The organism is Anaerostipes sp. 494a (assembly GCF_001940315.1).
GTDB lineage: Bacteria > Bacillota > Clostridia > Lachnospirales > Lachnospiraceae > Anaerostipes > Anaerostipes faecalis.
Map to the genome: position 1 here is coordinate 1,053,089 of NZ_MJIF01000001.1, position 461,373 is coordinate 1,514,461.

General features: G+C 37.1%; 431 protein-coding genes, 4 tRNA genes, 22 pseudogenes, 1 riboswitch and 1 other annotated feature (2 of these 459 only partly in view). Of the genes and pseudogenes, 55 read left to right on the forward strand and 402 right to left on the reverse strand.

The window, feature by feature from the left end; translation table 11 throughout:
* Positions 1-147, reverse strand: the 5' portion of a protein-coding gene (locus BHF70_RS05320) for a hypothetical protein (RefSeq protein WP_075759293.1). The gene continues 36 nt to the left of window position 1, outside the view; only the first 147 of its 183 coding nucleotides appear in the window; it begins with the start codon at positions 145-147; its stop codon lies beyond the left edge, outside the window.
* 220 nt (positions 148-367) lie between these two features.
* Entirely contained in the window at positions 368-1,273 is a 906-nt protein-coding gene (locus tag BHF70_RS05325; protein ID WP_075759294.1) for a DMT family transporter, read from the reverse strand.
* Between the two features lie 235 nt (positions 1,274-1,508).
* Between BHF70_RS05325 and BHF70_RS05330 the strand changes: the two genes are divergently transcribed.
* Positions 1,509-1,847: a P-II family nitrogen regulator gene (locus BHF70_RS05330; protein ID WP_075760532.1), complete on the forward strand. Its 339-nt coding sequence runs from the start codon at positions 1,509-1,511 to the stop codon at positions 1,845-1,847.
* Positions 1,848-1,991: 144 nt separating this feature from the next.
* Entirely contained in the window at positions 1,992-3,233 is a 1,242-nt protein-coding gene (locus tag BHF70_RS05335) for an ammonium transporter (protein ID WP_075759295.1), read from the forward strand.
* Between the two features lie 292 nt (positions 3,234-3,525).
* On the opposite strand, the gene BHF70_RS05340 is transcribed toward BHF70_RS05335, so the two are convergent.
* Together BHF70_RS05340 and BHF70_RS05345 are read right to left on the reverse strand one after the other, a co-directional pair.
* A complete protein-coding gene (locus tag BHF70_RS05340) occupies positions 3,526-4,320 on the reverse strand; it encodes a DUF1189 family protein (RefSeq protein WP_075759296.1) in 795 nt (264 codons plus the stop codon).
* Between the two features lie 3 nt (positions 4,321-4,323).
* Entirely contained in the window at positions 4,324-4,875 is a 552-nt protein-coding gene (locus tag BHF70_RS05345) for a DJ-1 family glyoxalase III (RefSeq protein WP_075759297.1), read from the reverse strand.
* A 170-nt stretch (positions 4,876-5,045) separates the two neighbouring features.
* Here BHF70_RS05345 and BHF70_RS05350 point away from each other — a divergent pair.
* Together BHF70_RS05350 and BHF70_RS05355 are read left to right on the forward strand one after the other, a co-directional pair.
* Positions 5,046-5,119: transfer RNA gene (locus BHF70_RS05350), tRNA-Arg, on the forward strand.
* 103 nt (positions 5,120-5,222) lie between these two features.
* Entirely contained in the window at positions 5,223-6,140 is a 918-nt protein-coding gene (locus BHF70_RS05355) for a diacylglycerol/lipid kinase family protein (RefSeq protein WP_075759298.1), read from the forward strand.
* On the opposite strand, the gene BHF70_RS05360 is transcribed toward BHF70_RS05355, so the two are convergent.
* From BHF70_RS05360 to ung, 3 genes are read right to left on the reverse strand one after another with little or no spacing between them, the layout of a single operon-like run.
* On the reverse strand, positions 6,130-7,236 hold the full coding sequence (locus BHF70_RS05360; protein ID WP_075759299.1) for a D-alanyl-D-alanine carboxypeptidase family protein: 1,107 nt from the start codon (positions 7,234-7,236) through the stop codon (positions 6,130-6,132). The two genes, BHF70_RS05355 and BHF70_RS05360, sit on opposite strands and share 11 nt — an antisense overlap.
* Positions 7,237-7,253: 17 nt before the next feature.
* Complete coding sequence (locus BHF70_RS05365) at positions 7,254-8,039, reverse strand: Cof-type HAD-IIB family hydrolase (protein ID WP_075759300.1); 786 nt, start codon at positions 8,037-8,039, stop codon at positions 7,254-7,256.
* 16 nt (positions 8,040-8,055) lie between these two features.
* Positions 8,056-8,730: a uracil-DNA glycosylase gene (gene ung, locus BHF70_RS05370; protein ID WP_075759301.1), complete on the reverse strand. Its 675-nt coding sequence runs from the start codon at positions 8,728-8,730 to the stop codon at positions 8,056-8,058.
* Between the two features lie 95 nt (positions 8,731-8,825).
* Between ung and BHF70_RS05375 the strand changes: the two genes are divergently transcribed.
* Entirely contained in the window at positions 8,826-10,391 is a 1,566-nt protein-coding gene (locus BHF70_RS05375; protein ID WP_075759302.1) for a ClC family H(+)/Cl(-) exchange transporter, read from the forward strand.
* A 126-nt stretch (positions 10,392-10,517) separates the two neighbouring features.
* On the opposite strand, the gene clpB is transcribed toward BHF70_RS05375, so the two are convergent.
* Complete coding sequence (gene clpB, locus BHF70_RS05380) at positions 10,518-13,100, reverse strand: ATP-dependent chaperone ClpB (protein WP_075759303.1); 2,583 nt, start codon at positions 13,098-13,100, stop codon at positions 10,518-10,520.
* A 212-nt stretch (positions 13,101-13,312) separates the two neighbouring features.
* On the opposite strand from clpB, the gene BHF70_RS05385 reads away from it, so the two are divergent.
* Positions 13,313-14,092, forward strand: a complete 780-nt coding sequence (locus BHF70_RS05385; RefSeq protein ID WP_075759304.1) for an alpha/beta hydrolase — start codon at positions 13,313-13,315, stop codon at positions 14,090-14,092.
* 34 nt (positions 14,093-14,126) lie between these two features.
* Here BHF70_RS05385 and BHF70_RS05390 read toward each other — a convergent pair whose 3' ends face one another.
* Positions 14,127-15,056: an alpha/beta fold hydrolase gene (locus tag BHF70_RS05390; RefSeq protein WP_075759305.1), complete on the reverse strand. Its 930-nt coding sequence runs from the start codon at positions 15,054-15,056 to the stop codon at positions 14,127-14,129.
* 136 nt (positions 15,057-15,192) lie between these two features.
* Between BHF70_RS05390 and BHF70_RS05395 the strand changes: the two genes are divergently transcribed.
* A complete protein-coding gene (locus tag BHF70_RS05395) occupies positions 15,193-15,999 on the forward strand; it encodes a DUF6612 family protein (RefSeq protein ID WP_075759306.1) in 807 nt (268 codons plus the stop codon).
* A 121-nt stretch (positions 16,000-16,120) separates the two neighbouring features.
* On the opposite strand, the gene BHF70_RS05400 is transcribed toward BHF70_RS05395, so the two are convergent.
* From BHF70_RS05400 to BHF70_RS05415, 4 genes are all read right to left on the reverse strand, one after another.
* Positions 16,121-17,488 (reverse strand): citrate/2-methylcitrate synthase, encoded by a 1,368-nt coding sequence (locus BHF70_RS05400; protein ID WP_075759307.1) that lies wholly within the window; start codon positions 17,486-17,488, stop codon positions 16,121-16,123.
* A gap of 39 nt (positions 17,489-17,527) precedes the next feature.
* On the reverse strand, positions 17,528-18,289 hold the full coding sequence (locus BHF70_RS05405; RefSeq protein WP_075759308.1) for an amino acid ABC transporter ATP-binding protein: 762 nt from the start codon (positions 18,287-18,289) through the stop codon (positions 17,528-17,530).
* 14 nt (positions 18,290-18,303) lie between these two features.
* Positions 18,304-18,960: an amino acid ABC transporter permease gene (locus BHF70_RS05410; protein ID WP_075759309.1), complete on the reverse strand. Its 657-nt coding sequence runs from the start codon at positions 18,958-18,960 to the stop codon at positions 18,304-18,306.
* 99 nt (positions 18,961-19,059) lie between these two features.
* Positions 19,060-19,863, reverse strand: a complete 804-nt coding sequence (locus tag BHF70_RS05415; RefSeq protein WP_075759310.1) for an amino acid ABC transporter substrate-binding protein — start codon at positions 19,861-19,863, stop codon at positions 19,060-19,062.
* Positions 19,864-20,088: 225 nt separating this feature from the next.
* Here BHF70_RS05415 and BHF70_RS05420 point away from each other — a divergent pair, with 225 nt between their 5' ends.
* Positions 20,089-21,408 (forward strand): N-acetylglucosaminidase, encoded by a 1,320-nt coding sequence (locus BHF70_RS05420; protein WP_075759311.1) that lies wholly within the window; start codon positions 20,089-20,091, stop codon positions 21,406-21,408.
* 93 nt (positions 21,409-21,501) lie between these two features.
* On the opposite strand, the gene BHF70_RS05425 is transcribed toward BHF70_RS05420, so the two are convergent.
* The 11 genes from BHF70_RS05425 to BHF70_RS05475 all read right to left on the reverse strand — a co-directional run bounded on the left by BHF70_RS05425 (position 21,502) and on the right by BHF70_RS05475 (position 33,542).
* Complete coding sequence (locus BHF70_RS05425; RefSeq protein WP_075759312.1) at positions 21,502-22,845, reverse strand: sensor histidine kinase; 1,344 nt, start codon at positions 22,843-22,845, stop codon at positions 21,502-21,504.
* Positions 22,842-23,516, reverse strand: coding sequence for a winged helix-turn-helix domain-containing protein (locus BHF70_RS05430; protein WP_075759313.1), 675 nt, complete (start codon positions 23,514-23,516; stop codon positions 22,842-22,844). Before BHF70_RS05430 ends, BHF70_RS05425 begins: the two co-directional genes overlap by 4 nt.
* On the reverse strand, positions 23,513-24,166 hold the full coding sequence (gene phoU / locus BHF70_RS05435) for a phosphate signaling complex protein PhoU (RefSeq protein ID WP_075759314.1): 654 nt from the start codon (positions 24,164-24,166) through the stop codon (positions 23,513-23,515). The genes BHF70_RS05430 and phoU overlap by 4 nt, the downstream gene beginning before the upstream one ends.
* A gap of 6 nt (positions 24,167-24,172) precedes the next feature.
* Positions 24,173-24,928, reverse strand: a complete 756-nt coding sequence (gene pstB / locus BHF70_RS05440; RefSeq protein WP_075759315.1) for a phosphate ABC transporter ATP-binding protein PstB — start codon at positions 24,926-24,928, stop codon at positions 24,173-24,175.
* A gap of 4 nt (positions 24,929-24,932) precedes the next feature.
* On the reverse strand, positions 24,933-25,835 hold the full coding sequence (pstA, locus tag BHF70_RS05445; protein WP_075759316.1) for a phosphate ABC transporter permease PstA: 903 nt from the start codon (positions 25,833-25,835) through the stop codon (positions 24,933-24,935).
* 1 nt (position 25,836) lies between these two features.
* On the reverse strand, positions 25,837-26,688 hold the full coding sequence (gene pstC, locus BHF70_RS05450) for a phosphate ABC transporter permease subunit PstC (RefSeq protein ID WP_075759317.1): 852 nt from the start codon (positions 26,686-26,688) through the stop codon (positions 25,837-25,839).
* A gap of 30 nt (positions 26,689-26,718) precedes the next feature.
* On the reverse strand, positions 26,719-27,597 hold the full coding sequence (locus BHF70_RS05455; protein WP_075759318.1) for a substrate-binding domain-containing protein: 879 nt from the start codon (positions 27,595-27,597) through the stop codon (positions 26,719-26,721).
* A gap of 276 nt (positions 27,598-27,873) precedes the next feature.
* On the reverse strand, positions 27,874-29,133 hold the full coding sequence (locus BHF70_RS05460) for a dihydroorotase (RefSeq protein WP_075759319.1): 1,260 nt from the start codon (positions 29,131-29,133) through the stop codon (positions 27,874-27,876).
* A 164-nt stretch (positions 29,134-29,297) separates the two neighbouring features.
* Positions 29,298-29,744: a hypothetical protein gene (locus tag BHF70_RS05465; protein ID WP_075759320.1), complete on the reverse strand. Its 447-nt coding sequence runs from the start codon at positions 29,742-29,744 to the stop codon at positions 29,298-29,300.
* Between the two features lie 99 nt (positions 29,745-29,843).
* The gene (gene ppk1 / locus BHF70_RS05470; RefSeq protein ID WP_242946315.1) at positions 29,844-32,021 is read right to left on the reverse strand and encodes a polyphosphate kinase 1; all 2,178 of its coding nucleotides are present in this window, start codon (positions 32,019-32,021) and stop codon (positions 29,844-29,846) included.
* Between the two features lie 132 nt (positions 32,022-32,153).
* Positions 32,154-33,542 carry a glycine--tRNA ligase gene (locus BHF70_RS05475; RefSeq protein WP_075759321.1) on the reverse strand — a complete coding sequence of 463 codons (1,389 nt, stop codon included), beginning with the start codon at positions 33,540-33,542 and terminating at the stop codon, positions 32,154-32,156.
* Positions 33,543-33,741: 199 nt separating this feature from the next.
* Between BHF70_RS05475 and BHF70_RS05480 the strand changes: the two genes are divergently transcribed.
* Positions 33,742-34,074 (forward strand): helix-turn-helix domain-containing protein, encoded by a 333-nt coding sequence (locus BHF70_RS05480; RefSeq protein WP_075759322.1) that lies wholly within the window; start codon positions 33,742-33,744, stop codon positions 34,072-34,074.
* A 73-nt stretch (positions 34,075-34,147) separates the two neighbouring features.
* Here the strand turns inward: BHF70_RS05480 and recO are convergent, their stop codons facing one another.
* The 5 genes from recO to BHF70_RS05505 form a co-directional block, all read right to left on the reverse strand.
* Positions 34,148-34,873 (reverse strand): DNA repair protein RecO, encoded by a 726-nt coding sequence (recO, locus tag BHF70_RS05485; RefSeq protein ID WP_075759323.1) that lies wholly within the window; start codon positions 34,871-34,873, stop codon positions 34,148-34,150.
* Positions 34,874-34,875: 2 nt separating this feature from the next.
* Positions 34,876-35,781, reverse strand: coding sequence for a GTPase Era (gene era, locus BHF70_RS05490; RefSeq protein WP_075759324.1), 906 nt, complete (start codon positions 35,779-35,781; stop codon positions 34,876-34,878).
* Positions 35,782-35,796: 15 nt separating this feature from the next.
* The gene (locus BHF70_RS05495; RefSeq protein ID WP_075759325.1) at positions 35,797-38,697 is read right to left on the reverse strand and encodes an insulinase family protein; all 2,901 of its coding nucleotides are present in this window, start codon (positions 38,695-38,697) and stop codon (positions 35,797-35,799) included.
* 134 nt (positions 38,698-38,831) lie between these two features.
* The gene (locus BHF70_RS05500) at positions 38,832-39,749 is read right to left on the reverse strand and encodes a SufB/SufD family protein (RefSeq protein WP_075760534.1); all 918 of its coding nucleotides are present in this window, start codon (positions 39,747-39,749) and stop codon (positions 38,832-38,834) included.
* Between the two features lie 13 nt (positions 39,750-39,762).
* The gene (locus BHF70_RS05505) at positions 39,763-40,500 is read right to left on the reverse strand and encodes an ABC transporter ATP-binding protein (RefSeq protein WP_075759326.1); all 738 of its coding nucleotides are present in this window, start codon (positions 40,498-40,500) and stop codon (positions 39,763-39,765) included.
* 440 nt (positions 40,501-40,940) lie between these two features.
* Here BHF70_RS05505 and BHF70_RS05510 point away from each other — a divergent pair, with 440 nt between their 5' ends.
* Positions 40,941-41,837 (forward strand): Rpn family recombination-promoting nuclease/putative transposase, encoded by an 897-nt coding sequence (locus BHF70_RS05510; RefSeq protein ID WP_075759327.1) that lies wholly within the window; start codon positions 40,941-40,943, stop codon positions 41,835-41,837.
* A 152-nt stretch (positions 41,838-41,989) separates the two neighbouring features.
* On the opposite strand, the gene BHF70_RS05515 is transcribed toward BHF70_RS05510, so the two are convergent.
* From BHF70_RS05515 to BHF70_RS05525, 3 genes are all read right to left on the reverse strand, one after another.
* A complete protein-coding gene (locus BHF70_RS05515; RefSeq protein ID WP_242946316.1) occupies positions 41,990-43,261 on the reverse strand; it encodes a GH25 family lysozyme in 1,272 nt (423 codons plus the stop codon).
* Between the two features lie 396 nt (positions 43,262-43,657).
* The gene (sigE, locus tag BHF70_RS05520; RefSeq protein ID WP_083638306.1) at positions 43,658-44,371 is read right to left on the reverse strand and encodes an RNA polymerase sporulation sigma factor SigE; all 714 of its coding nucleotides are present in this window, start codon (positions 44,369-44,371) and stop codon (positions 43,658-43,660) included.
* Between the two features lies 1 nt (position 44,372).
* Complete coding sequence (locus BHF70_RS05525; RefSeq protein ID WP_083638308.1) at positions 44,373-45,176, reverse strand: sigma-E processing peptidase SpoIIGA; 804 nt, start codon at positions 45,174-45,176, stop codon at positions 44,373-44,375.
* A gap of 137 nt (positions 45,177-45,313) precedes the next feature.
* Here BHF70_RS05525 and BHF70_RS05530 point away from each other — a divergent pair, with 137 nt between their 5' ends.
* A complete protein-coding gene (locus tag BHF70_RS05530; protein WP_075759331.1) occupies positions 45,314-45,796 on the forward strand; it encodes a DNA-deoxyinosine glycosylase in 483 nt (160 codons plus the stop codon).
* On the opposite strand, the gene BHF70_RS05535 is transcribed toward BHF70_RS05530, so the two are convergent.
* Positions 45,793-46,470 (reverse strand): MBL fold metallo-hydrolase, encoded by a 678-nt coding sequence (locus tag BHF70_RS05535; RefSeq protein WP_075759332.1) that lies wholly within the window; start codon positions 46,468-46,470, stop codon positions 45,793-45,795. The genes BHF70_RS05530 and BHF70_RS05535 overlap by 4 nt on opposite strands.
* Positions 46,467-47,369, reverse strand: coding sequence for a deoxyribonuclease IV (locus BHF70_RS05540; RefSeq protein ID WP_075759333.1), 903 nt, complete (start codon positions 47,367-47,369; stop codon positions 46,467-46,469). Before BHF70_RS05540 ends, BHF70_RS05535 begins: the two co-directional genes overlap by 4 nt.
* A gap of 176 nt (positions 47,370-47,545) precedes the next feature.
* Here BHF70_RS05540 and BHF70_RS05545 point away from each other — a divergent pair.
* Positions 47,546-47,630, forward strand: a tRNA-Leu gene (locus tag BHF70_RS05545).
* 4 nt (positions 47,631-47,634) lie between these two features.
* A tRNA-Leu gene (locus BHF70_RS05550) sits at positions 47,635-47,718 on the forward strand.
* Positions 47,719-47,881: 163 nt separating this feature from the next.
* On the opposite strand, the gene BHF70_RS05555 is transcribed toward BHF70_RS05550, so the two are convergent.
* From BHF70_RS05555 to BHF70_RS05640, 19 genes are all read right to left on the reverse strand, one after another.
* Positions 47,882-48,238, reverse strand: a complete 357-nt coding sequence (locus BHF70_RS05555; protein WP_075759334.1) for a helix-turn-helix domain-containing protein — start codon at positions 48,236-48,238, stop codon at positions 47,882-47,884.
* A 301-nt stretch (positions 48,239-48,539) separates the two neighbouring features.
* On the reverse strand, positions 48,540-49,601 hold the full coding sequence (locus BHF70_RS05560) for a M20/M25/M40 family metallo-hydrolase (RefSeq protein WP_158024877.1): 1,062 nt from the start codon (positions 49,599-49,601) through the stop codon (positions 48,540-48,542).
* A gap of 147 nt (positions 49,602-49,748) precedes the next feature.
* Complete coding sequence (locus BHF70_RS05565) at positions 49,749-50,825, reverse strand: C40 family peptidase (protein ID WP_075759336.1); 1,077 nt, start codon at positions 50,823-50,825, stop codon at positions 49,749-49,751.
* 204 nt (positions 50,826-51,029) lie between these two features.
* On the reverse strand, positions 51,030-52,307 hold the full coding sequence (locus BHF70_RS05570) for an amidohydrolase family protein (RefSeq protein WP_075759337.1): 1,278 nt from the start codon (positions 52,305-52,307) through the stop codon (positions 51,030-51,032).
* Positions 52,308-52,328: 21 nt separating this feature from the next.
* A complete protein-coding gene (locus tag BHF70_RS05575) occupies positions 52,329-53,165 on the reverse strand; it encodes a purine-nucleoside phosphorylase (protein ID WP_083638313.1) in 837 nt (278 codons plus the stop codon).
* A gap of 140 nt (positions 53,166-53,305) precedes the next feature.
* Positions 53,306-53,662 carry a 50S ribosomal protein L20 gene (gene rplT, locus BHF70_RS05580; RefSeq protein WP_075759339.1) on the reverse strand — a complete coding sequence of 119 codons (357 nt, stop codon included), beginning with the start codon at positions 53,660-53,662 and terminating at the stop codon, positions 53,306-53,308.
* A gap of 28 nt (positions 53,663-53,690) precedes the next feature.
* A complete protein-coding gene (rpmI, locus tag BHF70_RS05585; protein WP_008393260.1) occupies positions 53,691-53,888 on the reverse strand; it encodes a 50S ribosomal protein L35 in 198 nt (65 codons plus the stop codon).
* 54 nt (positions 53,889-53,942) lie between these two features.
* Positions 53,943-54,437 carry a translation initiation factor IF-3 gene (gene infC, locus BHF70_RS05590; protein ID WP_075759340.1) on the reverse strand — a complete coding sequence of 165 codons (495 nt, stop codon included), beginning with the start codon at positions 54,435-54,437 and terminating at the stop codon, positions 53,943-53,945.
* Between the two features lie 545 nt (positions 54,438-54,982).
* Positions 54,983-55,141 (reverse strand): hypothetical protein, encoded by a 159-nt coding sequence (locus BHF70_RS12630; protein ID WP_230973727.1) that lies wholly within the window; start codon positions 55,139-55,141, stop codon positions 54,983-54,985.
* Positions 55,128-55,622: a YveK family protein gene (locus BHF70_RS12635; protein ID WP_242946319.1), complete on the reverse strand. Its 495-nt coding sequence runs from the start codon at positions 55,620-55,622 to the stop codon at positions 55,128-55,130. Before BHF70_RS12635 ends, BHF70_RS12630 begins: the two co-directional genes overlap by 14 nt.
* A gap of 71 nt (positions 55,623-55,693) precedes the next feature.
* Positions 55,694-55,966 carry a Wzz/FepE/Etk N-terminal domain-containing protein gene (locus BHF70_RS12640; protein WP_242946320.1) on the reverse strand — a complete coding sequence of 91 codons (273 nt, stop codon included), beginning with the start codon at positions 55,964-55,966 and terminating at the stop codon, positions 55,694-55,696.
* Positions 55,947-56,657 carry a CpsB/CapC family capsule biosynthesis tyrosine phosphatase gene (locus BHF70_RS05605; protein WP_075759341.1) on the reverse strand — a complete coding sequence of 237 codons (711 nt, stop codon included), beginning with the start codon at positions 56,655-56,657 and terminating at the stop codon, positions 55,947-55,949. The genes BHF70_RS12640 and BHF70_RS05605 overlap by 20 nt, the downstream gene beginning before the upstream one ends.
* A 193-nt stretch (positions 56,658-56,850) precedes the next feature.
* On the reverse strand, positions 56,851-58,446 hold the full coding sequence (locus tag BHF70_RS05610; RefSeq protein ID WP_075759342.1) for a peptide chain release factor 3: 1,596 nt from the start codon (positions 58,444-58,446) through the stop codon (positions 56,851-56,853).
* Positions 58,447-58,543: 97 nt separating this feature from the next.
* Positions 58,544-59,470 carry a sugar phosphate nucleotidyltransferase gene (locus BHF70_RS05615; protein ID WP_192846099.1) on the reverse strand — a complete coding sequence of 309 codons (927 nt, stop codon included), beginning with the start codon at positions 59,468-59,470 and terminating at the stop codon, positions 58,544-58,546.
* 422 nt (positions 59,471-59,892) lie between these two features.
* Complete coding sequence (locus tag BHF70_RS05620) at positions 59,893-61,317, reverse strand: sugar transferase (RefSeq protein WP_075759343.1); 1,425 nt, start codon at positions 61,315-61,317, stop codon at positions 59,893-59,895.
* Between the two features lie 143 nt (positions 61,318-61,460).
* Positions 61,461-62,495, reverse strand: coding sequence for an LCP family protein (locus BHF70_RS05625; protein ID WP_075759344.1), 1,035 nt, complete (start codon positions 62,493-62,495; stop codon positions 61,461-61,463).
* A gap of 370 nt (positions 62,496-62,865) precedes the next feature.
* Positions 62,866-63,705, reverse strand: a complete 840-nt coding sequence (locus tag BHF70_RS05630) for an HAD family hydrolase (RefSeq protein ID WP_083638314.1) — start codon at positions 63,703-63,705, stop codon at positions 62,866-62,868.
* 13 nt (positions 63,706-63,718) lie between these two features.
* A complete protein-coding gene (locus BHF70_RS05635) occupies positions 63,719-64,600 on the reverse strand; it encodes an aldose 1-epimerase family protein (RefSeq protein ID WP_075759345.1) in 882 nt (293 codons plus the stop codon).
* Positions 64,601-65,522: 922 nt separating this feature from the next.
* Entirely contained in the window at positions 65,523-66,455 is a 933-nt protein-coding gene (locus BHF70_RS05640) for an Rpn family recombination-promoting nuclease/putative transposase (RefSeq protein ID WP_075759346.1), read from the reverse strand.
* A 366-nt stretch (positions 66,456-66,821) separates the two neighbouring features.
* Here BHF70_RS05640 and BHF70_RS05645 point away from each other — a divergent pair, with 366 nt between their 5' ends.
* Positions 66,822-67,739, forward strand: coding sequence for a TIGR01212 family radical SAM protein (locus BHF70_RS05645; protein ID WP_075759347.1), 918 nt, complete (start codon positions 66,822-66,824; stop codon positions 67,737-67,739).
* An 11-nt stretch (positions 67,740-67,750) separates the two neighbouring features.
* Here the strand turns inward: BHF70_RS05645 and BHF70_RS05650 are convergent, their stop codons facing one another.
* The 26 genes from BHF70_RS05650 to fsa form a co-directional block, all read right to left on the reverse strand.
* A complete protein-coding gene (locus tag BHF70_RS05650; RefSeq protein WP_083638319.1) occupies positions 67,751-68,269 on the reverse strand; it encodes a phosphatase PAP2 family protein in 519 nt (172 codons plus the stop codon).
* Between the two features lie 130 nt (positions 68,270-68,399).
* Entirely contained in the window at positions 68,400-69,104 is a 705-nt protein-coding gene (locus BHF70_RS05655) for an HAD family hydrolase (RefSeq protein ID WP_075759348.1), read from the reverse strand.
* Positions 69,105-69,902 (reverse strand): Cof-type HAD-IIB family hydrolase, encoded by a 798-nt coding sequence (locus BHF70_RS05660; RefSeq protein ID WP_075759349.1) that lies wholly within the window; start codon positions 69,900-69,902, stop codon positions 69,105-69,107. It lies immediately after the preceding gene.
* Between the two features lie 16 nt (positions 69,903-69,918).
* Positions 69,919-71,358 (reverse strand): Asp-tRNA(Asn)/Glu-tRNA(Gln) amidotransferase subunit GatB, encoded by a 1,440-nt coding sequence (gene gatB / locus BHF70_RS05665; protein ID WP_075759350.1) that lies wholly within the window; start codon positions 71,356-71,358, stop codon positions 69,919-69,921.
* The gene (gatA, locus tag BHF70_RS05670; RefSeq protein WP_075759351.1) at positions 71,358-72,830 is read right to left on the reverse strand and encodes an Asp-tRNA(Asn)/Glu-tRNA(Gln) amidotransferase subunit GatA; all 1,473 of its coding nucleotides are present in this window, start codon (positions 72,828-72,830) and stop codon (positions 71,358-71,360) included. The genes gatB and gatA overlap by 1 nt, the downstream gene beginning before the upstream one ends.
* Before the next feature lie 9 nt (positions 72,831-72,839).
* A complete protein-coding gene (gene gatC, locus BHF70_RS05675; RefSeq protein ID WP_075759352.1) occupies positions 72,840-73,133 on the reverse strand; it encodes an Asp-tRNA(Asn)/Glu-tRNA(Gln) amidotransferase subunit GatC in 294 nt (97 codons plus the stop codon).
* Positions 73,134-73,314: 181 nt separating this feature from the next.
* Entirely contained in the window at positions 73,315-74,691 is a 1,377-nt protein-coding gene (locus BHF70_RS05680; RefSeq protein ID WP_075759353.1) for a glycoside hydrolase family 32 protein, read from the reverse strand.
* Between the two features lies 1 nt (position 74,692).
* Complete coding sequence (locus BHF70_RS05685) at positions 74,693-76,597, reverse strand: PTS beta-glucoside transporter subunit IIBCA (RefSeq protein WP_075759354.1); 1,905 nt, start codon at positions 76,595-76,597, stop codon at positions 74,693-74,695.
* Between the two features lie 14 nt (positions 76,598-76,611).
* Complete coding sequence (locus BHF70_RS05690) at positions 76,612-78,006, reverse strand: family 43 glycosylhydrolase (protein ID WP_075759355.1); 1,395 nt, start codon at positions 78,004-78,006, stop codon at positions 76,612-76,614.
* Between the two features lie 160 nt (positions 78,007-78,166).
* Entirely contained in the window at positions 78,167-79,144 is a 978-nt protein-coding gene (locus BHF70_RS05695; RefSeq protein ID WP_075759356.1) for a LacI family DNA-binding transcriptional regulator, read from the reverse strand.
* A 24-nt stretch (positions 79,145-79,168) separates the two neighbouring features.
* Complete coding sequence (locus BHF70_RS05700; RefSeq protein WP_075759357.1) at positions 79,169-79,675, reverse strand: gamma carbonic anhydrase family protein; 507 nt, start codon at positions 79,673-79,675, stop codon at positions 79,169-79,171.
* On the reverse strand, positions 79,675-80,175 hold the full coding sequence (locus BHF70_RS05705; RefSeq protein WP_075759358.1) for a hypothetical protein: 501 nt from the start codon (positions 80,173-80,175) through the stop codon (positions 79,675-79,677). Before BHF70_RS05705 ends, BHF70_RS05700 begins: the two co-directional genes overlap by 1 nt.
* A gap of 9 nt (positions 80,176-80,184) precedes the next feature.
* Positions 80,185-80,820: a thiamine diphosphokinase gene (locus BHF70_RS05710; protein ID WP_230973731.1), complete on the reverse strand. Its 636-nt coding sequence runs from the start codon at positions 80,818-80,820 to the stop codon at positions 80,185-80,187.
* Complete coding sequence (rsgA, locus tag BHF70_RS05715) at positions 80,820-81,695, reverse strand: ribosome small subunit-dependent GTPase A (protein WP_075759360.1); 876 nt, start codon at positions 81,693-81,695, stop codon at positions 80,820-80,822. Before rsgA (BHF70_RS05715) ends, BHF70_RS05710 begins: the two co-directional genes overlap by 1 nt.
* A gap of 18 nt (positions 81,696-81,713) precedes the next feature.
* Positions 81,714-83,510 (reverse strand): Stk1 family PASTA domain-containing Ser/Thr kinase, encoded by a 1,797-nt coding sequence (gene pknB / locus BHF70_RS05720; protein WP_075759361.1) that lies wholly within the window; start codon positions 83,508-83,510, stop codon positions 81,714-81,716.
* A gap of 11 nt (positions 83,511-83,521) precedes the next feature.
* The gene (locus tag BHF70_RS05725) at positions 83,522-84,241 is read right to left on the reverse strand and encodes a Stp1/IreP family PP2C-type Ser/Thr phosphatase (RefSeq protein ID WP_075759362.1); all 720 of its coding nucleotides are present in this window, start codon (positions 84,239-84,241) and stop codon (positions 83,522-83,524) included.
* Positions 84,242-84,253: 12 nt separating this feature from the next.
* Positions 84,254-85,285: a 23S rRNA (adenine(2503)-C(2))-methyltransferase RlmN gene (gene rlmN / locus BHF70_RS05730; RefSeq protein ID WP_075759363.1), complete on the reverse strand. Its 1,032-nt coding sequence runs from the start codon at positions 85,283-85,285 to the stop codon at positions 84,254-84,256.
* A gap of 1 nt (position 85,286) precedes the next feature.
* The gene (gene rsmB / locus BHF70_RS05735) at positions 85,287-86,630 is read right to left on the reverse strand and encodes a 16S rRNA (cytosine(967)-C(5))-methyltransferase RsmB (protein ID WP_075759364.1); all 1,344 of its coding nucleotides are present in this window, start codon (positions 86,628-86,630) and stop codon (positions 85,287-85,289) included.
* A 1-nt stretch (position 86,631) separates the two neighbouring features.
* On the reverse strand, positions 86,632-87,561 hold the full coding sequence (gene fmt / locus BHF70_RS05740; RefSeq protein ID WP_075759365.1) for a methionyl-tRNA formyltransferase: 930 nt from the start codon (positions 87,559-87,561) through the stop codon (positions 86,632-86,634).
* A 1-nt stretch (position 87,562) separates the two neighbouring features.
* Entirely contained in the window at positions 87,563-88,042 is a 480-nt protein-coding gene (gene def, locus BHF70_RS05745; protein WP_075759366.1) for a peptide deformylase, read from the reverse strand.
* A 21-nt stretch (positions 88,043-88,063) separates the two neighbouring features.
* Positions 88,064-90,289, reverse strand: a complete 2,226-nt coding sequence (gene priA / locus BHF70_RS05750) for a replication restart helicase PriA (protein ID WP_075759367.1) — start codon at positions 90,287-90,289, stop codon at positions 88,064-88,066.
* A 3-nt stretch (positions 90,290-90,292) separates the two neighbouring features.
* A complete protein-coding gene (gene glmM, locus BHF70_RS05755) occupies positions 90,293-91,642 on the reverse strand; it encodes a phosphoglucosamine mutase (RefSeq protein ID WP_075759368.1) in 1,350 nt (449 codons plus the stop codon).
* 172 nt (positions 91,643-91,814) lie between these two features.
* Positions 91,815-92,612, reverse strand: coding sequence for a DUF975 family protein (locus tag BHF70_RS05760; RefSeq protein ID WP_075759369.1), 798 nt, complete (start codon positions 92,610-92,612; stop codon positions 91,815-91,817).
* A gap of 132 nt (positions 92,613-92,744) precedes the next feature.
* The gene (locus tag BHF70_RS05765; protein ID WP_075759370.1) at positions 92,745-93,686 is read right to left on the reverse strand and encodes a transketolase family protein; all 942 of its coding nucleotides are present in this window, start codon (positions 93,684-93,686) and stop codon (positions 92,745-92,747) included.
* A gap of 1 nt (position 93,687) precedes the next feature.
* The gene (locus tag BHF70_RS05770) at positions 93,688-94,509 is read right to left on the reverse strand and encodes a transketolase (RefSeq protein WP_075760538.1); all 822 of its coding nucleotides are present in this window, start codon (positions 94,507-94,509) and stop codon (positions 93,688-93,690) included.
* An 18-nt stretch (positions 94,510-94,527) separates the two neighbouring features.
* Positions 94,528-95,184 carry a fructose-6-phosphate aldolase gene (fsa, locus tag BHF70_RS05775; RefSeq protein WP_075759371.1) on the reverse strand — a complete coding sequence of 219 codons (657 nt, stop codon included), beginning with the start codon at positions 95,182-95,184 and terminating at the stop codon, positions 94,528-94,530.
* Positions 95,185-95,524: 340 nt separating this feature from the next.
* Between fsa and BHF70_RS05780 the strand changes: the two genes are divergently transcribed.
* On the forward strand, positions 95,525-96,601 hold the full coding sequence (locus tag BHF70_RS05780; RefSeq protein WP_075759372.1) for a LacI family DNA-binding transcriptional regulator: 1,077 nt from the start codon (positions 95,525-95,527) through the stop codon (positions 96,599-96,601).
* A gap of 274 nt (positions 96,602-96,875) precedes the next feature.
* On the opposite strand, the gene BHF70_RS05785 is transcribed toward BHF70_RS05780, so the two are convergent.
* The 10 genes from BHF70_RS05785 to BHF70_RS12555 form a co-directional block, all read right to left on the reverse strand.
* The gene (locus BHF70_RS05785) at positions 96,876-97,193 is read right to left on the reverse strand and encodes a hypothetical protein (protein ID WP_075759373.1); all 318 of its coding nucleotides are present in this window, start codon (positions 97,191-97,193) and stop codon (positions 96,876-96,878) included.
* Between the two features lie 98 nt (positions 97,194-97,291).
* Positions 97,292-98,707 (reverse strand): polysaccharide biosynthesis tyrosine autokinase, encoded by a 1,416-nt coding sequence (locus BHF70_RS05790; RefSeq protein WP_075759374.1) that lies wholly within the window; start codon positions 98,705-98,707, stop codon positions 97,292-97,294.
* Positions 98,708-98,719: 12 nt separating this feature from the next.
* Positions 98,720-100,255 (reverse strand): polysaccharide biosynthesis tyrosine autokinase, encoded by a 1,536-nt coding sequence (locus tag BHF70_RS05795; RefSeq protein WP_075759375.1) that lies wholly within the window; start codon positions 100,253-100,255, stop codon positions 98,720-98,722.
* Positions 100,256-100,269: 14 nt separating this feature from the next.
* Positions 100,270-101,130, reverse strand: a complete 861-nt coding sequence (locus BHF70_RS05800; protein WP_075759376.1) for a DUF5011 domain-containing protein — start codon at positions 101,128-101,130, stop codon at positions 100,270-100,272.
* Positions 101,131-101,169: 39 nt separating this feature from the next.
* Positions 101,170-101,919, reverse strand: coding sequence for a tyrosine-protein phosphatase (locus BHF70_RS05805; protein WP_242946322.1), 750 nt, complete (start codon positions 101,917-101,919; stop codon positions 101,170-101,172).
* Positions 101,920-102,038: 119 nt separating this feature from the next.
* Positions 102,039-102,287, reverse strand: coding sequence for a hypothetical protein (locus tag BHF70_RS05810; RefSeq protein WP_075759377.1), 249 nt, complete (start codon positions 102,285-102,287; stop codon positions 102,039-102,041).
* A 28-nt stretch (positions 102,288-102,315) separates the two neighbouring features.
* Complete coding sequence (locus BHF70_RS05815; RefSeq protein WP_075759378.1) at positions 102,316-103,500, reverse strand: LCP family protein; 1,185 nt, start codon at positions 103,498-103,500, stop codon at positions 102,316-102,318.
* Positions 103,481-104,254 (reverse strand): class B sortase, encoded by a 774-nt coding sequence (srtB, locus tag BHF70_RS05820; RefSeq protein WP_075759379.1) that lies wholly within the window; start codon positions 104,252-104,254, stop codon positions 103,481-103,483. The genes BHF70_RS05815 and srtB overlap by 20 nt, the downstream gene beginning before the upstream one ends.
* A 72-nt stretch (positions 104,255-104,326) precedes the next feature.
* Positions 104,327-106,123, reverse strand: a complete 1,797-nt coding sequence (locus BHF70_RS05825; RefSeq protein ID WP_075759380.1) for an ABC transporter ATP-binding protein — start codon at positions 106,121-106,123, stop codon at positions 104,327-104,329.
* A 247-nt stretch (positions 106,124-106,370) separates the two neighbouring features.
* Positions 106,371-106,583 (reverse strand): hypothetical protein, encoded by a 213-nt coding sequence (locus BHF70_RS12555; RefSeq protein ID WP_207650059.1) that lies wholly within the window; start codon positions 106,581-106,583, stop codon positions 106,371-106,373.
* 301 nt (positions 106,584-106,884) lie between these two features.
* Here BHF70_RS12555 and BHF70_RS05835 point away from each other — a divergent pair, with 301 nt between their 5' ends.
* A complete protein-coding gene (locus BHF70_RS05835; protein WP_075759382.1) occupies positions 106,885-107,304 on the forward strand; it encodes a hypothetical protein in 420 nt (139 codons plus the stop codon).
* A gap of 198 nt (positions 107,305-107,502) precedes the next feature.
* On the opposite strand, the pseudogene BHF70_RS05840 reads toward BHF70_RS05835, so the two are convergent.
* Positions 107,503-109,108, reverse strand: a pseudogene (locus BHF70_RS05840) (IS1182 family transposase).
* A gap of 258 nt (positions 109,109-109,366) precedes the next feature.
* On the opposite strand from BHF70_RS05840, the gene BHF70_RS05845 reads away from it, so the two are divergent.
* Both BHF70_RS05845 and BHF70_RS05850 read left to right on the forward strand, forming a co-directional pair.
* Positions 109,367-110,485, forward strand: a complete 1,119-nt coding sequence (locus tag BHF70_RS05845; RefSeq protein WP_075759383.1) for a radical SAM/SPASM domain-containing protein — start codon at positions 109,367-109,369, stop codon at positions 110,483-110,485.
* A complete protein-coding gene (locus BHF70_RS05850) occupies positions 110,478-111,320 on the forward strand; it encodes a hypothetical protein (RefSeq protein ID WP_075759384.1) in 843 nt (280 codons plus the stop codon). The genes BHF70_RS05845 and BHF70_RS05850 overlap by 8 nt, the downstream gene beginning before the upstream one ends.
* 129 nt (positions 111,321-111,449) lie before the next feature.
* Here the strand turns inward: BHF70_RS05850 and BHF70_RS05855 are convergent, their stop codons facing one another.
* Both BHF70_RS05855 and BHF70_RS05860 read right to left on the reverse strand, forming a co-directional pair.
* The gene (locus BHF70_RS05855) at positions 111,450-112,172 is read right to left on the reverse strand and encodes a hypothetical protein (RefSeq protein ID WP_075759385.1); all 723 of its coding nucleotides are present in this window, start codon (positions 112,170-112,172) and stop codon (positions 111,450-111,452) included.
* 116 nt (positions 112,173-112,288) lie between these two features.
* Complete coding sequence (locus BHF70_RS05860) at positions 112,289-112,480, reverse strand: hypothetical protein (RefSeq protein WP_075759386.1); 192 nt, start codon at positions 112,478-112,480, stop codon at positions 112,289-112,291.
* A gap of 341 nt (positions 112,481-112,821) precedes the next feature.
* Between BHF70_RS05860 and BHF70_RS05870 the strand changes: the two are divergent.
* Positions 112,822-113,085 (forward strand): annotated as a pseudogene (locus BHF70_RS05870) (transposase); the annotation flags it as partial.
* A 191-nt stretch (positions 113,086-113,276) separates the two neighbouring features.
* On the opposite strand, the gene BHF70_RS05875 reads toward BHF70_RS05870, so the two are convergent.
* From BHF70_RS05875 to BHF70_RS05885, 5 genes are all read right to left on the reverse strand, one after another.
* Positions 113,277-114,509, reverse strand: a complete 1,233-nt coding sequence (locus BHF70_RS05875; RefSeq protein ID WP_075759388.1) for a nucleotidyltransferase domain-containing protein — start codon at positions 114,507-114,509, stop codon at positions 113,277-113,279.
* 23 nt (positions 114,510-114,532) lie between these two features.
* A complete protein-coding gene (locus BHF70_RS12335; protein WP_143249376.1) occupies positions 114,533-114,781 on the reverse strand; it encodes a hypothetical protein in 249 nt (82 codons plus the stop codon).
* Between the two features lie 199 nt (positions 114,782-114,980).
* Positions 114,981-115,148, reverse strand: a complete 168-nt coding sequence (locus BHF70_RS12455; RefSeq protein ID WP_158024878.1) for a hypothetical protein — start codon at positions 115,146-115,148, stop codon at positions 114,981-114,983.
* A 55-nt stretch (positions 115,149-115,203) separates the two neighbouring features.
* Positions 115,204-115,995 (reverse strand): hypothetical protein, encoded by a 792-nt coding sequence (locus tag BHF70_RS05880; RefSeq protein WP_075759389.1) that lies wholly within the window; start codon positions 115,993-115,995, stop codon positions 115,204-115,206.
* A gap of 134 nt (positions 115,996-116,129) precedes the next feature.
* Entirely contained in the window at positions 116,130-117,011 is an 882-nt protein-coding gene (locus BHF70_RS05885) for a metallophosphoesterase (RefSeq protein WP_083638322.1), read from the reverse strand.
* 374 nt (positions 117,012-117,385) lie between these two features.
* Here BHF70_RS05885 and BHF70_RS05890 point away from each other — a divergent pair, with 374 nt between their 5' ends.
* From BHF70_RS05890 to BHF70_RS05905, 4 genes are all read left to right on the forward strand, one after another.
* A complete protein-coding gene (locus BHF70_RS05890) occupies positions 117,386-117,694 on the forward strand; it encodes a DUF6050 family protein (RefSeq protein ID WP_075759390.1) in 309 nt (102 codons plus the stop codon).
* 39 nt (positions 117,695-117,733) lie between these two features.
* Entirely contained in the window at positions 117,734-117,907 is a 174-nt protein-coding gene (locus BHF70_RS05895) for a ParA family protein (RefSeq protein ID WP_083638324.1), read from the forward strand.
* Between the two features lie 204 nt (positions 117,908-118,111).
* Positions 118,112-118,396: a transposase gene (locus tag BHF70_RS05900; protein WP_009245215.1), complete on the forward strand. Its 285-nt coding sequence runs from the start codon at positions 118,112-118,114 to the stop codon at positions 118,394-118,396.
* Entirely contained in the window at positions 118,393-119,307 is a 915-nt protein-coding gene (locus BHF70_RS05905) for an IS3 family transposase (protein ID WP_075759392.1), read from the forward strand. Before BHF70_RS05900 ends, BHF70_RS05905 begins: the two co-directional genes overlap by 4 nt.
* Before the next feature lie 78 nt (positions 119,308-119,385).
* Here the strand turns inward: BHF70_RS05905 and BHF70_RS05910 are convergent, their stop codons facing one another.
* The 34 genes from BHF70_RS05910 to BHF70_RS06080 all read right to left on the reverse strand — a co-directional run bounded on the left by BHF70_RS05910 (position 119,386) and on the right by BHF70_RS06080 (position 159,411).
* Positions 119,386-120,423 (reverse strand): acyltransferase family protein, encoded by a 1,038-nt coding sequence (locus BHF70_RS05910; protein WP_075759393.1) that lies wholly within the window; start codon positions 120,421-120,423, stop codon positions 119,386-119,388.
* 462 nt (positions 120,424-120,885) lie between these two features.
* Positions 120,886-121,989, reverse strand: coding sequence for a glycosyltransferase 61 family protein (locus BHF70_RS05915; RefSeq protein WP_158024879.1), 1,104 nt, complete (start codon positions 121,987-121,989; stop codon positions 120,886-120,888).
* Positions 121,990-122,035: 46 nt separating this feature from the next.
* Complete coding sequence (locus BHF70_RS05920; RefSeq protein WP_075759395.1) at positions 122,036-122,809, reverse strand: hypothetical protein; 774 nt, start codon at positions 122,807-122,809, stop codon at positions 122,036-122,038.
* Between the two features lie 2 nt (positions 122,810-122,811).
* Complete coding sequence (locus tag BHF70_RS13005; protein WP_075759396.1) at positions 122,812-123,006, reverse strand: glycosyltransferase family 2 protein; 195 nt, start codon at positions 123,004-123,006, stop codon at positions 122,812-122,814.
* Between the two features lie 59 nt (positions 123,007-123,065).
* A complete protein-coding gene (locus tag BHF70_RS05930) occupies positions 123,066-124,076 on the reverse strand; it encodes a capsular polysaccharide synthesis protein (protein ID WP_075759397.1) in 1,011 nt (336 codons plus the stop codon).
* The gene (locus tag BHF70_RS05935) at positions 124,073-125,047 is read right to left on the reverse strand and encodes a glycosyltransferase family 2 protein (RefSeq protein WP_075759398.1); all 975 of its coding nucleotides are present in this window, start codon (positions 125,045-125,047) and stop codon (positions 124,073-124,075) included. Before BHF70_RS05935 ends, BHF70_RS05930 begins: the two co-directional genes overlap by 4 nt.
* 26 nt (positions 125,048-125,073) lie before the next feature.
* Entirely contained in the window at positions 125,074-126,045 is a 972-nt protein-coding gene (locus BHF70_RS05940) for a glycosyltransferase family 2 protein (protein WP_075759399.1), read from the reverse strand.
* A 19-nt stretch (positions 126,046-126,064) separates the two neighbouring features.
* Positions 126,065-127,144 carry a glycosyltransferase gene (locus tag BHF70_RS05945; protein WP_075759400.1) on the reverse strand — a complete coding sequence of 360 codons (1,080 nt, stop codon included), beginning with the start codon at positions 127,142-127,144 and terminating at the stop codon, positions 126,065-126,067.
* Positions 127,145-127,182: 38 nt separating this feature from the next.
* On the reverse strand, positions 127,183-128,724 hold the full coding sequence (locus BHF70_RS05950; protein WP_075759401.1) for an oligosaccharide flippase family protein: 1,542 nt from the start codon (positions 128,722-128,724) through the stop codon (positions 127,183-127,185).
* A 16-nt stretch (positions 128,725-128,740) separates the two neighbouring features.
* On the reverse strand, positions 128,741-129,832 hold the full coding sequence (locus tag BHF70_RS05955) for a polysaccharide pyruvyl transferase family protein (RefSeq protein WP_075759402.1): 1,092 nt from the start codon (positions 129,830-129,832) through the stop codon (positions 128,741-128,743).
* Between the two features lie 2 nt (positions 129,833-129,834).
* On the reverse strand, positions 129,835-130,797 hold the full coding sequence (locus BHF70_RS05960) for a glycosyltransferase family 2 protein (RefSeq protein ID WP_075759403.1): 963 nt from the start codon (positions 130,795-130,797) through the stop codon (positions 129,835-129,837).
* A gap of 11 nt (positions 130,798-130,808) precedes the next feature.
* The gene (locus BHF70_RS05965; RefSeq protein WP_083638326.1) at positions 130,809-131,798 is read right to left on the reverse strand and encodes a glycosyltransferase family 2 protein; all 990 of its coding nucleotides are present in this window, start codon (positions 131,796-131,798) and stop codon (positions 130,809-130,811) included.
* A 16-nt stretch (positions 131,799-131,814) separates the two neighbouring features.
* The gene (locus BHF70_RS05970; RefSeq protein ID WP_075759405.1) at positions 131,815-132,357 is read right to left on the reverse strand and encodes an acyltransferase; all 543 of its coding nucleotides are present in this window, start codon (positions 132,355-132,357) and stop codon (positions 131,815-131,817) included.
* Positions 132,358-132,914: 557 nt separating this feature from the next.
* Positions 132,915-134,048 (reverse strand): glycosyltransferase, encoded by a 1,134-nt coding sequence (locus BHF70_RS05980; protein WP_075759406.1) that lies wholly within the window; start codon positions 134,046-134,048, stop codon positions 132,915-132,917.
* Positions 134,035-135,084, reverse strand: a complete 1,050-nt coding sequence (locus BHF70_RS05985; RefSeq protein ID WP_075759407.1) for a glycosyltransferase family 2 protein — start codon at positions 135,082-135,084, stop codon at positions 134,035-134,037. The genes BHF70_RS05980 and BHF70_RS05985 overlap by 14 nt, the downstream gene beginning before the upstream one ends.
* A complete protein-coding gene (locus BHF70_RS05990; protein WP_075759408.1) occupies positions 135,081-135,974 on the reverse strand; it encodes a glycosyltransferase family 2 protein in 894 nt (297 codons plus the stop codon). The genes BHF70_RS05985 and BHF70_RS05990 overlap by 4 nt, the downstream gene beginning before the upstream one ends.
* 12 nt (positions 135,975-135,986) lie before the next feature.
* Positions 135,987-136,964 carry a glycosyltransferase family 2 protein gene (locus tag BHF70_RS05995; protein ID WP_075759409.1) on the reverse strand — a complete coding sequence of 326 codons (978 nt, stop codon included), beginning with the start codon at positions 136,962-136,964 and terminating at the stop codon, positions 135,987-135,989.
* 14 nt (positions 136,965-136,978) lie between these two features.
* Complete coding sequence (locus tag BHF70_RS06000; protein WP_075759410.1) at positions 136,979-138,088, reverse strand: EpsG family protein; 1,110 nt, start codon at positions 138,086-138,088, stop codon at positions 136,979-136,981.
* 13 nt (positions 138,089-138,101) lie between these two features.
* Positions 138,102-139,199 carry a glycosyltransferase family 4 protein gene (locus tag BHF70_RS06005; RefSeq protein ID WP_075759411.1) on the reverse strand — a complete coding sequence of 366 codons (1,098 nt, stop codon included), beginning with the start codon at positions 139,197-139,199 and terminating at the stop codon, positions 138,102-138,104.
* The gene (locus BHF70_RS06010; RefSeq protein WP_075759412.1) at positions 139,189-139,848 is read right to left on the reverse strand and encodes a NeuD/PglB/VioB family sugar acetyltransferase; all 660 of its coding nucleotides are present in this window, start codon (positions 139,846-139,848) and stop codon (positions 139,189-139,191) included. The genes BHF70_RS06005 and BHF70_RS06010 overlap by 11 nt, the downstream gene beginning before the upstream one ends.
* A 19-nt stretch (positions 139,849-139,867) precedes the next feature.
* Positions 139,868-140,494 (reverse strand): sugar transferase, encoded by a 627-nt coding sequence (locus BHF70_RS06015; RefSeq protein WP_075759413.1) that lies wholly within the window; start codon positions 140,492-140,494, stop codon positions 139,868-139,870.
* An 11-nt stretch (positions 140,495-140,505) separates the two neighbouring features.
* Positions 140,506-141,639, reverse strand: a complete 1,134-nt coding sequence (locus BHF70_RS06020) for a DegT/DnrJ/EryC1/StrS family aminotransferase (RefSeq protein WP_075759414.1) — start codon at positions 141,637-141,639, stop codon at positions 140,506-140,508.
* Positions 141,640-141,655: 16 nt separating this feature from the next.
* A complete protein-coding gene (locus BHF70_RS06025) occupies positions 141,656-143,515 on the reverse strand; it encodes a polysaccharide biosynthesis protein (protein ID WP_075759415.1) in 1,860 nt (619 codons plus the stop codon).
* A 218-nt stretch (positions 143,516-143,733) separates the two neighbouring features.
* A complete protein-coding gene (purB, locus tag BHF70_RS06030) occupies positions 143,734-145,167 on the reverse strand; it encodes an adenylosuccinate lyase (RefSeq protein ID WP_075759416.1) in 1,434 nt (477 codons plus the stop codon).
* 9 nt (positions 145,168-145,176) lie between these two features.
* Positions 145,177-146,604, reverse strand: coding sequence for an amidophosphoribosyltransferase (gene purF / locus BHF70_RS06035; RefSeq protein ID WP_075759417.1), 1,428 nt, complete (start codon positions 146,602-146,604; stop codon positions 145,177-145,179).
* 20 nt (positions 146,605-146,624) lie between these two features.
* Positions 146,625-147,329 carry a phosphoribosylaminoimidazolesuccinocarboxamide synthase gene (gene purC / locus BHF70_RS06040; RefSeq protein WP_075759418.1) on the reverse strand — a complete coding sequence of 235 codons (705 nt, stop codon included), beginning with the start codon at positions 147,327-147,329 and terminating at the stop codon, positions 146,625-146,627.
* A 124-nt stretch (positions 147,330-147,453) separates the two neighbouring features.
* Complete coding sequence (locus BHF70_RS06045) at positions 147,454-148,656, reverse strand: glycoside hydrolase family 3 protein (protein ID WP_075759419.1); 1,203 nt, start codon at positions 148,654-148,656, stop codon at positions 147,454-147,456.
* 358 nt (positions 148,657-149,014) lie between these two features.
* A complete protein-coding gene (locus BHF70_RS06050; RefSeq protein ID WP_242946324.1) occupies positions 149,015-151,126 on the reverse strand; it encodes a sensor histidine kinase in 2,112 nt (703 codons plus the stop codon).
* On the reverse strand, positions 151,098-151,805 hold the full coding sequence (locus BHF70_RS06055) for a response regulator transcription factor (RefSeq protein ID WP_075759420.1): 708 nt from the start codon (positions 151,803-151,805) through the stop codon (positions 151,098-151,100). The genes BHF70_RS06050 and BHF70_RS06055 overlap by 29 nt, the downstream gene beginning before the upstream one ends.
* Positions 151,806-152,023: 218 nt before the next feature.
* Positions 152,024-153,136, reverse strand: a complete 1,113-nt coding sequence (locus BHF70_RS06060; RefSeq protein WP_075759421.1) for a YibE/F family protein — start codon at positions 153,134-153,136, stop codon at positions 152,024-152,026.
* A gap of 1 nt (position 153,137) precedes the next feature.
* Positions 153,138-155,534, reverse strand: a complete 2,397-nt coding sequence (locus BHF70_RS06065; RefSeq protein WP_075759422.1) for a purple acid phosphatase family protein — start codon at positions 155,532-155,534, stop codon at positions 153,138-153,140.
* Positions 155,535-155,905: 371 nt separating this feature from the next.
* Entirely contained in the window at positions 155,906-156,217 is a 312-nt protein-coding gene (locus BHF70_RS06070; protein ID WP_083638328.1) for a hypothetical protein, read from the reverse strand.
* Positions 156,218-156,544: 327 nt separating this feature from the next.
* Positions 156,545-157,582, reverse strand: coding sequence for an Rpn family recombination-promoting nuclease/putative transposase (locus BHF70_RS06075; protein ID WP_075759423.1), 1,038 nt, complete (start codon positions 157,580-157,582; stop codon positions 156,545-156,547).
* A 632-nt stretch (positions 157,583-158,214) separates the two neighbouring features.
* Entirely contained in the window at positions 158,215-159,411 is a 1,197-nt protein-coding gene (locus BHF70_RS06080; protein ID WP_075759424.1) for an NADP-dependent isocitrate dehydrogenase, read from the reverse strand.
* Between the two features lie 216 nt (positions 159,412-159,627).
* On the opposite strand from BHF70_RS06080, the gene deoC reads away from it, so the two are divergent.
* Positions 159,628-160,338, forward strand: coding sequence for a deoxyribose-phosphate aldolase (deoC, locus tag BHF70_RS06085; RefSeq protein WP_075759425.1), 711 nt, complete (start codon positions 159,628-159,630; stop codon positions 160,336-160,338).
* A gap of 119 nt (positions 160,339-160,457) precedes the next feature.
* On the opposite strand, the pseudogene BHF70_RS06090 reads toward deoC, so the two are convergent.
* The 10 genes and pseudogenes from BHF70_RS06090 to BHF70_RS06135 all read right to left on the reverse strand — a co-directional run.
* Positions 160,458-161,600 (reverse strand): annotated as a pseudogene (locus BHF70_RS06090) ([FeFe] hydrogenase, group A); the annotation flags it as partial.
* Positions 161,601-161,657: 57 nt separating this feature from the next.
* Positions 161,658-162,932, reverse strand: coding sequence for an RNA-guided endonuclease InsQ/TnpB family protein (locus tag BHF70_RS06095; RefSeq protein ID WP_075759426.1), 1,275 nt, complete (start codon positions 162,930-162,932; stop codon positions 161,658-161,660).
* Positions 162,933-162,934: 2 nt separating this feature from the next.
* The gene (gene tnpA / locus BHF70_RS06100) at positions 162,935-163,336 is read right to left on the reverse strand and encodes an IS200/IS605 family transposase (RefSeq protein WP_075759427.1); all 402 of its coding nucleotides are present in this window, start codon (positions 163,334-163,336) and stop codon (positions 162,935-162,937) included.
* 528 nt (positions 163,337-163,864) lie between these two features.
* A pseudogene (locus tag BHF70_RS13010) lies at positions 163,865-164,476 on the reverse strand (2Fe-2S iron-sulfur cluster-binding protein); the annotation flags it as partial.
* Positions 164,470-164,718 (reverse strand): annotated as a pseudogene (locus tag BHF70_RS06110) (NAD(P)-binding protein); the annotation flags it as partial. The pseudogenes BHF70_RS13010 and BHF70_RS06110, both read right to left, overlap by 7 nt.
* 173 nt (positions 164,719-164,891) lie before the next feature.
* A pseudogene (locus BHF70_RS06115) lies at positions 164,892-166,476 on the reverse strand (NAD(P)-binding protein); the annotation flags it as partial.
* A 448-nt stretch (positions 166,477-166,924) separates the two neighbouring features.
* A complete protein-coding gene (locus BHF70_RS06120; RefSeq protein ID WP_075759429.1) occupies positions 166,925-167,761 on the reverse strand; it encodes a DegV family protein in 837 nt (278 codons plus the stop codon).
* Between the two features lie 86 nt (positions 167,762-167,847).
* Positions 167,848-168,558, reverse strand: coding sequence for an undecaprenyl phosphate translocase family protein (locus BHF70_RS06125; protein WP_075759430.1), 711 nt, complete (start codon positions 168,556-168,558; stop codon positions 167,848-167,850).
* 3 nt (positions 168,559-168,561) lie between these two features.
* The gene (locus BHF70_RS06130) at positions 168,562-169,041 is read right to left on the reverse strand and encodes a DUF5721 family protein (RefSeq protein ID WP_075759431.1); all 480 of its coding nucleotides are present in this window, start codon (positions 169,039-169,041) and stop codon (positions 168,562-168,564) included.
* 87 nt (positions 169,042-169,128) lie between these two features.
* Positions 169,129-170,418, reverse strand: a complete 1,290-nt coding sequence (locus tag BHF70_RS06135; RefSeq protein WP_075759432.1) for a S1C family serine protease — start codon at positions 170,416-170,418, stop codon at positions 169,129-169,131.
* Between the two features lie 179 nt (positions 170,419-170,597).
* Here BHF70_RS06135 and BHF70_RS06140 point away from each other — a divergent pair, with 179 nt between their 5' ends.
* Positions 170,598-172,028, forward strand: coding sequence for an undecaprenyl-phosphate glucose phosphotransferase (locus tag BHF70_RS06140; protein ID WP_075759433.1), 1,431 nt, complete (start codon positions 170,598-170,600; stop codon positions 172,026-172,028).
* A 49-nt stretch (positions 172,029-172,077) separates the two neighbouring features.
* The gene (locus BHF70_RS06145) at positions 172,078-173,103 is read left to right on the forward strand and encodes an LCP family protein (RefSeq protein WP_230973609.1); all 1,026 of its coding nucleotides are present in this window, start codon (positions 172,078-172,080) and stop codon (positions 173,101-173,103) included.
* A gap of 102 nt (positions 173,104-173,205) precedes the next feature.
* Here the strand turns inward: BHF70_RS06145 and BHF70_RS06150 are convergent, their stop codons facing one another.
* From BHF70_RS06150 to BHF70_RS06225, 15 genes and pseudogenes are all read right to left on the reverse strand, one after another.
* Positions 173,206-174,375, reverse strand: coding sequence for a CDP-glycerol glycerophosphotransferase family protein (locus BHF70_RS06150; RefSeq protein ID WP_075759435.1), 1,170 nt, complete (start codon positions 174,373-174,375; stop codon positions 173,206-173,208).
* 9 nt (positions 174,376-174,384) lie between these two features.
* Complete coding sequence (locus BHF70_RS06155; protein WP_075760543.1) at positions 174,385-175,320, reverse strand: glycosyltransferase family 2 protein; 936 nt, start codon at positions 175,318-175,320, stop codon at positions 174,385-174,387.
* 52 nt (positions 175,321-175,372) lie between these two features.
* Positions 175,373-177,754 (reverse strand): alkaline phosphatase family protein, encoded by a 2,382-nt coding sequence (locus BHF70_RS06160; RefSeq protein ID WP_075759436.1) that lies wholly within the window; start codon positions 177,752-177,754, stop codon positions 175,373-175,375.
* A gap of 9 nt (positions 177,755-177,763) precedes the next feature.
* Positions 177,764-179,923: a bifunctional glycosyltransferase/CDP-glycerol:glycerophosphate glycerophosphotransferase gene (locus BHF70_RS06165; protein ID WP_075759437.1), complete on the reverse strand. Its 2,160-nt coding sequence runs from the start codon at positions 179,921-179,923 to the stop codon at positions 177,764-177,766.
* Positions 179,924-179,932: 9 nt separating this feature from the next.
* Positions 179,933-181,105, reverse strand: a complete 1,173-nt coding sequence (locus BHF70_RS06170) for a CDP-glycerol glycerophosphotransferase family protein (protein WP_075759438.1) — start codon at positions 181,103-181,105, stop codon at positions 179,933-179,935.
* 11 nt (positions 181,106-181,116) lie between these two features.
* Positions 181,117-182,016 carry a UTP--glucose-1-phosphate uridylyltransferase GalU gene (galU, locus tag BHF70_RS06175; RefSeq protein ID WP_075759439.1) on the reverse strand — a complete coding sequence of 300 codons (900 nt, stop codon included), beginning with the start codon at positions 182,014-182,016 and terminating at the stop codon, positions 181,117-181,119.
* A 21-nt stretch (positions 182,017-182,037) separates the two neighbouring features.
* Positions 182,038-182,457: a glycerol-3-phosphate cytidylyltransferase gene (gene tagD / locus BHF70_RS06180; protein ID WP_075759440.1), complete on the reverse strand. Its 420-nt coding sequence runs from the start codon at positions 182,455-182,457 to the stop codon at positions 182,038-182,040.
* Entirely contained in the window at positions 182,454-183,203 is a 750-nt protein-coding gene (locus BHF70_RS06185) for an ABC transporter ATP-binding protein (RefSeq protein WP_075759441.1), read from the reverse strand. The genes tagD and BHF70_RS06185 overlap by 4 nt, the downstream gene beginning before the upstream one ends.
* Positions 183,204-183,212: 9 nt before the next feature.
* Positions 183,213-183,995 (reverse strand): ABC transporter permease, encoded by a 783-nt coding sequence (locus BHF70_RS06190; protein WP_075759442.1) that lies wholly within the window; start codon positions 183,993-183,995, stop codon positions 183,213-183,215.
* Between the two features lie 108 nt (positions 183,996-184,103).
* On the reverse strand, positions 184,104-186,914 hold the full coding sequence (locus BHF70_RS06195; RefSeq protein WP_075759443.1) for a bifunctional glycosyltransferase/CDP-glycerol:glycerophosphate glycerophosphotransferase: 2,811 nt from the start codon (positions 186,912-186,914) through the stop codon (positions 184,104-184,106).
* Between the two features lie 176 nt (positions 186,915-187,090).
* Positions 187,091-188,056, reverse strand: a pseudogene (locus tag BHF70_RS06200) (acyltransferase family protein).
* 80 nt (positions 188,057-188,136) lie between these two features.
* Entirely contained in the window at positions 188,137-189,153 is a 1,017-nt protein-coding gene (gene galE, locus BHF70_RS06210) for a UDP-glucose 4-epimerase GalE (protein ID WP_075759446.1), read from the reverse strand.
* Positions 189,154-189,180: 27 nt separating this feature from the next.
* Positions 189,181-190,422 (reverse strand): DUF1015 domain-containing protein, encoded by a 1,242-nt coding sequence (locus tag BHF70_RS06215; RefSeq protein ID WP_075759447.1) that lies wholly within the window; start codon positions 190,420-190,422, stop codon positions 189,181-189,183.
* A gap of 174 nt (positions 190,423-190,596) precedes the next feature.
* Positions 190,597-191,001, reverse strand: a complete 405-nt coding sequence (locus tag BHF70_RS06220) for a hypothetical protein (protein WP_075759448.1) — start codon at positions 190,999-191,001, stop codon at positions 190,597-190,599.
* A gap of 43 nt (positions 191,002-191,044) precedes the next feature.
* On the reverse strand, positions 191,045-193,771 hold the full coding sequence (locus tag BHF70_RS06225; protein ID WP_242946328.1) for a YfhO family protein: 2,727 nt from the start codon (positions 193,769-193,771) through the stop codon (positions 191,045-191,047).
* Between the two features lie 112 nt (positions 193,772-193,883).
* Here BHF70_RS06225 and BHF70_RS06230 point away from each other — a divergent pair, with 112 nt between their 5' ends.
* Positions 193,884-194,306, forward strand: a complete 423-nt coding sequence (locus BHF70_RS06230) for a GtrA family protein (RefSeq protein ID WP_075759450.1) — start codon at positions 193,884-193,886, stop codon at positions 194,304-194,306.
* 33 nt (positions 194,307-194,339) lie between these two features.
* Here BHF70_RS06230 and BHF70_RS06235 read toward each other — a convergent pair whose 3' ends face one another.
* Genes BHF70_RS06235 through BHF70_RS06255 form a run of 5 tightly spaced genes read right to left on the reverse strand, consistent with a single transcriptional unit; the run spans position 194,340 to position 198,769 of the window.
* Entirely contained in the window at positions 194,340-195,269 is a 930-nt protein-coding gene (locus BHF70_RS06235) for a glycosyltransferase family 2 protein (protein WP_075759451.1), read from the reverse strand.
* Positions 195,270-195,285: 16 nt separating this feature from the next.
* Complete coding sequence (locus BHF70_RS06240; RefSeq protein WP_075759452.1) at positions 195,286-196,509, reverse strand: CdaR family protein; 1,224 nt, start codon at positions 196,507-196,509, stop codon at positions 195,286-195,288.
* Entirely contained in the window at positions 196,487-197,356 is an 870-nt protein-coding gene (cdaA, locus tag BHF70_RS06245; protein ID WP_075760544.1) for a diadenylate cyclase CdaA, read from the reverse strand. The genes BHF70_RS06240 and cdaA overlap by 23 nt, the downstream gene beginning before the upstream one ends.
* Before the next feature lie 5 nt (positions 197,357-197,361).
* Positions 197,362-198,336, reverse strand: coding sequence for a hypothetical protein (locus tag BHF70_RS06250; RefSeq protein ID WP_075759453.1), 975 nt, complete (start codon positions 198,334-198,336; stop codon positions 197,362-197,364).
* Positions 198,314-198,769 (reverse strand): hypothetical protein, encoded by a 456-nt coding sequence (locus BHF70_RS06255; protein WP_075759454.1) that lies wholly within the window; start codon positions 198,767-198,769, stop codon positions 198,314-198,316. The genes BHF70_RS06250 and BHF70_RS06255 overlap by 23 nt, the downstream gene beginning before the upstream one ends.
* Before the next feature lie 141 nt (positions 198,770-198,910).
* On the opposite strand from BHF70_RS06255, the gene BHF70_RS06260 reads away from it, so the two are divergent.
* Entirely contained in the window at positions 198,911-199,528 is a 618-nt protein-coding gene (locus BHF70_RS06260) for a GNAT family N-acetyltransferase (RefSeq protein WP_075759455.1), read from the forward strand.
* A gap of 53 nt (positions 199,529-199,581) precedes the next feature.
* Here the strand turns inward: BHF70_RS06260 and BHF70_RS06265 are convergent, their stop codons facing one another.
* The gene (locus BHF70_RS06265; RefSeq protein ID WP_075760545.1) at positions 199,582-200,232 is read right to left on the reverse strand and encodes a C40 family peptidase; all 651 of its coding nucleotides are present in this window, start codon (positions 200,230-200,232) and stop codon (positions 199,582-199,584) included.
* 209 nt (positions 200,233-200,441) lie between these two features.
* Between BHF70_RS06265 and BHF70_RS06270 the strand changes: the two genes are divergently transcribed.
* Positions 200,442-201,185, forward strand: coding sequence for a peptidylprolyl isomerase (locus BHF70_RS06270; protein ID WP_075759456.1), 744 nt, complete (start codon positions 200,442-200,444; stop codon positions 201,183-201,185).
* A gap of 72 nt (positions 201,186-201,257) precedes the next feature.
* On the opposite strand, the gene BHF70_RS06275 is transcribed toward BHF70_RS06270, so the two are convergent.
* The 32 genes and pseudogenes from BHF70_RS06275 to BHF70_RS06440 all read right to left on the reverse strand — a co-directional run.
* A complete protein-coding gene (locus BHF70_RS06275; RefSeq protein WP_242946330.1) occupies positions 201,258-202,658 on the reverse strand; it encodes a YfcC family protein in 1,401 nt (466 codons plus the stop codon).
* A gap of 99 nt (positions 202,659-202,757) precedes the next feature.
* The gene (gene pepD / locus BHF70_RS06280; RefSeq protein WP_075759458.1) at positions 202,758-204,227 is read right to left on the reverse strand and encodes a beta-Ala-His dipeptidase; all 1,470 of its coding nucleotides are present in this window, start codon (positions 204,225-204,227) and stop codon (positions 202,758-202,760) included.
* Between the two features lie 93 nt (positions 204,228-204,320).
* Positions 204,321-205,094: a WYL domain-containing protein gene (locus BHF70_RS06285; protein ID WP_242946331.1), complete on the reverse strand. Its 774-nt coding sequence runs from the start codon at positions 205,092-205,094 to the stop codon at positions 204,321-204,323.
* A gap of 54 nt (positions 205,095-205,148) precedes the next feature.
* Positions 205,149-205,787: a 3'-5' exonuclease gene (locus BHF70_RS06290; RefSeq protein WP_075759459.1), complete on the reverse strand. Its 639-nt coding sequence runs from the start codon at positions 205,785-205,787 to the stop codon at positions 205,149-205,151.
* A complete protein-coding gene (locus tag BHF70_RS06295; RefSeq protein WP_075759460.1) occupies positions 205,745-206,401 on the reverse strand; it encodes a sensor histidine kinase in 657 nt (218 codons plus the stop codon). Before BHF70_RS06295 ends, BHF70_RS06290 begins: the two co-directional genes overlap by 43 nt.
* On the reverse strand, positions 206,401-207,231 hold the full coding sequence (locus tag BHF70_RS06300) for an ABC transporter permease subunit (protein WP_083638339.1): 831 nt from the start codon (positions 207,229-207,231) through the stop codon (positions 206,401-206,403). The genes BHF70_RS06295 and BHF70_RS06300 overlap by 1 nt, the downstream gene beginning before the upstream one ends.
* Positions 207,224-208,137: pseudogene (locus BHF70_RS13015) on the reverse strand (ABC transporter ATP-binding protein). The gene BHF70_RS06300 and the pseudogene BHF70_RS13015 overlap by 8 nt, the downstream one beginning before the upstream one ends.
* A 120-nt stretch (positions 208,138-208,257) precedes the next feature.
* Positions 208,258-208,911, reverse strand: a complete 654-nt coding sequence (locus BHF70_RS06310) for a response regulator transcription factor (RefSeq protein WP_075759462.1) — start codon at positions 208,909-208,911, stop codon at positions 208,258-208,260.
* A gap of 5 nt (positions 208,912-208,916) precedes the next feature.
* Complete coding sequence (locus BHF70_RS06315) at positions 208,917-209,423, reverse strand: CatA-like O-acetyltransferase, family 2 (protein ID WP_242946333.1); 507 nt, start codon at positions 209,421-209,423, stop codon at positions 208,917-208,919.
* Positions 209,424-209,488: 65 nt separating this feature from the next.
* Complete coding sequence (locus BHF70_RS06320; protein ID WP_075759463.1) at positions 209,489-209,905, reverse strand: hypothetical protein; 417 nt, start codon at positions 209,903-209,905, stop codon at positions 209,489-209,491.
* 14 nt (positions 209,906-209,919) lie between these two features.
* Positions 209,920-210,426 carry a flavodoxin domain-containing protein gene (locus BHF70_RS06325; protein ID WP_075759464.1) on the reverse strand — a complete coding sequence of 169 codons (507 nt, stop codon included), beginning with the start codon at positions 210,424-210,426 and terminating at the stop codon, positions 209,920-209,922.
* A gap of 54 nt (positions 210,427-210,480) precedes the next feature.
* A pseudogene (locus BHF70_RS06330) lies at positions 210,481-210,661 on the reverse strand (cysteine-rich KTR domain-containing protein); the annotation flags it as partial.
* Positions 210,662-210,683: 22 nt separating this feature from the next.
* Positions 210,684-211,298 (reverse strand): TetR/AcrR family transcriptional regulator, encoded by a 615-nt coding sequence (locus tag BHF70_RS06335; RefSeq protein ID WP_075759466.1) that lies wholly within the window; start codon positions 211,296-211,298, stop codon positions 210,684-210,686.
* A gap of 121 nt (positions 211,299-211,419) precedes the next feature.
* The gene (locus BHF70_RS06340) at positions 211,420-211,698 is read right to left on the reverse strand and encodes a methyltransferase family protein (RefSeq protein WP_075759467.1); all 279 of its coding nucleotides are present in this window, start codon (positions 211,696-211,698) and stop codon (positions 211,420-211,422) included.
* A gap of 653 nt (positions 211,699-212,351) precedes the next feature.
* Positions 212,352-212,891: a flavodoxin family protein gene (locus tag BHF70_RS06350; protein ID WP_075759469.1), complete on the reverse strand. Its 540-nt coding sequence runs from the start codon at positions 212,889-212,891 to the stop codon at positions 212,352-212,354.
* A 93-nt stretch (positions 212,892-212,984) separates the two neighbouring features.
* Positions 212,985-213,200 carry a PF20097 family protein gene (locus tag BHF70_RS06355; protein ID WP_075759470.1) on the reverse strand — a complete coding sequence of 72 codons (216 nt, stop codon included), beginning with the start codon at positions 213,198-213,200 and terminating at the stop codon, positions 212,985-212,987.
* Between the two features lie 88 nt (positions 213,201-213,288).
* A complete protein-coding gene (locus BHF70_RS06360) occupies positions 213,289-213,732 on the reverse strand; it encodes a hypothetical protein (protein WP_075759471.1) in 444 nt (147 codons plus the stop codon).
* A gap of 98 nt (positions 213,733-213,830) precedes the next feature.
* On the reverse strand, positions 213,831-214,877 hold the full coding sequence (rsgA, locus tag BHF70_RS06365; RefSeq protein ID WP_075759472.1) for a ribosome small subunit-dependent GTPase A: 1,047 nt from the start codon (positions 214,875-214,877) through the stop codon (positions 213,831-213,833).
* 26 nt (positions 214,878-214,903) lie between these two features.
* The gene (locus BHF70_RS06370) at positions 214,904-215,497 is read right to left on the reverse strand and encodes a TetR/AcrR family transcriptional regulator (RefSeq protein WP_075759473.1); all 594 of its coding nucleotides are present in this window, start codon (positions 215,495-215,497) and stop codon (positions 214,904-214,906) included.
* Positions 215,498-215,589: 92 nt separating this feature from the next.
* Complete coding sequence (locus BHF70_RS06375) at positions 215,590-216,357, reverse strand: zinc ribbon domain-containing protein (protein ID WP_075759474.1); 768 nt, start codon at positions 216,355-216,357, stop codon at positions 215,590-215,592.
* Between the two features lie 91 nt (positions 216,358-216,448).
* Entirely contained in the window at positions 216,449-216,838 is a 390-nt protein-coding gene (locus BHF70_RS12650) for a macro domain-containing protein (RefSeq protein WP_075759475.1), read from the reverse strand.
* A gap of 3 nt (positions 216,839-216,841) precedes the next feature.
* A complete protein-coding gene (locus BHF70_RS06385; protein WP_075759476.1) occupies positions 216,842-217,060 on the reverse strand; it encodes an aspartate dehydrogenase in 219 nt (72 codons plus the stop codon).
* A pseudogene (locus BHF70_RS13020) lies at positions 217,047-217,423 on the reverse strand (DUF188 domain-containing protein). The gene BHF70_RS06385 and the pseudogene BHF70_RS13020 overlap by 14 nt, the downstream one beginning before the upstream one ends.
* A 14-nt stretch (positions 217,424-217,437) precedes the next feature.
* A complete protein-coding gene (locus BHF70_RS06395; protein WP_075759477.1) occupies positions 217,438-217,818 on the reverse strand; it encodes a DUF4186 domain-containing protein in 381 nt (126 codons plus the stop codon).
* A 4-nt stretch (positions 217,819-217,822) separates the two neighbouring features.
* Complete coding sequence (locus BHF70_RS06400) at positions 217,823-218,509, reverse strand: PAS domain-containing protein (RefSeq protein WP_075759478.1); 687 nt, start codon at positions 218,507-218,509, stop codon at positions 217,823-217,825.
* Positions 218,510-218,521: 12 nt separating this feature from the next.
* Positions 218,522-218,914, reverse strand: a complete 393-nt coding sequence (locus BHF70_RS06405; protein ID WP_075759479.1) for a pyridoxamine 5'-phosphate oxidase family protein — start codon at positions 218,912-218,914, stop codon at positions 218,522-218,524.
* A 362-nt stretch (positions 218,915-219,276) separates the two neighbouring features.
* Positions 219,277-219,558 (reverse strand): annotated as a pseudogene (locus BHF70_RS06415) (macro domain-containing protein); the annotation flags it as partial.
* Positions 219,558-221,414 (reverse strand): recombinase family protein, encoded by a 1,857-nt coding sequence (locus tag BHF70_RS06420; RefSeq protein ID WP_001820670.1) that lies wholly within the window; start codon positions 221,412-221,414, stop codon positions 219,558-219,560. The pseudogene BHF70_RS06415 and the gene BHF70_RS06420, both read right to left, overlap by 1 nt.
* 54 nt (positions 221,415-221,468) lie before the next feature.
* Positions 221,469-221,660 (reverse strand): hypothetical protein, encoded by a 192-nt coding sequence (locus BHF70_RS06425; RefSeq protein ID WP_001820669.1) that lies wholly within the window; start codon positions 221,658-221,660, stop codon positions 221,469-221,471.
* Positions 221,661-221,731: 71 nt separating this feature from the next.
* On the reverse strand, positions 221,732-221,962 hold the full coding sequence (locus BHF70_RS06430) for a YdbC family protein (protein WP_001206986.1): 231 nt from the start codon (positions 221,960-221,962) through the stop codon (positions 221,732-221,734).
* 45 nt (positions 221,963-222,007) lie between these two features.
* Complete coding sequence (locus tag BHF70_RS06435) at positions 222,008-222,862, reverse strand: ParB/RepB/Spo0J family partition protein (protein ID WP_000743700.1); 855 nt, start codon at positions 222,860-222,862, stop codon at positions 222,008-222,010.
* Between the two features lie 8 nt (positions 222,863-222,870).
* A pseudogene (locus tag BHF70_RS06440) lies at positions 222,871-223,395 on the reverse strand (MobV family relaxase); the annotation flags it as partial.
* Between the two features lie 88 nt (positions 223,396-223,483).
* Here BHF70_RS06440 and istA point away from each other — a divergent pair.
* Together istA and istB are read left to right on the forward strand one after the other, a co-directional pair.
* Positions 223,484-224,766, forward strand: a pseudogene (istA, locus tag BHF70_RS06445) (IS21 family transposase).
* A gap of 2 nt (positions 224,767-224,768) precedes the next feature.
* Positions 224,769-225,521 carry an IS21-like element helper ATPase IstB gene (gene istB / locus BHF70_RS06450; RefSeq protein ID WP_075760473.1) on the forward strand — a complete coding sequence of 251 codons (753 nt, stop codon included), beginning with the start codon at positions 224,769-224,771 and terminating at the stop codon, positions 225,519-225,521.
* A 47-nt stretch (positions 225,522-225,568) separates the two neighbouring features.
* Here istB and mobV read toward each other — a convergent pair.
* From mobV to BHF70_RS06605, 30 genes and pseudogenes are all read right to left on the reverse strand, one after another.
* Positions 225,569-226,018: pseudogene (gene mobV, locus BHF70_RS06455) on the reverse strand (MobV family relaxase); the annotation flags it as partial.
* Between the two features lie 516 nt (positions 226,019-226,534).
* A pseudogene (locus BHF70_RS06460) lies at positions 226,535-227,567 on the reverse strand (AAA family ATPase).
* A gap of 154 nt (positions 227,568-227,721) precedes the next feature.
* Positions 227,722-228,196: pseudogene (locus BHF70_RS12350) on the reverse strand (RNA polymerase sigma factor).
* Positions 228,197-228,279: 83 nt separating this feature from the next.
* Complete coding sequence (locus tag BHF70_RS06470; RefSeq protein WP_000323895.1) at positions 228,280-228,705, reverse strand: sigma-70 family RNA polymerase sigma factor; 426 nt, start codon at positions 228,703-228,705, stop codon at positions 228,280-228,282.
* A gap of 94 nt (positions 228,706-228,799) precedes the next feature.
* On the reverse strand, positions 228,800-229,309 hold the full coding sequence (locus BHF70_RS06475) for a sigma-70 family RNA polymerase sigma factor (protein ID WP_105116765.1): 510 nt from the start codon (positions 229,307-229,309) through the stop codon (positions 228,800-228,802).
* A 490-nt stretch (positions 229,310-229,799) separates the two neighbouring features.
* Positions 229,800-229,973: a cysteine-rich KTR domain-containing protein gene (locus tag BHF70_RS06490; protein WP_002779755.1), complete on the reverse strand. Its 174-nt coding sequence runs from the start codon at positions 229,971-229,973 to the stop codon at positions 229,800-229,802.
* Positions 229,974-230,024: 51 nt separating this feature from the next.
* Positions 230,025-231,944 (reverse strand): tetracycline resistance ribosomal protection protein Tet(O), encoded by a 1,920-nt coding sequence (gene tet(O) / locus BHF70_RS06495; protein WP_075759481.1) that lies wholly within the window; start codon positions 231,942-231,944, stop codon positions 230,025-230,027.
* 366 nt (positions 231,945-232,310) lie between these two features.
* Positions 232,311-232,685 (reverse strand): TnpV protein, encoded by a 375-nt coding sequence (locus tag BHF70_RS06500; protein WP_075759482.1) that lies wholly within the window; start codon positions 232,683-232,685, stop codon positions 232,311-232,313.
* Positions 232,686-232,739: 54 nt separating this feature from the next.
* A pseudogene (locus BHF70_RS06505) lies at positions 232,740-232,880 on the reverse strand (macro domain-containing protein); the annotation flags it as partial.
* Positions 232,881-232,943: 63 nt separating this feature from the next.
* Positions 232,944-233,138 (reverse strand): hypothetical protein, encoded by a 195-nt coding sequence (locus tag BHF70_RS06510; protein ID WP_075759483.1) that lies wholly within the window; start codon positions 233,136-233,138, stop codon positions 232,944-232,946.
* Between the two features lie 8 nt (positions 233,139-233,146).
* On the reverse strand, positions 233,147-233,371 hold the full coding sequence (locus tag BHF70_RS06515) for a hypothetical protein (RefSeq protein ID WP_075759484.1): 225 nt from the start codon (positions 233,369-233,371) through the stop codon (positions 233,147-233,149).
* 27 nt (positions 233,372-233,398) lie between these two features.
* Complete coding sequence (locus tag BHF70_RS12460) at positions 233,399-233,563, reverse strand: hypothetical protein (RefSeq protein WP_158024880.1); 165 nt, start codon at positions 233,561-233,563, stop codon at positions 233,399-233,401.
* A 308-nt stretch (positions 233,564-233,871) separates the two neighbouring features.
* Positions 233,872-235,341, reverse strand: a pseudogene (lysS, locus tag BHF70_RS06520) (lysine--tRNA ligase); the annotation flags it as partial.
* Between the two features lie 15 nt (positions 235,342-235,356).
* Positions 235,357-235,836: a transcription elongation factor GreA gene (gene greA, locus BHF70_RS06525; RefSeq protein WP_075759486.1), complete on the reverse strand. Its 480-nt coding sequence runs from the start codon at positions 235,834-235,836 to the stop codon at positions 235,357-235,359.
* An 84-nt stretch (positions 235,837-235,920) separates the two neighbouring features.
* Positions 235,921-236,919, reverse strand: coding sequence for a tRNA dihydrouridine synthase DusB (dusB, locus tag BHF70_RS06530; protein ID WP_075759487.1), 999 nt, complete (start codon positions 236,917-236,919; stop codon positions 235,921-235,923).
* Positions 236,906-237,670 (reverse strand): type III pantothenate kinase, encoded by a 765-nt coding sequence (locus BHF70_RS06535; protein WP_075759488.1) that lies wholly within the window; start codon positions 237,668-237,670, stop codon positions 236,906-236,908. The genes dusB and BHF70_RS06535 overlap by 14 nt, the downstream gene beginning before the upstream one ends.
* Before the next feature lie 3 nt (positions 237,671-237,673).
* Positions 237,674-238,003: a DUF6145 family protein gene (locus tag BHF70_RS06540; protein WP_075759489.1), complete on the reverse strand. Its 330-nt coding sequence runs from the start codon at positions 238,001-238,003 to the stop codon at positions 237,674-237,676.
* A 26-nt stretch (positions 238,004-238,029) separates the two neighbouring features.
* Positions 238,030-239,010, reverse strand: coding sequence for a biotin--[acetyl-CoA-carboxylase] ligase (locus BHF70_RS06545; protein WP_075759490.1), 981 nt, complete (start codon positions 239,008-239,010; stop codon positions 238,030-238,032).
* An 11-nt stretch (positions 239,011-239,021) separates the two neighbouring features.
* A complete protein-coding gene (gene argF, locus BHF70_RS06550; RefSeq protein ID WP_075759491.1) occupies positions 239,022-239,960 on the reverse strand; it encodes an ornithine carbamoyltransferase in 939 nt (312 codons plus the stop codon).
* A gap of 118 nt (positions 239,961-240,078) precedes the next feature.
* Entirely contained in the window at positions 240,079-240,729 is a 651-nt protein-coding gene (locus tag BHF70_RS06555; protein ID WP_075759492.1) for an SGNH/GDSL hydrolase family protein, read from the reverse strand.
* A 99-nt stretch (positions 240,730-240,828) separates the two neighbouring features.
* Positions 240,829-241,560: an amino acid ABC transporter ATP-binding protein gene (locus BHF70_RS06560; RefSeq protein ID WP_075759493.1), complete on the reverse strand. Its 732-nt coding sequence runs from the start codon at positions 241,558-241,560 to the stop codon at positions 240,829-240,831.
* On the reverse strand, positions 241,550-242,236 hold the full coding sequence (locus BHF70_RS06565) for an amino acid ABC transporter permease (RefSeq protein WP_075759494.1): 687 nt from the start codon (positions 242,234-242,236) through the stop codon (positions 241,550-241,552). Before BHF70_RS06565 ends, BHF70_RS06560 begins: the two co-directional genes overlap by 11 nt.
* A 15-nt stretch (positions 242,237-242,251) precedes the next feature.
* Positions 242,252-243,016 (reverse strand): transporter substrate-binding domain-containing protein, encoded by a 765-nt coding sequence (locus BHF70_RS06570; RefSeq protein ID WP_334292854.1) that lies wholly within the window; start codon positions 243,014-243,016, stop codon positions 242,252-242,254.
* 65 nt (positions 243,017-243,081) lie between these two features.
* Positions 243,082-244,014: an SPFH domain-containing protein gene (locus BHF70_RS06575; protein ID WP_075759496.1), complete on the reverse strand. Its 933-nt coding sequence runs from the start codon at positions 244,012-244,014 to the stop codon at positions 243,082-243,084.
* On the reverse strand, positions 244,014-244,553 hold the full coding sequence (locus BHF70_RS06580; protein WP_075759497.1) for an NfeD family protein: 540 nt from the start codon (positions 244,551-244,553) through the stop codon (positions 244,014-244,016). The genes BHF70_RS06575 and BHF70_RS06580 overlap by 1 nt, the downstream gene beginning before the upstream one ends.
* Before the next feature lies 1 nt (position 244,554).
* A complete protein-coding gene (locus BHF70_RS06585; protein ID WP_075759498.1) occupies positions 244,555-245,328 on the reverse strand; it encodes a TrmH family RNA methyltransferase in 774 nt (257 codons plus the stop codon).
* Between the two features lie 7 nt (positions 245,329-245,335).
* Positions 245,336-245,980 (reverse strand): potassium channel family protein, encoded by a 645-nt coding sequence (locus BHF70_RS06590; RefSeq protein ID WP_075759499.1) that lies wholly within the window; start codon positions 245,978-245,980, stop codon positions 245,336-245,338.
* 20 nt (positions 245,981-246,000) lie between these two features.
* On the reverse strand, positions 246,001-247,362 hold the full coding sequence (locus tag BHF70_RS06595; RefSeq protein ID WP_075759500.1) for a TrkH family potassium uptake protein: 1,362 nt from the start codon (positions 247,360-247,362) through the stop codon (positions 246,001-246,003).
* A 131-nt stretch (positions 247,363-247,493) separates the two neighbouring features.
* Positions 247,494-248,483: a 6-phosphofructokinase gene (gene pfkA, locus BHF70_RS06600; RefSeq protein WP_075759501.1), complete on the reverse strand. Its 990-nt coding sequence runs from the start codon at positions 248,481-248,483 to the stop codon at positions 247,494-247,496.
* Between the two features lie 83 nt (positions 248,484-248,566).
* The gene (locus BHF70_RS06605; RefSeq protein ID WP_075759502.1) at positions 248,567-252,022 is read right to left on the reverse strand and encodes a DNA polymerase III subunit alpha; all 3,456 of its coding nucleotides are present in this window, start codon (positions 252,020-252,022) and stop codon (positions 248,567-248,569) included.
* Between the two features lie 194 nt (positions 252,023-252,216).
* Between BHF70_RS06605 and BHF70_RS06610 the strand changes: the two genes are divergently transcribed.
* Positions 252,217-253,572, forward strand: a complete 1,356-nt coding sequence (locus BHF70_RS06610; protein ID WP_075759503.1) for a UDP-N-acetylmuramoyl-tripeptide--D-alanyl-D-alanine ligase — start codon at positions 252,217-252,219, stop codon at positions 253,570-253,572.
* A 107-nt stretch (positions 253,573-253,679) separates the two neighbouring features.
* Positions 253,680-253,924, forward strand: a binding site (T-box leader).
* A 113-nt stretch (positions 253,925-254,037) separates the two neighbouring features.
* Entirely contained in the window at positions 254,038-255,750 is a 1,713-nt protein-coding gene (locus tag BHF70_RS06615) for a carbon starvation CstA family protein (RefSeq protein WP_075759504.1), read from the forward strand.
* Between the two features lie 58 nt (positions 255,751-255,808).
* Here the strand turns inward: BHF70_RS06615 and BHF70_RS06620 are convergent, their stop codons facing one another.
* The 3 genes from BHF70_RS06620 to BHF70_RS06630 all read right to left on the reverse strand — a co-directional run bounded on the left by BHF70_RS06620 (position 255,809) and on the right by BHF70_RS06630 (position 259,298).
* Complete coding sequence (locus BHF70_RS06620) at positions 255,809-257,179, reverse strand: sodium-dependent transporter (protein WP_075759505.1); 1,371 nt, start codon at positions 257,177-257,179, stop codon at positions 255,809-255,811.
* Positions 257,180-257,274: 95 nt separating this feature from the next.
* Positions 257,275-258,627 carry a sensor histidine kinase gene (locus tag BHF70_RS06625; RefSeq protein ID WP_075759506.1) on the reverse strand — a complete coding sequence of 451 codons (1,353 nt, stop codon included), beginning with the start codon at positions 258,625-258,627 and terminating at the stop codon, positions 257,275-257,277.
* Positions 258,624-259,298, reverse strand: a complete 675-nt coding sequence (locus BHF70_RS06630) for a response regulator transcription factor (protein WP_075759507.1) — start codon at positions 259,296-259,298, stop codon at positions 258,624-258,626. The genes BHF70_RS06625 and BHF70_RS06630 overlap by 4 nt, the downstream gene beginning before the upstream one ends.
* Positions 259,299-259,421: 123 nt before the next feature.
* Here BHF70_RS06630 and BHF70_RS06635 point away from each other — a divergent pair, with 123 nt between their 5' ends.
* Positions 259,422-259,919, forward strand: coding sequence for an entericidin EcnA/B family protein (locus BHF70_RS06635; RefSeq protein ID WP_075759508.1), 498 nt, complete (start codon positions 259,422-259,424; stop codon positions 259,917-259,919).
* A gap of 47 nt (positions 259,920-259,966) precedes the next feature.
* Here the strand turns inward: BHF70_RS06635 and BHF70_RS06640 are convergent.
* The 23 genes from BHF70_RS06640 to BHF70_RS06750 all read right to left on the reverse strand — a co-directional run bounded on the left by BHF70_RS06640 (position 259,967) and on the right by BHF70_RS06750 (position 285,267).
* Positions 259,967-260,039 (reverse strand) — tRNA-Thr (locus tag BHF70_RS06640).
* Positions 260,040-260,110: 71 nt separating this feature from the next.
* A complete protein-coding gene (locus BHF70_RS06645) occupies positions 260,111-260,368 on the reverse strand; it encodes an HPr family phosphocarrier protein (RefSeq protein ID WP_075759509.1) in 258 nt (85 codons plus the stop codon).
* Positions 260,365-261,291, reverse strand: a complete 927-nt coding sequence (gene whiA / locus BHF70_RS06650) for a DNA-binding protein WhiA (RefSeq protein ID WP_075759510.1) — start codon at positions 261,289-261,291, stop codon at positions 260,365-260,367. Before whiA ends, BHF70_RS06645 begins: the two co-directional genes overlap by 4 nt.
* A 3-nt stretch (positions 261,292-261,294) precedes the next feature.
* A complete protein-coding gene (gene rapZ / locus BHF70_RS06655) occupies positions 261,295-262,149 on the reverse strand; it encodes an RNase adapter RapZ (RefSeq protein WP_075759511.1) in 855 nt (284 codons plus the stop codon).
* Between the two features lie 13 nt (positions 262,150-262,162).
* Positions 262,163-263,071, reverse strand: a complete 909-nt coding sequence (gene murB / locus BHF70_RS06660; protein WP_075759512.1) for a UDP-N-acetylmuramate dehydrogenase — start codon at positions 263,069-263,071, stop codon at positions 262,163-262,165.
* A 48-nt stretch (positions 263,072-263,119) separates the two neighbouring features.
* Entirely contained in the window at positions 263,120-264,055 is a 936-nt protein-coding gene (locus tag BHF70_RS06665) for an ROK family glucokinase (protein WP_075759513.1), read from the reverse strand.
* A gap of 2 nt (positions 264,056-264,057) precedes the next feature.
* Complete coding sequence (hprK, locus tag BHF70_RS06670) at positions 264,058-264,993, reverse strand: HPr(Ser) kinase/phosphatase (protein ID WP_075759514.1); 936 nt, start codon at positions 264,991-264,993, stop codon at positions 264,058-264,060.
* A gap of 88 nt (positions 264,994-265,081) precedes the next feature.
* Positions 265,082-266,950, reverse strand: a complete 1,869-nt coding sequence (uvrC, locus tag BHF70_RS06675; protein ID WP_075759515.1) for an excinuclease ABC subunit UvrC — start codon at positions 266,948-266,950, stop codon at positions 265,082-265,084.
* A 433-nt stretch (positions 266,951-267,383) separates the two neighbouring features.
* Complete coding sequence (gene nrdG, locus BHF70_RS06680; RefSeq protein ID WP_075759516.1) at positions 267,384-267,875, reverse strand: anaerobic ribonucleoside-triphosphate reductase activating protein; 492 nt, start codon at positions 267,873-267,875, stop codon at positions 267,384-267,386.
* Complete coding sequence (nrdD, locus tag BHF70_RS06685) at positions 267,875-269,995, reverse strand: anaerobic ribonucleoside-triphosphate reductase (protein ID WP_075759517.1); 2,121 nt, start codon at positions 269,993-269,995, stop codon at positions 267,875-267,877. Before nrdD ends, nrdG begins: the two co-directional genes overlap by 1 nt.
* A 304-nt stretch (positions 269,996-270,299) precedes the next feature.
* Positions 270,300-270,833, reverse strand: a complete 534-nt coding sequence (locus BHF70_RS06690) for a Ger(x)C family spore germination protein (RefSeq protein ID WP_075759518.1) — start codon at positions 270,831-270,833, stop codon at positions 270,300-270,302.
* Positions 270,817-271,872, reverse strand: coding sequence for a GerAB/ArcD/ProY family transporter (locus tag BHF70_RS06695; protein ID WP_075759519.1), 1,056 nt, complete (start codon positions 271,870-271,872; stop codon positions 270,817-270,819). Before BHF70_RS06695 ends, BHF70_RS06690 begins: the two co-directional genes overlap by 17 nt.
* Entirely contained in the window at positions 271,862-273,373 is a 1,512-nt protein-coding gene (locus BHF70_RS06700; protein ID WP_075760546.1) for a spore germination protein, read from the reverse strand. The genes BHF70_RS06695 and BHF70_RS06700 overlap by 11 nt, the downstream gene beginning before the upstream one ends.
* A gap of 333 nt (positions 273,374-273,706) precedes the next feature.
* The gene (locus tag BHF70_RS06705; RefSeq protein ID WP_075759520.1) at positions 273,707-274,381 is read right to left on the reverse strand and encodes a GntR family transcriptional regulator; all 675 of its coding nucleotides are present in this window, start codon (positions 274,379-274,381) and stop codon (positions 273,707-273,709) included.
* A gap of 20 nt (positions 274,382-274,401) precedes the next feature.
* Positions 274,402-275,265, reverse strand: coding sequence for a 4-(cytidine 5'-diphospho)-2-C-methyl-D-erythritol kinase (gene ispE / locus BHF70_RS06710; RefSeq protein ID WP_075759521.1), 864 nt, complete (start codon positions 275,263-275,265; stop codon positions 274,402-274,404).
* Positions 275,266-275,356: 91 nt separating this feature from the next.
* Complete coding sequence (locus BHF70_RS06715) at positions 275,357-276,916, reverse strand: DUF3794 and LysM peptidoglycan-binding domain-containing protein (protein WP_075759522.1); 1,560 nt, start codon at positions 276,914-276,916, stop codon at positions 275,357-275,359.
* A 71-nt stretch (positions 276,917-276,987) separates the two neighbouring features.
* Entirely contained in the window at positions 276,988-277,236 is a 249-nt protein-coding gene (locus BHF70_RS06720; RefSeq protein WP_075759523.1) for a Veg family protein, read from the reverse strand.
* Between the two features lie 134 nt (positions 277,237-277,370).
* The gene (locus tag BHF70_RS06725; RefSeq protein ID WP_075759524.1) at positions 277,371-279,734 is read right to left on the reverse strand and encodes a homocysteine S-methyltransferase family protein; all 2,364 of its coding nucleotides are present in this window, start codon (positions 279,732-279,734) and stop codon (positions 277,371-277,373) included.
* Positions 279,701-280,354 (reverse strand): Vitamin B12 dependent methionine synthase, activation domain protein, encoded by a 654-nt coding sequence (locus BHF70_RS06730; protein ID WP_075759525.1) that lies wholly within the window; start codon positions 280,352-280,354, stop codon positions 279,701-279,703. Before BHF70_RS06730 ends, BHF70_RS06725 begins: the two co-directional genes overlap by 34 nt.
* Entirely contained in the window at positions 280,347-281,240 is an 894-nt protein-coding gene (metF, locus tag BHF70_RS06735) for a methylenetetrahydrofolate reductase [NAD(P)H] (RefSeq protein WP_075759526.1), read from the reverse strand. Before metF ends, BHF70_RS06730 begins: the two co-directional genes overlap by 8 nt.
* A 220-nt stretch (positions 281,241-281,460) precedes the next feature.
* A complete protein-coding gene (gene ftsH / locus BHF70_RS06740; RefSeq protein ID WP_083638344.1) occupies positions 281,461-283,443 on the reverse strand; it encodes an ATP-dependent zinc metalloprotease FtsH in 1,983 nt (660 codons plus the stop codon).
* A gap of 85 nt (positions 283,444-283,528) precedes the next feature.
* Positions 283,529-283,924: a protease complex subunit PrcB family protein gene (locus BHF70_RS06745; RefSeq protein WP_075759528.1), complete on the reverse strand. Its 396-nt coding sequence runs from the start codon at positions 283,922-283,924 to the stop codon at positions 283,529-283,531.
* Positions 283,925-283,959: 35 nt separating this feature from the next.
* On the reverse strand, positions 283,960-285,267 hold the full coding sequence (locus BHF70_RS06750; RefSeq protein ID WP_075759529.1) for a pyrimidine-nucleoside phosphorylase: 1,308 nt from the start codon (positions 285,265-285,267) through the stop codon (positions 283,960-283,962).
* A 166-nt stretch (positions 285,268-285,433) separates the two neighbouring features.
* Between BHF70_RS06750 and rbr the strand changes: the two genes are divergently transcribed.
* Positions 285,434-285,976: a rubrerythrin gene (rbr, locus tag BHF70_RS06755; RefSeq protein ID WP_075759530.1), complete on the forward strand. Its 543-nt coding sequence runs from the start codon at positions 285,434-285,436 to the stop codon at positions 285,974-285,976.
* Between the two features lie 164 nt (positions 285,977-286,140).
* Here rbr and BHF70_RS06760 read toward each other — a convergent pair whose 3' ends face one another.
* Together BHF70_RS06760 and BHF70_RS06765 are read right to left on the reverse strand one after the other, a co-directional pair.
* Positions 286,141-286,905 (reverse strand): hypothetical protein, encoded by a 765-nt coding sequence (locus tag BHF70_RS06760; protein ID WP_083638346.1) that lies wholly within the window; start codon positions 286,903-286,905, stop codon positions 286,141-286,143.
* Positions 286,906-287,094: 189 nt separating this feature from the next.
* Positions 287,095-287,547, reverse strand: coding sequence for a nucleolar protein 3 (locus BHF70_RS06765; RefSeq protein WP_075759531.1), 453 nt, complete (start codon positions 287,545-287,547; stop codon positions 287,095-287,097).
* 120 nt (positions 287,548-287,667) lie between these two features.
* Here BHF70_RS06765 and BHF70_RS06770 point away from each other — a divergent pair, with 120 nt between their 5' ends.
* On the forward strand, positions 287,668-288,645 hold the full coding sequence (locus tag BHF70_RS06770; RefSeq protein ID WP_242946335.1) for a phosphotransferase: 978 nt from the start codon (positions 287,668-287,670) through the stop codon (positions 288,643-288,645).
* Between the two features lie 61 nt (positions 288,646-288,706).
* Positions 288,707-290,431, forward strand: coding sequence for a phospho-sugar mutase (locus tag BHF70_RS06775; protein ID WP_075759532.1), 1,725 nt, complete (start codon positions 288,707-288,709; stop codon positions 290,429-290,431).
* 93 nt (positions 290,432-290,524) lie between these two features.
* Here the strand turns inward: BHF70_RS06775 and BHF70_RS06780 are convergent, their stop codons facing one another.
* From BHF70_RS06780 to BHF70_RS12660, 12 genes are all read right to left on the reverse strand, one after another.
* Positions 290,525-291,610, reverse strand: coding sequence for a peptidylprolyl isomerase (locus BHF70_RS06780; RefSeq protein WP_075759533.1), 1,086 nt, complete (start codon positions 291,608-291,610; stop codon positions 290,525-290,527).
* Between the two features lie 57 nt (positions 291,611-291,667).
* Positions 291,668-295,183, reverse strand: a complete 3,516-nt coding sequence (mfd, locus tag BHF70_RS06785; RefSeq protein WP_075759534.1) for a transcription-repair coupling factor — start codon at positions 295,181-295,183, stop codon at positions 291,668-291,670.
* A gap of 9 nt (positions 295,184-295,192) precedes the next feature.
* On the reverse strand, positions 295,193-295,759 hold the full coding sequence (gene pth, locus BHF70_RS06790) for an aminoacyl-tRNA hydrolase (RefSeq protein WP_075759535.1): 567 nt from the start codon (positions 295,757-295,759) through the stop codon (positions 295,193-295,195).
* Between the two features lie 106 nt (positions 295,760-295,865).
* The gene (aroF, locus tag BHF70_RS06795) at positions 295,866-296,870 is read right to left on the reverse strand and encodes a 3-deoxy-7-phosphoheptulonate synthase (RefSeq protein ID WP_075759536.1); all 1,005 of its coding nucleotides are present in this window, start codon (positions 296,868-296,870) and stop codon (positions 295,866-295,868) included.
* A 358-nt stretch (positions 296,871-297,228) separates the two neighbouring features.
* Complete coding sequence (locus BHF70_RS06800) at positions 297,229-298,350, reverse strand: YibE/F family protein (protein WP_075759537.1); 1,122 nt, start codon at positions 298,348-298,350, stop codon at positions 297,229-297,231.
* A gap of 141 nt (positions 298,351-298,491) precedes the next feature.
* The gene (locus BHF70_RS06805; protein WP_330390881.1) at positions 298,492-300,597 is read right to left on the reverse strand and encodes a metallophosphoesterase; all 2,106 of its coding nucleotides are present in this window, start codon (positions 300,595-300,597) and stop codon (positions 298,492-298,494) included.
* A gap of 126 nt (positions 300,598-300,723) precedes the next feature.
* The gene (locus tag BHF70_RS06810; protein ID WP_075759538.1) at positions 300,724-302,079 is read right to left on the reverse strand and encodes an MATE family efflux transporter; all 1,356 of its coding nucleotides are present in this window, start codon (positions 302,077-302,079) and stop codon (positions 300,724-300,726) included.
* 250 nt (positions 302,080-302,329) lie between these two features.
* Positions 302,330-303,550 (reverse strand): pyridoxal phosphate-dependent aminotransferase, encoded by a 1,221-nt coding sequence (locus BHF70_RS06815; protein ID WP_075759539.1) that lies wholly within the window; start codon positions 303,548-303,550, stop codon positions 302,330-302,332.
* A gap of 9 nt (positions 303,551-303,559) precedes the next feature.
* Entirely contained in the window at positions 303,560-303,751 is a 192-nt protein-coding gene (locus tag BHF70_RS06820) for a DUF6472 family protein (RefSeq protein ID WP_075759540.1), read from the reverse strand.
* Positions 303,752-303,754: 3 nt separating this feature from the next.
* Positions 303,755-304,438 (reverse strand): HAD family hydrolase, encoded by a 684-nt coding sequence (locus BHF70_RS06825; RefSeq protein WP_075759541.1) that lies wholly within the window; start codon positions 304,436-304,438, stop codon positions 303,755-303,757.
* Positions 304,439-304,582: 144 nt separating this feature from the next.
* Entirely contained in the window at positions 304,583-305,878 is a 1,296-nt protein-coding gene (locus BHF70_RS12655) for a PTS sugar transporter subunit IIA (protein WP_242946337.1), read from the reverse strand.
* Positions 305,875-306,624: an HTH domain-containing protein gene (locus tag BHF70_RS12660; protein WP_242946338.1), complete on the reverse strand. Its 750-nt coding sequence runs from the start codon at positions 306,622-306,624 to the stop codon at positions 305,875-305,877. Before BHF70_RS12660 ends, BHF70_RS12655 begins: the two co-directional genes overlap by 4 nt.
* A 149-nt stretch (positions 306,625-306,773) precedes the next feature.
* Between BHF70_RS12660 and BHF70_RS06835 the strand changes: the two genes are divergently transcribed.
* Positions 306,774-308,522: an ABC transporter ATP-binding protein gene (locus BHF70_RS06835; protein ID WP_075759542.1), complete on the forward strand. Its 1,749-nt coding sequence runs from the start codon at positions 306,774-306,776 to the stop codon at positions 308,520-308,522.
* 79 nt (positions 308,523-308,601) lie between these two features.
* Here BHF70_RS06835 and BHF70_RS06840 read toward each other — a convergent pair whose 3' ends face one another.
* Together BHF70_RS06840 and BHF70_RS06845 are read right to left on the reverse strand one after the other, a co-directional pair.
* On the reverse strand, positions 308,602-309,933 hold the full coding sequence (locus BHF70_RS06840) for an MATE family efflux transporter (RefSeq protein ID WP_075759543.1): 1,332 nt from the start codon (positions 309,931-309,933) through the stop codon (positions 308,602-308,604).
* A gap of 92 nt (positions 309,934-310,025) precedes the next feature.
* The gene (locus BHF70_RS06845) at positions 310,026-310,418 is read right to left on the reverse strand and encodes a NifB/NifX family molybdenum-iron cluster-binding protein (RefSeq protein ID WP_075759544.1); all 393 of its coding nucleotides are present in this window, start codon (positions 310,416-310,418) and stop codon (positions 310,026-310,028) included.
* A gap of 168 nt (positions 310,419-310,586) precedes the next feature.
* Here BHF70_RS06845 and BHF70_RS06850 point away from each other — a divergent pair, with 168 nt between their 5' ends.
* The gene (locus tag BHF70_RS06850) at positions 310,587-312,284 is read left to right on the forward strand and encodes an ABC-ATPase domain-containing protein (protein ID WP_075759545.1); all 1,698 of its coding nucleotides are present in this window, start codon (positions 310,587-310,589) and stop codon (positions 312,282-312,284) included.
* Positions 312,285-312,327: 43 nt separating this feature from the next.
* Here BHF70_RS06850 and BHF70_RS06855 read toward each other — a convergent pair whose 3' ends face one another.
* From BHF70_RS06855 to BHF70_RS07005, 31 genes are all read right to left on the reverse strand, one after another.
* Positions 312,328-313,983, reverse strand: a complete 1,656-nt coding sequence (locus BHF70_RS06855) for a SulP family inorganic anion transporter (RefSeq protein WP_075759546.1) — start codon at positions 313,981-313,983, stop codon at positions 312,328-312,330.
* A 105-nt stretch (positions 313,984-314,088) separates the two neighbouring features.
* Positions 314,089-314,646: an SGNH/GDSL hydrolase family protein gene (locus BHF70_RS06860; protein WP_242946341.1), complete on the reverse strand. Its 558-nt coding sequence runs from the start codon at positions 314,644-314,646 to the stop codon at positions 314,089-314,091.
* Positions 314,647-314,824: 178 nt separating this feature from the next.
* The gene (locus tag BHF70_RS06865) at positions 314,825-315,700 is read right to left on the reverse strand and encodes a cysteine ABC transporter substrate-binding protein (protein ID WP_334292852.1); all 876 of its coding nucleotides are present in this window, start codon (positions 315,698-315,700) and stop codon (positions 314,825-314,827) included.
* Positions 315,701-315,715: 15 nt separating this feature from the next.
* Complete coding sequence (locus BHF70_RS06870) at positions 315,716-316,453, reverse strand: amino acid ABC transporter ATP-binding protein (protein ID WP_075759548.1); 738 nt, start codon at positions 316,451-316,453, stop codon at positions 315,716-315,718.
* 10 nt (positions 316,454-316,463) lie between these two features.
* Positions 316,464-317,141 carry an amino acid ABC transporter permease gene (locus BHF70_RS06875; RefSeq protein ID WP_075759549.1) on the reverse strand — a complete coding sequence of 226 codons (678 nt, stop codon included), beginning with the start codon at positions 317,139-317,141 and terminating at the stop codon, positions 316,464-316,466.
* Entirely contained in the window at positions 317,122-317,781 is a 660-nt protein-coding gene (locus tag BHF70_RS06880; RefSeq protein ID WP_075759550.1) for an amino acid ABC transporter permease, read from the reverse strand. Before BHF70_RS06880 ends, BHF70_RS06875 begins: the two co-directional genes overlap by 20 nt.
* Positions 317,782-317,974: 193 nt before the next feature.
* A complete protein-coding gene (locus tag BHF70_RS06885) occupies positions 317,975-320,626 on the reverse strand; it encodes a translation factor GTPase family protein (RefSeq protein WP_075759551.1) in 2,652 nt (883 codons plus the stop codon).
* A gap of 78 nt (positions 320,627-320,704) precedes the next feature.
* On the reverse strand, positions 320,705-321,148 hold the full coding sequence (locus BHF70_RS06890) for an RpiB/LacA/LacB family sugar-phosphate isomerase (protein ID WP_075759552.1): 444 nt from the start codon (positions 321,146-321,148) through the stop codon (positions 320,705-320,707).
* Between the two features lie 12 nt (positions 321,149-321,160).
* On the reverse strand, positions 321,161-322,192 hold the full coding sequence (locus BHF70_RS06895) for a 2-dehydropantoate 2-reductase N-terminal domain-containing protein (protein WP_075759553.1): 1,032 nt from the start codon (positions 322,190-322,192) through the stop codon (positions 321,161-321,163).
* Positions 322,193-322,264: 72 nt separating this feature from the next.
* The gene (locus BHF70_RS06900; RefSeq protein ID WP_330390972.1) at positions 322,265-323,359 is read right to left on the reverse strand and encodes a PRD domain-containing protein; all 1,095 of its coding nucleotides are present in this window, start codon (positions 323,357-323,359) and stop codon (positions 322,265-322,267) included.
* Positions 323,360-323,608: 249 nt separating this feature from the next.
* On the reverse strand, positions 323,609-324,955 hold the full coding sequence (locus BHF70_RS06905; protein ID WP_075759555.1) for a dicarboxylate/amino acid:cation symporter: 1,347 nt from the start codon (positions 324,953-324,955) through the stop codon (positions 323,609-323,611).
* An 89-nt stretch (positions 324,956-325,044) separates the two neighbouring features.
* Positions 325,045-325,800 carry a DeoR/GlpR family DNA-binding transcription regulator gene (locus BHF70_RS06910; protein WP_075759556.1) on the reverse strand — a complete coding sequence of 252 codons (756 nt, stop codon included), beginning with the start codon at positions 325,798-325,800 and terminating at the stop codon, positions 325,045-325,047.
* A 115-nt stretch (positions 325,801-325,915) separates the two neighbouring features.
* A complete protein-coding gene (ydjG, locus tag BHF70_RS06915; RefSeq protein ID WP_075759557.1) occupies positions 325,916-326,908 on the reverse strand; it encodes an NADH-dependent methylglyoxal reductase in 993 nt (330 codons plus the stop codon).
* A 32-nt stretch (positions 326,909-326,940) separates the two neighbouring features.
* Complete coding sequence (locus BHF70_RS06920; RefSeq protein WP_075759558.1) at positions 326,941-327,900, reverse strand: carbohydrate kinase family protein; 960 nt, start codon at positions 327,898-327,900, stop codon at positions 326,941-326,943.
* Entirely contained in the window at positions 327,900-328,739 is an 840-nt protein-coding gene (locus BHF70_RS06925; RefSeq protein WP_055258933.1) for a class II fructose-bisphosphate aldolase, read from the reverse strand. The genes BHF70_RS06920 and BHF70_RS06925 overlap by 1 nt, the downstream gene beginning before the upstream one ends.
* Positions 328,740-328,768: 29 nt before the next feature.
* Positions 328,769-329,824 carry an NAD(P)-dependent alcohol dehydrogenase gene (locus BHF70_RS06930; RefSeq protein ID WP_075759559.1) on the reverse strand — a complete coding sequence of 352 codons (1,056 nt, stop codon included), beginning with the start codon at positions 329,822-329,824 and terminating at the stop codon, positions 328,769-328,771.
* Positions 329,825-329,888: 64 nt separating this feature from the next.
* Positions 329,889-331,274 (reverse strand): MFS transporter, encoded by a 1,386-nt coding sequence (locus BHF70_RS06935; RefSeq protein WP_075759560.1) that lies wholly within the window; start codon positions 331,272-331,274, stop codon positions 329,889-329,891.
* A gap of 73 nt (positions 331,275-331,347) precedes the next feature.
* Entirely contained in the window at positions 331,348-332,028 is a 681-nt protein-coding gene (locus tag BHF70_RS06940; RefSeq protein ID WP_075759561.1) for a ribulose phosphate epimerase, read from the reverse strand.
* 18 nt (positions 332,029-332,046) lie between these two features.
* On the reverse strand, positions 332,047-333,123 hold the full coding sequence (locus tag BHF70_RS06945) for a zinc-binding dehydrogenase (RefSeq protein ID WP_075759562.1): 1,077 nt from the start codon (positions 333,121-333,123) through the stop codon (positions 332,047-332,049).
* 396 nt (positions 333,124-333,519) lie between these two features.
* Complete coding sequence (locus tag BHF70_RS06950) at positions 333,520-334,101, reverse strand: xanthine phosphoribosyltransferase (protein ID WP_075759563.1); 582 nt, start codon at positions 334,099-334,101, stop codon at positions 333,520-333,522.
* A 59-nt stretch (positions 334,102-334,160) separates the two neighbouring features.
* Positions 334,161-334,763, reverse strand: a complete 603-nt coding sequence (locus BHF70_RS06955) for a nucleotidyltransferase family protein (RefSeq protein WP_075759564.1) — start codon at positions 334,761-334,763, stop codon at positions 334,161-334,163.
* Positions 334,760-337,039, reverse strand: coding sequence for a xanthine dehydrogenase family protein molybdopterin-binding subunit (locus BHF70_RS06960; RefSeq protein ID WP_075759565.1), 2,280 nt, complete (start codon positions 337,037-337,039; stop codon positions 334,760-334,762). Before BHF70_RS06960 ends, BHF70_RS06955 begins: the two co-directional genes overlap by 4 nt.
* Entirely contained in the window at positions 337,036-337,503 is a 468-nt protein-coding gene (locus BHF70_RS06965) for a (2Fe-2S)-binding protein (protein ID WP_075759566.1), read from the reverse strand. The genes BHF70_RS06960 and BHF70_RS06965 overlap by 4 nt, the downstream gene beginning before the upstream one ends.
* A 2-nt stretch (positions 337,504-337,505) precedes the next feature.
* Complete coding sequence (locus tag BHF70_RS06970; protein WP_075760549.1) at positions 337,506-338,303, reverse strand: FAD binding domain-containing protein; 798 nt, start codon at positions 338,301-338,303, stop codon at positions 337,506-337,508.
* Positions 338,304-338,412: 109 nt separating this feature from the next.
* Positions 338,413-339,000 (reverse strand): pyridoxal 5'-phosphate synthase glutaminase subunit PdxT, encoded by a 588-nt coding sequence (gene pdxT / locus BHF70_RS06975; protein WP_075759567.1) that lies wholly within the window; start codon positions 338,998-339,000, stop codon positions 338,413-338,415.
* Between the two features lie 2 nt (positions 339,001-339,002).
* The gene (gene pdxS / locus BHF70_RS06980; RefSeq protein WP_075759568.1) at positions 339,003-339,878 is read right to left on the reverse strand and encodes a pyridoxal 5'-phosphate synthase lyase subunit PdxS; all 876 of its coding nucleotides are present in this window, start codon (positions 339,876-339,878) and stop codon (positions 339,003-339,005) included.
* A 12-nt stretch (positions 339,879-339,890) separates the two neighbouring features.
* On the reverse strand, positions 339,891-341,027 hold the full coding sequence (locus BHF70_RS06985) for a pyridoxal-phosphate-dependent aminotransferase family protein (protein ID WP_075759569.1): 1,137 nt from the start codon (positions 341,025-341,027) through the stop codon (positions 339,891-339,893).
* Entirely contained in the window at positions 341,020-341,541 is a 522-nt protein-coding gene (locus BHF70_RS06990; RefSeq protein WP_230973616.1) for an ECF transporter S component, read from the reverse strand. Before BHF70_RS06990 ends, BHF70_RS06985 begins: the two co-directional genes overlap by 8 nt.
* 162 nt (positions 341,542-341,703) lie before the next feature.
* Positions 341,704-342,756: a DUF3878 family protein gene (locus BHF70_RS06995; protein WP_075759571.1), complete on the reverse strand. Its 1,053-nt coding sequence runs from the start codon at positions 342,754-342,756 to the stop codon at positions 341,704-341,706.
* A gap of 10 nt (positions 342,757-342,766) precedes the next feature.
* A complete protein-coding gene (locus tag BHF70_RS07000) occupies positions 342,767-343,408 on the reverse strand; it encodes an endonuclease III domain-containing protein (RefSeq protein WP_075759572.1) in 642 nt (213 codons plus the stop codon).
* A 284-nt stretch (positions 343,409-343,692) separates the two neighbouring features.
* Entirely contained in the window at positions 343,693-345,117 is a 1,425-nt protein-coding gene (locus BHF70_RS07005; RefSeq protein ID WP_075759573.1) for a uracil-xanthine permease family protein, read from the reverse strand.
* Between the two features lie 468 nt (positions 345,118-345,585).
* Between BHF70_RS07005 and BHF70_RS07010 the strand changes: the two genes are divergently transcribed.
* Positions 345,586-346,992 (forward strand): amidophosphoribosyltransferase, encoded by a 1,407-nt coding sequence (locus BHF70_RS07010; protein ID WP_075759574.1) that lies wholly within the window; start codon positions 345,586-345,588, stop codon positions 346,990-346,992.
* Positions 346,993-347,054: 62 nt separating this feature from the next.
* Here the strand turns inward: BHF70_RS07010 and cytX are convergent, their stop codons facing one another.
* The 12 genes and pseudogenes from cytX to BHF70_RS07065 form a co-directional block, all read right to left on the reverse strand.
* Positions 347,055-348,224 (reverse strand): putative hydroxymethylpyrimidine transporter CytX, encoded by a 1,170-nt coding sequence (cytX, locus tag BHF70_RS07015; RefSeq protein WP_075759575.1) that lies wholly within the window; start codon positions 348,222-348,224, stop codon positions 347,055-347,057.
* The gene (gene thiD, locus BHF70_RS07020) at positions 348,224-349,042 is read right to left on the reverse strand and encodes a bifunctional hydroxymethylpyrimidine kinase/phosphomethylpyrimidine kinase (RefSeq protein ID WP_075759576.1); all 819 of its coding nucleotides are present in this window, start codon (positions 349,040-349,042) and stop codon (positions 348,224-348,226) included. Before thiD ends, cytX begins: the two co-directional genes overlap by 1 nt.
* A 173-nt stretch (positions 349,043-349,215) precedes the next feature.
* Positions 349,216-349,324: riboswitch (TPP riboswitch) on the reverse strand.
* A 101-nt stretch (positions 349,325-349,425) separates the two neighbouring features.
* The gene (locus BHF70_RS07025; RefSeq protein ID WP_075759577.1) at positions 349,426-350,313 is read right to left on the reverse strand and encodes a LysR family transcriptional regulator; all 888 of its coding nucleotides are present in this window, start codon (positions 350,311-350,313) and stop codon (positions 349,426-349,428) included.
* 15 nt (positions 350,314-350,328) lie between these two features.
* Positions 350,329-351,246, reverse strand: coding sequence for a thiamine pyrophosphate-dependent enzyme (locus BHF70_RS07030; protein WP_075760550.1), 918 nt, complete (start codon positions 351,244-351,246; stop codon positions 350,329-350,331).
* A 34-nt stretch (positions 351,247-351,280) separates the two neighbouring features.
* On the reverse strand, positions 351,281-351,667 hold the full coding sequence (locus BHF70_RS13110; protein WP_330390973.1) for a hypothetical protein: 387 nt from the start codon (positions 351,665-351,667) through the stop codon (positions 351,281-351,283).
* 90 nt (positions 351,668-351,757) lie between these two features.
* Positions 351,758-352,462 (reverse strand): annotated as a pseudogene (porA, locus tag BHF70_RS13115) (pyruvate ferredoxin oxidoreductase); the annotation flags it as partial.
* 1 nt (position 352,463) lies between these two features.
* On the reverse strand, positions 352,464-352,766 hold the full coding sequence (locus BHF70_RS07040; RefSeq protein WP_075759578.1) for a 4Fe-4S binding protein: 303 nt from the start codon (positions 352,764-352,766) through the stop codon (positions 352,464-352,466).
* Positions 352,767-352,834: 68 nt separating this feature from the next.
* On the reverse strand, positions 352,835-353,416 hold the full coding sequence (locus BHF70_RS07045) for a 2-oxoacid:acceptor oxidoreductase family protein (RefSeq protein WP_075759579.1): 582 nt from the start codon (positions 353,414-353,416) through the stop codon (positions 352,835-352,837).
* Between the two features lie 224 nt (positions 353,417-353,640).
* Positions 353,641-353,934 carry a hypothetical protein gene (locus tag BHF70_RS07050; RefSeq protein ID WP_192846101.1) on the reverse strand — a complete coding sequence of 98 codons (294 nt, stop codon included), beginning with the start codon at positions 353,932-353,934 and terminating at the stop codon, positions 353,641-353,643.
* A gap of 11 nt (positions 353,935-353,945) precedes the next feature.
* Entirely contained in the window at positions 353,946-355,322 is a 1,377-nt protein-coding gene (locus tag BHF70_RS07055; protein ID WP_075759580.1) for a YeiH family protein, read from the reverse strand.
* A 420-nt stretch (positions 355,323-355,742) separates the two neighbouring features.
* Positions 355,743-357,071: a uracil-xanthine permease family protein gene (locus BHF70_RS07060; RefSeq protein ID WP_075759581.1), complete on the reverse strand. Its 1,329-nt coding sequence runs from the start codon at positions 357,069-357,071 to the stop codon at positions 355,743-355,745.
* Between the two features lie 77 nt (positions 357,072-357,148).
* Entirely contained in the window at positions 357,149-357,844 is a 696-nt protein-coding gene (locus BHF70_RS07065) for an ATP-binding protein (RefSeq protein WP_075759582.1), read from the reverse strand.
* A 182-nt stretch (positions 357,845-358,026) separates the two neighbouring features.
* Here BHF70_RS07065 and BHF70_RS07070 point away from each other — a divergent pair, with 182 nt between their 5' ends.
* On the forward strand, positions 358,027-358,686 hold the full coding sequence (locus tag BHF70_RS07070; RefSeq protein ID WP_075759583.1) for a Crp/Fnr family transcriptional regulator: 660 nt from the start codon (positions 358,027-358,029) through the stop codon (positions 358,684-358,686).
* Positions 358,687-358,926: 240 nt separating this feature from the next.
* On the opposite strand, the gene BHF70_RS07080 is transcribed toward BHF70_RS07070, so the two are convergent.
* Complete coding sequence (locus BHF70_RS07080; RefSeq protein ID WP_075759585.1) at positions 358,927-359,751, reverse strand: hypothetical protein; 825 nt, start codon at positions 359,749-359,751, stop codon at positions 358,927-358,929.
* 127 nt (positions 359,752-359,878) lie between these two features.
* On the opposite strand from BHF70_RS07080, the gene BHF70_RS07085 reads away from it, so the two are divergent.
* The gene (locus tag BHF70_RS07085) at positions 359,879-360,445 is read left to right on the forward strand and encodes a flavin reductase family protein (protein WP_075759586.1); all 567 of its coding nucleotides are present in this window, start codon (positions 359,879-359,881) and stop codon (positions 360,443-360,445) included.
* Between the two features lie 89 nt (positions 360,446-360,534).
* On the opposite strand, the gene BHF70_RS07090 is transcribed toward BHF70_RS07085, so the two are convergent.
* Entirely contained in the window at positions 360,535-360,765 is a 231-nt protein-coding gene (locus BHF70_RS07090; RefSeq protein ID WP_075759587.1) for a purine biosynthesis protein PurH, read from the reverse strand.
* 239 nt (positions 360,766-361,004) lie between these two features.
* Between BHF70_RS07090 and BHF70_RS07095 the strand changes: the two genes are divergently transcribed.
* Together BHF70_RS07095 and BHF70_RS07100 are read left to right on the forward strand one after the other, a co-directional pair.
* Complete coding sequence (locus tag BHF70_RS07095; protein WP_083638353.1) at positions 361,005-361,535, forward strand: biotin transporter BioY; 531 nt, start codon at positions 361,005-361,007, stop codon at positions 361,533-361,535.
* Between the two features lie 67 nt (positions 361,536-361,602).
* On the forward strand, positions 361,603-362,025 hold the full coding sequence (locus BHF70_RS07100) for a DUF1284 domain-containing protein (protein WP_075759589.1): 423 nt from the start codon (positions 361,603-361,605) through the stop codon (positions 362,023-362,025).
* A gap of 114 nt (positions 362,026-362,139) precedes the next feature.
* Here the strand turns inward: BHF70_RS07100 and BHF70_RS07105 are convergent, their stop codons facing one another.
* The 12 genes from BHF70_RS07105 to BHF70_RS12360 all read right to left on the reverse strand — a co-directional run bounded on the left by BHF70_RS07105 (position 362,140) and on the right by BHF70_RS12360 (position 371,424).
* Complete coding sequence (locus BHF70_RS07105) at positions 362,140-362,466, reverse strand: hypothetical protein (RefSeq protein ID WP_075759590.1); 327 nt, start codon at positions 362,464-362,466, stop codon at positions 362,140-362,142.
* A gap of 152 nt (positions 362,467-362,618) precedes the next feature.
* Positions 362,619-362,825: a hypothetical protein gene (locus tag BHF70_RS07110; protein WP_075759591.1), complete on the reverse strand. Its 207-nt coding sequence runs from the start codon at positions 362,823-362,825 to the stop codon at positions 362,619-362,621.
* Positions 362,815-363,585 carry a peroxide stress protein YaaA gene (gene yaaA / locus BHF70_RS07115; RefSeq protein ID WP_075759592.1) on the reverse strand — a complete coding sequence of 257 codons (771 nt, stop codon included), beginning with the start codon at positions 363,583-363,585 and terminating at the stop codon, positions 362,815-362,817. Before yaaA ends, BHF70_RS07110 begins: the two co-directional genes overlap by 11 nt.
* 203 nt (positions 363,586-363,788) lie before the next feature.
* Positions 363,789-364,553, reverse strand: coding sequence for an SDR family NAD(P)-dependent oxidoreductase (locus BHF70_RS07120; RefSeq protein ID WP_075759593.1), 765 nt, complete (start codon positions 364,551-364,553; stop codon positions 363,789-363,791).
* A gap of 145 nt (positions 364,554-364,698) precedes the next feature.
* Positions 364,699-365,259 carry a class IV adenylate cyclase gene (gene cyaB, locus BHF70_RS07125; protein WP_075759594.1) on the reverse strand — a complete coding sequence of 187 codons (561 nt, stop codon included), beginning with the start codon at positions 365,257-365,259 and terminating at the stop codon, positions 364,699-364,701.
* Between the two features lie 351 nt (positions 365,260-365,610).
* The gene (locus BHF70_RS07130; RefSeq protein WP_075760552.1) at positions 365,611-366,012 is read right to left on the reverse strand and encodes a (deoxy)nucleoside triphosphate pyrophosphohydrolase; all 402 of its coding nucleotides are present in this window, start codon (positions 366,010-366,012) and stop codon (positions 365,611-365,613) included.
* A gap of 222 nt (positions 366,013-366,234) precedes the next feature.
* The gene (locus BHF70_RS07135; protein WP_075759595.1) at positions 366,235-369,165 is read right to left on the reverse strand and encodes a DUF3427 domain-containing protein; all 2,931 of its coding nucleotides are present in this window, start codon (positions 369,163-369,165) and stop codon (positions 366,235-366,237) included.
* A gap of 90 nt (positions 369,166-369,255) precedes the next feature.
* The gene (locus BHF70_RS12765) at positions 369,256-369,576 is read right to left on the reverse strand and encodes a hypothetical protein (protein ID WP_075759596.1); all 321 of its coding nucleotides are present in this window, start codon (positions 369,574-369,576) and stop codon (positions 369,256-369,258) included.
* An 88-nt stretch (positions 369,577-369,664) separates the two neighbouring features.
* The gene (locus BHF70_RS07145; RefSeq protein ID WP_075759597.1) at positions 369,665-369,880 is read right to left on the reverse strand and encodes a hypothetical protein; all 216 of its coding nucleotides are present in this window, start codon (positions 369,878-369,880) and stop codon (positions 369,665-369,667) included.
* 320 nt (positions 369,881-370,200) lie between these two features.
* Entirely contained in the window at positions 370,201-370,647 is a 447-nt protein-coding gene (locus BHF70_RS07150; protein WP_075759598.1) for a hypothetical protein, read from the reverse strand.
* 3 nt (positions 370,648-370,650) lie between these two features.
* Positions 370,651-371,217: a hypothetical protein gene (locus tag BHF70_RS07155; protein WP_075759599.1), complete on the reverse strand. Its 567-nt coding sequence runs from the start codon at positions 371,215-371,217 to the stop codon at positions 370,651-370,653.
* Between the two features lie 6 nt (positions 371,218-371,223).
* Positions 371,224-371,424: a hypothetical protein gene (locus BHF70_RS12360; RefSeq protein ID WP_143249377.1), complete on the reverse strand. Its 201-nt coding sequence runs from the start codon at positions 371,422-371,424 to the stop codon at positions 371,224-371,226.
* 177 nt (positions 371,425-371,601) lie between these two features.
* Between BHF70_RS12360 and BHF70_RS07165 the strand changes: the two genes are divergently transcribed.
* Together BHF70_RS07165 and BHF70_RS07170 are read left to right on the forward strand one after the other, a co-directional pair.
* Positions 371,602-371,886, forward strand: a complete 285-nt coding sequence (locus tag BHF70_RS07165; RefSeq protein WP_009245215.1) for a transposase — start codon at positions 371,602-371,604, stop codon at positions 371,884-371,886.
* The gene (locus BHF70_RS07170; protein WP_075759601.1) at positions 371,883-372,797 is read left to right on the forward strand and encodes an IS3 family transposase; all 915 of its coding nucleotides are present in this window, start codon (positions 371,883-371,885) and stop codon (positions 372,795-372,797) included. The genes BHF70_RS07165 and BHF70_RS07170 overlap by 4 nt, the downstream gene beginning before the upstream one ends.
* Before the next feature lie 28 nt (positions 372,798-372,825).
* Here the strand turns inward: BHF70_RS07170 and BHF70_RS07175 are convergent, their stop codons facing one another.
* Positions 372,826-373,134 (reverse strand): SWIM zinc finger family protein, encoded by a 309-nt coding sequence (locus BHF70_RS07175; protein ID WP_075759602.1) that lies wholly within the window; start codon positions 373,132-373,134, stop codon positions 372,826-372,828.
* A gap of 150 nt (positions 373,135-373,284) precedes the next feature.
* Entirely contained in the window at positions 373,285-375,414 is a 2,130-nt protein-coding gene (locus BHF70_RS07180) for a glycogen synthase (protein ID WP_242946343.1), read from the reverse strand.
* 435 nt (positions 375,415-375,849) lie between these two features.
* On the opposite strand from BHF70_RS07180, the gene BHF70_RS07190 reads away from it, so the two are divergent.
* A complete protein-coding gene (locus tag BHF70_RS07190) occupies positions 375,850-376,479 on the forward strand; it encodes an Abi family protein (protein WP_075759604.1) in 630 nt (209 codons plus the stop codon).
* 16 nt (positions 376,480-376,495) lie between these two features.
* On the opposite strand, the gene BHF70_RS07195 is transcribed toward BHF70_RS07190, so the two are convergent.
* From BHF70_RS07195 to BHF70_RS07205, 3 genes are all read right to left on the reverse strand, one after another.
* Positions 376,496-377,107 carry an MBL fold metallo-hydrolase gene (locus BHF70_RS07195; protein ID WP_075759605.1) on the reverse strand — a complete coding sequence of 204 codons (612 nt, stop codon included), beginning with the start codon at positions 377,105-377,107 and terminating at the stop codon, positions 376,496-376,498.
* 414 nt (positions 377,108-377,521) lie between these two features.
* Positions 377,522-378,832: an MATE family efflux transporter gene (locus BHF70_RS07200; protein WP_075759606.1), complete on the reverse strand. Its 1,311-nt coding sequence runs from the start codon at positions 378,830-378,832 to the stop codon at positions 377,522-377,524.
* A gap of 122 nt (positions 378,833-378,954) precedes the next feature.
* A complete protein-coding gene (locus BHF70_RS07205) occupies positions 378,955-379,719 on the reverse strand; it encodes a 4Fe-4S binding protein (RefSeq protein ID WP_075759607.1) in 765 nt (254 codons plus the stop codon).
* Positions 379,720-379,849: 130 nt separating this feature from the next.
* On the opposite strand from BHF70_RS07205, the gene BHF70_RS07210 reads away from it, so the two are divergent.
* Positions 379,850-380,290, forward strand: coding sequence for an Rrf2 family transcriptional regulator (locus BHF70_RS07210; protein ID WP_075759608.1), 441 nt, complete (start codon positions 379,850-379,852; stop codon positions 380,288-380,290).
* A 90-nt stretch (positions 380,291-380,380) separates the two neighbouring features.
* Here BHF70_RS07210 and BHF70_RS07215 read toward each other — a convergent pair whose 3' ends face one another.
* From BHF70_RS07215 to BHF70_RS12670, 12 genes are all read right to left on the reverse strand, one after another.
* The gene (locus tag BHF70_RS07215; RefSeq protein ID WP_075759609.1) at positions 380,381-381,229 is read right to left on the reverse strand and encodes a Cof-type HAD-IIB family hydrolase; all 849 of its coding nucleotides are present in this window, start codon (positions 381,227-381,229) and stop codon (positions 380,381-380,383) included.
* Positions 381,230-381,442: 213 nt separating this feature from the next.
* Positions 381,443-381,724 (reverse strand): helix-turn-helix transcriptional regulator, encoded by a 282-nt coding sequence (locus tag BHF70_RS07220; RefSeq protein ID WP_075759610.1) that lies wholly within the window; start codon positions 381,722-381,724, stop codon positions 381,443-381,445.
* Positions 381,725-381,939: 215 nt separating this feature from the next.
* The gene (locus BHF70_RS07225) at positions 381,940-382,356 is read right to left on the reverse strand and encodes a DUF445 family protein (RefSeq protein ID WP_075759611.1); all 417 of its coding nucleotides are present in this window, start codon (positions 382,354-382,356) and stop codon (positions 381,940-381,942) included.
* Positions 382,357-382,397: 41 nt separating this feature from the next.
* Complete coding sequence (locus BHF70_RS07230) at positions 382,398-383,729, reverse strand: citrate/2-methylcitrate synthase (protein WP_143249378.1); 1,332 nt, start codon at positions 383,727-383,729, stop codon at positions 382,398-382,400.
* The gene (locus BHF70_RS07235) at positions 383,707-384,207 is read right to left on the reverse strand and encodes a MarR family winged helix-turn-helix transcriptional regulator (RefSeq protein WP_075759612.1); all 501 of its coding nucleotides are present in this window, start codon (positions 384,205-384,207) and stop codon (positions 383,707-383,709) included. The genes BHF70_RS07230 and BHF70_RS07235 overlap by 23 nt, the downstream gene beginning before the upstream one ends.
* A 14-nt stretch (positions 384,208-384,221) precedes the next feature.
* Entirely contained in the window at positions 384,222-384,746 is a 525-nt protein-coding gene (locus BHF70_RS07240; protein ID WP_075759613.1) for a flavodoxin family protein, read from the reverse strand.
* A gap of 80 nt (positions 384,747-384,826) precedes the next feature.
* Positions 384,827-386,446: a chaperonin GroEL gene (gene groL / locus BHF70_RS07245; protein ID WP_075759614.1), complete on the reverse strand. Its 1,620-nt coding sequence runs from the start codon at positions 386,444-386,446 to the stop codon at positions 384,827-384,829.
* Positions 386,447-386,499: 53 nt separating this feature from the next.
* On the reverse strand, positions 386,500-386,784 hold the full coding sequence (gene groES, locus BHF70_RS07250; protein ID WP_075759615.1) for a co-chaperone GroES: 285 nt from the start codon (positions 386,782-386,784) through the stop codon (positions 386,500-386,502).
* Between the two features lie 199 nt (positions 386,785-386,983).
* Positions 386,984-387,415 carry a MarR family winged helix-turn-helix transcriptional regulator gene (locus BHF70_RS07255; protein WP_075759616.1) on the reverse strand — a complete coding sequence of 144 codons (432 nt, stop codon included), beginning with the start codon at positions 387,413-387,415 and terminating at the stop codon, positions 386,984-386,986.
* Between the two features lie 206 nt (positions 387,416-387,621).
* Positions 387,622-388,197 carry a hypothetical protein gene (locus BHF70_RS07260; protein ID WP_075759617.1) on the reverse strand — a complete coding sequence of 192 codons (576 nt, stop codon included), beginning with the start codon at positions 388,195-388,197 and terminating at the stop codon, positions 387,622-387,624.
* 57 nt (positions 388,198-388,254) lie between these two features.
* Positions 388,255-388,839, reverse strand: coding sequence for a hypothetical protein (locus BHF70_RS07265; RefSeq protein ID WP_143249379.1), 585 nt, complete (start codon positions 388,837-388,839; stop codon positions 388,255-388,257).
* Between the two features lie 332 nt (positions 388,840-389,171).
* The gene (locus tag BHF70_RS12670) at positions 389,172-389,720 is read right to left on the reverse strand and encodes an AAA family ATPase (protein WP_083638355.1); all 549 of its coding nucleotides are present in this window, start codon (positions 389,718-389,720) and stop codon (positions 389,172-389,174) included.
* 37 nt (positions 389,721-389,757) lie between these two features.
* On the opposite strand from BHF70_RS12670, the pseudogene BHF70_RS07275 reads away from it, so the two are divergent.
* A pseudogene (locus BHF70_RS07275) lies at positions 389,758-389,901 on the forward strand (transposase domain-containing protein); the annotation flags it as partial.
* Between the two features lie 278 nt (positions 389,902-390,179).
* On the forward strand, positions 390,180-390,416 hold the full coding sequence (locus tag BHF70_RS13030; RefSeq protein ID WP_075759619.1) for a TnpV protein: 237 nt from the start codon (positions 390,180-390,182) through the stop codon (positions 390,414-390,416).
* A 35-nt stretch (positions 390,417-390,451) separates the two neighbouring features.
* Here the strand turns inward: BHF70_RS13030 and BHF70_RS07285 are convergent, their stop codons facing one another.
* The 4 genes from BHF70_RS07285 to BHF70_RS07310 form a co-directional block, all read right to left on the reverse strand.
* Complete coding sequence (locus tag BHF70_RS07285) at positions 390,452-390,781, reverse strand: TipAS antibiotic-recognition domain-containing protein (protein ID WP_158024881.1); 330 nt, start codon at positions 390,779-390,781, stop codon at positions 390,452-390,454.
* 344 nt (positions 390,782-391,125) lie between these two features.
* On the reverse strand, positions 391,126-391,386 hold the full coding sequence (locus BHF70_RS07295) for a helix-turn-helix domain-containing protein (RefSeq protein ID WP_075759622.1): 261 nt from the start codon (positions 391,384-391,386) through the stop codon (positions 391,126-391,128).
* A 1,260-nt stretch (positions 391,387-392,646) separates the two neighbouring features.
* Positions 392,647-392,871: a DeoR family transcriptional regulator gene (locus BHF70_RS07305; protein WP_075759624.1), complete on the reverse strand. Its 225-nt coding sequence runs from the start codon at positions 392,869-392,871 to the stop codon at positions 392,647-392,649.
* 12 nt (positions 392,872-392,883) lie between these two features.
* On the reverse strand, positions 392,884-393,654 hold the full coding sequence (locus BHF70_RS07310; protein ID WP_242946345.1) for an ATP-binding protein: 771 nt from the start codon (positions 393,652-393,654) through the stop codon (positions 392,884-392,886).
* A gap of 94 nt (positions 393,655-393,748) precedes the next feature.
* Between BHF70_RS07310 and BHF70_RS07315 the strand changes: the two genes are divergently transcribed.
* Both BHF70_RS07315 and BHF70_RS07320 read left to right on the forward strand, forming a co-directional pair.
* Positions 393,749-394,096: a transposase gene (locus BHF70_RS07315; protein ID WP_242946281.1), complete on the forward strand. Its 348-nt coding sequence runs from the start codon at positions 393,749-393,751 to the stop codon at positions 394,094-394,096.
* Complete coding sequence (locus BHF70_RS07320; RefSeq protein WP_075758466.1) at positions 394,096-395,001, forward strand: IS3 family transposase; 906 nt, start codon at positions 394,096-394,098, stop codon at positions 394,999-395,001. The genes BHF70_RS07315 and BHF70_RS07320 overlap by 1 nt, the downstream gene beginning before the upstream one ends.
* Here BHF70_RS07320 and BHF70_RS07325 read toward each other — a convergent pair.
* The 17 genes and pseudogenes from BHF70_RS07325 to BHF70_RS07400 all read right to left on the reverse strand — a co-directional run bounded on the left by BHF70_RS07325 (position 394,981) and on the right by BHF70_RS07400 (position 418,744).
* Positions 394,981-395,391 (reverse strand): AlbA family DNA-binding domain-containing protein, encoded by a 411-nt coding sequence (locus BHF70_RS07325; RefSeq protein ID WP_075759625.1) that lies wholly within the window; start codon positions 395,389-395,391, stop codon positions 394,981-394,983. The two genes, BHF70_RS07320 and BHF70_RS07325, sit on opposite strands and share 21 nt — an antisense overlap.
* A gap of 38 nt (positions 395,392-395,429) precedes the next feature.
* The gene (locus BHF70_RS07330; protein WP_075759626.1) at positions 395,430-395,966 is read right to left on the reverse strand and encodes an O-acetyl-ADP-ribose deacetylase; all 537 of its coding nucleotides are present in this window, start codon (positions 395,964-395,966) and stop codon (positions 395,430-395,432) included.
* Positions 395,966-396,307, reverse strand: a complete 342-nt coding sequence (locus BHF70_RS07335) for an arsenate reductase family protein (protein WP_075759627.1) — start codon at positions 396,305-396,307, stop codon at positions 395,966-395,968. The genes BHF70_RS07330 and BHF70_RS07335 overlap by 1 nt, the downstream gene beginning before the upstream one ends.
* Before the next feature lies 1 nt (position 396,308).
* The gene (locus BHF70_RS07340; protein WP_075759628.1) at positions 396,309-396,527 is read right to left on the reverse strand and encodes an aspartate dehydrogenase; all 219 of its coding nucleotides are present in this window, start codon (positions 396,525-396,527) and stop codon (positions 396,309-396,311) included.
* Positions 396,514-396,987, reverse strand: a complete 474-nt coding sequence (locus BHF70_RS07345; protein ID WP_075759629.1) for a YaiI/YqxD family protein — start codon at positions 396,985-396,987, stop codon at positions 396,514-396,516. The genes BHF70_RS07340 and BHF70_RS07345 overlap by 14 nt, the downstream gene beginning before the upstream one ends.
* A gap of 199 nt (positions 396,988-397,186) precedes the next feature.
* On the reverse strand, positions 397,187-398,224 hold the full coding sequence (locus tag BHF70_RS07350) for an AAA family ATPase (protein WP_075759630.1): 1,038 nt from the start codon (positions 398,222-398,224) through the stop codon (positions 397,187-397,189).
* Complete coding sequence (locus tag BHF70_RS07355; protein WP_075759631.1) at positions 398,209-399,771, reverse strand: ATP-dependent nuclease; 1,563 nt, start codon at positions 399,769-399,771, stop codon at positions 398,209-398,211. The genes BHF70_RS07350 and BHF70_RS07355 overlap by 16 nt, the downstream gene beginning before the upstream one ends.
* Positions 399,772-399,786: 15 nt before the next feature.
* Positions 399,787-401,886 (reverse strand): UvrD-helicase domain-containing protein, encoded by a 2,100-nt coding sequence (locus BHF70_RS07360; RefSeq protein WP_075759632.1) that lies wholly within the window; start codon positions 401,884-401,886, stop codon positions 399,787-399,789.
* Complete coding sequence (locus BHF70_RS07365) at positions 401,879-408,226, reverse strand: DEAD/DEAH box helicase (RefSeq protein ID WP_075759633.1); 6,348 nt, start codon at positions 408,224-408,226, stop codon at positions 401,879-401,881. Before BHF70_RS07365 ends, BHF70_RS07360 begins: the two co-directional genes overlap by 8 nt.
* 18 nt (positions 408,227-408,244) lie before the next feature.
* Complete coding sequence (locus BHF70_RS07370; protein WP_075759634.1) at positions 408,245-412,978, reverse strand: Eco57I restriction-modification methylase domain-containing protein; 4,734 nt, start codon at positions 412,976-412,978, stop codon at positions 408,245-408,247.
* A 1-nt stretch (position 412,979) separates the two neighbouring features.
* Positions 412,980-415,829, reverse strand: coding sequence for a DEAD/DEAH box helicase (locus BHF70_RS07375; protein ID WP_075759635.1), 2,850 nt, complete (start codon positions 415,827-415,829; stop codon positions 412,980-412,982).
* A 20-nt stretch (positions 415,830-415,849) separates the two neighbouring features.
* Positions 415,850-416,068: a helix-turn-helix domain-containing protein gene (locus BHF70_RS07380; RefSeq protein WP_075759636.1), complete on the reverse strand. Its 219-nt coding sequence runs from the start codon at positions 416,066-416,068 to the stop codon at positions 415,850-415,852.
* Positions 416,069-416,305: 237 nt separating this feature from the next.
* Positions 416,306-416,491, reverse strand: a pseudogene (locus BHF70_RS07385) (IS3 family transposase); the annotation flags it as partial.
* 518 nt (positions 416,492-417,009) lie between these two features.
* Complete coding sequence (locus BHF70_RS12770) at positions 417,010-417,132, reverse strand: hypothetical protein (protein ID WP_269145788.1); 123 nt, start codon at positions 417,130-417,132, stop codon at positions 417,010-417,012.
* Positions 417,122-417,442 (reverse strand): annotated as a pseudogene (locus BHF70_RS07390) (plasmid mobilization protein); the annotation flags it as partial. The gene BHF70_RS12770 and the pseudogene BHF70_RS07390, both read right to left, overlap by 11 nt.
* Positions 417,443-417,454: 12 nt before the next feature.
* Positions 417,455-418,543, reverse strand: a complete 1,089-nt coding sequence (locus tag BHF70_RS07395) for a site-specific integrase (RefSeq protein ID WP_075759637.1) — start codon at positions 418,541-418,543, stop codon at positions 417,455-417,457.
* 18 nt (positions 418,544-418,561) lie between these two features.
* Entirely contained in the window at positions 418,562-418,744 is a 183-nt protein-coding gene (locus BHF70_RS07400; protein WP_075759638.1) for a helix-turn-helix domain-containing protein, read from the reverse strand.
* A gap of 232 nt (positions 418,745-418,976) precedes the next feature.
* Here BHF70_RS07400 and BHF70_RS07405 point away from each other — a divergent pair, with 232 nt between their 5' ends.
* Positions 418,977-419,516 (forward strand): helix-turn-helix domain-containing protein, encoded by a 540-nt coding sequence (locus BHF70_RS07405; RefSeq protein WP_075759639.1) that lies wholly within the window; start codon positions 418,977-418,979, stop codon positions 419,514-419,516.
* 232 nt (positions 419,517-419,748) lie between these two features.
* Here BHF70_RS07405 and guaA read toward each other — a convergent pair whose 3' ends face one another.
* From guaA to dnaX, 10 genes are all read right to left on the reverse strand, one after another.
* Positions 419,749-421,296, reverse strand: coding sequence for a glutamine-hydrolyzing GMP synthase (gene guaA, locus BHF70_RS07410; protein WP_075759640.1), 1,548 nt, complete (start codon positions 421,294-421,296; stop codon positions 419,749-419,751).
* A gap of 19 nt (positions 421,297-421,315) precedes the next feature.
* Complete coding sequence (metK, locus tag BHF70_RS07415; RefSeq protein WP_075759641.1) at positions 421,316-422,500, reverse strand: methionine adenosyltransferase; 1,185 nt, start codon at positions 422,498-422,500, stop codon at positions 421,316-421,318.
* Positions 422,501-422,595: 95 nt separating this feature from the next.
* A complete protein-coding gene (locus tag BHF70_RS07420) occupies positions 422,596-423,240 on the reverse strand; it encodes a phosphate-starvation-inducible PsiE family protein (RefSeq protein WP_075759642.1) in 645 nt (214 codons plus the stop codon).
* A 16-nt stretch (positions 423,241-423,256) separates the two neighbouring features.
* Positions 423,257-424,552: a UDP-N-acetylglucosamine 1-carboxyvinyltransferase gene (locus tag BHF70_RS07425; protein WP_075759643.1), complete on the reverse strand. Its 1,296-nt coding sequence runs from the start codon at positions 424,550-424,552 to the stop codon at positions 423,257-423,259.
* A gap of 87 nt (positions 424,553-424,639) precedes the next feature.
* Positions 424,640-425,143, reverse strand: a complete 504-nt coding sequence (locus tag BHF70_RS07430; RefSeq protein ID WP_075759644.1) for a shikimate kinase — start codon at positions 425,141-425,143, stop codon at positions 424,640-424,642.
* Complete coding sequence (locus BHF70_RS07435) at positions 425,124-425,720, reverse strand: flavin reductase family protein (protein WP_075759645.1); 597 nt, start codon at positions 425,718-425,720, stop codon at positions 425,124-425,126. Before BHF70_RS07435 ends, BHF70_RS07430 begins: the two co-directional genes overlap by 20 nt.
* Before the next feature lie 11 nt (positions 425,721-425,731).
* Positions 425,732-426,145 carry an HIT family protein gene (locus BHF70_RS07440; protein WP_075759646.1) on the reverse strand — a complete coding sequence of 138 codons (414 nt, stop codon included), beginning with the start codon at positions 426,143-426,145 and terminating at the stop codon, positions 425,732-425,734.
* A gap of 302 nt (positions 426,146-426,447) precedes the next feature.
* A complete protein-coding gene (recR, locus tag BHF70_RS07445) occupies positions 426,448-427,044 on the reverse strand; it encodes a recombination mediator RecR (RefSeq protein WP_075759647.1) in 597 nt (198 codons plus the stop codon).
* Positions 427,045-427,053: 9 nt separating this feature from the next.
* Complete coding sequence (locus BHF70_RS07450) at positions 427,054-427,416, reverse strand: YbaB/EbfC family nucleoid-associated protein (protein ID WP_075759648.1); 363 nt, start codon at positions 427,414-427,416, stop codon at positions 427,054-427,056.
* 39 nt (positions 427,417-427,455) lie between these two features.
* On the reverse strand, positions 427,456-429,045 hold the full coding sequence (gene dnaX / locus BHF70_RS07455) for a DNA polymerase III subunit gamma/tau (RefSeq protein WP_192846102.1): 1,590 nt from the start codon (positions 429,043-429,045) through the stop codon (positions 427,456-427,458).
* 171 nt (positions 429,046-429,216) lie between these two features.
* Between dnaX and BHF70_RS07460 the strand changes: the two genes are divergently transcribed.
* A complete protein-coding gene (locus tag BHF70_RS07460) occupies positions 429,217-429,906 on the forward strand; it encodes a sensor histidine kinase (RefSeq protein WP_075759649.1) in 690 nt (229 codons plus the stop codon).
* On the opposite strand, the gene BHF70_RS07465 is transcribed toward BHF70_RS07460, so the two are convergent.
* From BHF70_RS07465 to BHF70_RS07535, 15 genes are all read right to left on the reverse strand, one after another.
* Positions 429,857-430,783, reverse strand: coding sequence for a rhomboid family intramembrane serine protease (locus BHF70_RS07465; RefSeq protein WP_075759650.1), 927 nt, complete (start codon positions 430,781-430,783; stop codon positions 429,857-429,859). The genes BHF70_RS07460 and BHF70_RS07465 overlap by 50 nt on opposite strands.
* Positions 430,784-430,813: 30 nt before the next feature.
* Positions 430,814-431,959, reverse strand: coding sequence for a DUF6382 domain-containing protein (locus BHF70_RS07470; protein WP_075759651.1), 1,146 nt, complete (start codon positions 431,957-431,959; stop codon positions 430,814-430,816).
* Positions 431,943-432,470: a hypothetical protein gene (locus tag BHF70_RS07475; RefSeq protein WP_083638363.1), complete on the reverse strand. Its 528-nt coding sequence runs from the start codon at positions 432,468-432,470 to the stop codon at positions 431,943-431,945. The genes BHF70_RS07470 and BHF70_RS07475 overlap by 17 nt, the downstream gene beginning before the upstream one ends.
* Entirely contained in the window at positions 432,434-433,291 is an 858-nt protein-coding gene (locus BHF70_RS07480) for a TadE family protein (RefSeq protein WP_075759652.1), read from the reverse strand. The genes BHF70_RS07475 and BHF70_RS07480 overlap by 37 nt, the downstream gene beginning before the upstream one ends.
* Before the next feature lie 14 nt (positions 433,292-433,305).
* Complete coding sequence (locus BHF70_RS07485) at positions 433,306-434,724, reverse strand: DUF5702 domain-containing protein (RefSeq protein ID WP_242946347.1); 1,419 nt, start codon at positions 434,722-434,724, stop codon at positions 433,306-433,308.
* 20 nt (positions 434,725-434,744) lie between these two features.
* Positions 434,745-434,909 carry a Flp1 family type IVb pilin gene (locus tag BHF70_RS07490; RefSeq protein WP_075759654.1) on the reverse strand — a complete coding sequence of 55 codons (165 nt, stop codon included), beginning with the start codon at positions 434,907-434,909 and terminating at the stop codon, positions 434,745-434,747.
* A gap of 12 nt (positions 434,910-434,921) precedes the next feature.
* Positions 434,922-436,250: a hypothetical protein gene (locus BHF70_RS07495; RefSeq protein WP_083638366.1), complete on the reverse strand. Its 1,329-nt coding sequence runs from the start codon at positions 436,248-436,250 to the stop codon at positions 434,922-434,924.
* Positions 436,240-437,004, reverse strand: a complete 765-nt coding sequence (locus BHF70_RS07500; RefSeq protein WP_075759655.1) for a type II secretion system F family protein — start codon at positions 437,002-437,004, stop codon at positions 436,240-436,242. The genes BHF70_RS07495 and BHF70_RS07500 overlap by 11 nt, the downstream gene beginning before the upstream one ends.
* Positions 436,943-438,175, reverse strand: a complete 1,233-nt coding sequence (locus BHF70_RS07505; RefSeq protein WP_075759656.1) for a CpaF family protein — start codon at positions 438,173-438,175, stop codon at positions 436,943-436,945. The genes BHF70_RS07500 and BHF70_RS07505 overlap by 62 nt, the downstream gene beginning before the upstream one ends.
* Complete coding sequence (locus BHF70_RS07510) at positions 438,172-439,002, reverse strand: hypothetical protein (RefSeq protein ID WP_075759657.1); 831 nt, start codon at positions 439,000-439,002, stop codon at positions 438,172-438,174. Before BHF70_RS07510 ends, BHF70_RS07505 begins: the two co-directional genes overlap by 4 nt.
* Before the next feature lie 66 nt (positions 439,003-439,068).
* Positions 439,069-439,560: an A24 family peptidase gene (locus tag BHF70_RS07515; protein WP_075759658.1), complete on the reverse strand. Its 492-nt coding sequence runs from the start codon at positions 439,558-439,560 to the stop codon at positions 439,069-439,071.
* 111 nt (positions 439,561-439,671) lie between these two features.
* A complete protein-coding gene (locus BHF70_RS07520; RefSeq protein WP_075759659.1) occupies positions 439,672-439,941 on the reverse strand; it encodes a pro-sigmaK processing inhibitor BofA family protein in 270 nt (89 codons plus the stop codon).
* 62 nt (positions 439,942-440,003) lie between these two features.
* On the reverse strand, positions 440,004-440,861 hold the full coding sequence (locus BHF70_RS07525; protein ID WP_075759660.1) for a DUF1002 domain-containing protein: 858 nt from the start codon (positions 440,859-440,861) through the stop codon (positions 440,004-440,006).
* Between the two features lie 77 nt (positions 440,862-440,938).
* Positions 440,939-443,506: a YfhO family protein gene (locus tag BHF70_RS07530; RefSeq protein WP_075759661.1), complete on the reverse strand. Its 2,568-nt coding sequence runs from the start codon at positions 443,504-443,506 to the stop codon at positions 440,939-440,941.
* A complete protein-coding gene (locus tag BHF70_RS07535; protein ID WP_075759662.1) occupies positions 443,469-444,215 on the reverse strand; it encodes a glycosyltransferase family 2 protein in 747 nt (248 codons plus the stop codon). Before BHF70_RS07535 ends, BHF70_RS07530 begins: the two co-directional genes overlap by 38 nt.
* Positions 444,216-444,419: 204 nt before the next feature.
* On the opposite strand from BHF70_RS07535, the gene gdhA reads away from it, so the two are divergent.
* A complete protein-coding gene (gdhA, locus tag BHF70_RS07540; protein WP_075759663.1) occupies positions 444,420-445,754 on the forward strand; it encodes an NADP-specific glutamate dehydrogenase in 1,335 nt (444 codons plus the stop codon).
* Between the two features lie 117 nt (positions 445,755-445,871).
* Here the strand turns inward: gdhA and BHF70_RS07545 are convergent, their stop codons facing one another.
* From BHF70_RS07545 to BHF70_RS07620, 16 genes are all read right to left on the reverse strand, one after another.
* Positions 445,872-446,489: a V-type ATP synthase subunit D gene (locus tag BHF70_RS07545; protein WP_075759664.1), complete on the reverse strand. Its 618-nt coding sequence runs from the start codon at positions 446,487-446,489 to the stop codon at positions 445,872-445,874.
* Between the two features lie 12 nt (positions 446,490-446,501).
* Entirely contained in the window at positions 446,502-447,881 is a 1,380-nt protein-coding gene (locus BHF70_RS07550; RefSeq protein ID WP_075759665.1) for a V-type ATP synthase subunit B, read from the reverse strand.
* Between the two features lie 11 nt (positions 447,882-447,892).
* On the reverse strand, positions 447,893-449,659 hold the full coding sequence (locus BHF70_RS07555) for a V-type ATP synthase subunit A (protein ID WP_075759666.1): 1,767 nt from the start codon (positions 449,657-449,659) through the stop codon (positions 447,893-447,895).
* Positions 449,656-450,240 carry a V-type ATP synthase subunit E gene (locus tag BHF70_RS07560; RefSeq protein WP_075759667.1) on the reverse strand — a complete coding sequence of 195 codons (585 nt, stop codon included), beginning with the start codon at positions 450,238-450,240 and terminating at the stop codon, positions 449,656-449,658. The genes BHF70_RS07555 and BHF70_RS07560 overlap by 4 nt, the downstream gene beginning before the upstream one ends.
* A gap of 28 nt (positions 450,241-450,268) precedes the next feature.
* Positions 450,269-450,577 carry a V-type ATP synthase subunit F gene (locus tag BHF70_RS07565; protein ID WP_075759668.1) on the reverse strand — a complete coding sequence of 103 codons (309 nt, stop codon included), beginning with the start codon at positions 450,575-450,577 and terminating at the stop codon, positions 450,269-450,271.
* Between the two features lie 17 nt (positions 450,578-450,594).
* Positions 450,595-451,029, reverse strand: a complete 435-nt coding sequence (locus tag BHF70_RS07570) for an ATP synthase subunit C (RefSeq protein ID WP_075759669.1) — start codon at positions 451,027-451,029, stop codon at positions 450,595-450,597.
* Between the two features lie 12 nt (positions 451,030-451,041).
* Positions 451,042-452,991: a V-type ATP synthase subunit I gene (locus tag BHF70_RS07575; RefSeq protein ID WP_075759670.1), complete on the reverse strand. Its 1,950-nt coding sequence runs from the start codon at positions 452,989-452,991 to the stop codon at positions 451,042-451,044.
* Positions 452,988-454,067, reverse strand: coding sequence for a V-type ATPase subunit (locus BHF70_RS07580; protein ID WP_075760559.1), 1,080 nt, complete (start codon positions 454,065-454,067; stop codon positions 452,988-452,990). The genes BHF70_RS07575 and BHF70_RS07580 overlap by 4 nt, the downstream gene beginning before the upstream one ends.
* Positions 454,067-454,384 carry a hypothetical protein gene (locus BHF70_RS07585; RefSeq protein WP_075759671.1) on the reverse strand — a complete coding sequence of 106 codons (318 nt, stop codon included), beginning with the start codon at positions 454,382-454,384 and terminating at the stop codon, positions 454,067-454,069. Before BHF70_RS07585 ends, BHF70_RS07580 begins: the two co-directional genes overlap by 1 nt.
* Positions 454,385-454,559: 175 nt before the next feature.
* Positions 454,560-456,857, reverse strand: coding sequence for a fibronectin type III domain-containing protein (locus BHF70_RS07590; RefSeq protein ID WP_075759672.1), 2,298 nt, complete (start codon positions 456,855-456,857; stop codon positions 454,560-454,562).
* Complete coding sequence (locus BHF70_RS07595; RefSeq protein ID WP_075759673.1) at positions 456,835-457,908, reverse strand: hypothetical protein; 1,074 nt, start codon at positions 457,906-457,908, stop codon at positions 456,835-456,837. The genes BHF70_RS07590 and BHF70_RS07595 overlap by 23 nt, the downstream gene beginning before the upstream one ends.
* Positions 457,905-458,393 carry an RNA polymerase sigma factor gene (locus BHF70_RS07600; RefSeq protein ID WP_230973678.1) on the reverse strand — a complete coding sequence of 163 codons (489 nt, stop codon included), beginning with the start codon at positions 458,391-458,393 and terminating at the stop codon, positions 457,905-457,907. The genes BHF70_RS07595 and BHF70_RS07600 overlap by 4 nt, the downstream gene beginning before the upstream one ends.
* A gap of 470 nt (positions 458,394-458,863) precedes the next feature.
* The gene (locus BHF70_RS07605) at positions 458,864-459,586 is read right to left on the reverse strand and encodes an amino acid ABC transporter ATP-binding protein (protein WP_075759674.1); all 723 of its coding nucleotides are present in this window, start codon (positions 459,584-459,586) and stop codon (positions 458,864-458,866) included.
* Positions 459,573-460,259 (reverse strand): amino acid ABC transporter permease, encoded by a 687-nt coding sequence (locus BHF70_RS07610; protein ID WP_075759675.1) that lies wholly within the window; start codon positions 460,257-460,259, stop codon positions 459,573-459,575. The genes BHF70_RS07605 and BHF70_RS07610 overlap by 14 nt, the downstream gene beginning before the upstream one ends.
* Positions 460,260-460,294: 35 nt before the next feature.
* Positions 460,295-461,062 (reverse strand): basic amino acid ABC transporter substrate-binding protein, encoded by a 768-nt coding sequence (locus tag BHF70_RS07615; RefSeq protein ID WP_075759676.1) that lies wholly within the window; start codon positions 461,060-461,062, stop codon positions 460,295-460,297.
* 48 nt (positions 461,063-461,110) lie between these two features.
* Positions 461,111-461,373, reverse strand: partial view of a MetQ/NlpA family ABC transporter substrate-binding protein gene (locus BHF70_RS07620; protein ID WP_075759677.1) — the final stretch only. 565 nt of this gene lie beyond the right edge of the window; 263 of the gene's 828 nt are visible here — the last part of the coding sequence; its start codon lies off the right edge, out of view; it ends in the stop codon at positions 461,111-461,113.

The following is a 461,373-nucleotide window of genomic DNA, read 5'->3' on the forward strand; positions in this document are numbered from 1 at the left end:
CTGACTGCTGTTCTGGCTCTTGTTTTTGTTTTTACTATTGGATGAATTCTGGGTTCTGTTCTGTCCTCCATTGTTTGCATTATTTGCATTGTTTGCATTGCTGGATGACATATTTTTGTTGTTTGAATTTGAATAACTTTTTGCCATGATTTTTCTCCTTTCTTTAAGTTACACTCTTATTCTTAGCAAAACGAAGAAAAATATGTATTACTTTTTTTACTTTTAAAAAAAAAGGTTGCCTTTTTTTCCTGAATAGTTTATAGTTGAAATATCGAAGGTATGTTATATTTTCGATTTATAACCCCTTATTAATTTATTTATACTCCCCTCAAAGAGAGCAGATTTCCCTATCTGCTCTCTTTACCTTTTATTGGGACAAATCTTTACCTTTTCCGTTTACTATTGCTATTCCACTACAAACAAGAATCACTGACAGTGTATGAGTTAATGTCATAATATTTTCTTTTAGGAATATACCTGAAAGAATTGTTCCAAAAATCGGGATTAATAAATTATAAATTGAAATGGTACTGACCGGATTTTTGGAAAGTAGATAGGTCCATACAGTAAATGCCACTGCGGATAAACCTGCCATATATAACAGCAATGCCGCACCCTGCCAGCAAAATTTCAGATTTCCATTTCCTATCCAGCCAGCCAGGATCAGAAGAATACCTCCCATTGTCAGCTGGTATCCGGTTATAGTCATAACACTCATATACCTGGCTAACTTTTTACTATAGATAGAAGCCAGACTTTGTGCCATAGCTGCAAACAATGCAAATCCTTCTCCTGTTAAACGAAATCCACCAAGTTCTCCACCTTTTAGATTGATTATGATAATTCCTGCTAACCCTAATATACATCCAAATATCTTTTTTCCTGTTATTTTATCATCACGAAAAAATATCGGTGCCAGCATAATCGGAAAAAATGCTGTAAAAGAATTAATGATTGCACTTTTAGCTCCTGTAGTATTGGCAAGACCAATATAAAAGAATATATATTGAATGGTTGTCTGCATAATTCCAAGAATGAGAAGTCTTCCCCACATATTCCCTGGTGGTACACATGCTTTTCGCTCTGTAAACGCGGTATATCCAAGAACCATCATTCCTGCCATGGTAAACCGGATTCCGGCAAATAACAATTTGCTTCCTAGATCACTTCCTGCAATAGAGAATATCTCATATCCTATTTTAATTGATGGATAAGCACTTCCCCACAAAAAAGTTGCAAGAACTGCCAGCAATATAACCTTTTGCTTTTTCATGTCCTATTTTTCTCCTTTTTTTATATCTGCACATGATACAATACCATACATTTTTACTGTTTCTCAACCCTGTTCAACATATTGTACTAAAATTTGAAACCAGAAAAATTAAAAATTATTATTGACAAAAAAAAATCTATGTGTATAATAAAAACCAGTTAAGAACAAAGGCGTTCCGATCTAGTGATTGGAATGCCTTTTTCTATTTAAAAATAAAAGGAGGAACAAATCTATGATGAAAAAAGTGGTTGTAGTTATCAAACCTGAAAAACTTACAGATGTGAAACATATTCTTGAAGCACATAAAGTATCTGGTCTTATGATTTCTAACATTATGGGATATGGTAACCAGAAAGGTTTTACTCAGAAATACAGAGGTAATGAATTAAATTCAAATTTACTTCCAAAAATCAAAGTAGAATCTGTTATGCCTACAGAAGTTGTTGACGCTGTAACAAAAGACATCGTTAATATCGTTCGTACCGGTGAATTTGGTGACGGTAAAATTTTCGTATCACCTGTTGAAGAAGCCATTCGTATCCGTACCGGTGAAACAGGAAAAGATGCATTATAAATTCAAATGCCACAAGGCATTTACACAACAACATTATAAAGTAAATTATCAATGGGGATAATCAGACAGGATTTTTATTCTATTTATATATAGAAGAAACACAAACCTGGTGATTATCTCTTTTTATTTTAGGAGGATATTAAAATGGGAGTTGAACAATTATTAAATATTGTCTGGACCTGTATCGCCGCATTTTTGGTATTTTTCATGCAGGCCGGATTCGCAATGGTAGAAACTGGATTTACACGTGCAAAGAACTCAAGTAACATTATCATGAAAAACCTGATGGACTTCGTTCTTGGTTCTCTTTGCTTCTTCTTAGTTGGATTTGCCATCATGTTTGGTGGAAGCAATCCATTTTTTGGAACAACAGGATTCTTCAATCCTACAAGCTTAGATTTACAGCAGTTTAAAGATCTGACACCTGGTGTATTTATGATTTTCCACACAGTATTCTGTGCAACAGCTGCAACAATCGTATCTGGTGCTATGGCAGAAAGAACAAAATTTTCTTCTTACCTGGTATACAGTGCATTAATCAGTTTAATTATCTACCCTGTAACAGGACACTGGATCTGGAATGGTGACGGATGGTTAGCTCAGATGGGATTCCACGATTTCGCAGGATCTACTGCAGTACATTCTGTTGGTGGATGGTTAGCTCTTGTTGGTGCTGCTACTGTTGGACCTCGTATCGGAAAATTCAAAAAAGACGGTACACCAAACGCTATTCCTGGACATAACATTGCACTTGGTGCTTTAGGAGTATTTATCTTATGGTTCTGCTGGTTTGGATTTAACTGTGGATCTACTACAGCTGCAACTGACACACTTGGTGATATTGCCATGACAACAAATCTGGCTGCTGTTACAGCTACTTTCGTAACATTATGTATCACATGGATCCGTTACGGAAAACCTGATGTTTCCATGACATTAAACGGTTCTCTTGCAGGACTTGTAGGTATTACTGCCGGATGTGATGCTGTAAGCTATTATGGAGCTATCTTAATCGGTGCTATCTGTGGTGTCGTTGTAGTCGCTGTTATCGAATTCCTTGATAACGTTGCTAAAATTGATGACCCTGTTGGTGCTTGTGGAGTTCATCTTGGATGCGGTGTTGTAGGTACTTTATTAGTTGGACCACTTGCAACAAAAGACTTCCTGGCTGCTGCTGAATTAACAAGAGGTGCTTTAATTAAAGCTCAGTTTGTTGGAGTTATCGCTGTTGGTGCCTACTGTGTAATCGGTGGATTAATCATCTTTAACGTAATCAAACATACAATCGGATTAAGAGCTTCAGAAGAAGAAGAAATTGTCGGAATGGATATTTCAGAACATGGTATTTCCGGATATTCTGATTTCGCTATCAAAGGTGATCACTAATTCGTTAACTAGTTTAAATTAAAAAATATAGCTACCTACTAGTTTTTGACTAATGAACGACTTGAAACCTGACTAGTTTTTGACTAATGAACGACTTGAAATCTGACTAGTTTTTGACTAATAAACAACTTGAAATCTGACTAGTTTTTGACTAATAAATGATATAAGACTTAATTGATAAAACCCTAACTACATATGACATTAGGAAAAGCTGCGGAGAATATCCGCAGTTTTTTCTTTCCTAATAAAATGATTGAAAGCAGCCTTGTCCATAAACAAAACTGCTTTCTTTCTATTGTTGTTCTCTGGTTTCTGTTTTAATAAATCCCATTAACAGCAGTTGATAACTTCCCAGATAAGATATTAACATCCACATAATACCTGAAAATAATGCAACTCCTGCAGTTGATCCAACGGTTTCAATCAGTTCAAATACAACTCTTGCATAAATTGATAATTGAAAAATCTTTCCAAATGATATTTTCTCTTCCCTTATTTTCTGATTCAGATATGCCATCCATGAGATAAATGCACAAAAGAACAGATAACTGACAGCATTAGCCGCCCATGCCGCGAAAAAAGAAATAAACGCCATCATATGAATAAACGGAACCAGTTTCACCATGGTCTGATTCGTCGCTATAACATTCTTAAAATCATCAAATGAAATGGTATTTACCATTCTTTGTATGGAATCATTTTTTACAATCATTTCTTTCCTTGCAAAAAGTATATCCATGGTTGTATCATTGCTTAAATCGCTCTGATCAGCTTTATCTTTTGTTGTATCTACTGCAACATGAATTCCTGCAATAGTAAAATCCATCGTTTCTTCAACAGATAATGTTCCATCGCGCAGTTCAAATGCCGGCAGACGATTTAAGATAAAATTCTTTGTACCGCCAACACTTGCGCTAAAGGCAAACATATCCATTCCAAATCCAAGGAATGTTATCAAAAAACTAATGAGTATAAAAAACCAGACAACTCTGCCTTTTCCAAGTGCCAAAAGACGACTATATTCTTTGGGCTTCAGGCAGGCAATTTTCAGCTGCTCTAACCAGCTGATTTTCTCTGTTTTTTCCATATTCTATTCTCCATAAACAATACTTCTCAGTAATTCATTTTTTTCCTTCTCACCAATCAGGATTTCAACCATCTTTGCTGCAAAATCAATAGCAGTTCCCATACCACGACTGGTAATGATCTTTCCGTCTACAACAACTGCATCTGTCTGGTAATCTGCTGATGTAAGTTCTTCTTCCATTGCTGGATAAGAAGTTGCTTTTCTTCCTTTTAACATGCCGTATTTTTCTAATACTGTTGGTGCAGCACAGATAGCCGCAATATATTTATCATGTTCATAAGCCTTCTTCAGAAGCTTTCCTAAGCCCTCATGATCCTTCAGTGTCAATGTTCCTGGCATTCCTCCTGGAAGAACGAACATTGCACCTTCAGGCTCAAGTACTTCATGAAACATGATATCTGCTTCTACTTCAATATGATGTGCCCCAGTAATAGCCTTTGAATTCTCAACGGATACAGTAACCGTATCAATCCCTGCACGGCGCAGCATATCTACAACTGTCAATCCTTCGATTTCTTCAAACCCATCTGCCAAAAATACAAATACTTTATTCATGACTCGCCTTTCCTTCTGTAAGTATAATTAGTTCTCTCTATTCTAACTACTTTAAAGAAAAAGATGAAAAAAGTCAACCACATATACCGCTGTTTTTCTTATTTTCCCATGACTTATGATTGACTTTTTACTTTAGAATCGTTACAATAAGTAACGTGCTTAAAAAATGTGTTTCCGTAGCTCAGCTGGATAGAGCGACCGCCTCCTAAGCGGTAGGTCGGGTGTTCGAATCACCTCGGGAACATTTTATGTGTCAGATTTCTCTGACACTTTTCTTTTTTTGTCCGTTGTTCGTGTTTCCAACATATGGTACAATTAAAACTAATCTAAAATTAGGAGGCATATCAATGAAAGGTTTATTTATCATTAATCCATCTTCTGGAAAACAAAATATTGAAACTATGCTGAAAGAAATTACATCAACCTTGATTCTGGAAGAGATTTCTCCACAGATTGATGTATTTTATACTAAGAAAAAAAATGACGCAAAAAACAGAGCTGCCCGGTTGCAGCCAGGTGAATATGATTACGTTGTATCTGTAGGAGGAGACGGCACTTTAAATGAAGTAACCAATGGACTGATTCTCAGCAACAGTGATATCCCATTGGCAATTATCTCTGCTGGTACTGTAAATGATTTTGCTACATATATGAAGCTTCCACAGACCGCCAGTGATTTCTGTAAGATGATCAAAGAGTTTCAGACAAAACGGGTTGATGTTGGAAAAGTTAATAACGAATATTTTATTAATGTTCTTGCGGCAGGTATGCTGACAGACATAGCCTATAAGGTTCCAAAAGATAAAAAAGCAGTTCTCGGAAAAATGGCATATTATTTAGAAGGGGTAAAAGAATTTCCAGCACAGCTGACACAGAATATGACTTTGGAATTTCAAAGTAAAGAATATAATGATACTCAGGATATTATGCTGTTCCTTGTAGCAAATTCCAAAAGTGTTGGAGGATTTGGAGATGCTGCACCATTAGCTTCTGTTTCTGATGGCTATCTTGATGTACTGATCGTGAAAAAGATGAATCTGTTTTTAGATGCTCCTGACCTTGTTGTTAAATTTCTGCAGGGAGAACACCCAAAACATCCGGCAATCGAATATTTCCAGACAAAGGAATTATCTGTTCAGCCTACAGAAAAAACAGCTGAGATTGCTATCGACTATGACGGTGAAATATTAGAAGAAGGACTTCCGATCGATATTTCTATCATACCAGAAGCCCTTAATTTGATTATTTTAAGATCTAAAAACTAAGTTTTACTGTTCCAATCTTTTTGTGATCATAACTGATTATCACTTTATTACTAACATATTTATATGTCAGTTTAGATGGATCTTCATTTTTGGCAAGTAATACGGATATATTATTTAAATTTTTTAAAGGCAGGGTATAAGGTGATAACTTATTCCCTGTTTTTAATATACCCAGATTATCATCCTGCAGGGTTTTACTGACACCTTTAAACGGTGTAACTACCTTATAATTCTTAAATGCATAATTCATCATTTTAATGGTATCACGATACAGCTCATAACCATTTCCTCGAAGCACTACACTGATCAGTTCCTGTTCTCCCCGTTTTACAAATGTAACTAAAGTTCCACCTGCTCTTGTAGTATAACCGGTCTTTCCACCTTCTGCTCCCCTATAAAGAAACATTGTCCTCTTTACCATTTTATGATGATTCCACAGCTCTCTTCCCTTTTTTTCTTTATTAGTAGGTGCCATGAAATAATTGGAATTATTGGCAATACTACGAAATGTTTGATTTTCCCATGCTGCTTTTGAAATCTTAGCCATATCTCTGGCTGTCACATAATGATCATCATTATGTAAACCGTTTGTAGTAACAAAATGAGAATTGGTACATCCAAGCTCTTCTGCCTTTTTATTCATCAGCTTCACAAAATCTTTTGTGCTTCCCGATGTTGCTTCTGCAGCACCATTACAGGCTTCATTGGCAGATTCCAGCATGATTCCATATAAAACATCTTTTAAAGGAATTATTTCTCCCGCTTTAATTCCGATATGAGTACTTCCAGGTTCAATACTGTTTACTGCATATCGTGAAAAAATTACCTCTTTATACAGATCATCATTGTTCTCAATGGCAACCAAAGTAGTCAGAATCTTTGTAATACTTGCCGGATAACTTTTCATATCTATATTCTTTGCAAACAAAATCTTTCCTGACTTTGCATCAATAACAATTCCTGATTTCCCGTCAATAGATGGCTGAACAGCATTTACTTTGGTTTCTGTAGCAACTCCATTGGATGCCACAACGGGAACTGATGTAGAAAACATCAGACAAGCTGCAATTGCCATGATTTTTAATCCTTTTATCATTTATTCCTCTCTTCCATCTAATCAATTAACCCGAACCGTTTCAGACCTAAAGCAATTCCATCCTTATCTGCACATTCTGTCTTATACTCTGCTGCTTCTATTAACTCTGGCACTGCATTTCCCATGGCTACTCCATAATGAACATACTGGACCATGGCAATATCATTGGCACTGTCACCAAAAGCATATGAATCTTCCCAACGGATTCCGGAATCCTTTAATATCTCTTCAATTCCTTTTGCTTTATTTACACCTGCTGGCAGAAATTCAACAGAATTAGCTGGCTGATGATAAGTTCCCACATACTTTCCATCCAGAATATCTTCAATAATTTCCTTTCGGCTGGGATCCATATGGTGATATGTCCATTTTGGAATATCTGCCGCTTCCTCCAGCGGGTGCATCTTAACTTCACAATCCCTTTCCGTTTTCTCCACCATTTTGAGATAATATTCTTTTTGGTTATCTGTCTCATAATATCCAAAATGTTCTCCTTCGAGAATAATTCCGATATCTTCTTCTTTCCCCCAGTTAACAACTTTCCGGACTTCTTCCTCAGTCATCAACTGATGGTGAAGAACTTTCCCTTCATATTCCACATAAGCTCCGCCCCCTAAGATCATTCCATGAAAGCCCATGTGAAAATACTCTTCCGGCATCATTCCTCTGCTTCGTCCGGTACACATAACAATCTTATGTCCATTTTCAATCAGCTTCTTCAGTGCATCCAATGTTGATTGTGGTATTCCAAGTCCCGAACAATGCAATGTTCCATCAATATCAAAAAAAATTATTTTACTCATTTCACTATCTGTCTCCTTAAATATTCTCTATCTGCCAGTCAATTGGCTCTAGTCCATTCTTTTTCAGAAATTCATTGGTCTTACTGAAGTGTCTGCATCCAAAGAAACCACGATATGCTGAAAGCGGACTTGGATGTGGTGCTTCAAGTATCAGATGTTTCGGATTATTAAGCAATGCCTTTTTCTTCTGTGCAGGACGCCCCCACAATAAAAAAACCATTGGACGATCCTGCTGATTCAATACCCTGATAGCTGCATCCGTAAATTCCTCCCATCCTATTCCGCGATGAGAATTAGCCCGATGTGCCTGTACGGTCAGCACAGTATTTAACATCATAACACCTTGCCTGGCCCATTTTGTAAGATAACCGTTATTTGGAATATAACATCCCAGATCTTCATTCAGTTCAGTATAAATATTTACCAGTGAAGGGGGTGCCTCAACTCCTGGTCTGACTGAAAAAGAAAGCCCATGTGCCTGTCCATCTCCATGGTATGGATCCTGTCCTAAAATCACTACCTTTACATCCTTTACCGGAGTAAAATGAAATGCATTGAAAATATCATCTGCCGGTGGAAAAATCTGTTTTGTCTGATATTCATGCATAACTGTTTCATATAACTTTCTATAATACGTTTTTTTATATTCTTCTTTCAGGTACTGTGCCCAGTCATTAGTAATTGGCGGCATAATTCGACCTCCTTCGCAAAATCTTTTCATATTATATCATAGTTTTATGTTAAAATAAAATAGATGTGTATGAAAAGAGCAGGAGGCTGAATATTATGAAACAAAAAAATAATTTACTTGAAAATCCTCATGGTTTTTCTGTCTCTCTTGTTGCAGATGGAGTGCTTGTAGGAATTATGGCTGGATGTGTTTCCGTCATTTACCGGCTTTTATTAAACAACGCTGAAAAAATCATGTTCCGTGTAATAGAATTTACAAAAGGAAATCATTTCTACATGTTTGGATGGTTTCTTATTCTTGCAGCCATGGGATTTCTTGTGGGAAAACTTGTTGCATGGGAAGGAATGTGTTCCGGAAGTGGTATTCCCCAGGTTCAGGGTGAAATGAAAGGCTATCTGAATCAGAAATGGTGGCGTGTACTGATATCCAAAATCATTGGTGGTACTTTATGTATCCTGGGCGGATTGTCTCTTGGAAGAGAAGGTCCATCTGTCCAGCTTGGTGCTATGGCCGGAAAAGGTCTTGCAAAAGTTACAAAAACCACTGCCACCAAGGAACGATATATGATTGCCTGTGGTTCGGGAGCAGGACTGGCTGCTGCATTTAATGCACCTTTAGCTGGTGTAATGTTTTCCCTGGAAGAAATCCAGAAAAACTTCAACAGTTCTATGCTTGTTTGTGTTATTTCCGGATGTGTAACTTCAGACTTCATTTCCAAAAATATCTTTGGATTATCTCCGGTTTTTGATTTTCATCTTGAGAAGATTCTCCCTCTGGGGAATTACTGGATGCTGATCTTACTAGGTGTCATATTAGGATTATGCGGTGCCTTTTATAATTTTGTTATGCTGAAAGGACAGGACTTTTATGGAAAATTGAAGATAATTCCTTCGGAATATCGTATTATTCTACCTTTCCTTGCTGCTGGTGTACTTGGTTATATCCTTCCGTCTGTACTTGCCGGTGGACATGCTATGATTGAACTGATTACCGGACATCGTCTTCTGGTATCTGTTATGCTGGTACTTTTACTGGTTAAATTCCTCTTTTCTGCTTTTTGCTTTGGTTCTGGAGCACCAGGGGGAATATTCTTCCCTCTGCTAATCTTAGGGGCATATATAGGAGCAATTTACGGAAGCCTGATCATCAGCGGAACCGGCATAGATCCATGTTACATAACAAACTTTATTACCATTTCCATGGCTGGATTTTTTACGGCCATTGTCCGTGCACCTATCACAGGAATATTACTAATTGCTGAAATGACAGGAACATTTGAACATTTTCTGTCTCTGGCTGTTGTATGTATCATTAGTTATATTGTTGCACATCTTCTTGGAAGCGAACCTATCTATGAAAGTCTTCTTGGACGTATTCTTGCTAAAAATGGGATGGTGGAAAACCCGGGTCCAGACAACAAGGTTTTAAGAAGTTTTGCTGTTGGTACTACTTCCATAGCCTGTGGACAAAAGATTAAAGATGTTCCATGGCCTGATCATTGCCTTATCGTTACCATTAATCGTGGCCAGGAAGAAATTATTGCAAAAGGAAGCACAGAAGTTCACTCTGGGGATGCTTTGGTTGCATTGATTGACGAAAGTTATCTTGGTATGGTAACCGAAAGTATCCAGTTAATCTGCGGAGAAATTACTCCAGAATAGGGATCAAAAGGGACTTGCTCCGCTTTGCATGCCGATGTACAGCAGTTTCAACTGCTTTTCTAATGAAATATAAAAAATCCGGCGACAGATACCAAACGGTTTCTTCGCCGGATTTTTTCCATTTTCTTATTTTACTCTTGCTGTCAATTGTCCATTTTCCACATCAATCAAAATGGTATCTTCTGCATCTACACCATCACTTAAGATCAGACGTGCAGCCAGTGTTTCTACACTCTTTTGCAGATATCTCTTCAGAGGTCTTGCTCCATACATTGGATCATATCCATTATCTGCAATAAATCCCTTTGCAGATAAAGTGAGTTCTACTTTTAGCTCTTTGTCTTCCAATCTACGATTTAAATCTTTTACAAGCAAATCAATGATATTTGTAATATTATCTTTTGTCAGCGGTTTGAATAGAATTGTTTCATCCAGACGGTTTAAAAATTCCGGACGGAAATGATTCTTCAAATCTGCCATTACCATATTCTGTGCTTCCTCTGTAATATTTCCCTGACTATCAATACCTTCCAGTAAATAAGAGGAACCAATATTAGATGTCATAATTAAAATGGTATTTTTAAAGTCTACAGTTTTTCCTTTGGAATCGGTAATTCGTCCATCGTCTAATACCTGCAATAATACATTAAACACATCTGGATGCGCTTTCTCAATTTCATCGAATAATACAACTGAATATGGTTTTCTTCGAACAGCTTCTGTTAACTGTCCTCCTTCCTCATATCCAACATATCCTGGAGGTGCTCCGATCAGTCTGGCAACAGAATGCTTTTCCATATATTCGCTCATATCAATTCGCACGATATTCTGCTCATTATCAAATAAGCTTTCTGCCAATGCCTTTGCCAGTTCTGTCTTACCTACACCAGTTGGTCCAAGGAACAGGAAAGAACCGATTGGTTTACTAGGATCTTTGATTCCTGCTTTAGAACGAATGATAGATTCTGTTACCAGTTCTACAGCTTCATCCTGTCCTACAACTCTTTCGTGAAGTACCTGATCCAGATGTAATGTTTTCTGTCTTTCACTTTCTGTTAATTTTGCAACTGGAATTCCTGTCCATCTGGAAATAATCTTCGCAATTTCATCTTCTGTTACGCTTTCACGTACCATAGAACGATCTTCTTTTGACACACGTTCTTCCTCTTCTTCCAGCTGTTTTTTCAATTCCGGTAATTTTCCATACTGAAGTTCTGCTGCCTTATTCAGGTCATAATTTCTCTGGGCAATCTGAATTTCACTATTGACTGCTTCAATTTCTTCTCTTAACTTGGAGACTTTTTCTACTGAAGCTTTTTCATTTTCCCATTTTGCTTTTCTTGCTTTGAAATCTTCACGCATTTCAGCAAGTTCTTTTTGAAGCTCTTCCAGACGTTCTTTGCTCAAACGGTCATCTTCTTTTTTAAGAGCCGCTTCTTCAATCTCCATCTGCATAATCTTTCTCTGAACTTCATCAAGTTCAGCAGGCAAAGAATTTATCTCTGTCTTGATCATAGCACATGCTTCATCCACCAGGTCAATGGCTTTATCCGGCAAAAATCTGTCAGTAATATATCGATTGGATAATGTTGCAGCAGCAACAAGAGAACCATCTGTAATTTTTACACCATGATACACTTCATAACGGTCTTTGATACCTCTTAAAATAGAAATCGTATCTTCTACTGTCGGCTGATCCACTGTAACCGGCTGAAAACGCCGTTCCAATGCCTGATCTTTTTCAATATACTGACGATATTCATCTAATGTAGTAGCACCAATGCAATGAAGTTCTCCTCTGGCAAGCATTGGTTTCAGCATATTTCCTGCATCCATAGCCCCATCTGTTTTACCTGCACCAACAATGGTATGCAGCTCATCAATAAACAGGATAATCTGACCATCGCTCTTCTTTACTTCCTCCAGAACTGCCTTTAGACGCTCTTCAAATTCTCCTCTGTATTTAGCGCCTGCCACAAGAGATCCCATATCCAGTGAAAAAATGGTTTTATCTTTCAGCTGTTCCGGAACATCCCCGCGAACAATCCTCTGTGCAAGACCTTCCACAACTGCAGTTTTACCTACACCAGGTTCTCCAATTAATACCGGATTATTTTTAGATTTTCTGGACAGTATTCGAATCACATTACGAATTTCACTATCACGTCCGATTACCGGATCCAGTTTCTGCTCTCTGGCGCGTTTTACCAGATCGTAACCATATTTCTCCAGACTGTCATAAGTAGCTTCCGGATTATCACTGGTTACTTTCTGACCTCCACGTACTGTAGATAATGCCTGAAGAAATCTCTCTCTGGTAATTCCATACCCTCTGAAAAGCTCTTTTACTATTTTATTCGGGTGCTTGATCATTGCCAGGAAAAGATGTTCTACGGAAACATATTCATCTCCCATAGCCTTCATCTCATCTTCTCCATGCAAGAGAACCTGATTCAGATCATTGCTCATATAAACCTGACCACCAGATACTTTAGGCTTTTTAGCCAGCAGTTCCTGAACCTGCCCGATAAATGCTTCCTTATTAATATTAATCTTCTCCAGAAGACTGGATATTAAACTTTCATCTACTGTTAGCAGACTATATAGAAAATGTTCCTGATCTATTTCCTGATGTCCATAATCATATGCAATCTTCTCACACTGATTAACTGCTTCTATGGACTTCTGAGTAAACTTGTTAATATTCATGATTATCCCTCCTTTAATCTATCTTATCCCAAAAGTCTGGGTTTTATCCTTTTATGTTCTATTTGTAATATAACACCGATTATTAGCACTGTCAAGAGTCGAGTGCTAAAAATGTGATTTGCATTTCTTACTTTTTTATGTGATAATAATCTTCATAATATGCTTTTGTATTTCGTATACAATACGCAGATCAACAGAAAGGAGATTACACCATGATTTTACAACACGACCTTTTATTTACTCCAACCGGACAGATGCGTACATTACATATTTATTTACCTGACAATTATGACCAGACGAATGAACGCTATCCTGTAATGTACTTTTTTGATGGTCATAATCTATTCTTCGATAGTTATGCGACATATGGAAAGTGCTGGGGGCTGAAAGAATTTATGGACCAGTGGGAAAAGCCTATGATTATCGCAGGAATCGAATGCGGACATGTAGGCGATGAACGTTTAAGTGAATACTGTCCATATGATGTTAAGAAAAACAAACACTTTGAAGATATTAATGGAATTGGTGCACAGACAGCTCAGTGGATCGTAGATGAGGTGAAACCTTTTATTGATAAAGAATATCGTACATATTCTAACCGTCAGTGTACTGCTATCGGCGGTTCCAGCATGGGTGGATTAATGTCTCTTTACACAGTAATACATCACAATGATGTATTTTCAAAGGCAGCATGTCTGTCCAGCTGCGTTTCTATCTGTCAGAAAGGATTAAAAGCTGAGATTGATAAAACTGATTTAAGTCCTGATACAAGAATCTATTTATCCTGGGGTACAGATGAGCTGAAACCTTCCAAAGACAAACCAAAATATAATCCAAACAGTTATATGGCACGTTGTAACAAAATGTATGCAAATAAACTTGACAAAAAAGGTGTTACAACACGTCTCTACTGTCAGGAGGGTGGACATCACTGCGAGGCAGACTGGGAAAAGCAAAATAAAAAATATATGGATTTCCTCTGGATGGAATAACAAATCGGACAAGTCCTCTTCAGCTCTCTGCATTTTACTGCAGAGAGCTGTTTTCGGCTGTGGAGAGAAAACTTAATATAACATTATATACCTTTTCCACATCATCTTCATTTAATATTTCATGTCTCCTGTTTAAAAATAAAGTTCCCTGTACATGATTATAACCCTGGTGTTTCAGGAAATTAATTGCCTGTGTAAATTGTTTTTTAGAACCAATACAAGGATCTTCTGCTCCTGCAATAAACAGAATCGGAAGAGATGGATGGCGAAGATCCCATCCCTTTTTGCTATATGTATTTTTCATCAGTAAAAACAAATTCAAAAAACCATTATTAGTAAACATAAATCCATCCAATGGATTTTCATCATATTTTTTTACATTTTCTTTGTTATAGCTAATCCATCCGTTAGGTGATTCATCCTTTTCAAGAATTTTACCATATGTAAAAAATGCTATTTTATGAAATAAATTTCCCGGTTTTTTATCCCCGAATCTGCACATGATTTTTGCAAGTCCCACTGCAAATCCCGCCATGGGATTTTCACTTGGACTTCCACATACAACCAGTGAATCCAGTTCTTTATCATATTTTTTCAAATAGCATCTCACCACTAAAGATCCCATGCTATGTCCAAATAAATGATACGGAATTCCCGGATATTTCTTCTTCATCCACATAGTCAGCTGATGAGCATCATCAACAATGGCTTCCCCTGTATCATCATAAAAATACCCCAGATCTCCATCACTGCGGATACTCTTTCCATGTCCCCGATGATCATGTATAACCGTTACATACCCTTGTTCACAAAGAGTTTCCATAAAAGCAATGTATCTTTCTTTATGCTCTGCCATTCCATGACATATCTGAATAATTCCTTTGGGCGCTCCCTCTGGCTCCATTAAAAGAACATGCAATTCCAGCTGATCTACATCTGACATTAGATAAAAAGACTTCTCCATAAGCATCACCTCCAGTTTTAGTTTAGTTCCTATAATTTCCAATGTCAAATATTTCTCTGTTTACCCACATGACAAAATGGCATATAATATAAGTAAACAAAATAGCCATCTGGCTGACATTTAAAAGGAGGTATCTATGCAAAAGAAAATCAAACAAATATCTGCACTTTTACTTGCATGTATTCTTATTTTTTCCGTGACTGCATGTGCAAAAAAACGTACCCCAAAAGAAGTTCTACAAGCTAGCATAACAAAATCTAAAGACATGACTTCTGCTGATATGGCAGGCAAAGCAAAATACAAGATCGAATCGTCAACATCATCCAGTATGAATTTCACTATGGCTTTCACCGCAAAAGTAGTAGATTCAAACAAAGATACCATGAAAATGAGTATGGATACTTCCATGTCTGTTCTGGGACAATCTATTAATTTTAAAATGTACTATTCTGATGGATACTATTATATGAATGGTAATGGTACCAAGCAAAAAATAAAGATGAATATCTCAGATATGAAAAAACAGGTAGAAAATATTACCGGAAGTTCCTCAATACCTGCAAAATATTATACAGATTTAAAACTTTCAGAAGATGACGGCAATCAGGTACTCAGCTACAAGCTAAGTAAAGATGGGCTGAATAAATATGTAAACAGCCTTTTAGCTCAGGCAGGTTCTTTAACAGGCAGTTCCGATGCCACATCTGAAACAATGGATGAATCCATTAAAATCAGCAGTTTTTCTGGAAAACGTACTTTAGATAAGGATGATAATATTTTAAAAGAATCTGTTAAAATGGTAATGGAAAGCAGCACTGGCGAAGATGGAAAAATCACCATATCCATGGATATATCCTACAAAGATCCTGGAAAGAAAGTAACCGTTACCCTCCCGGATGATCTTGACTCATATCAGGAAGATTCATCTTCCACGGCACAATAAATGTAAAACACAAATACAGCAACAAAATCAATCTGATTTTGTTGCTGTATTATATTTTCCAAGACTCACTGTCTGATACAATATTCCTTAGCTGACTATCCTGATTACTTTGTACATATTATTATCTTTCATCCAATGGCACATATTCTGTAGCAGGCGCAACAGCCTTGTATGCCGGACGGATAATTCTATTTCCATTAACCAGTTCTTCCATTCGATGAGCAGACCATCCCGCAATACGCGCAATGGCAAACAATGGTGTATACAACTCGTGTGGAAGTCCCAGCATACTGTAGATAAATCCACTGTAGAAGTCAATGTTTGCACTGACTCCTTTATATATTTTTCTCTCTTGGGCTATGACTTCTTTTGCCAGACGTTCGACGGAAGTATACAAATGATATTCTTTCATTCTTCCTTTCTCTTCAGATAACTGTTTTACAAATCTGGACAAAATCTTTGATCTAGGGTCAGAAATTGAATATACTGCATGCCCCATACCATAAATAAGCCCTGCTTTATCAAATGTCTCCTTATGAAGTAGTTTTAAAAGATATTCACGAATCTCATCTTCATTTTCCCAGTCTTTAACATTTTCTTTTAAATCATCAAACATCTGAACAACTTTAATATTTGCACCACCATGCTTTGGTCCCTTCAAAGAGCAAAGAGCTGCCGCAATAGCAGAATATGTATCTGTTCCTGAAGAAGAAACCACATGAGTCGTAAAGGTTGAGTTGTTTCCTCCACCATGTTCTGCATGAAGTACAAGTGCCATATCCAGAAGCTTTGCTTCCAGCTTTGTATAACTGCTATCTGGTCTTAACAGATACAGTATATTTTCTGCAGTAGATAAATTTTCCTGTGGCAAATGAATAAACAGGCTCTCTCCTCGCTCATAGTGAGAATATGCCTGATAACCATATACTGCAAGTACCGGGAATAATGCAATCAGCTGAATGCTCTGTCTCAATACATTAGGCAATGAAATATCACTGGCATGATCATCATAAGAGAACAGTGTAAGAACACTTCTTGCTAATGTATTCATCATATCACGGCTTGGTGCCTTCATAATAATGTCACGCACGAAATTTGTTGGCAACTGACGATATTCTGAAAGCATATTCTTAAATGAATCTAATTCATCTGCGTTTGGAAGCTCTCCGAATAAAAGAAGATACGCAACCTCTTCAAATCCGAAACGATCCTCTGAGATAAATCCCTCTACGATATCTTCAATATCAATTCCCTGATAATAAAGCTTTCCTTCACATGGCACTATTTCACGATCAACCATTGTGTATGACTGTATCATGGAAATATTGGTAAGTCCAGCTAATACACCTTCTCCATTTTGTTTCCTGAGTCCTCGTTTTACGTCATATTTCTCAAAAAGCTCCCCATCTATCTTTTTGTTACATTTTTCTGCAAGCTGTCTAATTTCAGGTGTTACCTCTGAAAACTTGTTAGGCATATCCTTTACCATAGTATCTCCCTTCTAAAATACGATTTCTGTGTTACAACATTACTGTATGTCATGGTATTTGCCAAGGAACTCTCGTGTTCTCGCATTTGATGACTGGAACACTTCATCCGGAGATCCATCTTCCACAATGATACCTTTATCCATAAAAATGACTCTGTCTGAAATTTCTTTCGCAAAAGCCATTTCATGAGTTACGATTACCATAGTCATATGCAGATCTGCCAGAGATTTTATTACTTTTAAAACCTCTCCGGTCAGTTCCGGATCAAGTGCAGATGTGGGCTCATCAAAAAAGAGAATCTTGGGCTCCAGTGCAAGAGCACGGGCGATTGATACTCTCTGAGACTGTCCCCCTGATAATTCACAGGGATATGCATCTGCCTTTGCTTCTAATCCAAGCTTTCTCAACAGTTCCATAGCTTTCTTTTTAGCTTCTTCTTTTGGAACACCAGCCACACAAACCGGCGCTTCCATAATATTTCTTAAAACACTGTAATGTGGAAACAGATTAAAATTCTGAAATACAAATCCTGTTTCCATTAAAATACTCTTCTGCACGTCTTTCCCTGCATAAACAGGAACTCCATTCTGAGTATCCACCAATGTTTTTCCATTGATTTCAATAGTACCGCTGGTTACTGTTTCCAGCTGATTCATACATCTTAATAATGTAGATTTCCCTGAACCTGAAGATCCAATAATGGAAATAATTTCACCATCATTTATCTGAAAGGAAATATCTTTCAGTACTGTAAGATCTCCAAACTTCTTCTGTAAGTTTGTTACTGATAAAATACTCATTTCCTCTCTCCTCCTTAACGGTAATAATCCATTTTCTTCTCAATGATTGAGAATACTTTGGATACAACTGTATTCATGATCAAATAGAAAATACCTGCCACAACCAGATAAATCATTCCACGGCTTCTTGCCATCTGATTAGTTGCAACAACATAAATTTCCATAACTCCTACAACATGGGCAAGAGATGTATCTTTTACAAGAGTCATACATTCACTTCCCATAGATGGAATGATAATCTTAATTACCTGAGGAAGAACAATCTTGAAAAATGTCTGTGATTTACTGAACCCAAGAACTTTTGCAGCTTCATACTGTCCCTTTGGAACCGCCTGAATACCACTTCGGTAAATCTCTGCAAAATATGCTGAATAGTTTAATGTAAAACTTATAACTGCAGCTGTCATACGATCAAGACTCAATCCAGCCACATAATAAAGTCCAAAATAGAAAGCATATAACTGCAGAATCAAAGGTGTTCCTCTCATGATCAGCAGGAAAAACCTTACCGGCATCTGCACAATCAGTAATTTTGACATTCTTCCTTTTGCAACAACAAGTCCCAGGATTAGTCCAAATACCAATGTCAGAGTAAAAAGAGTCAATGTTTCTTTTAATCCATTTTCAATTAACAGCTTTACAATCTCCGGAAAACTTTGTATTTGATCCATAATTTTTCATAACTCCTATACTTCTTTTTTAAGTAAATATCTTAAAAAGACAAAAAGGGACTTTTGCCAACAAAAGCCCCTTCCTTCATTGTTCTTTTCTTATTTAATCGTTGTAATATCTTCGTTAAACCATTTCTTGCTGATTTTTGCTAAAGTTCCATCTTTTGCCATGTCTTTCAGCTGGTTTTCAATTTCTTTACAAAGTGCTTTGTCATCTTTTCTAAATCCAATGACATAATCTTCTGTTGCCAGATTTGCTGCCAAAACTTTGTATTTACCTTTGTCTTTTGCTGTGTAATATTTTGCAACAACCTCATCCATAACAGCTGCCTGACATCCATGTCCAAGATCATTTAAAATCTGAACATTATCTGCCATAGTAATGATCTTAGAATCTTTCAGATCATCTGTCTTATCAACTGCATCAGCTGCAGTTGAACCCTTCTGAACTTCTACTGTCTTTCCTTTCAGATCTGTCAGCTTTTTAACTTTGCTGTCGGCTGGAAGTACCAGTACCTGATGATTTTCCATATATGGAGTGGAGCATAACATTTTTTCAGCTCTTTCATCACTGTATGTAAGTCCATTCCAGATACAGTCGATATTTCCTGTATCCAGTTCCTGTTCTTTTGAATCCCAGTTAATTGGCTGTAATTTCAGCTTAATATCCATTCTCTTGGCAACTTCTTTTGCCAGATCAATATCAAATCCGATAATGTCATTATCCTGATTTGTAAATCCCATTGGCGGGAATGATGCATCTAATCCAAGGACCAATTCTTTCTTTTCCTGAATCTTTGTCAGAGAATCATCCTTCTTTGTTTCCTCTTTTTTGCTTCCGCATCCGGTAAACATGGAAACGGCAAGTACAGTAGTTAATAATGCTACTAAAACCTTTTTCATCCTTCGCTCCTCCAAATCTATTCTGTTAGCACATTAGTGTACTAAAATCTTTGTATTTCATAATAGCAAATTTTCTTTCCTTTGTCAATTCTGTTCCATTTCTATTTTGTGTAAATCATTATAAAATTTGCATTATGTCTTACGTCTTCATTTCAAAGTCATTGCGAAATAATTGAAAAATCATTACTTCTATGTTAAAATTTTACAAAACAGGAGGAGCATTCAATGAAAATAAAAAAACTGGTTGCCTGCTTACTGACAGCTTCATTTTTGGCTTGTATAACACCACCTGAAAACGCACAGGCAGCAACCTTAAAAATTCGTTATGGTGGTAAAACAAGATATTATACAGGCAAACAGCTTTCATTTACTTACGCAAAGAATAATCTTTCTTCTAAATATCCTGGAATCCAGATCAGCGGAATCAATATGATTCCTTATTATGATTATCTGGTATCCAGCGGTCCACAAGTAAAACGAAGCTACAACAAAAAATCTGGAAAACTGGTTTTAAAATATGGTACCAGGACACTGACTGCATATGTAGGCAATCGTACTTACTATTTAAACGGCAAGAAGAAAACTTTTTCCAAAGCTCCTACTAAGGTCAAGTACTACACAACCGGCAAAACAATAATTTTGCTTCCTGCTAATGCTCTGATTTCCAATCTGGGACTGGAATATTCATATATTCCATATGAAAAAAGAATACATATCAACAAAACTGGCTATTACTATTTATATAGCGCTAACACCTCAACCAGGTACCCGCAAAACTTAACCAATTATATTAAAGCACAATTACAACAGACTGGTTTCTATAATGGTGAAAAACTAACTGCTGCTACTTATAAAGCCCAAATCGACCCGGCATCTGATACTACCCATGGTTATCAGTTTCTTCGGTTAAATGTTTACCGTCCGGTTCGAAGCACCACATATAACTCAATGTTAGACAGTAAACTAAAATCTGGAAGTGTTTTAAAAAACAAAGGATCATCTCTATGTTCCGCAGCAAAAACATATAACATAGACCCGGTATATTTCCTTTGTCAGACAATTTTCGAAACAGGTTATGGTACAAGCACCTTATCTCAGGGAAAATATATTACAAAAGTTGTTTCCGGTTCTTCTGTTGTTCGTGATAAAAACGGAATTGTAACAGGTTTTAAAAAGGTAAATGGAAAATACATTACAAAAACTATTTCCAGACAGAAAGTATACAATCTTTATGGCATTAAATCCTATAACGACGATCCACAGCTATGCGGCTTCAGCTATGCTTATTATATGGGATGGACCAGCATTGACAAAGCCATCAATGGAGCTGCAAAATATATCAGTCAGGAATACATAAATAATACAACTTATAAACAAAATACTCTTTACAAATACAGATACAATCCTAATACTTCATATTTCTGGCATCAATATTCAACAGATCCTGCTTATGCACAGAGAATTTCCTTAATCATGTATAACCAGTTCCGCAGTGCTTATGCCACTGGAAATATCTTAACTTATGATAAACCAGTGTTTCCTTAAAATCTGGAAGAGATCACCAGAAACAGCGTAACAAGTTTTTTCCTAATGTAATAAAAAAGAAATACCACAGCCGTTAATGTGGTATTTCTTTTTTTAATCTCTATCTTCTGGAAAAACAATTGTAATCTTTGTTCCCTCTCCAATTTTACTTTCAATACTCATATCTGCATGATGGAATTTTGCACCATGTTTTACAATAGAAAGACCAAGACCTGAACCTTTTTTCTGATTGGAATGACTTTTATCCACTCGATAAAACCGTTCAAAAACCCGATCGATATCTTCGTCTGGAATACCAATTCCAGTATCTTCAAAAATAACAGTAGGGCAATCCTCTATAATAGAAACTGTAATTGCAACTTTTCCGTCAGGTTTATTATATTTTATTGCATTCTCACACATGTTAAAAAACATTTCATATAAAATCTGGTATACGCCTCTCACTGTTGCATGGATTCCTAAAATATGAACTGATACATTTTCTTCCAATGCTCTTAGACTTAAATCTGATTTTACCTTAAATGCCAGTTCATATAAATCTACATTTTCTCTTTCCAGTTCAACCTGATTTTCATCTAGTTTTGACAATTTAATGATATCCTCGATCATGGCAATCAATCGTCTTGCTTCCTCATAAATCGTTGCCGAAAAACGTCCCATATCTTCCTGTTTCACAAATCCATCTTTCATCAGCTCTGCATATCCGGAAATGGTTGTCAGCGGAGTTTTTAATTCATGAGAAACATTGGCAGAAAATTCTTTCCTCATATTCTCTACCTCTTTGATTTCTTCAATCTGATGTTCAATATCAATATTCTGTTTTTCAATTCTATCTAACAATGGCGTCAACTCACTATATGTCTGATTTTGTTTTGGATGAATCAAATCAATTTTGTTAATTGGTTCCACAATACGATCTGTAAGAATTTTAGAAAGTGCAATGGCTAAAACAAGAACAACTCCAGTCATCAAAAGAAATACCGGAATATAATCTACCATCTGCTTCACTATGGTCTGAGTCTCCCTGCTTAGTCTTAAAACTGTCCCATCACTTAATCTAATAGCATAATAATACGTTTGTTCATTTAAGGTTTTAGATAATCTGGTATCTTCTCCTTTACCTTTTTCCACAGCAGTTTTCACTTCTTCACGGTTCTTGTGATTGGCCATTTTGTTTTTCTGTCCTTCGCTGTCATAAATAACGATTCCATCAGAATCAATCCATGTAATTCGACTTGCAGTCAAATCCTTATAAGCATCTAAATTCTGTCCTTCATGAAAATTCAAAGAGGTTGCCATATAAGCAGCCTCTGTTCTGATTTCCTCTTTAATCTGCTCCATGTAGCGATAATACGAAAGCATAGACAGCAAAATGGACGTCATCATTACTCCAACTAACGCTATATAGACCATGCTGTTATATACTTTACGTTTCATTCACTACCTCCGATACGATATCCTATTCCACGTACCGTCTCAATCAGACTTCCACAGGAGCCTAACTTCTGCCGAAGAGAACGTATATGTACATCAACAGTTCTTGTCTCCCCGTCAAAATCATATCCCCAGATATTAGTAAGAAGCTGGTCCCTGTTTAAAACATTTCCTTTACTTTCCACAAGGAGACTTAACAATTTAAATTCCTTGTTAGTCAAAGAAACTTCCTTCCCTGCTGCCTTTACTTTATGCTTATTAGGATAAATATGCAGGTCACCCACTATCATTTCATCTTTTTCGTCTTTTTTGGAACGACGCAATACCGCTTTCACCCTTGAAACCAGTTCCATCATGCCAAAAGGTTTTGTAATATAATCATCTGCACCACTATCAAGCCCCAGAACTTTATCATATTCCGTTCCTTTGGCTGTCATCATAATAACCGGCAGATCTTTTGTTGCTGATTTGCCACGAAGTTTTCCAAGAATAGAAATACCGTCCTCTCCTGGCAGCATAATATCCAGCAATACCAGTTCCGGCATTACACCATCTTTAATTGTCTGTACAAATTCTGTCCCATTTTCAAAACCACGGGCTTCAAATCCAGTACTTTGTAACGTGTAAGTTACAAGTTCTCTAATGTTTGGATCATCTTCAACAACAAATATCACAAGCTTCCTCCTTTATATTCTCCTGTAATGGAAAATTCAACCCATTCAGCAATATTGCCAGCATGATCTCCAATACGTTCAAAGTATTTTGCGATTAATACGATGGCAACATATTCTTCTCCTTTCTCAGGTTCCTCATGAATTAACTGAATGGCTTCTTTCTTAACCTGACGAAACAGGTCATCCACCACATCATCCTGTTTAATAACTTCATGAGCAATATCAAGATCCTGTTTTACAAAGGATTTTACACTTTTACTAACCATATCTATGGTTTCCTTTGCCATCTTGTCAAGATGGGTATTCTCACGTAAAACTAAAATCTCTGATTCCTTACGAATAATCCCTGCAATATCTGCAGCCTGATCTCCAATACGCTCCATATCAGATACCATTTTTAAAGCTGCTGAAATTACTCTTAAATCTGTTGCTACCGGCTGCTGCTGAAGCAAAAGCTTCATACAGATTCGCTCAATATCTCTTTCTTTATGGTTGATTTCCTCTTCCATATTTTTTATATCTTCTATAAGTTCCTTATCTTTTGTGGAAACAACCTTAGCTGCTGCTGTAATTATTTCTTCACAAAAGGCTCCCATATCGATCATTTCCTGATTCAGCTTCATCAGCTGCCTGTCAAATCTGTTTCTCATAATATATCAACCAAACCTTCCTGTAATATAGTCTTCTGTTCTCTTATCCTGTGGCATAGAGAATAAAGCATCAGAGTCTCCAAATTCTACCATCTCTCCCAGCAGGAAGAATGCTGTTTTATCTGAAATACGAACAGCCTGCTGCATATTATGAGTTACCATAATAATCGTATACTTTGATTTTAATTCTACCGCAAGATCTTCAATTTTGGAAGTAGAAATTGGATCCAAAGCAGAAGTTGGCTCATCCATCAGAAGTACTTCAGGTTCTACTGCAAGTGCTCTTGCAATACATAAACGCTGCTGCTGTCCTCCAGATAGACCTAATGCACTCTTTTTCAGGCGGTCTTTCAATTCATCCCAGATTGCTGCATTTCTCAGTGATTTTTCTACAATTTCATCCAACTCTGCTTTTTTATGGATTCCATGGGTTCTTGGTCCATAAGCAATATTATCATAAACACTCATAGGAAAAGGATTTGGTTTCTGGAATACCATTCCAACTCTTTTACGAAGGACATTTACATCCATATCTCCATAAATATCTTCTCCATCTAATGTCACACTTCCTGTAATCTTACATCCTTCTACAAGATCATTCATACGATTCAGGGATTTCAGTAATGTAGATTTCCCGCATCCAGAAGGTCCAATAAATGCTGTAATCTTATTTGATGGTAAATCCAGATTAATATTTTTTAATGCTTTAAATTTACCATAATATAAGTCTAAATTATCTATTTTAAATTTTGTTGTTTCCATCCTTTTATCCTTTCGAAATTCGTTTTGCTATAAACGCTGAAATCGCATTGATCAGTAATACTGTAACCAACAGAATAACAGCTGTTGCATATGCCTGATTTACATGCAGACCCTCACAAGAAAGTGCATACATATGAACAGATAAGGTACGACCGGATCCCATGATATTTTTCGGAATCTCAGCTACTGTACCAGCTGTATACATTAACGCAGCTGTTTCTCCTACAATTCTTCCTACTCCAAGAATAACTCCTGATAAGATTCCAGGTACCGCAGAAGGAAGTACAATACGAAATACTGTTCTAAGTTTTCCTGCTCCTAAACCAAAACTTCCTTCACGGAAAGAATCCGGAACTGATTTTAATGCCTCTTCTGTTGTACGCATAATCAAAGGAAGAATCATAATAGCCAGAGTCGCTGCTCCTGACAGAATAGATAATCCCCATTTTAATGCAGTTACGAAAAATAACATTCCAAAAAGTCCATAAACAATAGAAGGAATTCCCTGTAATGTTTCTGCTGTGATTCGAACAATGTCAACCAGCTTATTTCCTCTCTTTGCATATTCCACAAGATAAATCGCTGCAAAAATTCCAAGAGGTACAGCAAACAGCAGTGCCAGTCCTGTCATCATCAGGGTATTAATAATTGCAGGGAATAATGATACATTATCACTTGTATATTTTAGTGCAAAAAGGTCTTTGTTTAAGAAAGGAACTCCTTTTATCAATATATATCCAATCAGGAAAAACAGTACAAGCACAGTCAATAGCATTGCCAGATTAACTGCAAGCCATAGAAAAAATGATAACGGTGTTCTTTTATATGATTTCATTTTCTGTTTCCAGGTAACATGATTGATTCCCTGAATTTTATCTTCTGGTTCCATCATTTTCACTGCCTCCATTTTAGAAATCCTCCTTTCTCTTCAATGCTGCAAAGGAGAGATTGATTAACAGGATAAACACAAACAATACTACTGCTGTTGCAATCAGTGCTTCTCTATGAAGATCAGTTGCATACCCCATTTCCAATACGATATTAGATGTTAATGTTCTAACCCCTTTAAAAATACCATCCGGTACTACTGCCTGATTTCCTGCTACCATTACAACTGCCATGGTTTCTCCAATAGCACGACCTATTCCTAAAACCACCCCTGCAAGGATTCCTGATTTTGCTGCAGGAAGAACTGCAAAAAACACACTTCTTTCATGACTTGCTCCAAGTCCAAGAGATCCTTCATAGTAACTGTTAGGTACTGCACGGATAGCACTTTCAGAAACACCAATAATAGTTGGTAAAATCATGATTCCAAGCAGAATAGATGCTGTAAAGATACTGTTTCCTGTTCCTCCAAATGCCTCACGAAATGTTGGAACCAAAACTACCATACCAAAGAATCCATATACAACCGATGGAATTCCTGCAAGCAGCTCTACTGCCGGTTTTAAAATCTTATATACTTTATCATTACAAAATCTTGCCATATAAATTGCTGCCAGAATCCCAATAGGCACACCTACGATAATAGCTCCTGCTGTTATGTAAAGGCTTCCCAGAATCATAGGGAAAATGCCAAAGAATCCATTCTTTGGCATCCAAATCTTACCCGCAATAAAATTGCCGAATCCAATTTTCCCAATGGTAGGAATTCCATTTACAAACAAGAAAGCACAAATCAAAGCAACCGCAAGGATAGAAGCACATGCTGCAATTAAGAATACAACATTCATAATTTGTTCTTTATATTTCTTCATAAACTACATTCCTCATTTAAATCCAGCTGATTATTTAACATCAGCCCATGTTGTTGTTTCACCTGTAAAGATTGCTTTTACCTGATCACTTGTCAGTTCATCAGTTTCACTATCTTTGTTTACGATTACTGCAATACCATCTTTTGCAATAACTGTAGCTTTAACTCCTTTTTTAGCTTCGCTGTCAGCTAAGTCACGAGATGCCATTCCGATATCACATACACCATCAATTGCATTTGTTACACCAGTTGTAGAATCGCTCTGCTGAACTTCAACAGTTACATCTTTGTTAACTTTAGCATAAGCTTCTTTGATTTTTTCCATAACAGGTGTTACAGAAGATGATCCAGCTACAACAACTTTTCCTTTTGCTCCATTAGCTTTGTATGCTGCTGCATTTTCATCAGCTTTGATATATCCGTTATCTTCAACGATTTTCTGTCCTTCAGCACTCATGATGAAGTTCTGGAAATCCTGAGCCTGTTTGCTTAATTTTTCTTTTGTTACAATGTTAAATGGACGAACGATTTTGTAAGATCCATCTTTTACTGTATCAACGCTAGGTTCAGCTCCATCAATTTTTACTGCTTTAACTGTATCGTTCAAAGAACCTAAAGATATGTAACCAATAGCTGCTTTGTTTTCTGCAATTGTAGTCATCATTACAGATGTAGAGTTTGTAATCTGTGCGGAAGTTGTTGTCTTATCAACTTTATTTCCGTCTTTATCTTTTTCTTCAATTCCAAACAGTTCAATAAAAGCCCCTCTGGTTCCAGAACCATCTTCTCTGGATACAACAGCAATTTCTTCGCTTTTTGTATCCTTACTAGATGATCCTCCGCCACATCCAGTCAAAAGTGTTGTTGCTGCAACAGTTGCTAATAATAATGATAATAATTTCTTTCTCATCTGACTCTCTCCTTTTGAGTAATTTCATTTACAAGATTTATCTTACCGTTGCTTTGTAAAATCAAAAAGTCTGGTTATGTAAACTTTCTGTTAAATGTAAAATCCAAAATAAACCTTTTGTAAAATCTTTAAAATGAAAAAACTCCAACTTTTCTCATATTTCCCCTCCTTTAAATTGTTTCATTATAAACAACTTAACAGATACAAATATGACAAAAACATTGGAGTTTTTCTTATTTTTTATGACTCAAAAATCGATTGCGAGTCATTTCACATCTAATTTGCTACCTTTCCATTACAAATGGTATACTTCACTTTTCCAGTCAGTTCCCATCCGGTAAATGGAGAATTGGATGCTTTTGATTTGTACTCTTTTACAATCCATTTTTCTTTTGGATCAAAGATTACTATGTCTGCCGGTTTTCCTTCCTGAAGTCTTCCCTGTTCCAAACGATAAAGTTTTGCCGGATTTAATGTCATCTTTTCTAAAAGTTCCATCATGGATAAATATCCTTTATCCACCAGTTCTGTAATTCCCAGCCCCAGAGAAGTTTCAAGCCCTGTGATTCCACTTGGTGCAGATGCCAGATCCTTTTCCTTCTCTTCTTTTGAATGCGGTGCATGATCTGTTGCAATAATCTCTATGGTTCCTTCCTGAAGACCTTTTATAATACGCTGCCGGTCTTCTTCCGTACGAAGAGGAGGATTCATTCTTGCTAAAGTGCCATATTTTAAAACCGCCTCCTCAGTTAAAGTAAAATGATGTGGAGAAGCTTCCGCTACCACATGAGCTCCTGCCTCTTTCGCTTCTTTTACATATTCCACCGCCTGGGCAGAACTGATGTGCTGAATATCCACTGTTGCACCTGTTTCCAAAGCCAGTTTACAATCCCGCTCTACCATCACTGCCTCTGCAAGATAGGAAGCACCACCATAATTTAACTTTTCTGATACATTTCCCTGATTTACACCAGGCTGTTTAATATAAGAAGGATCCTCTTCGTGAAGACTGATTGGAACATCCAGCCGGGCTGTTTTCTCCATAGCTTTTCTTACCACATCCGGATTCATTAATGGAAGTCCGTCATCTGTAAAACCTTTTACTCCGGCTTTATACAAAGCATCCATATCAACCAGCTCTTCCCCTTTAAATCCTTTTGAAACAGCTGCGGCCTGCAATACTTTGATTGGAAGTTGTTCACAGCGTTTCTGAATTTCCTCATAAATATCCACAGAATCCACCACTGGTTTTGTATTTGCCATACAAACCACCGTTGTAAATCCACCAGCTGCTGCCGCTGCTGAACCGGTTTCCAGATCTTCTTTATAAGTAAATCCAGGATCCCTGAAATGTACATGTACATCAATAAGTCCAGGAGCTACGATACATCCCTTGGCATCAATTACCTGTTCATATATTTCTGTTTCTTCTATCTCACCAATCCTGACAATTCTATCTCCATCCAGTACCACATCTGTTACTTTATCAAAATCTGTCTCAGGATCCATAACCCTTCCATGCTTTATTAAAATCATCTTTCCACCTCCTGCTTCATTTCTCATTGGTAAAATTATATCTTATTCCAATTAAACCCACAAGTATTTCCTAGTGAAATGTAAAAAGGCACAGCAAAACAGATTTTTCTGTATTACTGTGCCCTGTCAGCAATTAATTAAAATATTTAAAAAGAAATCCTATCTTACTTCACCTGATTCTTTACTGTTTCTGCAACTGTTTCCAGATCATCCTGTGTCAATTCTTTCTCAGATTTTACCACAATGACATAATTCTTTCCACTTTTAGATGTAATTCCACCAAAAGCATTGTATGCTGTCTCATTGTCGATTTCTTTTACCATAGGAACAAAATCTCCATGTTCCGTTTCGATCACATCCCCGATCTCATAATCGTGTCCCTGTTCTTCCAGTGTGATAACCTCATTGGAGATTGTCTCATCAATATCTTCTTCCATAATCTCCTGTGACTTTCCCTCACATTTCTGAATACTGACATTCATACCATTAATCTCAAAACTGCTATCAGAAGCCTTAGTACTGATATGATTCTTCAATGCCATTCCTCCCGCTACAGATAAACATACTCCAACGGCTACCAGAAATTTTTTATTCATTATAATTTTTCTCATAATACTCCCTCCATCCAAAAGCATTACTTTATCAATATGCTTTATTATAACCGATTTTTATTAGAATTTGCCATCTATTTTATTACATTTTTCTTAATTTTATATTTTCCGGAAATATCTTCCTACTGCTCCAAAGAAACCTTTCCTTCGTTTTGGCACCTTTCTTTGATGTTCTTTAGATTCTTCCAGAAAATACTGCTGAGAATTAATAATTTCTTCCTTTTTATCCTTTTTCACATATTCTCCACTACTCTCAAGTCTAGTGGCTAAAACATTATCTTTTCGTAAAATCATCATCATCTCTTTGATTCGTTTCTGAATCTTCGGATCATATACCGGACATGCAATTTCTACTCTGCGCTTGGTATTTCGGGTCATCATATCTGCAGATGACAGATATATCTTCATATCATCCCCAACTCCAAAACTATAGATTCGGGAATGTTCCAGAAATCTTCCTACAATACTCTCCACATGAATATTCTCCGTTTTTCCGGGAATTCCAGGGCGAATACAGCATATACCCCGAATAAGCAAAAATACAGGAACACCTGATGAAGATGCCTCAGATAATGCATCAATAATCTGACGATCCGTTAGAGAATTCATTTTCATAAAAATTCCAGACGGCTGAAAACTGTCAGCTTTCATCTTTTCTCTGTAAATATATTTTATGATATTTTCTTTTAATCCAGCAGGTGCTACCAGCAAATGCTTATATTGACCATTGAGATTATAAGTGGACATATTCTGAAAGAACCTGGCAGCATCCTGCCCGATTTCCATAGACGAAGTTAAAAGACTTAAATCTGTATATATCTTTGAAGTACTTTCATTATAATTTCCTGTTCCAATCTGAGTAATATAATAAACACCTTTACCGTTCTTTTTGGTAATAAGACAAACTTTTGAATGTACTTTATATTCTTCCATTCCATACATAACCTTACAGCCTGCCTCTTCAAGAATTTCTGAATAATTTATATTATTCTCTTCGTCAAACCTGGCTCTAAGTTCCATCAAAACAAGAACCTCTTTTCCATTTTCCGCCGCTTCACACAGATATTTTACAATTTTCGCCTGTTTAGCCAGACGATAGATTGTAATTTTAATAGAAATCGTTTCTTTATCTCTTGCACTCTCCTTCAACAGCTCAACAAAAGTATCCATTGTTTCAAATGGAAATGATAAAAGTTTATCTCCCTCCAGAACCTGTTTTGTAACAGATTCTCCCGGTGTGATATCTCTGTTAACAGCCGGTGAAAAAGGTACATAGTTGCCTGCTTTCTTTTTAGCTTCCGGAATCCGGTCTGTCAGATCATAAACATACTTCATAATCAGGGGAGTTTCACTTTGAAATATATCCTGTGGACAAAGCTTAAGTCGAGCCATAAGATATTTTTCGATCAGACGATGTTCTTTCCCGTAAACTTCCAGTCTCACCGGTTCCAGACGACTTCTCATTTTTATAATTTTCTTCATATGCTCCCGATAATCATCAGTAGTTTCATATATCTCATCATCTGGATTGATATCTGCGCTTCTTGTCACCGATAAAACACATTTTTCCAGTATAGTATAATTTTCAAAAAGGCTGTCACAAAATTCAAGTATAACCTCTTCCAAAAGAATAAATCTTTGTTTCTCTTTTGAAAGAAAAATAATGGAATCCAGATCTTTTGGAACACTGATAATGGCAAAATAATTCTTGTCTTTCTTTTTCAGCATGAGACCAATCTGTAAGACCTTGTTTGGAATATGCGGGAAAGGATGTTGTTTTCCCATTACGATTGGCGAAAGAATTGGCTGAATCATTACTTCAAAATAATCTTTTAAATATTTCTTTTCCTCCTTCGTCAGCTGTTCATATGTACACCGTTCAATTCCTTCTTTTTCCAGGGTCTGTGATACATCTTTAAAAATACTATCACGTAACTTATACAAAGGTCTCACCTTTTGAGCAATCTTTTCCAGTTGTTCTTCCGGTGTAAAATTAGATCTGATGTCCCGATGATCATCATGAATCATACTCATTTCATGAATACTTCCTACTCTGACCATATAAAATTCATCCAGGTTGTTTGTAAAAATCTCCAAAAATTTCAGCCGTTCCAAAAAAGGATTTTCCTTTTTACCTGCTTCCTTTAGTACACGCTCATTAAATTTAAGCCAGGACAATTCTCTGTCCTGAGTGTAAGAATAATCATATTTCTTACCCATGGTATCCCCTCCGTAATTTTTGTCTTTGGAAATCCCTTCCCAAACTATATTTATCATTACCTGAATTTCTCCGCAGTAATATCAGTTAATTATACCATATAAGTAGTTACTTTTAAGTTATATTTATGTTAAATAATTTTAATAAAAAAATCCAGGAATTTCAATTCCTGGATTTATGCTAAACAAATTTTAATAAGCAAATTTTTCTTCAAAGTATGCTTTCAGATCTTTGATTTTTACACGTTCCTGTTCCATAGTATCACGATCACGAACAGTAACTGCTCCATCTTCAAGAGAATCAAAGTCATATGTTACACAATATGGTGTTCCGATTTCGTCCTGACGACGATAACGTTTTCCGATATTTCCACGCTCATCAAATTCACAATTATACTGTTTTGCCAGTTCTTCGTAAACTTTCATAGCTCCTTCACTTAATTTCTTGGATAATGGAAGAACACCGATCTTTACAGGTGCAATTGCCGGATGGAAATGCATAACTGTTCTTGTATCTCCGCCTTCTAATTCTTCCTCATCATAAGCTGCACATAAGAAAGCCAGTGTCACACGATCTGCCCCTAATGACGGTTCAATTACATATGGAATATAACGTTCTTTTTTCACGTCATCAAAATATGTCAGATCTTCACCTGAAGTATTCTGATGCTGTGTCAGATCATAATCTGTACGGTCTGCAATTCCCCAAAGTTCTCCCCAGCCAAACGGGAACATAAATTCAATATCAGATGTGGCTTTTGAATAATGAGATAATTCTTCTTTTTCATGATCACGAACTCTCATCTGATCTTCTTTAATACCTAAATCCTGAAGCCATTTAATACAGAATTCTTTCCAGTATTCAAACCATTCTAAATCTGTATCTGGTTCACAGAAAAATTCCAGTTCCATCTGTTCAAATTCACGAGTACGGAATGTAAAGTTACCTGGAGTAATTTCATTACGGAAAGATTTACCAATCTGCCCGATTCCAAATGGAATTTTCTTTCTTGATGTTCTCTGAACATTTTTAAAGTTCACAAAGATACCCTGTGCAGTTTCCGGACGTAAATATACAGTACTTTTCGCATCTTCTGTAACACCCTGGAAAGTTTTAAACATCAGATTGAACTCACGAATTTCTGTAAAATTTTTCTTTCCGCAGGAAGGACATGCAATATTATGTTCTTTAATGAATTCTTCCATCTGATCCTTTGTCCATCCATCCACAGAACCTTCAATTTCCATTCCATTTTCCTGCATATAGTCTTCAATAAGTTTATCTGCACGGAAACGTTCATGACATTCTTTACAATCCATCAACGGATCAGAAAAACTTCCCAAATGCCCTGATGCAACCCATGTCTGAGGATTCATAAGAATTGCACAGTCAACACCTACATTATATGGACTTTCCTGAATGAATTTTTTCCACCATGCTTTCTTCACATTGTTTTTCAATTCAACACCAAGATTTCCATAATCCCATGTATTCGCAAGTCCTCCGTAAATTTCAGAACCACTATAAACGAATCCACGAACTTTCGCTAAGTTAACGATTTTCTCCATTGTTAATTCCATTTTTAATTCTACCTCTTTTATTTCTTTGTCTATGATGTTTAATTGTATCTTGTAATGCATATTTTTTCAAGATATATTTGAAATATGCATAGTTTTAAATATAACAAATATATTAATTGAATATTACTTTTTTGTTTTTTTTATATTATAATGCTTGTATACTACTATATAGGAGATATAAAGAAAGGGAATTTAAACCATGTATCAGATTGATTATACCAATGTTGGTAAAAGAATGAAAACATTGCGTAAACAAGCTGGATATACTCAGGAACAAATCGCAGATGCCCTTGATGTTACTGTTGCTTTCATTAGTAATATTGAAAATGACCGCGTCAAAATGAACCTGAGAGTTTTATCCTATTACGCAAAACTCTTGAACGTATCTATTGACTATTTACTTCGTCCGGAATCCGATGAGAATGGTGAAAAGGACAATGTTTTAAACAAAGAAATTCTTCGTCTTCTTGAGAAATTCTCAACTGATGATAAAGAAAAAATGGTCAAAGTTTTACGTATTTTATGTAAATAATATTCATTCAAAAAAAGAAACTTTAAAGTGTTTGTCTGCTCCTATATTTACAAACACTTTAAAGTTTTTCTTTTTAATTTAAAAATGCCAGTGATTTAAATTCATGATCCAGATGTACTCTCATAAATTCTTTTACAATTCTTTTCAGCTCCAGCAAAACCTCCTGGCTTACCCGAAAAGTATATAATTTCTCAACAGGACTTGTTATAATAAACTGTAATGTATAAAGAGTAGAAGGACTTACCGGAAGCATTTTTCTTCCACAGGATGAACAAACAACTCCTCCCTCTGCCGGATGAAATCCTGTCAGATTATCTTTTCTCTGACATCTGACACATTGAAAAACCTCCATACCAATTCCATAAAATGCAAGTATTTTTATCTCATAAATATAACGGATCAAAGCCGGAGAAATTGTCTTTTTTTCCAATGCCCTAAGACTTTGATAAATCAGTTTTAAAATCTGCAATTCATCATTATTTTCCCGGGTCAGATAAGATGCAAGTTCACAAAAATAGCTTCCATAATAAATAAGATCCAGATCTTTTTTCAGATTATCAAAATAATTATCCACCTCTGCCCACATCAGGTTAAACGAATTCTTCCCTTCATACAAAGAAAATTTACCAAAGGTAAAAGGCTGGCATGCAGCTGCATAAGGACTGGTTGCTTTTTTTGCCCCACGGGCAAAAGCGGAGATTCTTCCCCGCTCTTTCGTAAGCAATACGATCCTCCGATCATATTCTCCAATATTTCCTGTCTGCAATACCAGACCTGTTACCTTAATTTCCTGCCCCATATTTAGACTTCTTTCTTATCGTATCCATAATTTTTCAATAACAGGTCACTATCTCTCCAGTCTTTTTTTACCTTTACCCAAAGCTGCAGGTTGACTTTTATATCCAGAAGATTTTCCATTTCAATTCTCGCCTGGCTTCCAATCTTTTTAAGCATAGATCCCTGTTTTCCAATGATAATTCCTTTATGGGAATCTCTTTCACATATGATTGTTGCATCAATGTCAATAATATGTCCATGACGTCTTGTCTTCATGGAATCAATGACAACTGCAATTCCATGCGGAATCTCCTGACTCAGCAAACGCAATGCCTTTTCTCGGATTAATTCTGCACAGATCTGACGCTCCGGCTGGTCAGTAATCGTATCTTCATCAAAATACATAGGTCCTTCATCCAGATATTTAAAGATTGTATCAATTACATCATCTGTATTTTTACCTTTCAGAGCAGAAACCGGAATAATTTCTGCAAAATCGCACACATCCTTATAAGTATCGATTGCTTCAAAAATGTCTTTTTCCTCTACCGTATCAATCTTATTGATTACAAGAATAATCGGAGTCTTAACTTTGGAAAGCTGTTCAATGATATAACGCTCTCCCCCTCCGATAAATGTACTTGGTTCAACCAGCCAGAGTACAACATCAACTTCATTTAATGTTCGTTCAGCTACCTGAAGCATATAATCTCCCAGTTTATTTTTGGCTTTATTAATACCTGGTGTATCCAGAAAAATAATCTGACCCCTGTCATCCGTATAAACTGTCTGAATACGATTTCTTGTTGTCTGAGGCTTGCTTGATGTTATCGCAATCTTCTGGCCAATCAAGCGATTCATCAATGTGGATTTTCCAACATTTGGACGACCTATGAAGGTTACAAAACCTGATTTAAACTTTTCTGTCATTTCATTTCCTTTCTCTTAAAGTACATGCTTAATCTCATCAAAACAGTTATCTGCCTGATTCAATTTTTCTTCATTACCTACACAGCAGCGATTTCCCGCATCAACTACAGTGCGGATCAACGGAGCCAATGCACGAATATCTTCTTTTGTACAGGATAATACCTGATTTCTATCCTTCTGTAAATCCTCTTCTGTCTTACCCATTAAATAAGCATGAAAACTTCTCACACCCATATCATCCGGTTCCATAGGCATATCCATATTGCTGATAGTTCCGATAATATATTTCTTCATATCCCTTTCATCTACATCGAAAGTTTCAACATAATCAGCCGCATGCTGGTACACCTGATAGGTCTCTGTCAGATTTGGATCTCTGTAACTGACAAACATGGAATCACCCTGTGTTCCAAAGCTGCACATACATCCATATGCACCGCCTTTCACCCTCAGCTGAATCCAGAGATATTCATAGGAAAAGATTACCTGCAGTACCTTTAAGGCTCCTGTATATTCGTATCCCTTTTCCATAAAGTTACCTGCACATGCAGCATACTGTACCCCTCCAGCTGTGGCAAAACCTTCATTTTTATGAGTACAGATTACTTCTGCTCTTTCTCTGTTTTTCTGATCTTCATAAAGTCGGTCTGCAAAATGTTTCAACTGATCTGCCATAAAAGAAGGTTCTTTTTCATTTCCAGTGTAGCTTACAATCATGTTCTGTTTCTGGAAAATAGCACGGCTGACGTTTCTCATTCCCTCAACGATATGTTCATATTCATCCTCAAAATTTTCATACCATTTTTTCACTGATTCATACATGGTCACACCCTGGATTACTTCACGATATGCCGCATATTTTGAAAAATATGACATGGCACGATTGGCAGCTGTCTTATGACCAGTCTCTGTAAGCTGAATTTTCAGGTTAGTATAAATCTGTCCTATAATTTCCTTGATACGCTTTTTATCTTCCAATTTACTTTCAAAAGCAATCTCTTCCATCAGTTCAAATGCTTTCCCTGCATTTGGATAGAAACATTTGGTTTTCAGCACAAACATTGGCAGAAATTCATTATCTTTTTTAGGCAGCACATTCATCGTAGCTGCAATTCCTCCGGTTTCGATGCTGATTTCATTTCCAAGCTCCTGATAAGTGTGTGTCTTAGTATCTACACCTGTGAGAATTTCTGTCAGTAGCGAAGCATACGGAACAAGATCCATAGGAACAAAAGTCATATCAAATGCCAGTTTCAGATAACAGATCTGATTAGTGAAATATTCATGCCATAAAACTTTTATGCCATCCAAATCTACTTCTGTATTAGAAAAAGGTTTTACTTCTTTTCTAATATCCTCAATATCAAGAACCGGAATCTTTTCCATTTCTTCTTTTGTGGAAGGCTTCTCCTGAATTTCCTTCAGATGTCGGGTCTCATCCACAAGTTTTTCTATTTCTTCTTCAGAAAGAGAATCTTTGTATTTTTGTAATATTTCCACTTCTTTTTGATCTTTAATCTTTTGAAGTCCTTTTTTCGGCTTCATGACCACAATGGATTTATGCTGATTTTTCAAAAGCCACTGTTCTATCAACTGTTCAAAATAACCTGTATCCATTCGTTTTCTAAGAATTTCAAATACTTCGTTAGTCTTAATATGGATAAATGGTTTTTCATCATCATACAGCCAGCTGTCAAACATCTGAAGGCCATACATAAGCCCCTTTGGAAAACGTCCGAAGTTTGCTTCTTTATATTTAAATTCATAATAGTTAAATGCAGCTTCCAGGCTTCTCTTGGGAATTCCATCTTCTACAATCTTCTGCAAAGTCTCTTTAATAATCTTTACAAAATCCTGTTCCTGCTCATCCCTGGCTTCCTGTGCAACAATGGAAAATACCGGCTGCTCAATTCCGTTATCATAAGAACTGGAAATATCCTTTCCTATTTCAGCATCCATAAGAGCTTTCTTCACCGGTGCTCCTGGAGCTCCAAATAATGCTCTGTCGAGAATCTGAAAAGCCAGATAAAGTTCTCTATCAAGACTTGTTCCAATTACCGCATTATAAGAAAAATATGTCTTTTCCTCTTCCGGATCATTTTCACCAACCGGATAATACTCTTCAATTCGCTTGATCTGTTCAAATGCCTTCTGTTCTTCCCAAGATGAATCAATATTTTTATAATCAAAATCTTTTAAATAATGTTCATGAATAAAATCCAGATATTTATCCACATCCATATCTCCGTAAAGATAAATATAGCTGTTAGACGGATGATAATATGTCTTATGGAATTCCAGGAACATGTCATAGGTCAGATCCGGAATAGCTACCGGATCTCCTCCTGATTCAAAACCATATGGCGTATCTGGAAGAAGTGATTTCTGAATAATTCTTGCCAGCTGCTGATCAGGTGATGAAAATACACCTTTCATCTCGTTAAATACAACTCCATTGTAAATAACTGGAGCATCTTTATCCTCCAGATCATAATGCCATCCTTCCTGTTTTAAAATTTCCGGCTTTTTATAAATATTAGGATAAAAAACTGCATCAAGATACACATGTACCAGATTAAAGAAATCTTTATCATTCTGACTGGCTACCGGATAAACGGTTTTGTCAGGATATGTCATTGCATTTAAAAATGTATTTAGAGACCCTTTTACCAGTTCCACAAATGGATCCTTTAAAGGGAATTCTCTGGAACCACATAAAACAGAATGCTCAAGAATATGAGGAACTCCTGTATCATCTTTTGGCGGAGTCTTAAATCCTATCTGAAATACTTTATTATCATCATGATTGGAAACCACAACAACTCTGGCACCCGTCTGATTATGACGTAAAAGATATCCGGTACCATCCAGCTCTTCAATTTTTTCCTCTTTTATCATTGTATAATTTTTATTCATACAATACTTACTCCTTTTTCTTTCTATTATACCTAACTTTATTTTTCTTATAAATGGATTCTTGTAAAAACCTAAAACAAAGAGGCGCCGTATAAATACAACGCCTGTCATAAACGGACCTGTCCGCTTTCATTTTATTTTAGGAAGCCATTTATAATCTGCTCTTCTGCCTCTGTCTCTGTAAGTCCCAGAGTCATCAGCTTAATCAGCTGTTCCCCTGCAATCTTTCCAATGGCAGCTTCATGAATCAATGATGCATCAGGATTATCTGCACTGATTTCAGGAATTGCACTGATTTTTGCATCTCCAATAATAATGGCATCACACTCTGTATGTCCATTACATTTTGCATTTCCATGAACCTTGGAAATAAATGTCTGAGAAGATGAATCTTTTGCAACAGAACGGGATACAATGTGCGCTCCTGATTCCTGTCCATCAAGATTAACTTCAAACTCGCTGACTGCATTCTGCTGTCCATGTGTCATTAAACGTTCCATAACAGTCAGAGTAGCACCTTCATCAAGTTTTGCAGTCGTCAGTCGTTTTGTTGAATCTACACCTTTAATCTGAGCTGTATCCATTTCCATATAACCATTCTTTCCAATTTCAACAATGGTTTGCGGATTCATGATACGCTTTCCGTCTCCATCTCCACTTCCATAATGTTTTTCAATATAACGAACCCTGGCATTTTCTTCAATAAAGAATCTGTGGATTCCATCATGTTTACTGTCTTTATTTCCGCCATTGTGAATTCCACAACCAGCAATAATCGTTACATCTGCATCTTTTCCAATATAAAAGTCATTATAAACAAGATCTGTAAGACCTGCCTGACTTAAAACAACCGGAATATGGACACTCTCGTTTTTTGTTCCAGGCTTGATTTTAATATCAATTCCATCCCCATTATCTTTTGGAATAATTTCAATATTTTCTGAACTCTGTCTTACAAGTCCTTTTCCATTTGCACGAATATTAAAAGCTCCTACTGGGATTTCATGAAGACCGGACACTTCCTCAAGCAAATGTTTCTGAATCGGATCCATTTTTATATCCATTTTAGCATCCCTCCTTCTTCCAGCAGCGACATCCAGGTTCATCTGCACTATCAAGTAACTTAGGCAAAAAGTTTTCAGCAGTTTCATGCTCAAGAATTTCTCCATCTGCAATGACAATAATTTCATCTGCAATTCTTAAAATTCTCTCCTGATGGGAAATAATCAGAATAGATCCCTGAATATCTTCTCTCATTTTTTCAAAAACTTTGATCAGATTCTGGAAACTCCACAAATCAATTCCAGCTTCCGGTTCATCGAAAACAGATAACTTAGTACCTCTGGCAAGAATCGTAGCAATCTCGATACGTTTCAACTCTCCTCCGGAAAGACTTCCATCAACTTCACGATTCACATAATCCTTGGCACACAAGCCAACCTCTGACAGATAATTACAAGCTTCCCCTCTGGAAATATCATGTCCTGTAGCAAGCTTAATCAAATCATAAACTGTAATACCTTTAAAACGAACCGGCTGCTGAAAAGCAAAGCTAATACCCAGATTAGCACGTTCAGTAATATTTAAATCAGTAATATCAGTTCCGTTCCAGATAATCTGTCCAGATGTCGGTTTCTCAATCCCAACAATAATCTTCGCCAAAGTTGACTTTCCACCACCATTAGGACCTGTAATAGCAATAAATTTCTGATCATCCAGGCTCAGGCTGATGTCCTTAATAATTTCTTTTTCACAATCCTTCTCATCTCTTACAGAAAATGAGATATTCTTCAGTTCTAACATGTTTCCTCCATCCTAGAATCATCTAGATAATTCCATGATGATTCGATATAATACATCGTCTACTATGCTACTATAAACACTCAAAAAAAGAAAGAGTCTCAGATGGTTTTTTTACGTATTTTTACCATATCAAAAACATTTTGGGGCAAAAATCTTTTTTTCCATATATATCTTTTAATATTTTTTAAAAATATTCTTTAAAGTATTGAATATATTTCCATAAATTGATAATATATAAAATGTATAGAAATTAATATATTTTTATTGAATACAAATGTAAAATATTGTAAAATGTATATATCTTATAACTCTTCTGAAATCATATCTATTTTTCATATGGCAGTTCTGCCGGATTTTCAGAAATAACAACAGGATATATACATAGCATCCTCTTTTTCTGATGTTGTGCATATATCACGACAACAGAAAAGGAGGTTCCAATGGGTGAAAAAGACAAGATAGAAAAGCTTTTTATGGATTATGAAGATGTTTTTGCTGATATCATCAACGTCCTGCTCTATAACGGCAGACAGGTCATAAAATCAAAAGAACTGGCACAGGCCAACGTGATATCCCATTACAAATCAGATGATTCCATGATTCATGAACAGGAAAGAGATATCGCCAAGTTCTGGGTGAAGAATCATACCCGCCAGGCCCTTCTCGGGATAGAGAATCAGACTGCCGCTGATGACGATATCGCATTACGGATTATGGGATACGATGGAGCATCCTACCGCGGACAGCTCTTATCTGAACATAAAGAACGTCCCTATCCGGTCTGTACACTGGTACTATATTTTGGAAACAGTCACTGGAAAAGCAGCAGGTCACTGAAAGATCGGATTCCCTCTTACAACGAATTAGAAAATCACTGGAACGATTATCCGATCAGAATATTTGAGATATCTTTTCTAAAGGAAGAACAGATTAATCTGTTCCAGAGCGACTTTGGAATCATCGCAGATTATTTTGTAAAACGTCAGAAAGGCATTGAGTATGAAGGAAACCATAAAGAAATCAAACATATAGATGCCATGATGAAATTCATGGCAGTATTTGCAGGAGATCAGGAGTTTTTAAAATTACATTTTACAGAAGGAGAGAAAATTACCATGTGTGAAGTTGTACAGAAGATAAAAGAAAACGGCAGAATTGAAGGAAGAATTGAAGGCAGACATGATGCTATCCTGGATTTATTGTCTGAAACAGGGCAGGTTCCGGAATACCTTAATCATAAGATTACAGATCAGACGGATCAGAAAAAATTAAAACAATGGCTTTTTATTGCCTCCCATTCTTCTTCCATACAAGAATTCGAAGAAAAAATCCAGTAATTTAAACACGTACTTTTTTCTCTTCCCTCCTCTCTTTCCATCTACATAAAAAATCACCTTACACTGACGAAACATCTACACCGAACTTCGCGAGGGAAACGTTTCGGAACGGGTACGGTGATTTTTTCTATGGGTACGGTGATTTTTTTATTTTATCGTTTTATTGTTTTTACTGTTGAATAACTGCTTATATAGTATTTTCCTCCTACTTTTTTATAGGAACGAACTTTAAAATAATATCTTTTTCCTTTCTTCAGTTTCCCTTTAGTGTAAGATGAATATTTTCCTGAAACTGTTTTTATTCTCTTATATCCAGAATTTTTCTTTGTGGACATATAGACTTGATATCCTGTTGTTCCACTGACTTTTGTCCAATAAATTTTAATAGATTTTTTACCTGTACGTTTTAATTTTGTAATTCGGTTTGTCTTAGGTTTTATAGTAACGGTACAATAAGCACGTTTTCCATTTGATGTCATTGCAGTAATAGTAACGCGTCCTGCCGATTTTGCAGTTACCACACCCTGACTATTCACTACTGCAATACTGCTATTGGAAGTCTTCCACTGCACATTCTGCTTAGGATTTGTTGATGAATATACTGTAGCTGATAGTTTATAAGAAGTACCGTTTGTCAAATTTAATGTTGTTTTATTTAAACGAATTCCTGTAGTTAATGGTGCCGATCCCCAAGATCCTAACTTGAAATTCAAGTCAACATTTCCGGATATTCCATCAATACAACCAGCCCTTGTATACTGCCACATATGATAGCTGCCTTTATATGAACAACTGCTATTATACTGAGCCACCCATTTTGGATACTGACTAAAAACGGAAGATGTCAACTTATTGTTGAACCATGTTGTATTCGCATAAACACCTACATTAGTATATCCTGCCTCTTTTAAGGTATCAAAAAACGTCTTAGCAATCTGTCCTAATTCATCCGCCCCAAGATTAGCTTGTGTATTGTCTTCCATATCATAATAAATCGGATAGGTTAGATGCTTACCTTCCAGCAGTCGAATTACATGCTGTGCTTCACTTTTTGCAGCTTCTGCGGATGTAGCTTTCCCATATAAATAAGCCCCATAAGGAATTCCCAATCTCTCACATTCTCTGGAATTATAATCCCATTTTGGATCATCTGCATAAGTAAAATCTCTTCCATATCCACATCGAATAATCGCATAATCAACTTTACCTGTTGACTTCACTTTCTGCCAATCAATATCTCCATTATGGTAGCTAACATCAATTCCCTGTGCAGTCGCATTTTGAGGAATCGTCACCTGAATAATACTGCTATTCGTTATTGTTCTAGCCTTGTTTTGAATCTTTTCTTCCAGATTCTGCTTCAAATTTCCATCCTCATAACGCCAGCTATTTGCCTGATCATTTTTCTCTTCAACAGAAGCCACTGTCTCCTGCTTTTCAGCAGCCCAAATCCTATGTATATTACAAAAAAACATAAGACTGCTAAACAATAATAAACATAGTCCTATAATAAAACTAATTATTACGTATAACCTTTCATTTTTCCTCATAAATACACCCTTAAACCTTTCATAAAGTCAGTATAACATGAAAAAAGAAAAGAAAAAGGAAAAATTTCTTAAGATTCGTTCCGCATCATAAACGCTGAAACGCTTCCCTCGCTACGCTCAGTCCAGATGTATTCAACTTTTTATGATGCTACACCAGATATTTATTTTTACAATATACTTCCACACTCTATTAGAATCACCTTACCCTGACGAAACATCTGGACTGAGCTTTGCGAAGGAAGCGTTTCGGAACGGGTACGGTGATTCTATCTACACTCCCATTTTTGCCATTTCTTTTTTTAGTCTTTTTATGATTTTCTTTTCCAGTCTTGATATATATGACTGTGATATTCCCATCATATCTGCCACTTCTTTTTGTGTTTTTTCTTCTCCGTTTTTCTGATTGATTCCGAATCTTAGTTCTATGATTTTCTTCTCCCTTTCCGTCAGAATCTTCATGGCTTTTAACAATAGTTTTCGATCTACTTCATGTTCCAGATCCCGATAGATGATATCTTCATCTGTTCCGAGAATATCTGATAACAATAATTCATTTCCATCCCAGTCTACATTTAATGGCTCATCGATGGATACTTCCATCTTTGTCTTATTATTTCTCCTGAGATACATTAAAATTTCATTTTCAATACATCTGGATGCATAAGTTGCCAGTTTTATTTTTTTTGCCGGATTAAATGTATTAATGGCTTTTATCAGGCCTATGGTTCCTATTGATATTAAATCTTCCACGCCAATGCCCGTATTATCAAATTTCTTTGCTATGTACACAACCAATCGAAGATTTCTCTCGATCAGCATAGCCCTTGCCTCTGGCTCATCTACTGTTCCAAGCATATGAATCATTTTCTGCTCCTCATTTGCTTCCAGCGGTGCGGGAAGAATTTCGGCACCCCCTATGTAATGAATTTCATTCCCTTTTGCAAAAAATGCTTTTCTACCGCTTACCAAATTTAATCTCAACACACTATAACCTCCCACAAATCAGATTTGGATGAATCAGCATCTGATAATTGCCAGATGCACAAAGAGAGTCTTTTGTAACCCCTATGACTCCTTTTCCCACTTCAATCCTTCGATTTCCATTTGTAATCTTCATATCAGTGACAAGAATTCCAGTCATAACTCCATTTTTTCTCCCTACAGAATGAAATGGAATTATCCTTATATCCTCTACACTATGTTCGTTTATCATTTTCGTTAATGGCTTACTGAAGTATTCCAGAAAAACAGATTCTTCCATTACAGAAACCGGCATTTTGCTGAAAGGATCAAATAAGCAGTTTCCCGTGTCAAGGTAACCACAGACCTGAAAGGTTTTATGATTCCACTGAAAAGTAACATGATATAAAAAATCCTTCTCATCAAAAAAATTTTCTATGATTCCTTTATAAAAAAGATATCCTATACCAATACTTAGAACAAAGCCTGGCAGCCATGATACTTCTCCTGACATTTCCCATAATGTCGTCCAGATTCCACCAAAGAATACAGAAATTATCAGCAAATATCCTGCAGTTAATATGAGCTTTTTCCCTTTCACTGAAAAAGAAATTCTGACAGTTACAAATATGGCAGATAACAGCATTAAAATCTTCCATAAAAGGCAACAGGTAGGAATTATCACCATCCCGCATCCCAAAAGGCTTCCTGTTATGGCAGCACTGGTCACTCTCTTAATGGAACTTTCCATCTTTATGATTCTACTCAAAAGCAGCAGTAGTACTTCCAGCACGATCCATTGTTCCAGAAACATTATTACCAAAAACATAATGCCATTATAAAAAATATTCGGAAAATTCTTTGTCAAAAAATGATACAGAAATATGTGCTGTTTCTACAAAATCTGCAATTATCTGAAAAATCTGCTACAATAGATTCATTACAACATTTTAAAGGAGTTTTCTTATGGAACATGTAGTACATCAAATTCATCCGGTCTTTAACAGTCAGTCAGAAATTCTGATCTTGGGTTCTTTTCCCTCTGTAAAATCCAGAGAAGCCTGTTTTTTCTATCATCATCCGCAAAACAGATTTTGGAAGGTTCTATCCGCAGTCTTTCAAGACTCTGTGCCTGAGACAATTGAAGAAAAAAAAATCTTTTTATTAAAACACCATATTGCTGTATGGGATGTGATCGCTTCCTGTGATATCAAAGGATCCAGTGACAGCAGTATACAAAATGCTGTCCCAAATGATTTTTCTAATATATTAAAAGCGGCACCCATCCGTCAGATTTTCACCAACGGTGGCACCGCTTATAAACTTTATACAAAATATTCTGAAAAAATCACAGGAATTCCAGCAGTTAAACTTCCATCCACCAGTCCTGCCAACGCCTCTTTTTCACTGGAACGTCTCATTGACAGCTGGTCTGTAATTAAAAATTAAAGATCTTCAAAAACCTGTCCTGGTCCTGTAATTTCATGAACGATCTGATTCCATTTTCGACCGTCTTCACAATGAAGATAATGTTTTGTAATATTATAGGATCCAAAACAATGCATCGGGAATACATCTTTTACATGAACATGCTCAAGAAAATAATTCATGCCCCAGCAGTATTTATCCTCCTGTCTCGGATCCAGGAGCATAAATGCAACATCTATTTCCTTTCCTTCCAGTAATTTTATTTCTTCCTGGAAGGTGTTTTTATAATATAAATTATCCTCTTCCGGCTCACCATTCCAGTGCCACCAGTTGAGATCTCCTCCATGATAAATACATTTTCCTTCTGCATATACAAGAAATGCAACTCCAAGATCATTTGATTTTAAAGTTTCCACCTCCATATCATCTAACTGTATTTTTTCATGAGGATGCATAAACACAGCTTCTTCTTTTGTCTCAATATCATCAGATAAAATATAAGTAATATTCTCATATTGTTTTTTCAGACTCCATATTGCCGGATTATAATGATCTCCATGGCTATGGGATGCAAAAATATAGATTTTCTTGCTTTGTGGTAACGGCGGAATCTCACCTTTATAATAATCAAAAATCAGGACAATATTTTCCATTTCCAGAACAAAGCCACTATGCTCTATAAAAGTTATCTTCATTTTCCCGCATCCTCCAGTATCTTGTCTTTCAATCCAGGATCAAATACTCCCTTTTTCAGCATTTCTATCTCATATTTATATGGCGGATAGGATTTTTTCCCATCCGGCTCTTTTATATATGGTGTTTCCAGAATTTTAGGTATGTTCTCAAAATCCTTATGTTTAACTATATACTCCAGCGCCTCAAATCCAATTTCACCAAATCCCAGATTTTCATGTCTGTCCTTTGCCGCTCCCATAGGATTTTTACTGTCATTTATATGAAATACGGCTATCTGATCTTTTCCAATAACCTGATCAAAGGTATTAATAATATCATCAAAATGATTTTTCACATCTAATCCGCTATCGTTCACATGACAGGTATCAAAACATACTCTAAGTTTTTCCGGATATTTGACCCCATCATAAATCCGTTTCAGTTCTTCAAATTCACGTCCGATTTCGCTTCCTTTGCCTGCCATGGTTTCCAATGCAATATGAACCGGTGTTTCTTTGGTAAGAACCTGATTGAGTCCTTCAATCACACGCTCAATCCCCGCATCCGCACCAGCCCCTACATGGGAACCTGGATGAAGTACCAGAGTAGAGCTTCCCATAGCTGCAGTCCGCTCAATTTCAATCTTCAGAAAATCCACGGCCAGCTGAAATGTCTCAGGCTTCACAGTATTTGCCAGGTTTATAATATATGGAGCATGGACAACAAATGTCTCGATTCCTGATTCTTTCATCAGTTCCTGTCCTGCCTCTATATTCAGTTCTTCTATTTTCTTACGTCTTGTATTCTGAGGTGCCCCTGTGTATACCATAAAAGTATTGGCACCATAAGAAAGTGCTTCTTTCACAGAGCCAAGGAACATATCCTTCCCTTTCATTCCAACATGAGATCCTATAAGCATAATTTTTTCTCCTCAAATAATATTTTATATCAGATGTTTTCAGCACCTTTACTGCTGTAAACTGGCTTCATTATAAATGATAACTGGAATAAATCCAATATTTTTTAAAATTCTATAATTTTTTTTGATTTTTTTATTGACTTATATGTAATGCTGTGCTATTATAACCTTGTTGCGCAGTTGTGGCGGAATTGGCATACGCGCTAGACTAAGGATCTAGTCCGGGTTAACTGGGTAGGGGTTCAAGTCCCCTCAACTGCACTTTGCCGATGTGGCGGAATTGGCAGACGCGCTGTCTTCAGGTGGCAGTGAGTGTACGCTCGTGCCGGTTCGAATCCGGCCATCGGCACGAACCGAAGTAGATACTTCGGTTTTTTTTATTACATAGGAAATTCCTTTGAATTTCCTATGTAATAAAAAACGCTCTGCGCGGATGTGCACGTTACATATTACATAATTACATATATTTCATAAAAAAATAAAGCGGACAAGAATCCGCCCTTAACCAGGAATTAATCCTGGTTTTTTCTTTTTTCTAATAAGCTATCCACCAGACTGGTCACTGTATTTATGACAACTCTTCGTTCTCCCGCATTACATTGTTCCAGCATAACTTCCATTTCTTTAAAGAAAACATCCTGACGTTTTTCTCTTGGATAACTGTCAACTAATAACTGATCTACTGTAACTTCCAGAACTCCAGCAATTATAACAAGAAGTTTCAATGATAATGTTTTAGATGCATTTTCAATATTGGACATATGTGTTACAGATATTTCTGCTTTTTCAGCCACATACTCCTGTGTCAAACCCTTTTTCTGTCGTATTTCTCTTATTCTGGCACCCAAAGCTTTGTAATCAATTTCCATACATTTTCTCCGTTTCTTTCCACTTATCAACATTCTAGTATGAAAATGATCAACAAATAATAGCCTCTAAGAATACCTTATATTCTTGTAGTTGATTGTGTCTTTTGATAAAATAACATATGAAGCAATATATTAAACAACGCACGAAAGGTTATATATGAAGATTTTACACTCCAACTACAAGTATTTATTTTTAATCCCTATTTTCACTGTAATCACTCTGATTGTAATGCTTATCAGAAGATACCTATGGAAACAAAAACAAGAGTATGCAAAAGCTCTGGTCAAACACTGGAAAGATCTATATAAACCTTTCCAATGACAAACTTTTCCACAAAAGAATTCCCTGTTCCATAATTTCATCAGGGAATTCATATTTTGATGTATGAAGCTGCGGATGATTTTCTCCGGATCCAAGACCAAGGAAAATTCCATCTGTCTCTTTTTGATACCATCCAAAGTCCTCTGACCACCGAAACGGATCATAGATTCTCTGACTTTTCCATTGATAATATTGACAGCATTGTTCAACTATTTCCAGAGATTTAATATCATTTGCAGTTTCAGGAAAAACATCCACTTCCTTTATCTGATAATTCAATCCATATTTTTCACTATTTTTCTCTGCCAGAGACTTTAGTTCTTCTTTTAGTCTGTTTAAATCTTCTTCTCTTTCACTACGAATAGTCATCCACACCTCTCCTTTGGATGCTGCCACCCCAAAGGCTTTCTCTCCTATTCTGCTTCCTATGACAGTACATAAAATCATCGGCTTATCTGACTGAGGTTTTTCATAAATTTCCATGGCTTTTATAAGATCCGCAATGGCGTAAGACGGATTCTTCCCGGCCTCCGGATAGGCTGCATGAGACGGTGCTCCCATGAATGTAATCTCAAGGCCCATAGATGCACATGCAAAAGTCCCTTCTTTTAGCAAAATACATCCTTTCGGATATCCTGGTATATTGTGAAGTCCATAAATCTTTTCAACATTTTCCCTTGTTATCACAGATGCACAGGAAACAGCTCCCTCTCCCGTCTCTTCTCCATGCTGAAAGATCAGAACAATATTTTTACCGCATATTTCCCCTTCCAGTTCCAATGCAAGACCACATAATATTGCACTATGCCCATCATGACCGCATAAATGCTTTGCTTCCCCGCTGTCTGATGAAACCCCGTCAAAATCCCCTCGAAATGCCAGAGTCCTTTTAGCATATTTTTCTCTATGAACTGCATAGAACCATTTTCCGCAGTCATGAATCTCCATTGAAGTATTTGTTCTGATAAATTCCATCAGTATCTTTTTTGTTTTTATTTCCTGTCCTGAAAATTCCGGGGTATTATGTAACTGTTTTCTCAATAATATACATTTCTCCAATGTACTTTCCTTTAAAGTCATTTTCTTCACCAATCTTTCATGTCTGTCTTACTTGTAAATTACTGATATATATTTTAATCCCCTTTCCATAGAAATGCAAAAAGGAATCTCTTTCGAGATTCCCCTTTTTTATTGAATAATTCTTCTTGCACAAACCGGAGTTCTGTAAAATGCGTTAGAAATTTTAATTCCACCTTTTGGATATGGTGCAGAATTGCTGGCATGAACAACCTGGCCGCCTCCAATATACATAGCTACATGATTGATTCCGCCTTTATCTCCATAGAATAATAAATCTCCAGCTCTTAAATTGCTGGTTGAAACTGCAACTCCTTCTGATGCCTGTGAGCTTGATGTACGACTGATGCTATAACCAAATTTAGCAAGTATCTGCTGTGTAAAACCAGAACAGTCAATTCCTCCTGTCAGACTGTTTCCTCCATAACGATATGGATTTCCAACAAACTGCTGCGCATAATTGGCAACCTTCTGTCCAATGGAAGATCCTGATACTGAAGATGCTGATACCGAAGATCCAGATGCTGAAGATTTGGAATCAGCTGCAGATGTACCTGTTGTACCGGATGTAGATGTTTGTGCTGCTGCCGCAGCCTTTGCTGCTTTCTCAGCCGCTATTTCCTTCATGGATTTTGCTTTTCCAAAAGAATATGTTACCTGTGCATAATCCTTGGAAATATATCCTGTTTTTCCATCTACTTTAATTTTAGCCCAATCCTCAGACTGCTTCTTTACACTATAAGTTTCATTTTCTGAAACCAGTCCGATTATTTTTGAATCAGTTGATGCTTTCTTTCGTACACGTAAAGTCTGTGTTGTTACTTTAGCAACTTTTTTCACATTTTCCTTTGCGTACTCTTTAATATCATCTCCATATACCAGATATTTATTATTTACATATCCGGTAACATTTCCTGATTTTACCTTTGTCCACTGGCTGCCTTTTTTAATTACATCGGCAATATTCCCTTTTTTCAGTTTGCCAATAATTTCTGCATCCAGACTTCCTTTTTTTCTTATATTCAATGTGGTATCAGAATTAATATCTGCCACAGCCTTCCCAGCATATTTGCTTTCGGATTGTTTCTGGCTTGTTTCTTTTTCTGCCGCAGTCGCCGGAGTGGTTGTAAGAACACTTCCTGCCAGTGCCACAACAGCCATGGACAATCTCATTTTCTTAATAATCATATGTTTCCTCCTAAGATGTTACAAAATTGTTAACTCGAACATGTATTGTATTATAACACTTTAAAAATGAATGTCAACAGTTTTCCAAGATTTTTATGTAATATTTTTGTAACAATTTTGTGGTATTTTGTAACATCTTGTCAGATAATGGTATTTTATGGAATATTCATCTGACAAAGAAGGAAAAGCAATAAATTTTCATCACTATCCCATGATTCTCCTAGAAATCTCATCAGCCTTTTTATAGATTTCATCGGGAGCAGTTCCAATATAATACTCCCCATTTTCATATAAAATTTTCCCTGCAACCATGGTCATTTCTACATTCTGTTTACTTCCGCTATATACAAGGTTCTTCTGGATATTATGCACCGGCTGCATATTTGGCTGGTTAAGATCAATCATAATCAGATCTGCCTGTTTTCCTTTAGCAAGAATATCACAATCTGTAAGATTCATTGCTTTGGCTCCTCCAACTGTAGCCATTTTTAGGACCTGTTTTGCATCCACAACAGAAGCATCCTCTTCTCTGTACTTTGCCAACGCTGTTACTAAAAACATTTCTCTGAACATATCCAGACAATTATTACTTGCCGGTCCGTCTGTTCCAATGGCAAGATTAATTCCTTTATCCAGCATTCTGGCAACAGGTGCAATTCCACTTGCCAGCTTCAGATTAGACGCCGGATTTGTCACAACCGTCATATTTCTTTTTTTAACAATTTCCAGATCTTCCTCTGTCATGTGAACACAATGATATAACCCTCCGCCATATTCAAACAGTCCCAGACTATCCATATAAGCTGTAGGTGTCATTCCGGTCTTTTTCAGGCATTGCTCAACCTCCGGCTGTCCTTCTGAATTATGTGTATAAACCGGTGCATGATATGCCTGTGCCAGTTTCGCTATTCCCTGAAGATTTTCTTTACAGTTGGTATATTCTGCATGAAATCCCAGTTCAAAATGCACCAGACTTTCCTTTTCCTGATACTTCCGGTACCACTGCTCCATTTCCTCCAGGGACTGGGTAAAATCATTTAACGCCCCTGTCATTACCGTTCTAAATCCACAGTCAATGGATGCCTGTGCTATGGTATCCGGTGTCAGATACATATCAAAATTTGCCGTAATGCCACTGGTCAGATACTCCATAATGGCAAGTTTTGATAAATGATAAATATCTTCCGGAGTCAATTTTGCCTCATAAGGAAAAACCTGCTCATTAAGCCATTGAAGCAAAGGCAGATCGTCCGCATGAGATCTTAAAAAAGTCATTGCAGAATGAGTATGAGCATTTTTAAATCCAGGCATGATAAGATTTCCTTTGGCATTAATCTGTCGATCCCATTGGTTTTGGGCTGCTTTTTCAGGAATCATATCCCCAATGTAAGATATTTTCCCGTCTCTAATCCACAATTCTCCATCAAAAACCGGCATTTCATCTTCCATAGTTAAAATTCTGGCATTATAGATTCGTATCATATTTTTCCCTTCTTTCCAATACTACAAAAGACCTGCACCAATTTTCTCTATTGATTTTGTTATCAGCCGTTTAAATTCTGGCGCTGCTTTATCTGCCATTTCCTGCACTTCCTTATGACTTAACGGCTGTCCACTGATTCCTGCCGCCTGATTGGAGATACAGGAGATTCCACAGATTTTCATTCCCATATGATTGGCTGCTATAGCCTCACACACTGTACTCATACCTACAGCATCCGCACCCATGGCACTGCACATACGAATTTCAGCTGGAGTCTCAAAATTAGGGCCTGTAAGCTGTATATAAACACCTTCTCGAAGAGGGATTCCCAGCTCCTTTGATACTTCTCTTAGAATATCCTGAAGCTGCTTATCATATACCTCACTCATATCCGGAAATCTTTCACCTAACCGGTCATCATTTGGTCCAATAAGAGGAGACGGCACAAAGCAGGATATGTGATCGGTAATCATCATAAAATCCCCGGCACGAAAATCCGGATGAATTCCTCCTGCCGCATTGGTCAAAAATAAAACCTGTGCTCCCATTTTTTTCATCAATCTAACAGGAAGTACCACATCATCCATGGAATATCCTTCGTAGTAATGAACTCTTCCCTGCATAACCACAACAGGCACATCTTCCACATAGCCAAAAACAAATCTTCCTTTATGCCCTGGTACCGTAGACACAGGAAACCCTTCAATTTCATGATAATCCACAGTATCCTCAATCTGAATAGTCTCCGCAAAATCACCCAGACCGGATCCTAAGATCAATGCAACTTTCGGCATAAAATCTGTCTTTTTACGAATACTGTCATAACATTGATTTAATTTCTCATATACCTGACTCATTATTATCTCCTTCCTGAAACCTTTTTGTTTCTTTTTATTATATCACAGCAGATCGTTTTTTATATCATAAGCAGGTTTCTATAAAACAAAAAACTGCCCACACAATCGTGGACAGTTTTTATCGTAAGCTTATAAAAATATTAAGCTAATTTTTCTTTTGCAACTTCTACTAATGCTGTAAATGCTGCTGGTTCGCTGATAGCCATTTCAGATAACATTTTTCTGTTGATATCTACACCAGCTAATTTTAATCCATGCATAAATTTGCTGTAAGAAAGTCCGTTCATTCTTGCTGCTGCGTTGATACGAGCAATCCATAACTGTCTGAACTGACGCTTTCTCTGTTTTCTACCTGCATAAGAACTTGTTAAAGCTCTCATTACAGACTGTTTAGCTACTCTATACTGTTTAGATCTGGCTCCTCTGTATCCTTTAGCCAGTTTTAATACTCTGTTATGTTTTTTCTTTGCGTTCATTCCGCCTTTAATTCTTGCCATTTCTTACGTTCCTCCTTAAACAATCGATCTACAGATATGGTAAAATCTTCTTCATATTCTTTTCGTTTGTTGCATCTGTCATTGCAGCTTTTCTTAAATTTCTCTTTCTCTTAGGAGATTTCTTTGTTAAGATATGGCTCTTATATGCCTTATTTCTTTTTAATTTTCCTGTTCCTGTCTTTTTAAATCTTTTTGCAGCTGCTCTACATGTCTTCATTTTTGGCATGGTGATTTCCTCCTTAAATCCTATTGTATCTACTCATATTCGAATATTGCTCCATTAGTTCTTTGGAGCTAAAAACATAGTCATGCTTCTTCCTTCAAATTTCGGCTTCTTATCGATTGTCGCGATATCTTCCAACTCTTTTGCAAAATCATCCAGAATTACTTTGCTGGAATTCACATGTGCAAGCTCTCTTCCTCTGAATCGAAGGGTAACTTTTACTCGTGCTCCTTTTGCAAGGAATTTTCTTGCATGATTAATCTTGGTATTCAAGTCGTTGGTGTCAATATTTGGTGACATACGAACTTCTTTGATATCGATGACTTTCTGTTTCTTCTTAGCCAGCTTTTCTTTACGAGTCTGTTCATATTTGTACTTACCATAATCAATAATCTTACAAACCGGTGGTTTTGCCTTTGGTGAAATCTTTACCAAATCAAGCCCTGCCTCGTCAGCTAACTTCTGTGCTTCCCTTGCGGACATAATCCCAAGCTGTTCGCCATCATTAGAGATCAGTCTTACTTCTTTATCTCTGATCTGTCCGTTAATCATTAAATCGCTAATAATCTACACCTCCATTAATAATTCGCTCTTAATAACTGAACAAAATCCTTTGTTTCACGAGAAATCCAATGAAACAAAAAAGTGGATAGTTACAAGACTATCCACATAAATTCAAGCATGATCAAAACATATCATATTCTTAAATATTAACCCAAGTCACTGTAATCCTTCGTGCTAAGGTGAGAGTGGATACTCTTCTTTCTTGTTATAATTGCTCCACGCAACTTCTGATATCATATCATACTGATACCATAAATGTCAATGGTTTTATTTTGATTTACTCTTATGTTTCTTTTTCTTTGTATCATCCCCATAGTAACCATATTCATAGTTACCATAAGAACTAACGCGATCATCAACTTTATTTAGCACTGCGCCAAGAATATTCACATTGCCTTTCTTCAACTGTTTGATGACATCCTGAACAAGTTTACGCTTAATGACTCCCTGCTCAATAACAACAATTGCACCATCCGTGCATTGACCAATGATAACCGCATCAATTACCAGCCCCAGTGGTGGTGCATCTACGATTACATAATCAAACTCTTCCCTTCATTAGGTACACTACTGGTTACCGTAATTGACTTGATTCCATCTCCACAGAATGCAATATTTGTTTTTAACTGATTTAATCCTTCTGCCATTCGATAATCACTGATATCAGGCAGCTGCATCTTAATTTTTTTCATGACCCTTACCTTGCCTTCCTAACTTTTTTGTTCTTTTTTTCTCCCCTTTTGCCAATGGCAATTTAGCAAGAGTATTAATTCCCAGATATTTTTCAATATCTTCTTCTTTTCGGATGGTATCATTCATCATATGACGAACAATAATAACTGCTGATGCCAGAATAAATCCAAGCAATGCACCAATGATGACATTCTTCAACAGATTCGGACTATCCGGCTCATCTGCCAGATATGCATTCTCAATAATCGTAGGCGCTTTCACATCCATTTTTCTGGATACTGTCTTTGCAGTAACTTCTGCCAGTTCCTGTGTCATCTCTTTTGCCTTTTCAGAATCTTCATCACTTACAGAAATCTGCATAATACGTGTGTCTGCAGGATTTTCAATGGAAATCTTCTCTTTCAGTTCTTTATAATCCAGATCCAGTTTAAGATTAGAGATTACCTTTTCCAGTACAGGTCTTGATTCAACAATGACCATGTAGTCCTTCCACCTGCTTTCTTAATAAAAATACCGCAGGTGAGTCTTGATTCAACAATGACCATGTAGTCCTAAGTCAGCTGATTTCCCATGGTGAGATCGGATAACTGTGACAATCCTGATTTAGACACTACATATAATTGTGCTGTAGAAGAATACTTTGGTGTAATGAGGAATTTTGTAATTTCACCAATAATTCCCGCAAACACTACTGTTGTCAGCAGAATCACCAGAATTTTTTGTTTTAATACAAAAAACAATTCCTTTAAATCAATCTCGATTTCATCATTCTCATTTTCCAGTTCATATATAAATTTTTTCTCCTTAAATATATTTATCCCCAACTACTTTGTCAGCATGATTCTCAAATTCGCATTCTCCAAACTTCTTACGGATAATACCAAGTCCTTTTTCCATATCAGGACAACGTTTCCCCATATCATGACAATCACTGCCTACAAAGCAGACAAGTTGTTCTTTTAAAAGCTTCTTACAAAAAGAAGCTCTTTTATCCAGAAGCCCGCCTAAAAAGCTTCCTGTATTTACCTGAAGATAAGCTCCCGTCTTCACCAATTCCTCAGCCCTGTCCATATGTCCAAAAATAGCTTCATATCTTTCCACATGAGCTATGATCGGTAAAAAGCCTGCATATACCATATCCTGTACAGCCTTGAAAATCCTTGAATAAGAATCTCCAACTCCAAATTCCGTCAGGACATATCTGGTACCAGCCATAGTCAAAGCTTTTCCATCTTTCAGATCCTGTATAGTATCTTTCTGATAATATAATTCACTACCCAGATACAGCTTCATATCCGGATAATATTTCTTTGTTTCTTCTTCTATCTCACGAAACCGTTCCTCAAGGACCTTACGATCCGGACGGCCAAACTTAGGTCCGTAATGAGGGGTTAAAATAATCCTTCGAACACCCTGATCCCATTCTTCACCTATTAATTTCATAGAATCACCTAAACACTCTGCCCCATCATCTACGCCATATAAAATATGTGTATGTATATCTGTGATTCCCATACTCTTCACCTAATACCTTTCTTTATGCAAAATGATCAATGTGAAGATCTATTTCTCTTCATTATATCCTTTAATTAAGTATTTTTTGTTTCTGCTTTAAGATACCATATTTCTCAGTATACTACAAGCATTGTACAATAAAATAAACATTCCTTTTACAAACAAAAGGCACCCTAAACAGGATGCCTCTACATTACTCTTTACTGAATTCCACAAGTTCCAATCCTTCGTTACGATCAAGAACAAACTGAATTCCCCATTCATTCTTAAACAGCAGCAATGGATTGCCTCTCATATCTTTCACTTTCTTAACTTCCGCTACTCCACGAAGCTTACTCATGTCTGTATTACGATCTTTAATCCAGCGAATTGCCTGATATGGAAGTGGCTCTAAACGAATTTCACAATTATATTCATTTTCCAGACGGTATTTCAGTACATCAAACTGCAGTGTACCAACAACACCTACAATAATTTCAGCAAATCCTGCTTCATGTTCCTGGAAAATCTGAATAGCACCTTCCTGTGCAATCTGTTCCACACCTTTTACAAACTGTTTACGTTTCATGGAATCCAGCTGAATTACACGGGCAAAATGCTCTGGTGCAAAGGTTGGAATTCCTTCATACTCAAAATCATCTTTTGGCAGACATACAGTATCTCCAATAGAAAAGATTCCCGGGTCAAACACCCCAATGATATCACCTGCATAAGCTTCCTCAACGATCTTACGCTCCTGAGCCATAATCTGCTGAGGCTGGGAAAGACGCATTTTCTTTCCTGTCTGAACATGTTTCACTTCCATGTTGGCTTCAAACTTTCCAGAACAGATTCTCATAAAAGCAATTCTGTCTCGATGATTCTTATTCATATTTGCCTGAATCTTAAATACAAAGGCTGAAAAACCATTCTGAGCCGGGTCTACCAATTCTCCTTTTGACAAACGAGGTAATGGTGTATTAGTCATCTTTAAGAAATGCTCCAAAAACGGCTCTACACCAAAGTTGGTTAAAGCAGAACCGAAAAATACCGGTGACAATTCTCCTCTGTGAACTTTTTCCATATCAAGTTCAGCTGCTGCCCCATCCAGCAATTCGATTTCATCCATTAAAGTATCATAGAAATCTTCTCCAATGAGCTCTTTTGCCTGATCATCATTGGCAGAAATAATAGTTTCTTTTGCCTCTTTGGCTCCACCTGTGGAAACCGCTTCAAAACGAAGAATATTTTCAGATGCTCTTTCATATACACCCTTAAACTCTTTTCCACAGCCGATCGGCCAGTTAATCGGACATGTTTCAATTCCAAGGACTTTTTCGATATCATCCAGCAAATCAAAAGAATCCTTGGCTTCACGGTCCATCTTATTGATAAATGTAAAAATCGGGATATGACGCATGACACAGACTTTAAATAATTTAATAGTCTGAGGTTCTACACCTTTGGAAGCATCAATAACCATGACCGCACAGTCAGCAGCCATCAGTGTACGATAGGTATCCTCTGAAAAGTCCTCATGTCCCGGTGTATCCAGAATATTGATACATTTTCCTTCATATTCAAACTGTAACACAGATGAAGTAACGGAAATACCTCTTTCCTTTTCAATTTCCATCCAGTCAGAAACTGCATGCTTAGAGTTTGCCTTTCCTTTTACAGAACCAGCCGTATTAATAGCTCCTCCATACAGGAGAAATTTCTCAGTTAATGTTGTTTTACCAGCATCGGGATGGGAGATAATCGCAAATGTACGTCTCCGTCCGATTTCCTGCTCTATATTATTCGCCATGATAGTATCCTCTTCCTATTTTAATTCAAAAATGCACACATCATTGTATTATAGCACAGATTATCATCGTTGAATATTGGAATTTCACGTTTTTATTTTAAATCACTGAAAGTTCTTCCTTGTAAACGCCCTGTTCAATCAGCTTCTTAAAGCTCTGTACAACGGCTTCCTTATCTTCTTTATATGTAACCCCAAACCATTTATCTGCTGTCTCCAGCACCTTTACAGAAACTTTATTTTCACGGAGCAGTTGCCCAATAATAATCGGCAGGAGATATTCTGCTTTTAATGGGTTTTCCGGCTGATCTTTTTTAAAAAATTCTACAAAACCTTTTTCCAGTACAGGAAGGAATTCCGGTGTCAGTCCCCACATATTCATGGAAACATAAGAATCCGCATCAATCTCTACTCCATTGACTGCTGCACCATTAGCAGTTTTTTCAATATCACTGGTTTCAATGACATCGGTAAGAGATCCATCTTCACCTACTGTGCAAATACCTCTTGTCACACCACCGTTATCACTTAATGTATTTTTCAAAATGAAACCGGCCATACAAAACTCTGTTGATTTTTCCGGATCATACTGTGTAAGAAATTCATGGATCTTTGTAAATGCTTCTTTTCCATAATAATCATCTGCATTGATAACCATAAATGGTTCATGAATCAATTCCTTTGCTGCTAAAACAGCCTGTCCTGTTCCCCATGGTTTCTTACGATCTGCAGGAACTGTAACTTCTTCTGGAACATCATTGAGATCCTGAAATGCATATCCTACTTCAACACCAAGCTTCTCACAAAGTGCTTCCATGCGGTTTCCAATCATCTCCTGGAAATCAGCCTCAATATCCTTACGGATAATAAAAACTATCTTATTGAAACCAGCTTCAATAGCATCATGAATAGAATAATCCATAATAATCTCATTATGTAAGCCAACCGGCTCCAACTGTTTGATTCCACCACCGAAACGAGAACCGATTCCGGCAGCCATGATTAATAATGTTGTTCTCTTTATCATAATATTAACCTCTTCTCTCAATTTTCCCTTAATAAATTCTATCAAACCACCTGTCAGACTTTTCTCATCATTAATAAATTAATTTGTATTGTAATATTCTTTGGATATCAATGTTTATAACATAAACATCTAGTCACTATAAAATATAACCTTTTTATCTTTAGCCATTTTGAATGAATTTTTACTATATTGTCTGTATTCTGGAACTTCTTTTTCCAAACTCCTCATTTTTAATTCCCATTGACACCTTTTAAAAAGTATTCAAAATATATATGATGTAATTGTCTCCTTCTCCAAATTTCTTATCAGATATTTTCAAGGATTATTCCATTATTTTTGATTCATCATCAATCCTTGAAAACATTTATATATCTTCTCATAATCAAATAGTATAATAGATTCTAATTTATGTAATTTTCTTTTTACCTTGCTCCACTCTCATTACTTAACACCACTTGTACCGTCTTAAACAATATCTCAATATCTCTCTTTAAACTCCAGTTATCTATGTAATCTACATCCATATTTACGATTTCTTCAAAATCTGTAATATCACTGCGTCCGCTAACCTGCCATACTCCGGTCAGTCCCGGTGTCATACTGAGACGTTTTTTATGATATCCGTCATATTGCTCAAACTCGTCCACTGTTGGCGGTCTGGTTCCCACCAGACTCATATCTCCTTTTAACACATTCCAGAACTGAGGCAGCTCATCAATACTGGTCTTTCGAATAAATTTACCGATTTTCGTAATTCTCGGATCATCTTTCATCTTAAACATAAGACCATTCATCTCATTCTGCTTCATCAGTTCCTTTTTCCGCTCTTCTGCATCCACATACATAGACCGGAATTTATAGATCTTGAAAATTCTTCCATTCCTTCCCACACGTTTCTGTGAAAAGAAGATTGGTCCAGGAGACTCCAGTTTAATCAATGGTCCTACAATCAACGTCGCAATACCTGTAATAAACAGACCTACCAGGCCTCCCAAGATATCCAGTACTCTTTTGGCAATCAGCATTCTCAAAGACATTTCTTTTCCTGTGAAAGTCACTGCATAATATCCTCCGACTTTATCCAAAGCCTTGGAAATATTAATATTCATATCAAACAGGTCAATGTTCATATTGACCTTGATTCCCATATCCTCAACATTTTGAATTATCATATCCATTGGAGATATTTCTGATGTTGGAACGTGGATAAATACTTCATCCAACACAGATCTCGTTACATACAGATACATGGTACGATAATCTGCCACAACAGGGATTCCCAGCACATACTCTCCTATCATATTTTTGTCTGTAATAATAACACCTGTAACCCAGATATCCCATGCCTTCTCTTCAATTACCCTCTGAACCACTTTTTCTGCCCTGTCTGCTGTCGTGATAATCAGCATTTTTCTTGCCATACTGGTGTTCTTTCTATTCTTCAAAACATATTTGCGATAACCACGATGTACAATCAGCATCCAAAAGAAACTAAACGCCAGAGTTGTCAGATAAATAAATCTGGAATAATCATCTGCATCTTTCATTAAGTAAGCAATGGTTGCCACAAATGTTCCTGCCAGTAAGTTGGTTTTCACATTGCAGATCAGCTCTTCTTTCAATGTCCGTTTAAAAAAATCCAGATTCGGATAAAACAATATATAAATCAAAGCCAATCCAAATACCATAATAAGCCAGCGATGATAGATATTTACATCAAACACCCAATACTGATGTACTTTAAAAGAAAGTCTTATATAAGTCATCAGAAAATATCCTATGGTTATTCCCATCATATCTCCGGCAAATATGATTAAATTCTGAAGTTGTGAACGCTTTAAACCCATTTTAATCCCCTTTTTCCATACTGCCTCTTACAATCATTTGTATAATTACTATCATATTGTTTTTATACTGCAGATTCTAACATTGTTTTCCATTTTTTTCACGTTCTTTTTCTCACACAATATATTAAATATATATCTTCAATTTATTCTAATTCTTCATTTGGTGTAGAGGCTACCTGACTGATTCGATCACTGATTTCCTGTACCTGAGAAGAAGGTTTATAATCTTTATCGTTAAATAAGTATTTGTGCAGTTCTTTTACATTGCTTTCCAAAGTAACCGGAACTCCATACCATACTCCGCCGATTTTTCCTCCCCACAATTTTGTTGGGAATCCCTTGCTCTCTTTCATATTATATTTTGCCAGGTAAGCCAGAATATCCGTAACTTCACCTGATGAGTAATTTGTACTGATCTTATCCATCATGGTATTGACAATATCAATCAATTTCATAGGATCCTTCTGCTTCGCTGTTTCAAACACCTTCATCAGTACTGTACGCTGACGTTCTGCACGTTTATAATCTCCTCCGGCAGTATATCGGATTCTGGAATAGGCAACCGCCTGGGTTCCATCTACCTTCTGGGTTCCTGCTTCTGTGATATGTGGAGAATCCGTCTTATCAACTTTATTGATCTCATCTATATAACCGTTAATATATTTCACCTCGGAATCAGTAATATCCAGCTGGATCCCTCCAAGGTCATCAATCACTTCCGCTACATTTCCAAAATTTACTGTAATATATTTATCGATATTTAAATCAAAATTGCGGTTTAATGTATCCATTGCCAGTTCCGGTCCGCCAAAAGAATGAGCATGGGTAATCTTATCCAGTCCATGTCCTTTAATATCCACATAGCAGTCACGAAATACAGATGCCACTTTAATTTCCTTAGTCTCATGATTTACATTTGCAATCATCAGAGAATCAGATCGTGTCCCCTTTCCCAGCTGTTTTGATCTGGAATCCACTCCAAAAATTGCAAAAGTCTCTGTCCCTTCTGTTAATTCCTCATGTGCTTCTGTTGTCATCTCACTTTTTAACTGCTCTTCTTTCATCTCTGCAGCTTTGTCATCTTTTGTAAAGAAAAGAACCTTAACGATAACGATACAGAGAACAGCAATAAGAGCAATCAAAATTCCATTTATAACTTTCTTTCTCTTCGAATTCATATTCTAATCCCCCTTGTATATTTTGTTGCTATTATCCGCTATTTTACTATTTTTACGAAAAAAAATTCTACTATGTACTAAATAAAAATCAATTTACATAGTTTTTACATAAATAAGAATATATTCTTAAATTCAACAATATTCTTTATAAATTAACAAAAAAATAAAGCGGACAAGTCCGCTATCAACTTCCTATGCAACAAAAAAAGAACCGCTTCGCAGCTGTTGGATACGAAACGATTCTTCCATGAAAAGAGAGGATTAAAAAAATTATATGAAAAATTATATTTTTAGTATATCAGAATCCTCCCCTGATACAATATATTGCCTATAAACAATTCTAAAGTAATTATAAACTGTTCTTAAAAAACTAAAAATTCTTGTGAAAGTCTTCAAAAATGAACTTAGGCACACCATCATTCTCACAGCTTTCCAAAATACCGTCTGCATATTCCATGATCTCTGGAAGAGCATTGGCTGGAACATAGCTTCGATCTGCTGCCTGGAGCATTTCCAGATCGTTATAATTGTCCCCAAAAGCAACTATTTCGTCCACATCTAACTGATCTGCCAGCATTTTAATCGTAGACGCTTTGGAAACACTGGAATTAAATACGTCAAGAAAATAATCATCTGCATATACATTTTTATTTAAAACACCATATATGTTTTCAGCAGTAGAGTTAATACGTGCCTGCACCCTCTTGACTTTTTCTTCCAATCCAAAAACTACACAATAAAAAGGTGTATATTGAGAATCAGGTGCAGAAAACTGTGGCATGTCTATGATACGTCCCTCATATCTGGAACGGCGTTTATTAAAATATGCCTGATCTTCCGGAGTATAAAGAGGATTATGGAACATGCAGATTTCCTCATTGTTTAACGCATACATATACCCGGTACATTTTTCTTCCCTTAGAATCTGCCCCATAATATCAATATCAGAGGCAGCAAGCTCTGCCACATAAGTATAATGCCTTGTCTGCCAGTTATACATGGCAACACCATTATTTAAAATAATAGGAATCTGGAAATTCAGATCTTTAATTCGCGGTGTGGCTGATGTAAGATTTCTTGCTGTCGCAATACTGATGATTGCTCCTTCATGGATTAACTGATTGATAGTATCCACAGCAAAAGGTGATAAGAATTCATTACTGCCAAGCAACGTTCCATCCAGATCCGATATATATAATGTTTTTTTCATCAGTAACTTCCTTTTATAAAATATCAATTGTAAAACTTAAAGCTTCATCTGCTTCAGGCTCTAATGTACGAATTCCACGTTTATGTTCAAAAATATCATCTTCATCTGTACATGTGGATGTTCCGCTCCATGGTTCAATGGCTACAAATGGACCATCATTGGCACTGGACCATACCCCGAGATAATCAAAATCTGGGAAGGTAACACAGATTCCTTTGTTCTGATCTTTGTGCTTTAAAGAAGCTTTTCTGGATTTTAACTGATCAAAAATCAATGCATCCTCATAGAATAATGAATGCTTTACAGGAAGTAGTGCAGAATCCTCCAGTACTGTTACACGATTACCATTATCAATCAATGCATCCTCATTTAATTTGGCACAGTGAGCTGTCTCCGGATATTCAAATTCCACAACATAGTCTTCAAAAGATTCTCCCTCTGAGATTGGACAATTAAAAGCAGGATGACCGCCAACACAGTATGGCATCACAACAGAATCGTGATTGATTACTTTATGAGTAATTTTCACACCGGAACCTTCCAGCTCATAAATCATCTGTAATTCAAAGTCAAAAGGATACTGCTCCTTAGTTTCCTCATCTGCCCTTAAAGAAAAGACAGCCTTTGTATCTGTACTGGAAAGTAAAGCGAATTCTTTTTTTCTTGCTATTCCATGTCGTCCAAAAGAACAGGTCTTATCTCCGGAAACAGTTGCCTTCCCGTTTCTTAAACACCCAATAATCGGAAATAAAACCGGTGCCTGTCCGCTCCAGTAATCAGGGTTACCCTGCCATAAATATTCAGTACCGGCAGAATCCTTTATGGAAATTATTTCTGCACCTAAAGACTTTAGGGTTACAGTTATAGACTGATTTGTCAGCTGAATTGTACTCATATATTTCCTCCATTCTTGAACCTCTCATCATTCAAATGACGAGAATTTTTTAAACAGGCTTCTGATAAAGCCTTATTTACCAGGCTACTTCCGTTATACCAACGGTTAGTGTTCATTAGTTCTAAGCCGCTGAAAGCCATTATCACTGGCTGACCTTTGATATAAGATAATAGATGTATTTATTATAACATGTCACAAAAGAAAAATCATCGTACCCATACAGTAAAAATCATCGTACCCGTTCCGAATCACAGTAAAAATCATCGTACCCGTTCCGAAACGCTTCCCTCGCTTTGCTCAGTCCAGATGTTTCGTCAGGGTAAGATGATTTTTGTAGAACAAGAAACCTGTAGTGTATTGGATTTCTTCTTCGGATTATTTTAAGATGACTTTTTGTAGAGTGAGAAATCGGTTGTGTATCGGGTTTCTCCTTCGGATTATTTTAAAATGACTTTTTTGTAGAACAAGAAATCGGTTGTGTATTGGATTTCTCCTTCAATTTTTTTAGATGATTTTGTAGAGGAGAAACCGATTGTGTGTCGGATTACTCTATGTTTCTTTCGAATTCTTCTATGGAACTTGAACGGGCAGCGGTAAATAGCCATTGTTTTAGTTTGTTTTGGTCTGTTTCTTTCATGATGTAAAATCATCGTACCCATTCCGAAACGCTTCCCTCGCTTTGCTCAGTCCAGATGTTTCATCAGGGTAAGCTGATTTTTGTAGAGTGAGAAACCTGTAGTGTACTGGGTTTCTCCTTATTTTAAGATGATTTTTGTTGAATAAGAAACCTGTAGTGTATTGGATTTCTCCTTCAGATTATTTTAAAATGACTTTTTGTAGAATAAGAAACCGGTTGTATATTGGATTTCTCCTTCAATTTTTTTAGATGATTTTGTAGAGAAGAAATTGGTTGTGTATCGGATTACTGTATGTTTCTTTCAAATTCTTCTATGGAACTTGAACGGGCAGCGGTAAATAGCCATTGTTTTAGTTTCTTTTGGTCTGTTTCCTTCATGATGATACGATTTAGATATTCAGGTACCTGTCCGGTATCAGCCAGTAGTCCTAGTATATCATCACGTCTTCCTTCCAATTTGCCCTTTATGATTCCTATGGATTCTCCTTCAACCCTTCCTTCTATCCTTCCTTTTTCTTTGATCTTTTGTACAACTTCGCACATAGTTACTTTTCCTCCTTTTGGAAAATTGAGTTTTAAAAACTCCTGGTCTCCTGCAAATACTGCCATGAATTTCATCATGGCATCTACATGTTTGATCTCCTGTTGGTTTCCTTCATAGTCGATGCCTTTTTTGCGTTTTACAAAATAGTCTGCTACGATTCCAAAATCACTTTGGAACATCTTCACCTGTTCTTCTTCCAGAAATGATATCTCAAATATCCTGACCGGATAATCATTCCACTGGTTTTTTAATTGGTCGTTGGCACATATCCGTTCTTTTAGTGACCGGCTGTTTTTCCAGTGATGTCCTCCGAAATATAGTACCAGGGTACAGACCGGATATGGTGGCTCCTTATGTTCTGATAGGAGCTGTCCGCGGTAGGATGCTCCATCGTATCCCATGACCCTTAATGCGATATCGTTATCTGTGGTCGTCTGGTTTTCTATCCCCAGAAGTGCATGGCGGATTTGATCCCGGACCCAGAATTTTGCGATATCTCTTTCTTGTTCATGGATAATGGAATCGTCTGCTTTGTAATGGGATATCACATTGGCTTGTACCAGTTCTTCCGGTTTTATTACTTGCCTGCCGTTATAGAGCAGGACATTGATGATATCGGCAAAAACATCTTCATAATCCAGAAAAAGCTTTTCTATCTTGTCTTTTTCTCCCATTTGTTCCTCCTTTTGTTGTCTGGATATATCCAGGACATGAGAAAAAGAGGATGCCATGTATATATCCTGTTGGTATTTCTGAAAATCCGGCGGATCTGCCGTATGAAAAAAATAGATGTGATTTCAGAAAGTGTTATCAGATATATACAGTTTACAATATTTTACATTTTCGTTCAAGATATTTATATTAGTTTCTATATATTTTATATGATATCAATTTATTGGAATATATTCAATACTTTTGAGGATATTTTTGTGACAAATCCCACAAGTCCCATTGCGGTCATCGGATGCTTTGTGTTAACCTTATATTACTTTAGGAAAATCTTATCATTTACTTTTATGTTATATATTGAGGTTTGATTTATGAATTGGCATGGAAAACGGTACTATTCTTTTGATAGTTTTTTAAAAAATACCTTTGGTGAGAAAATTTATAAAGTTTCGCTGGATGGAGGTTTTACCTGTCCTAATCGGGATGGTACTCTTGGTACCAATGGCTGTATTTTCTGCAGCCAAGGCGGCTCCGGAGATTTTGCATCTGATGCCTCCCTGTCTGTCCATGAGCAGATTACACAGGGCATCTCTCTTTTGTCTAAAAAAGCTGAAATCTCTGGCTATATTGCTTATTTTCAGGCTTTTACCAACACCTATGGTCCTATTGATAAGCTTAGGAAGCTTTTTACAGAGGCCATTGATGATGAACGGATTGTTGCTCTTGCCATAGGCACACGTCCGGATTGTCTGCCTCCGAAGGTTCTTGATCTATTGGAGGAATTGAATCGGAAAAAACCGGTTTTTGTGGAACTTGGGCTTCAGACGATTCACGAAAAGACTGCCGATTTTATTCGAAGAGGATATCCTTTGTCCTGCTTTGAACAGGCTGTTTTTGATCTTGCAAAGCGAAAGATCCTTACTGTTGTGCATTTGATTCTTGGACTTCCTGGTGAAACAGATGATATGATGCTTGATTCCGTACGATACTTAAATAAATTACCGGTTCACGGTATTAAACTTTCCATGCTTCATGTACTGAAATATACGGATTTGGCAGATTTTTATAATAAAGAACCATTTCATATTTTTGAAATGGATGAATATGTACAACTTGTTTTAAAATGTATTGTAAATCTAAGAAAAGATATGGTCATTCACCGTCTCACCGGTGATGGTCCTAAAGACCTGCTGATTGCTCCCAAATGGAGCCTTCATAAAAGAAAAGTATTAAACGAAATCGCCCATCAGCTGAAAGTAAATAATCTGCATCAGGGCGACTTATTATAATATATTGTATTTTATAGCATAGATAACAGCCAGATGCTGAGAGTTGATAAGATAATTCCTGAGATTGCTCCACATAACACATCCGTCAGAAAATGTACGAAAAAATAAACTCTGGTAAATCCAATCAGTGCTGCCCATATCAATGCCAGGATTCCCACAGGCAGACAGATTACACACAAAGTAACTGCACATGCAAAAGCAACTGCGGTATGACCGGAAGGAAAAGATGATCCACATGGTCGCTTAATCAGCAATGGCACATGTTTGAATATATCACATGGACGTTTTCTCATAACCAGTGATTTTATAACCAGATTATTTACAATAGCTGTGATAATTAATACTTCCAGAAAAAGAATTCCGGAACTTCGTAAATGTGAAATCCCCAGCATACATAGTCCGATGAAAATCCAGATAGCTCCTGCATCTGCGGATTTTGTAATAAATAATAAAACTCTGTTTCGTAACGGTGTTTTGTGTTTTTGGATTCCCATAGATGTACGTATATCAAATTGAACCATTGTATTCATTGCAATCACTCTCCTTTTGTCATTATCATACCGTGTGATCTTTAAATCTATACAATGGTTCTGTTAAATTTCAAAAAAATCTTTTCAGTTTGTCTTTAGAACTGATTAATAGCAGCAAAAATAACCAGTTTTATTCTATTATTCCTTTGATTGTCTCAAGCAAATCTTCCTCTGTATTTACTTCAATATCAGGAACAATTTCCCCATCCGGCATAGGACGCCTTCTGTGATTAAACCATATCACATGCCATCCAGCTTTTTTTGCTCCAACCACATCTACCTCAAAAGTATCCCCGATAAACCATGTATCTTGTTCATCAAGCTTCATAGCTTTCTGGACAGCCTTAAATGCTCTTTCATCCGGCTTGGTATATCCAATACCATCTGATATAAACATAGTCTCTTCCTGAAACCATTGATTCAATCCAAGCTTTTTTATTTTTTTACCCTGGTTTGCAACAGTTCCATTGGTAAGAACTCCTGTAGTCACCTGATTTTTCACACAATAATCAAGTATCTTTGTGATCTTTTCCGGCACATGTATATGATCCTGATAATAACGATATCTCTCTTCAAACTGTTTTGCTTTCTGCTTTTCTACCTGAAGTCCTGCATCTGCATAGGTTTTGATAATTCTATAGGCAAATTCATCTTCCTTAGGCAGCTTTCCTTTTCTGACCATATAAAAAGCTTCATCACTATATATTCGGGAAGCTTTAAACAGTTCCTCACAATCTGCATCTGTATCCTTTTGAAAAATTTCTTTATGAGCATGTTCAAAGGGTTCCATCAGATCATACAATGTATCATCCACATCAAAAATAATATTACTCATTTAAATTAATCCTAATTTTTCCAAGGCCTGTGTTATTCCTTCTTCTTTTACAGTTCCTGTTACCATAGATGCCACTTCACCAACAGCATCACTATGACGACCCATTGCAATTCCTGTTCCAACTGCCTGCATCATTTCCACATCATTATCTGCATCTCCAAATGCATAGCTGTCTTTCTTATCAATACCCAGCTTATTGATCAGTTCTGTAACTGCATCTCCCTTTGTGACACCTTTTAATGTGATGTCAAAGAAATTCTCTCTTACATGTTTTGCACATTCAAAGTCATTAACAAATTCCTTTTTAAAGTCTTCAAACACATCCTGAGTCTTATAGTTCATTACCAGTTTTGTAATATGATGTTCTTTTTTTCTATATTTCCATGGAGCATACCATCTGTCCGGAAGATTGAATAGTCGACAGAAATAAGAAAAGAATTCTGCATCATTATGAAGATAATAAGTTACATCCTGTGTATCCATCTGAATAATCGTATCTCTTGGGAAATATTCATCAATTACTTTAAACAGCAATTCATCTGGAATAAATATATCACGGATGATTTCGCCTGCTACTTCTGTATAACTTCCATTACAGGTAATTGCACCCTGAAATTTATCAATATCAGCTTCCAGAAACCGTTTTGTACGTCCTGAACATAACATTGTTAAATATCCGTTTTCGTCAAGTTTCTTCAGGGATTCAACTGTTTTTGGAGTTGCTGTCTTAATTCTGTCTACTTCATCAACAGTTGTTCCATCATAATCAAAAAACACAACACCTTTATATTGTTTCATAATTCCTCTTTTCTTTTTAAATTGATGCTAATATCTCATTTAAAATTTTATTTACGATTCCAGGATCTGCTTTTCCTTGTGTTGCTTTCATTGTCTGTCCTACCAGGAATCCGATAGCTTTTTTCTTTCCTGCCTTATAATCTTCTACAGATTTTGGATTGTTTGCGACAATTTCTTCAATTGTCTTGCGAAGTGCACCTTCGTCATTCATGGATTTTAATCCATGTTCTTCTACATAGGCAGCCGGATCTATATTTTCTTTGAAAATCTTTTCAAAAACATCTTTTCCAACTTTTCGATTGATTTCACTCTTCTTGATCATTTCAATGAGTTTTGCAAGATTTTCCGGTGCAAATGCCACATCATCAATATCCATTTCTGATTCATTGACAAGACGCATTGTCTCACCCATTAACCAGTTGGAAACCTCTTTTGGATCTGATCCCAATGCAATGGTTGCTTCAAACAGATCCGCAAGATGTTTTGAACCTGTAATAATATCAATATCATAATCAGGAAGATCATACTCTTCTTTGTATCGAACTTTCTTTTCATCACGGAATTCAGGCTGCGCCGCTTTGATCTGTGCAATCCATTCATCACTGATTTCCACAGGAACCAGATCTGGATCTGGGAAATAACGATAATCCTGTGCATCTTCTTTGGAACGCATAGCATATGATGACCCTTTCGTATCATCCCATCGTCTGGTTTCCTGAACAACCTGCTCCCCGGATTCAATCAGATCAATCTGTCGGTTCATTTCCCCTTCAATGGCTCTGCTGATTGCCTTAAAGGAGTTTAAGTTCTTCATTTCCGTACGTGTTCCAAATTCCTCGGTACCGGCTTCACGAACAGAAAGGTTAACATCCGCTCTCATGGATCCTTCCTGGAGCTTACAGTCAGACGCACCAAGATACTGAATGATCAGACGTAATTTTTCAAGATAAGCGATAACCTCATCTGCACTGCGCATATCCGGTTCAGACACGATTTCGATCAATGGCACACCAGAACGGTTAAAGTCTACTAAAGAATCTCCTGTCCATGGATCATGAATCAGTTTTCCTGCATCTTCTTCCATATGGATTTCATGAATACGGACATCCTTTTTCACTCCATCCACTTCAATCTCAACTTTACCATTTCTGCAGATTGGAAGATATAACTGAGAAATCTGATAGTTCTGCGGATTATCAGGATAAAAATAGTTTTTACGGTCAAATTTACAATTCTGGGTAATATCACAGTTGGTAGCCAGTCCTACTGCTGTAGCATATTCTACAACCTGCTTGTTTAAAACCGGAAGTGAACCTGGCATTCCGGTACATACCGGACATGTATGGGTATTTGGTGCACCACCGAACTCTGTACTGCATCCACAGAAAATCTTTGTTTTTGTTGCTAATTCCACATGGACTTCCAGTCCAATGACTGTCTCATATTGTTTACTCATTATCTGGCACCTCCTTTTGCAATTGCCGGAGCCTCGTATTCTCTGGTCTGTTCAAATGCATAGGCTGCACGAATTACATTTTTCTCCTTAAAACAGTCTCCGATAATCTGAAGTCCGATTGGCATTCCATTACTGTCTTTTCCACATGGAAGAGACATTCCAGGAAGACCTGCCAGATTGACAGAAATTGTATAAATATCTCCTAAATACATCTTGATCGGATCACTTAAGCTGTCTCCAAGCTGTGGAGCAGTTGTTGGTGCTACCGGTCCTAAAATAACATCATATTTTGCAAAGGCCTTATCAAATTCTTTTTTGATCAAAGCTTTTGTTCTTAAGGCTTTCAGGTAATATGCATCGTAATATCCTGAGCTTAATACAAAGGATCCCAGCATAATACGGCGTTTTACTTCTGGTCCAAATCCTTCGGAACGGGTCTTTTTATACATATTATGAAGTCCTTCATAATCTTTGGCGCGATATCCGTATTTTACTCCGTCGAAACGTGAAAGGTTGGAACTTGCCTCTGCTGATGCAATAACATAGTAGGCCGGAATTGCATATTCTACCAGTCCAAGGTCAAATTCTTCAACAATGGCACCTTTTTCTTCTAATTTTTTAGCTGCTGCCAATACAGCATCTTTCACTTCAGGATCCAGTCCTTCTCCAAAATAGTCCTTTGGAATACCAATCTTCATTCCTTTTACATCGTCTACCAGTGCAGATGTAAAATCATATTCATCCAGTTTTACAGAAGTTGAGTCTTTTGGATCATGAGATGCAATAGCTTCCAGTAATGTAGCACAGTCTGTTACATCTTTCGCAATCGGTCCAATCTGATCCAGAGAAGAACCATATGCAATCAATCCATAACGGGAAACTGTTCCGTATGTTGGTTTCATTCCTGTAACACCACAATAGGAAGATGGCTGACGAATAGATCCACCTGTATCAGATCCAAGTGCCATAAAACATTCATTAGCTGCAACTGCGGCAGCAGATCCTCCTGAAGATCCACCAGGTACCTTATTTAGATCCCATGGATTCTTTGTTACACCATAAGCTGATGTCTCAGTAGTACTTCCCATGGCAAATTCATCCATATTTGTCTTTCCAAGGAATACCACACCTTCTTTGATCAGATTCTCTATAGCCTGTGCAGAGTAAGTCGGTACAAAATTTTCCAGGATTTTTGAACTACAGGTAGTCTTATAACCTTTTGTACAGATATTGTCTTTGATTGCCATAGGAACACCGGCTAACGGACCTGTATAGGTTCCATCGTCGATTCCTTTCTGAACTTCTTCGGCTCTTTTCAAAGCACTTTCTTCGTCGTATGAAACATAACCATGCACATCCGCATCCACGGTTTTGATCTGTTCCAGTACAGCCTTGGTTGCTTCTACAACCGTAATCTCTTTATCTTTAATCTTTTTGCCTAATTCCACGGCAGTTAAATCTAAAATACTCATTTCTGCCTCCTATACGATTGTCTTCGGTACAACAAAAGAATGATCCTGTTCTTCTGGTGCATTTGCTAAAGTATCTTCGCTTCCGTCTCCATTTGCCACCACATCTTCACGGAACACATTGTGTACCGGGAATACATGAGACATAGGTTCAACCCCGCTGGTATCTAATTCATTTAACTTATCTACATAATCAAGCATGCTTTCCATGTCTTTTTTTGCCTGTTCCTTTTCTTCACCGGATAACTCCAGCTTCGCAAGGATTCCAACATATTCGATTGTTGCATCATCAATATGGTTTGCCATGTTTTCTCCTCCTGATATTTTCTTATGGAATTAATGTTAACATAATTTTTGTATTTTTCAAACAATAACCCTATGGTTTAGAACTTTTTTCCCCATTATTATGAAAATGGTAGCATACTTTTTCTGTAAATGCAAACAAGGAAGCCACTTAGGCTTCCCTGCTTCTGAATAAAATTTAGGATTATTTCTTTAATACAATTTTGTTTTTTTCTGGAAAAGCCCGAAGGGTCATAACTTCTTCTCCTCCATTGATATATATTTCCAAAAACGTATTATCATAATATAGACTAAGACTTGAAATGGTGCCTTCTTTTGTCTGTAATCTGCGGACATATCCGTATTCTTCTGAAATCTTATGCAAAAGATTGGTTCTATCTGCTGTGATGTATCCATTCACAGGATCAATTTCGATAGTCAGGCAGTCTCCATCTTCTCCGATCTGTATGCCGGTACAGGATTCTTTTGTCAGATCCAGATGTAATTTCCATGTTTTTTCAGAAATCTCCCTGCTTTCGAACTGACTGGAAATTTCCTCCGGAATGGTCTGATATAGTTTCCCATTTTTTACAGATAAAATTCGAGGCATTGTCAATGCATGAATCCACATGTCTTCCTTTGCATATGGAAGATCCTGGACCCCACATCCAAACCATGCAAACATCATTGGCTGCTTATTCTCACCATAAAATGCCTGAGGTGCATAGAAATCAAATCCTTTATCGATTTCATCATAGCTTTCAACATGAAATTTCATATTTTCCAGATCAAGTTCCCCAATAAAATACAAACTGGAAAATTCATTATGATAACGGTCTCCTTCTGGCTCACGACCCATCAAGGACAAAAACAGAACATCTTTATCACCCACCTGAATATAAGAAGGGCATTCAAACATATATCCCATTTCCAGACCATCTACCGTTACATCTACTGTTCCCTGATACTCCCAGTGGAATAAATCTCCGCTTTTATAAAGAAGAAGTTTTGCTTCTCCGGAAATACTTCCTCCCCCAAGAAACATATAATAAGCACCATCTTTTTTAAATACAAACGGATCTCTGATTTCCCCGATTAAACCTTCTGGTTTTTCATCAATAATAGGATTTTTCTCATATTTATGTATGGATCCATCTTCTTCCATCCATGCCATTGCCTGTTTAGGTACTTTTCCCTGTTCAGTTTTATAATTGGCTGTATAAAAAAGATACAATCTGTTATCTGCCTCTATAGAGTTTCCGGAATAACATCCATTTTTCTCATATTCCTGATCGGGAATAAGTATTTCATCAGACCATTTCCACTCAGTAAGATTTTCTGAGGATACATGTGCCCAATGCTTCATTCCATGTTCAGGACCAAAAGGGAACCACTGATAAAAAACATGATATTTTCCTTTAAAATATGCAAGGCCATTAGGATCGTTCATGAGTCCGCATGGAGGGTGAATATGAAATTTCGGATGTCGGGGAGTTTTGCTGCAATACTCCATCAGCTGACCAATATATTCTTTATGCTCTTTTTTTAATGCTGTATATTTTTCAACTTTTAAAAATTCCATTTTATTCTCCAACAATGTCTTTTCCTGCTGTTACTTTGATTCCTGATTTAAAGTTCACCGGATTCCGGTTACCTTCATCTGTTTTTACAAATACAACGACCGGATTTAATCCTTTTGCTTCAATTTTTGCTTTATCAAAGGATAATAACTTATCTCCTGCCTTGACTTTGTCTCCAACCTTTACAAAACACTGAAATCCTTCTCCCTTCATGGATACTGTGTCAATTCCAACATGGATTAAATATGTCATGTTGTTTTTTAAACGAATTCCTACAGCATGATTGGATCCTTCCATTACAGTACAGATTTCACCATCTGCAGGTGCAACAACCATTTCACTTTCCGGAATAATTCCAACACCATCACCTAATACTTTTTCAGAAAATACCCCATCTTTTACATCTTCTACAGGAATCACTGTTCCATCAACCACTGCATTTACAGGAACTTTTACTGTTTCATCAATTTCAAAAGATTCTGCTTCGTCTTCCTCTTCTTCTTTTGGAACACCTTTTGTTTTATCATAAATAAGAATAAATACAATTGGAAGTACAAAAGCAATCAGGTTACCAATCACATAAAAGATTAATTTATCAGGAACAACCAGTAATAATCCAAGAACACCTGTTAATCCCTGCCCAATGGCACGAACACCTGCAAGTTTCATAAAGGCTCCACCGAATCCAGCTCCAAGACATGCACATACAAATGGAATCACTGAATATTTAAGGTTCACTGCGAAGATTGCCGGTTCAGAAATACCTACTAATGTAGGAACAAAACTTGATACTGCAATATCTCTGTCTTTTGAATGCTTTTTCGCAAGGAAATACATTCCCATGGCTCCTCCACCCTGTGCAATGATAGACACAGACCAGATTGCCTGAATATAGTTAAATCCTGTTGTAGCAATTAAGTTAGCTTCGATACCCTGAATTGCCTGATGAGTACCGGTTACTACTAACGGCTGAAGCATAGCTGCAAAGAAAAATGCTCCAAATGCACCTAAACGATTATAAAGAATATCAATTAAACCTGCCAGACCATTTCCGATGAGATTACCAACTGGTCCAAATACAGTGAACAATGCCACGTTGGCACAAAGAATAGTAATTGTTGGTACCAGAACAAATGAAACAACCTGTGGTACATGTTTCTGAGCGATTTTCTCTACTTTAGACATAAACCATGCAGTTAAGATTGCAGGGAAAACTCCACCCTGATATGCAACTTTTGCAATTGCCAGAGGCCCAAAATTCCAGTACTCTGCCTGAGATGGGTCCAATACAAAGGCATTACGATTCATAAGATTTGGATGAACCATAACGATACCAACTAAAATACCGAGAATTGGATTTCCGCCAAATCGTTTTACAGCACTGTACATTACCAGAATTGGGAGGTAATCAAAAGTTGTTGCAATAATAGCCAGGAAATCAGCAATATCAGCAATCAGTTTGCTCTGATCAACTAGGGCACCTTCTAAACCAAACATTCCTTCTGCTGTTAATAAAGCTTTTACACCAATAATAATCGCTGCTGCAACGAATGCAGGAATAATCGGAATAAAGATATCTGAGAAAACTTTGAATACCTGCTGTACTTTTCCCATTTTGCTGACACCTTCTGCTTTAGCATCAGACTGTGATAATTCTTTTGCACAGGTTAATTCAATAAATGCATCATACACATTGTTTACAGTTCCTGTACCAAAAATAATCATCAGCTGTCCACTGTTAAAGAGAACTCCTTTAACACCATCAATTTTTTCCAGTTTCTTTCTGTTGTATTTTGTTTCATCATTTAAGATCAAACGTAATCTTGTGACACAGTGGGTCGCACCTTTGATGTTTTCCACCCCACCGATCTGATCTACAACCTCTTGTGCAATCTTTTTGTAATCCACTTTCTTTTCCTTTCTTAATCTTTCTTGACTACTTTTGAAAGTTTAGTATTTTCAGTTATTATTTCACCATCTGTTACGGTCAGTGCCAATGCCATTCCAGGTTTCTCATAAAATCTCACATTTAATGCAGTTCCATTCACATACAAAGTTGCAATATCATCTTCGATGATTAATTGTACATGATAATCCTGACCGGCTTCAAGTTTTACCGGTCTCTCCAGTCCTGTATTAAAGCACTGATACCAAGGATAATTTGGACATTTATCAAAAACAACTTTGTTCTTTCCAACATAAAAACGGAATTCATAAGATACCCCGGTTTCCATATCTTCATAGAATTTCAAAGAAAATTCTCTTGTTCCTTCTGCAAATTTTAAAGTTGTTTTAAATACAGCTGTTGTCCCTGTATCTTCACAAAGAATCTTTTCATCTTTTGTGTCAATCGTTTTCATACAAGGGTTAAATAAATCCTTCCACTCCACAAAAGCTTCCATCATGCTATCTAAAGGTTTTACCCCTAAAGTCCCATCTTCTCTTTGGAATACTTCATGTGGTACAAAGGTTCCTCCCCATAAATATGAATTTTTATCCTGCTGACCATCTTTTGTTGGAACCCATCCAAATAATACTCTGCGTTTTCCATCAAAAGCTGTTCTTCCTGCATAATAAGCTCTTCCATCAAAAGCATCATCTGTCGCTGCAGTCCATGGCCCGTATAAATCCCTGCTCATGCGATAATGAATTTTATTCTCATCACTATACTCAGAAAATACCAAATACCACCAGTCTCCCATTTTAAACAGTTCCGGCATTTCAAACATAGTGTAGATTCCAGGTGACCAAAAGTCTCCTTTGAATTCCCATGTTTTCAGATCTTTTGATGTGAAATGAACCAGACGTCCTGTCTGCTTTCTCTTGTCTTCACCTTTCCTTGCTCCAAGAATCAAAAGATATTCTTCTCTTTCGTCATCCCATATGACAAATGGATCTCTCCAGTTTCGCTTATCATATCCTTCCTGTGGTGGAATTTCTAAAGCTTCTTTTGATTTCTCCCATGAGATTCCATCAGAGCTGGTTGCGTGAAGCAATGTTTGTGATGTCTTTCCTGCTTTTAAGAATTCTCTGTTATATCCTGTATAAAATGCATGAAAACATCCCTCTGCTTCAAAAACACTTCCTGCATAAATAAACTGGTCTGCCTCCTGGTCTGTTCCTCGTTTTAGGCTTTCTCCGTAATCTTTATAATTTACGAAATCTTCTGTTGTTGCCAGTGACCACCCAAACGGCTCTCCGAATGGACCCGGATTTCTTGTATCACGTTGATGATATATATAAAATCTACCATCTTTGCCATACGGCATGATATCACCCACCCAAATTCCATTTGGCTGATAATACAATTTATACATAGTCTTCTCCTTTCCTTCTTTCCTTGATGTCCTTATTATATGTCAATCGTTTTCATATGTCAATCGTTTTCACAACGTCATTTTGACCAAACTATCATAGGTTTTTTTGTAAAAAAAGCACAAAAAAGGAGAAATCTTAACTATTTCTCCTTTCTATTTCTTATGTTGTTTCTCCATCCAGTAATCTTACCGGTAAATCAAGACAACTTTGGCTTTCTTTTCCTTCGATTAAATCAATCAGTTTTTCCACTGCAACCCGTGCAATTTCTTTTGTGGGCTGCTGTATGGTCGTTAGTTCCGGAACAAATCCTACAACTTCTTTCGTTCCATCTACCCCGATTACCTTTAAATCTTCTGGTATTCGTATTCCTTTCTGCCTTGCAATATGCAGGACTATAATAGCTAGAGAATCATCTCCGGCAAACACTCCATCAATTTCCGGATGGCCATTGAGCATATCATAGATTATTTTCTGCTTCTCCACATATTCTTTTACAAATGGTACTTCCAGTATCAATGGTTCATAACCTGACTTTTTCATCTCATCGATATATGCCTGACTTCTTTGATTACCTGGCATTTTCAGTTTACTGTTACCACGAATGCATAAAATATTACGGCACCCTTTTTCCAGCAAATGCCTTGTTGCCATCCGTCCCACTTCATAGTTATCACAGGATACGATTGGAACATTCTCACCTAAAAACCTGTCTATACCTACAACCGGCATTTTCAATTTAGAATAATCTTCCACTACCATGTTATGAGTTCCCACGATCATCCCATCTACCTGATTTCTGCGCAGCATATCAATATATTTCTTTTCTGTTTTCAACTGATTCTTACTGTTGCATAAAAGCATTTTGTAATTCTGCTGTGAAAGAAAGTACTCTACCTGTTCCACAACCTCAGCATGGAAAGGGGCTGTTACTGTGGGTACAATGACTCCTACAAAATATGTTCGATTATTCAATAATGCTCTGGCTATTTCATTGGGATAATAATTTATCTCCTCCATGGCTGCATATACTTTTTGTCTGGTCTCTTCACTGATATATCCTCGGTTGTTGAGAACCCGGGATACTGTCGTAGGTGAAACCCCAGCCACTTTTGCCACATCTTTAATTCCAGGTTTCATTTTACACTTCCAATTCTATACTATTTAAAGAATTCCATCTTCTCTTAACATTTTTCCTGCTTCTATATATTCCGGAACACTATCTGCAATATATTGCTTTTCTTCTTCCGTTAAAGGTCTTTTCACCTTTGCCGGACTTCCCATAACGAGCATTCCATCGGGAATTACAGTGTTCTGGGTAATAAGACTTCCTGCACCGATCAGACATCCTTTTCCGACTTTTGCACCGTTCATTATAATGGATCCCATTCCAATCAAAGTGCCGTCACCGATTTCACATCCGTGAATCACACAATTATGTCCAACAGTAACACCATCTCCGATTTTAACTCCAAATCCTTCATCCACATGAATCGTACAATTTTCCTGAATATTACTTTGTCGTCCGATTTCTATGGTCTGAGGATCTTCTGCACGCATGACAGTATAAAACAAAACTGTTGTTTCATCTCCAATGGTGATATCCCCAAGCAGTATTGTTTCCTTTGCTACGCTTGCAGTTTCTGAAATCTTTGCCTTTTTATAATTCATTACTTCCCATCTTTCTTATTTTTTTTATTATTCTGAGAGTAATTCATTCTTCCTTCTTTCCAGCCATACTTATCTGTATTATCCCAATCCAGATTGTCACCGAAAATATAACGTGTCTCCCATAACAGGCTGGCTGTTGGAACAATAACCCAGAAAGTTCTGGAATTGCTGGTCATAAGGAAATCCAGGAAATTCACTCCCATAAAATGCAACACAAGTACAATGGCCCATAAGATAATCAGCCAATATGTAATATTATATACCTGTGGCATATCTCTTCCCATTTCTTTACCAAAATAGAATCTTTCTAAACTTAAAATCACAGATGAAAAAACTGTCATCTGGATACAGATTTTATAAAAAACTGCACCATCCATATGCTTTCCAATAAACATTCCAAAGAATGCAATGATGAACATAACGATCAGACATGCCCATAAAATCTTCTCCAGCTTACCTTTTACATTGATCTCCTGTTTGTTTTTTGCGTTACCTTTCATAAATACACCTCAATCTTTGCTTTCAATTAGCAGTAATATTCCTTCCTTGTAGTAAATACTACCCTCATCCTTTTCCAGCTCATTACTGATTCCCCAGGACTCATGAAATACAAGTGTATCATTATTTAGAGGATATTTAAACCCCTTTAATGTTACTCCTTTAGCTTCATATACGGGAATCAGTGAAATATATTTTCCAAACTGGCCCTCTCGCCGGATTTTCCGACCATTTTTTACCACGGAAATTCGGTTGCATGGATCGACAATCTGAGCAAAAACTCCATGTCTGGCAGCAAAAACCAGTTGCCCCATGTTTCCCATAACATGATCAAGTCTTGTTCCAGTGGCTCCAAGAATCAGAATCTCATCTGCCCCCATCTCAATTGCTTTCTGCATTGCCAAACCTGTATCGGTATCATCTTTTTCGCATGGTACCAGTATTTTTTGTTCTGTAGAGAATTCGTCCATAACTGTTTTATCACAGCTGTCAAAATCTCCAAGAATCACATCAGGCTCAATGCCACATTGACGGGCGTAAACCAGTCCTTTATCTGCCGTAATGATCTGATCCGGCTTCCATTGTTTTATATAAGAGCAGGCGAAAGCCAAATCTAGGCTTCCACCTGTCAAAATCAATATTTTCATTACCATTTTCTCTTTTCTTTTAATTCTGTATAAATATTTACATAGTTGTCATAGCGAATCTGGCTTATTTTTCCTTCTTCCAATGCCTTCTTCACACCGCAGTCAGGTTCGTGTGTGTGACTGCATCCCTGAAAACGGCATTGTCCCTCATAAGGAGTAAATTCCTGAAAATACTCTCTAATCTCATCTTCTTCAAAAGTATGGATAAACAGGGAACTAAATCCCGGTGTATCAAGTACAAATGTGTTTTCTTCAATACAAATCAGTTCAGAATGTCTTGTAGTATGCTTCCCGCGTTTAATCTTTTCACTGACTGCTCCGGTCTCCATATTTGCCTCCGGCTGCAGAAGATTCATCAGTGATGACTTGCCTACTCCGGAAGGACCGGCCAGTACTGTCGTCTTTCCTCGGATCAGATTTCGAATTTCTTCGATTCCTTCTTCTTTTCTGACACTGATAAACATAACCTTATGTCCGCAGTTTTCATATGTCTGATCCAGCAACGCCAGTTCTTTTTCTTTTGCAAGATCCATTTTATTGAAACAGACAATAACCGGAATCTGCTGCTTTTCCATCATCATAAGAAAACGGTCCAGCAGATTATAATTAGGCTTTGGATTTCTGGCAGCAAATACTACCAGTGCCTGATCTACATTTGCAACAGCAGGACGGATCAGCTCATTGGTACGTGGCAGAATCTCTGTAATATTTCCTTCCAGATCAGTTTCATCTAAAATATCAATATCCACATTATCTCCTACCAGCGGCTTGATCTTCTTGTTACGGAAAATGCCTTTTGCCTTACATTGATAAATTTTATCTCCTGTTTGTACGTAGTAAAAACCTGCTATTCCTTTAATGATCTTTCCCTGCATGAATATCTTACACTCCTGCTATTCTTCTGTATCCTGCATTTCTTCTGTCTCAGTGGTTTGTGGACGTTCTCCAAGGCTGATTACGATTCCAACAGCTGTTCCTTTGGAAACCTTTCTTCCTTTTGTAATTGACTGACGGATAACCTGTCCTTTTTCAACCTCACTGTTATATTCTTTTGAAACACTTCCAAGCTTCAATCCCATTCTTTGAAGCTGCTGTTTTGCTTCTGACTGGGTATAATATTTTAGATCAGGCACCTGAACCTGATTGCTTCCTTTGCTTACAACAATAGTAACTGTAGAAGATTTGGAAAGTTTCACCCCTCCTGAAGGAGACTGTGATATTACATAACCTTCTGATACAGTAGAACTATATTCAGATTCCACAAGAACATTAAACCCGAGATTTTTCAATGTCTTTGTTGCCGTTGACTGAGTTTCTCCCGTCACATCAGGAACTGAAGCTTTATTCTCTCCTGAACTTACAGTGAGAATAATGACTCTCCCTTTTTCAACCTCCGTATCTCCTTCAATACTCTGGCTGATAACCTGTCCTGCCTCATACCGGCTGGACTGTTCCTCTTTTGTTGTAATCTTGAGATTATCTCCGATTTCTTCTTCTGCCCGGGATAAAGACATTCCTACTACATTCGGCACTGTATATTTTTCACTTTCTGTTTTCTCTGCAGTAGTTGTCACTTCCAAAGTAGCAGAGCTGGGTTCGTCTCCGGATTTAAACACACCGGAACTTTTGATAACAAATACAATAATAGAAACCAGGATAATTGCACCTACAACAGCTGCCAGTACAATGACCAGTTTCTCCAGCTTGGAATTCATTCCCTCATCTTCGTCATCATCCGGATCTAAATATGCATTTTCATCATCTGCTGCTGTATGATTCTCTATCTGGTTTTTCAATTCATCCTGATCCATCATAATCGTTGGAGAATCATCAATCATCGGAACAACACCAACGTAGTCTCCAGAAGTATCTTCAAAGACCAGTTTCAGATCCTGAATCAGTTCCTCTGCAGTCTGATAACGTTCTTCCGGCTTCTTCATGGTACATTTTAAAATGATCTTCTCCAGGCTGTTTGGAATATTTTCTATCAGCTCACTTGGAGGAGTAATCTCATTCTGAAGGTGCATTAGTGCAATGGTTACTCCATTTTCATGATCAAACGGCACCTGCCCGGTTACCATTTCATACATGGTAATCCCCAGAGAGTAAATATCACTTTTCTCATCGCAAAAACGTCCTTTTGCCTGCTCTGGCGAAATATAATGAACAGATCCAATGGCGGTTGCTGTGGACGTAACAGTATTACTGTTTGCAGCTTTTGCAATTCCAAAATCCGTTACTTTAATATTTCCAGTCTCAGAAATCAAAATATTCTGTGGTTTAATATCACGATGAATTATATGATTTTTATGAGCATGGGCAATAGCCGATGCAATCTGAATAGAAATATCAACCGTTTCTTTGGCTGATAAATATCCCTTTCTGCGAATGTATTCTTTTAATGTAATACCTTCTGCCAGTTCCATTACTATATAATTAATTCCATCTTCTGCTCCTACATCATAGATATTGACTATATTAGGATGTATCAGACTTGCAATAGCCTGAGCTTCAGTCTGGAATTTCTTTATAAATTTCTCGTCGTCAACATATTCTTTTTTCAGTACTTTTACTGCTACTTTTCTATTTAATTTATGGTCTTTTGCCATATAGACATCTGCCATTCCACCGACACCAATCCTTTTGAGGATTTCATAACGGCCGCCTAGCATTGCACCTATATCCAACATCTGTTTTCACCTCATTTCTTCAAATCAACGATCACCAGTGAAATGTTGTCCTTGCCGCCATATTCATTGGCTCGTCCCACCATCTGGCTGACTTTGTTTTCCAACTGGCTGTGATCTAACAGAAGTTCTCTAATTTCATCATCATCTAACATATTGGTCAATCCATCACTGCATAACAGCAAATAGCCATCCTTGGCTTCAAACTGAAAAAAGTCAGGTTCAGCTGATGCTGCTCCGACAGCTCTGGTAATTAAATTCTTTTTCGGATGAAGCCTGCTCTGATCTCTCCTGATGGCACCGGCTTGAACCAGTTCCTCCACATAAGAATGATCTACGGTAATCTGACACAGATCTCTGGCTCCATAATATAATCTGCTGTCACCGATATTCATAACTGTTACAGCGGAACCGGAAACTGTTGCTGCTACAATGGTCGTACCCATTCCTGCATAAGCTTCATCTTCCCTGCATTTTTTTAAAATTTCTTCATTAACTTTTGAAACTGACATCTTCATGACTTCTATTGGATCTTCTTCTTCGGATTGTTCAATTTCCTCAACAAAACGGCGCACCGTATATGAAGACGCATATCCTCCAGCCTGGTGTCCCCCCATACCATCAGCGACAATATAAAGATTATTCAGTTTTCCCACTGGCTGGTCACTAAAGAAAATCTTATCCTGATTTTCTGATCTGACTTTTCCAATATGTGAAGCTCCTACGGATCGCATATTCGTTCTCCTTTACATTTCTGATTGCAGTTTCTTTCTTCTAAGTTGTCCACAGGCGGCATTGATATCTGCGCCCATTTCTCTTCTTATGGTAACATTTACACGATTTTTTTCAAGTATCTTTTTAAAGTGCTTAACAGATTCTGGTAAAGATTGTTTAAAATCTCTTTCTTTAATAGGATTTACCGGTATCAGATTCACATGACACGGAAAACCTTTTAAACGCCTGCATAACTCCTGCGCATGCTCCGGCTGGTCATTGACTCCTGCTACCAGGCTATATTCAAAGGTCATTCGACGATTTGTCTCTTGAAAATAGTATTTACAAGCATCAAAAAGCTCATCCATTGAATATTTTCTGGCAATAGGCATCAGTTCCTGACGCATCAGATCATTTGGTGAATGGAGAGAAATCGCCAGCGTGATCTGTAAATGCTTCTGGGCAAGTTCTCTTATTTTAGGGACAATTCCACAGGTTGAGATTGTAAGATTTCTCTGACTGATATTCAATCCATTTTCAGAAGTAATTAACTCCAGAAAACGAAGTACATTTTCAAAATTATCCATAGGCTCCCCTGTGCCCATCATAACAACATTGGATACACGCTCCCCTGTATCCTTCTGAATAAAATAAATCTGACTTAACATTTCAGATGGTTCCAGATTACGGTCCAGTCCTCCAAGGGTAGATGCACAAAACCGGCATCCCATTCTACAACCCGCCTGTGATGAAATACAGACAGAATTACCGTGCTTATATTTCATCAATACACTTTCTATAATATTTCCATCATGAAGTTCAAACAGATATTTTCTTGTTCCATCCAGCTTTGAAACATAACAATCTACCATTTTTACACCGTAGATCTCAGCGTTTTCTTCTATTTTTTCCTTAAGTTTTTTGGGAATATTATTCATCTCATCTAAAGAAAATGCCAATCGTTTATGCATCCAGTCATACAACTGTTTCCCGCGAAATTTCTTTTCTCCGATTGATTCCACAAAAGCTTCCAGCTGAGGAAGCGTCATTGATTTTAAATCCATCCTATTGTCTCCTTAGTTTTCCAATAAAAAATCCATCACAAGGATGAACTCCCGGAAGCAGCTGAATATATCCCTTTCGGGCAGTTTCCATTTTTATCACATCTGGCAGATTTTCCATAAAATCTACTGGAGTAAACCCTGAAATTTCCCTGATCCAATGGAAATTTTCTTCATTCTCTGCCGGATTTATGGTACATGTACTATAAATCAATGTGCCGCCCGGTTTTACATATTTAACAGCATTGGTCAAAATCTCTCTTTGAAGATTGACCAGTGAATCTAAACTATCCTTTGAAATATTATACTTAATATCATTCTTTTTTGCCATGATACCAAGACCTGAACATGGAAGATCTGCTATCACCACATCTGCTTTCCCAATCATTTCTTCATCCAGATTTCTTGCATCAAAAACCTCTGCACAAATATTGGAAAGTTCTGTTCTCTCAATATTTTCCTCGATCAGATCTGTCTTATACTCTGTCAGATCTCTGGCAATTACTTTTCCTGTTCCTTCCATCTGGTCAGCAGTATATAAAGCTTTCCCCCCTGGTGCACTGCATACATCCAGTACCAGCTGTCCTTTTTCTACTTCTGCCAGAGAGGCCGCCAGCATAGAGCTTTCATCCTGAACGATACATTTTCCGTCTCGAAAGGCATCCAGACAATATAAAAAATCATAATCAGAAATTCTAATAGCATTTTTTACTATAATACCATCTTCTACAGTGACACCTTCTTCTGCCAGTTCCTTTTTTAAGGCATCCTTTGTTCCTCTGGAAATCAGGCAGCAAAGGGATGTGCTCCTTTCTTCTAAATAAGAAGCTGCTATTTTCTCTACTGTTTCAAAATCATATGTCTCAAGAAAGAATTCAATAATCCACTGCGGCATAGAATATATAACAGACAAAAACAGCACCGGATCCTTTTCACGGGATGGCCATTTGATTTCTTTCTGTTTTCTGCTGATATTTCTCAATACACCATTTACAAAACCGGATAATCTTGCAAAACCTCTTTTTTTTGCCAGTTTTACTGATTCATTACATGCAGCTGAATCTGGAATCTGGTCCATATAAAGGATCTGGTAGGTTCCCATTCGAAGCAATGCACGAATCAGCGGTTTACACTTGCGAACCGGAGTTTTTGAAAACTGATTGATCACATAATCAATGGTCAGCTGGCGCTCCAGCGTTCCTTCTGTTAATCTGGTAAAAAATGCCCTGTCTCTTTTTGGTGAAAACTGATATTTCTCCAGCACATTTCCAATGGCAATATGGGATAGTTCTTCCTTCTTGTCAACTTTTATTAATACATCAAGGGCACATTCTCTTGGATTATCCATCTTACTCTCCTAGCTTTGTTCCTGTTTCCACATGATATCCAAGGAGAAATGCTGAGACTTTCATACGTTTCTTTCCTGCCAGCTGTATTTCTTTTAATGCCAGCGCACCTTCTCCCGTTGCTGCAACAATGGCTTCCTTTGTCACATCTACAATAGTTCCCGGCTCTGCATCTCCATCATATGGGGTTATATCTGCATCCCACAACTTCATTGTCTTTCCATCCATGGATGTATAAGCACTTGGCCATGGATTCAGTCCACGAATCAATCGTTCAATTTCTACTGCAGATTTGGAAAAATCCACCTGTCCCATATCTTTTGTAAGCATTTTTGCATAACAGCTAAGACTGTCATCCTGTTTTGTGCGGACAGCCGTTCCATTTTCCAGTTTTTCTAATGTTTCCAGCAAAAGATCTGCTCCCATGACCATTAATTTGTCATGAAGAGATCCTGCTGTTTCCTTTGGATCCAGAGTAAGTTCCACTTTATCGATCATATCTCCTGTATCCAGACCCTTTTCCATATACATTGTAGTAATCCCTGTTTTTTCTTCTCCATCCAGTACGGACCACTGAATCGGTGCCGCTCCGCGATATTTCGGAAGAAGGGAACCATGAACATTAATACATCCATACTTTGGAATATTCAGGATACTTTCCGGCAGTATCTGTCCGTAAGCAACAACCACGATAACATCCGGATTCAGATCTCTTAAAACAGAAACAAATTCCTCTTCTCTGGCCTTTACAGGCTGATATACCGGAAGATCATATTCCACAGCTTTTTCTTTTACCGGTGGAAACTGGACTTTTTTCCCTCTTCCACGCTGCTTGTCCGGCTGTGTTACAACACCGATCACCTGATGATGATCAATCAATGCCTGCAGTGTTGGTACTGCAAACTCCGGAGTTCCCATAAATACGACTTTCATATTATTCTCCTTCTTCGTAAACTACATCTTTTACAGGCTCTTCTGCCACATCAGGATATAACACCCCATCCAGATGATCCAGCTCATGACAAATTGCTCTTGCCAGAAGTCCTTCTCCTTCGATAGTAATTTGTTCCATATTTTCATCATAGGCACGGCAGATAACATGATTTGGACGTTTTACCACTGCTGTTTTTCCAGGGAGACTTAAACATCCTTCTTCACCAATCTGTTCTCCGTCTCTATGAATAATCTCCGGATTCACAAGAACGAATTTTTCTCCTTCTTCATAAGTATCGATCACTACGATTCTTTTTAAAATACCTACCTGAGGTGCTGCAAGGCCTACACCCATTGCCTCATACATAGTATCAAACATATCTTCCACCAGTGTTTTTAATCTTGGTGTCATTTCTTTTACTTCCTTTGATGTTTTTCTAAGTACATCGTCTCCCATAATACGAATCTGTCTTATCGCCATTTTTTATCTCCTTTGTCTTCTTTAATAACTATTCATCGGGTTAAAATCAAAATTTATCAAAATATCTTTAGAGATATTCTTTTCACTAATCCACTGCTCCATTCTGTTTTTCACAGAAATCAGAGTCTGATAATCTTTATCTTTGATATAAATAACATGCCGGTAATAATCATTGATTTTTGCAAATACTGCCTCACTTGGTCCTATTACCGTAACATCCATCTGACGGATCATATCAGCCATAGTTTCTGTCAGCTGTTTTACCTGGTCATCTTGAGGACCAGCCACAAAAATAACAAGCATCTGCCATACAGGAGGATATTTTAAAATATTTCTGTATCCTATTTCCTGCTGGTAAAACTCTTTATAATCCTGTTTTGCCGCTGTCACAATACTGTAATGTTCCGGAGAATAAGTCTGTATTACTACTTCCCCCGCTTTTTGTCCTCTTCCTGCCCTTCCGGCTGCCTGGGTCAGCAGCTGGAAAGTTCTCTCTCCAGCCCGGTAATCATTGGCATGCAATGATAAATCTGCTGCCAGAATTCCTACTAATGTTACATTAGCAAAATCATGGCCTTTTACGATCATTTGGGTTCCAATCAGAATATCTGCTTCTCCATTGGAAAAAGCTGCCAGAATTTCCTCATGACCATGCTTTTTTCGTGTAGTATCCATATCCATGCGAAGAACTTTTGCTTCCGGAAATTCTTTGTGAATCGCTGCCTCAACTTTCTGAGTTCCCAGACCAAAAGCTGCAATATAAGGGCTTCCACATTCGGGACATTGCTTTGGCATAGGCTGCTGATACCCGCAGTAATGACATTTCAATGTTCCATCTTTGTGGTATGTCATAGATACATCACAATGTGGACATTCCATCACATGTCCGCAGCTTCGGCAGGATACAAATCCCGCATATCCACGCCGGTTGAGAAACAGCATAATCTGCTCCCCTTTCCTAAGCCTGTCTTTTATCAATTCTCCAAGTCTGCGGCTAAACATACTCCTGTTTCCGCATTTAAGCTCTTCTCTTAAATCTTCAATATATACCTTCGGCAGAACAGCCGCCTGGGCTCTTCTGGAAAGTTCCCATAAACGATATTTACCATCCAGTGCATTTTTGTAGCTTTCCACCGATGGTGTAGCAGAACCCAGAATAACCGAAGCCTCTTCCATCCTTGCCTTCTCAATAGCCACTTCTCTGGCATGATATTTGGGGGTCTGCTCACTTTTGTAGCTTCCTTCATGTTCCTCATCAATAACAATTAATCCAAGGTTGGGAAATGGTACAAACAAAGCAGATCTTGGGCCAATGATCACATCCAGATCTCCTTCTTTGGCCCGAAGCCACTGATCATATTTTTCCCCTTTGGATAACCGGGAATTAAGAATGGAAACCCTGTCTCCAAATCTTCTGGTAAATCTCTTCACTGTCTGATATGTCAGTGCAATCTCTGGAATCAGCACAATAGCCTGCTGCCCCCTTTTTACCACTTCTTCAATTGCAGCAAGATAAACCTCTGTTTTTCCGCTTCCTGTAACTCCATGAAGAAGATATGTTTTATGGTCATCCCGCAGCAAATCTGCCTTAAATTCATCTATCAGGCTCTGCTGCTCTTCATTTAACGGGAACGGAGGACAGATACCCTCACCTGCAGGATTAGGATTTCTGAAATAATACTCTGTTACCACTCGTATTACATCATCTCTCACCATACTGTCAATGGTGCTTCTGGAAATCTTTAATTTCTTTATGGCAAGATCCCATGAAATTGTATGCTGATCCAGAAGTTCCGCCAAAAGCCTTGCCTTTGCCACATAATGCCTGCCAAAATACTCTTCCAGAAGAGCTGGTCCGTGAACCGGATCAATCTTCAATTCTATAAATTTTTTCGCTTTTCTTTCTGTTTTCTCCTGAACCGGAAGAACAGTCTTTAAAGCCTGAATCATAGTAGAACCATAATTCTCACGAATCCAGTATGCCAGTGAAAGCATTTTGGATTCCACACTTACACTGTCTTCCTCAATCCGAAGAATCTCTTTTACTTTACTTTCATCATAATCAATGGAATCAGATAGCCCTACCACATATCCGGTCTGTTCACGATTTCCCCTTCCAAAGGGAACTACAACTTTTTGTCCCACACGGATATCATGAATTAAGGAAAAAGGCACTTTGTACCCAAATACCCGATCCAGTGCCTCATGTGAAATATTAATGATAATATCCGCATATAAATTTTCCATAGATTAATCGATTACATGCCCTTTCTGTCTTAACACTTTTACAACCCTGTCCACATATGTTCTGCAGATTTCATGGGTTCTGGCTTCCACCATAACACGAATCAGCGGTTCCGTTCCACTTTCTCGAACCAGGATTCTTCCATCATCCCCCAGTTCCTTTTCTACAGAATCTACAGCTGCCTGCACATCTTCATCTTCCCTTGCTGTCTTCTTATCAGAAACACGAACATTTTCCAGAATCTGAGGGAAAATCTCTACGGCCTCAGCCAGCTGTCCAAGAGTCTTCTTCTCTTCAATCATCGCTTCCATAACTTTAAGAGATGTTAAAATTCCATCTCCTGTTGTTGCAAATTTACTAAAGATAATATGACCAGACTGTTCACCGCCAAGTGCATGACCATTCTTTACCATATTTTCATTTACATATTTATCACCAACAGCTGTCTTCTCATAGGAAATACCTGCCGCATCAAACGCCTTATATAATCCCAGATTAGACATAACTGTAGTTACAACTGTATTATTATTCAATTCTCCATGTTTTTTCATATACTGACCACAGACATACAGAATCAGATCCCCATCAATAACTTTTCCATTTTCATCTACCGCAATACAACGGTCTGCATCACCATCATATGCGAATCCTACATCCAGATGATTTTCTTTCACATATCCCTGAAGGATTTCAATATGTGTAGAACCGCAATTGGTATTAATATTGGTTCCATCCGGTTCTTTATTAATCACATAAGTCTCTGCCCCCAGTGCATTAAATACATTCTCTGCAATTGAAAAAGCACTTCCATTGGAGCAGTCCAGACCAACTTTGATCCCTTTAAATGAACGGGTAGCAGATGAAATCAGATATCCGATATAATGATTTCTTCCTGCAGAATAATCGTTAGCACGACCAATCTTTTTCTTTGTAGCAAATGGCAGTTCTTCAATCTCCCCGTCAATATATGCTTCTATCTTTTCTTCAATTTCAGCTTCCATCTTATGACCTTTTGCATTGATCAGCTTGATTCCATTATCATAGTATGGATTATGGCTGGCAGAAATCATAATTCCACAGTCAAACTGCTCTGTTCTAACTACATAAGCCACACTTGGTGTTGTGGTAACATATAACATATAAACATCAGCTCCTGAAGCAGTTAAACCTGCTACCAGAGAATTTTCAAACATATAGCTGCTGCGTCTTGTATCTTTTCCAATGACAATCTTTGCCCTGGATGTTTTCTGATTGAAATACCATCCGATATAACGTCCGATTTTATATGCATGCTCTACTGTCAAAGTAACATTTGCTTCTCCACGAAATCCATCTGTTCCAAAATATTTACCCATAACTAACTCCTTTTATCGACCTCTTGCCTTAAACAAGTATTTTACACTTTGTCTCAAAGTACAGTATAGCATGATTTTAGGTTCCTATCAAATACAGAACTTTTAAGAATCCTTTAAGAAAAAAAGAAAGAGATTTCATTTATTAAAACGAAATCTCTCAATTGTATTCCTGTTATATTTCATGATCATTTCCGGAAAGCTCCTCATAAGATACTGTTCCTTCATCCAGTACTCTCTGCCGGTTGGCCTTGTAAAGCTCCACCCATGTGGTCTGACGATATGGATTTGTATAAAGAACATTCACTATACCCAGAGTAATCGTTCCAAGAATCATCCATCCAATATAAGATAAATCCAGAACAAAAGCATCCCATTTTTGTCCTCTCATCATTTCTTTGCTGATCTTAAAAGCTCTTTCTCTGGAAATACCCGGATTTTCTGCTAAGATATATGAAACCATAGAATATTCATATGATTTCACAATGCCGGGAACAATAAAAAGCAAAGCCCAAAGGAATGTATATAAATCTCTTAAAAATAATGTTAAGACCTTATTGGTATAATGTCCATTTCGAAATCCATCTAATATAAGCCCTAATGATGCTTTGTTCCTGCTATTTTCTATAAAAAATCCTCTGGCTCCGATTTCAAACAAATTTCCAATGAAAATCTTCAGCAAAAAGAAAATGATTGCCCAAATGAAAATAAGAAGAATTCCTAAAACTATCCAGCTATCTTTGAAAAATTCAAGAAAATTAATAGAAAAAAGTGAATTTATTACATTTGATGCCTTATCTGCCAAACTTCCGCTTTCTGCGGAAATTTCTGTTACAGTTTGACGAAATGTTGAAGTTACACTATCTCCCCCTCCAATAAAAAACTGGAAAATCAACGCAACCAGAACTGTAATCCAGTAATTTCTATGTAGTGCTTCTTTCCCTTTTCGTTTTAATTCCTCTCTTGTCCACATATTATCTCCTCCCTTACCTTATATCGCTTCTTTTTTCATTATACAATATGTTTCGCTATTTATAAAGCAGCAAAGGACCCTGCATAATGCAGAGTCCTCTTTAGAACTATTATTTGAGATATTTCGTTAATTTTATTTAACGAATGCTTTTACTTTTTCAGCAATGCTGTCACCGTCCAGACCAAATTCCTTGATCAGTTCAACAGCTGGACCAGAATGTCCGAATTCATCATTTACACCGATTTTTAATACTGGTGTAGGAAGATTTTCAGATAATACATCACATACAGCACTTCCAAGTCCACCGATTACAGAATGTTCTTCTACAGTTACAACTTTTCCTGTTTCTTTTGCTGCTGCAAGAACCAGTTCGTTATCTAATGGTTTTACAGTTGCCATATTGATTACTTTTGCACTGATTCCATCAGCTTCCAGTTTTTTAGCTGCTTCCAGTGCTTCTGCCACGCAAAGTCCGTTAGCAATAATCGCAACATCTGTACCTTCTTTTACAACGTTACCTTTACCGATTTCAAATTTGTAATCTGGTGTATCATTGATAACAGGTACAGCCAGACGTCCAAATCTCATATATACAGGACCGTCCATTTCTGCTGCTGCTCTTACAGCTGCTCTTGCTTCTACATCATCAGATGGAACGATAACTGTCATTCCCGGGATTGTACGCATTAATGCAATATCTTCACAGCACTGATGAGTTGCTCCGTCTTCACCAACAGAGATTCCACCATGAGTTGCTCCGATTTTTACATTTAAATGAGGGTATCCAACAGAGTTTCTTACCTGTTCGAAAGCACGTCCTGCAGCAAACATTGCAAAACTGCTTACAAAAGGAACCATTCCAGCTGCTGCAAGACCAGCACCGATTCCTACCATGTTACATTCAGCGATTCCACAGTCAATATGTCTTTCCGGGAATTCTTTCTTAAATACACCTGTTTTTGTTGCAGCGGCTAAGTCAGCATCTAAAACTACAACATTAGGGTTTTCTTTTCCTAATTCAACTAAAGCATTACCATAGCTTTCTCTTGTCGCAATCTTCTTTACTTCTGCCATCTTATTCGCCCACCTTTTCTAAATCTTTAAGTGCCTGTTCACATTGTTCATCGTTTGGTGCAGAACCATGCCATGAAGCCTGATTTTCCATGAAGGATACACCTTTACCTTTTACAGTCTTCATAATAATTGCAGTTGGTTTTCCTTTGCATTCTTTTGCCTGTTTGAATGCATCTGCAATTTCATCGAAGTTATGTCCGTCGATTTCTACTACATTAAAGTTAAATGCAGCGAATTTTTCTCCAATTGGATATGGAGAACATACATCTTCGATATTACCATCGATCTGAAGTCCATTATTATCAACGATAACTACCAGGTTATCAAGTTTTCTTGCTCCAGCGAACATAGCAGCTTCCCATACCTGTCCTTCCTGAATTTCACCGTCTCCAAGAAGTGTATATGTACGGTAATCTTTGTTCTGAAGTCTTGCTGCCATAGCCATTCCAACTGCTGTAGAAATTCCCTGTCCTAAAGAACCACTGGACATATCTACACCAGGGATTTTTTTCATATCCGGATGTCCCTGTAAGTAGGAACCAACATGTCTTAATGTCAGTAAGTCTTCTTTAGGGAAAAATCCTCTTTCAGCTAATGTTGCGTAATATCCAGGTGCAACATGACCTTTTGAAAGAACAAAACGGTCTCTGTTTTCATCTTTTGGATTTTCCGGATCAATATTCATTTCAACAAAGTATAAATATGTGAATACATCAGCTGCAGATAAAGATCCTCCCGGATGTCCTGATTTTGCAGCATGTGTAGCTTTGATAATTCCTTTACGGATCTCATTTGCTGTTGTCTTTAATTCTGCGGTTGTCATTGTCTGTACCACCCTTTCTTATTCTCCAAATACTGCTGTATAGTCTGCCTGGAATTTAGCAATTCCCTGATCTGTTAATGGGTGCTTCATCATCTGTTCAAATACATTATATGGTACTGTTGCAATATCTGCACCCATTTTAGCACATTCCATAACGTGGATTGGGTTACGTACACTTGCACAAATGATCTGTGTATCAATATCTCCTGCCATTTCAAAGATTTCTTTGATATCAGCAATCAGGTTTAAACCATTTTCAGAAATATCATCTAATCTTCCAAGGAATGGAGATACATATGTTGCACCAGCTCTTGCAGCCAATAATGCCTGGTTAGGATTGAAAATCAGTGTTAAGTTGGTTTTGATTCCTTCAGAAGATAATACCTTTGTAGCTTTTAATCCTTCGATTGTTGTAGGAATTTTAACTACCATATTTGGATGAATTTTAGCAATTTCTCTACCTTCTGCAATCATTCCTTCTGCATCTGTTGTTGTAGCCTTAACTTCTCCGCTAATAGCACCGTCTACAATAGAAGTAATTTCTTTAATAACATCTTCAAACTGTCTACCGGATTTTGCAATAAGAGATGGGTTAGTTGTTACTCCACAAATAACTCCCATATCATTTGCTTTTCTGATCTGATCTACGTCTGCTGTGTCAACGAAAAATCTCATAGTTCTATTCCTCCTAAAAAAGTGGTTCTTGTTGTTTCTGATAACATTTAAACATGGAACATTTCTCTTGTCAAATGTAAAAAAATATGCAGTTCTTTATAAATCACTGATTTTATTAATATTTTCACTTTTTATTAATTCACTATTTTTTCTTCTGATAAAGCGCATAGCTGTGCATACATTATTCCTCAAAAGAAATGCCGATTTTCCTATATTTTCAAAAGAATGTATGATATTATTAATTTATGTTAACTAATATTTTGTATTTTATTAGTAATATTCTCTTTTATTTATTAGTTATTAGTTATTAATTAAAATAAATTTTGATTAGGAGGAAAATATGGCCGAAAAAAAGAAAGTCACCACAAAGGATATTGCAAAACATGCAAATGTATCCCAATCTGCTGTCTCCATGATCTTAAACAATAAAACAGATGTATCATTTTCAGAGGAAACTCGCCAAAGGGTTCTGAAGACAGCGAAAGAGCTGGGATATCAGAAAAAGACGTCAAAACAGAAACCTGCCCACTCTCTGTCAAAAGTCATTGTCATTATGTGCCCGTTTCTTTCCAATCATTATTACACAACTCTTGTTCATTCAATTACAGAGAGGGCTCACGATTACGGCTACGTAACCTTTGTGGCTCCGACTCTGAGAAATCCAAGCACAGAACAGTATTATCTGGATATGCTGAATCATGATGTGGAAGTTGCCGGTATCGTATATCTGTACCCTACATCATTTCTTCCTGATGTAAATAAAATGTCCAAACAATTTCCTATTATTAACATTGGCGATAAAAATGATGAAATCACTTTCGACTCCATTCATGTCAGCAGCACAAAACCTGCCTACCTTGTGGCAGAACATTTAATATCCCTTGGTCATAGAAAAATCACCTATATTTCCACACCAATCAGCAATATCGAACGATCCCGCTCCAAACGATACGAAGGACTGGTCAGTGCTTTCCGTGATTATGGTCTTGGTGAAGATTGTGTAACTTTGCGTTCCTTATCTCCCGGAGAATATAACCTGCTGTCTCCAAATCTTCTGGAATACTCCTCCGGATTTAATCTGACCAAACAGATTCTGGAAGAAGGCACCGATTCCACTGCCTTTGTAGGTTATAACGATATGGTGGCTTTCGGAATTCTGGATGCCCTGTATGAACTTAAGTATAAAGTACCAAATGATTTCTCCGTATGCGGATTCGATAATATTCCAATGGCAAATATGAACCGAATTTCTCTGACAACTGTAGAACACTCTATTGAAGCAAAAGGACGAGAAGCCGTGGATATAATAGCAAGACTCCGTGACTCAAAAACAAAAAACCAGCCACGAAGCTTCGTAACAAAGCTGGAATTCGAACCATTTATCGTAAAAAGAAAAAGCACAGGAAAAGCCAGATAAGAAGTTCCGCGCTTATCCCTCCCAGAGGTTCCGCGCCTATCCTTCCCAAAGGTTCCGCGCCTATCCTTCCCAGCCGCTTCCCTCGCAGATGCTCGGTCAGATGGCATGGTACAGGATAGGGGCTCCACTGGATATTATCTTCTCTGTGTAAACAGCTTGGACTGAATTTAGAATTCTACATAATATTATGTTTATATTGCCATTCTTTGTTGCATTTGATAATACAAATATTCAACTTTTATTGGTAATTCACTATATTTTTTCCATACACCTTTTATATACTCCAGTTGTCTGTAAAAAAATGATTTTCTGCTATTAGATGTATTTCGTGACTGATTTTATTTTCCATAGTGAATTCTAAGTCTGATACTCTATTTTGCAGCATGTCTATTTTCCCTGACATTTTTACGGTTTTTTTATTTAATTCCTCTACATTTTCTTTCAAAATGTCCACATCTTCTTTTAATACTCCTACGTCTTGTTTTAGTCCTTTTACATCTTCTTTTAATACCTTCACATCTTCTTTGATTGGTTCTAATTTTTCGTCCATCATGTCTGATATATATTCTATTTTATAAAACAAAGTGGCCAAATCTGCTCTTAGCTCCTATGGAAATGAAAAGACCTCCACTTTCCAGTGGAGGTCTTACTTTCTATCGTTTCCTCTGATATACCTGTTTTGTTTGCTTTCTATATAGCATCCGCTTTTGCATGATATCCGTGTCCGTAATGACTGCTTTGTGCTGTTCCTGTATTGACATCATTTAAGATGCATCCATTTATTGTGACACCGGAACCGGAGAGGATTTCCATACCATCCAGAATCTGATCTACATCTGTGTAATCCTGGCGGACTACAAATACTGCTCCGTCTACATACTGGGCAACAATGGCTGCGTCTGACAGCAATGCACTTGGTGGTGTATCGATAATAACAAAATCTGCTTGTTTTTCCAGCTCTTTGATGAAATGTCTCATATTTTCACCACTTAAAACAGATGATGTGTCCTGAATTGGATTAGAGCCTGCAAGAATCATAACTCCTGTGTCTTTATATGGCTGTACTGCCTCCTCAATGGAAGCTTCTCCTTTGATTACCTCCAGAGTACCTATACTTTGTTCTTTCATTCCCAGTACCTTTGCAGTGGATGGATTTCGAAGGTCGGCATCTACCAGAATTACTTTATGTCCTTTCATGGCAAGGGCTAAGGCAATATTGGCTGAAACAGTAGATTTTCCTTCTCCTGGCATGGCACTGGTTACAAGGAATGAACGCATGCCGCTTTCTTTACTGGCTCTCTCGATTCTTCTTCGCACTGTTCTTGTCGCTTCTAGAAAGTTTCTTGGCAGCCTTGGATTGTCAAGAACAACCAGTTCCTGAACATTGGATCTTCTTTTATTAAATCTGGCATGTGGTAAAATTCCAAGACTTTTGACACTGAACATTTTTTTAAAGTCTTCCTCTTTCCGAACTGTGTTCTTTCCAAGAGCAAATAATAAATCCAAAATAAAGCACAATGCTATTCCAACTAAAATTCCTATTTTGATTTCATGAGAGAAGCTAAATGGATTGGCGGGTGCTGTTGGCACACCGGTTTCATCCATTAATGTCAACTGGGAACTTCCTATGACAAATTCTGCAACGGTTGGGTAATTCTTCACAACAGATTTAAGGATCTTATCTGCCATTTTAGGATCATCTGCTGTTACACTTAATGTAAAGAGATTGGTGTCTTTCATAACATCTGCTTTGATTTTCCCCGGAATAGACTGAACGCCCAGATCTTGTGCCACAATATCCTTCAAAACTCCACTTTTCAGGATATATGGAAATGTTTTTGCCATCTGATTGGCTGTGGCATTATCCATATATGTAGCCGAAGATTCCGTAGAAATACTTGAGCTGATAGTAAAAGTTGAAGAAGCTACATAATATGGAGAATAATTCAGTCTTTTGTATCCACAAAATAACCCTGCACACAAAAGAATCAGAACCAGAAATCTCCATTTCATATGAAGTGCACCTTTTATCAAATCATCCAGAATTCCTGTAATATCAATTAAACCCTCTCTATTTTCTTTTTTTTCATTATATTTTCTGTCCATGGCTCACCCCTCCTAAAAATCTGACTTGGATTTATCTGTCTTTAATTTGCTTCTTTCAGATTTTTTCTGATCACGTTTGCCATAGCCATAGCCATATTTTCCGCCATAACCATAGGACCCATAGCCGTAACCATAGCCATAGCCATAACCATAGCCATATTTGTAACCGTAAGCTTTTGCAGTTTCAGCAAAACCTGGGAATACATCATTATATACACAGCCAAGCATAGTCCCTTCGCCTGATTTCAAAATAGCAATGGCTTCATTGATATCTTTTACCAAGGCTGTATGCTGTTTTACTACCAGAATAGATGCATCTACCAGATCCACCATTTCCTCCGCATCTGCTGCCTGAGACATTGGTGGCGTATCAATGATGATATAATCCAGTCTTTCCTTAAAGAAATCCAGTACTTTTTGAAACAATGGTCTGGCGATCATCTCTGTAGAATTTGGATATATCATAGAATCTGCAACCAGCAGAAGATCTGAATTGGCAATTGGAAGAACCAGATTTTCTGCATTCTCATTACCATTTAAAACCTCTCCAAACTGCTTGATCTCCTCTTTATCGATCCCAAAGATCTTATATTGCGAAGGTTTCCTCAAATCAGCGTCAATCAACAGTACTTTTGCTGATTCTTCTGCCATTGCCAATGCAAGATTAGCTGCAACCGTTGATTTTCCTTCATTTTCCACGGCACTTGTTACCATCAGAGTCTTTGCGTTATGATCCTGCATCTGGCTGCTGACCCTTCGTGCCAGTTTTTTCATATTTTCTACATATCGGAAACTGGTTCCCGGATTTGTAAGAAGTACAGGATTTTTCTTGCGATGAAGACGGGCTTTCCATGTTTTATATCTCTTTTCATGGTACAAAGTTTCCAGAAGCTTTCCATCCAGTTTTCTGGATACTTCCTTCGGTTTACGGACAGTATCTTTCAAAAATGAAATGATTCCAATCAGGCCACATAAGAAAATCAACGTATAAACAAAAGTCTTCTTCATCAATGCCGTAGGCTGAAACTTATTTACAGGGCCACTTGGAACCGTTGGATTCTGAAGCACATCCAAAACCACATTTCCCATCAATTCATCCGATACAACCGAATAATTATTCATGATCGCCTTATTGAGGCGAAAAGCCAGTTCCGGTGAATCCGCCTGTACCTTTAATACCAGAAGATTGGTCTCATTGATCACTTCTGATGACGCAGTTCCCGGAAAATAATCCATATTCATTTCTTTGGCAACTTTTTTCTGAAGAATGCTGCTGTTTAAAATTTCAGAAAATTTCGTTGCCATCTGTGCAGTGGTATTCAGATTACTGTAAACGTTATTGTTACTTCCCTTACCACTGACAATAAAGGTGCTGGTAGACTCATACATTTTATGATAGCTTCTTCCAACTTTCACATAAGCTAAAAGACTCATGGACGCTGCAAGCAAAAGAATTACCAGTGCATATTTCCAGATATCTTTGCAAATGCTGTACAAGTCAATATTCATTTCATAATCATTTATGGACGTATTTTTATTTTCACTCATCTGCTTAACCCCTCTTATTCTGTAACGATTACGATCAGTTTAACGGAACCTTTCGGACCCTTTCCCGCTTTTACGGAATATGTGATCTCATAGGAACCTGCTTTTTTATAGTCCACATCGTCATCATCAATCTTTACCTTTGATCTATCAATATCACCCGGTAAATCCGAATCATATCCTCCCCCTGAACAAACCTTTGTAATATAACTTTCAGGATTGATCTTACGACCTTTCTTCACATAGACCAGATACTTTTTCAAATGGATAAACGGCATATCGGAAGCTTCCTCACGATCATATATCTGGATCGTGGCATTAAATGAGACTGTATCACCGGCACTGTTGGTTACCTGTAGTTTTACCGGATATTCCCCGGGAGAATATAAATCTACGATAGAGTTGGTCAGAATCTTCACTTGCTTTGACAGATCACCATCAATCTTATCCTTTACTTTCAGATTTTCCAGAATATCTGAATCATTGGATGATCCTGTGCTTGCAAAAGAAAATGGTTCACTGAGAGAAAACTTTGGTGAAGAATACCCTTTATATTTTACTATCCTATTGGCACGGCTGACATTATTATGTTTGTCTACCGCTGCATAAACGACCAAACGGCGTCCACCACTTAAAAAATTAGAAACATTTTCCACTACAAGAGAGGAAGTAACGTCTCCATCCTTCTCATCTACAGCTTTTACTCCCTTCAGGAAATCCTTATCTGTAGCATCCAGATCCACTGTCAGCTCTTTCTTATCCATAGTGATCACCGGTCCAATCCTATCCCCTTTTCGAATCTGGGTAAACCAGAAGATCAAACTGGCTGCCAGTGATATACCAAATAATATAAAACTAAACATTTTTAATTTCTTCATTTTTATAAACTCCTTACTCCCTGTGATTTGACCAGATTTCTATGATTCATTGATCCTTCTGCCTTCCAGGATCTTTAACGGATTCTCATAAAGCAGTTCTCTGGAATAATGAAAAGAATAATGTTCTTCCATGTATTCCTTTATATCTGCCATGTATGTAGTTCTCTCGTATGGTTTGTGAGCATCACTGGCAATACATGTAACCAGCTTCTGGCTTAGCAGCTTATCCACACACTCCTTTGCCCTTGTTCCAAACCTGCCAAAGATACTTCCCCGGTTGACCTGTATGAGATATCCCTGCTCTCTCCATGATATAACCGCTCTTATATCTTCCTGAACGCACCGATATCTCTCCGGATGCGCGATCACAGGCACAGCACCAAGGTCTGCCACCTGCCATAACAGCTCATCCATATCTTCCCAATAGATCCCAAACGGAAATTCCATTAAATAATATGGAGAACCATTCAGGGAAATTAACTTTCCTTCCCCAATTTTATCCGGAGCCTCATCATTTGTAAATATCTCCATTCCCGGAAGTACTGTCAAAGGCATCTTCTCCCTTTTCAGTGCACGACGGAACTCTTCCAGCCGTTCCAGATACACCGATATTCCATATTCTTTAAAAAATCCCTCTGTATTGGCATGAGATGTAGCTACAATGGTATGAACACCACTTTCCAGGGCAAGCTCTGCCATAGCAAGAGAATCATCCATATCCCTCGCTCCATCATCAAGTCCCGGAAGGATATGTGCATGTATATCGATCATAACCCCTTTTCCTTTCAAATTCAGGACTCCTTTGTGGATCCTGGTGTGGGAATGATTTCCCATTTTATACAATGTTCTTATTATACAACAAAAAAATCCTCTGGTCTATATAAACCAGAGGATTAAGATATCTTTAATTAGTGCTGTTCTTTGATACGTTTTGCAGCATATACAGACATTGCTGCTGCACCTAATGCAGCATAGATCAAAGCGGCAGGTGCACTGCTGTCACCTGTCTTAGGTGATGTTTTGCTGTAATTATCATCTTCTTTACGAGTTTCAGCTGTTGTCTTATCCTTGATATCAGGACTAGAATTCGCCATAACTCCTACCGTAAAAGATAAACTCATCACCAATGTTGCAATCATCACTAAAAACTTCTTCATAACACCAAATCCCCCTTACTTAGAATTCTTAATCAATTTGTTTATAAAATACTTTCAGTATTAACTCAAATAATTTCGTCTCATCCGGATAATACTCTGCAAATCCATCTTTACCTTCCTTAATCTTACAGTCAATACTATAAATATTATCAGATGAAAAACTGCTACCTGAAACTGTCGTTGCCAGATATGTAAGCTTTGTCATAGACAGGTTGGTCACTGCATTCTCAGATACAAGATGGAACAGTTCCACCGGTAACATCACATCACTGCTAAATTCCCGCAGTGCCGTCTGCATAAAAGATGTTACGTACTGCTTCTGTCTGCGCATACGTTCCACATTGGCATCCAGTGGTTCAAAATCTCGGGTCCTTACATAAGCCTCTGCCTGATCCCCTAACAGTGTCACACTGGCTCCTTCTTTCAACGCAGGATCTACAGAAGATAAATCTCCAAGTACCTGGACATTCACTCCTCCAACTGCATCATTCAACACACTGATAGATGATAAATTAATAGACATATAAGAATCAATCGGGATACCGTACATTACCTTTGAGACAGAATCTACCAGATTGGTACAACTTTTTTCCTTACCATCACCATATGCGTATGAAAGGCAAATCTGTTCATTGGTCGTTCCTGTATATTTACCCTCTGAATCATATGTTTTCACATCAGCCATAATATCACGAGGTATATTGATCAGTGAGATTTTCTTAGATGACGTATCCAGTGCAGCCAGGAAAATGGAATCTGCCTGTCCTGAGCCATTCTCCTTAAGATATTTTTTATCACTGTTTATACTCTCTCGGTCTATACCCATACATAGAACACTCGTTATGTTCTCATTATAGCGATATTTGTGGCCTTTGTAAATAACCAAATCTCCTTTATTTTTGACATCTGCACCATCTATGCCATTGGTCATATCCACATTTCCCTTGAACAGGGAATTTTTTCCAAAAGCTCTCAATGCAAAAAAGGTTGCGACAGCCAGTACGATCAGTACAACCAGTACTATGAGGATCCTTTTGACTACTTTTTTAGCCGACAATTTCTTGCCCTTCTTATTCTTTTTTGGTTTTTCTTTCTCTTCTTTCGGCTGAAATCCCTGAAATTCTTCTTTGGATTCCACATTTATATTTTGTATCTCCTGTCCCAGCTGATCATTCAGCATGCTGACATCATTTCTATTTTGCTTCTCTTTCATCTGTTAACACCGCCTGTACTAAATATCGATTATCTGGTTGTCCACCTACACATGTACTTAATGTTATGATCCGGTCATTTTCTGTTACCTTAACATCTGTACGGATATTACTGATCATCTCCCTTGTAGCCATTACATTGGCAAGATAATTCTTGAATACCTTTTTATCATCAAAGTTAAATGACTTTAACAAATGACGGCTATCATATTTATATGCTGCAAATATCTTATATGTGTAAGTTTTCTTTGGTGTATAAATATAAATTTCCGTATGTTTCCTGAAAAATGACTTTTCTTCAAACTTATGAAGATTCTGGAACATGGATCCATTTCTCATATTATGTCCATACAAAACAGTATTTGGATCTGTAAAATCCTTTTTGTTTAGCCGTTCTGTATAAATACATCCTGCAAACTCCGGTTCATTCTTATAATTGTATTTCAGATAATGGCTGTCATCTTTGGCATTTTGTGCCACCGGATAATCAATCCTGGTCCCCGGAACATACACCCATGCATAAACCTCTTTATTGATCTTCTGCAATTTGTCAAAATCAATACTTTCACCATGCCTCACCCCTTCAGGAAGCTCTGGTTCTTGGCCATCTCTCTGTGTGTACTGGCTGTTTTCAATGACCTCCAGCTCTTTCTGAAGCCTATATGCCTGGTATTTGTTCCAACCCAGTAATCCAAGACAGATCACACAGACAATGACACCAATACAGAAGATGATTTTCCATATTTTTTTATTCATACTGCTCCTCCACAACTGTTTATTCGCTACCTATTGCTATTATAACCTTTTTATCAAAGCCGGTCAATTTTTCTAAAAATCCATTGCCATCTTGCTGGATTCTTCTTCCGACAGCTCTGTAACCTTTGTTTCCATCACCCGATAAACTCTTTGGCACATATTCAAAACGCTTGGTCTGTGAGTGGTAACAATACAGGTTTTATTTGGTCTCTGCTTAATAATATTGCGGAGAACTTTTCGTTCTGTCGTTACATCTAAAGCCGAAGTTGCCTCATCCAATAGTAAAATTGGGGCATCCCGCAGCACTGCACGGGCAATGGCAATCCTCTGTGCCTGACCTTCAGAGAATCCACGTCCTTTCTCTCCAATATTGACATTGATGGTATCATCCATATTTTTCACAAAATCCCAGGCACAGGCGATTTTTAACGCCTCTATGATTTCTTCATCCGTTGCATCTTCTTTCACCATACGCATGTTATCCGCAATGGTACCGGAAAGGATCGTATTTCCCTGTGGCACATATGCAAACAAATGTCTTGTATCCGCATTCATCTCAACGGTTCTTCCGTCAGATGCTTTTAAAAATGCAGAACCATCTTCCGGTCGGATCAACCCAAGGATCAAACGGATCATGGTAGTCTTTCCTTCGCCGGAAGGGCCAACCAATGCCACGATTTCACCAGGAGAAGCTTTAAAAGATGACTCTGTAATCACACGGTTTCCTTTGACATAAGAAAAATCAACATCTTTCATGGCAACTTCAAATCCATCTTCCACATATGTATCCAGCTCAGAACTGTCCGGAATGTGTACCTCTTTCGGCAGCTGAGCCAGCTCTCGTATACGATGGGCAGATATAGAACTGTTTAAAAAATTTGGAATAATCGAAATCACATTATTAAACGCAGAATTCAGGTTGCCCCTCTGCTGCAAGAACAATGTCATCGTTCCATACGTAATATCATGGGTCCACAGACGGAACAGACAGTAGCCAAATGCCGCATACTGCACGATCATTCCCATGATTGACATGAATACCCCTGTCTTAATAGAGAACATATTGTACTCCAGACTTACATCCTTATATTTGCGCTGCCATTCCCTCATCTTCTTCCCATATAAAGAAGAGATGCCAAACGACTTGATCGTATCAAAATTATAAAAAGTCTCCACTTCGAACGTCATCATATCACTGTTCATCTCTTTGACTTTTCTGGCATACTCCCTCTGCTTCGAGATCAAAAACTTCGACATCATAAGCATAACCGGCGCACTGGCAAATGCAAGCAGAGACATAATCTTATCATAATGCCAGATGACAACAAACGTAGCGATAAAATTATAGACTGCGATCACAATCGTCGGAAGCCAGCTGATCGCATTACTACTGATCGTACTCACATCACTGTTAAAACGGTTCAGCACATCGCCATTGCTGTACTTATTAATCTCCAGCCAGTCTGCATCTATAATCTTATCAAATATATCCGCCTGAATATCATTATTAATATAGATGCTCAGCTTCGCTGACACACGGTTGATCACATTGGAAAATACCAGACTGAACACCGCACTTCCCACTGTAATCGCAATCATGATCCACAGCTTGCTCGTCTGATATCCAGTGATAATATCAATCATATATTTGCTGGCAACACTACTCACCAGTCCCATGGAAGTACTGAATATTCCCAGAAATGTGTAAAAAGCAATGGCACCTTTATATTTTTTGCTATAAGAAAAGATCCATTTCCAGTCATCAATAATCTCCGAAAATGTCCCATCCTTCCACTTTCCGATTAAAATATCCAATGACTCAAAGGAAACTTTGTTCTTATTCTGATTTTCGTTATCATTTCCGTTCATATATAACTCCCTTAAATTTAATTTATCAACAAACTGTGTTGATTATAGCATAATTTATCACCATACACGAGATTTAGATAATAAAACACGGAGATCATCTACTTCTCCACCATTTTATATCAGATGAGGGATGACTCCCGCCTCTGTAGGCGGTGAGCAACAATTATGTATCAGTGGCGGATTTCAATCCCCCATCTGATATACGCTCCGCGAGGATGCGCAGGAATTCGGATTGGAAGTATGTCTGCTATGCAGACCCGAATTCCGCGCCAAGACTCGCGAGCGAGTCTTGAATTTCCAATTCATTCCTCAAAAATCCTTCTTTTAAGCCAAGCGTCCTTTTTTCCAAAACATCTGAAATTTTAAATCTGACTTCTAAAAATATTTGCTCTGAAAAATCTGCTGATAAATCATTGGTTCCGTAGAATGTTTTTCCGAAATAGTATATAACTCTTCCCATTGTTCCTGCGTCAACTCCGGAAGATTTTCACAAGTAGTATTATGGAGTGATGTTTTTAAAATTAATAAAAATAATTTTGTAATATTCATAAGTTTCTGATAGTCCTTTGTAATGAAATGTAAATTTAAAATCATTATATCATCTACTTGCAAAAATACACAACTCCAAGAAATTAATTATTTTTTTGCTATATCTTGACTTTTTACCTTTTTCCTATTATTATTAAACAAAGAGATTTTACGGAAGAATTGTCTATCGGATTATAAATGAATTTAATGGTTTAAGAAAGGGGATTTAGAATATGAAAAAAGTATATCAACATCCACAGGTAGTTGTGGAAGAGTTTGCACCAAACGAATATGTAGCAGCATGTGGAGAAAGTGGCACAACTTATTTATTTAATTGTAATGCTGGAGGCGGAGCAAAGGGCGATGTTTATACAAATGATGGACAAAATTTAACACAAGGAACACGGAGTTATTACCATGCCTGTAGTAAAAAACATGAAGCCAGTTCTACAGAGGAATTTATAAACGGATACTATATTCAAAATGGCGGTAATGATAAGAAAACACATACTGTTGTAGATTCTTATTTTCCTTTTCAGTCTCATGAAGAAAGTTATCCTACAATTCCTGTAATTATTTGGACAGATGGTGGAACGAATGTCCATGCTACTACGGATTTAGATCAAAACAGTTGGGAAACAGCAAAATCTTGAAAAATTATTCTTAATTATTCAATTAGATGTTGATATAAAAAGGGGTTGTTGCAAAACGTGGTGAAATCTGAATGATTTCACCACTGGAGCACAGCTCCTTTCCTTTTTATTAAAAAATCTGGCAAAGGAACCGTATAACGGTTCTTTTTCCGGATTTTTAGCATACTTTAATAAGTCCTGGCTGATCAAGGTATAAATTTATGCTGTTTTCAATTCGAATAGATGACTTTCCAATCGTTCGTGTTGAATCTTGGCGTGAAGTTTATTAATATTATATCCCATGCAAAGCAAAAGGAACTCTGTTTTAACATTCGTTTTTCCACACATCAGAAATCTACGGAAACCATAGTCGTATTTCAGCACTCCGAACGCACCTTCCACCTGAATAGAGCGATTCATACGATACTTCTTCCCTTGTGGGCTGAGGATATTCTTTAAAGATACTTCTCTTTTCTCAACAAACACTTTTGAAACATACAGCTGCTTATATCTCTTGGGACGAGTGCATTTTTTACCAAAATGCGGACATCCTGTGCAGTCCTCACAGCGATAAATATCCTGTCTACTAATATAGCCGGTTGTACTTGTCCGTCTTCTTTGTCCCACGTTCCACAGAATTCGGCCGTTTGCACAGATATAACAGTCTCCTTCCTCTATGTAGGTCATGTTCTCACGCCTTCCGATCTCTTTTTTGAAGCTTCGTTTTTCCATTTCTCGTAAGTCAGCAGTTTGATATATGGAATCTTCCGTTCTTTTTCCAGCCATATGTAATTCTCTTCATTTTCATATCCGGCATCCGCTGTGATGCTTTCGTATTTGTACCCAAGATTTTCTTCCAGCTTCTCCATAAATGGAATCAGGGTATTGGTTTCACTCCGGTCTGCAAACACGCCGACACCCATGATGTATTCACTGTCCACTCCGATTTGTATGTTATACCCCGGTTTTAGCTGCGCATTTCTCATATGGTCGTCTTTCATGTGTATAAAAGTCGCATCTGGATCTGTCTTGGAATAGCTGTTGCGCCCTTTGAAGTTCTTTTTATGGATATCATATTTTTCCTGCCTTTTCAGACATGATTCCAGATATTCTTTGTCACGCTGGATCTGACTTTTTCGTTTTCCACATCCATGGACTTCCTGGATCCCATGTTGTTCCATGGTCATTTTTAGATCTTCTATGGCTGCATACAGATCATCTTTTGCGGTTTCTGGCTGAAAACCAGAACCTTTCAGGTATTCCCTGTTGATCTCATCTACTTTTTCAAGCAACTGGCCATGCATCCTTGCTTCATGTTTCCCAACTGATTTTTTCCATACAAAAGTATATTTGTTGGCTCTGGATTCAACCTTTGTTCCGTCAATAAATATGTTCTTTCCTGTTACTTCCCCAGTCTTTAACAGGAAGATGGCAAGCTGGCTGAAAAGGCCTTCACAGATACCAGAATGGAGCATCTTGCGAAAACGAGAGATCGTGCTGTGATCAGGTACTTTTGCACCTGCCAGCAGCCAAAGAAAGTTAATATCACGCCGACAGGCTTCTTCTATTTTTCTACTGGAATAAATGCCTGGGAATAAGCATATACCACAATCTTGAACATCAACTTGGGCTCGACTGCAGGATTTCTCCCTTTATGAGAGTACGCCTTATAAAGATCATGATAATCTAATTCCTCCAATACATGGCTTAGCAGTCTGACCGATTCATCATTTGGAACCAATCCTTCCAGATTTAATGGAAGAACCAGTTGATAACTGTCATGAAATTCGGTATAATTTTTATGGTATTTTAATTTACTTGACATATCTTATTATACCATGGATGACGGGTTCTTTGGAGCCTGCTTTTCTATTTTTAGACATAAAAATGGAGCCATTGCTCCACAGATGATTATTCATCTATTTTGCAACGGCCCCTTTTTATGTCTAAAATTAATTATTTGCCAAACATATTTCACAAGAAATAGACGACTCTACACTTCTTATGTTATATTATCCATATATCTATTAGATTGAGATTTATGACTTATAAAATTTTCAAATCACTGGGGAGGAGAATTTATATGGAACCATTGGAAGATGCTACTACCGTGGAGCGTGCCCTTTTAAATCAGGCATCGAAAAATAAAACACCGATTAACGGAAGTATTGAATTACTTCCACTTTGTAATATGAATTGTGATATGTGCTATGTGCGTTTGAGCCGTGAAGAAATGGAACATCAAGGACGGTTGCGTACTGTGGATGAATGGCTGGATATTGCTAAACAGATGCAGAAAGCAGGAGTTCTATTTCTATTATTAACCGGGGGCGAACCTTTTTTATATCCTGAATTCCGCAGGTTATACGTAGAACTACAAAAATTAGGGATGATTCTAACCATTAATACCAATGGAACACTTATTGATGAAGATTTGGCAAAATTTTTAGGTGATCATAAGCCACGCCGCGTGAATATTACACTTTATGGTTCCGATGAAAAGGCTTATCGAGACTTATGTCATTATCCTGAAGGGTTTGAAAAAGTCATTCGTGGGATCAAATTATTAAGGGAAAATAACGTTGACGTAAAAGTTGGAGGCAGCTTAACAAAAGCGAATAAAGATGTGACAGATGAAATCATTGAAATTGGGGATCAACTGGATGTACCAGTCAGGATTGATACCTATATGCTTCCTGCAACACGGGAACGAAGTATGCCTTATAATCTTCAATCTCGTGTAAATCCTATAGAAGCTGCTCAGGTAAGAATACAGGCTCTAAAAAAAGAAATGGGCGAAGAACTATTTGAACAATATGCCAGACAGAGTGTGTTTACTGTGGAAAACATGATCCCAGATCCGGAGGCAGGCAGTCGTATGTCTTGCCTTGCAGGGAAATGTTCTTTTACAATTAATTGGCAAGGAGAAATGCGTCCATGTGTCATTCTCTCCAATCCATCTATTTCTGTATTTGAAGTAGGTTTTGAACAAGCTTGGGGATATATAATAGAAGAAGTTCAAAAAATACGGTTAAGTTCCAAGTGTAGTACATGTACTCTGCGTCCTTTATGTAGAACCTGTGCAGCCAGTGCTCTGCTAGAGACAGGCAGTTATAATGAAGTTCCTGACTATATGTGCCAATATGCAAAGGAATCCCTGCGGTTATTAAAATTAGAACTGGAGAAAAATGAAAATGAATAAATTATTTCAAATTGGAGATTTTGTTTTTCGGTTAGATTATCCAGATGAAATCACTCCTCCGCCGAATTTTATGCTATTTGAAACAGAAAAAAAACAACCACAATATTGTTATCATATTAAAATTTCAGAAACCTTTCCAAAATTAAAAGGAGACATCGTTGCAAGACGCCCAGATTTAATAGTGTTTCAAAATCATGGAAAAGAAAGCAGACTCATAGGTGTCAAAGGAACACCGGGGTATTATGCTTGCTATAGAGAAGTATCAAACAATCAGGCAGAGATACTATTGGCACCAGACAGATTGGCAGGATTAAATATTGATCCGGTATTCACATCACTTTTGGCGCTGGAACGTCGTTTGGTAGAACAAAATAACATGGTTCTTCACTGTGCCTATGTAGAATACCGGAGCAAAGCCATTTTATTTTCTGCTCCTTCTGAAACAGGGAAGACGACGCAGGCAAACCTATGGGAAAAATACCGTAACAGCCGAACTATCAATGGTGACCGCGCTCTCTTGGGAAAAATTAATAATCAATGGATGGCTCAGGGTTGGCCGGTATGCGGTACATCTGAAGTGTGTAATAATGAAGCAACTCCTATCCAAGCAATTGTCATGTTAAGTCAAGGAAAAGAAAACCAAGCTAGACAGCTAAAACCTTCGGAAGCATTTGGTCTTTTATACAGTCAGATTACGATCAATGGCTGGAACAAAGAAAGCACTGCCTCTGCTTTAGATTTAATCGAAAAGTTAATTGTAGAAATTCCAATCTATCATTTGAGCTGTACGATTTCAGAAGAGGCAGTTGAGTGTCTAGAGAAAATATTAAAATAATTTAAAAAATGATGTTTTTAAAATAGCTAGAAATACTTCTGTAATATTTATTATATATAAACTTTCCTTATAAATTAACAACTGGCTCCTTCAGACTAGCTCCACCATCTGCCTCTGTATTAAAAATCATTATGAAGTTTCTGATCCTGTATTCCATAACAATCCCAGTTCAACTACAAACTTTTCTGCAACTTTTTCTAAATAACTTAGCAGATGCTCTACATGGAAAACTTTAACTTCTTTTACTTTATCTGCTGAAACATCTAAATATCCCTGTAATTCCATCAGAACTTTCTTAAGATCCCTATAATCCACTTCCTCTATTCCGGGATCAACAGCCGGAATATCCAGCGTCACCGGTAATTGATATTGTTCCACCAAATATGTATTCATCTTTGTATAATCACCATAATACCATATTCCAGAGAAAAAATCTCCTATAGGAATCATCTGCCCCGTTCTTTTCAAATATGCCCATTGGACATTTTCCCGTAACAGAGTCTCCTGATGATTCTGATCCAGAAATACCACGATCTGAGGCAGATATTCTTTAAAAAACATCCGATCCACATAGAGATGAAAATAATACCCAAGACAACTAACATCTTTTAATAAAGATCGATACTTCTTTAAAAACAACTGCAAGTCCGGATATTCCACCATATTTCCATGAAACATAGGATTACGAAAATGAGACTGATTCTTCTGTGCATTATCATTCACCGTATCTGGAAGAAGACTCCCGGCCAAAAAATCATTCTGGATCCGAGAATCTTTAAATCCCATATCAATTTTCTGTAATTTTTCCAGCGCCATCTTCGCAGCTGTTAAATGTAAAATATATCCCGGCATAATATATTGTTCCTTTGATATATATTTTGTTTTTAGTATAATACTGGAGCAATCTTCACATGCTATTCTACTAGTTCTGTCACCACATGCCTCTTCATATTTAACCGATCCATTTTTTATGATTCTAAATACTGAAAAATAATTTCTGCATATTGATTTAATTCCAATAGCTGTGTGTCAGATGCCTTTGTGGAAATTTGATAAATAAATAGTTGTCCACATTCCAATTGTTGAATATCCTGTTTTTTAATTACCTTGTTTCTCTGTTCATCCTCTACTGTCAATAAATCCTGTTCATTCCAATACACATTTGTAATCTTCTCCTCTGAGGACACTGCGATACTATATCTTAAATTTATAGTGACTCAGTTGTCAAGACAAAAATCTAAGATTTTTATAATGAACCGATATGCTTGATAAGTTACGAGGAACCAGGGGAAGAATAGTTGGTCACTCCCCTGATCCATATATGCTAAGCTACATATGGTGACACCATTGCCAGATAGTAGCATTCAGCCGGTGTTTGATAATCAAGAGCAGCATGGCGCCGCTCAAAGTTGTAAGTGTGGATATATGATTCGCCCATCGGCTTTTGCCATCCATACTTTGGCGAATACCGTTTTCCTTTACAAAGTTAATATACTGCTGTCAATTTACATCCAAAGCATTCGTAGAGTTTTGCGAATCCGTTCGTGTGACACAAAGCATGAGCAAAGCAGGATATCCTTATGATAATGCTCCTATGGAGAGATATTTCAACACTTTGAAAAGCGAGCTCATTTACCTATATGAATATGATACCGAGGAAACTCTGTATCAGGCTGTAGAGGAGTTTGCATATGTTAAATACAATCATGTAAAACCTCACAGCTTCAATGGTTATTTAACACCCTATCAGGCGAGGATCGCCTAAAGGCGATACAATGCCCGATTTTGGATTGCCTGATTACTCTTCGCCAGGAGTTTTCAGTGTATGTCAAGGACAAAGCCGCCATAGGCGGTGCGAAGCATCCTTTACATACACAGGAGACTACGGTATTATCCAGGCAACAATCCAACATATTTTTTTAGCCACAAGTGTTACAAAAATGCTTGACCACAACATTACTCCACGATTTTATATTTTTCTAACAATTTCACCCGTTCCATACCTATTTGAATGCTGTTTTTTTCTTCCAATGAAGAATGTTTCCGATTATGACATAAATAATAAATGATTCGATCCATATACGCTATCGGAATTAAAAAATGATGTTTTCGTGCATAAGGATAACGATTGCAAATATATTCCTTCCCTGGAAACAGTGATGACATAATCCCTGTAACTGCATTGGATGATTTATTTTCTGCTGCATTTAAAGTAATATTGGCACTGTGGACACGATTTGCATCATTTTTTCCAAAAATCCCACCGTCCATCATGTCATTGAGCAATGCCAGACAGTCTAAAGAAACATCTTTGGGTTCTTTCAGACCCAAATCTTCCCATTGAAATCCTAAATATTCAATTCCGATATCCAAAAGATTCATGGTAAAATCATACATATGATATTCTTTTAATGTTTTCGAAAGATCCTTCCATGAAAGCTGATCTTTACAGGTTCTGGCAAACAACAAAATATCACATAGCTGACGGATACCGAACCCTGAGTGTAAAAAATGTTTCAAACTGTGACAAATCAGGTACAATAAATGCTCCTGGAGATTTAAGGTGAGAATATCGGTTCCCTGAATCTTCATATTATCACAAGTATCAAACACTGAGGTAAATAACCGGTTCAAATGACCATATGCCCCGGATTCCTGAGCAAATAAATCCATATGGATCTCCAGATACAAACCTGTCCCTGGATTCTGATAGCCAACTTCCTGATATTCTTTTTCACTATCCAATTCACTTCTCAAAAATCCTTCTTTTAAAAGGAATTCATCCATTGCAGGAAATTCCTCCCTTAGAATTAGTAAATCTTCGTCATTGGATATCCGTAAATCCGGTTGAACGTATAATTCACGACATACAATTCCTTTTACAATCAAAGGATGTAATCCAGACTGTCGCATCTTTTCATACAACATCAAAAACAAAAAACTTCTTCTTGTCTGATCACCTGCCTTTGCCAGGGTAGATGATTTCCATACCTGTTGCAACTGAGATGATGCCGTATGAAAACCTTCGCAACCAAAAACCTGCTGATAGATCATTGGTGCAACCGACTGCTTCTCTGATATTTGATAAAGCTCAACCCACTGGTCCTCTCCCAACTGAGGAAGATCAGAACAAGGCTGATCCCATAACGATGTTTTTAAAATAGCTAGAAATACTTCTGTTATATTCATTATATACAAACTTCCCCTATAAATTAACAACTGACTCCTCTTACTTTATCTGCCGAAACCTCTAAATATCCCTGTAATTCCATCAGAACTTTCTCAAGATCCCTATAATCCACTTCCTCTATTCCGGGATTAACAGCCGGAATATCCAGCGTCACCGGTAATTGATATTGTTCCACCAGATATGTATTCATCTTTGTATCATCATCATAATACCATATTTCCTTGAAACATGGTATTACGAAAATGGGACTGATCCTTCTGTGTATTATCATTCACCGTATCCGGAAGAAGACTCCCGGCAAAAAAATCATTCTGGATCCGAGATATAGTAGATCACTAAAACAAATGTCTTCCCATACGAACAAACGTGGGAATCTGTAAAAAAGCAAAAATTCCTCCAACCTAGATACCCTATATTTTGAAACAATCTATGTTAGAGGACTTTTTCTAAATCTATTTTCTTTACTTTTCTTATTTCAAACCTGAAAGAATATTGACTGCATAATATTTTTGCTTCTTTCCTGACAAACTCCTAATAATTCTCCCTTCGCAAGCAGAATACAAATTATCTTTCTTCAATGGTTCAACCCCATAGTAATTATAAAAAATGGTTTTTATCATCCTTTTTAAAAATCTCATGCAATTCTCCTTTTCATGCAATAACATACGTTATTCAATTAATCATTATAATATCTTAATTCACTTTTTTTATGGTATCATTTTCTATGCAACATATCAATACTTTTTCAAAGAGCAAATATAAAGAATCTGCTATCATTTTTGCATATTCAATGCCAATTTTAAATATATCTTTTTCTTCACTGCTCTCAAATATTTTCATAGAATCAATACACATGAATCCTAAAATTAAACTTTTTCCCTTTAAATTTCCTATTTTAGCAGTAAGCTCTTTAGATACATATTTCCCATCTATCTTAATCATTTCTACCGATACATCATCTATTCTATTTCTCTTCTGATCTGTTGTATTGCTCCTGGCAATCGTTAACATTTCCCAATTGTTATAATCAGCATCAAAAATACTATCATTTTTTATTAATTTAATACATACCGAGACTTTATCATCGCCTAGATACTCCTTGAATAATTGGTTATAAATTAATTCTATATAATTACATATATGTACACAACGATCCTTCACATCTTCTAAGGTCAAAATATTTAATGAATACAAGGATGAAGAATAGTCTCTCAAATTATGAAAAAATTTATGCATTTCAGTCGCTAATTCTTTATTTTTAACAAAAAATTTTCTTTCTAAAGCATTTTTTGCTTTGTTCGTATCAAATATCGTCTTGACAATATAAGAACAAATTGTAATCAAATAAATAAGCACAATCCCACTGAGAATATAAGTGAATATTTTATTTCCATTATAAAAAACCAGAACAATCGAAATCACGCTGCTAATAAATGCAAGTGGTTCCTTAATTTTTATATATAATGTTTTAAAAAAATTAATCATATGTATTTCCTCAAATATCACGTCACTTATTACTATAAAAAGCAATTTATCATCCGCTATGTATATTCAATAATATATTATTTCGTTCTATATTGCAATAGCAATATTATTTTCTATTCTTCAATATGTAGAATTTATTCTGCCTTCAATGTAATGTGTACGATTTCCGGTACGTTATGGAATCTTGGAAGCTTTTCTTTATGTGTCCCCAATCCTCTGGTAATGATCATATTTTTCACGGCTTTGAAATGATGAATTCCATCTACATATTCAGGAAACCATCCCTGATCTCCTCCATATAAACCACCAATCCCAGGCAAAATCACCTGTCCTCCATGGTTATGTCCACTGACAACCAAATCTATATTCCAGGTATCTGCAGCTTCTCCAAAAATAAAACTATCCGGACGATGTGCCATCATAATTTTAAAAGAATCCTCTGCCTGAAAAGATTCTAAAAATTTTAAGTCTTTAGGTTTCATGTCTTTTTTACTCATATGACCAGCTCCATCAAAAGCGAAAGCATAATCATACATTCCACCTATGGTAAGGTTGTTTCCTCTTATGGAAATATTTTTATACTCTTTGTCCAGAACAACTGCGCCAGCATTTCTCAACTTCTGAATCAAAGATTCATCTTTTTTCTTAATATATCCTTCCTCATGATTTCCCAGAGAATAATATACAGGCGTAACTTTCTTTAACTGCTGTATGAGATCAACAGCAACATGGCTGTTTTCACTGATATCATTCAACATATCCCCAACCATTAAAATCAAATCCGGATGCTGTTCTCTGATTTTTTCAACAAGCTCCTGATTCTTCTCTCCAAATTCATGATCATGTAGATCTGAAATCATGATGATATTTATGTTATTTTGAATTTTATCTGATTTAACCGTGTAATCAGACACTGTTAAATGATGGTATGAAATGTAAATCTCATAGGCGCAGAAGGAACCTGCTGCCAGAAATAAACATAATAAAATGATAAAAATTTTCTTAATCGGTTTCATAATAAGGTCCTTATTTATAATAATTTTATTTGTGATATTTGTTTCCAATGTTTATAAGTGTATCAGCTTTTACAATTGAAAAAAATCCTCCAACTTAGATGTCATTTGTATTTCATAAACCTACATGTGCAGTATAATAGGGACAAATCAAGAAACTCACCGTTTTAAGCGGGTTTGAGCGGGCTGGTTTGTCCCTGATTTCTTTATTGAGCTAAAGTTCATATAAAAGGATGTTGTGACAAAGGAGACTCTCTTCGGTGAGCCTCCTGTTTTTTCTAACCCACAATTTGGAAACTAACACGACTTAATTTTATCCAGCCTAATTTAGCAAGGGAAGGAGGTGCCATTGCCCCACACAGAAGCAGACAGAAACTATGGCAAACAAATTACTTCGTTATCTTGTTGCACCAGTTACAGTGATCACAGCAGTAATGTTCTTCTGTCAGTTCCTGTACTATCCGGCTGGTGGAAAACCTAATTACCTTCTGATGCTTCTTCTGATCGGAATCCTTTTCGGAATACATCGAATGTTCGTCTGGTTCATCCCAAAAGGTTATGACCTTGGTGGAGCCGTCGGAATGATTGTTTTTAATGTCTTAGTCGGAGGCATCATTGGCATGTTTGTCCTCGCTTGGAAAATCATAAAGGGCGGGGCTACCTCACCCTTTGCATATCAGCACTAATTGTAAAAATTATACAGCAGGGGTGGGAGGCGTAAATCAATGAAACATTCAGCACAGATCATTGTCTGCTGCGCTCAAAAAGGCGGGGTTGCAAAAACTGTAACCACTCATAATCTGTCCATAGCTCTTAGCCGGACTGGGAAAAAGGTTCTTGCAGTTGATATGGACTATCAGTCGAATCTGACCTGCTGTCTCGGAAACCATGCGGCTTGAAATGGGTAGTGAAAGGTTTTTAGCTGATATCCTCACTCCTCTCCGCCCTCTATACGATTTAAATTCTTGTTTGTTCATGTTCTTTACTCTCTCCCATAAACATCTTGTTGGTGCTAGAATATAAATAGTACAAGTCAAAATGAGAATTACCAATCTATTATTTCATGGTACAATGTAAGTACCGCACTGAAGGAGGATCTCATTATGGCAAAGCACTATGACAAACAATTTAAACTGGATGCAGTCCAGTATTATCATGATCACAGAGACTTAGGACTGCAGGGCTGTGCATCAAATTTAGGAATCAGTCAACAAACATTATCACGTTGGCAAAAGGAGCTACGTGAGACAGGTGATATTGAATGCCGTGGTTCCGGTAATTATGCTTCTGATGAAGCAAAAGAAATCGCACGATTAAAACGTGAACTTCGTGATGCACAGGACGCTCTTGATGTACTAAAAAAAGCAATCAACATTCTGGGAAAATGACGGAAGCCATTTATCTCGAAGTTGCTGAGAAGGCAGAAACTGCCCATAAGGCTGGACGCCGGGTTTCTGTCTCCGGAATGTTGAAATATCTCGGCGTTTCCCGTTCTGGTTACTGTGCATGGCTAAAACATGTTCCTTCAAGCGCTGAACAGCGTCGTGAAGCGGTAAAAGCCAAAATCAAGGATATTTATAATGAATCAAAACAGAATTACGGTGCCCCAAAGATTACCAAAGAACTGAGGAAATCAGGAGAAGTAATCTCTGAACGTACAATTGGAAAATACATGAGGCAAATGGGAATTAAAGCACAATGGGTAAAACCATGGACTATTACCACAAAAGATTCTGACTTCAGTAGCGAATTGCAAAATATCCTTGATGAACAGTTTAACCCGGAACGCCCAAATGCTGTCTGGTGTTCTGATATCACATATATCTGGACGATAGACGGATTTGTTTATCTAACCAGTATTATGGATTTATATTCCAGAAAAATCATTGCCTGGACACTTTCTAAAACACTGGAAGTATCCTGCGTGATTGAAACAATAAATAAAGCAAAAGCAAGACGTAAAATCAAAGAACCACTAGTTCTGCATTCAGATCGCGGCAGTCAATATGTATCCAAAGAATACAAAAAAGCGACTGTTGGTATCCAGTGCAGTTATTCAAAAAAAGCTTATCCATGGGATAACGCATGCATCGAATCATTTCATGCATTGATCAAACGTGAATGGCTGAACCGGTTTAAAATCCGAGATTATAATCATGCATATCAATTGGTTTTTGAATATCTGGAGGCATTTTACAATACAAAACGTATTCACAGTCATTGTGACTATATGTCTCCAAATGAGTATGAAAAGTTGTATCGTAAAATCCAGAAAAACGAATTGCAGATGACAAGTTAGGATGAGGAAAAACTCATTTTAACTTGTACTAAATCTTGACATAGGACCATGTATCATTTTTATAAAGATTGATAATAATCATAAATGCAATTTTTTATTACCTGTTCTCAATATAATTTCTAAGATTACTCCAATACAGGTACAAACAATCAAGCACACTCCAAAAATAATCCAAGAAATAGAAAACGCATACAACTGCTGTTGAAAATAGTAGTAAGCAAAAAAAGTATGAGTTAACCAAATATATTGAGAATATTTACCCTCAATAGTTAAAATGTATCTTAAAGGCTTGAAAGCCCACTTACTGTGAAGCCAATAAATTAAGCAAACTATTATTACTGGTGCTATTAAAAAATCGATTTTAGTTGTTATAAATGTTCTGATTCCCACTGAAAACATGAAAGCAGCAAAAACACCAATTCCTACTAATTTGTTTTGACACCCAAAAATTTTTTTTAAAATATCAGATTCGGCAACAAGCATCCCAATATAAAATGTTATCAAATAAGTCAAAATACCTGCTTCTGTATCATTATTCAAATATAATAAAAGAGAAAGCAGGCAAATTACGGCTATACTCTTAGTAAAAAAGCTTTTCCGATTTCCTTTACCTATCGTTCTCCGGATAAAAATAAACAGTAAAGGAAAAATAACTAATAGTCTTAAATAAGTGAAAACATACCACCATTCCTTATTGTAAGTACAAGCTATTCCAAAAATATTTTTAACAAACTGCAATGGAATAAAATTATATATATTGTTGTAAAATCCATATGGGATAAAAACAATAAAAACTATCCAATAACGAAAATAGAATTTCTTTATTGATTGAAGGATTTCTTTATATCCTCCAAATAACGTCCACTTACCACTCTGAGCAATTGTCATGTTTTTTTGATATAGACCATAACCTGAGCAAAAGGAAAAAATTGCAACACATATTCTCCCAAAATAAGCTATGATCGTCTCTAAATGAATAAGTCCAAAATCAAGTGGCGCATAGTAGGAAACTGAAACTCTATCAGGGAATCCGAACAAATGATGAAATACCATCAGCATAACAGCAATTCCCTGTATTATTTTTATATCTTCTCTTGATGCATATTTTTTATCCATTGTCCCTTCCCTTTAAAAAAACATCTTATTCAAAATAATCTTCCTCCGGTTTTCTCACAAAAAATGAATTCTCCAATCGTTTTGTCGGTTTATAAATTGCAATCAAAAATCCAATTTTTTCTTTTATACTTGCAGGAGAACAAAGAAAAAACCCTTTATTTTTTTATCTGTACCCATACTTTTAACTTAAGTTCATTATAATGTTGGCTCTTACGCAATAATTGAATTAAATTATCCAGCAAAATGTGCAAATATAAATTTCTTAAATCTGGATATTTCAAGGTGACTGTATATTCCGTTTCATGAGATCCATTTGCACGATTGTTGTGGTCAAGCAATCCAATGGGCACTGTATCACATTAGGCGACTCATCCATATATCGTCTGGCTTTGCGACGTCCAACTTGATAACCGCGTGCTTTCAATTGAGCAGACATTTGTCTTGCACCCCAGGTTGACTAGCTCAATGCACACTATGATATATTTTCGATAATATCATATGCATTCTTCCTTTCAAATTAATAATTTGCCTTAAATATCTAATATAATTTCTTATTTCAATCTTCTTTATTTCTTTTTTTGAAAATGGTATTTTCATATTCTTTTCCTCAGAATATATTTGAATATTCTCGTTAAAAGAAAATAGAAATGGTCCTTCCCCCAGAGATTTTGGATAATGTTTTAACGGTTCACGATATACATCCAAGAAAGTAACTTTACATCCGCTCATCAATAAATATAGATCTAAATTTTTATGTATCAATGATGTCTTATGCATAACAGTCAATAATAATTCTTTATTTTTTGAAAAGCCTACGTTCAAAGGAATTGTTCCATCCATACAAATAATTTCTTTTGCGTGATTCCAAATATATACTTGATCTCTTAAGGATAATTGTTCAGGGCTAATCAATGAATATCCATTATATTCTAACCATTTTGCAATATATTCCTCTCCTATTTCAGTTCTTTTAGCTTTCAAATAATTCAATCGAGTAAAATATACTTTATCCAATTGTTTCTTCCTATACACATGCCCATCTTCCTTCACCTTTTCGGCTATTGCACAAAAAATAGATTGAAATTCCTTTGTATACCATATACATGGACGACTCGAATACTGAGGAACAATCACTTTTTTAAATCTCGTTGGTTTTGTTACATGAATTAACTGTTCTTTTTTTATCCCTAATAGTTCAAAAAATTCTAAATAATTACCAACGGGCTCTTCCTCTCCAATAAAAACTAATTTCATCCGCTCTTTTTCTCCATTTTTTTGAGAAAAAAACCACATTCTTCCAATTTGATCAACAAGAAAATGACCCCAATGTTTAAAAAATACTCCGAAATACACAACAGATTCATTTATATAGTCTTCTTTATCCCACGAATAGTATCCTCCATGTTCTGCCCAACCTCCATGAAACTCTGATAACTCAACAAAATCATTATATTCATTACATACTCCACCAATTCCCCACATTGGTCCATTATCTCTATAGACTCTTGGAAGTACAATTCCCTTTTCAATTTCTTCACATCTCATGCATTCTTCATTTTTATACATATTATATTCGTTTTTAAACCCATACTGTATCATATTTATAATTTCCTTATTGCATAATAGAAATGTACTTATTTAGTTTTTGCTTAAAATTTTCAAGTTTACATGCTTTATATATAACATTTTTATTTTTATTCAAAATACCTTTTTTTATTTTTTGTTCATAATTTGACCTTGGCTTCCACTCATTAAAAAATTTAAATGAAATCTCAGATTGAAATATCTGCATAATTAGGTTATCTCGACTTTTACCATTAGATTGAACTAATTTTTGACATAAAGAACAACAATAAATGTCAATATTAAAAATATTATCCCAAATATTTTTATTAATCAAATCATCTAATTGGTTTATATTAAATATCTTCTCCGAAACTAACTCAACTGCCATTATTATAAATTTACTTTCTGCAGTAATTAAAACTTCATTGATTTTATTAACTACATGATAATTTCTTCTAAATTTATCAATTTCTACTGCAATTCTTATATATGCTTTTGATTTTGCAATATTTAATGATCTAGTAGTAATTGAATCTGGTCTGTTTTCATAATAATATCCTGTTTTTTTACAATATATAACACTTTTTGCACACACCAAACTACATCTTGTCCAAAGCTCATCTTCATGAATTAATCCTGAATAAAATCTCAGATTATTATCATTAATAAACTTCCTCCTGTAAATGTACTGCCATACGGGAATGTAAAAACATTTCGGTCCAAAATAATTAAATTTTAAAAATGCATCTGCTCCAACTGCATGCCATCCATTTTCTAAACTAATTTCTCTTTGAGTCCCATTTATCATAGGATCAAACATAATCAAATCATACTCATGATTCTATCATCTATTTGCTCATATCTTTTACATATTTCCAAACTATTATCTGTAGATCCATCATTTATAATAATAATTTCAATATTTAAATAATTTTGTTGCATTACACTCTCTAAACATCTTTCTAGATATTTTTCAACATTATATACTGGTATAATGACACTTACTAATATTTCCATATTGCCTTGTATGATGTTTCAAAAAGTTGAAACTCATGTTTCCTTCCTTTTTCAATATTTCAACCATATGCCTTATATACTTGTTCTAACAGGTATCCATATAATGTTAATTTTCCTTCTTTTGTCCTTTTTTCTAAATCCATCTTATAAGTTAATTTGTGCATAACGTTTCTTTTTGTTAATCTTTCATATAATTCATCCGAATATGGTTGGTTTAAAACCTGATACATCTCAAAAATATCTTCATTGTTATTTGGCACGGTATTAATAATTCTATTTATTGATGGAATTTTCCGAAAACCAGTCCATAGCAAGTAATCTATTAATACATAATCAATAATCATATTATAATCTTTCCACCATTTTGAAAATGCATCTATCATATATTTGAATATAATACTTCCCTTTTGACCTGCCATGGAGAATCCACACCAATTCCCTTTACATGCCTCTCTTTGACATTTTATTGGATCTGCCATCCTCTGGCAGAAGAAATCTTTTGTAAAATACTCTTCTGGAATATGATCTGTAAAAAACACTGTAGAATCTACCCAATATCCTCCATATTTATATAATAGATAAAATCTTAGAATATCTGACATTGTCGTCATGGTAATGATTCCATTGTTAAATTTCTCAATAATATAATCTGGAATGGTTACGTAGGATTGGTAATTTTCTAATGTTATTAAATGAAGTTCAGCTTTTTCTTTTGGAATTACTTGCTTTAATCTAGTATGACACATATGTACTAGTTCTGGCATGCTTTTCTCCCCTTGCCACCAGCAACACCAAACCGGTACTTTTTCAAAACCATATTTTGTTTCATTGGTTATATTTTCTGTTATGCTTTTATAATCTTCAATCAAATCATCTAAATAGTTGTCTATATAACTGGAAATAGTCGTAATGTATCTTTCTTTTTTCCCTGGCGGTACTAATCCATCAATAAAAGTTTCATAAGCAACTTTCCATCCAAATACTTTTAATCGACCAGGGAAAACTTTACTTTCTCTAATAATTCGTTCTATGAAATGGTAAGCTCTTTGAAGAATTCTTTTTAATGTCATCCAAGTTCCCCCTTTTTTGTTTTCTGTATAAAACTAATTATTTTTTCCTTTATTAATAGCTTTTTATTTTTTTTATAGCTATCTTTCCATTCCTCCCCGATATTTTCCTTCATTAATTGAATTTTTTCTTTTTTTGTAAGCTTGCCATGATGTAGAATAGCATATCCATATTGAAATGCTATTTCTTTTTTTTGTTCCTGAAGTAGCTTTTCAATTTTTTCTTCAGAAAAACCCATAAGTTCATATAATAAGTGAAAATTATATAGTGGTTCTTCTATCTTCTCCTGTCCATATTTTGTCATTAATGAATCTTGATTGTCACGACTATAATGATAGAGAGGGTAATTATATTTAACTATCTGCTCAATTTGTGCCATTTTTATATATTGTAATATAAACCGGAAGTCTTCACCAATACTTATTGTCTCGTCAAAACAAAGCTTACCTTCTTCGATTACTTTCCTTTGGAAAATTTTATTCCATAGTTGCTGCAACAGTCGCTGCTCATATAATTCATACAAAACACTTTTTCGATTTACTATCTGGGTATCTTGAAAATCCTTCCAAGCAAATATATCTGTACGTTCATTCTTTACTTCATCATGATTAACATATCCACATATTATAAGCGCATTTTCATGTCTATAATATTCTTCCACCATCCGTTCAACATAATCATTTTCTACCCAATCATCACTATCTGTAAACATAATAAGTTCACCTGTAGCAAAACGTAATCCTCTATTCCTAGTATAAGAAACACCTCTATTTTTTTTATTGTTCAACAATCTAATACATGAATATTGATTACTCAATTCCTGACATATACCAAAACTATTATCGGAAGAAGCATCATTTATCAAAATAAGCTCTATATTCTTATATGTACTGCTGACTAACGACTTTACGCATCTTTCTATATAGCTTTCCGTATTGTATACAGGTATAATTATACTTACTTTTTTATTCATCTTGACTACTTCTCCCCAGATTTCTCTTATTCAAAAAAGATTTTATCATTTTTCCTCTCAACATCTATTTTTAATGGTTCATATTTTGATTTCAAAGCTTTTCTAAATGCTCTTTTTAGGAAAAAATCAACTCCAATCCCTTTTACTATATCCTTATATTCTCCAATTTGCAGCTTCATATGCTCAAAAAATGCTGAACTACTCCTGCTATCATTTATCAGTCGTATATAATTATCTATCAAATTTTCTAAATAGTCTTGTTTTAAATCCGGATACTTTTCTATTACATCAAAATATCTCTTTGTCAGATATTCAAATCGATCTTGCAGCATCTTTTCATAATTTGCTCCTTTAGACTGCATAACACTGGAAGCACGCATTCGATATATATATAATTCTTCATCTATAACAACTATCTTTTGAGCATTCATAATGATCTGATATGTAAAAAATTCATCATCTATTTTATGGCCTTCCTCAAATCTGATATTATCTATTAATGAAGCCCTGAATATCTTATTCCAAAGGAGCCCACTCTTCCAATCACTTAAAAATCTGAGAATAAAATCTTTTTCTGAAATAACTCCTATGTAATCCATAGATTCATGTTCTATAACATTTTTATATAAATATTGATATGCACACACAGAAATATCCGCTTCGTTAACTTCTAAAGAATCAAGTAATCTTTCAATATAGTTCCTTTTCACACTATCATCACTATCAATAAAGCAGACGAAATCACCCGTTGCAATATCTAATCCCTTATTCCTAGCACTTGCAGCTCCTCCATTTTGTTTATGAATAACTTTTATCCTTGGATCTTTTTCTACATATCTATCACAAATCTGAGGAGACTGGTCTGTTGATCCATCATCAATTAATAATATTTCAAAATGAGGATAAGTTTGAGCTAGTATGGAATCTAAACACTCTTTCAGATACTTTGCAATATTATATACTGGTATAATTATAGATACCTTTTGATTACTCTTCATTCCAGCCTCCTATGTGCTATTATCTTCTCATTATTCTATAAATTATATGTTTCATTTTATTTTTTCTATTCTTTAATGATTCTTTCTTTATCATTGATTTATATAATGATAAAACTTCCTCATTCTTGTGTGTAATAACTAATTCATTTATTTTTCTTTCAGTTTCGTCTTCACTAATACTATTGGAAAACCAGTCAATAACCTGTTCATTCATTAAAATCTTTAATATATTTTTCTCAATTTCCTGTTTGTTATCTTTTTCTTTTAATGAACGTATTATCATATTTGAAACTGAATTACGCCAATAATTTTGAGAATATTGACATTCAAAATCGTACTCGTCTCCAAATAATTCTTGATATTTCTGATAATTGGCAAGTATAATACTAAGGAAATCCATATCATATTTTCTACTTAATGAATTTGGAACACTCACATAATTATAAAAACATTTATCAATAGAATAGAAAGAATTACAATATTTCAAATACTCTACTACAAAAGTCCTATCTTCCCACGTCCTTCTGTTATTATCAAAACAAATACTATAATGATCAATTATTTCTTTTTTGTAAATTTTATTTACTGCAAAATCATAGATAAAATAATCTTTTCCTTCCGCAACATTAATTAATGGTGGTATAATATCTTTTTTTATTATTTCTTTATCTAAAACAATGTTTTTTTCCACTTTATGAAGATTGTGTGTCACTTCCCCACAATCATTAATATACTTCCATCCAAAATCAATACAATCTGGATTATATCTTTGAATTACTTCAATTATATTTTTATAAGCATTTTCATCTATAAAATCATCTGCATCTAAAAAAGAAACATGCGTACCTGTTGCAATTTTTAATCCTTCATTTCTTGCTGTAGATACTCCTCCATTTATCTTATGTACTACTTTAATATATTCATATTTTTCCGCATACCCATCACATATCTTCCCACTTCTATCTGTAGAACCATCATCTACTAAAATTACTTCCAAATAATTATTATCCTGCTTTATTAAACTGTTTACTGACCTATCCAAAAATTTCTCAGCATTATAAATTGGAATAATTATTGATATTTTTATATTGTTATCCATACTTAGTCTCTCTTTCAAAATTTTCATAACATTTAAAATTATACAGTCTGTCTTCCCAGTATCCTATAAATGATATTTTTAAATATATTTTTTTCATATTCATTCATGGAAACACTCCACGATAAGAAAAAGAAAATGCATGTATAAAAAATAATAATTATCAACATTTTCTGAAGTGAATTAATAATTAATATATATTTAAAAAACCATATGCTTATTATTGTTAATCCTATGGGCACAACAGATATCTGCATAATATTTTTCCAAAACCCTAATATATCTAATTTTGTAACTTTATAATAATAAACATTCATGATAATACCATTGCCAATCACAAATGCTACGCACGTGCAAACAGCTGCCCCCAATATTCCAAACTTAGGTATTACAATATAAGTGCTAATTACATTGATTACTGCAATAATTACATATACAATAGCTCTAAATCGATGCTTATTTTGTGCAACAATTGTCGCAAAAGCAATATTTTGTATCAATGGAATTGCTAATGGTAACATCGTCATCAGTCCAATATAATATGCATCTGCATAAGAAGCACCTGCCCAATAATAAATAAATTTTTTTCCAAATACAATATATCCAGATAACATAAGGGATACAATGTAGTACTGAATCCTTCCTATTCGAATTAATATTTCAGAAATATCCCCTATTGGTCGTTTTTCAAAAACATATGCTGTTACTCTTGTAGAAAACACACTACTAATTGCTGATGACATGTTTTGTAGCATACTTGTAAAAGTGCCACCAATATTATAAACAGCAACTCCTATTGTCCCAACCAAAGATCCAATTAATACTTTATCTGTTGCCCAGTACAGCATATCTACAATTGAACTCAAGAACATAAACACAGTAAAATTTATAATTTCCTTTAACAAATAAAAGGGCATATGATCGAATTTTGCTTGTATATTTAATTTTGTTTTACAATAAAATGGAAAAATAACCAGATTAAAGATTTGTATAATCAAACCAACGACAGCCATTCCAATTGATGCATATCCTAACAATAATACAATAAGATTCAAAACAGGTGCAGCAATTGTTACCAAACTATCCATTAGCTTTTTAAAAATATATTTTTCATAAGCAATCGCTATCATATTATACACACTGGAAATAAAAGAAAGTGCTGTACTAATTGTCATAATGACAATTAACATATTTAACCTTGCAATTTCTTTTACACTTAATCCACGAGCAAAAAAATCATCTGAAATAAAAGGAAGTACTCCTCCTACAATCAATACTAAGACTGCAAAAATTATATATATGACTATGAACATCCCTATCACTCGTTCAGTTTTTTCATGATTGCCTTCAACTCGAAATTTTGTTACATATCGTGATACTGCCCCACCCATTCCAAATGTTAACAAAGATAAATATCCAATGACAGAATTAGATAAACTATATAAACCATATTCTGCTTGTCCTAATATACGTAACATAAGAGGTGTATAAAATAATGGAATAATGCAACTGATAATCAAATTGAAATATGTAAGAATGGAACCGACCTTTAATTCATTTATATTTTTAAATTTTTTCTTCATTCTCAAAACCAACTCATTAATTTAATACTTGATCTAATACACAAAAATGTTGCCTACTATCTCTAGTCAACTTTTCTATATCTGCTTGAATTCCTTTTTGTATATTAGAAAAAACTTCATTTATTTCAAACTCATCTAAATTAGATAACTCAATACTATTTCCTAAAAATCCGATATCTTTAAGCATATTTTTACTTTTATTGCTATAAAGAATAGGAAAAACTTTCTGCTTTGCAAGTAAACTTAATATTATGGCATGAAATCTAGTTGCTACTACATATTCAGAACTTGCTAATTCATACAATACTTCTTTATAATTTTGTCCATTATAATTTAGTTCTTGTATGTATTTATATCGATTATGATTACAAAACATATTTTTTATTCTTCTAACAGCTTCCTCATCCCCTTCTTCTTTGCAAAAAGAAACTAATTTTATATAATATCCATTATTTAAAAAATGATTTATTATAGTGCTAATCATATTTTCATATTCCAATGCATAGCACTTGTACTTTCCATCTTCCTTGTCAATACAATTTATTACTGAAATATAAATTTGTTTTTTCTTTTTCTCTACAATTGGCATTGGATATGAAAATAAAATATCTGGTGCATACCTAACCGTATCAATTTTCTGAAACAAATTATAGGAATACTTATCTCGGAAGCAAACATCTTCAAGATTTATGAACATCTCTCCCATTGCATCCTTGTACTCTTTGGATTGATAAGGTCCAAAATTAGCTCCAACAACATAAAACGGATAGTGACTACTTTGATAATTCCACCACTCAATAATATTCTTCCATGAAGGATACTCCATAAAGATTGATCCGCCAATATATACAACAGCGTCGCATTTTCTCTTTAATCTCTCTTGATATCTGACACTAAGCGACGCTCGCACCTTATTTAAAAACTGATTAAATTTAGAATCTCTATCAATAACAACTAAATTTTTACAATCTTCAAATATTTTTTTATTTTCTTTATTTGACCATAAAAAAAAAGTTGCAGCAGGATATCGATTCACAATTGTTCGAATAAATAAATCATCTCCCAAATTTACTTTATCATAAGCATATAAAAAAACTTTTTTCTTCATTTTTATAATCCTATCTTAAATTTATTCCGCAATCTACATACATTTCTCATTGAGATTTTACACATTATAATTCCTATTTTATGTTTTAGTGATTCCCTATGATAATCAGCATATTTCAATCCAAGTGTTGTCAATCCATACTCAATCTTTTCTTTCGCAATATATAAATCTTCTTTATTTAACATTCTCAAACTACATTGATACGCATACATATAAGAATAAAATAAATTTAATCTTGCAATTCCGGATAATCTTGGATAATATTTGTCAATATATTCCTGTCTATTCTCTTTGCCTTCTAATCCATCTAAGCGCTTCAAAGAATATGTTTCGTTAATTATACTGTTTTCACGCTGAAAATAATTATAATATATATTTTTTATTGCAATAACTTTTTTAGCTCTTCCAATTACTTGATAGGACCAAAATTCATCCTCATTATATTTTCCTTTTTCAAACAATATATCCTCAACCATTGATCGTTTATATAGTTTATTCCATACTACCTGATACATCCCATTTTCTGTAATCATAGCCTCCAACGCTGATTCAGAATTATATTGAACAAATTGAACTTCTTTAGATTCATTTTTTAGTTCTTCCTTTTCAACTCTTCGAAAACCGCAAGAAACAATGTCACATTTATTTTGAATCATGATTTTCATTAATTGCTCATACATTGATACATCAATCCAATCATCACTGTCCACAAATCCAATATAATTCCCTGTAGACACTTCCATGCCCATATTTCTAGCATCTGACAAACCACCATTGCTTTTATGTACGACCTTAATTCTTTCATCTTTTTCTTTCCAAGCATCACATATTTCTCCACAATGATCTGTAGAGCCATCATTAACTAAAATAATTTCCAAATCTCGATACGTCTGATTAACAATTGATTCAATGCATCTATTTAAATATTTTTCGACATTATAAATGGGTACGATAACTGAAATCATTTGAATCTCTCCTACACTTTATACCTATTTCTGCTACCAGTCATACTTCCATAAATATAATTTAACAGCCTATACACTGCCGGAAAATATGCCGCAAGCTTTAATTGAAGCATTTCCTTCTTTGAATAATTTGCTTTTAACCGATTACTACTTAATAAATTGCATAATTCTATCCTTCTTCTTCTCTGTACTTCCTTTAATTCACAATTTTTATTATCTATTCTCATAGAACTAACTTTTTCTAATAAATATGTATATCTCTTTTCCAATAAAAATTTTATATTTTCTTCTTCCAGTTTAGATATTATATGAATTACTTTTAAAGGATCTTCCATTTTATGAATGTTCATACTGGAAGTAGCTGCTGAATTATCTCGAACCATATAATGATAAAATGGAATATCCTCAAAGACAGATTTTGAAGATTTTTTGAATAAAAAATAGTTAAACAACAAATCCTCATTTATTCGTATTCGTTCATCCAAACGATTTCCCCCAATAACCTCTCTTCTATATAACTTATTACATAATCCCGGTTCAACTTTATCCGCCTTTATTAAGTCATATACTCCCTGATAATTATCCTGTACCAACAATTCCCCTGTGTTATAGTAATAGTCAATCCTATTGGGAAAAACCATCTGATATCCACAATGAGAAATATCTGCTTTATATCTTATTGCATTTGAAAGTAAATGATCATACATACATTCTCCAATATAATCATCACCATCCACAAATCCTATATATTCTCCTTTTGCAATATCCAAACCAGTATTTCTAGCAGCAGATACCCCTTCATTTTTCTTATGAATAGGAATAATTCTTTGATCTTCTTTTGCAAGCCTATCAATAATGGTTCCCGTTGCATCTGTTGATCCATCATCAATAATAATAATTTCCAAATTAGAATAAGTTTGGTTCATAATACTCCGAATACTTCGTTCTATATAATTTTCAATATTATATGCTGGTACAATTACACTAATTAAAAGTTCCATAATAATCCTCTTTTATTTAATCAACATACCCTATTCCACTCTCTAAATCAGTAACCATTTGTTCTTTCTTTTCTTCTGTTAAATTTCCTCTTAATGTATAATCCTCATCATACATTGGTGCCGTTTTCATATACTCTTTGTTCTTTTCAAGATACTCTTGAGTTGTACATATAATTTTGGCCGGACTACCGGCTACTACCATTCCATCTGGAATATTATGTGTCACTGTACTGTTTGCACCAATGATTACATTATTCCCTATAGTTATTCCTGGCAAAACAACAGATTCTGCTCCAATAAACACATTATTTCCTATGGTAACTCGTCCAATCTTGGTATAATTCAAAAATTGCTTTGTACTGGCATCATGACATAAAATATGTACTCTAGGAGCTAAAGTTACATTATCACCTATTTCAATTAACCAACAATGAGATGGATCTAAAATAACACCATGCAGACGTCCAAAATTTTTTCCAACTTTCATGCCCATAGAAATTAATTTCTCAGTTGTATACTCTCCTCGAATTCTATAAATTAAATCTTTAAACTTCTCCATAAATTAATCATTTCCCCTTTATACTAAATTATTTAACTTTAAAATACCCTAATTGAAGAGCAATATTTTTTAAAATAAGTTTCCATCTTGGCATGGTATATGCTTCTCCACTAGAATTTATCCCTTGTACATCTGGATATAGTGGAAATTTATCAATATGAATTTTATCTTTATTTTTTTGAAAAATTGCAAAAAAACATATTCTATACAACTAGTTTCCATTAATCTCACAGCTTAATCGGATAGAAAAAATTTATTTAAATGTTCTATATTAGTTTTAAATAACCAAATTTGAATTGAATGATATTTTGGAGCATACAGAAAAATATTTTCCTTATCTTTTGATAAGCTTAATATTTGATTAATGTTGTTTATCCAGATCCTTCCACTAATTTTCCAAATACTAGATACTTGCTCTCTCTATAATTTTATCAAAATCACTCTCTTTTATATATTTTTTTATGTTATTCATATACTCATTAAATCTCACACTTGTGTTGTTATACTCTACTTTAACAAAAGGCCTAATAGTTCCAGTCATCAATAATATATTCATACTACATTCCCTTCTCTAACAATTCCTCAAACATCTTCTCTACTGCATCTACAGTGTCTTTCATACTGAATTTTGCTCCCCTTTTTTTTGCCTGATCTGTATAATATTTTAATAGTTCCGGATGATCTAATATTTTTTTCATCCCCTGATACACTCCCTCACTACTATTCTCCACAATTATCCCATACTCATTATTTTCTCCAAGCATCTCCTTCATTCCGGAACAAAGCGTTGTAACTACCGGTGTACCTACAACCAATGCCTCTGTCGCAGCGGTACTAAATCCCTCTTCAAAGGATGGACAAATAAACCAGTCACATCGAGCAACATATTTATACGGATTCGTATCATAACCAAGAAAAAGAAATGAATCCTCTATATTATTTTTTTCAAGATATTCCTGAATTTTACTCTGTTCTTCGCCTTCTCCTAAAATATAAATTCGATATTTATACCCCTCGCTCTGCAATTTCTTATGAGCTTTGGCTAAGCGCATAAATCCTTTTCGAGGACGAACTTTAGCTACTCCACAAATTTTTAAAACATCATCTTGGATAAATTTTTTATTTGTCACTTCATCCGTACACAACTTTAAAATTTTATCAGTTTCATTAGTATTGTATTTTACTGTGGAAATTCCTTTAAGTCCTGTTAATTTCTCAAAAGTGTCTACCACCGTCTGGGAGACACCAACCACCTTGTCAAATTTCTGATAAATTTTTTTTGCTTCATCCATGGAACGATATGCCTGTAAAAATTCTTTTTCATTTTCTGCAAAATGTCTCCATGCAATTTTAACCTTTTTCTCATCTGGACACCCTGAAATAATCCTTGTACAACTTCCTTCCAAATATGCCACTAAAATATCATACTCATCTTTTATGAATTTACGATACAACTTTTCAGGTGAAAACAGTTTAAAATATTTTGTATTCCCTCGGAACATTCTTTTATATACCGTTTTATAATGTACTTTATCTGATATAAATTGTTTATTTATCCCTACATCAAACAATGTCTGCACTGTTATATCAAATTTTGAATGATCCATATTGTTAACCAAATTCAACAACACCTTTTCTGCTCCACCATGCATTAAATCATGAATCAAAAATAATACTTTAATTTTTTCCATATTCTATGACCTTTTTCCACTCCAATGGATACTTTTTTCTTTCGTAAACCATTTTCAAAAAACCTACTTTTTTAACATTTCTAAGTATTACTAATATTTTACCTCGAATCTTACACTTTAAAATAAATTTTTTACGCTGATTCATGTATAAATTCCACAATACTTTATCTGATTGACTCATCCATCCTTTTCTATCCCAAAGATTCTGTAAATTATATTTTTTTTCAATTTCGATAAAATTATAAGGGCTATGTTTAGTGGCTACTTCAATTAATAATTCTAACAATAAATGTAATGTCGTGTCAGAGCAATACTGATACAACTCACTGTCATTTTCATACTTCTCCATTAATCCTAAATAACCATCTATACAATTCTCTATAGTTTGTTCTACTTTATCTAAACTTTGATGTGTTACAGAACCTTGATTATTTCTATACACAAAGTTTGCCTTATCTATATACAGAATATTTTTTGCTCTATAAAAACATTGTGCCCGAAATCTCTCATCTTCATGTCTATACTTATCAAATCTCAATTCATTCTTTAACAAAAAGTCTTTTTTATAAAAATAAGAAGAAAAATGTCTATAATTCTCCCCTATATTTTCCCATGGATTATCAATCATTTTGAAATCTCTTTGAAAAGAAACAAGTCTTGTTATATTTTGATTACTATGATAGTATCCAAAAGATATCATATCACATTTATAATTTAAAATTAGATTGACAATTTTTTCTGAAAAGAAATTAGGCACCCATATATCATCCTGATCTAAAAATGCTATAAACTCGCCTTTAGCTTTATATATTCCAAGATTTCTTGCAACTGCAACTCCTTGATTTTCCTGATTTATAATTCTAACACGCTTATCTTTATTTGCAATATTTTCTGCAATCTGTAAGGATTCATCTTGAGACCCATCATTAATTACAATCACCTCTATATCTTTATATGGTTGATCAAGTACCGACTCTATTGACGTCTTAATATACTTTTTCCCATTATATACAGGTATAATAACACTTATCTTCACTTACCTTTCCTCCTAATTATTAAACTTAATAATATTCCAAATGGATATCCCACAATCGCATACCCTTTTCTAGGAGCCTTTATTATTCCATCTCTCCATCTTCCTGCCAAAATACAGCTGGATACATAATGAATGGAATTTTTTAATTTAAACTTAAATGGTGTATTTTTGAATGATAAATATAATTTTCTTGTCTCTGCAAAACTATTAGGACTATTGTAATATTGCTTCCACATAGAATTAGTCATCCCTTCCGGTTGATACTCTACAAATTTTAAATTTTGATTCAGCACAAGAAAATCATACTTTTTGCTAATCTCAAGATGCATATAATGAGGATTAAAATTTTTTTCACCTGGAAAGCTTTTCATAGGAGCCACTTCTTTATAAACTTCTGTTCGAACTACATTTGTTCGATCACCATTAACAATCGGATATTTTCCAATCAATAAATCTATAAGATTTACTGTTTTTTGCTGTGGTAATAAATCTCCAATCAAACGATTGTCCAAATCATAATCCAGTCCGACAATTCCCGCATATTTCTTTGAGCCATTTTCTTTCCAAAAAGACACAATCGTCTCAACTGCATTTTCTGGCATGTAATCATCTGAGTCAACACAAACCATTAATTCAGTTTTTGCATACTTGATTGCGGAATTATATCCGGTATGCAGTCCACCATTTTCTTTTTTGATATATTGAATTTCAAATCCTGAATCTATTCTTTCACGCAATTCATACATCAACTCTTCCGTTCCATCTGTTGATCCATCATCGATAACCATCCAAAGGAAATCTTTATTCGTCTGTCTTTTTAGTGCCTCGTAACCTCTTTTTAATAAATCTTTTCTATTATAACTAGGCGTAAAAATTGTTAGCGTTTGCATATTTCTCCTATTTCAATAATTCTTAAATTTACAATATAATTTTAGACAACGAGTCAAATTTGAATATCCAACTACAGATTTCACATAATACAAAATCTTAATTTTTTTAATCCTATGGTATTTTAAAAGCCATTGATACTGCTTCATTTCCCTCATAATTTCTTTGATTCTTACATCATTTACCATATTATTTGATAGTAATAAAACACCATACTGATAAGCTGTAAAATCATAATATAGTTCATAAAACTTGGAATCTTTCGGAATATTTTTTCCTAATTCCACACATTCTTTTATATTATTGCTTAAATCATAAATATTTTTATAAGTCAAGCTATGTGAAATAGAGTTTTCCCTCTGACGGTATACATACGCTTCACTATTGCAATATCCAATAGTACGGCATTGTATAAGAATTCGAGCACACCAGTCAATATCTTCTGAAGTAATTTCCTTTTTAAAATATAATTTATTTTTTTTTAGAAAATCTAATTTAATCATTTTATTACAAGCAGACGCTATATATAATCCATGATCAATCATTTTTTCCAGAATATTTTCTTTATCGTTATCTTCTATTTCATCCAAAGACTCCAAACAACTAACCATTTTTTTCTCAATTTCCAGATACTTTTTATATCGAAAATTCAACACATCTACTGGTCTTCTCTTTAATTTGTCTACAAGATTTTCAATTAAATACACATCATCCCAATAATCATCACTATCCAAAAATAGAACATACTCACCTTTGCTAAATTTAATTCCTGTATTTCTAGCATCTGATAATCCTCCATTTTGTTTATGAATTACCTGAATTCGTACATCTTGTTTAGCATAATCATCACAAATCTTAGGACTTGCATCACTCGCCCCATCATCCACTAATAAAATCTCTAAATCTTCATATGTTTGATTTTTTACACTATCAATACATTGTTTTAAATATTTTTCTGTATTATAAACCGGAATTACAATACTTACTTTCAATTTTCATTTTCTCCTTATATCCATAAATGTAATATATCACTTTCATATCCTAATCCCCAGACCAAAACCATTTGAAAATAAAAAAACACAATATAAAATCCCATACCGGCTAGAATAACAATTTTTCTACTTTTCTCCGTAAATATGCGATGCAATAACCATGGCAACAAAACTAAATTAAAAATATCAAAGTATGTTGTCAATCTTCCAACAACCATCCCACTGGAAAATGTTGCAATAACATACAAACAAAAATTAATTACTGACATATTAATACAAAAATTAATATATTTATTATTTTCTTTTTCAATTACCTGCCTTCCAACATAAGCTAAAAAACATGGCACAGCTGCAATAGCCAATCGTATGACACTACTTCCTTTTCCTTGATCAGAGATATAACTAACATATCCTTTATACTGCGTTTCCATCAAAATTTGTCCAAAAACCGGAAATATTTTATCAAAAAATATACCTAAAATTAGTGAAAGAAAAATAACTGTTCTCATTTGTCTTCCCCATGGTTTTGTTATCCCTAAAAAATAGATAAATAATAGAATAATTGCTGAACCATGTATCGTAGATAACAATAATATTAAAATAATATATTCTTTCCACTTTCTATCAACTATCATATAAGAAGCACAGAAAAAAATTGTAACAACAAGAAACTGCCTCATTCCATTTACAAAATATGTAAACATCGTACTAGCAATTAATAGAAAGCAACTAAGTCCAAAATATTCCGAGTATTTCAGAAAGCCCGTCATAAGAGCTATTCCTGAAACCAAAGCAATCAAAAACAGCCATCCATGAAAATCTAATGATATAAATTGCTTATACAACACGGAAAGGAAATAAAAACCTTTATCTTTTCCAATGTCATCAAAATTAATTTGTGTAATATTAGATGGATATTTTTCAAACATTGCTATATATGTTCCAGTATCTGCAATACCACTTCGAAGACCACAAAAAAATATGACAACTCCGAAAAAAATAATTGCCTGTGATATATATGCTTTTCTTTTGTATTTTTGTCCGTCCCAAATATTTCGATAACTTTGTTCATTCCAAAAAAATATACCTATTGATAATATTAGAAATAACCAATAAATTTTCATTGTTTTCCCTTCCTTATTTTAACGATAATCCCTCCATCGTTTTTCTCACTACAATCTTTTTATCAAAAACAGTTTCCATCCTTTTTCTAGAAGCTTGTCCCATCCTCTTCTTTGTTTTATACTCTGTTTCTATAAAGTCTTTTAGTTTTAATTCCAAATCTTTTGCATCCCGTATATTTACGAGATATCCATTCTTACCATCTTCCACAGCTTCCATGCATCCATGAATGCGACTGGTGATTAACGGCCTCCCCATCGCTCCTGCCTCTAGCAAAGTATTTGCCATTCCTTCATGATAAGAAGGCAAAACAAAGCAATGACTTTTTTCAATAAATGGTTTCACATTTTCCTGATATCCATAATAATACAAAATTCCATTCTCCACCAGTGAGTCAATCCTATTTTTGTAATCATCTTCCATCGGTCCTACAATATCAAAAAAAATATTAGGATAAATTTTTTTAATATTTACTGCTGCCTTAAATAATTCATCCACACCTTTTTCTTTCATTATTCGACCAATAAAAAGAAATCTTATTTTTTTACTATCTTTGGGATATTCTGTGAGATCATATTCTTCCAAATCAACTCCCGCTCCAGGCAGAAGACATGTCTGATTTCTAGTAATAATACGATGTTTTAGAAATACACGCTGATTTCCTTCATTTTCAAAAAAGACTGTTTTTGCTTTTTTACAAGACATTTTATAAAGAAATATCACCATCTTTTTTACAAAATTCTCTGTTTGAAATGCAGTTCCCAGGCCAGTAATATTGATTGCATAAGGAATTTTTTGAATTCTGGCCATCATTCCTCCATAAATATTTGGTTTTATTGTATATGTAATTACTAGATCTGGTTTTATTTTTCTTAGAATCTGTCTATATTTTATTAAAAGTGTAAAGTCTGTCACAGGATTCATTCCTCTACGGTCAACTGATGTCTCAACAAATCTACAACCCATTTCTTGTAAGTTTTTAACCAATTTCCCATTAGGCAGTGAAACATAGACTTCATTTCCATGATTTAGAAGTTCTTGTATCAATGCCTTTCGAAATTTATATAATCCAATATCTAAATTTGCTAAAATTAAAATTTTCTTATTTTTCATAATCCACTCTTCTTGCCGGGCATCCTACATATGTCCCAGACTTTTTAATGTCTCGTATAACAGTGGTTCCAGCTCCTAGAATTATATCACTTTTCATACAAATTCCTTGAATAATTTGTGACCCTGTTCCAACCTCAACTCGATCTTCTAAATGAACATTTCCTGACAAAAGACTTCCTGGATACAACGTGTTATATGAGCCAAATCTATCATCGTGTCCAACAACAGAACGATTACAAATCAAATTAAAATTCCCAATTTCAATATTCATTGTCAAAATTACAGATGCACAAATGATATTTCCTTTTCCCATTTTTACTTGGTCAGACATTATCACAGAAGGATCTACAAGATTAGGAAAAGTTAAATTTTTATTCTTAGCACATTTTTCAATTAACTTCTGACGGATATTCACATTACCAATTGCAAATGCCACATTTAGCATTTTGGAATAATGAATCAAATATTCTATTCCTCCAAGAACAGGATATCCATTAACTTCCATTCCTTTTGGTTTCCCATCATCAATATATCCAAGTATCTGATACATGTGTTTTTGTTGATTTATTCTCTCAATTAACCATTGCGTATCTCCACCCATTCCACCTGCACCTACTATTACAATTTCCTTTATTTTTTCAGTATCCATAACATATTCCTATTTACTTTTATCTTTTTATAGCTTCACTTCCTACACTGCCTTTAAACTTTTCCATAGTAGCTTCTCCATCTGCATTAATACCAGATCTTGAAAATACTTTTTGAAATGTCATAAAAATAATTTTAATATCTAACCAAAAAGAAAGATTTTCCACATATTCAATGTCAAATTCAAATTTTTCTTCCCAACTTATAGAATTCCTTCCATTCACTTGTGCCAAGCCTGTTAAACCCGGTAATACATCATGTCTATGTATTTGTCTTTCATCATACAATTCAAGATAACTTTTTAATAATGGTCGTGGACCAACAAAACTCATATCTCCAAAAAGAATATTAAAAAATTCAGGTAACTCATCCAAACTCGTGGAACGCAGCAACTTTCCAAATTTAGTTAAACGTTTCTCATCTGAAAGTAAATTCCCATTTGCGTCTAATGCATCTGTCATAGTTCGAAATTTATACAACGTAAAAATCTTATTTTGATATCCAGGCCTTTCCTGCTTAAAAATCACAGGACTTCCTAACTTCACTTTAACTAAAATTGTGACAATTAATAGTATCGGACTAGAAATAATAATCCCACACACTGACAAAATAATATCAAAAAAACGTTTCACATATCTCTGATACATATCATTTAACCCTACTCAAATACTTTTCTGATTATTTCAATAATTAATTGCATATCGGCTTCTGTATTCTTGATATCACTTGGCAGACATAAACCTCTATCAAAAATATCCTCTGAAATTGATTTTCTACCATCGTCATAGTGTGAGAAGAATTCACAATCTTTAAATACTGGCTGTAAATGTAATGGCTTCCAAATCGGTCTGCTCTCAATATTCTCTTTTTCTAAAGACTCTATAATGTCAATAGGCTTCACCCCACAATTTTTATCAATTGTTATGCATGACAACCAAAAATTAGGCTCTGCAATCTTTTCTTCATAAGGATTCATCCGAATCTCACAAATTTCTTCAAATGCTTTTTTATATGTAAAATATATTTCTTTTTTTCTCTGAATATGTTCATTAAGATGAATCAGCTGTCCTCTTCCTATTCCTGCCGTAATATTTGACATTCTGTAATTATATCCTATTTCTTTATGCTCATAATGTCTAACTGGCTCTCTAGCCTGTGTTGCAAGAAATGTTGCATGTTTAATATAATCTTCGTTTGCTGATGCTAACATTCCCCCACTAGATGTAGTGATAATTTTATTCCCATTAAACGAAAAAGCTGACATTAATCCAAAATTTCCAGTCTGTTTTTGATCATAAGTCGCTCCTAGACTTTCTGCAGCATCTTCTATTAAAGGTACATCATATTCGTTACAAATTTCCATGATCTCATAAATCTTAGCTGGTGTTCCATACAAATGTGCTAATACAACAGCCTTAGCTGTTGGATATTTCTCCAATGCACGTCGTAATGCTGCCGGAGACATGTTCCAGGTATCTGGTTCACTATCTACAAAAACAAGCTTACCATTTTCATAAACAACCGGATTAGCCGTTGCTGAAAATGTCAAAGATGGGCAAATAACAACATCTCCTTCTTGGATATTCAAATTTTTCATCGCTAAATGTAGTGCTGCTGTTCCCGCACTCAATGCTGTGCAATAAGAGATTCCTGTATACTCTTCCATTTCTTTTTCAAAATTATTAACATTGGGTCCTAATGGAGCAATCCAATTAGTATCAAATGCTTGTTGTACATATTCTTGCTCTTCTCCATGCATTGTTGGAGATGCCATATATATCCTTTTTTTCATTACCATGCCCCCATTTTTACTCTTCCTTAATCGTATATTCCGGTACGATTTTTTTCACAATCCGACGTATTTCTTTACTTTCTGAAAATGCTGCTTTTTCCAGTTCTTTTAAACTCTCCCAGAATTCTTCCTCTTTGATCGGGATTGGCTGTCCAATAAAGATCCTTTCATTTTCTGTTTCTTTCTTATTATCTTCATCAATCAGCAGTTCTTCATAAAGTTTTTCTCCTGGCCTGAGTCCTGTAAATACAATCTTGATATCTTCATCTGGTGTTAAACCTGACAATCGGATCATATTTTCTGCCAGATCCAGGATCTTCACAGGCTCTCCCATATCCAGAATAAAGATTTCACCGCCTTTTGCGTAGGCTCCTGCCTCCAGAACCAGGCTTACTGCCTCCGGTATTGTCATAAAATAGCGGATAATATCAGGATGAGTTACCGTTACCGGTCCTCCTGCTGCTATCTGTTTTCGAAACAATGGTACTACGCTTCCGTTACTTCCCAGTACATTTCCAAAACGTACTGCTACATATTCCGTATCGGATTTCTGATTAAACGTCTGGATGATCATTTCACAGATACGTTTGGAGGCTCCCATGATATTGGTCGGTCGCACCGCTTTATCTGTGGAAATCAAAACCATACATTTTACCCCAAAATCATTTGCCTGAGTTGCAACGTTTAAAGTACCAAATACATTATTCTTTATGGCATCACATGGACTGCTTTCCATAAGTGGTACATGTTTATGAGCCGCCGCATGAAATACCAGTTCCGGTCTGTATTTGTCAAAGATATTCCTGATTCTCTTTCGATTCTGCACGGATACGATCAGTACGATCATATCCAGTTCCGGATATTTGCGTTTTAACTCCATCTGAAGTTCGTATGCATTATTTTCATAATTGTCAATAACGATCAGCTGTTTCGGATGATATCCAGCAATCTGCCGACATAATTCACTTCCTATGGACCCCCCACCTCCGGTTACCATAACCTTGCGTCCTTCCACATAGGACATAATGGATGGGAGATTTGTTTTAACTGCTTCCCTTCCCAGAAGATCTTCAATCTGCACTTCACGAAGCATGGATACTTTCACTTCCGAATTGATCAGCTGATATAAGCCCGGAAGAGTACTCATCTTACAGCCGGTACTTTTACAGATATTTAAAATACTTTTCCTGTCTTTTGCCTTAAGCGTTGGAATTGCCAGAATGATTTCTTCGATACCAAACTGGATAACATATCTTGGTATTCTCTGTCTTCCGCCAACTACCGGTACTCCATTTAAGTATGTCCCCCATTTTTTTGGATCATCGTCTATGATACAGACGATATCCTTCTCAACAAGACTGCTGTTCTTAATTTCATTTAAGATCATACTTCCTGCTTCCCCTGCACCGATCAGCATCACAGGGATCTGTGGCTTATTCGGTTTTTGAAGAGGAACCCTTCTTCCTCCACGGAGTACACGAATCAAAATTCTTGGAATGGCTGCAAACAGACCCAGCCATCCAAGATAAAGAATTGCATAACTTCTTGGAATCGGAAGATTCAGCATATGCATTCCCACAAACTGAAATAATGTACTGATTCCCACTGCCTTAACCACATTGAGAAAGTCCATCACACTGGCAAAACGCCAGAGTGTGGCATACAAATGATACGCTGCAAATATGATGATCGTACAGAAAGTATTGATCCATGCAAACCGAAAAAGTGTATCTAAAAACATGGGATCGACCTGTGATGGCACAAATTCAAACCTTGTGAGTATAGCCATAGCAGAAGCTCCCTGTATCAATATAATATCCAGCACAAACAAAAGAATGGCTGCTCGTTTTCTAGCAAATAACTCCTTCATCTTCATCTTTCTTTTCTCTTTTCTCTTTTCATCCCTTATATCATATATTTTTTATTAAAATAACTATATTATTATAACACGAAATGAGCAACTTTCACATATCCCTTTATAAAAATAATTATTTTCCTTTTAATTTTGCCTTTTCCCATATAACTGAAAAAAACTTTCCAGTCAAACATTTTTTTGATGTTTTTCCAGAAAGCTTTTTTCTATTTTTTAAGTTTTTATACGTTAATTTCTGCTGTCATTCCCAGCACTTCTTTATTTGCATCCAGTATTGGCTGTACCACTTCATTGACAAATTCTTCTGTCTGCTGTGGTGCACGTCCTACGAAGTTCTTTGGTTCCATGATTGCTTCTAACTGCTCTCTTGTCATACCAAAGGCTGGATCTGCTGCGATTCTGTCTAACAGATCGTTTGGTTTTCCTTCTTCTTTGACAACTTTTCCTGCTGCCATAGAGTGTACACGGATTTTTTCATGCAGTTCCTGACGGTCTCCACCGGCTTTTACCGCATCCATCATGATATTTTCTGTTGCCATAAATGGCAGCTCGCTCATCAGGCGGCTTTCAATAACTTTTGGATATACAACCAGTCCGTCTACTACATTTAAGTATAGATCAAGGATACCATCAATTGCAAGGAATCCCTCCGGTACAGACAGACGTTTGTTTGCTGAATCATCCAGAGTTCTTTCAAACCACTGTGTTGATGCTACCAGTGCCGGATTCATGGCATCTGACATTACGTAGTTTGCCAGAGATGCAATTCTTTCACTTCTCATCGGATTTCTCTTATAAGCCATGGCAGATGAACCGATCTGGTTCTTTTCAAATGGTTCTTCTACTTCTTTCAGATGCTGAAGCAGACGGATGTCATTTGAGAATTTATGTGCAGACTGTGCAATCTGGCTTAATACATTGATTACACGGGAATCAATTTTTCTGGAATAAGTCTGTCCGGAAACCGGCTGACATTTTGTGAATCCCATTTTTTCAGCGATCATTCCATCAATCTTCTTGATCGTTTCGTGATCTCCTTCAAACAGCTCTAAAAAGCTTGCCTGTGTTCCTGTAGTTCCTTTAGAACCAAGGAGACGCATGTTTTCAATTACATGATCAAGGTCTTCCAGGTCATATACCAGATCCATCAGCCACAGGGATGCTCTCTTACCAACAGTTGTTGGCTGTGCAGGCTGAAAATGTGTGAATCCAAGGGTTGGAAGGTCTTTGTATTTTAATGCAAATTTGGATAACTCATTGATTACGTTAAGAAGCTTGGTACGAACCAGTTTCAGTGCTTCTGTCATGATAATAATGTCTGTGTTATCTCCAACATAGCAGGAAGTCGCTCCTAAATGGATGATTCCCTTTGCCTTTGGACACTGCTGTCCATATGCGTACACATGTGACATAACGTCATGGCGAACCAGTTTTTCACGTTCTTTAGCCACTTCATAGTTAATATCTTCTGCATGTGCTTTTAATTCATCGATCTGTTCCTGTGTAATGTCCAGACCTAATTCTTTTTCAACTTCTGCCAGTGCAATCCACAGTTTTCTCCATGTCTTAAACTTCTTATCAGGGGAGAAAATATACTGCATTTCTTTACTTGCGTAACGTTCTGATAATGGACTTTGATATCTATCGTTGCTCATAAAAACTCCTTATCTTTCAAAATTTCCACGAATATCTCTTGTTGGTGGTTCCATTGGATATTTTCCTGTAAAGCATCCTTTACAGATAGGAAGTCCTTTTACCATTTCTGATAAACGTTCTTCTCTTAAATATCCTAAACTGTCCGCTCCAATGATTTGACAAATTTCATTGACGGAACGGTTATATGCAATCAGCTGTTCTCTTTCCGGAATATCAGTTCCGAAATAACATGGCCATAAAAATGGCGGAGAACTGATTCGTACATGGACTTCCTTAGCTCCTGCATCTCTTAACATAGATACGATACGGTCGCTGGTTGTTCCTCGTACGATAGAATCATCAATCATAATGACTCTTTTCCCTTTCACTGCTTCTGCCAGTACATTTAATTTAATCTGTACGCTGGATTCCCGGCTGCTCTGTCCCGGTTTAATGAAAGTACGTCCTACGTAAGAATTCTTAACGAAGGCTGTTCCATATGGAATTCCGGATTCCAGGGAATAACCCAGTGCTGCTGCATTTCCTGATTCCGGTACACCTACTACCACATCTGCCTCAACCGGTGAATCCTGTGCCAGGTATCTTCCTGCCATAATTCTGGAATGATAAACACTGACACCGTCAATTTCGCTATCTGGTCTTGCAAAATAAATATATTCAAAAACACATCTTGCAGACTTTTCCTGTGGAAGGCACATATCACAGTTGGATACGATTCCTTCTTTTGTTATGGATACAATCTCTCCCGGCAATACATCACGGACAAATTCTGCTCCGATGGTATCCAGGGCACAGGATTCTGATGCCAGAATATATGCATTATCACGTTTTCCAATACAAAGAGGCTTGAATCCGAAAGGATCTCTTGCCCCAATCAGTTTTCTTGGAGACATAACGATTAAAGAATATGCTCCTTTAATCTTCTTCATGGCATTTGCAACCGCATCTTCAACATTTTTTGTTTTGACACGTTCTCTTGCTATGTGATATGCAATTACTTCAGAATCAATGGTTGTCTGGAAAATAGCTCCTGTCTGCTCCAGTTCTTCTCTTAATTCCAAAGCATTGATCAGGTTTCCGTTATGCGCCAGCCCCAATGTTCCTTTGATATAATTCAATACCAGCGGCTGTGCATTCTCACGGGTACTTTCTCCTGCTGTAGAATATCTGACATGTCCTACACCAATATCACCCTTTAATGTTTCCAGCTTTTCTTTGGTAAATACTTCATTACATAGCCCCATACCCTTCTTGGTACAGATATTTCCTTTCGGTCCATTGGTATCTGCTACAGTAATTCCACAGCTTTCCTGTCCTCTGTGCTGTAATGCAAATAATCCATAATAAATCGTCGAAGCTACATCATTTCCATCGAAGTCATAAATTCCAAATACTCCGCATTCCTCTCCAAGCTTATCAAAATTTTCTCTGCTCATCTTACTAATATCAGCCTTTCTTATAAACCAAGTCTTCTGTACACTTCTTCATATGCTGCCTCAACATTCCCCATGTCTCTGCGGAAACGGTCTTTATCTAACTTTTCATTTGTTTCTGCATCCCATAAACGGCATGTATCCGGGGAAATCTCATCAGCAAGGATAATTTCACCTTTATAGCGTCCAAATTCAATCTTAAAGTCAACCAGTCTGATTCCTGCTTTTGCAAATTCTTCCTTTAATACTTCATTAACTTTAAATGCATATCTTGTAATGGCATCAATTTCTTCTTTTGTAGCTTTTCCTAAAGCTATAGCATAATAAGAATTGATAAATGGATCTCCGAGCTCATCATCTTTGTAGCTGAATTCCAATGTAGGCTGCAACAGCTCAAAGCCTTCTTCGATTCCTAATTTCTTAGAAAAGCTTCCTGCTGCGATGTTACGTACAATAACTTCTAATGGCACGATTTCCACTTTTTTAACAACTGTTTCACGATCGCTTAATTCCTGTATATAATGTGTTGGAACGCCTTTCCTTTCCAGAATCTTAAATATATAGTTTGTCATACGGTTGTTTACAACCCCTTTTCCCAGGATTGTACCTTTTTTCTCACCATTAAAGGCTGTTGCATCATCTTTATAGTCAACAAGCAGCAGATCCGGATCATCTGTCTGGAAAACCTTTTTAGCCTTTCCTTCATAAAGTAAGTCTCGTTTTTCCATGGTCAAACTCCTTTTTTGTGTAAAAAGTATGCAAAATTCAAATTTGTTCATTTTTGATACTAACACAGATAATAAAAAACTGCAAGGCAGTTTCTTCTATAATAAAACTGTCCTGCAGCTATCTTTATGAATTACTTTTTAGCAAATCTGTATCTGGAGGTATCTCTCCTCGCTTTAATTTGGTATAGATAATCCTTTCCACTGAATCATCAATCTGTGATTCTTTTATGGTTCCGTTACGAAGTGCTATCTTTACTGCTTTGTATGCTTTCTTCAGATTTTCCGGCATGACCACAATATCATTTCCTGCCTGAATGGCTTTCACTGCCGCTTCTCCTGCAGAATAATTATCTGTAATAGATTTCATATTCATAGCATCTGTTATGATCATTCCGTCATACTCCAGCTCTTTTCGTAATATATCCGTAACCACACGTTTACTTAAACTGGATGGTTCTTCTTCATCTGTCACATTGGCAAGCATCAGATGTGAAACCATGATCGCATCTGTCTTTGCTTTGATTCCCGCCTGAAATGGAAGGAAATCTGTCTTCCTTAACTCCTGGATACTCTGCTCGGTTTTGATACTTCCTGTATGGGTATCCCCATTTGTATCCCCGCTTCCCGGAAAATGTTTCAGCGTTGCAGAAATCTGCTGCTTTTGCATACTTTTTACTAAAGTGGAAATAATATCTGCCACCTTACCTGCATCACTTCCGAAACTCCGGTCACCAATCTCAATATTATCGGCATTAGTCAGTACGTCTGCCACAGGAGCAAAATTCATATTAAATCCAAGTGCTTTAAGTTCCTTGCTCTGGTTTTTTCCCATATCTTCAATCTGCTGATCATCATAAGTCTCGCCTATTTTTCTGGCAGATGGATAATGTGTCACGTTCATTTTGTCATTAGAGGCTACACGAGATACCTCTCCACCTTCTTCATCTACTGCAACAAACAAAGGAACATAAGATGCATCTTGTAAATCTGAAATCAACTGTCTGGTCTGTTTGGCTGTCTTCATATTCTTTGAGAATAGAACCACTCCCCCAACGGGATACTTTTTCAAAGTTTCCTTCATCTCACTGGTAATCTTGGTCTGATTCTTACTGTCTGCCTGATCCAGAGAATACAATGAAACCATAAAAAGCTGTCCTATCTTATTCTTTAAAGACATCTCATCTGTAATATCTTCTGCCATACCTTCTAATGTTGCCTCATCCAGATCCTCGGTTTTTAATTTTGTTTCTTTTTTTCCATCTATATTACACCCTGCAAAAAAAAGCATAATAAATGCCAGGGTAAAACTCAACAGTCGCTTCTTCATCTTTTGAAATTCCTTTCATATCTGCAGATTCAATATGAAACTTCATATTTTAACAAGCATTTATTTTTATAAAATTATAGCATTTTCCCGCAATAGTGTCTATGACTCTTCTGTGAACATCGTAAAAAAAGAAGCCCTCATTTTAGAGAGCTCCCCCTGAGAATGCCTAAAACATACTTATCTTTATGTTAAAGCAACCATGTATCATAAGCTTCCATTCAAGATAATATCGGGCCAGTATATTTCAGACACCAGCTTATTATATACTTTTTCATTTATTTTTTCTATTATTTTTAAAAATAAATACAATTTTTTACCAATTTCCACACCTTTCATATCATATAAATTATTTACTATATTAAACAATATTTTCATTTGTAATTTTTTGGAATTTCACTGTTACTTTAAACTGGTCTCCTTCAATTTTTACGGCAAATTCTCCTCCACAGTTTTTAGTAAAACTATCAGCAATTGACAGCCCCAGTCCGTTTCCTTCACTGGATCTTGACTTTTCTGCTCTTGCAAATCGTTCCATGATTTCTTCTTCTGTAAAGTTCATTTCATAGGAAGCAGTATTGATTACTTCCAGTTGGATATGGTCTGCATCTTCTGTTATATTCACAAATATCCTGGTTCCCTTCAAAGAGTACTTTAATGCATTTTCCAGAACATTTTGCACTACACGGTACATTCTGTTTACATCTCCAAGGAACTGTGTATTTTCTGTCTCGCATCGGAATCGTATGCCAAATCCGGCCTCTTTGATCTGGTCTTCCATATCTCCCAGAGTCTGCTCTATCAGTCTCCTCATATCCATGACTTCCAGATTAATTTTTATATCTCCACTGGTAGACTTGGCCAATTCGAATAAATCTGCAATGATATTTTTCAAACGCTCTGTCTTTTTTGTGAGAATCTGTACATAATCTCTGGCTTCCGGAGAAAGGGTTTCGTCTCTGCTTAACAGATCCACATATCCAATGATAGAAGTCAAAGGAGTTTTCAGATCATGAGAAACATTAGTGATTAAATCAATCTTCATTCTCTCCCCTTTAAGCTGAGCTTCCAGGGCTTTTTCCATTCCACTTCCTATATTGGTAAGTTTCTGACTATAATCATAATATGCAGATTCTTTTGCAATATCTGTCACCGCAGATAATTCCCCGTTGGAAATTTTTTCGATCTGCTCTACCAGTTTGCATAAATCTCTTTGTTCCTCTGCATAGCGGTCAGAATATTTTGTCAGATACCGAATAGCAAAAACTCCAAGAACAGCCAGACCAAAGCCAACAAAGCCCAATGCACTTATAGAACAGATCAGTAATATTACCGCTGCAATCAGGATCCTTCTGGCAATCTGGAATTGCCTGATTCGATCTTTTGCGTGTTGTTCAGCAAAAGACATTGCTTCATATTCCAGTTTTTGTCGCTCTTTGGAATTTCGATACCATTTTCTGAAATATCCGACACATAAAGTTGAGTCTAAGAAGTTATGCTCTTTTAAACGCCAAACTGTTGTCTGGACGCAAATAGCAAACAATCCAATCAGCACTGGCATCACCATATAAGAAGACATCATTGCAACTTCTACAGAAGAACCAGCAGTATTTCCATTGACATACTGTCTGCTCACTTCCGCTATCATCATAGGAATCGAAATGATACATCCGATTCCGCAAATAGCTATCATTGCAATCACTTCCCACCAGATTCGGTCCAGCGCTTTGAAAAATCTGGTTCGATTCTTCTGTAATGCAAAAAGAATGATCAACAGGATCGTTCCTAAAACTTCAATCCCTACTATTATCATCGCTTCTTTTATACATCTTTTAACCATCTGTTGATCCTGTTTGTACTCCGTTTTCAGAGTGTTCATAAAATCTGTTGAAAACTCCAGTCTTATGTTCAAAGATTCCAGTCTCTGCTTCTTCTGGTCATCAATAAAGAAATCCGGTGGCAATGTATTAAGAAGAGAATATTGAGAAGTCTCCTTATAAAATTCACTGGCATCCAAACCCTCAGGATTTACGGCATAACGTTCAATTTGTCCATTTTTTCTTAAATTATAAGATGGATTTCGTTGAAGCTTATAATCAATAACTTTATTAACTGCAGATTTATCTGATTCTAAATCACCATAAGTAGTTGTTGATTTTTTTGATTTTTTCCCATAAGGCTGAATTACAAGATCCGCTTTTAACTTATATCCGGAAGGGATCTTTATATCGTCTGTATGGTAATATGCCTCCTTGTCAATAATCCCCTGATCCTTTGCCCAGTCAATAATCACTTTTTCCATAACATCAGCCATCACATCTGACTCTTCAAAGGATGCATCATATGATACAGAATCCATTACATTTGCAAACCTGTTACTTACATTGACTCCTTCAATGGCAGCTGCTGACATAACAATAATAACAATTGTAATGCAAAGCGTATTAATCCATTTTTTCCATTTTGTATCCAATTCCCCACACCACCTTCAAATATCTTGGATTTTTTGTATCAATTTCTATTTTCTCCCGGATACGTCGGATATGGACCATGACCGTGTTTTCTGTGGCATAAGCTTCTTCGTTCCAGACCCGTTCATATATTTCATCTGCTGAAAATACCCTGCCCAGATTTCTCATAAGTAAATGAAGAATTTTATATTCTGTTGCAGTCACTTTTACCGGTTCCCCATCCACCAGTATTCTTTTTCCTTCCGTATCCAGAATCAATCCTCCATTCACAATCTGATTTTTGTTTTCACCCGCTGATCTCATACTTCCCAGCTGCAAATATCTTCTTAACTGAGACTTTACTCTGGCTACAAGCTCATCCGGGCGAAATGGCTTGCTGACATAATCATCTGCTCCCATGGATAACCCCAGTATCTTGTCGCTTTCTTCTGTCTTGGCAGATAAAATAATAATCGGTATATTTTTACTTTCGCGTATTTTCATAGTTGCAGACAATCCATCCATCTTTGGCATCATCACATCGATAATCAAAAGGTGAATATCCTGTTCCATAAGCAAATCCATTGCTTCCAAGCCATCATAAGCCGTCAGCACAAAGAAGCCTTCCATCTCCAAACGTTTTTTAATTGCCCCTACAATTTCTCTGTCATCATCTACGACCAGAATCCTCGGTTGATCCATAATATCCTCCCTATCCTTTGATATCCTTAGCTTATCAATAAATTCTGTAAAAAATCTCAATGGAAAAATAACAAGTTTCTTACAATTATAGCAGATTTAACTTTATGAAAGAAGAATAACACACAATCTCCATCACGCTTTCTTGCCTTCGAGCAATCCAGATGTGATTGGATCTTGTGTGTTATTTGTATAAACTCACCTATAAATTTTTTCTCTTTCTATTTTGAATTGCGTCCCAGCATCCATGCACTAATGAGAGACGTAAACGGTACTGCAAGAATAACTCCTAAACTGGAGGATAGTCCTTGCATGATTTCAATTCCCACGGAATACATGTTGATAATCTGCTGGTACTCATAGTTATATGCATAGATAAAAACCAGAGTGTTGATTGAACCACCGGTAAATGCGAGTATCAGTGTATTGGTCATGGTTCCCATCATATCACGCCCAACGTTCATGCCAGATGTAAACAAGTCTCTGGATGACATTTCCGGATTATTTTCTTTCAGTTCATTAACCGTAGATGCTACTGACATCCCAACATCCATCACAGCTCCCAATGCTGCAATCAAAATACCGGCAAACAGTAATTCCCCAATTTTAATCTTGGTCATTTCTCCCACATAGACCAGATTTTCAATATCAGATACATTATATCCACTAATGGAAGCCACCTTTCCAAAAATCCATGCAAAGATTCCAGCAAAGACAACACCGATAATGGTTCCTGCCATTGCCGATATGGATTTTTTAGTAATTCCATCAATCATACACATTGTAACAATTGTTGAAAATGCTATGACCAGCACTGCCGCAAAAATTGGTGACACTCCCTGATAAATCATTGGAAGGAAAATGAAAATGATACATAGAAACGTAAAAACCAGGCTTAGTATGGATGAAATTCCCTTTTTTCCTCCCACAAACAAAACAATTGCTATAAATATCCCTACCATTAGCCAAATCATCGGACCACGATTGATACTATAAACAGAAGCTACCAACTCTCCCTGAGATTCACTGACAATAGTGATGACCTTCATGCCTTTCTTACAGTTAGCTCCAAATAAATAACTGGAGGAACTGATTGCCTGCACCTTTTTTCCTTTATACTGTCCTGACAACAGCTTTAATTCTACTGTCTGTTTGCCTGAACCACTTTTTGCAACATTGTCTGAAATAACACGAACAACTTCTGCCTTTTCAAAGACCCTGCCTTCTGTTTCCAGCAGCTTTACTTTCTCGATTCCTCGAAAAGAAAAAAACAACAGAAGAAAGAGGATGCCTGCAATTGCCAGACACCCTCCCTTGATCTTATTTCTGCTCATATTACTTGACGTTTACCTTTATCGTCTTGCTATAGGCACCGTAAATTGTTTTTCCTGCAACCTTTTTGTATGCACGAACTTTTACATAATAAGTTTTCTTTGACTTCAGGGAAGTTAATGTATATTTTGTTTTTGTAGTAGCTTTTGTTTTTGCACTTTTAAATTTGCTGTTTGTTGCAAATTTAATCTGATATCCGGATACTTTTCCAGCTGCTGTTTTGATCGTAACCTTTGCTTGCTTGCTGGATGAACTTTTTACAGATGCAGTTACTTTCTTTGGTGCAATATAGAAGTATACAGTTTTTGTTCCAGTATAATCACCTTTTGCAGTAATTTTTGCATATGCTTTTCCTGTATTAGTATTATTTCCATATACAACTGTATAGTCTTTATCTTTCTTTAAATATTTTCCACGAACCTTTACTGTCAAAGATGGAGTCTGTTTCTTTCCTGTATAAACACGTGTCTTAAGTCCTGCTACATATGCGTTACCGATGCTTAACTTTTTCACCAATGCTGTTTTTGCATCATTCAATGCTTTTAAAGCATTTTCAATCTCAGTATCTGCTGCATATTTATCTGCTGCAACCTTTTTTGCACCTTGTAAAGCCTGCTCAAATGCTTTATAGCTGGCTGTTGTATAAGTATTCTTTGCCTTCTGAACATCTTCTGCACTTTTAATTGAAGAGTTAAGAGATGCTTTATCCCCTTTATTTTTCAAAATAGAAAATGTGTCATCAATCTTTTCATCTGTATCTGTACGATATGTATCAATGGTAAGTCTGTTACCTGTCACATTTACAATAGAATATGTTGGAACATCTTCCTGCCATCTGTTTGCAATATAAGTCTGTTTTCTAGGAACCAGATCATAATATTTACTTCCTGAAGAAGAACTTGCTGTCATATAAAGAATTCCTTCCGGATTCATGACTGTCTTTCCTGCCTGTTTTACCGCCTCTACTGCACTATCATCCATAATACTCTTTAAATATGCCAGATATTTCTGTTCTGCAGGATCTGTTGTATCATCTTTGATATTTCCAGGAGCTACAAATAATGTCTGATCCCCTGAATAATCCAGATCTTTATCCAGCTGTTCATCGAATTCATCATCTGTATACGCTTTTGCTGTTTCAGACTGCTTTCCGCCTAACATCATTTTACTACGTGAGTAAGCATGGTCATGTCCGGTTAAAACAACATCTACGTCATTTTCTTCAAAATATGGAGTCAACGCGTATCTTAAATTTGTAATCTCTGGTTCATTGGAGTGTTCTGCTGAACCATAAATATCCTGATGAAGAGTTACAATTCTCCATTTGCAGTCTTTGTTTTCTGCAACTGCTTTTTCAATAAACTGTTTATGTTCTGCCACATTTGTATCCTGAGTATTCAGCATCATAAAGAGAGCATTTCCATATGTAAAATAATAGTCTCCTCCAACGATTCCGTTACTTCCCAGTTCACTGCTATTCGGTGTATTGAAATGATAAGTATAGTTTGCATTATCTGCATCATGGTTTCCAACTGAAGTTGCAACCGGAAGTGATTTTAAGATATCCGGGCTTAAATATCCGGCATATTCTATTTCACTGTTTGCTGCATTTTTATTTGGCGCTTTTTTCTTTGTTGTTTGAATCTGATCTCCGGCAGATACAACAAAACTTGCCCTATTTCCTGTCTTTTCTACTGCTGCATTTAAAGTTGCAGACCAGTTGAATGCATCACTGCGCACTGCATCAGACTGTGCATTATAAAATTCTGCTGAATCTGTTCCTTTCAGCTCATTTGAAGAACCAATCTGAGGATCTCCTACAAAAACAAAATTGAAGTTATTGGTAGATTTTGTTGTATAGGCTTCTGGATCTGTATATCCATTTCCATTATCATAACTATAATAATATGTAGTATTTTCCTTTAATCCGGAAACTTCTACCTTATTAGAATTGTAGGTTTTTCCCTCTGCATCTTTTTCATTTTCAACAGGTGTCTGCTTTGCCTCATACACCTTGGCATTTCTCATATTTCTGCCTTCACCGATAATCAGCTTTGGAACCTTGGTCTCGGCTGCCCTTGGTGCAACTTTTGCAACCTGGGCTGCTACCTGCTGGTTACTGCTGTCATCATCTGTCTGCTTCGGTGTATACCACGCAAAGTTTAACTCTGATGCTGTGCTTCCTGGTGTCAGAGAAATCTGTGTCCAGTCATTCTTCACACTGTTCCAATTACTCTTCCACTGATTCCATTGTGTCTCCAGCCCCATGGTCTGTGCCAGATCACTTCCATTGGTTTTCCCATCCGGTGCTGCTCCCGCAAAAACAGAGCTCATGTTACCTGCTGCCAAAGTTAATGACAGAGCACCCACCATCATTTGTTTTCTCCATTTACTGGTCATAATGCTTTTTTCTCCTCTTCATTTTTATAACGTCAGTTTCATAACCTTTAAACTGTCATGGTATTTATTTTATAAAAGAATTGGTAAAACTAACTACCCAGAAATTGTAAAACATTTGTAAAATAATAAATGCAGAAATAACACACAGTCTCCATCACGCTTCCCTCCCTTCCGGTCAGTCCAGATGTGATTGGATCTTGTGTGTTATTCTTTAACCTATGTGAAACTACCTCTAGTGGAATATTCAATCATTAAGCACCTTCTCTTCATATTCCCGAGAAAAGATTACTTATTTGAAAAAAAACATCCTAAGCAAAATATCTGCACAAACCCAGTCTGGAAGCCTTTTGCGGGGATGCTCTTTTCATAATCTACTCACCATTTTCCAATAGCTTCTCTATTTCTTCTTTCCTTAGCTCCGTTACTTCTGCTATCTGCTCAATACTCATCCCATTTTTTGACATTTTTAGTATCAATACTTTTCTCTCCTGATTTCTTCCTTCAATTTTCCCCTGATTCCTTCCTTCGATTCTTCCTTCATTCCTTCCTTCATTTTTCCCATCCATAATTAATTCTGCAATTGCATTTCCCATATCAAACTCCTCCCCTTTCTCTGTGTTCCGAAATAGTAATATCAAATCTTCATTGTCCAGTAATGCTATAAGAATAACACACATCTCCATCACGCTTCCCTCCCTCCGGTCAGTCTAGATGTGATTGGTTCTTGTGTGTTATTCTTTAACCTATAGTACACTTCCTCCAGGGGAATATTCTATCAGCAAGTATCTTCCTCTTTGCAATTATACTAATTCCCCATCTCTCTTCCTTCCAGTCTCTCCAAATGTGATTGGTTCTTGTGTGTTATTCTTTAACCTATAGTAAACTACCTGATAAAGTATCTTCTCTTCATTTTCCCGAGAAAAGATTACTTATTTGAAAAAAACATCCTAAGCAAAATATCTGCACAAACCCAGTCTGGAAGCCTTTTGCGGGGATGCTCTTTTCATAATCTACTCACCATTTTCCAATAGCTTCTCTATTTCTTCTTTCCTTAGCTCCGTTACTTCTGCTATCTGCTCAATACTCATCCCATTTTTTGACATTTTTAGTATCAATACTTTTCTCTCCTGATTTCTTCCTTCAATTTTCCCCTGATTCCTTCCTTCGATTCTTCCTTCATTCCTTCCTTCGATTCTTCCTTCATTCCTTCCTTCGATTCTTCCTTCATTCCTTCCTTCATTTTTCCCATCCATAATTAATTCTGCAATTGCATTTCCCATATCAAACTCCTCCCCTTTCTCTGTGTTCCGAAATAGTAATATCAAATCTTCATTGTCCAGTAATTCGACCAGTGCTTTCTTGGAGCTTTCATCTAACTGTTTTAATTCTTTTTCTTTTTTCTTTATATATTCTTGTAATTTCTCTTTTTGATACTTATATTTTATCATTGATAATATATATTGTAAATCCCCTTGAAAATTTTTCATATTTTTTAGTTTAGAAATGTCAATTAAATTTATTTTATAGTTGTAAATATATTTCTGAATATTGTATTTTTCCATACCCATTTGATTCATTATTCCATAGATACTTTTATCACCTTCCCACTCCTGTTCTCCATGGTACAACACCAATGTAATTATGGGATAAATTTTCTGGCTCTTGGTCATTTTACTCCGATATGTTTTTCCGCTTTTCTGATTTACCCGGATTTCAAGATTCCTTTTTTGTCCATCATAGGACAATGCATCATACAACATCACTCTAATCGGCATAGAATAATCAATCTCTGACTGACTTTCTACCCCTAATAAAAAATGAATATCTCCTGCTACATACTCCATAAACACATCCCGGTATCGTTTGATTACCTGATTCAGCCCCTTTGCCTCCTTATCTCGCTGTACAAACACTTCTTCTGAATTAATTTCCTTTAGATTCTCAGGATGAATAATCTGTTTTCCAGAAAATAAACACCCGTTAAACAAATCAGCAAATTTTTCCTTGTCTTTTAAGAGATTTTTCATCGCTGCATCGACCTGCTTCATTAGACATGCACCTCCGTAAATAATAGAATTGATGGTTAGATTTTGAATAGATAGAAATGAACAAGACTCTTTTTCCTATTTTTTACATTTTAGCACAATGGAAAAATTTGTCAATATATGGAAACAACACATAGTCTTCGGCACGCTTCCCTCCCTAACGGTCAGTCCAGATGTGCCTGTTTCCTATGTGTTGTTTCTCCTGGTTTTTTTCTCCTTCTGGTTTTCTTAACAGCCTTCTCCATCAAATTTCCCTCCCTTTCGGTCTGTTCTGATGTGCCTGTTTCCTATGTGTTGTTTCTCCTGGTTTTTTTCTCCTTCTGGTTTTCTTAACAGCCTTCTCCATCAAATTTCCCTCCCTTTCGGTCAGTCCAGATGTGCCTGTTTCCTATGTGTTGTTTCTCCTGGTTTTTTTCTCCTTCTGGTTTTCTTAACAGCCTTCTCCATCAAATTTCCCTCCCTTTCGGTCTGTCCTGATGTGCCTCCTATGTATTGTTTCTTCTAAATTATTCTCCCCTGTTGTTTGCCTCAACAATCTCCTCAGAAAAATAATCTGCATGAAAAAAACATCCCAAGCAAAACAATCTGCACAAACGAAGTGCGGAAGCGTTTTGCGGGGATGCTTTTTGAATACTCTATAATCTTTCTGCGATTGCTTTTATGAATCCTTCACTGTTTACTGCATTTACATTTTCCAGTGTTGTGATCAGTGCAAGGTCTTTTGTCATTGTTCCTGATTCAATGGTGTCCAGTGTTGCTTTTTCAAGCTTGTCTGCAAATTCCATTAATTCTTTGTTTCCATCTAATTCTCCACGTTTTCTTAATGCTCCTGTCCATGCAAAGATAGTTGCCACAGAGTTTGTAGATGTTTCTTCACCTTTTAAGTGTTTGTAGTAATGACGCTGAACAGTTCCGTGCGCTGCTTCGTATTCATAGTATCCCTGTGGAGATACCAATACAGATGTCATCATAGCCAGTGAACCAAATGCTGAAGAAATCATATCACTCATGACGTCCCCATCATAGTTCTTACATGCCCAGATATATCCACCTTCTGATTTCATTACACGTGCTACTGCATCGTCGATCAGTGTGTAGAAATATTCAATTCCTGCTGCTTCAAACTTATCTGCAAATTCTGCATCATAGATTTCCTGGAAAATATCTTTAAATGTGTGATCATATTTTTTTGAAATAGTATCTTTTGTTGCAAACCAGAGATCCTGTTTTGTATCTAATGCATATGTAAAACAGCTTCTTGCAAAACTTTCAATAGATTTATCAATATTGTGCATTCCCTGAATGATTCCTGGTCCGTCAAAATCATGAATAGTCTCACGGATTTCTGTTCCATCTTCTCCTGTATAAACCAGTTCTGTTTTTCCTGGTCCTGGTACTTTAATTTCAACACCTTTATATACATCACCATATGCATGTCTGGCAATTGTAATTGGTTTTTTCCATCTGCTGACTGTTGGTTCGATTCCTTTAACTGTAATTGGTGCGCGGAAAACTGTACCATCCAGAATGGCACGGATTGTACCATTAGGGCTCTTCCACATTTCTTTCAGATTGTATTCATCCATTCTTGCAGCATTTGGTGTAATTGTCGCACATTTAACGGCAACTCCATACTTCTTTGTTGCTTCAGCAGAATCAAAAGTTACCTGATCGTTTGTCTCGTTTCTGTGCTCTAATCCAAGGTCATAATACTCTGTTTTTAAATCAATAAACGGTAATAACAATTCATCCTTGATCATCTTCCAAAGGATTCTTGTCATCTCATCTCCATCCATTTCAACTAGCGGGGTGGTCATCTGAATTTTGCTCATATTTGCTCCTCCTGTATCTGTATTTCATCGTTGCCTAGGTGAATATGTCTGCCTATTGGGGTTTATTATAGCGAAAAATCTGAAAGAAGTAAACAATGTACAAAAAAATAAGCAATTTAGCGTATTAAAGCAAGAAAGTGATATTTGATATTTCATTTACATAATGTTATATTTACACTAACATATTCAGTATTTATTTAAGAGGAGGACTTTATTTTGAGAAGTTATACCATTGATGAATTATCTCGTTTGATCGACCATACAAATTTACATACTGATGCAACACCAGAAGACATGGAAATATTATGCCAGGAAGCGAAAGATTACCATTTTAAAATGGTTGCTATTAATCAGGTACAGTCAGCTTTATGTGCAAAACTGTTAAGAGGTACTGATATTCATGTTGGTGCTGCTATTTCGTTTCCACTGGGTCAGACTACCATCGAGTCCAAAGCTTTTGATACAGAAAATGCTATCGAGATCGGTGCCACTGAAATTGATTATGTAATAAATCAGACGGAAGTGAAGGCTAAAAATTGGGATTACATAAGAAAAGAAATGGAAACCATAGTTAATATTTGCCGTAAACACAATGTTCTTAGTAAAGTCATTTTTGAAAACTGCTATTTAACAGACGAAGAAAAGATTAAACTTGCTGAAATTGCCAAAGAGGTAGAACCAGATTTCATTAAAACCTCCACAGGTTTTGGTACTGGTGGTGCAACTATTGAAGATGTAAAATTAATGAAAAAACATGTTGGAAATACAGTAAAAGTAAAAGCAGCTGGCGGAATCCGGGACGCTAAAACCTTTATTGCTATGATTAAAGCCGGTGCTCAGAGAATTGGTACAAGTTCTGGTGTAAAAATTATTGAAGAATTAAAAGAAATCATGAAAGAAAATAATACTACAGTCATTGAAATTTAAAAATATCTGGCCAGTGCACCTATATTACCGTACAGCAAAAACAGCACTTTCATATCATATTTGAAGTGCTGTTTTTACTTTTACCATTAGAAGTTAGAGAAAATATTATATTCCTGGCATTACTTATGCTTTGTATGTAATAACATATGGGCTTTATGTGAATTTGGTGCTTCAAAGAAATCCTCATACAATTTTTTAATATCTGGATTTTCATGAGAAAAACGTATTTGTGCATTCTTATCCAGGAAGTACAGATTCTGTCCTCGTTCTGCAGCCAGCTCATATCCATCATGAATCGGCTGTCCTCCTCCACCGGAACATCCTCCCGGACAGGCCATAACTTCTACAAAGTGATATTTTACTTCCTTTCTGCGAATGGCTTCCATTAAGTCCCGGGTATTTTGAAGGCCACTGACAACTGCAACTCGTATTTCTTTTCCAGCGACATCCAGTTTAGCCTCTGTCCATCCCTTTTCCTTTACTCCACGGATTTCTTTAAATGCATCTGTCTTTGGATTTTTCCCTGTTATAAGGAAATATGCAGATCTTAAAGCTGCTTCCATTACTCCTCCGGTAGCTCCGAATATGACACCTGCACCGGTCCCTTCTGTAAATGGCCGGTCAAATCCTATATCTTTTAATGTTGAAGGATCAATATGATCTGCTTTGATCATTCGGTCCAGTTCTCTGGTAGTTAATACGCAGTCAATGTCATGTCCTGCATATTCTTCATAAAACAGTTTCATTTCTCTTTCTGCTTTTTTAGCCAGGCAAGGCATAACAGATATTGTAAATATATTATCAGGGTTTAATCCTTTCTGTTTTGCAAAAACAGTTTTCATAACAGCCCCAAACATCTGCTGCGGTGATTTTGCACTGGAGAGACGTCCCACCATATTAGGATACTGGTTTTTAATAAATCGAATCCATCCAGGACAGCAGGAGGTGAACATTGGATATTCATCCAGATCACCGCTGGTAAAACGTTCTACAAATTCTGTTCCCTCTTCCATGATCGTAAGATCTGCTGAGAATGATGTATCAAATACATAATCCACACCGATTCGGCGTAATGCATCTGCAATTTTTTCTACCGTTGCTTCTTCTCTTGATAGTCCAAGAGATTCTCCCCATGCCGTACGTACTGCAGGTGCAATCTGTGCAACCACCACCTTATCTTTATTTTCAATGGCTCTGTAAAGCTTATCTGTATCGTCTCTTTCTCTTAATGCTCCCGTCGGGCAATGTGTAATACACTGACCGCGTGAACTACCCACCACTTATAGAAGTGGGGGCTTCATGAGAACAGCGCATGGCAATTAAGCCATACGTATTCTCATAGGCGTTGCCACGACGCCTCTACTGTATAGTGCATCTAAGCACACAACATTACTTTTACGAAGGATATTGAGCGCACCGTTTACGTCTGCATTGAATTCATAGCCCGTGGAAGTCCGATAGAGTCCTCTTTTCACTCTTTTTCCGCTGAATGTTGCAGGTGTTTGGCTATCTTCTTCGCCATAGACAGGCATAACATCCCTATCAAAAAAGGAAGCTTTGGATGTATAGCTTTCTTCACGCAACATATAGTGGATGCCATAGAGGGCACAAAGATACTCCAATTTTTTGCGGATCTCACCAACTGGGATATTCACCAAGTTCTGATTGTTTCGATGTCCGATATTGGAATTCTTCTGCAGATCCTTATTGTAGCCGATGACTACATGACCAATCTGGTTATCGATGCAGTAATTGATGATATAGCGACAAGTCTTGTTGATATAGTCATTCACTGCATTGTTGCGTTTTCTGGCAAGGATAGCCTGGCGTTTGGTGGTTCCTTTGATGCCTTGCAGGTCTTTGATGCTCTGCAGCCTGGCGTTTTCCTTGTTGTACCACTGGTTGATGGATTTGATGTGTTTTCCGTCCACGATGAAAGAAGCACCTTCGTCAGTGACGCAGGTAGCTAAGTTATTGATTCCAAAATCAATGGCAAGTGCTTTGTTTGGATTGATCTGTATTTCGATAGGTTCAGCTTCATATGTATACTGAATTTCGAAAAACCTTGCATTGGCTTTTGGAATGATGCGGATCTCTTTGATCTTTTTATCCATCAGGATTGGTGGGATGGTGATAATGATTGGTTTATGGTTCTTTTTGAACGCATTGGAGTAAGGGAGGATGAATTGATTCCCATTTAAGCGTACAAATCCCACTACCAGCGTCATGTATCCGTCTTTTGGCAGATAATGAGGCAGGGAAATATCCTGGAAGCTGTATTCTCCCTGTCTGGACAATTTTAAGAGTCCAAAGAAGGATTGAAAAGTTCCGTCTACTTCTTTGAGAATCTGTTGGCCCATGTTACTGTTTAACAGCTTATAGTTTTCGCTGTTTTTAAGGAGATGATAGTTTTTGGCGTAAGGAAGATATTCTTCCGTCTGGAAGAAATGCTGACGAACACTGTATAAGCCCTCGTTGTAGAGGTTTTTTGCAGCATGACAAAGTTCACGAAGGATGAGGTATTCTTCCTTCGTCAGACGTTTCAATTGCTGTTTTACACAAAGATAGTGTTTGTCCTTTTTCTTTCCTTTCATACTTACTCTTTCTCTCCTTGATCCTCGATGTACTGCCGAATGACATCCATGGTGACACCGCCTGTGGTCAACAAGCAGAAAGAACGGCTCCAGAACATTTCCTTCCAGAGTTTCTTCCGGATGGCCGGATATTCTTTCTTGATGAGACGGCTACTGGCAGACTTGTAGGCGTTGATGAATTTGGATAATTCACTCTTTGGGTGTGCCTGGAACAATACATGGACATGATCAATGTCATGATTCCATTCTTCCACGGTAATGTGATAGTTACCGGCCACGTTTTCAAAGATTTCTCTCAGTCTGTCAGAGATAGTGTCATCCAGTACACGCCTGCGGTATTTGACTACCATCACCAGATGATAGTGCAATGCAAAGACTGAATGGTTATTTGTTTGTAATTCCATTGGTATCTAGCCCTTTCTACATTTAAGACTGATTTTATTATAAGGGAATTTTTTGAAAATTTCAACCAGATACTATACGTTTTTATTGCCGTTCGAGGTATAATTGTATATAAGAATATAGTTTAAGGAGGATATGATTTGTGAATATTTGGAAGAAAACAAATATGACAAATCAATACCAGAAACGCCCAAGGAAAACGTTTGCGAATATATTTATTTCAAGGTTGAATGATTATCATTGAGACGAACTTGAAGAGTGCGTAGTGGATAGGGTGGGATTGCGAAAATGAGTTTGAGTTGGCAAAAGCTTTTTATGAAATAGCCCAAAATGAAAGAGAGGAATACAATAGGCTCGAAATCTGTTGATAATTTAATTGATTCAGCCAAAACCCAAGCGCCAGCAACACGAGCAATGCAGCGTGAAATGGTGCGATGTGGGATTGGACGAGGGTAGGCGTATGAGCCGGAAATTCCGGCTCTATTTTCTACTAGGGCACGGCTTCGGCAATTCATCTCACCACTTATCCCTCTACGGGCTTGAAGTGGGAGTATTCTTGCTAGGTCGTTTGATAAAACACAATCTGCATCCTGAATTTCTCTGTTTCCAGACACTCCAACAGTTGTTCTGGAACCTGTTCCTGTAACATCCCAGATGTTCATACCCTGTATCTTGTCACATACCTGAATACATCTCATACATTTAATACATTTATTGGTATCACGAATCAACGGGAATGTATGATCCCATTCCTGGGCAACCAGTTCCTTTTTGTATGGATTATCAATAATGTTTAAATCATTTGCAATGGTCTGAAGACTGCAGTTTCCGCTGCGAACACATGTAGCACATTGAGCATCATGCTGTGATAAGATCATTTCCACAGTGTTTCTGCGATTTCTCCGTACTTTTGGGCTATTGGTGTATATGACCATGCCTTCATCAACCACATTATTACATGAAGTAACCAGACGGTCTTTTCCCTCCACTTCAACAACACATACTCTGCAGGCACTGATTTCATTAATTCCCTTAAGATAGCATAATTTAGGAACCGGGATATTTACAGAAGCTGCTGCCTCCATAATGGTTGTTCCCTCTTCTACACATACTTTTTGATTATCAATTATAAGATTTACCATTTTGTATCCCTCCCTCCTTTGAAAATGCCATATCCAAAGTGATCACAGCGTAAACATCTGGATGCTTCCTGACAGGCTTCGTTTTTCGTCATACAATTTTCTATTCCATCAAAGTCACAGATTCTTTCTCCAGCTTCTCTTTCAGTTAAGTTAACCCTTCCACAAGGTGGTTTATCCTCTAATTTCGGTTCTGGTATAATGACATCGGTTGTAATTTCATGATGGAATCCAAGGTATTCATCTTCAAGACTCGCTCGCGAGTCTTGGCGCGGAATTCGGGTCTGCATAGCAGACATACTTCCAATCCGAATTCCTGCGCATCCTCGCGGAGCGTATATCAGATGGGGGATTGAAACCCGCCACTGATACATAATTGTTGCTCACCGCCTACAGAGGCGGGAGTCATCCCTCATCTGATATTTGCCGCAATTACCTTACCAGCTGCAATTGCTGAAATAACAGTAGAAGGACCTGTTGCACAATCACCACCTGCAAATACACCAGGCATTTCATCAAATCCGCCAAATTTTTCTACATTGATCCGTCCTCTTTGTACCGGTACTCCTGCTTCTTCAAAATGCTGATATTCTATATCCTGTCCAATTGCAACAATCAGGCGCTGACATGGAATAAAGACATCATCTTCCCCGGTAGGCTTCACGCTGGCACGTCCTCCTTTGATCTAGCTGATCATCTGAGGGGTTACCCAGATTCCTTTTATATTTCCTTTTTCGTCTTTTTCAATTCTTGATGGTGCCATCAGGGTTTTAATCTCAACACCCTCAGCCTGGGCACCACTGATTTCATCTGGAAGAGCTGTCATATCCGCAACTCTTCTGCGGTATACGATACTAACCTTCTTTGCCCCAAGTCTTACAGAAGTGCGTACTGCATCCATGGATACATTTCCCCCACCGATTACAGCTACTTCTTTTCCTTTGAGATCTTCCTGTGTTCCGTATCCGACATTACGCAGAAACTGAACCGCAGAAACAACTCCTTTGGCATCTTCTCCCTCAAGACCTAATTTCTTATCTGTACTGGCTCCAATGGTGATAAGAACCGCATCATATTTTTCTTTTAGATCTACAATGGAATAGTCTTTTCCAATGACTTTTCCAAGATCTGCTTTTACTCCAGTATCTAAAATTGCTTTAATATCGTCATCTAATCTCTCTTTTGGCAGTCGATAATTCGGAATACCATAACGAAGCATTCCACCAAGTTTTGGAAGCATTTCATAAACTGTAACCTGATGTCCCATCAGCTGAAGATAATAAGCCGCACTTAATCCTCCCGGACCTCCACCTACTACAGCAATGTTTTTCCCTGTAGATGGTGCACATTCCGGCGGTGCAACATATCCTGCTGCATCTGCTGCCATTCTTTTCAGACCCCGGATGTTTACTGCGTCATCAATCATATTCCGGCGGCACAAAGCTTCACATGGATGTTCACAAATAAATGCGCATGTTGTTGGAAATGGATTATCTTTTCGGATTAAACGAATTGCATCCTCATATCTTCCTTCCCTGACTAATGCAATATATCCCGGAATATCAACCCGTGCAGGACATCTGGATACACAAGGTACAGACTGATTTATTGTATTTAAACAGCGATGATGAATAATATGTTCCAGATAGTCATCTTTAAATCCTTCCACACCGTTATATACCATTTTGGCTGCTTCATATCCAATAGCACAATCTGCTGATTCCATAATTGACAGAGCCGTTTCACGAATAACAGTTAATGTTTTAACCGTTGCCCGTCCATCCAGAACGTCCTCAATAAGATTCTTCAATTGTCCAAGTCCAACGCGACATGGAACACATTTTCCACAGCTTTGTGCATGACATATTTCCAAAAAAAGCTCTAGATATATCTACCGGGCATAATCCAGGTGGACTGGATTCTATTCTCTGTTCCAGATTTTTATAAAGACACTCCACGACCAGCTGTGACTGATCTGGAGTAATTAATTCTAAACGACTCATTCAACAAATCCTCCTATCAAATTTTTTTGCTTTTCTCTAAATTTATACAATTTTTTTTAGGTGTCCTAATAATTTTTTACATTATAAATACTTTGAGAAAAATTTTCAATAGTTTTTGTGCAAAAACAACGTTAATTTTATATCAATTCAATGTTTTTTTGTGCAATTTTTTTAACAAAGTTTTTCTTTATTTTAGAGAATAAAAAAGCGGACAAGTCCACTATCAACTCCCTGTATCCCTCAATCATGAGGGACTTGTTCCGCTTTGCGTGCCGATGTGCAGCAGTTTTAACTGCTTTCCTTTGCACATCGTGCACATCCGCACGGAGCGTTTATTATTACATAGGAAATTCAAAGGAATTTCCTATGTAATAATAAAAACCCTTACCTTAAAAATGAATTATCATATCTAAAGTAAGGGTTATATTTTTATTTATTCTAATAATAGTTAATAGGAGACAATAATACCTCCATCACATGCATATAAACTGCTGACACCTTTGGTATCAATAATAATGATATCTCCCACCTTAAGATTCTTCTGTATCAGCTCTTTTACATACTCTGCACGCTTTGGACAATTACAATGAGCAATGGCAAGTACTCTTTCTGAAAGATCCCTGCCTTCTTTCACGATAGCTTCTATCATCTTAGATAATGCCTTCTTAGTTCCTCTTGCCTGAGTAAGCTTCTGAATTACACCATCTCTGGTTCCTTCCATAACCGGTTTGATATTCAGTGCACTGGCAAGAGTCGCGGATACTCTGGATAACCTTCCGTTTCTTCTTAATACTTCCAAAGTTTCCAACACAAAATAAGTTCTCTGAGTCGAAATATATTCTTCAACTTTCTCAACTACCTGATCAAAGTTCATTCCCTGAGAAGCATATTCATAAATCTTTCTTGCAATCAGAATCTGTGTTGTAGATGCTCCTCTGGAATTAAAAACATAGATATTTTTTTCTCCATTTTCTTCTTCATACAGATTCTTTCCTAATACTGCACTGTTATAAGACCCGCTTAGCTCTGCTGATAATGTTACCACATAAATATCATCGGCCTCTCCGTAAGCATTCATATAACTCTCCGGTGCCGGGCAGGCAGACTTAACTTCTCCAGTACTATTGGCAACTTTTTCAAGGAAAGAGGCCTGATCAAATGTTTCATCATCGATAATCTCTTCTCCATCAACAATTAATGTCAATGGAATCCATGAATAACAACCTTTTTCAAAATCCTCTTGTGTTAAGTCTGTGCAGCTGTCGCACACAATATGAAAACTCATTTACGTATCTCCTTTTAAAAACTTTCTAATATAGTATTTATTACTACTTATTTTATCATATCCTCAGAAAAAAAGAAATATGAAAACTAGGATTCTTTTTCTCCTAATTGTTTTACAATCAGTATTCCAAAAACGAAAGCAATGATTCCCGTAAGGATTGTGAAAAAATCCACAGAAAAGTTTCTGATCTCTGACAAAATTCCTACAGGAGATGCAAAAATCAATCCAAGAATTCCCCAGTAAGTAATAATCTTATGATGTTTAAATAAGAATTCTATCAAATTAGCAATTAAAAAAACACCTGTAACAACACCAGCTGCCATCGGTCCCAGCAACAGAACTCCAATGGCAAATAATTTAACGGCCATTATCATTGATATCTCCAAAACCACTGTTTGCGTGTCACCTCCAAAAAGAGGAAGACATGCGGTCAGCAAAAAGAAAATAGCAAATACAAAAATTCCTGCTGCTCTGAATCCCGATATTTCAATAACCTTTAAAATCTCCGGTATGCCTCCAAGAATCAGGCCTGTAAATAAAAGGTGTGTCTGAACCAGATATTCTAAAAACATCCAGCGAATTATATAAGACAATCCGGAAAACCCCAGTAGTATTCCTATCCCAACAGGCATAAGAATTCTAAGACTTTCCCTAAATTCCTTTTTTATATGGGTCACAGCATAGATAATCTTATCATAAACGCCCATAGAAATCGCCAAAGTCCCTCCGCTAACTCCCGGCAGGATATTTGCCACTCCAATGAACATTCCGCAACAGATTTTTTTCAAGAATTTCATTCTCTACATAAACTCCTTCAAGCGTTCTTTAATTTCTATATCCCATGCTTCCTCAAGAGTTTTATCCATCACAAAAGTTTTTCTTGATACCCCCGTGGTACATTTGAGACTTTGTCTGTCATAGAGTACATTTAAAAATAAACCTGCAATCTCATCTGTCCGCATAGGCAAATGGTATTTTATAAGAAACTCTTCCACCTGTTCTGGTTTTAACATCATGACAAATTGAAAATGAAGCGGTGTCTTTTTTCCCTTCACCAGAGAAAAAATCTTTGCCTTCTGCCTCTCCCACGGAACATAAGGATATGTACCATATTGTTCCCATTCATCCGTATCAAAAAACTCCTTTAAAATTCTTCCACTGAATTCATATGCAATATCCATAGATAACTTTCCTTCATTCATAAGAAAATCATCAAATAAATTTCCTCCCAGGAATCCTGCCATGAACTTCTTCACCTGCTCTATTTCAATTAATACCATATAATTCTCCTTTGCCTCGTGCATGTAATAAAAAAGAATGGACAGCACTTACTATCCATTCCATTTTATCTTTCTCTATGGAGTTTTTCAATTATTTTCTGTATTGCTGGTTGATGGTGCATCTGCTTTTTTACCCAGTGTTACTGTAACCGTCTGTGTTTTATAAGTACCCATCTGGTTCTGTCGCTTAATTTCAATTTTAACAGATGTACCTGCCTTCATATTTGAAATCTTATCCTTTAATCCATCCATGGTTGAAACTGATTTTCCAGCAATTTTTACGATAACATCTCCTGCACTGATTCCTGCTTTCTGTGCCGGGGATCCCTGAACAACCTGCTGTACATATACTCCTGATGGCATATCAAACTGTGACCCCATGGAACTGTCAATGGTCTGACCTGATATTCCAAGATAAGCCTGTTCAGATTCATCTATCGCTTCATTTTTAATTAACTGGTCAATAATCGGCTTAGCTGTATTAATCGGAATTGCATATCCCATACCTTCTACATCTTCAGAAGAATATTTTACTGTATTAATACCAATCAGCTCACCTTTGCTGTTTAACAGGGCTCCACCACTGTTACCAGGGTTAATTGCCGCATCTGTCTGAAGCAATGTCATGGTTTTATCTGTTAACTGAACTTCTCTGTTTAATGCACTAATATAACCACCTGTTACAGACTGTCCGTATCCAAGAGCATTTCCAATGGCAATTGCCTGTTCTCCTGTTTTCAGTTTATCAGAATCTCCCAATGTGATTATTGCAATTTTCTTTAAAGTTGAAGATTTCATATCTTTTACATTCACTTCTACAACAGCAAGATCCGCATCACTATCTGTTCCGCGGATAGCTGCACTTGCACTTTCATCATCCACAAATCCAACAGATAAAGATTTAGCATCTTCTACTACATGGTTATTTGTGACAATCAGAAGCTTTCCATTTTGTTTTCCGATGATAATTCCTGAACCAACACCTTCTGTTTCACTGCTTTGCTCTCGTCCGAACCATCCCTGAGTGGTACTTTCAAATTTTCCGGTAATGGATACAATAGAAGGCATTACATTTTCTGAAACACTTGAAAGATCATTACTGGAAGAACTGGATGATGAACTGCTGGTCTTGGTTGTTGCCAGCTGAGTACCAGTGCTTCCAACACCTGCTTTTGAAAATCCAAACATAACACCCTGCATCACAAGCCCTGCAATCAATCCAAATGCCACTGCTGAAGCACATATTCGTAGCCACCATTTGCCATCTTTTGATTCCTTTGATTTCTTTGTCTTTTTCTCTTCAGTTTTTTCTTCTTCTCTCCACTGATCTGCTGTTGTCCACTGATCATCATTGTTTATATTATTATATTCACTCATTTAAACTAATCTCCTTTCTCGTTTCTCTTTGCATTAAATATACCTGATAATTGTGTTGAAATTGTGTTCTATTTGTTATAAAAGTAAGAAAAAAAATAAGAAAAACATAAGATAACTTTCCATTGTATCGTATCACTTTATCCCTTATAATAATAGCAAGAAAAAGGAGTATTCATAATATGATAAAGAAAAATCAAACTTATTTAAACAGACTGCATGTTTTAATTGATGCTCTCTGCATTTATTTTTCAGGTTTTGTTGCCTATTACGTGAGATTTTGTCTGGAAATATTCGGTTTTAAAGTCTACAAAGAATTATTTGAGTATAACCGTTATTATTTCCCTTTTAAGGATTATCAGAAGCCTTTAATTTGCGCACTAATTATTCTCCTTCTATTATATGCATTTTTTGGGCTGTATACACCAAAACGATACCAAAGAGGCAGCAAAGAACTTGTTAATTTATTCAAAGCCAATGTTTTGGGACTTGGAATTTCTGCATTCATTATTACTATTTTCCAGATTCAGAATTTCCCTCGTTCCCTGTATCTGATGTTTTATATATTTAACTTTATTTTTGGTGTAATTTCAAGATATATTATTCGAAAAATTTTGAAAATCAATCGAAAAAAAGGACGCAACATCAAACATACGGTGTTTGTAGGATTCAGTACCTCTGCGGCAGCATATATTGATCGTATCATCGCCAATCCTCACTGGGGATTAAAGGTTCACGGAATTTTCGATAATACTGTCAGTGAAAACTTTGACTATCGTGGAGTAAAATATATCGGTAAACTTTCCGATCTGGCTGATTATCTGGAGCATACTTCTCTGGATGAAGTCGCTATTACATTAAATCTGAATGAATATGACAAACTGGAGAAACTGGTTGCTGTTTGTGAGAAATCCGGTGTTCATACGAAATTTGTTCCGGATTACTACAACTTTATTTCTACAAATCCTTATACAGAAGACTTAGACGGACTTCCGGTTATCAATATCCGTAATGTTCCTCTTACCAATACATTAAACCGCATGATCAAACGTTTCATTGATATTATCGGCTCTATTGTTGCTTTGATCTTATTTTCACCGATTATGCTTGTTGTAGCAATTCTGGTAAAAAGAAGTTCTCCTGGACCAATATTATTTGCTCAGGAACGTATCGGACTTGGCAACAAACCATTTAAAATGTACAAATTCCGCTCCATGGGTGTTCAGGATCCAAAAAAAGAAGCCAAGCAGTGGACAACAAAAAATGATGCCAGGGTAACACCGGTTGGAAAGATTATTCGTAAGACAAGTCTTGACGAACTTCCTCAGTTCTGGAATGTTTTGCGAGGGGATATGAGCCTGATCGGACCTCGTCCGGAACGGCCTTTATTCGTTGAAAAATTTAAAGAAGAAATTCCTCGTTACATGATCAAACATCAGGTTCGTCCTGGTATTACCGGATGGGCACAGGTTAATGGTTTCCGTGGAGATACTTCTATTCGCGGTCGAATTGAACATGATTTATATTATATTGAAAACTGGTCTTTAGGTCTGGATATCAAGATTTTATTCCTTACATTCTTTAAGGGATTTGTAAATAAAAATGCTTATTAAAAAGGATGGCCTATGCCATCCTTTTTTAGTCGTCTCAGGAGGTGCAAAATTGAGTAAAAAACGAAGAAAAAAAAGACGTAGTTCACCAATTAGAACTTTGGTATTTCTCTTAACACTGATTCTGCTTCTTATAGGTGTTTTTGCAGGTATGGTCTACACAAAACTTGGCAGTACACAAACCAGTCCTTTGGATCAAAGCCAGCTGGTCACTGTAAATAACGATTCCAGCATGAAAGATTATACCAATTATGCGTTCTTTGGTATTGATTCACAAACCGGAAGTATGTCAGACCGTGGTAATCGTTCTGATTCCATTATCATCGTGAGCATCAATAACTCTACAAAAGAGGTGAAGCTTTTATCAGTTTACAGAGATACCTTTGTTAGTATTAACGGACGTTATAATAAAATCAATGCCGCATACTCTTGGGGTGGTCCGGAACTGGCAGTCAGTACTATTAACCGTAATCTGGATCTGAACATTGAAAAATATGCTACTGTAAACTTCAAAATACTGGCAGATCTAGTAGATGCCATTGGCGGAATTGAAGTGGATGTTGACAGCAGTATTCTTAAAAATTTAAACGCTTATATCAAAGATATGAATCGTATCAATGGTGGTAATTCCCCAACTCTTCCTTCTGGCGGCACATATACTCTGGATGGAAATCAGGCAGTTGCCTATTCCAGAATCCGTTATACCGCAGGTGGTGATTTGGCAAGAGCCGGACGGCAACGGGAAGTTTTACAGAAGATCTTTGAAAAAGGAAAGAAGAGCCCGCTAAAACTGATGTCCGCATTGGATAAAGTCCTCCCTCAGGTTAAGACCAATATGGATCAGAAGGAATTATTTAACATGTTTCTTTCTGCCTTCCGCTATGAAATCAAAGATCAGCAGGGATTCCCATGGGATCAGAAGGAAATGAAATACTACGGAACCTACTATGGTTTTCCTACCACACTAAAAGAAAATGCCATTCGGGCACATAAATATCTATTTGGAACAGATAATTATCAGATCAGCGACGAGCTTGGAAGAATCAATCAGAAGATTATATGGCGCGTAGGGTATTAAACAAAAGCACCCCTCGGCAACAGTTTCATGAGATGCTTATGCATCACACTGCAGATTGTTGCTATGGGGTGCTTTTATAGATGTATCCTGAGTCGTTGTCTTTTAATTAAGTCTTTTAATGATTTCCAATAGTTTTTTTCCAATAGGACCCTGTCCTTCTTTACAGTAGAAGAAGTTACAAACCCTTTCCCGTTCTTCCTTAAAATAATCCTCACCTTGAATCAGTCTTTCAAATTCCTCCATTAACTGATCAAAATTTTCTGCCTTATAACCTGGAGTTACCTCTTCATAATCGTAATACATTTCACGATCGGTATTTAAATAATCCTGATAATCAAAGTTGTAAAAAACGATTGGACGGTCTAACAGTAAATAATCAATATAAGTACTGGAATAATCCGTTACAAGGATATCTGTATCCATTAAAAGTTCCTGTATATCCATTGATTTTCCTGTTATGTCTGTTATATTGGAATACTTCGAAACATCAACAGTTTCCTTCTGATGATAAAAATGCCGTTTTATTACAAAAACAGTTTCATTTTCCTCACACCATTGATTTAACTTCTCAAAATCAAACTGTTCCATCAACGGAAATGGGATTTCCCCTTCTTTTCTATGAGTCGGTGTATATAAAATAATCTTTTTACCCTTTGCTGCTTTCTTAAGTTTATGTTCCATTGGGAACATTCCTTCAACATCATAAAAAGCATCATTTCTTGGCTGACCCAAAGTAATAATATGACTTTCCGGACGTCGGAACGCGCTCTCATAGATTTTTGAATATGCATCACTGGTTGCTACCACATATTCTTTTCCCAAAGGAATCTGCTGAATAGCTCTACGGATTTTCTGTCCTCTGCTATCCCAGTTTTTAACCTTATAATCATCATATCCCACTTTCTTCAAGGGCACTCCATGCCAAAGGTTTAAAAAAACCGCTCTTCCCATGAAGCCATGATTTACGTCACTGATTCCATTGCACATGACCACATACTTTGCCCGAAGCTGCATCCATATTCCTCTGAGACTATCAAATTCATATGCTTCATATCCCAGAGCACGAACTTTATGACAGACAGTCCGGCTCTTTGTAATCCAGACAGGTCTTATTTCCGGATCTTTCTGGGCTTCTAAAAATAAATATTTAGGATTATCCGCATACTGTTCTCCCAGCCAGGCACCAAAAATATATATTTTCCTGCTGCGGGGAAAAAGACATGATAAATACATCATGCAATATTTCATTATAAGTTTTACTGCTCCTTTCATAAGCTCCTTTTATCCCCAAAGCCACTGCATCAGCTTACGGATATTTCCTTCCTTTAATACATGATAATTTTTATAAAATGCAAGACGACGGATTTTACCTTTATAATACAGATCTCCATATGTGTTTAAAAGTTCATATACATCCAGGTTTTCAATATCTTCACCGTAGACACTGACAAATCCCTGAATCTGTTCCATAGATTCTATCATCATTCTTCGATAAGTATTTTTGCCCTCTCGAAGACGCTGATAAAGATAAACAGGATTTCCTGCATGTTTGGCACCAACTGAATTGTGTCCATGCTGACGATAATACATGGTCGGTTCATTGACAAACCCTATTTTCCCAAATACTTTCGCAATCAAAGCGGCCCAGTAATCATGCATAATAATCTTAGAAACCGGCAGTAATTGAAGAAAATACTGCTGTAAACATCGATTAATCATTACCGTACATCCGGTAACAGAATTCTGCACGATCAGCTGATTCAGATAAATACGCTTTGGAATGTCTGCATACTGGAAAAAGGATTCTGCGATCATTTCCAGATTTTCATCTGCTACTGACAAATCGGTATGAACAAGAATCGGGGTTTTTTCTCCATATCTGGTTTCCAGTGCTTCCATTTTCTGCAGAGTAAGATAAATCTTATCTGGTTTCCAGACATCATCCTGATCACAAAACATAAAATGAGGACCATAAGAATTACGGAGTAAGTTTATAAAATTGTTTTTTGCACTGCCGGTAGGCGGATCATTTTTCATAATCGTCACCTGATTGGGATGCTGCTTTTTAAATTCTTCCAATATATCCAGTGTATGATCGGTAGAACCATCATCACCAACTACCAGCTGCCAGTTTTCATATGTTTGTGCTGCAATTGATTCTAACTGAGCTTTTAAATAATCCTCTCCGTTCAGTGTAGCTAAAAGAATCGTGACCATAACACCAACCTCCTGATTTGCTAATGTCCCTCCATGCTCTGATATAAATTCCTCATTTTCCAAGGTAAAACAAGCTGTCATTTCTCTGTTTCTTTGCGAACATATGATGATATTGTACCATCTGATATTCTTTCAGATCCTCCGGTAAATCATTCAAACTATCAATTCCATATAAATTCTGTTTATTGTCCATATAAACACTTCCGGTTACCACAGGATATTTTTTATATAATTCCTGCAGATAACATTCATATGGTGTTTTTTCTATCCCGCATACCTGAATAACTTTTGAAGCCAGATAATTTGGACTGATTGCCTTAATCTCTTCTTCTTTAATATCATAATTTGCCCAGATCACAAATGGAACCTGGTGCTTTTTCTGTTCACGTTCTATGGTGGAACTCTGATTTTTTGCCATTACTTTATTATAGAAACTGTCTGGAAGTTTTGGCTGATGATCTCCAAACATCACGATCACCGTTGGTTCCTTCACTTTTTCAAAATATGAAACCAGATTTTTAAATGCATCATCTGTCTTTTTAATAAGACTTAAATATCGATTTGCAGATGGAGTACTGCTTGCATCTGTAATGCTTATTTTCTGGTCAAAGTTTGCAAAATCTTTATCATAACCTCCATGATTCTGAATGGTTACATTAAACATATAAAATGGATCATTACTGCTTTTCTTTGCATTTTCATATTCAGAAATAATCTTGTTAAAATCTTCCTGATCACTAATATAGCTTCTAACAGTCTGCGGATTTTTAAAGGAATCAATTGCCAGATATTTTGAAAAACCAAGTAATGGATATACATTTTCCCGATTATAACCATTAGCTTTATATGGATGTAATACCAGATTTCCCTGATATCCCTGATTCTTTAGTGTTGTAGTCAGACTTCCCAGCTGATCTTTTACCTGATACTGGTACGCAACGGATCCTCCTGGCAAAAATGCCATGGTGTTTCCTGTCAGAAACTCAAATTCTGAATTTGCAGTCTGTCCTCCATAACTGGACATATACATTGTTCCCTTTACTGTATCTTTTGTTAGATTTCTGATAAAAGGCATGGCATCCTGATTGGTACTGAAATTTCCCAATACTGTCAGATCGGAAAATGCTTCATTCATAATGGCAATCACATTAGGCTTATTCTTTGTAACAGTTTTGTTATCCTCTTCTGCCTTTTTAACATAAGGCTTCATAATTTCATTTACTTTTTCCACTGAATACCCGTCAGGTTTCTCTACAACCAGAAATTTAATACTTGATGCAAAAATCGTAGCATATCCGTATCTGTTACAGCTGACAGTGGGATTCCATACTTTTACTTTGATACCAAATCTCTGTATTCCTTCATTTGTACTGAAAATAGAAAAGCATACAGCCATAAGTACTGCGAAAACACCAGCAGGCAACACTCTCTTTTTGCCTCTGAATCCTTTTTCACACTGCAATCTTACTGCCACAAAAATGAAACCAAGAATCAAGACTCCATTCCATAGTATGGCGGTATTCACATCGTATTTATATTCTGTTGCCACGTTTGCAGCAGTTCCAACAGTTGCAAAATCCACCGGCATAAGCGAAGTACCTCTGAATTTTGTCACATAAAAGTTGGCAAGACCTAATCCTGATGTGGTCAAAACAGTAAGAATTGCTGCCCATGTCGTTCGATTGGTCACCATATAAAACAGCATTAAAACAGTTCCATAAACCAATAGATTAAATAATGCATATTTTAATCCAATAAATCGCAGACTTACAGAGTTAAAACGTTCCATCAAAATATAACAGAACATCGGAGTAACAGCAAATACTCCTCTGCTTAGCCATCGATTCCATGTTTCACTTAATGGATTAGGTATAAAGATGAGAACTGATAACAGTAAAATGGTAGCTAAAAGCATACTGTATTTTTTAAGATTAAAGCCATTATAATATACAGTTATCTTACCGCTTTTTAAAACAATATTCTGCCCTTTTGCCACATCCTTCATCTTCAGATGAAGTTTATAAGTCTCTCCCTTATGAATCTTCTTCTGAACACTTATTACTGTTCCTTTGATTCCCTTATGATATTTTGCCATGGACAAACGACCCATAGGGATATTTTCCTGCCATACCGTTTGATTGTTTTCGTCAGTTATCCATACAGCCATGGTTCCTTTTGCTATATTGCCCAAAGGATTATAAACACTCATTTCTAACTGCTGCAAATCTCCATAATCTGCTTGAAATTCAAGGTTTTCCTCCCATCCGCTTTCCATCATATCCCCTTTTTTATGATCCATGGAAAGAGTTTCAAACATTTCTCCCTTAAAGGTCTCTGACTGGGTTAATGCAAAGATGAAATATGCAATTAATAAGGCAACACATACAATACGTCCATATTTACTTATTTGTGTCTTTTTCTTCTCTAAGTTCATTATTATACCTTATTTGTTAAACACCATGTTTACGATACGTTCTGTTGCATGTCCATCATCAAAACAACAGAATCTATCATAAAACTCATCATATTTTTCTTTATACTGTTCTTCAATCTGATCAATATTTTTAATAGCATTGATTACTTCATCATTGGTCATCAAAAGCGGACCTGGCACTTCTGTCTGGATATCAATATAAAATCCATGCAGAATATCTCTGTATTTTTCTAAGTCATAGGTAAAGAATAAAATAGGTCTTCTTAAATTTGCAAAATCAAAGAATACAGAAGAATAATCTGTCATACAAATATCTGAAATTAAATATAATTCCGCAATATCCGGATATTTACATACATTGAATACAAAATCTTCCATACCGGTTACATCGATAGCATCTGCAATAAAATAATGTGTACGAAGAAGAACTACATATTCATCTCCTATTTCTTTCTGGAGACGTTTCAGATCCAATGCAAGATTAAATTTATAAGCCCCATGATCATAATATTCATCATCACGCCATGTAGGTGCATAGAGAATTGTTTTTTTATCTGCCGGAATTCCCAGCTTTTTCTTTAAATCTGCAGCAATCTGCTCTTTATCCGGTGCATATAATATATCATTTCTTGGATAACCTGTTTCTATTATTTTTTCTTTTTCATATAAGAAACAGGTATGAAAAGCTTCTGTAGAAAACGGATTGGCCGATACCAGACAATCCCAAAATCTGGACTGACTGTAAATCTGTCTTTTATATGTTGGAGATGCAGAATAGTTCTCTTCCATATCAAATCCCAGCTTTTTCAAAGGTGTACCATGCCATGTTTCCAGTAAATACTGACTGTCCCTTTTCTCAAACCACACAGGCTGACGTACATTGGTTACCCAGTATTTTGCTCTTGTTATATAATAGAAATATCCCAGGCTAAAACGAGGAACTTTTTTAGGATTTCCTGGAATTTTCATTGATTTATCATTGATGATCCAGATAAATTTATACTGATCTCCATAATTTTTCAAAAGATACTCATAGATATATTTAGGACTGTCAGAATACTGCTTACCAAAAAAGCTTTCAAACACCACCCATTGATCCTGCTGTGAAAAACGTTCGAATATGTATTTACTGATTGTCCGATACATAAAACGCTTTTCTGTAAGCATTCTATGAATTTTTCTTTTGGCAAGAATATGATTAATTTTCTTCTTACATGCCTCATAAGATTCCTGCTGTAATGCCTTTAAAACTTTCTTCTCATTGTCTTCCTGATTACAAATCCTGCTATTATCCACAGTCTGAGCATATTCATGAACAGGCAAAAACCGGCTGTTTTTCCATTCGGAAGCTTTATCTCTGCGGACTTTCTGTAAAAATCCTTTCCCGCAGAATGTAACAAACTTCTGATCAATAATTCCTTTCAGTTCCGGCGTAATCTTTCCAATGGCTTTATAAGCTTTGGAAAGTCTCTGTGGACGGTCTTCTATATCTGCTTTAGATAAGGATGGATACTGGATTTCATCATTATGCCCACGTTTAATATAATCCGCCTTCTTACAAAAACCAATAGATTTTGTCTTCTCAAGAAAATATGCCAATAATGGAATATCACAATAATATTCAAGATCTTCATCAAAGCATAAACATTCTTCATCAAAACCGGATTTCTTTATTAACATATGAATACAGCTCAGCAGAGACACATCTATTCGATTTTCAACTAAATCTTTCCATGGCTGTCCGCAAAACTCCTGATCCTCTTCATTATGCTGTTCTGCTCCATAATAAACCATCCTGCGGAACCAGGTCTGCTTTATAACTCCATAAGTTAAATCATAGTTTTCTTTGTCTGCAGCATCTACCAGCTCTTCCAATGTTGTTTCTGCCAGATAATCATCGCTGTCAAGGAAATACAGATATTCTCCCTGTGCCTTTTGAATTCCCAGATTTCTCGCTGCAGAAACGCCGTTTTTCTCATGCAGATCATAAATTCTCAGATTCAGTTTGTCTTTATATGAAGAAAGAAGCTTATCTGCTTCTTTCTCTTCCACATGATCTTTTATAATTAAAGTTTCAAAATCTTTCCAGGTCTGTTCAGATAAACTGTCCAGACAATCTGTTATAAAATGCAGTCCCCTATGAAAAGGAACGATTACGCTGACTTTCATCAGATCCTCCTATCTGCTTTCTTTTTTAATGATTTCTATTACTTTTTCAGAAGCATGTCCATCATCTACATGATTATATTTTTTATGATATGCCTCATATTTCTTTTCCCACTGCTGAGGATCATACTCTTTTATATCCGTAATCAGCTGTTTGGTTTCTTTTGAAATCGGTCCCGGTGCCTCTTCTACAAAATCAAAATAAAATCCTCTAAGATTATCTTTGTAATCATCCAAATCATATGCAAAAAAGAACATAGGACGTCTTAACAGACTATAATCAAACATTACAGAAGAATAATCCGTGATCATCATATCTGATACCAGATATAACCAGGCAATATCCTTTGTTTCATCAAAGGTGTACACAAAACCTTTATAAGGGCTCCAGTCTACCTTATCTGCCACAAGATAATGATATTTTACAATAAATACATATTCCTCTGAAAGCTGTTCCATAGCCATATCAAAATCAAGTTTGGATGCAAATTTATATTTACCTTTTTCACTGTATTCATTATCGCGCCATGTCGGTGCATAAAGAATTATCTTTTTATCTAACGGCAATCCAAGTTTTTTCTTATATTCATTAATTTTTTCAGGCTGATTATCCCTAATCAGAACATCATTCCTTGGATACCCAATCTGCAACATTGGACGATCTTTAAAATCAAAACATGATTGAAAGATTTCTGTTGAAAACTGATTCTGGGAAATCAGATAATCCCAATCCCTGCATGTAACGCGGAATTGTCTGTGGTATTCCTCAATATCGCTACTTCCACCCATATTCATTCGATCCATGTCCAAAGCCAGTTTTTTCAATGGCGTACCATGCCATGTCTGAATATATGTGATGCTCTTCTTTTTTTGCACATATAAAGGCTGACGACTGTCAAAGACCCATATTCCTGCCCTCATTAAATACCAGAAATACGTGAAATAATTGTTTCGAATCTTTTTACATTTTCCCGGTACCTCTATACCAGTATCAAAGAAAAACCATACACACTCATATTCATGGTCTAATCCCTGACGAACCATTTCTTCATAAATGTATCTTGGATTTCCTGTATAATTTCTCCCATTACTGCTTTGAAAAATAATGATATTCTTGTTTACCGGAATAATATATGTTAAGACCTTATATATTTGAATTGTAATATTCTTAATTAACTGTTTCATAAAATTCCTACTTATTTATTAATTTCTGCAGCTTTCTGCACAAGATATTCTGCCACCTGATTATGAAGTTCCGGACGATCTAAAGCGAAATCAATGGTAGCCTTGATAAATCCAAATTTATCTCCAACATCATATCGGATTCCTTCAAAGTCATATGCATAAACAGCCTGTGTATCAATCAAACGACAAATTGCGTCTGTTAACTGAATTTCTCCACCGGCACCTGCTCCCTGACTTTCTAACAGTCCAAAGATTTCCGGTGTCAATACATAACGTCCAAGAACTGCCATACGGCTAGGTGCTTCTTCCTGTTTTGGCTTTTCAACCATATTATCAAGCTTAACTGCACGTCCATCTGCCGGTATATTCCGGTTAGGTGCTACAATACCATATTTACTGACCTGATCTTGTGCTACCGTCTGGACACCAACAACAGATGCATGATGCTTTTCATATGCTGTAATCAACTGATGCAATGCAGGTTCTCCACCTTTATTGATAACAACATCATCTCCTAAAAGTACTGCAAAAGGTTCATTTCCAATAAAAGATTTTGCACAAAGTACTGCATGTCCCAGACCTTTTGGTTCTTTCTGACGAACATAGTAAATATTAGCCATATTTGCAATATCGTTAATCAGTTTTACCTGTTCCAGCTTTCCGGATTCTGTCAATCTGGCTTCCAGTTCATAGTCTTTGTCAAAATGATTTTCCATACAATGTTTATTTGAATTGGTAATAATCAGAATTTCTTCAATTCCGCTGGCAACTGCTTCTTCAACAATATACTGTACTGTCGGAATGTCAACAATCGGAAGCATCTCCTTTGGCATTGCCTTTGTTGCCGGTAAAAACCTTGTTCCTAATCCCGCTGCAGGAATAACAGCTTTTCTAACCTTTTGTGTACTCATAAGCACCTCCAATAATAACTCCTAATTATCCCCTTCGTCTTTTTGCTGTCCAACTAAGCCCAGATCCTGTTTAATCTTTGTGGTTGAAATTCCTTCTGTTCTTGGCAGATAAACAACTTCACAATAATCTTTCAGAAAATCAAATTTTCCTTCCCAGTCATTTCCCATAACGAAAGTATCTACTTTAAATTCCTTGACATCAGAAATTTTCTGCTCCCAGCTGTTCTCAGGAATTACCAGATCTACATAACGAACAGCTTCTACCAGCTGTTTACGTTCTTCATAGCTAAAATAACATTTTTTCTGTTTTTCATTCCAGTTAAATTCATCAGAAGAAACCACAACAATCAGATAATCTCCTAATTCCTTGGCTCTTCTTAATAAATTAATATGTCCCGCATGTAATAAATCAAACGTTCCATAAGTAATAACTTTTCTCATCGTGCACCTCCGGTTTTCTCTAAATATTTTTCACTGACTTCTTCAATACCGCCACTTGCAATAATTCGACCTTTTTCCAGCAAAATGGCTTTGTCACATAATCGTTTCACCTGATCCAAAGAATGAGATACGAACAAAACAGTTGCACCCTTTTCGAACATTTCCATAATCTTGGCTTCACTCTTTTTTCGGAATTTTGCATCTCCTACAGATAAAACCTCATCCAGAATCAGAATATCAGGATTCACCTGTGTTGCAACGGAAAATCCTAATCTTGACTTCATACCGGAAGAATAATTCTTTACCGGTACATCTATAAATTTTCCAAGTTCAGAAAATTCAATAATCTCATCTATCTTTTCATCAATAAATTTTTTTGAAAATCCAAGGACAGCACCATATAAATAAATGTTTTCACGTCCTGTATACTGCTGATCAAAGCCTGCCCCCAGCTCCAGCAACGGAGCTATGGTTCCTCTTGTGGTTACAGTTCCCTCAGTGGCTTTTAATACACCTGCAATAACTTTAAGCAAAGTACTTTTTCCTGCTCCATTAAGTCCCACAATTCCCAGTCTGTCTCCTTTATTTAAAGAGAAATTGATATCTTTTAAGGCCCAGAACTCATCATAAGAGATCTGATGTTTTAATGATTTAATAATAAAACTTTTCAAATCATCTACTTTCTCTGAACTCAAATTGAACTTCATACCGACATGTTCAACTCTTAATACTTCGTTTTTCTTCATAATATCCTCCTAAATGTACAGAATGAACTCATCTTGTTTCTTATAGAAGAATACAAGTCCAACAATACATGTAACTACTGCAAATACAAATGAAGCTGCAAGGAAATGCATATTCATTGGTCGTCCATAAATAGCCTGTCTGAAATTATGAATCAGTAAATACAATGGATTTACCTTTAAAACATATCCATAAATACCTGGCTTGCTTAACAAGCGTTCTGCCGGATAGAAAATAGCGGAAGCATACATAATCATCATCAGCGCAACAGACCAGAGATATTCTAAATCTCTGAAAAATACCGCCATGGTTGATAAAATCATTCCAACACCAAATGCTGTCAGCAGAAGCAATAATATAGGAACAACCGCCTGTAGTATATAAATATTTGGATATACTTTAAATACGATACATGCGCCTACTAAAACAATCAGGGATAATGCAAAAATAATAAAATTAAATAATACACTGGATAACGGGTAAATGTACTTTGGAACATACACTTTTTTTATCATTCCGGCATTTGTCCTGATGGACTTCATAGCACCATTTGTTGCTGTTGAAAAGAAACTATATAACAAACGCCCAGTTAAGATATACACTGGAAACTTAGGATCCGGATTTCCAAACATAGAACCAAAGACTAGAGTCAAAACCATTGTAGTTAGCATTGGTTCCAGCAATGTCCATAAAATTCCAAGATAAGAACGCCGATACTTTAATTTGACACCTTTTTTTACCAGTTCCACCAGCAAAAATCTGTATTTTTTAAAATTCTCAATATACGTTTTCATGATTTTTCTCCATATTTCATAATTTACATATCATTTGTTATTATACTATTTTATAACAAGATATTCAATTATTCTTTCTATTGATATCTTTGTAAAAATAAGAACCACTTATTCCAGAATTTCTTTTCTGTTTTCAACAACTTTTATCTTTTCTGATGGATATACCTTTGAAATAATCCCTTTTATTTCTTCATTAGCAACTAATATTTTATCATACATATCATAAATCTGAGGACTTACCGGAGCATTGGCAACTTTTATAAATGGAATATATAAAATCTTTTCACAATGAAAGGAACCTAACACTGCCATCTCTAAAACATCCATAGCACCATAATAAACAATTTTATCAATCTTTGTATTTTGAAACAATCTTTTTTTCTCATCGTCTATTATGATATTAAGCTTCTCTTCCTTTGCCTCATAATAATTTCGTCTTGATGAGAATTTTTCCAGCATTACACTTTCTTTACCTGATACGGATGGTTTCCCTAATTGCCCTATATATCTTATGTTTTCCGGCAACAGCCTTAAAATCCTTTTATTTCTTCGAACTTTCCATGATTTAAAGGACAGAAAATAATTATTTTGTTCGATATCTGCCGTATACAATTGATTATATAACTGATCTATAATCTTATTATTACGCATGCTTCCGGTGAAAATTAAAATATTCTTTTTATTGTTGTCAGGTATTGCTTCAATGTTAATATTTTCCTGATTTCCGTCTATGACACATTCACAAATTCTCTGTGATACGTCTTTTGCATCATACGGACAAAATTTCTGTAAAAATTCTGTATCATCATATGCTTTGGGCTTTTTCACTGCTTCCATCAATTCAGAAACTGTCGTAACCTTCGTAAATGGAAGCTCATTAAATCCAAAATATACACCCCTGTCTCTAAAATATTCCTCTTCATCATAAGCGAATAGGATAATATTCTTTTTTGAATTTGCAAAATCAAAAAACACACTTGAATAATCTGTAATCAAAGTATCACAACAATTGAGAAAATCGTAGGTTTCGTATTTTACAGGTATTGTTCTTAAATTTTTAAACTCAGAAAAATCTATGCTTCCCTTTAAATATGGGTGAAGATTAACATAACAGATTTGATCATCTTCCAATGATCGATCCAATTCTCTGAGATATGTTACAATCTCATCTTCACCTTCAGCATCCTCCAGGCTGCCTCTCCATGTTGGAAGATAAGCCATAACCTGCTTTCCATCTAATCTTTCTGATTCAATAATATCTTTATTTTCATCTTCAAAAAAAATCGTATTTCTTGGATATCCACACATCATTATATGATTATTGCTTACATCTTCCAGCATAAAATCCTTTAACATATGTTCTTTCATATATTCACTTGGATATAAAATATAATCAGCAATCCTAAAATTTCTCTGCAAATTTCCTATTCTGTGCATCTCATCATGGGAACTACGTCCTAAAGTCTTAAATGGAGTTCCATGCCATGTATTCAAATAAACCTGATGTTCTCTCTTAATATAATATGTCATCATACTGGTATCAGAAAAAAGATATTTTGCAGTGGCCAAAACCTTCAAATATTCTTTTGATTCATATAATAAATAATGAATATCTGTCATTCCATAATAATGCAGTTTTTCCTTGAATTCATCTTCTCTTTCTTTTTCAACACCAACATATAAAATAAAATCTTGATATTTATCATTAAAATATATTTCCTTTAACAAATAAAATACATTTCCATTAATGTCTTGTCCATGCTGGGAATCAAATAACATTATTTTATCATTAACCGGAAATTCTTTTACAAAAGATAAGTATTCATATGCCGCATTTCCACTTTTAGATACCAGTAAATTTTTAACGATATTTTTTTTACTGTTATATCTTTTTTTTATTTTTTTGATTACACGTTCTTTCCTGCTGGTTGTTTTTCCAGGTTCAACAATATCTTCCTTAAACCTCTTTAACCAATACCTTTTACTAAAATACTGTGCCGGATTCTTATCCTCATATATTTCAAAATACAATTTGTGATTTTTATACTCAGGTACTTCATTTTTTAAATATTTAAAAAAGCAATCTAAGAATTTCTTTTTTATCGGTAACTCTTCTTTTAGAACTTTTGTTTCCAGTCGAATGATCATATGGTTTAATGCAGTATATAAAATACATTCTCTTAATTGTTCATATTGTCCTGCTTTCTTACAAGATTTTATATACTCCTCCATTACAGGAAAGATATCAAAAAAATTCTCACTGAAATGGTTCGTTGCAGATCCCACCCTACGTGCTCTATAATAATAATACGGTCTATCACATTTTGAAATTTTATTAGCATATAAATAACACTGATACGTAAATAACAAATCTTCAAAAATCCTATACTGTTCAAATTTTAATCCATGTTCTACGATCAATTTTCGGCTAAATATCTTATTCCAAATATACGGAACCCCTTTTACTAATATTTGAGGATTCTCCCTCAAACTTTTCCCATACAGTTCCATATCTCCCAACTGAAAATCCAAAGAACTGGCTACATATAATTTTGTAAAGCCGGAAACTACAATTTCAGCTTCTTCATATTTTGCCTTCTGATACATATTTTCAAACATTGTTTCATCAACATAATCATCACTGTCAACAAAGCCGATAAATTCACCTGTTGCATTTTCTATTCCGATATTTCTGGCATTTGCTACTCCTTGATTTTCAAGGACAATACTGATAATTTTATCAGGATACTTTTTCTTAAAATCGTCAATTATCATCTGACTGTTATCTGGACTTCCATCATTTATAACAATAATTTCAATTTCCTCTAATGTCTGACGTACCAGGCTGTTTAGACACCTTTCCAGGTAATCCTCAACATTATAAACCGGTACAATCACACTAACCTTAACTTTTCCCATAATATATGTATCCTTCCTGATCTTTATCTGATTTTATTCATGACAATCCCATGAAAAAAACTATTACCATATACTTTTATTTTTTCAATGCAAATTGCTATTACCAGAGATATTATAAAAACAGAACCAATAATAATGATCGTATATATAATCTCTGCCACAAAATTTTCTGTAAATTAAAAAATAAATCTTCTTAGTATTTCCTGAAAATGAAATCTATTCAATACATTTTTAACCACATAATGCCACAGATATATTTCAAACGTGTAAGATGCTAATTTACAGATTGCATTATTGATCTTAACACAATTTCTTTTAGAATTAACAAACGAAAAACAAAAAACAATCACACAAAATGCACAAAATGCTCCCACAATACTATACCAAAATATCAGGCTTTTGTTGACAGGCTCCATATTATAATGATTCAATTGAATTTTAGCCCTGATCATATTTGTTCCAAAAAAAGCAATCATTGCGATTGGCATGTATTTTTTGAGGAGAAATTTTTCTCTATACTTATAAATAAAATACCCCCATATAAGTTCAATGGATGCAGGTATCAATCCGTTTATTGAATGATGAGAAAACTGCGCTAATTGATTGGCCGTAATATCATTCATAAAGAAAAATCCTACGGACATAACAATAAAATACTTTAATCTAACAATATCTTTTTCTAAATAATCTACAAATAATTTTAAAACAGGGAATATAATCATTATTAATATATATACATATAAGTACCACAAATGTCCTGCAGACACTACCGGGTTTTTCCATGCCAATAACATTTTAAAAGCCAAAATATATTCTTCTGATGAATGATGTATACTTTGAAAAAGTGATTCACCTTTTATAAGCTATCCTTCAAAGTAAAAATAAAACAGGCTAAATAATAGCAATGGTATTCCTATATTATTAAGTGTTCTCTTCAAAACTTTTTTGTAATCTGTATTGTTAAACAAAAAGAACCCTGAGATCATCCAAAAAATAGCTACCCCATCGGCAAATATACAAGATATTAATACTCTACTATAATCATACGATCCATTTACCACATTATTCAAACGGGTATGAACTCCTATTACTATTATACAAGCTATCAATCTAGCCAATTCAACTTGAGGATTTCTTTTCATCCCATTGCTTCCCTTCTATGCATTGATTATGATTTTAAAATTTTTTGTTTACTTTTTTCTGCTTTAACCCTTAAATTCTATCATGAACGATAACCATCCGGATTCATTGACTGCCATTTCCATGAATCTGCACACATCTCTTTTATTCCTTTTTCTGCAATCCAGCCCAATTCCTCTTTTGCCTTTGTTGCATCACAATAGCATGTAGCAATATCACCAGCTCGTCTAGGCTTGATTTCATATGGAAGTTCTTTTCCACATGCTTCTTCATAAGCATGTAATACATCTAACACACTATATCCTTTTCCGGTTCCCAGATTGTAGATACTAACTGCCGGATCTTCTTCAAATTTCTTCAGAGCTTTCACATGTCCTTTTGCCAGATCCACCACATGGATGTAATCTCTTACCCCTGTTCCGTCCGGTGTATTATAATCATCACCGAATACCCCCAGTTTTTCCAGCTTTCCAACGGCAACCTGTGCGATATACGGAACCAGGTTATTTGGGATTCCTTTTGGATCTTCCCCGATCAATCCACTTTCATGGGCACCAATTGGATTAAAATAACGCAATAAAACAACATTCCATTCCGGATCTGCTACATGAAGGTCGGTAAGGATCTGTTCCAACATGCCTTTTGTCTGACCGTATGGATTTGTGATCTTTCCTTTTGGACATTCTTCTGTAATTGGAATAAATGCCGGATCTCCATATACCGTAGCAGAAGAACTGAAGATAATATTTTTCACTCCGTGGTTTCTCATAACATCGCAAAGGATCAAAGTACCTGTAATGTTATTATGATAATATTCCAAAGGTTTCTGTACGGATTCTCCTACTGCCTTTAATCCTGCAAAATTAATCACAGATTCAATATTTTCGTTATCAAAAACTTCCTCTAAAGCATTCTTGTCCAAAATATCTGCTTCATAAAATTTTACAGCTTTCCCTGTAATCTGTTCTACCCTTTTTAAGGCTTCCGCACTGGAATTATACAAGTTATCCACTACGACAACTTCATATCCGGCATTTAACAGTTCCACACATGTATGACTGCCAATATATCCGGCACCACCTGCAACTAAAATAGCCATTTTATCTCCCTCCATAACTTTTATGTACTATTTTATCATTCTTGCTTCAATATAATATCTTTTTTCACATGCATGTCCCATGGAAAAAGTTTTTCTTGGAAGAACCCCTCCTGCCATAACACCTGGAAATAACTCCTGTTTTTCCATGACCGGCAAAATAAATCCGATGGAACTTTCTTCTGCAGCCAGCTGTTTCAGCACATCTTCCCCATGGATATAATCAATTTCGCCCGAATTCTCTTTCAAATATTCATCTAAAGCAATCTGCAGTTTTTCTACTGCAAGCTGATTTTTCCTTAGATCTATATGTAGAATACCTTTCTTCTTTCCTGAATACCATTCCAAAGGATATCCATCTTCACTGCAGATTGTCTCTTTTAGATAATCCAGCAATTCTTTCGTATCTACACTTTTTAGTATTCTGTGAATAGCCTCAAATTGCTGAGCCTCATCATGGATATTTTCCAGTTCCACCAATGCATAACGTGCAGGATGGTCAGATAAATCTTCTTCCGGATGATTCCTTTTCAGCCTTTCATAACAGGCCTTTGCCGTTGCAAGAGAATGATTTCCATCGCCCATGGCAAATATCATAGGCTTTTCACCAAATTCTTTATATCTGCTGGCTGTAGTTTTCTCATAAACATCTAGTCTCTGCTCTAATGATTCTGCCGCTTCACCTTGTACAAGCCATCCCGCGATATGACCGCCATTTTTCATCAGGTCAAAATCGTATAACTTTGGTAACTGTTTTTTCGTTTTTGAAATTGGCTCAATCAATGTATGTCTCTGATCATCACATAATAATATTACATGAGGCAGTTCAACTTCTGCATTATACCGGATTTTCATTCTTGGCGGAATCCGTTCCATAACAGTCTTTTCTGTGGCACGAATTTTTGCATCCTCCCCAACAGTATAACTGTAGGCTTCTAAATCCACCACACCTACTATTCCTTTACGAATAAGTCCATTCTGCAAGGTTCTTTCTACATATATAAACGCATGATGATATGCTTTAAATAATTTATCCTGCCGATATTTATTCATGGACTTTTGAATCTTCTCAATGTGTTCTGCTTCCTGCTCTGTTCCCAATTCAACTTCTGGTAAAATCAAATTTAATGCTGATGGTTCTTTGCCGACTATTCTTCGGACATCCTCCCAATATTCCGGTTGAGATGAAAACTGATCACAGGCAATCACGGCCCATTTTTCCATGGAATCTACCTGTGGCACTAAGATATCTGCGGCTGAAAAAGCACTCATTTTCAATCTCCTATCATACTTTTGTAATAATTATCTTTCTAATTTAACATATTAACACATTTTTTACATTATGACCACTTAATTTAGAATAAAAGCAAAGCAAATAAGCCTGATTTCAGTTCTCTGTGTAAAAAGGAAAAAGGACATTTAACATGTCCTTTCATCTCACTGTTTTTAATCGAAATCAAATGCCTGTATCGTAATTTCTTCGTCTGTCAGCATTCCTATCCACTTATGAAAAATATTATCTAATTGGTCTTTCGTCATGTTTCTCATTCTTTCATTGGTTTGCCATGGTATAACTGCAGGAAAATAAATGATTTCATAATCATCATTACAACATAATTCCAGACCTTCTTTTTCGTTGATCATGGCAGTAATAAGTGCCGCCAGTCCATGGTGATTTCCTATCTGAAAATATCCCTTTATCCATTCTTCAAAGTTTACCTCTGTTTCCTCTAATCCTGTTTTCCTCAGATAATCTTTAAACGGTTCATACAATCCTGTCAGTTGTTTTGCAAGATTTACTACACGCATTTCTCCTTTGATGTCTGAAATCTTAAATCCATATGCGTTCATTTGTTTTCTCCTTTTCTTCAAGTTTTTCATTCAAGTGATTTTATTATACTTCTTTTCTCCGTAAAGAATCTGACAAGATTGTCATTTTTACCACCATTCCAACAAATATAATCCATCCTGCGATTGAAATCCACATTCCTGTCCATAGACCTGGTGTCGTATAATGAAGCTCTATGTGATGGTTTCCTTTATCCACCATAACTCCCATGAACATTCCATTTGCCTTCTGGATAGGAGTCTTTCTGCCATCTACGGTTGCTTCCCATCCTCTTGAATAAGGAATTGCTATGCATACCGCCTGATCTTTTTCTCCCTGCACGTCACCGGAAAATGTATTGCCATCATATAAAATATTTTTTAATCCATGTTTTTTCAGACTGTTGATTTTCTCAATGGTCTGCTTTTTATCAGCCACTACCAGATAAAAATTATCAAATTTGTAGTTCCCGCGAGAAAGAAATCTCATCCTGATCTGCTCTTTGCCTTTCGTACCCCGGCAATCTACTTTCACCATATAATCTTTTCTGCCAAAATAATACGGGCTGAACTTACTTTGAATAAATATTTTTTTACTCAGCTCTTTTTGATCAATAATAATACCTTTGGTACTCTTCTTTCCTGAAAGAAATACATTTTCTGTACTGACTTTTGAATCATCATACTCGAGATTTTTAAAATACAGATATATTTCTTTTTTGGAATTAACCGGTACTGTTATCTCTGCATATTTTTCTCCCTTCGGAGAAGAAATTCTCTTTTCAGATAAAGGAATCGTTGAAACCTTAGGCTGATTATATACTTTTTCATGTTTCAGCTTTGTTCTTTTTGGTTCCTTTTCTAATACAATATTTCCAAGCATTGCCTGCTCACGTCCAACGCCATTTAATGCATTATACTGATTCTTTGTTATGAAAGATTCATATCCATATGCCATAGGAAGGCAATATGGGTTCTCATACAAAGTTATCCTGCCATTAGTTTTAAGTTTTTTAAAGCCGTATGGAACATCCCCTTTTGATCTGTTCTTTTCATCAATGAACCTGTTTCCTGAAATTGTTACATATTTCACCCCTGCCAGTGACATGAGACCTGTCCTTTGATCCAATCCATGATATTTGTCCGCATACTGCATTCCCAATGTCTCATAACTGTTTACTGTTTTTGTAACATCTCCAGCGGTAATGCTGTAATAACCGCTGATAGTATTAAGATCATTGACCAGTCCATAATTTTTATATTTAAATTCTTCTGCATGGACACGATACAGGGAGGAATCTTTTACAGATTGCAGCATTTCTATTTCCTTTGGACACAAACGCTTTAATGCTGTATTCTGATCTAAAAACTGCTTTGTATAAGCACTTTGTTTTTCACTAAAACGATAATATCCATGTGTTCCTGCAGCTATAATCAATAAGCATCCGATCACTACCTTTGTAATCGTCGTTCTGCTATTGTATCCCTTTTTCTGAAACCACAAAAAACAGAAATAGAAAATCCAAAGGAGCCCGCATGCTGTATAAACTCCTCTGCTTTCAAACATCTGACTATCATATAATCCGGCACCTATGGCTAATAACTGATATAACAGAATTCCTGCTGCAATCCCGATTTTCTGCCTTTTTGTCATAATAAAAAATCTTGGATACATTTCTGCAGTTAATAACGCCACAATAAAGCTCAATACAAAACTCCAGCGATTGCTGGCATATGAGAAACCATTAAATGCAAATCCGAAGATCGGGAAAGCCAGTGCAATCAGCGAGGTGATATATGCCATTTTATATTTTCTATGTTTCATTCGATCTGAAAACAATGTAAACAGTACAGCAATTCCGGCTATTGGCAAAAATCCTGCGTTGGTATTATTTCCTATATTGCCATAACCAACAGAATTTTCTATAAACAAAACATAATATTTCACCGGATAAATAATCAAAGTCATCCAGTCAACTCCCACACCATTTCTTCCGTTTCCAAGAAATCCTATAACAGATGGAAGCAGGATTACTGCAGACATTGCAATACCCAGCATATAATATCCTGCAAATTTTCCAACAACCTGAAAGAACCGTTTGATACCCTGTCCTTTTTCATATTTGTAAAACCGAATCCATGCATAGATAACGGAAAATATCGTCAACATGTACAGGAAGTAATAATTACTTAATGCTGAAAGGCAAACTGCCAGCACAAACAAAAACGGCTTTTCCTTTTTAAATATTTTCTCTATCCCAAGACACAGAAGCGGAAAATAGATCATTGGATTTAAGAAAAATGGATGTCTTAGTCCTAATCTGAGGGTAAAGCCACAAAAAACATATACCACTGCCCCTATAATCGCTCCCTCATCACGCTTTTTCATCTTTCTGCTATACATAATAAATATAATTCCAGCCAGATACATTCGCAGAATAATCATAAAGTGATACATAATTTCCGTGTATTTTTCAGGGACAAATCCATACAGCAAATTCAATGGATCACCAATAGCGTAATAATTTAAGGTCTGGATAATATCTGCACCATAACCAATACTCATCTCCCACATTGGTATTTTAAACTCTCCAGCCAAAAAGCTGCCTGCCAGTTTTCTTAACCATTCTCCATAATATGCCAGAGCAGAAAAATGCTGACTTAACCCGTCTTCTACCCCAGCTGCCCAGATAAAACTTTTTCCTTCAATGATAAATGGAAGAAAAGTAACTGTACACAGGATAATAAACATTCCTGTATATATCCCATAACATTGGATTTTCTTTCGTTTCATCATAAAACTCCTCTAACTTTCTATACTAGAGGAATTATACCACAATATCAGTTGAAAAATTCTGAATAATGTCTTAAGATATTGGTTGAATGTAAAATGAAGGGAGTATTTTATGTTAAATTTTATTGGAAAGTTATATAAGGATTCTCGTATCCGCTATTTATTTTTTGGCGGTCTTACCACCCTTGTGAATATGGGGTTATTTGCTCTGCTAAAGGGCCCTGCAGGAATTGATTATAAAATCAGCAATTTTCTATCCGTTGCCGCTGCTATCTGTTTTGCTTTTATCGTAAATAAATTATTTGTATTTCAGTCAAAAACAACATCCTGGTCAGAAACTTTTCGGGAGTTTTGTAAATTCGTTCTTGGCAGGCTGGTTACAATGGCTGTGGAAGTTGGAGGCGTTCCTTTTTGTGTGGAAATCATAGGGCAGCCTGAGATGCTTTCAAAACTGGAGACACAGATTATTGTCACCGTGGTCAATTATTTTATCAGCAAACTTCTCGTATTTAAATCCGTAGACAAAAGCAAATAACCGGAAAAACCTTTACAGGTTTTCCCGGTTTTATTATTTTTCTGATTCAATTACTTTTGAAATAATATATCTTGGTCTCATTTTTACTTCGTCATATATCTTTGAAATATAGTATCCTATAACTCCAAGACTAAACATCAATATACTTCCAATCAATAACAGCAGAAGTATTACTGTAGTGAATCCTTCCATGGCATGTCCCGCGGCATACATATACAATGATTGAATTCCAAACACTACGGCAAACACAAAAAATATGATTCCACATACAGTTACAATCTGCATAGGTGCCGCACTGAAAGATGCAATATTTCTAATTGCATATCGAACCAGTGACTGGAAAGACCATTTAGAGTTTCCAGCTTCTCTTTCATGAACATCGAACTCTACATAAGTGGTCCTAAAGCCCACCCAGGATGATAAAGCACGAAAAAATACATTTCTCTCCGGCATCTTCAGATATTCATCTACCGCCTGTCGATCAAGAAGCTTAAAATCTGATGCTCTGGACATATCAATTCCCGTTGCATCACTGATAAGTTTATAAAATGTCTTTGCAAAAATTTTATGCATAAAACTTTCTTTCCCACGAGATGCTTTTACACCTTCAACAACCTGATATCCTTTTTCCCATAACCGATACATGGTCACCAGTGTTTCAGGAGGATGCTGCAGATCACAATCCATAACTGCCACACAGGCACCATCTGCCTGAGCCAGACCTGCTGAAACTGCAGCTTCCTTTCCAAAGTTTCTGGAAAAACATACTCCTTTGATATGCATATCTTTCTCTCTAATCTGTTTTATCTTCTCCCAGGTATCATCTGATGAACCATCATTTACAAAAACGATTTCGTAGGGAATATTTTCTTTTCTTAAAAGTCCTGTAATAACATTTGCTGTTTTTTCGATCATCTGCTCTTCATTATAAGCAGGAAGCACAACAGATAATGTCTTATCCATAGTAAGCCGCATCTCCTTATTCTACTGTTATTTTCACGCTGACGTTGTCTTCTATCGACATATTTTTAATCTTTGTAAGCTGTACCTGAACAGTATGAGTTCCCGGTTCATATATCTCCATATTAATTTTAGGATTCAAATCTTTTGCAACAATCTTATCCACCACAGATTTTAATCCGCTAATCTTCACTTCAAATACATCTTCATCAAATGTGACATCATAATTTTTCGTATTATTGATCAGGGTAATCTGATTGGTATTAATCGTTAAAGTCCTTTGTTTCCTTTTCTCAATACTGGCACGAATTACAATATCTCCGATTTCATCAGTTGATTTAACAAAATTGATACCTTCTGGAAGATTCACATCTGATGCTTTGATGGTCTTTTCAATACTTTTTGTACTTCCATCAATATCCAGACTTGCCAGATTAATCTGTTTAATTTTATCCAGCTGATCTTCATCACCCGTAATCTCTATTTCTTTAGGCTGATAATCAATACTTCCAAGAGCATATCCTTTTGCTGGTGTTCCTTTTGTCTTTACATGAAATGGAACTGTTTTAGTCTTAGATAAGCCAATCTTCACTTTTATTGTCTTTGTATCCAGTTTGATTCGATCCTGACTGACAATATCACCATCTGCATCATAACATTTTGCCGTTTTAGTCATGGTGACATCCTTGCTGAGTCCGGTTACATCCACTGTTGCCACTATCTGTTTGATCTGGCTGATCACACTCTTAGGTCCTGATACGGAAATAAGATTCGGTGTTGCTGTTTTGCTGCTGACTGTATATCCTTTCGCTGGTGTTCCTTCAACCTCCACAACAACCGGTATCTGATCATTCTTCAAATCCTCCAGTACAACTTTTACTGTTGCCCCGCCTGTATCAATATCCAGTTGTCCTTTATATCTCAAAGGTTCTACCTTGACTATGATTGCATGAACATTTGACATAGACGAAACATCTGCTGTTGCACGAAAATCTGTTTTTTTCAAACGATCAACAACGCTTTTTTTCCCTTTAACCGTAAAACTTACCGTATCTCCATCTTCGATCTTATATGTCTGATTTAAATCATCCAGCACCTGCTCATTAAGCATATCAACCGGTACATCAGAAAAAGTCTTCTTAATTACCGGATTATCAATATTTATTACAAATAACCAGAGCATAAATGCAAAAACAACGGAAAATATCTTCAATAGTAAATCATTCTCTATTTTTTCTCTCATTTCGATTCAGCCCTTTCCACAATTTAAATTTCCTGCTGGTAGTATTTTCTTCTCTCAATACGGAAAGTTCATCTCTAAGTCCCTGTGGATCCAGATTGTGAATAATCTTTCCACTTTTGGCAATTGAAATGGCACCTGTTTCTTCGGATACAATAACCGTAATACTGTCAGATACCTCACTGATTCCAACAGCCGCTCTGTGCCTTGTACCTAATTCTTTCCCGATTTCCACACTATCACTTAATGGAAGATAGCATGTTGCTGAGACCACTCTATTATTCCTGATGATAACTGCTCCGTCATGCAGCGGAGTATTATGTTCAAAAATATTAATCAGAAGCTGGCTGCTGACTTTTCCATCAATAGGAATCCCGGTACGCTCATATTCCCCTAACATCACTTCTCGTTCCAGTACCATCAAGGCTCCTGTCTTAACCTTTCCCATCTCAATGGCTGCTCTGGAAATCTCCTGAAGAGTTCTCGCTGTATATTCCTCTTCTACACCATTGGTATCTGTAGAAAAAATATTCGAAAACCAGTTTCCTCTTCCCAGCTGTTCCAGGGCATTTCTCAGTTCAGGCTGAAATACAATCAGTACAGCTGTGATTCCCACTCCCATAGTATTAGTCAGAATCCAGCTAATCGTATGAAGCTGCAGCAAAAATGCAACCAGTGCCACACATAGCAGCAATCCAATACCTTTTAATAAAACCCATGCTCTGGTTGTTTTAATCCATTTGATGACCTGATAAATCAATGCACTGACAATCAATATATCAAGCACATCATTATAGTTCATCTTCGGAATAGATGTCCAATATAGATATTTTTCAAGTACGTCTACGATATTATTCAAGATTTCTCTCCCTCGTTGTGATTATCTTTCTTTTTTAAATAAAATCTCCTTGCCGGCATTGTAATCTTCTTTATATTAATATCCTCTTCCTCAACAGAGATTTTTGGTATGGCCTTAACATAATAATAATACTCTTCGTCCTCAAATTCAAAAGTTTCCTGTCTGGTATAATCTATCACGTTATAGAAAAACTGAATGATCATTACAATACAAATGCTAAAGATTATCATAAATATCTGTGAAATAATGTTTATCTGGCTATCTATAAAATATCCCCCGATCATCATAGACAGGAGATATGTCACTCCTCCTGCAAGAATGGCTACATACCATCCATATGCAGTTTGAAGCTTTCGAATACCTGAAACTACTACTGTTACCAGCATAAATACAACAATACACAATAACAATTCTTTATTATTTGCCGTTCCTTCTAAAATCAGACTGTATATGGGACCGCTTACAGTTCCATTATCCATTTGAGTGACTGCATTTTTAATAATAATTGCCAGATAATAATTTACAGTTCCCATTAAAATTGCAGGCAACCCGCCCAGTCCCACAAAAACACCCAGAAAAATAGGCAGCACTGCCGGCACATGGAAAAAGTAAAATATCGGAGTCATTAAAAACAGTACTTTATTTTTAGGAAACATCCACTGATAAATCAAATGATATAATCCCATAATGAATATATACATCAAAGAAACCTCTATGGATATATTCAGCAACTGCAAAATCACAACAAGAAGAAACATCATATAAATAGCTGAAACAGGAACAAACACGCATATAAGTCCCATAATCAAAAGCATAAACGGTTCTCCAATTACACTGGCATAGCCATAGATATTGTTGATTACATAGAATAGAAGCAATCCGCCTGCAAATCTTCCAAAAAACTGAATATATTTTCCCTTTGATGATAAAAATTTCAAAAAGCGTTCTCTATAGATTAATATTTTGTCCATCGTTTTCTTCCTCCGGAGCAATTGTAGGACTTACGTCCTCATTTTCCTTTTCTTCGTAGAGTTTCATAAGGTTCTCAAGATAATTATCATAGATCTTAATCCTTGCCTCTACCTCCTGATAATGTTTTACAGCCCTGTTTCTTATAAAATGCAAATATAATAAAAAACCAACCATATACATCACCATGATCAAAGCCAGCGGTGTGATAAAATTTCCTTCTCTGAGCGATGTAATAATCACATCCAGCTGAAAAAAACATAAAAGTCCCATAATTCCAAAAAAAGCAACGGTTATTGCTACACTCATCTTCATTGTTTCCAAACAGATATAATCGTTTTCCGTATACTGATTTATCCGAAAATCCTCATTGCCATATTGTTTCTCATATCGTGCCATCTCCGTCATTATCTTAACTTTTTCTTCTGAAATCATGGTGTTCACCTCTATCTATGACTTTTTTACCAATTTTGAATCTATGGCATTCTTAAATTTATTATATCATGTACTTTTTGAAAAAAAAAGATTATAATACTTCTTATTAAATGTTAATCTTAAAATCCGGGAGGAACATCATTGAATCATTTACCGATCGACTATAAAAGTATTATTATGAGATGTGATAATATCAGGCATCAGGCATATAAGAATCTTCCTGAATCTGCGCAACTGGAATTCTATCATACGGGAATGGAATCTGTCTGGAAAGATATTCAAAAAGCATCTGGAGAATTTTCTTCTAAGTCAGATAAAGAGATACTTGATTATTTCCGTAATCGCTTTTGTCAAAACATTCCCCTTTTAGAAAAGCGATGCCTGTTTCTGAAAAATAAATATACAGATCAGTATATAGGAACCTGCATGGCATGGGAATCAATGAAAGATAATCAGGAAATTCCTATACTGCACTGGCTGGCCGTTTCAAGACAATTTAGCGGACGTGGATTTGCCAGGATTTTGATCACCCAGATTCTTCAGTTATTTGAAACTTATTATCCTGGCAGAGCTATTTATCTTCACACACAACCTTCTTCTTTTGCTGCCATTAAACTTTACCATGATTTTGGCTTCAATATCTGCCAGAAGGACACCTATGGAACCGCTGTAAACCAGTTTGAAGATGCTGTAAATATTTTAAAAGATATTATGTTTGAAGATGAATTTAAAGAATTGATCAATGACAGTGTTATATAAACAAAAAAGAAGACTGTTGAGATGACTGAACCAGCTCCCAAAAGTCTTCTTTTTTATTTTACTATTCTTCTTACACATGCAACTGAACGGTAATTTGCAGGTGATGTAATTTTAATCCCTGTCTTTGCACTGCTGGCATGTACTACCTTATTATTTCCAATGTAAATAGCAACATGTCCATAATAACAGATCAGATCTCCTGCTTTTTTACTTGACCAGCTAACCTTTTTTCCCGCACTTCTCTGTGCAGAAGATGTACGTGGAATGCTATATCCAAAATGTCTATATACAGATTGTGTAAATCCAGAGCAATCTGCACCTCTGGTCAGACTTGTTCCTCCATATTTATATGGATTCCCAACAAACTGTGTGGCATAATTGGCTACCTGCTGTCCTTTTGAAGATCCACTGGATGGCTTGCTTTTAGATAAATAACTGGTATATACATAGCAATATCTTCCACTTTTTCTTACCTTTGTCCAGCTTCCTTTGGTGCCATAACAAACAATCTTAGTTCCTCGTTTGTAGGAGCCCATCTTTTTGGATTTGGTGGATGCTGACTTTCGAATAGTCAAAGATGATGCTGTTACATATCGAGAATATGAAGCATATACTTCCTTTTCTTCTCCAATCCCAGTCATACCTGCAATCATCAGTAACGATAAGATTAAAACCACCGCTCTAGTATATAATTTTCGGTCCATCATCGGTTCCTCCCAATCTATTTGTTTCATTAGCTGTTTATAATATACCATACTTATTACGATTTGTAAATATTTTTGTAACATTTTCGTAATAAGTTTTTGGTATTTTAACCAGAATATTCATATTTTTCAAAGAACTGGACTCGTCTCGCTTCACAATATATAATATAATGGTTTATTAGAATTCAATGTTAAAGGAGAACAAAAACATGGATAACCAGAATGTACTGGCAATGGTTGCCGGTGAAGCAATTACTCAGGAAGATTTAGATTCTCTTCTTCGTGCTCTTCCAAAAGAACAGCAGGCTTATGCTGCAAATGAACAGTTTAGACAACAGTGTCTGGATCAGCTTATTACTATTCATTTGTTTGCAAAATTAGGAGAAGATCTGAAACTTGAGGAAACAGAGCCTTTCCAGAAAGCTATGGATCGTACAAAAAAAGAAATTCTTGCTCAGATGGCTATTGCAGAATCTATGAAAGATATTTCTGTTTCAGAAGATGAAATGAAACGCTACTATGAAGACAATAAAGAACAGTTTATGGCTGGTGAATCTGTTCAGGCAAAACATATTCTTGTTGAAGATGAAGACAAATGTAATGAAATCCTTAAGGACATTGTCAATAATGTGATATCATTTGAAGATGCTGCCAAAAAATTCTCTACCTGTCCTTCCGGACAAAAAGGAGGAGATCTTGGTACTTTTGGAAAAGGTCAGATGGTGAAGGAATTTGAAGATGCTGCTTTTGCTGCAGAAATTGGACATGTGGTAGGACCTGTAAAAACTCAGTTTGGATACCATTTAATTAAAGTTGAACAGAAAAATGATGCTCAGCTATCTGCTTTTGAAGCTGTTGCAGATTCTATCAGGAATAATCTTATTCAGCAGAAACAAAACAATGTGTATACAGAAAAAATAACTGAATTAAAAACTAAATACGTAGAAAAATAACAATAGAAAGTCCGAAGGATATATATGCTTTTCCTTCGGACTTATTTTCATTTAAATATTCTTTTTATCACCTTAAAATGGACCGTATCCTATTTGTACTGCCAGTGTTAATGCTGCAAAAGCAACAATCCACCAGATTATAAACAATGGTATCAGCCATTTTGCCCATTTTCCCCATGGAATTTTAGCCATTGCGCAGGCTGCAAGAAGTTCTCCTCCGGTTGGCGCCATAACATTGGTAAATGCATCTCCCATCTGAAACGCCAGAACAGCGGTCTGTCTGGTAATTCCAATCAGATTCGCCAGTGGAGCCATTAAAGGCATTGTAATTGCCGCCTGTCCGGAACCTGACGGCACCAGTACATTAAATAAATCCTGTACTACAAACATCCCACAGGCACTTAATTTTGGCGGAAGCCCATTTAACAGGCCTGCCAGGGCATGAATGACCGTGTCCATAATATTGGCATCTTCCATGATAATAATAGCTGCATTACATAAGCCGATCATCACACCTGCAAACAGCAGATTCCCACAGCCTTTTAGAAATTCATCTGCAATTTCACCTGGCTTTAAACCGCCAACAAAGCCTGCAATCAAACCTGCAATCAAAAAGAGTGCTGCCAGCTCATCAATATAAAATCCAAATTTGACAATTCCAATCACCATTGCGATCATTACACCCAGCAATGTCAGAAGCACCAGTTTCTGCCTTGTTGTTAAGTTTACATCATCCTCTAATTTTAAATCATGCTTTTTATCTTTATCAAATTCATATACAAGACTCGATTTTGGATTCTTTTTAACCTTTCTTGCATAGAGCATTACGAAAATAATACTAACTGTCATTAATACAACAAAAACACCTGCACGAAAGCCTAATCCTGAGAACATTGGTAATCCTGCAATTCCCTGGGCCACACCAACTGTAAATGCATTGGTCATGGCTCCTGCATATCCTGAAGCTGCAGAACAAAAAATAATTCCGATTGCTGTCAGAGAATCAAATCCCATAGCAATACACACTGATAATACCAAAGGAACAAAAGCTAAAAATTCTTCGAAATTTCCGGCAAAACAGGATCCGCATCCAAAGATGATCATACATACCGGAATCATCAGAAGTTCCTTTCCAGCCATCTTCTTTACAACCAGAGACATCCCGTTATGAATAGCTCCCGTTGCCTCCATAATCTGAAACATTCCGCCGATAATAAACAAAAAGAATATAATATAACCAGCTCTTTGCAGGCCTAATGTAACCGACATAAACAAAGCAAATATTCCAACCGGATTCTGTTTGACATAATGGAATGTATTTGGATCGACAACTTCTCGATTCGTTGCTGCATCCATTACTCTTTCATATTCACCAGCAGGAACAATATAAGTGGCAATTGCACACAAGACAATAATAATCGCCAAAAGCACCATTGGATTTAAAGCTTTTATCTGTATTTTTTTCTTTTTCAAGTTTCTACCTCCCAAATCATACTATAATTTATGATAGGTGAAACAGATTTGTCTGTCAAATATAATTTTACTACATTAGCACTTTATCTTGATAATGTATCAGATTTTCTGATCGGATATTTGTTTAATGATCTTTTTCAATATCTGATACAATCTCTTAGTCGAAGAAACACTTAACCTTTCTTCTGGAGAATGAAGATTCCAGCAGTCAGGCCCTATGGAAATGACATCCAGATCCGGTTTTCCCATGAAAAAACAGCCACATTCCAAACCTGCATGTACACTATGGACTTTCGGTGTCATACTATAAGTCTCCTCAAATACCTGTAATGCTGTATTCCGAAGAAGTGAATCCGCATGATAAGCCCATCCCGGGTATGAAGAATGAATTTTGATACTTCCACCAAGCATTTTCCCAAGTCTTATAATTATATCTGCAATATGGTCCCTGACAGAATCATAGGCTGAACGTATCTCATATACCACACGATATCCATCCTGACTTAAATACATTTCCCCCAGATTATCTGAACTATTGACTGCACCTGTAATATCTGCATTCATTTCCCAAATGCCATCTGGTGAAAATAAAATCAATGAAAGAAAACAATCCATACTGCAGGCTTTATCAAAATGTTTTTTACACGGTTCAAAACGGATATATAAATCTTTTCCTGCACTCTGATACTCCTGTTTTAAATTTTTCAATATTTCCTGAATAATCTTCTTTGCCTGAGCTTCCTTATTTTTAGGAATAACACAGTCACATCTGGCTTCTCTTGAAATCGCCAAACGAAAATTCCCGCCTTTTAAACTACATAACTGAATTTCCATCTGCTTTTCCAGTTCCATCAGAATTCTTGCCAGTATTCTATTGGCATTCCCGTTTCCTCTGTGAATATCTTCTCCGGAATGACCGCCTTTCAGTCCTCCGATTTCCAGACAATAAACTATCTGGTCAGAAGAAATATCATTCCAGCAGGCATTCAGATTTACTTCAACTGCTTCTCCTCCACAGCTTCCACAGACAATCTCCGTTCCAACTGCATGATCCAGATTAATAAAAAAAGAAGATTGAAGCAATGACGCATCAAATTTTTCTGCCCCTTCCATTGTTTCCTCTTCTGCCACTGTAAATACCACTTCTATCATCGGATGTTTCCAGGATGTTTCTTCTAAAACTGACATGGCAAGTGCCATTCCTATTCCATTATCTGCACCCAGTGTTGTCTCTCCACCAGTACTTAGAATATCTCCCTCCAAAACCCACGGAATCGGATCTTTCAAAAAATCATGGACTGATTCCGGTATTTTTTCACATACCATGTCCATGTGAGCCTGCAAAATAACCCCTTTTTTCTGTTCATATCCCTTTGATGCCTCTTTCCTGATATAGACATTTTTTAGTGAATCCTGTATCACAAACAATCCGCGTTCTTTTGCCCACTGAACCATATAATCACTGATTTGTTCTTCATGATAACTTCCTCGTGGAATCTGACTGATTTTATAAAAATTCTGAAATACTGAATCCTGTAGTAATTGTTTCATCTCTTGTTGTTCTTCCATATCGTTTCCTCTAATTAAACTGCGATTAACTTTTCCAATATCTGATTTTCAGCTACTTTTTGAATACGGTCCCCTGCTGTAAAGCATATATGATTATACATTCTTTTTGTAAATCAAAAGTCGTGCTGCAATCTGCACTTTATTTACATTTAATAATTTTCCAGAACACCTTGCAGGTACTCTTTGTATTTCTGTTTTACATGCTCCGGACCTTCGATTCTCATATTCCTTCCAATACCGGTTACCCAGCCAAAAAAACTGTGGACTAACAGATACAGTAACATGTGTCCGAAAATGATTTTCATCCATCGGAATAAGCCATACATCATGACCACCGTACATACCAAAGGTTTTCTTGGAAAAAGCTGCCAGATCAAAGTTCCGAAAAGAAACTTCTCCCTTGCGATCTGTTTCAAGAACCTTCATATGCTTCATCTTGTCCACACGATAATGCTTGATCTTACCAGCAACATCATCATAAGCCACCAGATAATAATTCTCGTCATCCCAGGTAAGTGCCCACGGACTGACCAGGTAAAAAGCACCATCCTTCTTCAAATGAAATTCTTTTTTCATGGTCCATTCTGCATACTGGAAGGCAATTTCCTTATTATCATGAATCGCTGTATGAATATAATCTACGTTGTAATAACCTGGATTCTTTCCCTTTTTCTGCTGAATATCCAGACCATACTTTTTCAGAATCTCCATTTCTGTATAGATGGTTCTGCGATCTGTGGTGATACTATGCTCCTGCTCAAGGATACTGCAGAGTTGAGATGCATTTAACATATGATTATCATCTGTACGCTCCAACATAATGTCCATTAGGTAAAGAGTACGGAGTTTCTGATCCAATGATGCCATAAACAATCCTTCCCCCTGTCAAAATAACTATAGAATCAAAAAATATTATCTTCATTATACTGCATCATTGGTTATTTGTGATAAATTGTTTGAATTTCCAAAACTTTTTATGTAGTCTCCAAGATTAAAACTCAAAGGTTCTGCAGATATCATTTTTTCTTTTTCATAACTCTGAATCTGAAATTCTGGATTAAGTTCCAGTTTTTTTATCAGTTTTGCCGTATTTAAAGCGTCACACAGGCCATCATGGAATCTTCCATCGGGATTTAAATCACAGAGCATTAAAGCTTCTTCAAGGCCAACCGGTCTTGAAAACTCATATCGTTTGGCAAAAATATTCTGATAATCAATCCAACGGGCAGGATTCATAAATTCTGCAATTTCAGGGTCGTCGATATTCTTGCTTTTAATTTCATGTTCCAACTGAGACAAATCATTTTTGCTCCAGGCGATTACTTTGTATTCCCTGTCACTTAGCCATGTAATCATATCCTTTAATACTTTCCCAATCAACGGTGCATTCTTCACATTCCTGTTGTTAATTCCTGTGAGATTAGAAGTGATAAAATAATCTATAACCCCAAACTTCGGATGAACATACTGGCTGATTGTTCCAATAGATTTATAATTCTCATCCAGCAGAACAGCTCCTACCTGAATGATTTCATTAGCATATTTGTAGTTTGGGTTAATATATTGTCAAAAATGCGTCTGACAGCCTCTTTATCCAGTTGTCTCATTACACGAATTTCAGACATCTGAATATCCGGAAGTATTCTTTTATTAACAAGCACTCCATAAAAACCGGCAATACTCTGTTCCAAAATATCATTTATGCAAATCTGTTCTATATGGAGTTTTTCATCTTGTATTGCAAGTAACGAACAACTGAATAGTTCTTCCGTAAGGGAACGCATTGAATCTGTACGCTCCCTTATCACATCAAGATACTTCTTCACATTATCACCTGATTCTTCTTGTTCCAACAAGTCAAGATATCCACAGATTGCAGTAAGCGGTGTCCGCAGATCGTGAGAGATATTAGTAACTGCTACTTTTAATTCCTGATTACCATGATTGAGATTTAATTGTTCTCTCCGCAGATCCCACAACTGTCTGTTTATCTGTTCAGCAAATAAACGTATTTTTCGATTTCCAGAAGAAACTGAAATCAGCGTGTTTGTATCCGTGTGAAGTTTCTCGTCCAATCCTTCTGTTATTTCCTGCAGGAAATTCAGAAAAGACAGTAAGATTCCAAGCAAAATCAATATAACAATTCCCAACACAAGACATAACAGGCTCCACATTATTTCAAATCCTTCCTCGTAAAAACAAGAATCCCAAAACTAGTTGTGAGTATAAAAATAATACTATCGTAAATAGCATATCTTCCCAGATGTTCCGCATTCATGCTGGAAAGTCTGAGCATCTGCCCGCCTGGAAGAAATTCATTCAGGAACAAATAAATCTGCCTTTTTGTTCCTGATACATAATTAGGATTCGGTGTTTCATCCTCCTCTACCGTAACTCCTTCTGACATATAAGAATACGCATCATATGTTTCTGGTTCATTTAATGCTGCTGTTATACGGACACCGACAAATAACAGCATAAAAATCACTAATATACACCCTGCCACAGAATACGCTTTATTACTGCACAACATAGATATCAAAGTAAATATTGCTGTACATGCTACTGTCATAGTAAATGTCACTAATCCATAAAACATAAGCATATGTGCATCTGACACGAACCATCCCAAAAGCGGAGTCCCTACACAGACATGTGACAACATGAATGCAACACACAGCGTAAAGGATGCCTGCACATTTGAGACGAGATTTGCAACATAAATTTTTCTTCTTACATGACCAGCAATCAGTTTATTTCTCATTGTACCGTCGCTGTAATCAGTTCCAACAAACAATGCTGTAAGCAAAGATACCATCAGTGGAACAAAAAGTGCATATATAAATATAGTTGAATCCATGGTCCATCCACTATTCTCATCAATGTTATCCATATAGTGAAGAATAGGAAACAATGCTCCCAGAAATAGTTCTGCGCCAGTTAAAATCCAAAACAATTTATTTTTCAGTAGCCTTGAGAAATTGGCTCTTAATAGTCTACGCATGTTTTCCACCTCCAACCAGATTCATATAAAAGCTCTCTAAGCTCTCTTCACAATCTTTGAGACTGTATATTTCGCAGTTACTGCCTGCAAGAGTTTCCACCAGCTTTGTAATTGATAATTCTACAAATATATCCGCTGTATGTTCGTCCACAATACGATATTCCAGCTTCATTGCATCCAAAACACACGCTAACGTCTTTGTACTGCTTACCTCTGCACGAATACATTTTCTGCAGTGCTTTTCTAATTCCTCAGCACTCATTTCTTTCAACAGATGTCCGCCATCAATGAATCCATAATTTGTTGCAAGTCTGGCAAGCTCATCTAAAATATGACTGGAAATCAGAATGGTGATCCCCTGCTGCTGATTCAGTTTTAATATGAGTTCTCTGATTTCGATGATACCCTGCGGATCCAATCCATTCACAGGTTCGTCCAATACCAGAAAATCCGGATTCCCGGCAAGTGCAATAGCAATTCAAGTCTCTGACGCATACCAAGTGAAAAGTTCTTTGCCTTCTTATTTCCCGTATCTGATAATCCAACAAGCTGCAATAATTCATTTATTCCATTTTCAGAAGGAATGCCCAATATCTGATATTGCTGACGGATATTATCTCTTGCATTCATATCCAGATAAATGGATGGTGTCTCCACGACTGCGCCCATTCGTCTCCTGCTTTTTACAATTTGCGGATCCGTATTTTTTATGCCGTAAATTCTGTAACTTCCACTATCCGGCTCCTGTAAACCGCAAATCAATCGAATCATAGTAGTCTTTCCTGCTCCATTTCTTCCCACAAATCCATATATAGAACCTTTGGGTATGTGCATTGTCAAACCATTCAATGCCGTAAAATTTTTGTATTTCTTTGTTAAAGCATTTGTTTCAAGTACATATTGCATCATTCAATCCTCCTTTACTTGATGGCTTTAGTCTATCAGGCAAAGGTTGAGGAAGTAGTTAAGAAACCAGTTGAGAAATAGTTAAGATTCTGATTTTGCCATTCCACAAACTGTAAGTTGTCAGTCTACAATCTTATATCCCGCTGACTCCACATATTCCTTTCCTGATATCTCTCGCAATTTTCCTCGTAAATGACTGATGTGTGTCTTCAATGAATTTTCTGTACAATCTGGCGTATCTAAACTAATACGGTCTAATAAAACAGATTTAGCGATTACCTGTCCCGGATTTTGTACCAATAATTTAAAAATTGCGAATTCCGTTCTTGTCAAGATCACTGTTTTTTCTTCTAATGAAACTTTTCTTGATGTCTCATCTATATTTAACTCTCCATAGTTGTATATAGAAAATTCGGTTGTTCTCATGCTTTCACGTAACCTGATATTAATACGAGCCAGCAATTCTTTCGTGTCAAAAGGCTTAGTTAAATAATCTACCGCCCCTCCAAGTAACAAATTCACTTTACTATCTGCATCAGTTTTTGCACTTACTACGATTATTGGAATCCCTCGTATCTGTGGCAACAACTTCTCACCAGACATTCCCGGAAGCATCAGATCCAGCAAAATCAGAACTGGTCTTTTTTGTTGCAATAGCAATAGTGCTTCCGTTCCAGAAAATGCACGTTGCACCAAATATCCTTTGCTTTCCAAAACTTCCTGTTCCATATTTCCTATTGACTCATCGTCATCAATAACCATAATCGTATACATCCAACTTATTGTTCCACCTTTCTTTGCTTTCTCCCTATATTGTCAATATTTTTCTGCAGCAATTCCAAAAACTTTCCAGCATGTGCACCGTCCATCTGCGTATGATGAAACTGAAATGATATTTTTAACATAGTCCGTCCAAAATAACTCCGATATCTTCCCCATATGATAAATGGATTATTAAAGATTCCACTATTCATACCTACAGCACCATCAATTTCTGTATTAACAATAGCCGATGTGCCAATAACCATGTATTCAGGCAAATCATGATTCATACAACTGTCTGCAACCTGTTTTGTTAATCTCATATAATCCCTATTAAAATCTAATAGTTTTTTACTAAATGGTACATCACAAGAACTTACCTCACCATTTTTGTTTCTAACAATGGTATTTACCGCTAATTTATTATACTGATACAATTTTCCTTGTACCGGAAGTATATAAAACTCTTTTACTTCTCTTGCCGCTTTACCAATGCACCAACATAAAAGCATATTGAATTTCAATTTATATTTTTTCCTTCATTTTCTGCTTCCATATACAAATCTTGATCCCTCTTCTCCCATCTTTCCTAAATCAACTGTATAATTCTTGCAATCTCCATAACTGCAACCTTTAACATCACTCCACTGGATATTACATAAAACCATATCTCACGCATATGCTGTGATTTTGCTATTGGTGTTGCAATTGCTGCAATAATTATGATTGCTGCTCCAACACATCCAATAATATTTGGAACGCTCACAAGCGAAAATATACCAGGATTACAGCTTCCATCTATCGTATACTGAATCGTTTTATCCAGTCCGTCTCTTGCAGCTGCAAAACAGCATATAACAAGACCATAAACCAGGACAAACAGACTTCGTCTACCCCAGAAATTTATGTTGCCTCTGTTACTTATTGAATATCCAATGAATCCTATTAAAGATAAAATCATCAGTGTAGTGACTGTTGTTACCATATTTCCAAAATAAAGTTTCATCCTTCTGCCTCCTGCTAATTAAAACTTTTATACCACTCAATAACTGACTTCAAATTTTGCCCTGACACTCGTTTACCACCGTTTACCATCATATCTAACATATCATCCTCTTCCGGAGTACGGTCTGTTTTTCCTGCTAATCCCTTCCCTGCAGTTTTGACCATAACATTCATCATAAAACGATACACTCCATGAAGTTTCTTCACATCAAAATTTCCTTGTAATGTAAATAATGGAATCCTCTGCGGAATTGCATTTTTATCTCTGACTTCTTTTAACTGCATACCGGTCTGTCCCATGCCAACACCACAGACTGCACACACTTTATACTTTTTCGCCGCCTCTTTATACCCTTTAATTCCGCCTGCCATAATCCATCCAAGATAAATGATTTCGGTGCCAGCAGATACCTTATTTTTTGCCTGCTGTAAACTAAGTACTGGCAGATTCAATTCCTTACCTAATATTTTTGCATATTCTGCTGTACTCCCAGTGTTTGATGTATATAAAACTGCTTTCATTCTGCTCTTACCTCCATAATATAGACAACGCAGTGCAAAATTGTTATATAACAATCTGCACTGCGTCTTAGCGTCTGGCTTCCTTAACTATAAATTTTTCTGCACTAATCAGGCTTTCCTCTTTGCATTTTGGACAAAACAAAGGGAAATTTGTAAGCACTGTGTCTTTCCTTAATTTTAATCTTGTTTTACTTCCACATTTCGGACAAAGAATCCATTCCTGATGCTCTGATATTTCATTCAAATCACTCACCCTTTCAGTTGATCTGCATTTCCCGTGAGAAGTGGTCCATATGCTCTTCAAGAAGCTTTATCACCTGGCTCTTGTCATTCGTTCCATCATATATGCTGTAAAGCAAAAAAATGGGTCCATAAAAGTCAAGTGCCACCTGTCTGGCTTTCCCTGCATCTTCCAACATTCCTGAAAACAAAGCTTCAATATAAGATAACGGTCCACTCGCAAGGTAATTCTGATATAACTGCGCCATCTGTGGCTCTCTATACTGTTCCAATGTCAGCATCTTACGGAAACAGCAGGAAAACTCTTCTTCTGTCCAATGAAGAAACTGCACCTTTGTGAACTCCTTAATCTTATCAAATGCTGTTTCTTTATATTCGGCTATTACTTTTGTCATTTCACCTTCTGGCATTTCATACTGCTTTACTCTCTCCATATCCAATTCATTCATTTTATCAATAATACTGTCCAATATTTCCTGCTTACTCTTATAATGCTTATACAAGGCAGCCTTGGTTACTCCAAGTTTAGAGGCAATATCATTCATGGATGTTCCCATATATCCACTTTGTGAAAAGAGTTTTAAGGCTTCCTCCAATATTCTTTCTTTTGTATTTTTGTCTCTATTTTCCACTTGCATCCTCCTGACATTTAAAATATATGTTTTGTTATCATCATCTTAGTTACCTTTCGGTTACTTATATTATAGTAACCGAAAGGTAACCTGTCAAGAGAGTTGCAAAAAATTTGATAAATTATTTTTTACTGAACCACGGAATACATCTATTTACACTGTGGAAATAAGCCTCATATTGCTTTCCATACAACTCTCTTAGCCATTTTTCCTCAGTGACTACCAATAATAGCGACATATAACTCCAGCAAATCATACCTACAACAACCAAAAGAAGAAGTCTGTTTGTCATGCAGACAGCTCCCATACTTATAAAAAATGCTGCACTATATACTGGATTTCTTACCCAGCCATAAACACCATCCTGAATCAATATATTCTCAGATATATTTTCAAACAATTTTGATGTATACTTCGCTGAATAAATATAAGTCTTACCTCTCTATCTTCCTCTCATGTATAAAATTACTTTTAACACAAAGAACAGAAATGCCAGTACCGTTGCTACGCTTAACAGCATAGAGAATGTCATTATCATTTTGCATACTTTTGTAATCTTTAACTGTGTAACTATAATCTCGATTAGTCCAATTACTATTAATAAGAGAAATAATCCCCAATAACCCATCCAATTGAACGCCGTTGTTTCTGTATACGAAAACAAGTTTACGGATGAAATATAATGTTCTATTGATTTTGGTATACAGGAGCAAAACAATCAACAGAAAATAAAGTAAATCAATGGCTCCAGCAACCAGCCTTCCAATTACCATAAATGCTGAAAATATAACTGTCAGCACACATACTATTTCTCTTAAAACCGGATTTGTACTTCTGCGATTTACCTGGAATATCAATGTCGCATGACACTTAGTACAAGCAGCGTCGTAGATGATGGATAAGATGACTCAAGTATCCCCTCAATCAAAATCGGTCTGTAATTGTGGTTCTATACTGTTTCTAAAAACCATACAATGCATGGCTCTTTCCCATGTCTTTTCATCTATAATCTTATAATGGTCCTCCATAAGCTATTCCTCCATAAATCTTTCATCATAAAATAGTAGTTCCTAATTGATATGCCTCTTCTAATCCATCTGTATTTTTCACATCGCCCTTATCTTTTGCACCTCTCACAAATACTGTTCCTGCATCTTCAAGTTTGAAATAATTTAATACAAGCCGATACTGCACTTTAATTGCATCAAACAACTCCGGTAATGTTGCTGCACCAACTAATATCAGTGCAAGCTTTTTAAGCTTAAACTCATTACGCATAGGTGTATGTAGTCTGTCAATAAGTGCTTTTAACTGTGCACTCACACCATAAAAATATACAGGAGAAGCTATAACAAGCACATCTGCCACTTTCAGTTTTTCATATACTTTCGTCATATCATCTTTTTGAAAGCACTCATTCCCTTCTCTGTCAAAACACGTGTTACATCCTATACAGGGATTCACTTTATAATCTGCTACTGAAATTATTTCAACAGTGTTATTTTTCCCTGCTCCATCTGCAAATGCCTGTACAAGCTGATCTGTGTTGCCTCCTTTTCGCATGCTCCCTGCTAAAACAACAATATTACTCACTATCTGTCATTCCTCACTTTCCTGTATAATCCCAAAAGACGCAGGCAAGAAAACATTTTTGCACTGCGTCTTTGCGTCTGGCGTCTGTTACTATTAGTAATTAATCACTATCATTCTGCATTCTTCACAGCAGTTTGCTTCCACTCTTGTCCTGTGACTTGGTTTCAGTTTTGTTATCTCTACAAAACCCTCTGCTTTTTTTGCATTTTCAAAAACTCCCGGTACTTCATTTGCGAAGCTAAAGGCTCCATCCTTACTGCTGAATAAATATCCTTTTCTCATTTCTTTACCACATTTTGAACACTTCATCTTCTAATCCTCCACGCCTCAATCAGTTACCTATTGGTTACCATTATTATAGTAATCGATAGGTAACTTGTCAATATTTAATTCTACTTTATTTTAAAAATGCATTCATATAACTAATTAGAATATGACACGGTGCAAATATAGCTGCAAATATCAATAATAAAATGTTTCCGCTTATAATACCACTTCCGATAAATAGCAGAGAGGGTACAATTGATAAATATAAAGACTTTCGTATAGAATCCTCTTTCCAAAATATTATCCAGCCAAGACAATATAGTGCTACAAGTAGCACTCCTAAAATCAGATAAATCGTTTCTCCATGTTTAAACCAATACCCTTTACACATAAAAGGAATTGTAAGAAACATATTAAAAAAACATCCAAATCTACCAATCTGCTCAAGAATCTCAACCACTTTGCTATGATAACGATTTTCAAATCCATCTTTACATGTCATTGCAAACACAATATTGGGAACCAGAATTACAATAACAAAAATCAGTCCCCAATAATCCAAATACTTATTCATAACCTTATCTTCCAACCTCCAATCTAGCAACAGAGACAAAAAGACGTAGGCAAAAACATTTTGTTTCTTCTCTGCGTCTTAAGCGTCTGGCTCTTATATTACTTCTTTAAATTGTTTTTGTTATACTTTGCAATTTCTTTAAACTTCTTTTTCTTAGCAAGCATATAGTTTCCAGCATCTTCCATATATGAATTCTCTGCCTTTAACTTTTTATAGGATTTCAGACGTTCCTCATCAATTATCCCATCTTCCATTGCAGCTCGTACTGCACATCCTGGTTCAGATGTATGTGTGCAATTATGGAAACGACATTTTTCTGCCAATTTCTCAATATCAGAAAAAGTATGTTCAATTCCTTCTCCTGCATTCCACATTCCAAGTTCTCGCATCCCCGGTGTATCAATAACCATTCCCTTATCTGGAATCAAGAACAATTCTCTATGCGTAGTTGCGTGCCTTCCTTTGTCATCCTTTCTAAGTGTATTGGTTTTCAAACATTCTTCACCCAGCAATCTATTGATTAATGTTGATTTTCCTACACCCGAAGAACCAATGAACGCAACTGTTTTTGTTTCCTGCAGATATGGCTTTATTTGGTGTAAACCATCTCCTGTTAATCCAGAAGTTTCCATTACCGGAACGCCAACCGCTACTTTTTCAATCTCAAATATCTTTTCCTGTAAATCATCACACAGATCTACTTTTGTCAGAACTATGACCGGAACAGCTCCACTGTCCCATGCTATGGACAGATAACGCTCTAATCTTCTTATATTAAAGTCTCTGTTTAATGCCATGCACAAAAATACGGTATCTATATTAGCAGCTACTACCTGCTCCATACAATTTTTCCCAGCAGCTTTCCGAATAAAAACGCTTTTTCTCGGCAACACTTTGTGAATAACCGCCACATCACCTTTAAAAGAATATTCTACAAGAACAAAATCTCCTACAGATGGAAATTCTGAAATTGCAGAAACATTATATCTGAATTTTCCCGAAACTCTTGCCAGGCACTCTTCCTTATCCATGACCACACGAAATAAATCCTTTTCCTGTGATATCACTCTTCCAAGTTCATATTCCGGATGCACTGAAGCAATTTTATAATATTGCTCACTTGCTCCCCATTGTTCTAATCCCATTTCACATTCCTTTACCCAAAATACAATTACTGTTTCATTTCTTCTACAATTTTATCCAACATATGTTCAAACTGACTTTTTGCTTTCGCCTTATCTGCTGCTCCATCATACATGCTATAATAGAAAAACATATTTGCATAAAATTTAACTGCATTCTCTTCCAGATTTTTTATTTCCATATTTTTGAACAGATCCTTCACGTATTCTGCCGGTCCAGATACCAGATATTGCTGATATAAATTCTGCATCTCTTCACTGCGAAACTGCTCTATTGTCAGCATTTTCCGAAACGATGATGCAAAATCATCCTCTGTCCAGTATTCAAACATAGACTTGCTGTATTCCACAAAACCATCCAGTGATACTGTCTCATACTTTTCAGGCATTTTCTCTTTATTCTCTTCCGGCATATCATATTCTGCTGCCTGTTCGCCATCCTGCTGCTCCATACGCTGCACAATACAGTCAAAAATATCTCTTTTGCTTTTGTAATGACGGTACAATGCCCCTTTTGTCATATCAAGTTCTCCTGCTATCTGGCTAACGGAAACAGCCTCGTAACCATCTCTGGCGAACAGATGCAGTGCCACAATCAATATCTCTTCTTTTCTATTACCCACGCTTATAACCTCCAAGTTTAAAAAATAAACGACCGTTTACATTTTAATAATAGTAAACGGTCGTTTATTTGTCAAGACTTTTTTTGCTTATATTATCTTTTTTTATAAATCAACAGCTCTGGATTTTCCCCATCTTTCTCATAGGTACATACCATGATAAAATCCATATTTGCCAGAATTCCAAAACACCGGTTTTCTCCCAATTCTGATTCCAATTGGTTTCCAAGATAAGTTTTTTGATCATCAAGGAATTTCACTTTTTGTCCATTTGGCAGTGTATATTCCAGATTCACATATTTCCCCACAAGCGCATTGAGTTTGTCTACCCTTGGGAGTCCATCTATATGCAGATCATTTATTTCTTCTATCAATTGCTTTTTAAACTCTTCAAACTGCCCATTGTCACTAAGTTCATCATACCTTTTCCAGTAATCTAACTTTGGAAGCATTTCTTTCAAATAAGAGCGTGCCTGTTCTTCGGTAAAGTTTTCATTTACCATATTCTTTACACACACATCAATCAATTCATCCATATCATTATATGTGTATGTTCCATCTGCATAGCACCATTTACAATACTCCTCATTTAATGTGCCATCTTTATCACGTCCCAATATGGAATCATCATCAATTGGCATTCCGCAGCACTGGCAAATCAGCTTTCTGGGTTCTCCCAAAAGCGTATTGATTGAGACATCAAATTCTTTAGATAAGAGCTTAAGTGTATCAGTATTTGGAACTGTATCTCCATTTTCCCAACGTGATACTGCCTGCCTTGTAACCATGATTTTATCTGCCAGCTCGTCTTGTGACATTCCTCTTTCAGTACGAAGTTTTAAAATAATATTTTTTGTTTCCATAGTCGTCACCTCCATAACCATATCATATAGACAAATTCATGTTCTGAAAAGCAACTTGCTGTTGCCATACTCTATCTATATGATTTGATTATCACTCTTTGGTCATAACTTTCTTGCACCAGGTTCTTGTCTTACAGTGAGGACATTTTAAATATCTTGTACTCACAATATGCATTCCCATAGTATATTGCACAAATGTTGGAGTAAACAGTTCATTACACAATGGTAACAGCAGTGATGCTTCCGGAAAACTATATACGCCCGTTGATATAGAAGGAAATGCAATAGACCTGATTACATTATCCATTGCCAGTTTCATAGAATTAAAATAGCAGTTAGCAAGAAGTTCCGGTTCTGCTGCTCTGTGAATCGCACCATCTACACCGCCTCCGCCAAGAAGGGAGTTGTTTGCTGCATTCACGATTGCCTGCACATCTGTTACTTTTGTTATGTCACCTTTTATCGTCTTAATCAAATACATTATTTAATATTCCTTTTCTATCTCACCATCTATTTCATACATTTTCTTGAATGCATCAAGGTCTGCCTGGTTTTTAATCAGCATAACCTCTTCTATCTTACCTGTATGAATGTCCTTAAAACCAGCTACCTGCTCGCCATTACATATGCTCGCTTTGATTACTGGTTTCTTATTTTCTTTATCATATGTCTTTGTAACTGTCTTTTTCTTAAATAGTCCCACTATGAGCACCTTCTTTTAACTTTGCCATCAGTATAAGTTTTTCAAAGGACTGTGCAAAGCATACATCATCTTCTTCTGTACGCTTTCTCGGTTCCTTCATATGATTCTTATGAGAGCTACGTCTTGCCTTCTTATTAAGATGACGCTCCATAAGCATCTGGTCAATATTCTCATTCGTGTATCACTTACCGGATTGGTGTATAGCATATGCTCCTTTACCCAGAGCCATCGTAGCGACACCATAATCCTGCAATACAAGCCCCTCAGACATTATTACATTACCTTCCAGCCTGTAATCACATGCAGTCCAAACAGTTCTTCATAAAAATCAATTGATTCTTCAATGTTATCAACAATGATCAATACATTTTACAAACTCATGATTTTTGTTCCTGCCTCTCCATTTCTTTTTGAATCCATGTCATAATTACATCTACAAGATAATCCTGCTGCACCTGACTTAGTTCCTTGCCTGGTTGCATTTTATGCCACTTTCGGATGCACTCCCTGCAGCATGTTGCTGTTGCGTGCTGAGCAATAAATACTGGATGACCACGCATAGGTATCTGCTTGCCATCATTTGCAATGTATGCCGGAGCTTCTCTCTTTGCAATAAAATCCTTTGCATGTTGTCTAATTGTATCCAGTCCTTTTTCATTTATGTAGTCAATATCTTTCTGCTTCAAATGAAAACTGCTTCGGAACTTTGTATTATCCAGTCGCTCAAATAACTGCCTGTACCATTCATCCTTAGTCATATCATCACCACAAATCGTATGGTTTCATGGTTTCTGAATTTCGATATTCATGCTTCTCATAATATCCTATCAGCTTACCCTCATCTCTGAGTGCCACCATATAAACATCTTTATTCTGTTTCTCATTGTGAAAAGTATAAACGATATTATGGCTTTCATCTGCTGCAAACCAGTCCACTACCTGCTGTATTTTATCTCTTGATTCCGGATTATGGCAATCCAACAGGCTTCTTCCAATAAGTTTATCGCCACCTCGCTTCGCATAGCTGATAACAGCTGCCGGATTCATGTAAATAATCTCATGCTTAAGATTGCATATAACAACGGATGCCCTGTCCTGATCAACAATACTCTTATAAAAGCTGACATAGGATTTAAACTTAATCACCTTTTCATTATCCAGCCTCTTTTGAAGTTGTGGTTTCTTTCTTCGATAATAATCGTATATCTCTCCATCTGGTATCCAGATTTGTGCCTCATTTATCTTATCAAGTACAGCTTCAACAATCTGTTCATCTGCCAGTAAATCAGGTGCTTTATCATGTTCTGTTACATACTTTTTGTATTCCTCATACACCCAGCCTGTAATCTTATCCTTCTGTTTCATCTTGAGATTACTAAACTTCTTGTTCATCTGTAAAAGCTGACCATTAATCTTTTTATGTATTTTTGTCTTCTTACTTTTCGCCATTTTATGCCGTCCTTAGAACTTCACTACTTCCGGTTCATGTGTAAATGATGAGAATGTAGCTGTTGCATTCTTAAAATAGAACACCTCTGTGTTTCCATCATCTGCAGAGTACATATTCTGTAAAGATGGATAAGCATCAAGCATAGACTGTCTTGCTTCTCTTCTATCATCTTCTACAAGCTCTCCTGCTACACGGAGCCACTCTCCATTCTTAAATGCACAGATTTCGACCTTTGGGTTTGCGTGAATCTGCTTTGAAACATCCTTCACCTTTCCGGTCTGAATATACAGTTTTCCTTCAAAAATATGCGCTGTTCCAAAAGGTCTTACCCTTGGCTGATCACCTTCCACTGTTGCTAAATAATATGTCTCTGCTTCTTTTAAGAACTTTACTACTCTATCCATGATATAAGCCTCCTTCATTCACTTGGTAAATCCATAATAATAAATTTGCTTTCTTAAAAACTAAATTGCGGACTCCTTTTCCTCTGTCCAGCAACATGATTATATCATCACTTACTTCTCTTCGAAGTTTATAGTACCTGGTACTATAAACTCTTTCAACAAGCAATATAAAATTACACATAGTTATCCACCTATACATGTGTACTATTTATAATCTTAATGCAATTTTGCACCCGCTGGAATTGCATCATCTAACATGACAAGATTCAGCTTTTCTTCACCATCCACTTCTTTACTTCTAACCATATATTATATCGGCAAAAAACATATTCTCAACAGATATGCCAACCATTTCGCTTCTATTACTCATATATCTTGTCTACCTCAGCTTCATAGACCGACTCTGTATGAAAATCAAACAATACCCATTCCACCAAGTCAAAGCTATCAGGATTATCCTGTAAGAATCCATTAACTGTATGAACTGCTATCTTTGCAGCCAATTTTACAGGAAAACTATACACACCTGTAGATATAGACGGAAATGCAATGGTTCTTATTCCATTTTCCACTGCCAGCTTCATAGAATTAAAATAGCAGCTTGCAAGAAGCTCTTCTTCCCTACTCCTGCCTCCATTCCATATCAGTCGGTCATTTTTTGCGGACAGTTCATACATGCTATCCTTTTCTGTTCTCTGCTCCTGCGTTTGCTCTCGTTTGATTTCTCCCTCCGTATCTTCTTGGCACAAGCAGGACAATACCTTGATGCACCAGAGCCCGGGACATATTCAACGCCGCACACCGTACAATTTTTAGCGGGCATTGCTGCCCACCGTTTTGTAGGTATGATATGTAATTCATCGACAAAGCCGATGAATTTATAGTAAATCTTGATTTCCTGCTTCACTGTTCCGTCTGCCATCTTCTCACGCTCCGAAACAAGTATCTTGTCTATGAGTGCGTTTATAACTGTTGCATCCAGTTCTTTTAAGCCTTGATAATTTCGGATAAGGGCGAGGAAGTCACGGATTCCCCGTGATTTCTCGTAGCTTTCATTAAGAGTTTCCGTCACCTCTTTCAGCCTTGCTTCAATTTCAAGCTGCTCTTTCTGGTATTTCCCCGACATCATCTCAAAATTCCGCTCGGTAATACGCTCCATGACCTTATCCTCGTAGAGAGAGGAAAACAGCCTGTCCAGTTCCGCAAGGCGTTTGTTCAGCTTCTTACGTTCTTTCTCTAATGCTTTCGCCCTGCTCTGGTCTGTTTCCGTGAGCCGCTTTTCTATGGCCCTGACCGCCTTTTCATCATTCACTGCCATATCCGCAAAACAGTTGATGTCGGCAAGAACGGCATTGAATAAATCCCTTGCTTCTATATTGTGGGCACTACACTCGCTTCTTCCGTTTCTTGCATAATTATTACATGAATACTGTACACAGTCGATAATCTCTGGGCGTTTCCTCCTGTGTACGTTCATTGCCCGCAGAGCACATCCGCAGTCCACACACTTGATAACGCCTGCAAAAATATTTACAAATCCTCCCTTGTTCTGTGGAAGCCTACGACTTGTAATAAGCTGTTGGACAATATCAAATTCCTCCTGCGTGACTATTCCCTCATGGGTATTGGGTATCACTTCCCATTCTTCGGGCAGCTTAGAGGGGCGTTTCTTGCTTTTCATATTGGCGGCAATCCGTTTGTAGCCTACAAGATTTCCCGCATATATCGGGCTTCTTAAAATGCTCCTCACGCTGTTCCCACTCCAAATATAGCGTTTGTCCTCGTTCCCCTCAAAATGACGTTCAAAGCCTGTTTCGCCACGCTCCGCCGCATAAGCGGCAGGGCGTAGGATATGCTGTTTATTAAGATGTCTGCAAATTTTGGCAACTCCATTCCCTTTTAATGCAAGGTCGAATATCTCTTTTACAACATGTGCCACTTTATCATCTATCAGCAGATGGTTGTGGTCGGCAGGGTCTTTGATATAGCCATAAGGGGCGGTAGTTCCCATGAATTTCCCCTGTTGAAACCTCGCCCGATATGCCGATTTTATCTTAACAGATATGTCAGCGGCATACATTTCGTTTAAAATGTTGCGGAAAGGCGTGATGTCCATAGCAGATTTATTCAAGGTATCTACGCCGTCATTGACCGCTATATACCTCACGTTATGCTCTGGGAAGAAAACTTCCAGATATAACCCACAATCAAGATAGTTTCTCCCCAGACGGGATAAATCTTTCGTAATCACGCAGTTTATCAGACCGCTTTCAATGTCTTTTATCATATTCTGGAAACTTGGTCTTTGGAAATTTGTACCAGAATAACCATCGTCCACATACGTTTTTGCTATGTGCCATCCCTGCTTTTTCACATAATCCGTGAGGATGGATTTCTGTGTCGCAATGCTCGCACTCTCGTTATCCGTACCATCGTCTTTAGATAAGCGGCAATAAATGCCGACTAAATAGATTTTCTTTTCTTCTTTGATTCCTGCCATACTGTAAAACCTCCGTATCTGTCCTATCTGTTTTCATGTCCCATTGCGTACATTCTAAGCGGACAGCCCCTCATTGTCGAAGGTGTCGCCCTCGGCAATCTTCTTCCGAATATCCTCGGAGATAATCGGGACAAACGCTTCTGTAACGGTCTGTGTGCCGACATATTCACGGCTGATTATCATCTGCACTGGTGCTTTTGGCACGATACGCTTTCTCTTTTTATCTGCTTTCTTATCCTCGCCCATACTTAAATCTTCCTTTCCAGACAGGGCAGGGAAGAGTTTGGAAATGTCCCCGCCCTGCCAATCAGATACCATTAATCCTCGCTGTTTAATTCTTTCTGTAATGCTTTAAGGAGTGCCGCCGCTTCATCAGCGTTCAGCGTGATTCCCTTGCCGCACTTTTCACGGTTCGGGGAAAAGCTGCGGATGTCATACTTCGGCTCTTTCCCATTCCATGAAATGAGATTGATTTCCTTTGTGTAGCCACTGTCGCCCGTAGACAATACTGCGATTTCCTTTACGATTTCATACTGGATTTCTCTCATTCTCCATACCTCAACTCTCTGTATTTACTTCCCGAAAAAAGAAGATTAGCGGCTGTCACGGTTGCGTTTCCTCTGCAACTCACGCTCCAAAAGTTTGATGATGGTTTCCTCCATCTGCTTCGGCGTTGTGTTCTTCGGAAAGTATTTTTTCAGCTTGCTTGTGTTGATTTTCAAGGTTTCTTTCTGGTTGCCCTTTTCCTCCGTCATAATCGCAAATATCGTATCCATGTCAAGCCGCCCGCTCTGGCTTAACTGTTTCATCCGCTGTGCCTGTGAGAGTGAGGGCGTTGCTTCTTCGCTCTCCATCGTGGCAAAGAGGTTTTCCTGCTCGTCTTTCTTCAAGAAGGACAGTTCCACCGCAGGCGTGAGGGCGATTTTCCCCTCGTCCACCATCTGCAAAATCGGCGGTATCAGTTCCGTCAGGCGGATAAAACGCTGCACGGTCATCCTGCCCACGCCGAAGCCCTGTGCCACCTTGTCGTCCGTCCGCAACTTCGTCACAACTTGTGACGAGGTTAAGTCTGTGCGGAAACCCTGCCGCTTCATGGCTTCGGATTTCATCTTGTAAGCAAACGCCCGCTCCGATGGCAGGATATTCTCACGCTGCAAATTGCTGTCTACAAGGGTGATGATGGCTCGGTCACGGTCTAAGGGCAGGACAAACGCAGGCACGGTATTTATCCCTGCAAGTTCAGAAGCACGGACACGCCGCTGTCCTGCAATCACTTCATAACCGTCCCCGTCCTCTTTCGGGCGTGTGATTATCGGCGTGACAATGCCAAATTCCTTGATGCTTTCCGCTAACTCTGACAGTGTTTCATCTTCTGCCACATGAAACGGATTGTCGGGGAACGGGTACAAGTCTTTGGTCTTTAACACCTTAAAATCCTGTTTCTTCATTCACATATCTACCTTTCTTTCGCTCTGCTTCTATGATTTTTCTGCAATTCTTCCAACACTTCGGGCGGTATTTTTGACAGCAGCCGCCCCATCTGCTCGTTGGTTCTCTGCAATTCAAATATCTTCTGATTCGCTTTCTGCACCTTTAGTTCCTGCTCGTACTTTTCATCACGCATACGCCCCGCATAGTCTGATTCCTGCCCAATTCTCTCTTTCAAACTGTCGATATACGCCTGCTGTTTCCCGATTTCCTTAGAGAATTTCTCCACGTCTGGCAGCCATGCAGAGAGTAAATCTAACGCTTTATCCCTTTTCTTCCCTGCGTTAAAGGCGTTGATGTCGGATAGGGCAGACACGATTTCTTCATACTGTTTATCAAGCCTGCCGCCTAATTTATAGAGCCATGTGGGGACGTGTTTCCGCTTGGTTTCCATTGAGGACTGCCCCCGTTCAAGCTGATTCCACCGTGAGGACATCCGCTCATGGTAGGCGGTCTGCCACTCGGATAATGATTTCTGGTTGCCTAAGATAGCTTATAAAGTTATACTTAAGTATGTACAATAAATATTAAATAAGAATGTACAAATGTTATGATATATGAGTTACAAGGAGGAACTCATAATGATATTAAAGAATCAGATCATAACAAACATAAAAATAGAAAGTGTCAATGACCTGTACAAACTAAAACCATTTTTGGAGGATGGGACATTGAAAATCAATAAAAGTCAAATAGCAAGAGAATTGGAGGTAGACAGACGTACAGTAGATAAATATATAAACGGATATACGAAACCAGAAACAAGGAACTGTAATGATTGCATTACACCATTTTATGATATTATTGCTGAATTGTTATCAGACAGAAACCAACAGGTATTTTACTACAGAAAAGTTTTATGGCAGTATCTTGTAGATAACCATGGCTTTACAGGTGTTTACTGCAACTTCTGCCATTACCTTAGAAAATATCCTGAATTCGATTCATATTTCAGAAAAGGCAGACCTTCCAACACTAATCAGGTAACCGTTCGATATGAAACGCCTATGGGTAAGCAGGCTCAGCTAGATTGGAAAGAGTCGATTCCGTTTACTCTTTCTTCTGGAGAAACTATAGATGTAAATGTTTTTGTTTTATTGCTTTCATATTCAAGATTCAGGGTATACAGAGTATCACTTTCCAAGACGCAGGATATACTCTTCTCGTTTCTTGATGATGCATTTGAAACATTTGGTGGTGTACCGGCTGAAATAGTTACAGATAATATGAAAACTGTTATGGATGAAGCAAGAACAGAATATTCTGCCGGCAAAGTAAATAATAAGTTTCAGCAATTCGCTGATGATTATGGTTTTAAAGTTCAGCCGTGCATTGCAGGGCATCCCCATACGAAGGCCAAGGTTGAGGCTCCTATGAAGATACTTGATGAAATAAGGGCTTATAATGGAAAGTTAAATTACCAAGAACTGGTTGAACTAGTAACAAGAATTAACAATCGTGTGAATGCACAGGTGAACCAGGGAACCGGAAGAATTCCGCTGATGTATTTTAACAGAGAAAAGGCTTTCCTAAACAGCCTACCCGCTGATACCATAAGAAAGCCTTATCAAATCACCACAAATACCGTAAAAGTCAATCATTCAAGCATGTTTTATTACAAAGGATGCCAGTACTCTGTCCCACCAGAGTACGTAGGAAAGATTGTTTCTTTACAGGTATATGATGGTTATATACATGTGTATTGTAACACAGAATTAATAACCATTCATCAATTAAGTTCAAAAAAATTGAATTATATTTCTGAACATTATGCTGCAATTGCTAGAAAATCCCATATTTTCAAAGATGAACACATAATGGACAGAGCAAAAGAAAATCTTGAGATAATAGGAAAGGTTTATGATTATGAGTAATAGTACATACAATCAGTTAACAGCAAATCTGGAATTGTTAAAGTTAACCCAGATGAAACTTCATCTTGATGAAATAAGAGATTTTGTAACAACAAACGGATTATCATTTACGGAGGGTCTGTTAAAGCTCAGTAATTATGAAGTGGATTTTAAAGAACAGAATGCTTCACGGTCTATGATAAAGGCCGCAGCATTTCCATTTGTAAAAGAGCTTAAAGATTACGACTTTGGATTTCAGCCAAGTGTGAATGAACAGGAAATGAGGGAGCTTGCAAGTCTTGGCTTCCTCGAAAAGAATGAAAATATAGTATTTCTTGGACCGAGTGGAGTCGGAAAGACACATCTTGCAACTTCTATCGGTATTGCAGCCGCAAAAAAGCGAGTAAGCACATATTTTATAAAGTGCAATGATCTGCTCCAACAGCTAAAGCGGGCAAAACTGGAAAACAGGCTTGATGCAAGATTAAAGCATTTTTGTCATTACCGCCTGCTTATCATTGACGAGCTTGGATATCTGCCTATTGATAAAGAGGATTCAAATCTATTCTTTCAGCTTATAGATATGCGATATGAAAAGAAAAGCACTATATTAACAACAAATATGAACTTTAATGAGTGGGATGGAATATTTTATGATGCGGTTGTTGCAAATGCCATTATGGACAGAGTTTTGCATCATGCACATGTAATACCAATATCAGGAAAGTCATACAGGTTAAAAGACCACTTAAAACAAACAGACTAATTGTACATTTTTATATAATATTTTTTGTACATTAGGTCTTGACATTTTATAATAGCTTTCGCTGACAGCTTATTGTCTGGCGTAATCGGCACAAAGCAGAGGTGCATATGGGGCGTTCTCTCGTCCATATGGACGACAGCGGAGAGGATATTCTGCTTTCCAACACGCTCCGAAATGAAGTCAAGAGCCGTCTGGAAATACGCTTTTTGTTCTTCGGGCGGTAACTGGTTCATAAATTCTGGTGAAGCTGTGATGAGCGTTTCCACCATCATCACGCTGTCTTTCCTTGTCCTGCACCCCGCTTCGGCTACCATGCGGTTAATCTCTTTCTTGTAGGTGTACTTTGGTGGTGCTATGAGATGGTAATTGTTTTTAGAGCGTTCCATATCTATATCTGGGTTGCTTTTGTAGGCTTCTTTCTTCCGCTCGTTGTGGCGTTCACAAGCCGCAACGCCGCCCGCTTTTCGTTTCTGGAAACGCAGGATTGCATAAGGCATAGGCGGATTCCTCCTTTCTTTCGGCGGGTGACCGTCCTTTGGGGTGACAGCGGTGACGGTGGTGACAGCAGTTTTGGGATACCCCCTGCCGACTGCCGCAACTGTCACCCTCACCCCCTGCATGACGGTCATGTCGATGATGACGGTGTTTTTGGGATACCCCCTCGCAAGAGCCGTCACCGTCATGCCGCCATTCTTTTATCCGAAGCCGTAAGGCGTAGGATAGCAGGGCACAGCCCTGCCTTAAGGGAGTCCAGAGGGAACGTCTGGCACACGACTTTGCAGGGCAAAGTGTAGTGTGTTACACCCTGTAAACGCAGTCGGAAAAATCGGAATGATTTTTCTGACCGCAGGGGTGGTTTTACACGACCGAAAAGGGCGAGTAAATCTCACGCCTGCATTTTGCGTTTACGGGGTGTTCTCCCGTAGGGATGACAGCGGCAGGGTATCCTAAAATCACTGTCACCACCGTCACTGCTGTCACCCGCAGGGCAGAGCCGCCAGCTTTACATGGCTTTAAGCGTCAATGACAGTAACAGGGGGGTATCCTAATATCGCTGTCACCACCATCACCGCTGTCACCCGCCCTCCTTGCAAGGGCAATCCGCCTGCCGTCTTTCCTGCGGCTGTACTGGTAGCAGATACGGTTCTCGCTTAAAAATGTGGTGCGGTATTCATTCAGCCATTTCGTAATCACCGTGGGTATGGTTTCCGTTTCCCCCATAGCGGCTAACAGTTCCGTTGCCGTGCCTATCCATTCTTCCTTATCCCTCATAAAATCCACCAACCGAAAAAGGACATCTGGTATCGTTTCTTTCGCAAGCTGCTCCTGCGTTTTCCGCTCCACAAGCTCCCAACGGCAATCACGGAAACGCAGCGTGTATTCCTGATAAGGCGTGTCCCTGCCCGTCACATACAGCTTGGCGGTGTCAGACGCACGTTTCTCCTTTTCCAGAACAAAGGTAGCGTCCGCACTCCCCGTTAATCCTGTCGTCCCAGACACCTTGTTGAACACGTCGCTGTCATTCTGCTTTCGGATGTGGTGTACGACAATGACCGCCAGAGAGTGCCTGTCGGCAAAGTCTTTGATGAGGGAGATGTCCCCATAGTCGCTTGCATAGGCATTGTCTTTTGAAGCTGTACGGACTTTCTGCAAGGTATCAATGACAATGAGCCTGCTGTCTGGGTAATCTTTCAGATAATCTTCAAGCTGCACGATAAGACCGTCTGACAGCTTGCAGCTTGCCACGGCAAAGTGGAGCCGCCCGCTTGCTTCGTCCGTCAAACGAAATAACCTGTCCTGTATGCGGCAGAACGTGTCCTCAAGGCAGAGGTAAAGCACATCGCCCTCCATTGTCGGCATATCCCATAAAGGGATTCCCTGCGACACGCATAAGCATAGCTTCAGCATGAGCCAGCTTTTGCCTATCTTCTGTGAGCCGCAGAACAGCGATAAGCCTGTCGGGATAAGGCTGTCCACCACAAAGGATGGTTTCTCAAGCGGTTCATAAAGGAGCGTTTCGGCGTTGACTGTCTGTAACTTCTGCATGGCTTTCCTCCTTTCGGGCGGTGTCTTTGTTTTCGTTGCACATAGGCGTTGACCTCCTTAAAAATAGATTTACTCCCACGGAAAAAAGTGAGAGTATGTAATGCCGCCAATCCCACACAAATAAAAAACAGATTTCTTTTTCGGGCGGTGTCGGTCACGGTTGGAGATATTTCTTCAATTTCCGCCTTTACTTTCTCCTTTGCAATCGCAACAGATTTCTGTATTGCCGAAGCGGTGCAATGCTCCATAGCGGCGATTTGGTAAAAATTGAACTCATACTCGTAGTAGAGCAGGAAACGCCGCCTTTGTATCTCTGGAAGGCTCCCAACCGCCTTATAGAGCGTTTCATTCCGTTCTTCCTCAACCATGCGTTCATCAAGGCTCTTAGGCACACGCAACGCCCGTCTGTAAAGGGTTTCGTCCCATACCTCGTTAAACTCCCTGTGCCGCTCGTCCCATTAGAAAAGATTCCTGTTCCTGCGCTCCATCTGCCGAAACTCCATAAAGAACTGTTCCGACACTTCCAACTCGTGGGATTTGCCCTGCCCGTCCTTAAAGCTGATAAAATACCTTGTGCCGCTTTCCGTGGATTCCTCCCGAAGCGTGTATGCCTTAACCCTGTATGCCATCCTGTTGTCCTCCTGCAAAAAATGAGTGAGGGGATTTCCATCCCTCACCCAGTAGCCCGCAGGATGGCAGGCTGTTTTAGAAGCTATAAAATTTTCCGCAGCTTCTTCCGCAGATGGTCTAACCTCGCATAGATGGCACCAGTCGTCAAATGCACAAGCGGGGCAATCTCCTTTGTGGAATACCCCTGCATTTTCAGCAGGACGATTTTCAAGGTACGCCCGTCCACCGTGACTAATACTTGATAGAGATTTTCGCTCTCAATCTCTTCCAGTAACTCCGCAACCGTACCCACTTCCGCCTGCCGCTCCCTGCCTGCCATGTCCTCAAGATATTCCGCAACGTCATTCGTCCATCGGTAAAACCGCCTGTTGGAATTGAAGTCTGCCCTGTCCGCCATGCGTATCTGCTCAATGGTCGCTTCATCAACGCCGCACTCACGCAGCAGCTTTTCCTCCGCTTCTTTCCAGATACGCCATTTCCTGTCCTCCCGTCCGTGGTTGTATGCCATTCTTACTTCCTCCAATCAGAATTGATTGAGAGGGCAGAGAAAAGCCCCCTCATCTTCCCAAAGGAAAAAACAAGGGGGCTGAACGCCTTAAATTTTAATTTTCTATTATCTTTCTTAGTTTTATTAGGATTCTGGCTTTGCGTTTGTTTACAACGCTCTGGGTTATGCCCAACCTCGCCCCGACTTCACGCTCGGAAAGTCCGTCAAAAAAGATTGCCTGTATCAGCTCCTGTTCACTATCCGACAGCAAAGGCAGGGCGGCTTTCAGCCTGTCCACCATGACCGCATTGACAACGGTTTCTGCAATGTCCACCGCTTCATCAGTGATAAAGTCCAGAGGATTCCCCTCGCTGTCCGTAAATCCGTCGAGAGATAGCAGTCTATTCTTTGTATCTAATTTTTGCAGATAACGCCACCGTTCCTTGTCACGGTAGAAGTCTGTGTATTGCTCCCTCACGACTTCAAGCAGACAGCCTTGAATGGGGATAAACAGCTTGTCCATATAGGTCTGGTCGGATTCCCTGCAACGGCAGAACTCCGTGTAGGATAATTCCACATAGCCGCCACTTTCTCTGATATATACCTTTCTTGGTGCATATTTCACCATAAATACCTCCCATCTGAATTTTTGAAATGTAAAAAATCCAGATGGAGAGGCGGAGAACGACACCGCATATCAGAAACAGCCCTACGGCACTTTCCAACAAAAATCGACAAAAGAAAAACCGCAAAGGCTCTGTGACCTTTACGGTTATAGGAAATAGTAATTCTATTGTATGGAGATTGTACTTCTACTTTCAAGGTGAGAAGTACCGTTGCACTGGCAGAAATTTTTTTAACTGGTTTCCTGCCGTTCTCTGATATGCTATGTATTGATAAATTTTGCTTCGTATGAGCAGATAGATAACTGCCCGAAAAAAGGACATAAAAAAATCCCTCCAAATTTAAAAACAAATTCAGAGGGTAATTTAGGGTATAACAAAATAACCCACCCGAATATCGTTTTTTTTATTTGGTGAGTTTGTTCTTTCAAATACGAAACAAAAAGAGCCGATGATTCGTGAATTGTTCCACAATTTCATCGGCTCTTCGTCTTAAGCGTCTGGCTCTTTGATGACAGTTATCTTCAAGTTGTCAACTTTAATCAATCTTTCTTGTCTGCATTTTGGACAATAAAGGGGATAATTCTCCAAAACAGTGTCCTTCCTAATTTTATTACGGGTTTTGCTCCCACAAACAGGACACAATATCCATTCGCATTTCATCATAATTAGTCTCTAATCCTTTCAAATCTCATTTTATATGACTTTTGCAAGCTGCTAAGCTAACTTGTGGAACATATGCCGAACCTTATCTATACGGCTATTCGGGCGGCGGGGTTGGCAAATAAATTTACCAATAGCTGGCTGGTATCCTTTTAACTCTGTCAAGCAGACTCCCTGCCCATTTGTGAAATAAGTTAAATCGTTCCTGTATTCTTGAATACATCTAGCAGGGATTTCTCCTTTCAGAATGACCTCGTCATTCTTTATCTGAGTACTTACAATATCTGCACAATACCTTGGAGCATCATGATACGCCCGTGAGAGATATTCCTGCGGTGCATAAATTTCAAAGTGGAGATATGGCTCTAATAGTTCTGTCCCTGCTTTTTTTAAAGCCTGCTCCAATACGATAGGGGAAAGCAGCCGAAAGTCTGCGGGGGTACTTACAGGACTATAATACAATCCATATTCAAAACAGATTTTACAGTCTGTCACTTTCCATCCATACAGCCCCTGCTCGCAGCCATAAAGAACCCCCTCCATAACCGCATTTTGGAACGATTGATTTAAATATCCAAGTGAAACTCTGCTTTCATACTGCACTCCGCTTCCAATAGGGAGCGGCTCTATGGACAACCCGACAGAAGCCCAGAAAGGATTTGGCGGGACTTCTATGTGGATGGTATATTCTGCTTTTCTAAGCGGTCTTTCCATATATATAACCGAAGGCTCTTTTATTTCTGCCTCCACATGATATTTTTCCTCAAGGATGGCACAAATGACTTCCATCTGCACATTCCCCAAAAAAGAAAGTATAATCTCATGCGTTGTAGTATCCACATAATATTTTAAAAGAGGGTCTGTATCAGCAATCTCTGCGAGGGCATTTAACAGGGCTTCCCTTTGCTCCGGCTTTTGCGGCTCTACCGTTGTCCGAAGTAATGGCATGGGATTATCAATCCATGTTTTGTGAGGCAGGAGTTTTTCATTTCCCAGAATGTCGTTCAGTTTCAAAGTATCATCAGCTAAAATAACAATTTCTCCCGGACAGGCATGGTCAGCCGGGACGATTTCACCATTTGACGGAACACACATCTCTGTGATTTTTATTTTCTCTTTTTCAGATATTCTAATAACATCCCTCAAATGCAATGTTCCGCTATATATACGCACATAAACAAAACGCCGCCTTTTCTCTGAATATTCAATCTTAAAAACCTGCCCGCATAGTTCAGATTGACCTTCAGGCGTTGATGAATAAAATTTACTGGCAATTACTTCTATAAGCTGCCGAATCCCCAGATTGTTTTTAGCGCTTCCGTGATAAACGGGAAATAACGTTCCGTTTTGGAATCTCCTGTTTTCTTCCTGTTCCAGTTCTGACATTTTAAACGGTTTCCCTGACATATATTTCTCTAATAGTTCATCGTTTCCCATAATTACCGCATCCCACTGTTCCATATCGTCATTGTCCGTTACATTTATATGGGGATGCTGCCCAACCTTTTGCTTCACTATAATTTCCGAAGAAAGCTTTGCTTTCATTTCCCGATATACCATTGGCAAATCAATCCCCTCTTGGTCAATTTTATTGATGAAAAAAATTGTCGGAATCTTCATTATCTGTAGTGCATGAAACAGTATACGGGTCTGTGCCTGTATGCCATCCTTTGCAGAAACTAATAATACTGCTCCGTCTAAAACGGATAAAGAACGGTATACTTCCGCCAAAAAATCCATATGGCCTGGCGTATCTATAATGTTGACTTTTACATCCTCCCACTGAAAAGATGTCACTGCTGTCTGGATAGTGATTCCCCTTTGACGCTCCAAATTCATTGTATCTGTCCTTGTTGTGCCTTCATCTACGCTCCCTAGTTCTGCAATTGCACCACTGGTATACAATAAACTTTCCGTTAATGTTGTCTTTCCTGCGTCAACGTGAGCCAGAATGCCTAAGTTAATTATTTTCATGTGATTTTCCTCCTATCAACACCCAAAAAAGGGCATAAAAATACCCAGTGATAAATACTCCTATCACTGGGTAAATAACTCCAATAGCCCCAAAACACTTATATGTTTTCGGGCATATAAAATTACATGATAAAAGTATTCTTAAACTGGGTACAAAAAACTAAGCCCCATATTAAAAGTGAAACGGGACTGCTACTTTTTGTTCCCACTATCAAATTGACAGTTTATTTAAGAATACCTTGCCGCATATTTATTAACTCCTTGTATAATACTGAATCTAATTATATTCCTTAACCCTTTATTTGTCAAGCTGACAAACTAAAGCAGAAAAAGCGGCAGGATTTCCCCCTGCCACTAATCATCTGTTTATGCAAAAATAATTTCCTTTTCCACAATCTCCCTCGCACAAGCCCTTATGTTATTGAGGCATCCTGTCCATTCTAAGGCGTTTTCTGCCTTTAGCTGTTCCGTTATGCCCTGTGCCTGTTTCATACTCTCTATGAGCCTTTCAAAGCGTTCCTGTGCCTGTCTGTTGATGTCGGCAAGGTAGGCGTTTAGCCTGCCGCTTGTAAGAAGATTGGTGTATGTAACTTTACGGTACTGTTTTAGATAATCTAAATGCCGTTGCCCCCAGATGCCTATTGCCTGTTCTTCTTCGGCGGGTACAGTTAAGCACGGTATCAAATAATCCCCTTGCCTTTCGTATTTGCCGCCCAGTTCCTCAAATAATGATTTTGCCATTGTCTGTTACCTCCACATTCTTTTTTATTTTGAATGTCCGCAAAATCCGTCCTACATCGGTCCAACAGTATGTATCACATAATCACATGGCAGATTATAAGCTTTTGTAATCTTTGCCTCTCCAGTCTCGCATCCATGAAGAGTCCTGCACTCTGCTAAAAGCTCCGGTCCTGCTGCCCGATGAATTGCCCCATCACCTGAATACTTTTCAGATTACCAAATCCATCATACTTATCGTATATAGCAAGACATACATTTTCATTTGTAGTCTTCAGACACTTCCATAAACTCTCGCTTCCCACAGATATAATCTGCATATGCCAGTTCCGGATCTTTTCCTTTAAACACGATACATAAACCACACATATCACAATCCGCTATGCACCTGAAAGTGTCTTTTATATATTTTCTTCGTTCATCTTCCGTAGAAGTTGCTATCTTAGGTGTTCTCATTGTATCATCTACTTTACCATGCCGGATTTACTTCTATATTCCTCATTTAGTTGCCGCAGTTCCTTCTCTCCATTAATATATGGTTCATAAAATGTGTCAACAGAACCACCACCTAGATTGTCGCATCCATTGCAAAAATCACAGGCACCACCGCACTGGTTAAGCCCTTCCTGCACAATATGAATGCGTTCTTCTTTTGTGGTATCCTTTATCAATAAACTTTTTATTTCCATGCTAGATTCCTTTCTGCCTATTGCTAATCATATGACTTCATATTTCCCTTCAATTCCCAGGAAAGTGCATCCAGACGAAGGAGAATCTACATCTGTAGGCACTGTTGCAGGTACTGATGCTGCAACTGATACCCTGAGAACACCAAGCCAGAACATTACAAACAAGACAAATAAAATACTTTTCTTTTTCATAATATCCCTCCGTTTTTCTTTAAGATATCCCCTTTATATGGGCGTTCCTGAGTGTCAAAGTTGATAAAGAAGTTTATGTTATCTGGTACTATAAACTCTCTGGTTCGTTTCTCTTAGCATAACACTCTTCCACCAAGCATAGCAAAATTATATAGACTATATTTAGTATACCATAGATAGAAAGAGTATTGTACACCAAACAAAGGATTAGCCTTCCGATACAAATACCACCTTATCTATCCCAGCACGTAAAAAGACACCACTGCCTATATCACTATAAGCAATGATGTCTTAAATTTTTATTTATCCAAACTCTTCATCGTCGGGAACAGTAATACATCTCTGATCGCTGATGAGTCTGTCAGCAGCATTACCATTCGGTCAATTCCGAATCCGATTCCACCTGTTGGTGGCATACCGATTTCCAGTGCATTCAGGAAATCTTCGTCTGTTGTATTTGCCTCTTCATCTCCCTGAGCAAGAAGTTCTTCCTGAGCTTTGAAACGTTCTCTCTGATCGATTGGATCATTTAACTCAGAGTAAGCATTTGCCATTTCCCATCCGTTCATAAAGAACTCAAAACGTTCTACATATTCCGGATTTTCTGGTTTTTTCTTTGTTAATGGTGAAATTTCGATTGGATGATCCATTACGAAAGTTGGCTGAATCAGCTTATCTTCTACAAATTCTTCAAAGAACAGATTCAGGATATCACCTTTCTTGTGACGTTCTTCATACTCTACATGATGTTCGTCTGCTAATTTTCTTGCTTCTTCCACCGTTGTAACTTCGTTCCAGTCAACACCTGCATATTTCTTTACAGCATCTACCATGGTAATTCTTTCGAAAGGTTTTCCAAGATCCATTTCAATACCATTGTATGTGATAGTTGTGCTTCCTGTTACTTCCTGTGCAAGGAAACGGTAAAGATTCTCTGTCAGATCCATCATACCATGATAATCTGTATATGCCTGGTATAATTCCATCAGTGTAAATTCCGGATTATGTCTTGTATCTACACCTTCATTACGGAATACACGTCCGATTTCATATACTTTTTCCAGTCCGCCAACAATCAGTCTCTTTAAGTAAAGTTCCAGTGAAATACGAAGTTTTACATCTTCGCTCAGTGCATTATAATGAGTTTCAAAAGGTCTGGCTGCTGCACCTCCGGCATTGGCTACCAGCATTGGGGTTTCCACTTCCATGAATCCCTGTCCGTCCAGGAAAGAACGAATCTTGCTGATAATCTTTGAACGTTTGATGAATGTATCTCTGGATTCTTCGTTCATGATCAGGTCAACATATCTCTGACGATATCTTGTATCTGTATCTGTCAGACCATGAAATTTTTCCGGAAGAGGACGTAAGCTCTTGGAAAGTAAAATTACTTCTTCTGCATGAATAGATTTTTCTCCTGTCTTTGTAGCAAAGACTTTTCCTTTAATTCCAATAATATCACCGATATCCATTTTCTTGAAATCTTTGTATTCTTCTACTCCGATTTCATCTCTTGCCACATATGCCTGAATACGGCCCTGAAGATCCTGAATATTACAGAAAGAGGCTTTTCCCATGACACGTTTGAACATCAGACGTCCGGCAACGGCTACTTCCTGTCCTTCCAGTTCCTCGAAATTATCTTTGATTTCCATGGAATGATGTGTCACATCATATTTCATAATCTCAAAAGGATTTTTTCCTGCTTCCTGCAGGTCAGCAAGTTTCTGTCTTCTTACTTTGATCAATTCGTTTGTATCTTTCTTCTGTTCTGCCACTTTTCCTATTTCCTCTTACTTTCTCTGTACGTCGATGACTCTGAATTCGTTCACCTGATTAATTCCTTCAACCTGAACTACATCTCCAATCTTAGCTCCTAATAAAGCTCTTCCGATCGGTGCTTCGTTGGAAATCTTATTCTTCAGGATATCTGCTTCTGTAGAACCTACAATGTGATATGTTACTTCTTTTCCTAATGTAATATCTTCCAGAACAACTTCACATCCAAGGCTGATAACACCTTTTTTGAATTTTTCATCAATTACTTCTGCATTTTTCAGAATCTTTTCTATTTCTTCGATACGTGCTTCAATATCACGCTGTTCGTCTTTTGCTGCATCATATTCTGCGTTTTCTGATAAGTCACCCTGCTCTCTTGCTTCTTTGATCTTCTGGGCAACTTCTTTACGTTTAACGACTTTTAATTCCTGTAATTCATCTTCTAATGCCTTCAAACCGGCTGGTGTTAAAATATTCTTCTTTGCCTCTGCCATGACACTCTTCCTTTCGTTCTTATTGTTAACTGATTTATTATATCTTAATTATTTAAAGAAATCAATTCCTTTTCTTCCCATTCCTTATGAACAGGATTCTGCTTCAGCTAAATACTGGTTAAGTAACTGCTCCAGTTCTTCATATGTTTTGGTGTGGTTTACTCTGTCTCTTAATTTCGCTGCTCCCGGAAACCCAAAAGTATACCAGGATACATGCTTACGCATCTCCCTGATTCCAATATACTCACCTTTAAATTCAATCATCATCCGGCCATGACGAAGCATCATCTCTACCACTTCTTTGAGCTCAGGTCTTGGAAGCTTTTCCCCTGTTTCAAAATAATGAAGCATCTCATGGAAAATCCACGGATTTCCTTTGGCTCTTCGTCCAATCATAAATCCATCACAGTTGGTCTCTTCCTTCATTCTCACTGCATCTTCCGGACAGGTAATATCTCCATTTCCAATGACAGGAATATTTACTGCTTCTTTTACCTGACGGATAATATCCCAGTCTGCTTTCCCGGAATAATACTGTTCTCTTGTTCTTCCATGGACCGCTATGGCAGCCGCCCCATTTTCCTCTGCTATTTGTGCCATTTCAACTGCATTTACATGTTCATCATCAAAACCTTTGCGGATTTTTACAGTAACAGGAATATCAACGGCATCTGCTACCGCCTTAATTACCTGTCCTGCCAGCTTAGGATTTTTCATCAAAGCTGATCCATCTCCGTTATTAACAATTTTAGGAACCGGGCAACCCATATTAATATCAATGATCTGATATCTTCCATCATTTACCTTTTGTGCCATCTGCCCCATGATTTCCGGATCAGAGCCAAAAATCTGAATGGCTGCCGGCTGTTCCTGGGGACATGTTTCCATTAAAGGCGCTGATTTTCGGTTGCCATAATACAATCCCTTGGCACTGACCATTTCCGTGCACATAAGACCAGCTCCCTGTTCTTTGCACAAAATCCTGTATGGAAGATCCGTCACCCCTGCCATAGGTGCAAGAGCAAAAGGATGTTCAACTACAACATTTCCAATAACCAATGGTTCTAATTTACTGTTTTTCATAGATTATCTGTAATCCCTTCAGTGTCAAATCTTTATCATAGTAATCAATCTCATCTACTGTTTTTGCGACCATTTTTCCAAGTCCGCCTGTAGCTATAACTTTCATATCTTTAAATCCAGTCTGTTCTTTCATCTGATGGATAATGTGTTTTGCTTCCCCTATGACACTGTAAAACAATCCGGCCTGCATGCTGCTGACAGTATTAGTTGCCAGAATTGTTTCCGGTGTTACAATTTCAATTTCAGGAAGTCTTGCCGCCCCCTGTACCAGTGCATTGGCTGCCGTACGGATTCCAGGTACGATAACTCCTGCCAGAAATGTTCCATCTTCTGTTACCACATCATATGTAGTTGCCGTTCCATAGTCGATGACAAGTGAAGGACCGCCGTACAGCTGATACCCTGCCACAAGATTTACGATCTTATCTGCTCCCACTTCTCTCGGATTCATTCTTCCAAGATTGATGCCTGTCTTCACTCCCGGCCCTACAATAATTGGTTTAATATTAAAATATTTCACCAGTCCATTAACCAGAGAATGCATGATATTTGGTACAACTGAGCAGATTACGATTGCCTTAACCTGATCCTTGTCCAGACCCTTTGCACTGAGCAGATCAGAAATAATCATTCCAAATTCATCAGAAGTCCTTGGAATCTTTGTTGTAATACGAAATGATTCGATAATTTCTTTTCTCTGAAAAACTCCTATTGTTATATTTGTATTTCCTACATCTAATGCCAATAACATACCTTATACCTCTTCCCCTAAAAAGAATACCTTGTAATACATTTCAAGAGATTCCCATAAATCTCTTTTTTCCTGCTGCATTTCTTTCATTTTCAATGCACTTCCAATTTCATCATAAAAAAAATCATTATCTTCTGCACGTGTTACAAAAGATAATGTGCCATCCTCATCAAATTCCAGTGTTAAAATCCCACCTACTTCTTCGGTGTAAAGGACGCATGCGATCTTCAGTTCATTTTTTACCTGTTCCGGCAATCCCTGAAAATCCTCATTAAGATAATATTTTTTCTGATATCCGTTGGAACCACAGAGTGTTACTTTATCCTGATACATAATCTGCCCTCCGATGGATGCTTTTATTAAACATATCCCAGTATTCCCCGGACAGAAACTTCTCCGGATAATACAGTTTGTTCTCTTCCAAAAGCATCTTCTACGATTAATTCTCCCTGACTGTTTATTCCCTTGGAAAGAAAGATCTCTTCTTTTGCTCCTCGAACAACTTTCACTTTCTGATTCATGTGAATCAGAAGTTTATTATATTCCTCTGTAAATTTTGATAAATCTTCTGTTTTTATGAATTCTTCATAATATTCTTCAAAACATTTCAGTACTTTTGCTGCCAATGGAGCTCTTTGAATTTTTTCTCCATATTCAATCTGCAGAGATGTTGCCTTATCCTTTAAATCTTCTGGGAATCCTTTCATATTTACATTAATTCCCAGTCCTACAACAATGTAATTTACCTCATCCATCTGCATACTCATTTCAGTAAGAATTCCACAAACCTTTTTTCTATTTATGATAATATCATTGGGCCATTTTATACTGCTTTCAATCCCGGTGATTTCATAAATAGCCCTTTCCACAGAAAGTGCTGCAAGCAGCGTGAGCATGGAACTGTTCTCAACTGCAATATCTGGACGAAGCAGAAAACTCATCCATATACCACAGCCTGCTTCTCCAAGCCAGCTTCTACCTCTTCTGCCTCTTCCCATAGTCTGTTCTTCACAAATAGCTACTGTTCCATGGGGTGCTCCTGCCTCTGCCAGGCGACGGATTTCAAGATTGGTAGAATCCAGAGCATCAAAACACTTTAGCTGTTTCCCAAGCCATTTTGTATTAAGGCAGCTGGAAATTGCTTCTGATGAAAGAAGATCCGGACTGCTTACAAGACGATATCCTTTATTGGTCACTGACTCGATCTCATATCCTTCTTCTCTTAAGGCTTTGATATGCTTCCACACTGCAGTCCTGGAAACATTAAATTTATTACAAAGCTCCTGACCGGAGACATATTCTCCGGTCGCTTTCAATTCTTTCAGAATTCTAGTTTTCATGATGTTTTGTTTTATTCTCCTAATGTTGCTACCATAACCGCTTTGATTGTATGCATACGGTTTTCTGCTTCATCAAAGATTACAGTTGCATATTCTTCAAATACATCTTCTGTTATTTCATTTCCTTTAACTGCTGGCAGGCAGTGCATAACAACTGTTGTGTCTTTTCCTGTCATATTCATCATTTCACGATTTACCTGATATGGTCTTAAAATTGCCATACGTTCTGCTGATTTTTCTTCTTCTCCCATAGATACCCATACATCAGTATAAATACAGTCAGCATCTTTCACACCTTCTTCTACATTATCTGTAAATGTAAGGGTCGCTCCTGATGCTTTTGCATATTCTTTACACTGTTCAACCAGTTCTTCTTCCGGCCACAGGCTCTTAGGTGCCAGACATATGAAATTCAGTCCCATTTTTGCACATCCGATCATAAGAGAGTTTGCTACATTGTTTCTTCCGTCTCCTGCAAATACAAAATTCAGTCCTTCTAATTTACCAAATTGTTCTTTTAATGTAAGAAAATCTGCCAGAACCTGTGTTGGATGATATTTGTCTGTTAATCCATTCCATACAGGTACTCCACTGTATTCTGCAAGTTTTTCCACATTTTCATGAGAGAATCCACGGAATTCAATTCCGTCAAACATTCTTCCCAGTACTCTTGCTGTATCTTCTACAGACTCTTTATGTCCAAGCTGGATATCATCCTTTCCAAGATATTCCGGATGTCCACCTTCATCTACGCACCCGATGGTAAAAGAACATCTTGTTCTTGTACTTGGTTTTTCAAATAATAATGCTATATTTTTACCTTTCAGGCTGTTACCTGTAATTCCTTTTTTCTTATCTGCCTTTAATTTTTCTGCCAATTCAATGAAATATCCAATTTCTTCCGGTGTAAAATCCTTCAATGTCAGAAAATTTCTTCCTTTTAAATCCATCTTTAGTTCCTCCGCTTTCTTACAATTCAGGCATATATATTCAGGCATTTTTTTATGCCATATGCTTATATGGTACTTATTATATATGAACCAATCCTTGAAAACAACCCTGAGACCGCTAGATTTCAAGGATTTCTCGACATTTAACTGTAATTGCCTTTCCCAGTTTCTCATGTCCTTTGGCAGACAAATGACATGCATCAAGTTTTGACGGCTCTGCATATCTGGCTGCATCCATAAAATCTATTCCATACATATCTGCATATTGTTTATATATTGGTGCCAGACGTCTGGAATATTCAATTCCTCTTTCATATCCCATTTCTTCTCCACTGTCTATTTCACATAAATTATCTCCTAAATAAATAGGCGATACCAGAAGAATCTTTGCCGGCTTTTTATCCTGTCTTTTTTCCGGTGTTATAGATAAAATCATTTTAATTAATCTTTCTATAGCTTTCCCGATATCTGCAGGAGTGGCCTGAAATCTTATTTTCAGATCATTGGTTCCAAGCATTAATACCACCAGATCAATGGGCCCGTGACTGTGCAGGCAGGGATCCAGATATGTTACACCATTTCTACCCGGTCTGATCTCATCTTCAAAACATGTGGTTCTTCCATTTAATCCCTCTGGAATGACAATAGCCTTTCCGGAAACATTTTCCTGCAGGATACTGGTCCACCTTTGTTCATAAGGATACCGGAACCCATTTTCCGGGTTATATCCATAAGTATTAGAATCACCAAAACATAAAATTGTTTTCATATTGTATCTCCTTTCCTATGTAATGAAAAAGACATCCCAGGCAAAACAATCTGCACAAGCGCAGTGCAAAAGCATTTTGCGGGGATGTCTTTTAAATTTTTATAATACCTGATTAAGGAAGTTTATGGTTCTCTCTTCTTTTGGATTTCCTAATACTTCTGCAGGTGTTCCCTGTTCTACGATATACCCTCCATCCATAAAGATAATACGATCTGCCACTTCTCTTGCAAATCCCATTTCATGAGTTACCACAACCATGGTCATACCCTGTTTTGCCAGAGTCTTCATTACATTTAATACTTCTCCTACCATCTCTGGATCCAGAGCTGATGTAGGTTCATCAAATAACATAATATCCGGATGCATTGCCAGTGCCCTTGCAATGGCTACACGCTGTTTCTGCCCTCCGGATAACTGTGCCGGATAGGCATCTGCCTTCTCAGATAGTCCAACATCTTTTAACAGACTTTGACCTACTGCAATTGCCTGCTCTTTTGTCATTTTCTTTAGTTCCACAGGTGCCATGATTATATTTTCCATGACTGTCTTATGCGGAAACAGATTAAAATGCTGGAAAACCATTCCGATATTCTCACGGACTTTATTGATATCTGTATTCTTATCTGTAATATCAAAACCATCGATAATCACCTGGCCTCCAGTAATGGATTCCAGACGATTTAAACATCTTAAGAAAGTACTTTTACCAGATCCGGAAGGTCCTATAAGACAAACTACCTCGCCGTCTTTTACTTCCACATCCATTCCTTTTAATACTTCAAGCTTCCCAAAGCTCTTTACCAGTCCCTTGACAACTACTTTATTTTCCATATGACATTCTCCTTTCCAGAACCTTAGCCACCTTAGAAAGGATCGTACAGATTACTAAATAGTAGGCAGCTGCAATAACATAAACTGTTAAAACAGCAGCTGATTCATTGGCTGAAATCATCTTGGCATTCATTGTCAGTTCACGAATTCCAATAACAGAAATCAGTGATGTATCTTTCAATGAAATAATAAACTGATTGATGATAGATGGAAGCATAGTACGAATTGCCTGAGGAAGTATTACTTTGCTCATAGCTTTTCCATAAGGCAAGCCAAGGCTTCTTGCAGCTTCCATTTGTCCTTTATCTACAGATTCGATTCCTCCACGGACAATTTCTGCCATATAAGCACCTGCATTTAAACTTAATGCAATAGCACCAGCAGTAAATACTCCGCCAAGTTCGTTCCAGCTGATATTAAATACTGGCTTTAAAATACTCATACCAACACCATAATACATAATAAATACCTGTACGATCAATGGTGTTCCACGGATAATGTCAATATAAATGCTGGAAATAATATTTAAAATTTTTGTTTTGGCAATACTGAACATACCAAAAATGATTCCAAGAATACTGGCACATACCAATGATACTAATGTCAACTGTAATGTCAGAATCAGTGCTTCATTGAAGGTCGGTGCGTATTTTACTAATAGCTGTATAAAATTCATGTCCTAACCTCAGTTCTATTTTTCTTTTGCGTATTTATCAACAATTTTCTGATATTTACCGTTGTCTTTGATTTTCTTTAATCCGCTGTTAAATTTATCTAATAATTCACTGTTTTCACCTTTTTTAACTGCGAATCCATATTCACTACCTTCATCAGAGATAAATGGTACTTCTAATTTCTGTCCTTTTTCCTGAATTTCATAATTCATAACAGGGAAATCTTCAAAACATGCTACTGCATTACCAGATACAACTTCCTGATACATTGTAGGAGATGCATCGATCTGTTTTACTTTGAAATCATATTTCTTAGCCATTTTTTCTGCATAAGCTGCTCCAACAGTACCAACTTTAGCAACTACATTTTTTCCTTTTAAATCTTCTAAAGTGTCAATATCAGATCCTTTTTCTGTTGCAAAACATACTTTAGATGTATAGTAGGAATCAGAGAAATCATATTTTTCTTTTCTTTCATCGGTAATAGACATACCTGCAATCATTCCATCGCTCTGTCCTGATTCCACAGCTGCCATAGCTGCATCAAATCCTACAGCCTCAACTTCATATTTAAATCCTTCTTCTTTTGCAATTGCATCTAATAATTCCAGGTCAATTCCGACTCTTTCACCATCTTCATTTTCAAATTCAAATGGTGCAAATGTTGTATCAGAAGCGATTTTATATGTTTTTTCCTTTTTACTGTCATCTGATTTGCTTCCACATGCTACAAGACTCATTCCCATCACTGCTGCCAGTGATAATGCCAATACTTTTTTCAATCTCATGTCATATTCCTCCTAAATATTAATTCTTCGTTAAGCTTCTATTAGCTCATCGTAATATATTATACATTAATATTATCATTTTGTCCAATTTCCGTTACCGATTTCACCATTCCGGCTAAACTTTGTATTTCTGAAGGAATAATAATCTTTGTTGCCTTTCCATCAGCGGCCTTAGCGAAAGCTTCCAGACTCTTAAGCTGGATAACCGCATCATCTGCTCCGGCATTTTTGATAAATTCAATTCCCTGAGCATTGGCCTGCTGGATTGTACGAATTGCTTCTGCCTGACCTTCTGCTTCACGAATGGTTGCTTCTTTCTGTGCTTCCGCACGTAAAATGGCAGATTCTTTTTCTCCCTGTGCCTGTAAAACAACAGATTCTTTCTGTCCTTCTGCACGTAAGATAGCAGACTTTTTCTCTCCTTCTGCACGAAGAATTGCTTCTCGTCGTTCTCGCTCTGCTTTCATCTGTTTTTCCATGGCATCCTGGATTGCTGCCGGCGGAATAATATTTTTCAATTCCACACGATTTACTTTAATTCCCCATGGATCCGTTGCCTCATCAAGAGTTGCCCTCATCTGCGTGTTGATGGTCTCTCTGGAAGTCAGTGTTTCATCCAGTTCCAGATCACCAATAACATTTCGCAGTGTTGTGGCAGTTAAATTCTCAATGGCCATAATTGGATTTTCCACCCCATAACTATATAGCTTTGGATCCGTAATCTGAAAATATACCACTGTATCAATCTGCATGGTTACATTATCTTTTGTTATCACCGGCTGAGGTGGAAAATCTACCACCTGCTCCTTCAGATTCACTCTTTTTGCAACTCTGTCGATAAATGGAACTTTAACATGAAGTCCCACTGACCAGGTTCCCTGATATGCCCCTAAACGTTCCACCACATAAGCATATGCCTGCGGCACGATTCGTATGGTTGACAGCATCACTAATACAATTAGTATAATAAGAATCGGTAATACAATAAACATTATAACTCCTCCTGTTTCTCCTCATCATTATCAGATATCCCTTCTGATTCCTCATTCTGCATTTCTTCTTCCACAGGTTCCTCCAGATTTTCTACCGGTTCTACTACAGGTTCATCTACTGGTTCTACTACCAGTTTTACACCTTGTATCTCATGAATCAGAACCTCTGTTTCTTCCGGAATTTCTTCCCCGTTAACAGATCTTGCAGACCAGTCCATTCCATTAATAAATACTGTACCCTTTCCCCTTTTATTATCAATACTATTCTTTACTATGGCATGCTTTCCTATCAAAGCTTCTGCATTGGTTTTTTCTACACTATTATTAAAAAATCTCTGTGCCCATGGACGTGTCAGCATAAATAAAACGCAGGTTACCACAATAAAAACAATCAGCTGAAAAAATAAAGGTGCTCCTAAAAATGCAGTAAATGACGCCACTAAAGCACCTCCTGCAAACCAGATACTGGTGAGACCGAGCGTAAGTATTTCCACAAGTAAAAATACTCCAACAGCTATCAGCCAGTAAATTGTATACATTTTACTCCCCTCCTTCTTCTCTTTGGCGCCTGGCTTCATAAACAAGTAATCCTGAAGCCATGGCAGCATTTAGAGATTCAACTTTTCCCATCATCGGAATTTTAATCATTTTATCTGCTTTTTCTGTTAACTGTCTGGTTAATCCATTTCCTTCATTGCCAATAAAAAAAGCTGATGCCCCTTTAAAATTCTCTTTTGTATAGGTTGCTCCGTCCAGATGTGCTGCATACGTAGTTATATCATTTTTCTTTAAAAAATCTACAGCATCTGCCATCTCCTCCACATAACAGAAAGGAACCCTGAATATAGAACCCATAGTAGAACGAATCACTTTGGGATTATAAATATCTACTGTATCTTTGCTCATAATCAGTCCGGTAATTCCTGCTCCTTCTCCGGTCCTGAGAATGGTTCCAAGATTTCCCGGATCCTGAATATTTTCCAGTACCAGAAGCAAAGGATGCTTCCCAAGAAATTCATCCAGGGAATACTCTTTCATTTTTACAAGCGCCAGAACTCCCTGCGGAGTCATGGTGTCTGAAATTTCTTTCATAACTGAATCCGATACAATCTCCGTATCTTTTTGCTGAAACAATTCGTTATGCTCTCTAAAAAAATCCTCTGTAACATAAGCTTTTACAAACTGATCTTCTGGTATTTCCCGAAACATTCGAATACCTTCCACGATAAACATTTTTTCTTTTTTTCGTTCTCTTGCATTTTTCTTTAATTTTAATATCTGCTTAATTTGTTTATTTTGATTTGTTGTTATCATAAATTTCCTATCGAAGCTTTTCTAAACACTCTTTCCTTCCAATCAAAATGAGATTATTTCCTTCTTTTAATGGTTCCATTGGATTTGGTGCACCGTCAACACCTTTTTTACTTTCAATGGCAATAACATTAACATGATATTTTCCACGAAAATCCAGCTGTGCAAGAGATTTTCCCGCCCACATTTTTCGTACCGGTATTTTTACAATACTTGTATCTGCAGATAGATCAAATAAATCCGTCATTCGTCCTCCAAGAAGATTGTTGGCAATTCTCGCACCCATCTCTTCTTCAGGATAAACGATTTCATCTGCTCCTATTCGTTTCAAAATCTCACCTTTTAATTTTCCATCGGCTTTCGCCATTACATAAGGAACTCCTATTTCTTTTGCAATCATAAGCGCCATTACACTAGCGTCCAGATGTTCTGCTGTGGCAATAACCATTGCATCCATCTCTTCCAGTCCGATACTATGCATAACCTCGTTATCAGAAACATCTGCACAAACTGCACATGTGACTTCTTCTGCAATTTCGCGCACAAGATCTTCGTTTTTATCCACAGCAAGCACCTCTGCTCCGCCTTTCATCAGATTACGTGCAATACTGCTGCCAAATTTTCCAAGTCCCAGTACAGCAATTGATTTTCTCATTTTCCTACTTACCTCCAAACTTATAATATCAATTCTTCTTCAGGATAAGAGAATGACCGTTTCTTTTTCTTCTTCTTTCCAACAGAAAATCCAATAGCCATGGAAATCGGACCAACTCTTCCAAGATACATTGTAATAATGATTATTATTTTACCAAATAAATTCAACTCCGGTGTCATTCCTTTTGACAGCCCTACCGTTGCTAAGGCTGATACACATTCATAACAGGTTGTCATAAATGTCTGATCATCAAATAATAGTAAAAACAAAACCGCCGTCAGAAGAACTGAGAGATTAATCATAATAATTGCCAGTGCTTTTGGTACCAGAACATCTGATACTTTTCTCCTGAACAAGCTAATATCATCTTCTTGTTTTGCCACTGTGACAACACAATAAATAAGGATTATAAAGGTAACTGTTTTTACTCCACCTGCGGTTCCCACCGGTGATCCTCCAATGAACATGAGAATCATAGAAATCAAAGATGAACCCTCTGACAGCCCGGCCTGCGGTATCGTTTCAAATCCTGCTGTACGAGTAGTCACAGACTGAAACATAGATGCCATTAATTTCTGTCCCACATTCAGATCTTTCATTGTTTCCGGATTATTAAATTCAAATATAAAGATTAAAACAGTTCCTGCAATAATCAAAAACAGCGTTGCCGTTATAGCAACTTTGCTGTGAAATCTTAATTTATCCCAGGCACGCTTCACAGTACACTTTCTGTATATTAAATCCTTTAATCCATGGTACATATCTTTCCATACAATAAATCCAAGTCCTCCAAGAACAATGAGTCCCATGGTTGTAAAATTAATGACCGGATTGGTGACATAGCTCCTTAAACTATCCAGCTGTACAATATCCATTCCCGCATTACAAAATGCTGAAATAGAGTTAAATATCGATGCCCAGATTCCATATCTCCATCCAAATTCCGGTATAAACTGTGTTGCATATAATAATGCTCCAATTCCTTCTACAATAAACGTCCCTACAAATATTTTCTTTACAAGAACTACAAGACCCGACATGGTATTAAGTCCCATGGACTCCTGTATCAGCATCCGGTTACTTAAGCTGATTCTTTTTCCTAACAAAAAAAACATTCCTGCAGTAATAGTAACTACACCTAATCCTCCAATCTGGATCAATACTGCAATGACCAGCTGACCAAAAAAACTCCAATGGGTCATGGTTGTCTCTACTACCAGTCCTGTTACACAGACAGATGTTGTTGCTGTAAAAAGTGAGTCGATATATGGTGTCATCTGACCGCTTTTTGAAGAAACAGGAAGCATCAAAAGTACGGATCCAATCATAATCGTCAGTAAAAATCCCAGTAAGATTACCTGTACCGGTTTCAAACGTTTCATTGATAAACCCCTTTCTTACTTTCTTTTGTATTCTTACAGAAAATCCACCGGAATTGCCTGTAAGAATACAAAAGAAAAGCAGACTCCTTCTCTAAAAGGAGCCATACTTTTCTCTTATTGTTTCTCTTCTTCTATTTTCCTAACAGATGTGCAATCTGTAACTGATAATCATCAATATGTTTTTCCATAGAAAGACCTTCCATGATATCCATATCCATGAATTTACCATTCTGATATCCTACAACGCGGTTTGTTTTTCCTGCACAAAGAAGATCCACGGCATAGGCACCCATCATAGATGCATATACACGGTCTTTTGCAGTTGGGCTTCCACCACGCTGCATATGTCCCAGAATTGTTGCTCTTGTCTCGATACCTGTTGCAGACTCGATTCTCTTAGCCATGCTGTAAGAATGTCCAACACCTTCTGCATTGATAACCATATGGTGTGTTTTACCACGAGCTCTGTTACGAAGCAGATGTTCAATGATCTGCTGTTCAACTTTAGGAAGATTTCCATCAAAACTTTCAGGAATCAGAATATCTTCCGCACCTGTTGCAATACCGCACCATAATGCGATATATCCTGCACCACGTCCCATAACCTCTACGATACTGCATCGTTCATGAGATGTAGATGTATCACGAATCTTATCGATTGCTGACATAGCTGTATTGACAGCTGTATCAAAACCAATGGTATATTCTGTGCAGGCAATATCCAGGTCAATGGTTCCCGGAACACCGATTGTGTTAATTCCAAGCTCAGCTAATTTTTTAGCTCCCTGGAAAGAACCGTCTCCACCGATTACTACCAGACCTTCAATACCATGTGCCTTACAAATTTCAGCACCTCTTTTTTGTCCTTCTTCTGTTTTAAATTCTTCACAACGAGCTGTGAAAAGGATTGTACCACCTCTTGAAATGCTATCGGCAGTTTCTCTTGGTGTCAGATCAATAATATCTTCATTTAACAATCCATTATATCCCTTACGGATACCTTTAACTTTCAGTCCTCTTTCCAGACCGATTCTTGCAACTGCACGTACTGCTGCGTTCATTGCTGGTGCATCTCCACCACTGGTCAATACACCAATTGTTTTAATTTTTGGTTTTCCCATACGAATATCCTCCAAATTTTACTCACACAATTCCTAACTAGGCTTATTCTAATCTATTTAGTCAAGTTTTTCAATAGTCTTTGTTATAATCCTAACGAACGAAGTCGAATATTTTCTTTTCCGTACCTGTTTTCCAGCTGATAGATCATATCCTGATCTGTTTCCACCATCCAGTCACGTCCAAGACGGTTCACCGCCTTTTCTGCCTTACAATATACAATGACCGGACTTTTTCCCGGATAAACCTTTAATTCTTCTTTTAGCCACTGTTCTTCCCGGAAATAAGTGTTTTTATCAGGAAACTGTATCCACAGCTCTTTTGCCACTTCCTGAAAAGGTACAATCTGATTGCATATCAATTTGCTTTCTTCTTCAGATACAGAAGCAATTCCTTTTATAAAAACTTTTGCATCTTCCTTTAAGATTGACTGACAGGATGCATACTGACGCGGAAAAACAATAACTTCCACAGTTCCTCTTAGATCTTCCAGTGTTAAAAATGCCATATTCTGATTCTTTCTTGTCAATTTAACATTAATATCACTGATGATTCCACCAATGATACAGCTTTGCTGATCATGAATCACAGTTTTTCCTGTTTCCTCATCTATAACAAAATCAGCAGTACTTGCATTGGTGTTTCTCTCCAGCATTTCCATATCATCATCCAAAGGGTGTCCGCTTACATAAATACCAAGGACTTCTTTCTCCATCGCCAGCAACTGTTCTTTTTCATATTCACCTACATCAGGATAATGAATCTGGAAAGTCTCCTGATCCTCTTCTGACAGCAGATCCATCAGACTCATCTGACCGGCAATTTCATTTTTGCGTTCCTTTTGTATATTGTCCAATACTCCGGCATAAACAAACATCTGTTGTTTTCTTGTGACACCAAAACCATCTAAAGCCCCTGATTTTATAAGATTTTCCATAGTTCTTTTATTCATCTCCCTGCTGGATAATCTTTCTACCAGGTCATTAAGATCTCTGAAAGTCCCATGTTCCCTGCGTTCTTTTATAATAGCTTCAATAACAGGCTTTCCAAGACTTTTTATAGCTGTCAGTCCATATCTGATATTTCCATGATCAACAGAAAAAGAACCTTCTCCCCTGTTAATATCCGGTGGCAGAATCTGTATTCCCATTTTTCTGCAGGCATAACTATATTCTGCGATTTTTGAAGTATTTCCAAGAACAGAAGTCAGCAATGCTGCCATAAATTCCACCGGATAATGACATTTTAAATATGCTGTACGGTAAGAAACCACCGCATATGCTGCTGCATGGGATTTGTTAAATGCGTATTTTGCAAAATCCAGCATTTCATCCCAGATATGGTTAGCAGTTTTTTCATCGATTCCATTATGAATGCAGCCGGGAATTCCTTCTTCTTCATTTCCATAAACGAAATTCTGACGTTCTTTCATCATAACGTCACCTTTTTTCTTGGACATGGCACGCCTTACAAGGTCACTTCGTCCTAAAGTATATCCAGCCAGTTTCATTACGATCTGCATAACCTGTTCCTGATAAACAATACATCCATAGGTCGGTTCCAGAATCTCTTCCATTTCCTCACATTCATAATGTATGCTCTCTGTACTGTTTTTTCCTTCAATATAACGAGGAATAAAATCCATTGGACCTGGACGGTAAAGAGAAATCCCAGCTATGATATCCTCCATATTGGTTGGCTTTAATTCCTTCATGAAACTTTTCATTCCGGAACTTTCCAGCTGAAATACCCCCTCTGTATGACCGTTTCCAATCATCTCATATACTTTTCTGTCATTTGGATTAATGGTACTGATATCAAAATCCGGTTTTGACCTTTTGACCAGTTCCACTGCATCCTGAATAACCGTCAAAGTTCTCAGCCCAAGAAAGTCCATTTTTAAAAGCCCCAGTTCTTCGATGGTGGTCATGGTAAACTGGGTAGTCACTGCATTATCTGCTCCTGTCGCCAACGGTACATATTCATCAATAGCACGTTTTCCAATAACGACACCAGCTGCATGCATGGATGCATGTCTTGGCAGTCCTTCCAAACGTCTGGACATCTCAATCAAATGTCTGGTTTCCTCATCTTCCTCATACACCTTCTTCAGATCTGAACTGATTTTTAACGCCTTATCAATGGTAATATTCAATTCATTAGGAATCATTTTGGCGATACTGTCAACCTTCGCATATGGAATGTCCAGTACTCTTCCTACATCACGAATAACCATTCTTGCCGCCATGGTTCCAAAAGTAATGATCTGTACAACCTGATCTTTACCATACTTCTTTACCACATAATCGATCACTTCTTGTCGTCTTTCATAGCAGAAGTCCACATCGATATCAGGCATTGATACACGCTCCGGGTTTAGAAAACGTTCAAAGAGAAGCTGATATCGTATAGGATCAATATCTGTTATCTCCAGGCAATAGGCGACTATACTTCCTGCAGCAGAACCTCGTCCAGGACCCACTGCAATTCCATGCTCTTTGGCATAATGAATAAAATCCCAGACAATCAGAAAGTAATCTACATATCCCATATTTTCAATGGTTGTCAGCTCATAATCCAGACGTTCTCTCAACTCATCTGTAACCTTCTGATATCTCTGCTGAATTCCTTCCTGACATAGATGCTTCAGGTATGATACTGCCGTAAATCCTTCAGGAACATCATATTTAGGTACTTTCTGTTCTCCAAATACGATTTCAACATTACAGCGTCTGGCAATCTTTTCTGTATTTTCAAGAGCCTTTGCAGCATACGGAAACAATCGTTTCATTTCCTCTGGTGATTTCAGATAATACTGTCCTCCCTCATACCTCATTCTATCTTCATCCTGAACTTTTTTACCTGTCTGGATACATAAGAGAATATCATGAGCTTCCACATCATCCTTGTATGTGTAATGTATATCATTGGTGGCTACCAGATCAATTCCTGTTTCCTGAGACATTTTCAGTAAAGCAGTATTTACTTTTGTCTGCTGGCTGATTCCATGATCCTGAAGTTCCAAAAAGAAGTTACCTTCTCCAAAAATCTCCTGAAGTCCTAAAGCAGCTTTTTTGGCTTTTTCATAATCATCCTGACAAATATAGGATGCCACTTCTCCTGCCAGACATGCACTTAATGCAATTAATCCTTCACTATATTTTCTCAGAACCTCATAATCCACTCTTGGCTTATAATAAAATCCTTCTGTAAATCCTCTGGATACGATTTTCATCAGATTATGATACCCTTGATCATTTTCTGCCAGAAGGACCAGATGATAGTAACGATTCTCTCCCTGCTTTGTGTCCTTATCAAACCTTGAACCTGTGGTTACATATATCTCGCATCCAATGATTGGCTTAATTCCTTCTGCTCTGGCTGCCTTGTAAAAATCAATCACTCCGTACATGGCACCATGATCTGTAATTGCAATACTGTCCATTCCCAGTTCTTTGGTCTGATGGACAAGTTCCTTAATCTTACTGGACCCATCCAGCAGACTGTATTCTGTATGAACATGTAAATGTGTAAAACTCATGAAACTATTTAACTCCTATCGGCTGATCATAAACTTGGGGTCCTGCTTCCCTTTCTTATCTTTTGATTCTATTTACCCTCCTGATTCTTCTTATGATAATTTTAACATATTCCTTATTCTTATGCTATAATCTCATTATAGAACAATCTGAAGAAAAAAGAAAAAAAGCATTTTGCTTGGAATTGAGGTTTTAAATGGAAAATATGACAATAAAAGACATTTTAACTGCTACCGGTGGCACACTTTTGTGCGGTGATCCTTCTATGGTTATTGACAGAATCAGCACAAATTCTATGGAAATGGGCCCTAACACCTTATTTGTTCCAATTATCGGTGAACGGGTAGATGCACACATTTTTATATCCAGTGCCCTGAAAAACGGAGGTGCTGCCCTGACTCAGGAACATGAAGAAGCCTCAGGTGAAGCCCCTTATATTAAAGTTCCTGATACATTAACAGCTATGCAGCAGATTGCCGCTTATTATCGTAACAAAATGTCTCTTCCAATTGTGGGGGTAACCGGAAGCGTTGGTAAAACAACAACCAGAGAAATGATTGCCCATGTCCTTCGCGGCAGCTTCAAAGTATTTGAGACCATTGGAAATCAGAACAGCCAGGTAGGAGTTCCTTTAACTTTAGATCACCTTTCCTCAAACGATGAAATTGGTGTTCTTGAAATGGGAATGAGCGAACCGGGACAGATTACGATTCTCGGAAATATCATTCATCCTAATGTTGGCGTAGTGACAAATGTGGGGGTATCTCATATTGAAATGATGGGCTCCAGAGATAATATCTGCCGTGAAAAACTGGATATACAAAACGGTCTTCCTGAAGATGGTATTTTATTCCTGAATGGAGACAATGACATGATCCGGAAACACCTGGATTACGTGAAAAAACCTTATGAATTCTATGGTTTTGCACCTGATTGTACCTATCGTGCAGAAAATATTACAGAAAAAGACGGACAGACCATTTTTGATTTTTGTTATGATAAAATACGTGAAACAGTTACATTGAATGTCCTGGGTGAACACAATGTTTCCAATGCTTTGGCTGCCATGGCAATTGGTCTTCGCTATCATGTACCAATGGAAAAAATCAAACAGCAGTTATCCACATTTTCCGGTCAGCGTCAGAACATTATCAACAAAAACGGTTATACCGTCATTGATGATGCTTATAATGCAAGTCCTGATTCCATGAAAGCAAGCCTTAAAATCCTGTCCAGCTTCCAGACAACAGGAAGAAAAATTGCTGTTTTATCGGACATGCTGGAGCTTGGACCTGATTCACCAAAATATCACCGGGAAGTAGGAGATTTCCTTGTTACAACCTCTGTTACCGATCTTCTTATCACCGGAAATTTATCTCTGGAATTTATAAAAGCAGTGGAAGAAAGTGATTCTCCTATTCATGCAAAACATTTTGCATCCAACCAGGATTTAATTGCATATCTGAAAGAAAATCTAAAAGAAAATGATGTGATTCTTGTAAAAGGATCCAATGGCATGAAATTAAAAGAAGTATCTGCCGCACTGATTTAAGAAACAATCTGATATAGCCGATTTGTATCAGCCGTGTACAAAAAAATGTACACGGCTTTCTATTGACAATTAAAAATCACTGGATTAAACTAAGTTTCAACAAAATACAGTATGCAATGAGCAGGACACATTGATGAATGTACACTTCTTCCAGAGAGCTGCGTTTGGTGTGAAACAGCAGAAGCCATTCATGAACATCCCCTGTGAGCAGTCAACTGAACATGGACTTACCATTAGTAAGTGAGACCGGATTTCTACCGTTATCAGGAAACACATTCACAGGATGTGATAGAGAGATTATAATTTATGTAATAACATGAAGTGGTACCGCGGAATATTTTTCGTCTTCTAAAATGCAAAAGCATTTTGGAAGACGTTTTTTTATTTCAATCAAAAAATGTTCTATTGTATAAGATTGTATTTTGTGTTTTGAATTGTAGTTATATTTTTAGAGGAGTGATTAAAATGAATAGTTTAACAATCGTAGCTATCGCTATCGTTGCACTGGCTGCCGGATATGTTCTTTATGGACGCTGGCTTGCTAAATCATGGGGTATTGATCCAAAAGCAAAAACCCCTGCTTATACACATGAAGATGGGGAAGATTATATTCCAACACCAAAACTGGTTGTTTTCTCACATCAGTTTTCATCTATCGCTGGTGCAGGACCTGTTACCGGACCGATCATCGCAGCAATGTTCGGATGGGTTCCAGTCCTTTTATGGTTGATTATCGGAGGAATTTTCTTTGGAGCTGTTCAGGACTTTACCGCCTTATATGCTTCTGTAAAAAACGAAGGAAAATCCATGGGTATTTTGATTGAAAAATATATCGGAAAAACAGGAAGAAAATTATTTCTCCTATTTTCATGGTTATTTACACTGCTGGTAATTGCTGCATTTACTGATATGGTTGCCAGTACATTTAACGGATTTACCGATACAGGTGTAAAAAGCTCACCAAATGCAGCTGCCGCTTCTATTTCTATGCTGTTTATCGTAGGTGCCATTGTATTCGGTCTCTTTACAAAATACTTTAAGCCAAATCAGGTTGTAGAATTTGTGATTGGTATTGTTTTATTGATTGCCATGCTTGCATTGGGAATTGCTTTTCCACTGTATTTTGGAAAGGCCACATGGACTGGTATAGTTATGGTTTACTTATTCCTGGCATCTGTAATGCCAATGTGGTTATTAATGCAGCCTCGTGATTATTTAAGTACTTTCTTGTTGGTCGGTATGATTGCCGGTGCTGTTCTTGGTGTTTTTGTTGCTCACCCTGCAATGAATTTACCTGCTTTCAACGGATTTAATGTGGCTGGAAAGAGCTTATTCCCAACATTGTTTATTACCATTGCCTGCGGCGCTGTTTCAGGATTCCACAGTCTGGTATCTTCTGGAACATCATCTAAAACAATTAGCAATGAAAAAGACATGCTTTTTGTCGGATATGGTTCAATGATGGTAGAATCTCTGCTTGGTGTCATCGCTTTAGTTGTTGTTGGAGCAGCCGCAGTCGGTGGAAAAATGCCTGCCGGAACTCCTTTTCAGATTTTCTCTGGAAATGTTGCAGGATTTCTGACATTACTTGGTATTCCAAAACATGTGGCTGTATGCTTTATGACAATGTGCGTTTCCGCACTGGCATTAACATCTTTAGACTCTGTTGCACGAATTGGACGTATGTCTTTCCAGGAATTGTTCCTTGGTGAATCAGCAGATGGATCTGACCTGTCAGGATTCAGAAAACTCTGTACTAACAAATATTTTGCTACTGTTATTACCTTATTCTTCGGATTCCTGTTATGTCTTGGTGGATACAATAACATCTGGCCTTTATTTGGCGCTGCCAACCAGCTGTTAGCTTCATTAGTTCTGATTGCATTATCTGTCTTCTTATTGACAACAGGAAGAAAAGGATGGACACTTTACGCTCCAATGTGCATTATGCTGATCGTTACATTCACTGCATTAATCCAGGCAGTTATTGGTATCTTTACAAAGATCTTCGTAACTGGAGGATTTGTATTTATGATTGACGGACTCCAGCTGATCGTTGCCTTACTGTTAATGGCACTTGGATTTATGGTTGCCGTCTCCTGCTTTAAAAAGCTGATTCATAAAAAGGAGAAAGATACAACTCATACAAACTTCCATAAAACAGCTGATGCAAAATAAATTTTATTCCATAGAAAAAAGTGTGTAAGCTCTGATTCGCTTACACACTTTTATTTTTTTAAAAGAACTTATCAATATATCCCTGTACAAAAATAAACACTACGATCAATGGCAAAATATATGTCACATAAATTCTTGTCCATTCCGGGAATCTGATTCCTTCTCCTTCATTGGCTTCTTTTGTAAAGTTCTTCCAGCCCCATCCATACTTTGTTACACAAAACAGAAGATATATCAAAGATCCCAGAGGAAGAATATTATTGCTGACAATAAAATCTTCCAAATCCTGTATAGTAGTTCCTGATCCAAGAGGCTCTATAAAGCTCCACACATTGAATCCTAACGCACAAGGCAAAGATAATACAACAATTGCCACTGCATTAAAGGCAATTGATTTCTTTAGACTCCATCCCCACAAATCCTGTGCAAAGGAAATAATATTCTGAAATACTGCAATAATCGTTGATAATGCTGCAAAACTCATAAACAGGAAGAATAAAGCACCCCATAAACGGCTTCCAGGCATTTCATTAAAAACATTTGGTAAAGTAATAAATACCAGATTAGGACCACTGTCCGGTCTTACACCAAATGCTGAACATGCAGGAAAAATAATTAACCCAGCCATCAATGCTACCAATGTATCCAGTATAGCTACATTGATTGCCTCTCCCGTCAATCGACGGCTTTTATCAATATAACTTCCGAAAATCGCAATGGCACCTATTCCAAGACTCAATGTAAAAAAGGCCTGTCCCATTGCTGCAGACACAACAGTCATTATCCCCTGTTTTTTCATTGCGCCAAAATCAGGAACCAGATAAAATTTTAATCCTTTAGCTGCTCCAGTTAAGGTTACACTTCTTACAATTAATATAAGGATTACCACAAACAGACATGACATCATTACAGTAGTGATCTTTTCCACACCCTTTTCAAGTCCCATGGAACATACAAGAAATCCCAGTACAATTACCACCAGCATCCAGAAAATCTGAGTCCCAGGTTTTGAAAGCATAGTAGCAAAAATCCCTTCTACCTGTGCTGGCGTTTTTGCAACGAATTCACCTTTTATCATCTTAATGAAATAACAGATCATCCACCCTGCAACAGTTGTATAAAACATCATGAGAAGATAATTTCCTGCCATTCCAATATAACTGTACCAATGCCATTTACTGCCCTTTGGTTCCAGTTTCTGAAAAGATGCAGCAATACTTCTCTGACTGGCTCGTCCTACAGCATACTCCATTACCATAATCGGCAGTCCCAATACAAAAAGAAAAAACAAGTAGACCAATACAAATGCCGCACCTCCGTATTGCCCTGCAATAAACGGAAATCTCCAGACATTACCCAATCCTATGGCACATCCGGCAGAAATCAGAATAAATCCGATTCTTGATGAAAACTTTTCTCTCTTTTCCACAATTCTCTCCTTACATTTTCATTATAATTCATAAAGCCATATTATACTCTATCTCACATAGACCGTCCAGTATCATTCCCATAACTTCCAGATGTTTACAATGCCGGAAGCCAAAAAGAAAATACTGTACCTTCTCCGAAGGTACTTTCTACTTTTATTTCTCCACCATGAAGTCTTACGATCCATTTTACCATAGACAATCCCAGTCCGGTTCCCTGAGAACTACTTCTGCTTTTATCTACCCGATAGAATCGATTCCATATTTTATCTAAAAACTCAGGTTGTATACCGATACCATCATCTGCAATCTGTCCTTCCACCCGATTTTCATTTCTTCTTAAATCAATCCATATATGTCCTTTTTCTTTTCCATATGAGACAGCATTTTGAATCAAATTCATCATCATTCGCATTAATAGTGTCTGGTCACCCTGCACCATAAGCTGTTCTTCCCCATGAACGGAAATAGATATACATTTCTGCTGTGCCTGTCCTTCCATCTCTTCTGCTACTATCTCTGTCAGCATACTAAAATCCACAGTTTCAAACTGACTGGCATTCACAGTTTTTTCTTCTCTTGCAATCATCAGCATTTGAGAAACCAGACGTGACATTTTCTGCGCCTGCCGTAAAAGAATCTCTACCTCTTCTCTTTGTTCCTGACTGAGATCTTGATTATCTAAAAGATATTCACACTCAGAAATCATCACCGCCACCGGAGTCCGCAATTCATGAGATGCATCAGCAGTAAATTGTTTTTCATTTTCAAATGATTCTTGAAGTCTCTCAAACATCTGATTAAAACGCTCTGTCAAATGGTATATTTCATCCCTTGCCTTAGGTAAAGATAATCTCTGGGATAAGTCATCTCCACTGCTTATCCTATCTGCCTCCCCGCAAATAACATCTACTGACTTTAGTGCATGTTTTGTCATAAAATATCCAATCAGACCAATGATAAAAATTAATCCTGGAAACAGAAAAATGATAATATGCTTTGCTGTCTCCACAAATGTTTCCATGTTATGAATAGAAGTTATCCCTCGGATCCATAGAGCCTTCCCCTGTCCATAAGTTTGAATACTGTCATATACCATCCACTGCTTCTGCCCCGTTTTTACAATTCTTGGCTGGCTGGATATCAAAGTTGTCTGTTTAGGAAAATCAACCGGCATGCTTCCATATAAAAGCCTTCCAGTTTCATCATACACACAAAACATAACTCCATCGTTATAAAATTCTGCATCACTGCTCATATAGTAGGTATCATCCTGAAACTTTATGTTTCCTGTAAATCCGGTCACCGCTCCCTGTACTTCTTCCTCTGTCGCAGACAAACCTGTTTTATTAACAAAAACCAGCGTCACAGAAAAAACAATCCCAAGAATTACCGCCACAATTCCTGTATACCACAATGTGACTTTCATTTTAATTGAACATCTTTTCATTCCACATCCCTCAGCACATATCCGGCTCCTCTGACTGTATGAATCAGTTTCCTTTCAAATCCTTCATCAATTTTTTTCCTAAGATACCGAATATAAACATCTATCACATTGGAACTGCCTTCAAAGTTAAAATCCCATGCATTTTGCTCAATCTGATTTCTGGATAACACAACATTTTTATTTCTCATAAGACATTCTAATATCATAAACTCTTTGGCAGAAAGAAAAATCTCTTTTCCATTTCTCCAGACCTGTTTTGTATCACGATCCAATATAAGATCTGCTACTTCCAGCCGATTAGAAGTAAAACTAGGTTTCCGCCGCATCATGACCCGGATTCTTGCCAAAAGCTCATCAAAAGCAAAAGGTTTCACCAGATAATCATCAGCCCCCAGATCCAGTCCTTTTACTCTGTCTTCAATCCCGTCTTTCGCTGTCAGCATCAGAATCGGTGTGTCCTTTCCCTGATTTCGAACTTCCTTTAAAATCGATAAACCATCCTTTCCCGGCACCATAATATCCAGAATCATTCCGTCATAAGAAGTCATGTCAATATAATCCATGGCTTCCAGTCCGTTTCCACAGGCATCCACACTGTATTTTTCTTTCACCAGCCTCTTTTTCAATATTTCCCTTAAATCTTTTTCATCTTCTACTATTAATAATCTCATAATGTATTCATTATAATACAATTCAGAAATATCTGAAATAAGTTTTTCTTTTTAATGTTATTTTAATTTTTGGGTATTATGATATATATAAGCTAAAAGAAATAACGAAAGGAGATTTTAATTATGAAAAGAAAATATTTTTTATTGATTACTGCTCTTATAGCTGTATTCGCATTTACCGGATGTTCTAACACATCCAAAGATTCTACGGAGGCTACTACAACACAGGAGATTGCTACAGAGCAAACTAATAATCATGCAACAGATAACCAGGATGATGACAGTCAGACAGATGATAACACATCAAATCAGAAAAATGATGATGCATATGACTTTTCTTCCTATAGCAAACGAATCAATGCAATAACCAAAAAAGTAAACAATGCTAAAACCAGTTCCAATAAACAGACAAATGCAAAACGTTTTTATTCTTTAAAAAAGCAAATTGACGCTATTGAAGATGATTTAGACAAATTGGATGACTCTTTCGAAAATGCCTATGAAAATAATAAAATAACTTTTGAAACCTATGAAAAAAGAGAACGTTCTATTGATAAACTGGAAGATCAGCTGGAAATGGCAGAAGATGCTCTTGAAAAGAAATTTGGAATTGATGACTAAACAAAAAGGTGGATTTCTAAAAATCCACCTTTTTATCATTAATAGCAAGCCGAAAACCGGACTTGAACCGGCGACCCCTTCATTACGAGTGAAGTGCTCTACCAACTGAGCTATTTCGGCATATATGAAAGCATACCTTACGGTGTAATTCACTATATATTACGGTATGCTCTATGAGAATAGACTGAAATCTATGCTCCTTTTGTTAAATAATTTTCAATCTGGGCTACTGCCTCTTCTTCGTCAGTTCCATCTGCAACAACTGTTAGATCATCAATCTGATACAGTCCCAGACTCATCATTCCCATGATACTTTTTACATTAACCTGCTTATTTCCAGCTTCAAATAAAATCTTACTTTCAAACTGGCTTGCCATCTGTACAAGAAATGCAATCGGCCTGTCTTCTTCCTTTAATTCTGCCTGCACTTTAACCTTTTTAGAAATCATCCTTTTCCTCCTAATCTCATCTCTTCTGCCATCTTACTTATTTTCTTTAAACGATGATTGACTCCGGATTTTCCAACCGGAGGATTTAGCATGTCCCCAAGCTCCTTTAAGGTAGCTTCCGGATTCTCTAAACGCAAATAAGCAATATCTTGTAAACCCTGATTCAAATGATGAAGACCTTTGTGCTGCATGATATATTCAATATCTTCAACCTGCTTAACAGCAGCAGAAACTGTCTTATTAATGTTTGCCGTCTCACAATTCACACGGCGATTTACTGTATTACGCATTTCTTTGAGAATTCTTACATTCTCAAGCTCCATCAATGCAATATGTGCCTCCATAATATTAAGTACATCAACAATTTTGGCACCTTCTTTGATGTATACAACATAATATTTTTTCCGCAAGACAATTTTAGCATCCAATTCAAAAAAATTCAACACGTCTCGCAGCTGTTCTGCAATTTCTTCATCAGTCGAAACAACTTCAAAATGATAGTTTTTTTCTGGATCACTCATGGATCCTGCTGCTTGAAATGCTCCACGAATGTATGCCCTTTTACAGCATGTATTCTGCAGAACCATTCCTGATTCACCAGCTTCCATAAGTTTTACCGCCTTCAATATTAAAACAGAATCAGGATGATTGTCAACACTTACTGTATAATTTCGACTTCTTTTGAGAAAATCATTGCGGCTTACATGTATTTTTGCATGGATATCAAATACATCTTTTAGAAGAGTATAAAAACGTTTGGCTACAGATACTGTTTCTGTATGAATCTGAATATGATAGTTTCCTTCTTTCTCTGTCACCTCTCCACAGAACCGCACAAAAGCAGCCAGTTCCGCTATTTTACAATGTCTGGCACTTGTTTCATTTCTAGATAATTCTTCTTTCACGTTACTTGAAAACGACATTTCCTACCTCATTATATCTCTATGCTCCACCTTAACAAAATATGGCAGATGTGATAGTTTTTCTGCCAGCGCATTGGTAATTGTTACCGAACGATGCTTTCCACCTGTACATCCGATTCCTATGACCAGATTATATTTTCCTTCTTTTATATAATTTGGAATCAGAAATTCCATCATGTCATCCAGTTTCTCCAGAAACTGAACCGCTTCATCATATTTCATAACAAAATCCTGAATCGGTTTATCATTTCCCGTCAATGGACGCAGTTTCAGATCATAATATGGATTTGGCAGGAATCTTACATCAAACACAAGATCCACATCTGCAGGAATTCCATATTTAAATCCAAAAGATACAACAGCAATCTGAAATCTTTCGTTTGTTTCTCCATCCACATAAATATGATCGATTTCCTCTTTCAGTTCACGGATCAGAAGGTGACTGGTATCAATCACATAAGTAGCCTGCTTCATAAGGAATTTCATTGCTTCCCGTTCTTTTTCGATTCCATCTTCCACCCTTCCATCTCGTGATAAAGGATGATTTCTCCTTGTTTCTTTGTATCTCTTTAATAAAATGCGATTACTTGCATTCAAATAAAGAATCTCTGGAGAAATGCCAAGATTCCTGATCTTATCAAGCATTGTCTCCAATTCTCCAATTCCCTCACCATTTCGAACATCGATTCCCAGGGCAACATTGTGTATTTTTGCTGTTTTATCCAATGTCAGTTTTGCAAATTTATCCAACAGAGCTACTGGAAGATTATCTACACAAAAATATCCTATATCTTCCAATGTTTTCAATGCACTACTCTTTCCTGCTCCTGACATTCCTGTTACAATTACAAATCTCATTTGCTCTTCCTCTTTAGAAACGTCCAACTCTTTTCACTTCCGGCTCCATATTAACACCGAACTGTTCTTTTACTTTCTTTTGTACATCTGCAATCAGCTGCATAACATCTGCTGCAGTTGCATTTTCCTGATTGATCACAAAACCACAGTGTTTGTCTGAAACTCTTGCACCACCTACCTGATAACCTCTAAGACCTGCATCCTGAATAAGTTTCCCTGCGAAATAGCCTTCAGGACGTTTAAAGGTACTTCCTGCACTTGGATATTCCAATGGTTGTTTTGTACGTCTTGCAAGGGAATATTCATCCATTTTAGCCTGAATTTCCTCTGGATTTCCTTTCTTCAAGACAATGGTTCCCTCTAGAACAATATATTCATTTTTCAAAATATTACTTGTGCGGTATCCAAGTTCCAGTTCCTGTGCCGGTATTGTTTTAACATCGCCTTCTTTTGTAAGTACAGTCACCTCTTTTAGGACCTGTACTATTTCTCCTCCGTAAGCACCAGCATTCATCACTACTGCACCACCAAAAGTTCCCGGAATGCCGCCTGCAAATTCAAAACCAGTCAGTTCTTCTGAGAGAGCTACCTTGGCTGCAGTACTAAGAAGCGTTCCTGCCTTAATTGTAATCTCATTTCCATTTACTGTAATGCCGCTAAAATTCTTATATATCTGAAGAACAATTCCATCCATACCCTCATCTGCCACCAGAAGGTTACTTCCATTTCCAAGGACAAAAACCGGAACTCCCTGTTTTTTTGCTGCTTCACAAACAGTTTTAATTTCTTCTATCGTATCTGGAACAATAAAAATATCAGCAGGTCCTCCAATACGAAATGTTGTATGATTTTTCATAGGCTCATTCAAAAGAATTTTTTCTTCTGAAATCACTTCTTTTAACTGATTGATCACCTTATTCATGATTCCTCCAATGATTTCTTTTCTCTCTTTAATAATATCATTCTTTATTTATGACAGCACCAGGCTTGCCGCACCAAAAATTCCAGCATCGTTTCCCAGTGTAGCAATAACAAATTTTCCATCCTGTACTTTACCAAATGTATATGTAGAATAGTACTTTTTAATAGCATCCAGTAAAATCTGTCCGGCTCTTGATACTCCGCCTCCGATTACAAAGACCTCAGGATCAACCATCAGGGCAATATTTCCAAATGCCAATGCAAGTTTCTGTCCAAGATGATCTACCTGCTCCATAGCAAAAGCATCTCCTTCTTTTGCCAGATCAAAAATGTCTTTTGCTGTAATATCTTCCATATCTTTTAAAGCTGTGACTTCACTGGTTTCTTTTAATGCCTTTTTTGTTTCATATACAATTCCTGTTGCAGAAGCATATAACTCAAGACATCCTGTCTTTCCACAATTACATACTCTGTCATCTGCAGGATCTACCGTCATATGTCCAATTTCTCCACCGTATCCACGGCTTCCGTCAATAATCTTTCCATCCACGATAATTCCGCCGCCAACTCCTGTTCCAAGAGTTACCATAACAGCATTAGAATAATCAGCTGCTGCACCTGTCCATAATTCACCTAATGCTGCTGCATTGGCATCATTGATTACCTTTACAGGGCAATCCAGCATAGCAGATAATTCCTTTCCTACATTGACACTTCCCCATCCAAGATTTACACATTCATTTACTTTTGTAAATTCCAGAACAGCACCAGGAACTCCCACTCCTGCTCCTGCTAAATCTTCTTTACTGATATTATGAGCGGCTATATTATCCTTAACAGAAGCTGCAATATCTGTTAAAATATTTTTCCCATTTTCTTCTTTTCTGGTTGGTATTTCCCATTTTTCCATCAGTTTCCCATCTTCAGAAAAAAGTCCCAGTTTAACCGTAGTTCCTCCAACATCAATTCCATATAAATATTTCATGTTTATACCTCCATTTGTCCAGTTACACGTTTATATAATTCTTCAGCAGCATTATATCCCATCTTCTTCTGTCTGTGATTAATTGCTGCAGTTTCCACGATAATTGCCAGATTTCTTCCCGGACGAATCGGAAGTGTGTGGGCTGCAACTTTATTTCCAAGATACTCCACATATTTTTCTTCCAATCCCAGTCGGTCATAATCTGCATCTTTGTTCCAGTCTTCCAGCTGGATGACCAGATCAATATCCTGTTCCATCTTCACACTTTCTACACCAAACAGATTTTTTACATCAATAATACCAATTCCACGAAGTTCAATAAAAAATCGTGTAATATCAGGTGAAGAACCTATGAGAGTCTTTTTACTGACACGCTTAATCTCCACCACATCATCAGAAACCAGCCGGTGTCCACGTTTGATCAGCTCTAAAGCTGCTTCACTTTTACCAATTCCACTTTCACCTGTAATAAGAATCCCTTCACCAAAAACATCCACTAAAACCCCATGAATTGAGATTCTCGGTGCCAGCACAACACTTAACCATTGAATTACTTCTGCCATAAATTCAGAAGTTGTATCCTGAGAAATCAAAATTGGTACTTTATATTTTTGGGCAACTTCTATCATCCTGTCACAAGGAACTAAATTACTGCAAAATACCAGACATGGAATTCCTGCTGAGAAAAATTTTTCAAAAATAGATGTAACCACCATATCATCTTTCTGAATCTCCTGAAGATACAGATATTCTACATTTCCGATAATCTGTAAACGATTACTGTCAAAATGTTCAAAATATCCCGCCAGCTGCAATGCCGGACGATTAATTTCTGCCTGTCTGATGTATATCTCTTTTGTATTGATTTCAGGAAGAACTTCTTTTAAATTCAGTTCTTTCATCATATCATATACTGAAATCTTATGTTCCTGATTCATAATAGATGCTCCCTTCTTTTATACCTTTTCATTACGTTATTTTATCATATTTTCTATCTTAAAAAAAGGATTGATAGATAATCCATGTTTATCTATCCTCCTGATGGAAAAACAGGTAGATTTCTCTAGCCGTTTTCCGATCCATACCAGGAACCTTAAGCAGTTCCTCTTCTTCCGCAGTTTTTATGGATGATATATCCTTAAAATATTTCATTAATGCTTTTCTTCTCTTTGGTCCTACACCTTTTATATCATCCAAAACGGAATGAACCTGTCCTTTTGCTCTTAACGAGCGATGGTACTCAATAGCAAAACGATGGGCTTCATCCTGAATTCTCGTTACCAGAAGAAAAGCCTCACTATTCCTTGGAAATATGATTTCCTCATTATTATAATACAATCCTCTCGTTCTATGATTGTCATCTTTTACCATTCCACAAACCGGTATCTGAAGATCAAGTTTTTCCAGTACTTTATTCGCTATATTAACCTGCCCTTTTCCACCATCCATTAAAAGCAGGTCTGGAAATTTTGTGAAACTTCCAAGTTCCAGATCTTTCCCTTCCTGTAAAAGTTCATCCAGCTCTCTCTGTCCATGGCGAAATCGTCTGGTCAGGACTTCTTCCATACTTGCATAATCATCAGGACCTTCTATTGTTTTTAATCGGAATTTCCGATAATCCCGTTTTCGCGCCTTTCCGTTTTCAAAAACTACCATGGATGCCACTGTCTGAAAACCACTGATATTGGAAATATCAAATGCTTCCATTCGTTTTAATCCTTCTATCCCTAAAAGTTGTTCGATCTCATGGACAGCACCTATGGTCCTTTTTTCTTCCCTCTTTATTTTTTCACGATCCATTCTCAAAATGTTCTCTGCATTTTCTTTCGCCATTTCCACCATTCGATGCTTTTGCCCTTTAACTGGAACTTTCAGATGAACCTTACTGCCTCTTTTTTTACTTAACCATTTTTCTATAATCTCCATGTCCTCCACCGGATATTCCAAAAATATTTCTCCGGGAAGATATGGAGTTCCCGCATAAAACTGTTTGATAAAAGCACTTAGAATTTTTTCGTCTGAGTTTTCTTCATTTAAATCCATATGGAAATGCTCTCTTCCAAGAAGTTTTCCCTGCCGAATAAAAAATATGGCTACAACTGCATCTTTTTCATCCTTTGCCATTGCAATCATATCTCTGTCTTCAAATCCCTGAGTATTGATTTTCTGACGATCCATGATTTTTTGTATGCTTCTCAGCAAATCTCTGTATTCCATTGCCTGCTCAAATTCCAGTTCCTTAGATGCTCTTTCCATCTTTTCCTGAAGATTCCTTGCAACTTCCTTGTAATTGCCATTTAGAAAATTTAATGTCTCTTCAATCTTTTTTCCATAATCTTCTTTAGAAATATATCCCTGACATGGACCATTACATTGCTTAATCTGATAGTACAGACACGGACGATCCTTTCCTATATCTTTAGGTAACCTGCGATTACATGTCCGTATCTTAAAAATCTTTCGAAGCAATTCTATTGTATCATTTACAGCACCTGAACTGGTATATGGTCCAAAATATCTGCAGTGATCCGGTTTCATCTTTCTTGCAAGCATAATCCTTGGAAAATCCTCATTGGTAGTCACCTTAATATACGGGTAATTTTTATCATCCTTTAACATGGTATTATATTTAGGACGATGTTCCTTGATCAGATTACTCTCCAGTACCAGCGCTTCCAGTTCAGAATCTGTAATTATATATTCAAACCAGGATATATTCTGAACCATATGCTGAATTTTTACAGACAGATTCCGACTATCCTGAAAATACTGACGCACACGGTTACAAAGCTTAATTGCCTTTCCCACATATATAATTTCATCTTTTTTATTATGCATTAAATAAACTCCTGGCTTAGCCGGGAGCTTCTTTAATTCTTCCTGAATATCAAACATTATGAACCTCCGTTTCATCATTCTAACAAAAGCTGGCAATCAAGTCTATAGCAGATGGATACAATGTAACAAGGTCTTTTCTATGTAATTAAGAACAAAGCGGACAAGTCTGCTTCAACTCCCTCTATCCCTCACTCATGAGGGACTTGCTCCGCTTTGCGCGCCAGATGCTATTGCGTAAGCAATTATCACCTTATGCATCTGGTCGCATCTTTTGCGGAGCATTTTTTATTACATAGGAAATTCAAAGGAATTTCCTATGTAATAAAAAATCCCGCCATCATCTGGCGGGATTTCTTTTTATCAAATGAAAAGAGAGGATTAAAATATATGAAAAACTATGTTTTAAGTATATCAAAATTCCTTTCTAATACAATGTAACAAAAATAAAAAATTATAAACACTTTCTAAACAAATCTAAAGATTTAAATTTCTACTGGCAGTGAAGAATGAGCCGATCTTCTTTTAATGATTGTTTTACATCAATCACCCGCTGGTTACTACTTCCTCTCCAATGAATCTTTGGATCTCGTAATTCCTCTATGTATGGTCCGTCTATCAGCACATCAATATTTTTAATTACTTCCAGTGTAGAAATTTCTTCCCAGCAAAATCCTGTATACATCCAGATTGTCTTTTCCGGAAATTTTTCTTTAATTTCTTCCACAAGAATGGTAATATCTCTGCAATTTGCCGGATGAAGAGGATCTCCACCACTTAATGTAATACCTGAAACATACGGTTTATCCAGTGCTTCAAATAATTCCTTTTTTGCCCCTTCATCAAACTCGAGTCCGCCTTTAATATCCCAGGTGACCGGATTATGACAGTTTTTACATTTGTGAGTACATCCAGAGACCCACAAAACCACCCGGAGACCGTCTCCGTTGAGCATATCATCCTTGGTTATATTATGGTAACGCATTACATGGATTTCCTTTCTGAAATTTCTGCCATTTTGGCATCATTTAGTCTCGTATCTCCTTTTACTCTGGAATAAGATAGATATCCGTTCATTCGATCAATTTTGGTGAGATTATGACTTCCACATTTTGGACATACATCCATTTCCAGTTCTTCATGTCCACAGTCATCACAATAAGCCAGAGATAAATTAACTCCTTCGTAATATCCAAGATCCATTGCACGACGCACCAGAGTTTTGATTGCCTCTTCATTATAATCGATTGGATATTTTACATATTGAATCTTTCCACCGTTGCTTAATTCCCAGAATCTTCCTTCAAGATCCTGTTTTTCTATTGGAGTAATATCTTCTGCCACATGACAATGGAAAGAATTGCTGACATATTCTCTGTCAGATACATTTTCAATAACTCCATATTTCTTACGGAACTGTTTCACCTGCAATCCACAGAGATTTTCTGCCGGAGTTCCATAAATAGCATACAAATAACCATCTTCCTTTTTAAACCTGGCTACCTGCTCATTAATATATTGTAATGTTTCCAGTGCAAACTTTCCGTCTTCCACCAGGGATTTATGGTTATAAAGCTGCTGCAGCTCATTTAATGCCGTAATTCCAAAAGATGCTGTTGCAGATTTTAACAATGGTTTGATTTTGTCATGAAGATCCAGATGTCCCCCAAGGAAACCACCTTCGCAGTACGCCAAAGGATTGGTGGACGCCTTCATCTCTCCCAGATATTCATAGGTTCTGATATGAAGCTGACGAATCAGATTCAGATAATAATCTAAAACTTCATGAAAATCTCTGCTTTCCTGTTTTGCCTTGGCATAAATCATTGGAAGATGCAGGCTGACTGCTCCTATATTAAATCTTCCTACAAATACCGGAACATCTTCCTCATCTGCCGGCTCCATTCCGCCTCTCTCATACCACGGAGATAAAAATGCACGACAACCCATGGGACTGATAATCTTTCCGTACTTTTTATACATGCTGGAAATATACCCTTCTCCCGTAAGGCTCAGCCAGTCTGGATACATAGTCTTGCTGGAACAACGGATTCCTGCTTCAAACACATCTTCCAGTTCTCCTCCTGGTCCATGGAGGTTCTTGTCATATAAAAATACAATTTTAGGAAACAGAACAGGTTTTTTATGTCCTTCCTTTCCCTGACCTTGTCTTCTTACATCCAGCATGGAAATTGTAGCCATCTTTGCAAATCGCCCGGTTCCAGTTCCTGCCGTAATGGTAATAAACGGATAATCTCCTCTGCTGGAAGAAACACTGTTAAACTTATATTCCAGTCCCTGAAATCCCTGCTCAAATTCTCTCTTTACATCCTTTAATGCTTCCGCCTCAGCTTTATCTTCAAGCAGACCCAGTTCCAGATATCTCTTTATGGCTTTATTATAGGATTTCTCTGCATAAGGCTCCAGAATCAGCTCAATATTCGGTACAGTAAATCCGCCATACTGCTGACTGGCAGCACTTAAAACAATATCTCCAATAACGTCAAAAGCTACATCCAGTGTCTTTGGCTCGTTATACCAGAGATTTCCCATTTCAAAACCGCCTTTTAACACTTCCTGCACATCAAACAGACAGCAGTTCATAGTGTCTCTGCGGGCAGACATATCATGAATATAAATATAACCATCTCTGCATGCCTGTATTTCTTCTGTAGTTAAAAAGAATTTCTTATATAACTCCTTATTTAATTCATTAAATATCAGACTTCTCTTTGTAGATACCAGTGCACTGTCTGTATTACTGTTTTCTTTGTCTCCAATATACATAATAGACTGACTTTTTTTATAAACTTCATCCAGCATCTGAACAAAATCCTGTTTATAATTTCTGTAATCGCGATAGCTTTTAGCGACCAGAGGATTCGTCTGCTCCAGAGCTCCTTCTACTACATTATGCATCTCCGAAATATGAACTTCATCTTTATGCATCTCCTGTACTTTTTTCGTTACAAAGTCACAAATAAAATCCAGTTCTTTCTGAGAAAATTTCACCAATGCACGATAAGCAGATTTATTAACTGCTACCACAACCTTCTGCACATTGAAATCCTCTCTTGTACCATCTTTCTTTACTACTTTGATCATTTAGCTCTTTCTCCCCTTTCGGCTATATCGTATAATCTTTTCTATATTCAAGACTCGCTCGCGAGTCTTGGCGCGGAATTCGGGTCTGCATAGCAGACATACTTCCAATCCGAATTCCTGCGCATCCTCGCGGAGCGTATATCAGATGGGGGATTGAAACCCGCCACTGATACATAATTGTTGCTCACCGCCTACAGAGGCGGGAGTCATCCCTCATCTGATATACTATATATAGTGTTTATTCGAAATCCATTCCACAACATAATGTGAAGTATTTCAATATTATCATTGGTCAAATAGAAAGTCAATACATTATCCGTCCTAAGGTATAATTTTTAGGTAAAGTAATTTCTTCAGAATTTTCAATAGATTTTGCCACATATTCTCCAAAAGAAATGCTCAGATTTTTTTCTTTTGAAAAAACATCAGAAATACTTTTATCTGTTTTTAGCACAAAAACAGATTTGGCAATTTGCGGATGCCTGAGCAATTCTTTTATAATCTTTGGATCTTTCACTCCATTACCAAAAATAATTACCTTTAAATGTCCAAAATTTAAATTTTTCATCTGATATTTTTCCCATTTTTTGTTGGCATCAGCAAAAGAGTCTGCCAGAAAGGTTATGGATTTTGACGGTATCTTTGTTCCTGAATTGCTTTTTTCATTATCAAAATCAGCATAAGAATATCGTACCAGGTATTGATCACCGTTTTTTTCAAATCCCATAGCCAGGATATAACTACTGTCTTCAATATCTTTCTGATTTTTGCATCCGCAGCAGCCGGTAAATATTGTCAGCAAAAGCAGAATCAGAAAACATTTAGCTGTAAATTTCATTCTTTTTTCTCCTTCTTCTACTCAGAAACAGTACCAGCGGAAAAATCATTCCAATAATCAGATTTCCATAGATGAACCACAAAAAATACTTTTGAAAAAGCGGATAAAGATCAAAAAGGAAATCAGTCATAAACAATATTCCTCCATAGGACAGCCACGCTGCTATTTTCCCTCCGTTTTGAAAAGTATTCCTAATGCTCTCATTTCCATAAAACAAATATCCGCTGAAAACACAGAAAACTCCTACGATCCAGAAAGCAATAAGAAAAATATCCAGACGGGCCATTAAACCTCCAGGCATTGCCGCTCCCTGTGCCATGGACATTACCGGATTTTCATCATACAAAATCATTTTTCTTCCCAGTGAGCCTGTCACTGCACAGAAAATTCCCATAAGAAGGATTCCCAAACCTAAAAAAGATGAAACTGTCATATTTCCTTGATTTATATTTCCTCTGTAAAACCACGCCAGTTCCATTGGATGAAGCAACGCTACTGCCCCAATCATTCCATTAACAAAGTGATTCCATGAAAATGTTGTTACACTGAGTTCCCCTAACGATAAATCTGTAAGACTTAATAGTAAAACAAAGATAACCGGAAGCAGCACAAACCAGAAAATTCCTTCCATAACCCTTCCCCGTCCTCTTAATCCACTTCTGTTAATCATCCATGCAAGAATCATCAACAGTACTCCTGCAAACCATGGCTTTCTGCCTGGAAGAAGGTAACGGGATACCATAAAAAGGATATAAATATAAAAAAAGACTCCATTTATCCAGAAACGCATATAATAAAAAACAGCCGCCAAGGGATGTCCTTTTAACATTTGCTCCATTGATATGCCCCTGGTCATTTTTTCTGTTATCAAAAAATATATTCCCGCCAGAAAGCAGGCTCCTGCTACTGAAAGGATTCCACTTTCCGCATTTTTCCCTAAAACCACCTGTGGCAGAAATAATGCCGAAGCAGAAAAAGTTTCCAGTATAAAAATCCTGTTCCCCTGCCTTTCTGTAATTACCTGATGCTTATTTTCCATGGCGTTCCTCCTTTTGCCTGATTCTTGCATCATTTTTTGTAAACTCCGGCCGTAATTTCATACTTTTCAAAGGTGCCCTGATTACATAATCCTGAAAAGCCGTGGATACACCGTGCTCTTTTGCCGTTGTAGGATACATGTAAGGAACTCCGTAATTTTCCATTTGAAACAAATGAATAAAAATTGCCAGGCATCCAAGAAAAAATCCATAAAGTCCCCAAAAAGTGCAAAAGGCGATGAGCATAAACTTCAACAGACGAAAGGCTCCTGTGAATATTTCATTGGGAATAGAAAAAGATGCAATGGCTGTCAATGAAACCACAATAACCACAATTGTACTGACAATATGGGCATCTACTGCTGCCTGTCCTACAATCAGTCCTCCAACGATTCCTATAGTCCCTCCAAGCTGTCCCGGCAGACGAATTCCTGCTTCCCGAAGAAGTTCAAAAGAAAGCTCCATCAGCAGCACTTCCACAACTACCGGAAATGGAACCCCTTCTCTGGCCGATACCAACGCCAGTAAAAAAGGGGTTGGCAGGACTTCCGGATGATAACTGGCAAGGGCCACATAAAATCCAGGCAGTCCTACGGCTAAAAAAGCTGAAATATATCGAAGTATTCTTGCAAATGTTGCTGTCTCCCATCGATTATAATAATCATCACTGGCCTGAAAAAAAACATTCAAAGTAACAGGAAGCAGCAACGCCTCAGGAGAATTATCCACAATAACAGCGATTCTTCCTTCAAGTAATCCACTGGCAGTTTTGTCAGGACGCTGTGTCAGCTGATATGTTGGAAAAGGAGTTTTTGTATTCTTCTCTAAGAACTGCTGAAGCATACTGCTGTCAAGCACTCCATCCACACACATCTCCTCTATCTGTGCTTCAATTTCTTCTAATATATCTTTTTTTACCAGATCATCTATATACATTATTGCATAATCTGTTTTACTTCTGGTACCTACCTGTTTTTGGATTACTTTCAAACGAGTGTCACGAATACGACGCCGCACCAGTGCTGTATTGGTTCTCAGACTTTCATTAAAACTGTCCTTTGGACCAACCATAGCTACTTCCTGATCCGCAGTCTGAACTCCCCGTGTCGGCGGCATTTTACTGGAAATAAGAATTGCCTGTCCCTCTCCATCAATAAATACTACTGTATTTCCAGAAAGAATTGCTGTGAAAGCTTCCTCCATAGTTGTAATCCATTTTCGATCCGCACTTTCAATCACCCATTGATCAACAGCCTGTCTTTTCTCCTGCACAGGTTCAATCAGCATAGGTTTGATCACTGATTCCTGAATCATTTCTGTATTTACCAGACCATCCATATAAACAACATAAATTCGTATATTCCTTCGTCTTCCTATATGAAACTCTTTTTTTATCAAATCATTGCAATCAGCCATCACTGCTTCTACATACTTTATATTGTTTTGAATATCCTGGGAAATCTTCCCTTTTAATTTATGATCTCGTCCATGAAACTCATCCATATCCATCGGCCTTTCTGTTTTTGATTATTATGAGAGAAAAACCGTTTTTTTATTCTCAGGAAGAGATTTTACGCTCTAACGTAAGAACAAAGCGGACAAGTCCGCTATCAACTCCCTGTATCCCTCGATCATGAGGGACTTGCTCCGCTTTGCGTGCCGATGTGCAGCAGTTTTAACTGCTTTCCTTTGCACATCTGCGCGGAGCGTTTTTGTTTCATGGGAAGGCCTTTACACTTTATCGTAGCAAAATCTTTCCATGAAATAAAAAACGCCACAGGAACACAGAGAAATTTTTTTCTCACTACGGCTCCTGTGACGTTTCTTTTTATTATGTTAGTTTTCTTCTTTTATATTACGAATTACTGTCATTTCCTGATTATAAAGATGATTCTTCATAATCTCTTTGGCCTCTTCTTTTTTCCCTGAGAACATGGCTTTAGCCATTGCCTTATGTTCTTTCAGAAGACTTGCATGATATTCTGTATCTTTGATATATTCCAGACGATAACGATACATCTGTTCCCTTAGATTGTTTAAAATCTGTATCAGTCTTGCATTCCCTGTGGAATCAAAAATGGTATCGTGGAATTCCATATCACTATCTGCAATGGCAGCATTATCTCCTGATTCAATCGCTTTTTCAAATTCTGTCAGTGCCTTCTCAATTTTGGCTCTGGATTCATCATTCATCCTCTCTGTTGCCAGTTCTGCCGCTAATTCTTCCAGTGAACTGCGAACCTCCAGAACATCTCTTAAATCTTTCTCTGTAATTCTTGCAACTTCCGCACCTTTTCTAGGAATCATTACAACAAGACCTTCCAGCTCCAGCTTACGAATTGCCTCTCTGACTGGTGTACGGCTTACTCCAAGTCGATTTGCCAGGGCGATTTCCATTAATCTTTCTCCCGGTGCAAACTCTCCTGTAATAATTGCCTGACGAAGTGTGTTAAACACCACATCACGCAATGGAAGATATTCATTCATATTTACTTTTAATTTATCACTCATTGTTACTCCTCCTGCTTCTCTTATTGTATTGGCCTAACTACATAAGCCTGCTTTATGTCTTTGATGCTTCTCAGGGATTTTAATGCCTGATCTGCCTTTTTCTTATCAGAGAAAATTCCAAAAATCGTCGGACCGCTTCCACTCATCAGCGCTCCCATGGCTCCCTGCTCCATCAGATGCTCTTTTACCCGGGCAATCACCGGATACTCTGGTATAGTTACTGTTTCCAGAACATTTTCCAATCTGTCACATATGCCTTTTAAGTTATCACTTTTCAAACATTCTATCATCCCGTCAATATCAGGATGTTTTTCTAAACTGTCCAGTTTTAAATTCTTGTATACAAATGCCGTTGACACACTGATACCAGGCTTTGCAACCAATATATAACAATCCGGCATTGGTGCTATCCGTGAAAGCTTCTCACCAATACCTTCCGCTAATGCAGTTCCTCCCCAGATGCAATACGGGACATCCGCTCCTAATGCTACACCGCACTCACAAAGCTCATCTGTTGAAAGTCCTAACTTAAACATCTGATTCATTCCTTTTAATGCCGCCGCGCAATTGGAACTTCCTCCAGCCATACCAGCCGCTACAGGAATTTTCTTCTCTAAATGAATTTTCACTCCCGTTGTAATATGATATTTTTCCTTCATCAATGCCACTGCACGATACACCAGATTTTTATCATCTGTTGGAAGAAATGAAAGATTACAGTCCATAACGATCTTATCTTCTTTCATTTTCTCCATTGTCAAGACATCATAAAGACCAACCGTCTGCATAATCATCTTGACCTCATGATAACCGTCTGGGCGTTTTCCTAAAACATCCAGTCCCAAATTAATCTTTCCATATGATTTTAGAACAATATGATCCATTTATGCTCCTTTTCCCTGTCTCTCAGTATTTATCCTACTGATATATTTGTATACAATTTATTATAATATTGTTCTAAAAAAAATGCAATCCTTATTTACACCCTAATTCCTTAACAATGAGCAGTTTATCTCCTGGATTTACTTCTTCTATTCCATCATTTTGTTCTCTTATACTTTCAATGGTCGTAAAAAATGTTTTTGCAATGGACCAGAGCGTGTCGTCTTCTTTTACGATATATCCTACAATTCCTGGAATCTGCTGAATCATTTCATAGTCCAGCGGTTCTTCGTTTACATGAATCATAACTCTTTGCTGCTTTTTGCGAAAGGAAATAAAATCAAACACAATAGAAACTTTTATTTCTATTTCATCTCCCTCTGTTGGCATTCCAGTCATCTGATCCAATCTGACATCTACCTGGTAATCATCTCCTTCATTTAGCCCCCTTGCTTCTACAAAAAAAGTAAATGGCTCCATATAGGAATCACTCATAACCGGAGTCTGATCTTCAGAAGATAGATATAATACATCTGCAATCCAGACACCTTCAACATTAAGTCCCTGATCTGTCATTTCAATCTCATCAATATTACAGCTTCCTTTCACTGATAAAACCTGCAAAAGCTTCCCTGGTTCCTGTTGTATAGGAAATTTCTTCGCCGCTTTCATAATCGCCTGATTTTTGCCGATCAAAGTTTCGAAATCAAACATACGGTATTCCGGTACCAGTTTTGCATCCATTTTATAACCATCATCCACATAGGTCATTGTCTGATCTTCATATATTTTGATATCACAGTCCAGTGTTACATCCAAGGCAATAACCCGTTCCTCTCCATCCACATCCGGTCGTATTTCCATCTGCTGATTTCCCGTGGTCATTCCAACTTTTCCCACCATTCCAGGTGCACATTCATAACACTCCAGCTCAGTATGCACTGGAATTTCCCATCGTGCATACTGAACAGGCATCTGCTCATCTTCACCTATATATAGCAAAAAAACATGCATAATTCCCTGAATTTCTATTACATGATCCGCCAGTTTAGCCTGAAGATTTTCCATATCAATCTGGCTCCAGAGCATCTGATAAATATTGGCTTTATTTGCTGGAAGTACCAACTCTTCTTTTAGTCTTGCTATATCTTTCTTATTAACAATCAGATCCGTTACCTGAATTTCTTTTTTTAGAGTTGAAACACCATCATCCAGGATATCCGTAATAGCCTCTTCTTTGATTTCTTCACTTACCTGCAGGATAAATGTAAGAAGTACACGAATACTTAGCTTTCTGGAATTAATCAGAACTGTATTAATATCATCGATGGAATATTTCACTTTTACATAATCTGCCGGAAGCACCCCATCAATATGTATATATTCTTCAAAAGGCAGTGAATACTCCAGAGAATCCAAAAAGGTTCTTGGATCATTTGTTCCATACAGCCCCTGAAAATGTAATTCACCCTTCATTCTCACTTTATCTACCATCATCTCTGTTTCCTGCATAAGTACAGTTCCCTTGGTCTGTATTATCTTTTCAATATCAGGTTTTGTATCCGGGACATTACAATCCTGATCAATGGTAATTTGTACCTGTTTTCGTTCTTTGGCTGCAATTCCGTAAAAATCTTTTTTATTAAAATCCATAAAAAATTCCTCCCTGTCTGTATATACAAATATATTCTGACAGAAAGGAATCTATGCCTTCATCATTCAATTTAATTTTCCAGCAGCATCATTCGAACGTCCCTGGTAATTACGTCCTGATAGCTGAAAGTTACTGTTTTATTCTGATCTTTACCAGATTCATCTTCAAGTTCTACAAGGAAGATATTCGGATATGTCTCAGTAATCACTCCCTGTGCAGTTTCAAATTTATGTCTTCCTCTGTTTGCGCTGATTTTGATCCTGCTTCCAACCTGATTCTTGATTGATTGACGGACTCTCTGCAGGTCTAACTGTGTCATTCTCTCACCTCATTCCATATGCAGAATCGGAAATCATTCTGCATAGTTTCTGTTCTATTCTATCATTCTGCCCAGTTTTTGTCAAATTTACACATATTAAACTGCAAATTTCCGTCAATTTGCCAAATTTTAGATCAAGATATCATCTGCTCCAGAAGATTAACTGCTGCCATAGCATCCTCTGTATAATGATCTGCTCCTATATCCTTTGCAATATCTTCCGTAAGGACTGCTCCACCTACCCAGATTGGACAAGTACAGCCATCTTCCTTTAACTTCTGAATGGTTTTTTCCATGGAAACCACTGTTGTTGTCATCAGTGCACTTAATCCTATGGCTTTTGGCTGATATTTATGATAAGCTTCCACCACTTTTTCTATTTTCACATCTTTTCCAAGATCGATCACTTTATATCCATAGCTTTCCAGAACTACCTTCACGATATTCTTTCCAATATCATGAATATCTCCTTCAACAGTAGCTATCATGATTGGTCCCTTTTCTTCTCCTTCATTGGACGAGAATGATTCTTTTACGATTTCAAAAGCCTTTTTCGTTGTTTCTGCAGACTGGATCAACTGAGGTAAAAATATTTTTCCTGTTTCATAATCTTTTCCAACAACATCCAGCGCAGGGATAATCACCTGGTTGATCAAATCAAGCGGTTGTGTGTCCTCAAGGCTCTGTCGAACCGATGCTTCTACCTCATCCTTGAGTCCATGGATGATAATCTCTTTCAGATCAAATCCTGCTTTTGCCGGTGCTACCGTGGTTTTTGTTTCTGCCTGGGATTGATTCTTGATATACTGCTGGCTGTCAATATCTTTATAAAATAAAACATGAAAGGCATCAATGGTGCTCATCAGTTCCTGATCCAGCGGATTAATGATTGGAAGATCCAGTCCGGCCTCCATGGCCAAAGTTAAAAATGTCCTGTTTAACAGCGGACGATTTGGTAATCCAAAGGAAACGTTGGAAACACCCAGAACCGTATGTACGCCCAGTTCCTTTACCATCTTCATGGCTTTTAATGTTTCTTTTACTTCTTTCTGCTGTGCAGATGCCGTTAGCGTCAGACAGTCAATGATAATATCTTCTTTGCCTATTCCATAGGATTCTGCTTTTTTTATGATCTTCTGTGCAATCTCAAATCGTTCCTCTGCTTTAAGCGGAATTCCTTCCGCAAGTGTCAGTCCAATAACCACTCCCCCATATTTCTTTACTATAGGGAAGATTGCTTCCATAACCTCGTCTTTTCCATTGACAGAATTGATCAGTGGCTTACCATTGTAATAACGACAGGCTTTTTCAATTGCCTCCGGATTGGAGCTGTCAATCTGCAACGGTAATGTAATCACTTCCTGAAGCAGCCGGATCACCTGTTTCATTGTTTCCGGCTCATCGATTCCCGGAAGCCCAACATTTACATCCAGCACTTCCGCTCCTGCTTCATCCTGCTTTACTGCTTCTACAACCAGTTCATCATACCTTTCCTCCAGAAGAGCTTTTTTCATCTTTTTCTTTCCTGTAGGATTCAGTCTTTCTCCACAGACAATGACTTTATCTCCAAATGTCACTGTTTTTGTCTGACTGGATACTCTGGTTTTTTTTGTCACTATCCTGTCTGCCACTGTCTTTTGCGCAGCCTGTGCCAGTTTTTCAATAAACTCTGGTGTCGTTCCACAACATCCACCTACAATAGCTGCTCCTCTTGCCATATAGTCTTTCATGGCTTCTACATATTCATCTGCCGTTACATGATAATGGGTTTCACCATGTTCAAGACAAGGAAGCCCTGCATTCGGTTGGAGCATCACCGGTACAGAAGCACAATCCAGGATTTCATCGATGATTGGTTTTAATTCTTCAGGGCCTAAAGAGCAGTTCACTCCTAAAGCATCCACTCCCAGTCCTTCTGCCACATTGACAAAGGTTACAGGGTCATTTCCTGACAAAGTTCTCCTATTCTGCTCAAAGGTCATAGTAACAAACACCGGCAGATCTGTATGCTCTTTTACCGCCAGTACCCCTGCTTTCACCTCGTATAAATCACTCATAGTTTCAAAAAGTACCACATCAACCTGGTCTTTTACGATTTCAACCTGTTCCAGAATAATATCATAGGCTTCATCAAATGTCAGTGTTCCCATAGGCTCAAGCAGCTGTCCTATTGGACCTATATCCAATACAATATAAGCATCTTCTTCTCTTCCTGCCTGTTTCCTTGCTTCCTTTGCATTTTCAACTGCAGCAAGAAGCATTTCTTTGACTCCATACTTTGCATGTTCCATTTTCAGACGATTACATCCAAACGTATTTATCGTAATAAAATCTGCTCCTGCCTCCAGATATTTTCTGTGAATAGATACCAGAAGTTCTGGACGTTCCACATTCAATTCTTCCGGTATCGCTCCTGCTGCCAGCCCGGCATTCTGAAGCTGGGTACCCATAGCTCCATCAAATATCAACAAATCTTTTCCGATCCGCTCTCGTAACATCTTTGTCCTCGCTTTCTAAAACAGCAATCTTCTCTCATAATGCATGTTCCACATTTCTTCTTTCGATTTTTATTCCCGATTCCAATCAGTCCCAACATGGATTTTTGAGGAATCAGAAGATTATCTGGTGTGATAGTAACCGCCAGATTTTTGTGAATATCCAGAAGCTGCGCAATTCTTCGATTAAACTTCAAAGGAAAATCACCATATCCCGGACATGCACGATAAGTCCGGTTTACATATCCAAGCTTTTCTTCATATTCATCACACACATCCTCCAGGTACGCACTGGACACAGCATCCATAATAGCTGCTTTTGTCATATCAATTTTAGCATAATACTTTATCTTTCGTTCTATTGAAATTCCAAGGGTACAGCCGATCAGCAAACATTGATCACAGTTCTCCAGCAGTTCCTTCATTTGTTCTCCCGGAATCTCATCTCCTGTTTCTTCTATGCGAAGAGGATTCTGACCAAGAGTAAATAATCTACAGAAAATTCCCGGCTGGGCAGTTTCCTTTACCTCCTGAATACAGGAATCGATCAACTGTTCCATCTCTTCTGAAAGAATCTGTTTCTTATCATATCCAAGATATTTTAATGCTGTGTCTTTAATCATGGTTCAATTCCTTTAAAACCGTTGGAATACTATCAAAAATTCGATTGGCAATTTCCGGTTTATTCATAGTATAAATATGAATACCATCTACCCCATTGGTAATTAGATCAATAATCTGCTGGGCTGCATAATTAATTCCAATTTCCTGCATTGCTGCCGGATTATCGTAATATGCTTCAATCATAGTGGATAACTGGTACGGGATCGTACATCCACACATTTTTGTAGTACGAATCAAAGATTTTGCATTGGTAATCGGCATGATCCCAGCTAGAATCGGGACATTAATTCCAATTTTCCGTGCTTCGCGCACCAGTCGGTAATAATAATCATTGTCAAAGAAAATCTGTGTAATCAGATATTCCGCTCCCGCATCTACCTTCTTTTTCAATGCTTCCAGATCCCTTTTAAATCCATCGGCTTCCTGATGGGTTTCCGGATAACATGCACCAGACAGACAAAACTGTCCTGGAAAATTCTCATGAATAAATTCATTTAATTCACTGGCATAATGAAATTCCAGCTTCTTTGGATCAAAATCTGTACTTTCTGCCGGATAATCGCCTCTCAATGCCAGTATATTATCAATATTTTCTTCTTTTAATCTATTACATTCTTTCAGAACATCTTCTTTGGTCGATGTAATACAGCTTAAATGAGCAACCGATTCTATTCCATATTCCTTCTTAATAGCAGATGCAATGTCTACTGTTTTACCTTTAGTAGATCCTCCTGCTCCATAAGTAACACTAATAAAATCCGGGGATAATTTTGATAATTCTTCAATTGTATAATATATAGAAGAAATATCTCCCTCCTTATTCTTTGGCGGGAAAACTTCAAAGGAAATGGTTGCCTTTTTCTTTAATATTTCTGATATTTTCATGGTTTGTTCCCCCTATTTTCTTTTGTAGCTTCAATTTTATCATGTTCATTTTTTCATGTCCATGAATTCCCGATTTATTGTGCTATCAAATTCTTATAGCCCGTAAGAGTTATTTCCTATAACAAAGCGGACAAGTCCGCTTCAACTTCCTCTATCCCTTACTCATAAAAAAAAGAGATGTTGGATATTTCATAATCAAACATCTCTTTTTCATCACCTTTTATTCTTCGTCATCTTCCACCCATTTTGCATATCCTGATTGAAAATCCGGTGTACCTGTAACTGCTTCTTCCGCCACTTCCTGCTTTGACTCTTCTGTCTTAGCATCTTCTTTTTCCTCCGGTTTCGGATTCTTATATTTATCGAAAATTTCCATGAATTCTTTTCCTGTAATAGTTTCTCTTTTAATCAGGAACTGGGCTGCTTCATCTAAAATGTCCATATTATCACGAATATAAGTTAATGCCTTGGCATAGGCATCTTTTAATATCTTCATGACCACTTCATCCACTTTTGCTGCTGTAGAATCAGCACAGTTCATTACCGCACGTCCGTCCAGATAACGGTTGGTAATGGACTCCAGTCCGATCAATCCAAATTCATCAGACATTCCATACTGGGTCACCATAGCTCTGGCAATGGATGTTGCACGTTCAATATCATTGGATGCTCCTGTGGTAATAGTATTAAATTTAACCTCCTCTGCGGCACGACCCCCAAAGAAAGATACCAGATCTGCCAGCATCTCATCTTTCTTATTGAGATATTTCTCTTCTTCCGGACGCTGCATGGTATATCCTAAAGCTCCCATGGTACGTGGTACGATCGTAATCTTCTGTACCGGTTCAGACTCTTTCTGCAATGCCATAACCAATGCATGACCCACTTCATGATATGCAACAATCTGTTTTTCCTCGTCTCCAAGAATTCGATCTTTCTTTTCTTTTCCGGCAATAACCACTTCCACAGCTTCAAATAAATCTTTCTGGGAAACAGCTTTTCGACCTGCCTTTACAGCTCCCAAGGCCGCTTCATTGATCATATTTGCAAGATCAGATCCTACTGCCCCGGATGTTGCCAGAGCAATTTCTTCAAAATCAACCGTCTCATCCATCTTGACATCTTTGGCATGAACTTTCAGAGTCTCAATCCTTCCTTTCAAATCTGGCCGTTCTACAATAACCCTACGGTCAAATCGCCCAGGACGAAGCAATGCCTTATCCAGAACTTCTGGTCGGTTGGTAGCTGCAAGGATAATAATACCTTTAGAAGTATCAAAACCATCCATTTCCGCAAGCAATGCATTCAAAGTCTGCTCACGTTCATCATTACCTCCACCGTGAATTCCATTATCACGGCTCTTACCAATGGCGTCAATCTCATCAATAAAAATAATACAAGGTGCCATGGACTGCGCCTGTTTAAACAGATCACGTACACGAGAAGCTCCTACACCGACAAACATTTCCACAAAATCTGAACCGGATAATGAGAAAAACGGTACATTAGCTTCACCTGCCACTGCTTTTGCAAGCAATGTCTTACCAGTTCCCGGAGGACCTACAAGCAATGCTCCTTTTGGAAGTTTCGCACCAATTTCTGTATATTTCTGAGGATGATGCAGGAAATCCACCATCTCAGTTAACGTTTCTTTTGCTTCTCCCTGGCCTGCTACATCTGCAAATGTAACTCCAGTCTTTTTCTCCACATAGACTTTAGCATTTGATTTTCCTACACCCATCATTCCGCTGCTTCTTCGCATCATCATCACAAGAAAACCAAAGATCAGAATAGTTGGTATCAGATTCAGAACAACCGTCCAAAATGTATCCATAGGATCCTTTGGTTCTTTTTCAAACTTAACATCTCCTTTGGAAAGCCGTTCCACCAACTGATAATCTCCATCAATCCTTTCCACTTTATATGTGGTTTTATAAAATGGATTACCTGTTTTTTTCGGTGTCACTTTCAGCTGACTGTCTGTCACAACAACTTTTTTTACCTGTTTATTGTCCAGCATGGTAATAAATTTATCATAAGAAATGGTCGTTTCTGTACCATTTTTCCATTTGGAAAGAATCTGATTAAAAAAGAAAGTTCCCAAAATTGAAATTACAAGAAAAAAAGTCAGCATCTTGATTGTCTTTTTCTTATTTTCTTTATCGTTTTTATTATTACTATTATTATTCTGTTGATTATCCAAATTAGTTCCTCCTTTGATTCATAAGCACCATTATATGTTTTCTGTTTTTATAAATCAATAAAACTATTCTAAACTTTTTATAATTTTAGCGAAAAATTGCATCTTTTTCATAATATTGGCTTTTTAGAACCAGATATGGAAAAGATGTACCCCTTTTCTGATGCTCTTTCGTAACCCCAATCAAAGTGGTATCAATATAAATATGATCCTGATCCATGGAAAACTCCCTAACTCTAATTTTATATCCTTTTCCAGGCTGTCTTCCATATCCGATTACATAATAGGTAAAATCTCTGGTGGAATAAGTAAAATGAAAAACCTCTTCTTTCTCCTGATCAATCAGATTCATCAATTCTCTGGGCAATACACTTTTTTTACAAACCGCATAAGTAACATTTTCTCTTCTTCCCCGTACTTCTTTTTTTACACATCCTGTCATGAGAAAAACTGCTAAAAATAGAATCCAATATATTTTTTTCATATTGCTTCCTGCTTTTTTTATACTTTATGCCTTTTCTAAAAAAATAAGACGTCCTGGATCATAGACTTTTTTTCTGCTTTCTCTGTGGAAATAATAAAATTTTTATAGAAATGCTCTTTTGCTCTCTCAACTTTATCCTTATCATTTCCATGGATTTCTGCCAATACGTCTCCACGACATACAGCATCTCCAACCTTTTTATGAAGAACCAGGCCAACTGCCGGATCAATAATACTTTCTTTTGTTTCTCGTCCGCCACCTAGGATCAGAGAACAAATCCCCATCTCTTGTGTTTCAATACGATTAACAGTTCCCTCTTCCCCTGAATATATTTCTTCTATTATATGGGCCTTTGGAAGCAGCGATGGATTTTTTATTGCATTTATATCTCCACCCTGTGCTTCTACAAACTGCAGAAATTTCTCCATGGCTTTCCCGCTTTCCACAGCCTCCTTTATCTGACAGATTCCATCCTTAACATTTTCCGCTTTTCCAACAGAAATCAGCATATATGCTCCAAGATTATAAACCAGTTCCGTAAAATCTTCCGATCCCTTTCCCAAAAGAGTATCAATTGCCTCCTTCACTTCCAGAGCATTTCCAATGGCATTTCCCAATGGCTCATCCATATTGGAAATAACCGCTGTCATTTTTCTGCCGGCTTTTGTTCCAATTTCTACCATAGCCCTGGCAAGTACTTTTGCATTTTCCGGTTTTTTCATAAATGCACCGTTACCTGTTTTTACATCCAATACGATGGCATCGGCTCCTGCTGCCAGTTTTTTACTCATAATACTGCTGGCAATCAATGACATCTGATCTACCGTTGCCGTGACATCACGCAATGCATACAGCAATTTATCTGCCGGTGCCAGATCTTTTGTCTGCCCCATTAAAGCAATTCCGATTTGTTTCACCTGAGTTATAAACCGTTCTTCTGTAAGAGTTGTACAAAATCCTGGAATACTTTCTAACTTATCTATGGTCCCTCCGGTATGCCCAAGCCCTCGTCCTGACATTTTGGCAACCGGCACCCCCAGTGATGCAATTACCGGAGCCAGTACCAGGGAAGTTTTATCTCCTACCCCTCCAGTGCTATGCTTATCTACTTTCAGACCCGGTATAGATGACAAATCAAGAAAATCACCACTTTCTGCCATTGCCTGAGTCAGATTATAGGTCTCTGAAGGATTAAGCCCTTGAAAATATATTGCCATCATCATGGCTGACATCTGGTAGTCAGGTATCACTCCCCTGGTGTATCCCTCTACCATCCAGTCAATCTCCTGTTTGGTCAGATTCTCTCCATTACGTTTCTTTAAAATCAAATCATACATACGCATACCAGATACCTCCTTTTATTTATTATATCATAACCAGAAAACCATGCATATTTTCCCTTTTCCTGACTATAATATTCTTATCATACGGAGCAAAAAAATTGACAAATTGTATTTCAAGTGATATAATAATATCAGTAATAATTACTGTTTTTAAGGAGGTAATCAAATGGCAGATTTAAAAGGAACAAAAACAGAAGCAAATTTAATGGCAGCATTTGCCGGTGAATCTCAGGCAAGAAATAAATATGATTTTTACTCTAGTCAGGCAAAAAAAGATGGATATGTTCAATTTGCAAATATTTTCGCTGAAACTGCACTAAACGAAAAAGAACATGCAAAAATCTGGTTTAAGATTCTTCATGGCGGAAGTGTTCCATCCACAATCGAGAACTTAAAAGATGCCGCTGCAGGAGAGAATTTTGAGTGGACAGAAATGTATCCAACCTTTGCTAAAGAAGCAAAAGAAGAAGGATTTGATGAAATTGCCAACCTTTTCTCAATGGTAGCTGAAATTGAAAAGCATCATGATGAACGCTACCAGAAACTCAGTGCAAACCTGGACGAAGATATTGTATACAAACGTGATGTTGAAGTTGCATGGATCTGTACCAACTGCGGACATGTTCATTTCGGAAAAGAAGCACCAAAAGAATGTCCAGTATGTGCACATCCTCAGAAATATTTCAAAATTCAGATTCAGGATTATTAGTTAATTAAAGAACAAAGCGGACAAGTCCGCTATCAACTCCCTGTATCCCTCAATTATGAGGGACTTGCTCCGCTTTGCGTGCCGATGTGCAGCAGTTTTAACTGCTTTCCTTTGCACATCGTGCACATCCGCGCGGAGCGTTTTTTATCTGATTCCCCTGTAAATTATTTTCTCTCTTTTAGCTTGTTATTGCGGCTTTTTTTCTTCAATACCGCTACCATCCCAATAATTACAATCATATCAATTGCAAATAAAATTTTACGCTTAAATCCTGTTGAAACACTTCCCAGTACTCTGGATTCCCTAATATGTGCTTTCTGATCCATAGCTTTCAATTTTTCTTCATTTCTAATTTCTTCTATTGTCAGATATTTTTTCAATTTCCACCTCCTGTCATAAATTTTTGTTTTATTGTTATATATTTCTCTACTATTATTTTTTGCAGAGAAACTTTTCATCTGACCATCTGAATTAATAAAATATTTCAATGCAGTTTTTTTGAAAGACAATTCATTATGAAAAGGTTCAAAAGATAAGGTCTTATAATCATCTGTATCTACTTCATAAATACCATTGCCAATCTTCCAGTTCTGCTTATCCTTTTTTAATGATGCTACAACATTATCCCCTTCTTCCAATATTTCCTTTTCATGGTACAACCATCGATAAGAAATATATCCTGATTTATCTACCACATAGCGATGATTCTCTTCCCTTTTTGCAATAGTATCATCACTTAAATCCACATTAATATAATCTGTCACCTTTAACACAATATAATCTTTTGAAGTGTGACTGACTTTTCCTACAAACAGTACATCCTGATTTTTATTCTGCATTATCATTTCTTCCGGATCAGAGGCAAATATATTTACAGAGCAGGAAAAGATCGTTAGTATCACTCCCATGACAACCAGATATTTTTTCATCTGACACCTCCTCCTCTTGTCCTTTATATTATATACAAATAAAAAGCTAAATTTATGACGAAAAAACTGAATAAATCTTAATTTTTTCTATAGAAGAGCGGCGCGCTTTTTTGTTACATGGGAAATTTAAAAAAAGGACCGGATACTGCTTTTGCAAAATCCAATCCTTTTGTTATGATACTTTCTTTTTTATTTTACAGATAAAATCTGCATATTAGCCTGTCCCGCTTTGGCTCCATATGTAAATGTTATCTTGCTTCCTTCTCCCTTATCATTCAGAGCCTTTTTCACATCTTCGTTATACACAAAAAAGGTTTTGTATTCACCGTTGGCCATCTCTACTTCAACAGAACCTGAATCTACCCATCCGTTAAATGTTCCTGTTCCTGTTTCAGGTTTTGCTTCTTCATCTTCTTTTGTCGCAACATCACCACTGTCTACTGGCTCTGTTGTTGCTTCTGTTGTTTCAGAAGTTGCAACTGTTGTCTGTGCATCTTCTGTTGTTGCCTCTGTATCTTTACTTTCTGTTGCTTCTGTTGTTACTTCAGACTCCGGACTGCTTGGGCTCTTTTTCCCGCATGCCACCAATGAAACGGCACCAATGAGTAATATACCTGCTATCAATAAAAATCTCTTTCTCATGATTCATACTCCTTTCTGAATTTATAATCAGTATATCCCATTTAAAGTTGAATGACAAGATAATATCATATTCCAGCTTTTACCATCATATCATTAGAGGTAGAACTTTGAGGAGGATATATGTTGAACGAGAAATATCAAATGTTATTGGACCAATATGATATTTGTACTGATTACCTGAAACGGGGTCGTGGCGGAGTCCTGTGCCATACCAGTCACGGAATTTATGCCCTGGCGCAGACTTCACTCTCAGAAGAACGGCTTTTTGCTGTATCTCAGTGGACAAAAATGCTAAAAGATGCAGGATTCCTTTATACCGATCAGTACATTTTAAATAGAAATGACTGTTTTCTTACTTACGATAAATATTATGAGACCTATGCTCTGCGAAAAACATTTACCGGATCTGAATGTGACATTCATTCTTTAAAAGATCTTCAGATTGCAGCATCCAATCTTGGAATGCTTCATCGAATTTCCCTGAATCTTTCTTTTCCAATGAAAAATATCAAAAAATACCTTTCGATTCCAAAACAATATCAGCAAAAATATTCAGAAATGAAAAGTATTTACCGCTTTATCCGCAACAAAAAAAATAAAGGAACCTTTGAGTATCTTTTCATAGAACAAACTGGTGATTTCTGGAAACAAATGGAAAGTTCTCTTAGCCTTCTTGAATCTTCTGCACCTTCTCATTCCGGATGGTGCCATGGTTCTTATAACCACCATAACGTACTGATTACTGATCATTTTCCTGCAACCATTCATTTTGAGCATTTTTATTATGGATATCCTATTTTGGATTTGTACTATTTTCTGAGAAAAGTTCTTGAAAAAAATAATTACCGTTTTACCTATTGTGAAGCTGTTTTAAAAAATTATAGCAGAGAACTTCCTTTGTCTTCCAATGACTATTCCTGTCTTTACGGGCTGTTTTTATTTCCGGAAAAATTCTGGAAAATCTCAAATCAGTATATGAGTCACAAAAAACACTGGGTTTCTCCACGATATATTGACAAATTGGAAGAATTTGTTTTATCAAAAGAGCTTCGAACAATTTTTCTCGAAAAATATGTACAAATTTATAATGTATTTTAGTTCATTTTAAGGTATAATTAAACAAAGGCATTTAAAATAACTTAAAGGAGGAGTTAATCTTATGAATTACAAAGAAACATACCAAGAATGGCTGAGCAACCCTTATTTTGATGAGGCTACAAAAGAAGAGCTGAAAGCCATTGAAAATGACGACAATGAAATCAAAGAACGCTTTTATGCAGACCTGGCATTTGGAACTGCCGGACTTCGTGGAATTATAGGTGCTGGTATCAACCGTATGAATATTTATGTTGTCAGAAAAGCTACACAGGGATTGGCTGATTACATTCTGGAACAGAACACAGATAAAAAACGTGTTGCCATTGCATTTGACTCCAGACATATGTCTCCGGAATTTGCAGATGAAGCAGCAAGATGTCTCGCAGCTAACGGAATCAAAGCATATATCTTTGAATCTCTCCGTCCTACTCCTGAATTATCCTTTGCCGTAAGACATTTGGATTGTATCGCAGGAATCAATATTACAGCCAGCCATAATCCGCCTGCATATAACGGATACAAAGTATACTGGGAAGATGGTGCACAGTTTACAGATCCTCACGCATCAGGAGTTACCGCAAAGGTTAATGCCATTACGGATATTTCCACATGCAAGACAATTTCAAAAGATGATGCTGTTTCTGCCGGATTATACGAAGTAATTGGCAAGGAAGTTGATGATGCCTACATCTCAGAAGTTGAAAAACAGGTATTTAACCAAAAAGCAATCGATGAAATGGCATCTAAATTAAAGATCGTTTACACTCCTCTTCACGGAACTGGAAACCTGCCGGTACGTCGCGTACTTGACGATTTAGGATTTAAAAATGTTTATGTTGTACCAGAACAGGAATTACCAGATGGTGACTTCCCTACTGTCAGCTATCCAAACCCGGAAGCAAAAGAAGCTTTTGCACTTGGTCTTGCTCTTGCTAAAGAAAAAGATGCTGATCTGGTTCTGGCTACAGACCCGGATGCTGACCGTCTTGGTGTTTATGTAAAAGATTCAAAAACAGGTGATTACATTCCATTGACAGGAAATATGTCCGGTTCTCTGTTATGTGAATATGTATTAAGCCAGAAAAAAGCAATCAATGGTTCCCTTCCAGAAGATGGTGCAGTTATTAAATCTATCGTAACAACAAATCTGGTTGATGCTGTTGCTGCCGGATATGGCGTGAATTTAATTAAAGTATTAACTGGTTTTAAATGGATCGGAAAAGAAATTCTTGGATTTGAAAATACTGGAAAAGGAACTTATCTCTTTGGATTGGAAGAAAGCTATGGATGCCTGATCGGAACCTATGCCAGAGATAAGGATGCCGTATCTGCAACAGTTGCTCTCTGTGAAGCTGCTGCATACTACGCAACCCAGGGTAAAACATTATGGGATGTTATGATTGATATGTACGAAAAATATGGATACTATCTTGACCGCATCACAGCTATGGACTTCCCGGGATTGGAAGGAATGGACAAAATGAAGACTATGCTGGCTGATTTCCGTGAAAATCCTCCAAAAGAAATCGCTGGATTTAAAGTTGAAAAAGTTCGTGACTACGGAAATGATACAATTCTTGACGTTGCTACTGGAGATATTTCTCCAATCGGACTTCCGAAATCTGACGTTCTGTACTATGAATTAGAAGGTGGTTCCTGGTTATGTGTACGTCCATCCGGAACAGAACCTAAAATCAAATTCTACTATGGTGTAAGAGCAGACAGCATGGACGCAGCTCAGGCAGACAGTGATAAACTGGATGCATGGGCAAAAGCTCAGGCATAATCTGATTTCTTATTGAAACGGTAAAAAAATTAAAAGAGGCAGTGAAATTTATTCACTGCCTCTTATTAAATTCTTTAATAGCTCTTTTATATTCTATTTACTGCTTTCTGTTGTTGTTGCTTCTGTAGTAGCTGTTGTAGAAGCTGTCGTTGCTTTATAAGAGAATTTTACTTCTTTCCAGAGATCCTGATTTACAGATTTTTCATCATCCCACTTTTTATCAGCTTCCTTTGTCCATTTTTTATAGACTTTTTCATAAGCTTCCTGCTGTTTTTCCTGAAGCAGTGTTGTTTTATTGGATGCTGCTGCAGATGTATCATTTGGATTCAGCATTTTAATAATAACGTAACCGTCATCTGTTTCAACAATTCCACTTACCTGATTCTTATTTAATTTAGCTGCTGCCGCCTCAAACTTATCTCCAAGCGCAGATTTACCTTTTGTATAAGATTCTTCGTTATCTGTGTTTACTCCATACTTTTTAGCTACTGTGCTGACACTTTGTCCACCTTTAATCGCTTTTAATGCAGACTTTGCTTTTGTATACTGAGCTTTCTTTTCTTTTGCTGTCATGTCTTTTTCTTTTCCAGTCTTACTGTCTGTAGTTTTAGTCGTAAACAGCAGCTTGTATACTTTAACTGTTTTGGCTTCTTCGTCTGTTACTGTTACATTTGCCTTTTCAATGATTGCCTGCATTACTTTTGTGGCAATCTGGCTTTCCTCATACAGCTGTTTGATCATGTCCTTATCTGCTTCTGTTTTCTTCATAACCTTCTTGCCTACGTCATCTTTTACAAAAGCATTTACATTCTCATTTAACTGACTCTTTTCGTCTTTTGTTAATTTTACATCATAATCGTCTTTATGCGCTACCAGTACTTTAATCTGTTTTAACTGTTCAATAACGCTGTTTTTTACAGACTGCTGCATGGTAATCTTTTTGCCATCACTATCTGTTCCAACCTGCATAGACCACATGTCATCTCCGAAATATGATCCATACTGTGCTTCTGCCTGATACTGCATGATTCTGGCATAAACATGCGCTTCCTGAAATGTTACTTTCTGCCCCGCATATTCAAACAATGTTTTCTTGTTTTTATCACATCCGGTCAGAAGAGATAAACTTAAAGAAACCACTGCTGTCAGGCAAAACAGTTTTTTCATTAACTTTTTCATTTTATTTGTCTCCTTTAATTTTAATCTAAATACTTCCCGAAGTATTATACTATAAAACTATCGCATTATCAATGAATTCAAAGAGTTCACACAATGTTCAATTTTTCCAAGACGTTTTACTTTTTTTATCTTTTCCAGATTCAGAACAAACGTAGGGATATTTCCTGCCCGGAAAGACAGTTCACCTTTATGTTCATTTAGAACTTCCGGTATTCGATCCACATCTACTTTGGCATCTGCTTTCATCTCAAAAAACACCTTCTCATCTTTTTGCTTCACATCTGTCATATATGCTTTATGGGCAAGTGCCTTTAAATAAGCCACATAAAGCAGATTATGCACAGCTTTTGGCAATTCTCCAAAACGGTCTATCAGCTCATCCGTCATATCTTCCATTTCATCCTTTGTTTCAATAGATGAGATACGCTTATAAAGCTCCAGTTTCTGATACTCATTTCTTACATAGGCTGCCGGAATAAATGCATTGATATCAAGATCCAGTGTAGTTTCAAATTCATCTTCCTCTGTAAGTTCTCCCTTCAGACGCATCACCGCATCGTTGAGCATCTTACAATATAAATCATAACCTACTGCTTCCATATGACCGGATTGTGCCTGACCTAAAAGGTTTCCTGCTCCTCGGATTTCCAGATCCCTCATGGCAATTTTATAACCCGAACCAAGATCCGTAAACTCACGAATTGCCTGCAATCGTTTTTCTGCCGTTTCCTTCAACAATGTATTTTGTTTATACATTAAAAATGCAAAAGCATTTCGATTAGATCGTCCTACCCGTCCTCTGAGCTGATATAGCTGCGACAGCCCCAGCTGATTGGCATCATGAATTATCATTGTATTTACATTTGGAATATCCAATCCTGTTTCAATAATTGTTGTAGAAACCAGTACATCGATTTCCTTATTCATAAACTGCATCATAATCTGTTCCAGCTCTCGCTCTTTCATTTGTCCATGGGCAAATGCTACCTTGGCATTGGGCAGAAGCTTCTGAAGCTGGGCAGTGATTTCTGCAATATTATTTACCCGGTTGTACACATAATAGACCTGTCCACCTCGAGTCATTTCACGATAAACAGCCTCCTTTACCAGTTCCTCATTGTATTCCATAACATAGGTCTGAATAGCACGCCGGTCGTGAGGCGGTTCTTCCAGCAAACTCATATCACGAATTCCAATAAGACTCATATGCAATGTTCTTGGAATCGGTGTTGCAGATAGGGACAATACATCCACATCTTTCTTCATGGTTTTTATTTTTTCTTTATGATTGACCCCAAATCTCTGTTCCTCATCGATGATCAGCAGTCCCAGATTCTTATACTGCATATCTTTTGATAACAGCCGATGGGTTCCAATGACAATATCCACTGTTCCATTTTTCAATCCTTCGATAGTCTCTCTTTGTTCTTTTGGTGTACAAAATCTGGACATTACCCGTACAGAAATAGGATACTGTGCAAATCTCTGGACAAAGGTATTAAAATGCTGCTGTGCAAGAATCGTCGTCGGCACCAGATAAGCTACCTGTTTATTATTATCCACCGCCTTAAATGCTGCACGAATAGCAACTTCTGTTTTTCCATACCCCACGTCTCCGCAGATCAGACGGTCCATAATCTTTTTGCTTTCCATATCCCGCTTTGTATCTTCTATGGCATTTAGCTGATCCTGAGTTTCATCATAAGGAAACAATTCTTCAAACTCTTTTTGCCATACACTGTCCTTATCATATACATATCCTTCTTTTGCCTGACGGATTGCATACAATTCTACCAGCTCTTTTGCAATATCTTTCACCTGGCTCTTTACACGGCTTTTCGTCTTTTTCCATTCAGTTCCGCCCAGTTTATGAAGTTTGGGCTTTCTTGCATTTGCACTGGCATATTTTGCAATCTGATCCAGTGCAGATGCCAGTATAAACAGGTTATCACCACCTTGATATTCAATGCTTATATAATCCTTCTCAACACCGCCAACTGTGATTTTTTCTATTCCTCGATAAATTCCAACTCCATGCTTTTCATGAACAACATAATCGCCAATATTAATATCAGCAAAACTTTTAATTTTCTCTCCTTTGGCTTTTCCGGAAGTTTTTTTCCTTTTCTTTTCTTTCCTTCCTTTAAAAATATCACTTTCAGAAATCAGTACCCATTTTGTCTCGGGATACTCAATACCTGTTTTTAATTTTCCAGCAGTAATCACAACCTGCCCCGGACAGATTTCTTCGGATAAATCTTTATCATAGGTTACCACCAGGTCATTTTCCCTCATATCTTCTGCCAGCCGTTTGGCTCTGGTCACAGATGGAGATGCTACAATTATTCTGTAATCTTTTTTCTGGTAGGCTGATAGATCCTTTATCAGTTGTTCAAAACTGTTATTATAGGACTGAATAGATTTTGCCTCTATAAAAAAAGTTTTATATATTGAAAATTCCTCAATCTCTGTGGACAATGCAGCAAAACAAACCATAGGATGCTTTTCTATCTGTCTGGATGCCTGTGAAAATTCCACTACTGTATTCATCTGTTTTGGAAAAAGATATCCGCTTTCCAGACGGCTTTTCATACTTTCCATAAACTCAAGAAAGAACCCATTGGCACGTTCCTTTACATGTTTAGGCTCATCCAGATATACCATACTGTTTTTTGGAAAATACTCAAGAATGCTAACGAGATTCTCATAAAAATATGGCAGGTATCCTTCCGCCCCAATGAGCATATGCAGTTCTGAAAGTTCTTCACGAACCCGATTCATTTCTTTCTTTAATCGAACTTCCTTTTCTGTTTCATATTTTTTATGAAACTCACCAGATAGTTTTTTATAATCTTTTTCCAGTGCTAAAAGTCCCTGGGAAATTCTCTCATCTCCCAGAATAATTTCCGTTGCCGGATAGATTGTCAGACTTGGAACTTCCTCAATAGATCTCTGGCTTTCTGCTTCAAAACTGCGAATAGAATCTATTTCGTCACCCCAGAGTTCTATTCGATAGGGACAATCTCCTGTATATGGATAAATATCTATAATTCCGCCACGAATGGCAAACTCTCCCGCTGCCTCTACAAATCCGGTCTTTTCATAGCCCAAAGCCACCAGATTTCCGGATATTTTCCCTTCTTCCACCGTATCACCTGTTTTCCATGTAATGCGATGTTTTTTTATTTCTGCCAAAGGCACCACTCTATCCATAACAGCATCGATGGACATAACATAAACTCCACCTTGTCCTTTGATGATTCTCTCAATACAATTCATTCGTTCCCTGGCAATTGCATTTCCATGTACATCTGCACTGTAAAACAGTGGATCTTTTGCCGGAAGATAATAAACTTTATCTCCAAAAAACTGATAGCCTTCCACCCATTGTCTTGCTGCATTTTCATCCGATACAATAATGATTTTATATTTACTTTGATTTCCCAGCAGACTGGTCAAATGCCATTTAGCTGTATCGGTACATCCTGACACGAAAACAGGACCCTGATTCTCTTCAAGGCCTGCCTTCATCTGCTGATATACACTATCATTTTTTAATACCTGTTCTAACACTTTGCTTCCCTACTTTTTCTTATTATGACGATTCATAGCTTCCGTAATGTTATCTTCTACAATCAGTTTCACAGCATCATACACATCTTCAAATCGTTCTGATAAGATTGCCTGATCCTCTTTTCCAAAATGTCCTAAAACATAATCTGCCAGATCATATCCTTTCGGTTTTGCTCCAACACCAATTTTAACCCTTGGGAATTCCATGCTCCCCAGATGACTGATGATACTCTTGATACCGTTATGCCCCCCTGCACTTCCCTTTTTACGGATTCGAAGTCTTCCCACATCCAGATCAATATCATCAAAAATCACCAGAAAATCTTCCGGATCTAATTTGTAAAAATCCATAATAGGGCGCAGGCTTTCTCCGCTTAGATTCATAAACGTCTGAGGTTTTACCAGAAGAACCTTTTCCCCTCCCATATACCCGGATCCTACCAATGCTTTATGCTTTCCCGTATTTATATTTATGCCTTCTTTGTCTGCAATATAATCAAGAGCTGCAAATCCTATATTATGCCTTGTATTTTCGTATTTTTTCCCTGGATTTCCCAGTCCAACGATTACTTTCATGGTTTTCTCCTTTCACGCACTTTAGACCCGGGATTCCGAAGATTCCCGGGTTATATTGTCATTTCTCTTATTGTTTTATTATTTTAGCAATAATATTTGATTTCGTCTACAAAGTTAAAAATTCTCTTGTTCTTGTTACCTTTTCCATTAACTCTTTGAAAGATTCCGGTGTCAGAGACTGAGGTCCGTCGCATAATGCTTTTGCCGGATTATTGTGCACTTCGATCATTAATCCGTCTGCACCAGCTGCCACAGCTGCCAGAGACATTGGTTCTACCATGGCACGAATTCCCGTTGCATGAGAAGGATCTACGATAACCGGCAGATGTGATTTCTTTTTGATCATTGGAATCGCAGATAAATCCAAAGTGTTTCTCATGGCGGTTTCATAAGTTCGAATACCTCTTTCACAAAGTATTACATTTTCATTTCCTCCTGCCATAATGTATTCTGCACTCATCAGCCACTCTTCAATGGTACTGGCCATTCCCCTTTTCAGCAGAATCGGTTTATCAATTTTTCCTAATTCTTTCAGCAACTCAAAGTTCTGCATATTTCTTGTTCCAACCTGAATAAGATCCACATCTTCAAACAATGGCAAATGGCTGGCATCCATAATTTCTGTTACAACGGGAAGACCTGTAGCTTTCTTTGCTTCTAAAAGAAGCTTCAATCCATCCCCATGTAATCCCTGAAAAGAATATGGAGAAGTTCTCGGTTTGAAAGCACCTCCTCGAAGCAGTCCTGCCCCTGCTTCTTTTACCTTTTGAGCCACTTCCACCATCTGTTCTCTGGATTCAATGGAACAAGGTCCTCCGATTACCTGAAAATGTCCTCCACCGATTTTTACATTTCCAACTTCAATCACAGAATCCTCCGGATGGAAATTGCGGTTTGCTTTTTTATATGGTTCCTGAATTCTCTGCACATTTTCAACAATATCATTTGCCATAATGTGACGCATATCAACTACAGAAGTATCTCCGATGAGACCTAAGATCCGGGTATTTTCTCCCTCAGATTCATGAATTAAAAGCCCCTGTTCCACCATCTCCTGTTTTAATGCTTCAACCTGTTTTTCCTCTGCCTGTTTCTTCAAAATAATAATCATAATAATTTTCTCCTTTATCCATCTGGTCATATCCTCGCGGAACGTTTTTTATTACATAGGAAATTCAAAGGAATTTCCTATGTAATAAAAAAAGGACATGCATTCCTGCTACAAGAACGCATGCCCTATGATATCCGAAATTCTACTTAAAGTTATCTGTTCACAGGAGATGATTCATTGTAGCACAAACAGCCAGGATAAAAATAATAACCCTGGAAATAAAAGCAATATGCACAATTTGTCATCTTCTTTGTTAACATTTAATAACTCCTTTATTTACTATGTATTTAACATACCCTAGTTTTTTCTTTCTGTCAATTATTTTATAGATAAAATTTATGATTTTCATAAATTGATTTTATGATTTTCGTGTCACAAAAAACGCTGCAAACAAAGCTGTAATAGGAACTGTAAGAACAACCCCAAGACTTCCTGATAATCCCTGCATGATCTCAATACCTATGATATAGGAATTGGCCAGCTGACGATAGCTTAGATCATAAGCATAATTGGTAATCAAAGTAGTTAATGAACCACCTACATAGGCAAAGATTAAAGTATTGGTCATGGTTCCCATCATATCTCTTCCAACACGAATTCCAGACATGAATAATTTGGATGCAGGCAGTGCCGGATCTGTCTCATGAATTTCCTGAATAGTGGAAGCAATGGACATTCCCACATCCATCACCGCTCCAAGAGCTGAAATAATAATCCCTGCAAACAGTAATTGTCCTATTTTAATAGAAGAATTTTGTGCCACATAATTTAGTGTTTCAATATCTGATACATTATACCCTGTAATTCCTGCTGCTTTTCCAAACAATATTGCTGCAACAGCTGCAATAGCGACTCCACAGGTTGTTCCTATGATAGCTGATAATGTTTTTGTGGTATATCCGCCAAGAAGTCCCAGTGTTACAACAGTCGTAAATGCAGCAACAATAATGGACATTAAGATTGGAGATACCCCCTGATACATCAGAGGAAACATAAGATATACGATACATACAAATGCAAATCCAAGACTTGCTATAGCTTCCACTCCTTTTTTCCCTCCAATCAGACATACAACTGCTGCAAAAATCAGAGCAAATCCATAAATTGCCATAGTACGATCCTGACTATACACCGTAACACTTGTATTTGCATCTGCTGTATTTACAATGACAATGACCTTTGTACCAATTTTACAATTTGCTCCAAATAAAGTTCCGTCAGGATTAATGGCATTCATTTCTTTTCCGGAATATGTTCCGGTTTTTATTTTAACCATAACTTCCTGGGTTCCATAGCGGTTCCCATCTTCTGCCAGATTATCCTTGGTAATTTGAGTAACAACTGCTTTTTCATATGTCTGACCTTTCGTTGATACCATCTGCTTTTTTTCAAATTGATTGCATCGGATCAAAACAGCCACAAATATAATCCCAATGATAATTCCTATTACAATCTTTTTCCAATTTACTGTTATCTTCATAAATAAACTCTTCCTTCATGTTATATATGTTAGAACAAAGCGGACAAGTCCGCTATCAACTCCCTATGTAATAACAAAACCTGAACCCGACATAAAGGATGTTCAGGCCCAGGCAATGTATATATTTTATTATTTATATTATTATCTTACAGTAACTTTTTTTGTTGTGCTGTAAGAACCATAATAACGTTTTCCGCTAACTGTCTTAAATGAACGAGCTTTTACATAATATTTCTTGCCCTTCTTTAATTTGCTTAATTTCAAAACAGATGTATGTGTATTCTTACTTACAACTTTTTTATTGCTGAATTTACTGTTTGTTGCATAAACAATTTCATATCCGGAAGCCTTGGAATCTTTCTTCCATTTAATTGTCAATGCTTTCTTTATTTTGTTAGATACAGACACAGACTGTTTCTTTGGAACAACCGTGATTGTAATGTTCTTTGTAGCAGATTTGTACTGGCTAGTTACAGAAGCTTTGACTGTAATAACAGCCTTTCCTGTACCTTTGATTGTCACATTTCCTTTGCTGTCAACTGTAGCTACATTCTTGTTAGATGTTGTATAGCTTAATTTTCCATTACCGTTTGTTTTTGCATTTAATGCAAATGGTTTAGACCCATAAACTTTTGTATAAGAAGATGTACCTGTAATCTTCTGTTCCTTAAGTTCCTGTTTTGGTTCTTCTGCTTTCTTTACGATTTTATAAGTAGATGATCCTTCTAATTCTTTTCCTGTTGTTGCATCATATACTGTTACTTCAAAAGAATCATCTGTTACATTTACTACAGAATAAGTTGGTGTCCATGACTGGCTTCGTTCAGAAATAAAATCCTGCTGTGTTGGAATTAAGTTATAGAATTTAGAACCTGTTGCAGAGTTTGCTTCTAAATATACTGTTCCTTCTGGATTTACAACAGTTCCGCTCTTTGTATTATTTACGATTTCATAGCAGTTGTTCTGATTTGCAAAATCTGCAGATCCGGTATTTGCTGTATTATTATATGCTGTATGATTCTTTCCATCTCCCTGCAGCTGATAAGTTCTGGAGTATGTATGATCATGTCCCTGAAGAACTACATCGATATCATATTTATCCATCAATGGTGTTAACTGGGTTCTTAAAATCATACCGTCAGAATCTGAATGGTCATAACCAGATCCATAAATATCCTGATGGAACATAACAACTTTCCATTTTGCATCTTTATTTTCTTTCACTGCTTTACGGATAACATTTTCATGAGTTGCACAGTTATAATTGTTTGTATCTAATACAATGAAAAGTGTATTTCCATAAGTGTAGTAGTAGTCTGTTCCTGCCGCTGTCTTTCCTTCTGTATACTGTTTTGGACTCTTTGTTGATGTTGTATCATTTTCATCGAATGAATTTGGATTATTATAATGTAATGAATACTGATTAGAGCTTGAATCATGGTTACCGATGGTTGTAGCAACAGGAAGAGATCTCAATGCTTCTGCCCCTAAATATCCTGCATACTCTCTTTCATTTGCACCATAGTTTACCTGATCCCCTGCTGACGCAATAAAACTTACATTAGAATGATTAGCTACCGCCTGATTTAACACCTTATTCCAGTTGTAACTGTCATTTCTTGCTGCAAGATTTGCATTTGCATCTGAAGTAACTTTGTTACCTGCATTACTCATTGAATCCCCTTCCGTACTGGTCTGTCCTTTAGAGGCTCCAATCTGAGGGTCTCCTACATATAGGAAAGAGTAATTTTTAAAGGATTTTACAGAATATTTCTGTGCATCCTGCCACTGACCGTTCTGAAATACCTGATAGTAGTAAGTGGTATTTTCTTTTAAATCTTTTACCGTTGCCTTATTTGAATAATACTGGACATCAGAAATTACAACTGATTGTGTCTGCTTTCCTTCGTATTCTACAGCTGCTGTCATATCTTTATTGTCCGCAATACGAACCTTTGGAGTTTCTTCAGTTTTGCTATACCATGCAAAGTTAAGCTGGCTTTGATTTACACCTGGTGTCAATGATACATTTTCATAATTACTGCTGTATGCTTCCCAGTTATCTTTCCATGTCTTCCAATCTGCTGATGTGGAAGCATCATTCCAGTGTTCTGTTGCTGCCTGAACATTAGATGTATTTGGAACTGCAGCGAAACATCCGCCTGTAAGCATCATAGCTGAAAGAGCAATAACCGCAGTACGTTTCATGCTTCCACGTTTTATACTTCTTCTAATTGTTCGAATCATAACAATAGTTCCTCCTTTTCAATCGTTGTCTATGATCTATCCTTGCTTAAAAGGATAGCCTTTTTCCATTGGAGGTTCTATCATGAAAAGGAAAACCTTATGTTAAATTTTTTTAATATATAAAACTTAATAGATTCGCAGTAACTGCCATTTTCCTTTTATATATCTGACCATAAACATAATGGCACGCACTACCCAATCCAGTGTCATTGCAACCCATACCCCAAAGACTCCCATATGAAGCCAGTTCCCAAGTACTATACTTAAAAATATTCGGAAGATCCACATGGATACAATCGCTGTAATCATACAGTAACGCACATCATTAGCAGCTCTCAGGGTATTCGGAAGTGTAAAGGAAATCGGCCATATGGTAATACAGCACAATGTATGATAAATCATAAGTTTCTCTGTAAGTGCCGCTGTTTCCGGTGATAAATGATAGGCTTTGATGATAATTGGAAGAGCAAGAACAATCAGTGCATTTGATATAAGCATTGTTCCATAAACGATTTTCATCAGTTTCTTTGTATAATATCTGGCATTTTCATAATCTCCTGCTCCAACACATCTGGAAACTACCGTCAGCACAGCAAAACCAATGGCCAGTCCTGGAATAATCTCAAACTGTGCAATCAGATTGCTGACCGCATTTGCAGTAATGGAAGATGTACCGTATCCTGCAATTAGACTCAATACAAGGATTTTTCCCAGCTGAAACATACTATTTTCAATTCCATTAGGTACACCAATATGTAAGATTTTCTGAATCAGGTAACCTTTAAAAGCAAAGTGAAAATGATGGCTTAAATGTACTGCCTGATTTCTGTTCTTAATTAATATCAGCATAATTACAGCCGCAATGATTCTTGAAACAAGTGTGGGAATCGCAGCTCCTTCCACACCCATTCCCATTCCATATATCATAATAGCATTACCTGCAATATTAATCCCATTCATTAACATAGACATATTCATGGCAACTTTTGAATTTCCCATTGTACGAAATAATGCTGCACATCCATTATAAACAGCTATAAACGGAATAGATGCTGTTACGATCAAAAGGTATATTCTGGCATTATACATAACATCAGGTTCAATCTGTCCAAAGACTCCATGAAGAATAAAATTCCGTAGTAAATATATTACTGCCATGATAATAACAGACAATGCTGTAATAAACATGATCAGCTGATCTGCTGTCTTACATGCCATCACATGTTTTCTCTGTCCCAGATACTGGCCCGTCACCACAGCACCTCCTGTAGCCAGTGCAGCAAATACATTAATCATCAGCACCATAACACTATCTACCAGCGATACTCCGGAAACAGCTGCTTCTCCAACACTTGCTGTCATAATTGAATCGGCAAGTCCCACTGTAACTACCAGAAGCTGTTCAATAATCAGCGGAATAATTAACTGTTTTAAATCCTTGTTCGAAAATAATCTGTTTTTTTGATTTTCTGCTTTTTCCATTATTTTTCTTTATTCTCCCTCTTTTTCAAACAAATAATCTTTGATTTCCAAATTTCTGTTTTTATGTTAAACCCATTTATTTTTTTATTCAAGAGAAAAACCCTATAATTTATGTTTTCTCTGATTTTGCAAAAAAATATACAGGCTGTATATAACAACCTGTACATTTTGCACATTCTTGTTTATGAATTAACATAGTCTATGATCACTTTGACTGCTTTTTCCATATCCATCCGTACCATATTAATAATTATGATATTTGATGATATCCTGCTAAAAATTCATCCAGCCCTTTACATGCCTTTTTCAGCTGATCTATATTAGGAAGATATACGATTCGGAAATGATCCGGTTCTTCCCAGTGGAATCCTCCTCCATGAGTCAGAAGAATATGTTTCTCTTTAAGGAAATCCAAAACAAATTTTTCATCATCCGTAATGTTAAATTTCTTTATATCGATCTTAGGGAAAATATAAAATGCGGCTTTCGGTTTTACCGCACTGATTCCCGGTATCTCATTTAACGCCTCATAAATATAATTACGCTGTTCGTATACACGACCTCCCGGAAGCAAAGCTTCATCCGTTGTCTTCGGTCCTCCTAAAGCAGTCTGAATAATAGACTGAGCTGGTACATTGGCACAAAGTCTCATGGATGACAATAAATTCAAACCTTCTATATATCCCTGAGCACGGGATTTATCTCCACTTAAACTCATCCATCCACAGCGATATCCCGCAATTCTGTGAGATTTAGACAATCCGTTAAATGTTACAACCATCAAATCCGGAGCCAGTGATGCTATGGAAACATGCTCCAGATCATCCATGACCAAACGGTCATAAATTTCATCTGAAAAAATAATCAGTCCATTTTCTCTGGCAACCTTAACGATATCCAGCAAAACTTCCTTTGGATACAATGCTCCTGTAGGATTGTTTGGATTAATGATGACGATACCTTTCGTATTTGGTGTTACTTTCTTCCGGATATCTTCAATATCAGGATACCACTCTGCTTCCTCGTCACAAATATAATGAACTGCAGTTCCTCCTGCCAAAGTTACAGATGCTGTCCAAAGAGGATAATCCGGTGCAGGCACCAATATTTCATCTCCCGGATTTAATAATCCCTGCATGGACATGGTAATCAATTCACTGACACCATTTCCTGTATAAATATCATCCACCCCCACATTTGGAATATTTTTATACTGACAATACTGCATAATCGCTTTCCTTGCCGAAAATAACCCTTTGGAGTCAGAATATCCTTCTGTGTCTCTCAGATTCATCATCATATCCTGAACAATCTCATCTGGTGCCATAAATCGAAATGGTGCCGGATTTCCAATATTCAATTTTAGGATATCCTTTCCCTCCCGAATCATACGATTAGCTTCATCCATAACCGGCCCTCTGATATCGTAACATACATAATCTAATTTTGATGATTTTTCAAACTTATCCATACTATCCTCCTACATCTGTTTTCTGACAATTGCATATTCATCATCCATCTGAAAATAAGGACAATCCCAATCACTGCTGCTCATAAATCTTGCCATTTCATCCTCATCCAGGTTTACTTCACACACATAATATTCATATTCTTCATCATACACATAATTACTGCAATATTCGCAGCCTGCACTTTTTCTTTTCTTTCCCAATTTCTATTCCTTCCATAAATTCTTTTCCAGCTCTTTAGCAAAATCCAAAAGAGACTTATATTTTCCAAATAGTAAATTATCTACCAAACTGGTATCTTTGACAAGGTCAGGAATAATGACCGGCATCATTCCTGCTCTATAAGCAGCGCGTATTCCATTGGCTGCATCTTCCAGTGCAATAGCTTTCTCTGGTGCAACATCCAGTCCCTTACAGGCAGTCAGATAAATTTCCGGTTCCGGTTTTCCGCGTTTTACCATGTTTCCGGTAACTACCATCTGAAAATAATCTCTGATACCCTCTCTTTTCAGATTCCCGAAAGCATGTTCCTGGCTGGAAGATGTTGCCACTGCCATCTTGATTCCATGTCTTTTTAAAAGATTTAACAGTTCATGTAATCCTTCCTTGGCTGGAACCCCACTGTCTTTTGACATTTCATAATAAGCATTCCTATATGTATCCATGAATTTCAGAAACGGAAACTCCTGTCCATAGTGTTTTTTAAAATATTTTTCCCTGTCATCACGATTAAGTCCCATGGTATTGACTATGTTATGTCCAAGAGGCCCATATCCCAGAATTTCTCCTGCCTGATCCCATGATTTCTGAACATATCTCTCACTGTCAAACATAAGACCATCCATATCAAATACAACAGCCTGTAATTCTTTTAATTTATGTAAATCCATTTGTCATACCTTCCCTGACTTCATATTTAAACTGTCAATTAAATATATTATAAGTCAAAAATATCAGGAGTACAATATAACCATAAAAACCTCCAAACTGATATAAGACAAAAAATTACTCAGTTTAGAGGTTTTTATTTTATTCTATGAACAAGTTATACTTTCAAATATTTGATCTACTGTCTGCAACATGCTTATTTTCTTTGCATTTCCCTGCTTTTTTCCTAACTGGACAATAGCTTTTAAGATTTCCAGATAATCTTTGTCTCCTATAGAAGCAAAACAGAACAGGAGATAAACTTTATTTTCCTTTTCGGTAAACTGGATTCCATCTTTTGAAACCAACAGACTTAAACAATCCTGATGAACCCCAAAATCTTTATTGGCATGAGCTAATCCCACGCCTTCACTTACTACAATATAATCACCGTATTCTTCTACATGTTCTATGGATTTTTCTATGTATCGAGGTTCAATATATCCTTTCTTTTCTAACGGCTCCGCCGATTTATACATTGCTTCTTTCCATGTCATCTGATTGTGGCATACCTGAATAAATTCTTTTTTTAACATTCCTTCCAATGCGTTTTTCTGTTTTTTTGAATTTGTTTTTTGATATTCTTCCACCGTCTCAGTAATCTTCTCACAAATCAGATTAGCCAGTTTCCTATCATCCACCACGTCCTGAATCATATTTTCTAACTGCTTTATTGTTGGCTTCATTGGACTTGATAAGACTTTCTGTTTTTGAAATGTTATTTTCTGAATTAGATTTAAATCTTCCATTTTTAAAAACGGATGTACTCTGATCACCGGATATTGATCCGTCTTTATGGAAACAGTAGAAATGATAAAATCAACTGTTACTTTTTTCATTTCTAACTGCTTTAGTACCTCATCTACTGCCAACACTCCTAAAATATTAAAATCAAAATAATTTTTAATCTGGGCTTCCAGATATTTTCCAGTAGCCATACTTCCTGGACAGACAATAATCACAGAAAGCCTTTGTACATACCTTCTGTTTCTTATAATTGCAACACAAATATGAATTACAATGGATTTCTTCATATTTTCGCTTAGTTTATATGATAAAAAACGCTCCAGAATAAAGCTGTTTTTATTTACCAGTTCTTCTAGATCTTCATAATTAATAAAACCATCATAATCATCCGGAAGTTGAACTTCATAATTTCCCCAATCCTTCATTTTCATAATATGCATTAATAATGAATCCATCAGCTTTGTATCATTAAGCAATCCATAATGAATCTCTTTATCTATTGCTTCAACAAAATGCATAATAACTTTATATAATTCAATTTCATCTACTGTTTTAACAAAAGAATACAATTTATGCTTTTCTAAATAGTTCTGAAAATCTTCCATCATTTCCTGGGTAACATTGATATTTAACATATACCCTGCATATAAAATCATATGCTCAATTCCAGACAAATTTTTTTATTTCGAATTAATCTTCCATCTTTTTTGCAAAAATTAAACACTACAAATAAATACAACACGATATCATAAAAAACATCTTCAATAAATACCATATTACATACCTGCATATATTCTTGCATATATGAAAAAATATCCGAAAAACTATAACGAATATTCATACGGTCAATGATCATTCTCTGAAAGAAACCATCATTTTTTATATTAATCGCTATCTCCCTGTACAGACTGGTTAATATCTCAATTTTTATTTTTTCACTGCATTTCAGAAACATGCCTTTTCCCGGGTCAACCATAAGTTCAGCTCCATAGTCTGCAAATTTATCCTTAATCCCTTCAATATCATTTACAATAGTAATTCGGCTAACATATAATTCTTCTGCAAATTTCTGCATAGTCAGATGTCGGCGACTGATGGTTAAAATCATCATAATATAAATCTGTCGTTCTTTTGTTGACAGCTTATACATATATGTATCCATTTCATAGAGATATTTCTCAACAATACTCTCATTAAAATCTTTTGCCTTTACCAGCTCACCTTTTTCCGTAATAGATATTCCAGACATAGGAATAGTATTTAAAAACTGATTGATTTCTTTGATATCATTACGCAAGGTTTTCTGCGATATCTGATACTCAGCAGCAAGTTCTTTTATCGTTAAAATCCGATCACTGTTCTTTATGATTTTTTGTATAATCTCGGTACTACGCTTTCGCATATTTTTCCTCCCTGTTTTTTTAAAACAGAATAAGCGGAAATGTTTTTACTACATAGAAAAAACCCTTTTTTCAACTATTTCCTATATTCTGGACTTTTCCTTTTCTATGGGATATACTACTTAAATATTTAATGATAGGAGTAATAACCATGCAAATACTTAAAAACTTCCTAAAATACTATAAACCTTACAAAAAAGTATTCTTTTTTGATTTATTTTGTGCTGCCTTTATCAGTATTGTGGATTTAGCATTTCCTCAAATTCTTCGTGTTTTAACAAAAACCTTGTTTTTGCAGGATGCATCTATGATTCTTAAAAAGTTACCTGCCATTGGTATGATACTTTTATTCTTCTATATTCTTCAGGCACTGTGTAAATATTATGTCAGCTGTCAGGGACATATCATGGGTGCACAAATGGAACGCGATATGCGAAAAGAATTATTTGAACATTACGAAACTCTTTCTTTTTCTTATTATGACAAAAACAACACCGGTCAAATGATGAGTCGTATGGTTTCCGATTTATTTGATATTTCTGAAGCCGCCCATCACGGACCTGAAAATCTTTTTATTTCATTGGTAAAAATTATCGGGTCTTTCATTTTCTTATTTTTCATTCAATGGAAACTGGCTGTTATTCTTCTTCTGGTTGTATTGATCATGATTCTATTTAGCAGCAGTCAAAACAAACGCATGCAGAAAACATTTCTAGATAATCGAAAGAAAATAGGCCTGATTAACTCAACCTTACAAGACTCTCTTTCCGGCATACGTGTTGTACAATCCTTTGCAAATGAAGACATTGAACGGACCAAGTTTCAGCATGGCAATGAAGCTTTTCTTCTTTCTAAACGTGACAACTACAAAGCCATGGGGACATTTCAATGCGGAAATACCTTCTTTCAGGGTATCATGTATCTGGTTTGCTTAATTGCCGGTGGATTTTTTGTAGCAAAAGGTGACATGACTGCAGGAGATCTTGCAATGTATGCACTATATATAGGAATATTTATCAGTCCTATTCAGATTCTTGTAGAACTTACTGAAATGATGCAGAAAGGATTTTCTGGTTTTCGCCGTTTTCTTGATATTGTAGAAACGCAACCGGAAATTACAGATTCTCCAGATGCGCAACCGATTCAAAATCCTTATGGTGATATTGAATATAAGGATGTAAATTTTAGTTACGAAGATAATGAAATCGTCTTAAATCATATTAATTTTACCATTAAATCAGGCAAATCCATTGCCTTAGCTGGCCCGTCCGGTGGTGGAAAAACCACCATTTGTTCTCTACTTCCACGATTTTATAACATTACAGGTGGACAGATTACTATTGGAGGACAAAACATCAAAGATATTTCTTTAAAAAGTCTAAGGAATTCCATTGGACTTGTACAACAGGATGTTTATTTATTTAACGGATCTGTCAAAGAAAATATTGCCTATGGAAAACCAGATGCTTCTATGGAAGAAATTATTGATGCTGCAAAAAAAGCAAATATTCATGATTTTATTATGGAATTGCCCGACGGATATGACACCTTTGTTGGCGAACGTGGAACCCGATTATCCGGTGGACAGAAACAGCGGATTTCCATTGCCCGTGTATTCCTAAAAAATCCGCCAATCCTTATTCTTGATGAAGCCACCAGTGCTTTGGATAATGAAAGCGAACGCCGTATTCAAAAAAGTCTGGAGGAGCTGGCAAAAGACCGCACCACCATAACAATTGCACATCGTCTTTCTACCATAAAGAATGCAGATGAAATCTTAGTCATTGATCAGCACTCTATTCAGGAACGAGGCAATCATGATGAACTAATGAAACGAAATGGGTTATATGCAAAATATTATAAAATGCAATTTGAAGGATTCGAAAGCCTGGATATATAGATGATTACATTGTATGTAGTAAAGCGGAGATATCTCTTTTGAGATTCTCCGCTTTTGGGGTTCTTATATGTAATTTTCCTTATAATTTTTCTTTTAAACGTGGTGTTCTTATAATTTGCACAATTAATGGAATAACCATAATAAACCAGACGATTGGTTCTGCTATGATAACTCCTGTATAATCAAGCCATGGAACAAGTGTCGCTGCAATCACAACTTTCCCAACCATTTCAAATCCACTTGAAATCAATGGTGTGATCCGGTCACCAATTCCCTGCATAACATTTCTTACAACACTGATCACTGCCGGCACATAATAAAAAATCGTATCAAATTTCAAATAATTTGTTGCATTCACAATAACTGCTTCTTTGCGACTTCCCGTTACCATATAGACTAATTGTGATCCAATCGTATAGCTTGCGATCATCGCCAATGTTGACCATACACATGTATAAATAATTGCCAGTTTCATTCCTTTTTTAATTCTGTCAATCTTTCCTGCACCCATATTCTGTCCACAAAATGTTGCCATTGTCTGTCCAAAGACACTAAACATGATCATATACATTTCTGTGATCTTTCGTGCTGCTGTATGTGCTACGATAATCTCTTGTCCAAGCTTGTTGATCGCTGTCTGTAATGTCAGAGATCCAATATTTACAAGGGAACTCATAAATCCCATAGACATCCCGGAACCAAGCATTCCCTTGATCATTCCTGACTCTAACCCTTTGAAGTCGTTTTTATTTAAACGTAGCAGTTCATATTTATGAACCATATAAAAACTACAAATAATCAACGCAATAAACTGCGCCAGAACTGTCGCCGCTGCTGCACCCCATGTTCCTGTTTTCCATATTGCGACAAATAAAATATCTCCTCCAATATTCAATCCAACAGAAATCGCAAGGATCAATAGTGGGGTTATTGTATCTCCGATTGCTCGCATAATCCCCATCAAAATATCATAAAACATTGTCACCCATAATCCGACAATAATGATTAGAATGTACTGTTTGGCTGTTATAAATAATGCTGAAGGAACATTCAAAAATCTTAAGATCGGATTGATAAATATCGTTCCCACAAGAATAAGAACAATGGAAATAACAGCACCTAATATAATTGCGATTGCAAATGACTTTCTTACTCTCTTTGTATCTCCGGCTCCAAATTTCTGTGCTGTGGTGATCGCAAATCCGTTTGTCAACCCTAACAGGAACCCAACGATCAGATTACTAATGGTTGTTGTTGCACCGACCGCTGCCAGAGCCTTTTCTCCAAGAAAACTTCCAACAATTCTCGTATCTGCGAGACTATATGTAAGCTGTAGGAGATTCCCTAAAAATATCGGCAATGCAAAACTAAACAGCAAACTCGAAATCTTGCCTTTTGTCAAATCTTTCATTAAATACTATCTCCTGATATCTAGAACCAAACATCTCCGCTGGAACAGTTTTTTACTGATCAGCAATTGGATTAAAATCAATGCTTATGACCTTAATGGCAGTGATGTCCACACTGATGGTCATGATTTCCACAATCATGTCCTTCTTCATGGTGATGATTACATTTCGCATTTGGATCATTTACAAGATTTCCCTGTAAAAATGCTTCTACCTGAGCATCTGCATCTCCAAATGCTCCTGCAACCAATTGAATTCCACACTGTGCCAGTGCCTGAATAGCACCCATTCCGATTCCTCCACAAATCAATACAGAAACTTCTTCTTCATCTAAGAAACCTGCCAATGCACCATGTCCGCTTCCATTGGTATCAATGACTTTAGAAGAAACTACTTTATTATCTTCTACCTTATATACTTTAAACTGTTCTGTATGTCCAAAATGCTGGAATACCTGTCCATTTTCATATGTAACTGCAATATTCATATCGTTTATCTCCTTTTACAACAATTTTTCTTACATGTCTTTTCTGACATATGTCTCATATTAATTTATCTCTATTTTTAACATATATCAATAACTAATTTGAACATTGACATAAGTTTTAAAACATCCGATACTTATAATAAAACAAATGAAAGGACCCTTTGAATTATGAAATCTTCTTCAAATTTAAAATCGCTTTTAAAAAATATAGATCACAAAGGATACCCTGCCTACAAAAGCACACAGGGAGAATACGATTTTCAATCTTATATATTAAGTATTAACCATGTACAAGGAGATCCCTTTGCCTCTCCTTCTAAATTAAGTATCCGGGTTTCGGGAAAAACTGCCGGATTCCCTAAAAGTTACTTCAATACTTCATTTAAACGAATTGCTTTACAGGATCATCTGACCCGTTTATTTGGAAAAACTCTGGAAAAATTTAATTTTAAGGCAAAAGGTTCTGGAAAAAGCGGTCTGATTTCTATCAGTCATTGCGGACAGGAAGTTTTAGAACGAACTGCCTGTATTATAAATCCCGCTAACGGAGATGTTACAGTACATTTTGAAGTGGGATTTCCTGCCAATGGGCGTTCCATTAATTCCAGAGAGCTGGAGAAAATTTTATTTACATTTTTACCAGACTGTATTCAATCATCACTTTTTTATAAGAATATCAATCAGAAAACTTTGGAACAGACCATTTACCTCTCCGAAGATCAGCACTATATCCGAGAACAGCTTCCTATGCTTGGTTTGACTGCATTTGTAGCAAACGGTTCCATCCTTCCAAGACAAAGCGGGGTTTCTCAAAAACCTTTAAGGGATGCAGTACCTTTTGTATCCCCTGATACATATGAGATTACCTTGAACCTTCCTCATAAAGGACCGATAACAGGAATGGGTATCCCAAAAGGTATCACTCTGATCGTCGGCGGCGGGTATCACGGAAAATCTACCCTGCTCAAAGCTTTGGAACTAGGGGTATATAATCATATTGCAGGAGATGGTCGTGAATACGTTATCACTGATGATTCTGCCATGAAAATCCGTGCAGAAGATGGCCGAAGCATTAAAAAGACTGATATTTCCATGTTTATTAACCATCTGCCAAACAAAAAGGATACTTCCTCTTTCTGTACTGAAGATGCCAGCGGAAGTACATCCCAGGCAGCTAATGTAATCGAAGCAATAGAGGCAGGGACTTCCCTGTTTTTAATTGATGAAGATACCAGTGCAACAAACTTTATGATACGTGATGAACTTATGCAAAGAGTCGTTCATCGTGAAAATGAACCTATTACACCTTTTATTGAAAGAGTAGGAATACTTTATGAAAAACTTGGAATTTCTTCCATTATTGTTGCAGGAAGCTCTGGTTCCTATTTTCATATTGCAGATCATATTCTGCAAATGGACCAGTATATTCCAAAAGATATCACTGCCTTTGCAAAAAAAGAAGCCCAGGCTTTCCCTTCAGTTATGATTTCTGAAGTCTCTATAGACATTCCTTCTTTCTGCCGTAGTTTCTCCTGCAGCAAAGAATTTAAGGGAAGTCGCCGGATTAAAATGAAAACTCTGGGAAAAGATGCTTTCTCCATCAATAGAGAAACTGTGGATCTCCGTTATGTGGAACAGCTGATTGATTCTGAGCAGACAGCAGCTCTTGGATACTCTCTTATGTTTTGTGAGCTTCATCTTATGGATGGTAAAAAGACAATCAGGGAAGTTGTTGATCAGTTATTTAAGATCATATCATTCAAAGGACTCTCTGCTGTTTTAGATTGCCAATATGTAAAATCGAATCTTGCCATGCCTCGAAAACAGGAGGTATTTTGCTGTTTAAATCGCTACCGGTATCTATAGAAAAAAAGAAGTACGAAACAGTTTTGCTCCGTACTTCTTCTCTTTATAAACTTTCAGCTCTCTCAAGAGCTTTATCAATGTTTTCACAAAGATTTTCCCTGCCAATCAGTTCCAATAATCCTTTCTTTTTCATAACCTGATAAGGCTGCTTCTGTACATGAGATAAAATCAATGTTATATTCCGCTTTTTACATTCCATCAGAACATTAGATAAATGATTCATAGATGTGGTATCCAATGCAGGAATACTTCTCATTCGAATAATTATTTTGCGAATCTGACCTCTTTTCGGTCCATTCATGCTCCTTGTAATTACTTCCAGAAATTTATCAGCTGCCCCAAAAAACATTGGACCATTGATCTCATATACCAAAGTATCTTTCGGTACTTTTCGAAGCTGAATACTTTCCGGATCGTCTGCTTCCTCTTCATCGTCTACATATTTCCAGCTGGAAATCTCTGTTACCCCTGACATTCTCTTTATAAACAGAAGGCAGGCCAGCATCATTCCAACCTCTATTGCGACAACCAGATCAAATATAACGGTCAATACAAACGTGGCAATTAATATAATAGTATCACTTTTTGGAGAAGTTTTTACTACATTTACAAACTCTCTCCATCCACTCATATTATAAGCTACCATGATTAAAATTGCTGCAATGGTAGGCATTGGTATCAGTGCTGCATAAGGCATTAAAATAACCAGCACAAGAACCAGCACAAGTGCATGTACCATTCCTGCCACCGGAGTTCTCCCTCCATTTTTTATGTTGGCTGCTGTTCTTGCAATAGCACCGGTTGCAGGGATTCCACCAAACAGACCTGATGCCATATTTCCAACTCCCTGAGCAATCAGCTCCATATTGGAACGATGTTTCCCTCCAATCATACCGTCTGCCACTACACAAGAAAGCAGCGATTCAATGGCTGCAAGAATGGCAATGGTCATGGCATCCGGCAGCAAGGTCTGCACCATGGAAAACGTAAAATGTGGAACACGAAATACCGGAAGACTGTTACTGATCTTATACAGACTTCCTATTGTATTCACATTAAGATTAAAACCTTTCACCATAGCGATTCCAGCCAGAACCGCCAATAAAGATCCCGGAATCTTTCCATTAATCTTTGGCCATATAACAAGAATCAGAATTCCTGTTATTCCTACGGCCAAAGCCTGAGGATTCCATGTAGATGCACACATAACAGCTTCTCTTAGCTTCTCCACTGTTTCAATTGGCGCATTCTTAAATGAGAGGCCAAATAAATCTTTCACCTGTCCAATGGCAATGGTCACGGCTATACCTGCTGTAAATCCTGTAGTTATGGTATATGGAATAAATTTAATCAGTACTCCCATTTTAAAGATTCCCATAAGGATCAGAATCAGACCTGCCATAATAGTTGCAAGAATCAATCCATCCATTCCATTTCTGGCTACAATATTTCCAACAATAGCTGCAAAAGCCGCTGTAGGACCAGCAATCTGCACCCGGCTTCCACCCAGAAAGGAAATAAGAAATCCTGCAATAATTGCCGTGTATATTCCCTGTTCTGGTCTTACCCCAGAAGCAAGTGCAAGCGCAATTGATAATGGCAGTGCAATAATAGCCACAATAATTCCTGCAATTACATCCTTTGCAAATTGTTCTTTTGAGTAATCTTTTAGTGTCGTAAATAATTTTGGTACCAGCATACTATCTCCTCTTTTGTAATTTATTGCAACTGCTATCTACATTTCCCAAAACAGCGCGCAACATGCATAATTTTACCATACATATGGAACTGATACCACACGTTTTTATAACATTTTACATATGCATTTTCTAACAACCTCATATGCATTATCCTGCAGATGAATACCATCTATAGTATATTCTCTTGGAAGCTGTCCATCTGCACCTATCAGATGGCAAAACACATCTATATATTCTATTTTATTTTCATCACACAGCCTCTGAATTTCTCCATTGATCCGCTGAATTTCCTCATTGGATTTTCCATCTGCCCAGGAAGGCATCAAGCCAATTCTTTTCGTATATGCAGGGTACATAGATTCCACTATCAATCTTACCTGAGGAAGTTCTTTTCTGATACGAAGTGCCAGATTCACCAGACGTTTTGCAACAATATCATATCCGGGATATAAAGATAGCAGAAAATCATTAGCACCACCCTGCATCAGTACAATATCCGGTTTATGTGCAATCACATCATACTGAACTCTGGCCCCCATTTCCGCAATAGTATCTCCAGCCTGTCCGCTGTTGATAATCTCGGCATCGATATCGTTTAACTTATCCATAGGGAAATAATCCGTCAAAGAATCCCCAAACATTACGATCTTTTTCTGTTTCACTTTTCTTCCTCCCTTTCGCAACAAAGCGGACAAGTCCGCTATCAGCTCCCTGTATCCCTCAATCATGAGGGACTTGTTACGCTTTAGCGTAACAAGATTTTTCCTAATGAAATAAAAAATAAGCAGAGACTGTATAAATCTCTGCTCATATTATAACATACCTTAACGGTGTCTTCTGCTATTTCACTTCTCCGCCTTCTACAACCAGATTTTCAGGATCTGCTGCATCTCCATAAACTGGTTTTAATGTCTTTTCATAATCCTTATGGAAAAAGTTTTCTTTTCCAAGATCTTTGATTTCTTCATTGATCCAGTTTAACAGTTCCTTATTGCCTTTCTGGACAGCTGGTGCAATAGTATCAATATTTCCAATGGAATCAACTCCCACTTTAAATCCTTTATTTTCAATTGCCCATGCAAGAACCTCTGTATTATCTGTAGATAAGGCATCTCCTCTTCCGTCTAAAAGAGCATTAAATGCTTCGCTATACTGATCAAATTTTAATAGTTTAACACCTTTTCCATGTTTTGTGAAATATGTCTCTGCTGTTGTTCCCTTGCTGACAATCAGTGTTTTCCCCTTTAACTGACTTTCTTTGGTAATCAGTTTCTTTTCAGGTGAAACAATACCTAATGCAACCTTCATATACGGCAGGGCAAAATCTACCTGCTCAGCACGCTCATCGGTTACCGTAAAGTTTGCAAGAATAATGTCAACCTTTCCCGTTGTCAGATATTCCACACGACTGGCAGCTTCTACCGGCACATATTTTACCTTAACACCAAGATCTTTTCCAATACGATTTCCAAAATACACATCATATCCCTGATATTTTCCTTTTTCATCTACATATCCAAAAGGTTTTTTATCACTAAATACACCTATCACAATCTGTCCACTGTCTTTGATTTCCTCCAAAGATCTTGCTTTTGTCTTGCTTTCTGTTTTAACTGCTGAATTCTGCTGTTCGTCTTTCTTCCCACATGCTGTTAACAATGCTGCTGTTAAAACAAAAGCGGTTAATAATACCAATATTTTTTTCATCTTTCTCATCCTCTTTCTTTATGACTAAAATTCAAACACATTTAAAAACTGTCTTGCCCGTTCTGTCTTAGGCTTTTTAAAAAACTCTTTCGGGCTGTTTTCTTCTATTATTTTCCCCTGATCCATAAAAATAATCCTGTCTGCCACTGCTTTGGCAAACTGCATTTCATGGGTAACTATTACCATCGTCCTCCCTTCTTTTCCCAGTTCCAGCATTACATCCAGCACTTCTCGAACCATCTCCGGATCCAGAGATGCCGTCACCTCATCGAACAAGATAACCTCAGGATGCATACATAATGCCCTTACAATGGCCACCCTCTGCTTTTGTCCTCCTGAAAGCTGTCTTGGATAATCATCTTTCTTATTGTAAAGACCTACTCTTTTCAGCAGTTTTTCTGCTTCCTTTACAGCTTCTTCCCTGGTCCGGTGCTGAGCTTTTTCCGGTGCCAGAATAATATTTTTTAATACATTCATATGAGGAAATAAATCGTAACTTTGAAAAACCATGCCGATTTTCTGACGAATCTTATGAAGATTCTTAACATTTCCGGAAATTTTTTCTCCATCCAGATAAATCTCCCCGCCCTGGATTTCTTCCAGAGCATTGATACATCGAAGCAGAGTACTTTTACCACATCCTGAAGGGCCCAGAACCACAACCACTTCCCCTCTTTTAACAGAAAATGATACATCCTTCAAAACCTCCTGGTTTCCAAAAGATTTTCTCAGATTTTTTATTTCAAGTACTGGATTTTCCATTCTACTCCTCCTAATCTTTCCATTTTTCTTCTAAACGTGCCGCCAAAAGGGATACAGGATAACAGATAATAAAATACAAAAAGAAAATCACCCCATATATCCATAATGCTGCATCCGGCTTGGTCAGTCTGGCAGCCTCTATCATCTGCTGACCGATTTTAACAACTTCTACAACTCCAATCAGTACAACCAAAGATGTGGTCTTTATCATTCTGGTAACCAGATTCATAGCCTGTGGAATCAATCTTTTCGCTGCCTGTGGAATTAGAATATATAAATAAATCTGTGTATTGGTAAGTCCCAATGCTTTCCCGCTTTCACTTTGATGTACGGGAATGGATTCAAGAGCTCCTCGAACCAGATCTCCCATTTCGGCTGTTCCCCAAAGTACAAAAACAATCACAGAGGCCAGTTCGCCGCCTAAATCCCATCCCAGATGCTTTGCTGTGCCAAAGTAAACCAGAAACAGTAAAACCAGCTGTGGCATAATCCTGATAAATTCCAGATATACTTTCGTAATTCCCTTGATAACAGGATTTTTAAGCATCATAATGACTCCCAGGACAATCCCCAATATTATGGAAAAGAAAACGGAAATCAGCGAAATCCTGATGGTTACCCATAAACCACCCATAAGTCTTATAAAATTGTCTCCTTGAAATAGAACACTAATCCCCAGATCCTGCAAAACGAAGTCTCCTTTCCAGATAAGTAAAAATTATGGAAATTGGTAATAAAAGAATCAAATAGGATACCACAAGCATCAATAATGCTTCATCGGTTTTATAATATAATCCTATTAAGTCTTTTGCCACATGCATCAAATCTGCCAGTGCAACAATACTAAACACTGAAGTTTCCTTGATTAAAAAAATAACATTTGCACCTATTCCCGGAACTGCCACTGCAGCAGCCTGCGGCAATAAAATATAAAAGAATACCTGCTTTTTAGTAAGTCCCAGACTCAATCCGCTTTCTGTCTGTATTTTATCCACAGCCTCCATACCGCTTCGAAATGCTTCTGCCATATAACTTCCACCTAAAAAAATCAGCCCGGCAGCAGCACAGGTTTCTGAATCTAATATAATTCCCATTTTAGGAAGTCCAAAATACAGAAAAAACAACTGAATCAGAAGTGGCGTATTTCTTGATAATTCAATATAAATCCCTACAACCTTTGCTATAACCGGAACCTTATAGTAACGAATAATTCCGCAAAAAAGGCCTACGGCTAAAGAACCTATGATTCCAATGCAGGCAATTTTCATGGTAAGAAAGGCTGCTTCTTTATATAGACCACTATACTGCATTATAAAATTCCAGTCCAAACTATCACCTCATCTTTTCATATAAATCAGATATGAATAATAATATATTCTTTTTGTTATAAAAAGTCAAGTCCTTATTATATTCTTATTCAAGACTAACAAGGTCTTTCCTAATGAACTAAAAAAGGATATATAAAATATCATAATTTCATACATCCTTTTGTGTTCTTTTCAGTTTTATCGTTGCCGTTCCTTAATTATTGTTATCAGACAATTTATCTAGTTCTTCTTTGGAGATGACATCCATCAGATAATTTTTTGATGTCACCTGATTCTCCATGTATTCTTCCCGCAGCTGCCGGCTGGCTTCTTCTATATCTTTTTTAAATTCTCTGGCAGATAACAAACGGCACCCCTGTCCCCGGATAATAATCTGCTCCAGCCCATCAGAGGTTGCCACTGTCACATCATATTTACGTCCATGCTCATGAGCAAACTTTTCAATATACTGATCTGCAGTCTCAGCTTCTTTCGTATATACTATATGGATATTATGATAATCTAAAACCTCAGTATCATGTCCCTTTACTCTGTATGCATCAAAAACAACTATCAGTTCCATTCTTTTTATTCCCTGATAATTACAAAGCAAATCCATTAGCTTTCCACGGGCAGCATCAATATTTTCATCTGCCAGTTCCTTTAAATCCTTCCAGGCATAAATAATATTATATCCATCCACCAGCAGATATTTTTTAGACATATCTCTCGTTACAGATGACTTAACTGCAGATGATCTGTAATCTTCTGCTTTTCTCTGGATTTTCTTCTTTTTCCATTTGCTTTTATTATGCTGATTTGCATAATAAGTCTGTTCAAGAATCCTGTCTATTTCCTCTGTATCAATGGTTTCTTCTTCAATATATGCTCTACGTTGTGCCAGTGTATCTTCTTTTTCATCTGTTTCCTGACTTGAATCCATCAGTACACTTTCCAAATGCATATGATCCTTCACCTGATTCCATGGTACATAATAACCTGCTCCATGAGAACAAAATACAGAACCTGATGGATTGTCTGTATCTCCATCCGGGTCATATCCTGTAGCAGCAATAACCTCATCTGCATTATGACATAATTCATAACCTTTTAGATCACAAAACAACCTTCCCGTTCCTTTTGTATAGGCAATGACTTCTTTTTGATAATCCTGCATACATGCCACCGGTGCTGTTCCTGTTAAAACAGACATTTCACCTTCCGTTTCCGGTGTTTCAAAAGCTCCATGCATTTTTTCAATATCAGTCATTGCTCTTCCTACCATTGCCTGAGGAATTTCCAGCCGAAATTCATAATATGGTTCAAGCAGTACTGATTCAGCCTGCATTAATCCCTGACGAACGGCCCGGTACGTTGCCTGACGGAAATCTCCACCTTCGGTATGTTTTTGATGAGCACGTCCTGCCGCCAGTGTGATTTTTATATCTGTAATAGCCGCTCCTGTTAAAACACCCTGATATTCTTTCTCCATTAAATGGGTAATAATCAGTCTCTGCCAGTTGCGATCCAGATCATCCTCGCTGCACTGTGTATCAATCACAACTCCGCTGCCTCTCTCTCCCGGCTCCATCAGTAAATGTACTTCTGCATAATGACGCAGTGGTTCAAAGTGTCCCACACCTTCCACAGTATTGGCAATGGTTTCCCTATAAACAATATTCCCTTTGCCAAACTCAACTTCCACACCAAACCGATCCGAAATCAGACTTCTCAGAATCTCAATCTGTACTTCTCCCATCATCTGTACCTGTATTTCCTGTAAATCCTCTTTCCAGACAATATGGAGCTCTGGTTCTTCCTCTTCCAGCTGACGAAGTTTTGGAAGCATTGTAGCCGGACTGGCTTCCGGCGGCAGTATCATCTGATATGTAAGCACCGGTTCCAGCACTGGTTCATATCCGGTATGCTCCAGTCCCAGACCTTCTCCCGGCTTTGTCCTGGACAATCCTGTCACGGCACAGATTGTTCCTGCACAAGCCTCTGCTGCCATTTCAAATTTTTCACCGGAATATATTCGAATCTGATTAATTTTTTCCTCTGTATCTCCATTGGCAATTAAAGATTTCACCTTTAATGTTCCACCGGTAACTTTTAAATGAGTGAGGCGATTTCCCTGTTCATCTCTTGATATTTTAAATACTTTTGCCCCAAACTCCTGTGGATACTCTGGCATCTGTACATAACATTCAATCCCCTGAAGAAATTCTTCCACTCCCTGCAGTTTTAATGCAGATCCAAAATAACACGGAAATATCTTCCTGTCGGCAATCAGGCTCTTGATCTCTTCTGTCTCGACAATACCATTTTCAAGAAATCTTTCCAGTACTTCTTCATCTGTCATGGCTGCATTTTCCATAAAATCTTCGTTTTCTGTATTCGTAAAATCTATACATCCATCATCCAGACGATTTTTCAGTTCATAGAGCAATGCTTCTTTATCTGTTCCCTGCTGATCCATCTTATTGACAAATAAAAACACCGGTATTTTGTATTTTTTTAAAAGACTCCATAAAGTCCTGGTATGTCCCTGTACACCATCTGCACCACTGATTACCAGAATAGCATAATCCAGAACCTGTAATGTTCGTTCCATTTCTGCAGAAAAATCCACATGTCCCGGTGTATCCAGTAAAGTAATTTCCACCTCTTTTAATGGTACCACTGCCTGTTTAGAAAAGATCGTAATCCCCCTTGCCCGTTCCAGATCATAAGTATCCAGAAAGGCATCTCCATTATCAACACGACCCATTTTTCTAATATTTCCACTTGTATATAAAATTCCTTCTGACAAAGTTGTTTTTCCTGCATCTACATGCGCCAGAATTCCAACGGTTAATTTTTTCATTTTTTTCTCATTTCTATATTAATCTTGTTTTTTTTATTATAACAAATGAAAAAAAGATGTCCATGAACAGTTCTATTTTTATAATATCTTTTCATAATACTTGATTCTTTCTACTTTTTCTGTAGAAGGACCATCTTTAAATGTTAGTCCCATCCAGATATCCAGCAGATATAAAGCCAATTGAGGGGCGATTATCCTGGCTCCCATACACATAACATTTCCATTATTACTTAGAATAGACCGTTCTGTTGAAAACGGATCATGGCATACTGCTGCACGGATACCTGGAACTTTATTTGCTGTCATTGCCATTCCAATCCCGGTTCCGCATACAAGCACTCCTCTTTTGCAATCTCCTTCTGTTATTTTTTTGCAGGTTCTAACTGCCACATCTGGATATAATTCAATCTCTCCCTCATAAACTCCATTATCCACAACGTCATGTCCTGCCTTTATAAGATGCTTTTTTATGATTTCCTTTAATTCATATGCAGCTTCATCACATCCTAAAGATATTTTCATATTACCATCCTCCTAATCTTCTTCCGCAAATGCATCCCATGGAATATTTATTTTTTCACCTTTTGTAATCACATCATCTATATGCAGTAATAACGGATAATCACTTTCTTTTACTATTCCCCGCTTAGCCATATCGCGAACTGCCTGTGCAGTTCTCTGAGCAATAACAACAGCTTCCAGTGTTTCTCCTGCTAACATTTCTCTGGCTTCTTCGTAAGGTATTCCTTTTCCAAGCAAAATTCCGATTCTGCGACTTCTTCCATTGTGAACCGTCACATACAAATCTCCCACTCCGTGAATAAGATTTTTTTGTTTTCCTCCTACTACTGCTAAAAGTCTAGACATTTCTTTCATACTCTGTCCAAACAACAACGCCTGAGCATTGTATAAATTCATCCCATCTTCTCTGAGTTCTTCCATTCCAATAGCTGTTGCTGTTGCCATTGCATACCCGTTTTTCAGAGCAACCGCACACTCAACCCCGGTAATGTCTGTAGATAAACTAATGTGATAATAATCTATTTCCATTAATTTTTTAAACATTTTTAATACTTTCATATCACGCCCGCAAAATGCTACATGCGTCTGATCATGCATTGCAACCTTTAACGCAATACATGGTCCTCCAATGGCATTCAAACAAAGTTTTTTACCTCCGGGAATCATTTTTTCCCAATAATGTGGATATGGAACTAAAGTTCCTTCATCATTAATCAGTCCTTTTGTAACTGTAATCACCGGTACATTTTCAGGAATCAGAGGAAGAATCTCATTTCCAAACCAGTCAACTCCAAAACTGCTCACACCTCCAATTACCGCATCTGTTCCTATCAGTGCATCATTAAGTTCCTGAATCTGATAATATTTTACAGAATTGTAAAGTGTAGCTTTTAATGTAATATGGTAATTGTCTTTTCTCAAATGATCTATAATATCCTTATCAATATGTGTTCCTACAAGACGCACTTCATGTCCATTTTCTATTAACGGAAATGTCAATGCTGATCCCATTTGTCCCGCTCCTATAATCGTAATAATACTCATAAACTGACCTTCTTTCTGTACAACAACATCTGCTTCTTTTATGAATTAATTGTATCGAAATCTTGTCGGTACTTAAAGAACAGCTCTTTTCCTTAAAAAAGTAAAAAAATGGTCTTTACACAATCTCACAATATTTTTTTCCATTTCCCTCATTACCGCAAACATCTCTTCCGGCGTTTTGACTTTATCTATTTCTGTTCGTAACTCCTTATTTCCAAACAAACTTACCAGATTATATATAATGTGATTTATGCTTTGTCCATCCTGAATTCCAAAAACTGCAAAATAGAATACAGGATGTTCACCAGTATATAAAACCAGCTCTTTTAAACGAATAAGACTGGCAGATTCTCGTTTCACTTCTCTTTCTAAAAATGCAATAATCACTCCCTGACAAAGAATTGCATTTTTTCCATTACTCTTTAAATATTCTATCACTTCGTTAATCTGACTTTCTTTTATAGAACCTTCCAGACTCAGCAATATCCCTGCTGCTTTTGCTGCATTTTCCCAGGAATCGTATTTCTTATCAAAACAAATCGATGCAGGTGAGAAAAACTGTGTTAGAGATTTTCTGGCACTTTCTTTTTTCTGATGCTTTTCGTACCCCATAAAACTTTCTACTGGATTTTGGCAAAAAATTCTCTTTTTCTTCTGTATTTCCACTGCCATATTCTGAATTTTGTTAATATCCTCCTGATTAACCATAGGACTTGACACAAGAACATATGGAATTTCGATATTATCCAGCGGAATCGTGGAAATCACCATTTGAACTCCAGATTTTTTAATTTTTTGAATATTATGAACTGACATAATCTCCGTGACATTTATTATATGATCTAAAATCTTTAGCTTTGCAAGCATTAGCTGGGCAGTTCCTCTTCCTGCAGTACATACAATCGCAGTAGGAATAATACTTTTTTTAATAGTTTCTGCTCTGCTTTTTTCCCATACTGCTGCAAAATAAGTAACAATAAAAGATATTTCATCTTCAAAAAATTTACAATGAATCACTTCTTCAATCAATTTAATACGTTCTTTTACCTCATTATATATTTGAGGATATGTATCCTGTATTTCTTTTCCAATGGGATTAACCAGTATTTCCCCTGATTGAATTCTGTGAATCGCCGCCCGCATATGATCAATTAAAATATCAAATATACTTTTCTTCCAATAACAGTTCTATTTTTTACCTTTTTTCCTATAAAGAGGAAGAAGACATTTTCCACAGAAAATGTCTTCTTCAAAATCCATAACTTTTCAGATATCTCCTTGCATCATACTACAGATTTGTTCTATCAGCAAATTTTATCGCAACTGCAGAAAAAGACATTTCCCTTATCAGAAGCATTTGCTTCCAATTGAGAAAATGTCCTTTTTCAGAATTTATGGAGTAACTAATTGGAGTACCTAACTATTATAGATATCTATATCTAATTCTTTTTCTTTATAATTAACGATAACATTTGTTGCTGCATCACCAACAACATTCAGTGTAATAACCGCCATTCCCGGCAGATAACTGATTGCCAGTACCAATGCATAACCTACCATACATAACTCGGAATTTAATCCCAGTCCAGACATGATAACAAAAATCAAAGTCGTTCCTGCAACCGGGATGGCAGGTGTTCCCATTGCAACACAAATAGATAAAAATGCTGCCGTTATCAGCTGTGCAGGTGTAATATCCATTCCTGCAGCCGTGGCAATAAATGTAATTGCCATCATATGCATTGCTGTAGTACCGTTCATATTAATGGTCATTCCTGTTGGTAATACAAAACTACTAATCTCATCACTGCATCCAAGCTCTTCGATGCATGTCTTTCGATTTAATGGAAGTGTTGCTGCAGAAGATTGTGTTGCTGCCGCAAACATTCCAACCTTAAAAATTTTCTTTGCGAATTTCATAGGATTTAATCCAGTTAAAATAAAGATTCCAGCTGGATAAAGTGTTGCCACCAGCACCAGACTCATGACAATAGTTGCAATCATAAATGCTAATGTTGGTTTGATATATTCAACCCCATATGTTGCAAAAGTTCTTGCAAGCATACAGAAAATGGCGATCGGACTGATTTTATTGATCAGGAAATCCATATATACCTGAACAATGCTGCTAAGACATTCCATTAATTTTTTCATCGGTGCTGCTTTTTCACCAAGAACATTCATGGATAATCCAAGAATAACCGCAACTACTACAACCGCAAGAATACTTGTATTGGTTCCTAATACTTCTACTACATTGGATGGAACCGCATTTACAATTGTTGTTAATGGGTTGTATGCTTCCAGTGTTGCAACATTTCCTGTGTCTGCAACCGGAAGGTTTACAGAAAACCATCCCATGGATTTAATAAAGTAAGCAAAGCAGCCTGCAAGAAATGCTCCTACACAATAAAATCCAACAAAGGTTCCTATTGTCTTTCCTGCAATTTTCCCCAGTCTCTGTGGATCTGCCATACTGCATAATGCAATACTAAGAGAAGATAAAACCAGCGGTACAATTGCCAGCTGCAAACCTCTCATGAACAGCTGCTGTATTATGTAAAATATTCCCAAAGAATAAAATCCTTTTTCCTGAGTTATGTCCTGGAAAAAGATACGATTCAGCCAGTTCCATAATCCATCATTTCCACTTGCAGCTGTTGATTCTCTTAACCATAGACAGAGAACTCCCACCAGGATTCCCCCTGCCATGGCAATCATGATTTTCGTCATAATTGACATACTTTGTTTTTTCTTTCCCATTTTGCACCTCCGTTCCAGACAGTCAGGCAGGGATAGCGCACCTTACTGTCTATTTGGAAGCAAAAGTCATGCAGTGAAATGGTTTTCAATTAATAAATCAGCTGAATATTCTTTTCTCTGCAAAGCTGAATCCATTCGTCATCCGGTCGTTCATCTGTCACCAGATAATCTATGTCTTCGAAATCCAGTAAATGGGCAAAAGCAGTCCTTCCAAACTTTGTATGATCTACCAGCAATGCCACTTCTTCCGCCTGCCTGATCATACATTTCTTAACTTCTGCCTCGCTTTCATTGGTATCTGTAACCCCTTTTTCAAGGTCAAGACCCTTACAGCTGATTAATGCAATATTCACATGATACCTTTGGACCGTGTCCTTTGCCACCTGGCCCTGAAGAGAAAGTGTCTTCTTATTAAACATTCCTCCTGTGGAAATAATCCTGATGTTCGTATCTCCCAGTTCCCTGAAAATCTCCGTAGAAGCGCTTAATATCGTTAGATCTTTATCCTTTAGCAATTTTACTGCCTCCATTACTGTCGTACTGGAATCAGTTGCCAATGTATTCTTATCTTTTAGAAAATCAAAAGATGCCGATGCAATTTTCTTTTTCTCTTCGATGTTCATCGCTGCACGTTTATAAAAGTGTACATTTTCTTTCTGGACTGTTTGATTATATACTGCCCCTCCAAATGTACGCGTTAAAAAACCTTCTGCTTCTAATTTTTCCAAATCTCTTCGGATTGTTTCTTCCGTGACCTGATAGGTACGGCTTAAGTTTGACACAGTTACTTTCTTATCGGCCTTTAACTGCTGTCGAATCATATTCAATCTGTCTTTTGCTGCCATAATAAATCACCCCCATGATCACTTTTATTTTATCAGATTTTTTTGTGGAAATCAAAACAATCTTGCTTTGATTTCCACATTTTTCTGACAAATCCAAAGAGTAAGTGGAGTTATCTTATTTATCAATGGCTTCTGCTGATTCACGCATAAAAGCTACATCTTCAGGATCTAATTCTAATTCTGCTGATTTAACATTTTCTCTGATTTCATCAACTGTAGTTGAACCACTTAATAAATTCAAGAATTCTCCCTGTGCAAGGATCCATGCTAAGGAAAGATTAGCAATTGTACAATCATATTTTTCACAAAGAGGTTTCCATGATTCCATCATATCCATTGCATTCTGCATATTTTCCGGCTGGAACCATTTCTTAGGAATCTGTGCTCCAACTGGTTTGTAATCTCTTGGGAATGTTCCAGATAATAATCCCATTTCAAGTGGAGAATAGCACTGGATTGTGATTCCATTTTCACGAGCACATGGAATGATTTCATCTTCGATTCCACGGTCTAAGATAGAATATTTACACTGGATGATATCAAGGTCACCATATTTGATGTATTCTTCGATATGGTTGATATCTACGTTAGCAGCACCGATTGCTTTGATTTTTCCCTGTGCTTTTAAATCATTTAAAACATCCATTGTTTTCTGAATTGGAACATAATATTCTGATCCTTCGATGGATTGCCAGTGTGTCATATAGACGTCAACATAATCTGTTCCTAAACGTTCTAATGATGCTTCGATTTCTTTTTTAACAGATTCGCTGTTTAAGTTTTTGTATAACTGAATTCCGTTAACTACGTTAAACATGTCACCTTTCATTTCCTGATCCCATGTAACACCACATTTAGTGATGATTTTAACGTCCTCACGGTTCATTCCTTCTAAAGCTTTTCCAAGGATTTTTTCTGAATTACCGAAGTTGTATCCTGGAGCTGTATCGATCAGATTAACTCCAGCTTTTGGAGCTTCTCTGATTGTATCTACTACTGTCTGCAGGTCATGATCTCCACCCCATGCAGAACCACCACCAATAGACCAGGTTCCAAGACCGATTCTAGAAATATCCATTCCTGTTTTTCCTAATTTCATTGTCTTCATTTTTATTTTCCTTTCAGACCTAATTACTTAAACTACTCATAATCTTTCTTATACTGTTTCAGCATTTCTTCTACCATATCTCTGTTTTGAACACCGGAAGTTGCTCCAGGATGCTGCACAGCGATGGCTGCTGTACAGTTTGCATATTCTCCACAGCCTTTCAGGTCTTTTCCCTGAAGTAATGCTGCAATAAATCCAGATGCAAAGTTATCTCCGGCACCGATGGTATCAACCGCTGTGATTCCTTTACATGCAGGAACAATCATAACACCATCTTTATTGCGGATATAGCATCCACGCTTACCAATCTTCATGACTACATTTTTAATTCCATAGCTGAAAAGTTTGTCTGCGACTTTTGCTTCATCAGTTTCTCCTGTCATAAGACAGGCTTCCTCGAAATTAGGGAAGAAATAATCCACATAACTTAATGCTCCTGCGATATCATCCAATGTTTCTCCTAATCGAGGCATGATCATATCCGCTGTAATCGTCATTCCCTGTTCTTTGGCAAACTTGAAAATGACCTCCAATGTTTTTCCGTCTAATAAAGGACAATTAAAAATACTTGCTAATGATAAGATTTTTGCTTCCTTAATTTTCTCAAAATTAACATGTTCAATATTTTCTTTCCAGAGACTTCCATTACGATTAGTTATAAAGGTTCTCTCTCCATCCTCTGTTACAAGTCCAACATTAATTGATGTATCCAGAGCAGGATCAATTGTTACACCTTCTGTATCAATATTATCATTATCACAGGAACGTAAAATAAATGCTCCTGCTGCATCATCACCAATGGCAGCCATAAGTCCTGTCTTAAATCCTAAACGGCTAATGATGGTTGACTCATTCATTGCATCTCCCCCAACAGCCATTGCAATCTGATCAACAGGATATGACTCAATATCAAAGATTTCTCTTGATACCGGGCGCAGCGGAATATCAACAACCGCTGCACCCAGACATAAAACGTCTAATTTCTTTTCCACTATTCATCAGCCCTTCCGTCGTCACCGAACAATTTAATCTTGTACATTGCACGCTCTTTAACTGCCTGACGAACTGCACGTTCTACAGCTAAGAAAGGTTCATCTTTATGTTCATTGATTGCTTCCATAGCAGCCTGGCAAAGTTCTGTATGGATGTTGATCTTAGCGATACCGCACTGAATTGCTTTTTTGATATCTTCATCACCAATACCAGAAGCTCCATGAAGTACAAGTGGTACACTAACTTCTTTGTTAACAGCTTCGATGATATCGAATCTGATTTTTGGTTCAGCAGAGTAAACACCATGTACGTTTCCTACTGCTACTGCAAGAGAATCGCATCCTGTACGTTCTACGAAATCTTTTGCCTGAGAAGGATCTGTGTATGCATATTCAGCTAATGCTTCTTCATATACTGTTTCATTTCCTACATGTCCTAATTCAGCTTCTACTGGAATGTTGTATGCATGGAAGTAATCTACACATCTCTTGATCTCTGCAACGTTTTCTTCATATGGTAATGCAGATGCATCACGCATTACAGAGTTCATACAGTGATCTACAGCATTCTTTAAGATTGTCCAGTTACGGCCATGATCCCAATGTAAGATAACTGGTACTGTAGCTTTTTTCGCCATAGATTCCATCATATAGCAGAAATCTTCAAAAGAAGTATTTCCTGTAAATCCTGTACCAAAAGAAATAATAATCGGAGCGCGAAGTTCTTCCGCAGCATCGATAACACCCATTAACATTTCTGCATTCCATACATTGAAATGTGGAATTGCATAATGACCTTCACTTGCTTTCTGTTCCCAAAATCTAATATCTGCAATCATTTTCTTTCTCCTTTTCTTATTAAAACTGATTATTCAGCAACTTTTACAACACCTTTTACCATGTCAACTTTCTTTTCCGGATCGATTGCATCCATAAATGCCTGTTGAACATCTTTATAATCATACACATGTGTTACCATATCTTTTACGTTAAATTTACCACTTGCAATTGCCTCAATTGTCTGAGGGAAGTTATTGCAGTAACGGAAAGAAGTCTGAATTGTAACTTCTCTATTAATCTTCAGGAAATCAATTGGTACCGGTTTAGACTGTGTTCCAACCATCATGATTTTTCCACCACGAGCTACGATCTGTACTGCCTGATTTGCAGTAAATGTAGAACCAGCACATTCAAACACCAGCTCAACACCGTGATCTCCGAATAACTCTTCTGAACGTAATACTGCAACAGTATCTTCTTTTGCACCATTGATAGTTCTTGATGCTCCAAGTTCTCTTGCCAGATCCAGACGTTTGTCCATAACGTCTACAACAGTAATATCTGTAGCTCCAAGACTCTTACAAGCCTGAAGTACCATAAGACCAATAGTACCTGCACCAAGAATCACTATACTCTTGCCTAATCTTGCTTCACTAAGTATTGCTGCATGCATACCAACAGCTGCAGGTTCTACCAAAGCAGCTTCCATGGTAGACATACCTTCTGGAACATGATAAGTCCATTCTTCCGGATGTGTCATATACTGTGTTAAAGCACCTTTATAATTTGGCTGTGTTGCCATAAAGTCAACTCCCGGACAAATGTTGTAGCGTCCAGTACGGCAGTAGTCACATGTATTATCTGGAACACCTGGTTCAATTAAAACCTTATCTCCCGGTTTGAATTTTGTAACTTTTGCACCGACTTTTACAACTTCACCGGAAACTTCATGACCAAGTCCGATTTTCTGATTTGGATCTTTTGGAGGGATAAATGGACCAAATTCAAATCCATGAATATCAGATCCACACATTCCAACATATTCAACTTTCATAAGAATCTCATTATCTTTTGGTTCTGGAACCGGACACTCCTGAATTTCAAATTGTTTCGGAGTTACTAAAATTGCTTCCGAATTTTTCATGATCTTATACTTCCTTTCTACTATCTATAGATTCTTCTCCGGGAAATTCCCGGAGAAGCATTTGTTATTCTACATTACCGATATTTTCGACAGATTCTCCTCTTGTTTCTACACCAAATACGATAATGGATACTGCGATAATTGCTGCTACGATTGAGATTAAAACGAATACACCATTGGATCCCATTGAGCTGGCTGCCACATATGTAACTAAGAATGGGAAGAAGATGTTACTTACACGTCCCATAGCATTACAGAATCCTGAACCGGATAACTTGGCTGAAGTTGGCCACATTTCTGGTACATATACTGCTGATGCGTAGCATACATACATATAAATGAATGTATTTAATACGAATGTTGAAACAATCAGTGCTGTCATTGTTGTCTGTTTAGATGTAATAATTCCCATAACAGCCATAGCTACTAACAAAGCTACACCTGTGATTCGTCTAGGTACTTTATCCATATACAGGGATGCAAGGAAGATTCCAAATGGAGCACCAAACAATCCGAACATTGTCATAAACTGAGACTGTGATGTATCATATCCTAAAGAACTTAATAATGAAGGCATCCAGTTCATTAAAGTATACTGAATTGTATTCATACCGATTAATACTAAGGATCCACAAATTGTTCTCTTTAACAATTTACCCTTGAATAATGCTGAGTATGGTAAATTTTTAACTGCTGCAGGTTCTGTTTCTTCAATTGGAGGTAATGGTTTTCCTGTAGATGCTTCGATTTCCTTTTCAATCTCTGTCATAATAGCATCTGCTTCATCTACTCTACCCTGAGCTTCTAACCAACGTGGAGACTCTGGGTATTTGTTGTAAATAATGATACTTGCAATAATAGATAATACAGAAGGAATGATATACTGAATTCTCCAGTTCATATTCATGCTGACTCCTGTAGAAACAATCAGTAATGCAATACCATTACAAATTGGATGTGCAAAGTTTCCGATAAATGAGTTTCTTGAAGACCATACACCACGGTTCTTTCCTGGTACATATTCTGTAAATGCTGCAAATAATACTACTAATAATGCTCCTAATCCAAATCCCTGGATTAATCTGAACACATACAGAACAGTAACATTTGGAGCTGCTGCTCCACCGATCATAGCAATGATATGAATTACTTCATATAATAAAATAGATTTTTTACGACCGATCTTATCTCCGATTGGTCCACCAACCAATGCTCCGAACAGCTGACCAGCTGTATATGTAGTTCCCCACATAGCCAGAAGTTTAGAACCTGGTTCTAACCAGTGTAACTCATTTAATAATATATTCTGTACTGCTCCACCAATACCATTGGACCAGCAAACTAAAAGTGCAAATGCTGAAACCAGCCACATTTTTATATGCCATCCGGAATTTGGCAGACGATCCAGTCTTGCTCCGATATTGGCACCTTTTGTTGTTGTAGATGTCATAATTTTTCCTCTTTTCTTAAAATATTTTTTTCATTAAAATAGGTTTTCTTCTCTCATTAAAAATAGTTTTTTCTTATTTCAAAGCTTCAGAAAGCTCTTTTTCCATGATGTCCCATGCTTCTTCGAAATCATCAGATTTATTCCACAGTGCCGGCGGTCCTAAAACTACCATATCTGCACCTGCTTCATATAACGGACGATAAACATCTTTATTCATAGAGCCATCTGCTTCAATCAGAAAATCAAGTCCCTTTTCTTCACGTATTCTTACAAGTTCACGAATCTTGTCATATGTCTGAGTAATTACTTTCTGTCCTGAAATACCTGCATCAACGATCATGATCGTTACTTTATCAAGGAGCGGCAAATAATACTCGATTGTCTGCAATGGGACAGACGGATTGAGGGCGATTCCAGCTTTACATCCCAATGCTTTAATTTTATTTATTGTTACAAAGGCATCTCCTTCGATACAATCTGTATGTGGAGTTATATATGCCGCTCCTGCTTCTGCAAATACTTCCAGATAATCCTGGGGATGCTCAATCATTAAGTGAGCATCCATCGGTGTTTTTACTCTGTCTTTCAGAGCTGCCAGAAAATCTGGTCCAATTCCAAAACTTGGTACATAAACACCATCTTTAATATCCATATGAAGGAAATCAGATTTTTCATCAATAATTTTAATCTGTCTTTCCATATCGAACATATCACAGCACCCGACTGATGGGGCAATCATTAATTTTCTTTCCATAATGTCTCCTTACAAAACCTAGTCTTCAAAATCATAATGGAAGATAACTTTAATTGCTTCTTTTGCTGCCATGGCATCAAAACCTTTTTCATATTCAGAAAGGCCTAATCTATGTGTGATTAATGGTTTAACTTTGATCTGTCCGGATTCTAACAGGCGAATTGCATTTCTCCATGATGTAGAATCATAAGCCATATGTCCAATGAGGCTCTTGTTCCATGATGTGATATCGTTGATAGAGAATTCTAATGGTTTGAATCCCATACCTACGCGAACGATTTCTGCATTTGGTCTGGTCATTTCAATCGCCTGTTTTAAAGCGATATTAGCACCAGAACATTCAATAACTAATCCTAAGTTATCTCTTCCACAGATTTCTGTGCATCGTTTTACAACATCTTCTTTAGAACCATTGACAACATGAGTTGCACCTACTTCTAAAGCAACAGGGAAACGTGTTTCTACGTCTTCATCAAGACCAACCATAACAATGTTTACTGCTCCCATGATTTTTGCAATCTGTACTGAGAATAATCCAAGAGGACCTGTACCAAATACAACAACATCCTGTCCTGGTAATAAATGAGCCTGCTGTGCAACTGCTTTATAAGCATTACAAATAGGATCTAAAACTGCTGCTTCTTCATATTCCACACCTTCTGGAATTTCCCAGATTGCATGTTTATGAATTCTTAAAATTTCACCTGGGACTTTACAGTATTTAGAAAATCCACCGCCCCATGTATTGTTATCTAATCCGAGATTTACTTTTTCTTCACAGCAAAGGAAATCTCCCATTTCACAAGCCGGGCAAACACCACATACATGTGCGCTATTATCAGAAACAACTCTCTGTCCAACTTTCCAGTCTGTTACCTTTTCACCGACTTCAACAATTTCACCTGCAAATTCATGTCCACGGATAGAATTAAATTCATCAGAACCATTATCAACTCTCCAGTGTTTCATATCTGCACCACAAATGGCAGCTGCTTTAATTTTAATGATAATATCTTCTGGCCCACAAGTTGGTTCTGGAACATCTGCCATTGTGTAACCACCAAATTCCTTACCATATCTTACAATTGCCTTCATATTTTACCTCCAATATAATTGTTTAAAATACCTTTTCGTTTCTCCAACATCTTTATTCGAAAGCGCTTTCTTTATTTGATGTCTTTATTATAAACCCACTTTTTCTGTGAGTCAAACATTTTATGTCTGTTTTACAGATATTCATTAATTTTTCACAGATTTATTGTTTTGTTTTCTCGCATTTTGGAGATAAACACTTTTTATTTTTGTGCATATTTACTATAAACTTTTTGATTTTAAAGATTTTTATTTTTGATTTCAAGATTTTATACATTAATTTTTCTGTGTAATAAAAAAAGAAACCGGAACTCTGTGAAACATCACAAAATTCCAGTTTCCTGTTTTAATTTTATCCTGATTATTTTTCACTATGAATGTTTAAAATCGCTCTTATCCCTATTCATCTCCGCGGAATATAATTTCTCCGGTCTTTTCATCCATACTTTCCACAATTGCCAAAGATTCCAGATGTGTTCTCTGACGCAGTAAATCTCCTCCTGGCTGGAAACCTTTTTCAATAACAATTCCGGCTCCTACTAATTCTGCTCCTGAATCCTCTACCAGCTGTGCCAGCCCTTCCAGAGCTTTTCCATTTGCCATAAAATCATCGATCAAAAGGACTTTGTCCCCTTTCCCCAGAAATTCTTTGGCAACAATAATATCATATACTCTTCCATGAGTAAAAGATTCTACCTTGGTTGTATAAACGTCTCCGGCAATATTCTTTGTCTGAGTTTTCTTTGCAAATACAACCGGTACATCAAATACTTCTGCAACAACACAGGCAATACCTATCCCTGAAGCTTCAATTGTGAGAATCTTTGTAATCTCTTCACTTTCAAAACGACGCTTGAATTCCTTGCCTATCTCTCGAAATAACTTTACATCCATCTGATGATTCAGGAAACTATCTACTTTCAGGACATTTCCTTCTTTCACCTTACCATCCTTGCGGATTCTGTCTTTTAATAACTGCATCCCACAGCCTCCATGCTCTCTCATAATTTTATATTTTTTTGTTTATAATTGTTTTTATTTTACCTATTTTCATCAATGATTTCAAGTGTTCCATGCACTTCTTCCAGATAATCAAAATCTTTTAATTCCAGGGCATTTAAAACAGGATATGTTTCCACCTTATGTTTATATTTCATAAGAATTTTCTTTCCGCCCTGATCTCCCTTTAATTCCTTCAGTTCCTTAAAATATTTTCTGGAAAACCATACGGGATTTCCTAAATCCTCCTGAAAAGAAACACAACCGAGATTACTCTCTTTCCGTTCCATATAACTTAGAAATTCTTCTGCTGTTTTTTCCGTAAAATATGGTTGATCGGCTACATAAAACGCACACGCATCAGAAGAATCTGCCGCAGAAACTCCCGCCTTTATAGTCCAGGAAATTCCTTTTACACTATCTGGGCAATATATGGTTTTTAACGGCCATTTCTCCAGTTCTCTTAATATTTCTTTATGCTGACTGACTACGATGATCTGCCAGTCAGAATGTCTGCTGCATATGCGAACAAGCTTGTCCAGCAAATGCTGATACATTGGTTTTCCCAAAAAAGGATATAACAGTTTATTGGAACCAAATCTTCGGCTGTTTCCAGACGCCAGATAAATAATACTTACTTTCATTCCTTTTCCAAAAGACCCATGGCTATTTTCTCACTGGTAATCGGCAGTTCACGGAACCATACTCCTGTAGCATTAAATATTGCATGAGCAAGTGCTGGCGACGGAGTATTAATAACAATTTCACCAATGGATTTTGCACCAAACGGTCCTGTTTCCTCATAACTGCTTTCAAATTCCACACGAAGTTTTCCCATATCCATTCTGGTAGGAATCTTATACTGCATGAAAGAGTTATTCTTCATCTGACCTTTTTCTGTATAGGTGATATCTTCATACAAAGCCATTCCAATTCCCTGTACAAGACCGCCTTCCACCTGGACTTTTGCAAGATTTGGATTTATCGGTGTTCCACAGTCTACCACAGCTACATAATCCAGGATTTCAACGTGCCCGGTTTCCTTATCCAGCTCAATTTCAACCATTCCAACCATAAAAGGCGGCGGTGAAACAGGAGAACTGTGACTTTCTGTTACCTGTAATGCTTCATTATTTCCACACATGGAAGCTGTTGCAATATCTACCAGAGATATTTCCTTTCCGCTTTCCGGATGAAAAACCTTTTTGCCGTCAAATTCCAATTGTCCTGCAGGAATTTCCAATTTCTCACCTGCCAGATTCAAAATTTTCTGTTCCAGTTTCTGACATGCAATCTCTACTGCCTTTCCAGTAACATACATAGTACTGGATGCATAAGATCCAGAATCATATGGAGACGTATCTGTATCTGCTCCACACACGATAATATCATCCGTAGAACAGTTTAAACACTCTGCTGCCACCTGAGCAAGAGTAGTATCACATCCTGTCCCCATATCAGCTGCTGCTATTGATAATGTATATATACCATCATCATTTATCTTAATAGTTGCAGATCCTACATCCACTGCTGATATACCAGAGCCCTGCATAGCCATGGAAACACCTACACTTCTAACTTTATCATTTCCCATATCTTTTGACGGATATTTTTCATTCCAGTCAATCATCTGCTTAGCACGTTCCATACAGCGATCCAACGCACAGCTATTTGTTTTTTCTCCATAATAAGCCGGCATAATCTGACCTTCTCTGACCATGTTCATTTCTCTTAATCGAACCGGATCCATTCCCAGTTTTGCTGCAAGTTCACTGACGGCAGATTCCACTGCAAAAATCCCCTGGGTAGCCCCATATCCACGATATGCACCTGCAGACATGGTATTAGTATAAACCACATCATAGGAAAATCTGTGAGCTTCCAGATTTCCATACAGAGGAATGGATTTATGTCCGGACAAGCCAACCGTTGTTGGTCCATGCTCTCCATAAGCTCCCGTATTGGACAATGTATATAAATCGATGGCTCTGATATGCCCATCTTTATTTGCACCAACCTTTACTTTTACTTCCATCTCATGCCTTGGACTGGATGCAATCTGAGATTCTTCTCTTGTAAAGATCATTTTTGATGGTTTTCCTGTCTTCCATGTTACAAATGCAGGAAATACTTCTGCTACAACGGTCTGTTTTGCGCCAAATCCTCCTCCGATTCTCGGTTTCGATACACGAATTTTAGATTTTGGAATTCCAAGAGCATTGGATAATATTCTGCGGGCATGAAATACAATCTGCGTAGAACTTAATACATTCAGTCTTCCATATTCATCCATATAACAATATGTGCGGAACGTTTCCATCATTGCCTGCTGATTTGCCTTTGTATGATAGGTCTGTTCTACCACCACATCACAATCAGCCAGCACCGCCTGAACATCTCCATCATGACTCTCTCCACAGGCACACAAATTTCGTTTATTATCTGCACCTACCGGACAAAGTGCTTTCCAGTCATCTTCAGGATGCACCAGCGGCTCCTGATCTTTCGCCTTATGCAGATCTAATACAGCTGGAAGGATCTCATAATCTACACGAATCAGTTTTAATGCCTTATCCACACAGCTTTCATCTTTTCCGGCAACAATAGCCACAGGATCTCCTACATAACGAACATGACGATCTAAAATAAGCCTGTCATAAGGACTTGGTTCCGGATAAGTCTGACCTGCCATGGTGAATCTTTCTTTTGGAACATCTTCCCATGTATAAACAGCTTCTATTCCAGGAATTTTTTTTGCAAAATCTGTTGAGATATTCCGAACAATTGCATTTGCATGAGGGCTTCGCAATACTTTTACAATCAGACAATCTTTTGGAACTTTATCATCTACAAAGACCGGCTTTCCTGTAACCAGCGCCATGGCGTCTTTTTTCATGATCGGCTGATTTACTGTTTTCATAAAGCACCTCCCTTTTTCTTATATTCTAAAAAGTCCATTATTCCTCTTAACTGACCTTCATATCCAGAGCATCTGCATAAATTTCCTTCCAGATATTCTTTGATTTCTTCTTCCGACGGATCTGGATTTTCACGGAACAAAGCAATCGCATTCATAATCATACCAGGATTACAAAATCCACACTGTTCTGCACCCTGATTTGCTATAAATGTCCCAAACTCCCTGGCTTCCTCCTGAAGTCCTTCTAAAGTGTCGACTTTACATCCATCTGCCCGTGCAGCCAGAAGTGAACATGACAATACCGGCTGATCATTTAAAAATACTGTACAAAGTCCACAATTGGATGTTTCACATCCTCTTTTTACACTATAACAGCCATGCTCTCTTATAAAATCAATGAGCAGCATATCAGGATGAATTTCCGCTTCTGTTCTTTTCCCATTTAATATGACTGAAATCTTCATATCTATTCTCCGCTCCTTTCATCCAGCAGTTGTTTTAAACCTCGTCTGATCAAAACCTCTGCCAGACGCTTTCGATAATCTGCTCCGGCACGCATATTGCTTCCGTAAACGGTCTCCTCTGCTGTCTTTCCTGCCAGTTTTTCCAATCCATCACATTCCATGATATCTTTCCAGTTTTCCGGGAGACTAAGTTTCACTGCCCGCCCAGGTCTGGCTCCCAATACAACATGACACTGCTCTTCTTCCATAGATATAGCACAAGTCAGTACAGGAAAATCTGTTTTTGTATTCCGATAAGAAAGATATACACAGGAAAGTGGCTTTTTCTTCACAATGATCCTTACTAAGATATCATTATTACACTTCTGTTGTGCAAATTCCTGCAAAGATATTATTCCTCCATGATATAATTCCACATAGCTGTCAAAGGCAAGAAAACATGTCAGGACATCTGAAAAACCAAATCTTCCAAAAATACTTCCTCCAACTGTTGCCAGGTTACGAAACTGCACTCCCACAATACTTCGAACACATTCTTTTACAGCACCATGGCTCCACTGGTTCAATCCCTGATGAATCTCAATCTGCCGAAGAGTAACCATTGCCCCAATGGAAAATTCATCCTCTGTCTCTTCAATCTGATCCAGTCCAAGTCCTGATAAATCTACTGCTTTTTGTACCGTCCGATTACTCATCTTAAGCCAAAGCATTCCCCCAAGTATACAGGTACTCTTCTTTTGATTCAGCTCATATGCCTGTTCAAGACTCTGTGCCTTAACATATTCCTTGATTTTTAACATACCGTTTCCTTTCATTCCCACATAGCCGAAAAAAGAAGTACTTAAAAAAGTACTTCTCCCTCTCAGTTCTTATGAAATAATTTTACTATATGACACATTTATTGTCAATTTATGCGATGTTATTTACCACTGAATTTTCAACCATTTCCAGAAAATACCGATGAACCGTCAGATCCTTTGAAAGTTCCGGATGAAATGCAGTTACCAGCTGATTTCCCTGCTGTGCTGCTACAATATGTCTATCAACTTCCGCAAGAACCTTTGTATCTGATCCTGTTTCTTCTATATAAGGTGCCCGGATAAAAGTCATAGGAATTTCTCCGGAATCTCCAAAAGAAGCTTCTGTATAAAAACTTCCCAGCTGTCTTCCATATGCATTCCGAACAGCCTGAATATCCATAGTTGCCAAATGCATTCGACTATCATTGTCAATCTTTTTTGCCAAAAGCAGCAGCCCTGCACATGTTCCAAATACAGGAAGCCCTTCTTCGATTTTTTCTTTGATCAGATCATACAGATCCAGTTCTCTAAGCAGCTTTCCAATGACAGTACTTTCTCCTCCAGGAATAATCAGTCCATCCATCGGAGTTTCCAGATCTTTCTTCTGGCGAATTTCAAAAGCTTCTGCTCCAAGCTGTTCCACCATCTGTTCATGTTCAATAAAAGCTCCCTGTAATGCCAGTACACCAATCCGCATGACTATTTCCCTCTTTCTGCCATTAAAAGTTCAATTTCCTGCTCATTGATTCCTACCATTGCTTCTCCCAGATCTTTAGACAGTTCTGCAAGAAGTTTTGCATCTGTATAATTTGTTACTGCCTGAACAATTGCTGCTGCACGTTTTTCAGGATTTCCGGATTTAAAAATTCCAGAACCAACAAATACACCTTCTGCTCCAAGCTGCATCATCAACGCTGCATCTGCAGGAGTTGCAACTCCACCTGCTGCAAAATTTACAACCGGAAGTTTCTTGTTTTCATGAACATACTGAACCAGATCGTATGGAACCTGAAGTTCTTTTGCTGCATCAAATAATTCATCTTCTGCCATAGATGCAATTCTTCGAATCTCAGACTGCATCATACGCATATGACGAACTGCCTGAACCACATCTCCAGTTCCTGGTTCTCCTTTTGTTCTAATCATTGCTGCACCTTCATTAATTCTTCTCAGTGCTTCTCCCAGATCTTTCGCTCCACACACAAAAGGTACATCAAATGCAGTTTTATCAATATGATATTTATCATCTGCCGGTGATAATACTTCACTTTCATCAATATAGTCAATTTCTATTGCCTGCAGAATCTGAGCTTCTGCAAAATGTCCAATTCTGCATTTTGCCATAACAGGGATAGAAACTGCTTCCTGAATTCCCTGAATCATCTTTGGATCACTCATACGAGATACTCCACCTGCGGCACGGATATCAGCCGGAATACGTTCCAGTGCCATAACTGCACATGCTCCTGCTTCTTCCGCAATTTTTGCCTGTTCCGGTGTAGTAACATCCATGATTACTCCACCCTTTAACATCTGTGCCAGATTTTTATTTAGCTCAAATCTATCATTCTTCATAATTATAATCTCCTATTTTGTGTATAAATATTCTGTAAATTTTTCAAGTAGCCCTGCTGTCATTTTAAATCCAAGCGCCGTTAATGTTTCTTCCAGTGCTGCCATTACCGCTATCATATCCGGTATATTGGCACTTGCACCCATATGTCCGATTCGGATAACTTTTCCTTCCAGCTCCCCAAAAGAACCAGCAAGCATAATCCCATGCTTCTCAGTCATTCGATTCAAAATATCTTCTGCCTTGATTCCATCTGGTACATCAAACACAGTAACTGTATCAGAGTAACCACTTTCCAGATGAAGTTTAAGTCCGGCTTCCTTCAATGCCTCTCTTGATGCCACGGCAATCTTATGGTGACGGTCATATAAGTCCGAATCATTTTTAATATTCTCCATAGCCGCGCCAAGACCATATATGTCACTGATTGGCATGGTATATGGAAACCAGAGATTTTTATAGTAATCTTTAAAAATCGTCAAATTGCAGTAAAAAGATGCAATCGATGTTTTTCTGTTCTCCATAGCCTTCTTTGCAGTCTCACTTATGGTTACAAAAGTCAAACCCGGAGGTGCTGAAACTGCTTTCTGTGATCCTCCACATAAAAGATCAATTTGAGCTTCATCAACATTCACCTTGTTTCCAAACATTCCAGATACGGAATCTACAACTGTCATAATTCCATAGGATTTCAGCAATGGACAAATCTTATGTATGTCATTTAACATTCCGCTTGGGGTGTCACAATGAACCACTGTTGCATATTTAAAATCGTGATGGTCTTTCAAATATTCTTCCAGTTTTTCCACATCAATTTCATTTAAATAATCAGTTGTATACAACGTTGGTTCTCCGCCATACATAGATACAAAATCAGCAAATCCTTTTCCATAAATTCCATTATCAAGAACCAGAACTTTATCTCCCGGTTCCGTCATAGATGCACATGCCGCCTCAAGTCCAAGAATTCCCTCTCCACTTAAAATGATAGTTTCATTTTCAGTATGAAGCAGTTCACTGATCATTTCACATATTTTCTTATATTCATCAAAGAAAACAGGATCCAGATCAGCATTTGTCGTAGAACGGCTTCTTGCCAGGCGAACATTTTCCGGTACCTGTACCGGACCAGGTGTCATGATTTTATACATGTGCTGCCTCCATTCTGTTAACAGCAATCTCTACAGGACGAACAACAATAAGTACAACAACTGCTGCAACTACAATCTGAACAACGTTTCCAGGAATTGATGCTACAGGAGCTACCCAGTTACCATAAATGATAATTTCAGCAATATAATATCCGACAATTTTAATAATCAGTGCCAAAACTAAAGATATAACTTTCCAAGAATATTCTTTGTGCTTTTCGCTGATTGCACCAACAACATATCCCATAACACCAACGATGACAAAAGTAAACGGTGCCCATGCAGTCCATCCGGATAACAGGTCAAACAATCCCATACCAATTCCTCCGGCCAGCATTCCTGTTTTTCTTCCAAATAACATTGCCATTAAAAACAATGGTACATTTCCAAGATGGATTAAACCTCCATTTGCTGCAATAGGCAGTCTAACGTTTACAAAAGCTGTAAATACATAAGTTAACGCTATTGCCATCCCAGTAACTGCTAAAAACTGGATTTTCTCTTTCTGATTCATTTTTATACCCTCTTTCATTTTTCTTGTTAATTTAAGTGCACTTTGACTTTGTGCTTATTAATGTAATAAATGTTTGGCATATTTGAAACATCCAGTTTTTATAAATTTAATGGTGCCAGTTTTGTTTTTTCTTCTCAACTATTCGTTTTTCCTAGTAAATCACTAGATTTTTTCTGGATTTTTTATCCACCCTTTTCTTCCTGGTCCTTTGAAAAATCCACTGTTAAATCCTGCATTTCCTCTATTACATTCAGATACCATCAGCTGTATCCTGAATGTAAAATCATCCCAGTCTAATATAGTAAAAGGATGCTCTTCCGTTGCAAGAATCGTTGTAATTCCTTTTCTATATAATGGATATTCTCCTTTATAACCCTTTCTCTTCAGCTTCAGATCCAGATTTTCCCGTTTACTTTGAATCTGCTGATTCATTCTTTCTCCATAGTCCCGTTTAGGATAAGCAGATGATGCTGCCTGGATTTTTTCATAAATGCAATGGTACAGCGGCTCTCTTTTTGGTGAAAGCATTTTTTTAGACAAAAAATTTTCTATCTTCCTAAAAGGAAACATCCTGTACACCTTAAGTAATTTTACAAATTCCATGTCTCCAGCCTCCAAAGCAAGCCGTTCCATACATGTTATACCTTCATAGGTTGCAGGATATCTGTCATCCAGAGGTTCTCTGATTGGTGACCAGTGACGAAACGGTGCAAATTCTATCAGCCCCATAAGTTCCTTTTCCAGCGAATTACATACATCATCTCCAAGATACTCATATTTCTCATATATGGTACCTACCATATAGACCAGCTGCCTCCATTGCTCCTGCCCTTTTACCCAGAAATGTCCTATTTCATGGTACTGGTAACATTTCAGAATCTGATGGATTTCTTCAAACCATATGGTACATACATTCTCTGTTCCCTGATAAAGGATCAGTACATATCTCCCCTTTTCTTTGATCAGCTGTGCCTGCAGCTCCTCCTTATAATCCGATAGAAATTCCCCTGACATTCCTGCGTTTTCTAAAACTAAATAACATTCCAGCGCATCATTCATCATATAGGGAATATATATACCAGAAGAATCATTTTTATTGGTACATAATTCCAGTACCTGATACTTTATAATTTCCGCCAGTCTAAAAAACTCCGGAGACATATCTGGCTCCAGTCCTGCTAGATATTTTTCTAATTCTTCCCAATCTTTGTTCATAAATTTCCTTTTATTCCTCTACTCCGTTTTTTTCACAGATATCCTGAAGACAGCACTGATCACAATGTGGTTTTGTCCGCGCTGTACAGATATCCCTGCCATGATAAACCAGACGATGGCAGAAATCACTGCCTTCTTCTGGAGGAATAATATCCCATAATGCCATTTCAACCTTTTTAGGTTCTTTTATCCCATCTACTAGTCCTATACGATTCACAAGACGTATGCAATGAGTATCTGTAACGATTGCCGGTTCTCCAAATACATTCCCCATAATCAGATTTGCACTTTTCCTTCCAACCCCCGGAAGTTTCAGCAGAGATTTAAAATCCGTTGGTATATTCCCGCCATATTCATCCCGTAATATTCTCATACATTTGCTGATATCTCTTGCTTTACTTTTACCTAGACCACATGGTCTGACAATCTCTTCAATATCCTCTGGTTCCGCTGCAGCCAAAGCTTCCACATCCGGGTATTTTTCATAAAGATCTTCTACCACCACATTAACTCTGGCATCAGTACATTGAGCTGCCAGCCTTACACTGACCAGAAGCTTCCATGCCTGATCATAATCCAGAGTACATCCGGCATCCGGATATTCTTTTTTCAAACGATCAATAACTTCCAATGCTAATTCTTCTTTTGTCATAACCAACAATTCCTCTCTATTCCTTTTAAAACAACAAAGCGGACAAGTCCGCTATCAACTCCCTGTATCCCTCAATTATGAGGGACTTGCTCCGCTTTGCGTGCCGATGTGTGGCAGTTTTAGCTGCTTTCCTTTGCACATCGTGCACATCTGCGCGAAGCGTTTTTTATTACATAGGAAATTCAAAAGAATTTCCTATGTAATAAAAAAAATACTTTGGATACCATTATATCATCCTTTTGATATCCAAAGTACATATATTCACAACCTATACAAAACAAACTTTACTGATTTTCCGGCAGCACAATATTTAGAATAATTGCCACAAAAGCTGCAGGAACGATTCCTGATCCTCCAAATATTAACTGTATATAATATGGGAAAGTACTTGTTGCTGCTGCTGTTGATCCAATTCCATATCCTAAACCTAATGCTACAGAAACAATGGTAATCTCTCTGGCTCCCATTGGATTCTTGGTAATCAGCTGAATACCAGAAACAACAATAGACGCAAACATCATTACGGCAGCTCCACCAAGAACAGACTGTGGCATAATGGATACAATAGCTGCGATTTTAGGGCAAAATCCACAGAGAATCAGGAACAATGCACCCATAGACAAAGCCATTCTGTTTACAACCTTTGTCATGGAAACCAACCCAACATTCTGGCTAAAAGATGTATTCGGAAGAACACCAAATAAAGCTGCCAGTGCTGATCCCAATCCATCACAGATTACCCCTCCGGAGAGCTCTGTATCTGTAGGCTCACGATCCATACCGCCTTCAATAACTCCTGAAATATCCCCAACTGTTTCTACTGCAGTTACAATGAACATGATTATAATTGGAAGAATTGCTGCAGGGTCAAAAATCAATTTTATCTCTGAAAGTTTACCAAACCCAATAAAACTCGGCAGAGAAAACCATGCTGCATCTTTAATCTGCTGAAAGTTTACAACCCATGAATATGTATATTCTACGCCTTCAGCATTTACTCCTGTTGTAGGCAGAACAAGAGTCATAATCGCTGCCGCAACATATCCTACTATAATACCAATCAGTACAGAGGCACTGCTGATCATGCTCTTGGAATCGAAAAAGTGTTTTAATACAAGAATCACGATTAAAACCAGACATCCTAATCCTAAGTTATAAGGAGATGCATAATCTGCAACACCATTTCCGCCACAAAGGTAATTAATACCTACACCAATCAGTGAAAGTCCTATTGCCATTACCACACTTCCTGTAACAACCGGAGGGAAAAATTTACGCAAAGGTTTCAAAAAAGCTCCCAGAATTCCTTCAAAAACTCCTCCGATCAGGGAAGCTCCCATGATCGCACCATAACTTAATACTCCTCCACCTAAGGTTGCAATAACACTTTGGAATACTCCCAGAAATCCAGAACTTGTTCCCATGATAATTGGTACTTTTCCCCCACAAGGTCCAATGGAAAACAACTGAATCAATGTTACGATTCCCGCAATTGTCATTGCATTCTGCAGTAACGCAGTTCTCAATTCTGCAAAACCTGCATCCACAGTCAGACCACATGCTCCCATAATAATAATAATTGGGGTCAGATTCCCGACAAACATCGCCATAACATGCTGTAACCCAAGTACAATCGCATTGGAAAGGGGAATTTTCCCTTCAAATTCATAGGGAGATGTATAGCAGATTTCTTCTGATTTTTTTGTCATAATTCTCTCCTCTTTCAAAAAAAAGACCTGTCTAGAACTAATCTAAACTAAGCCTCTTTGCATCAAGTAAAATATAATCTTTTTTATGTAGCGATTATAACAAACTGTTAAAAAATCGTCAAGAAAATTATAATCCCCATCCGAATACACCTCCTGCGTTCTGCGTGCACATCCGCGCGGAGCGTTTTTTATTACATAGAAAATTCAAAGGAATTTCCTATATAAAAAAAGAAAAACGAGTACACCGTTTCTTTCAGTTCTCGTTCTCCTTTAACCATGTATCATTTCACCAACGTTTAAACATTGCGTTGTCGTTATATTTATTATAATAATTTTCTATTAATAAATCAACTCATTTCCTTGTTACCGGTCTGCGATTTGGTTATAATAGAAATAGACTCAAGGAATTATACTCATATTAAAAATATTTTTACCAAATAAATTTTTAAACAGGAATTGGAGGATATTATGGGCGGATTTTTTGGTGTAACTTCAAAACAGGATTGTGTTTTCGATTTATATTTCGGAACAGATTATCATTCTCATTTAGGAACCAGACGTGCCGGTATGGCTGTCTATAGTAAAGATGATGGCTTTGACCGTGCCATTCACAATATCGAAAATGCACCTTTCCGTACAAAGTTTGACAAAGATGTAAATACTATGCATGGATACATGGGAATCGGCTGCATTTCTGATTATGAACCGCAGCCATTGATTGTTCGCTCTCATCATGGAACCTACGCTATTACAACTGTTGGTAAAATTAATAACACCGATGAAATCATTCAGCAGATGTTTCATTCAGGACACACTCATTTTCTTGAAATGAGCGGCGGTGACATCAATGCAACAGAATTGGTAGCATCAATTATCAATCAGAAAGACAACCTGATTGAAGGTATCCAATATGCACAGGAAATTATTGACGGTTCAATGACTATTCTGCTGCTGACTCAGAAAGGAATCTATGCTGCAAGAGATAAAATGGGACGAACTCCGGTTGCCATTGGAAAAAAAGATGATGGTTTCTGCCTCTCTTTTGAAAGTTTTGCATACCTGAATCTTGGATATACAGATTTCCGTGAACTTGGTCCTGGAGAAATTGTTATTATGACACCAGAAGAAGTTCGCACATTGGTTCATCCAGGAAAAGACATGAAAATCTGCACATTCCTTTGGGTGTATTATGGCTATCCTTCTTCATCCTATGAAGGAATCAGTGTTGAGGAAATGCGTTACAACTGTGGTAAAAAACTGGCTCAGCGAGATGACGCTTCCCCTGATACCGTTGCAGGTGTTCCCGATTCGGGAATTGCCCATGCCATTGGATATGCAAATGAATCCGGTATTCCATTTTCCAGACCATTTATTAAATATACTCCAACCTGGCCTCGTTCTTTTATGCCAACGATCCAGAGCAAGCGAAATCTTATTGCAAAAATGAAACTGATACCGGTTCATGATTTAATCCAGAACAAAAGTCTCTTATTAATTGATGATTCCATCGTAAGAGGAACTCAGCTTCGTGAAACAACAGAATTTCTTTATCAGAGCGGTGCAAAGGAAGTTCATATTCGTCCTGCATGTCCACCATTATTGTATGGCTGCAAATATTTAAACTTCTCTCGTTCATCTTCTGAAATGGATCTGATTACTCGCCGAATTATCAAGCAGATTTCCGGAGATTACAAAAATGTTCATCTGGATGCTTATGCAAACCCTGATACACCGGAGTACCAGGCAATGATCAATGAAATCTGTAAACAATTGAATTTCACTTCCCTTCGCTATCATCGTCTGGATGACATGATTGAATCTGTTGGACTTGATCGAAGCAAGTTATGCACTTATTGCTGGGACGGTAAAGAATAAAAATAATAAAAACGCTTATCTTTCAAAACATGAGAGATAAGCGTTTTCTAATATCTGATCTATTATTTTCTATCAAAAATCTTACTTACAATAAGACATAAGATAATGGTAATTACCATATCCGGTAAAGTATTTCCAACGATGATGTCTACAGTCATAAGATAGCGATACACAGCAAATCCTATAACCCAGACAATCATATCCGGAACACTGACTGTTTTTTTGCTATTATCACGATCCATTAAAAAGAAGTTTGCAATCTGAATAGCAATCATTGGTGCAAATACAGAACCGATCAAATATAAAAAGTTTGTAATATTGTCCATTGGATATACAATGGCAGCAATTGTACCAATAACAGTAGCAACAACTGCAACCCCTTTTCCATTGATTCCTGATACAATTGTCTCGCTGGAAATACCTGCAGAGTATGCATCAAGGAATGTGGTTGTTACTGTTGAAAAGATGATGATCAGCAATCCTGCGATTCCAAGGCCTGCTTTTACCATGATTTGCGCAATATCATACTCTCCTGTGTAAATAGCTGCACCCATTCCAATCACATACATCCAGCTACTGACAAGTCCATAAACAACTGCACTGACTGCTGTTGCTTTTACAGGCTCTTTGGCTTCTCTTGTATAATCACTGATCAACGGAAGCCATGATAAAGGCATTGCAACAGAAAGCTCCACAGCTGCACCAAAAGTCATGCTATCATCCATAGCAGCTTTGACCACTCCCTGGTCAAAGAAAATAACTTTACAGAGAATCAAAGTAAGAATAAATAATGCCGTCATAGCAACAGTATTGATTTTCCCTAAATTTGTAATTCCAACAACGATCCAGAGAATAATCAAAGCACCAATTACAAGACACCAGATCCATCTTCCAATATTCAGTGCCCCATTAGCTGCCAATGCTCCATCATAAATCATAATAGCAGTCCATCCAACCAGCTGCAGCACATTTAAAAACGCAAACAGCAGACTGCCCTTCTGTCCAAAGCTCATTTTTACTGTTTCCATGGCACTTTTGCGGACTTTTCCACCAATAACTCCTGCCAGAAACAGCATAAGACATCCTATAATATGTCCAATAATAATTGCCTGTAACCCTTTTGAGAATCCAAGAGGTGCCAGATAAGTCCCTGTGAGAATTTCAGCGATGGAAACTCCTGCACCAAACCAGATCAATCCGTTGTCAAATAAAGAAGTTCGTTTTGTGTCCATTATTTTTGTTCCTCCCCAGCCTCTTTTGTATATTCACCTTTTAAATCAAATCCATGATCCATAGGACCACTTCCTGCTCCAAGATCAAGCATTGCTGCCAATGCTCCAGAAATGTAAGCTTTTGCACGTTCTACAGATGTATCCAGATCAAATCCTTTTGCCAGATTTGATGCAATAGCACTGGATAGCGTACACCCTGTTCCATGGGTATTGGAATTATCAATTCTTTTCCCGTAGAACCATTTATATTCTCCATCACGATAGAGAAGATCATTTGCATCATTTAACTGATGTCCGCCTTTACAAAGCACTGCACAATGATATGTTTCACTAATCTTCTTGGCTGCCTCGATCATATCTTCCTCAGAGGCAATCTTCATATCAGATAATACTTCTGCTTCCGGAATATTTGGAGTCAGTATACATGCCAATGGAAACAATTCATCTTTTAATGTTCCAATTGCATCGTCACTAATCAGCTTGGAACCGCTGGTAGCTACCATTACCGGATCCACAACAATATTTTTTGCATTATAAGCTTTTAGTTTTTCTGCTATTTTAATAATTAAAGGACTGGAAGAAACCATTCCGATTTTAACTGCATCCGGATAAATATCTTCAAATACTGCATCCATCTGCTGTCCTAAAAATTCTGGACTTACTTCCATTATTCCTGTTACGCCGGTCGTATTTTGTGCAGTTAAAGCAGTGATTGCACTCATGGCATAAACACCATTGGTAATCATTGTTTTCATATCTGCCTGGATGCCGGCGCCTCCACTGGAATCACTTCCAGCGATTGTTAATGCTGTTTTCATAATCTCTCTTCCTTTCTGCATTAATTTTATACAGCGACATAAAGTGGTGCCCCCAGTTTGCCGCTTTTCTATTTATAGAAAACATTTTCCTATAAAAGAACAGAGTGGACAAGTCCGCTTCAATTTCCTATGTACAAAAAGAAACGGATATGCCGCCATGGGCATATCCGCAAATATTTATCCTGCTATATCCCTACGTTGGCATTATCCACATCAGGTCACGGGTCAAGACTATACAGTCTACTCTCAGCCTGCTTTCTGCAAGCTCCCCTTTCTAATTTATCATTGACATTATATACCCGGAAGCATGGAAATTCAAGGTGATTTTAAATGCCGATCCTTTATAAAGCAAAAACCCCCAGGAATTTTCCTGAGGATCTGCTTTATTTCTTAAATTCTTTTTCCTGATATTTCTTTAATATATGATTGTACATCATACGGACTGCCGGAGCCATAAAGTCTGGATTCATAGTGGCAATTCCTATGATTCGGCTTGCCTCCGGATTAATCGGATAACAATCCACTTCATATGGTATATCATGCATTACCAGTTCCGGCATTAAGCAGATTCCAAAACCTTTTTCCACCAGTGCTATGGTAGAAAGATCATCTACCACATGATAATTGGATTGAACCTGTAAAGAATTTTCCTTAAGAAAATTCTGTATATCTGCATCTGTACTGTCTCTCTGAGTTACAAACTGATAATTTTTCATTTCTTCAATATCCATATATCCTTCTGTCCCAGTCCTTTTGGCTGCTTTAGGAAGAACACACAATAAAGGATCTCTGTACAAAGGCTCTATTGGCAGATCTTTTGCACTGGACACAGATAAAAATCCCAGGTCCACCACACCTTTTTTTATCCAGTAAAACACATCATCATAGGTTCCTTGAAATACTTCTATCTCAATCTCTGCATATCTTTTTCTAAAAGAATGCAGTATCTCTGGCAGCCAGCTGGTACATACACTGGAAAAGACTCCGATTTTTACTTTTCCCTGCTTTAATCCATTTAAATCTGCAATTACCTGCTGAAGACTTTCATCACTGTTTAGTACAGCATTCACATATGGCAGAAGCTGCTCTCCATAGTTTGTCAGCGTTACCCCTGCCTTGCTTCTGGTGAGAACGGAAAAGCCAAGTTTACTTTCCATGGAAGAAATGGTATGGCTGATAGCTGATGGTGTAAGTCCAAGTAAATCTGCTGCTTTATGAAAGCTGCCAACTTCCGCAATTGTCTTAAATACCTGATAGGTAAGTAATGTCATGAAAACTCTCCCTGTTTATCGATTGCATTTATACAGAAGATCTTCCCATCTTCTATCTACTTCTGCCTGGAACTGTTCAATTAAATGTTCATTTCCTGGTTTAAATAAATGTTTGAATCTTCCCTGTGGTCTTAGAAAATCTTCAATTGGAAGTTTTTTCTTTGGTTCATATGTCAGATTCCATTTTCCATGGTCTACCTCAAACATTGGCCAATAGCATGTTTCTACTGCCAGACGGCAGATTTCCATAATATCCTCTGTATTATAACGCCATCCTCTTGGACATGGTGTCATAATGTTCAGGAAACTTGCTCCTTCTGTATAAATAGCTTTTTCTGCTTTTTTATGTAAGTCATTAAAATTTAATGTAAATGTACTCTGTCCTACATAGGCAACATCATGATCTGCAATAATACTTGCCAGATCTTTACGATTCTGCATCTTACCATTTGACTGGGTTCCTGATGGTGTTGTTGTAGTATCTGCAAACATAGGTGTTGCAGAGGAACGCTGAATACCTGTATTCATATACGCACCATTATCATAACATACATATACCATATCATGTCCACGTTCCATGGCACCAGACAAAGACTGGAATCCGATATCATAGGTTCCGCCATCTCCACCAAACGCAATAAATTTATAATTAGCATCTTCTGGTAATTTTCCACGTTTTTTTAGCGCTTTATATGCTGTTTCCACACCACTTAAAGTAGCTCCTGCATTTTCAAATGCATTATGAATGTAACTGTCTTCCCATGCTGTATATGGATACATGAAAGAAGACACTTCCAGACATCCCGTTGCGTTGGCGATTACTGCATGATCTCCTTCATGCAGTGAACGCAATACTGCACGCACTCCAATAGTAGCTCCGCATCCGGCACACATACGATGCCCTGGTGCAAGACGCTCCGGTTTATTCATCATTTCTTTTATATTATAACTGCTCACAGCGATCCTCCTATTTACGTAATCCGATGTACTTAAACTGCTCGACTTCTTTTCCATTTTCTACATGATCTTCTAATTCAGCAAAAATATCATATACATTCTGCACTGTAAAATCACGCCCTGCCAGCCCGTAAATGTAATTGACAGTATCAATCATAATCTTCTTTCGGAAAAGGCCTGCGGTTACTTCGCTTCCTAAAGGTCCGCCGTTTCCATTGTAGCTTTCTGTACGATCCATAATAGCAACAGCTTTTGCATTTTTCAATGCATCTGCCAGCTCGTCTGCCGGGAATGGACGGAATACGCGAAGTTTAATAACTCCAACTTTCTTTCCTTCTGCTCTTAAATCATCCACTGCCTGTTTTGCAGTTCCTGCGGCAGATCCCATGATCAGCATAATATAATCTGCATCTTCCGTCTTGTATTCTTCAAATAATCCATAACTTCTTCCGGAAATTTTTTCAAATTCTGCGGCAACCTGTAAAATAACTTCTTTAGCATTTTCCAGAGCAATTTCCTGATTCTTCCTTGCTTCCATTGCATAATTGGTTACTGAATAAGGTCCTACAGCAACTGGTTTCCCTGGATTTAATAAAAATTCTTCCGGTCTATATTCTCCAACAAAGTCTTTAACTTCCTGATCTTCCAGCAATTCAATATTTTCCACTGCATGGCTTGTAATAAATCCATCCTGACAAATCATAATCGGAAGATGTACATCAGCATTTTCCGCAATTGGATATGCCTGGATAAAGTTATCATAAGCTTCCTGGTTATTTTCTGCATAAATCTGGATCCACCCGGTATCTCTTGCACCCATTCCGTCTGAATGGTCACAGTTAATATTAATAGGTCCTGATAATGTACGGTTAACCAGTGCCAGTGCAATCGGCATACGATTGGATGCCGCCAATAATAATTCTTCCCACATAAGGGCAAGACCTGCAGAAGATGTAGCTGTCAGTGTTCACGCTCCTGCTGCTTCTGATCCAATGGCTGCACTCATGGCTGAGTGTTCACTTTCCACTGGAATAAATTCTGTGTCAACTGCCCCATTTGCAATATAGGTTGATACCATCTGAGGAATTTCTGTCGATGGTGTAATTGGGAATGCAGGCATAACATCCGGATTAATCTGACGGATTGCGTAAGCCACCGCCTCATTACCTGACATACGATCTTTTTTTGCCATCTTATCTTCCCTCCTTCATTTCAATTGCATAGAAAGGACATGCTTTTGCACAAATTCCACATCCTTTACAATGGTCATAATCAAATTCAACTCTTTCACCATCTTTTAACGGTATACTGGAATCAGGACAGACCATAGAACAAACCAGACAATCCCTGCACAAATCTTTGTTGAGAATCGGTGTTCTTGTTCTCCATTCACCGGTATTAAAATATTTAGAAGTTCCCCCAGCAAACATCATCAGACCTTCTGTCAGTTCCTGATGAGGAGTCTGCTCATTAATCTTATGTATATCTGTTCTCATATTTTTTCTCCATTTTTTCTATCATTTTTCCTGTTTATTAATCATTCATAAGCCGTTATTCTTATAGTCTATAACACATCTTTCAATGTTTCATATGTCATTTCCAGTGCCTGCATGTTTCCTTCGATGACTTCCGGTTTCTTTGCAAATTTATGCTGATATGAAACTCTCATTTCGGATATGAAATCCTCTTTTTTCATGATACCGCTGACTGCAACTGCTGCTGCAAGCATTGGTGAATTTGGAAAGTTTTTACCTAATGCTGCTACAGAAATCTTTCTGGCGTCTACGGTATACACATTTCCTGTATATCCATTTAAAAACGGTTTTATCTCTTCCGGTTTTTTTGGTGTGTTAACAATAATTGCTCCTTCTTCCTTTAATCCTGCAGTTACATCTACAGAATGAAGTAATGTTTCGTCTACTACAACTACCAGCCCTGGTGTGTAGATATTAGAATGCACTCGAATCACTTCATCGCTGATTCTGTTATAAGCAGTAATCGGGGCTCCCATTCTTTCCGGTCCATATTCCGGGAATCCCTGTACATATTTTCCTGTTTTAAATGCCACATCTGCTAAAAGCAGGGCTGCCGTTTTAGCACCCTGTCCGCCACGTCCATGCCATCTGATCTCAAGTCCGTTGTTCATGGTTACTTTTCTCCCTTTTCATTTTTCTTTTTTATTCTGTAATGAATTATTTTCACGTTCAAGTTGTACTTTTTTCAGCAATTCCTATTATATTACAAAATCCCACATTATAACTTGAAAATATGAATATATTTCATCATAAAGTTGAATTATTTTCATCAATGTTATAAAGCTTTTCTGAATCAGAAAAAAGCGACAGCCTCAGAGCTGTCGCTTTTAGATTATTATTTTTTATCAACCCAAATCCATAGCCGGTACATGATATATCCCCAGATTAAAAATAAAGTGATTAGTACCCACATAGGAACCGGACTCGTATAATAATTTCCATTTACATATTTCGCAAACTGTGGAATATCCGCATAATAGTAGGCACCTGCACCAAAATCAAGAGAATCAATCAGCCCTAAATGCCTGCTCATAATATAAATTCCATAAATAACTGCAAAAATAAAACTTCCTATACAAAATCCATTACATATTTTTATATATACAGGCGTTTTCTTTTCGTTCTTCATATTCCTTCCTCCTATGCTGCAATATTTGGAAGAGGGAAGAAATGTCCGGAAAGTAAAACCCATACTACTATAAATGTCAAAACAATATTAAATATTTGTCCTATCACATATAAAGTTAATGGTTTCCCACCTTGCATCTGCTCTTTAATTTCACGGAGATTTGTATCCAATCCAATACTGGTAAATGCCAGCACAAATGCCCAGTTTTTATACTGATCTAACACACTATTAATTGCAGCAACTTTTTCCTGACCTGCCAGTGGCTGTACTATAAAGGATGCAATCAGGGAAGCTGCAAAAAATCCTAAAATAAACTTTGGAAGACGATACCAGATTTCAGCAGCTGTAATTTTACGTTCTTTCTGATCTCCTTTTTCAACATGTGCTGTAAAAAACACTGCAACTGCAAATGCAATAAATCCAATAAGGATATTCTGAATAGATTTTACTAAAACTGCAGATGTCTGTCCAAGCTGCCCCAGTGCAGTTCCTGCTACAGTTACAGCTCCAGTAGAGTCTACGGTTCCACCGATTAATGCTCCACCCATCAGTCCACCTAAACCGATCGCCTTAATAATGATTGGCTCCAGAACCATCATAAGAACTGTAAAAATAATAGAAATAGATACTGCCAGAGACAAATCCGTCTTTTTCGCCTTACTTGCCGCTCCTGTTGCAATTGCTGCACTTGTTCCACACACAGATGTTGCTGTTGCAAGAGTAATCACCAATGGTTTATTATCTATTTTTAATACTTTTGTTCCAAAAAACCACATGAAAATTATAACAGTAGGTGTTACCAGCCATGCAATTCCTAAGCCATAAAGTCCAAAATTTACAATATTAGAAAATAATACAGAAAATCCCATAATCACTAATCCGGCTTTAATATAAAATTCTGTTTGCACTGCCGGTTTCAGCCAGTCTGGAACACCAATTGTATTTGCAATCACTAATCCAACAGCCAAAGCAAAAAAGGCCCATTCCAAATAACGATTTAATGTGTATTCGGCACTAATTAATCTTACAATTACTGCAAGAGCAAAAATACCTGCATATGCCGGAACATAGGTTTTTGCTGAAGTCCCTCTTAACACATTTCCTACTGTAAATAAAACTCCGAGGACGACTGCTGTTAAAATTAATCTAAAAACCAATCCTGCTGACCAGATGCTTGCTAAGCTGACTCCATTTCCCCATGTATCAAATTTAGCTGCACTGAAATCAAATGCTCCCGTTAAAACTCCCACAGAAGCTGCAATAATGACAATAAAACCAATCCACACTGCCAGCCAGTCTTCTGTATGGAATAACTCCGATGATTTAAATTTTTCTGTTGTTACAATATCGTTCGGTGCTGAAACACCTGTAGCTGCTGTATAACTCATATTCATATCCTCTCTTTTCTCTATTATCCAAAATCAACTTTATTATTTTCTCAAATGCTTTTTATCGTATTCTTTCTGCACATACAACATCGCATTATCTCCTTGATACTCACTTCGCATTTAAATAGTTCCGTCTTTTGCATATTGTATGCCTCCTTTTCATTAATTTTAAAAACAGTAGAAAACAAAAATCAAAGCCCTCAAACATATATCCGAAATTCTTGTTTCCCTGTTATTTGATTTACATTGTTTTCCTATCTGTTTTGTATGAAATGAATTATAACCATAAAATATTCATATGTCAATAGTTTTTTCTAAAAACAAAACTGACAAGTCCGCTATCAGCTCCCTATGTAAAAAAAATAGAAGAGACCTTAAATGTCTCCTCTATGATATATCACCCATATTATTTTATAATTTTTATGCCTCAGCTTCCGGTGCTGCTTCCATATTCTTTGGAAGTATCAAATTCAGAATAACAGCTACCAGAAAGACAACTGCAACACAGTTTTCAGCAAAAACATTTTCCACGATCTGTGGAAAAATACCAAATATTTCAGGAACCTGTGTAAATCCGATTCCAGTACTTAAAGATAATGCAGCAATGGTTATATTTCTCTGAGAATAACCACATTTGCTCATCATCTGCAGCCCGCTGATTACGATTGTTCCAAACATCATAATCGTGCAACCTCCTAATACAGCATCTGGTAAAGTTGCAAGTATCGCACCAAATACCGGGAAAACTCCCGCAAGAATCATGATAACTGCTCCTGTTGCAATAGTAAAACGATTTACAATCTTTGTCATTGCTACAAGTCCTACATTCTGGCTAAATGATGTAATCGGCAGACAGCCGAAAACGGAAGATAATGCACTGATAAATCCGTCACATGCCAAAGACCCGGAAATCTCTTTTTTTGTAACTTCTCTTCCCAGTCCTGAATTGGCCAGTGCCGATGTATCCCCTATGGTTTCCGTCGCTGATACCAAAAAGATAAGTACTACAGAAATAATAGCATTGGCATTAAATTCTGGTTTAAATGGCATAATCGATGGCAATGCTATAATCGATGTATCCTTTATCGCAGAAAAGTCTACAACTCCCATTGCAAATGCTACAATATATCCCACAATCAGTCCAACAAGAACTGACAGCTGCTTCCAATATGATTTTGCAAAAATATTAAAAAGAAGACAGCATAACAATGTAATGGTTCCAAGAATCCAGTTGGTTGCAGAACCAAAAGTTTCACTTCCGCTTCCTCCTCCAAAAGAGGTTGCTCCAACTGATAATAAGGAAAATCCAATTGCTGTTACTACACTGGCAGATACGATTGGAGTAATTATTTTCGTCCAGTATTTAGCAAACAAACCTAAAAATCCTTCTATTATACCACCTACTAAAACTGCCCCGACAATGGCATTATATCCATATGCAGGCCCCACATAACACATAACGGAAACAAAAGTAAAACTGATTCCCATTACAATAGGAAGTCCTGAGCCAACTTTCCATATCGGGAATAGCTGAATTAATGTTCCAATCCCTGCAATAACCATGGCACTTTGAATCAGCATGGCACTTTGTTTTGAATCAAGCCCGCTGGCACCTGCAACAATAAGAATCGGAGCAATATTGGCTACAAACATAGCCAGTATATGCTGCAATCCAAATGGTATTGCTTTCCCAACAGGAACTTTTCCTTCTAAATGATAAATGTTTTCAATACTTGCCGTTTTTTTCATTCTCTCGCATACCTTTCTTTCATTTGTATCAGAGTATCAAATTTTATATTATCTGACAAGTATACCTAACATTTCTTTTACTTTAAAATGTTACCATCTGTTGAAATGGTTACCACCTGCCATGGAATAAATTTCCCACTGTCCTGCAGTGCCCGTTTTACAGCATTTTCAATTCCACCACAGCATGGTACTTCCATACGAACTACTGTTACACTTTGAATATCATTTAAAGCAATGATCTGTGTCAGTTTTTCTGCGTAATCTCCTTCATCCAGTTTTGGACATCCAATCAGCGTAATCTTATTTTTCATAAATTCCTGATGGAAGTTTCCATATGCATACGCTGTACAGTCCGCAGCTACCAAAAGATTAGCATTTTGAAAATACGGAGCCTGCACAGGAACCAGTTTTATCTGAACCGGCCATTGTAAAAGCTGTGTTTCCACTGCTGTCTGTGACGTATCACCCGAACCTCTTTTCATCGTCTGCATTCTGCTTCCCGGGCATCCACTGAAAACATGACCTGCTGCTTTCTTTTTCTTCATATTAGCTTCCACCGCTTCTTTATCATAAGGTGCTGCTTCCCTTTCTACAAAGGAAATGGCATTGGTTGGACATGCAGGAAGGCAATCCCCTAATCCATCACAGTAATCATCTCTTAATAATCTGGCCTTACCATCAACCATACCTATGGCACCTTCATGACAAGCCTTGGCACAAAGCCCACATCCATTACATTTATCTTCATTAATCTGAATAATCTTACGAATCATTTTTACTCTCCTTTTTCTTCTTATTCGTTACAAGGCTATTATATCGACTGCAACAGAAAAAGTATGTTGTTTTTACAACAAAAATGATTTTTATAAACGAAAAATGGATCCTTGACTAAAAAAAAATATAACCTTATACTTTTGAAAAACATATGTTGGTATCCTAACAGAAAAGAGGAAATATGATGCAGTATCTGAAGGCTTTAAAAAAATGTCCACTCTTTAAGGGCATCAGAGATTCTGATTTTTCTTCCATGCTTCAATGCATGGATTCCCGCACGCTGTATTACCAAAAAAATCAACCTGTTTTCTCTGAAGGTGAACCCGCAGATTATGTGGGAATTGTCTTATCTGGAGAAATACACATTATTAAAATTGATTTTGATGGAAATCGGAATATTATTGGCACTGTAACTCCCGGTCAGCTGTTTGGTGAAGTTTTCGCCTGTGCCGGCATCTCCAGCCTTCCGGTCAGTGCCATTGCAGCTTCTGACAGCACAGTCCTTCTGGTATCCTGCAAAAAGATTATAACTACCTGCAGCAGTTCTTGTCTTTTTCATAATCAGGTCATCCAGAATCTGCTGCACATTGTAGCTGAAAAAAACCTGATGTTAAATCAGAAAATCCAATTTCTTTCAAAAAAAACTACCAAAGAAAAATTAATGGCATTTCTTTATGCACAAGCTAAAGAAAACCAAAGTAGTACATTTACTATCCCTTATGACCGGCAAGCCCTTGCTGACTATCTTGGAGTGGAACGGAGTGCTATGTCTACAGAACTTGGGAAACTAAAAAAAGAAGGAAAAATTGATTTTCACAAAAACCGGTTTCAAATCCTATAACCAAAAAAGGCAGAGTTCTGCTTTAACCCTGCCCTTTTCCCAGTTATTCCTGTACCTTCAAGACTCGCTCGCGAGTCTTGGCGCGGAATTCGGGTCTGCATAGCAGACATACTTCCAATCCGAATTCCTGCGCATCCTCGCGGAGCGTATATCAGATGGGGGATTGAAACCCGCCACTGATACATAATTGTTGCTCACCGCCTACAGAGGCGGGAGTCATCCCTCATCTGATATAACTTTTTATTTATGTATTTTCCATGTAACCTGCTTTAATCCCGGAATCATCTGCTTCAGTCTCTGTTTCATTTCAATTTCTGTCATATCTTCATAGTCATAATCATCCTGATCATATTGATCATCGTAATAAGCGTATGGCTTATCGGTTCCATATTCCTTAAACCCTTTTTTCGTATATGACCGAAATCCAGTTCCTGTATCCATCAGTTTAAATATATCTGTTTCACTTGGCTCATAAATGGCACTGATATAATTAAAAAAATCTCTTTCCTCTGGATGGCAAAAAAGTACATATATTTTTTTATTTTTCTTTGAAACATAAATTTCTTTAAAGTCATGTTTCAAAGTTTTCAAAGACTCTTTCTGATAATCATAATATACAATACGATCCTGCAAACAAAGTTCCTCTATACCATCCTGATTAAAATCATAATAAAAATACTTGGTTCCAGATTTCTGTCTTATCTCATATTGTTTGATTTTCCTCTCCGCTATTTGAGAAATCTTTTGCGATGACAGTACTTTCACATGAATCTTATAAATATAATCTTCTCCGGGAATGCCAAATGTTATGACTGCATCTCCAACACTTTTTCCCTTGACTGTAACATAAAAATCCTTAGCCGTTACAGAAACACGATCATCATTGACTATTTTAAGATTCTCCACATCCGTACTGTTCATGGAGACTTTTCTCTGAGTTCCTTCTAATACCGAAACATTCTTTTCTATAACCTCTTCTTTGCTCTTAGAATATACGACAAGCGCCAATGCCCCTACAAAAATCAAGGTCAAAAGTATTCCCAATTTTTTTGTTGTAGATTTCATATTCCCTCCTTTTTTGTTTGTTTATTTTATTATTATTACAGAAAACTTGTTTTCTTTTTTGTGCTTGCTATAATGAAAACAAAGTAATTTATACATCATGTATTTACCTAAAATAAAGGAGAAGCTTATGAGAAAAAATTTTGGACCTAAACCTTTTATTTACCCTCAACCTGTTTTAATCGTTGCTACATATGCAGAAAATGGACAACCAGACGCAATGAATGTGGCCTATGGTGGAATCCTCAATTCCAACCGACTGCAAATCAATATTGGTGTCAGACATAAAACATCCGATAATATTAAATTACGAAATGCCTTTACCGTTGGAATTGCAGATGAAGAACATTTGGCAGCCGCTGATTATGTAGGCATTGTCTCTGGACACGATGAAAAAAATAAAATGGAAAAATCCGGCTTCAAACTAACAAAGAGCAACTTTGTTGATGCGCCTTTCATCGAAGATCTTCCAATTGTTCTGGAATGTAAAGTAGAAGAAATCAATCAATACGACCAGACACTTCGCATCGTCGCTGAAATTGTCAATGCAAGTGTTGACGATAAAATTTTAGATGAAAACGGAAACATTGATCCCGAAAAATTAAATGCTATTTCCTATGATCCATGCAATCATTATTATTTAAAACTTGCTCAGAAGGTGGGAACAGCATTTAGTGATGGAAATCAATTAAAATAGAATAATACTCAGGGTGGTTATCCCACAACCTGGGCATGACCACCTGTTACTTTTCAAAATATGCATGAAATTACGAGATTCATCTAAATTTAATAATATCCACAATTCCCTCTATCAGGTGCTTCTTTTCCGGAAATATATCTGGCATTAAACTCCATATTTACTTCACGAAGTTCCTTTTTTCCGTCAATATATGCCTGATACATCTCAATGATTCCAGGACTACATCCATCACATGTAGCTGAAATATTTCCAATAGACTCTGCAACGATTTTCTCACGTTCCTCTTTTGTTGTATCTTTAATTAAAATACTAGACATTGTACCTTCTCCTTTGCTGTTATACTTATCTGTTTCTTATATTTTAACACAGAAAACACATCTGTACATTGGATATTATTCAAAAGTACTATCCTTCTTGTATTTGAAGTTTTCATTGTTAACCTTTTTCAAACTTTAGGTTGACATTCAAAAAAGAGATGTTATAATAGCCTATGTAAAAAATAGCAGGGAAACTTAAAACTCAGGCCTGTACACACCCTGCAGAAATGAGGATAATTATGAAAATTTCAACAAAAATAATGGTAACGATTAGTTTGTTTACTGCAGTAACTTGCGTATTATCCATTTTGAACATTCCTACGCCAAGTGGAGTTCCAATCACACTTCAGACATTTGCGATTGCGCTTAGTGGCTATGCATTGGGATGGAAAAAAGGAACAGTATCTACAATCATTTATATTTTGCTTGGTACAATTGGCGTTCCGGTATTTGCGGGAATGACAGGTGGACCTTCCTGGCTGGTAGGCTTCAGTGGCGGATTTATCTGGGGATTTATTTTTCTTACGTTACTATGCGGTATCGGCATAAATCAAAAACCAATCTGGCTGCGTTTTGCATTTGGCATCATAGGTCTTGCAATATGCCATCTCCTAGGTGTCATTCAGTTTGCGATTGTATCATCCAATCCAATTCCAGCAGCATTTTTAGCAGTATCTGTGCCTTTCATTGCAAAAGATATTATATCAGTAATTGGTGCTTATCTAATTGCAGATCGAATCCGCAAGATACTTTCCGTCGATAATATTTAATATGAAAGAAGTCAATGATATCAAAGGATCTGTTTCTCTTTGTATAAACACTTCGGAATGGAGACATATGGAAAATAAATTTAGAGCACATCACATTATCTGTACTTCACTTTATGAAGGAAAAGGCTATAACAATGCTTTTTGTGAAAATATGACATCTGTCGTGAACCGTCTGCGTGATAATCCAGATGAAGAACTGACTCTAGTGGCAAAACCTGACCTGATTTGCACCAACTGTCCAAATCAGACAAAATCCGGTAAGTGTTCACATAATCACAATCGTGTTGTTAATAAAGACCGTCGTGTTATGAAGTTCTTTGGACTGAAAGAGAATCAGATCTATACATATCGTGAAATGTGCAGACATGCACGCGAAACGATGACAACAGAATTTTTTATGGAAAACTGTGGAAAATGTAACTGGCGTAAAAGAGGGCTCTGCAAGTATGAGGATTTGATTGCACAATTGGATCATTGTATTGAAAAATAAGATATTGTATTCATTGCTTTTTTCTTGGGCACTGCCCACACCCAACCTCTGGAATAGAGTAGGGAAATTCTGGCAATAATACAGCATCGATTAATCTCAGAAAATCTACTCATATTAATCACAGCACCTCGCAATCCTTCCGCCGCACTTATCACAAAAGCCTTCTATCACAACACCAAACCTGTCTTTTCTCAGATTATATCCGGGTTTGAAAGATGCATTTCCGCAATTAACGCAAAACGCATTGTGCAACCACATCTCTTTTACTTCATCTGGATACTTATTCCATAACCGGATAGCCTCAATGTCTGTAGTTCCCTCACCCTTACAGAACTCATCTTTCTCCATCTCCTGTCGAATGAATTTTTCTATCGTATACTCATCACATCCGTCTTTTCGGAGCTGCTCTGCCATTTCCTTATATTTCCCTTCGTATTTCATAACCGCGCCTTTCAAACCTTTGCTCTAATTTCTCACAAAATAATATCTTCAATTTTCCAAAACACCTTTTGATGAAAAAGTGCGTCTGGACTACCTACCAACTCTACAGAAAAAACTTTCCTGCATTGTGTTTTTATCCTTGCCTTTTTATTTTACCATAATTGCTTTTTCTCATCCATAGTTACCATATCACCTTCATTTATATTTCGGTCATACAATAACTGATCTTCCATCTTTATCACAGTCTCTTTTCCATTTTCATCTAACAAAGTTACAACAGCCATAACAGGATCGTTTTCACTTCTTTCTTCACAGCCGAAATCAACATCTTCATCTATACGCAATACTTTATATTTCATTTTCCCATCCTTGTTCCTTATCTTTTAAAAATACAAATTCCTTATCTGTGGACAGTTCCTCTGCAAATTTATATCCCAGCCCGTGAAATTGCTTCATTTCTTCTGGATCCTCAATACGATTTACCGCCATAAAACGGACCATCTCCCCTCTGGCCATTTTGCAGTACACACCTTTCTGGACCAATTTCCCCTTTACCTCTTCTACAAAAGAACAAGTAATAAAAGTATCCTCCGGCTGCAGATATTTCTCAATACATTTTGAATATTCCTTTGATGCAAGGTTAATGATAATACCACTATGGTCATGGACCTCTTTGTATAATCTGTCACCCCAGTATTCGTAGAGATTTTTCGTTCCATTAACTTTTGCTTTTGCCTGCATTTCCAGTCGATAAGGTGTCACACCATCCATAGGCTTCAAAACACCATAAAAACCAGACAATATACGCAGATGTTCCTGCACATAAGTAAGCTGTTCTGTTTCAAATACGGCAGGTGCCATATATTGATAAGCAATCCCTTCGTAAGACAAAATAGCCGGTGTCAGTCTGCTGGTCAAATCCATAGATGAAAATCGATCATAATTCTGTTCTGCTATCTTATCACTACATGTCCATAATTTTTTCGCTTCCTGAAACGTCAGCTTTTTCATCCAATTCATAATACATTCTGTATCCTTTTGGAATACGGGAAGATCTATATAATCCAAAGAGTCATCGACTTCATTCATTTTCTTTGCAGGAGATAAAATAATTCTCATAACGTTTCATATCACCTCTTTTCGTTTTACTCCGATACATCGCACCTTGATAAAATTAAAATATATGGCACTGCAATAATTTTGTCAAGAAAAAGGACACAGAAAGAAGTTTTCTCTCTATGCCCTTAAAATTCCAAATTATATTTCCGTAAAACGACAGATATCAGAGCTGTCTGGACACTCTAATCTGTTCATATCTGATTTTACAATGTACCTCCAAAATCTGTGTGAAGTGCCTGACCTGTAATTGCACGAGATTCATCACCTGCAAGGAACAGCAGAATATTTGCAACATCTTCAGGCATACATGGCTGTACTTTCAAATCACTGTGTTTTGCCATCTGTCCCATCATATCCTGATCAAGAGTTGCCGGATTTGTTCCCGCTACCATTGGAGTTACTATAGTCCCTGGACATACTGCATTACAACGGATATTTGTACCGGCAAATCGGAGGGCCGTGTGACGTGTCACACCGATAATTGCTGCTTTGGATGATACATAAGCGGCTCCCCCGCATCCCATGGCACCTGCAATTGAGGCAACATTTACAATTGAACCATATCCTGTCTTTTCCATTTCTCTGGCAGCCGCACGTATACAGTACATGGTACCTTTCTGATTGATTTCCACAATTCGATCCAAATCATCATCCGTAAAACGATCAATTGGTTTTAATCCCTCTTCTAACACTCCTGCATTATTAACCAGAATATCTACTTTTCCATAAACTTCCATTACTTTTGCTACCAGCTTATCTGCATCACCTTTTTTAGATATGTCTGTCACAACCGGTAATACTTCACCACCGTCTTCACGAATAGCAGCAGCAACTTCCTCCAGTTTTGCTTCTCTACGCGCAGTGATAACAACTTTTGCACCTTCTTTAGCAAACAATTTTGCTGTTGCCGCACCTACACCGGAATTTCCCCCTGTAATAATAGCAACTTTTCCTTCTAATCGACTCATGTAAAATACCTCCTTTACCACTGACTTTTCCCGACTGCTTTTTTATATAATAAGAGTATATAGGAAATTTTACACAAAAACAAGAACTTATACATTAACTTTTTTATGCAATAGCTCTAATAAAGCATCTAAATTCCTTCTTGTATCATTCATCTTCCACATGCTGCAGCATACTCAGATAGGAATTTCTAGTTGTATCTTTTAAACTATATCCCAGCCTCTGCAACATTTTTTCTATCTGTCCCAAGGCATCATCCTTATTTTTATCTTCCGTAATCACCATTTCCAGTTCAAAAAAATCCCCCAAATCCTGAACCTGATCAATACATGCTGTCATCTGATCAAAGGTATATTCCTGCCTGGTCTTTTTAACCTTTGGCAGAATCACCCGAAAACCGAGAGATTCAAAAATCTGAGTACATATCTCTGCATCTGCTACCCCTGTTTCCAGTTCCTTTCGACTCATGGAAATCTGATCCATCTTCTTTCCCTTATATGTAATAACAACATCTGTCTGATTTGCTAACAGATCAGTCACCTTACGAACTCGTAAAGCTTCCCCGTTTTTTCGAATCTGACCGGCATCATTGTCAAAATAAATATCCTCTTCACAAACCAGGCTGGATTTTATAAATCCCAGCCTTTTCAGATCCGCCTCCACATTCTCTTTATTATCAATTGGTAATTTAATTTCCACTTCAATCATAATTTCTTATCTCCCAATATCTTTTTTCATGAATATGCGCCTCAATCGCTTTGATTAATTCTTCTTTGATTCTATATTTCTTGCCATAATGCATTTCATATTCCCATGAGGGGAACGACTAACTTAAGCAGCCTTTAGTTAAGTGCTTCTAAAGCATTTCAAAACATCTTCTGTTATTGTTTAACAAGATTCTTGATTGTGTTTGATGTTTTGCTGTTCATATTTTTCCATTTTCATCTTTCAACATCCAATGGGATTAACTCCCAATTTTCTTCGTAAGTTTTTACTGCATGCATATCAACCTTAAATAGCACTGATGCCATTTGAAATCATTCACGCAACACAATAGAATTACATAACCCCCCGTATCTTTTCAATCAACCCTTCATCTGCCGGCAACCAATCAACATCATCTAATGTTTCCTTCGTCAGCCACTTTGCAGCTTCATGCTCTTTTAGTTCCAAATTTCCTGACTTAATTGTACACATAAAACAATGCATCGTTAAATGGAAACCGGGATAATCATATTCCACAATATCCAGCAATTTTCCAACATTAATCTCTGTATTTAATTCTTCTTTAATCTCTCTGACCAGTGCTTCCTTGGGTGTTTCTCCCTGTTCTATTTTTCCACCAGGGAATTCCCATCCATCCTTAAACTCTCCATATCCTCGCTGAGTCGCAAATATATATTCATCTTTTTGTATAATAGCCGCTACAACCTCTACTGTTTTTCTCTTATTTTCTTTCATACGTTTCAGAAATTGTTTCTTTAACTCATTCGATTCTTTCAGCCGCTCAATTTCCTGTTGGAGATGATTGATGTAATCTACAGTTACACGAACACCGCCGCGCACAGCAAGATCTTCATGTTGTGACATTTCCTCAAGCCATTGCTTTACTGAATTTTCTCTTAAATTATCAAATGTACGATCTTCTCTTGTAAACATGCTATTCCCTTCCTCGTCATTCATTTAGCTTAATATATAATCATAAATATCTTCTCTCACCGGTGTCTCCAGCTGATATTCAATTTCCACTGCCATCTTATTAGTATTTGGCATAGTAAACTCGGATGCCTGGCCCGTGGCATGGATTTTTCCGAGATAATAGAACTCTTTTGAAATCTTATCATCTTTATTCTTACGCACAAACAATTCCATATCCACCCCAAGTTCATCTGCATGTAATGCTGTATACACATCTTCTGATTGAAGACTTCTTCCTGATTTGGAAATTGCAATCAACTTATTCGGTGTAACCAACCGATCTTCGTATTTTATAGTTTCCGCAATATCATCTGCTTTGTCATAATTAATAAATACCGGATATGTCTTTGTTTTTTTATCATATTTGTAACCACCAATATTTAAGGCCACTTCACCTTTTTCCCACTCTAACAGACGGCAGACATCTTCATATGTATATTTTGAATATAGTTGAAATGATGTATCCTTATAAAGATTGCTATAATCTTTCCGATTACGATAGATTCCAAAATCAATAACCTCCTGAACCTGATTATAAAAATCTTGATTTTTTAACATTGCTGCAAAAGATTCTGAAATCTGATAATCATCACCATCTGACTGTAATAATACACAATCTGCATAGGTTTTTTTACCAGAACCCGTGGAAAACTCATTGGTCATAACATTGGTTATATTGGTCACCGTCATTTGGGTGATTTCTTTTCCTGAATACTGCTTCAAATCTTTTTTTAATAATTTAATCAATCCATGTTCGTAGGTAATCATTCGCTTAATCAATAACAGCTCATGAACACGTTTCCCCGAAGCAAATTTCTTAGAAATAAATTCAAGGACATTTTCCTGCTGTTTTGTAAATTTTACAGTGTATTCTTTTTCATATTTTGATAAAAATTTATGATATGATCCTAAAGCTTTATTATCAAAAATACGAAGTGGATCAATAGACCCATATATTTCAAAATCCATCAACGTAGGGATTTTCCCTAATTTAAACTTCAGCTGTTGATAACTATCTCTAATTAATTTTACCGCATTAAAATTTGCATGATCAATGGATTGAAACACCCTTTTTCTCGATACTTCATCAAAATGTATGGTTGAACTTCCGGGGATGATCCTGGCTCCTTCTCTAATATACTTACGAATAGTATCTTTGTTGTATGTACGATCTCCTGATAATGCAATTGGAATCATAAAGTTATTGGTATAGTTTCCAATAAAATCAAGCACCACCACATATTCTTTATCTTTGGCTTTCCGCAATCCACGTCCCAACTGCTGTACAAAGATAATCGGCGACTGGGTTGGACGTAACATAATAACCTGATTAACCTCAGGAATATCTACACCTTCATTAAAAATATCCACAGTGAAGATATAATCTAACGGATCTTTTCCACAATCGCTGGCAAGCCGTTCCACATATTGTTCACGGCGTTCCTGTGGATCTTCGCCCGTTAGCACCACAGTATTCAATCCACGTTGATTAAATTTTTTTGAAAGTTCTTTTGCTTCATCTTTACGGCTGCAAAAAATCAATCCTTTTACCCGGTTACCACAATAACCATAATAATCCGCCTGTTCTAAAATATAATCCACACGGTCATCACACACTAACTTTCCAAAATTTTTCAAGCTACTTTTATCATCAAATACCTGTCCGCCAATTTCCAGATCTGTAATTCCAAAGTAGTGAAATGGACATAACAAATTTTCTTCTAATGCCTGCTGAAGGCGAATCTCATAAGCTATATTATGATCAAACAATTCAAATATATCATAATCATCGGTTCGCTCCGGACTGGCTGTCATACCAAGCCAAAACTTTGGTTTAAAGTAACTCAAAATCCGCTGATAGCTTTCTGCACCAGCACGGTGTACCTCATCAATGATAATAATCTCAAATTCCTCTGGATCAAACCGCTCCAATGTTTCTTGTTTTGCCATCATCTGCATGGTGGAAAACAAATAGTCAGCCTCATACTCCTTAACATTTCCCGATAATAGTCCGAAGGTCTTTGTATCACCAAATACATTTTTATAACTTTGAATTGCCTGTTTTGCAATCTGCTCTCTATGCACAATAAATAATGCTTTCTTTGGATTCATATCTCTGAGAGCAAAAGCAGAAGCGTATGTTTTACCTGTACCTGTAGCAGAAATAAGTAATGCCCTCTTTGCACCTTGTCCCCGTAATTTCTCCAGGTTCTCTATAAAACCAGTTTGCATTTTATTAGGCTGCAAACAAAATTGCTCTATAGATGGTACAGCCATCTCTTTTGCAATGGTCTTTTGTTTAAGAGAAATTTCATAACTAATTCTATATTTTTCAATGAAATCCTGATACTTTTCTGTGTTTCGTGAATTCCATAATTTATCAAACTCCAATAAAATTTCTTTTGTGTATTCTCCATTTGGAGTGGAAACAAGTTTTGTGTTCCATTCACGGTTTATCATTAAAGCTTTGGCTGTCATATTAGAACTTCCCACAATAATCTGATACATTCCCTTGTTTTTAAAAATGTATCCTTTTGTGTGAAATCCATCATTTTCTGTTCTGGAGTGGAACATTCGTAAATCAATATTTGTTAAAGAAGCTAGTTTATCCAATGCCTCTGGCTGGCTAAATGTCAAATAATCAGTTGTTAAAATTTTACCTGGTATTCCCTTTTTTTCAAGTTCTTTTAAAACACCCAGTAGTGGTGTAATTCCACCCATGGTTATAAACGCAACACTAATTGTAAATTCATCACAACATGAAAGTTCTTGTTCAATGGAAGCTAAAACCTTTTGTCCTTCTCTATAATTATTTGAAATAAACTGTGGTTTATATGAAATATTAGATGGAATTGTATCATCAAGAAATGCTGTGGCCAAACCTTGTTCAATTTGAAAAACCAAAGACTGATTCATTTTACCTTGCTCCTTTTATCTTGAGTCATAAATTGTTATTGCATTATCTTTCCAATAATCGTTCCTTTATTTTACCATAATTGCTTTTTCTCATCCATGGTTACCATCTCCCCTCTGGCTGCAGATATTTTTCAATGCATTTTGAATATTCCTTTGATGCCAGATTAATGATAATCCCACTTTTAAAAGACGATACATTCCAAATGGAATCCCTGTTTTTCTGCACAGATTTTCATATATCTCATATCCTCCTGCATCAATGTCTCCAAAATGCAAATATTCTGCCAAAATTTCTTTTCCATCTTTTCCTTTTTGTTTTGAATCAAACCTCCGTATAATTTTTACAACCATTCCAGATATCTGTTCAAATACTTTTGTATCCTGAAAATGCTCTATGGAAAATTCTCTCATATACTTCTACCACAGCATCTCCCTCAGAGAGCATTTTCAGATTACCAAAGTGAGCGGGATAATTGTGGCCCACAATAATCATATTTTTTTATCTCCAAAAACTAAAAAGCGAAATAATTCCAATAATTAGCAAAACAGGAAAGGCGATATAGATAAGTCCACCCATAACAAGACCTACTAATATCAATGGTAACAGGGCTACTGTAAACAAGATTTTTACTATGCCCCATGACGCCTTTACTGCAAATATTAACAGCTTTCCAAATACTATCAACATTAAAATTCCAAATAAAAATGACAACATTTCAAACATCTCCTTTTTTATCTGTTTCCCATGGTTTACCTGTCATGATTCAAGACTCGCTCGCGAGTCTTGGCGCGGAATTCGGGTCTGCATAGCAGACATACTTCCAATCCGAATTCCTGCGCATCCTCGCGGAGCGTATATCAGATGGGGGATTGAAACCCGCCACTGATACATAATTGTTGCTCACCGCCTACAGAGGCGGGAGTCATCCCTCATCTGATATAACCTTTACTATGAAATCCATCGTTTCCAGTCTTGAAATGGTACATTCATAAATCCTATACTTCTTTGTGACTGGCATTTATTTATTATATCTCTTAGAGTTTTCTTAGTTCATCCATCATTGCAGGTCTATTTCTATATGCAAATCTCCAATGTTCCACTATCTCACAAACTTTTTCCTTTCCTCCTTTTATCTTAGACATTCTTCTTAGAATTGCCACCCATTCCTGATATCGTCTTCTGTCTGCAGTGTGAGTGGCCATTCTGTTAACTTCATCTGCATACTTTTGGAGGATTTCTTCCGGATAATAATCTTTTAATTCTTTTTCATATTCCCTCAAAGCATATAAACCCTCTGTTGATAAAACATATTCCAGCAACCGATCATATAATTTTTCCTCTTTATACAGCTGATCCACATGGGCATATTTCGGTAAACCGGAAAATATTTCTTCTCTGATTTTTTCCCACTCTTCATTTGAATATAAAGTTTTTAATTCCTTAAAACTTTCAATATTTCCAGGATTATCTTTTGTAATCAAATGCTACAACTGCTGTTTATAAGCTTCCATATTTCCACTGAGTTTGTAAATTTCTTTTAACTTAAAGCTATATTGATTTACAAGACCTCTCTGCTGTGAATCTAATTCCATAGATTCTTTTAAAACTTCAATTGCTTCTTTGTAATTTCCCTGCTCTTCACATTTTGAAATATAATATTTCCGGATGTCTGAATATTTCCAATTTTGTTTACAATAACAATCTATATCCACTTTTGGATATCCGGTCTCCTCCATCAATCTAATGTGGCGTAATGACCATTTTGCAGCCTGATAGTTTGATGACCAACTTTCCGGTACTTGCTTCAACTCCGTTACTTTTCGTTCTGTATATTCTAATTTTGCTTTCAAATATTTTTCTTTTGTAAACCGTTCCATCAAAATATTTTCAATATACTCTTCCATATAATCAATAATAGAACCGTTTAAATGTTCCGTAAACCATGTATAAATAGCATCTTCGGTTTCCTCATCTGCATAATCTAAAATTTCTTCCCATATTTGCATACATTGATCTGCAAACATGCCAGTTCCGCCATCTGAATCATCCATATCTACCTACCCTACTTCTATGAACAGGTAACATGTAAGTTCAAAAGCATTCCAATAACATCCAGAATCCAGCATCATTCGAACATCTTCGTAAAGATACGTTTCCATGTCAGAAATAAAATCATATGCTTTGTAATACGAGATAAAATGTTCTCGCCCAAGATACTCATTAATTGTCGCATCGATCTGTCTTTTATAACAATCCATTTCTGTGTTGGAGATTTCTGGATTAATAAGCGTCCTAAATCTTACAAACAATTTCTCATCGTTATGTAAAACGTAGGAAAGTGGTGCTAGAATATAAATAGTACAAGTCAAAATGAGAATTCCCAATCTATTATTTCATGGTACAATGTAGGTACCGCACTGAAGGAGGATCTCATTATGGCAAAGCACTATGACAAACAATTTAAACTGGATGCAGTCCAGTATTATCATGATCACAGAGACTTAGGACTGCAGGGCTGTGCATCAAATTTAGGAATCAGTCAACAAACATTATCACGTTGGCAAAAGGAGCTACGTGAGACAGGTGATATTGAATGCCGTGGTTCCGGTAATTATGCTTCTGATGAAGCAAAAGAAATCGCACGATTAAAACGTGAACTTCGTGATGCACAGGACGCTCTTGATGTACTAAAAAAAGCAATCAACATTCTGGGAAAATGACGGAAGCCATTTATCTCGAAGTTGCTGAGAAGGCAGAAACTGCCCATAAGGCTGGACGCCGGGTTTCTGTCTCCGGAATGTTGAAATATCTCGGCGTTTCCCGTTCTGGTTACCGTGCATGGCTAAAACATGTTCCTTCAAACGCTGAACAGCGTCGTGAAGCGGTAAAAGCCAAAATCAAGGATATTTATAATGAATCAAAACAGAATTACGGTGCCCCAAAGATTACCAAAGAACTGAGGAAATCAGGAGAAGTAATCTCTGAACGTACAGTTGGAAAATACATGAGGCAAATGGGAATTAAAGCACAATGGGTAAAACCATGGACTATTACCACAAAAGATTCTGACTTCAGTAGCGAATTGCAAAATATCCTTGATGAACAGTTTCATCCGGAACGCCCAAATGCTGTCTGGTGTTCTGATATCACATATATCTGGACGATAGACGGATTTGTTTATCTAACCAATATTATGGATTTATATTCCAGAAAAATCATTGCCTGGACACTTTCTAAAACACTGGAAGTATCCTGCGTGATTGAAACAATAAATAAAGCAAAAGCAAGACGTAAAATCAAAGAACCACTAGTTCTGCATTCAGATCGCGGCAGTCAATATGTATCCAAAGAATACAAAAAAGCGACTGCTGGTATCCAGTGCAGTTATTCAAAAAAAGCTTATCCGTGGGATAACGCATGCATCGAATCATTTCATGCATTGATCAAACGTGAATGGCTGAACCGGTTTAAAATCCGAGATTATAATCATGCATATCAATTGGTTTTTGAATATCTGGAAGCATTTTACAATACAAAACGTATTCACAGTCATTGTGGCTATATGTCTCCAAATGAGTATGAAAAGTTGTATCGTAAAATCCAGAAAAACGAATTGCAGATGACAAGTTAGGATGAGGAAAAACTCATTTTAACTTGTACTAAATCTTGACATAGGACCAAAGAAACTCTTTTATCTGTTTTTCATCCGCCAACTTAATAATATCTTCAACTTCATCCGTTGTTGACTGTTTATCTGTAAGAATAACCTTTCCTTGAGGTTTTTCTAAATTTTCAAGTTCCCTATTGGCTTCCCACTCAAACAATATTTCAACTTCATAATCTTCCGAACCACATACAATCGCATTAATTTTGTCTTCGCTTCGTTGGATATTATCTACTGCTCCATCACAAAAATAATTATAACCTCTATCTAAGATATGCCCTTTAAACAATCTTTCCCAATTCAAAATATACACCACCTTTCAGCCTTAGTAACTTTATTATAACTTTATAATACTGTTTCAACAATTTTAATTTTTTTGTTCTTTCTACCACTTGCACAAATAAGGCGACCACTGAAAAAGCGGTCGCCTGTAATTTTTATTTTATGTACCTTTCTACCATGTTAATTCCAAATACAAATCTTTATATTGTTTTGCGGAATTATCCCATGAAAGGTTTTTATCCATATTTCTCTGAACCATTTCATCCCAACGCCAGCGATCGGTAAAATATAATGTTTTGGCTCTGTTGATTGCATCTAATAACAAGCCTGCATCATAGCGGTCAAAAGTAAATCCATTTCCTGAATTATAATATACATTATATGGTTCTACTGTGTCTTTTAATCCACCTGTTTCACGAACAATCGGTACTGTACCGTAATGCATGGCAATTAATTGAGTTAAACCACAAGGTTCAAACAGTGAAGGAACCAGCAGGGCATCTGCACCTGCATAGATTTTGTGAGATCTGGTTTCATCATACATGATATTGGAACATACATTTCCTTTATATGCATTTTCATAATACCTGAAGGAATCTTCATAAACAGAATCTCCGGTACCCAGCACAACAACCTGTGTATGTTCATCCATAATCTGCGGAAGAATATAGTTAACCAGATCTAATCCCTTTTGGTCAGTCAATCTGGAAATCAATCCGATGACAAACTTATGATCATCCTGAACCAATCCCAGTTCTTCCTGTAATTTCTGTTTATTTTCCCTTTTCTTATCCAACACATTGGTGATATCGTAGTTGGTATATAATCTGGAATCTGTAGCTGTATTCCAGATATCATAGTCAATACCATTTAAAATACCTCTCAATTTACCGGAATGATATCTTAAATGGGCATCCAGTTTTTCTCCATAATACGGTGTCTGAATTTCTCCCGCATAAGTATGGCTAACAGTAGTAATAATATTAGCGTAAGTCAATCCGCCTTTTAACATATTTGCATCCCGGTAACCTACTTTTAATGCATCTTTATTAAATACATAGTCTGGCAATCCTGACCAGTACTTGATGGTAGGAATATTGTAAATACCCTGAAAACGTAAGTTATGTATGGTCAGAATGGTTTTTGCAGAAGACACTTTTGAATCTTCAAACAAGGTTCTTAAATATACCGGAACCAAAGCTGCCTGCCAGTCATGGCAATGAATGATATCCGGAATCCAATCCATATAATTAAGTGCAGCCAGTGCAGCTTTTGCAAAATAGCAGTATTTCGGAATATCATCAATAAGATTTGTATATGGATTTCCAGCACTGAAGAATTCTTCATTGTCAATGAAATCATACACAACACCATCCCAGACATATTCCATGATTCCTACATAGAAAGATCTTCCATCGGAACATAAATCCATCTGGAAAGACCCTCTATATATCATTTTTTCCTGATATTCCCATGGAATACATTTGTAACGAGGAAGAATTACTTTTACATCGCAATTCTGTTTAACCAGGGCTTTAGGAAGCGCATACATAACATCTCCCAGACCACCGGTCTTTACAAATGGATAGCATTCAGAACCTATAAACACAACACTCCTTCTAGGAGTCATTGGTTCTTCATATTTCGGTTCCTCTATAACCTCTGGTTCTGCTTCTTTAATCTCCTGGGCAGCCTCAACTTTTGGTTCTTCCGCTTTTACTTCTTTTTCTTCTTTAGCAACCTTTGCCTTTGGTTCTTCTTTCACTACTTTAGTTGTTTTTGCCGCTGCTGCTTTTGTTGGTTTAACCTCTTTTTCCTCTTTAGCAGCTTTTGCCTTTGGTTCTTCTTTCACTGCTTTGGTTGTTTTTGCCGTTGCCGCTTTTGTTGTTTTAACTTCTTTTTCTTCTTTAGTAGCCTTCGCCTTTGGTTCTTCTTTCACTGCTTTGGTTGTTTTTGCCGTTGCCGCTTTTGTTGGTTTAACTTCTTTTTCTTCTTTAGCAGCCTTCGCCTTTGGTTCTTCTTTCACTGCTTTAGTTGTTTTTGCCGTTGCTGCTTTTGTTGTTTTAACCTCTTTTTCCTCTTTAGCAGCTTTTGCCTTTGGTTCTTCTTTCACTGCTTTGGTTGTTTTAACTTCTTTAGCAGCCTCTGCCTTTGGTTCTTTTGTCTTAACTTCTTTGTCCTCTTCAACTGGTGTCTTTGCTGTAGTTTTTGCTGTTGTCTCTCCTACCGAACCCCTTTTTGTGCTGCTTTCTATTGGGGCTTTTGTCTTGTTCATAGTTTTAGTAACTCGTTTCTTGGCCATCTGATACCTCCAAAATTAATGATAACATTTTATTTTTATATGATAACCATTTTCCAAGATGAGGAGAATGATTTTCCATCCTGAACCTTGTTTCAAAATCACAGATAATTATTCCTTAAATAATTATATCACAAATACGGTAATAGGCAAATATCATAAATCCAAACTGTTGATAGGAAAACTGCAGAAAAATCGATTTATTTTTTCAGATCTTCACTATTTTGGTCGCTTTTGCATCTTTAAAATTTTTGTAAAGCTTTCAATCAGTGTCAATCTGAAAATTCACATTTTCAAAAAATTATCATCACTGGTTGGCTAAAAAAATATAAGGTTCTCTATTTTAATCGTTGACAGATTTCAATACATCTAATGTTATTGTTTAACACATGATCCGTTGGTATTAATATATTTCGGATACTTTATTATGATTTAAGTATGAATGATAAGGAAGATGGATATTCTATAGTAGAAGAATTTCTTTCTGATTATCGTTATGTAAAATCATTACACGACAAAATCGGAAGATCAGCTACTAGCGATTTAATTCAAAAGCATCGTGATAACCATGATCAATATGCTCTTTGGGAAATTGTTGAAGTTCTATCTCTGGGTGATTTTATATACTTATATCAGTTATATTATTCTAAATATCCTTCAAAATCTAATTTCTGCAGCTATTTATGGTCCATCAAATTCCTCCGGAATGCCGCTGCACATAACAATTGTTTATTAAACAGTCTAAAAGCTCCATTTAATGTTACAATACACAAAACAAAAGAAATTCAATTTGAGATATCAAAAATTAAACACATTTCCCAAAATAGCAGAGAAAAATGGATGGCAAATCCAATTATTCACGATTTCATCATTCTTGTTTTTACATATTTGAAACTTGTCAAAAGCCCTAAATTAAAACAAACTGGTATAAATCAGCTTCATTGGTTATTAAATGAACGAATGTTAAAGCATAAAGAATATTTTGAAAAAAACACAAGTTTTTTCCGCGGAGACGATGCCTGCATTGTTTCCGTATTTTTTATTTCTAAATACCTTCGTAATTTTTAATATCAAAAACTAATATCTAACTCCACTCCTGTAATTCAATATAATTACTCCCGGCCTCTCTCCTGTCGTAACACATCTCCAGCCGTTTTATAACCTCCTCTTTTAGATGAAGAAATTCTTTATCATGGCTTATGACCAGATATTTTACTTTTAAATCTTTTAAAATATCTATTGTCTGCTTTAATAACTGACAGTTATAAACGGTTTTGCCCTTCACTGCTGCCGGATATAAAGCATCTCCAAGAAATGCATATTCTTCTTTGTAACAAAGCATGATACATCCTTTTGCGTGGGTTGATGGTAATAAAAAAAGCCGGATTTGTGATGATTGATCCAGCTCTGTTGTTTCATTAATCACTGTTCCCTTATGGGTGTACTTAAATGTCTGTTTGGACACATAAAGATTCTGATAAGTGATTTTTTCAATATTTTTTATATGATCCTGATGGAAATGAGACAATACCACTGTTTTATCCTTTTTAACTGATTCAATTGCCTGAGCAGATTGTTCATTGGAACCCACATCAAATATATACATGTGCTCTGGAGTTTCAATGAAAACCACATCTGCAGAAAGGGGATCATGTGCTGCCGGTATGTATCTGATATTATCGTTGATTGAAATCATTTGCGTTCACCTCGGTAATCTTTTTTCTTTACATCTTGTTTTTCCTAACATTTTGTTCCTTCTCCCATATACTAAATTAAACACCTTTGGAGATTGCGTCATGTACCCGTTTATTTTAATTATCAGGAGCGTACCTGTCTGATTGAATTCTGGAAAGAACAATAACGAATAACTTTTCAAGGAGTATCTAAGAACCCCATGAATTCCTATCGACGCATATCCAAAGCATTTAATCAAGCCTGCCAGTTGCCCCTTGATCAATACTCCAATATTGAAATCGAAAATCGCTATATAACATTATTAAAATGGAGTGTAGGGACAACAGAGAATCAACACTTATATGTACAGAAACAGATATTGGGGAAAACCATATGCATCGATGATTTTTAATCTTTTTGATACTACATTCTTTTCTTATGTCCTTCTGTAATACAGGATACCTACTATATCTGCTAAAAGCCATCCTATAGGAATTGCCCACCAAATTGCTGTTACACCCAGCATGGTCGGTGCAAATAAATAAGCTAGCAGGACTCTTGTCCCAAGAGATATGATTGTCAGCACAAAAGACATTTCCGCTTTTTGAATCCCTCTATAATATCCATACAGAAGGAACAGACATCCGATACCAAAATAAAATGTGCCTTCAATCCGTAAATACCTGACACCTTCCAGGATAATCTGTGTTTCTGTTCCATCCACAAATAATCTCATAAGCTGTGCCGAAAAAATCCATATGAAAACAGATATAAAAATGCAAAAAGTCAAGGACACAAGCATAGCCTTTTTGGTTCCTTTATGAATACGCTCTTTCTTTTTTGCACCATAGTTTTGTGAAATAAATAAAGAATAAGCATTTCCAAACTCCTGTGCCGGCATATATACCAGTGTATCAATTTTAACCGCTGCGGCAAACGCTGCCATAATGATTGTACCGAAGCTATTAACCAGTCCCTGAATCATTAGAATACCAAAATTCATTACCGATTGCTGCAAACCTGTAAATACATCATTTTTGATAATATTCTTCATTCTATCCCATTTGAACTTCTGCTCTGCTTTTAGAAGATCCGGCCTTTTACAAATTGTATAAATTGCAATTCCAATTCCGGAAACTCCCTGGGAAATCACTGTTGCAATTGCTGCTCCTGGTATACCCCATTTTAAGGAAATCACAAAATATAAATCTAACATGATATTTAATACAGAAGAAGCTGCAAGAAAATAAAGGGGTACGACGGAATTTCCTATAGAACGTAAAAGATAGGCAAAAAAGTTATACAAAAAAATAAACCCTATCCCGGCAAAGATAATTTTCACATATCCTCGCATTAAAAAGTAGATATCTTCTGGTACACAAAGCAAACGCAGGATAATATCTGTCCCGGGAAAAACCAATAGGGTGATAACAATGGTCACACCGCCAATAAACCAAAAAGATAATTGTATGTCCTGTTTCATTTCTTCTATTTTGCCAGCGCCATACCATTTAGAAAATATTGCTCCGCTGCCCATACAAAGTCCTATAATCAAGGAAGTCAGAAATGTCATAAGCGTATAGGCAGAACCTACCGCCGCCAATGCACCGGATCCGATAAACCGTCCGACAATAAACATATCAGCAATATTATAAATCTGTTGCAGTAAATTTCCCGCCATCATCGGTAATGCAAAAAGCAGCATGTTTTTCATAATAGGGCCTTCCGTTAATTTACTGTTCTTCATATTCCTCTCCTCTACATGTCATGTAAGTATCTTAAATTCATTTTAACACGTTATGGACAAATGACAACCTGGCAAGTCAGCAAACACGTAAGGGCATTGCAAAATGCAATGCCCCATAATTTTTAGAGATAACACTCACATTCTTTACGAATTGAACATTCTTTTTTAATCGCCATTGAAGCAACTGCAACCATAGCACCGTTAACCTTTCTGGCTTTATGAGGGCATTTGACAACACAGCGCATACAGGAGATACACTTGTTTTTATCTGCTGTTTTCACGTTGTCCTTATCAATAGCACCTGCCGGACACTGAGCCGCACACAATCCACAGCTGACACAGGCAGAAGTAGCTTTTGGTACCAGACCTCCACCACCAGCCTTCTTATAAGGGCGGTTACCAGGGATAGTGAACTGGCTATTATCTAAAGAACCTGACAGTTTCTGTGCAATCTTTGCGCCAATTTCTTTCAGATTCTTTTCATCGGCTGCATCAGGCCGTCCTGCTGCATACTGGTGAATAATGGAATGTTCCGCAACAGCTGCCACAGCTGCAATCACACGGAAACCACACTCTTTCGCCAGATCCTCCATCTCCACTAGGGTATCCTCGTATGCCCGGTTGCCATAGACACACAGTAATACGCAAGGCATCCCCTTTCCCTGAACTTTCTTCAGCCTCTCTGCTGCCAATGCCGGGACACGACCTCCATAGGAAGGAAGTGCAAGCACTGCAACCGCATCACTGTCTGCTGAAAAATCTCCTGCATCAAAGGATATATTTGCTAAATCAAAAATCTGAGTTTCAGAAGCCATGGCAGAACAGAGAATTTCAGCGGTCTTTTCTGTACCACCAGTTGGACTAAACAAGATAAGTGAACATTTCATAATTCTATTCCTCCTTGTGTAAATTTTAGAATTACATCTTTGTTCATTATAGCATTCAGCAGGTGTCATGTCAAAATTTACACCAGCCTGTTTTTATGATATAGTAAAAATCATACTAGGAGGTGAGTTTATGCATATCAGCAACAAATGCTCCATTGCCGTCCACTGTCTTGTTTTTATTCACGAATACGGCGAAAGCAAAAAAGTAACAAGTACACTACTGTCTCTGTCCACCGGATGCAATCCTGTAATCATTCGAAATATAATAAGCGCATTAAAAAAAGACGGCATGATTTCTGTGAAATTCGGAACCGGCGGAGCAACACTTGCCTGCCCACTGGAAGAAATTACACTATATCGGATTTGTATGTGCGTAGAGCCGGATGCTCTAGACAAACTCATTGGGGTTCACCAGAATCCATCCCAGCTATGCCCGGTTGGAAGAAATATTCATGCAGTACTTGATCATTCATACAGCAAAATCCGCTCTGATCTTGAAGATAGTATGAAATCAGTTACCCTGAAAGAGATTGTAGCGGAATATCAAGAGAAAGAACCCACCCAGAATTAATTTTCATACTTAAAAATATAGACAGGCCCCGAAAATGCCCATTTCTTAGCACTTTCCAGGTCCTGTCTATTATTTATCTAAGCAGAAAATTTATTTATAAATTTCAGGGAAGAAATGATACAATGCTTTTGCAATGCCGTCATGATCCATATCATCTGTAATATAATCAGCTGCTGCTTTCAGCTCATCGGTTGCATTTCCCATTGCAACTCCGATTCCAGCATACTCAATCATGGTTTTATCATTCTGTGCATCTCCAAATGCAATCATTTCATCGGCAGTAAAACCGGAGATTTCGATTGCTTTTCGAATTGCTTTAGATTTATCTACGCCCTTAGCTGTAAATTCGTAATAATATGGTGCCGTGAACATCGAATTGATACGATCTCCAAAAGGGGCTTTCATCTCCTCATAATGCTCCTGCAGATAGGATGGATTGGCATATGTTAAGATCTTACTGATTTCAAAATCACACCATTTAGCTAAATCATCGATTTCACATAACTTATAATTATTTCCTCGTGATTCATATTCTAAGACATTCCATGGTTTTCCATTTCTTTCAATTGTATTATTGAATACATTGTTTACATACATGTATTCTCCTCTGGCAACAACCGGACATACATCAAATTTCTTTAAATGTTCTAATACCTCTTTGCCTTCTTCCACAGATAGAGCCTGACTGAATAATATTTCCCCGGTCTGATAATCTACTACTGTAGCACCATTATTACAGATCAGTAACCCATGATGTTCCTTCATATTTAATTCATCTGCAAAATACTTTAATCCATTATCGGTTCTGCCACTTGCTAAAACCAGTAATATGCCCGCATCCTGGGCTTGCAGTAAAGCAGTCTTTGTTTCAGGTGTTATCTTTTTACTGGAATCTGCTAATGTTCCATCTACGTCCATTAAAATTACTTTGATGCTCATCGTTATCCTCCTAACTGTAACTTTATATCTTTAATCTTCAAAGATGTTTTTCATATTTGCCACAGATTTTCATTCATATTTTATCACATATGAGCGATAAAATGGATAACAACTTAAACTTCCCAATTAAACATCGGAAACAAAAATAATTGAAAATAAAAATTAAATCTCCTCAAAAAATTCATGTGGGGTTCTGATATTACCATGCACATCTTATGTTGCGATACAGTTAATCCACGCCTCATGTTTGAAATCATCTACTTTTTCTGATGTAAGAAATTCTTCTGACTTACACCCATCAAAAATATCATCTAATTCCACTGCATATAATTTACTCAAAAGGATACACTGTGATATTTTAGGTTCTTCTTTACCTGTTTCCCACTGTAAAACCTCTTCTGGTTCTGCATCAATCAATTTTGCTAATTGCTCAACAGAATAACCCGTTGCTTCTCTTATTTTTATCAAACTCTCTGCAATGGTATTGTGGTTCATCTTTTTTGCTTCCTCCAATAAATCCTATTTTGCTACTTGTTTATATAACGGACGAAATCTCATTTAGTTCGTCAGTGAATCTTTTGGGTCAAAACCTTCTTTGTTCAATTCCCAATATTGCTTTAATTGCTGATATCCACTTATTCTGTTCATCTAATCCCCTTCTTCCATCACCTTCATATAATCAGCTTAAAATATCGTACATTATTTTCTGACTAAACAAAAATGTTTAGCAGACCCAATATAAATCCAATCAATCCTCCCAACCTTACAATTGTATTAAGTTCTTTTTTCATAACGGCAAGCACCATATCTTCCAGTTCATCAACCGTCATAAGATTTACTTTTTCTTCAGCTATGGATGCTAAATCTAAATTATCAAATATTTTCCCAATGCAAGGCTTCATTACTTTAACAAAGACTTGTGTAATGATATTTTTTATATCCGTTTCACTTATATCAATATCTGACAGCATGCTTGTAATGCTTTTTTCTTCCATTTCCTCTAATTTTTTTAAAATCAACGGATATACATAATCAGTCCCCTGTTCAGTAATCATGGTTTGTAATTCCGCTCCAATTGGAACTGTGACAGACTGAATTAATTCATCTTTCAGTAACATCTGCAGCATTGTACCCTGCACCTTTCCTATGATTTCATATAAGACTCTTGTCAGTTTCTTTCTTCCATCACGCTCATATATGCGGGACGGATAATTTTATTCGTACAAATAAGTTCCTCAATCCGATGTGCACTCCACCCTACGATTCGGGCAATTGCAAAAATAGCTGTATAGAGTTCCTGCGGAATTCCCAGCATTTCATATACAAAACCGCTGTAAAAATCAATATTCGGACTAACACCTTTATAAATCTTTCTTTTCTCTGCAATCAGTTTCGGAGCAATTTCTTCGATATTCTGGTATAACTGCATATCTTTCTGTCTGTTCTTTTCCCTGACAAGTTTTTCTACATATTCCTTAAACACACGTTCTCTTGGGTCTGACAAGGAATAGATGGCATGTCCCATACCATAAATAAGTCCTTTTTTATCAAATGCTTCTTTGTTCAATATTTTAGTCAGGTATGAAGCAATTTCATCCTTATCGCTATAATCACTTACGTGGTTTCTGATATCCTCCATCATTTGCATGACCTTGATATTCGCTCCACCATGCTTAGGACCTTTTAGTGACGACATTGCTGCTGCAATTGTAGAATAGGTATCAGAACCGGAAGATGTTACCACTCTGGTTGTAAAGGTAGAATTATTTCCTCCTCCATGTTCCATATGAAGAATCAGTGCCGTATCTAATACCTTTGCCTCCACCTGTGAATATTGTTTATCCGGTCTAAGCATCATAAGCAGATTTTCCGCTGTGGAAAGTTTCGGGTCCGGTTGATGTATATACATACTTGCCTGCTTTTCATAATGATTGTATGCGTGGTATCCGTATACTGCCAAAAGAGGAAATTCACTGATAAGCTGCATACTTTGTCTTAGTACATTTGGGATACTGGTATCCTTTGCTCTTTCATCATAAGAGGCAATCGTCAGAATACTTCTTGTCATGGAATTCATGATATCTTCCGTCGGGGCCTTCATGATAACATCCCTAGTAAAATTCGTCGGCAATGTCCGGCATTCTCCAAGCAGTCTGACAAACTCTGCCTGCTTTGCTTCATCCGGTAGTTCTCCCATTAGAAGAAGATATGCTATCTTCTCAAATCCCAATTCATTTTCCCCTAATAAGCGAATCAATTCCGGAACCTGATACCCTCGGTACCAGAGTTTTCCATCCGCCGGAACTTTCTGACCATTTACAAGATCTGAGGACGTAATTTTTGAAATTTTAGTAAGTCCTGTGAGCACACCATTACCCTTCTCGTCACGCAGGCCAAGATTCACATCATATTCATCATATAGCCGAGGTGCAATGCTATCATTTTTGATACAGATTTTCTGTGCCTCACTGGTATATTTATTCATCTCCTCTGTCAGCATTCTCTTCACCCTCCATTCTCTCCTGTTCACTGTGCATAATAGTTTCCAGCTGTTTCATAAGATTTAAAAGTTCAATCAGATTATCCCTTCCGAATTTTTCAATAACATTTCCATAATATTCTTTAAAAATGGCCTGCTGCTGTTCCAACAATTTTATTCCCTGATCCGTAATAGTAACATAAGTACCCTCATTGCCATCTCCATCGTGGGACCATTTTACAAGTCCCTGCTCGTTGAGTCTACTTACTAGTTTTGAAGCCTGGCGGATTGTAATCTGCATTTTTTCTGATAAATCTTTCAGATACGTTTTTCCTTCATAGATTTCTTGTTCTTTTCCTGTATCCTGAATGATATGCAACACAATATAATCAGCTTCATTAATCAGGTGACTGGCTTTTATTTTATTAAAAAGGTATCTTCTAAGTGTCAGCTCATTCCCAAGTTTTAGTACATCTATTTCTTTTTTATTTTCTTCCATGTATCTCACTCTCCTTACCATATCGGAATTGACCCACTGCGTTCAGCCATTTGCTGTATTTCCCGTGCATACTGGCATGCTCTGCTTAAATCATCCTCATCCGGATGTGTGCTTCCTACTTCAAACATCTGGCGGAGCTTGTCCGCCTGCTGCGGCATCTTCTCTATAATTGTTGCACGATTATCTGGTTTCACATTACCCTGGCATAAAAACATTCCCATATACTCTGCTTCTTCTGGAATCCATACATCCAACCTTTTCTCCAGATTTTTTCTGTACTGTTCTGTTGCAAGGAAACCACAAGTTGCAAAAAAGGCCAGTCTGCTTTCCGGAAGTTCTTCCAAAACATCCAGAATATCCACACCACAGATTCCATTACGTATTCCAAATCCTACAAAATAAAGATCTGCTTCTGGTACTTCTCCTTTGCTGTCGATATCATAGATTTCTTTTTCATCTGAATCAATTGCTTCGTAAATCTCCCTTGCTATCTTTCTCGTATTCCCACTTTTTGACTGGTAGATGACTGCGTACTTCATTTATTTTAACCTCCGATATAGTAAAAAAGGGAGCAACCTCATCGTCCAGTTACTCCCTTACAATAGCAGCTTTGTTTTCCTTAATAATCCATATCTGGATTACCATCCGGCATAGCAGGTTCTTTTTCTTTGATATCCGCAACAGCTGCCTCTGTTGTCAGCAATGTCGCAGATACGCTGACTGCATTAAGAAGTGCACTCTTTGTAACCTTAACCGGGTCAATGATACCTTTCTGCATCATATCTGCGTATTCCTCGCTGACAGCATCAAAACCGGTTCCTTCCGTACTCTCTTTTACTTTATTCACAATAACAGAACCTTCAAGCCCTGCATTTTCCACAATTGTACGAAGCGGTGCTTCCAGTGCTTTCCATACAATCTTGGCCCCGGTCTTCTCGTCTCCGTTCAGTTCTTCTACAACTTCTTCTACTCTTTTTTGTGCATGGATATATGCAGATCCGCCGCCTGCGATAATTCCCTCTGATACGGCTGCTCTTGTTGCATTTAAGGCATCTTCCATACGGTATTTGGCTTCCTTCATTTCTGTCTCCGTAGCAGCTCCGATACGGATCACGGCAACTCCACCACCCATCTTTGCCACACGATCCATGAGCTTGTCTCTGTCATAATCCGATGTAGTTTCTGCTATCTGACGTTTAATAGAAGCAATTCGTTCATCAATAGCAGATTTTTCACCTTCTCCATCTACAATAACGGTATTTTCTTTTGTAATCTTTGCAGACTTCGCACGTCCCAACATATCCACAGTTACATCTTTCAGTTCCATTCCAAGATCACCAAGAACTGCCTGACCTCCGGTAAGCACTGCAATATCCTGAAGCATTTCTTTCCGATTATCTCCATAGCCCGGTGCTTTCACTGCGACGACTTTCAGGGTTCCACGCAGTTTGTTTACAATAAGGGTAGTCAGTGCCTCCCCCTCAACATCTTCTGCAATAATCAAAAGCTCTTTTCCTGATTGAGCAGTCTGTTCCAGGATTGGAAGAATATCCTTGATATTGGAAATCTTCTTATCCGTGATAAGGATGTATGGGTTATTCATATGGCAGACCATTTTTTCCTTATCATCACACATATAAGAAGACAGATATCCATTATCAAACTGCATACCTTCCACTACATCAATTTCTGTATTCATTGTTTGGGATTCTTCGATGGTGATGATGCCATTCTCGCCGACTTTTTCCATTGCATCTGCTATCATTTCCCCAACCTGCTCATTCCCAGCGGAAATCGAAGCTACTTTTGCTATATAATCCTTTCCAGTTACCGGATAGCTCATTCCCTGGATTGCATCAATTGCTACATCTTCTGCAGCCTTCATTCCTTTTCTTAAAATGATCGGGTTTGCACCGGCAGCAATATTCTTCATCCCTTCCTGTACCATAGCCTGTGCAAGTACAGTCGCTGTTGTAGTGCCATCACCGGCTGTATCATTGGTCTTTGTTGCAACTTCCTCTACAAGCTGTGCACCCATGTTCTCATAATGATCTTCCAATTCAATCTCTTTGGCAATCGTCACACCATCATTGGTAATGAGCGGTGCCCCATAAGATTTATCAAGAACTACATTTCTTCCTTTTGGTCCGATTGTTACCTTTACTGTATCTGCCAGCTTATTGACGCCTGCTTCCATCTTTTTTCTTACATCAATATCAAAACATATATCCTTTGCCATTTTAAATTCCTTCTTTCTTTATTCGTATCTGTATCATACTTTTATAGCTGTCTTTACTCTACAACAGCGATAATATCATTCTGGCTCACGATAATGAATTCTTCCTCATCCATCTTCACTTCTGTTCCTGCATATTTGGAATAAATGACTTTATCACCCTCTTTTACCTGCATTGCAGCTATTTTTCCGTTATCCTCTTTTCCAGGTCCGACAGCAATCACAACTGCTTCCTGTGGTTTTTCCTTTGCACTGTCAGGCAGGATAATACCGGATTTTGTTTTTTGCTCTGCCTCCTGCTGTTTTAAAACAACTCTGTCTCCTAATGGTTTTAACTTCATATTTTGCCTTCCTTTCCGCTTTGTTAGCACTCGTTTCTTTTGAGTGCTAGCGAAAGTCTAAAAAATTTTGCTTCTTTAGAAGCATTATTTTTAAATTGTTTAATTTTAAAGTGTTATACAACATTTTATTGCTCTTGTCAATAGATTTTATCTTTTTTTATAAAAAAAGCAGAGAGTAAAAAATTCTCTCTGCGGATGTTCAGATCAGTTTCTGGATATTTCTAAATATCTTCTCTGTTGTCTTTTTATAAGCGGCAATTTCTTCCTGGGAAATTCCTTGAAAAATCTGCTGATCCAGTTCTCTTTTAATTTTTGCTATCTCTGCTATGATTACTCCTGCACTATCACTGACCAGATAATGCATATATCTCCTGTCATTTTTATCCGGTACTGCTGTAATCAATTCTTTTCGGTATAGATCATCGATTGCCTGTGATACATGTCCACGATTCAACTTCAGTTTCCTGTAAATATCAGTCGGTGTATTTTCATTAGCAGACCTTGAAAGATAATACAACACTTCAATATCTACTTTCTTTAAATCATATTCTTTTTTTATCACTGAAAAACGGCTTTCCATCAAATGTTTGAAATCACCGCCTTTTAATGCGATTTCTAATTGCTCATCCATTTCCCTCACCTACCTTCCAATACTTTAATTTTAAATATTTTAGCATTGGAGTATTATTATTTCAAGTACCAAAAACACCTTATCCAGTTCGCTTAGCTTATGATATCTCTTTCCAGTGTATCCCTTTCCATTAAGCGTTCTACGAAAATCGAACTTTCCTATAAAAAACAGCCTGACTTGTATTGTCATTTTGTGTCACTACTATTTCAGAATATGTCTACAAATTGTTTAACTAATCTCACTATTCCAAAAATACTTGCACCAAATGCGATAATTGATAAAACCCCAGCAGTAATAGCTTCAATAACATTTATTACGCCAGACACTTCTTTATGTAATTTAGGAAAAATAAATTCTTTAGCTTTAACTACCAATGTAAAAAATGTTTTTATAAATCCCATTAGCACATACAAAAAATAAGCTAATACTACTATTCCGCCTAAGCAGAATAACACATCACAATACCATTTTCCACGTTCCATGTTTCCCAGAAAATAGTTCACCTCAAAAACAAAAATCATTAGTATCACAGCAACTATTAATGCGTGTAACCCCATAGCAGTCATAATCTTATCTTTTCTATCTCTACTGATTGTAGGAAACATAATGAACCATACCGCTATACAAACTGTTCCTATTGTCATCCTGGTATCATTCTGTGTCGCACCACATATAGGACTATATGCACCGATAAAGGTCATAAACACACCCATAAGTAAAGCACCTATATTTATACTTATATGAATCCTATATCCATGTTTTTTCAAAAATTCTTTTAACATTCTTTCTTATTTCTCCTGCGTTTTTCTGATTTTATATTCCTAAAATATCCAATAATTTTAGTCACATGAATATTTTACATAATCATATGCACACAACAACCTTCTATAATCCGTCGTATTACCAATTTCACCACTCAATGTTTTCAAGTACTCCTCTATATCTTCAGGCATGAAATTACCTTTCAACAATGCATATGCAATAATTTGATTTTTATAAGTCATCGCATAACTTTCATTGTTCAGTATATCTTCAAGTGTTGTTTCTTTCACATCAAATTTTTGCTCAATTTGTCGTTTTAGAGCTTCTAATTTGCTATTCTGCTGTTTTTTTAATTTTTCTATTCTTTTAATACTTGGATCAATCTTTGCGAATGCATATATCGGGAAAAACTGTTGCGATTGTATCATAACCTTATCAACATTTTCTAATTCATCTAAGTCATTTGTAATACTAACTTTAATACATCCACCAAAATATATCTCTTTAACAGCTGTTTGAATTTTTCTTATATCCATCGCAGAAACAGGCAACTGCAATTTAGCAATGCTCGAATATATCTCCGCATAATTATCCGTTTTTATTTTATTTATTCTAATTGTCGAAAAACCTTCAACATCTATATCATGATCTGTTACTTCCAAATTATCCGAATTTTCTTCATACTCAACAAGCAAAAAATGTGAACGAATTTTTTCAGCTTCTGGCGAATTAGGTTCTATATAATATGTAAAAATAGTCTTTTATACATCTTTTATATTGCTATCTCTCCTATTTCCCAACTCTAAAACAGAATCCTTTTCCCCTTCCAATCAAAATATTTCATCTTAATTGTAAAACTTATTCATCTTATGCTCACCTTGTGCACATCATTATATTTTTATTATATCACTTATTTCATTCATAAAGAATCATGAAACAACCTGTTACGTTTTTTGTAATTAATTTTGTCCTAGTATACTGGATTAATCTATTTTCACTTTAATATTTCACGTATCGAACCTGATAAAACAGCCACCTTAAAATGCCTGCCACACAATTCGAACTCTACCTCACCATTTACTTGCTTAAGTGCATACAAACTGCATATTTTCTTTTCATCACCAAGTGTAACCTCCATTGTTGAAGAACTCATTGTCACAATCGGCATTGTCCTCACGAGCTGGTCGGGTTTTATTTTTTCGCAACATTCAGTATTGTTTTTAAGCAACGACCGTTTATTCTCCAACACACGAAATGTAATCATATCATCCAGCTTAACATCTTCAATATTACACGGCGTATTATCTCGCAGATATGTTTCAATATGATAGAAATACAAACATTTATGCATAATTCGTATATAAGCTTGAAACAAACTTGGATGAACAGAATTTTCTGGCTCCTCAATTGCAATCAGGGATACATTTGCCAAGATAATCCTTGTCAAAATCATAAACACTCTTTTTGCACCGTCAGACATCATTGCAAAATCAATTGGATAGATAATTGCAGATGCTTTTGCTCCATGAATGGTGTCGATCATCTGCCAGTTCTTCTTGTTATGTTCTCAAGCACATAACAAGAAAAACTGGCTTTTCAGTGATACTCCAGCCGGTGCGGATGCCAGCATGAAAGTGTATTCTATGATAGAAACAGCCAAAGCTAATGAACTCAATCCGCATAAATATCTGAGCTTTCTTTTGGAGCATCGTCCAAGTGTTGAAATGTCAGACGAGGAATTAGAGTGATTTGCCCTATGGAGCGAATTGGCTCAGGAAACTTGCAAATAAAATGGAGTAAAATACTCGCATGTCTGACATCTTAGCACAGGGTTTCAGATTTTATTTACAGGGTACACCCTAAAACTATGCGCTTACGCATCAAAAAAACAGCAGCAAACATTCGCTGCTGAGGTTTGGTCCTCTTCGCTTTGTTTGCTGCTATTAGAATAATCATTTTGCCCTTTTTAGGATAATTTGGTGTGTCCCGCGACATATAACATATCCCGCCATGCCCATCTCGATTTCACTTTGTTTTATCTGGCTCTTTAACCACACATCTCGCCGACACAAATGAAGTAGCACAAGAGCGAATGGATATGCTTATGGGACAGATGGCACAAACACAAGGTATCACTGAACAGCTTAAATCCACTGACCAGATGGCTTGGGTTCGCGCAATGAATAATATCCAATCTGCTGCTAGGGAAATTGTACTATCTGAATTGATTTACATATAGTAATTATGTTACTGCTAGCACTTGGAACTGGATAATTACTCCTGTCTATTGTCTACATAATATTGAAATGCTTTCACAATGTACTCAGACGCACCTAAACCATATTTTGCATCAGTAATGTTTTTTACATAATCGCTTTTGTAAGCATCAGTAATGGCAGTCCAATAACTATTTCTATCTAAATCAACAGATGCATGCTTGTGCAAAAAATCATCAATTTCAGAGACAATATCTTGTATATCACTGGATGATATATCTTTTGTTCTGTCAGAAACCAATTTAGCATAAAGTGTATCACTTTGCTCTCCAATTTCTTTGGCATCACTAGACATTTGTTGTTCCATAATTTCTGTAAAATGTTCCAAATTGTATTTCATAGCTTCCGTGTATTTTTCAATACTTCCAAACTCTGTAATTGCAAGTATAATCGGATAAATTAAATTCTTTAAAACTCACAACTCTTTCTCCTTTCGTGGTCTGTTTTTTATTTTACTTTTGGTAATTTTATAACCTCCCACAGCAATACACACGATTCCAATTATTACGATAAGACTGAGCGGAAAATGTCTCAAATACTCTAATGCTTCCGTATAACAACTCCCATTTTGATCCATATCATAATATTGAATAATGTATGAAAAACAAACAGCTAGTATTTCTAGGATAGTTCCAACTATAATCATCAGGCTTGATCTCTCTTTTTTTATTCCTATCCCAGCATTGTTTCCTGGTTTGATGCAGGTTCAGTAGGTTCAACTTCTTCTACAGAATCATATTCATCAAACAATAGATATTCTATAGGAACTTGGAAAAATTTACTTAACTGGACAATATTATCTGTATCCGGTACTGCTGTCCCTTGCTCCCATTTCGAAATTGCCTGCCTGGAAACGTTTATTCTTTCTGCAAGTTTTTCCTGCGACATCCTATTTTCTTTACGAAGAAATTGTATCTTTTTTTCAAATTCCATATGATCTCTCCTGTCTGACATATATGATTCCTTGTTTCAACATTGTATACAATATTTTGTTTGTGCACGCCCTTAATGTACTGTGTTTTATCAAAATCGTCAACATATACTAGATTACAACTCCGCAACCAAAGTTTACAATACTACTATTCTTACAAATATGCCTTTTCTTACCTATTTTTTATCCATACCATAAAACAAAGGAGCCATCCAACTTACATATAGAACAACCATTTTTTAATATGCTATTTATTCACAACAACGAATCCACTATTTTTCATTCCGTTTATCCTCCGCAAATTCGCATTTATTTAACTTCTTCAAGCAGATTTTACCTCACACGAGACATTACTTCAATATAAATTTACATAATAGGGCAGCCCACTAGACTGCCCTCAAGCTTCACATTTGGTACTTGTACCTCTGATTTCTTCTTATTTTGAGCTATTGATGCTTGATATGCTTTGTTTGCTGTCTCTGCCGCCTTTAACTCTTTCAAGAACTCCTGCACTGTCTTATAGCCATGCTGTCACGGGGCAAATATCACTATCCTCTATAAGGCACATATCACCATCCTCTATCTCATCTATCATCCACACCTCCTCTCTACTCCTCATCCTCCTCCCTTCCCCATCCCTCCACCTAATACTACAGCATATGTTGAAGCGGATTATTTCCCTTTATTTGAGGCATTTCTTCCTGTTTTGATATAGGAATCAGGGAGGTATTTTGGCATCAAAAAACAGCATGCTCATTCAGCATCAAAAAATGGCTTATTTCCAAGGTTTTTCATGGCTTTTTTCAATAAAAAAAGACCTCAGGGAATTACTTCCTCTAGGTCTTCTTCTATCTTTTTTCTATTATTTTTTCCTCATTTCAAAATGGAAATCATTTTTGCAAATAAAATGGAAATGAGGTTTGCTAAGCAACATGTAGCCTATTCATACTTATTATGTCCCGGGTCACACTTAACTTGTTTTCATTTAAGTGTTAGTCAGTTATGGGGCATGTTACTTTTATTTACACTATTTATTTTAACCCACTGAATGATTGTGACCAAACTGTTGCCATAAGATTATTATAGTGCGGATTGAGAAGAAATGCAACCCAAACTCTAATTTACTGTACAATTAACTGGTGGAATAACTGAGGGAATAACTGGTGGAATCTCCCCAGTTGATACACCAGTAAACGGAATAGAAACCTCTCCATCAAATATTAACTAGCTTCGAGAATATTTTACACTTCTCTTGTTATACATTACTCATCATCCGTAATTTCCCAGTGTCCGCTAAAACCACGTCCGACAAAACTTACATTATCCATTTCTTTTATATGACGCTTAATTGTTTTTGAACTTACGCCTAATTCAATTGCTATTTTCTCCGTACTAATCTTGCTGTCTTTACGAATCATGTCCACAATTTGAGCATCCAACTTGCCTTGAGGGACATCTTGAGGGACATCATAGTTCAGGTTCGGCATCACTACAGTAAACTAATATCTGTCTGAGCGGAATGATGGTCTTTTACTCTCATTATAATTTATTTGGAATTCATATCCACTGATAATCTTTCCAAATCCACTACCTTTACGTTCCATATATCCAAGCCGGTTAAATACATCGGCAAGAACAGGATTTCTTCTGGTTGAAGGAACTGTAAGAGGATCTCTGTCTTGAATCATGGAACCATCCGGCATTCCTCCCGGAGAATAGATTTCCATTCTGTCATCGTATATGTCAATATGGACTTCACTTCCATTTACCAAATAGTCACGATGTGCCAAAGCATTTACAAGGGCTTCGTGATAGCTTCGCTCTACGTACTCCGGCATTTCTTCTCTTGAATTCGCAGTCTTACGCCATTTCATTTTACAATTCCGCTTAATAAATGCTTCTCCATTTTCAATCAGGGAAATAACACTACCTGAATACTCTGCATCGTCTAACGCATCCACTGAGCCACCACTTTTATTTAATCCATTCCACCTTGTGCAAAATAATCTTGAACAACGAATCGGACTTTCATCCGCAAGTAATGCCCCTGCATTCGTTAAATCACCCTGCTCATTTACCAGTCCAAATGAAATCAAATCTTTATCATCAAAGCTATTCCCAGTCCACTTCTTATATCTTTCCTTAAGCTTTGAAAAAGCATAATCTTCCGCCTTGTAGCTAGAATTCTGCGAATCATATGATGTATTCTTTCCTCTAAGGACAAGACGCTTTAATTCTGTTGCAGTGGTCTTTACACTTTCATTTCCCAAACGAACAAAAGCTTTGATGTGGTATAAAAAAAGTTGACACCCTATTCTCAAGGATTTTGATATATAATCAGTAGAGAATAAGGAGTGAATTATTATGTCAGCAAAACGTACGCAAAAATCTTATGACAACGAATTTAAAGCACAGGCTGTAAAGCTTGCTCAGGAAATAGGTGGGCATAAAGCAGCGAAAGAATTAGGTGTTCCTGATGGAACTATTTACTGTTGGATAAAAGCCTTCAAAGAAGGGCGACTCAGCGCAAATGAAGCTGTCCACTCACCTAAGGCAGCATTATCCCTTAACGATGAACTTATCGAGCTTAGAAAGCGTGTTAAGGAACAGGATAAAGAAATTCGTCATTTAAAGGAAGAAAACGAATTCCTTGAAGAAGCTAGTGCTTTTTTCGCAGCCAGCCGTCGGAAGTCCGCAAAAAACAGAGACTAATGTTTATTGCACTCAAAACGGATGACGGCAGGATTAAGGGTAAAATTTCTTTCTATTGTAAGGCTCTCAAAGTTTCCAGGCAGGCATTCAATCATTATCTGAAAACAAAGGTTGCTCCATGGAAATATCAGTCACTAGCAGATGCTATGCTGGATATCTGCAACGAAGATGAATGCAATGATACTTATGGAAGAATCCGTATGTATCAGGCATTACAGCTTAAACAGCCCGATGGAGTTCATATTCCAAGCGAGAGAACTGTTTATCGCGTCATGGAAGAAATTGGTCTTAATCATAAACCAAAACGCAAGCCAAACGGCATTACCAAAGCGGACAAAAAAGCCCGTAAATCAGATGATTTAATAAAACGCGACTTTACAGCAAAAAAACCGCTTGAAAAATGTGTAACTGATATGACAGAAATAAAAGCCGCTGATGGAAAACTCTATGTTTCTGCCATCTTTGACTGTTATGATCTAGCAGTATTGGGGTTAGCCATGGATACAAACATGAAAGCAACCCTGTGCGAGCAGACACTTGAAAATGCTGTTAAAGCATATCCGGCACTTTGTGGTGCAATCCTTCACAGCGACAGAGGAACACAGTACACAAGCGAATTATACCGTAAAGCAATCAATAAATATGGCATTCTGCAAAGCATGAACAGTGCAGGCGGCCGATGTCATGACAATGCCAGATGCGAAAGCATGTGGGCAAGATTTAAAGAGGAATTATTCTATGGACGCTACAACACTACTACAATGACAGTAGAACAATTAAAAACACTTATCTGGAGATACTTCATCAGTTATTGGAACAATAGGAGAATCTGTTCTGCTAATGGAGGTTTACCCCCTATGATTAAGAGACAGCAATACTATGATTCATTGCAGGAGGCAGCATAGGTCGAATATCCTTGAGAAAAAAGTGTAAAGTAATATTGACAACATCACTTCCAGCACACCATCTCCTGAATAATAATATGGTGTTTCGTCTCCTTTATATACATCAAGGATGACCAAAACCTTCCCATCTACGGTTTTATGGAATCTAAGCTTAAACTCCGGTATTGGATCAAGTCTTGTCTTAATTGCCTCACTAATCTTTTCTGCATCACCTTTCGGATCTTCAAGTCCAACAATTTGCTCATCATTAGAAATGCCAAAAATCAATGCTCCACCAAATGTATTTGCAAAAGCACTTACACTTTTACACCAGCTTTTTGGTTTCTTTTCCTCAAGTGCTAGCTTTTTATCATATTCAGTTGCTTCACCAATTAAATCTTTTATATTCATAATAAACATCCACTTTCTGTTTTAATAATAGTCTTTGCTTAATTCAAGGTTTCATACAACTTCTCTACTTCTGCTTCATAAACACTTTCTGTCTTATCATCAAACAATACCCATTCTACAAGATCAAAGCTATTCTCGTTATCCTCCAAAAATCTGCTTACCGTCTTTACCGCTATCTTTGCTGCAAGTTCTACCGGAAAGCTATACACTCCAGTTGAAATAGATGGAAATGCAATACTTCTTATACCATACTCAAGTGCCACCTGCATAGAATGAAAGTAGCAACTTGCCAGAAGTTCCTCTTCCTTACTTCTACCTCCACTCCAAATAGGACCCACAGTATGTATCACATAATCGCAGGGAAGATTATATGCTTTTGTAATCTTTGCCTGACCTGTCTCACAACCACGAAGAATCCTGCACTCTGCTAAAAGTTCCGATCCTGCTGCCCTGTGAATTGCGCCGTCAACTCCACCTCCTCCTAAAAGAGAGTTGTTTGCGGCATTGACGATTGCCTGTACATCTGTAACTTTTGTAATATCACCTTTTACCATCTTGATTATCTTCTTTACCATCAATTCCACCCCTTCCATACATCAGGCTGATATCCAAGTGTAGATTGTTTTCCATTTCTTACTACTGGTGTTTTAATTACCTGCGGATTCTCCAATATTTTTTCCAGTTTATCTTTATCAGCAATATACTTAATAAGAGCAAACGTATCCTGGTCTTTACCTTCCCAGTTGATCATATTTTCAAGACCGCCATTAGCCTGTGCAACAGAAGTAAACTCTCCCTTGCTCATGCCCTTTTCTTTCATATCAATGAACTGATACTTGATGCCTCGCTCCTTGAAAAAACGCTCTGCTTTCTTTGTATCATTACATTTCTTTGTTCCAAATATCTGTATATTCATATCAATATTCCTTTATTATTTCTTCATTTATTCCATACATGGTCTTAAATTTTTCAAGATCTGACGGGCTCTTTATCAGCATTACCTCTTCTATCTTCCCTGTATGGATATCTTTAAAACCTGCAACCTGTTCACCATTACAGATACTTGCTTTGATTACCGGTTTCTTATTTTCCGTATCATAAGACTGTGTTACTATTTTCTTTTTAAACAGTCCCATCATGTCCACCTTCTTTCGCCTGCACCATCAATACAAGCTTTTCAAATGACCGTGCAAAGCGTTTATCATCTTCTTCCGTCCGCTTTTTCGGTCCCTTAATATGATTCTTGTGAGAACCTCGTCTTGCTTTCTTATTAAGGTGCCTCTCCATTAACATCTGGTCAATATTTTCATTCGTATACCACTTACCGGATTGATGAATTGCATGCGCTCCTTTGCCAAGAGCCATAGCTGCAAATCCATAATCCTGAGATACCACAACATCATCCTTATAACAAATGCTAATCAACTTATAATCTACTGCATCCGCTCCTGCTCCAACCACTATCACATCACTGTAATCTGAATATAACACATGGTTTGTGTCGCATAGCAATGTGGTTGGAATATTATATTTTTCTGCAATAGTCTCTACGATGTCCACTACCGGACATGCATCTGCATCCACAAATATCTGCATATCTTTCTCAAATCCTACTCCAAATTGTGCAAATAGTCTGCACAATTTACTTTATTCAATCTGTATAACAAAAAATAACCGATAAACTCTCATTGCTAATCATTTTGCTATGATAAAAAATATTTATCGGAGTCAGCACCTCGATGAGGTTTCCACTTGGATCGTAAAATCTTACAATCCTCTGTCAAGCTTCCAACCATCATCTCTCCCCCTCCAATTTCTTAGCTTGTTCTTCATCAATCAAATAAACATTACCTTTTGCTCTTGTAATAGCAACATACAATTTATTCCGAGTTAGGGCGGCAAGTTTTGACAAAGCGTCTTTTTTATATGCCTGCATCGTTGTCTTGTTTAGCAGAACACATACATCTTGATAACAATCCTCACCTTTTGTATCACCCCAATTTCTATGTCCAACACCATAAGTAGTAGCTTTTTGATAATGTAGTTTTACAATTTCTGTATTTCTCCATATTTCTCTGATTCCATCATCCGAATCTACAAACTCTACGCCGCCTTGTTCTCCCCTATTTGAATAAATACTTATTCCAAGATGTTCTCTAACATATTGGCAAACATTTTCTCCACATCTCCAGCTTTTTAATAATGTTTGGTTATCAAAATCAACACCAGCTTTTTTGAACCTATCTACATATTTATTCAAATCGTCAAAAAGGCCTTTATTTACCTTCCCATCAGCACTAGTATTATATGTATGCTGATAGAAATCTCCTACATAAAGCATGTTCATATCTATCTTCATAAGTTCTTCTAGAAAATTAAAATCTCTTCCCGAAATATCCTGTACCTCATCAAATACAATGCAATCAAAGTATTTCTTTATCCTACTCTTAACCTCTTGTATTACATCAGTTTTATTTAGTAACAATGTAATTCTGTTACTATATAACCTATCACCTGAATCGAGATAATATTCTATATTAGATGACTTAGCATATCTGTTTTTATTTGGTTCATAATTAATCCCTTTAGCTCCAACCTGATCCGAAAGAAATGGTTTATAGCAAAAGCGATAAAGGAATGTAAAATACTTATAAACAGTGATTCCATCTGGAATCACTCCGTCATTTTGCTTACGCAATTTGGAAATAATATTATTATAATTTGCATCCGTATATGTGATGATTAAAACATTTCTGTATTCCGTGCAAACCTTATTTATTATGTAAGTTGTTTTCCCAGCACCAGCTACTGCAAGCATTAACTTTTTATCCATCTTATAGCCCTCTCAATGTAGTCTGGTACGACTATATCTGGTGCATTCATCAATTGATATGCCGCTTCAGTCTTATTCTTCAACATATAGTCAACCGCTGTATTTCCAAACAAGTCCTCGCATAACTGTTTATTTCTATCTTCAAGAACTATTTCAAACGTTCTCTTTGAATTATCAGATTCATAAAAAATATTAATATTTTCTATATTGGCAAAATCACTGTATTTATCAATACAATTCTTTTGATAGTCATTATCATTATCAGTTACAACAGCAACTTTTGCTCCTGTAATAGCTGCTATCTCCAAAAATCGCTTAAAACTAAGACCTCGCACATCCATCACCTGTATGTTGTCTTCTTCCATCTTATGTCCATGAATCTTTTTATAAAAATTGTCAAACAACATATATTCAGCTGGACCTTCAACTAACATTGTTCTATTTGATAGTGTGAATTCAATAATTCCAGCCGGAGGTGTTTTCATAAAGTATTTAGCTGTTTCTGCCTTCAAATCACTTAATGCTAAGGGCTTGCTAATATCTTCTCCTTGAAGAATAAAAACATTATTCAATTCTAATCGAGTACTAATCAGACTATTATGCGTTGTTATAAACAACTGTCCACTATTTGATAAACTTATTTTCTCAATAAGAGCTCTGAGTTTAACATGACTCAAATGGTTTTCAGGTTCTTCAATAAGTATGACTTCGACATTTTCACCTGAATGACTTAACACAAAATCAACTTTAACAAAAATCTGTGTTCCAGTACCTTTGCTATCCAATGGAACTGACTTTTCATAAATCATCAGTTCATCGCTGAAATTTGAACATTCATTTCCTCTAAACTTAAATGAATAATCTTCCCCTTCCGGAACTCTAGCATTAAGTTCTGCAAGATTCTCCTTTTCAAATTGTTTCTTTAATTGGCGAAATTTACTCTTATGTATAACACGTTCTTTAATATTACTTTCTGTATAATGAGAATACATTCTTTTTACAAAATCATTTGTTGCATAATCTGAATTCATATTACTACTATCTATAAAAACACTTCGTATTTTCTTTTTGTAACCAGAATATCCTTCATCAGCAAATGTTGAAAAACGTACTGAATAGTAATCATAAGGAAAAAATGTAGAATCCGCCTTAATGGAATCAACTATTTCGTGCTCATAGTCCGGATTAGGTGCACATATCATCCTAATTCCAAACGCTGTCACCTCATCACTATTATTCTTTCCCTCCATCTCAAAACCAAAATCTCCATTTAAGAAGAGCTCGATTTTCACTTCAGGTAATTCATCGTATTTCTTTTTACCATTTAAGAATTCTTCAATAGAATCAGTATTGATTATCCTATCTATGCCAATACTTTCTACCTTTCGAACATTTCCACTAATGACCAAATCAATTGCTTCTAAAATGGTACTTTTTCCTGCTTCATTATCACCAACAATTATATTAGTTCTCTCATTAGGTATAAATTCAAATTTTCTAAAACGTTTATAATTAGTTAGTTTTATTTTTGCTATGCTTGATGCCAACTATTTTCCTCCATTCTATACTATTAACTCACTTAAACCACCATAGCAGGTCACGCATGCGCTCTTCCTTGCTCTTGTTAGTGCAACATAAAGCAAACACTTCTCACCAGTTCTAAACTCTTCAAGAGAAATATCATCTTCAAAATCTGCTCTCGATCCGAACGGAAGCACCTTCTTATTCACCGCCACTGCAAATACATGATCAAACTCAAGACCCTTTACACGGTGCATTGTGGCAATTCTTACACCATCAAAAGAACGATCATCTGTCTTATTAGCCTTAATTTCAAAAGACTTAATACCTGCTCTCTGCAAACCAGCAATATAATTATCAAGAAGCTTGTGAGTTCTTGCCACAATACAAATATTTTTCTGCTCTATACCACTTGCTTCCATATTTTTAATCTTAGTTACAAGAAAATCGAGTTCTTCTTCCGGAGTAGCAAACTCTTTTATTTCAGGCTTATTGCCATGAGTAAGTGATTGACACCCCTTGCCGTTATCATAATCTTCATCAAGGTCATCAAAAGAAACGCCATTAAGTAATCCGAATGCAAACTTACGGATTTCTTCTGTGGTTCTATAATTAATTCTTAAATAACTGCTTCTACCACGCACATTAATTCCGCATTTTGAAAGAACTGCTTTATTTCTGTAAATTCTCTGATGAGAATCACCTACAATAAAGATATCATTTTCATGTTCTTCGCCAGCAAGTGCTCTAAGCAGTCTATATGCACTAGGACTGAGATCCTGTCCTTCATCAACAATAATTGATACATACTGACCCGTTAACTTCTTATTTTCAAGAATCTTGCGGCATTCATACATTGCAGTCTCAACATCTCTCTGCAACTTTTCGTTCATGATGTTTTGATATTCATCAAAGACATCCCATATTTTCATACGAATCTTTCGATCAAGGCGCACTCCTCGACCAATTCTAGAAGCTTTGCAATACGCTGCTTTATTATAAACTTCCTGTGCCTGAACAACTTTAACCCATTCATCCTTATAGAAGTTTTCAACAAAGCTTAATCCTCCAGCAGCTATTGCAATTGCGTCTCTCCATGCTTTATCTACTTCTTCATCATACACAATCTGATACTCGTATCCCTGTCTACGTAAGAAATTAGAAACCCAAGCATCAAGATTAATGATATCAATTCTCTTCATTTCCTCAACAGAGCATATCTTTCTAAGATTATCCTTAATATCCTCCGCCAAGTTTTTTGTATATGTTGTAAAAAGTATTTTCCCATCTGACTCAAGATTTGAAGCAAGCATTTTTGCTCTATGCATAGCAACAACGGTCTTTCCTGTTCCTGCTCCACCCAATACTCTCGCCGGACCATTAAATTTCTTACCAACAACTTTTCTCTGAGTTGGATGAAGGAATATTCTCCACTTTTCGAGTGGCTCTTGCATAATAGCTTGAAGCTCTTCTTCACCATCAACAATTACAAAGTTCTTCTTACTTGCATCAGTCTGAAGAGCTGCTACAAAGTCATTATCCTTTACATTAACTGGCTTATTTTCTGGATACAGAGTCTCTAAAACTTCATCTACAGTAAATCCATTTCCAAGCCATTCCAGCCCTTCAAAAGCATCTTCAGGTATTGCCGCCTTCATGGAATGAAGCCCTTCAAGAGTCTTGATTGCTTTAATCATTGGAAGCTGCTCTTTAGGGAGACCAATCTTTTCAAATACATCATCAGATATATCTGCAAACAATGCCGGTTCTTCAATTGTATTCTGTTCTTCAATGACTTCTTGTACATCAAAAATTTGCACACTACCTGTAAGCTTATTAATTGAGCATTTTTTTCTCTTAGCCCATGCATAAGCCTCATCATGATGATCCACCCAAAGCAGAATATATATATTACTTTCCGGTTCACGTACAATAATTCCTCTATAGGTATCATCAATTCTTACAGAGCAAATATTCTTATCTATTCCTTCGTTTATCTTTTCAAAATTGATTCCCGGATGGTTAGGATCATTTCTGAATTTATTAAAAAACTCTGTTACCTTTCCCTGTTTCTGCCTAGGCAATGCAGCATACGCAGTTAAAAAGTCAGTCGAAATGGCTACTGTTGGCTTATTATTCATTTGCAATTCCTCCAAATACATCGATATTTATTTTCTCACTACTTAGCAGTACTATCCATCCTTTACGCTTGAATACATCCGCATAATCTTCTTGTTCTGGTAAGAGCCAAGCCACTTTTCTATCTTCCCAAGCCATTTCAGCTTCCGCAATCGTTGCTCCGGATGACTCATCAGATAATTCAAAACCAACTACACTCGGTGCCGGAATTCCGTTATTATGCATCTCTGTTGCACAGGTAATGGCAATATCATCAATAAAATCGTCCATGATATCATCCCATTTTTCATCTACCACCACCTCTGTACTTGTTGTAGCTGCAGGAACATCTTCTTCCGAAATAATTGTTCCAAGATTACTATATATAGCTTTATCCATCCCAAGCTTTGATAAAAAGAATGCTGTGCTGTTGAACTGCATCACATTCACAAAATGCCAATACCCATTCCAATCAGATTCGTATTTATCAGTTCTCGAATTTGGAATATCATCAATAATTGCAGCAATTTTTAATGGTGCTCCCATCTTCTTAACTGTCATTTCAGCCAAAGAAACTTCTGCTAACACTTCGATATTTCCCATATCTTGGCGTGGTTTCCATATACCATAGATAGCCTGCCCAAAGTCATCTACATCATCTGTAGAACCAATAGATTTCAATAAAGAATTCCACTTGTTCTTCCACTCACCATATAAAACCTGATTACTCATTTGAGTAGCGTCTACTATTGACATTGCAAAAGAACGCGCATGTGTAGCGAATATATCTTCTGCATTTGACATCGATAAATAATCAATCAAAAGCTCAAATCCACTTTCTTTTTCCGGATTAATAGCTTCGGCATTTGCACTTTTTACGGCTGGTTTATAAACCTTTCCAGATGGCATCTTTACAGAGTTCAAAGTCTCTGTTCGATAATCGCCCTGGCTCTTAAATACATTATGAACATCTTTATAAGTAAGCGACCACACTCTATACTTTCCAGAAAGCATTATCGCCATACGTTTTAATGTGTCATCCTCAACTATATCCTTATGGTAGTAATAGCCATCAGTAAACACCGCAATAGGCTTCTGATTTCCGGTTGTTCTCTTAGGTCTAATGACAAAATCAGGACGAGACTGAACCGATATACCCATAGATGCATCAAAATCAACCTGTGGTTCGATTGTCCACAAACTCTCTTCTACCTGAAGAGAATAACCCTCTTTTTCATTGACAAGCGTCTTGTGAATTCGAATAGATCTATCAGCTGTACTTAGCTTCTCAAAAGCTCCGACGAATTCCCTTTCTAATTCGCTATCAAAAAGATGATTAGTATCTACCTGTGCAAGCTTTTTGATTTCTGTACGATTCTCTTTTCCGCTCAAGATTGCTTTTAATAAAGCAATTGCTGAATCTCTAGAAATTTCTCCAATATGCTGACTTTGTCTATAGGCATACAGACACTTATAACATCCATCTTTCTGTGGGTCATCATTGCAACTACAATGCTCCATTGTCTCAAGAGCGCCTTCAAAAACGTCAATAATACCATTTTTATCATTCATAAGCTGCTTTAAATATCCTGTTCCTCCTGGGACAGAGTCGTAAATAACAAGATACTGCTTTCGATAATCAGCTTCCGGAACCGGAACTTCACTTACCGTCGCTCTGAGATGATCTACATTACCAAATTTTTTCTTCATTCCGAGCATAAATGCTGCTACAAAGGATTCAACTCTGACATTTGTGGCATCCATCGTTGTTGCCGGAATCAATAATCTAAGAGCTTCTGTTTCGAATTCACGATATAAGAAAAGACACTCTTCATATGGATCTGTAACAATCGTCTTGTCTTTCACCATTTTGCAGAATCGAGAATGTTTTGGTTGCTCTCCCTGTACCTGAATTTTTCCGCAATACTTACATATAGTGAAACCTTTTCTTACGCCTTCATGTCCTGCTACAAGAAGCTTATCTCCAGTAATCGACTGTTCACCGAAGTTAATTTCTCGCATTGTTGCCTTCTGAAGGAATTCATATCCCCATTTAAATTCTTTGTTATCCATTTCAAAAGCCTGAATAACATCCTTGTCCTCATCAACTTCTACAAGCAATTCTTTATCGTAGAACATAGTTGCTCTATCTTCGCTGTCATCTCCAATCTGACTCTCTTCTTCCTTCATATTGGAGTAAACCATTTGAACCTTAAACATAGAACGAACCTGTCCGGAATCTGCCCAACCTGGATTTCCACACTTAGGGCAAACACTAACTGGAGTACTTGAATCTTCAATTGCTGCATGAGAACAGTTCGGACATAACCTCCACGGTTCAGCCTTAGCAGTATTAATATCAACCTGATCAATTGTAAGTTTGTGACCACCCGCATAAAAACTATTAAGCGGTGCAAACTCACTGATTGCAGACGAAGCAGACCTATTGTATTCATAGGTAGTACTCTCATACTTATTCTTCTGCCTATCATTCTCATCCTTTTCTACTCTTGTGAGAACTGCTTTTAGTACAATTCCAGCTTCAGGGAATGCATAGTTAGGTAATAAACCTGCATCAGACAGGAAATTGAAAACATTCTTATCATTAATCTTTGCAACAACGCTCATCCAAGCTGCGCGTTCCGCTTTTAGTTCCTTAATCTGTTCATCATAAGATGAGTCTTGCGGCTTATCCTCAAGCTCTTTAATCATCTTCGATAATTCTTTGATACTCTTCTGAATTCCATCTCTCTGCTTTTTAAGATCATAGAATTCGTTATAGATCTTTATATGCATTGGGCTATTTGTAGTTCCTTCACCCATTGCAAATGCTTTAATTTCCTTGATTGAGTTTTCATCAAGTCCATCACTGTTCATCGGATTTACAGAAAATGCCTGTATAAACATTCTGACAAGCTTAGCCATATTATTCTGAACGTAATACAGGAAGTTATTAGGAAATCTATCCTTTGATGTTTCATCTAACTTTGCCAAGCAAGAACTTACCTTATCTGGCACTTCAGCCTGCCCTGATTTAACCCAACAATCCATGCAATACGCAGTGAACTGTCTTGCCAAAACTGCTGAAGCCTTCAAGAATACCTTCGGTGGCTCTACAGCTCCTACGATCATTTCCATAGGATCTTGATAGAAATAAAGATCATGAGGTCTTGAATTGGCTATAGCAACGGTCAGCGCATTTCCATCCTTACGTCCACCTCGACCTGCTCTCTGTGCATAATTTGCCTGTGCAGGAGGTATTGAACTAAGAATAACAGTAGACAAATCTCCAATATCAATACCCATTTCCAAAGTAGGTGTACATGACAACAGATTTGGATCCCAAGGTTTCTGATTATCTTTTGATTTTTTAAACTTACGCTCTAAATCCTCTCTATCATCACGTTCTAATAAGCCAGTATGTTCCTTGGCGACGATTCGTACTAATTCACCCTGACTATACAGCTTTCCATAAAAATCTAGATTCTTTTCGTCTGCTATGTACATATGGCCATTACAATTATGACGAGTACAACAAGCTCCTTCAAAAATTTCTGCATCCTTCTCAGACATTGATATCTGAGCTCCACACTCATCACATACCATCTGCTTAACATTTCTGGTTATATGGCATTTTTCCGTATCAATTGCCCAGACATGAACATTATCCGGTGTTTCTTTTTTCTTAAGAACACCTGCTTTAGTGAGTTCTTCAAGAATAATCTTCATGATATCTGTAGAGTCAGATTCTAACGAAAACTCTGGAAGATATTTATCAACCCACTTTGCATACCAAGACTTACTGTCTATACTATCAAAGCCTTTTGTCTTCTTTGAACCGCGATTAATTGCAACAAACTTAGGTACATTAAGTCCACGATTTACTCCCGGTAACCATTTTTTTCTATCATTTGATAAATGATAATAGTTTGCTCCATTTTGAATAAACTGTTCAAAGGCATAATAGTCAAACGCACCATTTATCTTCATCTGATATAAGACACCTAAAACTATTCTTTTAAACGTCTCTGCATCAGCACTTTGAAGTCGTCCCACCTCATTAGCTACTCTCTCCATAATTCCGGAGATTGCTTTATCAAAATTAAATTCAAGAACAGAGCATCCTGATTTCTCAAGTGTTCTACCAATTCTAGAAAGAATACCATATTCCATCAAAATCTCATATTTAAACCGCTGCTCAACATAATTCAAAAGTGTGGCAGCATCTTCATCTTTACGAAGCTGTCCCTCATTACACATTCTTTCATATGCACGCATCCATGTAAGGTTCGCAGGAATAAAATTAGCTACAAAATATTCCTCACCTAAATAGTTTTTCCAATACGACACTACTCTCTGAATAAAATCATCAAACGAGTATTCTTCCTGATCAAGATTAATAAATTGTGTTATTGCTGTTCTCAGTCCGAACTTCCAGGTACGCGAATTATAGAATCCTGCATGATGAGCAGCATCCTGTACATTATCTGTAAACGCTAACAATTTCTTATCATCGTTAAACTTCGAAGCATATAGTTCAGAAATACCGGCGCTTATGGCTGTAGCACTTCTTAAACCAATAAGAGACATAGTTCCTTTTCCATTACAGAAAGGGCACTTATATGCCTTGCTATTATTTCTTCCTTCTGTCTTTAAATCCGGCACCCAAATAGGAATAGTCTTATGTCCATTTGAACATAGTGTGCGGTTGTCTTCATCGAACATTATCTCCATGCACTCAGGACACAATCTCATTCGATTACTAAGACCAAAAGCTTCCTCCCCTTCTTTATGTGGGAACATTAATCTAACTTTTGAATCTCCACTAAAGAAAGCATTGTAAAAAGCCTTAATATCTCTAAGCTCAACACTTCCATTATCTTCAACTGAAGCCCATCCAGTCTGACCGCATTCTCTACAGTTAATTACTGGAAGGTAATGTTTAGCTTGTCGTTCATTAAGATCTGTTGAGAGGGCATATTTAATATCTTTCTCGGCCACTTCACCAACAAGTCTTCTAAGTTCACGCATCCACACCTGAACCTGAACATTTAAAAATGGACGAAGTTTTCCAGATGAAGTCTTAGTTCTTGCATGTGAAATCAATGCGTATAAGGCATCTATAACAATACAAGCTAAATCTTCTCCAAGTTCTCCAAGCAAAGGAAATCTCTTTATCAAACTCTCATATGCAAATGAATTCTGCATATATGAGCCTTTAGCTTCAGCAATAATGCTTTGACAAAAATTATGATGCATGAGCCTATTTCCCAATTCTACTCTGGCATCATCTGACAATATATTTGAAAAATCTAAGCCATCAAGCCAAGCATCTATTGCCGCATATAAGTATTCCTTTTCATCTTCACCAGAAGATAATTCTTTAATTCTTAGTGCTTCATCCCTATTAGGAATTTTATAATCTGTGATATCATACCCAGCAAAAAATTCTTCTGCTGAAAGTCTATCTTCTGTAACTACAGAGTCTTCATCAAAGATTTCTCCAAATACATCAGATGCGTATTCTCTTATACTCTTAGCACTATCTTTAGCGCCCATTGTAGCTGATGTACCTATGCAACAAATCTGTCCAGGCAACACATTAAGACGTGCTTTCAATCTTCTAAGAAGGCATGCCAAATCAGTTCCCTGCGCTCCATCAAAAGTATGGAGCTCATCAACTGCGATATATTTTAATGTATCAGGAAGATTATTTTTCCAAAGTTCTGCATCCTTTGGTCTTACTAGTAAGTAATCCAACATCTTATAGTTGGTCATAAGTATATCTGGAGGGGCCGCCAAAAGTGTTTCATGATCTGTAATGACCTTATCAGGAAGCATCATCTTAGAAGATGAATGCTCCTGACCACCAACATACATACCAACACGAATTCCGGCTGATTTTAGTTCTGGACTACCATCAACCAACTCTGCTATACGTTTTGCCTGATCAGATGCCAGCGCATTCATTGGATATATAATTAATGCCTTTATTCCTTTTTCACCACGATGCTTATAACAATACTCAAGTATTGGATATAAGAAACACTCTGTCTTACCAGATCCAGTACCAGTAGCAATCAATGTTGATCTCCCATCTTCACCTGTTAATCTTTCAAAAGCTTTCTGCTGATGCACGTACGGACTAAAAGGTTGATGAATAGACTCAAAATAATTGCTATCGCCTTCATAAACACGAAAAGGAAGGCGCACTGCAATATACGGTTCATGAAAAACCGCATCCTTCGTGTTCAACATATTCTTAATAGAGCCCTTAAATATCGGATTCGTTATAGGAAATGATGTCTCTATATAATCAATCAGACCTTCTTGATACTGTCTTGCAAGAATTGATGGTAACATCTTGCCTTCCTCCATTCACTAATCATTTTTATCTAATTCTTCCCAAATTTCTTGATAATCTACTTCTCTAATCGAGCGGATATACGGAGCATAGTATTTAATAATCCTATTTTCGCATTTACCTACAGTATCATCTAGATACTCTTTTTCAATTGAACCCTCTATATTCTTAGCTGCGCTTTTCCATAATGCCCTATCAACACCAATCCCATTTTGTCCCTTGTTAATAGTAAAAACAATCTTTCCTTCTGAATCATACCAAGTGTCTTCTTCATAGTTTTTATGTACTGGAAACTGTACCCTATAAAGCGTAATTAAATGCTGAAGTTCCAACCCTAATGCCTTCGCAACTAAAACATCAATTTCAACTAATAATTCTCTTCTTTCATAATCAGATAGTTTATTTGCTATATTCAAATTATTAGTCAAAGACTCAAATGGGTTGCGCGATAATAACGCACTGTTACGAAGCCACCTATCATTATTAAATGAAGGTGCGTAATTATCTTCCCACAAATCTTTGTAATTTGATGTTTGACAGTTCAACAACAGTGTTCTGGAAATAATCATTTCGTCATACTTGCTATTAGGGACAGGAAGCATACTTGCAGTATCGTTCCTAAAATTACTTTTCCCTAATGCTCTAACAAAGTAATCATATGGTAATGAATTCATCAAACCATTTACCAAAACCAAATCTTTATTGTTTTTAAAGCACATTCCAAAGATTCCATTTATATGAGCAGTTTTAGGAGGTATAATCGCCGACATTAATGTTCTTTCCTGATTTAAACCAAGCATTTTCCTTGTAGCTATCCTATACTCATCTATATATTTTGTGCCCCATTCTGTCATCTGACTTTCAACGTTATCTTCCGAACTATGAGTAACAATATAATTTGTTCTTTGAATATAATCATCTGGTATATAATCCAAATAAATCCTATCAAAATCTGCCTTTTCATTGCACTCTCGACGAGGCGTTTTGAACAGCGGATTTCCTATCGAAATATGTGGACCGGAATACACAAAATCACTCAGTTTTTCTGGAAATGTAGTACAACGTTCTATAAGACCCAATTTTTGAGCATTAGTCTCATCGTACATTTGTGACATACAAACATTTCTCCCATAGTCACGAACGCGCTTCTCAATTTTGGAATATTTTGTAAGAACTTCCATTAATTCCTTTATGTAAATTCGTGGAAGACGCGTTTCCATGTACTTTGACGGATCATCATATACTGAAGCAATAGCCATTAATTCTTCGTTGCTAATACTAACGATTCTATGTGAATGACCTTTAATATTCCACTTATTGTCCTCTGTTTTAATTCCAGGAATCTCTCCATCATCACCTTGATATGAATCATCAATCGTATAAGGGTCAAATAAATTACACATCTGATCAAATGTCTCTGTCGACATATTTCCATATACGTTCAGACTGTAAATACCAGTATCACTTACCTCCTTAAATAAAAGTTTTTCATTTACAAACTGGAAATGATATCGCAATTTGGGATATATATGTTTTCTTAATTTCCCACCATTTGGATCGTCAAAGATACCATCTGGATGAACAAATGCGAAATAGCCATATGCATTAGCATAATTAATAGCTAATGGAATAAAGCACTTGTACAAGTTGGTTTGCTGTCCTTCCAATAATGGATAATTTGTATATGAATTCATAAAATTCTGCTGACCAGCAACTTCTTCATATTCATTCAAATATCCATTCTTTATTTTTATGTTTTCAAATACAGCATCACGCCTTACTGTCATCTGCTTTGCAGAATATTTTTTAATCGCAAATAATGGTTCAGCGTCAGACAAATACCCCGTTTCATTCCATGCCAATTTGATCCATGGTGGATTACCTATTACTAGATCAAAACCACCGTTTTCAGCAAATACATCTGCAAACTCTAGTTCCCAATGCTGAAACTTCTGCTTTTCAGCAATTTTGTTTGCTATTGCAAGTCTCTCGCTTCGCTCTCTTAAATCATCAAGACACACTTCCCCTAAATCACTATACTGAGCCTTAAATTCTAATGCTAACTGATCACCTTCTGTAGTGTATGTAAGACCTTTGCCATCACTATCAAATTTTAAAACCATCTGACCACTTGAATTAACATTAACTGCACGTATATTTCCCTCAAGTATTAAAGACATATCAAAGAAAAATTCTTGTCTAGACGGCAATAAATCTGCTTTGTCAATCGGCCAAAACCAGAGCGCACACCAATAATCCATAGCAGCTTTTAATCGTGCATATGGACCAGCATTCTGCGCTTCTTCTGATTTAAATAGTTTTTTATAAATTGCATCCTTTTCTCTAATAGATTTGTGTGATCCCTCGCCCGATTCTTCATGACCATACACGCTTAAAGGCTCATAAGTTGCTTCTTCGATTCTCTTACGTTCATCCGTAGTAAGCTTCCACAATTTATCAATGCTTTCAGATAATCTTATAACTGTCTTTAATTCATCTTCATTAAACTTTGAAGTAAATTCTTTATTCCACGCTTTAAGCTTTTTGATATTTTCCGGTTCAAGATTTTTTATGACTTTATCTGTATAATTAGCCATTCCCGGATCCCCTAAAAGGAAATGATATATCTCCTTTGTATGTTCATGCTGACCCTTCTTAGTGCGTTCTTCCCCTGGCATAATTCTTCTAGGTGCCTTATCATACCATTTGCCTGATTCCAGCTGAGCCTGAGAATAAACTTGCCTTCTCGCACCAATAAGTGAATTACCATTAACAAGCTGTGTGCCAAACCAAGGCACATAAGCACCTTTATAAATTGTATTAAGCCATAGAGAAACCTCCGCTAACTCAACAGCTACCGGATTCAAATCACAGCCATATACATTTCTATCAGCGATAAACATTTTAACCTTCTGTAATTCTTTAAAACGCTTATCATAACTAATTGTCTTTCCGAGTTCTTCCTGCTTCTTTGTAAGATAAGCTTCTGCAAGTTGGTTAATTGCTTCATTCAAGAATGCAGCACTTCCCATGGCTGGCTCACAAACAGTAAGATGAAGAATTTCATCAGCAGTCTTGCCCTTCAAAAGCTCTTTTAGAGCATACTTAACAAGACACTTAGTCAGTACCTCAGGTGTATAATATGATGCTGACTTTTCACGTTCTCTTCCAGCAAGTCGATAAATAAAAGTTCCCTTCTTATACATTCGAAGCTGTCCCTTTTTCTCCCCAGACTCATAACGAACACGTTCTGTCTTCTCATCATAATTTGCTAATTCATTTTCTTTCACGAAGTATCCAACATCTAATTCGTTGAATTTATCGCCTGCACGTTTCACTTCATATAAGTCTTCTTCTGCAATAAATCCCCGATAACTAAGAAGCGCCTCGTATACCGCACCCATCTGGTTAATTCCAAGTGCTGAGTAAGATATTCTTCCCCTTCTCTCTTTTGAATTGGATGGTCTTGAAATACTCATCAGGTCAACAATTTGAAGCATCGCACTATTTCTAAGTCTAGCTTTTTTAATAAGCTTTGTGTACTCAGGATCAAAAATATGTGCCTTCAAAGCTTCAATAGTGAAGGCATCATGCATTGATGTCTTCTCTATCTCAATTGCCTTCCTGTATGCTTCCAAGTCTTCTGGATATCCAAAATAAGTCATATGAAATAGTTTCTTAAGAGTATCATCAATATAGTATCCTTCTGATAAAGCTTCACCATCCTCTTTAACCTGATCACACACATCTCGTAAACCTTCAAGAGAATATCCCTGTACATATGTCTGTGACTTCATTGGTGCATAACCAAGTTCTGGTCTAGCCTCAATAAAGAGCATGAAAAGGAAACGATACATGTAACGCAGACATTCGAGAGTAAGCTCCGATGCATCAATCGGATTTTCTTCGAAGTCTATATCTTGCCTTGTTTTCATGTCATAAATAACTTCGTTTCCAAGAATTTCAATACTCTCCCTCAATGCATATTTCAATGCGTCTGATACACCAGCGCTGTGCTTATGAGAATTCTCATCCAATCCATCCAACACGATATTTCCGTCAGCTGGGCACAAGCTCTCCTTATGAAGAAGAACCGTCATCGCCATAAACGTAGATTCTTCGTGACGGCTATAAATATCCTCCATCATAAACTGAAGATATCTTTTCTCATTCCACTTATTTCTATCAATAAGCGCCATCTGATTTATTCCTATAAGTAAAATAAATCTAGGTGCCTCTTCTCCAGCAAAGAGAAGCTTTGCTAAGATCTCATCGTTTGTAATATCTAAAGAATATCCTCTCTCTTCTTCATCGTCACTCTTCTCAAAAATATATCCCTGAAGGATGTCATCATCTCTTTCTCCGGCAACAGACAAAAAAAACCATAATAAAGGTGCTCCATTTGCCTTTGTCACCTCGTGAAAAATTGGTACATTAAACCCATCTGCAACTTCCTCTGTCACGCTATTTACTGAGCCATAACCAAGAGCTTCTAAGTAAAGTGCTGCCAATTCCTGAACTAACGGCTTACTTACTTCCTCGTTTTTTGAACGAAGATATTTGTCACGGATGTTGTAATACTGAGTTCTTACGTCACGCAGTTTTTTCCATGGCAATTGAATTTCCTCAGCTTTTTCTCTTTCCTTCCACTTCTTTATCGTATCTTCAGCATTGTCCTGAAAAATAGAAGTGAAGTAATGGTTTGTATAATATTCATTTTTATTTTCAATTCCTGTTAGAATCATTTCCATGTTATCTCACTCCTGTTACAACCGCGATAATTCTAATGTATGGGTTCTCTTCAATTTCTAAAGTATCCTTTTCCCAATCCATAAAGTTTGAAAAGATAGCTTCAATTTCACGTTCCTTCTCAGATTTTTTACGTTCCATTCCGGCAATGCCCAAATCAAAAATGGATAACTGTGCATCTTTATGTCTTAACTCAAGAGCTTCTAATCTCTCCATTTCCTCATAGATATATGGATCAGTTTTTTCTTTATACTTTGCACACTTATCAGACATAATCTTCTTTGCACGTTCAACAACGTCATCAAGAAGACTCTGTCCTTTAACAATTTGATTTTCAGAAAGCTGCTGAGTATTTGGAGCCTTCGTATTAAGATGAGTTCTCTGCATTACTTCACTCATACTCATAATACCTACGAAACTTCCGTCTTTATAATTCACACCGAACCATTCATCAACAACTGTTGTCGATTTTCTATTTGGAATCAGTCCCGCAACAATAAATATCATTTCACTATCATCAAGCTCATTTGATAATCCAAGTACTGGAACCTCACTTCTCTTATAAAAAACACCAGCTTTGTCCTCAATCCAGTTAAAGATTGGATGAAGTTTCCACAAATACTGAGTTGCCGGCCAAGCTGTTTCAGCCAAATCGTTTTGCATACAGCGCTTCATATCTTGCAGACAGTACTCTCTGTCTGGAGAAAGTCTAAGGTAATCATCCGATGGCATAGCCTCTGGTGGCATAAGCTTTCTGATTCGTTTCTTAACATTATCCGTGAGTTTAATCTCTATGCCCTGAGTTCCTGTTAAATCAGCATATTTAATTTCTTCTGTATCTGTAAAAATATCTAAGGCATTTTTTACATAATCAAGATCTGAGAACAGTGTCTCTTCATCACTGTATTCAACCTTGACTTCTTTTTCATCTCCAAGCCCCATCAACAATTCTAATGGATCAAACTCTTCTTCGTCAGAATCAAGCATATTTTCAAAAGCATCTGCACCGTCTCCACTTTCGATTGCTTTTGCAGTTTCCTCTTCCTCTTCTTCCTGATTAAACTTTCCAAAGAGCATCGCTGGATCTCCGATATTTTTAAGAGCCTGTTCCTCTTTTTTTACCAAGATTTCCATGATACGAGCATCGCCCTTGATTTTAAGATTATCGCTATCAATGAGCATATATCTAATATCAGGTTGTTCACGCTGTCCATAACGATCTATACGACCATTTCTCTGTTGAAACACCATAAGAGACCACGGAATATCAAAGTGGATCAATCTATGTGACAAATAATGTAAGTTGATACCTTCTGACGCAACGTCAGATGCAACAATTACCCTAATAGGAGATTCAGCTCTTCCAAATTCATCTACAATACGCTGAAGCTCTTTATCACTCATGCCACCATGCATAACTTCAAGCTGATTATCCTTTAAGCTCAAATCATTTTTCAAATTCTCAGCAAGATAGCGCATTGTTTCTATTCGCTCAGTAAAAATAACCAAACGATCATCATTCTTTGCAGGCGTCCATCCATACTCTGGACTTTTCAAAAGAGCTATTAACTTGGAATATCTTGAAAAATCTGTTGGAGCGATCAGCTCTAATGCATTCTTTAATTCTCTTAAAGATGCAATATCTGGCATGTCTCCATCAGGGTATTTCTTTTCAAGCTTTTTGATTCTTGCATCTATACTCTTAATACATGCTGCTGGAGATGAGAAAAGTGATTTTTCAAGGCTTGTCTTAAAAAGAATCCCCTTGCCTCTAGCTCTTGTCTCATCCATCTGAAGTTTCATATCTGCAAAAATATCATAAGCAGCCTCTTCCCGTGCAGAGGCCGCGCAACGTTCTATAGTTATTACACGTTCTTTAAATGCTCCTGAAACCTGATCCTTAATATCTTTCTTGAAACGTCTAATAAGAAGTCCCTGAATATCATCTTTTGTGTAGTTTTCTTCATCAGCAATAGCAGTCGGATCCAGCATATTCATAAGAGATGCAACCGACTGTCCCTTTCCATCATGAGGAGTTGCCGTAAGCATAATAAGAGTATCTGAGCGATTAGCAAGTAATGATGCCAGCTTACTTCTCTGGGAGCTTCTATCACCCCGTTTAGCAACATTATGTGCTTCGTCGATAACAATAATGTCCCACCATGCATTCTCAAGATGAGTACGATACTCAAGATCATTCTTCAATGTATCAACCGAAATAATGGTCTTATCATAATAGAAGAAAGGATTATAGTTCGTTGGAATTTTAGTTCTCACACTATGTATACTTGATGAATCAAGACGTACCAGAGGAATAGTAAATCGATTCCACATTTCCTTCTGAAACTGTGTCATCATACTCTTCACTGTGACTACAAGAATTCTCTTTCCTTTACCACGAACTATTAGCTCAGACATAAGAATTCCTGCTTCAAGTGTCTTACCAAGACCAACTGTATCTGCAATCAAGATTCTCTGTCTGGTATTATTAAGAGCCATCTGAGCAGGCTCAAGCTGATAAGGCATCAAATCCATAGCTGCCTTATCTCCAATATGTATTTTATTGTCAGTTGGTATTTTCCCTCTCCACTGACTCTCAATATATACTTTAGATTTTCTAAAGAAGGCAGAATCGTCTGACACAAGAGTAACCTTAGCCGGATCAACAATTTCTATATCATCTTCAACATCCACAAGAAACATTGACTCATAATCTTTCACAAGCTGAGAAAGACCTATAACATGTAAGGTCTGATTTCCTAAACTATTGATCTCAACTTTTTTTACCATCCATTCTTCACCACGAACGATTATTCTCATTCCTGGCGCGTACTTAACATCCGTATGCTCCATGAGTAAACTCTCCTACTCCACTATTTATTTTCGTTTCTCTCATAATGAATTAAGTCTCCAAAATCGCAATCCAACTCCATGCATATCTTTTCCAATACACTCATGGACACAGTCTCACCTCTGCTCATCTTTGCAAGCGTGCTACTGCTGATTCCAATGTTTGCATTCTCGACAAGATCCATTTTCTTCATGCCCTTGTCAATCAATAATTTCCACAATCCGTTATAAGATATAGCCATATAATTCCTCTCTTATGGGGATTACCCATCTTGCTAAAGAACCTTTCGGTTCTTAAAATAGTCCTAAGTTACATTATACGCTCTTCATCACCAATTTTCAAATATAAACTTCGATTTCTCAAAATTTATTTTCGAAATTTACGGCAAATAATTTTACTTTTATCGTTGTAAATTTTGTAAAGTGAAATTTTAAATTCCAGTTTTTTCACTCTCAGGGCGTGCGGACGTTTTCTTGGACTAAATAGCTATTCCTAGACTACGCCTATACTCAAGTGGACTCATTCCACCTAGTGACATTTTGATTCGTTCTTCATTGTACCAATGCATATATTGATCAAGTTCATCAATAAAAGAAGCAATAGTAACAAGATTCCAGTTTCGATTGTAAAACATTTCGTTTTTGAGTCGACCAAAGAAGCCATCAACCATCTTAAAACACTAAATTCCGGCTTCGCCAGATACGCATTTTGTATGACAAAATGCTTCTGGTCAGAGGGAATCTCCCCCTGAAACCCCCAAATACACCCTTCGGGTGCCAAAAATACCCAAAAATGTCAAAGTGATGTGACAATGTTTCACTTTGATGTGACATTTTCTCAAAAGTGATGTGACATTGCTTCACTTTGATGTGACATTTTTCCAAAAGTGATGTGACATTGCATCACTCTGATGTGACATTTCAGCAGATAAACTACCTTGCATATTTAAGGCCAAAGAATTTTTCATAAATCTCTGAACAACAAAAAAGTCAAGCCGCAATTGATATGCTTCCCTTAAAACTTGGGACATATCAAAATACCACTTGGCATTTCATTGTTTATAGCATGATTACTAACAAATTCTATTCGATTACGAATGCCTATTCCATAGCTTATCAAAAATATGTTACCATCCCGAACGACTTTTAAGTCAACTTTTGAATCAGCCCGTAACCCTGCGAATTACAAATTGCCAGAACCGTTTTCCTTTGCTATAATTGTTTTGTTATACATATAGGAAGGTTGCTCACCAGCTACGCCAATAGCCGGAATACGAGCAGCCTTTTCTTTTTGTTTATCCGTCATACTCATTCACCATTCCCTTCATAATCGTTGCAATCATTTCCACTACAATTATAAGTTCTTCATTGTCATTGCTGACCTTTTCCAGACGTTTCAGTTCTTCATAAATCTGCGTCATTTGATGCTTCAATGCCTTGAATACTTTTGGATTGCCCTGAACCACCACTTCACGATTTAATAATCTTCGCAAGATATAATCCTGCTTTGCAAGTCCGGATAATTCTACTAAATCATCCAACAGCTTTGCCTCTTCTTCAGATACTCGAAATCCTACATTACGATTTCGCCATCTGCCTTTACTATCTACATTCTTTCTCCATAAGTCCTAATCCTCCTTTGACATTCTTTCAATTTCTAGTTTCTCAGCCATTTCATTTTGCACAGTAGGAAACAAATGTGCATAACGATAAGTAATTTTCTCTGTCTCATGCCCCACACGATTTCCAATTGCCAATGCACTAAATCCCATGTCAATCAGAAGAGACACATGACTATGTCGTAAATCATGAATTCTAATCTTCTTCACTCCGCTTTCCTTGCACCCTCTTTCCATCTCGTGTCCAAGATAGGATTTAGTAAAGCTGAACATTCGCTCATTTTCACCAATCTCATAAAACATCTCAAGATAATCTTTGATTTCATCACACAGAAATGGTGGTAGCATTATGATTCGATTACTTTTTGCTGTTTTGGGTGACGTGATAATATCCTCACCCTTAGAACGATGAAATGTCTTATTAATTCGCAATGTCTGATTTTCAAAATCGAAATCACTCGGTGTAAGTGCAAGCAGCTCTCCGGAACGGATTCCTGTCCAATATAAAAGCTCAAAAGCATAATAGGAACGCGGCTTGTCCATCATTACCTCTGCAAATTTTAGATACTCTTCTTTCGTCCAGAACTGCATCTCCTTTGGTACTTCCTTCCCAATATTCCCTGCAAGGGAAGATGGATTCTTGGGAAGATTATAGTACTTTACAGCATGTGCAAAAATCGCTGTAAGTTGTGCTTGAATCGTTCTCAAATAATCCTGAGAGTATTTCTCTTCTTTTCCCTCATCCTTAAAGGCTGCCAGAAGCTTATTCTGCCACGCAATCACATCTCTGACTTCAATTTCATCTATCTTTCTATCCGCAAAATAAGGTAAAATCTTAGTTCTTATGATATGACTTTTTGTCTCCCAGGTGCTTCTCTTTAATCGTGATGCCTTATCCGCTTCGTATATCTCATAGAAGCTACCAAAGGACATATCCAGCTTCGCCTGAGACTTTAGCATCATCTCATGTTCCCAGGCTACTGCTTCACGTTTTGTTTCAAAGCCACGTTTTTGTGTCTGCTTTCGTTTTCCTGTGATATCCGTATATCGGTATATCACACGCCACTTCCCGGTGGCATTGTCTTTATAAACCGACATATAATCAACTCCTTTCCACTACTTTTTGCTATAGCACATTCTTTCATCAAAATATGCTCTGCTGACTCTTGCTGCAACTGTAATAAATCCTTTCGCTTTCAATTCCTTATTCAACTGTCTTACAATCTCATAAGCCTTTGACTTTGAAACTGATAATAGCTCAGCAACTTCATCCACTGTTAAAAATGTCTTTTCGTCCATATTTCCTTGTCCTCCTTTCTTCGAGATTTTAATACTTAACTTTTATCCGTTAAGTTCATGTGTGGTTATTATATTAACTCTTTTTAGTTAAGTCAATACCTTTTTTGCAGAAAATTAACTTTTTTTGTTAAAGTTTTTCTTGATTACATTATTTACAGGTGTTATACTACACTTAAACAAATTGATTTAACTATTTGCCAATGGCAACATCAACGGACAAAAGGAGGCAACTATGTTAGGAAAAAGAATACGATTATTCCGAACCAGAAAAGGATTAAAGCAGAAAGAACTCGGTGAAATGGTAGGCTTCATGGGAAAAACTTCAGATGTTCGTATCGCACAATACGAAACCGAAGCCCGTACTCCAAAAGATGATCTGATCAAACAGTTAGCTGATATCTTTGGTGTCACAACCAGAGCAATCACAGTACCTAATATTGATTCCTATCTTGGATTGATGCATACCTTCTTCGCTCTTGAGGATGAATATGGATTCCAAATCACCACAGATAAGGATGGACGTCCGTGTATCACTCTCGATGAAGACCATCAGGCTTATGACCATATCGCACCAATGTTTCTAGCTTGGCTCAGTCAATACTCCAAGTATAAACAAGGCGAACTTTCCGAGGATGACTATGACAATTGGAGATATAACTTCCCAAACATCCAGCCAACTGCCGGCTTCGTGAGAAATCCCATTTCTGATGAGTTAGACGCCGAACTTCAAAAGACGCTAAACAAAGAAATGAAGAAACGAGGTCTGCTTTAATTCCTTTTTCTAGTGGCAACAGACCATACAAGTAAGAGACAGATAAAGAAAAAGACCTTGCCAAAATTCCTTTCCAGTTTGGAAAAGAACTTCAGTAAGGTCTTCTTTAAATGCAATTAATATCATATTTCACTTAACACATTTGCGTTAGATTCTGTTGCCAAATCGTTGCCAAAACTTAACACTTTTTGTTTGGAATATGTGTAAATAAAAGCTCGATTTTCACAAAAGGTTACTCAAACTCTATCGTTCCTGGTGGTTTTGAAGTCAGATCATACATTACTCTGTTAACTCCTCGGACTTCATTGATGATTCGATTCATTACCTTATTCAATACTTCATAAGGTATTTCTGCTGCTTCTGCTGTCATGAAATCGATTGTATTAACCGCTCTTAATGCTACTGCGTAGTCATAGGTTCTTTCGTCTCCCATTACTCCTACAGATCGCATATTTGTTAAACCGGCGAAGTACTGTCCGATGCTTCTGTCTAATCCTGCTTTTGCGATTTCTTCTCTATAGATTGCATCTGCGTCCTGCACGATTTTTACTTTTTCTTCAGTAACTTCTCCGATGATTCGGATTCCTAATCCTGGTCCTGGGAATGGTTGTCTGAATACAAGATATTCTGGCAGTCCCATTTCTAATCCGGCTTTTCTTACTTCGTCTTTGAACAGGTCACGGAGTGGTTCGATGATTTCTTTGAAGTCTACGTGATCTGGCAGTCCTCCTACGTTGTGGTGGGATTTGATGACTGCTGATTCTCCTCCTAGTCCGCTTTCTACCACGTCTGGATAGATAGTTCCTTGTACCAGGTAATCAACGGCTCCGATTTTCTTTGCTTCTTCTTCAAATACACGGATGAATTCTTCTCCGATGATTTTTCGTTTCTGTTCTGGTTCTTCTACACCTTTTAATTTATCATAATATCTCTGCTGTGCGTTGACGCGGATGAAGTTCAGGTCATATGGTCCTTCTGGTCCAAAGACTGCTTCTACTTCGTCTCCTTCGTTTTTACGGAGTAATCCGTGGTCTACGAAGACACAGGTTAATTGTTTTCCGATGGCTTTGGATAGCATTACGGCTGCTACTGAGGAGTCTACTCCTCCGGATAATGCACATAATACTTTTCCGTCTCCGACTTTTTCACGGATTTTTTTGATGGATTCTTCTACGAAGGAATCCATTCTCCAGTCGCCGCTGCATCCGCAGACATTCATGACAAAGTTGGATAACATTTTTGTTCCTTCTTCTGTATGAAGTACTTCCGGATGGAACTGAATTGCATACAGTTTCTGGTCGGCATTTTCTGCTGATGCTACCGGACAGTCTGCTGTATGGGATGTGATTTCAAATCCTGGTGCGATTTTGGAAATATAATCAAAATGACTCATCCAGCATGTGGTTTCTTTTGATACATTTTCAAAAATCGGAGATTCTGTTTTATCTACAATTACATTTGTTTTTCCATATTCACGTACTTCGGCTTTTTCTACTTTTCCGCCGAGGATGTGCTGCATCAGCTGTGCTCCGTAACATAATCCAAGAACAGGGATTCCCAGTTCAAATAATTCTTTTGAATATGTTGGAGAGTCTTCTTCATAGCAGCTGTTTGGTCCACCTGTCAGAATGATTCCTTTTGGATTCATTTCTTTAATCTTTTCAATATCGATTTTATATGAATAGATTTCACAGTACACGTTACATTCACGTACACGACGTGCTACCAGCTGATTGTACTGTCCGCCAAAATCAATGACGATGACTAATTCATTTTTCACGCTGTTTCCTCCTGTTGTGTTATTCACCTTTTAATACATCAACTTTATCAAGTTTTTCCCATGGCAGATCAAGATCATTTCTTCCGAAATGTCCGTATGCTGCTGTCTGTCTGTAAATCGGTCTTCTTAAATCTAACATTTTGATGATTCCGGCTGGTCTTAAATCAAAATGCTCACGGATTAAATCTACCAGTTCCTGATTGGATTTCTTTCCGGTTCCGAAAGTATCTACCATAATAGATGTTGGTTCTGCCACACCGATAGCATAAGATAACTGGATTTCACATTTGTCTGCCAGTCCTGCTGCTACGATATTCTTTGCCACATAACGGGCTGCATATGCTGCAGAGCGGTCTACTTTCGTACAGTCTTTTCCGGAAAATGCTCCACCACCATGGCGTGCATATCCTCCATATGTGTCTACGATGATTTTTCTTCCTGTCAGTCCTGCATCTCCGTGCGGTCCTCCAATAACAAATCTTCCTGTCGGGTTAATAAAGAATTTAGTTTCTTCATCTACCATATGTTCTGGAAGGATTTTATCAAAGACTTCTTCCTTAATATCTTCATGGATCTGTTCCTGTGTAATTTCAGGATCATGCTGTGTGGAAAGTACTACCGCATCCAGACGAGACGGTTTTCCGTTTTCATCATATTCAACAGTTACCTGTGTTTTTCCATCTGGTCTCAAATATGGAAGTGTTCCATCTTTTCGCACTTTGGTCAGCTGTCTTGCCAGTTTATGTGCCAGTGAAATTGGATATGGCATGTATTCTTCTGTTTCATTTGTTGCATATCCAAACATCATTCCCTGATCACCGGCTCCTATGGCTTCGATCTCATCATCTGTCATATTGTTTTCTTTTGCTTCCAGTGCTTTATCAACACCCATGGCAATATCGGAAGACTGCTCATCAATAGCTGTGATAACTCCACAGGTATCTGCATCAAATCCGTATTTTCCTCTAGTATATCCGATTTCCCGTACAGTATCTCGTACAATTTTCTGGATATCCACATATGCATTGGTAGAAATTTCTCCCATTACCATAACAATTCCTGTGGTTGTGCATGTTTCACACGCCACACGGCTCATTGGATCCTGTTCTAACAAAGCATCTAAAATTGCATCTGAAATCTGATCACAGACCTTGTCTGGATGACCTTCTGTTACAGATTCAGATGTGAAAAGTAACTTATCCATAACTTATCCTTTCTGTTATTGTCCTTTCGTCTATCAAATGGTTCCATGATACATTTTTTCTTTATATAACCAAAGAGGTCCGAAGGATTCCGGACCTAATGTTCTTCTTTTTTAATAAACGGTGCATTTTTACTTCGAATGACTTCAACCTGTACAAGTCGTCCGTTGATAACTTTTTCAACTCGTAAGGCTCCGCCCTGGAAGAAATAGCACTGTCCTACCTGAAACTGTTCATTCTCCTGTTCGATCCACTCTGTCAACAGTTCTCCCAATGTCTGACCGCTAAATTGTTCTGGAATATTTACGTGAACCAGTTCATTGATACTGCTGATTGTCTGATGCGGCAGGAAAACGGTTTTATCCACATCATCAAATGTTCGGAACAAAAATTTTTTAACAGCAAATAAAATTGCAATTGCCATGATTACAACCAGGTTTTCTATAGGTTTTGTGTGTTCCACGATCATCTGACGGGCAATGGCAAACATCAATACCTCGACCAATGTATCCGGTGTATGCTTGCACAGCATTTTAATAAACTCTATGCAGATAACCAGATTAAATGCCACTCCTACAAATTCATAAATATCCCTGGATTCCGGGTGATTCATCAGTAAGTGTACTAAATCCTGAATTAGCCAGACACTTCCTCCGATAACCGCTATCGTTATAATCATCGATAATATCAGTTCTACCCACTTGGAAACTTTGAATACTTCGTTTTTCAGGTATTGTCTCATGAAGGCAATTCTCCTTTTATCCTATCTTTAGTTTAAATTTGGCAATTTCCTTTTCACTATTTACAAGCTTGATTTCTCCTCCAAGCTGTCTTAACTTCTTCTCAAATTCTTCATATCCGCGATAAATATATCCGATCTCACTGACTGTAGTGAAACCTTTTGCTGATAATCCTGCAATAACCAGAGCTGCTCCTGCACGTAAATCCGGTGCCTGCACATCTGCTCCGGTAAAGCCTTCTACTCCTGTAATAATAGCAGTTCTTCCATCTACCTGAATAGTTGCTCCCATCTTTGTCAGTTCATCTACATAACGGAAACGGTTTTCAAAAATACTCTCAGAAATAATACTGGTTCCATTGGATAATGCCAGTGTTACTGCCATCTGCGGCTGCATATCTGTTGGGAATCCTGGATATGGCAGAGTTTTAATATTTGTAGATTCCAGACGTTTTGTCGCTGACACACGGACAGCATCGTCAAATTCCACCACTTCTGCTCCGATTTCTGTAAGTTTCGCACTGATCGCTTCCAAATGTTTTGGAATGACATTCTTAATAGTGATGTCACCTTTGGTGGCAACTGCCGCAGTCATAAATGTTCCGGCTTCAATCTGATCCGGAATAATAGAATACTGGCAGTCTCCAAAGTGTTGTACACCTTTGATCTTAATTACATCTGTTCCTGCTCCGCGGATTTTTGCACCCATACTGTTCAGAAAGTTTGCCACATCTACTACATGAGGTTCTTTAGCTGCATTCTCGATAATCGTATCTCCTTTGGCAAGTGCAGCTGCCATCATAACATTGATTGTCGCTCCTACAGAGACAACATCCATATAAATATGACATCCTATCAGTTCCTCCGCTGTTGCGCTGATCATACCGTTCTCAATCTCGATCTCTGCACCTAAGGCCTTGAAACCTTTAATATGCTGGTCGATAGGACGGCTTCCAATCTCACATCCTCCCGGAAGAGCAACTCTTGCTCTTTTATATTTTCCAAGAAGGGCTCCTATCAGATAATATGAAGCACGAATCTTGCGAATAAATTCATTATCCACGTCACAGTCAGGATGAATTCCTTTACCGCTTATTGTAACTTCGTGTTTCCCTGTTCTATCTACAGTTGCTCCAATCTGTTCCATAGCTTGCAGCAATACATTTATATCTCTTACGTCAGGCATGTTGTCGATCATACATTTTCCATCAGTCATAACTGCCGCTGCCAGTACTGGCAATGCTGCATTTTTTGCTCCACCGATAACCACTTCGCCGACTAATGGATTTCCACCTTTAATGACATATTGTTCCATGATACACCTCAATTTATCTATATTATTAAACCTAATTTTCTCTTCGGTAATTGTTTAAAATCATACATTCTAAATTATAACATAACATTATAGGTTTTCCAATACTTTTTCCAATGAGCTGCCAATGGATAAATTATCCAGCTCTACGGATACATCTGCATATTTCTCGTAAAGAGGTACTCTTTCACAGTACAGATCATAAAGAGTCTGACCTTCTTTTAATACAACTCCTCTTGCTTTCAGATTACCCAAACGCTTTTTTACTGTTTCATAACTAAGCTTCAGATAAATTACAGTTCCAATGTCACGAAAATGTTTCATGGCTTTGTCACTGTATATTGCACTTCCTCCCGGGGCAATCACTGACTTTTCTGCCTGAACAGATGCATTAACTTCTTCCTCAATGATCTTGAACCCTTCATTTCCAGCTTCTTCTATAATTTCCTTTAACAGTTTTCCTTCCCGTTTCTGTATCACGAGATCTGTATCGACAAATTCATATCCTAACGCTTTTGCCAGCAGGACTCCGATGGTACTTTTTCCTGCTCCCGGCATTCCAATCAACGTATAATTACTTCCTTTTTCTGCCATGCTGTTTTTTCCTCTTTTTTTTCTTTCTGACAGAGTACCCGAAAGTACCCAGCCTTTTTCCAGTTTCAAAATAGCCACCGTGAGAGTATACCAGAGGATTTGTCTTTTCCAGAGCAAATCGTCCGTCTTCTTCCATATAATTATCGTCTATCATTATGTTCACAACTTTTGCCATAAACATATGATGAGATCCCAAAGGAATAATCTTTTCTACTTTACATTCAATATTTACCGGGCTTTCTGCAATGACCGGTGCATTGACAATCTGTGCCTCTTCTTTTGTCAGACCTGTTTCCTTGAATTTATCCAGATCTCTCCCTGATCGGACTCCACAGAAATCTGTTGCCCGTGCCAGTTGTTTTGTTGTCAGGTTGATCACAAATTCTCCACTGTTTTTGATCATTTCATAAGAATGTCTTTCTGGTCTTACAGAAATATACGTCATAGCCGGATTGGTACATATGGTTCCAGTCCAGGCTATGGTTATAATATTATCTTCTTCCTTATCCCTGCAGGTTACCATTACGGCCGGCAGAGGATAAACCATATTTCCAGGCTTCCATGAAATCTTTGCCATATATTTTTCTCCTAGAGTGCTTTGCGGATATCCTGACGGAGCTGTTCCATATCCACATCTTCCATTGGATGTTCTTCCCATTTCACAGTAACAGTATCACCTTCATAACGAGGAATCAGATGCATGTGAAAATGGAAAACAGTCTGACCGGCAATTTCTCCATTATTCTGCAGAACATTCATTCCATCACAGTTTAAAACTTCTTTTAATGCTCTTGCCACAACTGTTGCCAGCTGAAAAAGTCTTCCTGCTGTTTCTGCATCAATTTCATAAATATCTTTAAAATGTTCTTTTGGAATAATAAGAACATGACCTTTTGTTGCTGGCGCAATGTCCATGATTACTTTAAAATCAGAGTTTTCATAAATAGTATTAGATGGAATATCTCCATTTGCAATCTTACAAAAAATACAATCTTCTTTCATCTTTTATCTCTTCCTTTCCTGTAGCTGTTACAAGTTTATCTGTGATGTATTTTATCTTATTTACCATGTTTTTTCAAGAAAACGACCTATAATCATAATATTCAAAATTTTTTTAATTTCTATTAGTTTTTTCACTTTTTGTTCACATTTTCATTTTATAATAAATTTCGTAAAGTAGTTAATACTTTCAAATCCTACCCCTCTTGAGGATGAAAATCCTCTCCTTATTGTTTTAAAAGAAAGAACCGGTCAGATGACCGGTTTTTTCTTTGTCTATAGGAATAATCCTATCTCTTTTCCTTCTATATTTCTGTTCGTCCTTCCAGTGCGCGCAGCAATGTTACTTCATCTATATATTCCAGATCTCCACCTACCGGCACACCACTGGCAATCTTGCTGACTTTGATTCCTGTAGGTTTTACCAGCTTGCTTATGTACATAGCTGTGGTTTCCCCTTCCAGACTTGAGTTGGTTGCAATGATCAGTTCCTTTACATCACCTTGCAGTCTTGCCATTAATTCCTTCAGACGAATATCATCAGGTCCTATCCCAAGCATCGGAGAAATGGCTCCGTGAAGCACATGATACACGCCTTCATACTTGCCTGTTTTCTCATAGGCAATCATATCTCTGGTATTCTCCACTACCATGATCGTGCTATGATCTCTTTTACTGCTGGCACATATAGGACATATTTCCTGATCTGTCAAAGTGCAGCATTCTTTGCAATAATGAACATTTTCTTTGGCACTGATAATTGTATCTGAGAGTTTTTTTACCTGATCCAGCGGCATATTAATAATATGGAATGCCAGACGCCCTGCGGATTTGGGGCCGATTCCAGGTAATTTCCCTAATTCTTCTACCAGCTGTGTAATTTGGTTACTATAATAATCCATGATACTGTCTTAGAATGGGAATCCGCCGCCCATTCCTCCTAATCCGCCAGTAATCTGACCCATTTTTGTCTGGGAATCTTCTTCCATTTTTCTAAGAGCTTCATTGGTCGCTGCAACGATCAGATCTTCTAACATTTCAATATCATCAGGATCTACAACTTCTTCTTCCAGGGATACTGAAACAACTTCTTTCTTTCCTGATACTACAACTTTAACAACTCCACCACCTGCAGTCGCTTCATAAGTTGTTTCTTCTAAAGTTTTGCTTGTTTCTTCCATCTGTTTCTGCATTTTCTGAGCCTGTTTCATTAACTGATTCATATTTCCGCCCATGCCGCCCATTCCGGCCATGCCACCTCTTCTTTTTGCCATTTTATTTTCCTCCTAAGATTTCTTTTTTTATTTCATTTATTATTCTTCTATATTTACATCCATATGGATACACTCCAGATCTATCATATCCTGTTTTTCTCTGGATTCCATCAGTCCAACTTCCAGTTCCACCTCTCTGCCTGACTGTCGTCTAAGCTCCTGTTTTAAAAGATCGATTCGTTCCGGCTCGTCAAGAAAATATCCGCTCTCCACATTCATTTCTTTTGGAAACATCAGTTTCAGAGCATTTCCTTCTTCATTTACTGTTAGCGTTGCTTTCTGGAGACAGAACTTCATCTGCGGTGACAGGCTCCGTTTCATCTCCCTCCAGTGATTTACAATATCCGTCAGTTCTTCGATCTTTGCTTTTGGAAATTTCTCTTCCAGCTGCCTGTTAACATCCTTTTCAGGTTTTGGCACTGATTCAGGTTTCCCAGCTGACTGTGGCTGTTTTACAGTGATTCCAGATGTTATCAGCTTATTTAACTGTTCTTCCAGCTGACGTACTCTCTCCAGTAAACTGCCCTGATCAGCTTCCATCTGCGGTCTGCACATTTTTATCATCTCTACCTCCACCAGCACCCTTTTAGATGTGGCAAAACGAAGCTGATTTAATAATTCTGATAAAATTCTGATATACCGTATCAAAGTATTTTCATCTACAGTTTTCGCCTTTTCCTGAAGAAGTTTTAACTGATCTGTGGATACTTCCAATGCTTCACTGGCTGCAGTGCCCTTTCCTACCAGTAAAAGATTACGTAAATACCACAGAAAATCTGTAATAAACTGGGACCATTCTCTTCCCTGGCTGGTCACATCTTCCAGAAGATTCATAACTCCTGTTACATCGGACGCCAGAATATAATCCAGAAGATTGCTGTATACCTGAATATCAACTGTTCCCAGAACCTCCAGCACATTATCATAGGTCAGCTTCTTTCCAAGATAAAATGCAATGCACTGATCCAGAAGACTTAAAGCATCACGCATAGAACCATCTGCCATTCTTGCAATGTATTCCAATGCCTTCTCCTCCACATCCACCTGTTCCTGTTTCATTAAATCCCCAAGCTGTTTTTTTATGGTATCTGCAGTAATTCTATGAAAATCATATCTCTGACATCGTGACAGAATGGTAATCGGTATTTTATGAACTTCGGTAGTTGCCAAAATAAAGATTACATATTCCGGCGGTTCTTCCAGCGTCTTTAACAAAGCATTAAAGGCTCCTATGGAAAGCATATGCACTTCATCAATAATATAAACTTTGTATTTTCCTGTTGCCGGTGAATACTGAACCTGCTCTTTAATGTCACGGATATTATCAACACCATTATTAGATGCCGCATCAATTTCCATCACATTCATGGAACTTCCATCTATGATTTCTTCGCAGGCAGCGCACTGATTACATGGTTCTCCATCCAAGGGATTCTCACAGTTTACTGCTTTTGCCAAAATCTTCGCCACTGTAGTCTTACCTGTACCTCTGGTTCCACAGAACAGATATGCATGACCGATTCTTCCAGTCCTTATCTGGTTTTTCAATGTGGTCACAATATGATCCTGTCCCTTTACCTGATCAAAAGTCGTCGGTCGGAACTTTCGGTATAAAGCCATATATGACATGGAATCTGCTCCCTTCTTTTTTTATGTGCTGCTCACTTCTGAAATATTGTAACATAATCAAAGATATTGTAAAAGGGAAAAAAACATCGAACTTTTTACTGCTGTTTTCATTGAAACCTGCTTCCAAAGTCTTCATAATAAAAAGCAGAAAGAAAGACAGGAGAGTAGAAAATGAAACAACCATACGAACTTGCAACATTTTCACATGAGATAAACAATTCGCTGACTTTAATCTACAGCCAGCTTCAATACATTGAAAACACAAAAGATGATCTTAAAAATGACGAAAACTGGTGTCAGGTGAAAGAAGATTTTTCCTCTCTGTTTGATCTCATAAAACAGGTTTTATCTCCTTCCATTCCAACATCTGCTGCCCTGGAACCTCAGAATCTCATTTCTCTTTTTGAGGAAATCCGTTCTTCCTGGCATTATCGTCTATCCAGAGAAAATATACACTTTTACATCCAGGCCGATTCAAATGAATCTTATTATGTATATGGTGCAAAAGCCCAGCTGCTTCAAATGTTCCATAATCTGGTTTCTAATGCCATAAAAGCCATTGAAAGAAAAAAAGATGCCGGGATAAACCCCAGCATCACTGTTCACTTAAGCAAAGAACAAGGCCATATTGTATTAAATTTATCTGATACCGGCATCGGAATGACCAGAGAACAACAGCAGCGAGCTTTTTACCGGGGTGTTTCCTTTATTCCAAAAGGTAATGGCATAGGTTTATCCGTAGTCAATGAAATTGCAGATAAACTCCATGTAAAAATTCATATGGATTCTGCCATCAATCAGGGGACTACTTTCACTCTGATTTTCCCTGCCATGGAACATACAAAACCAGTGCCAGTATAAAACCGCCTATACATCCGCCTATATGAGCTGCATTGTCCACACCCATGCTTTGGAATCCATGGTAAATAGATCCTGCAATCATAAGAAATACTCCGGTTCCGTTAAACTGTTCCCTCTGTTTTTTACAGAAAAGAAACAGAGCCGCCAATGCTCCGGTAATTCCGAAGATTGCTCCAGATGCTCCTGCACACAATACATTTTCTCCGGTTGAAGCATAATAGAAGACGGAGGCAATACTTCCGATTAATCCAGAACCAAAATATAATACAAAATAACGGAAGCTTCCCATAATTTTTTCCATTTGACTTCCAAGCACAAGAAATACAACCATATTATTAAAGAAATGACTCCATCCGAAATGGATATAATTGGATGTTATCAATCGATAAAACTGATGCTTTTCTAATACATAATATGGATTGCATGCACCCATTTCATAAAAATCAGCTCCATATATTTCAGAAAGAACAAAAACTATCATATTGACTGCAGCAATCGCTGCAGTCATTTTGTATGCTTTAATACTTTGAAGAAAATGTTCTTGAGAATCTTCTTTTTCTGAAACTGAATTCAAAACCATAGAAATAGATTCATATAATTCATGAAACTGTTCTTCCCAGTCTACAAAAACAGCTTTCCCATTTTCTGATAATAACAGAATCAATACCGGAACATTTTCTCCCAGCTGTCTTTTAATTCCCAGAATCATATAATGAATGTCATCCTCTGTCAGAATAGTTCCATCTGGATTTTTATCCGCTGTTACCATAACAGCTTTTTTCTGATTTCCAATGGTTTTCACATAACAAGGGCCCTGGGATGTATCTGTTTTGGCATATCCCTGTATTTGCAGTAATTCAATAATTTTCTGATACATATGGTTTCCTCCAGCTTTTTGGATATTATATCACGTTTCCTCTTCACAGTGAAACTCATATTCTTCCAGCCCTATTTTCACAACATCTCCCTGGTTTAATTCTTCTTTTGCAATAATTTTTCCATTGATTCTTGTTCCATTGGTAGATTTCAGATCTTCAACCATTACTTTGTTATTTTCCATTTGTATTTTCATGTGGCGGCGACTAACTCCTATGGCAGACAGACAATAATCCGTTCCTTCCAGAGAACTTCCAATAACAAAACCGCTGTCATGTATACATATTTTTTCTTTGGGATTCTTTTTAGAAATCAAATATCCAACAGGCTCTTCCAGTAAATAAACGGTCTTTTCCTCTTCTGTTAACAACTCTGTTTTTGTGTCCAGTGACAATTCTTCTATCTTTCCTGATTCTTTCCGTATTCTCCAAAAAAAATACAAACAGCCAAAAAATCCCGCCATACTAACCATTGCTCCAAGCACATACAGATAATAGAACCCATATCTGAAGATCCCTATTAAAGAATAAACAAACAATGCTGCAAACAAAACAGCCCCTGCCGCACCTATCATACTTTTACCTTTTCTGTCTTCCGGAAATTGTTCCATTTCCACTTCTTCTATTTCTTGTTCCTCTGGTACCTTTTCTTCCATCTGCTGTTTTTGTTCTGGTTTCAGATATTCAATAACCTGATCAATTGCCGGTTTCTTTTTCACAAGAAAGCTGTGAAATTCAAAATAAAATTTTACCTTTTCCTTGTTTTCATATGATATATGCTCCATTATCTCTTCCAGCAGCTCTCTCATCTGCTCTAGAATATTTTTTTCATATTCCGGAAAATAGCATAACACCGGCTTTTCATCTTCATCCAAAAACATCAGTTCTTTTTGGAGTATCAGATGATCCAGGTTCAGTAAGTATCCTTCTATCTCTTCTAGTGCCACAAAAATATCGTAAAAAAAAATTTGGGGTTCCATCTGATTTTTCCGTTCCCACCATCTCTCATATCTTCCTGTCTCATAATAATAATATTCTTTTTCATCTTCCATACGAAATTCACAAGGCAATAAAGACTTTATGGGATGCCGTAAAAGAATTTCCTTCTCATAAGTAATTTCCTGTTTTTTTTCTACAACATAGTAATTAGAAAACCCTTCTCTAATCCATTGTTCCATCGACTCTATTCCACCTCCTGATCTTTTCCATTTCTGACAGATAAGAAGCTTCATAAGTACCCTGATATTCAAAAAATTTTATTTTAAACATTTTTAAAAAAGAACTCCCCGGCACCGCCAATTGAAATTTCACCTGTACTTTTACTTTATCTGCAGTGGTATTTACTGATACATTTTCAACTGTTCCAAGAAATAAATGCTGTCTTAAACTGTTTCTTAAATCCTTTTTAACCTTCCCGGCTGCATCTGTTTTCCCCGGATACATTTTTGTATACAGATTTCTATTATTAAGTTTTCTGTAATCTATTTTTCCCGTCTCATAATCGCCACCGGTCACTACAGTATCCACAGCCTTTAATCCCGTTTCTTCCATAATTCCCTGAGCAATTCCACAGTCCATAAAATAGCAGACATATCCCATAAATAAGAACAGTACCATAAGTCCCGCAGATACAATCAGACTTGCTTCCACCGTTATGTATCCTTCTTCCTCTTTCCACATCTTTGACATGGGACCACTCCTTTCAATGTACTTTTATCCACCTGAATCACTGTGCGTTTTAATCCACTGCATGTAAGATCTGTATGATAGGCATCTCCCTCTTTAGGAATATAAAAACAGGTAACTTCTCCCTGATGATATCTGGTACATTTTTCACATTCTTTATAATGAGTTTTCCCTTTTAAATATTTTTCCACATCTTCATCTACACTGATATCCAAAGACAGATGCGTACAGCTTAAATCTGTATGATACACGCTTTCATTTGGAGTAACATAAACCATGCCTTTTTTTATCTGATCATTGTCAGGTATATATCCTGTCATCGCTTTCTGCCGGATTTTCTGAGTATATATTCCTGTATGACCGTATAAAAACGGCATCTTTTTCCGTATTACATACCGGGCTGTAATAATAAACTCACCTTTTGCATTCATTCTGCATTCTGAAAAAACAACTCCGTTACTTCCACCTGCCAGTGCTGATCGATTTAAAAACCTCTTATTAACCGATGATAAAAATACCCCTTTTGTCACAGCTTTGTTTATAATCCCTGATTCTCTCCCCTTTTTTGAAAATCTATACGCATTTACAGCTGATTCAGCAGCCGCCTGGGAAAGCCCATGTCCCACCTGTCCATGTATCATCAAGACTTCTCCTGCCGAAACCAGCATCAGAAGTGCCATCAGAAAAATCGGAAGCACAAGACTTGCTTCTAAAGTGATGGAACCTTTTTCAGAGGCAGAAAAAGATGTCCTCTTGAAATTTCCGGTTCTTTTTTTATCATTTTGGTCCACCGTCCATGAGAAATGTTTTTGACAAGAGAACATCTCTCTCCACCTCCTTAATATGTTAATGTTCTTTTAAAGTTCCATTTGGACCATTGAGGAAAAGGCAGTGTCATTCCCCCAAAAGAAAGTTTTTTAAGACTTATGTTCATAGATATGGTACAGGATGCAACACACTGATCTAATTTAAAATCAGGCACTTTTCTTCGAATATTCTGCTCCATTACATCCATCATCCGCATATATTTTTCTTTTTCACTGTTTTTCATCATCAGAAGAATTCCAAGATAATCCTCGTATGAAAGTCCTTTTTTTACCGGTTTTTTCTCAGACGTAAGGGTTGCCAGTCCAGAGAAAGACAACTGCCAATTTGCAGCATTTTTTACCATCGGAACCTGATTTCCATCTGCAAGATTTCGTACATCAATTACCGATTCCCCATAAGCCAGAGCCAGCAACAGCAGATGCTTCGCTGCTGCTATAAGAGGTGGAATCCCTGTTAATCCAAGAACGGATGCTGCTAAAACAGAAGCCTCTTTTTCTTTCTCTGGAGACTTATATACATATGCTCCATTGACCGGAAATCTTAATGCTATCATTTTCCAGAAAACACTCCCCAGATTCTCTTTCTCCGAATCTTTTCCTGCAATAAGATATTCCACTTCGTATTGAAGACCTTCTTTCTTCTGTTTAGATGTAAGACAATGTAAATATTTCAGACTATATAAAACAGCAGGCAGCTCTGATATAAGTGATGTTCCCGATACTTTTTTCTGGATATCATGCAGTTGCTCTTTCATTTCTTTCTTTTTCATAAAATTCCACGTTTTCTCTTTGGTGGTATCTTTTTTTCCATAGCTGGAAATCACTGCCAGAGAAGATACCTTTCTTTCCCCCATTATCAGAGAAACTGATCCCTCTCTCAGCCTTTTCATCAGACCCTTTCGTGGATCCTGCTTTTTTTCGATAGTTTTTGTCTTATCTTTCTGCTCTTTTTCTTCTCCTTTCTTCCCTTCCTGCTCCATTTTTTCTTCAATCTGAGGAATTTCATTCTTAGCTTCCTGACTCTGATTCCATTTTTTTCTCCAAAGGTCTATGGCATCTTTACCCATCTGATATTTCATTAGTTCACGAATCTGATACTTTAATACCTCACCCTCTTGATCTGTCAGATAGACCTTCTTCTCCATACCGGCATTTCCTGTCTGAAACAAAAAAGAATCTTTACTGCCTTCCAGACTTTCTTTCATCTTCTCTGACAGATCCTCCGGCATTTCTTTCTGATATCTTGGATCCATTGCAAAAATATGATATGTTTCTTCCAATTCCTTCTGATAATTACCATGGACATGGGAAAGCCCTGCCATAAATGCCCCTGCTGCCTTCCCACGTGCCACATAAGTATAAATACCCTCTACACATACACTGATCAAAAGCATAAATACCAAAAACAGCATTGCCAGAAATGTAGTCATGGCCCCTTTATCGTCCCTGATCATTTGACCTGGCCCGTTTTTGAAGTTATAGTTTTAAAAATATTGTTTACAACCGTCTTTATCTGATTCTGAAAAATAATAACAAGTCCGATTAGAACCACAATAATTAAGATTACTTCTACAACACCCATCCCTGATTCATCTTTTACAAATTCTTTTATCATAGATTTTCCTCCTTACGAAAATGATGCCAGTGCGGGAAACATTAGTAAAACCAGAATAATTATCAGCATAATCATCATAGGTGCCAGCAATCTGGTACTTGCTTCCTCTCCTGATCTTTTTGCCTGTTCTTTTCTTTCTTTAAATGCCGCTTCTTCCTCCTCTCTTAAACGATAAAACAAATCACTGGAGCCTTTGGTGATACTCTGCGTCAAAAGCAAAGAAAATTTCCGGTAAACAGATATATTTATACTTTTTCCCAGATTTTTAAAAACCTCTGTCTGTGACAGACCAAATTCCATCTGCCTTAAGGCTTTTCCAATTTGTTCATACACAAATATTTCTTTCCCTGTCTTCATTTTTTTCATCTCATACTCTCGAAAAATGTGTTCCATAACAGCCGGTACACTAAGCCCCGTTTCTAAATACAAAACAAATCTGCTGATAATTTCCGGATATTCTCTTCGTGACTCATCTTCTGCCTGCCGGTATTTCTGCTTATATTTCTGATCTTCCCGATACCACAAAAAAGCGATTCCCATAACCCCAAAAACTACTGCCAGCGGAAACTGATTTTCTTTTTCCCCTTTTGAAATGGTTGCTCCCAGCACTGTTTCAGGAATAGTAAAAGTACGACGGGACGGATCACTGGCTTCTTCTTTTTTTAACTGTTCTTTTACCATCTGGATTTTTGACTTCTTTTTCCCTTCATTTCCCGGCAGCACACAAACCGGAAATCCAACAACTTTCTTTTCTCCCTGACATATAAGGTGTGCATGCAGCCATACAATAACCGGCTTTTTTACATTTTTAGAAAATACATTTCCATCCTGATCAATCACTGTCAGATCACTGCTCTCCCATAAAATTTCAATATTTTCTCCCGGTATTTTTTCCGGCATATATAATTCCCCTGTTACCTGATTCAAAGATATATTTTTCTTTTTTAAATTCTTCTGTAAATATTTTTCTCCGTTCTCCAATACCTGAGAAATATCCTGTTTTTTATACCCTTCGGGCTGCACAGACAAATGATAAGTCTCTGTTTCTGAACCTGTTTTAATTTTTAAAATTTCTTCTTTAGTCTGTCCCCCTTTTTCATTTCGCGTTATGACAATCTGCCGATTCTGTCCAAACCAGTAAATGGCCATTGCTATCAATATGACTAAAAATAAAATAGTTGCTGTCATCAGAATTTTTAACTGCCTGCACAAAGACTCTTCTACCTTCTGCTCCAGTTCCTCTTTACTGCATGAACAATAGCCTTTTATTGTATCTCGCCGGTCTTTCCATACCTGCTGCGGCAATTTTTTTACAATTTTTCTCATCTGTTTATATTTCAATCGTAACCACCCTCTCCGCCCAGATACTGGCTCCCATCAGAAACAATACAGCTGCCATGGAAATCCCTTTTCCCAAAACCGTTTCATATAACACCGAAAAATATCCAGGATTCGTCATTCTCACATAAAGCAGCACAAAAAATGGCATTACCGTCATAATGTTTTTTTCCATTTGTTTTGCCGCTGTCATAGTTCTGATTTCTTCTTTCAGCTGCATAGACTCATTTAGATGATTTACTGTTTTACCAATAATCTCCATTAAATTTCCACCATTTTTCCTGACAATCACTACAATCTGTGCAAATTGTGTTAATTCTTCCAAATTTATATTTTCTGCCATTTTTATCAGAAGTTTTTCCACAGGTTCATTGACTTTCATAGAAATTATCAACAATTCCAGTTCTTTTTCCAACACACCTCCTTTCCCCTCATCCAGGATTTTTAAATCTTCCAAAGCTATTTCCAATGCATGTTCTAAAGAATATCCTACTGAAAGACTGTTGCTCACAGACAGCATCATCTCTTTTAATTGTCTCTGGAGAACTTCTTTCTGCTTTTTTCTCTCCTTTCCTCTCTGATATTTCATCCATGGAAATGCCAGTGGAATCATAAAAATCAGCATCTTTGCTGAATTGAAAAAGAGCCAGCATATAAAAACACTTATGCATATTCCTTTTAGAAAATTTCTTTTTTCACTCTTCCAGCAGGTTAGTTCTTTTTTGCAGCTGTTCCATAAGCTTCTGATATTCTTCATAATGACCGTACTCCTTTAATTTCTTTTGATGATGCAGTACTCCTGTCATTTCCAATTGTCCGTTTTCTCTCATCTGAAACAATGAATGAACTTTAACTTCACCTTGTTCCATTCCTTGTATTTCTACAATTTCCATCAGACGTCTGCTTCCATCCGGTAACCTTCCCAAATGAATAATTATATCTATAGCAGATGCCATCTGACCCCGGATTGCATTTACCGGCATATCCACACCCATAAGAACCATAGTTTCAATTCTTTTCAGCATATCTTCTGAGCTATTTGCATGACCTGTGGAAATACTTCCATCATGACCTGTGTTCATGGCATTCAGCATAGATAATGCTTCTTCTCCTCTTACTTCCCCCACAATAATCCGGTCTGGTCTTGATCTAAGCGCTGCCCGAATCAGTTCCTTCATATCGATTTTATGTTCTCCTGCCGCATTGGCATTACGCATCTCCAGACGTACCAGATTGTCTACTCCGTTTAACTTCAATTCTGCAGAATCCTCAATGGTAATAATTCGTTCATCTTTTGGAATACAATTGGACAAACCATTTAAAAGGGTTGTTTTCCCGCTTCCGGTTCCTCCTGAAATGAAAATGTTATATCTGGCCTGAACAAGAATCTTAAGAAATATCTCTACTTCTTTTGAAAAAGCATTTCTTTCATACAGCCACTCCATGGTCATCGGTTCTCTGGCAAACTTTCGAATAGTCATAATAGCACCATCAAGAGATATAGGCGGTAAGATAACATTTACCCTGGAACCATCCTCAAGACGGGCATCCAGAATCGGATGCATCTCATTTACCATACGATTGGCTCCTGCTGCCACCTGCTGAATAACCTGATACAGCTTTTCTTCTCCGGAGAACTTTCCTGGATATTTATAAAGCTTTCCATTCTGCTCAATGAAAATATGGCTGCATCCGTTAATCATAATCTCTGTAATAGAATCGTCATCCAGAAGATCCTGTAAAACATCCAGTTTCCTAAGAGAATAAAATACTTCTTTTTTCAGTTTTACCTTATCTGAAAGCAACATAGGGTTTTCCTTGGAAACCTTCATTATTTCTTCATGGATGATTTCCTTAAGATGCGAATCTGTAATTTCTTTAGAAAAATCCAGCCGTTCCATAACTCTCTGTTTCATATATTCTTTCATAACCGTCTCACCACTTCCATTGAGGATTCCCCTTTCATCAAGATGATTTCTTCAAAAATACTGCTGTTCCAGGTTCCATATCTTCCCAGCTGTTCTTTAAAATTTCTATATCTGTCTGATAAAGATTCCTCCTTTTTCAGAGGAATATAAATTTTGTCAAACAGCTGAAAAAATGAAAGATCGGGAATACAGGCCGTTTCCATGTCCGCAATGATAGAAATGCCACTCCTTTTGATCTGATTAAAAAAAACATGATAATCTTCTATCGATGGTTCATGATAATCCAGATAACAGCTGGCTCCGGCATAACCATGAATACCGTTGATATTCTGATATTTTGTCAGGAAAAAATCCAGCGCCTCCTCTTTTCGTTCTCTGATACAGAATAATAATTCATCCATAGGTTCTTCTCCTGCAGAAAAACTATGATATGCCTGCATTCCAAAATAAAATAATTTCCACTGTCTTGCTATTTCCATAGAAATCTCTGTGGTAAATGCCTGTCCAAAAGGAGAAAAAATTCCAATTATCCTGCATTCTTCAGCAGTACCAATGTGAAGACACCCATAAATATTTCTGGCAATTTCCATACCGCTTTGACACCCTCCTGATTCCAGACGGAAAACAGGTAGATCCCCTCCATAACTGGTTTCCTCTTCCAATACCAGGCACTGAAAGCAGCCTTCTTTTTCCTTTTCAAAAAATTTCTTTTCATCGGATGTATACCATACTGTCATGGGATATTTCTTCTGATGATTCAGATACTCCATCAGCCGCTTCCCATACTTTCGATCCCTATGATAAATCCCTGTATGAATTTCTCTCATATAACACCTTCTTTTGTATTTTCAGAAGTCGTTTATACCATATTCATTTTTCTCTGGTATCTTTTTCTAAAAAACAAATAAAGTAAGATACGCTAACAAAACACCTGTAGAAAAATGAATCTGATCTTCTTCAGACTTCTGTAATCTGTTCTGATAAGGAATCAATCGTCTGGACTCCAGACACTCTGAAATGTAATGAATAAAATAAGATAGTCTTAGACGGAAGCTTCCATGCCTCCAAAGAAATATAATGGCATAAACACCATTCCATAAAAATGATACAACTAAAAACCGGAAAACATAGGTCCCAAGAGGAATACCACACACCATCAGCAGTTTAATATCTCCACCTCCAAGGCATCCCAGATAAAATAAACCGATGCATATGAAAAAGGGCAACAGCACACCTGCTGCAATATCTGCTATCTCCACTCCTTTCCACAGGCATATACCTGTTGTAATCACGGCACCTATGCCGGTCAGCCAGTTGGGAATCCGAAATTCCTGCCAGTCATAAAAGACCGCTGCTGACAAAAATACTAACATCCATATTACCATATAGGGTTACATCCCTCCTTTCTTTGTTCCATTATTTTACAATATTTCCATTTATTTGTCTATACTATTTTGTATATTTTCTAAAATAATATAGTATACACAAGTTAAATCTTACAGAATCATTACTCCCGTAATGTACAACACCATAATACCCGGCAACCCAAGAAGAGCCCCTGTTCCTATGGATAGAAAATTCAGATCTACAGGTGAGCATATTCCATTTCGTGCACAAAGTACATGTATTCCATAAACAACAGCCGCACAGAATGCTCCTCTTGCCGCCAGTAATATAAGATATGACGGCTTTTTATAAATTCCAAACATGATACAGATTACACATCCAATAGCCGTAACATAGAATAACATTTGATTTTGTTCCATAAAAAAATCCCTCCTTATGTAATCATATGTTACATAAAGAGGGATATGCTTCTTTACACTGTTTACTTAAAAAGATTAGAAAACCAGTCAGCTACACTTTGTAACCAGTTTAAAATCTTATCTAAAATACCATCAGCCCCGCCAAGCTTATCATATATTGCTTTTGCCTGTTCTTTCAGCTGATCTACATTTAAATTTAAATCAGAAATCTTATCCATAAGATCTTGTATTTTCTGACGATCTTCATCTGATAAGCTAATATTAAGATCTTTAGCAGATTCTTCAATAGCCTGCTTAATCTCTGATGGTGAGCTGAGATTTTCTTCTGCTACCTTCTGTTTTACATCTGCAATAAGTTTTTCCGCATCTTCGGATCCAATATTTTCTGCAACTTCTCCTGTAGTTATCAATTCATCTGTAGCTGCATCCTTGCTTTTCTCAGGAATCTCTTTTCCTGTCATTTCTTCATATGCCTTCATAACTCCCACAAGAGCTGCTGTTCCTGAAATATTAAATGGTCCTGCAACTTTTACATCTGCATTTTTAATTCCTGCTGTTACCAGTGCATTTCGATACATCCCGGATGTACAGTATGTAATATTCTTTGTAGATACATCAACCCCACTGCCATCTTCTGTCTGCTCCACAGTAACAGACGATAGTGCTCTTGTTCCAATCACACTGCTTGATAAGTATCCATCCAGATATTCATGCTCCTCTTTATTGGTTACTTTAATCACCTGATAATCATTGAGATCATCTACACCCAGTAAATCCAGCACCTTCTTCTGTTCAGAAGATGTAAGACTGTCTCCCAAAGCCAGATATTTCTGGGTACTGTCTGCTTTAATATTGATACATGGTACTGCCATCAGAAAGCACAAACCAAGTGCTATCGCTTTTGTTAAAAACTTCTTCATACCCTTTTTCCTCCTTTTCTGATACAGATATCATACATTCTTTGTGCCTATTATATCATTTTAAGAAATAAAAAGTTTCATGATTTACTTATTTTTTTCTTACGAAAATAGTAACATATTCCAAAGAAGATAAGAAATCCTCCAATACTAAGACCGATTCCCTGATAGAAACCTGATGGAATATAATTCATCTGTATTTTATGTTTTCCCGCAGGAACCTTCACTGTAAGAAAAGCCTCTCCCGCTGGTTCTGTTTTTACTTCCTTATCATCAACATATGCTGTCCAGCCTTTATCATAAGGAATGGAGAAAAACACAATTCCCTTTTTCTTCATGGAAATCGTTCCTTCCATGTAAGAACTTTCTCTCTTTGTCAGCTGAAACATCTGGCTTTCCATTATTCCCTGAATCTCAGCCTGCACATTTTCCTGTAAAGATGCCGCTGTCACCCTTACAACTCCTGACTTTTCTCCGTCCTGTTTCAACTGCATTTTTATGCGGATTTCATCCCCTTTCTTTAAACTTCCCAAATATAAAATCTGGGAATTTAAACGTCCTGTGAGAATCTGCTCCCCATTTTTTTCAATAATTGTATTTTCCACCTGACCTCCATCAAAATGAAAATAAAGTTCTTTGTCTTCTTTTACTTTTAAAGTGAAAATCATATTGTCGGGTCTGGAAAGAATATTATCAAATACATATTCTCCCTGTACATTCCCCTCTTTAATTGTGCAGCCATTGATTTCCGGCTTCGTGGTATCCTCCATCTGGAACAGTCCTGAAATACCATATGCTTTTTCGGCCAGATCATTTTGTACTTCAAAAGGATTCAGACTCTGATAATTCCATGTGGACAGATCACCCATTCCATATCCAACAGATGTCTGAAATAGATTTTTGTATACTGTTACATTTCCAACTGTATCTACAGAACAAAATGTAGTCTGTCTGGTATCCCGCGGCCGGTAAATCTGATATTTTACCCCTAACAGCTGATTCGTAAAAGGGGTTGCTCCTTCATACAGATATTCATTGACCCCCGTATAAAATCCAAGCTGATCCATAATATCCACAACTTTTCCCTGGGCAGTGGATCCAAACAGGGTAACACAGTTTAACGTGTGCCAGATACTTTCATCCAGCATTCTTCCGCTAACCAGATCCATCCTTTCACTAATACTTCCTTTATACTCCTCTTTTATCTTTGTAATAGATTTTGTATCCTGAAAATACTCATCCACATCTATGGTTCCATTTTCTGAAAAACCAAGAAAAGCCATAGATGCCATTTCGACCATAAGTGAAACACTCAGCAGTGTCAAAAATATTTTCCTGCTTATAATCTTTTTTTCATAAACAACAAAAAGTACCGTATAGGCTACCGCCACTGCCATGGTAAGATAAATCACATCCATCTTTGGTGTTTCTTTTACAGTATGTAATGTTGCTGCTGTCAAAAGACACATAACCCCAAGGGAAATAAATATTTTTCTTGCCTGTGTTCTTTCTTTTTTTGCCAGGATACAATATCCATCATAAGCCATAGATAACAGAAGAAATATATATAAATATGCAAATCTGTTAGGTATTCCATACTGATTATGAAATCCATGCCATATATATCCCAAAAACGGCATATTAAAGCTAAAAAACATAACTGCTGTTAAAAGCAGTCTGCGAATTCTTATGGATTTCCTGATTTCCCCGGAAATCAGATAAAAAATCACCATCATTAACGTTAGAATCCCACAAAACAGATTTATTTTACCATCATCTACAGACATAGTAAGAGGTTTGGTTCCGAGAAAATGCCTTATAAAAATATCGCCAAAAGTTCCATACCATAGTTCTTTGGGAAAATCCCACTTTGCAGAAGATGTCTGCATGATTCCCAGATATGCGGGAATCAGAACCACCGCTGCCATTGCTCCGGACAACAGAGAATAACCGGCAAATGCAAGTGCCTTTTTTAAAAATTCTTTTATGCTTTTATGCTCATACAGCATGTACCATAAAACAAGAAAAAGACACGTCATAAAGGACATGTAAAAATTGCACCATAAAGACAGAAACAGAGCAATACAATATACTCTTCCATCTCCAGTCTTAATCAGTTTTTCTAATCCATAAAGAATCAGCGGAAGCAGTATCATAACCTCCAGCCACATAATATTCCAGCTGTAGCCCACAATATAACTGCTGAATCCATATGCCATTCCAAAAGCTATGATAGATAATTCATCTTTTCCACGCTTTTTCCGAAAATAAAATGCTCCTGTAAAACAGCACAGGGCTATTTTTATCACAAGCAGGTGACTTAATACCATATTCAGCATAGTCTTGGGAAATAAAATAATAATCAGATTCATCGGACTTGAAAGGTAATATGCCCACAATCCTAAAAAATTATAGCCCAGGCCTCCATGGAATGAATAAAACAAAGAATCTGCTGTCTTAAGTTTCTCCTGATAATCTGCAAAAAACGGCAGATACTGATGAAGAGCATCCACAATAAGAAATGATTGGTTTCCAAAAGGTTCCACTTTCATCATAACTGCAATTATTTCCATTAGAAAAAACGGGATTAAAAATGCTCCCGTTAAATATCTATTCTTTTTTAATACCTTCCCTATTTTGTTTGTCATATTGCTTCCACTCCCCAACTCTGTGATTAATTTCCATAAGCATATGATAACGTTTTTTTACCATGGAAATCATCGAACCATGGGTCAATTCTGTAACATTTCCTCCATGTCTTCGATATAATAACAAAGGTTTCTCCAGGAAAACAACTTTTCCAAGCTGTTCTGACAAAAGTCCAATCCATTGATCATGAATCCATACATTTTCCGGAATAGGAAGAATCCTTGGAACAATCTTTCTTCGAAATGCCATACAGCATCCAATATAGGAATTCTTCTTCATATTCTTCCAGAAACCGGCTCCGCTGTTCCTCCACTGAAATGTTGTTTCCCCCGATGGTAACAATGACTCATCTACAATCTGTGCATTGTGTACCACCGCCACAACTTTTGGATCTTCAAATGCCATTAATACCTGCTGGGTTTTGTCCAGCTCCCACACATCATCCTGATCCGCAAGAAAGATAATATCTCCTCTACAGTGATTAATTGCATTCTGAAAATTACTTACAACCCCTTTTCCTGGTCCTTTTATGATATGAATTCTATCATCCTTTTGTGATAATTCTGTTAAAATTTCTCTTGAACCATCACTATCGTCATCCACAGATATTATTAATTCATCTTTTTTCTGCATATTCTCCAAAATAGAATATATCTGATCCTTTATATATTTTTTCCCATTGTAAAAAGCCATCGCTATTGATATCATTTTATACTTCCTTTCTTTATCGGATGCAAGCCATCACTTTAAAGTATTAAATTAAACTATTGTCATATTATAACATATCTTATATAATATTACTAAGACAAAGGCGTCGTAAGGGCGTGAATACGCCCTTTTTTCGTTTTTTCTTGCAGGGAAGTAATGTCCCCCTGCTATCAGACATATTTTATACTTTAAGGAGGAACCAAAATGTCATATGTAGATCAAGTAATCGAAGAAGTGATTGCTCAGAACCCTGCTGAACCTGAATTCCATCAGGCAGTAAAAGAAGTTCTGGAATCATTAAGAGTCGTTGTTGAAGCCAACGAAGAAAAGTTCAAGAAGGATGCACTCTTAGAACGTCTCGTAAACCCTGAACGTCAGTTCAAATTCCGTGTACCTTGGGTAGATGATAAAGGACAGGTACATGTTAATACAGGATATCGTGTACAGTTTAACAGCGCAATCGGACCATACAAAGGCGGTTTAAGACTTCACCCTTCTGTAAATCTTGGAATCATTAAATTCTTAGGATTTGAACAGATTTTCAAAAACTCTTTAACAGGTCTTCCAATTGGTGGTGGTAAAGGTGGATCTGACTTCGATCCTAAAGGAAAATCTGATCGTGAGATCATGGCTTTCTGCCAGAGTTTTATGACAGAACTTTGCAAATATATCGGAGCTGATACTGACGTACCTGCCGGTGACATCGGAACAGGTGCAAGAGAAATTGGTTATATGTTTGGACAGTATAAGAGAATCCGCGGACTTTACGAAGGTGTTTTAACCGGTAAAGGATTATCTTACGGTGGATCTCTTGCTCGTACAGAAGCTACCGGATATGGACTTCTTTATTTAACAGACGAAATGTTAAAATGCAACGGAAAGAGCTTAGAAGGTGCTACTGTTGCAGTATCCGGAGCTGGTAACGTAGCTATTTATGCTACACAGAAAGCTCAGCAGTTAGGTGCTAAAGTTGTAACATGTTCTGATTCCACAGGATGGATTTACGACAAAGACGGTATCGATGTTGAACTTCTGAAAGAAGTAAAAGAAGTAAAACGTGCTCGTTTAACAGAATATGCTGCTGCTCGTCCAAGTGCTGAATACCATGAAGGTAAAGGTGTATGGACAATTCCAGTTGACGTTGCTCTTCCATGTGCTACTCAGAATGAATTAGACTTAGAAGATGCTAAAACACTGGTAGCTAACGGATGCTATGCAGTAGCTGAAGGTGCTAACATGCCTACTACATTAGAAGCTACAGAATATTTACAGGAAAACGGAATCTTATTTGCTCCTGGTAAAGCTGCCAACGCCGGTGGTGTTGCAACATCTGCTCTTGAAATGTCTCAGAACAGCGAAAGATTAAGCTGGACATTCGAAGAAGTTGATGGAAGATTAAAAGATATCATGGTTAATATTTTCCACAATTTAGATGACGCTGCAAAACGTTACGGAATGGAAGGAAACTACGTAGCAGGTGCAAACATTGCAGGATTTGAAAAAGTTGTAGATGCAATGACAGCACAGGGTATCGTATAATCCGCATAAAACAAAGAAATTTTCTTAAAATAAACAACCGCCAGAAACGACTTCGGGCTTATGCCCTGCAGATTGTTTTCTGGCGGTTGTTTTATTTCATCATAAATCTAAGTTATACTAATTATTTTTCATTTTCTTGATAACTTTCAATCTGGTAAACTCTTCTCTTTCTTTTTCTTCCAGCGCATTGGAAATATTTTGTACCAGTGCTGTATAAGCAGGTATAGTGATATTTTTCAATGCATTGGCTCTCTTTTGTGTTTTTTTAATACTTGCTGCCAGCCGATAAGCAGAATTTTCAACCATAGACAGCTTAATCGTCAGATCTTTTACCTGGCGAAATGCTTCTCTGGCAATATCGATAGACTCATAAGTATTCCCCAACGCATATGTTAGATTATTTTCATGTGCATCATACTTTACATAAGGTATCTCTGTTCCCATGATGCTACGGGTCTGGATTCTAATGGAATCTTCAATGGGTACTGTATATGCAAGCTGCTCTACCATACTGATACCATGCTCAATGTTTGCATGCTGCAGACATGCATATGCTCTGGTAAAAGTTGTATCAATCTGCTCCTGAATATCCTTTGCCTCATCAATCAGATCCATCAGCTCACGAATGAGAATATTTCGCTTTTTATCCATCAGCTCATAGCCCTGTCTGGCAAGAGCCAGGGAATTTTTTGCAAGTATCAGATTTCCTTTTGTGGGAAACTCTCTTGGATCCATAAAATTCCCCCTTTACTCTTCTCGTGGAAGGAACCGGTCAATTAATCTGGTATCAATACGATCCAGTTCTTCCCTTGGAAGGATTTTTAACAATTCCCATCCAAGGTTCAATGTTTCTTCCATGGTTCGGTTTTCCTCCGGTCCCTGACCGATATATCTTTCTTCAAACTCTTTTCCAAATTCCAGGTATTTTTTATCTATTGGTGATAATTCATCCTCTCCAATGACAGATGCAAGATTTCGTGCCTCTCCCACCTTTGCATATGCCGAAAACAGCTGATTAGCCAGATCCTGATGATCAACTCTGGTATACCCTTCTCCAATGCCATCTTTCATGAGACGAGAAAGTGACGGCAGAACGCTGATTGGCGGATAAACAGACTGACCGTGAAGATTTCGATCCAAAACAATCTGTCCTTCTGTTATATATCCGGTCAGATCCGGAATCGGATGAGTAATATCATCATTAGGCATAGTCAAAATAGGAAGCTGGGTCACAGAACCTTCTACCCCATCTATAATCCCTGCCCGTTCATACAAAGTGGCCAGTTCGCTGTACAGATATCCTGGATATCCTTTTCTGGATGGAATTTCTCCTTTGGAAGAAGATACTTCTCGCATGGCCTCTGCAAAAGAAGTCATATCTGTTAAAATAACCAGAATGTGCATATTACATTCAAATGCCAGATATTCTGCTGCCGTTAAAGCAACTTTAGGCGTAATCAGTCGTTCCACAACCGGATCATTTGCCATATTCAGGAACATACATACATGATCAGCAACTCCACTTTCCTCAAATGTTTTTCGAAAAAAATCTGCCACGTCATGTTTTACTCCCATAGCCCCGAAAACAATGGCAAAAGGTTCATCAGAACCATCACCGAGAGATGCCTGTTTTACAATCTGTGCAGCAAGCTGATCATGAGGCAGACCATTTCCAGAAAAAATAGGCAGTTTCTGACCTCTAATCAATGTTGTCAGACCATCTATGGCTGAAATACCCGTACGAATATAATTTCTTGGATATTTTCGTTTCACCGGATTGAGAGGAAGGCCGTTTACGTCTCTTTTTATATCTGATACCAATGTTCCAAGACCATCCACCGGCTTTCCTATTCCATTAAATGTACGTCCCAGCATATCCGGCGCAAGGGTAATTTCCATTGGATGTCCTGTTAATCTGGTATGGGTATTGGTCAAAGACATATTCTCTGTACCTTCGAATACCTGAATTACCGCTTTATCTTCATATAATTCAATAATTCTTCCTAATTTTTTTGTATTTTTATCAACTTTAAACTCAACAATTTCATCAAAGAAAGCATCCTGCACGCCCTCTAATACAACCAGAGGGCCATTGATACTGCTTAGTCCAAGATATTCTATTGACATTTGGTTCCCTCCTATGCATTTCGTTCTATGACTGCTTTATAAAAATCATCAATATCCTGTTTATAAAAATCCAGCATCTGCAGATTATCATTTGGCACATCATATTTAATCGCGATAACCTTTTCAAAAATACGATCCTGTTTGAGAACACTCATAGGCATTCCTTTGGCAACCAGCTCTCTGCATTTCTGGTATAAATATAAAATAATGTCCATCATTTTAAACTGTTTTTCCATAGAAACACAGGTATCATCCTTGTGAAATGCATTTTGCTGTAAAAATCCAAGGCGAATCACTCTTGCAATCTCCAGCACCAGTTTCTGATCATCAGGCAATACATCACTTCCGATCAGTTTTACAATTTCCATCAGACTGCTTTCCTGATTTAAAAGTGCCATTAATCGGTTTCGGTAATCTACAAATCTAGGTGATACATTTTCATTATACCATCCGCTTAAATCTATCAGATATTCACTATAACTGGTAAGCCAGTGAATAGCCGGAAAATGTCTTGCATATGCCAGTGATTTATCCAGTCCCCAGAAACAGCGGACAAATCGCTTGGTATTCTGAGTTACCGGTTCTGAAAAATCTCCACCCTGAGGTGATACTGCACCGATAATGGATACCGAACCATCAGTTCCATTTAAATTATGCATCATTCCTGCTCTTTCATAAAATGCCGATAATCTGGATGCCAGATAAGCCGGAAATCCCTCTTCCGCCGGCATTTCCTCTAATCGTCCTGATAGTTCCCTTAAAGCTTCCGCCCAGCGTGATGTTGAATCTGCCATAATTGCCACATCATATCCCATGTCCCGGTAATATTCTGCCAGAGTAAGACCGGTATAAATAGATGCCTCCCGGGCGGCAACCGGCATATTGGATGTGTTGGCAATTAATGTAGTACGATCCATCAGAGGATTTCCTGTTCTAGGATCTGTCAGCTCTGAAAATTCCTCCAGAACCTGTGTCATTTCATTTCCACGTTCTCCGCATCCAATGTAAATAATAATGTCCGCATTGGCCCACTTTGCAATCTGATGCTGAGTCATGGTTTTTCCTGTTCCAAACCCTCCGGGAATTGCTGCTGTTCCCCCTTTTGCAATAGGAAACATGGTATCAAGGATTCTCTGTCCGGTTATCAATGGTTCACAGGCAGGAATACGATTATGAACCGGTCTTGGATCTCGAATAGGCCATCTTTGCATCATAGACAATTCCTTTATTGTTCCATCTTCCATCTTTAGTGAAACAAGAGTATCTTTAATTGTATATTTCCCGTCCTGAACAACAGAAATCACCTGTCCTGCAATATCTGGCGGCACCATACATTTGTGGACAATTGCCCTTGTTTCCGGCACTTCCGCAATAATATCCCCTCCATGGAGAATATCCCCGGCAGAAACTGTCATATGCGTATCCCATAATTTATTCAGATCCAGAAAATCCACACTGATTCCTCGTGTAATAAATGCACTTCCTGAATCTGCAATTCTCTCCAGCGGACGCTCTATTCCATCAAATATATTATCAAGGATACCCGGTGCCAATGTGACAGAAACTGCTTCTCCTGTAGCTTCTACAATCTCTCCCGGACAAAGTCCTGATGTTTCTTCATACACCTGAATGGTAGTTCGATCCTTATCAAGAGATATCACTTCTCCAACCAGTCTCTCTTCTCCTACATATACCATCTCAGACATTTTAAATCCGGTATTTCCTTTTAAATAGATGACAGGTCCGTTTATGCCATAAATTGTTCCAGTCCTGCTCAACGTCCTTCACCTCCTTTAAAGGTAAACTCCTGATATTCTTTTTCTAACGCACCTTTAAAAGAATTATCAATCAATATATTCCTACCTGGAATTACTGCCCGGATTCCTCCAATAAAATCATCTTCACTGATCAGAATCGTCATTCCGGTACGTTTTTCCAGTTTTTCTTTTTTATCTTTATCTGCCGCTGAAATATAAAGGGTCAGCGGCTGTCCCTGGGCAAACCTTGCTGCCTTGGTTATATAAGAAATCAGAAGCTCCTCATATTCTTTCGTCTTCATATACTGATGCATCAAATCTGAAACTTCCTGAAACAGCTGATTTTTTAACACATACTGTATCTGGCTAAATTCCCGCCGTAACTTTAGCTGGTCTTTAGATGCGGCAGTATTTAACTGCTGTCTTGCAGATGTGGTCTCAGCCTTAATCCTGGTATCAGCCTGTCGGATTGCTTCCTGTTTATGTGTTTCAAATATATTTTCTAATGCTTTTTTATGCTGTGCAATAATTCCATTTCCCTGGCTTCTGGCCTCTTCCATGGCAGCACCTTGCAAATGTGAAATTTTTTCTTCGATTGTCACCTTGGTCACCTTCTTTCTTTGACCAGTCTTATAATTTCAGACCAATTGCCTCATTTACGTAAGAAGTGATAAAATCTTTTTTACGTCCGGTTCCATGACGATCAGGAATCTCTATTAATAGTGGCATCTGTCGTTCCAGCTTAATCTCATCAATCAGTTCTGGAAATTCACGGCCAAATTTTTCTGTGAGCAGAACAATTCCTATCGATGTATCACTCATTGCCTTTTCCAGTGCTTTTTTAAGTTCCTCTTTTTCATGAACAACTACTCCATCCACCCCGGCCAGACGCATACCTGTCAGAGTATCTACATTATCACTGATTAAATACATTTTCATAGAAAATCACGTCCTTATTATCCCAGTCTACCGATAATCATGAAAGAAATAATCAATCCATACAGGCAGACACCTTCCGCAAGACCTACAAAAATCAAAGACTTACCAAGGGCACTGGAATCCTCGCTAATGGCTCCAAGAGCTGCACTTGCCGCACTTGCCACTGCAATACCTCCACCTACACAGGATAATCCTGTAGATAAAGCTGCTGCCAGATATCCAAGTCCCGTTGACATTGCATCCCCGTTTCCGCCGGATGCAGCCTGTACAGGGTCTGTAATAAACAGCATAATCCCTGCAACCAGCAAAATACTAAAAAAGAAAAATGTATTGGTTCCTATGGTTCTCTTATAACGTTTCTTTGTTTTCTCTCCCATTAAAAAATATCCAAAAGGGAGTACAATACTTAAAATTAAAGCTGTAATCAATAATAATTTAACTGCCAATGTCATATAAACACCCTCCTATTTGATTCTTTCTTTTGTTTTTTCGTTAAATGGCTTAAATTCTCTTCCTGAGCCCTTATAAAAACGACTGAACATTTCATAATATTCCAGACGCAGTACCTGGATTCCAACAACCAGTCCCTCCAGTCCGCTGACCAGAATATTTCCTAAAACAATAACGATCCAGTTGGGATTTTCTGCTCCTTCCGTTATTCCTCCAAGCATCAAAACAACTTCCATCATTGCCGCATGGCTAACAGCAAATGCTCCAATACGAACAAAAGAAATAGTGTTGGAAAAGAAACTCAGCATAGTTTCAAATAACTCAAAAAATCCCTGTACCAGAAACATTCCCATTCCACTTTCAATCTTAACTTTTTTTCCTTTTATCTTCTGCCCAAGAGGCTCCTTCAATAAAAATAAAAGTACTGGTATTCCAAGGAAAATTATCATCATAATATTTCCAGGAGTTCTGTGTCCTGTCATATATAAAACAATGGTCAGCACAAGAAATCCATAAAATACAAGTCCCGCCAGTCCATTAGGACTAAACAGCAGATTTTCTGTATCTCCCTGCTTTTTCGCATTGATAATCTGAAAGACCATCGCCATTAAAATTAATCCCATGCCAAAAGCAACCGCCACAATAAAGACCGTATTTAACTGACCTACAAAAGGAAGATTTGTCATGGCTTTCATTGGAGACAACCACAGAGGCTTTATTATGGTACCTTCAAATCCAAAGAAACTTCCGTACATAAAACCAAAAAAGATTGAAAAAATACCTGCAACAGAAATAATTCCCGCCAGATTAATTTTTTTCGTCAGATACAAAAGTCCTCCTCCACAAAACAGACATAACCCCTGGCCTACATCTCCAAACATTGCTCCAAAAATAAATGTATAAGTCAAAGCTACAAATATGGTTGGATCCATTTCATCATGTGCCGGAAGTCCATACATGCGTATGAACATTTCAAAAGGTTTGAAAAACTTTGGATTTTTAAGCTTTGTAGGCGGATCTCCAAAATATTTTTCTCGTCCTTCTTCTACCACAATGGTAATCCGGTCATCGTTTTTTGTCTCCTCAACAAATGACTCTACATCCTCCTCGCTCATCCATCCGCATAAGATATAATAATCTTCCTGTTCATTTTCCATTCGTGCTGCCATTTTCCGCACATCAAAATTAGTGGACAACTCCGCTAATTTCTCTTTTGCACCCAGAATTCTGGCTGCATGACTGGAAAGATATTCTCCGATTTTTTTCTGAACAGCATAAATCTGCTGATCCAGAAGTTCTATCTGCTCTTCCATATTCCGGCAAATTACTGATGGTATACCCTCATTGTCATCCGGTATATTTATTAATTGAAAATGCAGCGATTTAAAAACAGAGTCAACCTTTCCCATTTCCAGATGAGCTGCAAAATAACATCCATAAACATAATTCTCATCTCTACTGCTTTCTATAAAAACGGCATTAAGGTCATCAAACAGATATTTCTCCATTTTGTAATAATGATCCAGAGCGATTCGTCCAAATCGAACTTTCAGGTAATGGTAATTCAAGACTTCTGCAACATTCAGTTCCAACGCCTTAAACGGCTCAAAAATATGCAGTTTTTCAAGAATACCATCTTTTTCTTTCTTTAACCTCTCTTCCTGTTCTTTTAACTCCAGATAATCATGATTTAAATTCCTTATCAGTGTAATCATCTCTTCCGAAGAAAGCGATGTGTCCGCTGGTATATCCTTATTTTTCAGCTTTCCGGCATATTGTTCTGCCTTTGATAATGGTTCTTTGTAAGGATTCAGTTCCATAAAAGGCATCAGATTATCCGTTGTTTTTAATTCAGTGATTGCATTTTCCAGCTGTATTTCATATTTCGATAAATATTCATTACTCACCCGGTCAATATCTGTCCTTGGGCCGGAAATGCTTAGGAATTTCATTTTTACAATCATTCCGTACTACCTCCCTGCTGTCTGGAATCTAGGGTGTCCGGATCTGAAATATATTTAAGAGTCTCTCTTTCTGACAGCCCATATCGAATACATTCCAGAGCCGTTGTTATCTTGTTAATTTCTTCTTCTTTCAAAAATAAATATCCTTGCAGACTTGCCAGCGAATATGGATGATTCCGGAAAGCCGTTACAAAAATATGCTTTAGACATTGATCAACAACCTTCTCAACATTATATTCTTCATTAAACTGATAGTTTCTTCCATAAAATGTCTGATTTAATATCCGGAAAAACTCACCAACTGAAGGAGCCTCTACCAATGCCTTAAACTGCTCCTCCGGCAGCCTATATTGTATGGGAATCATTAATGTATAAATATCCGGCGGTGTCATATGATAATATTTTTTTGCTCTGTAAATCCATTGCAGATTCAGTAAATCTATTTTAATACCAAGATCTTTTTTCAGTATCGCTTCATCACTTTTGCTCCATGCATGCTTTCTGGTTTTCCACATATTTGAAAAATAATATAAATCCAAAGCAAGATCATAATCAAATAATGTTTCTGCCCCAGTGTCCCGGATCTTTGCCAATGGCTCATAATATTCCGTTCCTCTTAGATTATCCACCAAACCACTGATATCTTTTGAAGTAATCAATCTATCAATACTGATATCTGAATATTTATTAAAAAACGGTTTTTTATAATCCAGATCAAATGGTACATCGTAATGATTAAACACAATGCGAAAACAATATCTTATCAGATCTGCTTCATACCTCTTCATAAATATCTTTAAAAATTCTTTCTGTTTCATATTAGAAAACCGGTACAGACTTGTATAATCGTTGTACAATGACTGAATCAGAATTTTTTCAATATTCCCCCGATGATAAAGAGATTCATCCATCTGATCAATTAACGGGCCATAGGATTTGGTATGCTGCAGATAATGAATAATATCTGTTACCGTTTGCATTGATGCAATGGTTTCATAATCATCAGGTTTAAGCAATCTGGCACGCATGGCATGAATTTTGGTTACGATTCCACTATATGCCATAACACTTCCTATCATAATGATACCTCAATAATTTTTAATAAAATCTCCTTTGCATACTTCTGATGATTCTTTTCAAAATCCTTTTTCAGAAATTCTATTTCCCTCTCATTTTGTTTTCTTTGCTTCTCCAAAAGATTATCTATATTTTGTTGTAATTCCGATCGAATTGCCTCCAGCTTCTTCTTTGTTTCCTCTTCAAGATCATGATCAAACTGATCTCTCTTTTCCTGCATTTCATGCTCCAGCTCATGTTTACTATCCTCCGCATTCTCAACAATAGCACGAGCCGTCATTTCAATGTCAGCCAGTTGTTTAGCAATAACACTCATAACAAAGCCTCCTTTCTGACAATTTTTCTATAGTATTTATTGTATCCCTCTTCCTTATTCTTTACCAGTCTTTCCGTTATTCTTTGTACTTATTTTATGATTTTTTACCGTATACAATACACAAAAAAAGAGGCAGTCAAATCTTTAGGATTTCACCGCCTCTTTGCTGATTTTTTTAAATTGTTTTCTTCATGACAGTACTATATGGTCCATAATATCTTCGGCCGCCAATTTTTTTATAACTTCTGACTTTAAAATAATATGTATTTCCGGTTTTTAATTTTCCCGTTGTATAAGCTGTACCAGAAGTTGTTTTCTTTTTCTTAAAACTATTTGATCTATTCACAGACATATAAACCTGATAGCCGCTGGTAAGAGAGACTTTTTGCCATGTTATTTTAATGCTCTTATAATACTTTTTTGTTTTAACTTTATATACTTTTCCCGGAACAGCTTTACAGGATACTTTCTGACTATAAGCTGCCGGTATTTTTTTAGATGTTTCACTGGCTTTTACCCGATAGTAATATGTTTTCCCTGCTCTTGTATTACGATCAATATAGGTTGTTTTACTATTACTACTTGTTTTTCCGATATACCGATAGGTTCCATTTCTTGAACTGCTTTTGTAGACACGATATCCTGTTGCTCCTCCAACTCTGTTCCATTTTAGATAAATTTGTTTATCCTTGTAGGATTTTGCCTGGAATTTTGATGGTGCAGCCAGTCGAGGTTTATGTTCTGATAGTAAATATGTGGAATTATGGGTAATATTATATTCTGCGTAATAATCCTTTGCCACTTTCGCATTACTTCCCATATTTTCTATTTCTCCGTCGTCATAGTAGCTTAAAAGCAGTTTTTGACCACTTTCACCATATTTTTCGAATAAATACTCATAATTTACCCTCATTTCAACTTTTCCCGGCAGCTTCCCATTGTCGGCATAACACATATATAAAATATAAGAATCATCCGCAAATCCATATTTAGCCCCTGAAACTTTTTTAATCTCAGATGTCAGATCAATATCTTTACATGCAGACTTTTTAATGTTCTTTCCATTGAAAACCCATTGAACATCCTCATCCTCAAAAACCAGAGTTTTATTCTGACCTGCAATAGCCTCAAAAAGCGCCTTTTTTGCCCACTTACTATACCTGCAGTCCAAAACTGCAGTCTGTCCCTCTTTCATAGCCTTCATTTTTTCTACTGCTGTTTTAGGGTTTCCTACACTTCCGTAATAGGTAATCTGATAGGAACTGGAAATTTCAATTTCTTTATCTTCAAAACCTGATACATCATTCAATAGCCGATTGGCTCCGCCATATGAATTGTCTTTATAATATGCGGTCATTTTACCGGATTTTCCAACCAGCAGTACACTCTCCACATGCCATTTCCCAACACCAAAAAACGGACTGATTGGCAGCTTGATTCTGTTCATTCCAGGTTTCAGTATCTGCTCATGATTCCATGAAAGAGTTTTCTGCTGTCCTTTTTCATTTTCCAGTGTTACCTGAACACTGGCACCATTAGGATCTCCACCTATTTTTATATCCAAAGATAACACACCTGGAGTCAAGATCTTTGATGAGTTAATATGTATTTCCTCCAATGTAGGAGCAGATGGTGCATTTGTGACAGTAAAAGAGGAACAATACTGATTCCACGGTTCCTCTGATGTAAAATAAAATCTTTCATTTTCATTATGATCTGCTAAAACAATTGCTGTTAAATGATTTCTTCCATTGTTCAAAGATTTTAAATTAAATTTAATATTTTTTGTTTCACCATTTTTTACAGAATAATATTCTGCCGTATTTGGACCACCATCTTCTGATTCATAACATATTCCGATACTTGCCAGACCACTGCCCTTTTCGGTAATTTCAAAATCCATATACATCCCTTTACGGATATCTATATTCTCCGGATTCCTTATGGAGAATTTATGTAATTCAGGAGGTGTAATATCTCTGTCTGGGTCATAATTTGTCTTGGTAACTTTTACCGTTTTTGTACTGTTTTTCCATACCTCTGGATAAGCTGACGGATCCAACGAGGAATCTATAGACAAGAAATTCTCATTTCCATCAGCTAATAAAATGCCTCTTACTTTGTAGGTTCCCGGTTTTATTTTCTCATTATTTTCGGTAACTACAACATGTACTTTTCTTGTTCCAGTGAATATAGGTTCTCTTCCAAATCCATACTCGGCTGTAAATCCCTGTCCTGCTTCATTTTCAAAAAATATCTGAACCTCTGTTACACCAGTTCCCTCCTCTACCAGGTTTAATTCAATATCAAATCCTTCTCCTCTTTTTGCATTCACCTCATCAGGATTCAAAATTCGAAAACTTTTTAACACCGGAGCAGTATCATCATACCCGGTATCTGCCAATGTAGTAACAGAGAGACAAATCACTAAAACAGCTGTTAAAACCAGGCTAATTATCCTTTTTGTTTTCACCTATAATCTCTCCCTTCTCCACTTTAATACTGTCACCAGATACCTTTGTTTCCTTTTGACTTCCATCTGACTGTTCCTGTATTTTTACGGGACTAAATACCATTTGATCCGTATCCGAATCTGTCAGCTCATAATAAACCGTTCCCTTAAATTTTCCCTGATTTTCTTCCTGAAGCTGGGCATCCAGAGTGACATACTCTCTTCCATTTTCATCTGATAATTCAAAAGTCATAAACTCCTTAGGATCTTCTGCTTTCCACCTGTAATCTACTTTCATATACCAGACATCCAGCGTTATTTTAGAAATACAATATTCCTCTTTCTCGGGACCCTGTATCCACTTGTAATTCAAATTCAATGTTTTCTGCTGGTAAATTCTATCTGGTTTAAATGTAACACTTATACTGTCTTCTGTCACCCTCTTCTGACCTTTTTCTTCTAAAAGTTCCAGGTTACATATGACATCTTCTTTTAGCAATTTCTTCAACTGACCGGTATTCTCTGTTTCATAGGATATGTAATATTCCTCTGCCTGCTTTTCAGAAGAAACCGGCATATATGCTGCCTGTCGTAATGAAATTTCTGTACCTTTTTTTGTTTTTAACAGTACATCTCCCGGATATATCTCTGTGGCTGTTCCTTTTGATTTTACTATATAACGCAGATTTATGCCTTTATCAGTTAAAACTGCATCTTCAATCCAAATCTTTCCCCCGATTTTTGTTACTGCTTCCTGCTCAATTGAAATATCATACCTGGAAGCATTTATCTCATATTTTTCTGGAACAGTCATAAAAAATCTTTGATATACGCTGTAAATTGCTGCAGAAACCGGTGTCTTGACTCCTATGAAAATAATACTAAAAAACAGCATTGCAAAAACAGCCGCACGCATTATCTGTTGTTTTACGATTTTGCGATGTACTTCTGTCTCAGGTCTTTTCTCTTCTTTCTGAATATTTGTCAAATTTTCTACTAGTTTTTGCTGGAAATCTTTTTCCGGCTGAATGCGAGATAATATGTTACAATATTCATTTTTTAACTGTTTCATTTATCTCCCTCCTTTTCCAGCTGCAACTTCAGTTTCTTCCTTGCCCTGGATAACCAGGTCGTTACTGTAGAAACCGGTTTCTTAAGAATAGTACTGATTTCTTTAATGGCATATCCTTCATAATAATACAAAAACAACACTGCCCTGTATTTTTCAGGCAATTCCTCTATTTTCTCCAGAAGATCTCCTTCTTCTTTTGTAAAATCCGGAATATCATATGATAAAGGTTCTGTTTTTCTCCTTTTCACTGCCTTTATATAATTAATGGACGTATTGATCGTTACCCGGATCAGCCACGCCTTTTCATGGTTTTCATTCTCAAACCATGGCTTTTTTGTAATCAGCCGAATCATAACCTCCTGTACCACATCTTCTGCATCTGGCACACTTTTCGTATAAGTAAATGCCAGACGAATTAGAGTTGGAGTATAGACTTCTACGATACGGCTAATCTCATCTTCCGTATATTCTTTAACTTTCATCATACCTGCAAGTATTCCCCTGTTTATTCTTTCATGAAATCTTATCTACTAAAAATACAATTGAAAAAAGAGAAATATCTCAAAAAGAAATAAATTATTTATATCCCTATTTTTTTAATCCATGTAACTACATCTTTATACCAAAAAAGAGCCTTCGTCCAAAAACAATCTGCACAAGCGCAGCGCGGAAACCGTTTTGGACAAAGCCTCTTTTTTTAATTTTCATTGAAATCTCCTTAGCATATGTCCTGTATTTTATTTTCAAGCACATTGTCGCATAGTATATTATATATAATCAATCATTGCTTATTCTAGAATTCTCCTAATTACAAACAGCATAAACATTTAAGGAATTTACAAAAAACATCCGCCAGAAAATCAATCTCTGGGATAAAAAAGAGCCTTCGCCCAAAAACAATCTGCACAAGCGCAGCGCGGAAGCCGTTTTGGACGAAGCCTCTTTTTTTAATCTTTTATAACACTTTACTTAAAAATGTTTTTGTTCTTTCTTCTTTTGCATGGTCAAAGATATCTTCTGGAGTTCCCTCTTCCATAATGATTCCTTCATCCATGAAAAATACACGGTCAGCCACTTCTCTGGCAAATCCCATTTCATGGGTTACAACTACCATGGTCATTCCTTCCTGAGCCAGTTGTTTCATTACTTCCAGAACTTCTCCTACCATCTCAGGATCCAGTGCAGAAGTCGGCTCATCAAACAGCATAACTTCTGGTGATAATGCAAGAGATCTTGCAATTGCTACTCGCTGTTTCTGTCCTCCTGATAATTGTACCGGATAATTGTCTGCTTTGTCTGCAATACCTACTCGCTCCAGCAATTCCATAGCCTTTACTTTTGCTTCTTCTTCACTCATCATCTTATGACGAATCGGTGCAAGTGTAACATTATCAAGAATCGTCATGTGCGGAAACAGATTAAAATGCTGGAATACCATTCCCACACCTTTTCTCAGCTGATCCACATTAAGATTCTGATCCATCAGATTTGTTTCTCCAATGACAATTTCACCTTTTGTAGGCTGCTCCAACAGATTCAAACATCTGAGAAATGTACTTTTTCCTGAGCCAGATGGTCCAATAACACAGACACATTCTCCTTTTTCAATATGACAGTCAATACCTTTTAATACTTCCAGTTCTCCAAAACTCTTATGCAAATCTTTAACGGATATCACTTTGTCTCAGCCTCCTTTCTACTGCATTTAATCCAAATGTCAAAAGTTTGACTAAAACATAATAGATAACCGCACAGCCAATCAGTGGCATAAACAATGTATATGTTCTTGACATAACAAAATCAGATGCTTTTGTTAAATCCTGAATGGAAACATATCCTAAGATTGCGGTTTCCTTTATAAGTACGATAAATTCATTACCCAGTGCAGGAATAATATTTTTAATAGCCTGTGGAAGAATGATATCTCTCATGGTCTGCCCATAGGACAATCCCAAAGAGCGACCTGCTTCCATCTGTCCATTATCAACGGCCATAATCCCAGCACGAATAATCTCTGCCACATAAGCAGAACTGTTAATACCAAATGTCACGATACCTGCTACAATTCCCATCTGTGTCTGGAACACAAGGAAATAAATAATCAGCAACTGCACAACAGTTGGTGTTCCACGAATGATGTCGATGTAAATATTAGCAATAACAGAAAACAAAGTTTTTCTTCCTTTTCTCACTTCTGTCATTTTCATAATTGCCAGAATCATTCCAAGAAGAACTCCCAGAATAACCGCAGCAATCGAAACACCAATAGTTACTTTTAAACCATCCAGGAACATCTCGTAACGGTTTGCCTTTATGAATACTTTATAAAAATCTGCTGCAAATTGGTCCATACTGCTAAACGCCCTTTCTACTTTCTAAGGCAAATCTAAATGTATTTTTTGATTAATTTATCAAAAGTACCATCTTTTTTCATTGCTTCTAATTCTTTGTTGATTGCTTTCTGTAATTTCTTGTTTCCCTTCTGAATTGCAAATGCATAATATTCTTTAGAAGACTGATCTTTGATCAGACGAAGTCCTTCGTTTGCTTTTACAAATTCCTGTGCAGGATTTGCATCGATGATAACTGCATCACTTCCACCTTTTTTCAGGTCCATAACAGCGTCAACACCTTTTTTGAAACGTTTTACTTTAGCATCTTTTACAGAATCATAATCTCCAGTAGCTACTAAATCTCCTGTAGTTCCTTCCTGAACAGCAATAGTTTTTCCATCCAGATCAGAAATTTTCTTTACTTTGCTATCTTCTTTTACAATAATGTACTGATTAGATGTATAGTAAGAATCTGTAAAATCTACTGCTTCTTTTCTTTCATCTGTTACTGTCATACCTGCTGCGATAACATCCAGATTCTTAGATTCCATAGCACCGATCAGCGATTTGAATTCCATGTTTTTGATTTTTACTTTGCAGTCAAGTCTCTTTCCGATTTCTTTCATAACTGCCATATCAAAACCGTCAATTTCTTTATCGTCATTTACATATTCAAAAGGAGGGAATTCTGCATTTGTTCCTACAACGATTGTCTTAGGAATTTCCCCTTCTGATTTTGCCTCTTCTTTCTTTGAGCATCCTGTAAACATCATAGAAGCTGCCAGAACACCTGCTAATGCAACTGTTAAAATCTTTTTCATAATGATAATCTCCTTTTTTATTGTGTAATTTATTATAGTACAATTTAATTAGAACAACGGTACAACTGCACCATCAAAATGTTCATTAATATATTCTTTTACTGCATCGCTCTTTAATGCTTTGATCAATGCCTTAATAGAATCTTTTTCCTCGTCTCCTTTGCGGACTGCAATGACATTTCCATATGTTTTTGCCCCAATGGAATCTGCATCTTCTACTGCCAGTGCATCTTTATCAACTTTTAAGCCTGCTTCAATAGCATAGTTTCCATTTACAACGGCAATATCAACGTCCTTTAAAGAACGTGGAA

Bases quoted from the DNA above. Each gene is read 5' to 3' on its own strand.
- BHF70_RS05325 (WP_075759294.1), bottom strand. From the start codon at position 1,273: ATGAAAAAGCAAAAGGTTATATTGCTGGCAGTTCTTGCAACTTTTTTG.
- BHF70_RS05330 (WP_075760532.1), top strand. From the start codon at position 1,509: ATGAAAAAAGTGGTTGTAGTTATCAAACCTGAAAAACTTACAGATGTG.
- BHF70_RS05335 (WP_075759295.1), top strand. From the start codon at position 1,992: ATGGGAGTTGAACAATTATTAAATATTGTCTGGACCTGTATCGCCGCA.
- BHF70_RS05340 (WP_075759296.1), bottom strand. From the start codon at position 4,320: ATGGAAAAAACAGAGAAAATCAGCTGGTTAGAGCAGCTGAAAATTGCC.
- BHF70_RS05345 (WP_075759297.1), bottom strand. From the start codon at position 4,875: ATGAATAAAGTATTTGTATTTTTGGCAGATGGGTTTGAAGAAATCGAA.
- BHF70_RS05355 (WP_075759298.1), top strand. From the start codon at position 5,223: ATGAAAGGTTTATTTATCATTAATCCATCTTCTGGAAAACAAAATATT.
- BHF70_RS05360 (WP_075759299.1), bottom strand. From the start codon at position 7,236: ATGATAAAAGGATTAAAAATCATGGCAATTGCAGCTTGTCTGATGTTT.
- BHF70_RS05365 (WP_075759300.1), bottom strand. From the start codon at position 8,039: ATGAGTAAAATAATTTTTTTTGATATTGATGGAACATTGCATTGTTCG.
- ung (WP_075759301.1), bottom strand. From the start codon at position 8,730: ATGCCGCCAATTACTAATGACTGGGCACAGTACCTGAAAGAAGAATAT.
- BHF70_RS05375 (WP_075759302.1), top strand. From the start codon at position 8,826: ATGAAACAAAAAAATAATTTACTTGAAAATCCTCATGGTTTTTCTGTC.
- clpB (WP_075759303.1), bottom strand. From the start codon at position 13,100: ATGAATATTAACAAGTTTACTCAGAAGTCCATAGAAGCAGTTAATCAG.
- BHF70_RS05385 (WP_075759304.1), top strand. From the start codon at position 13,313: ATGATTTTACAACACGACCTTTTATTTACTCCAACCGGACAGATGCGT.
- BHF70_RS05390 (WP_075759305.1), bottom strand. From the start codon at position 15,056: ATGGAGAAGTCTTTTTATCTAATGTCAGATGTAGATCAGCTGGAATTG.
- BHF70_RS05395 (WP_075759306.1), top strand. From the start codon at position 15,193: ATGCAAAAGAAAATCAAACAAATATCTGCACTTTTACTTGCATGTATT.
- BHF70_RS05400 (WP_075759307.1), bottom strand. From the start codon at position 17,488: ATGGTAAAGGATATGCCTAACAAGTTTTCAGAGGTAACACCTGAAATT.
- BHF70_RS05405 (WP_075759308.1), bottom strand. From the start codon at position 18,289: ATGAGTATTTTATCAGTAACAAACTTACAGAAGAAGTTTGGAGATCTT.
- BHF70_RS05410 (WP_075759309.1), bottom strand. From the start codon at position 18,960: ATGGATCAAATACAAAGTTTTCCGGAGATTGTAAAGCTGTTAATTGAA.
- BHF70_RS05415 (WP_075759310.1), bottom strand. From the start codon at position 19,863: ATGAAAAAGGTTTTAGTAGCATTATTAACTACTGTACTTGCCGTTTCC.
- BHF70_RS05420 (WP_075759311.1), top strand. From the start codon at position 20,089: ATGAAAATAAAAAAACTGGTTGCCTGCTTACTGACAGCTTCATTTTTG.
- BHF70_RS05425 (WP_075759312.1), bottom strand. From the start codon at position 22,845: ATGAAACGTAAAGTATATAACAGCATGGTCTATATAGCGTTAGTTGGA.
- phoU (WP_075759314.1), bottom strand. From the start codon at position 24,166: ATGAGAAACAGATTTGACAGGCAGCTGATGAAGCTGAATCAGGAAATG.
- pstB (WP_075759315.1), bottom strand. From the start codon at position 24,928: ATGGAAACAACAAAATTTAAAATAGATAATTTAGACTTATATTATGGT.
- pstA (WP_075759316.1), bottom strand. From the start codon at position 25,835: ATGGAGGCAGTGAAAATGATGGAACCAGAAGATAAAATTCAGGGAATC.
- pstC (WP_075759317.1), bottom strand. From the start codon at position 26,688: ATGAAGAAATATAAAGAACAAATTATGAATGTTGTATTCTTAATTGCA.
- BHF70_RS05455 (WP_075759318.1), bottom strand. From the start codon at position 27,597: ATGAGAAAGAAATTATTATCATTATTATTAGCAACTGTTGCAGCAACA.
- BHF70_RS05460 (WP_075759319.1), bottom strand. From the start codon at position 29,133: ATGATTTTAATAAAGCATGGAAGGGTTATGGATCCTGAGACAGATTTT.
- BHF70_RS05465 (WP_075759320.1), bottom strand. From the start codon at position 29,744: ATGAGAAAAATTATAATGAATAAAAAATTTCTGGTAGCCGTTGGAGTA.
- ppk1 (WP_242946315.1), bottom strand. From the start codon at position 32,021: ATGATAAATATAGTTTGGGAAGGGATTTCCAAAGACAAAAATTACGGA.
- BHF70_RS05475 (WP_075759321.1), bottom strand. From the start codon at position 33,542: ATGGAATTAACAATGGAGAAAATCGTTAACTTAGCGAAAGTTCGTGGA.
- BHF70_RS05480 (WP_075759322.1), top strand. From the start codon at position 33,742: ATGTATCAGATTGATTATACCAATGTTGGTAAAAGAATGAAAACATTG.
- recO (WP_075759323.1), bottom strand. From the start codon at position 34,873: ATGGGGCAGGAAATTAAGGTAACAGGTCTGGTATTGCAGACAGGAAAT.
- era (WP_075759324.1), bottom strand. From the start codon at position 35,781: ATGACAGAAAAGTTTAAATCAGGTTTTGTAACCTTCATAGGTCGTCCA.
- BHF70_RS05495 (WP_075759325.1), bottom strand. From the start codon at position 38,697: ATGAATAAAAATTATACAATGATAAAAGAGGAAAAAATTGAAGAGCTG.
- BHF70_RS05500 (WP_075760534.1), bottom strand. From the start codon at position 39,749: ATGGATCCGATTCAGAAACATTTGCTTGAGGAAGTGTCCGGTCTTCAT.
- BHF70_RS05505 (WP_075759326.1), bottom strand. From the start codon at position 40,500: ATGTTAGAACTGAAGAATATCTCATTTTCTGTAAGAGATGAGAAGGAT.
- BHF70_RS05510 (WP_075759327.1), top strand. From the start codon at position 40,941: ATGGGTGAAAAAGACAAGATAGAAAAGCTTTTTATGGATTATGAAGAT.
- BHF70_RS05525 (WP_083638308.1), bottom strand. From the start codon at position 45,176: ATGTTTTTGGTAATAATGTTTCTGGAACAATGGATCGTGCTGGAAGTA.
- BHF70_RS05530 (WP_075759331.1), top strand. From the start codon at position 45,314: ATGGAACATGTAGTACATCAAATTCATCCGGTCTTTAACAGTCAGTCA.
- BHF70_RS05535 (WP_075759332.1), bottom strand. From the start codon at position 46,470: ATGAAGATAACTTTTATAGAGCATAGTGGCTTTGTTCTGGAAATGGAA.
- BHF70_RS05540 (WP_075759333.1), bottom strand. From the start codon at position 47,369: ATGCTTATAGGATCTCATGTTGGAATGAAAGGGAAGGATATGTTCCTT.
- BHF70_RS05555 (WP_075759334.1), bottom strand. From the start codon at position 48,238: ATGGAAATTGATTACAAAGCTTTGGGTGCCAGAATAAGAGAAATACGA.
- BHF70_RS05565 (WP_075759336.1), bottom strand. From the start codon at position 50,825: ATGATTATTAAGAAAATGAGATTGTCCATGGCTGTTGTGGCACTGGCA.
- BHF70_RS05570 (WP_075759337.1), bottom strand. From the start codon at position 52,307: ATGATACGAATCTATAATGCCAGAATTTTAACTATGGAAGATGAAATG.
- BHF70_RS05575 (WP_083638313.1), bottom strand. From the start codon at position 53,165: ATGAGTCAGGTATATGAGAAATTAAATCAATGTTATGACAGTATTCGT.
- rplT (WP_075759339.1), bottom strand. From the start codon at position 53,662: ATGGCAAGAATTAAAGGCGGAATGAACGCAAAGAAAAAACATAACAGA.
- rpmI (WP_008393260.1), bottom strand. From the start codon at position 53,888: ATGCCAAAAATGAAGACATGTAGAGCAGCTGCAAAAAGATTTAAAAAG.
- infC (WP_075759340.1), bottom strand. From the start codon at position 54,437: ATGATTAACGGACAGATCAGAGATAAAGAAGTAAGACTGATCTCTAAT.
- BHF70_RS12630 (WP_230973727.1), bottom strand. From the start codon at position 55,141: ATGAAAAAAATTAAGATGCAGCTGCCTGATATCAGTGATTATCGAATG.
- BHF70_RS12635 (WP_242946319.1), bottom strand. From the start codon at position 55,622: ATGGTCATTGTTGAATCAAGACCTGTACTGGAAAAGGTAATCTCTAAT.
- BHF70_RS05605 (WP_075759341.1), bottom strand. From the start codon at position 56,657: ATGGGAATCACAGATATACATACACATATTTTATATGGCGTAGATGAT.
- BHF70_RS05610 (WP_075759342.1), bottom strand. From the start codon at position 58,446: ATGGCGAATAATATAGAGCAGGAAATCGGACGGAGACGTACATTTGCG.
- BHF70_RS05615 (WP_192846099.1), bottom strand. From the start codon at position 59,470: ATGATAAAGAGAACAACATTATTAATCATGGCTGCCGGAATCGGTTCT.
- BHF70_RS05620 (WP_075759343.1), bottom strand. From the start codon at position 61,317: ATGGGTTTAAAGCGTTCACAACTTCAGAATTTAATCATATTTGCCGGA.
- BHF70_RS05625 (WP_075759344.1), bottom strand. From the start codon at position 62,495: ATGAATTCGAAGAGAAAGAAAGTTATAAATGGAATTTTGATTGCTCTT.
- BHF70_RS05630 (WP_083638314.1), bottom strand. From the start codon at position 63,705: ATGAAAAAAACATTATATATATCGGATCTGGATGGAACGTTGCTTGGC.
- BHF70_RS05635 (WP_075759345.1), bottom strand. From the start codon at position 64,600: ATGAGTACAATTCAGCTGACAAATCAGTCTATAACTGTAACCCTAAAG.
- BHF70_RS05640 (WP_075759346.1), bottom strand. From the start codon at position 66,455: ATGGGAGAAAAAGACAAGATAGAAAAGCTTTTTCTGGATTATGAAGAT.
- BHF70_RS05645 (WP_075759347.1), top strand. From the start codon at position 66,822: ATGAATTGGCATGGAAAACGGTACTATTCTTTTGATAGTTTTTTAAAA.
- BHF70_RS05650 (WP_083638319.1), bottom strand. From the start codon at position 68,269: ATGAATACAATGGTTCAATTTGATATACGTACATCTATGGGAATCCAA.
- BHF70_RS05655 (WP_075759348.1), bottom strand. From the start codon at position 69,104: ATGAGTAATATTATTTTTGATGTGGATGATACATTGTATGATCTGATG.
- BHF70_RS05660 (WP_075759349.1), bottom strand. From the start codon at position 69,902: ATGAAACAATATAAAGGTGTTGTGTTTTTTGATTATGATGGAACAACT.
- gatB (WP_075759350.1), bottom strand. From the start codon at position 71,358: ATGAGTAAACAATATGAGACAGTCATTGGACTGGAAGTCCATGTGGAA.
- gatA (WP_075759351.1), bottom strand. From the start codon at position 72,830: ATGAGTATTTTAGATTTAACTGCCGTGGAATTAGGCAAAAAGATTAAA.
- gatC (WP_075759352.1), bottom strand. From the start codon at position 73,133: ATGGCAAACCATATTGATGATGCAACAATCGAATATGTTGGAATCCTT.
- BHF70_RS05680 (WP_075759353.1), bottom strand. From the start codon at position 74,691: ATGGAATTTTTAAAAGTTGAAAAATATACAGCATTAAAAAAAGAGCAT.
- BHF70_RS05690 (WP_075759355.1), bottom strand. From the start codon at position 78,006: ATGTATAAATTGTATTATCAGCCAAATGGAATTTGGGTGGGTGATATC.
- BHF70_RS05695 (WP_075759356.1), bottom strand. From the start codon at position 79,144: ATGAAACCTGGAATTAAAGATGTGGCAAAAGTGGCTGGGGTTTCACCT.
- BHF70_RS05700 (WP_075759357.1), bottom strand. From the start codon at position 79,675: ATGAATTATAAAAAGGCAAAGATTTCAGAAACTGCAAGCGTAGCAAAG.
- BHF70_RS05705 (WP_075759358.1), bottom strand. From the start codon at position 80,175: ATGAAAGGTAACGCAAAAAACAAACAGGAGATCAATGTAAAAGGTAAG.
- BHF70_RS05710 (WP_230973731.1), bottom strand. From the start codon at position 80,820: ATGAAAATATTGATTTTGACAGGTGGAAGCCTAGATTTGGCTTTCGCC.
- rsgA (WP_075759360.1), bottom strand. From the start codon at position 81,695: ATGCAGGGAAAGATCATTAAAGGAATAGCAGGTTTTTACTACGTACAA.
- pknB (WP_075759361.1), bottom strand. From the start codon at position 83,510: ATGTTGGATATAGGTGCAATGCTAGGCGGCCGTTATGAAATCCTCAAA.
- BHF70_RS05725 (WP_075759362.1), bottom strand. From the start codon at position 84,241: ATGCGATCCGTAGGAGCTTCACATATTGGAAAAGTCAGATCAGAAAAT.
- rlmN (WP_075759363.1), bottom strand. From the start codon at position 85,285: ATGGATTTAAAATCAATGACGCTTCCTCAGCTGGAAGCTTTTGTGGAA.
- rsmB (WP_075759364.1), bottom strand. From the start codon at position 86,630: ATGGATAATCCAAGAGAATGTGCCCTTGATGTATTAATAAAAGTTGAC.
- fmt (WP_075759365.1), bottom strand. From the start codon at position 87,561: ATGAAAGTCGTATTTATGGGAACTCCGGAGTTTGCAGTACCAACACTG.
- def (WP_075759366.1), bottom strand. From the start codon at position 88,042: ATGGCGATAAGACAGATTCGTATTATGGGAGACGATGTACTTAGAAAA.
- priA (WP_075759367.1), bottom strand. From the start codon at position 90,289: ATGGAAAATTTATATGCGGATATTATCATTAATATTTCACATGAGGCA.
- glmM (WP_075759368.1), bottom strand. From the start codon at position 91,642: ATGGGTAAATATTTTGGAACAGATGGATTTCGTGGAGAAGCAAATGTT.
- BHF70_RS05760 (WP_075759369.1), bottom strand. From the start codon at position 92,612: ATGTGGACAAGAGAGGAATTAAAACGAAAAGGGAAAGAAGCACTACAT.
- BHF70_RS05765 (WP_075759370.1), bottom strand. From the start codon at position 93,686: ATGGCAGAAGTAAAGAAGATTGCGACAAGAGAAAGCTATGGTAATGCT.
- BHF70_RS05770 (WP_075760538.1), bottom strand. From the start codon at position 94,509: ATGACAACCGCAGAATTAAAGACAACAGCAAATGAGATCCGTAAAGGA.
- fsa (WP_075759371.1), bottom strand. From the start codon at position 95,184: ATGAGATTTTTCGTTGACACAGCAGACGTAGATCAGATCAGAAAAGCA.
- BHF70_RS05780 (WP_075759372.1), top strand. From the start codon at position 95,525: ATGGCCGAAAAAAAGAAAGTCACCACAAAGGATATTGCAAAACATGCA.
- BHF70_RS05790 (WP_075759374.1), bottom strand. From the start codon at position 98,707: ATGGACAGAAAATATAATGAAAAAAAAGAAAATAGAGAGGGTTTAATT.
- BHF70_RS05795 (WP_075759375.1), bottom strand. From the start codon at position 100,255: ATGAGTGAAAATAAAAATACGTCCATAAATGATTATGAAATGAATATT.
- BHF70_RS05800 (WP_075759376.1), bottom strand. From the start codon at position 101,130: ATGAAGAAATTAAAAATGTTTAGTTTTATATTATTTGGTATATCACTG.
- BHF70_RS05810 (WP_075759377.1), bottom strand. From the start codon at position 102,287: ATGAAGAAGTTTTTAGTGATGATTGCAACATTGGTGATGAGTTTATCT.
- BHF70_RS05815 (WP_075759378.1), bottom strand. From the start codon at position 103,500: ATGAAAGAGAAGCAAAATAGAAATGATGTCAGCATGCTGAATGATCAG.
- srtB (WP_075759379.1), bottom strand. From the start codon at position 104,254: ATGAATAAAAAAATATGGAAAATCATCTTCTGTATTGGTGTCATTGTC.
- BHF70_RS05825 (WP_075759380.1), bottom strand. From the start codon at position 106,123: ATGAACGGAAATGATAACGAAAATCAGAATAAGAACAAAGTTTCCTTT.
- BHF70_RS12555 (WP_207650059.1), bottom strand. From the start codon at position 106,583: ATGGGAAGAGTTATATACTATTTCGGAAAAACATTCTACGGAACCAAT.
- BHF70_RS05835 (WP_075759382.1), top strand. From the start codon at position 106,885: ATGAAAAAAGTATATCAACATCCACAGGTAGTTGTGGAAGAGTTTGCA.
- BHF70_RS05845 (WP_075759383.1), top strand. From the start codon at position 109,367: ATGGAACCATTGGAAGATGCTACTACCGTGGAGCGTGCCCTTTTAAAT.
- BHF70_RS05850 (WP_075759384.1), top strand. From the start codon at position 110,478: ATGAATAAATTATTTCAAATTGGAGATTTTGTTTTTCGGTTAGATTAT.
- BHF70_RS05855 (WP_075759385.1), bottom strand. From the start codon at position 112,172: ATGCCGGGATATATTTTACATTTAACAGCTGCGAAGATGGCGCTGGAA.
- BHF70_RS05875 (WP_075759388.1), bottom strand. From the start codon at position 114,509: ATGAATATAACAGAAGTATTTCTAGCTATTTTAAAAACATCGTTATGG.
- BHF70_RS12335 (WP_143249376.1), bottom strand. From the start codon at position 114,781: ATGATAATACACAGAAGGATCAGTCCCATTTTCGTAATACCATGTTTC.
- BHF70_RS12455 (WP_158024878.1), bottom strand. From the start codon at position 115,148: ATGAGATTTTTAAAAAGGATGATAAAAACCATTTTTTATAATTACTAT.
- BHF70_RS05880 (WP_075759389.1), bottom strand. From the start codon at position 115,995: ATGATTAATTTTTTTAAAACATTATATATAAAAATTAAGGAACCACTT.
- BHF70_RS05885 (WP_083638322.1), bottom strand. From the start codon at position 117,011: ATGAAACCGATTAAGAAAATTTTTATCATTTTATTATGTTTATTTCTG.
- BHF70_RS05890 (WP_075759390.1), top strand. From the start codon at position 117,386: ATGGCAAACAAATTACTTCGTTATCTTGTTGCACCAGTTACAGTGATC.
- BHF70_RS05895 (WP_083638324.1), top strand. From the start codon at position 117,734: ATGAAACATTCAGCACAGATCATTGTCTGCTGCGCTCAAAAAGGCGGG.
- BHF70_RS05900 (WP_009245215.1), top strand. From the start codon at position 118,112: ATGGCAAAGCACTATGACAAACAATTTAAACTGGATGCAGTCCAGTAT.
- BHF70_RS05905 (WP_075759392.1), top strand. From the start codon at position 118,393: ATGACGGAAGCCATTTATCTCGAAGTTGCTGAGAAGGCAGAAACTGCC.
- BHF70_RS05910 (WP_075759393.1), bottom strand. From the start codon at position 120,423: ATGGATAAAAAATATGCATCAAGAGAAGATATAAAAATAATACAGGGA.
- BHF70_RS05915 (WP_158024879.1), bottom strand. From the start codon at position 121,989: ATGTATAAAAATGAAGAATGCATGAGATGTGAAGAAATTGAAAAGGGA.
- BHF70_RS05920 (WP_075759395.1), bottom strand. From the start codon at position 122,809: ATGTTTGATCCTATGATAAATGGGACTCAAAGAGAAATTAGTTTAGAA.
- BHF70_RS13005 (WP_075759396.1), bottom strand. From the start codon at position 123,006: ATGGAAATATTAGTAAGTGTCATTATACCAGTATATAATGTTGAAAAA.
- BHF70_RS05930 (WP_075759397.1), bottom strand. From the start codon at position 124,076: ATGACATTAAAAAGAATTCTTCAAAGAGCTTACCATTTCATAGAACGA.
- BHF70_RS05935 (WP_075759398.1), bottom strand. From the start codon at position 125,047: ATGAATAAAAAAGTAAGTATAATTATACCTGTATACAATACGGAAAGC.
- BHF70_RS05940 (WP_075759399.1), bottom strand. From the start codon at position 126,045: ATGAAGAGTAATCAAAAGGTATCTATAATTATACCAGTATATAATATT.
- BHF70_RS05945 (WP_075759400.1), bottom strand. From the start codon at position 127,144: ATGGATAACAATATAAAAATATCAATAATTATTCCAATTTATAATGCT.
- BHF70_RS05950 (WP_075759401.1), bottom strand. From the start codon at position 128,724: ATGAAGAAAAAATTTAAAAATATAAATGAATTAAAGGTCGGTTCCATT.
- BHF70_RS05955 (WP_075759402.1), bottom strand. From the start codon at position 129,832: ATGAAGAAAAAAGTTTTTTTATATGCTTATGATAAAGTAAATTTGGGA.
- BHF70_RS05960 (WP_075759403.1), bottom strand. From the start codon at position 130,797: ATGATTTCAGTTATCGTACCCATTTATAATGTCGAAAAATATTTAAAT.
- BHF70_RS05965 (WP_083638326.1), bottom strand. From the start codon at position 131,798: ATGGAACTTTTAATTAGTGTAATTGTACCAGCATATAATATTGAAAAT.
- BHF70_RS05970 (WP_075759405.1), bottom strand. From the start codon at position 132,357: ATGGAGAAGTTTAAAGATTTAATTTATAGAATTCGAGGAGAGTATACA.
- BHF70_RS05980 (WP_075759406.1), bottom strand. From the start codon at position 134,048: ATGGAAAAAATTAAAGTATTATTTTTGATTCATGATTTAATGCATGGT.
- BHF70_RS05990 (WP_075759408.1), bottom strand. From the start codon at position 135,974: ATGCAAACGCTAACAATTTTTACGCCTAGTTATAATAGAAAAGATTTA.
- BHF70_RS06000 (WP_075759410.1), bottom strand. From the start codon at position 138,088: ATGAAAATTTATTGGTTATTTCTAATATTATCAATAGGTATATTTTTT.
- BHF70_RS06005 (WP_075759411.1), bottom strand. From the start codon at position 139,199: ATGAAAAATAAGAAAATTTTAATTTTAGCAAATTTAGATATTGGATTA.
- BHF70_RS06010 (WP_075759412.1), bottom strand. From the start codon at position 139,848: ATGGATACTGAAAAAATAAAGGAAATTGTAATAGTAGGTGCAGGTGGA.
- BHF70_RS06015 (WP_075759413.1), bottom strand. From the start codon at position 140,494: ATGTATCAGAGATATGTGAAACGTTTTTTTGATATTATTTTGTCAGTG.
- BHF70_RS06020 (WP_075759414.1), bottom strand. From the start codon at position 141,639: ATGAAAAAAAGGATATATATGGCATCTCCAACAATGCATGGAGAAGAG.
- BHF70_RS06025 (WP_075759415.1), bottom strand. From the start codon at position 143,515: ATGAAGATGAAGGAGTTATTTGCTAGAAAACGAGCAGCCATTCTTTTG.
- purB (WP_075759416.1), bottom strand. From the start codon at position 145,167: ATGAGCAACGATAGATATCAAAGTCCATTATCAGAACGTTACGCAAGT.
- purF (WP_075759417.1), bottom strand. From the start codon at position 146,604: ATGAGCAGAGAAAATTTTGATAAGCTTGGAGAGGAATGCGGAGTATTT.
- purC (WP_075759418.1), bottom strand. From the start codon at position 147,329: ATGGAAAAACGAGACTTACTTTATGAAGGAAAGGCTAAAAAGGTTTTC.
- BHF70_RS06045 (WP_075759419.1), bottom strand. From the start codon at position 148,656: ATGAAGAAGCGACTGTTGAGTTTTACCCTGGCATTTATTATGCTTTTT.
- BHF70_RS06055 (WP_075759420.1), bottom strand. From the start codon at position 151,805: ATGGATCAACCGAGGATTCTGGTCGTAGATGATGACAGAGAAATTGTA.
- BHF70_RS06060 (WP_075759421.1), bottom strand. From the start codon at position 153,136: ATGAGCAGAAATAAGATCAAGGGAGGGTGTCTGGCAATTGCAGGCATC.
- BHF70_RS06065 (WP_075759422.1), bottom strand. From the start codon at position 155,534: ATGACCAGTAAATGGAGAAAACAAATGATGGTGGGTGCTCTGTCATTA.
- BHF70_RS06070 (WP_083638328.1), bottom strand. From the start codon at position 156,217: ATGGAGATGTGTGTTATTCTTATAGCATTACTGGACAATGAAGATTTG.
- BHF70_RS06075 (WP_075759423.1), bottom strand. From the start codon at position 157,582: ATGAAGCAGGTCGATGCAGCGATGAAAAATCTCTTAAAAGACAAGGAA.
- BHF70_RS06080 (WP_075759424.1), bottom strand. From the start codon at position 159,411: ATGAGCAAAATTCAGATGACCACCCCGCTAGTTGAAATGGATGGAGAT.
- BHF70_RS06095 (WP_075759426.1), bottom strand. From the start codon at position 162,932: ATGAAAGGAAAGAAAAAGGACAAACACTATCTTTGTGTAAAACAGCAA.
- tnpA (WP_075759427.1), bottom strand. From the start codon at position 163,336: ATGGAATTACAAACAAATAACCATTCAGTCTTTGCATTGCACTATCAT.
- BHF70_RS06120 (WP_075759429.1), bottom strand. From the start codon at position 167,761: ATGAGTTTTCATATTGTGTGCGACAGCTGCACAGACTTAACACAAGAG.
- BHF70_RS06125 (WP_075759430.1), bottom strand. From the start codon at position 168,558: ATGAAATTCTTGAAAAAAATCTGTTGCGGAATGTTCATTGGAGTGGCA.
- BHF70_RS06130 (WP_075759431.1), bottom strand. From the start codon at position 169,041: ATGGTATTAATTGAAATAGAGCAGGTGAAGAAGTTCATGGCAGGATTC.
- BHF70_RS06135 (WP_075759432.1), bottom strand. From the start codon at position 170,418: ATGAGTGAATATAATAATATAAACAATGATGATCAGTGGACAACAGCA.
- BHF70_RS06140 (WP_075759433.1), top strand. From the start codon at position 170,598: ATGATAAAGAAAAATCAAACTTATTTAAACAGACTGCATGTTTTAATT.
- BHF70_RS06150 (WP_075759435.1), bottom strand. From the start codon at position 174,375: ATGAAAGGAGCAGTAAAACTTATAATGAAATATTGCATGATGTATTTA.
- BHF70_RS06155 (WP_075760543.1), bottom strand. From the start codon at position 175,320: ATGGTCACGATTCTTTTAGCTACACTGAACGGAGAGGATTATTTAAAA.
- BHF70_RS06160 (WP_075759436.1), bottom strand. From the start codon at position 177,754: ATGAACTTAGAGAAGAAAAAGACACAAATAAGTAAATATGGACGTATT.
- BHF70_RS06165 (WP_075759437.1), bottom strand. From the start codon at position 179,923: ATGAAAGTCAGCGTAATCGTTCCTTTTCATAGGGGACTGCATTTTATA.
- BHF70_RS06170 (WP_075759438.1), bottom strand. From the start codon at position 181,105: ATGAAACAGTTAATTAAGAATATTACAATTCAAATATATAAGGTCTTA.
- galU (WP_075759439.1), bottom strand. From the start codon at position 182,016: ATGAGTACACAAAAGGTTAGAAAAGCTGTTATTCCTGCAGCGGGATTA.
- tagD (WP_075759440.1), bottom strand. From the start codon at position 182,457: ATGAGAAAAGTTATTACTTATGGAACGTTTGATTTATTACATGCGGGA.
- BHF70_RS06185 (WP_075759441.1), bottom strand. From the start codon at position 183,203: ATGAAGAAAAACGAAGTATTAAGAGTTGAACATGTCGGTATGAAGTTC.
- BHF70_RS06190 (WP_075759442.1), bottom strand. From the start codon at position 183,995: ATGAAAACGTATATTGAGAATTTTAAAAAATACAGATTTTTGCTGGTG.
- BHF70_RS06195 (WP_075759443.1), bottom strand. From the start codon at position 186,914: ATGGGAAAAGTTAAGGTTAGTGTGATTGTACCGGTTTATAATGTTGAG.
- galE (WP_075759446.1), bottom strand. From the start codon at position 189,153: ATGGCTATTTTAGTTGCAGGTGGTGCCGGATATATTGGCAGTCATACA.
- BHF70_RS06215 (WP_075759447.1), bottom strand. From the start codon at position 190,422: ATGAGTGCTTTTTCAGCCGCAGATATCTTAGTGCCACAGGTAGATTCC.
- BHF70_RS06220 (WP_075759448.1), bottom strand. From the start codon at position 191,001: ATGAACGCATATGGATTTAAGATTTCAGACATCAAAGGAGAAATGCGT.
- BHF70_RS06225 (WP_242946328.1), bottom strand. From the start codon at position 193,771: ATGAAACGAAAGAAAATCCAATGTTATGGGATATATACAGGAATGTTT.
- BHF70_RS06230 (WP_075759450.1), top strand. From the start codon at position 193,884: ATGTTAAATTTTATTGGAAAGTTATATAAGGATTCTCGTATCCGCTAT.
- BHF70_RS06235 (WP_075759451.1), bottom strand. From the start codon at position 195,269: ATGGATAAGACATTATCTGTTGTGCTTCCTGCTTATAATGAAGAGCAG.
- BHF70_RS06240 (WP_075759452.1), bottom strand. From the start codon at position 196,509: ATGAGAGAAAAAATAGAGAATGATTTACTATTGAAGATATTTTCCGTT.
- BHF70_RS06250 (WP_075759453.1), bottom strand. From the start codon at position 198,336: ATGGACAAAATATTAATCTATAGAGAACGCTTTTTGAAATTTTTATCA.
- BHF70_RS06255 (WP_075759454.1), bottom strand. From the start codon at position 198,769: ATGATTTCAGAAGAAAAAGTTAAGATAATGACGGAGATGGCACGATAT.
- BHF70_RS06265 (WP_075760545.1), bottom strand. From the start codon at position 200,232: ATGGACCGAAAATTATATACTAGAGCGGTGGTTTTAATCTTATCGTTA.
- BHF70_RS06270 (WP_075759456.1), top strand. From the start codon at position 200,442: ATGGATAACCAGAATGTACTGGCAATGGTTGCCGGTGAAGCAATTACT.
- pepD (WP_075759458.1), bottom strand. From the start codon at position 204,227: ATGGAAGAACAACAAGAGATGAAACAATTACTACAGGATTCAGTATTT.
- BHF70_RS06285 (WP_242946331.1), bottom strand. From the start codon at position 205,094: ATGGCATCATTGGATCAGAAACTCCGTACTCTTTACCTAATGGACATT.
- BHF70_RS06295 (WP_075759460.1), bottom strand. From the start codon at position 206,401: ATGTGGAGCCTGTTATGTCTTGTGTTGGGAATTGTTATATTGATTTTG.
- BHF70_RS06300 (WP_083638339.1), bottom strand. From the start codon at position 207,231: ATGCGTAGACTATTAAGAGCCAATTTCTCAAGGCTACTGAAAAATAAA.
- BHF70_RS06310 (WP_075759462.1), bottom strand. From the start codon at position 208,911: ATGTATACGATTATGGTTATTGATGACGATGAGTCAATAGGAAATATG.
- BHF70_RS06320 (WP_075759463.1), bottom strand. From the start codon at position 209,905: ATGAAACTTTATTTTGGAAATATGGTAACAACAGTCACTACACTGATG.
- BHF70_RS06325 (WP_075759464.1), bottom strand. From the start codon at position 210,426: ATGAAAGCAGTTTTATATACATCAAACACTGGGAGTACAGCAGAATAT.
- BHF70_RS06355 (WP_075759470.1), bottom strand. From the start codon at position 213,200: ATGAAGTGTTCAAAATGTGGTAAAGAAATGAGAAAAGGATATTTATTC.
- BHF70_RS06360 (WP_075759471.1), bottom strand. From the start codon at position 213,732: ATGAATAAGTATTTGGATTATTGGGGACTGATTTTTGTTATTGTAATT.
- rsgA (WP_075759472.1), bottom strand. From the start codon at position 214,877: ATGGGATTAGAACAATGGGGAGCAAGTGAGCAATATTATAAAATTGCT.
- BHF70_RS06375 (WP_075759474.1), bottom strand. From the start codon at position 216,357: ATGGAAACAAAAAATATTATTTTAAAACTTCGTACTGAAAGAGGAATG.
- BHF70_RS12650 (WP_075759475.1), bottom strand. From the start codon at position 216,838: ATGTATTTGATTAAGACGATAAAAGGTGACATAACAAAAGTAACAGAT.
- BHF70_RS06395 (WP_075759477.1), bottom strand. From the start codon at position 217,818: ATGACTAAGGATGAATGGTACAGGCAGTTATTTGAGCGACTGGATAAT.
- BHF70_RS06400 (WP_075759478.1), bottom strand. From the start codon at position 218,509: ATGGCGAAAAGTAAGAAGACAAAAATACATAAAAAGATTAATGGTCAG.
- BHF70_RS06405 (WP_075759479.1), bottom strand. From the start codon at position 218,914: ATGGATAGAGTAGTAAAGTTCTTAAAAGAAGCAGAGACATATTATTTA.
- BHF70_RS06420 (WP_001820670.1), bottom strand. From the start codon at position 221,414: ATGGCAGGAATCAAAGAAGAAAAGAAAATCTATTTAGTCGGCATTTAT.
- BHF70_RS06425 (WP_001820669.1), bottom strand. From the start codon at position 221,660: ATGGGCGAGGATAAGAAAGCAGATAAAAAGAGAAAGCGTATCGTGCCA.
- BHF70_RS06430 (WP_001206986.1), bottom strand. From the start codon at position 221,962: ATGAGAGAAATCCAGTATGAAATCGTAAAGGAAATCGCAGTATTGTCT.
- BHF70_RS06435 (WP_000743700.1), bottom strand. From the start codon at position 222,862: ATGAAGAAACAGGATTTTAAGGTGTTAAAGACCAAAGACTTGTACCCG.
- istB (WP_075760473.1), top strand. From the start codon at position 224,769: ATGAGTAATAGTACATACAATCAGTTAACAGCAAATCTGGAATTGTTA.
- BHF70_RS06470 (WP_000323895.1), bottom strand. From the start codon at position 228,705: ATGGCATACAACCACGGACGGGAGGACAGGAAATGGCGTATCTGGAAA.
- BHF70_RS06490 (WP_002779755.1), bottom strand. From the start codon at position 229,973: ATGATGAAATGCGAATGGATATTGTGTCCTGTTTGTGGGAGCAAAACC.
- BHF70_RS06500 (WP_075759482.1), bottom strand. From the start codon at position 232,685: ATGGCAAAATCATTATTTGAGGAACTGGGCGGCAAATACGAAAGGCAA.
- BHF70_RS06510 (WP_075759483.1), bottom strand. From the start codon at position 233,138: ATGAGAACACCTAAGATAGCAACTTCTACGGAAGATGAACGAAGAAAA.
- BHF70_RS06515 (WP_075759484.1), bottom strand. From the start codon at position 233,371: ATGGAAATAAAAAGTTTATTGATAAAGGATACCACAAAAGAAGAACGC.
- BHF70_RS12460 (WP_158024880.1), bottom strand. From the start codon at position 233,563: ATGAAAAAGAAAAGTATTTTATTTGTCTTGTTTGTAATGTTCTGGCTT.
- greA (WP_075759486.1), bottom strand. From the start codon at position 235,836: ATGGCAGAGGCAAAGAAGAATATTTTAACACCAGCCGGTTTGAAGGCA.
- dusB (WP_075759487.1), bottom strand. From the start codon at position 236,919: ATGAAAAACAGTAAATTAGAACCATTGGTTATTGGAAATGTTGTAGTT.
- BHF70_RS06535 (WP_075759488.1), bottom strand. From the start codon at position 237,670: ATGTTATTGGCATTAGATGTAGGAAATACAAATATAACAATAGGAGTT.
- BHF70_RS06540 (WP_075759489.1), bottom strand. From the start codon at position 238,003: ATGTATCAGGATAAAGTAACACTCTGTGGTTCCAACGGATATCAGAAA.
- BHF70_RS06545 (WP_075759490.1), bottom strand. From the start codon at position 239,010: ATGAAAACTAGAATTCTGAAAGAATTGAAAGCGACCGGAGAATATGTC.
- argF (WP_075759491.1), bottom strand. From the start codon at position 239,960: ATGGATTTAAAAGGAAGAAATTTTCTGACATTGAAGGATTTTACACCG.
- BHF70_RS06555 (WP_075759492.1), bottom strand. From the start codon at position 240,729: ATGAAAACAATTTTATGTTTTGGTGATTCTAATACTTATGGATATAAC.
- BHF70_RS06560 (WP_075759493.1), bottom strand. From the start codon at position 241,560: ATGGAAAATAAAGTAGTTGTCAAGGGACTGGTAAAGAGCTTTGGGAAG.
- BHF70_RS06565 (WP_075759494.1), bottom strand. From the start codon at position 242,236: ATGAATTTTATACAGCTATTAGTAAAATACGCACCGACCTTCAATGAA.
- BHF70_RS06575 (WP_075759496.1), bottom strand. From the start codon at position 244,014: ATGTTTATTGTATTACCGATTCTTATTATACTAATTGTATTAGTGATG.
- BHF70_RS06580 (WP_075759497.1), bottom strand. From the start codon at position 244,553: ATGTATACAATTTACTGGCTGATAGCTGTTGGAGTATTTTTACTTGTG.
- BHF70_RS06585 (WP_075759498.1), bottom strand. From the start codon at position 245,328: ATGATAACAACAAATCAAAATAAACAAATTAAGCAGATATTAAAATTA.
- BHF70_RS06590 (WP_075759499.1), bottom strand. From the start codon at position 245,980: ATGAGAAAATCAATTGCTGTACTGGGACTTGGAAAATTTGGCAGCAGT.
- BHF70_RS06595 (WP_075759500.1), bottom strand. From the start codon at position 247,362: ATGAAACGTTTGAAACCGGTACAGGTAATCTTACTGGGATTTTTACTG.
- pfkA (WP_075759501.1), bottom strand. From the start codon at position 248,483: ATGGGAAAACCAAAAATTAAAACAATTGGTGTATTGACCAGTGGTGGA.
- BHF70_RS06605 (WP_075759502.1), bottom strand. From the start codon at position 252,022: ATGAGTTTTACACATTTACATGTTCATACAGAATACAGTCTGCTGGAT.
- BHF70_RS06610 (WP_075759503.1), top strand. From the start codon at position 252,217: ATGGAAAATATGACAATAAAAGACATTTTAACTGCTACCGGTGGCACA.
- BHF70_RS06615 (WP_075759504.1), top strand. From the start codon at position 254,038: ATGAATAGTTTAACAATCGTAGCTATCGCTATCGTTGCACTGGCTGCC.
- BHF70_RS06625 (WP_075759506.1), bottom strand. From the start codon at position 258,627: ATGAAAAGATGTTCAATTAAAATGAAAGTCACATTGTGGTATACAGGA.
- BHF70_RS06630 (WP_075759507.1), bottom strand. From the start codon at position 259,298: ATGAGATTATTAATAGTAGAAGATGAAAAAGATTTAAGGGAAATATTG.
- BHF70_RS06635 (WP_075759508.1), top strand. From the start codon at position 259,422: ATGAAAAGAAAATATTTTTTATTGATTACTGCTCTTATAGCTGTATTC.
- BHF70_RS06645 (WP_075759509.1), bottom strand. From the start codon at position 260,368: ATGATTTCTAAAAAGGTTAAAGTGCAGGCAGAATTAAAGGAAGAAGAC.
- whiA (WP_075759510.1), bottom strand. From the start codon at position 261,291: ATGTCGTTTTCAAGTAACGTGAAAGAAGAATTATCTAGAAATGAAACA.
- rapZ (WP_075759511.1), bottom strand. From the start codon at position 262,149: ATGAGATTTGTAATTGTAACAGGAATGTCAGGAGCAGGAAAGAGTAGT.
- murB (WP_075759512.1), bottom strand. From the start codon at position 263,071: ATGAATAAGGTGATCAATCAGTTAAAAGAAGTGATTTCAGAAGAAAAA.
- BHF70_RS06665 (WP_075759513.1), bottom strand. From the start codon at position 264,055: ATGAAATATTTATATGGAATTGATGTTGGAGGAACTACGGTTAAACTG.
- hprK (WP_075759514.1), bottom strand. From the start codon at position 264,993: ATGAATCAGGAACATAAGATTTCAGTATATGATATGATGAAAGAACTG.
- uvrC (WP_075759515.1), bottom strand. From the start codon at position 266,950: ATGTTTGATATTCAGGAAGAATTAAAGAAGCTCCCGGCTAAGCCAGGA.
- nrdG (WP_075759516.1), bottom strand. From the start codon at position 267,875: ATGCGTTACCATAATATAACCAAGGATGATATGCTCAACGGAGACGGT.
- nrdD (WP_075759517.1), bottom strand. From the start codon at position 269,995: ATGATCAAAGTAGTAAAGAAAGATGGTACAAGAGAGGATTTCAATGTG.
- BHF70_RS06690 (WP_075759518.1), bottom strand. From the start codon at position 270,833: ATGAAATTTACAGCTAAATGTTTTCTGATTCTGCTTTTGCTGACAATA.
- BHF70_RS06695 (WP_075759519.1), bottom strand. From the start codon at position 271,872: ATGGAAAATAAGCATCAGGTAATTACAGAAAGGCAGGGGAACAGGATT.
- BHF70_RS06700 (WP_075760546.1), bottom strand. From the start codon at position 273,373: ATGGATGAGTTTCATGGACGAGATCATAAATTAAAAGGGAAGATTTCC.
- BHF70_RS06705 (WP_075759520.1), bottom strand. From the start codon at position 274,381: ATGAGTGATAAATTAAAAGTAAATATGAATGAATATCTTCCATTGCGT.
- ispE (WP_075759521.1), bottom strand. From the start codon at position 275,265: ATGGATCATATTGTTCTAAAATCATATGGAAAGATTAATTTGGGACTG.
- BHF70_RS06715 (WP_075759522.1), bottom strand. From the start codon at position 276,916: ATGGATTTTAATAAAAAAGATTTTTACGGAATTGCAGCCAAAGAACGA.
- BHF70_RS06720 (WP_075759523.1), bottom strand. From the start codon at position 277,236: ATGACACAGTTAGACCTGCAGAGAGTCCGTCAATCAATCAAGAATCAG.
- BHF70_RS06725 (WP_075759524.1), bottom strand. From the start codon at position 279,734: ATGTTACGAGAGCGGATCGGAAAAGATTTGTTGATATTTGATGGAGCT.
- BHF70_RS06730 (WP_075759525.1), bottom strand. From the start codon at position 280,354: ATGATTAAAGACACAGCATTAAAATATCTTGGATATGATAAGAAACAG.
- metF (WP_075759526.1), bottom strand. From the start codon at position 281,240: ATGAAAATATCAGAAATATTAAAGAAAAAGGCAACCATTTCCTTTGAA.
- BHF70_RS06745 (WP_075759528.1), bottom strand. From the start codon at position 283,924: ATGAAAAAAATATATTGGATTCTATTTTTAGCAGTTTTTCTCATGACA.
- BHF70_RS06750 (WP_075759529.1), bottom strand. From the start codon at position 285,267: ATGCGTATGTATGATTTGATTTTAAAGAAACGTAATGGAGAGAATCTG.
- rbr (WP_075759530.1), top strand. From the start codon at position 285,434: ATGGCAGATTTAAAAGGAACAAAAACAGAAGCAAATTTAATGGCAGCA.
- BHF70_RS06760 (WP_083638346.1), bottom strand. From the start codon at position 286,905: ATGAAAAAATATCTGGTTGTCATGGGAGTGATACTAACGATCTTTTCC.
- BHF70_RS06765 (WP_075759531.1), bottom strand. From the start codon at position 287,547: ATGAGAAAGAGATTTTTATTGATAGCAGGTATATTACTCATTGGTGCC.
- BHF70_RS06770 (WP_242946335.1), top strand. From the start codon at position 287,668: ATGTTGAACGAGAAATATCAAATGTTATTGGACCAATATGATATTTGT.
- BHF70_RS06775 (WP_075759532.1), top strand. From the start codon at position 288,707: ATGAATTACAAAGAAACATACCAAGAATGGCTGAGCAACCCTTATTTT.
- BHF70_RS06780 (WP_075759533.1), bottom strand. From the start codon at position 291,610: ATGAAAAAGTTAATGAAAAAACTGTTTTGCCTGACAGCAGTGGTTTCT.
- pth (WP_075759535.1), bottom strand. From the start codon at position 295,759: ATGAAAGTAATCGTTGGACTGGGAAATCCAGGGAAAAAATACGAAAAT.
- aroF (WP_075759536.1), bottom strand. From the start codon at position 296,870: ATGATTATTATTTTGAAGAAACAGGCAGAGGAAAAACAGGTTGAAGCA.
- BHF70_RS06800 (WP_075759537.1), bottom strand. From the start codon at position 298,350: ATGAAGATAACAGTAAATTGGAAAAAGATTGTAATAGGAATTATCATT.
- BHF70_RS06805 (WP_330390881.1), bottom strand. From the start codon at position 300,597: ATGATTCGAACAATTAGAAGAAGTATAAAACGTGGAAGCATGAAACGT.
- BHF70_RS06810 (WP_075759538.1), bottom strand. From the start codon at position 302,079: ATGGAAAAAGCAGAAAATCAAAAAAACAGATTATTTTCGAACAAGGAT.
- BHF70_RS06815 (WP_075759539.1), bottom strand. From the start codon at position 303,550: ATGGATAAGTTTGAAAAATCATCAAAATTAGATTATGTATGTTACGAT.
- BHF70_RS06825 (WP_075759541.1), bottom strand. From the start codon at position 304,438: ATGGATTTACATAAATTAAAAGAATTACAGGCTGTTGTATTTGATATG.
- BHF70_RS12655 (WP_242946337.1), bottom strand. From the start codon at position 305,878: ATGATTTTATATGCAGGGTATATGTTAAATATCAATGTTACCCAGGAA.
- BHF70_RS12660 (WP_242946338.1), bottom strand. From the start codon at position 306,624: ATGCGAAAGCGTAGTACCGAGATTATACAAAAAATCATAAAGAACAGT.
- BHF70_RS06835 (WP_075759542.1), top strand. From the start codon at position 306,774: ATGCAAATACTTAAAAACTTCCTAAAATACTATAAACCTTACAAAAAA.
- BHF70_RS06840 (WP_075759543.1), bottom strand. From the start codon at position 309,933: ATGAAAGATTTGACAAAAGGCAAGATTTCGAGTTTGCTGTTTAGTTTT.
- BHF70_RS06845 (WP_075759544.1), bottom strand. From the start codon at position 310,418: ATGAATATTGCAGTTACATATGAAAATGGACAGGTATTCCAGCATTTT.
- BHF70_RS06850 (WP_075759545.1), top strand. From the start codon at position 310,587: ATGAAATCTTCTTCAAATTTAAAATCGCTTTTAAAAAATATAGATCAC.
- BHF70_RS06855 (WP_075759546.1), bottom strand. From the start codon at position 313,983: ATGCTGGTACCAAAATTATTTACGACACTAAAAGATTACTCAAAAGAA.
- BHF70_RS06865 (WP_334292852.1), bottom strand. From the start codon at position 315,700: ATGAGAAAGATGAAAAAAATATTGGTATTATTAACCGCTTTTGTTTTA.
- BHF70_RS06870 (WP_075759548.1), bottom strand. From the start codon at position 316,453: ATGGAAAATCCAGTACTTGAAATAAAAAATCTGAGAAAATCTTTTGGA.
- BHF70_RS06885 (WP_075759551.1), bottom strand. From the start codon at position 320,626: ATGAAAAAATTAACCGTTGGAATTCTGGCGCATGTAGATGCAGGAAAA.
- BHF70_RS06890 (WP_075759552.1), bottom strand. From the start codon at position 321,148: ATGAAAATATCTTTAGGATGTGATGAAGCTGCATATGAATTAAAGGAA.
- BHF70_RS06895 (WP_075759553.1), bottom strand. From the start codon at position 322,192: ATGAGTATTATTACGATTATAGGAGCGGGACAAATGGGATCAGCATTG.
- BHF70_RS06905 (WP_075759555.1), bottom strand. From the start codon at position 324,955: ATGGGAAAGAAAAAACAAAGTATGTCAATTATGACGAAAATCATGATT.
- BHF70_RS06910 (WP_075759556.1), bottom strand. From the start codon at position 325,800: ATGGCAGCAAAAGACAGATTGAATATGATTCGACAGCAGTTAAAGGCC.
- ydjG (WP_075759557.1), bottom strand. From the start codon at position 326,908: ATGAAGACAATGAAATTAGGAAAAACAGGAATGGATATTTCTAGAATC.
- BHF70_RS06925 (WP_055258933.1), bottom strand. From the start codon at position 328,739: ATGATTGCAGATATTAGATTTTGGGAACAGAAAGCAAGTGAAGGTCAT.
- BHF70_RS06930 (WP_075759559.1), bottom strand. From the start codon at position 329,824: ATGAAAAATTCGGAAGCAATTTTAGTAACTCCGAAACAATTTGAAATT.
- BHF70_RS06935 (WP_075759560.1), bottom strand. From the start codon at position 331,274: ATGACATCTACAACAACAAAAGGTGCCAATATCGGAGCAAGACTGGAT.
- BHF70_RS06940 (WP_075759561.1), bottom strand. From the start codon at position 332,028: ATGGAAAGAAAATTAATGATTGCCCCATCAGTCGGGTGCTGTGATATG.
- BHF70_RS06945 (WP_075759562.1), bottom strand. From the start codon at position 333,123: ATGAAGGCAATTGTAAGATATGGTAAGGAATTTGGTGGTTACACAATG.
- BHF70_RS06950 (WP_075759563.1), bottom strand. From the start codon at position 334,101: ATGCAGTTATTAAAAGACAGAATCCGCAAGGATGGTAAGGTGAAAGAA.
- BHF70_RS06955 (WP_075759564.1), bottom strand. From the start codon at position 334,763: ATGAAAGTAAGTATTATTTATCTGGCGTCTGGAAACAGCCGAAGATTT.
- BHF70_RS06960 (WP_075759565.1), bottom strand. From the start codon at position 337,039: ATGAAAACAGTAAATCAGCCGATCATGAAAAAAGACGCCATGGCGCTG.
- BHF70_RS06965 (WP_075759566.1), bottom strand. From the start codon at position 337,503: ATGAAGATTTCAGTCATATTAAATGGGAAAAGAACAGAAGCGGAAATT.
- BHF70_RS06970 (WP_075760549.1), bottom strand. From the start codon at position 338,303: ATGTTAAAAATCAAGGAATATGTTAAGGCACAGAGTCTTGAACAGGCA.
- pdxT (WP_075759567.1), bottom strand. From the start codon at position 339,000: ATGCGGATTGGTGTACTGGCATTACAGGGAGCTTTTATTGAACATGAA.
- pdxS (WP_075759568.1), bottom strand. From the start codon at position 339,878: ATGAAGAATGATAGATTTGAGCTAAATAAAAATCTGGCACAGATGTTA.
- BHF70_RS06985 (WP_075759569.1), bottom strand. From the start codon at position 341,027: ATGTATAAAATCATGACACCTGGTCCGGTACAGGTACCGGAAAATGTT.
- BHF70_RS06990 (WP_230973616.1), bottom strand. From the start codon at position 341,541: ATGAATCAGAAAGAGAAAATCCAGTTTTTAGCAGTTACTGGGATGGCA.
- BHF70_RS06995 (WP_075759571.1), bottom strand. From the start codon at position 342,756: ATGAACAAAGATTGGGAAGAATTAGAAAAATATCTAGCAGGACTGGAG.
- BHF70_RS07000 (WP_075759572.1), bottom strand. From the start codon at position 343,408: ATGACAAAAGAAGAATTAGCATTGGAAGTTATTGATCGTTTGAAAAAA.
- BHF70_RS07005 (WP_075759573.1), bottom strand. From the start codon at position 345,117: ATGACAAAAAAATCAGAAGAAATCTGCTATACATCTCCCTATGAATTT.
- BHF70_RS07010 (WP_075759574.1), top strand. From the start codon at position 345,586: ATGGGCGGATTTTTTGGTGTAACTTCAAAACAGGATTGTGTTTTCGAT.
- cytX (WP_075759575.1), bottom strand. From the start codon at position 348,224: ATGGACACAAAACGAACTTCTTTATTTGACAACGGATTGATCTGGTTT.
- thiD (WP_075759576.1), bottom strand. From the start codon at position 349,042: ATGAAAACAGCATTAACAATCGCTGGAAGTGATTCCAGTGGAGGCGCC.
- BHF70_RS07025 (WP_075759577.1), bottom strand. From the start codon at position 350,313: ATGACATTACTTACCTATCAGGTATTTAAGACAATTGCGGAAGTTGGC.
- BHF70_RS07030 (WP_075760550.1), bottom strand. From the start codon at position 351,246: ATGATGAATAAACCGGAGCGTCTTGCACCAGGGCATCGTATGTGTGCC.
- BHF70_RS13110 (WP_330390973.1), bottom strand. From the start codon at position 351,667: ATGCTGATCATGGGATCTGCCGCAGGAACTGCAAAACAGGCAGTGGAT.
- BHF70_RS07040 (WP_075759578.1), bottom strand. From the start codon at position 352,766: ATGAGAACAGATATACATAAGATTAATGAGCAGACTCCTCATCAGGAA.
- BHF70_RS07045 (WP_075759579.1), bottom strand. From the start codon at position 353,416: ATGAACAACGGACTTGAGATCAGATGGCATGGACGTGGCGGACAGGGT.
- BHF70_RS07050 (WP_192846101.1), bottom strand. From the start codon at position 353,934: ATGAAGAACGAAAAGAAAACGCCTGTATATATAAAAATATGTAATGGA.
- BHF70_RS07055 (WP_075759580.1), bottom strand. From the start codon at position 355,322: ATGAGTTATACAGCAGCTACAGGTGTTTCAGCACCGAACGATATTGTA.
- BHF70_RS07060 (WP_075759581.1), bottom strand. From the start codon at position 357,071: ATGAAAAAAACGGCAAGTATTGAAAACATTTATCATTTAGAAGGAAAA.
- BHF70_RS07065 (WP_075759582.1), bottom strand. From the start codon at position 357,844: ATGATTCGTAAGATTATTCAGATTAATGAAGATAAATGTAATGGATGT.
- BHF70_RS07070 (WP_075759583.1), top strand. From the start codon at position 358,027: ATGATGCAGTATCTGAAGGCTTTAAAAAAATGTCCACTCTTTAAGGGC.
- BHF70_RS07080 (WP_075759585.1), bottom strand. From the start codon at position 359,751: ATGAAATCTACAACAAAAAAATTGGGAATACTTTTGACCTTGATTTTT.
- BHF70_RS07085 (WP_075759586.1), top strand. From the start codon at position 359,879: ATGAGAAAAAATTTTGGACCTAAACCTTTTATTTACCCTCAACCTGTT.
- BHF70_RS07090 (WP_075759587.1), bottom strand. From the start codon at position 360,765: ATGTCTAGTATTTTAATTAAAGATACAACAAAAGAGGAACGTGAGAAA.
- BHF70_RS07095 (WP_083638353.1), top strand. From the start codon at position 361,005: ATGAAAATTTCAACAAAAATAATGGTAACGATTAGTTTGTTTACTGCA.
- BHF70_RS07100 (WP_075759589.1), top strand. From the start codon at position 361,603: ATGGAAAATAAATTTAGAGCACATCACATTATCTGTACTTCACTTTAT.
- BHF70_RS07105 (WP_075759590.1), bottom strand. From the start codon at position 362,466: ATGAAATACGAAGGGAAATATAAGGAAATGGCAGAGCAGCTCCGAAAA.
- BHF70_RS07110 (WP_075759591.1), bottom strand. From the start codon at position 362,825: ATGAAATATAAAGTATTGCGTATAGATGAAGATGTTGATTTCGGCTGT.
- yaaA (WP_075759592.1), bottom strand. From the start codon at position 363,585: ATGAGAATTATTTTATCTCCTGCAAAGAAAATGAATGAAGTCGATGAC.
- BHF70_RS07120 (WP_075759593.1), bottom strand. From the start codon at position 364,553: ATGAGTCGATTAGAAGGAAAAGTTGCTATTATTACAGGGGGAAATTCC.
- cyaB (WP_075759594.1), bottom strand. From the start codon at position 365,259: ATGATTGAAGTGGAAATTAAATTACCAATTGATAATAAAGAGAATGTG.
- BHF70_RS07130 (WP_075760552.1), bottom strand. From the start codon at position 366,012: ATGAAAGAAAATAAGAGAAAAACAGTAGAGGTTGTAGCGGCTATTATA.
- BHF70_RS07135 (WP_075759595.1), bottom strand. From the start codon at position 369,165: ATGAATCAGTCTTTGGTTTTTCAAATTGAACAAGGTTTGGCCACAGCA.
- BHF70_RS12765 (WP_075759596.1), bottom strand. From the start codon at position 369,576: ATGAGAGAATTTTCCATAGAGCATTTTCAGGATACAAAAGTATTTGAA.
- BHF70_RS07145 (WP_075759597.1), bottom strand. From the start codon at position 369,880: ATGTTGTCATTTTTATTTGGAATTTTAATGTTGATAGTATTTGGAAAG.
- BHF70_RS07155 (WP_075759599.1), bottom strand. From the start codon at position 371,217: ATGGATGATTCAGATGGCGGAACTGGCATGTTTGCAGATCAATGTATG.
- BHF70_RS12360 (WP_143249377.1), bottom strand. From the start codon at position 371,424: ATGGATTGTTATAAAAGACAGATCGATGCGACAATTAATGAGTATCTT.
- BHF70_RS07165 (WP_009245215.1), top strand. From the start codon at position 371,602: ATGGCAAAGCACTATGACAAACAATTTAAACTGGATGCAGTCCAGTAT.
- BHF70_RS07170 (WP_075759601.1), top strand. From the start codon at position 371,883: ATGACGGAAGCCATTTATCTCGAAGTTGCTGAGAAGGCAGAAACTGCC.
- BHF70_RS07180 (WP_242946343.1), bottom strand. From the start codon at position 375,414: ATGGCCAAGAAACGAGTTACTAAAACTATGAACAAGACAAAAGCCCCA.
- BHF70_RS07190 (WP_075759604.1), top strand. From the start codon at position 375,850: ATGAATGATAAGGAAGATGGATATTCTATAGTAGAAGAATTTCTTTCT.
- BHF70_RS07195 (WP_075759605.1), bottom strand. From the start codon at position 377,107: ATGATTTCAATCAACGATAATATCAGATACATACCGGCAGCACATGAT.
- BHF70_RS07200 (WP_075759606.1), bottom strand. From the start codon at position 378,832: ATGAAGAACAGTAAATTAACGGAAGGCCCTATTATGAAAAACATGCTG.
- BHF70_RS07205 (WP_075759607.1), bottom strand. From the start codon at position 379,719: ATGAAATGTTCACTTATCTTGTTTAGTCCAACTGGTGGTACAGAAAAG.
- BHF70_RS07210 (WP_075759608.1), top strand. From the start codon at position 379,850: ATGCATATCAGCAACAAATGCTCCATTGCCGTCCACTGTCTTGTTTTT.
- BHF70_RS07215 (WP_075759609.1), bottom strand. From the start codon at position 381,229: ATGAGCATCAAAGTAATTTTAATGGACGTAGATGGAACATTAGCAGAT.
- BHF70_RS07220 (WP_075759610.1), bottom strand. From the start codon at position 381,724: ATGAACCACAATACCATTGCAGAGAGTTTGATAAAAATAAGAGAAGCA.
- BHF70_RS07225 (WP_075759611.1), bottom strand. From the start codon at position 382,356: ATGCTGCAGATGTTACTGAAAGATGAATTAATTCAGTCTGTCACAGTT.
- BHF70_RS07230 (WP_143249378.1), bottom strand. From the start codon at position 383,729: ATGCTGACAGAGGAGATGAATAAATATACCAGTGAGGCACAGAAAATC.
- BHF70_RS07235 (WP_075759612.1), bottom strand. From the start codon at position 384,207: ATGGAAGAAAATAAAAAAGAAATAGATGTACTAAAACTTGGGAATGAG.
- BHF70_RS07240 (WP_075759613.1), bottom strand. From the start codon at position 384,746: ATGAAGTACGCAGTCATCTACCAGTCAAAAAGTGGGAATACGAGAAAG.
- groL (WP_075759614.1), bottom strand. From the start codon at position 386,446: ATGGCAAAGGATATATGTTTTGATATTGATGTAAGAAAAAAGATGGAA.
- groES (WP_075759615.1), bottom strand. From the start codon at position 386,784: ATGAAGTTAAAACCATTAGGAGACAGAGTTGTTTTAAAACAGCAGGAG.
- BHF70_RS07255 (WP_075759616.1), bottom strand. From the start codon at position 387,415: ATGGATGAGCAATTAGAAATCGCATTAAAAGGCGGTGATTTCAAACAT.
- BHF70_RS07260 (WP_075759617.1), bottom strand. From the start codon at position 388,197: ATGTTAAAAGAATTTTTGAAAAAACATGGATATAGGATTCATATAAGT.
- BHF70_RS12670 (WP_083638355.1), bottom strand. From the start codon at position 389,720: ATGATCGACACCATTCATGGAGCAAAAGCATCTGCAATTATCTATCCA.
- BHF70_RS07295 (WP_075759622.1), bottom strand. From the start codon at position 391,386: ATGGAATTTGAAAAAAAGATACAATTTCTTCGTAAAGAAAATAGGATG.
- BHF70_RS07305 (WP_075759624.1), bottom strand. From the start codon at position 392,871: ATGCCGAACCTGAACTATGATGTCCCTCAAGATGTCCCTCAAGGCAAG.
- BHF70_RS07315 (WP_242946281.1), top strand. From the start codon at position 393,749: ATGTCAGCAAAACGTACGCAAAAATCTTATGACAACGAATTTAAAGCA.
- BHF70_RS07320 (WP_075758466.1), top strand. From the start codon at position 394,096: ATGTTTATTGCACTCAAAACGGATGACGGCAGGATTAAGGGTAAAATT.
- BHF70_RS07325 (WP_075759625.1), bottom strand. From the start codon at position 395,391: ATGAATATAAAAGATTTAATTGGTGAAGCAACTGAATATGATAAAAAG.
- BHF70_RS07330 (WP_075759626.1), bottom strand. From the start codon at position 395,966: ATGGTAAAGAAGATAATCAAGATGGTAAAAGGTGATATTACAAAAGTT.
- BHF70_RS07335 (WP_075759627.1), bottom strand. From the start codon at position 396,307: ATGAATATACAGATATTTGGAACAAAGAAATGTAATGATACAAAGAAA.
- BHF70_RS07340 (WP_075759628.1), bottom strand. From the start codon at position 396,527: ATGGGACTGTTTAAAAAGAAAATAGTAACACAGTCTTATGATACGGAA.
- BHF70_RS07345 (WP_075759629.1), bottom strand. From the start codon at position 396,987: ATGCAGATATTTGTGGATGCAGATGCATGTCCGGTAGTGGACATCGTA.
- BHF70_RS07350 (WP_075759630.1), bottom strand. From the start codon at position 398,224: ATGGATAAAAAGTTAATGCTTGCAGTAGCTGGTGCTGGGAAAACAACT.
- BHF70_RS07360 (WP_075759632.1), bottom strand. From the start codon at position 401,886: ATGAATAATAAGCCAACAGTAGCCATTTCGACTGACTTTTTAACTGCG.
- BHF70_RS07365 (WP_075759633.1), bottom strand. From the start codon at position 408,226: ATGTTACCATCAATTCTTGCAAGACAGTATCAAGAAGGTCTGATTGAT.
- BHF70_RS07370 (WP_075759634.1), bottom strand. From the start codon at position 412,978: ATGGAAATGATTCTAACAGGAATTGAAAATAAAAATGAATATTATACA.
- BHF70_RS07375 (WP_075759635.1), bottom strand. From the start codon at position 415,829: ATGGAGCATACGGATGTTAAGTACGCGCCAGGAATGAGAATAATCGTT.
- BHF70_RS07380 (WP_075759636.1), bottom strand. From the start codon at position 416,068: ATGGCTATATCTTATAACGGATTGTGGAAATTATTGATTGACAAGGGC.
- BHF70_RS12770 (WP_269145788.1), bottom strand. From the start codon at position 417,132: ATGACGGATAAACAAAAAGAAAAGGCTGCTCGTATTCCGGCTATTGGC.
- BHF70_RS07395 (WP_075759637.1), bottom strand. From the start codon at position 418,543: ATGTCGGTTTATAAAGACAATGCCACCGGGAAGTGGCGTGTGATATAC.
- BHF70_RS07400 (WP_075759638.1), bottom strand. From the start codon at position 418,744: ATGGACGAAAAGACATTTTTAACAGTGGATGAAGTTGCTGAGCTATTA.
- BHF70_RS07405 (WP_075759639.1), top strand. From the start codon at position 418,977: ATGTTAGGAAAAAGAATACGATTATTCCGAACCAGAAAAGGATTAAAG.
- metK (WP_075759641.1), bottom strand. From the start codon at position 422,500: ATGGATAAGTTACTTTTCACATCTGAATCTGTAACAGAAGGTCATCCA.
- BHF70_RS07420 (WP_075759642.1), bottom strand. From the start codon at position 423,240: ATGAGACAATACCTGAAAAACGAAGTATTCAAAGTTTCCAAGTGGGTA.
- BHF70_RS07425 (WP_075759643.1), bottom strand. From the start codon at position 424,552: ATGGAACAATATGTCATTAAAGGTGGAAATCCATTAGTCGGCGAAGTG.
- BHF70_RS07430 (WP_075759644.1), bottom strand. From the start codon at position 425,143: ATGGCAGAAAAAGGAAGTAATTATACGTTGATTGGAATGCCGGGAGCA.
- BHF70_RS07435 (WP_075759645.1), bottom strand. From the start codon at position 425,720: ATGGCAAAGATTTCATGGAAGCCTGGAAATATGGTTTATCCTCTGCCG.
- BHF70_RS07440 (WP_075759646.1), bottom strand. From the start codon at position 426,145: ATGAAAGAAGATTGTATTTTTTGTAAGATTGCAAATGGAGATATTCCA.
- recR (WP_075759647.1), bottom strand. From the start codon at position 427,044: ATGGATTATTATAGTAACCAAATTACACAGCTGGTAGAAGAATTAGGG.
- BHF70_RS07450 (WP_075759648.1), bottom strand. From the start codon at position 427,416: ATGGCAAAAAGAAGAGGTGGCATGGCCGGAATGGGCGGCATGGGCGGA.
- dnaX (WP_192846102.1), bottom strand. From the start codon at position 429,045: ATGTCATATATGGCTTTATACCGAAAGTTCCGACCGACGACTTTTGAT.
- BHF70_RS07460 (WP_075759649.1), top strand. From the start codon at position 429,217: ATGAAACAACCATACGAACTTGCAACATTTTCACATGAGATAAACAAT.
- BHF70_RS07465 (WP_075759650.1), bottom strand. From the start codon at position 430,783: ATGTATCAGAAAATTATTGAATTACTGCAAATACAGGGATATGCCAAA.
- BHF70_RS07470 (WP_075759651.1), bottom strand. From the start codon at position 431,959: ATGGAACAATGGATTAGAGAAGGGTTTTCTAATTACTATGTTGTAGAA.
- BHF70_RS07475 (WP_083638363.1), bottom strand. From the start codon at position 432,470: ATGTCAAAGATGTGGAAAGAGGAAGAAGGATACATAACGGTGGAAGCA.
- BHF70_RS07480 (WP_075759652.1), bottom strand. From the start codon at position 433,291: ATGTTCTCTTGTCAAAAACATTTCTCATGGACGGTGGACCAAAATGAT.
- BHF70_RS07485 (WP_242946347.1), bottom strand. From the start codon at position 434,724: ATGACTACATTTCTGGCAATGCTGTTTTTGGTATTTATGCTTTTGATC.
- BHF70_RS07490 (WP_075759654.1), bottom strand. From the start codon at position 434,909: ATGATAAAAGAATTTGTAAAAGATGAATCAGGGATGGGTGTTGTAGAA.
- BHF70_RS07500 (WP_075759655.1), bottom strand. From the start codon at position 437,004: ATGAAGAATATCAGAAGCTTATGGAACAGCTGCAAAAAAGAACTAACC.
- BHF70_RS07505 (WP_075759656.1), bottom strand. From the start codon at position 438,175: ATGAAAGAATATATGAAACAGAGAGTTATGGAACGGCTGGATTTTTCT.
- BHF70_RS07510 (WP_075759657.1), bottom strand. From the start codon at position 439,002: ATGAGAGAAATTCATACAGGGATTTATCATAGGGATCGAAAGTATGGG.
- BHF70_RS07515 (WP_075759658.1), bottom strand. From the start codon at position 439,560: ATGGTAATATGGATGTTAGTATTTTTGTCAGCAGCGGTCTTTTATGAC.
- BHF70_RS07520 (WP_075759659.1), bottom strand. From the start codon at position 439,941: ATGGAACAAAATCAAATGTTATTCTATGTTACGGCTATTGGATGTGTA.
- BHF70_RS07525 (WP_075759660.1), bottom strand. From the start codon at position 440,861: ATGAAGAAGTTTTTAACAAAAGCGATAGCACTTGGTTTGTGCTTTCTG.
- BHF70_RS07530 (WP_075759661.1), bottom strand. From the start codon at position 443,506: ATGACAAACAAAATAGGGAAGGTATTAAAAAAGAATAGATATTTAACG.
- BHF70_RS07535 (WP_075759662.1), bottom strand. From the start codon at position 444,215: ATGATATCAATAGCGATGGCTTTTTACAATGGGAAAAAATATATAAAG.
- gdhA (WP_075759663.1), top strand. From the start codon at position 444,420: ATGTCATATGTAGATCAAGTAATCGAAGAAGTGATTGCTCAGAACCCT.
- BHF70_RS07545 (WP_075759664.1), bottom strand. From the start codon at position 446,489: ATGGATCCAAGAGAGTTTCCCACAAAAGGAAATCTGATACTTGCAAAA.
- BHF70_RS07550 (WP_075759665.1), bottom strand. From the start codon at position 447,881: ATGTCAATAGAATATCTTGGACTAAGCAGTATCAATGGCCCTCTGGTT.
- BHF70_RS07565 (WP_075759668.1), bottom strand. From the start codon at position 450,577: ATGAAAATGTATTTAATCAGTGATAATGTAGATACTCTGACAGGTATG.
- BHF70_RS07570 (WP_075759669.1), bottom strand. From the start codon at position 451,029: ATGACATTGGCAGTTAAATTATTATTGATTACAGCTTTAATTTTAAGT.
- BHF70_RS07575 (WP_075759670.1), bottom strand. From the start codon at position 452,991: ATGATTGTAAAAATGAAATTCCTAAGCATTTCCGGCCCAAGGACAGAT.
- BHF70_RS07585 (WP_075759671.1), bottom strand. From the start codon at position 454,384: ATGAGTGTTATTGCTAAACAACTGGCTGACATTGAAATGACGGCTCGT.
- BHF70_RS07595 (WP_075759673.1), bottom strand. From the start codon at position 457,908: ATGAAACAGTTAAAAAATGAATATTGTAACATATTATCTCGCATTCAG.
- BHF70_RS07600 (WP_230973678.1), bottom strand. From the start codon at position 458,393: ATGATGAAAGTTAAAGAATATACGGAAGATGAGATTAGCCGTATCGTA.
- BHF70_RS07610 (WP_075759675.1), bottom strand. From the start codon at position 460,259: ATGGACCAATTTGCAGCAGATTTTTATAAAGTATTCATAAAGGCAAAC.
- BHF70_RS07615 (WP_075759676.1), bottom strand. From the start codon at position 461,062: ATGAAAAAGATTTTAACAGTTGCATTAGCAGGTGTTCTGGCAGCTTCT.